Annotated in this window: 411 protein-coding genes, 1 tRNA gene and 3 pseudogenes (2 of these 415 cut by a window edge); 189 read left to right on the forward strand and 226 right to left on the reverse strand. The window is 71.9% G+C overall.

Annotated elements, in window-relative coordinates; all coding sequences use genetic code 11:
• On the forward strand, window positions 1-251 hold the final stretch of the coding sequence (locus tag ACFPCV_RS00290; RefSeq protein WP_378053157.1) for a GNAT family N-acetyltransferase. 520 nt of this gene lie to the left of the window's left edge; 251 of the gene's 771 nt are visible here — the last part of the coding sequence; its start codon lies off the left edge, out of view; its stop codon occupies window positions 249-251.
• Here ACFPCV_RS00290 and ACFPCV_RS00295 read toward each other — a convergent pair.
• Both ACFPCV_RS00295 and ACFPCV_RS00300 read right to left on the reverse strand, forming a co-directional pair.
• Window positions 204-1,514: a M20/M25/M40 family metallo-hydrolase gene (locus tag ACFPCV_RS00295; protein WP_378053159.1), complete on the reverse strand. Its 1,311-nt coding sequence runs from the start codon at window positions 1,512-1,514 to the stop codon at window positions 204-206. The two genes, ACFPCV_RS00290 and ACFPCV_RS00295, sit on opposite strands and share 48 nt — an antisense overlap.
• The gene (locus ACFPCV_RS00300) at window positions 1,507-2,334 is read right to left on the reverse strand and encodes a M55 family metallopeptidase (RefSeq protein WP_378053161.1); all 828 of its coding nucleotides are present in this window, start codon (window positions 2,332-2,334) and stop codon (window positions 1,507-1,509) included. The genes ACFPCV_RS00295 and ACFPCV_RS00300 overlap by 8 nt, the downstream gene beginning before the upstream one ends.
• Before the next feature lie 100 nt (window positions 2,335-2,434).
• Here ACFPCV_RS00300 and ACFPCV_RS00305 point away from each other — a divergent pair, with 100 nt between their 5' ends.
• From ACFPCV_RS00305 to ACFPCV_RS00330, 6 genes are all read left to right on the forward strand, one after another.
• Entirely contained in the window at window positions 2,435-4,321 is a 1,887-nt protein-coding gene (locus ACFPCV_RS00305) for an ABC transporter substrate-binding protein (protein WP_378053163.1), read from the forward strand.
• A gap of 28 nt (window positions 4,322-4,349) precedes the next feature.
• Window positions 4,350-5,366, forward strand: a complete 1,017-nt coding sequence (locus ACFPCV_RS00310) for an ABC transporter permease (protein ID WP_378054997.1) — start codon at window positions 4,350-4,352, stop codon at window positions 5,364-5,366.
• Complete coding sequence (locus ACFPCV_RS00315) at window positions 5,363-6,265, forward strand: ABC transporter permease (protein WP_378053165.1); 903 nt, start codon at window positions 5,363-5,365, stop codon at window positions 6,263-6,265. Before ACFPCV_RS00310 ends, ACFPCV_RS00315 begins: the two co-directional genes overlap by 4 nt.
• A gap of 1 nt (window position 6,266) precedes the next feature.
• Complete coding sequence (locus tag ACFPCV_RS00320) at window positions 6,267-7,892, forward strand: dipeptide ABC transporter ATP-binding protein (RefSeq protein WP_378053167.1); 1,626 nt, start codon at window positions 6,267-6,269, stop codon at window positions 7,890-7,892.
• 87 nt (window positions 7,893-7,979) lie between these two features.
• Window positions 7,980-8,573 carry a NucA/NucB deoxyribonuclease domain-containing protein gene (locus ACFPCV_RS00325; RefSeq protein ID WP_378053169.1) on the forward strand — a complete coding sequence of 198 codons (594 nt, stop codon included), beginning with the start codon at window positions 7,980-7,982 and terminating at the stop codon, window positions 8,571-8,573.
• Window positions 8,574-8,581: 8 nt separating this feature from the next.
• The gene (locus ACFPCV_RS00330) at window positions 8,582-9,193 is read left to right on the forward strand and encodes a DUF6461 domain-containing protein (RefSeq protein WP_378053171.1); all 612 of its coding nucleotides are present in this window, start codon (window positions 8,582-8,584) and stop codon (window positions 9,191-9,193) included.
• A 4-nt stretch (window positions 9,194-9,197) separates the two neighbouring features.
• Here the strand turns inward: ACFPCV_RS00330 and ACFPCV_RS00335 are convergent, their stop codons facing one another.
• A complete protein-coding gene (locus tag ACFPCV_RS00335) occupies window positions 9,198-9,476 on the reverse strand; it encodes a hypothetical protein (protein WP_378053173.1) in 279 nt (92 codons plus the stop codon).
• Between the two features lie 156 nt (window positions 9,477-9,632).
• Between ACFPCV_RS00335 and ACFPCV_RS00340 the strand changes: the two genes are divergently transcribed.
• From ACFPCV_RS00340 to mptB (ACFPCV_RS00355), 4 genes are all read left to right on the forward strand, one after another.
• On the forward strand, window positions 9,633-10,502 hold the full coding sequence (locus ACFPCV_RS00340) for a helix-turn-helix domain-containing protein (RefSeq protein ID WP_378053175.1): 870 nt from the start codon (window positions 9,633-9,635) through the stop codon (window positions 10,500-10,502).
• A 15-nt stretch (window positions 10,503-10,517) separates the two neighbouring features.
• Window positions 10,518-10,718, forward strand: coding sequence for a DUF397 domain-containing protein (locus ACFPCV_RS00345; protein ID WP_378053177.1), 201 nt, complete (start codon window positions 10,518-10,520; stop codon window positions 10,716-10,718).
• A gap of 135 nt (window positions 10,719-10,853) precedes the next feature.
• Window positions 10,854-12,371 carry a polyprenol phosphomannose-dependent alpha 1,6 mannosyltransferase MptB gene (gene mptB / locus ACFPCV_RS00350; protein WP_378053178.1) on the forward strand — a complete coding sequence of 506 codons (1,518 nt, stop codon included), beginning with the start codon at window positions 10,854-10,856 and terminating at the stop codon, window positions 12,369-12,371.
• Entirely contained in the window at window positions 12,361-13,824 is a 1,464-nt protein-coding gene (gene mptB, locus ACFPCV_RS00355) for a polyprenol phosphomannose-dependent alpha 1,6 mannosyltransferase MptB (RefSeq protein ID WP_378053180.1), read from the forward strand. The genes mptB (ACFPCV_RS00350) and mptB (ACFPCV_RS00355) overlap by 11 nt, the downstream gene beginning before the upstream one ends.
• Window positions 13,825-13,827: 3 nt before the next feature.
• On the opposite strand, the gene ACFPCV_RS00360 is transcribed toward mptB (ACFPCV_RS00355), so the two are convergent.
• Window positions 13,828-14,043: a hypothetical protein gene (locus ACFPCV_RS00360; protein WP_378053182.1), complete on the reverse strand. Its 216-nt coding sequence runs from the start codon at window positions 14,041-14,043 to the stop codon at window positions 13,828-13,830.
• Between the two features lie 181 nt (window positions 14,044-14,224).
• The gene (locus ACFPCV_RS00365) at window positions 14,225-15,481 is read right to left on the reverse strand and encodes an aminotransferase class V-fold PLP-dependent enzyme (RefSeq protein WP_378053184.1); all 1,257 of its coding nucleotides are present in this window, start codon (window positions 15,479-15,481) and stop codon (window positions 14,225-14,227) included.
• Between the two features lie 68 nt (window positions 15,482-15,549).
• Between ACFPCV_RS00365 and ACFPCV_RS00370 the strand changes: the two genes are divergently transcribed.
• Complete coding sequence (locus ACFPCV_RS00370) at window positions 15,550-16,248, forward strand: MBL fold metallo-hydrolase (protein ID WP_378053186.1); 699 nt, start codon at window positions 15,550-15,552, stop codon at window positions 16,246-16,248.
• Window positions 16,249-16,358: 110 nt separating this feature from the next.
• Here ACFPCV_RS00370 and ACFPCV_RS00375 read toward each other — a convergent pair whose 3' ends face one another.
• Together ACFPCV_RS00375 and ACFPCV_RS00380 are read right to left on the reverse strand one after the other, a co-directional pair.
• Window positions 16,359-17,279 carry a S66 peptidase family protein gene (locus tag ACFPCV_RS00375; RefSeq protein WP_378053188.1) on the reverse strand — a complete coding sequence of 307 codons (921 nt, stop codon included), beginning with the start codon at window positions 17,277-17,279 and terminating at the stop codon, window positions 16,359-16,361.
• Window positions 17,276-19,195, reverse strand: coding sequence for a prolyl oligopeptidase family serine peptidase (locus tag ACFPCV_RS00380; RefSeq protein WP_378053190.1), 1,920 nt, complete (start codon window positions 19,193-19,195; stop codon window positions 17,276-17,278). Before ACFPCV_RS00380 ends, ACFPCV_RS00375 begins: the two co-directional genes overlap by 4 nt.
• 131 nt (window positions 19,196-19,326) lie before the next feature.
• Between ACFPCV_RS00380 and ACFPCV_RS00385 the strand changes: the two genes are divergently transcribed.
• Window positions 19,327-19,902 (forward strand): DUF3090 domain-containing protein, encoded by a 576-nt coding sequence (locus ACFPCV_RS00385; RefSeq protein WP_378053192.1) that lies wholly within the window; start codon window positions 19,327-19,329, stop codon window positions 19,900-19,902.
• A gap of 4 nt (window positions 19,903-19,906) precedes the next feature.
• The gene (locus ACFPCV_RS00390) at window positions 19,907-20,698 is read left to right on the forward strand and encodes an SCO1664 family protein (RefSeq protein ID WP_378053194.1); all 792 of its coding nucleotides are present in this window, start codon (window positions 19,907-19,909) and stop codon (window positions 20,696-20,698) included.
• Between the two features lie 12 nt (window positions 20,699-20,710).
• On the opposite strand, the gene ACFPCV_RS00395 is transcribed toward ACFPCV_RS00390, so the two are convergent.
• From ACFPCV_RS00395 to ACFPCV_RS00405, 3 genes are all read right to left on the reverse strand, one after another.
• Complete coding sequence (locus ACFPCV_RS00395) at window positions 20,711-21,001, reverse strand: hypothetical protein (RefSeq protein WP_378054998.1); 291 nt, start codon at window positions 20,999-21,001, stop codon at window positions 20,711-20,713.
• Window positions 21,002-21,389: 388 nt separating this feature from the next.
• A complete protein-coding gene (locus ACFPCV_RS00400; protein ID WP_378053196.1) occupies window positions 21,390-22,487 on the reverse strand; it encodes a winged helix DNA-binding domain-containing protein in 1,098 nt (365 codons plus the stop codon).
• Window positions 22,488-22,633: 146 nt separating this feature from the next.
• A complete protein-coding gene (locus ACFPCV_RS00405; RefSeq protein WP_378053198.1) occupies window positions 22,634-23,467 on the reverse strand; it encodes an ATP-binding cassette domain-containing protein in 834 nt (277 codons plus the stop codon).
• Here ACFPCV_RS00405 and ACFPCV_RS00410 point away from each other — a divergent pair.
• The 5 genes from ACFPCV_RS00410 (at window position 23,421) to ACFPCV_RS00430 (ending at window position 27,791) form a co-directional block, all read left to right on the forward strand.
• Window positions 23,421-24,299, forward strand: a complete 879-nt coding sequence (locus tag ACFPCV_RS00410; protein WP_378053200.1) for a helix-turn-helix transcriptional regulator — start codon at window positions 23,421-23,423, stop codon at window positions 24,297-24,299. The two genes, ACFPCV_RS00405 and ACFPCV_RS00410, sit on opposite strands and share 47 nt — an antisense overlap.
• A gap of 98 nt (window positions 24,300-24,397) precedes the next feature.
• Window positions 24,398-25,207 (forward strand): DUF3097 domain-containing protein, encoded by an 810-nt coding sequence (locus ACFPCV_RS00415; RefSeq protein ID WP_378053201.1) that lies wholly within the window; start codon window positions 24,398-24,400, stop codon window positions 25,205-25,207.
• A 36-nt stretch (window positions 25,208-25,243) separates the two neighbouring features.
• Window positions 25,244-25,672 (forward strand): NfeD family protein, encoded by a 429-nt coding sequence (locus tag ACFPCV_RS00420; RefSeq protein WP_378053203.1) that lies wholly within the window; start codon window positions 25,244-25,246, stop codon window positions 25,670-25,672.
• 126 nt (window positions 25,673-25,798) lie between these two features.
• Window positions 25,799-27,100 carry an SPFH domain-containing protein gene (locus ACFPCV_RS00425; RefSeq protein ID WP_378053205.1) on the forward strand — a complete coding sequence of 434 codons (1,302 nt, stop codon included), beginning with the start codon at window positions 25,799-25,801 and terminating at the stop codon, window positions 27,098-27,100.
• A 235-nt stretch (window positions 27,101-27,335) separates the two neighbouring features.
• Window positions 27,336-27,791, forward strand: coding sequence for a protein-tyrosine phosphatase family protein (locus ACFPCV_RS00430; RefSeq protein WP_378053207.1), 456 nt, complete (start codon window positions 27,336-27,338; stop codon window positions 27,789-27,791).
• On the opposite strand, the gene ACFPCV_RS00435 is transcribed toward ACFPCV_RS00430, so the two are convergent.
• On the reverse strand, window positions 27,768-28,796 hold the full coding sequence (locus ACFPCV_RS00435; RefSeq protein WP_378053209.1) for a sucrase ferredoxin: 1,029 nt from the start codon (window positions 28,794-28,796) through the stop codon (window positions 27,768-27,770). The genes ACFPCV_RS00430 and ACFPCV_RS00435 overlap by 24 nt on opposite strands.
• Window positions 28,797-28,816: 20 nt before the next feature.
• Here ACFPCV_RS00435 and ACFPCV_RS00440 point away from each other — a divergent pair, with 20 nt between their 5' ends.
• Window positions 28,817-30,550 carry an ABC transporter transmembrane domain-containing protein gene (locus ACFPCV_RS00440; RefSeq protein WP_378053211.1) on the forward strand — a complete coding sequence of 578 codons (1,734 nt, stop codon included), beginning with the start codon at window positions 28,817-28,819 and terminating at the stop codon, window positions 30,548-30,550.
• Window positions 30,543-32,285 (forward strand): ABC transporter ATP-binding protein, encoded by a 1,743-nt coding sequence (locus ACFPCV_RS00445; protein WP_378053213.1) that lies wholly within the window; start codon window positions 30,543-30,545, stop codon window positions 32,283-32,285. Before ACFPCV_RS00440 ends, ACFPCV_RS00445 begins: the two co-directional genes overlap by 8 nt.
• Before the next feature lie 165 nt (window positions 32,286-32,450).
• On the opposite strand, the gene ACFPCV_RS00450 is transcribed toward ACFPCV_RS00445, so the two are convergent.
• The gene (locus ACFPCV_RS00450; protein ID WP_378053215.1) at window positions 32,451-33,404 is read right to left on the reverse strand and encodes a helix-turn-helix transcriptional regulator; all 954 of its coding nucleotides are present in this window, start codon (window positions 33,402-33,404) and stop codon (window positions 32,451-32,453) included.
• A 94-nt stretch (window positions 33,405-33,498) separates the two neighbouring features.
• Here ACFPCV_RS00450 and ACFPCV_RS00455 point away from each other — a divergent pair, with 94 nt between their 5' ends.
• A complete protein-coding gene (locus ACFPCV_RS00455) occupies window positions 33,499-33,912 on the forward strand; it encodes a VOC family protein (protein WP_378053217.1) in 414 nt (137 codons plus the stop codon).
• 2 nt (window positions 33,913-33,914) lie between these two features.
• Here the strand turns inward: ACFPCV_RS00455 and ACFPCV_RS00460 are convergent, their stop codons facing one another.
• Window positions 33,915-34,826 (reverse strand): RNA polymerase sigma-70 factor, encoded by a 912-nt coding sequence (locus ACFPCV_RS00460; RefSeq protein ID WP_378053219.1) that lies wholly within the window; start codon window positions 34,824-34,826, stop codon window positions 33,915-33,917.
• Window positions 34,827-34,970: 144 nt separating this feature from the next.
• Between ACFPCV_RS00460 and ACFPCV_RS00465 the strand changes: the two genes are divergently transcribed.
• Entirely contained in the window at window positions 34,971-35,414 is a 444-nt protein-coding gene (locus tag ACFPCV_RS00465; protein ID WP_378053221.1) for a hypothetical protein, read from the forward strand.
• Between the two features lie 114 nt (window positions 35,415-35,528).
• Window positions 35,529-36,773: an RNA polymerase subunit sigma-70 gene (locus tag ACFPCV_RS00470; RefSeq protein ID WP_378053222.1), complete on the forward strand. Its 1,245-nt coding sequence runs from the start codon at window positions 35,529-35,531 to the stop codon at window positions 36,771-36,773.
• A gap of 53 nt (window positions 36,774-36,826) precedes the next feature.
• Here ACFPCV_RS00470 and ACFPCV_RS00475 read toward each other — a convergent pair whose 3' ends face one another.
• The 3 genes from ACFPCV_RS00475 to ACFPCV_RS00485 form a co-directional block, all read right to left on the reverse strand.
• The gene (locus ACFPCV_RS00475; RefSeq protein ID WP_378053224.1) at window positions 36,827-37,018 is read right to left on the reverse strand and encodes a hypothetical protein; all 192 of its coding nucleotides are present in this window, start codon (window positions 37,016-37,018) and stop codon (window positions 36,827-36,829) included.
• Between the two features lie 97 nt (window positions 37,019-37,115).
• Window positions 37,116-38,828, reverse strand: a complete 1,713-nt coding sequence (locus ACFPCV_RS00480; protein WP_378053226.1) for a putative bifunctional diguanylate cyclase/phosphodiesterase — start codon at window positions 38,826-38,828, stop codon at window positions 37,116-37,118.
• A 60-nt stretch (window positions 38,829-38,888) separates the two neighbouring features.
• Window positions 38,889-39,239 (reverse strand): hypothetical protein, encoded by a 351-nt coding sequence (locus tag ACFPCV_RS00485; RefSeq protein WP_378053228.1) that lies wholly within the window; start codon window positions 39,237-39,239, stop codon window positions 38,889-38,891.
• 81 nt (window positions 39,240-39,320) lie between these two features.
• Between ACFPCV_RS00485 and ACFPCV_RS00490 the strand changes: the two genes are divergently transcribed.
• Window positions 39,321-40,103: a glycerophosphodiester phosphodiesterase family protein gene (locus ACFPCV_RS00490; RefSeq protein WP_378053230.1), complete on the forward strand. Its 783-nt coding sequence runs from the start codon at window positions 39,321-39,323 to the stop codon at window positions 40,101-40,103.
• A gap of 102 nt (window positions 40,104-40,205) precedes the next feature.
• Here the strand turns inward: ACFPCV_RS00490 and ACFPCV_RS00495 are convergent, their stop codons facing one another.
• Entirely contained in the window at window positions 40,206-40,349 is a 144-nt protein-coding gene (locus ACFPCV_RS00495; RefSeq protein ID WP_378053232.1) for a hypothetical protein, read from the reverse strand.
• 332 nt (window positions 40,350-40,681) lie between these two features.
• Here ACFPCV_RS00495 and ACFPCV_RS00500 point away from each other — a divergent pair, with 332 nt between their 5' ends.
• Window positions 40,682-42,112 (forward strand): MFS transporter, encoded by a 1,431-nt coding sequence (locus ACFPCV_RS00500; RefSeq protein ID WP_378053234.1) that lies wholly within the window; start codon window positions 40,682-40,684, stop codon window positions 42,110-42,112.
• A gap of 389 nt (window positions 42,113-42,501) precedes the next feature.
• Here the strand turns inward: ACFPCV_RS00500 and ACFPCV_RS00505 are convergent, their stop codons facing one another.
• The 6 genes from ACFPCV_RS00505 to ACFPCV_RS00530 all read right to left on the reverse strand — a co-directional run bounded on the left by ACFPCV_RS00505 (window position 42,502) and on the right by ACFPCV_RS00530 (window position 47,993).
• Entirely contained in the window at window positions 42,502-43,122 is a 621-nt protein-coding gene (locus ACFPCV_RS00505) for a GyrI-like domain-containing protein (RefSeq protein ID WP_378053236.1), read from the reverse strand.
• Complete coding sequence (locus ACFPCV_RS00510; RefSeq protein WP_378053238.1) at window positions 43,119-43,634, reverse strand: PadR family transcriptional regulator; 516 nt, start codon at window positions 43,632-43,634, stop codon at window positions 43,119-43,121. Before ACFPCV_RS00510 ends, ACFPCV_RS00505 begins: the two co-directional genes overlap by 4 nt.
• 61 nt (window positions 43,635-43,695) lie before the next feature.
• On the reverse strand, window positions 43,696-44,937 hold the full coding sequence (locus tag ACFPCV_RS00515) for a hypothetical protein (protein ID WP_378053240.1): 1,242 nt from the start codon (window positions 44,935-44,937) through the stop codon (window positions 43,696-43,698).
• 110 nt (window positions 44,938-45,047) lie between these two features.
• On the reverse strand, window positions 45,048-45,890 hold the full coding sequence (locus ACFPCV_RS00520) for a siderophore-interacting protein (RefSeq protein WP_378053242.1): 843 nt from the start codon (window positions 45,888-45,890) through the stop codon (window positions 45,048-45,050).
• 8 nt (window positions 45,891-45,898) lie between these two features.
• The gene (locus tag ACFPCV_RS00525; RefSeq protein WP_378053244.1) at window positions 45,899-47,143 is read right to left on the reverse strand and encodes a TetR family transcriptional regulator; all 1,245 of its coding nucleotides are present in this window, start codon (window positions 47,141-47,143) and stop codon (window positions 45,899-45,901) included.
• Window positions 47,144-47,156: 13 nt separating this feature from the next.
• Window positions 47,157-47,993: an SDR family NAD(P)-dependent oxidoreductase gene (locus ACFPCV_RS00530; RefSeq protein WP_378053246.1), complete on the reverse strand. Its 837-nt coding sequence runs from the start codon at window positions 47,991-47,993 to the stop codon at window positions 47,157-47,159.
• Between the two features lie 60 nt (window positions 47,994-48,053).
• On the opposite strand from ACFPCV_RS00530, the gene ACFPCV_RS00535 reads away from it, so the two are divergent.
• Window positions 48,054-48,698, forward strand: coding sequence for a TetR/AcrR family transcriptional regulator (locus ACFPCV_RS00535; protein ID WP_378053248.1), 645 nt, complete (start codon window positions 48,054-48,056; stop codon window positions 48,696-48,698).
• 53 nt (window positions 48,699-48,751) lie between these two features.
• Here the strand turns inward: ACFPCV_RS00535 and ACFPCV_RS00540 are convergent, their stop codons facing one another.
• Together ACFPCV_RS00540 and ACFPCV_RS00545 are read right to left on the reverse strand one after the other, a co-directional pair.
• Window positions 48,752-49,030, reverse strand: a complete 279-nt coding sequence (locus ACFPCV_RS00540; protein WP_378053250.1) for a hypothetical protein — start codon at window positions 49,028-49,030, stop codon at window positions 48,752-48,754.
• A 10-nt stretch (window positions 49,031-49,040) separates the two neighbouring features.
• The gene (locus ACFPCV_RS00545; RefSeq protein WP_378053251.1) at window positions 49,041-49,736 is read right to left on the reverse strand and encodes a hypothetical protein; all 696 of its coding nucleotides are present in this window, start codon (window positions 49,734-49,736) and stop codon (window positions 49,041-49,043) included.
• A 321-nt stretch (window positions 49,737-50,057) separates the two neighbouring features.
• Here ACFPCV_RS00545 and ACFPCV_RS00550 point away from each other — a divergent pair, with 321 nt between their 5' ends.
• The 6 genes from ACFPCV_RS00550 to ACFPCV_RS00575 all read left to right on the forward strand — a co-directional run bounded on the left by ACFPCV_RS00550 (window position 50,058) and on the right by ACFPCV_RS00575 (window position 59,616).
• Complete coding sequence (locus ACFPCV_RS00550; protein ID WP_378053253.1) at window positions 50,058-51,287, forward strand: helix-turn-helix domain-containing protein; 1,230 nt, start codon at window positions 50,058-50,060, stop codon at window positions 51,285-51,287.
• A gap of 106 nt (window positions 51,288-51,393) precedes the next feature.
• A complete protein-coding gene (locus tag ACFPCV_RS00555) occupies window positions 51,394-54,423 on the forward strand; it encodes a type 2 lanthipeptide synthetase LanM family protein (protein ID WP_378053255.1) in 3,030 nt (1,009 codons plus the stop codon).
• Between the two features lie 18 nt (window positions 54,424-54,441).
• Window positions 54,442-54,678, forward strand: coding sequence for a hypothetical protein (locus ACFPCV_RS00560; RefSeq protein WP_378053257.1), 237 nt, complete (start codon window positions 54,442-54,444; stop codon window positions 54,676-54,678).
• 97 nt (window positions 54,679-54,775) lie between these two features.
• Window positions 54,776-57,697 (forward strand): ATP-binding protein, encoded by a 2,922-nt coding sequence (locus ACFPCV_RS00565; protein ID WP_378053259.1) that lies wholly within the window; start codon window positions 54,776-54,778, stop codon window positions 57,695-57,697.
• Between the two features lie 98 nt (window positions 57,698-57,795).
• Window positions 57,796-58,443, forward strand: coding sequence for a hypothetical protein (locus ACFPCV_RS00570; protein ID WP_378053261.1), 648 nt, complete (start codon window positions 57,796-57,798; stop codon window positions 58,441-58,443).
• Window positions 58,444-58,518: 75 nt separating this feature from the next.
• Entirely contained in the window at window positions 58,519-59,616 is a 1,098-nt protein-coding gene (locus ACFPCV_RS00575) for a helix-turn-helix domain-containing protein (RefSeq protein WP_378053263.1), read from the forward strand.
• Window positions 59,617-59,706: 90 nt separating this feature from the next.
• On the opposite strand, the gene ACFPCV_RS00580 is transcribed toward ACFPCV_RS00575, so the two are convergent.
• Window positions 59,707-60,777 carry a response regulator receiver protein gene (locus ACFPCV_RS00580; protein ID WP_378053265.1) on the reverse strand — a complete coding sequence of 357 codons (1,071 nt, stop codon included), beginning with the start codon at window positions 60,775-60,777 and terminating at the stop codon, window positions 59,707-59,709.
• A 108-nt stretch (window positions 60,778-60,885) separates the two neighbouring features.
• Here ACFPCV_RS00580 and ACFPCV_RS00585 point away from each other — a divergent pair, with 108 nt between their 5' ends.
• Genes ACFPCV_RS00585 through ACFPCV_RS00595 form a run of 3 tightly spaced genes read left to right on the forward strand, consistent with a single transcriptional unit; the run spans window position 60,886 to window position 64,744 of the window.
• On the forward strand, window positions 60,886-62,064 hold the full coding sequence (locus tag ACFPCV_RS00585; RefSeq protein ID WP_378053267.1) for a tyrosine-type recombinase/integrase: 1,179 nt from the start codon (window positions 60,886-60,888) through the stop codon (window positions 62,062-62,064).
• A gap of 8 nt (window positions 62,065-62,072) precedes the next feature.
• Window positions 62,073-63,683, forward strand: a complete 1,611-nt coding sequence (locus ACFPCV_RS00590; RefSeq protein ID WP_378053269.1) for a PP2C family protein-serine/threonine phosphatase — start codon at window positions 62,073-62,075, stop codon at window positions 63,681-63,683.
• The gene (locus ACFPCV_RS00595; protein ID WP_378053271.1) at window positions 63,680-64,744 is read left to right on the forward strand and encodes a cobalamin B12-binding domain-containing protein; all 1,065 of its coding nucleotides are present in this window, start codon (window positions 63,680-63,682) and stop codon (window positions 64,742-64,744) included. The genes ACFPCV_RS00590 and ACFPCV_RS00595 overlap by 4 nt, the downstream gene beginning before the upstream one ends.
• A 23-nt stretch (window positions 64,745-64,767) precedes the next feature.
• Here ACFPCV_RS00595 and ACFPCV_RS00600 read toward each other — a convergent pair whose 3' ends face one another.
• Complete coding sequence (locus tag ACFPCV_RS00600; protein ID WP_378053273.1) at window positions 64,768-66,252, reverse strand: substrate-binding and VWA domain-containing protein; 1,485 nt, start codon at window positions 66,250-66,252, stop codon at window positions 64,768-64,770.
• Between the two features lie 119 nt (window positions 66,253-66,371).
• On the opposite strand from ACFPCV_RS00600, the gene ACFPCV_RS00605 reads away from it, so the two are divergent.
• On the forward strand, window positions 66,372-67,130 hold the full coding sequence (locus tag ACFPCV_RS00605; protein WP_378053275.1) for a class I SAM-dependent methyltransferase: 759 nt from the start codon (window positions 66,372-66,374) through the stop codon (window positions 67,128-67,130).
• A gap of 46 nt (window positions 67,131-67,176) precedes the next feature.
• A complete protein-coding gene (locus ACFPCV_RS00610; RefSeq protein ID WP_378054999.1) occupies window positions 67,177-71,121 on the forward strand; it encodes an alpha-(1->3)-arabinofuranosyltransferase in 3,945 nt (1,314 codons plus the stop codon).
• Here ACFPCV_RS00610 and ACFPCV_RS00615 read toward each other — a convergent pair.
• The gene (locus tag ACFPCV_RS00615; RefSeq protein ID WP_378053277.1) at window positions 71,099-72,445 is read right to left on the reverse strand and encodes a lipopolysaccharide biosynthesis protein; all 1,347 of its coding nucleotides are present in this window, start codon (window positions 72,443-72,445) and stop codon (window positions 71,099-71,101) included. The genes ACFPCV_RS00610 and ACFPCV_RS00615 overlap by 23 nt on opposite strands.
• Window positions 72,446-72,504: 59 nt before the next feature.
• Between ACFPCV_RS00615 and ACFPCV_RS00620 the strand changes: the two genes are divergently transcribed.
• From ACFPCV_RS00620 to ACFPCV_RS00630, 3 genes are read left to right on the forward strand one after another with little or no spacing between them, the layout of a single operon-like run.
• Complete coding sequence (locus ACFPCV_RS00620; RefSeq protein WP_378053279.1) at window positions 72,505-74,163, forward strand: MmpA family trehalose lipid delivery protein; 1,659 nt, start codon at window positions 72,505-72,507, stop codon at window positions 74,161-74,163.
• Window positions 74,160-74,330: a hypothetical protein gene (locus ACFPCV_RS00625; RefSeq protein ID WP_378053281.1), complete on the forward strand. Its 171-nt coding sequence runs from the start codon at window positions 74,160-74,162 to the stop codon at window positions 74,328-74,330. The genes ACFPCV_RS00620 and ACFPCV_RS00625 overlap by 4 nt, the downstream gene beginning before the upstream one ends.
• Window positions 74,331-74,341: 11 nt before the next feature.
• A complete protein-coding gene (locus ACFPCV_RS00630) occupies window positions 74,342-75,202 on the forward strand; it encodes a class I SAM-dependent methyltransferase (RefSeq protein WP_378053283.1) in 861 nt (286 codons plus the stop codon).
• On the opposite strand, the gene pgfA is transcribed toward ACFPCV_RS00630, so the two are convergent.
• The 4 genes from pgfA to ACFPCV_RS00650 all read right to left on the reverse strand — a co-directional run bounded on the left by pgfA (window position 75,108) and on the right by ACFPCV_RS00650 (window position 79,616).
• On the reverse strand, window positions 75,108-76,124 hold the full coding sequence (gene pgfA / locus ACFPCV_RS00635) for a cell envelope lipid trafficking protein PgfA (RefSeq protein WP_378053285.1): 1,017 nt from the start codon (window positions 76,122-76,124) through the stop codon (window positions 75,108-75,110). The two genes, ACFPCV_RS00630 and pgfA, sit on opposite strands and share 95 nt — an antisense overlap.
• Before the next feature lie 18 nt (window positions 76,125-76,142).
• Window positions 76,143-77,468, reverse strand: coding sequence for a glycosyltransferase family 4 protein (locus tag ACFPCV_RS00640; RefSeq protein WP_378053286.1), 1,326 nt, complete (start codon window positions 77,466-77,468; stop codon window positions 76,143-76,145).
• Entirely contained in the window at window positions 77,468-78,208 is a 741-nt protein-coding gene (locus ACFPCV_RS00645) for a dolichyl-phosphate beta-glucosyltransferase (protein ID WP_378053288.1), read from the reverse strand. Before ACFPCV_RS00645 ends, ACFPCV_RS00640 begins: the two co-directional genes overlap by 1 nt.
• A gap of 208 nt (window positions 78,209-78,416) precedes the next feature.
• Window positions 78,417-79,616, reverse strand: coding sequence for a PucR family transcriptional regulator (locus tag ACFPCV_RS00650; RefSeq protein ID WP_378053290.1), 1,200 nt, complete (start codon window positions 79,614-79,616; stop codon window positions 78,417-78,419).
• A 191-nt stretch (window positions 79,617-79,807) separates the two neighbouring features.
• Between ACFPCV_RS00650 and ACFPCV_RS00655 the strand changes: the two genes are divergently transcribed.
• Complete coding sequence (locus ACFPCV_RS00655; protein ID WP_378053292.1) at window positions 79,808-82,801, forward strand: hypothetical protein; 2,994 nt, start codon at window positions 79,808-79,810, stop codon at window positions 82,799-82,801.
• Here the strand turns inward: ACFPCV_RS00655 and ACFPCV_RS00660 are convergent.
• From ACFPCV_RS00660 to ACFPCV_RS00680, 5 genes are all read right to left on the reverse strand, one after another.
• Window positions 82,758-85,283: a CHAT domain-containing protein gene (locus tag ACFPCV_RS00660; RefSeq protein ID WP_378053294.1), complete on the reverse strand. Its 2,526-nt coding sequence runs from the start codon at window positions 85,281-85,283 to the stop codon at window positions 82,758-82,760. The genes ACFPCV_RS00655 and ACFPCV_RS00660 overlap by 44 nt on opposite strands.
• Before the next feature lie 114 nt (window positions 85,284-85,397).
• Window positions 85,398-85,880, reverse strand: coding sequence for a hypothetical protein (locus tag ACFPCV_RS00665; protein WP_378053296.1), 483 nt, complete (start codon window positions 85,878-85,880; stop codon window positions 85,398-85,400).
• Between the two features lie 93 nt (window positions 85,881-85,973).
• The gene (locus tag ACFPCV_RS00670) at window positions 85,974-87,506 is read right to left on the reverse strand and encodes a S8 family peptidase (protein WP_378053298.1); all 1,533 of its coding nucleotides are present in this window, start codon (window positions 87,504-87,506) and stop codon (window positions 85,974-85,976) included.
• Between the two features lie 119 nt (window positions 87,507-87,625).
• Window positions 87,626-88,477 carry a diacylglycerol/lipid kinase family protein gene (locus tag ACFPCV_RS00675; RefSeq protein ID WP_378053300.1) on the reverse strand — a complete coding sequence of 284 codons (852 nt, stop codon included), beginning with the start codon at window positions 88,475-88,477 and terminating at the stop codon, window positions 87,626-87,628.
• A gap of 33 nt (window positions 88,478-88,510) precedes the next feature.
• Window positions 88,511-90,043, reverse strand: a complete 1,533-nt coding sequence (locus tag ACFPCV_RS00680) for an outer membrane protein assembly factor BamB family protein (protein WP_378053302.1) — start codon at window positions 90,041-90,043, stop codon at window positions 88,511-88,513.
• A 129-nt stretch (window positions 90,044-90,172) separates the two neighbouring features.
• Between ACFPCV_RS00680 and ACFPCV_RS00685 the strand changes: the two genes are divergently transcribed.
• The 5 genes from ACFPCV_RS00685 (at window position 90,173) to ACFPCV_RS00705 (ending at window position 96,068) form a co-directional block, all read left to right on the forward strand.
• A complete protein-coding gene (locus ACFPCV_RS00685; protein WP_378053304.1) occupies window positions 90,173-91,270 on the forward strand; it encodes a hypothetical protein in 1,098 nt (365 codons plus the stop codon).
• 23 nt (window positions 91,271-91,293) lie between these two features.
• Entirely contained in the window at window positions 91,294-92,529 is a 1,236-nt protein-coding gene (locus ACFPCV_RS00690) for a hypothetical protein (RefSeq protein ID WP_378053306.1), read from the forward strand.
• A gap of 160 nt (window positions 92,530-92,689) precedes the next feature.
• A complete protein-coding gene (locus ACFPCV_RS00695; protein WP_378053308.1) occupies window positions 92,690-94,291 on the forward strand; it encodes an ABC-F family ATP-binding cassette domain-containing protein in 1,602 nt (533 codons plus the stop codon).
• A gap of 168 nt (window positions 94,292-94,459) precedes the next feature.
• Window positions 94,460-95,407 carry a glycoside hydrolase family 11 protein gene (locus ACFPCV_RS00700; protein ID WP_378053310.1) on the forward strand — a complete coding sequence of 316 codons (948 nt, stop codon included), beginning with the start codon at window positions 94,460-94,462 and terminating at the stop codon, window positions 95,405-95,407.
• A gap of 109 nt (window positions 95,408-95,516) precedes the next feature.
• Window positions 95,517-96,068: a carboxymuconolactone decarboxylase family protein gene (locus ACFPCV_RS00705; protein ID WP_378053312.1), complete on the forward strand. Its 552-nt coding sequence runs from the start codon at window positions 95,517-95,519 to the stop codon at window positions 96,066-96,068.
• Between the two features lie 72 nt (window positions 96,069-96,140).
• On the opposite strand, the gene ACFPCV_RS00710 is transcribed toward ACFPCV_RS00705, so the two are convergent.
• Entirely contained in the window at window positions 96,141-96,995 is an 855-nt protein-coding gene (locus tag ACFPCV_RS00710) for a peptidoglycan-binding protein (protein WP_378053314.1), read from the reverse strand.
• A gap of 187 nt (window positions 96,996-97,182) precedes the next feature.
• On the opposite strand from ACFPCV_RS00710, the gene ACFPCV_RS00715 reads away from it, so the two are divergent.
• Window positions 97,183-100,473 (forward strand): S8 family peptidase, encoded by a 3,291-nt coding sequence (locus tag ACFPCV_RS00715; protein ID WP_378053316.1) that lies wholly within the window; start codon window positions 97,183-97,185, stop codon window positions 100,471-100,473.
• Between the two features lie 212 nt (window positions 100,474-100,685).
• The gene (locus ACFPCV_RS00720) at window positions 100,686-102,062 is read left to right on the forward strand and encodes a S8 family serine peptidase (RefSeq protein WP_378053318.1); all 1,377 of its coding nucleotides are present in this window, start codon (window positions 100,686-100,688) and stop codon (window positions 102,060-102,062) included.
• A 186-nt stretch (window positions 102,063-102,248) separates the two neighbouring features.
• Here ACFPCV_RS00720 and ACFPCV_RS00725 read toward each other — a convergent pair whose 3' ends face one another.
• Both ACFPCV_RS00725 and ACFPCV_RS00730 read right to left on the reverse strand, forming a co-directional pair.
• Complete coding sequence (locus ACFPCV_RS00725) at window positions 102,249-103,088, reverse strand: LLM class F420-dependent oxidoreductase (RefSeq protein WP_378053320.1); 840 nt, start codon at window positions 103,086-103,088, stop codon at window positions 102,249-102,251.
• Window positions 103,089-103,120: 32 nt separating this feature from the next.
• The gene (locus ACFPCV_RS00730) at window positions 103,121-104,491 is read right to left on the reverse strand and encodes an aspartate aminotransferase family protein (protein WP_378053322.1); all 1,371 of its coding nucleotides are present in this window, start codon (window positions 104,489-104,491) and stop codon (window positions 103,121-103,123) included.
• Between the two features lie 95 nt (window positions 104,492-104,586).
• Between ACFPCV_RS00730 and ACFPCV_RS00735 the strand changes: the two genes are divergently transcribed.
• Window positions 104,587-105,504: a LysR family transcriptional regulator gene (locus ACFPCV_RS00735; RefSeq protein ID WP_378053324.1), complete on the forward strand. Its 918-nt coding sequence runs from the start codon at window positions 104,587-104,589 to the stop codon at window positions 105,502-105,504.
• Window positions 105,505-105,684: 180 nt separating this feature from the next.
• Window positions 105,685-106,113 carry a DUF1707 SHOCT-like domain-containing protein gene (locus ACFPCV_RS00740; protein WP_378053326.1) on the forward strand — a complete coding sequence of 143 codons (429 nt, stop codon included), beginning with the start codon at window positions 105,685-105,687 and terminating at the stop codon, window positions 106,111-106,113.
• A 9-nt stretch (window positions 106,114-106,122) separates the two neighbouring features.
• On the opposite strand, the gene ACFPCV_RS00745 is transcribed toward ACFPCV_RS00740, so the two are convergent.
• Both ACFPCV_RS00745 and ACFPCV_RS00750 read right to left on the reverse strand, forming a co-directional pair.
• The gene (locus ACFPCV_RS00745; RefSeq protein ID WP_378055000.1) at window positions 106,123-106,494 is read right to left on the reverse strand and encodes a CBS domain-containing protein; all 372 of its coding nucleotides are present in this window, start codon (window positions 106,492-106,494) and stop codon (window positions 106,123-106,125) included.
• A 454-nt stretch (window positions 106,495-106,948) separates the two neighbouring features.
• On the reverse strand, window positions 106,949-107,329 hold the full coding sequence (locus ACFPCV_RS00750; RefSeq protein WP_378053328.1) for a DUF5997 family protein: 381 nt from the start codon (window positions 107,327-107,329) through the stop codon (window positions 106,949-106,951).
• Between the two features lie 57 nt (window positions 107,330-107,386).
• Between ACFPCV_RS00750 and ACFPCV_RS00755 the strand changes: the two genes are divergently transcribed.
• Both ACFPCV_RS00755 and ACFPCV_RS00760 read left to right on the forward strand, forming a co-directional pair.
• Window positions 107,387-108,103, forward strand: coding sequence for a LysR family substrate-binding domain-containing protein (locus ACFPCV_RS00755; RefSeq protein ID WP_378053330.1), 717 nt, complete (start codon window positions 107,387-107,389; stop codon window positions 108,101-108,103).
• Window positions 108,104-108,450: 347 nt separating this feature from the next.
• Complete coding sequence (locus ACFPCV_RS00760; protein WP_378053332.1) at window positions 108,451-110,004, forward strand: glucuronyl esterase domain-containing protein; 1,554 nt, start codon at window positions 108,451-108,453, stop codon at window positions 110,002-110,004.
• Window positions 110,005-110,089: 85 nt separating this feature from the next.
• On the opposite strand, the gene katG is transcribed toward ACFPCV_RS00760, so the two are convergent.
• The 3 genes from katG to ACFPCV_RS00775 are packed head-to-tail and all read right to left on the reverse strand — an operon-like array spanning window position 110,090 to window position 113,506.
• Window positions 110,090-112,324, reverse strand: a complete 2,235-nt coding sequence (katG, locus tag ACFPCV_RS00765) for a catalase/peroxidase HPI (protein ID WP_378053334.1) — start codon at window positions 112,322-112,324, stop codon at window positions 110,090-110,092.
• A 29-nt stretch (window positions 112,325-112,353) separates the two neighbouring features.
• On the reverse strand, window positions 112,354-112,785 hold the full coding sequence (locus tag ACFPCV_RS00770; RefSeq protein ID WP_378053336.1) for a Fur family transcriptional regulator: 432 nt from the start codon (window positions 112,783-112,785) through the stop codon (window positions 112,354-112,356).
• 55 nt (window positions 112,786-112,840) lie between these two features.
• A complete protein-coding gene (locus ACFPCV_RS00775; protein ID WP_378053338.1) occupies window positions 112,841-113,506 on the reverse strand; it encodes an HNH endonuclease family protein in 666 nt (221 codons plus the stop codon).
• 225 nt (window positions 113,507-113,731) lie between these two features.
• Between ACFPCV_RS00775 and ACFPCV_RS00780 the strand changes: the two genes are divergently transcribed.
• The gene (locus ACFPCV_RS00780) at window positions 113,732-114,670 is read left to right on the forward strand and encodes a DUF5829 family protein (RefSeq protein ID WP_378053340.1); all 939 of its coding nucleotides are present in this window, start codon (window positions 113,732-113,734) and stop codon (window positions 114,668-114,670) included.
• 8 nt (window positions 114,671-114,678) lie between these two features.
• Window positions 114,679-115,992, forward strand: a complete 1,314-nt coding sequence (locus ACFPCV_RS00785) for an MGH1-like glycoside hydrolase domain-containing protein (protein ID WP_378053342.1) — start codon at window positions 114,679-114,681, stop codon at window positions 115,990-115,992.
• A gap of 16 nt (window positions 115,993-116,008) precedes the next feature.
• Here the strand turns inward: ACFPCV_RS00785 and ACFPCV_RS00790 are convergent, their stop codons facing one another.
• Window positions 116,009-116,494 (reverse strand): glutathione peroxidase, encoded by a 486-nt coding sequence (locus ACFPCV_RS00790; RefSeq protein ID WP_378053344.1) that lies wholly within the window; start codon window positions 116,492-116,494, stop codon window positions 116,009-116,011.
• A gap of 49 nt (window positions 116,495-116,543) precedes the next feature.
• Window positions 116,544-116,828 (reverse strand): DUF2795 domain-containing protein, encoded by a 285-nt coding sequence (locus ACFPCV_RS00795; RefSeq protein ID WP_378053346.1) that lies wholly within the window; start codon window positions 116,826-116,828, stop codon window positions 116,544-116,546.
• A 22-nt stretch (window positions 116,829-116,850) separates the two neighbouring features.
• Here ACFPCV_RS00795 and ACFPCV_RS00800 point away from each other — a divergent pair, with 22 nt between their 5' ends.
• A complete protein-coding gene (locus ACFPCV_RS00800) occupies window positions 116,851-117,789 on the forward strand; it encodes a DNA polymerase domain-containing protein (protein ID WP_378053348.1) in 939 nt (312 codons plus the stop codon).
• On the opposite strand, the gene ACFPCV_RS00805 is transcribed toward ACFPCV_RS00800, so the two are convergent.
• A complete protein-coding gene (locus ACFPCV_RS00805) occupies window positions 117,755-118,723 on the reverse strand; it encodes a glycosyltransferase (protein WP_378053350.1) in 969 nt (322 codons plus the stop codon). The two genes, ACFPCV_RS00800 and ACFPCV_RS00805, sit on opposite strands and share 35 nt — an antisense overlap.
• 51 nt (window positions 118,724-118,774) lie before the next feature.
• On the opposite strand from ACFPCV_RS00805, the gene ACFPCV_RS00810 reads away from it, so the two are divergent.
• The gene (locus tag ACFPCV_RS00810; RefSeq protein ID WP_378053352.1) at window positions 118,775-119,638 is read left to right on the forward strand and encodes a glycosyltransferase family 9 protein; all 864 of its coding nucleotides are present in this window, start codon (window positions 118,775-118,777) and stop codon (window positions 119,636-119,638) included.
• Here the strand turns inward: ACFPCV_RS00810 and rfaE2 (ACFPCV_RS00815) are convergent.
• Genes rfaE2 (ACFPCV_RS00815) through ACFPCV_RS00855 form a run of 9 tightly spaced genes read right to left on the reverse strand, consistent with a single transcriptional unit; the run spans window position 119,583 to window position 128,948 of the window.
• A complete protein-coding gene (rfaE2, locus tag ACFPCV_RS00815; RefSeq protein ID WP_378053354.1) occupies window positions 119,583-121,100 on the reverse strand; it encodes a D-glycero-beta-D-manno-heptose 1-phosphate adenylyltransferase in 1,518 nt (505 codons plus the stop codon). The genes ACFPCV_RS00810 and rfaE2 (ACFPCV_RS00815) overlap by 56 nt on opposite strands.
• A complete protein-coding gene (locus ACFPCV_RS00820) occupies window positions 121,097-122,167 on the reverse strand; it encodes a glycosyltransferase family 9 protein (protein ID WP_378053356.1) in 1,071 nt (356 codons plus the stop codon). Before ACFPCV_RS00820 ends, rfaE2 (ACFPCV_RS00815) begins: the two co-directional genes overlap by 4 nt.
• The gene (locus ACFPCV_RS00825) at window positions 122,164-123,528 is read right to left on the reverse strand and encodes an aldehyde dehydrogenase family protein (protein WP_378053358.1); all 1,365 of its coding nucleotides are present in this window, start codon (window positions 123,526-123,528) and stop codon (window positions 122,164-122,166) included. The genes ACFPCV_RS00820 and ACFPCV_RS00825 overlap by 4 nt, the downstream gene beginning before the upstream one ends.
• 10 nt (window positions 123,529-123,538) lie before the next feature.
• The gene (locus tag ACFPCV_RS00830; protein ID WP_378053360.1) at window positions 123,539-124,231 is read right to left on the reverse strand and encodes an SDR family oxidoreductase; all 693 of its coding nucleotides are present in this window, start codon (window positions 124,229-124,231) and stop codon (window positions 123,539-123,541) included.
• A gap of 15 nt (window positions 124,232-124,246) precedes the next feature.
• Window positions 124,247-125,608, reverse strand: coding sequence for a D-glycero-beta-D-manno-heptose 1-phosphate adenylyltransferase (gene rfaE2, locus ACFPCV_RS00835; RefSeq protein ID WP_378053362.1), 1,362 nt, complete (start codon window positions 125,606-125,608; stop codon window positions 124,247-124,249).
• Window positions 125,605-126,186 (reverse strand): D-sedoheptulose-7-phosphate isomerase, encoded by a 582-nt coding sequence (locus ACFPCV_RS00840; RefSeq protein WP_378053364.1) that lies wholly within the window; start codon window positions 126,184-126,186, stop codon window positions 125,605-125,607. The genes rfaE2 (ACFPCV_RS00835) and ACFPCV_RS00840 overlap by 4 nt, the downstream gene beginning before the upstream one ends.
• Window positions 126,183-127,409, reverse strand: coding sequence for a glycosyltransferase (locus tag ACFPCV_RS00845; protein WP_378053366.1), 1,227 nt, complete (start codon window positions 127,407-127,409; stop codon window positions 126,183-126,185). The genes ACFPCV_RS00840 and ACFPCV_RS00845 overlap by 4 nt, the downstream gene beginning before the upstream one ends.
• A complete protein-coding gene (locus tag ACFPCV_RS00850; protein WP_378053368.1) occupies window positions 127,357-128,433 on the reverse strand; it encodes a glycosyltransferase family 9 protein in 1,077 nt (358 codons plus the stop codon). The genes ACFPCV_RS00845 and ACFPCV_RS00850 overlap by 53 nt, the downstream gene beginning before the upstream one ends.
• Window positions 128,430-128,948: a D-glycero-alpha-D-manno-heptose-1,7-bisphosphate 7-phosphatase gene (locus ACFPCV_RS00855; protein ID WP_378053370.1), complete on the reverse strand. Its 519-nt coding sequence runs from the start codon at window positions 128,946-128,948 to the stop codon at window positions 128,430-128,432. Before ACFPCV_RS00855 ends, ACFPCV_RS00850 begins: the two co-directional genes overlap by 4 nt.
• A gap of 268 nt (window positions 128,949-129,216) precedes the next feature.
• Here ACFPCV_RS00855 and ACFPCV_RS00860 point away from each other — a divergent pair, with 268 nt between their 5' ends.
• The gene (locus ACFPCV_RS00860) at window positions 129,217-129,945 is read left to right on the forward strand and encodes a hypothetical protein (RefSeq protein WP_378053372.1); all 729 of its coding nucleotides are present in this window, start codon (window positions 129,217-129,219) and stop codon (window positions 129,943-129,945) included.
• 124 nt (window positions 129,946-130,069) lie between these two features.
• Window positions 130,070-130,903 (forward strand): SAM-dependent methyltransferase, encoded by an 834-nt coding sequence (locus tag ACFPCV_RS00865; RefSeq protein WP_378053374.1) that lies wholly within the window; start codon window positions 130,070-130,072, stop codon window positions 130,901-130,903.
• A gap of 52 nt (window positions 130,904-130,955) precedes the next feature.
• Here the strand turns inward: ACFPCV_RS00865 and ACFPCV_RS00870 are convergent, their stop codons facing one another.
• The 5 genes from ACFPCV_RS00870 to metX form a co-directional block, all read right to left on the reverse strand.
• The gene (locus ACFPCV_RS00870; RefSeq protein WP_378053376.1) at window positions 130,956-131,753 is read right to left on the reverse strand and encodes an alpha/beta fold hydrolase; all 798 of its coding nucleotides are present in this window, start codon (window positions 131,751-131,753) and stop codon (window positions 130,956-130,958) included.
• Window positions 131,750-132,268, reverse strand: coding sequence for a PadR family transcriptional regulator (locus ACFPCV_RS00875; protein WP_378053378.1), 519 nt, complete (start codon window positions 132,266-132,268; stop codon window positions 131,750-131,752). Before ACFPCV_RS00875 ends, ACFPCV_RS00870 begins: the two co-directional genes overlap by 4 nt.
• A gap of 65 nt (window positions 132,269-132,333) precedes the next feature.
• Window positions 132,334-132,816, reverse strand: a complete 483-nt coding sequence (locus tag ACFPCV_RS00880) for a CoA-binding protein (RefSeq protein WP_378053380.1) — start codon at window positions 132,814-132,816, stop codon at window positions 132,334-132,336.
• Window positions 132,813-134,150, reverse strand: a complete 1,338-nt coding sequence (locus ACFPCV_RS00885; RefSeq protein ID WP_378053382.1) for an O-acetylhomoserine aminocarboxypropyltransferase/cysteine synthase family protein — start codon at window positions 134,148-134,150, stop codon at window positions 132,813-132,815. The genes ACFPCV_RS00880 and ACFPCV_RS00885 overlap by 4 nt, the downstream gene beginning before the upstream one ends.
• Before the next feature lie 11 nt (window positions 134,151-134,161).
• Entirely contained in the window at window positions 134,162-135,361 is a 1,200-nt protein-coding gene (gene metX, locus ACFPCV_RS00890) for a homoserine O-acetyltransferase MetX (RefSeq protein WP_378053384.1), read from the reverse strand.
• Window positions 135,362-135,457: 96 nt separating this feature from the next.
• Here metX and ACFPCV_RS00895 point away from each other — a divergent pair, with 96 nt between their 5' ends.
• The 3 genes from ACFPCV_RS00895 to ACFPCV_RS00905 all read left to right on the forward strand — a co-directional run bounded on the left by ACFPCV_RS00895 (window position 135,458) and on the right by ACFPCV_RS00905 (window position 138,132).
• Complete coding sequence (locus tag ACFPCV_RS00895; RefSeq protein ID WP_378053386.1) at window positions 135,458-136,015, forward strand: OsmC family protein; 558 nt, start codon at window positions 135,458-135,460, stop codon at window positions 136,013-136,015.
• Between the two features lie 5 nt (window positions 136,016-136,020).
• The gene (locus tag ACFPCV_RS00900) at window positions 136,021-137,271 is read left to right on the forward strand and encodes an NAD(P)-binding domain-containing protein (RefSeq protein ID WP_378053388.1); all 1,251 of its coding nucleotides are present in this window, start codon (window positions 136,021-136,023) and stop codon (window positions 137,269-137,271) included.
• A 288-nt stretch (window positions 137,272-137,559) separates the two neighbouring features.
• The gene (locus tag ACFPCV_RS00905; RefSeq protein WP_378053390.1) at window positions 137,560-138,132 is read left to right on the forward strand and encodes a transglycosylase SLT domain-containing protein; all 573 of its coding nucleotides are present in this window, start codon (window positions 137,560-137,562) and stop codon (window positions 138,130-138,132) included.
• A gap of 318 nt (window positions 138,133-138,450) precedes the next feature.
• On the opposite strand, the gene ACFPCV_RS00910 is transcribed toward ACFPCV_RS00905, so the two are convergent.
• Window positions 138,451-139,596 carry an FAD-dependent oxidoreductase gene (locus tag ACFPCV_RS00910; RefSeq protein ID WP_378053391.1) on the reverse strand — a complete coding sequence of 382 codons (1,146 nt, stop codon included), beginning with the start codon at window positions 139,594-139,596 and terminating at the stop codon, window positions 138,451-138,453.
• Window positions 139,597-139,834: 238 nt separating this feature from the next.
• Window positions 139,835-139,939: pseudogene (locus ACFPCV_RS00915) on the reverse strand (FAD-dependent monooxygenase); the annotation flags it as partial.
• 363 nt (window positions 139,940-140,302) lie between these two features.
• Here ACFPCV_RS00915 and ACFPCV_RS00920 point away from each other — a divergent pair.
• Window positions 140,303-141,508 carry an amidohydrolase gene (locus ACFPCV_RS00920; RefSeq protein WP_378053393.1) on the forward strand — a complete coding sequence of 402 codons (1,206 nt, stop codon included), beginning with the start codon at window positions 140,303-140,305 and terminating at the stop codon, window positions 141,506-141,508.
• A 117-nt stretch (window positions 141,509-141,625) separates the two neighbouring features.
• On the opposite strand, the gene ACFPCV_RS00925 is transcribed toward ACFPCV_RS00920, so the two are convergent.
• The 3 genes from ACFPCV_RS00925 to ACFPCV_RS00935 form a co-directional block, all read right to left on the reverse strand.
• Window positions 141,626-142,504, reverse strand: a complete 879-nt coding sequence (locus ACFPCV_RS00925; RefSeq protein WP_378053395.1) for an alpha/beta fold hydrolase — start codon at window positions 142,502-142,504, stop codon at window positions 141,626-141,628.
• 64 nt (window positions 142,505-142,568) lie between these two features.
• Complete coding sequence (locus tag ACFPCV_RS00930; protein ID WP_378053397.1) at window positions 142,569-142,745, reverse strand: hypothetical protein; 177 nt, start codon at window positions 142,743-142,745, stop codon at window positions 142,569-142,571.
• A 287-nt stretch (window positions 142,746-143,032) separates the two neighbouring features.
• Window positions 143,033-143,275, reverse strand: a complete 243-nt coding sequence (locus ACFPCV_RS00935) for a DUF6411 family protein (RefSeq protein ID WP_378053399.1) — start codon at window positions 143,273-143,275, stop codon at window positions 143,033-143,035.
• Window positions 143,276-143,357: 82 nt separating this feature from the next.
• Between ACFPCV_RS00935 and ACFPCV_RS00940 the strand changes: the two genes are divergently transcribed.
• Window positions 143,358-143,795, forward strand: a complete 438-nt coding sequence (locus tag ACFPCV_RS00940; protein ID WP_378053401.1) for a hypothetical protein — start codon at window positions 143,358-143,360, stop codon at window positions 143,793-143,795.
• Window position 143,796: 1 nt separating this feature from the next.
• Here ACFPCV_RS00940 and ACFPCV_RS00945 read toward each other — a convergent pair whose 3' ends face one another.
• The 15 genes from ACFPCV_RS00945 to ACFPCV_RS01015 form a co-directional block, all read right to left on the reverse strand.
• A complete protein-coding gene (locus ACFPCV_RS00945) occupies window positions 143,797-144,312 on the reverse strand; it encodes a GNAT family N-acetyltransferase (protein WP_378053403.1) in 516 nt (171 codons plus the stop codon).
• Window positions 144,309-145,553 (reverse strand): MFS transporter, encoded by a 1,245-nt coding sequence (locus tag ACFPCV_RS00950; RefSeq protein ID WP_378053405.1) that lies wholly within the window; start codon window positions 145,551-145,553, stop codon window positions 144,309-144,311. Before ACFPCV_RS00950 ends, ACFPCV_RS00945 begins: the two co-directional genes overlap by 4 nt.
• Window positions 145,543-147,441: a carbamoyltransferase C-terminal domain-containing protein gene (locus ACFPCV_RS00955; protein ID WP_378053407.1), complete on the reverse strand. Its 1,899-nt coding sequence runs from the start codon at window positions 147,439-147,441 to the stop codon at window positions 145,543-145,545. The genes ACFPCV_RS00950 and ACFPCV_RS00955 overlap by 11 nt, the downstream gene beginning before the upstream one ends.
• Window positions 147,438-148,163, reverse strand: coding sequence for a hypothetical protein (locus ACFPCV_RS00960; protein ID WP_378053409.1), 726 nt, complete (start codon window positions 148,161-148,163; stop codon window positions 147,438-147,440). The genes ACFPCV_RS00955 and ACFPCV_RS00960 overlap by 4 nt, the downstream gene beginning before the upstream one ends.
• Before the next feature lie 10 nt (window positions 148,164-148,173).
• Window positions 148,174-148,887, reverse strand: coding sequence for a hypothetical protein (locus ACFPCV_RS00965; protein ID WP_378053411.1), 714 nt, complete (start codon window positions 148,885-148,887; stop codon window positions 148,174-148,176).
• Window positions 148,884-149,210, reverse strand: a complete 327-nt coding sequence (locus ACFPCV_RS00970; protein WP_378053413.1) for a hypothetical protein — start codon at window positions 149,208-149,210, stop codon at window positions 148,884-148,886. Before ACFPCV_RS00970 ends, ACFPCV_RS00965 begins: the two co-directional genes overlap by 4 nt.
• A gap of 108 nt (window positions 149,211-149,318) precedes the next feature.
• Window positions 149,319-149,633, reverse strand: a complete 315-nt coding sequence (locus ACFPCV_RS00975) for a DUF6235 family protein (RefSeq protein WP_378053415.1) — start codon at window positions 149,631-149,633, stop codon at window positions 149,319-149,321.
• Window positions 149,634-149,782: 149 nt separating this feature from the next.
• Entirely contained in the window at window positions 149,783-150,523 is a 741-nt protein-coding gene (locus ACFPCV_RS00980) for an ankyrin repeat domain-containing protein (RefSeq protein WP_378053417.1), read from the reverse strand.
• A complete protein-coding gene (locus ACFPCV_RS00985; RefSeq protein ID WP_378053419.1) occupies window positions 150,520-151,011 on the reverse strand; it encodes a monooxygenase family protein in 492 nt (163 codons plus the stop codon). Before ACFPCV_RS00985 ends, ACFPCV_RS00980 begins: the two co-directional genes overlap by 4 nt.
• A gap of 212 nt (window positions 151,012-151,223) precedes the next feature.
• Window positions 151,224-151,742, reverse strand: a complete 519-nt coding sequence (locus tag ACFPCV_RS00990) for a hypothetical protein (protein WP_378053421.1) — start codon at window positions 151,740-151,742, stop codon at window positions 151,224-151,226.
• Window positions 151,743-151,808: 66 nt separating this feature from the next.
• Window positions 151,809-151,970: a hypothetical protein gene (locus tag ACFPCV_RS00995; protein WP_378053423.1), complete on the reverse strand. Its 162-nt coding sequence runs from the start codon at window positions 151,968-151,970 to the stop codon at window positions 151,809-151,811.
• On the reverse strand, window positions 151,967-152,902 hold the full coding sequence (locus ACFPCV_RS01000; RefSeq protein WP_378053425.1) for a peptidoglycan-binding domain-containing protein: 936 nt from the start codon (window positions 152,900-152,902) through the stop codon (window positions 151,967-151,969). Before ACFPCV_RS01000 ends, ACFPCV_RS00995 begins: the two co-directional genes overlap by 4 nt.
• Before the next feature lie 10 nt (window positions 152,903-152,912).
• The gene (locus ACFPCV_RS01005) at window positions 152,913-153,386 is read right to left on the reverse strand and encodes a hypothetical protein (protein ID WP_378053427.1); all 474 of its coding nucleotides are present in this window, start codon (window positions 153,384-153,386) and stop codon (window positions 152,913-152,915) included.
• Complete coding sequence (locus tag ACFPCV_RS01010) at window positions 153,383-153,904, reverse strand: MauE/DoxX family redox-associated membrane protein (RefSeq protein WP_378053429.1); 522 nt, start codon at window positions 153,902-153,904, stop codon at window positions 153,383-153,385. Before ACFPCV_RS01010 ends, ACFPCV_RS01005 begins: the two co-directional genes overlap by 4 nt.
• Before the next feature lie 7 nt (window positions 153,905-153,911).
• Entirely contained in the window at window positions 153,912-154,610 is a 699-nt protein-coding gene (locus ACFPCV_RS01015) for a hypothetical protein (RefSeq protein WP_378053431.1), read from the reverse strand.
• Window positions 154,611-154,851: 241 nt separating this feature from the next.
• On the opposite strand from ACFPCV_RS01015, the gene ACFPCV_RS01020 reads away from it, so the two are divergent.
• From ACFPCV_RS01020 to ACFPCV_RS01035, 4 genes are all read left to right on the forward strand, one after another.
• A tRNA-Sec gene (locus tag ACFPCV_RS01020) sits at window positions 154,852-154,946 on the forward strand.
• Window positions 154,947-154,960: 14 nt separating this feature from the next.
• A complete protein-coding gene (gene selA / locus ACFPCV_RS01025) occupies window positions 154,961-156,253 on the forward strand; it encodes an L-seryl-tRNA(Sec) selenium transferase (protein ID WP_378053433.1) in 1,293 nt (430 codons plus the stop codon).
• Window positions 156,241-157,965, forward strand: a complete 1,725-nt coding sequence (gene selB, locus ACFPCV_RS01030; protein WP_378053435.1) for a selenocysteine-specific translation elongation factor — start codon at window positions 156,241-156,243, stop codon at window positions 157,963-157,965. Before selA ends, selB begins: the two co-directional genes overlap by 13 nt.
• Before the next feature lie 37 nt (window positions 157,966-158,002).
• Window positions 158,003-158,932 (forward strand): GDSL-type esterase/lipase family protein, encoded by a 930-nt coding sequence (locus ACFPCV_RS01035; protein WP_378053437.1) that lies wholly within the window; start codon window positions 158,003-158,005, stop codon window positions 158,930-158,932.
• 59 nt (window positions 158,933-158,991) lie between these two features.
• Here the strand turns inward: ACFPCV_RS01035 and ACFPCV_RS01040 are convergent, their stop codons facing one another.
• From ACFPCV_RS01040 to ACFPCV_RS01070, 7 genes are all read right to left on the reverse strand, one after another.
• Window positions 158,992-159,933 carry a serine hydrolase gene (locus ACFPCV_RS01040; RefSeq protein ID WP_378053439.1) on the reverse strand — a complete coding sequence of 314 codons (942 nt, stop codon included), beginning with the start codon at window positions 159,931-159,933 and terminating at the stop codon, window positions 158,992-158,994.
• 103 nt (window positions 159,934-160,036) lie between these two features.
• Window positions 160,037-160,633 (reverse strand): LppU/SCO3897 family protein, encoded by a 597-nt coding sequence (locus ACFPCV_RS01045; RefSeq protein ID WP_378053441.1) that lies wholly within the window; start codon window positions 160,631-160,633, stop codon window positions 160,037-160,039.
• A 231-nt stretch (window positions 160,634-160,864) separates the two neighbouring features.
• On the reverse strand, window positions 160,865-161,512 hold the full coding sequence (locus ACFPCV_RS01050; protein ID WP_378053443.1) for a response regulator: 648 nt from the start codon (window positions 161,510-161,512) through the stop codon (window positions 160,865-160,867).
• On the reverse strand, window positions 161,497-162,600 hold the full coding sequence (locus ACFPCV_RS01055) for a hypothetical protein (protein WP_378053445.1): 1,104 nt from the start codon (window positions 162,598-162,600) through the stop codon (window positions 161,497-161,499). Before ACFPCV_RS01055 ends, ACFPCV_RS01050 begins: the two co-directional genes overlap by 16 nt.
• Window positions 162,593-163,780, reverse strand: a complete 1,188-nt coding sequence (locus ACFPCV_RS01060; RefSeq protein ID WP_378053447.1) for a sensor histidine kinase — start codon at window positions 163,778-163,780, stop codon at window positions 162,593-162,595. Before ACFPCV_RS01060 ends, ACFPCV_RS01055 begins: the two co-directional genes overlap by 8 nt.
• A gap of 106 nt (window positions 163,781-163,886) precedes the next feature.
• Entirely contained in the window at window positions 163,887-164,765 is an 879-nt protein-coding gene (locus ACFPCV_RS01065) for a M23 family metallopeptidase (RefSeq protein WP_378053449.1), read from the reverse strand.
• A gap of 206 nt (window positions 164,766-164,971) precedes the next feature.
• Entirely contained in the window at window positions 164,972-165,754 is a 783-nt protein-coding gene (locus tag ACFPCV_RS01070) for a tryptophan-rich sensory protein (RefSeq protein WP_378053451.1), read from the reverse strand.
• Between the two features lie 136 nt (window positions 165,755-165,890).
• On the opposite strand from ACFPCV_RS01070, the gene ACFPCV_RS01075 reads away from it, so the two are divergent.
• On the forward strand, window positions 165,891-166,676 hold the full coding sequence (locus tag ACFPCV_RS01075; RefSeq protein WP_378053453.1) for an alpha/beta fold hydrolase: 786 nt from the start codon (window positions 165,891-165,893) through the stop codon (window positions 166,674-166,676).
• A 37-nt stretch (window positions 166,677-166,713) separates the two neighbouring features.
• Here the strand turns inward: ACFPCV_RS01075 and ACFPCV_RS01080 are convergent, their stop codons facing one another.
• Complete coding sequence (locus ACFPCV_RS01080) at window positions 166,714-167,757, reverse strand: hypothetical protein (protein WP_378053455.1); 1,044 nt, start codon at window positions 167,755-167,757, stop codon at window positions 166,714-166,716.
• 56 nt (window positions 167,758-167,813) lie between these two features.
• On the opposite strand from ACFPCV_RS01080, the gene ACFPCV_RS01085 reads away from it, so the two are divergent.
• From ACFPCV_RS01085 to ACFPCV_RS01095, 3 genes are read left to right on the forward strand one after another with little or no spacing between them, the layout of a single operon-like run.
• Window positions 167,814-168,284 (forward strand): (2Fe-2S)-binding protein, encoded by a 471-nt coding sequence (locus tag ACFPCV_RS01085; RefSeq protein WP_378053457.1) that lies wholly within the window; start codon window positions 167,814-167,816, stop codon window positions 168,282-168,284.
• Entirely contained in the window at window positions 168,281-170,311 is a 2,031-nt protein-coding gene (locus ACFPCV_RS01090) for a xanthine dehydrogenase family protein molybdopterin-binding subunit (protein ID WP_378053459.1), read from the forward strand. The genes ACFPCV_RS01085 and ACFPCV_RS01090 overlap by 4 nt, the downstream gene beginning before the upstream one ends.
• A 31-nt stretch (window positions 170,312-170,342) precedes the next feature.
• The gene (locus tag ACFPCV_RS01095) at window positions 170,343-170,813 is read left to right on the forward strand and encodes a MarR family winged helix-turn-helix transcriptional regulator (RefSeq protein WP_378053461.1); all 471 of its coding nucleotides are present in this window, start codon (window positions 170,343-170,345) and stop codon (window positions 170,811-170,813) included.
• A 90-nt stretch (window positions 170,814-170,903) separates the two neighbouring features.
• On the opposite strand, the gene ACFPCV_RS01100 is transcribed toward ACFPCV_RS01095, so the two are convergent.
• Window positions 170,904-173,912 carry a 3-keto-alpha-glucoside-1,2-lyase-like domain-containing protein gene (locus ACFPCV_RS01100; protein ID WP_378053463.1) on the reverse strand — a complete coding sequence of 1,003 codons (3,009 nt, stop codon included), beginning with the start codon at window positions 173,910-173,912 and terminating at the stop codon, window positions 170,904-170,906.
• A 176-nt stretch (window positions 173,913-174,088) separates the two neighbouring features.
• Between ACFPCV_RS01100 and ACFPCV_RS01105 the strand changes: the two genes are divergently transcribed.
• Window positions 174,089-175,747, forward strand: a complete 1,659-nt coding sequence (locus tag ACFPCV_RS01105; RefSeq protein ID WP_378053465.1) for a family 43 glycosylhydrolase — start codon at window positions 174,089-174,091, stop codon at window positions 175,745-175,747.
• 74 nt (window positions 175,748-175,821) lie between these two features.
• A complete protein-coding gene (locus ACFPCV_RS01110) occupies window positions 175,822-176,364 on the forward strand; it encodes a DUF6292 family protein (RefSeq protein ID WP_378053467.1) in 543 nt (180 codons plus the stop codon).
• Here the strand turns inward: ACFPCV_RS01110 and ACFPCV_RS01115 are convergent.
• Together ACFPCV_RS01115 and ACFPCV_RS01120 are read right to left on the reverse strand one after the other, a co-directional pair.
• Window positions 176,321-177,931 carry an alpha-amylase family protein gene (locus tag ACFPCV_RS01115; RefSeq protein ID WP_378053469.1) on the reverse strand — a complete coding sequence of 537 codons (1,611 nt, stop codon included), beginning with the start codon at window positions 177,929-177,931 and terminating at the stop codon, window positions 176,321-176,323. The two genes, ACFPCV_RS01110 and ACFPCV_RS01115, sit on opposite strands and share 44 nt — an antisense overlap.
• Window positions 177,928-178,890: a TIGR03885 family FMN-dependent LLM class oxidoreductase gene (locus ACFPCV_RS01120; protein WP_378053470.1), complete on the reverse strand. Its 963-nt coding sequence runs from the start codon at window positions 178,888-178,890 to the stop codon at window positions 177,928-177,930. The genes ACFPCV_RS01115 and ACFPCV_RS01120 overlap by 4 nt, the downstream gene beginning before the upstream one ends.
• Before the next feature lie 310 nt (window positions 178,891-179,200).
• On the opposite strand from ACFPCV_RS01120, the gene ACFPCV_RS01125 reads away from it, so the two are divergent.
• The 4 genes from ACFPCV_RS01125 to ACFPCV_RS01140 all read left to right on the forward strand — a co-directional run bounded on the left by ACFPCV_RS01125 (window position 179,201) and on the right by ACFPCV_RS01140 (window position 186,454).
• A complete protein-coding gene (locus ACFPCV_RS01125) occupies window positions 179,201-180,412 on the forward strand; it encodes a cytochrome P450 family protein (protein WP_378055001.1) in 1,212 nt (403 codons plus the stop codon).
• Window positions 180,413-180,548: 136 nt separating this feature from the next.
• The gene (locus ACFPCV_RS01130; protein WP_378053472.1) at window positions 180,549-181,277 is read left to right on the forward strand and encodes a class I SAM-dependent methyltransferase; all 729 of its coding nucleotides are present in this window, start codon (window positions 180,549-180,551) and stop codon (window positions 181,275-181,277) included.
• Window positions 181,278-181,331: 54 nt separating this feature from the next.
• Window positions 181,332-182,078 (forward strand): TerC family protein, encoded by a 747-nt coding sequence (locus ACFPCV_RS01135; protein ID WP_378053474.1) that lies wholly within the window; start codon window positions 181,332-181,334, stop codon window positions 182,076-182,078.
• A 107-nt stretch (window positions 182,079-182,185) separates the two neighbouring features.
• Window positions 182,186-186,454, forward strand: a complete 4,269-nt coding sequence (locus ACFPCV_RS01140) for a S8 family serine peptidase (RefSeq protein ID WP_378053476.1) — start codon at window positions 182,186-182,188, stop codon at window positions 186,452-186,454.
• A gap of 63 nt (window positions 186,455-186,517) precedes the next feature.
• On the opposite strand, the gene ACFPCV_RS01145 is transcribed toward ACFPCV_RS01140, so the two are convergent.
• The 7 genes from ACFPCV_RS01145 to ACFPCV_RS01175 all read right to left on the reverse strand — a co-directional run bounded on the left by ACFPCV_RS01145 (window position 186,518) and on the right by ACFPCV_RS01175 (window position 196,143).
• On the reverse strand, window positions 186,518-189,283 hold the full coding sequence (locus tag ACFPCV_RS01145; protein WP_378053478.1) for a hypothetical protein: 2,766 nt from the start codon (window positions 189,281-189,283) through the stop codon (window positions 186,518-186,520).
• A complete protein-coding gene (locus tag ACFPCV_RS01150) occupies window positions 189,280-190,392 on the reverse strand; it encodes an ATP-binding protein (protein ID WP_378053480.1) in 1,113 nt (370 codons plus the stop codon). Before ACFPCV_RS01150 ends, ACFPCV_RS01145 begins: the two co-directional genes overlap by 4 nt.
• A gap of 20 nt (window positions 190,393-190,412) precedes the next feature.
• On the reverse strand, window positions 190,413-191,762 hold the full coding sequence (locus tag ACFPCV_RS01155) for a VWA domain-containing protein (RefSeq protein WP_378053482.1): 1,350 nt from the start codon (window positions 191,760-191,762) through the stop codon (window positions 190,413-190,415).
• Window positions 191,759-193,144: a hypothetical protein gene (locus tag ACFPCV_RS01160; RefSeq protein ID WP_378053484.1), complete on the reverse strand. Its 1,386-nt coding sequence runs from the start codon at window positions 193,142-193,144 to the stop codon at window positions 191,759-191,761. Before ACFPCV_RS01160 ends, ACFPCV_RS01155 begins: the two co-directional genes overlap by 4 nt.
• Complete coding sequence (locus tag ACFPCV_RS01165; RefSeq protein ID WP_378053486.1) at window positions 193,144-193,644, reverse strand: hypothetical protein; 501 nt, start codon at window positions 193,642-193,644, stop codon at window positions 193,144-193,146. The genes ACFPCV_RS01160 and ACFPCV_RS01165 overlap by 1 nt, the downstream gene beginning before the upstream one ends.
• A gap of 115 nt (window positions 193,645-193,759) precedes the next feature.
• On the reverse strand, window positions 193,760-194,722 hold the full coding sequence (locus ACFPCV_RS01170) for a hypothetical protein (RefSeq protein WP_378053488.1): 963 nt from the start codon (window positions 194,720-194,722) through the stop codon (window positions 193,760-193,762).
• Window positions 194,719-196,143 (reverse strand): hypothetical protein, encoded by a 1,425-nt coding sequence (locus ACFPCV_RS01175; RefSeq protein ID WP_378053490.1) that lies wholly within the window; start codon window positions 196,141-196,143, stop codon window positions 194,719-194,721. Before ACFPCV_RS01175 ends, ACFPCV_RS01170 begins: the two co-directional genes overlap by 4 nt.
• A 162-nt stretch (window positions 196,144-196,305) precedes the next feature.
• On the opposite strand from ACFPCV_RS01175, the gene ACFPCV_RS01180 reads away from it, so the two are divergent.
• Together ACFPCV_RS01180 and ACFPCV_RS01185 are read left to right on the forward strand one after the other, a co-directional pair.
• On the forward strand, window positions 196,306-196,878 hold the full coding sequence (locus ACFPCV_RS01180) for a copper resistance CopC family protein (protein ID WP_378053492.1): 573 nt from the start codon (window positions 196,306-196,308) through the stop codon (window positions 196,876-196,878).
• Between the two features lie 142 nt (window positions 196,879-197,020).
• Entirely contained in the window at window positions 197,021-197,260 is a 240-nt protein-coding gene (locus ACFPCV_RS01185; protein ID WP_378053494.1) for a hypothetical protein, read from the forward strand.
• A gap of 84 nt (window positions 197,261-197,344) precedes the next feature.
• Here ACFPCV_RS01185 and ACFPCV_RS01190 read toward each other — a convergent pair whose 3' ends face one another.
• Both ACFPCV_RS01190 and ACFPCV_RS01195 read right to left on the reverse strand, forming a co-directional pair.
• Window positions 197,345-198,412, reverse strand: coding sequence for a M23 family metallopeptidase (locus ACFPCV_RS01190; protein WP_378053496.1), 1,068 nt, complete (start codon window positions 198,410-198,412; stop codon window positions 197,345-197,347).
• 506 nt (window positions 198,413-198,918) lie between these two features.
• Entirely contained in the window at window positions 198,919-199,440 is a 522-nt protein-coding gene (locus ACFPCV_RS01195) for an SRPBCC family protein (RefSeq protein ID WP_378053498.1), read from the reverse strand.
• A gap of 159 nt (window positions 199,441-199,599) precedes the next feature.
• Between ACFPCV_RS01195 and ACFPCV_RS01200 the strand changes: the two genes are divergently transcribed.
• Window positions 199,600-200,361 carry an ion transporter gene (locus ACFPCV_RS01200; protein WP_378053500.1) on the forward strand — a complete coding sequence of 254 codons (762 nt, stop codon included), beginning with the start codon at window positions 199,600-199,602 and terminating at the stop codon, window positions 200,359-200,361.
• Window positions 200,362-200,371: 10 nt separating this feature from the next.
• Here the strand turns inward: ACFPCV_RS01200 and ACFPCV_RS01205 are convergent, their stop codons facing one another.
• Window positions 200,372-201,577, reverse strand: a complete 1,206-nt coding sequence (locus tag ACFPCV_RS01205; protein ID WP_378053502.1) for a PP2C family protein-serine/threonine phosphatase — start codon at window positions 201,575-201,577, stop codon at window positions 200,372-200,374.
• 80 nt (window positions 201,578-201,657) lie between these two features.
• Window positions 201,658-202,677, reverse strand: coding sequence for a TIGR03617 family F420-dependent LLM class oxidoreductase (locus ACFPCV_RS01210; protein ID WP_378053504.1), 1,020 nt, complete (start codon window positions 202,675-202,677; stop codon window positions 201,658-201,660).
• A 211-nt stretch (window positions 202,678-202,888) separates the two neighbouring features.
• Between ACFPCV_RS01210 and ACFPCV_RS01215 the strand changes: the two genes are divergently transcribed.
• The 11 genes from ACFPCV_RS01215 to ACFPCV_RS01265 all read left to right on the forward strand — a co-directional run bounded on the left by ACFPCV_RS01215 (window position 202,889) and on the right by ACFPCV_RS01265 (window position 211,095).
• Window positions 202,889-203,404: a toxin-antitoxin system HicB family antitoxin gene (locus tag ACFPCV_RS01215; RefSeq protein WP_378053506.1), complete on the forward strand. Its 516-nt coding sequence runs from the start codon at window positions 202,889-202,891 to the stop codon at window positions 203,402-203,404.
• 54 nt (window positions 203,405-203,458) lie between these two features.
• Complete coding sequence (locus tag ACFPCV_RS01220; RefSeq protein ID WP_378053508.1) at window positions 203,459-204,304, forward strand: DUF4097 family beta strand repeat-containing protein; 846 nt, start codon at window positions 203,459-203,461, stop codon at window positions 204,302-204,304.
• A gap of 11 nt (window positions 204,305-204,315) precedes the next feature.
• Entirely contained in the window at window positions 204,316-205,266 is a 951-nt protein-coding gene (locus ACFPCV_RS01225) for an ATP-binding cassette domain-containing protein (RefSeq protein WP_378053510.1), read from the forward strand.
• Entirely contained in the window at window positions 205,263-206,057 is a 795-nt protein-coding gene (locus ACFPCV_RS01230) for an ABC transporter permease (protein WP_378053512.1), read from the forward strand. Before ACFPCV_RS01225 ends, ACFPCV_RS01230 begins: the two co-directional genes overlap by 4 nt.
• Window positions 206,054-207,244: a cytochrome P450 gene (locus tag ACFPCV_RS01235; RefSeq protein ID WP_378053514.1), complete on the forward strand. Its 1,191-nt coding sequence runs from the start codon at window positions 206,054-206,056 to the stop codon at window positions 207,242-207,244. Before ACFPCV_RS01230 ends, ACFPCV_RS01235 begins: the two co-directional genes overlap by 4 nt.
• A 47-nt stretch (window positions 207,245-207,291) precedes the next feature.
• Window positions 207,292-207,609, forward strand: a complete 318-nt coding sequence (locus ACFPCV_RS01240) for a hypothetical protein (RefSeq protein ID WP_378053516.1) — start codon at window positions 207,292-207,294, stop codon at window positions 207,607-207,609.
• Window positions 207,610-207,838: 229 nt separating this feature from the next.
• Window positions 207,839-208,753, forward strand: coding sequence for a DUF2330 domain-containing protein (locus tag ACFPCV_RS01245; RefSeq protein ID WP_378053518.1), 915 nt, complete (start codon window positions 207,839-207,841; stop codon window positions 208,751-208,753).
• Window positions 208,750-208,884, forward strand: coding sequence for a hypothetical protein (locus ACFPCV_RS01250; protein ID WP_378053520.1), 135 nt, complete (start codon window positions 208,750-208,752; stop codon window positions 208,882-208,884). Before ACFPCV_RS01245 ends, ACFPCV_RS01250 begins: the two co-directional genes overlap by 4 nt.
• 43 nt (window positions 208,885-208,927) lie before the next feature.
• Window positions 208,928-209,737: a hypothetical protein gene (locus tag ACFPCV_RS01255; RefSeq protein WP_378053522.1), complete on the forward strand. Its 810-nt coding sequence runs from the start codon at window positions 208,928-208,930 to the stop codon at window positions 209,735-209,737.
• A 167-nt stretch (window positions 209,738-209,904) separates the two neighbouring features.
• Entirely contained in the window at window positions 209,905-210,513 is a 609-nt protein-coding gene (locus ACFPCV_RS01260) for a class I SAM-dependent methyltransferase (protein ID WP_378053524.1), read from the forward strand.
• A gap of 129 nt (window positions 210,514-210,642) precedes the next feature.
• Window positions 210,643-211,095 carry a hypothetical protein gene (locus ACFPCV_RS01265; protein ID WP_378053526.1) on the forward strand — a complete coding sequence of 151 codons (453 nt, stop codon included), beginning with the start codon at window positions 210,643-210,645 and terminating at the stop codon, window positions 211,093-211,095.
• 1 nt (window position 211,096) lies between these two features.
• Here ACFPCV_RS01265 and ACFPCV_RS01270 read toward each other — a convergent pair whose 3' ends face one another.
• The 15 genes from ACFPCV_RS01270 to ACFPCV_RS01340 all read right to left on the reverse strand — a co-directional run bounded on the left by ACFPCV_RS01270 (window position 211,097) and on the right by ACFPCV_RS01340 (window position 240,465).
• Complete coding sequence (locus ACFPCV_RS01270; protein WP_378053528.1) at window positions 211,097-211,429, reverse strand: SCO6045 C-terminal-like domain-containing protein; 333 nt, start codon at window positions 211,427-211,429, stop codon at window positions 211,097-211,099.
• A complete protein-coding gene (locus ACFPCV_RS01275) occupies window positions 211,426-212,232 on the reverse strand; it encodes an MbnB/TglH/ChrH family RiPP precursor modification enzyme (RefSeq protein WP_378055002.1) in 807 nt (268 codons plus the stop codon). Before ACFPCV_RS01275 ends, ACFPCV_RS01270 begins: the two co-directional genes overlap by 4 nt.
• A 5-nt stretch (window positions 212,233-212,237) precedes the next feature.
• Window positions 212,238-213,161 carry a TIGR04222 domain-containing membrane protein gene (locus tag ACFPCV_RS01280; protein ID WP_378053530.1) on the reverse strand — a complete coding sequence of 308 codons (924 nt, stop codon included), beginning with the start codon at window positions 213,159-213,161 and terminating at the stop codon, window positions 212,238-212,240.
• Window positions 213,162-213,252: 91 nt separating this feature from the next.
• A complete protein-coding gene (locus tag ACFPCV_RS01285; protein ID WP_378053532.1) occupies window positions 213,253-218,757 on the reverse strand; it encodes a non-ribosomal peptide synthetase/MFS transporter in 5,505 nt (1,834 codons plus the stop codon).
• Window positions 218,758-218,761: 4 nt separating this feature from the next.
• Window positions 218,762-221,809, reverse strand: a complete 3,048-nt coding sequence (locus tag ACFPCV_RS01290) for a non-ribosomal peptide synthetase (protein ID WP_378053534.1) — start codon at window positions 221,807-221,809, stop codon at window positions 218,762-218,764.
• Window positions 221,806-221,994 carry an MbtH family protein gene (locus tag ACFPCV_RS01295; protein WP_378053536.1) on the reverse strand — a complete coding sequence of 63 codons (189 nt, stop codon included), beginning with the start codon at window positions 221,992-221,994 and terminating at the stop codon, window positions 221,806-221,808. The genes ACFPCV_RS01290 and ACFPCV_RS01295 overlap by 4 nt, the downstream gene beginning before the upstream one ends.
• Entirely contained in the window at window positions 221,994-222,947 is a 954-nt protein-coding gene (locus tag ACFPCV_RS01300; RefSeq protein ID WP_378053538.1) for a TauD/TfdA family dioxygenase, read from the reverse strand. The genes ACFPCV_RS01295 and ACFPCV_RS01300 overlap by 1 nt, the downstream gene beginning before the upstream one ends.
• Before the next feature lie 23 nt (window positions 222,948-222,970).
• Entirely contained in the window at window positions 222,971-228,385 is a 5,415-nt protein-coding gene (locus tag ACFPCV_RS01305) for a type I polyketide synthase (RefSeq protein WP_378053540.1), read from the reverse strand.
• Between the two features lie 20 nt (window positions 228,386-228,405).
• Entirely contained in the window at window positions 228,406-231,858 is a 3,453-nt protein-coding gene (locus tag ACFPCV_RS01310; protein ID WP_378053542.1) for an amino acid adenylation domain-containing protein, read from the reverse strand.
• The gene (locus ACFPCV_RS01315; RefSeq protein ID WP_378053544.1) at window positions 231,845-234,169 is read right to left on the reverse strand and encodes a lantibiotic dehydratase; all 2,325 of its coding nucleotides are present in this window, start codon (window positions 234,167-234,169) and stop codon (window positions 231,845-231,847) included. The genes ACFPCV_RS01310 and ACFPCV_RS01315 overlap by 14 nt, the downstream gene beginning before the upstream one ends.
• Complete coding sequence (locus tag ACFPCV_RS01320; protein ID WP_378053546.1) at window positions 234,166-234,912, reverse strand: thioesterase II family protein; 747 nt, start codon at window positions 234,910-234,912, stop codon at window positions 234,166-234,168. Before ACFPCV_RS01320 ends, ACFPCV_RS01315 begins: the two co-directional genes overlap by 4 nt.
• Window positions 234,909-238,307, reverse strand: coding sequence for an AMP-binding protein (locus ACFPCV_RS01325; protein WP_378053548.1), 3,399 nt, complete (start codon window positions 238,305-238,307; stop codon window positions 234,909-234,911). Before ACFPCV_RS01325 ends, ACFPCV_RS01320 begins: the two co-directional genes overlap by 4 nt.
• A 315-nt stretch (window positions 238,308-238,622) precedes the next feature.
• Window positions 238,623-239,801: an RNA polymerase sigma factor gene (locus ACFPCV_RS01330; RefSeq protein ID WP_378053550.1), complete on the reverse strand. Its 1,179-nt coding sequence runs from the start codon at window positions 239,799-239,801 to the stop codon at window positions 238,623-238,625.
• A complete protein-coding gene (locus tag ACFPCV_RS01335) occupies window positions 239,798-240,130 on the reverse strand; it encodes a YnfA family protein (RefSeq protein WP_378053552.1) in 333 nt (110 codons plus the stop codon). Before ACFPCV_RS01335 ends, ACFPCV_RS01330 begins: the two co-directional genes overlap by 4 nt.
• The gene (locus ACFPCV_RS01340) at window positions 240,127-240,465 is read right to left on the reverse strand and encodes a YciI family protein (protein WP_378053554.1); all 339 of its coding nucleotides are present in this window, start codon (window positions 240,463-240,465) and stop codon (window positions 240,127-240,129) included. The genes ACFPCV_RS01335 and ACFPCV_RS01340 overlap by 4 nt, the downstream gene beginning before the upstream one ends.
• Between ACFPCV_RS01340 and ACFPCV_RS01345 the strand changes: the two genes are divergently transcribed.
• Window positions 240,464-240,601 (forward strand): hypothetical protein, encoded by a 138-nt coding sequence (locus tag ACFPCV_RS01345; RefSeq protein ID WP_378053556.1) that lies wholly within the window; start codon window positions 240,464-240,466, stop codon window positions 240,599-240,601. The two genes, ACFPCV_RS01340 and ACFPCV_RS01345, sit on opposite strands and share 2 nt — an antisense overlap.
• Here ACFPCV_RS01345 and ACFPCV_RS01350 read toward each other — a convergent pair.
• Genes ACFPCV_RS01350 through kdgD form a run of 4 tightly spaced genes read right to left on the reverse strand, consistent with a single transcriptional unit; the run spans window position 240,585 to window position 245,291 of the window.
• Window positions 240,585-241,481, reverse strand: a complete 897-nt coding sequence (locus ACFPCV_RS01350; protein ID WP_378053558.1) for a 2-hydroxyacid dehydrogenase — start codon at window positions 241,479-241,481, stop codon at window positions 240,585-240,587. The two genes, ACFPCV_RS01345 and ACFPCV_RS01350, sit on opposite strands and share 17 nt — an antisense overlap.
• Complete coding sequence (locus tag ACFPCV_RS01355; RefSeq protein ID WP_378053560.1) at window positions 241,478-242,800, reverse strand: enolase C-terminal domain-like protein; 1,323 nt, start codon at window positions 242,798-242,800, stop codon at window positions 241,478-241,480. Before ACFPCV_RS01355 ends, ACFPCV_RS01350 begins: the two co-directional genes overlap by 4 nt.
• A complete protein-coding gene (locus tag ACFPCV_RS01360) occupies window positions 242,797-244,380 on the reverse strand; it encodes an aldehyde dehydrogenase (NADP(+)) (protein WP_378053562.1) in 1,584 nt (527 codons plus the stop codon). Before ACFPCV_RS01360 ends, ACFPCV_RS01355 begins: the two co-directional genes overlap by 4 nt.
• Window positions 244,377-245,291 (reverse strand): 5-dehydro-4-deoxyglucarate dehydratase, encoded by a 915-nt coding sequence (gene kdgD / locus ACFPCV_RS01365; protein ID WP_378053564.1) that lies wholly within the window; start codon window positions 245,289-245,291, stop codon window positions 244,377-244,379. Before kdgD ends, ACFPCV_RS01360 begins: the two co-directional genes overlap by 4 nt.
• Window positions 245,292-245,360: 69 nt before the next feature.
• On the opposite strand from kdgD, the gene ACFPCV_RS01370 reads away from it, so the two are divergent.
• Window positions 245,361-246,251 (forward strand): LysR substrate-binding domain-containing protein, encoded by an 891-nt coding sequence (locus tag ACFPCV_RS01370; protein WP_378053566.1) that lies wholly within the window; start codon window positions 245,361-245,363, stop codon window positions 246,249-246,251.
• Between the two features lie 217 nt (window positions 246,252-246,468).
• On the opposite strand, the gene ACFPCV_RS01375 is transcribed toward ACFPCV_RS01370, so the two are convergent.
• The 5 genes from ACFPCV_RS01375 to ACFPCV_RS01395 all read right to left on the reverse strand — a co-directional run bounded on the left by ACFPCV_RS01375 (window position 246,469) and on the right by ACFPCV_RS01395 (window position 251,190).
• Complete coding sequence (locus ACFPCV_RS01375; RefSeq protein ID WP_378053568.1) at window positions 246,469-247,377, reverse strand: hypothetical protein; 909 nt, start codon at window positions 247,375-247,377, stop codon at window positions 246,469-246,471.
• Entirely contained in the window at window positions 247,374-248,711 is a 1,338-nt protein-coding gene (locus ACFPCV_RS01380) for a hypothetical protein (RefSeq protein WP_378053570.1), read from the reverse strand. Before ACFPCV_RS01380 ends, ACFPCV_RS01375 begins: the two co-directional genes overlap by 4 nt.
• On the reverse strand, window positions 248,708-249,004 hold the full coding sequence (locus ACFPCV_RS01385; RefSeq protein ID WP_378055003.1) for a DUF6403 family protein: 297 nt from the start codon (window positions 249,002-249,004) through the stop codon (window positions 248,708-248,710). Before ACFPCV_RS01385 ends, ACFPCV_RS01380 begins: the two co-directional genes overlap by 4 nt.
• 213 nt (window positions 249,005-249,217) lie before the next feature.
• Entirely contained in the window at window positions 249,218-250,423 is a 1,206-nt protein-coding gene (locus ACFPCV_RS01390) for a glucarate dehydratase family protein (RefSeq protein ID WP_378053572.1), read from the reverse strand.
• Between the two features lie 419 nt (window positions 250,424-250,842).
• Entirely contained in the window at window positions 250,843-251,190 is a 348-nt protein-coding gene (locus ACFPCV_RS01395; RefSeq protein ID WP_378053574.1) for a RidA family protein, read from the reverse strand.
• Window positions 251,191-251,248: 58 nt separating this feature from the next.
• Between ACFPCV_RS01395 and ACFPCV_RS01400 the strand changes: the two genes are divergently transcribed.
• Window positions 251,249-251,719 carry an NUDIX hydrolase gene (locus ACFPCV_RS01400; RefSeq protein ID WP_378053576.1) on the forward strand — a complete coding sequence of 157 codons (471 nt, stop codon included), beginning with the start codon at window positions 251,249-251,251 and terminating at the stop codon, window positions 251,717-251,719.
• 16 nt (window positions 251,720-251,735) lie between these two features.
• On the opposite strand, the gene ACFPCV_RS01405 is transcribed toward ACFPCV_RS01400, so the two are convergent.
• A complete protein-coding gene (locus tag ACFPCV_RS01405) occupies window positions 251,736-252,065 on the reverse strand; it encodes a YciI family protein (RefSeq protein WP_378053578.1) in 330 nt (109 codons plus the stop codon).
• A 215-nt stretch (window positions 252,066-252,280) separates the two neighbouring features.
• On the opposite strand from ACFPCV_RS01405, the gene ACFPCV_RS01410 reads away from it, so the two are divergent.
• Window positions 252,281-254,287 carry a DUF2339 domain-containing protein gene (locus tag ACFPCV_RS01410; protein WP_378053580.1) on the forward strand — a complete coding sequence of 669 codons (2,007 nt, stop codon included), beginning with the start codon at window positions 252,281-252,283 and terminating at the stop codon, window positions 254,285-254,287.
• Window positions 254,288-254,374: 87 nt separating this feature from the next.
• Entirely contained in the window at window positions 254,375-255,319 is a 945-nt protein-coding gene (locus ACFPCV_RS01415; protein ID WP_378053582.1) for a helix-turn-helix domain-containing protein, read from the forward strand.
• On the opposite strand, the gene ACFPCV_RS01420 is transcribed toward ACFPCV_RS01415, so the two are convergent.
• The gene (locus ACFPCV_RS01420; protein ID WP_378053584.1) at window positions 255,309-256,136 is read right to left on the reverse strand and encodes a class I SAM-dependent methyltransferase; all 828 of its coding nucleotides are present in this window, start codon (window positions 256,134-256,136) and stop codon (window positions 255,309-255,311) included. The two genes, ACFPCV_RS01415 and ACFPCV_RS01420, sit on opposite strands and share 11 nt — an antisense overlap.
• 44 nt (window positions 256,137-256,180) lie before the next feature.
• On the opposite strand from ACFPCV_RS01420, the gene ACFPCV_RS01425 reads away from it, so the two are divergent.
• From ACFPCV_RS01425 to ACFPCV_RS01440, 4 genes are all read left to right on the forward strand, one after another.
• Window positions 256,181-256,579 (forward strand): VOC family protein, encoded by a 399-nt coding sequence (locus ACFPCV_RS01425; protein ID WP_378053586.1) that lies wholly within the window; start codon window positions 256,181-256,183, stop codon window positions 256,577-256,579.
• Between the two features lie 99 nt (window positions 256,580-256,678).
• Window positions 256,679-257,167 (forward strand): GNAT family N-acetyltransferase, encoded by a 489-nt coding sequence (locus ACFPCV_RS01430; RefSeq protein ID WP_378053588.1) that lies wholly within the window; start codon window positions 256,679-256,681, stop codon window positions 257,165-257,167.
• Between the two features lie 49 nt (window positions 257,168-257,216).
• Window positions 257,217-258,071 (forward strand): SDR family oxidoreductase, encoded by an 855-nt coding sequence (locus ACFPCV_RS01435; protein ID WP_378053590.1) that lies wholly within the window; start codon window positions 257,217-257,219, stop codon window positions 258,069-258,071.
• Window positions 258,072-258,088: 17 nt separating this feature from the next.
• Entirely contained in the window at window positions 258,089-259,273 is a 1,185-nt protein-coding gene (locus tag ACFPCV_RS01440; protein ID WP_378053592.1) for a zinc-dependent alcohol dehydrogenase, read from the forward strand.
• Here the strand turns inward: ACFPCV_RS01440 and ACFPCV_RS01445 are convergent.
• The 3 genes from ACFPCV_RS01445 to ACFPCV_RS01455 are packed head-to-tail and all read right to left on the reverse strand — an operon-like array spanning window position 259,263 to window position 261,108.
• Complete coding sequence (locus ACFPCV_RS01445; protein WP_378053594.1) at window positions 259,263-260,252, reverse strand: DNA topoisomerase IB; 990 nt, start codon at window positions 260,250-260,252, stop codon at window positions 259,263-259,265. The genes ACFPCV_RS01440 and ACFPCV_RS01445 overlap by 11 nt on opposite strands.
• Complete coding sequence (locus ACFPCV_RS01450) at window positions 260,237-260,506, reverse strand: DUF4235 domain-containing protein (RefSeq protein ID WP_378053596.1); 270 nt, start codon at window positions 260,504-260,506, stop codon at window positions 260,237-260,239. The genes ACFPCV_RS01445 and ACFPCV_RS01450 overlap by 16 nt, the downstream gene beginning before the upstream one ends.
• An 11-nt stretch (window positions 260,507-260,517) precedes the next feature.
• Entirely contained in the window at window positions 260,518-261,108 is a 591-nt protein-coding gene (locus ACFPCV_RS01455; protein WP_378053598.1) for a flavodoxin family protein, read from the reverse strand.
• An 85-nt stretch (window positions 261,109-261,193) separates the two neighbouring features.
• Between ACFPCV_RS01455 and ACFPCV_RS01460 the strand changes: the two genes are divergently transcribed.
• Window positions 261,194-261,622 (forward strand): phage holin family protein, encoded by a 429-nt coding sequence (locus ACFPCV_RS01460; protein ID WP_378053600.1) that lies wholly within the window; start codon window positions 261,194-261,196, stop codon window positions 261,620-261,622.
• On the forward strand, window positions 261,619-261,981 hold the full coding sequence (locus ACFPCV_RS01465; RefSeq protein ID WP_378053602.1) for a DUF3618 domain-containing protein: 363 nt from the start codon (window positions 261,619-261,621) through the stop codon (window positions 261,979-261,981). Before ACFPCV_RS01460 ends, ACFPCV_RS01465 begins: the two co-directional genes overlap by 4 nt.
• A gap of 52 nt (window positions 261,982-262,033) precedes the next feature.
• Here ACFPCV_RS01465 and ACFPCV_RS01470 read toward each other — a convergent pair whose 3' ends face one another.
• Window positions 262,034-262,606, reverse strand: a complete 573-nt coding sequence (locus ACFPCV_RS01470) for a TetR/AcrR family transcriptional regulator (protein ID WP_378053604.1) — start codon at window positions 262,604-262,606, stop codon at window positions 262,034-262,036.
• Between the two features lie 168 nt (window positions 262,607-262,774).
• On the opposite strand from ACFPCV_RS01470, the gene ACFPCV_RS01475 reads away from it, so the two are divergent.
• Complete coding sequence (locus ACFPCV_RS01475) at window positions 262,775-264,949, forward strand: MMPL family transporter (RefSeq protein ID WP_378053606.1); 2,175 nt, start codon at window positions 262,775-262,777, stop codon at window positions 264,947-264,949.
• A 313-nt stretch (window positions 264,950-265,262) separates the two neighbouring features.
• On the opposite strand, the gene ACFPCV_RS01480 is transcribed toward ACFPCV_RS01475, so the two are convergent.
• Both ACFPCV_RS01480 and ACFPCV_RS01485 read right to left on the reverse strand, forming a co-directional pair.
• A complete protein-coding gene (locus ACFPCV_RS01480) occupies window positions 265,263-266,360 on the reverse strand; it encodes a glycoside hydrolase family 3 N-terminal domain-containing protein (RefSeq protein WP_378053608.1) in 1,098 nt (365 codons plus the stop codon).
• 318 nt (window positions 266,361-266,678) lie between these two features.
• The gene (locus tag ACFPCV_RS01485; protein ID WP_378053610.1) at window positions 266,679-268,265 is read right to left on the reverse strand and encodes an MDR family MFS transporter; all 1,587 of its coding nucleotides are present in this window, start codon (window positions 268,263-268,265) and stop codon (window positions 266,679-266,681) included.
• An 86-nt stretch (window positions 268,266-268,351) separates the two neighbouring features.
• Here ACFPCV_RS01485 and ACFPCV_RS01490 point away from each other — a divergent pair, with 86 nt between their 5' ends.
• From ACFPCV_RS01490 to ACFPCV_RS01505, 4 genes are all read left to right on the forward strand, one after another.
• On the forward strand, window positions 268,352-268,936 hold the full coding sequence (locus ACFPCV_RS01490) for a TetR/AcrR family transcriptional regulator (protein WP_378053612.1): 585 nt from the start codon (window positions 268,352-268,354) through the stop codon (window positions 268,934-268,936).
• 192 nt (window positions 268,937-269,128) lie between these two features.
• Entirely contained in the window at window positions 269,129-269,590 is a 462-nt protein-coding gene (locus tag ACFPCV_RS01495; protein ID WP_378053614.1) for a hypothetical protein, read from the forward strand.
• Window positions 269,590-270,120: a GNAT family N-acetyltransferase gene (locus ACFPCV_RS01500; RefSeq protein WP_378053616.1), complete on the forward strand. Its 531-nt coding sequence runs from the start codon at window positions 269,590-269,592 to the stop codon at window positions 270,118-270,120. The genes ACFPCV_RS01495 and ACFPCV_RS01500 overlap by 1 nt, the downstream gene beginning before the upstream one ends.
• 49 nt (window positions 270,121-270,169) lie before the next feature.
• Window positions 270,170-271,546, forward strand: coding sequence for a class-II fumarase/aspartase family protein (locus tag ACFPCV_RS01505; protein ID WP_378053618.1), 1,377 nt, complete (start codon window positions 270,170-270,172; stop codon window positions 271,544-271,546).
• 31 nt (window positions 271,547-271,577) lie between these two features.
• Here ACFPCV_RS01505 and ACFPCV_RS01510 read toward each other — a convergent pair whose 3' ends face one another.
• The gene (locus ACFPCV_RS01510; protein WP_378053620.1) at window positions 271,578-272,051 is read right to left on the reverse strand and encodes an RrF2 family transcriptional regulator; all 474 of its coding nucleotides are present in this window, start codon (window positions 272,049-272,051) and stop codon (window positions 271,578-271,580) included.
• A 60-nt stretch (window positions 272,052-272,111) separates the two neighbouring features.
• On the opposite strand from ACFPCV_RS01510, the gene ACFPCV_RS01515 reads away from it, so the two are divergent.
• Window positions 272,112-272,858 (forward strand): SDR family oxidoreductase, encoded by a 747-nt coding sequence (locus ACFPCV_RS01515; RefSeq protein WP_378053622.1) that lies wholly within the window; start codon window positions 272,112-272,114, stop codon window positions 272,856-272,858.
• Window positions 272,859-272,985: 127 nt separating this feature from the next.
• Here the strand turns inward: ACFPCV_RS01515 and ACFPCV_RS01520 are convergent, their stop codons facing one another.
• The 3 genes from ACFPCV_RS01520 to ACFPCV_RS01530 are packed head-to-tail and all read right to left on the reverse strand — an operon-like array spanning window position 272,986 to window position 275,331.
• On the reverse strand, window positions 272,986-273,834 hold the full coding sequence (locus ACFPCV_RS01520; RefSeq protein WP_378053624.1) for an SDR family NAD(P)-dependent oxidoreductase: 849 nt from the start codon (window positions 273,832-273,834) through the stop codon (window positions 272,986-272,988).
• Complete coding sequence (locus tag ACFPCV_RS01525; protein WP_378053625.1) at window positions 273,818-273,985, reverse strand: hypothetical protein; 168 nt, start codon at window positions 273,983-273,985, stop codon at window positions 273,818-273,820. The genes ACFPCV_RS01520 and ACFPCV_RS01525 overlap by 17 nt, the downstream gene beginning before the upstream one ends.
• The gene (locus tag ACFPCV_RS01530; RefSeq protein ID WP_378053627.1) at window positions 273,982-275,331 is read right to left on the reverse strand and encodes a cytochrome P450; all 1,350 of its coding nucleotides are present in this window, start codon (window positions 275,329-275,331) and stop codon (window positions 273,982-273,984) included. Before ACFPCV_RS01530 ends, ACFPCV_RS01525 begins: the two co-directional genes overlap by 4 nt.
• Window positions 275,332-275,427: 96 nt before the next feature.
• On the opposite strand from ACFPCV_RS01530, the gene ACFPCV_RS01535 reads away from it, so the two are divergent.
• Complete coding sequence (locus ACFPCV_RS01535) at window positions 275,428-276,045, forward strand: TetR/AcrR family transcriptional regulator (RefSeq protein ID WP_378053629.1); 618 nt, start codon at window positions 275,428-275,430, stop codon at window positions 276,043-276,045.
• A gap of 85 nt (window positions 276,046-276,130) precedes the next feature.
• On the opposite strand, the gene ACFPCV_RS01540 is transcribed toward ACFPCV_RS01535, so the two are convergent.
• The 3 genes from ACFPCV_RS01540 to trxA form a co-directional block, all read right to left on the reverse strand.
• Window positions 276,131-276,994, reverse strand: a complete 864-nt coding sequence (locus tag ACFPCV_RS01540; protein WP_378053631.1) for a class F sortase — start codon at window positions 276,992-276,994, stop codon at window positions 276,131-276,133.
• A 2-nt stretch (window positions 276,995-276,996) separates the two neighbouring features.
• Window positions 276,997-278,139 carry a hypothetical protein gene (locus tag ACFPCV_RS01545; RefSeq protein WP_378053633.1) on the reverse strand — a complete coding sequence of 381 codons (1,143 nt, stop codon included), beginning with the start codon at window positions 278,137-278,139 and terminating at the stop codon, window positions 276,997-276,999.
• A 115-nt stretch (window positions 278,140-278,254) separates the two neighbouring features.
• A complete protein-coding gene (trxA, locus tag ACFPCV_RS01550) occupies window positions 278,255-278,638 on the reverse strand; it encodes a thioredoxin (RefSeq protein ID WP_378053635.1) in 384 nt (127 codons plus the stop codon).
• A gap of 215 nt (window positions 278,639-278,853) precedes the next feature.
• Here trxA and ACFPCV_RS01555 point away from each other — a divergent pair, with 215 nt between their 5' ends.
• A complete protein-coding gene (locus tag ACFPCV_RS01555) occupies window positions 278,854-280,206 on the forward strand; it encodes a hemolysin family protein (RefSeq protein ID WP_378053637.1) in 1,353 nt (450 codons plus the stop codon).
• Complete coding sequence (locus tag ACFPCV_RS01560) at window positions 280,203-281,219, forward strand: hemolysin family protein (protein WP_378053639.1); 1,017 nt, start codon at window positions 280,203-280,205, stop codon at window positions 281,217-281,219. The genes ACFPCV_RS01555 and ACFPCV_RS01560 overlap by 4 nt, the downstream gene beginning before the upstream one ends.
• On the opposite strand, the gene ACFPCV_RS01565 is transcribed toward ACFPCV_RS01560, so the two are convergent.
• Window positions 281,167-282,069, reverse strand: coding sequence for an EamA family transporter (locus ACFPCV_RS01565; protein WP_378053641.1), 903 nt, complete (start codon window positions 282,067-282,069; stop codon window positions 281,167-281,169). The genes ACFPCV_RS01560 and ACFPCV_RS01565 overlap by 53 nt on opposite strands.
• A gap of 45 nt (window positions 282,070-282,114) precedes the next feature.
• Between ACFPCV_RS01565 and ACFPCV_RS01570 the strand changes: the two genes are divergently transcribed.
• Both ACFPCV_RS01570 and ACFPCV_RS01575 read left to right on the forward strand, forming a co-directional pair.
• The gene (locus ACFPCV_RS01570; RefSeq protein WP_378053643.1) at window positions 282,115-282,618 is read left to right on the forward strand and encodes a MarR family winged helix-turn-helix transcriptional regulator; all 504 of its coding nucleotides are present in this window, start codon (window positions 282,115-282,117) and stop codon (window positions 282,616-282,618) included.
• Window positions 282,619-282,882: 264 nt separating this feature from the next.
• Window positions 282,883-283,608 (forward strand): DJ-1/PfpI family protein, encoded by a 726-nt coding sequence (locus tag ACFPCV_RS01575; protein WP_378053645.1) that lies wholly within the window; start codon window positions 282,883-282,885, stop codon window positions 283,606-283,608.
• Window positions 283,609-283,617: 9 nt separating this feature from the next.
• On the opposite strand, the gene ACFPCV_RS01580 is transcribed toward ACFPCV_RS01575, so the two are convergent.
• Window positions 283,618-284,268 (reverse strand): hypothetical protein, encoded by a 651-nt coding sequence (locus ACFPCV_RS01580; RefSeq protein ID WP_378053647.1) that lies wholly within the window; start codon window positions 284,266-284,268, stop codon window positions 283,618-283,620.
• 119 nt (window positions 284,269-284,387) lie between these two features.
• Complete coding sequence (locus ACFPCV_RS01585) at window positions 284,388-284,555, reverse strand: hydrophobic protein (protein ID WP_378053649.1); 168 nt, start codon at window positions 284,553-284,555, stop codon at window positions 284,388-284,390.
• A 134-nt stretch (window positions 284,556-284,689) separates the two neighbouring features.
• On the opposite strand from ACFPCV_RS01585, the gene ACFPCV_RS01590 reads away from it, so the two are divergent.
• Window positions 284,690-285,178, forward strand: coding sequence for a hypothetical protein (locus tag ACFPCV_RS01590; protein ID WP_378053651.1), 489 nt, complete (start codon window positions 284,690-284,692; stop codon window positions 285,176-285,178).
• Here ACFPCV_RS01590 and ACFPCV_RS01595 read toward each other — a convergent pair.
• Window positions 285,147-286,112 carry a ribose-phosphate diphosphokinase gene (locus ACFPCV_RS01595; RefSeq protein ID WP_378053653.1) on the reverse strand — a complete coding sequence of 322 codons (966 nt, stop codon included), beginning with the start codon at window positions 286,110-286,112 and terminating at the stop codon, window positions 285,147-285,149. The genes ACFPCV_RS01590 and ACFPCV_RS01595 overlap by 32 nt on opposite strands.
• A 489-nt stretch (window positions 286,113-286,601) precedes the next feature.
• The gene (locus tag ACFPCV_RS01600) at window positions 286,602-287,711 is read right to left on the reverse strand and encodes an NAD(P)/FAD-dependent oxidoreductase (RefSeq protein ID WP_378053655.1); all 1,110 of its coding nucleotides are present in this window, start codon (window positions 287,709-287,711) and stop codon (window positions 286,602-286,604) included.
• A 125-nt stretch (window positions 287,712-287,836) separates the two neighbouring features.
• Here ACFPCV_RS01600 and ACFPCV_RS01605 point away from each other — a divergent pair, with 125 nt between their 5' ends.
• On the forward strand, window positions 287,837-288,034 hold the full coding sequence (locus ACFPCV_RS01605) for a ferredoxin (RefSeq protein WP_378053657.1): 198 nt from the start codon (window positions 287,837-287,839) through the stop codon (window positions 288,032-288,034).
• 91 nt (window positions 288,035-288,125) lie between these two features.
• Here ACFPCV_RS01605 and aztA read toward each other — a convergent pair whose 3' ends face one another.
• The gene (aztA, locus tag ACFPCV_RS01610) at window positions 288,126-288,824 is read right to left on the reverse strand and encodes a zinc ABC transporter ATP-binding protein AztA (protein WP_378053659.1); all 699 of its coding nucleotides are present in this window, start codon (window positions 288,822-288,824) and stop codon (window positions 288,126-288,128) included.
• Window positions 288,825-288,871: 47 nt separating this feature from the next.
• Between aztA and aztB the strand changes: the two genes are divergently transcribed.
• Genes aztB through aztD form a run of 4 tightly spaced genes read left to right on the forward strand, consistent with a single transcriptional unit; the run spans window position 288,872 to window position 292,674 of the window.
• Window positions 288,872-289,696, forward strand: coding sequence for a zinc ABC transporter permease AztB (gene aztB, locus ACFPCV_RS01615; protein ID WP_378053661.1), 825 nt, complete (start codon window positions 288,872-288,874; stop codon window positions 289,694-289,696).
• Window positions 289,693-290,631, forward strand: a complete 939-nt coding sequence (locus ACFPCV_RS01620) for a hypothetical protein (protein WP_378053663.1) — start codon at window positions 289,693-289,695, stop codon at window positions 290,629-290,631. The genes aztB and ACFPCV_RS01620 overlap by 4 nt, the downstream gene beginning before the upstream one ends.
• Window positions 290,628-291,518, forward strand: a complete 891-nt coding sequence (aztC, locus tag ACFPCV_RS01625; protein WP_378053665.1) for a zinc ABC transporter substrate-binding protein AztC — start codon at window positions 290,628-290,630, stop codon at window positions 291,516-291,518. The genes ACFPCV_RS01620 and aztC overlap by 4 nt, the downstream gene beginning before the upstream one ends.
• A gap of 10 nt (window positions 291,519-291,528) precedes the next feature.
• Window positions 291,529-292,674: a zinc metallochaperone AztD gene (gene aztD, locus ACFPCV_RS01630; RefSeq protein WP_378053668.1), complete on the forward strand. Its 1,146-nt coding sequence runs from the start codon at window positions 291,529-291,531 to the stop codon at window positions 292,672-292,674.
• Between the two features lie 46 nt (window positions 292,675-292,720).
• On the opposite strand, the gene ACFPCV_RS01635 is transcribed toward aztD, so the two are convergent.
• From ACFPCV_RS01635 to ACFPCV_RS01725, 19 genes are all read right to left on the reverse strand, one after another.
• Window positions 292,721-293,530: an HpcH/HpaI aldolase/citrate lyase family protein gene (locus tag ACFPCV_RS01635; protein WP_378053670.1), complete on the reverse strand. Its 810-nt coding sequence runs from the start codon at window positions 293,528-293,530 to the stop codon at window positions 292,721-292,723.
• Complete coding sequence (locus ACFPCV_RS01640) at window positions 293,527-294,996, reverse strand: dihydroorotase (protein ID WP_378053672.1); 1,470 nt, start codon at window positions 294,994-294,996, stop codon at window positions 293,527-293,529. Before ACFPCV_RS01640 ends, ACFPCV_RS01635 begins: the two co-directional genes overlap by 4 nt.
• Window positions 294,989-296,431, reverse strand: coding sequence for an MmgE/PrpD family protein (locus ACFPCV_RS01645; RefSeq protein WP_378053674.1), 1,443 nt, complete (start codon window positions 296,429-296,431; stop codon window positions 294,989-294,991). The genes ACFPCV_RS01640 and ACFPCV_RS01645 overlap by 8 nt, the downstream gene beginning before the upstream one ends.
• Window positions 296,428-297,261 carry a cyclase family protein gene (locus ACFPCV_RS01650; protein ID WP_378053676.1) on the reverse strand — a complete coding sequence of 278 codons (834 nt, stop codon included), beginning with the start codon at window positions 297,259-297,261 and terminating at the stop codon, window positions 296,428-296,430. The genes ACFPCV_RS01645 and ACFPCV_RS01650 overlap by 4 nt, the downstream gene beginning before the upstream one ends.
• Window positions 297,261-299,693, reverse strand: a complete 2,433-nt coding sequence (locus tag ACFPCV_RS01655; protein WP_378053678.1) for an MFS transporter — start codon at window positions 299,691-299,693, stop codon at window positions 297,261-297,263. The genes ACFPCV_RS01650 and ACFPCV_RS01655 overlap by 1 nt, the downstream gene beginning before the upstream one ends.
• The gene (locus tag ACFPCV_RS01660) at window positions 299,690-300,043 is read right to left on the reverse strand and encodes a hypothetical protein (RefSeq protein ID WP_378053680.1); all 354 of its coding nucleotides are present in this window, start codon (window positions 300,041-300,043) and stop codon (window positions 299,690-299,692) included. Before ACFPCV_RS01660 ends, ACFPCV_RS01655 begins: the two co-directional genes overlap by 4 nt.
• A 14-nt stretch (window positions 300,044-300,057) precedes the next feature.
• On the reverse strand, window positions 300,058-301,998 hold the full coding sequence (locus ACFPCV_RS01665; RefSeq protein ID WP_378053682.1) for an oxidoreductase: 1,941 nt from the start codon (window positions 301,996-301,998) through the stop codon (window positions 300,058-300,060).
• Entirely contained in the window at window positions 301,995-302,402 is a 408-nt protein-coding gene (locus ACFPCV_RS01670) for a nuclear transport factor 2 family protein (protein WP_378053684.1), read from the reverse strand. Before ACFPCV_RS01670 ends, ACFPCV_RS01665 begins: the two co-directional genes overlap by 4 nt.
• On the reverse strand, window positions 302,399-302,848 hold the full coding sequence (locus ACFPCV_RS01675) for a (2Fe-2S)-binding protein (protein WP_378053686.1): 450 nt from the start codon (window positions 302,846-302,848) through the stop codon (window positions 302,399-302,401). Before ACFPCV_RS01675 ends, ACFPCV_RS01670 begins: the two co-directional genes overlap by 4 nt.
• Window positions 302,845-303,627 (reverse strand): FAD binding domain-containing protein, encoded by a 783-nt coding sequence (locus ACFPCV_RS01680; protein ID WP_378053688.1) that lies wholly within the window; start codon window positions 303,625-303,627, stop codon window positions 302,845-302,847. The genes ACFPCV_RS01675 and ACFPCV_RS01680 overlap by 4 nt, the downstream gene beginning before the upstream one ends.
• Window positions 303,624-305,969, reverse strand: coding sequence for a xanthine dehydrogenase family protein molybdopterin-binding subunit (locus ACFPCV_RS01685; RefSeq protein ID WP_378053690.1), 2,346 nt, complete (start codon window positions 305,967-305,969; stop codon window positions 303,624-303,626). The genes ACFPCV_RS01680 and ACFPCV_RS01685 overlap by 4 nt, the downstream gene beginning before the upstream one ends.
• The gene (locus ACFPCV_RS01690; RefSeq protein ID WP_378053692.1) at window positions 305,969-306,544 is read right to left on the reverse strand and encodes an ureidoglycolate lyase; all 576 of its coding nucleotides are present in this window, start codon (window positions 306,542-306,544) and stop codon (window positions 305,969-305,971) included. The genes ACFPCV_RS01685 and ACFPCV_RS01690 overlap by 1 nt, the downstream gene beginning before the upstream one ends.
• A complete protein-coding gene (locus ACFPCV_RS01695; RefSeq protein ID WP_378053694.1) occupies window positions 306,537-307,922 on the reverse strand; it encodes an MmgE/PrpD family protein in 1,386 nt (461 codons plus the stop codon). Before ACFPCV_RS01695 ends, ACFPCV_RS01690 begins: the two co-directional genes overlap by 8 nt.
• Window positions 307,919-308,734 (reverse strand): ABC transporter ATP-binding protein, encoded by an 816-nt coding sequence (locus ACFPCV_RS01700; protein WP_378053696.1) that lies wholly within the window; start codon window positions 308,732-308,734, stop codon window positions 307,919-307,921. The genes ACFPCV_RS01695 and ACFPCV_RS01700 overlap by 4 nt, the downstream gene beginning before the upstream one ends.
• 19 nt (window positions 308,735-308,753) lie before the next feature.
• Window positions 308,754-309,524, reverse strand: coding sequence for a DUF4437 domain-containing protein (locus tag ACFPCV_RS01705; protein ID WP_378053698.1), 771 nt, complete (start codon window positions 309,522-309,524; stop codon window positions 308,754-308,756).
• Complete coding sequence (locus tag ACFPCV_RS01710; protein ID WP_378053700.1) at window positions 309,524-310,951, reverse strand: FAD-dependent oxidoreductase; 1,428 nt, start codon at window positions 310,949-310,951, stop codon at window positions 309,524-309,526. Before ACFPCV_RS01710 ends, ACFPCV_RS01705 begins: the two co-directional genes overlap by 1 nt.
• 1 nt (window position 310,952) lies before the next feature.
• Window positions 310,953-312,002 (reverse strand): ABC transporter substrate-binding protein, encoded by a 1,050-nt coding sequence (locus ACFPCV_RS01715; protein ID WP_378053702.1) that lies wholly within the window; start codon window positions 312,000-312,002, stop codon window positions 310,953-310,955.
• A 38-nt stretch (window positions 312,003-312,040) separates the two neighbouring features.
• Window positions 312,041-312,889: an ABC transporter permease gene (locus ACFPCV_RS01720; RefSeq protein WP_378053704.1), complete on the reverse strand. Its 849-nt coding sequence runs from the start codon at window positions 312,887-312,889 to the stop codon at window positions 312,041-312,043.
• 270 nt (window positions 312,890-313,159) lie between these two features.
• Entirely contained in the window at window positions 313,160-313,978 is an 819-nt protein-coding gene (locus tag ACFPCV_RS01725) for an IclR family transcriptional regulator (RefSeq protein WP_378053706.1), read from the reverse strand.
• 454 nt (window positions 313,979-314,432) lie between these two features.
• Between ACFPCV_RS01725 and ACFPCV_RS01730 the strand changes: the two genes are divergently transcribed.
• A complete protein-coding gene (locus ACFPCV_RS01730; protein WP_378053708.1) occupies window positions 314,433-315,095 on the forward strand; it encodes an SDR family NAD(P)-dependent oxidoreductase in 663 nt (220 codons plus the stop codon).
• 241 nt (window positions 315,096-315,336) lie between these two features.
• On the forward strand, window positions 315,337-315,585 hold the full coding sequence (locus ACFPCV_RS01735; protein WP_378053710.1) for a hypothetical protein: 249 nt from the start codon (window positions 315,337-315,339) through the stop codon (window positions 315,583-315,585).
• A 237-nt stretch (window positions 315,586-315,822) separates the two neighbouring features.
• Here ACFPCV_RS01735 and ACFPCV_RS01740 read toward each other — a convergent pair whose 3' ends face one another.
• Window positions 315,823-316,536, reverse strand: a complete 714-nt coding sequence (locus tag ACFPCV_RS01740; protein ID WP_378053712.1) for a VOC family protein — start codon at window positions 316,534-316,536, stop codon at window positions 315,823-315,825.
• Window positions 316,537-316,668: 132 nt separating this feature from the next.
• On the opposite strand from ACFPCV_RS01740, the gene ACFPCV_RS01745 reads away from it, so the two are divergent.
• Window positions 316,669-317,571, forward strand: a complete 903-nt coding sequence (locus ACFPCV_RS01745; RefSeq protein ID WP_378053714.1) for an AurF N-oxygenase family protein — start codon at window positions 316,669-316,671, stop codon at window positions 317,569-317,571.
• Between the two features lie 6 nt (window positions 317,572-317,577).
• Complete coding sequence (locus tag ACFPCV_RS01750; protein ID WP_378053716.1) at window positions 317,578-319,047, forward strand: FAD-dependent oxidoreductase; 1,470 nt, start codon at window positions 317,578-317,580, stop codon at window positions 319,045-319,047.
• Between the two features lie 8 nt (window positions 319,048-319,055).
• Here the strand turns inward: ACFPCV_RS01750 and ACFPCV_RS01755 are convergent, their stop codons facing one another.
• Window positions 319,056-320,111 carry an NAD-dependent epimerase/dehydratase family protein gene (locus ACFPCV_RS01755; RefSeq protein WP_378053718.1) on the reverse strand — a complete coding sequence of 352 codons (1,056 nt, stop codon included), beginning with the start codon at window positions 320,109-320,111 and terminating at the stop codon, window positions 319,056-319,058.
• 147 nt (window positions 320,112-320,258) lie between these two features.
• On the opposite strand from ACFPCV_RS01755, the gene ACFPCV_RS01760 reads away from it, so the two are divergent.
• The 5 genes from ACFPCV_RS01760 to ACFPCV_RS01780 all read left to right on the forward strand — a co-directional run bounded on the left by ACFPCV_RS01760 (window position 320,259) and on the right by ACFPCV_RS01780 (window position 324,767).
• Window positions 320,259-320,492 carry a hypothetical protein gene (locus ACFPCV_RS01760; RefSeq protein ID WP_378053720.1) on the forward strand — a complete coding sequence of 78 codons (234 nt, stop codon included), beginning with the start codon at window positions 320,259-320,261 and terminating at the stop codon, window positions 320,490-320,492.
• A 66-nt stretch (window positions 320,493-320,558) separates the two neighbouring features.
• Window positions 320,559-321,398 (forward strand): alpha/beta fold hydrolase, encoded by an 840-nt coding sequence (locus ACFPCV_RS01765; protein ID WP_378053722.1) that lies wholly within the window; start codon window positions 320,559-320,561, stop codon window positions 321,396-321,398.
• 205 nt (window positions 321,399-321,603) lie between these two features.
• A complete protein-coding gene (locus tag ACFPCV_RS01770) occupies window positions 321,604-322,380 on the forward strand; it encodes an endonuclease I family protein (RefSeq protein ID WP_378053724.1) in 777 nt (258 codons plus the stop codon).
• Window positions 322,381-322,737: 357 nt separating this feature from the next.
• Window positions 322,738-323,115 (forward strand): hypothetical protein, encoded by a 378-nt coding sequence (locus ACFPCV_RS01775; RefSeq protein WP_378053726.1) that lies wholly within the window; start codon window positions 322,738-322,740, stop codon window positions 323,113-323,115.
• 89 nt (window positions 323,116-323,204) lie between these two features.
• Window positions 323,205-324,767 carry a penicillin-binding transpeptidase domain-containing protein gene (locus ACFPCV_RS01780; RefSeq protein ID WP_378053728.1) on the forward strand — a complete coding sequence of 521 codons (1,563 nt, stop codon included), beginning with the start codon at window positions 323,205-323,207 and terminating at the stop codon, window positions 324,765-324,767.
• Window positions 324,768-324,914: 147 nt separating this feature from the next.
• Here ACFPCV_RS01780 and ACFPCV_RS01785 read toward each other — a convergent pair whose 3' ends face one another.
• Window positions 324,915-325,754 (reverse strand): alpha/beta fold hydrolase, encoded by an 840-nt coding sequence (locus tag ACFPCV_RS01785; protein WP_378053730.1) that lies wholly within the window; start codon window positions 325,752-325,754, stop codon window positions 324,915-324,917.
• Between the two features lie 19 nt (window positions 325,755-325,773).
• On the opposite strand from ACFPCV_RS01785, the gene ACFPCV_RS01790 reads away from it, so the two are divergent.
• Window positions 325,774-326,361: a TetR/AcrR family transcriptional regulator gene (locus ACFPCV_RS01790; protein ID WP_378053732.1), complete on the forward strand. Its 588-nt coding sequence runs from the start codon at window positions 325,774-325,776 to the stop codon at window positions 326,359-326,361.
• 109 nt (window positions 326,362-326,470) lie between these two features.
• Window positions 326,471-327,607, forward strand: a complete 1,137-nt coding sequence (locus ACFPCV_RS01795; RefSeq protein WP_378053734.1) for a S1 family peptidase — start codon at window positions 326,471-326,473, stop codon at window positions 327,605-327,607.
• Here ACFPCV_RS01795 and ACFPCV_RS01800 read toward each other — a convergent pair.
• From ACFPCV_RS01800 to ACFPCV_RS01810, 3 genes are read right to left on the reverse strand one after another with little or no spacing between them, the layout of a single operon-like run.
• Window positions 327,580-328,923, reverse strand: coding sequence for a cation:proton antiporter domain-containing protein (locus ACFPCV_RS01800; RefSeq protein ID WP_378053736.1), 1,344 nt, complete (start codon window positions 328,921-328,923; stop codon window positions 327,580-327,582). The two genes, ACFPCV_RS01795 and ACFPCV_RS01800, sit on opposite strands and share 28 nt — an antisense overlap.
• Window positions 328,920-329,393: a flavin reductase family protein gene (locus ACFPCV_RS01805; protein WP_378053738.1), complete on the reverse strand. Its 474-nt coding sequence runs from the start codon at window positions 329,391-329,393 to the stop codon at window positions 328,920-328,922. Before ACFPCV_RS01805 ends, ACFPCV_RS01800 begins: the two co-directional genes overlap by 4 nt.
• A gap of 40 nt (window positions 329,394-329,433) precedes the next feature.
• Window positions 329,434-330,969, reverse strand: a complete 1,536-nt coding sequence (locus tag ACFPCV_RS01810) for a tryptophan halogenase family protein (protein WP_378053740.1) — start codon at window positions 330,967-330,969, stop codon at window positions 329,434-329,436.
• A 933-nt stretch (window positions 330,970-331,902) separates the two neighbouring features.
• Here ACFPCV_RS01810 and ACFPCV_RS01815 point away from each other — a divergent pair.
• From ACFPCV_RS01815 to ACFPCV_RS01855, 9 genes are read left to right on the forward strand one after another with little or no spacing between them, the layout of a single operon-like run.
• Window positions 331,903-333,261 carry a DegT/DnrJ/EryC1/StrS family aminotransferase gene (locus ACFPCV_RS01815; protein WP_378053742.1) on the forward strand — a complete coding sequence of 453 codons (1,359 nt, stop codon included), beginning with the start codon at window positions 331,903-331,905 and terminating at the stop codon, window positions 333,259-333,261.
• Window positions 333,258-334,103 (forward strand): transketolase, encoded by an 846-nt coding sequence (locus tag ACFPCV_RS01820; protein ID WP_378053744.1) that lies wholly within the window; start codon window positions 333,258-333,260, stop codon window positions 334,101-334,103. Before ACFPCV_RS01815 ends, ACFPCV_RS01820 begins: the two co-directional genes overlap by 4 nt.
• Entirely contained in the window at window positions 334,100-335,056 is a 957-nt protein-coding gene (locus ACFPCV_RS01825; protein WP_378053746.1) for a transketolase family protein, read from the forward strand. The genes ACFPCV_RS01820 and ACFPCV_RS01825 overlap by 4 nt, the downstream gene beginning before the upstream one ends.
• A 10-nt stretch (window positions 335,057-335,066) precedes the next feature.
• Window positions 335,067-335,243, forward strand: a complete 177-nt coding sequence (locus tag ACFPCV_RS01830; RefSeq protein ID WP_378053748.1) for a lysine biosynthesis protein LysW — start codon at window positions 335,067-335,069, stop codon at window positions 335,241-335,243.
• Between the two features lie 22 nt (window positions 335,244-335,265).
• A complete protein-coding gene (gene lysX / locus ACFPCV_RS01835) occupies window positions 335,266-336,138 on the forward strand; it encodes a lysine biosynthesis protein LysX (RefSeq protein ID WP_378053750.1) in 873 nt (290 codons plus the stop codon).
• Entirely contained in the window at window positions 336,135-337,157 is a 1,023-nt protein-coding gene (argC, locus tag ACFPCV_RS01840; RefSeq protein WP_378053752.1) for an N-acetyl-gamma-glutamyl-phosphate reductase, read from the forward strand. The genes lysX and argC overlap by 4 nt, the downstream gene beginning before the upstream one ends.
• The gene (locus ACFPCV_RS01845) at window positions 337,078-337,986 is read left to right on the forward strand and encodes a [LysW]-aminoadipate kinase (RefSeq protein ID WP_378053754.1); all 909 of its coding nucleotides are present in this window, start codon (window positions 337,078-337,080) and stop codon (window positions 337,984-337,986) included. Before argC ends, ACFPCV_RS01845 begins: the two co-directional genes overlap by 80 nt.
• Window positions 337,970-339,010, forward strand: a complete 1,041-nt coding sequence (locus ACFPCV_RS01850) for a M20/M25/M40 family metallo-hydrolase (protein ID WP_378053756.1) — start codon at window positions 337,970-337,972, stop codon at window positions 339,008-339,010. The genes ACFPCV_RS01845 and ACFPCV_RS01850 overlap by 17 nt, the downstream gene beginning before the upstream one ends.
• 30 nt (window positions 339,011-339,040) lie before the next feature.
• Window positions 339,041-339,979 (forward strand): DMT family transporter, encoded by a 939-nt coding sequence (locus ACFPCV_RS01855; RefSeq protein ID WP_378053758.1) that lies wholly within the window; start codon window positions 339,041-339,043, stop codon window positions 339,977-339,979.
• Here the strand turns inward: ACFPCV_RS01855 and ACFPCV_RS01860 are convergent.
• Both ACFPCV_RS01860 and ACFPCV_RS01865 read right to left on the reverse strand, forming a co-directional pair.
• Complete coding sequence (locus ACFPCV_RS01860) at window positions 339,976-341,190, reverse strand: MFS transporter (RefSeq protein WP_378055004.1); 1,215 nt, start codon at window positions 341,188-341,190, stop codon at window positions 339,976-339,978. The genes ACFPCV_RS01855 and ACFPCV_RS01860 overlap by 4 nt on opposite strands.
• Window positions 341,190-342,266, reverse strand: a complete 1,077-nt coding sequence (locus ACFPCV_RS01865; RefSeq protein ID WP_378053760.1) for a GNAT family N-acetyltransferase — start codon at window positions 342,264-342,266, stop codon at window positions 341,190-341,192. The genes ACFPCV_RS01860 and ACFPCV_RS01865 overlap by 1 nt, the downstream gene beginning before the upstream one ends.
• Before the next feature lie 472 nt (window positions 342,267-342,738).
• On the opposite strand from ACFPCV_RS01865, the gene ACFPCV_RS01870 reads away from it, so the two are divergent.
• The gene (locus ACFPCV_RS01870; RefSeq protein WP_378053763.1) at window positions 342,739-343,173 is read left to right on the forward strand and encodes a GNAT family N-acetyltransferase; all 435 of its coding nucleotides are present in this window, start codon (window positions 342,739-342,741) and stop codon (window positions 343,171-343,173) included.
• Between the two features lie 3 nt (window positions 343,174-343,176).
• Here ACFPCV_RS01870 and ACFPCV_RS01875 read toward each other — a convergent pair whose 3' ends face one another.
• A complete protein-coding gene (locus ACFPCV_RS01875; RefSeq protein ID WP_378053765.1) occupies window positions 343,177-344,085 on the reverse strand; it encodes an EamA family transporter in 909 nt (302 codons plus the stop codon).
• 220 nt (window positions 344,086-344,305) lie between these two features.
• On the opposite strand from ACFPCV_RS01875, the gene ACFPCV_RS01880 reads away from it, so the two are divergent.
• Entirely contained in the window at window positions 344,306-345,157 is an 852-nt protein-coding gene (locus ACFPCV_RS01880; protein ID WP_378053767.1) for a methyltransferase domain-containing protein, read from the forward strand.
• Between the two features lie 25 nt (window positions 345,158-345,182).
• Here the strand turns inward: ACFPCV_RS01880 and ACFPCV_RS01885 are convergent, their stop codons facing one another.
• Window positions 345,183-345,971, reverse strand: a complete 789-nt coding sequence (locus tag ACFPCV_RS01885) for an endo alpha-1,4 polygalactosaminidase (protein ID WP_378053769.1) — start codon at window positions 345,969-345,971, stop codon at window positions 345,183-345,185.
• Between the two features lie 96 nt (window positions 345,972-346,067).
• Here ACFPCV_RS01885 and ACFPCV_RS01890 point away from each other — a divergent pair, with 96 nt between their 5' ends.
• Entirely contained in the window at window positions 346,068-347,942 is a 1,875-nt protein-coding gene (locus ACFPCV_RS01890; protein WP_378053771.1) for an acyl-CoA dehydrogenase family protein, read from the forward strand.
• On the opposite strand, the gene ACFPCV_RS01895 is transcribed toward ACFPCV_RS01890, so the two are convergent.
• Window positions 347,926-349,521: an acyl-CoA synthetase gene (locus ACFPCV_RS01895; protein WP_378053773.1), complete on the reverse strand. Its 1,596-nt coding sequence runs from the start codon at window positions 349,519-349,521 to the stop codon at window positions 347,926-347,928. The two genes, ACFPCV_RS01890 and ACFPCV_RS01895, sit on opposite strands and share 17 nt — an antisense overlap.
• 97 nt (window positions 349,522-349,618) lie before the next feature.
• Window positions 349,619-350,371: an SAM-dependent methyltransferase gene (locus ACFPCV_RS01900; protein ID WP_378053775.1), complete on the reverse strand. Its 753-nt coding sequence runs from the start codon at window positions 350,369-350,371 to the stop codon at window positions 349,619-349,621.
• Between the two features lie 204 nt (window positions 350,372-350,575).
• Here ACFPCV_RS01900 and ACFPCV_RS01905 point away from each other — a divergent pair, with 204 nt between their 5' ends.
• Window positions 350,576-351,913 carry a serine/threonine-protein kinase gene (locus ACFPCV_RS01905; RefSeq protein ID WP_378053777.1) on the forward strand — a complete coding sequence of 446 codons (1,338 nt, stop codon included), beginning with the start codon at window positions 350,576-350,578 and terminating at the stop codon, window positions 351,911-351,913.
• Here the strand turns inward: ACFPCV_RS01905 and ACFPCV_RS01910 are convergent.
• From ACFPCV_RS01910 to ACFPCV_RS01930, 5 genes are read right to left on the reverse strand one after another with little or no spacing between them, the layout of a single operon-like run.
• A complete protein-coding gene (locus ACFPCV_RS01910) occupies window positions 351,894-352,739 on the reverse strand; it encodes a hypothetical protein (RefSeq protein WP_378053779.1) in 846 nt (281 codons plus the stop codon). The genes ACFPCV_RS01905 and ACFPCV_RS01910 overlap by 20 nt on opposite strands.
• Window positions 352,740-352,788: 49 nt before the next feature.
• Window positions 352,789-354,372: a substrate-binding domain-containing protein gene (locus ACFPCV_RS01915; protein ID WP_378053781.1), complete on the reverse strand. Its 1,584-nt coding sequence runs from the start codon at window positions 354,370-354,372 to the stop codon at window positions 352,789-352,791.
• Window positions 354,369-355,484, reverse strand: a complete 1,116-nt coding sequence (locus ACFPCV_RS01920; protein ID WP_378053783.1) for a hypothetical protein — start codon at window positions 355,482-355,484, stop codon at window positions 354,369-354,371. The genes ACFPCV_RS01915 and ACFPCV_RS01920 overlap by 4 nt, the downstream gene beginning before the upstream one ends.
• Window positions 355,481-356,299 carry a hypothetical protein gene (locus ACFPCV_RS01925; RefSeq protein WP_378053785.1) on the reverse strand — a complete coding sequence of 273 codons (819 nt, stop codon included), beginning with the start codon at window positions 356,297-356,299 and terminating at the stop codon, window positions 355,481-355,483. Before ACFPCV_RS01925 ends, ACFPCV_RS01920 begins: the two co-directional genes overlap by 4 nt.
• 52 nt (window positions 356,300-356,351) lie before the next feature.
• Window positions 356,352-357,467 carry a serine/threonine-protein kinase gene (locus tag ACFPCV_RS01930; RefSeq protein ID WP_378053787.1) on the reverse strand — a complete coding sequence of 372 codons (1,116 nt, stop codon included), beginning with the start codon at window positions 357,465-357,467 and terminating at the stop codon, window positions 356,352-356,354.
• Between the two features lie 289 nt (window positions 357,468-357,756).
• Here ACFPCV_RS01930 and ACFPCV_RS01935 point away from each other — a divergent pair, with 289 nt between their 5' ends.
• Window positions 357,757-362,109 carry an nSTAND1 domain-containing NTPase gene (locus tag ACFPCV_RS01935; RefSeq protein ID WP_378053789.1) on the forward strand — a complete coding sequence of 1,451 codons (4,353 nt, stop codon included), beginning with the start codon at window positions 357,757-357,759 and terminating at the stop codon, window positions 362,107-362,109.
• 3 nt (window positions 362,110-362,112) lie between these two features.
• Here ACFPCV_RS01935 and ACFPCV_RS01940 read toward each other — a convergent pair whose 3' ends face one another.
• Window positions 362,113-362,424, reverse strand: coding sequence for a hypothetical protein (locus ACFPCV_RS01940; protein WP_378053791.1), 312 nt, complete (start codon window positions 362,422-362,424; stop codon window positions 362,113-362,115).
• A gap of 313 nt (window positions 362,425-362,737) precedes the next feature.
• Here ACFPCV_RS01940 and ACFPCV_RS01945 point away from each other — a divergent pair, with 313 nt between their 5' ends.
• A complete protein-coding gene (locus ACFPCV_RS01945) occupies window positions 362,738-363,070 on the forward strand; it encodes a helix-turn-helix domain-containing protein (protein ID WP_378053793.1) in 333 nt (110 codons plus the stop codon).
• Window positions 363,071-363,097: 27 nt separating this feature from the next.
• Here the strand turns inward: ACFPCV_RS01945 and ACFPCV_RS01950 are convergent, their stop codons facing one another.
• Both ACFPCV_RS01950 and ACFPCV_RS01955 read right to left on the reverse strand, forming a co-directional pair.
• Window positions 363,098-363,688 (reverse strand): ClpP family protease, encoded by a 591-nt coding sequence (locus ACFPCV_RS01950; RefSeq protein WP_378053795.1) that lies wholly within the window; start codon window positions 363,686-363,688, stop codon window positions 363,098-363,100.
• Window positions 363,685-364,299 carry a ClpP family protease gene (locus tag ACFPCV_RS01955; RefSeq protein WP_378053797.1) on the reverse strand — a complete coding sequence of 205 codons (615 nt, stop codon included), beginning with the start codon at window positions 364,297-364,299 and terminating at the stop codon, window positions 363,685-363,687. Before ACFPCV_RS01955 ends, ACFPCV_RS01950 begins: the two co-directional genes overlap by 4 nt.
• Between ACFPCV_RS01955 and ACFPCV_RS01960 the strand changes: the two genes are divergently transcribed.
• Window positions 364,298-364,681 (forward strand): hypothetical protein, encoded by a 384-nt coding sequence (locus tag ACFPCV_RS01960; RefSeq protein WP_378053799.1) that lies wholly within the window; start codon window positions 364,298-364,300, stop codon window positions 364,679-364,681. The genes ACFPCV_RS01955 and ACFPCV_RS01960 overlap by 2 nt on opposite strands.
• A 230-nt stretch (window positions 364,682-364,911) precedes the next feature.
• Window positions 364,912-365,673: an enoyl-CoA hydratase/isomerase family protein gene (locus ACFPCV_RS01965; protein ID WP_378053801.1), complete on the forward strand. Its 762-nt coding sequence runs from the start codon at window positions 364,912-364,914 to the stop codon at window positions 365,671-365,673.
• 219 nt (window positions 365,674-365,892) lie between these two features.
• On the opposite strand, the gene ACFPCV_RS01970 is transcribed toward ACFPCV_RS01965, so the two are convergent.
• Window positions 365,893-367,350 (reverse strand): DUF7782 domain-containing protein, encoded by a 1,458-nt coding sequence (locus ACFPCV_RS01970; protein ID WP_378053803.1) that lies wholly within the window; start codon window positions 367,348-367,350, stop codon window positions 365,893-365,895.
• A gap of 168 nt (window positions 367,351-367,518) precedes the next feature.
• Here ACFPCV_RS01970 and ACFPCV_RS01975 point away from each other — a divergent pair, with 168 nt between their 5' ends.
• Window positions 367,519-367,884 carry an RNA-binding S4 domain-containing protein gene (locus ACFPCV_RS01975; RefSeq protein ID WP_378053805.1) on the forward strand — a complete coding sequence of 122 codons (366 nt, stop codon included), beginning with the start codon at window positions 367,519-367,521 and terminating at the stop codon, window positions 367,882-367,884.
• A gap of 29 nt (window positions 367,885-367,913) precedes the next feature.
• On the opposite strand, the gene msrA is transcribed toward ACFPCV_RS01975, so the two are convergent.
• A complete protein-coding gene (gene msrA / locus ACFPCV_RS01980; protein WP_378053807.1) occupies window positions 367,914-368,420 on the reverse strand; it encodes a peptide-methionine (S)-S-oxide reductase MsrA in 507 nt (168 codons plus the stop codon).
• A 157-nt stretch (window positions 368,421-368,577) separates the two neighbouring features.
• Between msrA and ACFPCV_RS01985 the strand changes: the two genes are divergently transcribed.
• On the forward strand, window positions 368,578-368,940 hold the full coding sequence (locus ACFPCV_RS01985; RefSeq protein WP_378053809.1) for an MmcQ/YjbR family DNA-binding protein: 363 nt from the start codon (window positions 368,578-368,580) through the stop codon (window positions 368,938-368,940).
• A complete protein-coding gene (gene ligD, locus ACFPCV_RS01990; RefSeq protein WP_378053811.1) occupies window positions 368,927-369,940 on the forward strand; it encodes a non-homologous end-joining DNA ligase in 1,014 nt (337 codons plus the stop codon). The genes ACFPCV_RS01985 and ligD overlap by 14 nt, the downstream gene beginning before the upstream one ends.
• A 386-nt stretch (window positions 369,941-370,326) precedes the next feature.
• Here the strand turns inward: ligD and ACFPCV_RS01995 are convergent, their stop codons facing one another.
• Window positions 370,327-372,126, reverse strand: a complete 1,800-nt coding sequence (locus tag ACFPCV_RS01995; RefSeq protein WP_378053813.1) for an ABC transporter ATP-binding protein — start codon at window positions 372,124-372,126, stop codon at window positions 370,327-370,329.
• A gap of 138 nt (window positions 372,127-372,264) precedes the next feature.
• Between ACFPCV_RS01995 and ACFPCV_RS02000 the strand changes: the two genes are divergently transcribed.
• Window positions 372,265-373,494 carry an NAD(P)/FAD-dependent oxidoreductase gene (locus tag ACFPCV_RS02000; RefSeq protein WP_378053815.1) on the forward strand — a complete coding sequence of 410 codons (1,230 nt, stop codon included), beginning with the start codon at window positions 372,265-372,267 and terminating at the stop codon, window positions 373,492-373,494.
• An 88-nt stretch (window positions 373,495-373,582) separates the two neighbouring features.
• On the forward strand, window positions 373,583-374,716 hold the full coding sequence (locus ACFPCV_RS02005; RefSeq protein ID WP_378053817.1) for an L-talarate/galactarate dehydratase: 1,134 nt from the start codon (window positions 373,583-373,585) through the stop codon (window positions 374,714-374,716).
• Between the two features lie 214 nt (window positions 374,717-374,930).
• Here the strand turns inward: ACFPCV_RS02005 and ACFPCV_RS02010 are convergent, their stop codons facing one another.
• Together ACFPCV_RS02010 and ACFPCV_RS02015 are read right to left on the reverse strand one after the other, a co-directional pair.
• Window positions 374,931-375,083 carry a hypothetical protein gene (locus ACFPCV_RS02010; protein ID WP_378053819.1) on the reverse strand — a complete coding sequence of 51 codons (153 nt, stop codon included), beginning with the start codon at window positions 375,081-375,083 and terminating at the stop codon, window positions 374,931-374,933.
• Window positions 375,084-375,194: 111 nt separating this feature from the next.
• A complete protein-coding gene (locus tag ACFPCV_RS02015) occupies window positions 375,195-375,689 on the reverse strand; it encodes a nuclear transport factor 2 family protein (RefSeq protein ID WP_378053821.1) in 495 nt (164 codons plus the stop codon).
• A gap of 257 nt (window positions 375,690-375,946) precedes the next feature.
• On the opposite strand from ACFPCV_RS02015, the gene ACFPCV_RS02020 reads away from it, so the two are divergent.
• The 3 genes from ACFPCV_RS02020 to ACFPCV_RS02030 are packed head-to-tail and all read left to right on the forward strand — an operon-like array spanning window position 375,947 to window position 380,973.
• Entirely contained in the window at window positions 375,947-377,065 is a 1,119-nt protein-coding gene (locus tag ACFPCV_RS02020) for a sugar phosphate isomerase/epimerase family protein (RefSeq protein WP_378053823.1), read from the forward strand.
• Between the two features lie 25 nt (window positions 377,066-377,090).
• The gene (locus ACFPCV_RS02025; RefSeq protein ID WP_378053825.1) at window positions 377,091-380,414 is read left to right on the forward strand and encodes a ThuA domain-containing protein; all 3,324 of its coding nucleotides are present in this window, start codon (window positions 377,091-377,093) and stop codon (window positions 380,412-380,414) included.
• A gap of 55 nt (window positions 380,415-380,469) precedes the next feature.
• Window positions 380,470-380,973, forward strand: coding sequence for a DinB family protein (locus tag ACFPCV_RS02030; protein WP_378053827.1), 504 nt, complete (start codon window positions 380,470-380,472; stop codon window positions 380,971-380,973).
• 65 nt (window positions 380,974-381,038) lie between these two features.
• Here ACFPCV_RS02030 and ACFPCV_RS02035 read toward each other — a convergent pair whose 3' ends face one another.
• Genes ACFPCV_RS02035 through ACFPCV_RS02050 form a run of 4 tightly spaced genes read right to left on the reverse strand, consistent with a single transcriptional unit; the run spans window position 381,039 to window position 384,965 of the window.
• On the reverse strand, window positions 381,039-382,334 hold the full coding sequence (locus tag ACFPCV_RS02035) for a type 2 periplasmic-binding domain-containing protein (protein ID WP_378053829.1): 1,296 nt from the start codon (window positions 382,332-382,334) through the stop codon (window positions 381,039-381,041).
• A 32-nt stretch (window positions 382,335-382,366) separates the two neighbouring features.
• Complete coding sequence (locus tag ACFPCV_RS02040; RefSeq protein ID WP_378053831.1) at window positions 382,367-383,272, reverse strand: carbohydrate ABC transporter permease; 906 nt, start codon at window positions 383,270-383,272, stop codon at window positions 382,367-382,369.
• Window positions 383,269-384,177: a carbohydrate ABC transporter permease gene (locus ACFPCV_RS02045; protein WP_378053833.1), complete on the reverse strand. Its 909-nt coding sequence runs from the start codon at window positions 384,175-384,177 to the stop codon at window positions 383,269-383,271. Before ACFPCV_RS02045 ends, ACFPCV_RS02040 begins: the two co-directional genes overlap by 4 nt.
• Window positions 384,174-384,965 carry an IclR family transcriptional regulator gene (locus tag ACFPCV_RS02050; RefSeq protein WP_378053835.1) on the reverse strand — a complete coding sequence of 264 codons (792 nt, stop codon included), beginning with the start codon at window positions 384,963-384,965 and terminating at the stop codon, window positions 384,174-384,176. The genes ACFPCV_RS02045 and ACFPCV_RS02050 overlap by 4 nt, the downstream gene beginning before the upstream one ends.
• 88 nt (window positions 384,966-385,053) lie before the next feature.
• Here ACFPCV_RS02050 and ACFPCV_RS02055 point away from each other — a divergent pair, with 88 nt between their 5' ends.
• Genes ACFPCV_RS02055 through ACFPCV_RS02065 form a run of 3 tightly spaced genes read left to right on the forward strand, consistent with a single transcriptional unit; the run spans window position 385,054 to window position 387,864 of the window.
• Window positions 385,054-386,208, forward strand: a complete 1,155-nt coding sequence (locus tag ACFPCV_RS02055; protein WP_378053837.1) for a mandelate racemase/muconate lactonizing enzyme family protein — start codon at window positions 385,054-385,056, stop codon at window positions 386,206-386,208.
• A gap of 14 nt (window positions 386,209-386,222) precedes the next feature.
• The gene (locus tag ACFPCV_RS02060; RefSeq protein WP_378053839.1) at window positions 386,223-387,119 is read left to right on the forward strand and encodes a dihydrodipicolinate synthase family protein; all 897 of its coding nucleotides are present in this window, start codon (window positions 386,223-386,225) and stop codon (window positions 387,117-387,119) included.
• A gap of 28 nt (window positions 387,120-387,147) precedes the next feature.
• Window positions 387,148-387,864: an SDR family NAD(P)-dependent oxidoreductase gene (locus ACFPCV_RS02065; RefSeq protein ID WP_378053841.1), complete on the forward strand. Its 717-nt coding sequence runs from the start codon at window positions 387,148-387,150 to the stop codon at window positions 387,862-387,864.
• A 198-nt stretch (window positions 387,865-388,062) separates the two neighbouring features.
• Here ACFPCV_RS02065 and ACFPCV_RS02070 read toward each other — a convergent pair whose 3' ends face one another.
• From ACFPCV_RS02070 to ACFPCV_RS02095, 6 genes are all read right to left on the reverse strand, one after another.
• Window positions 388,063-389,949 carry a histidine kinase gene (locus ACFPCV_RS02070; RefSeq protein WP_378053844.1) on the reverse strand — a complete coding sequence of 629 codons (1,887 nt, stop codon included), beginning with the start codon at window positions 389,947-389,949 and terminating at the stop codon, window positions 388,063-388,065.
• Between the two features lie 60 nt (window positions 389,950-390,009).
• Entirely contained in the window at window positions 390,010-391,158 is a 1,149-nt protein-coding gene (locus ACFPCV_RS02075; protein ID WP_378053845.1) for a golvesin C-terminal-like domain-containing protein, read from the reverse strand.
• A 14-nt stretch (window positions 391,159-391,172) separates the two neighbouring features.
• Window positions 391,173-392,426, reverse strand: coding sequence for a BNR-4 repeat-containing protein (locus ACFPCV_RS02080; protein ID WP_378053847.1), 1,254 nt, complete (start codon window positions 392,424-392,426; stop codon window positions 391,173-391,175).
• A gap of 38 nt (window positions 392,427-392,464) precedes the next feature.
• The gene (locus ACFPCV_RS02085; protein WP_378053849.1) at window positions 392,465-393,250 is read right to left on the reverse strand and encodes an IclR family transcriptional regulator; all 786 of its coding nucleotides are present in this window, start codon (window positions 393,248-393,250) and stop codon (window positions 392,465-392,467) included.
• Between the two features lie 289 nt (window positions 393,251-393,539).
• On the reverse strand, window positions 393,540-394,385 hold the full coding sequence (locus ACFPCV_RS02090; protein ID WP_378053851.1) for an SAM-dependent methyltransferase: 846 nt from the start codon (window positions 394,383-394,385) through the stop codon (window positions 393,540-393,542).
• Window positions 394,386-394,453: 68 nt separating this feature from the next.
• The gene (locus ACFPCV_RS02095) at window positions 394,454-395,839 is read right to left on the reverse strand and encodes an MFS transporter (protein WP_378053853.1); all 1,386 of its coding nucleotides are present in this window, start codon (window positions 395,837-395,839) and stop codon (window positions 394,454-394,456) included.
• A 76-nt stretch (window positions 395,840-395,915) separates the two neighbouring features.
• Between ACFPCV_RS02095 and ACFPCV_RS02100 the strand changes: the two genes are divergently transcribed.
• The gene (locus ACFPCV_RS02100) at window positions 395,916-396,356 is read left to right on the forward strand and encodes a winged helix-turn-helix transcriptional regulator (RefSeq protein WP_378053855.1); all 441 of its coding nucleotides are present in this window, start codon (window positions 395,916-395,918) and stop codon (window positions 396,354-396,356) included.
• 33 nt (window positions 396,357-396,389) lie between these two features.
• Here the strand turns inward: ACFPCV_RS02100 and ACFPCV_RS02105 are convergent, their stop codons facing one another.
• The 5 genes from ACFPCV_RS02105 to ACFPCV_RS02125 all read right to left on the reverse strand — a co-directional run bounded on the left by ACFPCV_RS02105 (window position 396,390) and on the right by ACFPCV_RS02125 (window position 402,759).
• Complete coding sequence (locus tag ACFPCV_RS02105; RefSeq protein ID WP_378053857.1) at window positions 396,390-397,256, reverse strand: carbohydrate ABC transporter permease; 867 nt, start codon at window positions 397,254-397,256, stop codon at window positions 396,390-396,392.
• Window positions 397,253-398,254, reverse strand: coding sequence for an ABC transporter ATP-binding protein (locus ACFPCV_RS02110; protein ID WP_378053859.1), 1,002 nt, complete (start codon window positions 398,252-398,254; stop codon window positions 397,253-397,255). Before ACFPCV_RS02110 ends, ACFPCV_RS02105 begins: the two co-directional genes overlap by 4 nt.
• 64 nt (window positions 398,255-398,318) lie before the next feature.
• Window positions 398,319-399,572, reverse strand: coding sequence for an ABC transporter substrate-binding protein (locus ACFPCV_RS02115; protein WP_378053861.1), 1,254 nt, complete (start codon window positions 399,570-399,572; stop codon window positions 398,319-398,321).
• Entirely contained in the window at window positions 399,569-400,345 is a 777-nt protein-coding gene (locus tag ACFPCV_RS02120) for a carbohydrate ABC transporter permease (protein ID WP_378053863.1), read from the reverse strand. The genes ACFPCV_RS02115 and ACFPCV_RS02120 overlap by 4 nt, the downstream gene beginning before the upstream one ends.
• 68 nt (window positions 400,346-400,413) lie before the next feature.
• Window positions 400,414-402,759, reverse strand: coding sequence for a WD40/YVTN/BNR-like repeat-containing protein (locus ACFPCV_RS02125; RefSeq protein ID WP_378055005.1), 2,346 nt, complete (start codon window positions 402,757-402,759; stop codon window positions 400,414-400,416).
• 131 nt (window positions 402,760-402,890) lie between these two features.
• On the opposite strand from ACFPCV_RS02125, the gene ACFPCV_RS02130 reads away from it, so the two are divergent.
• Window positions 402,891-403,346 (forward strand): hypothetical protein, encoded by a 456-nt coding sequence (locus tag ACFPCV_RS02130; RefSeq protein ID WP_378053865.1) that lies wholly within the window; start codon window positions 402,891-402,893, stop codon window positions 403,344-403,346.
• Between the two features lie 34 nt (window positions 403,347-403,380).
• Here ACFPCV_RS02130 and ACFPCV_RS02135 read toward each other — a convergent pair whose 3' ends face one another.
• Complete coding sequence (locus tag ACFPCV_RS02135; protein ID WP_378053867.1) at window positions 403,381-404,706, reverse strand: aminotransferase-like domain-containing protein; 1,326 nt, start codon at window positions 404,704-404,706, stop codon at window positions 403,381-403,383.
• An 89-nt stretch (window positions 404,707-404,795) separates the two neighbouring features.
• Here ACFPCV_RS02135 and ACFPCV_RS02140 point away from each other — a divergent pair, with 89 nt between their 5' ends.
• Both ACFPCV_RS02140 and ACFPCV_RS02145 read left to right on the forward strand, forming a co-directional pair.
• Window positions 404,796-405,590 (forward strand): alpha/beta fold hydrolase, encoded by a 795-nt coding sequence (locus tag ACFPCV_RS02140; RefSeq protein ID WP_378053868.1) that lies wholly within the window; start codon window positions 404,796-404,798, stop codon window positions 405,588-405,590.
• Window positions 405,587-405,928: a Rossmann-fold NAD(P)-binding domain-containing protein gene (locus ACFPCV_RS02145; RefSeq protein WP_378053870.1), complete on the forward strand. Its 342-nt coding sequence runs from the start codon at window positions 405,587-405,589 to the stop codon at window positions 405,926-405,928. Before ACFPCV_RS02140 ends, ACFPCV_RS02145 begins: the two co-directional genes overlap by 4 nt.
• Here ACFPCV_RS02145 and ACFPCV_RS02150 read toward each other — a convergent pair.
• Window positions 405,925-408,129 carry a DUF6351 family protein gene (locus ACFPCV_RS02150; protein ID WP_378053872.1) on the reverse strand — a complete coding sequence of 735 codons (2,205 nt, stop codon included), beginning with the start codon at window positions 408,127-408,129 and terminating at the stop codon, window positions 405,925-405,927. The two genes, ACFPCV_RS02145 and ACFPCV_RS02150, sit on opposite strands and share 4 nt — an antisense overlap.
• Window positions 408,130-408,301: 172 nt before the next feature.
• Between ACFPCV_RS02150 and ACFPCV_RS02155 the strand changes: the two genes are divergently transcribed.
• Genes ACFPCV_RS02155 through ACFPCV_RS02165 form a run of 3 tightly spaced genes read left to right on the forward strand, consistent with a single transcriptional unit; the run spans window position 408,302 to window position 410,604 of the window.
• The gene (locus ACFPCV_RS02155; protein ID WP_378053874.1) at window positions 408,302-408,715 is read left to right on the forward strand and encodes a hypothetical protein; all 414 of its coding nucleotides are present in this window, start codon (window positions 408,302-408,304) and stop codon (window positions 408,713-408,715) included.
• A gap of 3 nt (window positions 408,716-408,718) precedes the next feature.
• Window positions 408,719-409,366, forward strand: a complete 648-nt coding sequence (locus ACFPCV_RS02160; RefSeq protein ID WP_378053876.1) for a DUF3558 domain-containing protein — start codon at window positions 408,719-408,721, stop codon at window positions 409,364-409,366.
• A gap of 26 nt (window positions 409,367-409,392) precedes the next feature.
• Window positions 409,393-410,604, forward strand: coding sequence for a hypothetical protein (locus tag ACFPCV_RS02165; protein ID WP_378053878.1), 1,212 nt, complete (start codon window positions 409,393-409,395; stop codon window positions 410,602-410,604).
• A 9-nt stretch (window positions 410,605-410,613) separates the two neighbouring features.
• On the opposite strand, the gene ACFPCV_RS02170 is transcribed toward ACFPCV_RS02165, so the two are convergent.
• Window positions 410,614-410,820, reverse strand: a complete 207-nt coding sequence (locus ACFPCV_RS02170; protein WP_378053880.1) for a DUF397 domain-containing protein — start codon at window positions 410,818-410,820, stop codon at window positions 410,614-410,616.
• Window positions 410,821-410,844: 24 nt separating this feature from the next.
• On the reverse strand, window positions 410,845-411,708 hold the full coding sequence (locus ACFPCV_RS02175) for a helix-turn-helix domain-containing protein (protein WP_378053882.1): 864 nt from the start codon (window positions 411,706-411,708) through the stop codon (window positions 410,845-410,847).
• Window positions 411,709-411,864: 156 nt separating this feature from the next.
• Here ACFPCV_RS02175 and ACFPCV_RS02180 point away from each other — a divergent pair, with 156 nt between their 5' ends.
• From ACFPCV_RS02180 to ACFPCV_RS02190, 3 genes are read left to right on the forward strand one after another with little or no spacing between them, the layout of a single operon-like run.
• Complete coding sequence (locus tag ACFPCV_RS02180; RefSeq protein ID WP_378053884.1) at window positions 411,865-412,134, forward strand: hypothetical protein; 270 nt, start codon at window positions 411,865-411,867, stop codon at window positions 412,132-412,134.
• 8 nt (window positions 412,135-412,142) lie between these two features.
• Complete coding sequence (locus tag ACFPCV_RS02185; protein WP_378053886.1) at window positions 412,143-412,586, forward strand: hypothetical protein; 444 nt, start codon at window positions 412,143-412,145, stop codon at window positions 412,584-412,586.
• A gap of 20 nt (window positions 412,587-412,606) precedes the next feature.
• Entirely contained in the window at window positions 412,607-413,587 is a 981-nt protein-coding gene (locus ACFPCV_RS02190; RefSeq protein ID WP_378053888.1) for a DUF2332 domain-containing protein, read from the forward strand.
• Here the strand turns inward: ACFPCV_RS02190 and ACFPCV_RS02195 are convergent.
• The gene (locus ACFPCV_RS02195) at window positions 413,541-413,684 is read right to left on the reverse strand and encodes a hypothetical protein (RefSeq protein ID WP_378053890.1); all 144 of its coding nucleotides are present in this window, start codon (window positions 413,682-413,684) and stop codon (window positions 413,541-413,543) included. The genes ACFPCV_RS02190 and ACFPCV_RS02195 overlap by 47 nt on opposite strands.
• Before the next feature lie 475 nt (window positions 413,685-414,159).
• Here ACFPCV_RS02195 and ACFPCV_RS02200 point away from each other — a divergent pair, with 475 nt between their 5' ends.
• Genes ACFPCV_RS02200 through ACFPCV_RS02220 form a run of 5 tightly spaced genes read left to right on the forward strand, consistent with a single transcriptional unit; the run spans window position 414,160 to window position 422,541 of the window.
• Window positions 414,160-415,731 (forward strand): ABC transporter substrate-binding protein, encoded by a 1,572-nt coding sequence (locus tag ACFPCV_RS02200; protein ID WP_378053892.1) that lies wholly within the window; start codon window positions 414,160-414,162, stop codon window positions 415,729-415,731.
• Window positions 415,728-416,684 carry an ABC transporter permease gene (locus ACFPCV_RS02205; RefSeq protein ID WP_378053894.1) on the forward strand — a complete coding sequence of 319 codons (957 nt, stop codon included), beginning with the start codon at window positions 415,728-415,730 and terminating at the stop codon, window positions 416,682-416,684. The genes ACFPCV_RS02200 and ACFPCV_RS02205 overlap by 4 nt, the downstream gene beginning before the upstream one ends.
• The gene (locus ACFPCV_RS02210) at window positions 416,684-418,636 is read left to right on the forward strand and encodes a dipeptide/oligopeptide/nickel ABC transporter permease/ATP-binding protein (RefSeq protein ID WP_378053896.1); all 1,953 of its coding nucleotides are present in this window, start codon (window positions 416,684-416,686) and stop codon (window positions 418,634-418,636) included. The genes ACFPCV_RS02205 and ACFPCV_RS02210 overlap by 1 nt, the downstream gene beginning before the upstream one ends.
• Complete coding sequence (locus ACFPCV_RS02215; RefSeq protein WP_378053898.1) at window positions 418,623-419,582, forward strand: oligopeptide/dipeptide ABC transporter ATP-binding protein; 960 nt, start codon at window positions 418,623-418,625, stop codon at window positions 419,580-419,582. Before ACFPCV_RS02210 ends, ACFPCV_RS02215 begins: the two co-directional genes overlap by 14 nt.
• Before the next feature lie 10 nt (window positions 419,583-419,592).
• Window positions 419,593-422,541, forward strand: a complete 2,949-nt coding sequence (locus ACFPCV_RS02220) for an exo-alpha-sialidase (protein ID WP_378053900.1) — start codon at window positions 419,593-419,595, stop codon at window positions 422,539-422,541.
• Window positions 422,542-422,623: 82 nt separating this feature from the next.
• On the opposite strand, the gene ACFPCV_RS02225 is transcribed toward ACFPCV_RS02220, so the two are convergent.
• On the reverse strand, window positions 422,624-424,609 hold the full coding sequence (locus ACFPCV_RS02225) for a beta-galactosidase (RefSeq protein ID WP_378053902.1): 1,986 nt from the start codon (window positions 424,607-424,609) through the stop codon (window positions 422,624-422,626).
• A gap of 96 nt (window positions 424,610-424,705) precedes the next feature.
• Here ACFPCV_RS02225 and ACFPCV_RS02230 point away from each other — a divergent pair, with 96 nt between their 5' ends.
• The 4 genes from ACFPCV_RS02230 to ACFPCV_RS02245 all read left to right on the forward strand — a co-directional run bounded on the left by ACFPCV_RS02230 (window position 424,706) and on the right by ACFPCV_RS02245 (window position 427,277).
• Window positions 424,706-425,614 carry a dihydrodipicolinate synthase family protein gene (locus tag ACFPCV_RS02230; RefSeq protein WP_378053904.1) on the forward strand — a complete coding sequence of 303 codons (909 nt, stop codon included), beginning with the start codon at window positions 424,706-424,708 and terminating at the stop codon, window positions 425,612-425,614.
• A 21-nt stretch (window positions 425,615-425,635) separates the two neighbouring features.
• Window positions 425,636-426,358: a FadR/GntR family transcriptional regulator gene (locus tag ACFPCV_RS02235; protein ID WP_378053906.1), complete on the forward strand. Its 723-nt coding sequence runs from the start codon at window positions 425,636-425,638 to the stop codon at window positions 426,356-426,358.
• 62 nt (window positions 426,359-426,420) lie between these two features.
• Window positions 426,421-426,726: a hypothetical protein gene (locus ACFPCV_RS02240; RefSeq protein ID WP_378053908.1), complete on the forward strand. Its 306-nt coding sequence runs from the start codon at window positions 426,421-426,423 to the stop codon at window positions 426,724-426,726.
• Window positions 426,723-427,277, forward strand: coding sequence for a D-alanyl-D-alanine carboxypeptidase family protein (locus ACFPCV_RS02245; protein WP_378053910.1), 555 nt, complete (start codon window positions 426,723-426,725; stop codon window positions 427,275-427,277). Before ACFPCV_RS02240 ends, ACFPCV_RS02245 begins: the two co-directional genes overlap by 4 nt.
• Window positions 427,278-427,305: 28 nt before the next feature.
• On the opposite strand, the gene ACFPCV_RS02250 is transcribed toward ACFPCV_RS02245, so the two are convergent.
• The 9 genes and pseudogenes from ACFPCV_RS02250 to ACFPCV_RS02290 all read right to left on the reverse strand — a co-directional run bounded on the left by ACFPCV_RS02250 (window position 427,306) and on the right by ACFPCV_RS02290 (window position 440,415).
• Window positions 427,306-428,946, reverse strand: coding sequence for a PucR family transcriptional regulator (locus ACFPCV_RS02250; RefSeq protein WP_378053911.1), 1,641 nt, complete (start codon window positions 428,944-428,946; stop codon window positions 427,306-427,308).
• A gap of 3 nt (window positions 428,947-428,949) precedes the next feature.
• On the reverse strand, window positions 428,950-430,062 hold the full coding sequence (menC, locus tag ACFPCV_RS02255; protein WP_378053913.1) for an o-succinylbenzoate synthase: 1,113 nt from the start codon (window positions 430,060-430,062) through the stop codon (window positions 428,950-428,952).
• Complete coding sequence (locus ACFPCV_RS02260) at window positions 430,059-430,892, reverse strand: GNAT family N-acetyltransferase (protein ID WP_378055006.1); 834 nt, start codon at window positions 430,890-430,892, stop codon at window positions 430,059-430,061. Before ACFPCV_RS02260 ends, menC begins: the two co-directional genes overlap by 4 nt.
• A 23-nt stretch (window positions 430,893-430,915) precedes the next feature.
• Window positions 430,916-432,025, reverse strand: a complete 1,110-nt coding sequence (locus ACFPCV_RS02265) for a M20 family metallopeptidase (protein WP_378053915.1) — start codon at window positions 432,023-432,025, stop codon at window positions 430,916-430,918.
• Between the two features lies 1 nt (window position 432,026).
• Window positions 432,027-435,332 (reverse strand): serine hydrolase, encoded by a 3,306-nt coding sequence (locus ACFPCV_RS02270; protein WP_378053917.1) that lies wholly within the window; start codon window positions 435,330-435,332, stop codon window positions 432,027-432,029.
• A gap of 17 nt (window positions 435,333-435,349) precedes the next feature.
• A pseudogene (locus tag ACFPCV_RS02275) lies at window positions 435,350-436,057 on the reverse strand (ABC transporter ATP-binding protein); the annotation flags it as partial.
• The gene (locus tag ACFPCV_RS02280; protein ID WP_378055007.1) at window positions 436,054-437,844 is read right to left on the reverse strand and encodes a dipeptide/oligopeptide/nickel ABC transporter permease/ATP-binding protein; all 1,791 of its coding nucleotides are present in this window, start codon (window positions 437,842-437,844) and stop codon (window positions 436,054-436,056) included. The pseudogene ACFPCV_RS02275 and the gene ACFPCV_RS02280, both read right to left, overlap by 4 nt.
• A gap of 46 nt (window positions 437,845-437,890) precedes the next feature.
• On the reverse strand, window positions 437,891-438,871 hold the full coding sequence (locus tag ACFPCV_RS02285; RefSeq protein ID WP_378055008.1) for an ABC transporter permease: 981 nt from the start codon (window positions 438,869-438,871) through the stop codon (window positions 437,891-437,893).
• 2 nt (window positions 438,872-438,873) lie between these two features.
• Window positions 438,874-440,415 (reverse strand): ABC transporter substrate-binding protein, encoded by a 1,542-nt coding sequence (locus ACFPCV_RS02290; RefSeq protein ID WP_378053919.1) that lies wholly within the window; start codon window positions 440,413-440,415, stop codon window positions 438,874-438,876.
• Window positions 440,416-440,737: 322 nt separating this feature from the next.
• Between ACFPCV_RS02290 and ACFPCV_RS02295 the strand changes: the two are divergent.
• Together ACFPCV_RS02295 and ACFPCV_RS02300 are read left to right on the forward strand one after the other, a co-directional pair.
• Window positions 440,738-441,523: pseudogene (locus tag ACFPCV_RS02295) on the forward strand (S1 family peptidase); the annotation flags it as partial.
• 138 nt (window positions 441,524-441,661) lie between these two features.
• The gene (locus ACFPCV_RS02300; protein WP_378055009.1) at window positions 441,662-441,889 is read left to right on the forward strand and encodes a proprotein convertase P-domain-containing protein; all 228 of its coding nucleotides are present in this window, start codon (window positions 441,662-441,664) and stop codon (window positions 441,887-441,889) included.
• A 57-nt stretch (window positions 441,890-441,946) separates the two neighbouring features.
• On the opposite strand, the gene ACFPCV_RS02305 is transcribed toward ACFPCV_RS02300, so the two are convergent.
• The 3 genes from ACFPCV_RS02305 to ACFPCV_RS02315 are packed head-to-tail and all read right to left on the reverse strand — an operon-like array spanning window position 441,947 to window position 445,319.
• Window positions 441,947-443,386 (reverse strand): ATP-binding protein, encoded by a 1,440-nt coding sequence (locus tag ACFPCV_RS02305; RefSeq protein WP_378053921.1) that lies wholly within the window; start codon window positions 443,384-443,386, stop codon window positions 441,947-441,949.
• A gap of 7 nt (window positions 443,387-443,393) precedes the next feature.
• Window positions 443,394-445,049, reverse strand: a complete 1,656-nt coding sequence (locus tag ACFPCV_RS02310; RefSeq protein ID WP_378053923.1) for an FAD-dependent oxidoreductase — start codon at window positions 445,047-445,049, stop codon at window positions 443,394-443,396.
• Between the two features lie 12 nt (window positions 445,050-445,061).
• Window positions 445,062-445,319, reverse strand: coding sequence for a ubiquitin carboxyl-terminal hydrolase 14 (locus ACFPCV_RS02315; RefSeq protein WP_378053925.1), 258 nt, complete (start codon window positions 445,317-445,319; stop codon window positions 445,062-445,064).
• A 152-nt stretch (window positions 445,320-445,471) separates the two neighbouring features.
• Here ACFPCV_RS02315 and ACFPCV_RS02320 point away from each other — a divergent pair, with 152 nt between their 5' ends.
• The 9 genes from ACFPCV_RS02320 to ACFPCV_RS02360 form a co-directional block, all read left to right on the forward strand.
• Complete coding sequence (locus ACFPCV_RS02320) at window positions 445,472-446,467, forward strand: LacI family DNA-binding transcriptional regulator (RefSeq protein ID WP_378053927.1); 996 nt, start codon at window positions 445,472-445,474, stop codon at window positions 446,465-446,467.
• Entirely contained in the window at window positions 446,464-447,366 is a 903-nt protein-coding gene (locus ACFPCV_RS02325) for a carbohydrate ABC transporter permease (protein WP_378053930.1), read from the forward strand. Before ACFPCV_RS02320 ends, ACFPCV_RS02325 begins: the two co-directional genes overlap by 4 nt.
• The gene (locus ACFPCV_RS02330; RefSeq protein ID WP_378053932.1) at window positions 447,363-448,265 is read left to right on the forward strand and encodes a carbohydrate ABC transporter permease; all 903 of its coding nucleotides are present in this window, start codon (window positions 447,363-447,365) and stop codon (window positions 448,263-448,265) included. The genes ACFPCV_RS02325 and ACFPCV_RS02330 overlap by 4 nt, the downstream gene beginning before the upstream one ends.
• 22 nt (window positions 448,266-448,287) lie before the next feature.
• On the forward strand, window positions 448,288-449,583 hold the full coding sequence (locus tag ACFPCV_RS02335; protein WP_378053934.1) for an ABC transporter substrate-binding protein: 1,296 nt from the start codon (window positions 448,288-448,290) through the stop codon (window positions 449,581-449,583).
• A gap of 81 nt (window positions 449,584-449,664) precedes the next feature.
• Window positions 449,665-450,795 (forward strand): ADP-ribosylglycohydrolase family protein, encoded by a 1,131-nt coding sequence (locus ACFPCV_RS02340; protein WP_378053936.1) that lies wholly within the window; start codon window positions 449,665-449,667, stop codon window positions 450,793-450,795.
• Entirely contained in the window at window positions 450,795-452,147 is a 1,353-nt protein-coding gene (locus ACFPCV_RS02345) for an ADP-ribosylglycohydrolase family protein (RefSeq protein ID WP_378053938.1), read from the forward strand. The genes ACFPCV_RS02340 and ACFPCV_RS02345 overlap by 1 nt, the downstream gene beginning before the upstream one ends.
• A 136-nt stretch (window positions 452,148-452,283) precedes the next feature.
• Window positions 452,284-453,141 (forward strand): ribokinase, encoded by an 858-nt coding sequence (locus ACFPCV_RS02350; protein ID WP_378053940.1) that lies wholly within the window; start codon window positions 452,284-452,286, stop codon window positions 453,139-453,141.
• Window positions 453,107-455,137 carry an SUMF1/EgtB/PvdO family nonheme iron enzyme gene (locus ACFPCV_RS02355; protein ID WP_378053942.1) on the forward strand — a complete coding sequence of 677 codons (2,031 nt, stop codon included), beginning with the start codon at window positions 453,107-453,109 and terminating at the stop codon, window positions 455,135-455,137. The genes ACFPCV_RS02350 and ACFPCV_RS02355 overlap by 35 nt, the downstream gene beginning before the upstream one ends.
• Window positions 455,134-455,933 carry the 5' portion of a CaiB/BaiF CoA transferase family protein gene (locus ACFPCV_RS02360; RefSeq protein WP_378053944.1) on the forward strand. The gene runs 376 nt beyond the window's last position, so the window shows 800 of its 1,176 coding nt (coding positions 1-800); it begins with the start codon at window positions 455,134-455,136; its stop codon lies off the right edge, out of view. Before ACFPCV_RS02355 ends, ACFPCV_RS02360 begins: the two co-directional genes overlap by 4 nt.

The raw sequence follows: 455,933 nt of genomic DNA on the forward strand, positions 1-455,933 counted from the left end.
AGTGGGGCGGCGTGTACTGCATGGCCGTCCGTCCCGGCGTACGCAGGCGCGGTCACGGCGCGGCCGTGCTCTCCGGGCTGCTGGCCGCCGGCCGCGCGTGTGGTGTCACGCGGGCCTGGCTGCAGGTGCGCGCGGAGAACACGGCCGCGTTCTCGCTCTACCGGAAGGCCGGGTTCACCGAGACCTCCCGGTACCACTACCGGTCACACCGTGGACAGGAACCGGTCCAGGACGTTCACCCCGAACCGTAGGCCCTCCACCGGCACGCGTTCGTCGACGCCGTGTGCCATCAGCTTGTGGTCGTGGTCCTCCGGGATGAACAGCGGCGCGAACCCGTAGCAGTCGATGCCGAGACGGGCGAACGCCTTCGCGTCGGTGCCGCCGCCCATGCAGAACGGGACCACGATGCCTTCCGGGTCGAACGCGCGCAGGGCGTCGGCCATCGCGTCGAACCACGGGGTGTCCACCGGGGCCTGGACCGGCGGCTGGCGCTGGACGAACTCGCGGCTGATGCCAGGCCCGAGGACGCGGTCGATCTCCGCGAGCAGGTGGTCCTCGGTGCCCGGCAGGACCCGGGTGTCCACCAGCGCCGACGCGACGCCGGGGATGACGTTCACCTTGTAGCCCGCGGACAGCACCGTGGGGGTGGTGCTGTTGCGGACGGTGTTCTCGATGACCTTCGCGGCCGACCCGAGGCGGCGCAGCGTCTCGTCCATGTCGTCCCAGGCCACCTCGATGCCCAGCGCGGGCGCCGCCCGCTCCAGGAACGCGCGCACCGCGGGCGTCAGGTGCACCGGCCACCGGTGTGCCGCGAGCTTCGACAGCGCGTGCACCAGGGTGACCACCGCGTTGTTCTCGTTGCGCCGGGAGCCGTGGCCCGCCCTGCCGGTCGCGGACAGCCGCAGGTGCGCGGTGCCGCGTTCGGCCGTCGCCACCGGGTACAGGCGGACCTGCCTGCCGTCGGTGTGCGTCGTCCGGACCGTGTAGCCGCCGGACTCGCCGATGGCCACCGCGCAGTCGTCGAACAGGTCGCGGTGCTTGTCCACCAGCCATTGGGCGCCCCACTCGCCGGTGTCCTCCTCGTCGGCGACGAACGCCAGGACGATGTCGCGACGCGGCCGCGTGCCCGTCGCCGACCACCGCGCCAGCACGGTCAGCAGCGCCGCGCACATGTCCTTCATGTCCACGGCACCACGGCCCCACACGAAACCGTCGCGGATCTCGCCCGCGAACGGGTGCACCGACCACTCCGACGCGTCCGCGGGCACCACGTCCAGGTGGGCGTGTACCAGCAGCGGTGCCAGCGCCGGGTCGGTGCCGGGCACCCTGGCCACCACGTTCGCGCGCATCGGGTCCCGCTCCAGCAGCGTTGGGGTGAGGCCCGCGTCGGTCAGGTGCCCGGCCACGAACTCGGCGATCGCGCGTTCACCGTGCAACGACTTGCCATCGCCCAGGTTCGTGGTGTCGAACCTGATCAGCTCCGCGCACAGCTCCTCCACCGCCGGTTCACCCATAACTACCCTCCACGGCCCCGCTCGCGATCGCGGTGACCACCTTGAACGCCTTCATCGCCTCGGTCATGGACGCGGCGTCGAACCCGACCCGCCGCACGTCGAGCTGTTCGACCGTCGGCACCACCGCGGCCGCCGCGGCTAGGTGTGCCGCGTCGAACTCGACCTCGATGCGGTGCCCGCTGATCGTTGCGTCGAAACGTCCGGCCCGCGCCATGGCCATCCTGGACTGCTCCTCGATCGCCGCCGCGGTCACGGTGGGCGGGGTGCAGATCGCCGCGTACCGGCTCACGCACTCCTTGACCGCGACCGTCCGCGCGCCGGGCACGTAGTCGTTGGCGTCCACGCAGGTCAGGTCGTCGCCGGTGACCAGGAGGACCGGCACGCCGTGCTCGGCCGCGAGTGCCGAGTTGAGCCTGCCCTCGCTGGCGTGGACGCCGTCGAGCCACACGCCGGTGATCTGGTTGGGCAGGTAGGTGTGGGACAGCACACCCTCGACCCCGGCGCCGGTGTGGTACCCGAGGAACACCACGCCGTCCACACCAGAGTCGATGCCCTGCATCATCGACAGCGGCTTGTGTTTCCCGGTGAGCATCCGCGCCCTGGTGTCGAGGTCCTCCAGCAGCACGTTGCGCTGACTGGAGTGCGCCTCGTTCACCAGGACGTCGGTGGCGCCGCCCGCGTACAACCCGGCGACGCAGGCATTCACGTCGCTGGTGAACATCGGGCGGAAGCGTTGCCACTGTTCTGTTCCGACCTGCACGTCCGCCGTCCAGGTGACGCCGCTGGCGCCTTCCATGTCGGCTGAAATCATGATCCGCACGGTCCCACGTTACGTCTTGGCACCCGTTGCCGACACAGATTGACTTCAAGGGGCCATAGGTGGTTACTTCCTCTCAACTTACGAGGAAGAGGTGATCGTCGTGAGATCGAGGCTACTGGCGCTCGGTGTCACCCTGATGGCGTCGGCCCTGGTCATGGCCCCGGTGGCGGTGTCAGCCAGCGCGGCGCCGGCCAGTGCGCGGACAGCCGGGGCGGCGAGCGGCCAGGACGGCAAGATACTCCGGATCGGGGTCAGCCGAGAGGTGGACACGCTCAACCCGTTCATCTCCATCACCCTGATGGGTACCAGCATCCTGCGGTACCAGTTCGAGTTCCTGACCACCTACAGCCAGGGCTCGATGACCCCCGAGGGCGCGCTCGCCGAGAAGTGGGAGACGTCGGAGGACAAGCTGACCTGGACCTACCACATCCGCAAGGACATGAAGTGGTCGGACGGCCAGCCGGTCACCGCGAAGGACGCGGCCTGGACCTTCCAGAAGATGCTGGACGACGAGACCGCCCAGACCGCGAACGGCAGCTACATCCAGCAGTGGGAGTCGGTCACGGCCACCGACGACTGGACGCTGGAGATCAGGACCAAGGTTCCGCAGGCGACGATGGACGCCCTCGACATCCCGATCGTGCCCGAGCACGTGTGGTCGAAGATGTCCGACATCAGCGCCGCCCCCGAACTCCCGATGGTCGGCAACGGGCCGTACTACGTCACCGAGTTCAAAGAAGCCCAGTTCACCAAGATGAAGGCCAACGAGAACTACTGGCGCGGAGCTCCCAAGGTCGACGAGGTCCACTTCATCTACTACAGCAACTCCGACGCCGCGGTGTCCGCGCTGCAGAGCGGCGAGGTCGACCTGATCAACCCGCTCACGCCGACGCAGTACGACGCGTTGCAGGGCGACCCGGAAATCCAGCTCAACAACGCGCAGAACCGCCGGTTCAACGAGCTGCTGATCAACCCGGGTGCCGCCACCAACGACGGCACCCCGATCGGCGACGGCAACCCCGCGCTCAAGGACATCAAGCTGCGGCAGGTGATCGCACAGGCGATCGACACCAAGACGCTCGTCGACAAGGTGTGGAGCGGCTACGCCACCGAGGCCGCGGGTTACATCCCGCCGATGTTCTCCGACTTCGCGTGGAAGCCGACCGGGGACCAGGTGCGGAAGTTCGACCTCGACGCGGCGAACAAGGCGCTCGACGAGGCGGGCTACAAGAAGGGCTCGGACGGCATCCGGCTCGACAAGCAGGGCAAACCGCTGAACCTGCGGCTGCTCACGCACGCCGAACGGGACATCGACGAGAACGCGAGCCCGTTCATCAAGGGCTGGCTGAAGGAGATCGGCATCGAGGTCACCATCGAGCCGAAATCGGACAACCAGGTCAACGAGGAGACCACCCGCGGCCAGTTCGACCTGGCGATCTCCGGGTGGAGCGCCAACCCCGACCCGGACTACGTGCTGTCGCTGCAGACCTGCGCCAACCGGCCCAACGCCGACGGAACGGGCGCCACACCGGACTCGTTCCTGTGCAACGAGGAATACGACGCCCTGTACGCCGAGCAGCTGTCGGAGTTCGACCGGGGCAAGCGGATCGACATCATCAAGCAGATGCAGGCGCTGCTCCACGACCAGGCCACGCTGGTGATCTTCGGCTACGACAACGCCCTCGAGGCGTTCCGCAAGGACAAGTTCGAAGGGTTCCCCCAGCAGCCGACGGGCACCGGCGTGATCATGTTCCAGCAGAGTTACTGGGGCCTGCTCGGTGCCACGCCGAAGGGTGAGGGACCGGTGCCGGTGTACGACGGCAGCCAGAGCGCCGAGTCCGGCGAGGACACCACGGACGCGGCGGGTGAGGACAGCAGCAACACCGGGCTGGTCCTCGGCATCGTCGGTGGCGTGCTCGTCGTGGTCCTCGTCGTCGGCCTGCTGGTCGTCCGAGGGCGTCGCAAGACGGCCGACGACCGCGAATAGTCAGTAGCAAAGGAAAACTGTGTCGGACATCCTCACCCCGACCGAGGAGGCACTGGCAGAGGCTCCGCCACCCACCCGTGGTGGCGGAGCCCTCCGCTACGTGCTGACGAAGATCGGCGGCGGCCTGATCAGCTTCGCCCTGGTGATCGTGCTGGGCTTCCTGCTCTTCCGCGCACTGCCCGGCGACGTGGTCGCGACCATGTTCCGCGGTCGCCCGGCGACCGCGGAGATGATCGCGAACCTCAAGCACCAGTACGGGCTGGACCTCCCGCTGTGGCAGCAGTTCGTCAACTACCTCGGCGACCTGTCCCGCGGCGACCTCGGCGACTCGTACGTGTACCGGGTGCCGGTGCTGCAGAAGATCGGGGAGCGGTTCTGGCCGACGGTGCTGCTGGTCGGCGTCTCAACGCTCATCTCGGTGGCACTCGGGCTGTGGCTGGGCACCCGGTCGGGGTGGCGGCGGGGGAGCCGGTTCGACCGGATCAGCACCGGCGTCGCCCTGGCCCTGTGGTCGACGCCGACGTTCTGGCTCGGCATGCTCCTGCTCGCGGCCACGACCGGGCTGTTCCCGACGGCCGGCATCGTCTACTCCGACACCCCGCCCGACTTCCTCTCCCAGGCGCTCGACATCGCCCACCACATGGTGCTGCCGACGATCACGATGGTCGCGGTCACCTACGCGCAGTACCAGCTGGTCATGCGGTCCTCGCTGATCGAGGAGATGGGCGCGGACTACCTCACCACCGCCCGCGCCAAGGGGCTTCGGGACGACGAGGTGCGGCGCAAGCACGCCGTGCCCAACGCACTGCTGCCGACGGTCACGCTGGTGTTCCTGCACATCGGGTTCGTGATCGCGGGCGCCATCAGCGTCGAGACCGTCTTCTCCTGGCCCGGCCTTGGCCGGTTGACCTACGACGCGCTCCGCGTCGGTGACCTGCCGTTGCTGCAGGGCACCTTCGTGGTGCTGGCAGGTGCGGTGATCGTCATGAACGTGCTCGCGGACCTGCTGTACCGCGTGCTCGACCCCAGGGTGCGTGCGTCATGACCGCCCCGTCCCCACGCGCACTGGCCTGGCGCCGCCGCGGTGCCGCGTTCGCCACCGGGTGGCGGGAGTTCGCCAAGCAGCGCTCCGGGCTGGTCGGACTCGGGCTGCTCACGGTCATCGTGCTGCTCGCGATCCTCGCGCCGGTCATCACCGACCGCGACGGCCTGGATGTCACCAAGGCCACCGGCGACCGGATGGAGTCGCCGAGCTGGGAGTTCCTGCTCGGCACCGACCGGCCCGGCCGCTCGGTGCTGCTGCTGACGCTGTGGAGCGCGCGGATCTCGCTGACGGTCGGGTTCGTCGCGACGCTGCTCTCGGTCGCGATCGGCACGGTCATCGGGATCCTGGCCGCGCACTACGGCCGCTGGGTGTCCGCGGGCCTGATGCGGATCACCGACTTCTTCCTCGTGCTGCCCTCGCTGGTGCTCGCGATCGCGCTGTCGACCGTGCTGGAACGCGGCATCGGCACGATCATCCTGGCGATCGGGCTGACGTCGTGGCCGTCCGCGGCCCGGCTCGTGCGCGCACAGACACTGACCATCGAGGCGCGGCCGTACATCGAACGCTCGAAGGCGCTCGGCGGCGGGCACTTCCACGTGATCTCCAAACACGTGCTGCCCGCGGTGCTGCCGCTGGTGTTCGTGAACACGACCCTGGCGGTCGGTTCCGCGATCGTCGCCGAGTCCACGCTGTCGTTCCTCGGGCTCGGCGACCCCGACCCGATGCGGCCCTCGTGGGGCTCGATGCTGCGGTCGGCGTGGCTCGACTCGGCGATCATCGCGGGCGCCTGGTGGTACCTGTTGCCACCCGGCATCGCGATCGGCATCGTCGTGCTGGCGTTCACCATGTGCGGACGGGCACTGGAATCCGTTCTCAACCCACGACTGCGGGAGGGCTGACGTGCCGCTGCTCGAACTGCGGGACCTGTCGGTCCGGTACCGGAACCGGGACGTGGAGGCCGTGCGCGGCGTGCACCTCACGCTCGACGCGGGCGAGAAGCTCGGGCTGGCCGGGGAGTCCGGCTGCGGGAAGTCCACGCTCGCCATGTCGGTGCTGCGGCTGTTGCCCGCCAACGCCGACATCAGCGGCGAGATCCTCCTGGACGGCGAGGACGTCACCACGATGAGGTGGGGCCGCCTGCGTGCCGTGCGGTGGACCTCGGCCGCGATCGTGTTCCAGGGCGCCATGCACGCGCTCAACCCGGTGCGCCGGGTCCGCGACCAGATCGCCGAGCCGATCGAGCTGCACAGCAGGACCGAGTTCTCGGCCTCCGAGCTGCGCAAGCGGGTGCACGAGCTGCTCGCGCAGGTGGAGCTGCCGCCGGAGAAGGGCGACGCGTACCCGCACGAGCTCTCCGGTGGGCAGAAGCAGCGGGTCATGATCGCGATGGCACTGGCGTGCGAGCCCCGCCTGGTGATCGCCGACGAGCCGACCACCGCGCTCGACGTGATCGTGCAGGCCCAGGTCCTCGCGCTGCTGTCGGACCTGGTCGCGAAGAAGGACATCGGGCTGATCATGATCAGCCACGACCTCGCGGTGCTGGCCTCCACGTGCGAGCGGCTCGCCGTGATGTACCGGGGCGAGCTGGTCGAGGAGGGTTCGTCGGCGGAGGTGATCGCCAACCCCCGGCACATCCACACCAGGACGCTGGCCGCCGCGTTCCCGACGGTCGGCGACCCGGTGTCCCGGTACGCGCCTGCCGCGGGCACCGCGCTCCCGGACGAGGTGCCCGCACCGGGCGGGGAACTGCTGCGCACCACCGACCTGCGCGTGACGTTCCGCACGAGAGGAGTCACCCACGCCGTGGCTGGGGTGGACCTGTCGGTGCGGCGGGGCGAGATCGTCGCGCTGGTCGGCCAGTCCGGGTCGGGCAAGACCACCCTGGCCAGGGCCATCCTCGGGCTGCAGGAAGCGACGTCGGGTCAGGTGACCTACGACGGGAAGCCGGTGCCGCGCTCGTCCCGCGGGCTGAAGGCATACCGGCGCCACGTGCAGCTGGTGCTGCAGGACCCGACGAGCGCGCTCAACCCGAGGCACTCCGTGTACGAGTCGATCGCCGAGGGGCTGCGCATCCACAAGGTGCCCGGCGACGAACGGGAACACGTCGCTGCGGCGCTGGACGCGGCCGAACTGCGGCCCCCGGAGGAGTTCATGCCGCTGCTGCCACACCAGCTCTCGGGTGGCCAGCGGCAACGGGTGGTGATCGCGGGCGCACTCGCGCTGGAGCCGAAACTGCTGGTGGCCGACGAGCCGGTGGCGTCCCTGGACGCGTCGGTGCGCGGCGAGATCCTGGCCCTCCTGCTGCGGCTGCGGGCCAGGCTCGGCCTCGCCGCGCTGGTCATCACCCACGACCTTGGCCTGGCGTGGAACATCGCCGACCGGGTCGCGGTGATGTACCGGGGCGAACTGGTCGAGGTCGGCCCGGTGGACGAGGTGCTGAACGACCCCAAGCACTCGTACACACAGTCGCTGCTGGCCGCACTCCCGACCACCCACCCGAAGGAAACCGACGTCACGAGCGGGTGAAACCCCTGGTTGACGGCCAGTGCCGACAGCGATACTCAGGGTGACACCTGGGGGCGTTGAATGGCGGGCAGGACAACGACGCGGATCGTGGTCGGGGTCGCGGTGGTCGGCGCGGTCGCCTACCTCGCACCGGAGGCCGTGGACAAGGTCGGCACTTTCCTCGGCGACGCGGTAGGGGCGAACGACGCGGTCGTCATCGGCGAAGGCGAGCACGCACTGATGGTCGCGGCCAACGCGAAAGCCAAGGTGGTCAATTGCGCCACCGAGGCCATCGTCGCCCAGAAATCCTGCGACGACCTGCGGGTTCTCGTGGTGGACGCGGCACGGATGCCGTTCATCGCCAGGAACACGAAACTGGCGTGGGAATCCGGTCTACCGGCGATGCTCACCATGGAGAGGAGCAAGCAGGAAGCCAACCGCAAAGCAGCATGTCCACGCAGCTTCCGGGGAAGCCATGGCGGACAATGCGACGAGTACCCCATGGCCAGTACCTCGGAAGGGGGGATGGATGTCAGGACAGAAGAAGTGCCGCCCCGGGAGAACCGATGCCAGGGTGGGTCCTACGTCCGTCAGCACCCGCCGGATGGTCAGCGGTTCCTGGTTGTGATCAGCCACCCGGAGCTGATCACAACCGCGCCGTACGCCGGTGTCGACATCGCGGCCAAGAGGGACTGCGGCTAGTGGCGCGAATGTCGGTTGATGCTCTGGTCGGCAACTACTCCTGGGTCAACGAGATCGAGGGGTGGACGGTGTCGGTGATGCGGTCACGTCCGACCGCCGAGGTGATCCGGGTCTACGGTCGAGATCAGGAAGTACCGCTGGGTGACGTCCCGTTTGCCGACATGGATCGTCATCGCGGACCCGATACCGGTGCTGTCGAACTGTTCGTGCAGGTCGTGCGGCACGAACAGTGCACTGTGACGCTCGAGCACAACGGGTGGAGTGGTGCGCTGCCGGAGATCGCCCGACGTTGTTCCGCGGACGGCGGATGGTTCTTCAGCGTCTACTGGAACATCCATGCCGCGGGGATGGTCACGCAGGCGATCGACGGGCACATCACCGCCCAGTTCGAACCGCTGTATCCCATGACGCCGGATGTGCAGCCGGGGGAGCGGCGGCCGGCATGGGCCATCGGGCCGGAGGTCGAGCTGGGACTGACGCGACAGGTGTGCATGGCTCAGCTGGAACAGCAGACCGGAGTCGCGGTTCGCCAGGAGTGGCTCACCGAGCCGCTGCCGACGTACCGGATCCCCGAACCGTACTGGCTGTACCGGGACGTCGAGGGGGCCGACCGGATCTGAGGGGTCACGAGGCCGGGACGTGCTCCTGGCCGTAGAACCACAGGATTTCCTCGAACGCCAGCGCGTTGTGGGTGTCGTACCGGCTGTTGGCGTCCAGTTCGACCAGGTACGCGCTGTACCGGCCGTCGTCGTACTGTTCGCGGGTGGCGGTCTCGATGGCCCAGGTCCGAAGACCCTCGGTCAGGTCGGTGACGTCGCCGGTGACCTCCACCCGTGCGCGGGTGCGGTCCCACGTGAACGAGCCGGTGCCCTGTTCCTCCGTCAACACGTACCCGTGCTTCATGTGCCCGTTCCTTCCAGCGATACCGTGCGATGTACACCAGAGCTTAAAACTGAAACTTCAGTTCAGCGTGGATCTATCGGGTGAACTTCCTTGCAGACCACAAGACGCTGCGTAGTAGCTTCACGGTGAAATTTCGTCGTGAAGGGAGTCAGTGGAGTGGCTGGCAAGGGGAAGACGGTCAGCAGCAACCGGCGTGAGGTGGGCGCCGCGTTGCGCAGCTTCCGCAAACGGGCGGGCATCGATCGGCTCGAGGACGCCGCCGTGCTCATCGACGTCAGCGCGGTCACGATGGGCCGCATCGAGAAGGGCGAGGCGCCGATCAACCGCGCCAGCCTCGGGGTGCTCGCCGACCGTTATGGCCTCAACGGGCACGAACGTGACGCCCTCATGGAGCTGGCCCGCCAGACCCGCGGCAAGCGCGGCGCCTTCCCGGCGTACTTCAGCGTGAAGTCCCGCGCGATGCTGGAACTGGAGGCCGAGGCGACGGACCTGTTCGTCGTCACCATCGACCTGATCCCCGCGCACTTCCAGACCGAGCGCTACATGCAGGCGTTGTTCGAAGGAAACGGCGAAGGGCTGCCCCAGTTGGAGATCGACCGGCTCAAGCGCGTCCGGATCGACCGGCAGGCCATTCTCGATCAGCCGAAACCGCCGCGGGTGCGCGCGGTCATCCACGAAACCGCGTTGCGGCTGCCCATAGGCGGCCAGGACGTCATGCACGAGCAGTTGCTGCACCTGGCGGCGACCAGCGAGTTGCCCAACGTCGAGATACAGATTCAACCGACCGCCGCGGGCATGTACCCCGGCATCGGCACCACGTTCACGCTCCTGCGTCTCGACAACGACCTGTCTACGGACCGCGTGCAGGTGGACAGCCCCGGCGACAACATCTATCGGGATCGAGTGACGACAACCGAGCCCTATAGACTGAGCTGGGAGCGTAAACGAGTCGCGGCGCTGAGCCTTCCGGCCTCCAAGGCGCTCGTTCTCAACGCCGCCGCCGAGTTCGCTCCCGGTACCGGGTAGCAACACACCTGACGGGTGAGGGCAGTGACACTGATCTGGCGCAAGTCCAGCCGAAGCGGCGGTGGGAGCGGTAACGGGGGCGGCGGTGACTGCGTCGAGGTGGCCTTCGGGCCGCGCGGGCCGCTGATGCGGGACAGCAAGACCGGCGAGCACGGCCGGCTCCTCCATGCGAGCCCCGCCGCGTTCGCCGCACTGGTCACCGCGCTCAAACGCTGATCACTACCGGTGGTGCCCTCTCCGACACGCGTGGTTTGTCATGAAGGCCACCGTTCCGACGAACGGACCAACCGGCCTGTGTAATCTCAGACCGCCATGTCAACCACCACCGACGCCCACGGGGTGCCCCCCGCAGTGAGCACCGTAGAAGACGCGACCCCAGCACCAGTACCGGTTCGGCGCACGCCCGCGCTACCGGTGCGGACCATCGTGCTCGGCACCGTCGGCAGTCTGCTGATCCTCGTGAGCGCGCTCGGTGCCGGCGCGATCCTCGCGCAGGACCCGATGATCGGCCGCGGCCCGCTGTCCTGGATCCGCTACGGCCACGGCCGCATCCTGGCCACCCTCGTGCTCTACACCGGCTTCGCGCTGGTCGTGTGGGCCTGGGTGCTGCTCGGCCGCCACGTGCTCGCGGGCCGCGTCGGTGCGCGCCCGGTGCTCGTCGCCGCGCTGTGCTGGACGATCCCGATGCTGCTGTCGCCGCCGGTGTTCTCCAGGGACGCCTACCTCTACATCGCGTACGGGACGCTTCCGCTGCACGGCTACGACCCCTATTCGGTCGGTCCCGGCATCCTGGACGTCGACCCGGTCGTGGACAACGTCGACTCGTTCTGGCAGGCCACCCCGGCGCCGTACGGGCCGCTGTTCATCCTGCTGGCCAAGGGCGTCATCTCGATCACCGGCACGAACATGATCGCCGGTGTCGTCCTCATGAAGCTCGGCCTGGTCGTCGGCGTCGGGCTGATAGTGGTGGCGATGCCGGGGCTGGTGCGACACCTCGGCGGCAAGCTCCCGGTGGCGCTGTGGCTCGCCGTCGCGGGCCCGATGACCGTCGTGCACCTGGTCGGCGGTCCGCACAACGACGTGCTCATGGTGGGTCTGCTCGCCGTCGGCACGGTGCTGGTGCTCGACCGCAGACATGTGCTGGGCATGATCGTCGTCACACTGGCGGTCGCGGTGAAGGCCACCGCCGCGGTGGCGCTGCCGTTCCTGGTGTGGGTGTGGGCAGGGCACCTGGAGTCCACCCGCTGGCGCAACTTCACCCGCGCCTGTGCCGCCTCGGTCGGCATCTTCGTGGTGACGTTCGCGGCCGCCACGTTCGTGTCGGGTGTCAACCTCGGCTGGATCTCCGCGCTCGACGCGCCGACCGCGATCGTGAACTGGCTGTCCATCCCGACCGGTGCCGGCGAGATCCTGCACGGGCTCGTCGGCGTGTTCGTCGAGGCGCCGAAGGTCTGGTTCGTCACCGTCATGCGCGTGGTCGGCGGCGTCCTGCTGGCGTGGATCCTGGTCCGCCAGTGGTGGCGCGCCCGCGACGGTGGCCCCGACGCCATCCGCCGCGCGGCCATCGCGCTGTTCGCGTTCGCCGTCCTGTCGCCGGCCACGCTGCCGTGGTACCTGGTGTGGGGATTCGTGCTCGCCGCCGCGCTGCGCTGGGAGCGCCGCCAGCTCGCCGTGCTGGTGACGTTCGCGGTGTTCCTCGTGCTGACCTACTCCCCGGCAGGCGACGACCTGCTCTACGACTGGTTGTTCATGGCGCTGGCCGCCGGCATCTCGATCCTCGCCGGGCTGTCGCTGCTGCGCCGTGACCCGCTCAACCTCTTCCCCGCTCGCGAGCCGTTCCTGTCGCGCGGGGCGGGCGTTGAGCGCTGACACGGCCGAGAAAGCGGCCGATCCCGTGCCCGACGAGCGGGCGCACCCGACGGGCACCATCGTCCTCGGCACGGTCGGCAGCCTCGTCCTGCTGGTCGCGAGCTTCGCGGCCGGGGCGGGCTCCCTGCGGCACCCGTTCCTGTCCGGCTCACTGGACTGGGTGAACTACGGCCACGGCCACATGCTCGCCGAGCTGGTCGTGTACCTGGGCTACGGGCTGCTGGTGTTGGCGTGGATCCGGCTCGGGAGGCTCGTGCTCGCCGACCGCGTGCGAACCCGGTCGGTGCTGGTCGCGGCCGCGTGCTGGACAGTGCCGATGCTGTTCGCACCGGCACTGTTCACCCGCGACGTGTTCTCCTACCTCGCGCAGGGCGCGGTCGCGCTGGCGGGGCTCGACCCCTTCACAGTGCCGCCGACCGTGCTCGGGGACACGTCGGAGATCCTCAACAACGTCCACCCGTTCTGGCAGGGCACGCCCGCCCCGTACGGGCCGCTGTTCATCCTGCTCACCAAGGGCACGGTGTGGCTGGTCGGCTCGCACGTGTACGCGGGGATCGTGGTCACCCGGCTCATCGAGGTCGCGGGGCTCGCGCTGCTGGTGTGGGCGTTGCCCGGGCTGGTGCGGCATCTCGGCGGGCGGCTGCCGGTCGCGGCGTGGCTGCTGCTCGCCGGACCGCTCACGGTGGTGCACCTGGTCGGCGGTCCGCACAACGACCTGCTGATGATCGGGTTCCTCGCGGCGGGCACGCTGCTCGTGCTGGACCGCAGGCATGTGCTCGGCATCGCCGTGGTCACGCTCGGCGTGGCGGTGAAGGCGAGTGCCGGGATCGCGCTGCCGTTCCTGGTGTGGGTGTGGGCGGCGCGGCTGGGCTCGACGCGGTGGCGGAACTTCGTGCGTGCCACGGCCTGCGCGCTCGGGGTCTTCGTGGCCGTGTTCGCGGTCGTGTCGCTGGCGGCGTGGGTGGACCTCGGTTGGCTGACGATGGTGAACGCGTCGTCGCGGCTGGTGAACTGGCTGTCGCCGCCGACCGCGCTCGGGGAGCTGGTGCACGGGCTGGTCAGCGTCGTGGCCGACGTGCCGCGCGACCCGTTCGTGACGGTGACCCGGCTGCTCGGGTTGGCGCTGATGGTCGTGCTGGTGCTGCGGCAGTGGTGGCTCGCGCGCGACGGCGGCCAGGACGCGGTGCGGCGCGCGGCGATCGCGTTGCTGCTGGTCGCGGTGCTGTCCGCGACCATGCTGCCCTGGTACCTGACGTGGGCGCTCGCCCTGGGGGCGGCGCTGCCGTGGCGTCCGCGCTGGCTCGCGGTGGCGGCCGGGGTGTCGGTGTTCATGGTGGCGCCGTACTCCGCGGCGGGGGAGCAGCTGCTGTACGAGTGGCCGCTGATGGTCGCGGCGATCGCGTTGTCGGCGTGGGCGGGGTACGCGCTCGTGCGGCCGGTGGCGCGGGCGTAGCGGTCAGACGGGGGCGATGAAGCCCGGTACCCAGCCGGGGTCCTCCTCGCAGGCCGGGCAGGGCAGCTCGACCATGATGCCGGAGGACTTCTCCGCGAAGACGACGCCGGAGCCGGGCAGGATCATCGGCCGCACCGAGCCGTCCTCGGCGCGGTACTGGGTGATCTGCCTGCAGCTGTGGCACACCGTCCTGGGCGGTGTCGCGGTGCTGTCCATCATCGCGACAGCATAGCGACGCGATCTCGCCTCGACGTGCCGCACGCCAGGGCTTCGTCCGCTGACCAGTGAGGTTGACCGTCGTCCACGATGCCGGGCGAGCGCACGCTGTCGGGCGTCAGCGAGGGCTGGCCCGCGATCATCTCCAGCCTCACGTCGCTGCTGGAGACCGGCGCCGTGCTGCCTACGGACTGAGCTCGCGCACCGCGGCGACGACCCGGTCCATCTGCTCGGGCGTGGTGACGATGCTCGGACCGAACCGCAGGTACTGCTGCTCGTAGGGCGTGACGCTCGCGACGACACCGGCCTGCCGCAGCATCACGACCGCGGAGTAGGCGTCCATGCCGTCGACCTCGCAGCACACGATGCCCGCCGACATGTCCGGGTCGTCCGGCGTGACGAGGGTGATCGACGGGACCTTCGCGAGGCCCTCCTTGAGACGGGACGCCTGTGTCGCGACCCGTTCCGCGATCCGGTCACGGCCGATCCGCTCGTGCAGTTCGAACGCCTCCCGCACCGCCCAGCGGTGCTCGAACGAGTGGTAGCCGCCGGGGGTGAAGCGGGCGGCGGGGGAGTCGCCGTGGGAGAAGGTGGGGATCACCGGGTCGAGGGCGTCCCACGCGCGTCCCCACAGCAGCCCGGTGCCCCTCGGCCCGAAGAGCCACTTGTGGGTGCCGGTCGACAGGAAGTCGCAGCCGAGCTCGGCGACCGGCAGGTCGACGGCGCCGAACCCGTGCACGCCATCGACGCACAGCAGGGCCCGTGCTTGCGACGCTCGCCCGGCGTTGACCTCGGCGAGCATCGCGGCGATGGCGGGCACGGGCAGCCGGACACCGGTACTGGAATGCACCCAGGTGATCGCGACGACCCGCGTGTTCGGCGTGATCGCGGCCCGCAGCCGCGCCACGACGTCGGCCGCGGTGGCCGCTCGCGGGTCGTCGTACAGCGCGATTCTGCGGACCTTCGCACCGGTGCGCCTGGCCATCAGGTCGAGCGCGGCGTGGTGGGCGGCGAAGTCGTGGGTGCTGGTGACCACGTCCTGTCCGGCACGCAGCCGCATGCCGGAGTACAGGACGCCGAGGCCCATCGTCGTGCTGTCGGTGAACGCGACCTGGTCCGGTGCACCGCCGAGGTAGGAGGCCGCGGTCCTGCGGAGCTCCTCCTCGGCGGTGCCGTGGCGGTGGAGGTAGGCCTCGGTGTCGGCGTCGAGCCCCGCGCGGTGCCGGTCGATGGCGTCGCGGACCGGTTTCGGGTGGGCGGCGAGGACGAACGCGGCGGTCTGCACGAGGTCGGGGTCGAGCGGGAACAGCGCGCGGACGTCCTGCCAGTCGGCGGGGTCGAAGCGTGCGGGTGCGGGCGGGTCCTGTGCGGTGGTCGTGCACGCCGCGAGCCCGGCGACCAGCCCGGCGGTGAGGATGGTGCGGCGCCCCAGTTCGTTCATCGGAGCATGGTATGCGCCCAGAGCGAAACGGGCGCCGGTTTCGGGTCGACTGACTTACGTTGTGCCGCATGGAGATCACCGAGTTGCTGCCGTGCCTGCACCAGGTCGGCCTTGAGTTCGGTCAGGCGTATCTGTGGCGCGACGGCGACGAGCTGACACTGGTCGACACCGGCATCCCCGGCAGCGGTGACCTGATCGCCGCCGCGGTCGCGTCGCTCGGGTTGCCCCGGTCCGCGGTGCGCCGGATCGTGATCACCCACGGGCATGAGGACCACGCCGGCTCGGCGGCGGAGATCCGCGCCTGGGACGGTGCCCCGGTGCACGTCCACGTCGCCGACGCGCCCGTCGTCCGAGGAGAACGCGGGCGCGAGGAACCGGTGATCACCGAGTTCGAACGCCCGTACTGGGACCGCGTGACCGAGCTGGGCATCACCGCCATGACCATCCCTCCGTCCACAGTGGACGTCGAGCTGGCCGGTGGTGAGGAGCTGCCGTTCGGTGACGGCGCACGGGTCCTGTCGATCCCGGGCCACACCGCGGGCAGTGTGGCGATACACCTGCCGCGCCACGGCGTCCTGTTCGCGGGCGACACCGTCGCGTGCCTGCCGGAGACCGGCGTGATCCCCGGCGCGTTCAACGTGGACGCCGCGACGATGCTCCAGTCGTACCGCATGCTCGCGGACCTGGACCCGGACATCGTGTGCGTCGGCCACGGCAGCTCGGTGGTCGGCGGCGCGGGCGCGGCGATGCGTGCCGCCATCGGCTAGCGCGTGTCCTGCGGAGCCTTACCCCAGGGGAACGTGACGGCACCGGACCACCGACCGCCCGCGGTCCGCGGGTGTCGCTGGGTCGGGACCAACACTTCTGAATCCGGGCACTAGCTCAGCGCGGGCTCGTCCAGCGTCAAGGTGCACAGGTCACCGTCCAGCGTGGCCCGCACCCCCAGCGGAATCGTGAGCTGGTCAGCGCAGTGGCCGAAACCGAACTCCCACACGACCGGGATCCCCAGTCCCACAAGGAGGTCCGCCACCACGGCCTGGACCTCCTGCGGTGCCCCGCAGCCGGTCCACGACCCGGCCACGACGCCCGCCACACCGGTGAACCATCCCGACCGCAACAGCTGGGTGAGCATGCGGTCGACCTGGTACGGCTCCTCGTTCACGTCCTCGAGGACGGCGATCGACCCGTCCGGCGGCACGGTCGCGCCCTCGGCGCCGACCCCGGACGACAGCAGCGACAGGTTCCCGCCCACGAGCATCCCCGACGCGACACCGTCGCCCAGCGGCACCGAGCACGGCCCGGTCAGCGTCAGCACCGACTCCGGCTCGAACAACGTCTGCCGGAAGTGCTTCTGCCCGCCGACGTCGAACGACGCCGCGCTCGCGACCAACGGCGCGAACAACGTCACCACGTCCAGCTGCGCACCGATCGCCTGGTGCAGCGCCGTGATGTCGCTCGACCCGGTGAACAGCTTGGGTCCGGCCTGCGCCATCGCGTCCCAGTCGAGCAGGTCGAGCATCCGCATGGCGCCGTAGCCACCGCGGGCACACACGACGGCCTCGACCGCCGGGTCGCACCACGCCGCCTGCAGATCCGCCGCCCGGTGCACGTCGAGCCCCGCCAGGTAGGGCAGTGACGGATGCCGGTCGAGCACATGGTCGGCGACCTCGACGACCAGCCCCCAGCTCTCCAGGACCGACACCCCACGCGCCAGCAACGCCGCGTCGACCGGTCCGGACGGCGCCACGAGCCGGACCCTGCTGCCCGCCCGCAACCGGGACGGACGGGCACGCGTCACGACCTCAGCTCCAGCACCGGCACTCCCGGCGGCGTGAACCCGAAGACCTGCCCGTAGAACGACAGCTCCGCCTCCAGCGCCGCGGTCACCGTCGATGCCCGCCGGAACCCGTGCTGCTCGCCCTCGAACGTCAGGTAAGCGTGCGGCAGCCCGGTCCCGTCGAGGCTCGCGACGAACCGGTCCGCCTGCTCCGGCGGACACACCTCGTCCTCGAGTCCCTGCAGCAACAGCACCGGGCCGGCGAGCCGGTCGACGTGGTTGCTCGGCGACCGGTCGGCGTACCGGTCCGCGTGCTCCGGCAGCGTGCCGACCAGACCCTCGATGTACCGCGACTCGAAGTCATGTGTCTCGCCACCGGCGCTCGTCCAGCCGGTCAGGTCGAGGATCGGGAACATGATCGTCGCGCACGCGTAGGTCGACGCCGACGTCATCGACGCCGCAGCGGTCCACCCGCCCGCGCTGCCGCCGCGCACGGCGAGGCGAGCGCCGTCCACGACACCCTCCTGCGCGAGGGTGGTGGCGACCGTCGCGCAGTCGTGCACGTCGACCACCCCCCACTGCTCGTTGAGCGACTCGCGGAACGCCCGTCCGTAGCCCGCCGAACCGCCGTAGTTCACGGCCGCCACCGCGAAGCCGCGGCTGGTGAAGTACGCGATGTCACGCTTGAGCACGTCGGTGACCTTGCCCGTCGGTCCGCCGTGCACGTGGACCAGCAACGGCGGCGCAGCACCGGGCGGGCCGGCGAAGTCCGGGTTGCGCGGCAGGTACACGAACGCCGGGATGTGCCTGCCGTCGTCGCTGGTGAACACCCGGTGCTCCGGCACCGGCAGATACGCCGGATCCAGCAGGTCGTGCGGCTGCCCGGACACGATCGTCTCCACGCCGGTGCCGAGGTCGAGCCGCACCACGGCGACCTCCTGCTGCGGCCCGCCCGCGGCGGACACCACCACGCCGTCGTGCGCGACGAGGTCCGACGACCACGCGGTCAGGTCGGTGTCGACGTCGGTGACCGTGCCGCTTCTCTCGTCGAGCACGGCAAGCCGGTCCGACCGCAGCACCGCGTACCGGCCGCTGCCCAGCGGCGCGAACCAGCGGCCGCCGAGCACCCACAGCGGCCCGCCGAGCTCCTCGTCGCAACGCGCCAGGTTCACCGCGCTGCCGTCGAGCCCGACGCGGAACAGGTTCCACCAGCCGTCCGGGTCGGTGAGCACGAGCAGCGAGTCCGATGTCTCCCATTCGGCCTGGCAGACGCTCTCCCTCGGCCCGCCGGCCAGGACGCGATGGGGTTGCCCGGGCTTCGCGACGCACAGTTCGGCGCCGTCCCACGGCATGTTCGGGTGGTCCCAGCCGATCCACGCGAGCCGCGTGCCATCCGGCGACAGGCGGGGACCGGACATGAAGTGGTGGCTCGCGCCGAGCGAGCGCGGCCCGGTGCCGTCGAGCGGCACCTCCACCAGGTCGCGCGCCACGTCGGTCGGCCGGTCCCCGGTGACGGTCTCGCGGACGCACAACACGGACGTGCCGCCCGCGCCGGGGGAGAGGTCGGCGTACCGCAGGCCGTGCTCGCGGGCAGGCACGGGGGTGAGCGGGCGCGGGTCACCCGACCCGTCGTAGGCGTAGATCCGCTGGTCCGCCCAGTTGGTGAAGACCACCGTGTCGCCGAGCACGGTCCACGGGCGCCCGCCGTACTCGTGCACCCGGTTGCGCACGTTCCACGGCGCGGCCAGCACCTCGGCCGGCGACCCGTCCGGCCCCTCGCGCATCAGCGCGACCCGTCCCTCCTCCGTCGGCCTGCTCTCCGCCCACCACACGACGCCGTCGTGCACGTCGACCCACTTGGGGGCGACGCCGGCGACGGCCACCGTCTTCGCCGTGAGCGGCGACTCCCAGCTACCGAACTGCGCGATCTTCACCACGCCGGAGACCCTAACCGGGGGAGCGGGCCGGTGGTGGGTCCGGGCGGCTTCGATACGGTTGCTCCCGCCTGCGTGTCGGGGTGGGAACAGACCTGCTCGAACGCGGCGTTTGCCGTAGGGTCGGAGGTGCCATGGCTCGAGTAATTCATGTCTTCCGTCAGCCCGATCGGTTTGTCGCAGGCACGGTCGGTCAACCAGGCGACCGCACGTTCTACCTGCAAGCCTCGGAAAGTGCCCGCACCGTGTCCGTCGCGCTGGAGAAGCAGCAGATGGCCGTGCTCGCGGAGCGCATCGGCTCGTTGCTCGAGGAGGTCCACCGCCGCTTCGGCGCGGACCTGCCGGACGAGACGCCCGACGACCTCGTCGACGCCGACCCGCTCAACGTCCCGGTCGAGGAGGAGTTCCGCGTCGGCACGATGGGTCTCGGGTGGGACTCGGAGTCCAGTGCCGTCGTGATCGAACTGCTGGCGATCACGGAGACCGAGGTCGACGAGTCGATCGTGCTCGACGACACCGAGGAGGGCCCGGACGCGGTCCGGGTGTTCCTCACCCCGGCCGAGGCGCGCGCGTTCGCCGAGCGTGCCGACCGGGTGATCAACGCGGGCCGCAAGCCGTGCCCGCTGTGCGGTGAGCCGCTCGACCCGGCCGGGCACGTGTGCCCGCGCCAGAACGGCTACCGGCGCACCGAGGACGACGAGGCGGAATAGGGAGTTGCTGCCGTCGGATCCGGGTGTCCTCGAGCTGCTCACACGAGGACGGATCGAGATCGAGGGTCGCCTGGTCGACGCCTCCAACGCCACGCTCTACTGCGAGATCTCCGGTGGGGACGAGGTCGCGCGCTGCGTGTACAAGCCGGTCAGCGGCGAGCGCGCACTGTGGGACTTCCCCGACGGCACGCTCGCGGGCCGCGAAGTCGGCTCCTACCTCGTGTCGCAGGCCGCCGGGCTGACGGTGGTCCCGCCGACCGTGCTGCGCTCCGGCCCGTTCGGGCCGGGCATGGTGCAGCTGTGGGTGGACACCAAGGAGGGCGACGACCTGGTCGATGTGTGCGCGCCGGAGGACCTGCCGCCGGGGTGGCGGATGGTGCTGCGCGCGCATGACCGGTTCGGTGAGCCCGCGGTGCTCGCACACGCGGACCACCCGAGCGTGCGGATGATGTCGGCGCTGGACGTGGTGCTCAACAACGCGGACCGCAAGGGTGGCCATGTGCTGCACGGTACCGACGGGCAGGTGTACGGCGTGGACCACGGCATCTGCCTGCACACAGAGCACAAGCTGCGGACCGTCCTGTGGGGCTGGGTCGGCGAGCGGCTGCCCGAGGACGTGGTCGGCATGCTGGAGACACTGCGGGCCGGGCTCGACGACCTGTCGGTCGAGCTCGCACAGCACGTGACGAAGGCCGAGGTCAGGGCGTTGCGGTCCCGGGTGTCGGCGCTGTTGTCGGCAGGGGAGTTCCCGACGCCGGGCTCGGACTGGCGGGCGATTCCCTGGCCCGCGTTCTGACCTCTGATCGGGTCATCGTGGCGGGCCCATGACGCGGGCGGCCGCCACGATGATGTTCCACAGTGGACTGTTGGTGGTCTCGTAGTAGACGCGGCGGCTGCCTGCCTCCCGGTGTTCGGTGAGCATGCCGAGGTGGACGAACCGGCGCAGCTCGGTGCCTGCCGCGCTCTGGGGGATCACTTCGTCCGGCGGCTCCGACTGGTAGAAGCGCCGGGCGCCGCGGGCGTGGATCCACAGCGCCACCCGCAGCCTGCACGGACGGCCGAACAACAAGCGCCCCACTTCACCGACGTCGGTGTCCATGCCCACCTTCCTACCATAAACAGCTATTACCTATATGGTTTTCCGATTCTAGCGGGCAAGATCGACGCGGTCCAGTCCCGGACGACAGCCGAAACGCGCACGGAAGGAAGAGGGGCGCCGCGGGCATCGCCGACACGGAAGCTGGCTCGCGCAGCTATGACGCTGGCGGGAAACGATCGAGGACCCCCGTATGGCGGTTGCTGCCTGCCCCAGGGGCTCGAACGCCTGGCGGCGGAGGTGGGTGCGCGGTGGCACTACTCCCCCGACCAGACTACACGTATCTTCTATAAACTATATAGATGTCCAATTTTAGTGGCGACCCGCCGTCGCCCGGCACACAGAACACGCCCAAAAACAGCAAAGACGGGAAGATTGAGGGGTCTTGGCGTCACGGTTCGATTCGCACGTCCTTGGGTTCCGCGGCGGGTACGTGGAAGTCGAGCAGGCGTGCGCCTTCCGTGGTGAGCGCTGTCTGGTCCTTCTTGGTGGTCCGCGCCCATGGCGTGATCGTCAGTACGGCTGACGTGCGTTGCTTGGTGATGCGCCATGAACCGCGCACGAATCCGTCGACGAGGAACGTGCCGGGGAAGACGCCGTTCTTGACGCCGAACAGTCGTTTGCGGTGTTCTTCGGTCAGTATGCGGGTGCGGTCCGCGTGGGCGAGTGTGAGGTTGTCGAACTCGGGGAGGAAGCGGACGGGGGCCGGGGTGTTCTCGTCCGGTCGGGGCGCGTCGGGGAGGTCGAGCAGTTCGCGGCCGTCTTCTGTGGTGTACGTGCGCAGGTCGAGTGTGTCGGTGACTTCGCGGAGCCGGGTCAGGCCGGCCCAGGTCTGGAGGTCGGCGACCGACGCGGGGCCGAACGCGGCCAGGTAGCGCAGCGCCATCTGTTTCGGGTCGGGTGACTTGTCCAGGTCGCGGCCCAGCCAGTGTTCGGCGGTGTGGTACTTCGTGTGGCCGCTGTGGCCCCACACGGCGCGTGGCGGTACCTGCACCAGTGGCAGGAGGCCGCGGGCGGCGTGCGCGAGTGCGGCCGGTGCCCGGTCGGGCCATTGCTCGGCGAGTGCGGTGCCGAGTTCCTTGGCGGTGAGTGGCCGGTTGGCGAGCGCGTGCCGGGCGGCGTCGGCGAGCTTGGTGAGGTCGAGGTCGGTCAGGTGCGGGGCGTGTTGCTGGTTGGTGCGCAGGTCGCGGTCGAGGAGTGGCTGGATCAGTGGTCGCAGGAAGCACGCGTCGGTGGCGGTGACCAGGTGGACGGTGCCGCGCATCAACACGATGCGGACGACTTGTCTTTCGACGAGTGCGTCGGCGAGGGTGCCTGGCTGGAAGTCGGTCAGCCGGGTCCACAGTCCTGTGTACGGCGGGAATGGTGCCTGTGCCTGCATGCCGACCAGGTGCTCGATCATCCTGGTCATGGGCATGTCGGTTCTGGCGAGCAGGTGCTGGCGTGCCAGTGTGGCCCGGTTGATCGCCCGCAGGCTGAGTGTCCCCATCCCGTCGTCCCCTTTGTGTCGGCGTGGTCCGCGGAGGAACTGTCGCACGTCGGCGGCGGGCCGTTCCGGGTTCCTCTGGTGCGGCGAGTGCGGGGTTCAGCTGCTGAACGGGTCGTCGAGGTGTCGAGCGCGTGTTGCGTCGGTGGCTACGGGTTCGGCACGCGGTGAACGGTTGGTGCGTTGTCGCGGTGGGCGCGGAGGTGTCGTCCGGTGGGGGTGTCCTGGTTGGCGAGTTCGGTGGGTGGGCCGGTGTACAGCACGCGGCCGCCGTGTCTGCCCGGTCCTGGGCCGAGGTCGATGACGTGGTCGGCGCGGCGGATCACGTCGAGGTCGTGTTCGACGACGATGACGGTGGCGCCGCTGTCGACGAGCCGGTCGAACAGGGTGACGAGTTCGTCGACGTCGGCGGGGTGTAGTCCGGTGGTGGGTTCGTCGAAGACGTACACCTGGCTTGGTTTGGCGAGTTCGGTGGCGAGTTTGAGCCGTTGGCGTTCGCCGCCGGACAGGGTGGTGAGTGGCTGGCCGAGTGACAGGTAGCCGAGGCCGACTTCGACGAGTCTGGCGAGTCGGTCGTCGTGGAACAGGTCGAGTGCTTCGTGGGCGTTCATCCGGAACACTTCACCGATGTCGATGCCCTTGCAGGTGTATCGCAGTGCTTCGTCGGTGAATCGCCTGCCGTGGCAGCGTTCGCAGGTGGACACCATGGGGTCGAGGAACGCGAGGTCGGTGTGGATGACGCCGGCGCCGCCGCACTCGGGGCAGCCGCCGTCGCCGTTGGGGGTGAACAGGCTGGGGCTGACGTCGTTGGCTTCGGCGAACCGGGCGCGGATGGTGGCGAGGACGCCGGTGTAGGTGGCGGGGGAGGATCGGCGTGAGCCGCGGACGGCGCGCTGGTCGATGAGTACCGCGCCGGGCACGAAGCCGTGGACGAGGGTGCTCTTGCCGCAGCCGGCGCGGGATCTGGCGGAGCGCGTCGGCACGACACCGAGGACGTTGCGGCGGGATCTGGACCGGTTGCGGGAGTTCGGGTATCCGGTCGAGTCGACGCGTGGCCCTGGTGGCAGCTACCGGCTGGTGGCGGGGAAGGCGATGCCGCCGCTGGTGTTGACTGACGACGAGGCGACCGCGGCGGTGGTGGGGCTGCGGATGGCGGCGCCCGCGAGTGAGGCCGCCGACGGTGCGTTGCGGAAGTTGGAGCGGGTGCTGCCGCCCCGGTTGCGGCGCCGGGTGGCCGTCCTGTCGGCGGTGACGCACACGGTGGCGCGGCAGGTGCCGGATCTGGGGGTGATCGGTGCTCTCGCCGCGGCTGCCCACGGGCGGCACGATGTCCGGTTCACCTACCGGGGCCGTAGGGGTGAGGTGATGGAGCGGCATGTCGAGCCGTACCGCCAGGTGCTGCTGGACCGCCGTTGGTACCTGCTGGCGTGGGATCTGGGCCGGGCGGACTGGCGTACGTTCCGGGTCGACCGTGTCGCGTCGGTGGCGGTGGCGGGCAGTACGTTCGCGCCGCGTGAGCCGCTGCCGAACACGGTGGTGCACCGGGCCGAGGAGGGGCCGAGGGGTGTGGTCCGTTTCGATGCGCCGGTGGCGGAGGTGTCGCCGCGGCTGCATGCCGGGTCCGGTGTGCTGGAGGCGGTCGGCGAGCACAGTTGCCGGTACACGAGCCCGCCGGAGGACTGGGCGTGGCTGGCCGCGGTGGCGGCGATGGTCGGGGTGCCGTATTGGGTGGAGTCGCCGCCGGAGCTGGTGGCGGAGACGGAACGGCTGGCCGGGCGGGCGGCGCGGGCCGCGGCCCCCCGGTCACCGGTGTAGCCGGGGGACCGACGACCTGCGTGTCGTTCGGGACACGCAGGTCGTCCGACGTCTCGGGTCCCAGGTTTCTCGCGAGTTTCTCGATAGGGTGACCAGCCGTGCGATCGGAGAACTACGGCGACATCCTGGGGCGCGGCCGCCGCCGCAAGCAGATCCCGGAGGTGGTCGCCGAACCGGGGCTCGTGGCGGAGGACCCGGCGAGCGGGTTCACCGGTGCCGTCGTCCGGTTCGAGAACGGGCACGTGGTCCTGGAGGACCGGCACGGCCGGCATCGTCTGTTCCCGCTCGCTGCGGCGGGCTTCCTGATCGACGGCGAACCGGTCACTCTGGTGCGGCCCACCCGGAAGAAGGCACCCGAACGGGTGATTTCGGCGTCCGGGTCGGTGCGTGTTCAGGGGCACGCGGCCCGCACCGCACGCGACAGCCGTCTGTGGGTGGAGGGCATCCACGACGCGGAGTTGGTCGAACGGGTGTGGGGGCACGATCTGCGCGTCGAGGGTGTGGTGGTGGAGCCGTTGCACGGCATCGATGACCTGAACGGGCTGGTGGCCGGGTTCGGCACCGCGCCGCACCGCAGGCTCGGTGTGCTCGTCGACCACCTTGTCAAGGGCAGCAAGGAATCCCGCATCGTCGATGCGGTGCGCGACCCCAACGTGCTGGTCACCGGCCACCCGTATGTGGATGTCTGGCAGGCGGTGAAACCGGCGGCGGTCGGCATCCGGGAATGGCCGGTGGTCCCGCGCGGCACGCCGTGGAAGGAAGGGATCTGCGCGGCTCTGGGCTGGGGTGAACCGGCCGATGGCTGGCGGCGTGTGCTGGCGGGGGTGGGCAGCTACCGGGACCTGGAGACCCCCCTGATCGGTGCCGTCGAGCGGCTCATCGATTTCGTCACCACCGGTGAAGAGTAGTGACCGGAGAGGCAGGGTTCTGAGATCATTGCGGGTATGGCCGCATTGTTCTGGCTCATCGGTGGAATCGCGCTGATCGCCGCCGAGATCCTGTCGGGGGATTTCTTCCTGCTCATGGTCGGTGTCGGGGCGCTGGCCGGCGCGGGCTCCGAGTGGATCTTCGGAAACACTCTGGTCAGCTGCGCGGTGTTCGCGCTCGTGTCGATCGGGTTGGTGACGTTCGCGCGGCCCTGGCTGAAGCAGAGAATGCACGGTGAGCTCGTGCACACGAACGCCGATGCGCTGATCGGCCGCAAGGCGGTCGCGGTGTCGGTGGTGGACGCGCAGGGCGGGCAGGTGCGGCTTGACGGGGACGTGTGGTCGGCCCGCTCGTTCGACGACAGGTCACCGATCGCGCCGGGGGCCTCGGTGACGGTCGTGGAGATCGCCGGCGCGACCGCGGTCGTGCTGGCGGACTCGGATTGACCGGGGCCGGGGTGAACGCGATCCAACTTCTGGCTGGACGCGGCCATGACATGCGCATGTTCGGGTGGCTGATGTGATCTACTTCTGCAACACCGCCCAGGAAGCGCCGTCCGGAGTGGAGGCACGTTGACCATTCTCATCATCGTCGCGGTCGTGGTTCTTTTCGTTCTCACGGTCGTGGTGAAGTCGATCCTCGTGATCCCGCAGGCACAGTCCGCGGTGATCGAGCGGCTCGGCAGGTTCCGGTCGGTCGCCGAGCCCGGCCTGAACTTCCTGGTGCCCTTCCTCGACCGGGTGCGTGCGCGGATCGACCGCCGCGAGCAGGTCGTGTCGTTCCCACCGCAGCCGGTGATCACGCAGGACAACCTGACGGTGTCCATTGACACGGTCGTGTACTTCCAGGTCACCAATCCGCGTGACGCGGTGTACGAGATCTCCGACTACATCGTGGGTGTCGAGCAGTTGACCACCACCACGTTGCGCAACGTGGTGGGTGGCATGAGCCTGGAGGAGACGCTGACGTCGCGTGACTCCATCAACGGGCAGCTACGCGGGGTGCTCGACGAGGCCACCGGCCGGTGGGGCATCCGGGTCGCGCGGGTCGAGCTGAAGGCGATCGACCCGCCGCCGTCCATTCAGGACTCGATGGAGAAGCAGATGCGCGCGGACCGGGAGAAGCGCGCGATGATCCTGACCGCGGAAGGTACCCGCGAGGCGGCGATCAAGACGGCGGAAGGCCAGAAGCAGAGCCAGATCCTGTCCGCGGAGGGCGCCAAGCAGGCGGCGATCCTCGCGTCCGAGGGTGAGCGGCAGTCGCGGATCCTGCGGGCGCAGGGTGAGCGCGCCGCGCGGTACCTGCAGGCGCAGGGCCAGGCGAAGGCCATCGAGAAGGTGTTCGACGCGATCAAGGCGGGCAAGCCGACGCCGGAGGTGCTGGCCTACCAGTACCTGCAGACGCTGCCGCAGATGGCGCAGGGCGACGCCAACAAGGTGTGGATGATCCCGAACGACTTCGGCAAGGCCCTTGAGGGCTTCGCCAAGGCGCTCGGTGCACCCGCCGACGACGGGGTGTTCCGGTACGAGCCGCCCGCCTACGAGCCGCCGCAGAACCGCGACGACGACGAGGAGGAGATCGCGAGCTGGTTCGACACCTCGACGGACCCGAAGGTCGCCGAGGCTGTCCGCGCGGCGGAAGCCGTTGCGCGGCAGGAGGTCCCGAGTCCGCTGGCGAAGGCGGCCGCCCCCGCGGCGCTGTCGCGGCCGCCGCTGCCGGTCGGCCCGCCGGAGCCCGAGCCGGAGCTGCCGACCGCGGTCGCACCGGCCTACGAGCCGACGCAGGGCATGGGTGGCACGTCGCCGGCCATGCCGCCGCCTGCGCGGCCGAACGAGTCGACGGAACTTTCCGACGAGCCGCCGCGCTATCAGTGACCGAACCGCGATGGCCCCGATTCCCGCTGGGAGTCGGGGCCATTGTTTTGGCGTGGATGAATCATTCCGTTGTGGACGGCTGCGAATGCGCCGCGGTGATTGCGGCGGGGGCGGTGGGACGCTTCCTGGCGGCCACGATCACGGCGGCCGAGCCCGCCGGGTCGACGCAGCAACATCGTTCGCGGTCAGTGGAACCGGCACGACCAGGGCCCGCGGATGCCCCATAGTGGGCCGCATGAGCTGTCTCGACGACACCACCCAGCTTCCCGGCGGTGCCCTGGTGCGGGGACGCGGCCTGCGCAACCCCGCACCAGGGCACCCGGTCCCCGAGTTCGGGCTCTACCTCGGCACCCGGAAGCTGCGGGCCAGGCACTCGTTCACCTGGCCGCACGAATGGCTCGAGTGGCCGGACTTCCTTCTGCCACGCGACACCGAAGCGGCCGTCACCAGGATCCGTGACCTGCACCGGCGTGCGCTCGACGGGCAGCGGGTGGAGGTCGCCTGCGGTGGCGGTGTCGGGCGCACCGGCACGGTCATGGCGGCACTCGCGATCCTCTCCGGTGTCCCCGCCGCCGAAGCCGTGACGTGGACCCGCGGTGCCTACCACCCGAGGGCGGTCGAGACGCCGTGGCAGCGGCGGTGGCTGACCGCGCGCTTCGTCCCGGCCCTACGGGCGGGCGCTGACGGATAGCGCCGACAACGCGACCGCCGGGGTCGGTGCCGCACCACAGCTCGCCGCGCGGCCCGCCGATATCTGCTGTTCGGTGACCGCCACCCGCCACGACCGGCCGTCGTGGTGCGCGACCGTCACCATCCAGCCGCCGTCGACCGGCTCCTCGACGGTCGTCACCGTCAGCGCGTCGAGGTCGGTGATCCCCGTCGACTCGCGCACCGCGACCTCCGCGACCTGCCCTGGCGGGGACCACGTGGACCGGCCGCGGCAGTCGACCAGGTCGGGGCCGCCCGCGAGCAGACGCAACGCCGCCTCGGTTGTCAGCCGCCCGTATGAGTACCCGGTCGGCAGGAGCACCGCGGTCGGCGCGAACCGGTGCCCGCCGAGGTGGGTGCACTCCCACACCTGTTCACCGTGGGTGGCCGCCAGCTCGGCCGCGACGGGACGACCGAGCAGCGCGCAGCACACGTCGCGTCTGCCGTTCGTGCACACCAGCAGCAACGGATCCGGCACAGGTGTACCGAGAAGGCCGGGTTCGCCCGCGCCCACGCGGGAGAAGTCCAGGTCCAGCAACTGCTTGGGGTCGGTGACCGTGGTGTGTTCCAGCCAGGTCCGGCCGGGTGCGGTGTGCGCGAGGTACACGTGCCTGGGCACCGGGCGGTGCCGGTCGGGATGGCTGCCCGGCCTGCGGATCAGCACGATCCGGACCCCGGTGCCCGCCGCCAGCGCGGCGAGATCCTGCCCCACACCCTCGTCGAGGTGGCTCGCGGCCAGCGCGTCCCTGCCCCACGGCCCCGGCTGCTCGATCGCGAGCCACGACCGGGCGAACGCGGCCGTGCCCGCGAGCGGCTCGCCGAGTTCCACGGACAGGGCCGCGCACCTGGGCTGCCGGGTGCGGTTCGATTCCATCACCACCAGCGTCTCATGTCCGGTACCGCCGGTGGGGTTGTGCTCCTGGTCCCGCCGAGTGATCGTTGCGTGCTCCGCCACCAGCGGAACCAGCGCACGGAAAATGACTGACACGGGTGCATAGGGTGGGAATCATGCGCCCGAAGGTTCCCCATGCCGATCCCGGCGTGCCCGATGCCCGCGGCCCGCTGCGGTTCCTGTTGTGGCTGGTGCGCATGCAGCGCTGGCGGGTGCTGCTCGGCGCGACGCTGGCCACCACGTGGATGGTGCTGCTCATGCTGCCGCCCTACCTGATGGCGCGCGCCATCGACGACGGCCTGCGTGCCCGCGACCTCGGCGCGCTCGGGTTCTGGGTCGTGGTGCTCGCCGTCGCGGGCGCGGCCAACGCCGCCATCGGCGTGGTGCGGCACCGCACCATGACGTTCATCCGCAACGACGCCGCCTACCGGACCGTGCAGGTCGTGATCCGTCACGCCGTGCGGGTCGGCGCCGAGCTGCCCCGCCGCGTCACCTCCGGTGAGGTCGTGAGCATCGGTGCCGCCGACCTCGACCGCATCGCCCGCACCATGACCGCCACCGGCCCCGGAGTGGGCGCCGTCGTCACCTACGGCGCGGTCGCCGTGCTGCTCGTGTCGATCTCCCCGCTGCTCGCGGTCGTGGTCCTGGTCGGCGTGCCGCTGTTCGTGCTGTCGATCGGGCCGCTGCTGAACCGGTTGCGCCGCACCGAGTCCGTGTACCGGGAGAACCAGGGATCGCTCACCGCCCGCGCCGGTGACATCGTGGCGGGGCTGCGGGTGCTGTGCGGCATCGGCGGCAAGGACCTGTTCGCGACACGGTTCCGCCGCCGCTCCCAGGCGCTGCGCACCGAGGGCTACCGGGTGGGGTCGGTCGCGAGCTGGATCGAGGGGGTCGCGGTCGGGCTGCCGAGCCTGTTCCTCGCGGCCGTCACCTGGCTCGCGGCGCGGATGACCGCGGCGGGGGAGATCACCATCGGCGAGATGGTCGCCGTGTACGGGTACGTCGCCGTCCTGTCCACGCCGGTGTACTTCCTCATCGAGGGCGCGCAGGACATCAGCCGGGGTCTGGTCGCCGCCCGCCGCGTCACCGACGTGCTCGGCATCGAACCCGCCGTCGAGGACCGGGCAGGTGACGACCCGCCCGTACCGGCACCGGCCGGGCCCGCGCCGCTGCACGACCCCGACAGCGGGCTGACCGTGCGACCCGGTGAGTTGCTCGCGATCGCGGCCGCCGCGCCCGCCGACGCCACCGGCCTCGTCGACCGGCTCGGCCGCTACACCAACTCCGCCGTGACGTGGGGCGGGGTGCCGCTGTCGGACGTGCCGCTCACCGACGTGCGGTCCCGCGTGCTGGTCGCGGACAACGACGCCTACCTGTTCGCCGGCGCGCTGCGGGACGTGGTCGCTCCCAGGGACGGTCTCGACGACCGCGCCGTCACCGACGCCATCCGGGTCGCGATGGCGCAGGACGTGGTCGACGCCCTGCCGGCGGGCATCGACTCGTTCGTCGAGGCCCAGGGCCGGTCCCTGTCCGGCGGGCAACGACAACGGCTGCGGCTGGTACGCGCACTGCTCGCCGACCCCGAGGTGCTGCTGCTCGTGGAACCCACCTCGGCCGTCGACGCGCACACCGAGTCGGTGGTGGCCGAGCGGCTGCGGGCCGCCCGCCGTGGCCGTACGACCGTGGTGGTCGCGACGTCACCGCTGCTGCTCGACCGGGCCGACCGCGTCGCGTACCTGGTCGACGGGCGGGTCGCCGCCACCGGCACCCACACCGACCTGCTCACCACCGAACCCGGGTACCGCACGGTCGCGTTCCGGGGAGCGCAGGAGGACCTCGTCCGTGACTGACACCTGGCAGTTGCCGGTCGCCGACGCCCGCGGGGTGCGGCGCGCGGCAGGGGACATCATCCGCGCGGACCCCGTCGCCACCGTGCTGGTCGTCGTCACGACCTGCCTCGCGGCCGCCGCCGGGCTGGGGGCGCCGTGGCTGATCGGCAGGATCGTCAACCAGGTCGAGTCCGGCGAACCGGACCTGGCCGCCATCGACCTGCTGGCGCTCGCGATCGTCGCGTTCGCCGTGGGACACATGGTGCTCACCCGGTTCGCCAGGTACTTCGCGCACCGCTTCGCCGAGCGGTCACTCGCACGGCTGCGGGAGGAGTTCGTCGACCGGACGCTCGCGCTGCCGACGGCGGTCGTCGAGCGTGCCGGCACCGGTGACCTGATGTCCCGCACCACCGCCGACGTCGCGACCGTCGGCGGTGCGCTGCGCGACGCCGCGCCCGAGGTGTTCATGGGCACCCTGCAGGCGACGCTGATCTTCGGTGCCATGTTCCTGCTGAACCCGGTGCTCGCGGGCGCTGCCCTGCTGGGCATCTCCGGGCTGTGGTTCGCGGGCCGGTGGTACCTGAAGCGGGCCAGGACCGCCTACCTCGCGGAGGGCGCGGCGAACTCCGCGCTGTCCGAGTCGATCGCGGCGACCGTCGACGGTGCCCGCACGATCGAGGTGTTCGACCTGCGGGCTCGCCGCGTCGCCGACGGCGACACCGCCGTCCGGGACGGCTTCCGCACCAAACTGCGCACCCTGTTCCTGCGTTGCGTCCTGTTCCCCATGGTCGACTTCTCGAGCATCGTGGCGATGGTGGTCGTGCTGCTCATGGGCGGCGTCATGTACGTCAACGACCTGGTGAGCCTCGGCGCGGTGATCTCGGTGAGCCTGTACGCGATGCAGCTGGTCAACCCCATCAACCAGATGCTGATGTGGATGGAGCAGGTGCAGCGCAGCGCCGCGTCACTCGCCCGGCTCAAGGGCGTCGGCGAGGTCGAGCCCACCCCGGTCGGCGAGGCGACCCCGGACGACGACCGGCTCGAGGTCAGCGGCGTCCGGTACGCCTACAGCGGGGACCGGGACGTGCTGCACGGGGTCGACCTGTCGGTGCGGCCGGGGGAGCGGCTCGCGATCGTCGGCCCGTCCGGGGCGGGGAAGTCCACGCTGGGGCGGCTGCTCGCCGGGGTCGACGCGCCGAAGACCGGCACGATCACCGTCGGCGGCGCCCAGGTCGCGCTGCTCGCGCCCGAGGAACTGCGGCGGCGGATCGTGCTGGTCACCCAGGAACACCACGTGTTCATCGGCACCGTGCGCGACAACCTCGCGATCGCGGCACCGGACGCGGACGACGACACGATGTACGCGGCACTGTCGGCCGTCGACGCGACCTGGGTGCGGGAGCTGCCGGAAGGCCTGTCGACCGAACTGGGCGCGAACGCCATGACACTCGACGCGCCGCAGGCCCAGCAGCTCGCGCTCGCCAGGGTCGTGCTGGCCGACCCGCACACGGTGATCCTCGACGAGGCCACCGCACTGCTCGACCCGGCCACCGCCCGCCACGCAGAACGCGCCATGGCCGCTGTCCTCGAAGGCCGCACAGTCATCGCCATCGCCCACCGCCTGCACACCGCGCACTACGCCGACCGCGTGGCGGTCATGGCGGACGGCCGCATCACCGAACTGGGCAGCCACGACGACCTGGTCGCCGCGAACGGCGAATACGCCACCCTGTGGCACCACTGGCACGGCAACTGACCGCGCGAGTCCCCCGTTCGCGACCCGCGAGTCCCCGGTTCGCGACCGCCGAGTTGACCGTTCGCGACACGACGCGAACCGCGAACTCAGGGGTTCTGAACGGGGGACTCGCGGGTCGCGAACGGGGGACTCGCGCGGTTTGGTGGGAGGCGGGGAGTGGGTGGCCTACGGTGTTGGTCTCGTGTGGCGGGCCACCAGTTCCGTGCCCAGCCGGGCCAGTTCGGCGCGCACCTCGGGGGAGTCCTCGACCTCGATCATCGCGCCCCAGCCCGCGAGCGGCTGCGCGATCATCAGTGGCGTCGGCGCGGCGAGCCGCACCCGGACCCGGCCGTCATCGGCCGGACCGAGCACCTCGCAGTGCCGCCCGTACTGGTCCCGCAACACGAACACGAACCGCTCCGCCACCAGAACCGTCGCCGAGACAAGCGACCTGCGATGCTCGACTTCGGTCACGACCTGCTCCCACACCGACGACAGATCGAACCCCTCCGGCCGGTCGAACGTCTCCCCGGTCACCTCCGCGTCGGCGATCCGGTCGACCCGGAACGTCCGCTGACCACGTTCGGTCCCACCGACCAGGTACCAGATCTCGTCCTTGTCGACGAGACCCCACGGCGCCACCATCCGCTCCGCCCGCGCCCGCCCCCGCGCCGCGTAGGTGAACCGCACCTTCCTGCGCCCCACCACCGCCCGCTGCAACAACTCCACGACAGGGGAGCGGTCCCTGGGGCGCTCACCCCACCGCGCCGGATCCAGGACCACCGCGTCCGCGGCCGCTTCCGCGTCAGCGCGGAACGTGTCGGGCAACGCCCGCACAAGCTTGCGGAGCGCGGCCTTCACCTCGGGCGCCACCGCCGCGGCCGGCCCCACCAGCAGGAACAACGCCTGCGCCTCGGCCGCCGTCAACCCGGACAGATCCGTGCGGGCACCACCGACCAACGACCAGCCACCGCCACGGCCGGGCTGCGGATACACCGGGATCCCCGCCGTGGACAGCGCCTCGAGATCCCGCCGCGCCGTGGCGACCGACACCTCCAGCTCCTGCGCGACCTCCGCCGCCGTCACCCGGCCACGCGCCTGCATCAGAAGGAGGGTCGCCACCAGACGGTCAGCACGCATGACACACATTCTCGCCAGAAAAGTGCTCAGACAGTGAGCACTTTCCCGGGGAGAGTGGATCCCGACAGCACGACAAACCGAAGGGGATCACCACATGTTCCGCGGATTCGCCACCATCAGCTACTACGCCGACGACATGACCGCCGCCCAGGCCTGGTACACCGAACTGCTCGGCGTGCCGCCCTACTTCCGGCGCGACCACGACGGCGCACCCGCCTACCTCGAGTACCGGATCGGTGACTACCAGGCCGAACTCGGCCTCATCGACAGCCGCTTCGCACCCCACGACGTCAGGAACGGCCCAGCCGGCGTGATCATGAACTGGCACGTCGACGACCTGTCCGCGGTACTCGACCGCCTGCTCGCCATGGGCGCGACACAGCTGGAGGGCATCACCGCCAGGGGAGAGGGGTTCGTCACCGCGTCCGTGGTCGACCCCTTCGGCAACATCATCGGCATCATGACCAACCCGCACTACCTGACGGTGCTGGCCCAGCGGACCTCATGACTTCATCGCGTCACCGTCGTCTCCCGCTCCACCCGCGACAGCTTCTCGGGGTTGCGCACGTAGAACAACCCGGTGATCAGGCCACCCTCCACCCGCACCGACATCACACCGTCCAGTTCACCGTCGAGCCGGAACAGCAACGACGGGAACCCGTTGCACTGCACCGGCTCGACGGTGCCCCGCTGCCGGAACCTCGCAAGGCCCGCGGACAGCAGCCTGACCACCTTGTCCGCCCCCACGACCGGCCGCGGCACAGCCTGCTTGACCCCGCCACCGTCGCTCAGGATCACCACATCCGGTGCGAGGACGTCGACGAGCCCCTGCAGGTCACCCGTGTCGACCGCCCGCTGGAACGCCTCGAGCGCGGCCCGGCTCTGGCCAGGGGAGACGGGGTCACGCGGCCTGCGCGCCGCCACGTGGGTGCGGGCGCGGTGCGCGATCTGGCGCACCGCGGCGGGGGACTTGTCGACGGCCGCCGCGATCTCGTCGTACTCCAGCGCGAACACCTCACGCAGCACGAACACCGCACGCTCGGTCGGCGACAGCGTCTCCAGCACCAGCAGCATCGCCATCGACACGCTGTCGGCCAGCGCCACGTCCTCCGCCACGTCCGGTGTGGTCAACAACGGCTCGGGCAGCCACGAGCCGACGTAGGACTCCTTGCGCCTGCCCAGCGTCCGCAGCCGGTTCAGCGCCTGCCGCGTGGTGATCCGGACCAGGTACGCCCGCGGGTCCCGCACCGTGCTCAGGTCGACGGTCACCCACCGCAACCACGACTCCTGGAGGACGTCCTCCGCGTCGGCCGCCAGTCCGAGCATCTCGTAGGCGACGGTGAACAGCAGATTGCGGTGCGTCATGAACACCTCGGTGGCCGGATCCACCCTGCCGTCCTCGCTCGTCCCGGCGCCGGTCATGGATGACTCCCATCGCTCTGCACATGTCACCCACACGACACCGGACCCCACGATTTCGTGACAAACCCCGGCCACGCCCGCAAAGATCGTAGTGGGGGAGCACAGAGCCCTCCGACACCATTCACGCCAGGGCAGGAGCAAGCGATGCGCAACGAGGCCATGGAGCGGTTGGACGTCCTGGTCGGATCGTGGCGGACGACGATGCGGAACGCGTGGTTCCTGGAGCCGGCCGACCGAGAGGTGACCGGCTCGGCGACGGCCGAGTGGCTCGACGACGCGTTCGTGGTCTTCCGCTGGAGGATGGCCGGCGAGGTGGGAGAAGCCACGAGCGAGATGATCCTGGTGCTCGGCCGAAGCGACGCACACGACGCCTACACGGCCTTCTACCACGACGAACGAGGTGTCTGCCGGGTCTTCGCCATGACGTTCGACGGGTCGCGCTGGAACCTGGGTCGCGAGGACCCCGACATGTTCCAGCGGTTCGTCGCCGACGTCGGGCCGGACCGGATCGCGGGCCGCTGGGAGGCGTCGGAGGATCACGGGTCGACCTGGCGCAAGGACTTCGACCTGGTCTTCGATCGGGTCTAGCAGCACCGGGGGACCGCGTTCGCGACAACTCTTACTTAACATAATGTAGATTATCGAACTTACTGGATGGTGTCTTGGCACGGGGTATCAGCAAGCCTCGGCTACTGTTCGCGCATGGTCGCCTGTCTCATGTGCGGCCGTCCGCTCCAGGTGTCCGCCGGGCGCGGACGGACGTCGGTGTACTGCTCGGCCGCGTGCAGGCAGAAGGCATACCGGGCACGACGGTCCACCGGTACGTCAGGCGGCACACTGGACGCCGTCCACCGGGTCATCGCCGACATGTCGCTGCGGATGCAGTTGCTCGCGGTCGATCCGGAGCGGGTTTCGCGGCCCGCGGCGGAACCGGCCGTGGAGAAACCTCAGGAGAACGCTTCTGAGGGAACCTTCACCGACCTCGTCGAGCCCTACCGGCGTGAGATACAGGCCTATTGCTACCGGATGCTTGGCTCGTACGACGACGCCGAGGACCTGGTGCAGGATGTGTTCCTGCGGGCGTGGCGTGGCAAGGACGCCTTCGCGGGCCGTGCCAGCGTCCGCACGTGGCTGTACAGGATCGCCACCAACGCCTGCATGGACTTCCTGCGCCGCAACCAGCGCGAACCCCAGCGGTACGAGCCGTTGCCCGGCTTCGACTCCGGCGCCGAGGAAGGTCCAGAACGCGTCCCCTGGCTACAGCCCTACCCTGATCAACTTCTGGATCTCGACACCGCGCCGGACAGCGCCGCGGTGTCCCGCGAGACACTCGAACTGGTGTTCCTGACCGCGATCCAGCACCTGCCGCCCCGGCAGCGCGCGGTCCTGTTGCTGCGGGACGTGCTCGACTGGTCGGCCGCGGCCACCGCCGAGCAGCTCGAGATCACCGTGGCGACGGTGAACAACGACCTGCAGCGCGCCAGGCCCGTGCTGCGACAGCACCTGCCCGCCCGTCGCGCGGACTGGGCCGTGACGACCGGGCCCTCGGCTGAGGAGAAAGCGCTCGTCGAGCGGTACATGGCCGCGGCGAACAGCGGTGACCTCGACGCCATGGGTGAGCTGCTGACCGACGGGACGGTTCTGACGATGCCGCCGAACCCGCTGTGGTTCGTCGGGCGGGACGCGATCCTGGCGTTCCTGCGGCCATCGCTGCTGCCGGACTCGCCCGCCTATGTCGGGGCGTGGCGGAGCCTGGCGACCTCGGCGAACCGGCAGCCCGCCGTCGCCCACTACCTGCAGCGTCCCGGGACGGCCGTGTTCCGCGCGCAGGTGCTCGACGTGCTGCGTGTCGAGGGCGGCAGGATCGTGCAGATCACCGCGTTCGAACCGCACCTGTTCCCCGCGTTCGGGTTGCCGCTCAAGCTCCCTCCCCTGCCGCTCTCCTGACCTCGACATATTTCGTCACGTGACGATATCGAGCACAGGGAAAGAAGGCGGGACTAGGCAGCCTTCGGCATCGCCGCTTCGACCAGCACCCGCTCGACCCTGGCGATCAGCGAGGCCCTGCGCAGGCACCACACCCGGAACGCACGCCGGTCCCCGCTGTCCAGCGCGGCGTCGATCTGGGCATCCGTGTTGACGATGCAGATCCGCAGGCCGCTGATCTCCGCCGAGGCGTTCGACTCGGACATTGCGCACCACCGCCCACCAGAAGGGTTCCCGACCCGAGCGGGTCGTCCTCTATGTGTACAGCGGCGCGCTCGAACGGCGGTTGAGTCCGCCCCGTCTTCACGTGGTGTTCTGCGCGTCCAAGGTCATGGTCTCCCCCGCGCCCTCCGCGGTCGGCATGAGCCGGGGCGTGCGCATCCACGTGCCGTGCGGGCGGGCGAGCAGCTCGCGCAACGGTTCCGGTTTCCCGAGGTGGAACCCCTGTGCGACACGGACTCCGAGCCGGGCGAGCGCGTCGACCTGGCTCGCGCGTTCCACCCATTCGGCCACGACGGACACGCCCAGACCGCGGGCGATGTCGACGATCCCCTGTACCAGGACGGTGTCGCGGCTGCCGTAGTCGATGCCGCGGACGAACTCGCCGTCGATCTTCACGCCGGTGATCGGCAGTTGTTTGAGGTGCACGAACGAGCCGAAGCCGGCGCCGAAGTCGTCGAGGGAGATGCGGCAGCCGCTGGCACGCAGCTGCTGGGCGAGGCTGCGGGCGGCGGCGAGGTTGGTGACCGCGGCGGTCTCGGTGATCTCGAACCCGAGCCTGCCCGGTGCCACACCCGCGGCGGCGAGGCGGTCCAGGACGTAGTCGCCGAAGTCGCCGTCCTCCAGGGTGCGGCCGGAGACGTTGATGTTGAACCGCAGGCCCGGGTACGGGTGCGCGACGAGGGTGTCGATGGCGGTGCCCGCGACCCAGCGGTCGATCTCGAGGACGAGGCCGCTGCGTTCGGCGGCGGGCAGGAAATCCCCCGGGCCGAGTCGGGGTTCGCGGCCGTCTTCCAGGCGCAGCAGGAGTTCGTGGCCGACGACGCGGTTGCTGCCGAGCTTGACCATCGGCATGGCGTGTAGTTCGAGACCGCCGCCGGCGAGGGCGTTGCGGAGCCGGTCCAGGACGGTGACGCGCAGGGCGGTGTCGGCGTAGTGGCCCTGTTCGTAGACGGTGACCCGGTTGCGGCCCGCGTCCTTGGACGCGTACAGGGCGAGGTCGGCGTTGGCGAGTACCGCCTGCCAGCTCTCCCCCGACCGGAACCCGGCGACGCCCCCGCTGACCGTGATGCGGGTGGTGCCGACGCCGCCGGTGACGGGGATGGTGGCGACGGCGTTGCGGAGCCGGTCGGCGACGCGGACCGCGGTGGCCTCGTCGGTGTCCGCGAGGACCACGGCGAACTCGTCGCCGCCGAGCCTGCCCAGGACGTGGCCGCCGCCGAGGCGTTCACGCAGGACGTTGGCGAGCGTGCACATGACCCGGTCCCCCGCCGGGTGGCCGCGGAGGTCGTTGATGTCCTTGAAGTTGTCGAGGTCGAGCAGCAGCAGGGCGCCGTCGCCGCCGAGTGCGAGCTGGCGTTCCAGTTCCCTGGTGAGGGCGCGGCGGTTGAGCAGGCCGGTCAGCGGGTCCTCGTCGGCCATGCGGATGAGGGCTTTTTGCCATTCATCCCGTTCCGCGGGAGCGACGTCGCTTTCCCGCCAACGGCTGACGTCGCTCACCCGATAGAGGTAACCGTCGTTGAGCTGTGTGCAGCGGACCTCCAGCCAGCGGTGCTGGTCGTCGCCTGTTCGCAGCGACACGACGACGTTGTCGGCGCTGGTTCCCTCGCCAGGGCACTCCGGTGCGCCGACCAGGAGAGCGGTGAGTGAACGGCCTGCGCACTGCTCCGGTGTGAGTGCGAGCAACTCGGCCATGACACGGTTCAACCAGCGCACACGACCTCGTGTGTCGGTCACGGCGAACGCCGTGTCGGCAGCGTCCAGCACCTCACTCAGTAAGGTGCCGTCGGTGTCCATTCGCGTGCCTCGTGTCGTTGATCGGGCAATTGCGCACGAAGCGTAGTCGAATGTGCTGCGTCAGCGCAGCCGCTCGAGGCCATGTGCGTTCTCGACCACGGTGGCGGCGAGGTTCTTCAGCTCGCGCGGGCCGGCGCCGTCGTTCGCGGCGGTCACCACGTCCTCGGCGGCGCAGCGGAGCTGGAACAGGCGGTCCTGGAGGTCGGCGAGTTCGGCCGCGGACAGGACGACGGCGTCTTCCGGCAGGCCGCCGCGCTGCACGGCGGAGCGGCGTTCGTAGGCGCGCTGGCGGCAGGACTGGGAGCAGTACCTGCGGGGACGACCGACCTTGCCGTCCTCGGGTAACCGCAGACCGCACCAGCCGCAGTGCCGTACATCGGCGCGGGTCTTGAGTCGTTCTGGAGCGATCACCTGACGAACCTCACGTGTCAGACGCTAGCTGGCCACTGCCCGTGCAACTGCGTGCCACGCCGCTGATGCACACTCGACAGTGTGCATGACCACGCTTTTCTCAGCGGTCCGTACCCGCGTGCGTTCGTCCACCGGGGATGGCATTACGACGAGCTCGACGGGATGGAGAACTCGCTGTCGGCGTTCCGGCGCGCGGTGAGCGAGGGCTACAGCTACCTGGAGACCGATGTGCACGCGACGTCGGACGGGGTGGTCGTGGTGCACCACGACGCCGTGCTCGACCGCACGACCGACGGGTCCGGTCCGATCGCGCGGCAGCCGTGGCAGGTCGTGCGTACCGCGAAGATCGGCGGGCGGGAGCCGGTGAGCAGGTTGGAGGACCTGCTGGAGGAGCTGCCGGAGGCGTTGCTGAACATCGACGTGAAGGCTGCGCGGGCGATCGAGCCGCTGGTGCACACGTTGCGGCGGACGAACGCGTTCGGCCGGGTGTGCGTGGCGTCGTTCTCGGAGGCCAGGCTGGAGCGGGTGCGGCGCAGCGCGGGTGCGGGCCTGCTGACGTCGATGGGCACGAAGGCGATCGCGCGGCTGTGGGCGTCGGGCCGGCTGCCCGCGTTCGTGTGGGGCAGGCGCGGGCACCAGCGGATCGCGCAGGTGCCGGTGCGGCAGGGGCGGATCACGGTCGTGGACAAGCGGCTGATCGTGGCCGCGCGGCGGCGTGGCATCGAGGTGCACGTGTGGACCATCGACGACGCGGACCAGATGCACGAGTTGATCGACCTTGGTGTGGACGGGATCATGACCGACCGGCCCGGTGTGCTGCGGGACGTCCTGCGGGAGCGGGGGCTGTGGGCGGCCGCGCAGTGAGCAGGCGCGGGGACACTTAGCCCATGGACTCGGCGATCTCGATCGCGCGCCACCGCGGCAGGTCGCCCTCCACGCGGTAGGTGATGCCGTCCCGCTCCCAGATCAGGCAGGCGGGCCGACTCCTCGCGCAGGGTGCCCGTCGCGGTCGGTGTAGAGGACGGGATGTGGCCGGTCGACCCAGATCGCGGGGGCGCCGTGGACGGCGACGTGGTGGATGTCGGCGGCCGCGGCGAACTTGGTGAACATCGGGCCGAGGCCGCCGTCGAACTGGTCGACGCGGACGCCGCACGACGCGGTCGCCGGCGAGCAGGCGGACCGCGCCGGGTGGGCCGAGCCCGGCGGGCAGGCGCAGCGGGAAGTCGCCCGCGGTCCTGGCCCCGGGGAGCGCGGTGTCCCGCTCCTCCGGCAGCGGCGGGTCCAGTTCCGCGGGGTGACCGGTGCTTGTCGGTCACAACTGTCACAAGCGCACCAGTGGTCACAGCTGTCACGGCACTGTTTCGTCACACCCTGTCCCAAGTGGATCAGCAGGTACGCCCGTCCCTGTAGGGTCCGCGTGCCAGCACCGGGACGGAGGATCGATGAGCGTGGTGGACGGCAGCCCCGAGACGGTGCCCAGCGCACCCGACCGCAGGCGTGAGCAGAGCGGCTGGGTCTGGTACGACTGGGCGAACTCGGTGTTCCCGACCTCGGTCGTCACCGTGTTCGGATCGCTGTACCTGACCGCCATCGCCGCGGACGCGGCCATCGCGGACAAGGCGCTGAACGGTCCGAACCCGTGCCCCTCCGACGGTGACGGCGGCACCAACAAGCTCGTGGACTGCCAGATCGCCGTGTTCGGGCTGCACTTCCAGGCCGGTTCGCTGTGGGGTTACCTGCTGGCGACGGCGACGATCATCCAGGTGCTGATCGTGCCGCTGCTCGGCGCGATCGCCGACCGCACGCAGAACAAGAAGCGGATGCTCGCGGTGTCCGCGTTCGGTGGCGCGACGGCCACGGTGCTGATGTCGCTGGTGAGCGGCACGAACTGGCAGCTCGGGGTGATCCTGTTCATCCTCGGCAACATCGGCTACGGCACGTCGGTGGTCATCTACTACTCGTTCATCCCGGAGATCGCCACCGCCGACGAGCGGGACGGGCTGTCCACCCGCGGGTGGGCGTTCGGGTACCTGGGAAGCGGGCTGGCGCTGCTGATCCAGCTCGTGGTGTACCTGGCGCACGACTCGCTGGGGCTGACCGAGGGCAACGCGGCGCAGGTCGCGTTCCTGCTGTCCGGCATCTGGTGGGCGGCGTTCACGCTGATCCCGTTGCGGCGCCTGAAGGACCACCAGCGTCCGCACGGGCAGGAACGCGGTCCGGGCGGGGTGGTGCTCGGCGGGTTCCGGGAGCTGAAGAACACGCTGAAGCTGGCGCGGGCGTACCCGTTGACGCTGGCGTTCCTCGGCACGTACCTGATCTACACCGACGGCATCGCCACGGTCGCGAACGTGTCTGCGCAGTACGGGTCGGAGGAGCTGAACTTCGACGAAACCGTGCTCATCTCGACCATCCTCATCGTGCAGTTCGTCGCGTTCGTCGGCGGGGTGCTCCACGGCGTCGTGGCCCGGCGGGTCGGCGCGAAGCGCACGATCATGATCAGCCTGACCGTGTGGCTGTTCGTGGTCGGCGCGGCGTACTTCGTGCAGGCCGGGCAGGCGCTGCAGTTCTACATGCTGGCGGCGGGGATCGGGCTGGTGCTCGGCGGCACGAACGCGCTGTCGCGGTCGCTGTTCAGCCAGATGGTGCCGCCCGGCAAGGAGGCGCAGTACTTCTCGATCTACGAGATCGGGGAACGCGCCACCTCGTGGATGGGCCCGCTGCTGTTCGCCGCGGTCGCGGGCGCGACGGGTTCCTACCGGCCCGCGATCATCTCGCTGGTGGTGTTCTTCTTCGCGGGCCTGGTGCTGATGTTCTTCGTCCCGGTCCGCAAGGCCATCCGCGCGGTGGGCAACCCCGAACCGAAGCTCCTCTAGACGATTGATTCCGTGAAGATCATGTGAAGTGGCTTGGCGTACGGACCCGCCATCAGGGCCGATGCCGTGAAAGACGTGCTCACAGCAAACGAGTGCCGTCAATGGGCCATTCAGGACGCCCAGCGCCCTGAACGCGCCTTTCAGGGCATTCCCGCGCCGTCAACGCGCCATTCACAGCACCAGAACCGGGCCCCGCCCGCCCGCCCCGCGAAGTGGGGCCCTGCCCGCGCAACCTTGACGGTGGCGCAAGCCCACCATCAAGGGGCTCCCTGCCATCCCCGAGACCTGCCCGTCCGGCGAGGACAAACCCACCACAACGTGAACCGGAGCCACGCGACCAGCACACGACGACCGACCGCCCACTCACACCGACTTCACGGATCAAACATCTAGATCTGGCGTGGGCGCACCGGCTGGCGGAGCACGGTTCGCAGCTTCTCCGGCGCCGTCCTGCGTGGGTCGCCGAGGTAGACCTCGTGGTGGCGGTCGCGTTCGGTGAGGCCGTTGGCCGGAAGGTACTCGGTGTGCAGCGCGGTCATGATCGGGGTCTCGTCGTCGTAGGAGCCCACGTGCAGGACCTGCGCGCACCGGCCTTCGTGCAGGGTCTCGTGTTCGACCTGTTCGATGGCCGGGAGCTTCTTGCTCGCCAGCGCGGTCTCCGTGGCGTCCTTGATGTCGGCGGCCGTGAGCCAGTCCGGCTGGCTGATCAGCATGCGCCACTGCCACTCGTCCTTGGCGCGTGCGGTGAACACCTCCGGGTCCGGTGCCCACCACAGGCCCTCCAGCGGACCCACCACGAAGTCCCGGCCCGCCCGCTTGCTCGCGAACTTCAGTGTGTAGGCCACCGCGTACAACGCCGCCACCGCCTGCGGATACGCCGGGACCGTGTTCGGGTTTCCCTTGCCGGACACCGCGATGAACTGCTGTGGGGGCACCTCCAGCAGCGCCCACTCGCGGTTCTTCGGCGCGTACAGGTCCTTGTGTTCGCGTTTCACGTCGTACGGGCTCATGGCAGGTCCCTCCGGTAGGCGGCCAGCCAGGCCTGCTCGGCCTCGAGCTGGGTCAGTGAGTGGTCGAAGATCGCGCGGACGAACGGCGGGGCGTCCGGTGGCGCCGCGGCGCGGATGGCCGCCACGCGTTCGGCGAGCGCCTCCGCGCGGCGGGCCAGCGCGGCACGCAGCCGGTCCGGTGGGATCACCGGCTGGTTCGCCAGGCCGACGAGAACCGGCGGGAACACCGGGCGCGGCTCGGCGATCGCGGCCTCCGCGGCCTGCGCGCACACGCGCCGCCCGGCGGCGGTCGGGGCGAACACCTTGCGGGACTTGCCGTGGGCGCGTTCGCCGGTCTCCTCGACCAGGCCGCGGTCGCGGAGCTTGGTGAGCAGGTAGTAGATCGAGCTGAAGCCGATCTCGGTCCACTCGCGCATGCCGCGCTCGGTGATGACCTCGTCCAGTTCGTAGCCGTGACGGGGTTTCTCCACGAGCAGCCCGAGCAGTGTCAGCTCGGCCGGGGTGAGATCCACACCTACTATTCTAGCACTAGAATAAGAGGTGGCAGGCATGCGACGCGGGAGCTGGTTTCGCTCAGGCGCCGACGAGAACCGCGGCGTGGCGGGCGGCGACCGGGTCGCGCAGACGCAGGGTCGAGCCGTCGGTGAAGTCCACCCGCAGCCACGGCTTCGGCGGCAGGCTGCGGCCCGCCAGCTCCGCGGTGACACCACGCACCCTGGCAGGTGCCACGTCCAGCAGCGAGGTGACCGGCCCTGCCGCATCCGGCGGAGCCGCCAGCAACGCGGTCGCCACCACCAGGGCCAAGCGGTCGCGGGTCAGCACCAGGCGGGCGGCGCCCGAGGTGTGGGCGAGCAGGTCGGCGAGTGCGACGGCGTCGCGGTCCGCGCGGTCGGCCTGCGCCCAGTACGCGATCGTCGGGTCGTCGAGCCAGCCGTCCGGGCCCTGCGAGGACACGGCGGGCAGCGGCCAGCGCGCCGAGGGCAGGTCCAGCGCGGGCATCCGGCCAAGCGGTGTGTGCGGAACCCGCAGCTCGCGACCCACCTGGGCGCCCACGTACCCGGTGTTCGCCGTGCCCGCCACCAGGACCTCCTCGCCGGGCAGCAGGGCGGCGGCCTGGTCGAGCGCCTCCCGCGCGAGCGTGGCCACCCAGTCGCCGCGGGCACCCGGCCGCAACGGCGGCGCGCCGTTGGTGAGCCCCAGCGCGTACTCGCACTCGTCGCGGTCGGTCATGCCGACCAGGAAGTCCAGGCCGGAACCGTCGACCAGCCGCAGCCGCAGCACGGGCGCCGCCGCGCGCTCCGCGACCTCGAACCCGGCGATCTGCCCGCGCCGGATCTCGGCCAGCGGCTCCATCCTCGGCGGCGTGACCGGCTCACCCTCGTAGTTGCCGCTCCCCCACAGCTTGCGCCGGTCTGCGACCCGCTCGGCGAGGTCCTTGCCCAGCTGCACGATGCCGTCCCGGACCCGGGCCGCCTTGGCGAGGAGCCCGCCGGGTTCGGCACGGGTGTACAGGGCGAGCCGCTGCCGGGTCAGTACGTACAGGCGGTGGGGCCCGCCGGTCCACGACGACACCATCCGCACGTACCGGTGTGCGAGGCAGTCCAGCGCCTTGCCCCACACGACCAGGTCAGCCGAGCTGTCATCCGCGTGGTCGAGACCGGGGATGTCGAAGGCGTGGGTGTCGGCGTAGGCCGCCCACACCGGGCCGCCTTCGCCCGGCCGGTCCATCAGCGACCGCGCGACGGTCGCCGGGCCGAGCGGTTCGGCGAGGAACTCCGTCAGGTCCGCCCGTACCACGCTGCTCGACGCTCGCACGCGATCATCCTAAGCCGGTGCGCCGGTCCACTCCGGGATGTCCTGTCCCGATACGAGTCCCGCGACACTGACGGCTCGGGCACGGCCGATGCACGAGCCCGTCAACCCGGTCACTCGCGTGCCGCGCCCGCCTTCCAGTAGCCGGAGAACATGATGCGGCGGCGGTCCACACCGCGTTCCCTGACCAGGTGACGGCGCAGCCCGGTGGCGATCGTGGCCTCCCCGCACAGCCACGCGTATCCCAGGCCGGCCACGTCGGCAGCGGCGACCGCGGGCAGCAGCCGGGCGCCGGGCGGCTCGTCGCCGCGGAACAGCCACGTCACCTGCCTGCCGGAGTCGATCGGCAGGCGGTAGGTGTCGTCCGGGACCTCCACGTACGCGCGGATGTCCGCGCCGGGATGTGCCTCGATGATCGCCGACAGCGCGGGCAGCGCCGTCTCGTCGGCGCACAGCAGCTGCGGGCCGGAGGCCGCGGGCTGGTAGGTGCCGTTGCCCGCGCGGAACCCGACCCGCTGACCCGGTTCCGCCCGCGACGCCCACCGCGTGCCGGGACCGGCGTCGCCGTGGAGCACGAAGTCGACGTCGATCTCCGCGTCGGCGCCGCGCAGCGCGCGGATCGTGTACCAGCGCAGGTCCGGCCGCTGGTCCTCCGGCATCCGCCGGATCGCCTGCCGCACGTTGATGCGGTCCGCGCTGGGCATGGTCACCGCCGTCGCACCCGCCGGTGGCATGAGCAGCCCGAAGTACTCGTCCGCGCCGGTGAGGGTGTGGTCGGCGAACTCGTCGGCACGAAACGTGATCCGCCGGACCGCCGGTGCCAGGTCGACCGTGTTGGCGACGGTCATCGTGAACTGGTCGTACACGGCCCGCTGGGCGGGTGCGGCCATCACCAGCGAGACAGCCTTGTCGAGCACCTTCATCTGTAGCCGCTCAAGCGTGGAATAGTTAGGCACGCCTAACCTTAGCTGAAGTGGCGGATAAGTCCATCCACGACGATCTCCAGTCCCAGCGTCGCCAGCCCCGCCCGCGCGGGCGGCACCGGCAGGTCCGCGGCCACCGCGGTGCGGACGGCGAACGTGTCGCGGTCGGCGGTCTCGAACCGGCCGAGCACCGCGCCGTAGACGTGCTCCCACAGGATCCGCGACGCGTCGGGCACATCCGCCTCCGCGACCCCGGCGGCGCGGAACGCGTCGAGCATCCGCCGCACCACCGGCACCACCCGCGGACCGGCCAGCCCGTCCATCGTGATCGCCAGCACCGACCACGCGTCGGCCGCCAGCACCTCGTACGCGGCGGACACGAGACCGATGATCTCGGCGCGCGGGTCGTCCGAGGGCGCGGGCACCACCAGGCCCGCCGCGACGGCGTCGAGCATCGCGACCACCACACCGTCGCGGTCGCCGGCGACCTGGCGCACGGTCGCCATCGTGGTCCCCAGCTCCTCGGCGACCGAACCGACCGACACCGCGTGCAGGCCGTCGCGGCGCGCGACGATCCGCCCCGCCTCGGCGACCGCGTCGCGGTCCGGGGTGGTGGCGGGCACCGCCACGGCAGCGGGCCGCGCACGCGGCACACCGGTCAGCGGGTGGCCGAGCCTGCTCGCCAGCCCGTCGAGCATGATCGTGAGCTTGTCGTCGAGCCAGCCGCGGCGTTCGAACCGCGAGGCGTCCGGCCCCTCGTACAGCTCCCGCAGGCTGCGCCTGCCACGGGGCGTGTCGAACACCCTGCTCATCCGGCGCACCCCGATCTCCGCCGCGATCGTCAGGTCCGCCGTGTAGTCGACCGCGATCACCGCGTCCCGCGCATTGAGCCCCTCGGCCCGCAACCGGACCACGTACTGGTCGGCGATCCCGAGCGCCTTGCCGGGCATGCTCGGCACCATCAGCGACGTCTCCGCCATGCCGGGATGCCGTTCGAGGAACCGCCACAGCGCGTCGGCGAACGAGACCATGAGCTCCCGCCACCCCAGGTGGTCCGTGCCCGGCCAGTCGAACTCGCGCAGCGCCAGGTCCAGCGCCGCGAGCAGCAGGTCGTCCCGGTCGTGCACGTACCGGTACAGCGTCGAGTGGCTGACGCCCAGCCGTCGCGCGACCGTTGGCATCGACAGGTTCGCCAAACCCTCCGCCAGCGCGGCCCGAGCCACGTCGTTCCTGGTCAGCGACGGGGGCCGGCCGGGACGACGACCTGTCCGGGACTCCGTGTTCACCGCAGTACCGTACCTACCCCGCCTGCGCTCCGTACCCGGCCGGCGGCGGTACCGCGTGCTCCGCGGCCCTGCTGACGTGCTCCCACTCCGCCCACGTCGCGAGCTTGCGCGCGGTGGTCTCCACCGCCAGGTCGTAGGCCATGTCGCCGAGCAGCAACCGCAGCGGCGGGTCGTCGCTGCCGACCAGTTCCACCAACGCCCGCGCGGCCAGCTCCGGCAGGCTGTCCTTCGACCCCTCCGCGAACCGGCGTTCCAGCTCGGCCCGCAGGTCCGCGTACGCCGGGTGCGGCGTGGTGGCCCGCAGACCGGTCAGGTACAGGTCGGTCCAGTAGCCGCCCGGCTCGACGATGGTCGTCCGCACGCCGAACCGCGCCGCCTCGGCCGCCGCCGCCTCGCTCATGCCCTCCAGCGCGAACTTGCTCGCGCTGTACAGGCCGGTGAGCGGGTGCCCGCCGAGCGCGCCGATGCTCGAGACCTGCACCAGGTGACCGCTGCCCTGCGCACGCAGGTGCGGCAGGACCGCCTGGGTGACCCACAGTGGGCCGAAGAAGTTCACGTCGAACTGGTCGCGTGCCTGCTCCTCGGTGAACTCCTCGACCATGCCCATCGCGAGGTAGCCGGCGTTGTTCACCACCACGTCCAGGCGCCCGAAGTGCGCGACCGCACGATCGACCGCCGCGTGCACGGCGTCCCGATCGGTCACGTCGAGCCGAAAGGCGAGGACCCGGTCGTCCTCGCGCGGTTCGATGGTGCGGGACACCGCCACCACGCGGTCCCCTTCGGCCAGCGCGGCGTCGGTGAAGGCCTTGCCGAGACCGCGGCTGGCACCCGTGATGAACCACGTGCGCATGTCGTTCTCCTCATCTGACGAGACGGACCGTCTCGTCTTGCCTGAGGTACCGTGACACGCATGCCGACAGAACGCAAGTCCCCCGACGCCGCCCGCCGCAGCCGGCCGGCGCGGCAGGCCATCCTCACCGCCGCGCTCGACCTGGCCGCCGAGGTCGGCTACCGGCGGCTCTCGATCGAGGGCATCGCCGCCCGCGCCGGCACGGGCAAGCAGACGATCTACCGGTGGTGGCCGTCCAAGGGCGCGGTCCTGTTCGACGCGCTGCTGGCACTGTCGGAAAACGAGGTCGGCGAGGTCGGCGGCCAGGACGGCGCTGCCGGGCTGCCCGACACCGGCGACCTCGCCGCCGACCTGAAACTGGTGCTCGCCGCCACCGTCGAGGAGCTGAACAACCCCCGCTACAGCGAGCCGATGCGCGCGCTCACCGTCGAGATCCTCGAGAACGCCGAACTGGCCGCCACCTACCGCGAACGGCTCGACCAGCCCGTCCGCGAGATGAAGAAACGACGGCTCCTGGCCGCGGTCGCCGCCGGGCAGCTCGACCCCGGAACCGACCTCGACCTCGCCATCGACCTGATCTGGGGCCCGCTCCAGAACCGGTGGCTGTTCCGGGAGGGGCCCCTGACCAGCGCGTTCACCGACGCGCTCGTCGACACCGCGCTCAGCGGGCTCGCTCAGGCGTCCCGACGGCGCACCGAAACGTAGGCGGCGCCGAGCGCGGCGGTCGCGATGCTGGTCCGCGACGCCCGGTAGCGCTCCTACTCACCGACCGCCAGCTCGGTCCAGGTCTCCCCGGTGCCCCGGCCGACCCGCAGCAGCACCAGGTCACCCGCCGCGACCGCGCCTGCCCGCAGCTCACGCCGCAGCATCGGCCACACCTCGGCGGCGACCGGACCGCAGAACACGTGCTGCACGCGGGCCAGCACCGGCAACGGCGGCGACCCAACACCTTCGCAGGTCACCCGTACCGGATCGGTGTGGCGGTGGCAGCGTGGCGCGGGAACCGCGGGCGCGGCAACGGTTCTGCGGTCGTCCATGCCCCTCCTGTCAGGCCCCGACCCACGTGTGCGCCGCCAGCTCGGCGACGAACAACGCGCGGACCGGGTGGTCGGCGAGATCCCCGTGCAGGCCGAACAGCTTCGCGACCTGCCAGTCCAGCCTGGTCAGCCTGCGGTGCACGTCGACGACCGCGGACCGCGTCTGCCACCGCCTCGCACCCTCCACGTAACCGCGCAGCGACGTCAGCGCCGCGAGCACGTCGGAGATCGCGCCGACGGTGAGCCGGTGGTGGAGCAGCGGCCGGCCGCCGGTGAGCGGCCGGGAACCAGTCGAACCGGCGCCCGCGACCCCGCGCGAGGTCACCGCGCCATGCCGGCCCAGGTCGAACGGTCCCCGCCCCAGCGCCTGGTCGAGCAGCTTCCGCGCCAGCCCGATCCGCACCGCGGCCAGCCGCAGCCCGACCACCTCCGGACGATCACCCGCGTGCCGCAGCGGTACCAGCCCCACCGGAAGCCGCACGTCGAGGATCGCCACCCCTTCGGAGGTGGCCATGTGGTGCTCGAGGACGTTCGCGCCCTCGAGCACTCGTTGTTCCGGGACCGCCGCCCATCCCGCGTGCGCGGCAGCCATGAGGTCCGCGTCGTCCAGATCGGCCAGCGCCCGGTCGAGTCCCGCGGACAGCCCGGACGTGTAGCCGACCGACTCGAAGTCGGCGACGTCCAGCCATCCGAAGACACCGGTCACTCGCAACCTCCCGGAGAACGCGATATGCGGTGGCGGCACGACTGCCGTGAGGGGGCCGGCCGGAGCCGTGCCACCACCGTGCAAGAGGCCGTCCTGTCGGCACTCCCGTCATGACGAAACCCGATCAAGGGCAGCTGGGCCAGGAACTTCGACCGGCACAAACCCCGGCACAACACGCGCTGGGTCCCGGACCGCACACGAGCGGTGAACGCGCGTGCTGCCAGCACAAATGTGGGTGGCGACCACCCATGCGCGATGCGGGGTGGGTAGGCGACCGTGTAACCCGTCCCCATCCCGGCGGCTCGCGAGGAGGTCCCCACCATGGCTACGCGCCCCGCGTTCGGCACCGTCCTGCGGACCCACCGCACCGGCGCAGGCCTCACCCAGGAGGAGCTCGCCGACCGGTCCGGTCTCTCGGTCCGCGCCATCCGCAATCTCGAGATCGGCCGCACCGAACGCCCGCAGCGGCAGACGGTCACCCTGCTCGCCCACGCGCTGCGGTTGCGCGACAGCGACCACGCCGCACTGCTCGCCGCCGCGGGACGCAGACCGGTGGAACCGGCCGCCGGCCGGTGCGAGCTGCCACCCGACGTCCCCGAACTGTGCGGGCGGGACGGGGCGGTCGCGGCGCTCGCCAGGGCGCTGACCACACCGGGCACCAGGTCGGCGCTGGTCAGCGGTGGGCCAGGGGTGGGACGCACCGCGGTGGCGGTGCACACGGCGCACCTGGTGCGCGACCGGTTCCCCGACGGCCAGCTCTACGCCGACCTCGACCAGCCCGACCGCAGCCCCATGCCCGTCGACGCCGTGCTCGCCCGCCTGCTGCGGTCCCTCGACGTCACCGACCCACCGGACACCCGGGACGAACGGGCCGCGCTGGTGCGGGCCGAACTGGCCGCGCGGCGCGTGCTCGTGGTGCTCGAGAACGTGGCACACGAAGCACAGGTGCGGCCACTGCTGACCGGTGCGGCCCCGAGCGCGGTGCTGATGACCAGCCGCCGCGACCTGCTCACACTGCCCGGCGTGGAACCGGTGCGGCTGGCGCCGCTGGAGGTCGTGTGCGCCAGGCAGGTCCTCATCCGCCTGGTCGGCGACCGCGTGCGGGACGAACCCGCCGCCACCCGGACCATCGTCGAGGCCTGCGCCCGGCTGCCGGTCGCGCTGCACATCGCCGGGTCCTGGCTCGCCGCCCGGCCGCACCGCCCGCTCGCCGACCTGGCCGCGCTGCTCACCGACGACGACCTGGTGCTCGACCGGCTCACGGTCGCCGACCTGTCGGTGCGCGCCTGCATCGCCACCCACGTCGCCACGCTGCGCCCCGACGAGCAGCGTCTCCTGCACCAGCTGGCCCACCTCGACACCGACACGATGACCGCGGCGGAGCTGTGCCACCCGCTGGCCACCGCGGAACCCGCGCTGCGCGACGGGCTCGACGCGCTCGCCAACGCACACCTGCTCACCCCGGCCGGACCGGGCTACCGGATGAACCCGCTGGTCAGGCGGTACGCACAAGAGGAAGCCGGCCTACCCCGGCTGAGGGCGGCGCGATGAGCTGACACGGATGTGAACAATCTCGGCACGAAACGGCACCGTGCGCGGGGAATATGCGTAGTTTCCACCCATGACCCCGCCCCCACGGGCTGGCACCGTCCTGCCCATGACCGAGACGGGGCTCGCCGGCGCGTTCGCAGCGGCCTGGTGGGCGCCCGCCCTCGCGCTGGCGGAACGGGCCACGCCGGTGCGTGGTGCGATGCCGAGCACCGAGGCGCGGGCCAGGGTCGCGCGCTGGCGCGCCGGTTTCGGTGCCGGCAACCGGTTCGACCTGCGACTCGCGGCCGACGGCCTCGACGAGGTCGCGCTGCTGGGCCTGCTCACCGAAACCCCTGCCGCGCTCGCCGCGCGGATGTCCCGCCCCGCCTGGGCCGACACCGCGGAACGCGCGGTCCGCGCCGCGGTCGCGCACCAGGTCGACACGACTGACTGGCGGACCGCGCTCGCCGCCGTGCTGCGGCCCTTCGTCACCGGCGCGACCGACGACCTCACCGACCGGATCAGCGCCCACGCCCACCAGGTCGACCTCGCCGCGCTCGTCAACGGGTTCACCGCCCGGCTGTCCCGCCTGCTGGTGTCCGTCGCGACCAGGACCTTCGCCCACGAGGTGAACACCGAGGTGGCCGCCGGTCACGCGGCGGGCTTCGCCGAGGTCGCGACCCGCCTGACCGAACCGGCCCGCCTCGCCGGGCTGCTCACCACGTACCCGGTGCTGGCCAGGCTGCTCGGGCAGGCCAGCACCTTCCAGACCGAAGCCTTCGCCGAACTGCTCGGCAGGTTCGTCGCCGACCGGACCAGGATCGTCGCCACGCTGTTCGACGGCACCGACCCGGGGCCGCTGACGGAAGTCCGGGCCGGGCTCGGCGACACCCACCGACGCGGCCGGTCGGTGGCGTCACTGACCTTCGCCGACGGCAGCCGGGTCGTCTACAAACCCCGCGACCTCGCCGCACACGAACGGTTCGGCGCCGCCGTGCGCAGGCTCAACGACGTCGTGCCCGACCTCGACCTGCGCACCGCGGGTGCCGTGGTGCGCGACGGGTACGGCTGGGTCGAGTTCGTGCCCGTCGCGCACCTGCCCGACCTCGCCGCCGCCGACCGGTTCTACCGCAGGCAGGGCGCGCTCCTCGCCCTGCTGCACGCCCTGCACGCGGCGGACATGCACTTCGAGAACGTGATCGCCCACGGTGACCAGCCGGTGCTGGTCGACACCGAGGCGCTGTTCCACCCCGCGCTCTCCGCCCCCGCCGACGGTGTCGACCCCGCGGGCCGCATGCTGGCCGAGTCCGTGCAGCGCACGGGGCTGCTGCCGGTCGTCGTCGCGGGCGAGGGCGGCACGGCCGACATGTCCGCGCTCGGCGGGACGACCGTGTCCGACGTGCTCACCGACTGGGTCCCCGACGAACGCGGTGCGCTGCGGGAGGTGCGGCGCACCGTCACCAGGTCCGGCGCGGGCAACCTGCCCCGGTTCGACGGCCAGGACGGGCGCGTCGCCGACGTCGCCGTCCACGAGAGGGCACTGCTCGACGGGTTCCGCACCGCCTACGACGCGATCACCCGGCACCGCGACGAGTTCACCGACCTGCTCGACGCGTGTGCGGGCGACGAGGTGCGGGTCGCGGTCCGCCACTCCCGCGGCTATGCCCGCCTGCTCGCCGAGTCCACCCGCCCCGACCTGCTGCGCGACGGGCTGACCAGGGACAACGCGCTCGACGTGCTGTGGGTCGAGTCCGCCGACGACCCGCTGCGGTGGCGGGTCTGCCGCCACGAGCTCGCCGACCTGTGGGCGCTGGACGTGCCCGTGTTCACCGCGCGCCCCGGGTCGGCCGACCTGTGGAGCGCGACCGGGCACCGGCTGCCCGGTGTGCTGGCGCGGCCCGGTCTCGCGAGCGCGCTCGCGAAGATCAACGCGATGAGCGAGGTCGACCTGCGCGACCAGGAGTGGATCATCGCCGCCGCGCTCGCCACCCGCGCACCGGCAGGCGGGCACCGCGCCGTCCAACCCGTGCCCGGCCACCTCGCGGGCACCGCGGCCCCACCGGAGCGGCTGCTCGTGTCCGCGTGCGCGATCGCCGACCGCATCGTGGCCCGCTCCCACGCCGACGGCGACCGCGTCAACTGGCTCGGCCTCGAGCTCGTCGACGACCAGCGGTGGCTGGTCCTGCCGATGGGTGCGAGCCTGGGCACCGGCTACCTCGGCGTCGCGCTGTTCCTCGCCCAGGTCGCCGACCTGTCCGGGGTGCCCCGGTACGCCGAGGTGGCCCGCCAGGCACTCGGCGGTCTGCCGAGGCTGTTCGACCTGATGCGCGGCAGGCCCGACCTCGTCGGCACCGTCGGGTGCGGCGGGTTCCACGGGTTCGGCGGCATCGCCTACGGCCTGGCCCGGCTCACCACGCTGCTCGGCGACGACGGACTCGACGGCGGCCTGCGCGACGCCACCCGCACCGCGGTCGAGCTGGCCGCCGCCGCGGCCAAGGCACCCGGCCCGGCCGGGGTCGCGAGCGGCGGCGCGGGCTGCCTCGCCGCCATGACCGCCGTGCACACCGAGCTGGGCCTGCGGGAGGCCGCCGACCTCGCCAGGGAATGCGCCGACGGGCTCGCCGAACTGGTCCGCCGTACCGGCGGGCACTGCGGCCGCCCCGACGGGCCGGCCGGGTTCGCCGACGGCGCGGCGGGCATCGCGTGGGCGCTCGCCCGGCACGACCCCGACGCGGCCGCGCTGGCCGCCGCACACGCCCGCGCCACCGGCGCACAAGCCGGTGACCTGGGCTGGTGCACCGGCGCCGCGGGCCTCGCGATGGCGGGCGGCGACCTCGGCGCACTGCTCGCCGACCGGCCCGTACTGGGTGACCTCAGCCTCTGCCACGGCGAACTCGGTATCACCGAGGCACTCGCGGACGATCGAACAGAGCGGGTGGCCGCGGTCCGCCGCCGCCGCGCCGGGCTGATCCTCGACGCCTACATTCGGTACGGCCCGGCCTGCGGCACCCCGGGCGGCGTGCCGACTCCCGGCATCCTCGGCGGCGTCGCGGGCATCGGGTACGGCCTGCTCCGGCTCGGCCACGCGGAGCGGGTCCCGTCCGTCCTGCTGCTCGAACCCTCACGACACACCGACCACGTCCGACACCCACACTGAGAGAAACAGGAGCACACCGTGTCCGAGGAGCTGTTCACCACCGCCGACACCACCGCCGACGCCACCGACAAGGAGGAGCGCGGCTACCCGACGCCGCTGCTGCGGTTCATGCCCGCGATCACGTTCGGGGTGCGGGCGGCGGCACTCGCCGGCATGGCGGTGTCGGCGGGCGCGCTGGCCTTCGGGCTGGCAGGTGCGTTCGACGACGTCACCGCGGGCGCGCACACGACCTGCTGCGGCGGCGAGTTCGACTGACACGGACACCGTGGTGCGGGCCGGGTGAGCCGGGTGAGAACGTCCGGTTCGCACCACTCTGGATCAAGCGGAGGACACCTCGGTAGTCTCGGCAACCGTGCGGAACCGCTCGTCAACAGTGGTGGGCCGCGACCAGGAGCTCCGTACCGTCGAGAACGCCCTGACCGCGGCGGCCGCCGGGCGGGGCAGCGCGGTGTTCCTCGTCGGCGAGAGCGGCATCGGGAAGTCCAGACTGGCGGCCGCGGCCGCCGACCAGGCGTTCGGGGCCAACATGGTCCTGATGCGGGGCCGCGGCAGCGCCATCGGCCCCATGGTGCCCTTCCGGTCCCTCACCGAGGCGCTGCTGTCGCTGCTGCGTGCCGGTGAACCCCTCGACATCGCCGCCCTCGGCCCCTACCGGCCGGTCCTGGCCCGGCTCATCCCGGACTGGGGTGCCCCGGCCGCGCAGCAGCAGGACGGGTCGCTCGTCATCCTCGCCGAAGCCGTCCTGCGGCTGACCGGCCTCGCGGGCAAGGACCGCGGCTGCCTCGTGTCCCTCGACGACCTGCAGGACGCCGACGCGGAAAGCCTCGCGGTCGTCGAGTACCTGATCGACAACCTCGACCGCCAGCCGACCATGCTGCTCGGCGCGATCCGCGACGAGCCCTGCCCCGCGCTCGACCTCGCCCGTGCCGCCGCCCGCCGCGGCACCGCGGTCCTCATCGACCTCAACCGTCTCGACCAGGCCGGGCTGCGGGACCTGGCCGGCGCCTGCCTCTCGGTGCCTGCGCCGGAGGTGCCCCGGCAGGCCGTGGAGCTGCTGTGGGCAGGCAGCGCGGGCAACCCGTTCCTGATCGAGGAACTGCTCGGCGGCATCGTCGACGGCGGCCTGCTCGTACCGGCGGAGAACGGCTGGCGCATGGCCGACCCGCCACCCGAGGACGTGCCCGCGACGTTCGCGCGGACCGTTGCCCGCCGCATCGAGACACTCGGGCCCGCCGTGCAGCAACTGTTGTCCGTGGCGGCCGTGGCAGGCAGGCGCTTCCCGCTCGCGGTCGCCCAGGCCGTGACGGGCCTGGGCGACCGCGAGCTGCTGTCCCACCTGCACGGCGACGCGGTCGCGCAGCTCGTCCAACCCGACGACCAGCTGCCCGACTGGTACACCTTCCAGCACCAGCTGGTCCGCGAGGCGCTGCTGACGCTGCTGCCCCCGGCCGAACGGGCCCGCGTCGCAGAACAGGTCGCGGACGCGCTGGAGACCGTGTACCCCGGACTGCCCGGCGAGTGGTGCCAGACGGCGGCCGCGCTGCGCCTCGACGCGGGCAACACCACGGTCGCGGGCCGCCTGTTCGCCGAAGCCGGCCGCCGCGCGAGCACGCAGGGCGCCGCGAACTCGGCGGTCGGGCTGCTGGACCGGGCGTGGGACCTGCTGGCCGGTGACGAGGCCGCCGAGCGGGCCGACACGCTCGAGCACCTGGTGTACGCGCTCGCCGAGGCCGGGCTGGTGGAGCGGGCACTGGCCTCGGTCGGGACCCTCGACCAGGTCGGCGGCCTCGACCCGCGCCGAAGGGCGCGGCTGCACACCCGCCTCGCCTGGGCCGCCCAGGTCGCGGGCTCCGGCCCCGGCAACCTCGCACAGATCACCTCGGCACGCACCCTGCTCGGCCCCGACGCCGACGAGGCGGACACCGCGCAGATCGACGTCGTCGAGGCCCACATCGTGCTGGACGTGCCCGGCCCGGGACAGCTCGAGAAAGCCGAGGCGCTCGCGCGCCGCGCCGCGGAGGTGGGCGACCGGGTCCCGCTGCCCGCGGTCGCGTGCCAGGCGTGGCAACTGCTCGGCGCGCTGCTCCGCTCAAGGGACCCGGCCGGTGCGACGGCCTGCCTGGAACGGGCGCGGCGCACCGCGATGCGGCACAACCTGCCGATCTGGGAGATCCACGCGCTGGTGCGGCTCGGCAACGACGACGCACTGCGCGACGGCTACCTCGACCGGCTCGAACAGGCGCGGACACAGGCCACACTGGTCGGTGCCGTCACCGCCCGCTACCAGGCCGAGCAGAGCATCGCGCTGTACACGATCCTCGAAGGCGACTTCGCGGCCGCCGAGGCGCTCACCGACCAGGTGCTCGCGGCGGCGAGCAGGCTCAAACTCGTCGAGTGCGTCCACTACGTGCTGATGGTGCGCGCGATCCTCGCCGGGCACCACGGCCGCCGCAGGGAGATGGACGAGGCGCTCGCGGCCTTCCGGCACTGGGAGGGCGACGCGCAGCCGCTGTACGCGCCGAGGATCCACGGCCTCGCCAAGGCGTTCTGCGCGCTGCTGGAGGAGAACCGGGCCCGCGCGATCGAGGAACAGGCACTCGCACTGCGGGCGGAGGACACCACGCCGACCGTGTTCCACCTCGGCGGCCGGTACGGGCTGCACCTGCTGCTCGGCGCGGTGACCGGCACGATCACCCGCGACGAGTTCGACACCGTCGCGTCCTCACCCGCCGCCGGGCTGCGGTGGGACCGGATGTTCGCGCAGTTCGGCCGCGCCGTCCTCGCGGGCCGCGCCGGTGCCGTCGCCGAGGCCGACACGGCGTTCGCCGACGCGCTCGCCGCGGGCACCCCGTACGCCATGGGCAGGCACCTCGGGCTGCGGCTGGTCGCCGAGTGCGCGCTGGCCGACGGGTGGGGCGCGCCGGTCGAATGGCTGCGTGCCGCGGAGGACTACTTCCACTCCGCCGACATCCCGGCCGTCGCGAGCGCGTGCCGCGCCCTGCTGCGCAACAGCGGCGCGCGGGTCGGGCAGCGGCGCACCGGCCTCGCGGAGATGCCCTCCGCGTTGCGGTCGGCGGGCCTGACCGTCCGCGAGTACGAGGTCCTGCGGCTGCTCGCCGACCGGCTCGGCAACCGCGAGATCGCCGACCGCCTGCACCTGTCGCCGCGCACGGTGGAGAAACACGTGTCGAGCCTGATCACCAAGACCGGCCTGCCCAACCGCATCGCCCTGTCCGAGTACGCGGTGACCACCAGTCCGCCGCCCCGGACGTGAAACACGCCGTCCGCAAATCCCGGGCCGTGACCGGATCGTGCGCGAGAATCAAGTGGTACGGCGTGAAACGCGAGTGGCGGATCAAGTAGGGGGACCTTGTGGACCGGCTGGCCAGCCTGATCGAACCCGTCCCGCTGCTCGACCTCACCACCGCCGTCTGCCGGTGGCTGCAGGACGCGCACGAGGCCGCCGCCGAACTGCAGCGGGCCCGCCGCGGCGGGTCGCGCGGCGGCTGGCAGAACAACACGAGCTTCGGCGTCGACCGCTACCAGTACCTGCTCGCCACCGCGGGCACACTCACCGCGGAGATCCCCGACCTGCAGGTCGACCCCGCGTTCCAGTCGATCCTGCTGAAGCTGCCCCGCGTCGGCATCTACCAGTTCCAGGTGCCCGCCGGGCCCCGCGGCTCCCTCGGTGACACCAGTGAACTGCGCCGCGAACTGCTGACCGGCGCCGACGACCACGGCCTGATCAGCAGACCCGAGATCTGGCTCGGCGGCCGTGCCCGGCTGTTCCTCGTGTGGAACGGGTCCGAGGAGCACGGCCTCACCGGCGCGTGGATCGGCCAGGGCGAGATGCTCGAGAAGCGCATGGACTGGGACTGGGTGTTCAGCCTCCAGGACGTCACCGGCGCGGTGGGCATCCCGCGCCAGACCGGGCCGCTGGACCCGGCGATCTTCGACCTGCCCGAGCCGGCGCTGCCGCTGCGGCCACGGGACTCCGACGAGGACCGCCACACCGGCTGACCCCGGGCGCACCACTCTCCGTGCATGGACCACCATGCACGGCAACCCACCCTGTCGTTCGAAGGAGCCCGTCCCGTGCACCCGGATGCCATCGCCGTCGCGCAGGCATTCGCGCCCGCCCGGCTCACGATGGCCCGCGAGCTGGCCGGCCTGCGCAAACGGGACCTCGCCGAGGCCATCGACCGCACCGCGGCCGCCGTCTCCCAGTACGAGCTCGGTCAGGCCCGGCCAAGTGGCGAGACACTGCAACGCTGCGCGGCCGCACTCGACGTGCCCGTCTCCTTCTTCACCGCGGGCCGCCCGCAGCTGCGCCTCGACACCGCGGGCGCGCACTTCCGGTCCCTGCGCTCCACCACCACCCACCAGCGCCAACAGGCACTCGCGCACGTCGAGCTGCTGTGGGAGCTGATCGACCAGCTCGACAACGTCCTCGAACTCCCTCGGCTCGACCTCGGCCTGCCACTGGGCATGCGCCCCGGTGACCCGGCCGCCACCGCCGGCATGATCCGCAAGGCGTGGCACGTCCCCACCGGCCCGGTCGTCCACCTGGTCCGCACCCTCGAAACCCGCGGCATCGTGCTCACCCAGCTGCCCGGCGTGGACGCCGAGACCATCGACGCGTTCTCCGCCGCACTGCACGGCCGCCCGATCATCGTGCTGTCCCGCAAGGGAAACCCGATGCGGCAGCGGTTCTCCGTCGCCCACGAGCTCGGGCACCTGCTGCTGCACCCCGAACCCGCCCCCGGCGACAGCAGGCACGAACGCGAGGCCAGCACGTTCGCCGCCGAGCTGCTCATGCCCGCCGACGAGATCCGCGACCGGCTGCCGACCCCCGTCGACATCACCGAGCTCAAAGAAACCGCCGACGGCTACGGCGTGTCCGTCGCCGCGCTCGCCTACCGAGGCAAGGACCTCGGCGTGTACAGCGAGTCCACCCTGCGCCGCGTCATGACGACCCTCACCCGGCTGGGCTGGCGCACCGAGGAACCCGTCAGCTCCCGCTACCCGGGCGAACGGCCGGAACTGCTCGTCCGTGCCGCCGAACTGGCGCAGCGCCACGGCCTGCCGCTGCCCCTGCTCGCGGACCGGCTGCACCTGCCGCTGCCCAGGCTGCGCGACCTGCTGGGCATGCCCGACCCGAAACCGCGGCTGCGGCTCGTCCACGGCGGCTGAGAAGTCCGTTCTGCGCTCGGCTACCTGGTGATGGTCGGCCTGCTCAGCCTGCTCTGACCGGCACGTCGGCTCCCGACTGAACCACACCCGCTAGCCGGACCGGTCGACGAGTAGTTCCGCGAGCAGCCGGGTGCGCAGCTCGTCCGCGGGCAGGTCCGGGGTGAGCAGCACGTCGCGGAGTGCGGTGGTCCTGGCGCGCAGCTCGGCCGCCTGGTGGGCGGTGGCGGTGACGCCGGTGAGATCGGTGGCGAGGGCGTCGGCCCTGGTCCTGGTCCTGGTCAGCTCGGCGGCGGTCTCGTCGAGGCGGGTGCGGGTGCGGGTCAGCTCCTCGCTCAATTCGTCTCCTCTGACGCGGGCCCGCGTGAGCTCACCGGACAGCTCGTCGACCCTCGCCATGGTGCGAGCGAGTTCCTCGTCGACGGTCCTGCGCAGGTCGGTGAGCGCGGTGCGGGCGGCGTCGCGTTCCGCGCGGGTGGCCGCCAGCTTCTCGGTGGTGGTGGCGAGGGCCTTCGCGGCCGTCTCGGCGCGGGCGCGCTCGTCGCGGACGATGACCTCCGCGCGTTCGCGTTCGGTCGTGGCCACGCCCTCGGCGCGGGCCTGAGCGCGTTCGGCCTCGGCGCGGGTCGCGTCGGCGGCGTTCGCGGCCGCCAGCGCCCGGTCCCGTTCCGCGCGTGCCTGCTCGGCCTCGGCGGTCGCGGCGCGGACAACCTCAGCCGCCTGGTCGGTCGCGCGCTGGGCCGCTGCCTTCGCGGCGGCGGCGGTCTCCTCGGCGGTCTGCCGGAGCCCACGTTCGCCGGCGACGGTCTCCTCCGCCTCGGCGACGCGGGCGGCGGCCGTCTCCAGCTCGGTGCCGAGTGTGTCCCGCAGGGCGGTGGCCGCGGCGAGGACCTCCTTCAGCGGCTCGGCGATCCGGTCCGCGGCAGCGGTGAACGTGCCGGCCGCGGCTGTGACGGCGGTGTCGGCGGCGGTGCCGAGCGCCTCGGCGAGCGCGTCCTGCGCGGCCGCGAGCTGCTTGCAGTTCTTGCCGCCCGGCCACGTCCGGTCCGGGCAGTACGCGTAGGGCCGTCCTCCTCTCGGGCCGGGCGGCGGCAGCGGCGCGCGGCAGCGGCTGAACCCGCAGAGGGAGTCCGTTTCGAGGGTTTCGATCACGACATCGACCATGCCCGGCAGTCTAGTATTAGCTTTCATTACTCATAACCCCGGTTCCGATTTACATAACCACAGCCTAGGTCGGCTACAGAACCCAGCTTTTGTAGCTAAGCTGTCGGGGTGACGACAGGAGAGTTGACTCAGCCGCTCGACGGGCCGTGGCCAGGCGTCGACAGGCCAGCGGAGTTGCTGACGCGGATCGCGGAATGGCTCGGCGGCTACGGGAACCGCGCCACGAGACGCACCTACGCGGAAGGACTCGGCCTGCCCGTGACCGCGGTCGACATCCGCGACTGGCTCACCGACCCGGAACGCGACGACTGGGCCGTGGCCATCACCCGGTACGCGGCGGTCGTGGGCGCGACCCCGGACCGGCCCGCCGCCCGGCACACCCCGCCGCCCGCGCCCCGCGGCCGGTTCCGGCACCTGCACTGGTTCCGCTGGTGCGCCACCCACGGCGTCGACCCGCGCGCCGCGACCTCGACACACGTCAAGACCTGGATCGACGCCCTCACCACCGCGGACGCCGCACCGGCCACCCGCGACCGCATGCTCGCGACCGTCAAGGCCCTCTACACCCACCTCGCCGACACCGGCCTCGCGGCGGGCAACCCGGCCGCGCTCAACCGCCGCCGCCTCGGCCTGTCCGCCCCGTCGACCAGCGGCACCGTCGTCCTCACCACCGACCAGGTCCGCGCGCTCTACACGGCGGCGAGCACCCCGCGGCGGGGCGCCGGCGCCCTCGACACGGCACGCGCGACCGCCGTCGTCGCCCTGTTCACGCTGGGCCTGCGGGTCAGCGAACTGTGCGCCCTCGACCGCGGCGACCTGCACGTGACCCGCGGCCGTCGCGCGCTGCGGGTCCACGGCAAGGGCGGCAAGACCCGGGTCGTCTACCTGCACCGGGCCGCGGAACAGGCCCTGACCGGCTACCTGCGCGAACGCGACGCCGACGCGGGCACCGCCCCGGCCCGCCGGGGCGCACCGATCGACTCACCGCTCCTGGTCACCAGAACCGGTCACCGCTTCCGCCGCCAGGCCGTGTGGCAACTGCTGCGCCGCCTGTCCGCCGACACCCCGCTGCACCCGCACGCCCTGCGGCACTTCTACGTCACCACCGCCGTCGAGGCGGGCGCCCAGCTCGTCCACGTGCAGGCCGACGTGGGCCACACCAGCATCGACACGACCGAACAGGTGTACAACAACGCCGCCCGCGACCCGTCCCGCAGCGCCGTCGACCTGGTCGGCGACGCCCTGGAACTCGGCACGGCACACCAAACCGACAGCAGTGCGGTTTGATGGAAGAGATGGCTCAGGGCGAAGCGGGCACGACGTGGGACCGGACCGTGCTCGGTCCCACGTCACTGCCGGTCGTCGTCGCGAGCCGCGACGGCGTCGTCGTCGAGGTCAACGACAGGTGCCGGGAGCTCCTCCCGGACACCGCCGTCGGCACGCGGCTGGCGGACACCGTCCCCTCCTGGCTGCTCGACGCCCACGACCACATGTACGCGGGCGCCGAGGACGTGGCAGTCGGCCGGCTCGGTGATCGCAGCGTCGCGGCGCACCCCGTGCGGCACGGCGACGACATCGCGTGGTGGCTCGTCGACACCACCGCAGAGGAGGCGCTGCGGCTCGAACGCAGGCGCACCGAGTTCCTGGCCACCGCGTCGTCCGCGCTGCTCGCCTCGCGCAACCCCGGCCGCTGCATGGAGACGACCGCGCACCTCGCCGCCACCTACCTCGCCGACGCGGCGATGGTGATCGCACCGCGCGACCACGGCTGGTACCCGACGGTGTCCTGTGTGCGCTACGGGCAGCCGGTGCACGAACGGCGTGCGATGGCCCCGGCGGCCATGCCGGGACTCGGCGAGGCGCTTCAGGCTTTCCCGCCCATGCCGTCGCTCTGGATCGACCCGGCCGCCGCACCGGACTGGCTGCTGCCCGCGGATTTCGGCGCGGTCGGCTCGCTGATGGTGACACCGCTGCCTGGCCACGGGGTGTCCGTCGGCGCGCTCGTACTGCTGCGACGCTCCCCGGACGCGGCGTTCAGCGCCGACGACGACCTGCTCGCCCGGCTGTTCGCGGCCAGGGCCGGGGTCGCCATGGCCGTGGCACATGTCTACGCGGAACAGGACGCGATCACCGAGGTCCTGATGCGCGACCTGCTGCCGCCCACCCTGCGGGAGGTCGGTGGCGTCGAGTTCGCGGGCCAGTACCGGGCCGCGCTGGACACCGACCGTGTCGGTGGCGACTTCTACGATGTGCACCCCGCCGACGACGAGCACCCCGCGAGCCTCGCCATCCTCGGGGACGTGTGCGGCAAGGGCCTGGAGGCCGCCGCGCTGACCGGCAAGGTCCGCACCACGGTGCGCGCGCTGCTGCCGATGGCCGACGACCACCAGCGCGTGCTCCACCTGCTCAACAACGCGCTGCTGACCGCCGGCAGCACCCGGTTCGTGACGCTCGTGCTGGCCTCGGCCGTGCGGGACGGCGCGACGGTGCGGCTGCGGTTGACCGCGGCCGGGCACCCGCCACCACTGGTCGTGCGGGTGAACGGCGACGTCGAGGAGGTCGACACCAGGGGCAAGCTCGTCGGCGTGCTGCCGACGATGCGGTCGACGACGGCAACGGTGACACTGGCGGCCGGGGACACCTGCCTGCTCTACACCGACGGCATCACCGAGGTGCGCGGCGGACCGCTCGGCAAGGAGATGTTCGGGGAGGAGCGGTTGCGGGCGGCCCTCGCGGAATGTGGCGGCCTGCCCGCGGAGGCGACCGCCGAGCGCGTCCAGATGCTGGCGATGCAGTGGGCAGGGCCCCGGCAGCACGACGACATGGCGGTCCTCGCGATCTCCGCGCCGCGCAGCGGTCGCCCGAGCACCGTCGGGGGGCACGGACCAGGGCGGTGCACGACATGAACAGCACCCGGACGCACACCGGCGGGACGGAGCAGGCCAAGTACGCCGGCCTGCTGTGGGACGCTGTCATCGCCGCCGACGAGCACACCGCACACGACGTCGTGCACGCGGCGCTGGACGCTGGGGTCAGCGCCGAGTCCGTGCTGCTCGACGTCATCGGCGCCGTGCAGCGCCGGATCGGTGCCGAGTGGGCGGCCGCACACATCTCCGTCGCGCAGGAGCACGCGGCCACCGCGATCAACGAACGCGTCATCGCGGCACTGCCCGCCCGCACCGGCGGTACTTCCGTCGTGCACGACCGGATCACGGTCACCTGCGTGGACGGCGAGTGGCACTCGCTGCCCGCCCGGCTGCTCGCCGAAACCCTGACGCTGCGCGGGTTCGCCGTCGACTACCTCGGCGCTCAGGTCCCGTTGCCACGCCTCATCACGCACCTGCATCGCACCGCCCCGGACACGGTGGCACTGTCCAGCTCGATCCCGGTGCGGCTGCCCACCGCCCACGCCACCATCACCGCCTGCCAGGCGGCCGGTGTGCCGGTGATCGCAGGTGGCGCCGCCTTCGGCGTGGACGGCCGCTACGCGCGGCTGCTCGGCGCGCAGGCATGGGCACCGGATGCCAGGGCCGCGGCGGACCGGCTGGCCGAGGCGCCGCTTCCCCGGCCGGTCGGCGCGCCCCAGCCCGTCGACCTCCTGCCGCACCTCGCCGACCAGGAGTACTCGATGGTCGCCCGGTCGGCGACCGCGCTCGTGGCCGCCGTGTACGAGGGCCTCGCCGAAAGCCTGCCCTCGATGGCTGACTACACCGAGCTGGAACGCGAGCACACCGCGGCGGACCTCGCCCACATCGTCGACTTCCTCGCCACGGCGCTGTACGTGGGCGACGACGACCTGTTCACCGGATTCCTGAGCTGGACCGTGGGCATCCTCGCAGCGCGCGGCGTGCCCACGCACGCACTGCGCGCCGGGCTCGACCTGCTCGCGGCCGAGCTGCGTGACTTCCCCAGAGCCAGTGGGCTGCTCGCCGCCGGGGCCGCGCACCTGGAACGGCTAGGCGCATGACCCGGGAGCTGTGCGGGTAGCGGTCAGGGTGTGCACAGCGGTGGCTGGCACAACATGCCGCTCAGCGCGGTGTAGAAGATCTCCGGGAGCGCGGTCGGGTCGGGGGCGGTGAACGCGCGGCCGCCGGTCGCGGTGGTCATGGTGGTCAGTTCGTCCAGTGAGGCGTCCGGGCCGATGCCGATCGCGATCATGGGCAGTGGGCGGCGCGGGTCCTGCAGGGCACGCAGGTCGGCGAGCAGTGTCTCCAGGTCGATGCCGTCGGCGTCCTCGTTGCGGCCGTCGGTCATCACCACCACCACGTTGAGCCTGCCCGGTTCCCACTGTTCGCGGGCCGTGCGGTAGATCGCCGCCGTGCTGTCGTACAGGCCGGTCGCGCCGTCGGGGATGGCGCGGACCGCGCGCAGGCGGTCGAGCGCACCGGTTTCCCGGTGTTCGGCGACCGTGCGCATCGGGAGCAGTTCCTCGTGGTCGCGGTCGCCGTCCAGGTTCGTCGAGAACAGCGTCACGCCGACCTTGGTGGTGGGCTTGACGATGCCGAAACCCGCCTCGGTGGCCGCCACCGTCACCCCCATCCGGTCGAGGCCGGTACCGGGAACCGACTGCGCCATCGAGCCGGAGACGTCCATGAGGATGCTGAGCCTGCCGCTGAGGTTGATCGCCGCCCACTGGTTCAGCATCTCGTCGGCGACGTCGGTGTCCGGCACGGCGACCGCGCTGTCCGGTGCCCGCAGGTGGTTCGCGGTCAGGGACGGCTTCGTGTCGGGGTCCAGGAGCACGGCGAGCAGCCGCTGCGCGAGGTCGCGTTCCGCCGACCTGGGCATGACCGTGTACGGGTAGTCCAGTGCCGGCACCGGCACGTCGGCGGGCACCGCGACCAGCGCGGCTCCGTCGTGGGTCAGCAAGTCGTGCTCCGAGAGCGGGAACGCGGCCAGCCGGTCGAACACGCCGTCACCGGATCGCACCGTGTGCTGCGAGAGCCCGCGCAGCACCATCGTCGCGGACGGCAGCGCGCGGACGCCGAGCAGCGCGGACAGGCCGACCGGGTCCTGTACCGGGTCGGGCAGGCCGGCACGCACGTCCGGCACCAGCACACGGGCCCACGTCAGTGGCGCGCCGAGCCGGTCCGCGACGGGTTTCGTCACGCCGAGCACCACCGGCGACGAGGCGACCGACGTGCCACCGACCGGCAGCTCCCACGCCCGCCGCGCCTGCGTGCGCTGCAGCCACACCGTCGACTCGGGTATCCACACGTCGGGCTGGCGGGCCCGGGGTTCGGCGAGCGCGTCGGCGGTCGCCGAAGACTCCTGGGGCGTCACCAGCACGCGGGCGCACGCGTCACCCATCCGGTCGGCCGCCGCCTCGACCACGGGTGCGATCTCCGGGCTGGCCGTGACCCGCAGTGTGCGCGTGCAGTCGGCGCTGGAGAAGTCGACGTGCGGGTAGCCGATCCACAACGCGACGGTCAGCACGAGCAGCGTGCCGAGCACTACCGGCGGCCGGCGGAGCATGCGCGGGACAGTAACCGCCTCCCCGGATTCAGGTGTTGTTCTGCCGCACAAACCCTTCTGTGCCCAGTGCCAAAGGCTCCCCGGCTATGGTCGCGCCACAACTGCCGCAGGAGAACCGAGTGGACTTCGACCAGGTACGCCGGGACTGGACCACGCTCGGCGCGCGTGACCCGCTGTGGGCCGTGAGCGTGTCCGCCGACAAACGTGGCGGCCGCTGGGAGGTCGACGAGTTCCTGGAGCTGGGCCGCCGGGACGTGGCCACGGCCCGCGCATGGCTCGCGGACCTCGGGCTGCCGACGACGTGGGAGCGGGTGCTGGACTTCGGGTGCGGCGCGGGCCGGCTGTCGCAGGCACTCGCCGAGCACGCCGACGAGGTGGTCGGCGTCGACGTCTCCGCGCCGATGCTGGACACCGCGCGGGCGCTGGACCGCAGTGGCGGGCGGTGCCGGTTCGTGCTGAACGAGGCGCCGGACCTGCACGTGTTCCCGAGCGGCAGCTTCGACCTGGTCTACTCCGAACTGGTGCTGCAGCACCTGCCGCGCCGGGTGGTGGCGGACTACCTCGCCGAGTTCGTGCGGGTGCTGCGACCGGGCGCGATCGCGCTCGTGCAGTGCACCGTCCGGCCGCTGTGGACCATGAAGGGCGTGGTGTGGCGGCTCGCGCCCGGCAGGCTCGTCCGGCTGTTGCAGCGCGCGGTGCTCGGCTACCCGGCGCCCATGCTGATGACGCCGGTGCCCCCGGCGTGGCTGCGGACGGTCGTCGAGGCACACGGCGGGGTCGTGGTCGACAGCGCCACCACGCCGCAACCGGAGACGCACTGGGTGTCCGCCAGGTACGTGCTGCACAAGCCGGCCGGAGCGACCCGAGATCAGGACTGACACCATCCTCCGCTCTCCCACCACGTGGATCGTCGCCGGGCTGACGCTGCTGTCGTTCCTCCAGCTGCCCGGCCGCACCACGTTCGACACGAAGCTCGACCTGGTCGTCGACCCGATCGGGTTCCTCGACCGGGCACTGCACCTGTGGAACCCGGCCTCGACCGGCGGCGAGCTGCAGAACCAGGCGTACGGCTACCTGTTCCCGATGGGCCCGTTCTTCGTCGCGGGCGACGTCCTTGGCTTGTCGCCGTGGGTGACGCAGCGCCTGTGGTGCGCGCTGATGCTGGCGCTGGCCTACACCGGCGCGCTGATGCTGGCCCGTGCGCTGCGGATCGGTTCGGGTCCCACCCGGCACGTCGGCGCCCTCGCGTACGCGCTCGCACCGAGGATGCTCACGGAGATCGGTCCGGTGTCCGCCGAGGTGCTGGCCGCGGTGATGCTGCCGTGGGTGCTGCTCCCACTGGTGCGGGTCAAGGAGCTGGGTGCACGGCGGGCGGCGGCGCTGTCCGGGGTGGCCGTGCTGTGCATGGGCGGGGTGAACGCCGCCGTGGTCGTGATGGCCATGGTCCTGCCCGGGCTGTGGCTCGCGACCAGGAGGTGGTCGTGGGCGCACGCGAGGTTCGTCGCCTGGTGGTCCGGCGCGGTCGCGGCCGCTGTCCTGTGGTGGGTCCCGCCGCTGCTGCTGCTGGGCCGGTACAGCCTGCCCTTCGTCGACTACGTCGAGTCGGCCACGAACACGACCACACCGACCTCCCTGTTCCAGGTGCTGCGCGGCACGAACCAGTGGGTTGCCTACATCGTGCAGGGCACACCGTGGTGGCCGTCGGGCTTCCTGCTGGTGGACAACCCGGTGCTGATGCTCGCGACCGGTCTGCTGGCGGCGGTGGCGCTCGCCGGGCTGGCCAGGTCCGGCCTGCCCGAACGGCACTTCCTGACCCTCGGCGTGGTCACCGGCGCCGTGCTGCTGACGATCGGGTACGTCGGCGCGCTCGACAGCCCGCTTTCGGAGGTGGTGCGCGGGCTGCTGGACGGACCACTCGCGCCGCTGCGCAACGTGCACAAGTTCGAGCCTGGCCTGCGGTTGCCGCTCGCGCTGGCGCTGACCCACGCGATCACCGCGCGGCGGCGGGCACCCGCACGGTCGCCGGCACGGCCGTTCCCGGCGATCGAGCGCCGGTTCGCGGCCGGGACGCTGCTCGTGCTGGTGGCCGCCGCGCCCGCCTGGCTGCTCACGCTGCGACCGGGGCCGGGCTGGGACGAGATCCCCGGCTACTGGCGCGAGGCGAGCGCGTGGCTGGCCGAGCAGGACGCCTCGGCCCGCACGCTGCTGGTGCCGGGCACCGGCTTCGCCGAGTACTCCTGGGGCCGGCCGGTCGACGAGCCGATGCAGCCGCTGGCGCGTGCGCCGTGGTCGGTGCGCAGCCAGAGCCCGCTCGGCTCGGAGGGCAACACGCGGGTGATGGACGCGGTCGAGGACGCGCTCGCGGGCGGCCGCGGCGCGCCCGGCCTCGCCGACTTCCTCGCCCGGTCCGGGCACCGGTTCCTGTTGCTGCGCAACGACATCGAACGGGAGGATGTGCCGCCCGCCGCGGTGCTGCGTGCGGCACTGGACCGGTCTCCCGGCCTGTCGCGGGTCGCCGGGTTCGGTCCACGGGTGCGGCTGCCGGGTGTCGACGCCGGGCTCGGCGCCGTGCCGTCCCTTGAGGTGTACCGGGTGGACCGGGACGTGCCCATGGCCGTGGCGGTCGCGACCGGCGACCTCGCCACGGTGAGCGGTGGCCCGGAGTCGCTGCTGCAACTGCTCGACGCCGGACTGCTCGACCCGGACCGGCCCACCGTGCTCGCCGGGGACGGCGGCGCGCGGGCGGCAGCGGACTGGTACGTCACCGACGGGCTGCGGAACCGGGAACGCAACGTCGGCCGGATGCGCGACAACCTCGGCCAGACCCTGACCGCCGACGAGCAGCCGAGACAGGACCGGCCAGCACTCGACATCCTGCCGTTCGACGACCAGGTGCACCGGACGGTGGCGGCGTACCAGGGCGTGCGGGCGGTCACGGCGTCCTCGTCCGCGAGCTTCGCCGACTCGGTGCGCGGCACCGACCTGACCTCGATGCCCTACGCAGCGCTGGACGGCGACCCGTACACGGCGTGGCAGTCCTCCTCGCTCACCGGCCCGGCCGGGCAGTGGCTGGAGGTCACGCTCGACACGCCCCGGGTGCTGACCGAGGTGGGCCTGCGGGTCGTGGACGACCGGCGGGTCGGCTGGCCGGTCACCCGGGTGCGGATCACCACCGACGCGGGCTCGGTGGAACACGAGATCGCACGCGGTGCCCAAGACCAGCGGTTCCCGGTGGCGGCCGGGCTGACCGGCCGGGTGCGGGTGACCGTGGTGGCGATGGCGGCGAACCGGGACACCGGCAACGTGGGTGTCGCCGAGCTGACCGTGCCCGGGGTCGAGGCGCAGCGCGCCATGCGGGTGCCTGCCGACGTGCGCCCGGCCGACGGGCAGCGCACCACGTTCGCCTTCAGCAGGGGCCCGCAGCCGCGGTACGCGTGCCTGCGGCTCGCCGACGTGGTGCGCTGCGACGCGGGACTGACCCGCTTCGGTGAGGAACCCGTCGGCCTGCACCGCCTGTTCGCCACCACCGCCCGGACCACCTACGAGGTCGGCGGCACCGTGCTGCCCGCGGGCGGTGCCACGCCACCGCTCACGCTGCCCGGCGTGACGGTCTCGGCGTCCACCCAGCTCGCGGGCGACCCCGGTGCCGCGCCCCTCGGCGCGATCGACTCCGACCCCGCCACCTCGTGGATCGCCGACCAGACCGACCAGCGGCCGGTCCTGCGGCTGGCGTGGGACCGCCCACGCGAGATCCGTGGCCTGCGGCTGGTCACGACCGGGGGCACCGGCGCGAGCGCACCCTCGGAGGTGCAGCTGACCTCCCCGGCGGGCATGGTGCGGCGCACGGTCGGGCCGGATGGCGCGGTCGAGTTCGCGGGCAGCGCGGACTGGCTCGAGATCGCGGTGATCCGCGTCGCGTCGGGGGCGACGGGGCCACCGGGGATCAGCACGGTCGAGGTCGAGGGCGTGCCGTTCCCCGCGATCGGCCCGGACACGCCGGTGCGGGTGCCGTGCGGCTCGGGCCCCGGCTTGCGGGTGGATGGGCGCGACTACGACACCGCGGTGTCCGGCACGGTCGCCGACGTCCGCGAGCACCGGGCGCTGCCGCTGCTCACCTGCCCGGATCTCGCCGAGGGGCTGGACCTGGCGCCGGGTGACCACGAGCTGCGCACGACGCGGACGAACGACTTCGTGGTGCAGGACCTGTGGTTGCGGCCCTCGGGTGCGCCCGGGGTGCGGCCAGCGGAACGAGCCGTCACGGTGGAGTCGTGGGCCGCGGCGCACCGGGAGCTGCGGATCGCCGACGGGCCCGCTGCGGTGCTCGCGGTGCGGGAGAACGCCAACGACGGGTGGGTCGCGAAAGCGGACGGGCAGGTCCTCGCCAGTACCAGGGTCGACGGCTGGCAGCAGGCATGGCTCGTGCCGCCCGGTGCGACGACGGTCGTCCTGGAGTTCACGCCGGACGCGACGTACCGGACGCGGCTGCTGCTCGGCGCGGTGGCCGCGGTGGTGCTGGTCGTCGCCGCGGTCGTGCCGGGGCGACGCGGGCCGGGACCTTCGGCCAGGCCCGCGCGGGGCAGGTGGGTGCCGTGGGTGCTGGCCGTGCTCCTGGTGGTGCTGGGCGGCATGGCGGGGCTGGTCGCGCTGCTGGCCTGTCTGTTCCTGCGCAGCCTCGTGCCGCGCCACCGGCGGGCGGTGTCGATGGGCCTCGCGTTCGGCGGGATGACGAGCGCGACGGTGATCAGCGTGACCGGACGGCTGCTGGAGCACGGGCAGGACTGGGCGTACGGCACGGCGGCGCAGGCGTCGGTGCTGGTGGCGCTCGCAGCCGTGGTGTCGGTGCGGGTCAGGTGGTTCGACCGTGCCTAGGTGGTCGGCGCCGGAAGTCCTTCGTGGGTATCGGCGGATCCAGGTTTTCGCTGGGCGTGCGGCCGGAAGGCCCTCGTACTGGTTGTACTTGGGCCTTCCGGCCGTGCGTCCAGCGGGAAGCTGGGCCGTCGAGACCCCTGGAGGACTTCCGGCGCCGACCACGAAGCTCCACGAGCGCACCCGCGGCGACGAGCGCCCCGGTGGTGATCGCGGCCGCCCCGACGACCTGGCCTGGCGAGTCGTTCAGCCAGCCCAGCACCAGGCCGGTCTCGACCGCGACCGCGAGCCAGGTGAGCAGCGTCGCGCGGCGGTCGCCGTCCGCGATCCGCGCGAACAGCAGGATGTGCGCCAGTGCGAGGAACGCCCCGTTGACCGCGAAGGGCCACAACGAAAGCCCGCTGTCCACATACGACCGCCCGCCCACGAGCGCGAGCAACCCGGGCCCGAACAGGGCGGCGGCGAGGACGACCGTGCCACTCAGTGCCGCGCACACCGCGAGCCCGGCCGTCATGGCCTTCTTGCGGCCGGCACCGGTCAGCCGGGGCAGCACCAGCACGGCGACCGCGTGCGGCAACCAGTAGGCGATCTTCGCCAGGACCGCACCGACCGCGTACTGCCCCGACACGGCGGGCAGGACGTGCCGCGCGAGCACCAGGTCGAGGTTGACCAGCACCACCACGGCCAGCAGTGCCTGCGCCGCGTGCGCGGCCTCGGCCAGCCGGGCGGCGCGGAACCGGGCGGGCACCGGACGCCCGCACACCACCCAGCCGACGCACGTGGACACCGCGACCCCGGTCGCCACGCCCGCCATCGCGCCGCCGCTGGTGCCGGTCACGGCGAGGCCGGTGAGCGCACCGCCCACCCTTCCCGCCGCCTCACCGGCCACCAGCGCGCCGTACCGCGCGAACCGCTGCCGCCCCTGCAGCAGACCGAGCCACAGCCCGTTGACGGTGAGCGGTGCGACCGACACCGTCAGCCACACCAGCGCGCCGACGTCGGTCACGTGCAGCGCGTGCGCGACCAGCGGCATGGCGACCGCGGCCAGCGCGGTCATCCCCACGGCGACCGCGATCCCCAGGCCCGTCGACGGCCCGCGTGGCTCGCCGGGGTGTGCGGCGACCCGCAACGCCACCGCGGTCGCCATGCCCATCGCGGGCACCGTGCCGACCAGGAGCACCGCGAGCAGCGCGCTCAGCTCCCCGAACGCGAACGGCGCCAGCAGGCGCGCGGCGACGACGGTCAGCAGGTATCCGGACGCGTTGGACGTCATCACCCCGGCCGTCACGGCGAGCGCGTGCCACCCGGCGCGCTGCTGCACGGGCATCGCGCTCCTCCAGGTGCACCGGACGACAGTCCCCGCACTGTAACCGGGCTGCCGGACCGATGAAACCCTTGAATGCCAAGGAGTTCACGCTCCCTGCCGTGTCCGCCGCGCTCGCGCTGGCGGTGCTCGCGCCGGTCCTCACCCCGGGTTTCACCCTCGTCTACGACATGGTGTTCACCCCGGACCAGCCGCTGCTGCCCGACGCCGCCGGGCTCGGCACGGCACCGCCGCGCTCCGTGCCTGCGGACGCGGTCATGGCGGTGTTGACGTGGGTGCTGCCGGGGGACCTGGTGCAGAAGCTCGTGCTGCTGGCGGCGCTCACGCTGGGCGCGTGGGGTGCGGGCAGACTCGTCCCCGCCCGGTCGCTCGGCCCGCGGCTGGTCGCGGCCACCGCCTACGGGTGGACGCCGTTCGTCGCCGAGCGGCTGTTCATGGGCCACTGGCCCTACCTGCTCGCCTACGCCTGCCTGCCGTGGGTCGCCGCGGCCGGTCTCGCGTACCGGCGCGGCGAACCGAAGTCGTTGACCCGCCTGGTGTTGTGGTGCGTGCCCGCGGCGCTCACCCCGACCGGCGGGCTGCTCGCGGCGGGCACCGCGCTCGCGACCGGGGGGTGGCGGGTCCTGCCCGCGCTGGCGCTGCTCAACGCGCCGTGGTGGGTGCCCTCGGTGCTCCGGCCGGGTGCCGTGCTGTCCACACCGGATGCCGTGGACCTGTTCTCCGCGCGGGCCGAGAACTGGGGCGGCACCGTGGTTTCCGTGCTGGGCACGGGCGGCTTCTGGAACTCCGAGGTCACCCCGGTGAGCCGGGAACTGCCGGTCACGCCGGCGCTGACCCTGCTCGTCGTCGCGGTCGCCGCGGCCGGGTGGCCGGTGCTGGTGCGCAGGCTGCCCGCGGCGACCCGGCTGCTGTGGCTCGGCGCGGCGGGACTCGTGCTCGCGCTCGCCGCGCACCTGCCGTTCGGAGCGGCCGCGCTGCGGTGGCTGGTGAGCGAGGTGCCCGGTGCCGCACTCCTGCGGGACGCGCAGAAATGGGTGGCGTGGTGGGCGTTGCCGCTGGCACTCGGGTTCGCGCTCGCCGTGGAGGCCGCCCGCAGGCGTGCGGTCGTGGCCGTCGCGGTGCTGGTGCCGCTCGCCATGACTCCCGACCTCGCGTGGGGCGGGATGGGCAGGCTCGACGCCGTCCAGTACCCGCGCGACTGGGCGGTCGTGCACGACATCCTCGCCGCCGACCAACACCCGGGCGACGTGTTGTCCCTGCCGTTGGGTGCCTTCCGCCGGTTCGCGTGGAACGACGACCGCACGCAGCTGGACCCCGCGCCGCGCTACCTGCCGCGCACCACCGTCGTCGACGACACCGTGTACGTCGGCGGGCAGCCCGTTCCCGGTGAGGACACCCGCCTGCCCGCGATCCGGGACGCGTTGCGTGACCACGGTGACCTCGGTGACCTCGGCATCGGCTGGGTGCTGGTCGAGCACGGCACCCCCGGCCGGGTCGACCCGGCCACGACCGACGGCCTCGTTCCGGTGCACCGTGGACCGTGGCTCGACCTGTACCGCGTGCCGGGTCCCCTCGGCGCGCCACCCGAGTCGGGGCCGCCGCGCGGGCCCGTGCTCGCCGCGGCTGCCGCGGCCCTGCTGTTCGTGGCCGGATGCCTGTTGTGGCAAGTGATACCGGCCGGTAGATTCACCCGCAACCGACGTCGAGGAGTCACACCGTGAGCAGGATCATCGCCGCACTGGTCGCCGTCGTGGCGGGCGTCGCGCTGGCCGTCGGGGGCACCGCCACCCTGGTCAGCCTCGCGAGCCCGGACCGCGACGTCGACCTCCAGAACGCTCCGGCCGGCAACGGTGTCGACGGCGGCGTCGTCGACTACGGCAACAAGTAGCCAGCCCCGCGGTGCACTCAGCCACACTGGCCCGGTCGGTGCGGCTGTTCCGCGCGTTCCGCAACGAGCAGACCGACCGGGACACCTTCTACCGTGTGCTGGCCGCCGACTCCGCCGACCAGGTCGCGGTGCACGTGCCGCTGGCGGGCAGTCTGCTGCTCGACGTCGGCGGCGGCCCCGGCTACTTCTCCGACGCGTTCCGCGCCAGGGGCGCCACCTACGTCGGCATCGACCCCGACGTCGGCGAGTTGTCCGCACGCGGCGCGCCGGGCCAGAACATGCTGCGCGCCAACGGAACACGGCTTCCCGTGCGCACCGGGTCGGTGGATGTCTGCTACTCGTCCAACGTGCTGGAGCACGTGTCGCAACCGGACGTGATGCTCGCGGAGATGGTGCGGGTGACCAGACCCGGCGGCATCGTGTTCGTGTCGTTCACGCCGTGGTGGTCGCCGTGGGGCGGGCACGAAACCTCGCCGTGGCACTACCTTGGCGGGCACTACGCGGCCCGCCGGTACACCGGGCGGCACGGCCACGAACCCAAGAACCGTTACGGCACCAGCCTTTTCGCGTACTCGGTCGGTGCCGCGCTGCGGTGGGCGGCCGCGTGCGAGGACGCCACGCTCGTTCGTGCCTTCCCGCGCTACCACCCGTGGTGGGCCACCTGGGTGGTGCGTGTCCCGGGCCTGCGGGAACTGCTGTCGTGGAACGCGGTTCTCGTCCTGCGCCGAGGACGGGGACGCCGTGGTGGCGCCCCCGTCCTCTGTGGTCGGGCCGGGATCACACCGGTTCCGTCACCCTCGTCGGTGCCGGTGCGGTCGAGTTCTGCCGTCCCCGGCCGCCGATGGCCAGCAGGACGATCGACAGCACGATGAGCAGTCCGCCCACGATCCACAGGATCACCGGCAGCACGGTCATGACCCACAGACTGGCGAGGTTCTCCTCGGCCGCCTCGACGTTCGCGGTGACCGTCTCCTCGGTGAGGGTGAGCTCGCCGTCGAACACCGTCGTGGCCTGGCCGTCGGCGCGCAGTTCCTGCTTGCCGTCCTCGCCGCCCGCGATGACCGCGCCGGTGACCGGTTCGACGTAGAGCGTCCTGGTCGCCTCGTAGTACAGCCCGGCCCGCACCGTCGGCACGTCCGGCTGCCCGACCAGCGAGCCGGGCACGTCCCGTTCCTCGACCAGCGTCGGCGGGATGTCCTGCACGAACTTGTACGTCGGCAGGCCGCGGATCTCCTGCTCGCCGCTGTACCGGATCGGCAGCGCCTCCTTCAGGGTGGTGTCGTACCAGCGGTAGTCACGCTGTTCGGTGTCGAACGGGAACTTGAAGTTCAGGCCCGGCTGCTGCAGCGTGCCGCGCTCGCCAACGATCCGCTCACCGGCGACGTCCTCGTAGAACTGGTTCTCGCACGGCATCACGGCCTCCCCGCTGTGCCGGTCGAGGCACAGCGAGCGGAGACTGCCGTTGACCGTGAGCCCGTCCACGTCGTCGACGACCTCCGACGCCTCGACCCACACGGTGACGTCGCCGTCCTCGGTGACCTCCTCGGCCCGCAGGTTGCCGGTGACCTTGGTGGTGGAGGTGAGGCTGAGGTTCTCCCGGATCTCCGGCATGGCCGAGTCACCGTTGGGGACGTACACCAGTGCGGTGATGCCCACACCGTGCCCCACCGACGTTTCGTCGACGTTGTGCGGGATCTTGGCGAGCTGGGGGTGGGCGTACAGGCGGAGCAACAGGCCGGCGGCCACCGCGAACACCCCCAGCCCGAGGATGATGAAGGTGACGTAGCGACGCAAGGGTTTCTCCTCTGACGGTCACGACCGCGAATGCGGCCGGTCATGGGTGTCGGCCGGGATGGCTCGACCCAGCAGGCGTTCGGTCGCGCTCGCGGCGCGGACGGTCACGTGCCGCGCACCGGCGGCACGGAGTTCGTCGAGCAACTCGGCGGGGGCGCACTGCTCGACGAGCAGCGCGGGCTCGTCGGAGGGGGTGAACTCGGCGACGGTGGCCTCCGGCATGCCGGGAAGCCAGCCGCCGCGCACACCTTCGCGGGCGTGCCGCTCCGCCACCTCGGCGAACCGGGCGCCGGTGGCGGCCCAGTCGAACCGCGCCGCCCAGTCCCGGCAGTGCTCGGCTGTGCGCGCGGCGGCCACCGGGTCGGCGAGGTCGGCGAGCACCCGGCGCAGGGCGTCGGCGACCGGTGCGCCGGGCGGCAGGTGCCACCCCGTCGCACCGTGTCGCACGGAGTCCCGCAGCCCCGGCACGTCCCGGCACAGCGTCGGCACGCCGTGCGCCGCGGCCTCCAGCACCGCGAGCCCCCAGCCCTCCCCGTCGGACAGGGTGACGTTGAGCCACGCTCGGCCGAGCAGCGCGGACTTCTCCGCCTCGGAGACCCGGCCGTGCACGACGACGGCGGCACCGAGCGGCGCCGCCCGTGCCAGCAACGCGGCGTGCTCGGGGCCGCCGCCGATCACGTGCAGCCGCAGGTCCGGCAGTTGTGGCAGCAGCCGCGCCACGGCGTCGACGAGCCGGTCCACCCGCTTCTGCGGCACCAGCCGCCCGAGGCAGACCACGGTGGGCGCCGGGTCCCTCGGTGGCAGACCGGGCGGCGCGGTGGTGTTGCCGTTGGGCACGACGTGCACGGGACCGCGCCAGCCGAGCCGAAGGCGCATCGCGTCCACTGTGGACGGGGAGACGGCGACGGTCGTCGCGTTCCGGTACACGCGGCGGGCGACCGGGCCCTCCAGCAGGCGGCCGAGCGCGGCGAGCCAGGCGGGGAAGTGCACACCGAACTGGTCGGTGTGCACGTGGTGCACCACCTGTACGACCCTGGCGCCGCCCACGGCGAGCGGTGTGAAGAACGGGATGCCGTTCTGGCAGTCCACGACCATGCCGACCCGCCGCCTGCGCAGCAGCAACCACAGCAGCGCCAACGGGTACACGGTCCACCGGCCGCCCCTGCGGCGCACGGTCACCGGGCCGTCGGTGTCCCGGCGGCGCTGTCCGGCGTCGCGTGCGGTCAGGTAGGTGACGTCGTGGCCGCGGGCGGCCATGGCGTGCGCGATCCCGGCCGCGTAGGTCTCGGCCCCGCCCGCCTGCCGGTGTCCGAGGTCCCGCCAGTTCACCACGACGACGCGCACTACGCGGCCTCCGGCACGAGCAGCGGGGCCGGGCGGGTCTCCGCGTCGAGGACGGCGCGGATCCGGTGCAGGTCGGTGAAGCTGCGGAGGCCGTGCCGCAGCGGGTCGAACGTCGAACCGGCCACGTCGATCCACCGCACGGGCAGCTCCTCGATGACCGCGCCGAGCCGCTGGGCCCTGGCGAGCACCTCGACGTCGAAGGTGAAACCCGTCGTGCGCAGCGGTTCGAAGGCCGCCACCGCGAGGTCGTGGGTGAAGAACTTGAAGCCGCACTGGGTGTCGCCGACCCCGGGCACCAGCGAGCGGACGGCGCGGCGGAACGCCAACGCGCCCAGCTGCCGCAGCACGCTGTGCCTGGCCCGCACCTGCGAGCCGGGGTGGGCGCGCGACCCGAGCACGACGTCCGCGCCGTGCCGCAGCCGGTGCAGCACGGCCGGCAGTGCGTCGATGCTGGCGGCCAGGTCCGCGTCGCAGAAACCGACGAACCTGCCGTGCGCGGCGAGCACACCAGCGCGCACGGCGGCGCCCTTGCCCCGGTCCGGGCAGTGCAGCAGCCGGACGGGGAACCGTTGGTCGCGCAGGACGTCCACGGTGCGGTCGGTGCTGCCGTTGTCCACCACGATGACCTCGGCGGCCGTGTCGCGCAGAGCGAGCCCCAGTCCGACGAGGCTGCCGGGCAGGCGCCGTTCCTCGTTGTAGACAGGCACCACCACGGACAGCTCCACACCCGCACGGCGCATCAACGAGCCTCCAACGCTGAGACACAGGTCACACGGGCCTGAAGGCGCTCACCGTAGATCAGCGGGTGCCCGCGCACGACGCGCACGGGAAAGCCGGACCCGGGTTTGCCGGTGTGAGGCCTAGTCCGTGCGACCGCCTGGGCTAACGGAGGTGCCTGTCACCGGCTCACCGGCACAACCAACATTGTCCGCGCGCACAACGGGCCGGTCAGCCGCTGAGCCGGACGCTCTCCACCGCGAGGTACAGCTCGGCGATGCCTCTCGGGTCGCTCAGGTCGCGGCCGGTGAGCTCGTGGACCCGCCGGATGCGGTACCGGACGGTGTTGGGGTGCACGAAAAGCCGTTCGGCGGCGTCGCGGGCCGAACCGTGCTCGGTGAACCACGCCTGCAGGGTGGCGAGGAGGACGTCGCGTTCCGCGGCGGGCAGGGCGAGCAGGTCGGCGAGCACGTCTCGTGCCAGCTCCCGCGCGAGGTTGGGTGCGCCCGCGACGAGTGTGCTGACCGGCCGTTCGCCGAACCCGATGACGCCGGTCTCCCCCGGCGCGAGGCATGCGCGCGCGATGCGGGCCCTGCCGAGCGCGGCGGGCACCAGCGGCAGCCCGGCGACCGGCGGGCTGACACCGACGGCGGAATCGGTGGCCGCCAGCGCCTTGCGCAGTGCGCGCAGGTCGGCGGAGCGCCCGACGGCGACCACCCCCACCTCGCCGTCGGGCAGCCGCCGCCACACCGAGCGCAGGTCGCCGAACTCCGCGACCCGCGACAGCCCGTGTGCCGCGGCCGAGTCGCCGTACACCACGACGAACGGTCCCGCTGTCGGGAGCCGCAACACCCGCGCGGCGTCCTCGAACTCCTCCGGTTTGGTGAACCGGCCCGCCAGCAGGCTGTCGACGACCGCGAGCCGTGCCTTCTCGTCGTACCGCGCGGACTCCGTCGCGACCTCGGTGTAGGCGTCGGCGATCACGTCCGAGCACGCGTCGATGATCTGCCAGATCATGGCGTTGACCGGGATCAGCTGTTCTGGCGTGAGCACCCGGGGCGGCGCGACGCGGTCGATGATGCCCTCGTAGGCGAACGTGCCGGCGAGCCGGAACGCCCGTAGGACCGCGGAAAGCGGGATGCCGAGCCGGGCCTGTGCGCGGCCGGTCTTGCGCACCGTCTCCAGGTCGACCGCGCGGGCCTCGACGAACGCGTCGAACGCGCGGCCGAGGTTGACCTCGCACACCTTGCGCAGCTCCCTGGGCGCCGAGGCGTCGAGCCTGCGGTAGAACTCGTCCTTCTCGCCGAGGAGGCTGGCCAGCTGGTCGGCGAGCTCTGGCAGCCGGTGCAGCTGTCCGCGCACGATCTCGACCAGCTCGGCGGGCAGTGGCAACGGCGGCACCGGTGACACCGTCGTCGTTGGGGCGACCATCCGAGCAAGTTAGCCCGCCGGGCAGCCGCCGCGACCCGTGACGCCGTCTGGACCGATGTAGAGAACGCGCAGCGAGCGCGTAGTCAGCCGCCGGTCACCGGCGGGTCGGCGGGCACGACGCACGTCGCGATCTTCCGGATCCGGCTCGTCTGACCGGTCCGCACACCGGGCCGCCGTGCCAGGATGGCCCGGTGCGTGGTGATCGCCTCAGGTGGTGGCGGGTGCCGGTCGTGGTCGCGGTGCTGCTCGGGCTGGGTGGTGTGGTCGCCTGGCAGGTCAACGACGCGCTCGGGTTGTCCGTGCGGGACGTCGACGTGCCCGTGGAGAACCTGACCGCCGCGCCGCCGCGGGCCGCGGTTCCGCCACCCGCCGTGACGGGCATCGTGGTGCCCGCGGACGCGCGGGTGCGCAGGGCCGCAGGGGAAGTGGCGGACGCGTTCGCGGCACGTGGTGTGCCTGCGCCCGCGATCGGTGCCGCGGCGACTGGTCCCGCGCTGCGGGTGCGGGTCGAACCGGGTTTCGCCGGTGGGCCGCAGGCCTACCGGATCGACCGGGCCGGTGCGGGCATGGACGTCGTCGCCGGGACCGTCGCCGGCGCGGCGGCGGGGTTGTACACGATCGCCGACCGCGTCCGTTCCGGCGCGGCGGTCGAGGCCGACGGCCGGGTCGTCGCGCCCCGGCTCGGGCTGCGGCTGACCGATCTCGGTGGCGTCGGCCTGCCCGAGGACCCGGCCCGCTACCGCACCGGCGACTACTCGCTGAACTCCGACGTCGTCGGCGACGCGATCCTGCCGGGCGCGCCGTACGTGGACGCGGCGGCGGTGGACCGGATCGCCGCACAGTTCCGCGCGCACGTGGACCATTCGCTGGCGCTGGGCTACAACGCGGTCGTCATCCCCGGGTTCCTGGAGTACGTCACGTTCCGCGGTCTTGACGTGTACCCCGACGGCGACCCGCACGTCGCGCGGGCCGAGGCGATGACGGCCGCGTTCGGGCCGGTCTGGCGGTACGCCGCCGACATGGGCATGCGCGTGTACCTGTCCACCGACATGCTCGCCCTGTCCCCGCCGCTGCGCTCCTATCTGGAACGCACGGTCGGCGGCCTCGACACCGAGGACGCGCGGCTGTGGCGGATCTACCAGGCAGGTCTCACCGAGCTGTTCGACCGGCTGCCCTTCGCGGCCGGGCTCATGGTCCGCATCGGTGAGGGCGGCGCCGTCTACCAGCTGCCCGGCTGGGACTACACCTCGCAGATCGCCGTCACCACACCCGCTGCCGTGCAGGCGATGCTGCGCGCGTTCCTCGCGGTGGCGGACAGGACCGGCACGGAGGTCGTGTTCCGCAGCTGGAGCGTGGGCATCGGCGCCGTCGGGCGGTTGCACACCAGCCGCGACGCCTACCTGGAGGTGCTCGGGGGCCTGCGCGACGACCGGCTCATCGTGTCCACGAAGTACTCGCTCGGCGACTTCTACAGCCACCTGCCGCTCAACGACACGCTGTTGGTCGGCGAGCACCGGCGGATCGTGGAGTTCCAGTCGCGCAGGGAGTTCGAGGGTCTCGGCGCGCTGCCCAACGACCTCGGGGTGCTGCACCAGCAGGCGCTGCGCCGGTTCCTGGCCGGCAACCCGCACGTCGAAGGCGTGTGGACGTGGGCGCAGGGCGGCGGGCCGCTGCTGGCGGGCCCGCGCAGCCTGACGTTGCGGGCCGGGTTCTGGGAGCTGTACGACCTCAACACCTATGTCACCGGGCGGCTCGCGCGGGACCCGGACCTCGACCCGGCGCAGGCGACCGCCGACTGGGCGCGGCGCACGTTCTCCGACGACCCGGCCACGGTCGCGGCGATCGGGAAGGCGATGGCGTTGTCCAGGGACGCGGTCACCACCGGGCTCTACATCGGGCCGTACGCGGAGAAGGGTGTGCGGGCGCTGGGGCTCGAACCGCCGCCGATGATGTGGATCTTCGAGTGGGACATCCTGACCGGCGACAGCGCCGCGCTCGGCACGATCTACGCGGTCGGGCGGGACCGGGTCGACGAGGCCGTCCGCGAGGGCGACGACGCGGTCCGCGACGCACGCCGGATGCGGGACCTGGTGGCGGGCACGGACCCGGCGACGTGGCGGGATCCGGTGGCGCGCAAGCGGTTCCTCGACACGCTGGACTACCAGGTCGACCTGTTCACCACGCTGGGTGCCTACCGGACCACGGTGCTGCGGCACGTGCAGTGGCTCGACACCGGTTCGGCCGCCGCCGCCGCGGCGTGGCACGCCGCGGCGGACCGCTACGCGCTGGCGAGCGCGGAGCACGTGCGCCGGTACGGCGCCGACCTCGACCTGCCCGCGTTCAACCTGACCGCCGCCGGACTGGGGCTCGAACGCGCGGCCCGGGACGAGCCGATGGCGTGGCTGGCACGCGGCCTGCTCGCCGCGGTCGGCGCCACGCTCGCGGTCGGCGCGTTGTGGCGCCGGCCGGTCGCGGTGCGCGCGCTGTGGCTCGGCGCCACCCGCCCGTGGCGGCTCGGCGACGCCGGTCTCGAGCCGGCGCGGGCGGACCGGGTGCTGGTGCTGGCGATCCCGGCCGTCGCGATCGTGGCGAGCCGCGCGGTGCTCACGTGGTTCGCCGCGCCCGCGCACCTGGTGCTCGTGCTCGGCGCGTGGGTGCTGTTCGGTGTCGTGCTGGCGCTGCTGGTCCGCCCGGCCGACCCGTTCGTCGTGGCGGCCGCGGTCGGCGGGCTCGCGCTGCTGCGCACGGTCCTGCTGCTGGCCGCGCTCGCGGTGCGCGGGCCCGGCCACTACTGGTTCGACTTCTGGACCGACCCGGTGGCGAGGAGCGCGTACGTGACGGTCGCGTTCGCGGCGTTCCTCGGTGTGTTCGTGGTCGCCCACGTCGCGCTCCGCACCGGTATGGGCGGGCGGGCGGCGACCGGGCGGGTGCTGGTCGCCGCGGGCACGCCGCCGCTGGTGCTCGGCGGGCTGGTCGCGGTCATCGGGCTCGAACGTGCGCTGACGCTGTGGAACGACCAGCTCGCGCTCCTGCCGTGGGGGCTGTCCAGGATTCTGGGCATCACCGTGCACCTGGGGATCCCCGCAGAGCTGCCGCTGGTGGTGGCCGGTGCGGGTGCCGCTCTGGTGCTGGCCGGGACGCTCATCCGCTTCCGAAGCACACCAGCGGTGTCATCGGTGCCGTGAGCGCGGCGTCGGCCAGCGCCCGCGCCGGGGCTACCCCGTCGGCCAGGCCGCGGTGGTAGGCGGTCATGACGCCGACCGCCTCCGCGTCGTCCATGCGTGCCACGCTCGACACGACGGTCCGCGTCCCGCTGTACAGCAGTGCCGCGGTGAAGCCGAGGATCTCGTCGCCTGCCCGCACGACCACCTTCCCCACGTCGCAGGACGCGAGGATCACGTGCTCCGGCGCGGCGCCGAGCCGGTGGATGTCGTAGGCCATCAGCGGGCCGTCGGCGAGGTCGAGCCGGGAGAACAGCACGCTGTCCTGTTCGTGGTGGCCGTGTGCGGCGAAGTGCGCGACCGCGCACCCGTCGAGTGCCTTCATCGTCGACTCGACGGTGGCGTCCGCACCGGACAGCGTTTCGCTGTCCGGGTGGATGAGGGCCAGCTGCTCGACCTCGTCCTCGGCGTGCCGGAGGTTCGGGCCCGCCACCAGGAGCGTGCCGGCGGCCGTGCGTGGCGCTTTCCTGCCCGACAGCCAGACCGTCGCCGACGGCGACACCGTCACCGGGCGGCCACGCAGGTCCGGCAGCAGCCCCCACGGCACCCCGGAGAGCGGGCCGGTGGGCACGACGACGAGGTCGGCGTCACGCAGGTGCCTGCGCATCGGGGCGATGAGGTGCTCGGTCAGCACGTCGAGCTGGTGGCGGGCCGAGGCGCGGACCGCGGTGTCGAGCGCGGCGGGCAGCGCGCGGCCGGACAGGACGTCCAGGTCGCCGCGCAGCCTGGTGGCGGTCTCGGTGGCTGTCGGCAGGTCGCCGAGCTCGACGATCCTGGTCGTGCGGTCGGTGACCAGCAGCGCGTTGATCCGGGTGCCGACGACGAACAAGCTCGCCAGTGCGGCGCCTGCGGCGCGGAGTTCGGCGCGGACCTCGGCCAGCGAGGCCTGCGCGTGGTGTTCGCCGGTGCCGCTGGCCCGCCAGCTGTGCGCGCGGATCTGGCGTTCCAGCTCCGCGCAGCGGCGGGCCGCCGCCGGGTCGCGCTGGCCCTCCAGCTCGCTTGCCCGCGCCACGCGGGACCGCTGCCGCAGCTCGGCGAGCGCGTCCGCGGTGACCGGGTCGTCGAGCGGGTGCACCGCGCGGGAGCGGAACGCCTGGGCCCGCGAGTGTTCGAGCCAGCGGAACACCGTCGCGGGCCTGCCGTCGGCCAGCGCGGCGTCGAGCCCGGCCCTGGCCAGTTCCGCGCCGAGCGCGGCGACCCCGGTCTGCAGGTCGATGCTGCCGAAGAGGCCGCGGTGCGCGGCGAGCCGGCTCAGGCCCGCCCGCGCGTGCCGGAAGGTCGCGGTGTGGTCGCCGCGCGCCGCCGCGATCCGCGCCCGGACGACGTGCCGTTGCAGCCGGGTGTCCAGTGTGGATCGGCGGCTTGGCTGGGCGCGGACCCGCCGGCCGGCTTCGTCGATCTCGCCCCTGCGCAGGTGCGCGCGGGCGGCCAGCAACTCGGCGGCCTCCGCGTCGTTGTGCAGCCCCAGCTCGCGGAGCGCGACGGCGAGCACGGCCGCTGTCGCGGCGACCTTGGCCGAGCCGCGGCCGGCTGCGAACTCGGCGCGCAGTCTCGTGAGCGTGGCGACCGCCGCCCACGCCTCGTTGCGCCTGCGGCGGAAGCGGCGTCCGGCCTGGCCCGCCCACCGTCGTGCGGTGTCGTGGTCGCCGACCGCCAGCGCGATCTGCGCGCGGGTCAGCTCGGCCTCGGCGTGTTCCTGGTTCATGCCGAGCCCGGCGAACCGGGGCAGTGCGGCGTCGAGCACACCCGCCGCGTCCGCGCCGAGGCCCGCGGCGAGCATCGCCCGCGCCTTCTCGACGGCGAGCACGACGAGCATGCCGTCCGCGTCCGCCGCGTATCCCTGCTCGGCCTGGTCGAAGGCCCGCAGTGCGCCGGGGATGTCACCGGCGAGCAGCAGGCAGGATCCCCTGCCGTGGAAGGACTTCGCGAGCTGGACGGTCATGCCGAGCTCGCGGCTGATCTCCTCGCTGCGGGCCAGGTCGGCGAGGGCGGGCCGCACCTGGCCCGCGATCTGGTGGATGAACGCCCTGTTCAGCAGTGTCCTGGCGAGCGCGACCCGCTCACCGGCGCGTTCCAGCAGCGGCACGGCCGCGTCGAAACCGCGGACCGCGTCGTCGACGCGGCCGATCATGGTCAGCAGCAGACCGCGTTGGAGCAGCAGGACACCACGGTTGTTCTCGGTGATCAGCGTGTCCATGCTGTCCAGCAGCGCGAAGCCCCGGTCGCTGCTGCCGCGCGCGACCTCGGCGGCCGCGAGCGTGCCGAGGAGGCGGAACGTCAGCTCGCGGTGCGCCTGCCACACACCGACGGCGCCCGGCCAGCCGAGCAGCCGCAGACCTGCCCGCAGCGACCGGGCACCGAGCAGCGGGCGGCCGCGGTTGAGCGCCTCGAGACCGCGGGCGTGCAGCTCGCGCGCGCGAACACCACGGGCCTCGTCACGGGACACCAGGCCAGTATCGGGGCCCTCCGGCCGTCGGAACAGTGGTTTGTGGCCTTCGCGCCGATGTCCCCCGCGTCTTTCAGGGCATGGCGTCCGCGTCCGCGGGGTGGCTGGTGCCGGTCACAGCTCGATCGTGGGTGTGATGACCCGGTGGGTGCTCCCCGGGTCGTGCACGACGAGCCGGACCGTGCCCGATGGCACGCCGTCGAGGGAGAACCGGCCGGTGTCGTCGGACTCGGTGGACAGCTGCCTTGCCGGGCAGCGCACCTCGACCTGGCGGCACGCGGCCGGCGTGAGCCAGCCGTCGATCCTCGTGGTGCCGTCGGCGCCCCGTTCGAGCGTGATCATGATCGTGAGGCTGTCGCCCTGGAACGTGACGAGCCGGGTGAACTCGTCGGAGCGGGCGGCCACCAGCGACGACAGCTCCACCAGCCGGGAGAGCTCCGCGTCGACGTCGTCCAGCTCGATCGCGAACCGGACGCGGTCGGCGAGGCCGGGTGGCACCGGGTCGGCGGCTTCCAGCAGCGCCGACACGGCGGCCAGCAGGGCGGCGTCGTCCTCGGGCAGCGCGGCGTCCCGGTCATCGGTGCGGTCCTGGCTCACCGCCGGTCCCCCGTCCTGCCCGACAGCTGTGACCGGCGCACCTTGGTGGGTAACAGTGCGTCGACCTCCTCCCGGATCGTGGTGTTCACCTGGTCAGCACCCCGGGCACGAGGCCACGGCGCGGCGGGCCCGTTCCCGCATCGCTTCCTGGCTGACACGGCCCATCCGCAGGTCCGGGTCGGTGTCGGCCTGCTCGATGAGCCGGTTGGCGAGCGCGGCCGCGGCGTGCGGTCCCGCGAACGACGTGCCGTGCCACATCGCGAACCCGCTGGTGAAGTCGTCCGGGTCCAGTGACTCGCGGTCCAGCTCGCGGATCGCGTTGGCGGGTCCGGTGCTGCCGCGCAGCGTCGGGAACGTGCTCACGACGGCCGCTCCGGTCGCCCACGCGTGCACCCACGGCGCCTGGTTGCTGAAGAACGCCTTGGTGCCGTTGGGGTTGAGCGCGCCGACGCTGAGCACCGGCTGCCCGCCACCCGCGGGCGGGGTGACGGCGAGCGCGGCCGGGAAGAACGGCCGTGTCGTGGCGTCGTTGCCGGCCGCGGCCACGACCAGCACGCCAAGGTCGCTCAGTTCGCCGAGCAGGCGGGCGAACTCGGTGGTCTCGGCCTCGTCCTCGATGGTCTCGCAGTAGTAGCCGATCGAGATCGACAGGATGTCGATCATGTCGGCGGGGTTGCCGCCGGGGGCCTGGGCGGCCCGGACCTGCTCGACGAGCCGTTCCAGCGCGGCCAGCACGTCGCTTTCGTAGGCGACACCGTCCCCGGCCATCACCCTGGCGACCCCGACCTCGGAGTCCGGCGCGACCTGCCGGACGATGCCTGCGATGAACGTGCCGTGGCCGACGTGCCGGTCCAGTTCGCCGGTCAGCGGGTTGGCCGCGACGTCCTCGTCCCAGTAGTCCTCGATGACCCGCGCGCCGGTGCCCGCCTCCCGGCTGCTCGCGGTGATGGCGTCCTGCACCTCCTTGAGCACGCGGATGAACCCGCCGGGCGGGAACCCCGTGTCGCGGTCGGTCGTGCCGAACCACTCGTGTGCGGAGATGCCGGTGTCCAGCACCGCGATCACGGGCCTGCGGTCGAACCCGCTGCCCGCGACCAGGGGCCGTGCCCTCGGCGGGCGCACGGACATGCTGACCGGCACCGGGCCGCCACGCGCGGACCGCAGGTAGGAGTCCCGGCCGTACAGTCCGTGGGAGTCCCATGGCGCGGGGTCGATGCCGTGGGAGTCCCACGGTGCCGGGTCGAGCCCGAGGAACAGCAGGTGCTCCAGCGCGACCTGTTCCCCGGTGGCCTTCTCCCGCAGGTGCTCCAGCGCGTACCAGGCGTCGACCCGTGCGGGCTTGCCCGGGTCACGGGCCTCGAGCCGCACCACCGGCGGCCGGTGCCCGGACTCCGCCGGGTCGGCCCCGGCGAGTTTCAGGTTGATGTCCGCGAGGGACTGCTCGACCACTTCCCGGTCCACTGTGGGCGGGACCCGCAGGACGTCGGCGCGGTAGGCCGTGCCCGACGGCGCCGTCGCGGTACGCGACATCCGCGCACCGTGTCTGGCCAGCAGCTTCCCCGGCACGGCAGGCACCTCGCTGCCGAGCCCTTCGTCGCTTGTGTCGCGACGGATGTAGAAGTGCATCGAGACCTCCCCGCCTCCTGGCACACAGGTTCGTCCTCACAGCAGTGCGCGAAAACGCCCCGGAAATACACTTCGGACATTACGAGTCGATAACGACGCCGTGCAATCGAACAGATGGATCATCGCGGTACGACGACCCGGACCCCGCCGTCGAGCAGTGAGAACCGTGCCGGGTCGAGCACGCGGAGGTCGCCGTCCACGTTGAACTCGGTGCCCCGCGGCACCACCACCTCGATCTCCCCGCCGCGGTGGTGTGGCACGTCCTCCTGCTGTGTGAGCATGCCGCGGCGCATGCGGTAGCCGTGCCGCACGAGCGCGAACCGTGATCCGGCAGGCACGACCGCGACGTCGAGGCGGCCGTCGTCGTGGCGGGTGCCGCCGATGTTGGACCCGCCCCCGAACGCCCCGCTGACCGCCACCACGACCTGCCACGCGTCCCCGTCGAACACCGACTCGCCGTCGACGAGCACACGGCACGGGGTGTGCGACGCGGTGAGTCCGGCCCGGACCGCGCCGAACGCGTACGCGAGCGCCCCGAGCCTGGCCTTGTGCGGTGTGGCGAGCCTGCTGGCGACCGCGGACAGCCCGGCGGCCGCGGCGTTGACGAACGGGCGCTCGCCGACGAGCCCGATCTCCCTCGGTTCGGTCCGCGCGGCCGGGTCGGCGGCGAGGGGGCACGCCGTTTCGAGGTCGGTTGGCAGGCCGAGTGCGTTGGCGAAGTCGTTGGCGGTGCCGGTGGCCAGCACCGCGAGCGGCACGCCCGCGCGTGCCGCCGCCATGGCCGCGACCCCGATCGACCCGTCCCCGCCCGCGACGACGACCCGTTCGGTCCCGGCCGGCAGCGGCGCGTCGAGCTGGTCGAGGCCCATCGGCTCGACCTCGGCGCCGGCGCCGGCGAGCAGTTGCCGGATCCGGTCGGCGTCGGTGCGCCCGCTGCCGGAGCGCCGGTTGGCCACGAGGACGATGCGCATCCGCGCATTCTGCCCGCCGGACCGCCCGGTGGCTCAGCCGACGGGGTAGGCCCGGCACGCGGTCGCGTCGCAGACCGCGAACCACGTGGCCGTGTCCTGCGCGGGCACGCCGCCGTAGGACCAGCCCTCGCCCGTCTTCAGGTCGTACCCGGCCGCGTCGGTCCTGGTGACGACGGCGTGGGTGTCGGTGATGGTCACGAGCGCGGCGTCGACGTTGCCGGGGAACGGGGCCCGCCACACCGGTTTCGCGTTGCCGACCCGGTAGGCGACCAGCTCGACGGTGCCCTCCGCGGCGGACTCGGCGACCAGCAGCGTCGTGTCGGACGCCGCGAGGGCCTGCCCCTTCTGCGGCGCCGACCACTCGATCGCGCCGGTCTCCACGTTCAGCACGCTCGGCGCACCGTTCTCGGTGGTCACCGCCATCCGGCCGCGGTTGCGGGAGACGGGCTGCCGCCCGCACCGCTTGCCGTCCAGTTCCTTGGCGGTGCGGGCCGTGTGCCGCCAGATCTCGTCGGCGCCGGCGACGGAGAACCCGATGAGGGTGGCGGTGCACCCGTCCGCCGGGTTGTCGTCGTGGTCTTCGGTGGTGACCACCATCCGTTCCGACGCGGTGCTGACCGATCCGATGTCCCCGTCCGGTCCCCGGAAGCCGCTGCCGAGTGTTGCGCCGGTGCCGGGGTCGTGGCTGGAGAGGACGTAGCTTTCCCTGCCGGTCGGGTAGGACCCGATGAGCAGGTACGGCGGTGTCGGCGCGGCCTGCGGTTCCTGGCTGTCGTTGACGACCCGGGAGCTGGCGTAGGTCGGGATGGCCCAGCGAATCGAGTTGGTGCGGGGGTCGCGGGCGCTGAGCTCACAGTCGCCGATGTGGTTGTTCTGCCCGCCGTAGCACACCGACAGGTAGATGGTGTCGGTGGTGACCGACCAGAACGAGGCCTCGGTCTCCCGCCAGAGCTCCGCGCCGGTCGCGGCGTCGAGCGCGACGATCACCTCCGGCTGGGGCCAGCGGTCCTCGTCGGGGTTGCGGTAGCCCAGGAACACCTGGGACCCGGTCACCTCGGCCCTGAAGTAGTCGGTGGCGGGCGGCGCGAAGCGCCACAGCTCCGTGCCCGCCCGGTCGAGACCGACGACGTCCTTGTCGTTCACCAGCACGTACCCGTGGTCGGTGACGGCGAACTCGGGCACGTCGTGCTCGTCGCTGCCCGGGGGCAGCGGCAAGGTCCACAACGGATTCCCCCGGAAGGAGGGCAGCGGCGCGGGCACGGCGGGCGTCGAGGTGTCCTGGCCGGTGGGAGGCGCGGCGAACTGGCTGCCCAACGTCGGCATCGTGCCGGGCGGCACCGGCCGGTCGGCGTCGCCGAGTGTGACGAGGAGGGTCGTCACGACCGCCGCCACCAGCAGGACCGCGGCGGCCGCGAGCACGAGCGGACGCCGACCGCGCAACGTCGCCAGGACATCGGGGCGGGCCGGCGCGCTGTCCACTTCGGCCGCCCGGTCGGCGTTGGCTGGCCGCGCGGCGGGTTCGGTCGACGACGCACCCCCGGCAGGCGGGTCGATCGGGTCGGTCATCGGGGCTCCTCCCTGACTGCCAGGGAGGATATTCGGCCAATCGTGCCCGCGATGGCGGAACGGCTGAATACGATGCCGGGCATCCCGCCGTGCGGGGCGCAGAGGAGACCTGACGGTGAGGAGTCCGAAGTGGAGTCGTCGCGGCCCGGCGCGCCACCGGCGCGGGAGCCCCGCCGGTACCCCGTCGCGCCGATCGTGTTCGGGGTGATCGCCGCCGTGGTCGCGGTGTGGATCACGGTGGTCGCGGTGAACGACCGCGATCCCGAGGCGACGGTCGAGGCCTACCTCACGGCGATCACGGAGAAGGACGTCGACGGCGCGCTCGCGCTCGTCTCCCGTTACGGGTACGGCGTGCCCTACGGCGACACCGCGGTCTTCCTGTCGCCGGAGGCCATCGGCGACGACTGGTGGGTGGTGTCGGTGACGGAGACAGACCGTGTCCTGCGCTCCACCGCCACGGTGAAGGCGGTGCTGGGCGGGCCGGGAGGCACCGCGGAGGGCGTGTTCACCGTGGACGAGCACGACGGCGAATGGCTGATGTCGGATCCGTTCGTGCGGGTGCGGTTCCCGCCGTCGCCGCTTGCCTACATCCGGGTCAACGACAAGGTCGTGCCCCGCCCGTACGACCTGAACAACCGGAGGAGCTACGTGTTGTTCCCCGGCACGTACCGCTTCTACGAGTCGGTGCGCGACGTCGTGGAAACGCGGGGAACCGAGGTGGTGGCGGCGTTCCCGCCCTCGGACTCGCACGAGACCACCATCGTCCCGGCCGCGCTCACCCCCGGCCGGGAAACCTTGGCACAGCTGCAGAAGGTGCTCCGGGAGCGCATCGACGAGTGCGCCCGGTTCGCCACCCAGGCCCCGTACGGTGGCTGTCCGTTCGCGACCGACGGCGAGATCGACACCCCGGACGGCAAGCGGGTGACAGACCTGCACGGTCTCACGTGGAAGGTGACCACCTACCCCGTCGCCGAGATGACCGACCAGCGCACCGACCAGTACAGCGCCGGTTTCACGCTGCGGTCCACCGAACCGGGCGCGATGGCGCTGAGCGGCAGCGGCACCGACTCCGACGGCAACCCGGCGACGTTCACCGTCACGTGCCGGATCGACCTGACCGGCCTGCTGGCCGGCGTCGGAGCGGACGGCAAGGTGGCACTCGTGGACGCCCCTGGCGCGCGCACCCCGGCAGCGGGCACCTTCAACACCTGCCTGCGCAACACATGACGACCCCGACGGAGCCACCGGACATGGCCGACACCGACCCCACCCCGGAAGCCCCCGCCTCGGGTGACGCCACATCGGACACTGCGGCCGCGGACTCTCCCCAACCCACCCCATCGGACGACGCGTCGCCGAAGGCCGAGGAACCCGCGACCCCGGAAGCCGAGACCACGCAACCGGAGACCGCCGCAACAGGGACCGCGGGCACCGCCTCCTCGCTCGGCGGGACCGTGCCCGCCTGGTGGACGTGGGTCGGGCGGCACCGCAAGCCGGTGCTGCTGGTGGCGGGTGTCCTGGTCGTCGGGCTGGTGGCGACGCTGGTCGCGGTATCGGTGTTCACGCGGGGCCCCAGGGACGTCGTCCAGTCCTACCTCGACGCCATCCGCGCGGGCGACACCGAGGAGGCGTTGCGGATCGCTGGTGAGCCGGAGGAGGACAACCGGCTGTCGTTCCTGTCCGGTGACGCGCTGGCCGAGGACTGGTCGGTCGACAAGGTCGTGGAGCGGCACGTGACCGACACCACCGCGGAGGTCGACGTCACGATCAGTGCGGGGGAAACCACCCAGCAGGGCCGGTTCCGCCTGGCGCACGGCGAGGACGGCTGGACCATCGAGGCACCGTTCGTCGAGGTGGACCTGCTGGTGCGCGACCTGGACGTCGTCGAGCTGGGTGGTGTGCGGCAGGCCGCGACGCCGGACCCCGCGACGGCCACGGTCCCGGTGCGGCTGTTCCCCGGGGTCTACGACCTGTACCCGAGCTTCGCCGACCGGCTCGCGTTCGAGCCGTCGCGGCTCGTCGCGGTGCCCAGCGAGTCGCGGGACCCGGCCGTCCGGTTCACGGCCGGGTACACGCTGACCGACGCGGGTGCCGACGCCGCGCAGCGGGCGATCGACGCGCACGTCGACGAGTGCGCGACGCAACGCGTCCTCGGGCCGCCGGGGTGCCCGTTCGACGCGGAGGAGAACCGCGGCGTCGGACGGATGGCCGAGGTGTCCGATGTGGCCTGGACGATCGTGAACCATCCCGAGGCCCACTTCGTCGTGCGGGACACCACCGGGCTGGACCTCGTGGTCCGCGAGCCGGGCACGGTCCGGCTGACCGGGACCGGCGTGCCCGAGGAGGGCGCTGCCCGCACCGACTTCGCCCTGACCTGCGAGTTCGGGCTGGACAACATGGCGGTCTCGGTGCGCGAGGACGGGTTCGACGTGGCGGGCGTCCTCGACGGCCGGTACTCGTCGGCGCTCAGCACGCTGTGCTTCTGACCGTAATCGGGATGACCGGCCCGCCGGGACGACCTACCCTGGCGTAGGTGATGCAGCAACTGCTCTACCTCTGAGGGACGACGCCTCCACCGGCACCGCGGTCCGCGGTGCCGGTGTTCGTCCTTTCTGCTCATCACGTTTCGCTGGAGGCAGTTCCTTCATGTCGTCTCATCTTTCGCTCGCCCCTGCGCGCGCGGCGCACGTCCGCGCGTCCGGGGTCCACATCTGCTTGGGTGGGCGGCCCGTGCTCGCCGGGGTCGACCTGGTCGCCGCCGCGGGTGACCGGGTCGCCGTCGTCGGCGAGAACGGTCGCGGCAAGACCACCCTGTTGCGGGTCCTCGCCGGGGACCTGCCCGCCGACCAGGGCGAGGTGCACCGTGCCGGGTCGGTCGGGGTGGCCGACCAGCAGCTCCCGCTCGGCGCGACCGACACCGTCGGCGACCTCATCGACCTCGAGCTGGCCGCCGCACGCGGTGCACTGGCCGGGCTCGACGACGCGACCGCCGCGCTCACCGACGGCAGTCCCGGCGCCGAGGACGCCTACGCGGCCGCGCTCGCGCAGGCCGAGGCGCTCGACGCGTGGGACGCCGACCGGCGGGTCGAGATCTCGCTGGCAGCGCTGAACGCGGTAGCCGACCGGGGCAGGGCGCTGGGCACGCTGTCGGTCGGGCAGCGGCACCGGGTGCGGCTCGCCTGCCTGCTCGGCGCGGGGCATTCCGTGCTGTTGCTCGACGAGCCGACCAACCATCTCGACGCCGACGGGCTCGGCCACCTCACCGAGCGGTTGCGTGCCCATCCTGGTGTGGTCGTGCTGGTCAGCCACGACCGGGCGCTGCTGGCGGACGTGGCGACCACCGTGCTGGACCTCGACCCGTCCAGCGACGGCAGGCCACGGGTGTACGGCGGCGGTTACGCAGGCCATGTCGAGGGCCGTCGTGCGGAGCGGGCCCGCTGGGAGGCGTTGCACGCCGATCAGCTCGCCGAGCGGCAGCGGCTGGCGGCGGACCTGTCCGCGGCGCAGAACCGGTTGCGGGACAACTGGCGGCCGGACAAGGGGCACGGCAAACACACCCGCGCCACCCGCGCACCGGGTCTGGTGCGGGCGGTGCACCGGCGGCAGGAGGACCTGGCGGCGCACGTGGTGGCGGTCCCGCCGCCGCCCATCCGGTTCGCGCTGCCCGACCTGCCAGAACACCGCGGCGCGACGTTGCTGCGGGCCGAGGGGGTGACCGTGGCGGGCAGGCTCACGCGGCCGGTGGACGTCGCGCTGGACTCGGGTGACCGGCTGGTGGTCACCGGCGCCAACGGCGCGGGCAAGTCGACGCTGTTGTCGGTGCTGGCCGGTGTGCTGGCGCCGGACACCGGTCAGGTCACCACCGCGAGGGGCGTGCGGGTGGGGTGGCTGGGTCAGGAGTCGGATCCGCCGGGCGGGCGCACCGCGGTGGAGCTGTATGACGAGCGGGTCGCCCGCAGCGGGCGCTCCGCGCCAGGGCTGGGTTCGCTGGGCCTGCTGGACCGCCGCGACACCCACCGGCCGGTGGCCGAGCTGTCGGTCGGCGCGCGGCGGCGGCTGGACCTGGCGCTGGTACTGGCGCGGCTACCGCACGTGCTGGTCCTCGACGAGCCGACCAACCACCTGTCGGCGACGCTGGTGGACGAGCTGACGGCGGCGCTCGGGTCGACGGGGGCCGCGGTGGTCGTCGCCACCCACGACCGGCAGTTGCTGCGCGACACCGGCGGGTGGCCTCGGCTGGCGCTGTGACTCCGAAACATTCCGCAATTACCGGTATTCCGAAACATTCGCGAAAATTATTGACAGTTCGTCGCGGGGCTACTCATACTTTTTCAGCGACCCCCTCCTCGACGAAGAGGAAGTACGCACATGAACGACACTTCCGTGCGCCCGAAAAGACGCAGACCCAGGTTTCTGATGGTCTTTTCGGCCGCCTTGGCGCTGGTGTTCTCCGTTTTGCTGCCACCAGGTATCGCCAACGCCATTACGACAAACCAAACCGGCAACCACAACGGCTACTTCTATTCTTTCTGGACCGACAGCCAGGGCACGGTCTCGATGGAACTCGGTGCCGGCGGCAACTACACCACGTCCTGGCGCAACACCGGGAATTTCGTGGCGGGCAAGGGCTGGCAGACCGGCGGGCGCAGGAGTGTCACCTACTCCGGCAGCTTCAACCCGTCGGGCAACTCCTATCTGACGCTGTACGGGTGGACGAGAAACCCGCTCGTCGAGTACTACGTCGTCGACAACTGGGGTACCTACCGCCCGACCGGAACCTTCATGGGGACGGTCACCAGTGACGGCGGCACGTACGACATCTACAAGACGACGCGGTACAACGCCCCGTCGATCGACGGCACCCGTACCTTCGACCAGTACTGGAGTGTCCGGCAGTCGAAGAAGACGGGCGGCACGATCACCTCCGGCAACCACTTCGACGCGTGGGCGCGCCAGGGCATGAACCTGGGCAGCCACGACTACATGATCATGGCGACGGAGGGGTACCAGAGCAGCGGCAGCTCCAACATCACCGTCGGTTCCGGCGGCGGTGGTGGCGGAGGTGATGGTGGCGGAGGTGGTGGTGGCGGAGGTGGTGGTGGCTGCACCGCGACGCTGTCCGCCGGTGACCAGTGGTCGGACCGCTACAACCTCAACGTCGCGGTGTCGGGCGCCAGCTCCTGGACGGCGACGATGAACGTCCCGTCCCCGGCGTCGATCATCGCGACGTGGAACGTCAACGCCGACTGGCCCTCGTCCCAGCAGCTGGTCGCCACGCCGAACGGCAACGGCAACAACTGGGGCGTCACCATCCGGCACAACGGGAACTGGACCTGGCCGACGGTCTCCTGCAGGACGGGTTGACCCGAACGCACGCGCCGCGCCGCCGACCGGCGGCGCGGCGCTGGACCATGTGAAGACTCCCGCTTGCGCGGGCTGTGCCGGATTCGTTGCCGTCGCTAGGTTCGAGGCCATGGCACACATCGATCTCGGCGTCGACGAGACCCTGTTCCCCGGCATCACAGGGCCGATGAAGTACCGCCCGGAGACCGGGAACCCGTTGAACGAGCTGGCGGAGGTGCTGCTGCGCAGGCAACCGCATCCGCTGACCCCCGGTGAGCGGGAGCTGATCGCGGCGTACGTTTCGGGGCTCAACGAGTGCACCTTCTGCTGCTCGTCGCACTCCGCGTTCGCCGCGGCCCAGTTGCCGACCGGGATGGCGCTGGTCGACCAGGTCCGCGCCGACCTCGACAGCGCGCCGGTCACGCCGAAACTGCGTGCCCTGCTGCGGATCGCGGCCGCTGTGCAGGAGTCGGGCCGCAAGGTCACCCCGGACCTGGTCGAGGCGGCCCGCGCCGAGGGTGCGGTCGACCTGGAGATCCACGACACGGTGCTGATCGCGGCGGCGTTCTGCATGTTCAACCGCTACGTCGACGGGCTGGCCACGTTCGCCCCACCGGACCAGGACGCCTACACGGGCATGGCCGCGCGGATCCTCGAACAGGGGTATGGCGTGCCGGACTGAACGCGGGGGGTTCAGTCCGCGGTGGAGGCAGGCCCGCCGCCGGTTCGGTGGCGGGCCTGCCGCCAGGAAGGTTCAGCTGCGCTTGTACTTCTCCCACCACGTGAAGGGCACGCGGTAGGCCTGCGGGGTGTTGTCGGCGGCGTGGTTGGCGAGGCCGTTCCTGCCGTAGTAGTAGTCGTGGATCTGGTTGCGGGCGGGCCGGGACATGTCCGGGTCGGAGATGCCGTTGGCGTGGATGTGGTAGGCGAACCCGTCGCTGGGGGTGCGCAGCCACGCCGCGAACCCGACGGTGCGCAGTGCGCGGATGGTCTGCCACCGCTGGGTCGTGGTCATGCTGCTGACGCTGATGTCGACGACCCCGCCGCCGTCGTGGGTGCCCGCGGAGTCGGGGTTGCTCGACGTGTACGAGCCCTGGGTCAGGGTCAGGCTCCACGAGAGCATGCCGTCGGCGGCGCGGAGCATGTCGGCGGTCCTGGTGTTGACGCGTTTGCCGCCGTAGGAGGCGGTGCGGGAGCCCGCGGTGACGGTTCTGGTCACGCCGAAGCGGCCGGACCCGAGCTGGGTCAGTGAGGTGCGGCCGGGGACGCCGTTGGCGTCGAGACCGGAGAAGCCGAGGCTGCGCTGCCAGGCGGCGTACCCGTCCAGGGTCGAGGTGCCGTAGTGCCCGTCGACCTGGGCCGAGGCCAGCAGTCCCTTGGCCTGCAACGCCCGCTCCACGGCAAGCACGTGCGGCCCGCACCCCGAGGTGAGGCCGGTGCCCGACTTCGGTGGGTCGACCTGGCACGCGAGCAGCACCAGCTCCATGTCGACGGTCGCCAACGCGGTGGTGGCCGTGGCGGCCTGTGTGCCTGCCAGCGCGGGCACGGCCAGCGCCGCACCGGCGGCCAGCCCGCGGGAAAGCAGTTGGCGCCTCGTGTACTGGTTCATCAGCACGCTCCGTTCGTCCAGTTGCGCCGGCATCGTGACAACCCGGAGTACAAGAGACGTACAAACGGATCTGCGTGCCTTCGTGCGAGGTCCGCGCCTGACCGACAGTCACCTCGATGGGACCGGTCCTTGACGTGGCGGCGCCGAGCGGCTTGTTTGAAAGAAACACACACAGCCGGGAGGCGCCATGCCGGTCGGGGCGAAGCTGTCGATGGTTCTGCTCTCGGTGGTGGTCGCGGCGGGCGGGGCGCCGGTGCCCGCCGTGGCCGCGCGGGCGCCCGCGGCGGTGAGTGAGTTCCTCGGGGCGGTCACGCTGGTCACCGGCGACCACGTGACCGTGCGCAGGGTCGGCACGCAGCTGGTGCCGCAGGTGCGGCCGGGGGCCGGGCGGCAGCACGTGCATTTCGCCACGACGCGGGTGGACGACGCGCTGCTGGTGGTGCCGCACGACGCGTGGCGGGCGGTGCGGACCGGGCAGGTGGACCGACGGCTCTTCGACGTCGCGGGGTTGCTGCGCGACGGGTACGGCGACGCGGGCCGGGCCGACATCCCGTTGATCGTGCAGGGTGGTCCGGCGGGCCCGGCGGCGACCGTCACCGCCGAGTTGTCCACTGTGGACGCGGTGGCGGTCAGTCAGCCCAAGGAGAGCACGGCCGGGTTCTGGGCCGCGCGGCGGGGCCGGGTCTGGCTGGACGGGCTGCGGCACCCCAGTCTGGACGTGAGCGTCCCGCAGGTCCAGGCGCCCAGGGCGTGGGAGGCGGGCTGGACCGGTGAGGGTGTGCCGGTCGCCGTGCTGGACACCGGGGTCGACGACACGCATCCTGACCTGCGCAGGCAGATCTGGGCCACGAGGAACTTCACGGCGGAGGCGGGTGTCCGGGACCGGGACGGGCACGGCACGCACGTCGCTTCGACGGTCGCGGGCACCGGCGCCGCGTCGGGCGGGCGGTTCAAGGGGGTCGCTCCGGGCGCGAAACTGCTGGTGGGCAAGGTGTGCGGGGGTGCGGGCTGTCCGGAGTCGGCGATTCTGGCGGGGATGGAGTGGGCCGCGGCGAAGGGCGCGAAGGTCGTGAACCTGAGCCTGGGTGGTCCGGACACCGCGGGTGAGGACCCGCTGGAGTTGGCGGTGGCGCGGCTGAGCGCCGAGTACGGCACCCTGTTCGTGGTCGCCGCCGGCAACGACGGCGGTTACGGCGCGGAGACGGTCTCCTCCCCCGCCAGCGCCGACGCGGCGCTGGCCGTGGGTGCGGTGGACGACCAGGACGTGCTCGCCGGGTTCTCCGGGCGGGGGCCGAGGGTGCACGACGCGGCGTTGAAGCCGGAGATCACGGCGCCGGGTGTGGAGATCACCGCGGCGCGGTCCCGGTTCTCCACACGGGGCGAGCGCGGGGACCGGTATGTCGCGCTCAGCGGCACGTCGATGGCAACCCCGCACGTGGCCGGGTCGGCCGCGATCCTGGCGCAGCGGCACCCGGAGTGGACGGGTGCGCAGCTCAAGGCGGTGCTGGTGGGCGCGGCCGAGCCGGTGGCGGACGCGGGGGTCTACGAGCAGGGCGCGGGCCGGGTGGACGCCGCGCGCGCAGCCGGGCAGGACGTGGTCGCCGAGCCGGCGACCGTTTCGGTGGGGCGGATGAGCTGGCCGCACGAGGACGACGCGACCATGACCAGGACGGTCACCTACCGCAACGACGGCGGTGTGCCGCGCACGCTGCGGCTGGCCCTGCCGGTCAGCGGTCCCGGCGGCGAACCGGTGCCCGAGGGGATGTTCGGGCTCTCCGCGCGGACGGTGACGGTGCCCGCGCACGGCACCACCGGGGTCGAGGTCACGGTGAACACGGCGCTGCCCGCCGCGGCGGGCACGTTCGGCGCGCGTGTCGAGGCCACCGACGACACGGGGGTCCGGGTGGTCACACCGGTGGCGGTGGACCGGGAGCCGGAGAGCTACGACCTGACGCTGAGGACGCTGGACGCCACCGGCGCGCCGACCGACGACCACTTCTCGTTCGTGTTCGGTCTCGACCAGACGCGGTTCCGTCCGGTGCCGGGCGTCGGTGGCGCCGGGACGCTGCGGGTGCGGGCCGGCCGGTACCACGTGGACGGCGCGCTCAGCACGCCGCGGCCGGGTGGGCGGCTGTTCGACTCCGCGAAGGTGGTCCACCCGACGGTGGACGTGCGGGCCGACACGACGGTGGTGCTCGACGCGCGCACGGCGGCGCCGGTGTCGGTGACGTTCGACCGGCCGGAGGTGGCGCCGGAGGCGGTGGCCGTGACGTACACCAGGTTCACCCCGGACACCGCGCTTTCCACGGGCGTGCTTGGTGACACCTTCGACCGGATCGGCGTCGGTCAGGTCGGGGAGCCGGCACGCGAGGAGGAGATCGTCACGAGCCTTGGCGGGGTGTGGGCGGTGCCGGACGCGGACGGCGAGGTGGCGCGCAGCACCGTGACCTACAACCTGGCGTGGTTCGAGTACGGGGCCGTGCCCACCGGGTTCGCCCGGCATGTCGTGGACGGTGACCTGGCGCAGGTGCGCAGCACCTACCGCGCGCAGGCCGACCGCAAACGCGGCACCAAGGTGTGGGTCGCGCAGGAGCCCAGGGCCGGGGTGGCCGGCGGTTTCGGGTTCGGTTTCCGGTTGCCGTTGACGCGCACGGAGTTCCACAACGTCGACGGGACGCGGTGGTCGGGTGAGCTGCAGCAGTGGTCGATGGTGCGCGGGCAGGTGCGCACGGAGACGGTGCTGACCGGTGGCGTGGTGGACCACGTGCCTGGCCGGGTGGCCGACGAGGAGTGGAACACCGCGGTGTTCGGGCCGGGGTTCACCGCCGACGGCGAGTTCGCGAGCCGGTCGGGCGACGTGCTCGCGGTGAACCTGCCGCTCTACGGCGACGCGGGCCTCGACCGCGCCGGAGTGTCCGAAGTGGACTCGGGGCGCACGGTGCTGTACCGGGAGGGGGTCAAGGTCGGTGCGACCACGCAGCCGGGTGTGGGCCAGTTCGAGGTGCCTGCCGGGCGGTTCACCTACCGGCTGGAGGTCGACTCGGTCCGCAGCGGCGTTGCGGACCTCTCGACGCGGATCTCGGGTGTGTGGACGTTCGGTTCGCAGCGCCCGCCGGAGCCGGACCCGAAAACGAAGGGCAAGGGCGGCACCGGGCTGCCGTTGATGGCGGTGCGTTTCGCGCCGCCGGGGCTCGACCCGGACAACGCGGCGACGAGCACGTCGGTGCGGATCCCGGTCGCGGTGCAGCGGCAGCACAACGCGCCAGCGGCGGAGGTGACCGGGCTGTCGGTGGCGGCGTCCTTCGACGACGGACGGACGTGGCGGCCGCTGACGGTGACGATGGACCGGCCCAGCGGCGGCACGGTGGAGATCACGCATCCGCGCGGGGCCCGGTATGTCTCGCTGCGGGCACAGGCGAGCGACTCCGCGGGCGACACGGTCACCCAGACCGTGATCCGCGCGTACCGGGCCAGGTGATCGGCGGGCCCTCCCCTGACCGGTTCGGTTGTGTCCGGATTAGGCCACGCGGATGGTTCTGTGGGCTCCTTCAGCCCTTCTCGTTCCCAGATCGTTGAGTCCTGACCGGTCTTGCGGTTTGGTGGTGGACGGATCACCACATGGTGGTCCGCACGTGCGCGGCTCTCCTGAGGGCAGGACCCGCGCGCGCCCTGCGTCGAGGAGGACCGGACATGAGACGTCCGAGAAACACACATCTGCTGAAGACCGGACTGGTCGCGGCCGCGGTCGTCGCGGCGAGCCTGAGCTTGGGCACGACGGCCAGCGCGGCCGACGGGAAGGTGCTCGGCACCAACGCCGAGGGCACCATCAAGGACAGCTACATCGTGGTGCTCAAGGAAGGGGCGGCCTCGGCGGCGAGTGTCGCCGACGCGCACAACGCGAAGGTCACCCACACCTACCGGGCGGCGCTGCACGGCTACGCCGCGACGATGAGCGAGGCGGACGCCAAGCGCACCGCGGCGGACCCGTCGGTCGACTACGTCGAGCAGAACCGGGTGATCTCCGCGCTGGAGACGCAGCCGAACCCGCCGTCGTGGGGTCTTGACCGGGTCGACCAGCGCACGCTGCCGCTCGACAGCAGCTACACGTACCCGAACTCCGGTTCCGGCGTGACCGCGTACATCATCGACACCGGCATCCGCACCTCACACAGCGACTTCGGTGGCCAGGCCACGTGGGGCACGAACACCGTCGACTCCAACAACACCGACTGCAACGGCCACGGCACGCACGTGGCGGGCACGGTCGGCGGCACCGCGCACGGGGTGGCCAAGGACGTCGACCTGGTCGCGGTGAAGGTGCTGAACTGCCAGGGTTCCGGCACGCTCGCCGGTGTCGCGCAGGGCATCGACTGGGTGACCGCGAACGCGGTGAAGCCCGCCGTGGCCAACATGAGCCTCGGCGCGACCGGCACGAACGCCACGCTCGAGAACGCGGTGCGCAACTCGATCAGCTCGGGCGTGACCTACGCGATCGCGTCGGGCAACTCGAACGCGGACGCGTGCAACTTCACCCCGGCCCGCACGCCGGAGGCGATCACGGTCAACTCGACCGACCGCACCGACGCACGGTCGTCGTTCTCGAACTTCGGCACCTGCACCGACATCTTCGCACCGGGCCGCGACATCACCTCGGCGTGGAACACCAGCGACTCCGCGACGAACACGATCAGCGGCACGTCGATGGCGACCCCGCACGTCGCCGGTGCCGCCGCGGTGTACCTGGGTTCGCACCCGAACGCGACCCCGGCCGCGGTGCAGACCGCGCTGAAGGACTTCGCCAGCATCGGCAAGGTCACCAACGCGGGCGCTGGCTCGCCGAACAACCTGCTGTACGTCGGTGAGGGCGCCGACCCGGACCCGGGCGACCCGGGTGACCCCGGTGAGCCGCCGGCGTGCGACGGCGTTGCCGCGTGGAGCGCTTCGTCGCTGTACTTCTTCGGTTCCGAGGTGAGCCACAACGGTCACGTGTGGATCCTGGCGGCGTTCTACTCCTACGGGGAGGCGCCGGGCACCACGACGTCATGGCTCGACATGGGCGCGTGCTGATCTGACCGCACCGCGGTGAACGTGGTTGTGGCGGGAGTCCTCCGGCTCCCGCCACAACCACGTCCGTGTCTTGCGCGCGGGCCCGCACCCGACCAGCAGCCACCTCAGGGAACGTGACGGCACTGCGCCCGCGGTCCGCGGTTGCCACCGGGTCGCGACCAACACTTCTGAATGCGGGGAGGCGGGCTAGCGGAGTCGTGTGCCCATCTTCCCGATGAACGCCAGCACGTCGTCCTGGTCCTTGTCCGGCAGGCCGATGACGACCTCGGCCACGCCGAGGTCGTCGAGGTGCGCCACTCGTTCGGGGTCGGCGCGGCCGCCGAGCGCGACGACGTAGGGCCTTCCGGTGCGGCCCGCGTCGGCCCAGTGCCGCTCCAGCAGCCGGACCTGGTCGGCGATGTCGGTCTCGTACGGGGTGGTGATCCAGCCATCGGCGTTGGCCGCGACCCACCTGAAGGTGCGTTCGGTGCCACCGGCCCCGACGAGCAGCGGCACGTGGTCCTGCACGGGTTTGGGGTATGCCCAGCTGCCGCCGAAAGACACGAACCGGCCGTCGTAGGCGGCGACCTCCTCGGTCCACAGTGCACGCATCGCCTCGACGTACTCGCGGAGCGCGGTGTACCGGTACCTGGCCGGGATGCCGTGGTCGGCGAGTTCGTCGGTGTTCCAGCCGAACCCGGCGCCGAGGGTGACCCGGCCACCGGACAGGTGGTCCAGGCTCGCGACGGTCTTGGCGAGGGTGATCGGGTCGGACTCCACGGGTAGTGCGACCGCGGTGCCCAGCCGGATCGTCGAGGTGACCGCGGCGGCGGTCGCGAGGGACACCCACGGGTCGAGGGTGCGCAGGTAGCGGTCGTCGGGGAGTTCGGAGGTGCCGGTGCGGGGGTGTGCGGCCGCCCGCCGGACGGGCATGTGGGTGTGCTCTGGCACGTAGAACGAGTAGAACCCGGCGTCTTCGGCCGCTTTGGCGCACACGGCGGGCGTGATCCCGCGGTCGCTCGTGAACAGCACGATCCCGAAGCGCATGCACACCCCCGTGAACTAGAACGTGTTCTACTTCACGGTAGTGCCTGTCCCCCGCTCCCCGCCACCGCACGTGCCGGACGAAACCCATCGCGGTGAGCGGGCCCGCCCGCGGCGAGAAGCGTCCCGGTGACATCGCTCAGCGCGGTGTCGAGGATGTCCAGGCCGCGGTCGATCTCGCTGTCGGTCGCGGTGAGCGGTGGGGCGATGCGGAACGTGCCGCCAAGGCCCGGCAACTGCACGATGTTCATGTGCAGCCCGAGTTCGGCGCAGCGCCTCGTGACGGCGGCACCGATCCGGTCGGCGTCGGTCCCGTCCACCCCGTCGACCAGTTCGAGCCCGACCAGCAGGCCACGGCCCCGGACGTCACCGATCACCGGGTGCCGGGCCGCCAGCTCGTGCAGTCCGGCGCGCAGCCGTTCGCCGAGTACGCCGGCGCGCAGGTCGAGGCGGTCGCGGGCGAGCACGGTCAGGACGGTGTTCCCGACGGCAGCCGGGAGCGGGTCGTTGACGTGCGTGGTGAAGAACAGGAACCCGCGGTCGTACGCCTCCTGCTCGATCTCGGCACTGGTGACCACAGCCGCGAGCGGCAGCCCGGCGCCGAGCGTCTTGGACAAGGTGAGGATGTCGGGTACGACACCGTCGCGTTCGAACGCGTACCAGTCGCCGGTGCGGCACAACCCGGTCTGAGCCTCGTCCAGAATCAACAGCATGCCCCGTTCGCGGCACTTGTCGCGCAGCGCGGCCAGGTAGCCGGGCGGGAGGTCGATGACGCCACCCGAGCTGAGCACCGGCTCGACCAGGCAGGCCGCGAGGCTGCCAACGGACTGGGCGTCGATCATCGCGAAACCGAGGTCGAGCTGACGGCGCCAGTCCAGGACGCCGTCCGCGTCGACGATGTCGGGCCGGAACCGATCGGGCACCGGCAACGCGAAGTTACCGGGGGCGGCGGGCCCATACCCGGCGCGACCCGCGCTGTAGGTGGCGTTCGCGGCGGCCTGGGTCATGCCGTGCCAGGACCGGGCAAAGGAGACGACCTCGTGCTTGCCGGTGACGAGCTTGGCCATCCGCAGCGCCGCCTCGTTCGACTCGGCGCCGGTGGTCAGGAGCATGGTCTTGGTCAACGGCGCGGGCAGGGTGTCCGCGAGCCTGCCCGCGAGGTCGAGCACAGGGCGGCTGAGCATGCCGCTGTAAAGGTGGTCGAGCCGCGCGACCTGCTCGCGGACCGTCGCGACGATCTCCGGATGGGAGTGGCCGAGGATCGCGCTCATCTGCCCGGAGGTGAAATCCAGGAGCGCACGCCCGTCGGAGGTGAACACCGTGCTGCCCTCGGCCCGGTAGATGACGTCCTCGCTGAAGCCGCCGCGGCCGGAATAGCGGACCAGGTGGCGGGTGATGTCGTCCATGCCTCGACGCTACGAACCGGCGACCGTGCACGTCCATCACACGATACCGCCGACGCTGTTCGCCAAAACCGCACAGCCGCCCCCAGAATGGCCGCATGTTGAACCCGTGGCGGCTGCGTATGCTCGGCCTGCTCGACAGCCTCGGCACGGTCCGCGCGGTCGCCGAGGCACTGCACATGAGCCCGTCGACGGTGTCCCAGCAGCTCGCGGTGCTCGAGTCCGAGACACGCAGCACACTCCTGGAACGCTCCGGGCGCCGGGTGCGGCTGACCAGGACCGGGCTCGTACTGGCCCGCCGCGGCCGCGAGATCCTCGACCGGATGGCCGAAGCGGAGGCGGAGCTTCGTGCGCTGAACGACGAACCGATCGGCACCGTACGGGTCGGGGTGTTCCAGAGCGCGATCCACACCCTCGCCGTCCCCGCCGCGGCCCACCTGGCCGGCTCACACCCGCACCTGCACGTGGAACTGATCGAGCACGAACCACACGAGAGCGGACCCGCGTTGCGCGCGGGCGAGGTGGACGTGATCGTCACGACCACCGACTACGTCGAGTTCCCATGGGACCAGGACCTGGAGATCGTCCCGCTGGGCACCGACCCGGTGGTGCTGGTCCTGCCGGACGACCACCCGCTCGCGCGCCGCAGAGTGGTCGACCTCGCCGCGTGCGCGAACGAGACATGGGCGTGTGACCGGCCGGGTTCCTACATGGCGGACCTGACCTCGCGGCTGTGCCGCGAGTCCGGGTTCGAGCCGAGAGTGGCCTGCCGGTTCGGCAACTACCTGCTGCTGCTCCAGCACGTCGAGGCCGGCCGGTCGGTCACGTTGCTGCCCGCGCTCGCGGTGTCGGCGGGCCACGCGGTCGTGACCCGCGAGCTCACCACGCCGGTGCACCGCAACGTCACGATCGCGGTGCGGCGGGGCGCGGCCCCACGTGCGGCGGTGGGCGCGGTCGTCAGCGCACTGCTCGACCACCCCGACATTCCCGCGCTGTCGGCGCCCGGCTCGTCCTAGCCGCTCACCCCGGAGCGCCCTGGTTTATGCCCTGAAAGGCGCGTTCAGGGCGCTGGGCGCCCTGAACGGCCCATTCACGGCACCGGCCCAGCCCCGTCTCGGGCGACCGCAGGAGTGTGGGGGTCGTGCCTGATGAGATCCTCGACGAGGAATCAAGACGACCAATGACATCCTGTGCACATGGGTCGTGACGAGATGCGCGCGGGCGACAACGATCGCCAGGCGGTGGCAGACAAGCTCAAGCAGGCACACGACGAGGGCAGACTGGAACTCGTCGAGTACGACGAACGCCTCCAACGGGCCTACGCGGCCAAGACCTACGGCGACCTGAAGGGACTGCTCGACGACCTGCCCACAGCCCCACTCCCCGCCAGGACCCGGGCCACCGACCCGGCACCGACCACGACAGCACCGCCACCGACGGCCAGGGCGGACCGCGCCGGTCAGCTCGTCCGAGCCTGGCTCGGCGGCTTCGGCGGCGTCTTCGTACTCGGCACCGTTATCTGGCTCGTGTCCAGCATCGCCTCCGGCCAACCGCAGTACTTCTGGCCCGTCTGGCTGCTCATCCCGATGGCACTCGGCGCACTCGGCCGCTTCCGCGACCGCTGACCGGACCGGTCAGCGGCAGGACCGCCGCAGATCCTGCCGCGACACCACACCGACCAGCCTGCCGTCCCAGTCCGTCACGAACAGCCTGCGCATCCCGGTCCCCGCCAGCACGCGGGCCACGAAGCTCACCGGCTCCTCGACGTGGACCGCACGCACCGAAGCGCCTATCACCTCAGCAGCGGTCCGCCCGTGCGCTGGCAGCCACCGCGCACGGCCGAGAACGAGATCCGCCTCGGACACCACCCCGAGCGGCATACCGCGGCCGTCGACCACCGGCAGCGCACTGAGTCCGCTCTCGGCCATCGCCACCACCAGCTCCCGGACCGGCATCTGTGGCTCGACGGTCACCACGCACCTCGTCATCACCGACGCCACCGTCATCTCGTGCACAACAGCCGCCTCCTTCGCCCCCTGCGTCGAGCAGACCCGGCCCGGCGACTCAGGACAAGAGGACTAATCCCTCTCATCACAGTGGATCTGAGCCCCACGAACAGCGCCACCGGATACGAGAGCCTGCCCTTCCCTCTTTGCTGTTTTGTGTAGTCGTCGTGGCGTGGCGGGCCGGCGCCACACGCTGGCGCACTAAAATTGGACATCTATATAGTTGATAGTAGTTAATAAAGAGGGGAGTCCGGCGACCTGTCGGCACACCTCATTGAATGTCCGATAGGGACAGTCGTGGCCGGGTGGCGATCCGGCCGGCCACCCCAGGATCCGCGCGCTTCCCCGCCGCCGTGCGTTCCCGGCAGGACATCGCGAAGCCGCGTGCACCGGTCCCCTGGTCCGGCGGGACCGCGGTCCTCAGCCAGCCGAAGAAGGCCTCACGCCGAGGTGCTCAGGAACGCGCGGCCTCCGCCGCCTTGAGGCGGGCCACCTCGTCGCGCACCTCGGCCTGCGTGGCGCGTTCGCGCCGCAGCCAGTCGGGATCGTCGGCCTTCAGCTCGTCGATCTGCTCGGTGGTGAGCGCACCCGTGATGCCTGCCCGCGTCAGACCGCTGATCGACACCCGCAGCCGCGCGGCGACGACCTGCCTCGGGTGCGGGCCGTTGCGGCGCAGGTCGCGCAGCCACTCCGGCGGGTCGGCCTGCATGGCGTTCAGGTCGTCGCGCGAGACGGGGCCCGCCTGGAAGTCCGCGGGGGTGGCCTCGAGGTACACACCCAGCTTCTTCGCCGCGGTCGCGGGCTTCATCGTCTGGGGTGTCTTGCGCGACGTCATGGCGTCGAGGGTAACGGTCGGTGCGGCGGCGGCGCGCACGCCCGGTAATCTGCCCACGTGACCGGCCAGGACGTCCCGCCTTCGTTCACGCTCGGTTACGTCCCCGGCGTGACGCCCGCCAAGTGGGTGCGGACGTGGCAGGAGCGGGTGCCCGACGTGCCACTGAACCTCGTGCAGGTGCCCGCGGCCGACGCGGCCTGCCTGGTCCGCGACGGTGCCGCGAACGCGGTCCTCCTGCGGCTGCCGGTCGACCGCACGGGACTGCACGCGATCCCGCTCTACACCGAGACGACCGTGCTCGTCATGCCGAAGGACCACCACCTAGCCGCGGCCGACGAGCTGACCTGCGAGGACGTGGCGGACAGCGTCGTGCTGCAGCCGCTCGACGACACCCTCGACTGGGCCGGCCCCCCCGGCACGCGGGCGGCGCAGCGGCCGGCCAGCACCGAGGACGCCGTCGAACTGGTGGCCGCCGGGATCGGGCTGCTGGTGGTCCCCCAGTCCCTCGCCCGGCTGCACCACCGGAAGGACCTCACCTACCGGCCGCTCACCGACGTGCCGCGGTCCGGCGTCGCCTTGTCGTGGCAGGCGGACGAGACCACCGACCTGATGGAGGAGTTCATCGGGATCGTCCGGGGACGCACGGTCAACAGCTCCCGCGGCCGCAGGCCGGAGCGAGCCGAGCCGCAGCGCACCGAACCGCGCGAACCCAGGGGCGTCAACGACACGCGCCGCCGCCAGGGGACCAGGAGCCGCAAGCCCCGGCGCCGGTAGTCCTGCCGCCAGGCGGACGAGTCAGTGCGTGCTGAGCGCGGAAAGCCTGCCTGGCGCGTGGCCGAACTCGGCTGCGTGACGAGGGTCGGACGGTGGTGGTGCTCCGGGGAGCGTGGAGTACGCCACGTGCCCGGTTCCCGGAATTTCCGGAACATTTCGAAGCGAATTCCTGGCCCTTTCGGAAACAGTTTGACCGAATGCGAGACATCGATCTAGAATAATTCCGGTACATTATCGATAATTTCGGTTCACTCTCGCGCGGGCACGCGGCGGTTCCTCAATTCCCGGCGTCCTTTGTGGAGGCAGGGAGAAAGTCGAGCCGCCTTCCCCCGGAAGGAGAGCCATCGATGTTCACGAGAACGATCGTCGCGGTTGCCGTGGCGGCACTCGCGACAGCGGGCGCCGCCACGGCAACCGCGAGTCCGCCACCAGACGAGGTCACGTTCGCGGCCGCCGGTGTCGAGGACGACGGCGCGGACTGCCCCGTGACGCTGCCCGGTTCGCTGACGGCGAACTCGCGTCTCCCGGACCCCTTCACGAAGATCGACGGCACGCGGGTCACCGCCAAGTCGCAGTGGCGGTGCCGCCGCGCGGAGATCAAACAGCTGGCGGAACGGTACGTCTACGGCGAGAAACCACCGAAACCGTCGAGCGTCACCGGGACGGTGTCGAGCAGCAACATCACGGTGAACGTGTCGCACAACGGGCGGAACGCGAGCTTCTCGGCGAGTGTCCAGCTGCCCAATGGCTCCGGGCCGTTCCCCGCGGTGGTCGTGCTCGGCGGGTTCGGCGCGGACACCGCGACCATCCGGGCCGCGGGCGCCGCCGTCATCGACTACGACCCGCTCGCGGTCGGCAGGGAAGGCACCCCGCGCAACAACAAGCAGGGCGCGTTCTACACGCTGTACGGCGCGACCAGCAGCACCGGGCTGCTCGCGGCGTGGTCGTGGGGCGTCAGCCGGATCATCGACGTGATCGAACAGTCCGGCGGCAACGTGCTGAGGGCGGACGCGACCGGTGTCACCGGCTGCTCCCGCTACGGCAAGGGCGCGTTCGCTGCGGGGGCGTTCGACCAGCGCATCGCGCTGACCATGCCGATCGAGTCGGGCAGCGCCGGTGCGCCGGTCTTCCGCGGCCTGCAGGGCGAGTCCGGTGCGCAGCCCCTGAGCAGCGCCTACGGCGAGCAGCCGTGGCTCGGAGACGCGTTCAGCTCGTTCACCGCCAACCCGGCGAACCTGCCGGTGGACACGCACGAGGTCGTCGGCATGATCGCGCCACGCGGCCTGTTCATCATGGAGAACCCGCACGTCGACTGGCTCGGTGCCCGCTCGGGCAGCGTGGCCGCACTCGGTGGCGCCGAGGTGTACAAGGCGCTCGGAGCCGGCGGCAACATCAGCTACTGGTCCGACGTCCAGGACGGCACGCACTGCGCGTCGCGGTCGGAGTGGCGCACACCGCTGCAGCAGAGCATCCAGCGGTTCCTGGTGGGCACTGGCAGCGCCCCAGCCGTGTTCCGGATCTCCAGCAGGAAGGCGGGCGACCTGTCCGAGTGGCGGACGTGGCAGACGCCGACGCTGTCCGACGGCCCGCCCACCGACCCGCCGCCCGCGGCCGGCTGCACGGCGACGGCGTCGGTCAGCCAGTGGACGGGCGGGTTCGTGGCCACGGTCCGGGTCACCGCTGGTTCCTCGCCGGTCGCCGGGTGGACCGTCACCACGGCGCTCCCGTCGGGCACACGCATCGTCAACGCGTGGGAGGCGACCCGCAGCGCCGACACCGGCACGGTGACGTTCACCAACGTCGGGCACAACGGCGCCGTCGCGGCGGGCCAGTCGGTCGAGTTCGGGTTCCAGGGCTCTGGGACCGGCACCGGGATGACACCGGCCTGCGCCGCCAGGTAGGTCAGCACCGGGCGGACCGGTGACGAACAACCCGCTGCCCGGGCCGGCGAGGGGCCGGCCCGGGCAGCGGGTCACCGAAGAACGGTCAGACCAGGTCGAACCGGTCGGCGTTCATGACCTTGTCCCACGCGGAGACGAAGTCACGGACGAACTTCTCCCCGGCGTCGTCGCTGGCGTAGACCTCGGCGACGGCACGCAGCTCGGAGTTCGAGCCGAACAGCAGGTCGACGCGGCTGCCGGTCCATCTGACCTCGCCCGTCGCGCGGTCGCGGCCCTCGAAGGTCTCCGCGTCCTCGGACACCGGCTGCCACTCCGTGCCCATGTCGAGCAGGTTGGCGAAGAAGTCGTTGGTCAGCGACCCCGGCGCCGAGGTCAGCACACCGAGCGCGGACTGCTGGTAGGTCGCGCCGAGCACCCGCATGCCGCCGACGAGGACGGTCATCTCGGGCGCGCTCAGGTTCAGCAGGTTCGCGCGGTCGATCAGCAGGTACTCCGACGGCAGCCGGTTGCCCTTGCCCCGGTAGTTGCGGAACCCGTCCGCCTTCGGCTCCAGTGCCTCGAACGACTCGATGTCCGTCTGCTCCTGCGACGCGTCGGTGCGGCCCGGCGTGAACGGCACCTCGACGTCATGACCCGCGTTCCTGGCGGCCTGCTCGACCGCCGCGACGCCACCGAGCACGATCAGGTCGGCGAGCGAGATCCGCTTGCCGCCGGTCTGCGCGCTGTTGAACGACTCCTGGACGCCCTCCAGCGTGCGCAGCACCCCGGCGAGCTGGTCTGGCTCGTTGACCTCCCACTCGCGCTGCGGCGCGAGTCGGACGCGGGCGCCGTTCGCGCCACCGCGCTTGTCGCTGCCGCGGAACGTCGATGCCGACGCCCACGCGGTCGAGACCAGCTGCGCGACCGTCAGGCCCGACGCCAGGAGCTGGGCCTTGAGCGCCGCGACGTCCTGCGCCCCGACCAGCTCGTGGTCGACGGCGGGGACGGGGTCCTGCCAGATCAGCTCCTCCCTCGGCACCAGCGGGCCGAGGTAGCGCTGGATCGGGCCCATGTCCCGGTGGGTCAGCTTGAACCAGGCACGGGCGAACGCGTCCGCGAACTCCTGCGGGTTCTCGTGGAACCGCCGCGAGATCGGCCCGTAGACCGGGTCGAACCGCAGCGCCAGGTCCGTGGTGAGCATGGTCGGCGGCCGCTTCAGCTCGCCGGTCTCCGGGTCGGGGATGGTGTCGGCCCCGGCCCCGTCCTTGGCCACCCACTGGTTGGCGCCCGCCGGGCTCCTGGTCAGCTCGTACTCGTAGCCGAACAGGTTGTCGAAGAAGCCGTTGCTCCACCGGGTCGGCGTCGAGGTCCAGGTGACCTCCAGACCACTGGTGATGGCGTCGCGGCCCTTGCCGCTGCCGAAGGAGTTGCGCCAGCCGAGCCCCTGCTCCTCGATCGAGGCGCCCTCCGGCTCCGGGCCGACGTGGATGTCCGGGTCGGCCGCGCCGTGGGTCTTGCCGAACGTGTGGCCACCCGCGATCAGCGCGACGGTCTCCTCGTCGTTCATCGCCATCCGGCGGAACGTCTCCCGGATGTCCCTTGCCGCGGCGAGCGGGTCTGGGTTGCCGTTGGGGCCCTCCGGGTTGACGTAGATGAGGCCCATCTGAACGGCGGCGAGGGGGTTCTCGAGCTCGCGGTCACCGCTGTAGCGCTCGTCGCCGAGCCAGCTGCGCTCCGGGCCCCAGTACACGTCCTCGTCGGGCTCCCACACGTCCGCGCGGCCGCCTGCGAAGCCGAAGGTCTTGAAGCCCATGGTCTCCAGGGCGCGGTTGCCCGTGAAGACCATCAGGTCGGCCCACGAGATCCGGCGGCCGTACTTCTGCTTGACCGGCCACAGCAGACGGCGGGCCTTGTCGAGATTCCCGTTGTCGGGCCAGCTGTTCAGGGGCGCGAAGCGCTGCATGCCCGCACCGGCGCCGCCGCGGCCGTCCTCGATGCGGTACGTGCCCGCGCTGTGCCACGCCATGCGGACCATCAGGCCGCCGTAGTGGCCGAAGTCGGCGGGCCACCAGTCCTGGGAGGTCGTCAGCACCTCGTCGACGTCCCGCGCGAGCTCGTCGAGGTCGAGGCTGTTGAACTCGGCCGCGTAGTCGAAGTCCCCGCCCATGGGGTCGGCCACCGGGTTGTGCTTGCGCAGGATCGCGAGGTTCAGCCGGTTCGGCCACCAGTCGCGGTTGCTCCCACCCTCGGTCGGGTGGTTGAAACGCCCCGTGGAGACCGGGCAGCCGCCGGCGCCCTCCACGTTCATCTCGCCAACGACAGCGTCAGGACTGTCAGACACAGGATTCCTTCCGGGGATCGGGGACTTGCTCAGGAACTCGTTGTGGTGGAGCAGCCGGGGCACAGGCCCCGGTAGACGACTTCGGCCTCGTCGATCACGAAGCCGAGGTCGTCGGAGCCCGTCAGGCACGGGGCGGTGCCGACGGCGCAGCCGACGTCGGCGATGGCACCGCAGGACCGGCACACGACGTGGTGATGGTTGTCCCCGACCCGTGCCTCGTACCGCGCGACGGAGCCGGGTGGCTCGATTCGCCGCAGCAGCCCGGCTGTGGTGAGCGCACGCAGGACGTCGTAGACGGCCTGGTGGGACACCCCACCGAGATCCGAGCGCACGATACCGATGATCGAATCGGTGTCGGTGTGCGGATGGGCGTGCACCGCGGACAGCACCGCCACCCGGGGGCGCGTCACACGCAGCGCGACACCGCGCAGCATGTGTTCGAAGTCCGCCGTGGTGGGCACGGCCGCAGTCTTGCGACTTTTCTTGAATGAGTCAAGTCTTGTGGGCGAGACGTCGTCACGAGCGCGGGCAGTGCGTGAGCACACCGCGCAGCGCGTCCCGCTCGTCGCGGTCGACGGTCAGGTCGTAGCGGTCCTTGGTGAGGACCCAGCGGATGGCGTAGGCGCACCGGTCCTGGTCCGGCAGCCAGGACGCCGGGTCCTGGTCGCCCTTCTGCCGGTTCGACGTGGCGGACACCACGACGAGCTGGTCGAGGTCGTTCGCGAACGCGGCCCGCTGGTCACGGGTCCACTTCCTGGTGCCGCTGCGGGCAGCCTCAGCCAACGGCACCAGGTGGTCGAGGTCGGCCTCGCTCGCGTCGTGGAGCACCAGACCGTCGTAGTCGGACACCCACGTGCCGGACACCGCGCGGCACTCGTCGTCGGTGACGACGTCGGTGCCCTGTTGCCGCAGCGCCACCTCTCGGGTGTTGCAGCCCTCCCCCTGGCTCGACCAGTGCGGCCACTGGTCGCGGTCGTAGCGGAAGCCGGTGTCCTCCTCGGCGACCGTCAGGCCGTCGAGCACGGTCACCGCCGTCGCGGGATCGGCGGGCAGCGGGGCGGACGGGGTCTGGCCGGCCTCCGTCGGGTCGCTGGTGAACCACCAGACGGCCACGGCGACGGCGAGCGCGACGAGCGTTCCGAGCAGGCGGCCTGCACTCCGGGAACGGGCACGGGGGGACACGCGGTGATCATCGCACCCCGGCACCCGGATCCCCTCGGGAACCGCCGCCCTGCCGGAGCGCGAGCAGGTCGATCGTCTCGGCCACGGCCCGGCAGCCCGCTTCGGCTGTAGTCCGGCTCGTCGAACCGCCGACACCACGCCGAACGCCGTCGAGCGTCGTCCGGGTTGCGCTTCGGCGACCGTGGGTCAAGCGCGAATCATGATTACCCCTCCTACGATGGCGAAATGCTGATCCGCGGGGTTTCGCGCACCCTCATGGCCGCAGTCGTCGCCGTCCCGCTGCTCGCCGCCGGGGTGGCCGACGGCCGTGCGGAGGAGGGCGCGGGCTTACCGTGGCAGCTGCTGCACTACAACCACGCGTACGGCGTGCTCGACCACGAAACCGCCGACGCCGTCGAGCACTCGGCGTACCTGCGCCGGTTCGCCGACTTCGAGCTGCGCACGACCACTGGCGACGAGGGGCAGACGTGGACCGGCAGCTACCTGCTCGGCCGCGAGACCTACCTCGAGCTGTTCAAGGCAGGCGACCTGCCCGGCCAGGACAGCAGGCCCGGTTCCGGCGGGCTCGCTCTGTCCACAGAACATGCCAACGAGCTGCCCGAGGTCACCGACGAGCTGCGCGACGAGGGTGTGGCGGCGCCGATCGAGTTCAGCCAGACCCGCGACTTCGGCGACGGCAGGCCGGTGCCGTGGTTCGACTCCGTGCTGACCACCCAGCAGTACGACACGTTCGGCGCCTGGGCGATGGAGTACCGGCCGGAGTACTTCGCCGACCCGCGCAGCGAGACCGAACCCCCCAGTCACCCCGGCGACGTCGGCCGCGAACGCTACCTGCCGGACGACTACCGCCGCCACCTGATGCGCGACGTGACCGGCGTCCGCATCGCGGTCACCGCACAGGACCTGGCGAACACGGTGCCGCTGCTGCGTGCCGGTGACTTCGTGGTCCTGCGCCGCCATGGCGGGGTCGTCGCACACGGCAAGGGCACCACGCTCCGGTTCGACGTCGTGCCGGCACACCGGACCGGGCTGCGGCAGGTCGAGATGTCGCTCAACCGCGCGCCCGGCTACCGGCACGAGGAGCGCCTCGGCCGGTCGGTCCTCGTGGTCGGCCCGGCCGCGCGCGCCGTGTGGACCTTCGGCAGCCCGCACGGCAGGCCATAGCCCGGGTGGTGGCACCGGCTCTCGACACCGGCTCCCCGAGCCACGACGCCGCGTACGCCATGGCGGTGCGCGACGTGGCGGACAGCGTCGCCGGGAGCGTGTTCCTCGCCGGTGAGTCGTGGCCGACGCTGTGGGTCCGGGACGCCGCGTACGCCATCGACCTCGGGGCCGCGCTGCTGCACCCCGGCGTCGCCCGTGCCTCGATGCGGGCCGTGGCGGCGAACGGGCGGTGGGCGCAGGACCGCGCCGCGCACTTCGGCCGGTGGCCGAACCTCACCGACGCCATCGTCGGCGCGGTCGGCGCGTGGGCCTGCTACGAGACGACGGGCGACCTGGAGTTCCTGTCCTGGAGCCACGAGGTGACCCGCGCGAGCCTCGCCAGGGCCGAGCAGGAGGTGTTCGACGGCGGGTTGTTCCGTGGCTGCGCGAGCTTCATGGAGTCCAACAGCGGCCATCCCCCTCGGTTCGCGTTCCGCGGCCGGGCGGTCGGCGCCACCAAGGCCCTCAGCACCAACGTGCTCCACCACCGCGCCTACTCGATCGCGGCCAGGTCGGCCGAGCTGCTCGGCGAGGACCCGGCACCGTTCGCGGCCAGGGCGGCCGAGGTGAAGCAGGCGATCAACGAGCGGCTGTGGGTGCCGGACCGGGGCTGCTACGCCTACTACGAGGACGCAGACGGCCAGGTCTCCGACCGGTGGGAAGGTCTCGGCACCGCACTCGCGGTGCTGTGGGGCGTCGCCGACGACGAGCAGGCGGCAACCGTTCTCCGCACCGTGGCTCCCACCGCGCACGGGCTGCCGTGCCTGTGGCCGCCGTACCCGCTGTGGGGTCCGTGGCTGCCCAGGGACGAGTACAACTACCACAACGGGACCGTGTGGCCGTTCGTCCAGGGCTACTGGGGGTGGGCGGCGGCGACCCGCCGCGCGGTCGACGTGTTCGCGGCGGAACTGGCCGCGCTCACCGCCCTGGCCTGCCGCGCACCGACCTACCACGAGTTCTACCGGCCCCGCACCGGACGGCCGGGCGGTTCGGCCCGCCAGCTGTGGAGCGCGGCGGGCTACCTCGCGCTGGTCCACCACGGACTCGTCGGCCTGCGCCTCGGCGGCAGCGGCAGCGACATCGGGTTCGCGCCGGTGGTGCCCGACGGGTTCACCGAGGTCCGGCTGTCGGGCCTCACCCTCCGCGACCTCACCCTGGAGGTCACGGTCACCGGCCATGGCACCGAGGTGACGGCGTTCGCGGTGGACGGCGTCCCGCAGGCGGGTCACACGGTCCCGGCCACGCTGACCGGCAGGCACCGGGTGGACATCGCGGTGGGCTGACGCGCCGCGTGCGGCGTCAGGCGGCGAGTGCCTTCTCGACGGCCGTGACCAGCGCGGGGTCCTCGGGCGTGACGCCCGGGCGGAACCGCGTCACGGCACCGGAACCGTCGACGAGGAACTTCTCGAAGTTCCACTGCACGTCGCCCGCTTCGCCGTCCGCGTCCCCGGTCGTGACCAGCTCGGCGTACAGCGGGTGTCGCCCGCCGCCGTTGACCTCGGTCTTCGCCATCATCGGGAAGGTAACGCCGTAGTTCGTCGCGCAGAAGGTCCTGATCTCCTCCGCGCTGCCGGGCTCCTGCCCGCCGAACTGGTCGCACGGGAACCCGACCACGGACAAGCCCTGGTCGGCGTAGCGCTCGTGGAGCGCCTCGAGGCCGCGGTACTGCGGCGTGAGCCCGCACTTCGAGGCGACGTTGACGATCAGGAACACGCGACCGGGCAGGCCCGCCAGGGTGGCAGGCGAACCGTCGAGCGTCTGCAGCGGGATGTCGTGGAGAGGCACCCCCCGACCCTATCCCCGCGCGGCGTTCGCCGTACTGGGATCCGTTCCGTCAGAGTGCAGCGGCCACGTCCTCCGCGCTCTCGAAGGTCCGGCACGGCAGGTCGTACAGTCGCCGTCGGGTCGCCACCGGGACACCTCGGATGTCGGCACAGTTGGTCACCTCCCACTTCTCCGCCGGGAAGGTGAGATCCGCCAGCGTATCCTCGAGAGTCTCGTCCACAGTGGCCGCGTCGTCGTGATTGCCAGAGTGTTTGCCGTTGTGCGTGACCATGCTTGTTGTCTGCCCGCTCGTGAGCCGCGCAAACCGGTTGCCGGTACCGACGGGCAGAGTCACGTTCCCGGGGTACCCCCTGGTCATGAAGGTCGCGGAAGAGACAGCCGGTTCGCTCGACGAACTGGGCCGGACGGGGTGGTGGGCGGTCGGGGGCCGGAGGGTGCGCGTCACCAACCTCGACAAGGTGCTCTTCCCCGGGCCGCCAGCGCTCACGAAACGGGACGTGATCCGGTACTACGCCGAGGTGGCGCCGTACCTCCTGCCGTACCTGACCGGACGGCCGGTGAACGCGCACCGCTACCCCGACGGTGTCGGCAGTCCCGGCTTCTGGCACAAGGAGGTGCCAGAACACGCCCCGGAATGGCTGACGCGGTGGCACAACACCGAGGCGGACGAGGACGAGACGCAGTGCTACGCCGTGCTCGACAGCGTGCCCGCGCTCGTGTGGATGGCGAACTTCGCCGGGGTCGAGCTGCACCCGTGGACCTCCCGGCTGCCGGACGTGCACGCGCCGACGTGGGCACTGGTCGACATCGACCCCGGCGACACCACCACGTTCGCCGACATCGTGGAGCTGGCCAGGCTGTTCCGGACCGCCCTGGCGCATCTGGGCGTCGCCGGCATGCCGAAGGTGACGGGAAAGCGGGGCGTGCAGATCTGGATACCGGTGCGTGACGGCTACACCTTCGACGACACCCGTTCGTGGGTGGAGAAGGTGTCCAGGGTGGTCGGACGCGTCCGGCCGGAGCTGGTGAGCTGGGAGTGGTACCGCGACCGGCGCGGCGGCCTCGCCCGGCTCGACTACACGCAGAACGCGATCAACAAGACACTGGTGGCACCGTTCAGCATCCGGCCACTGCCGCACGCGCCGGTCTCGGTCCCGGTCAGGTGGGCGGAGCTGGACGACCCGCGGCTGCGGCCCGACCGCTGGACCGTCGGCACCGTGCTCGACCGGCTGCGGGAGAAGGGCGACCCGCTCGCGCCGCTCATCGGGCGGCAGCAGGAGCTGCCACCGCTGTAGCGGCGAGGATGTCGTCCCAGTCGGCCAGGAAACGGGCCAGGCCGAACCGGGACAGCGCGTACTCCCGTGCCCGTTTGCCCATCCGGGCGGCCATTTCCGGGTCCGCCATCAGGTCCCGCAGCCCGTCGGCGAGCAGGTCGAGGCGGGTGGCGAGCACGCCGGCGTCGGCGGGCACGGCCTCGACCGACTCGGTCGCGGCCAGGCACACCACCGGCATGCCGATCTGCATGGCCTCGATGAGGGACAGGCCGAGCGAGGTCCAGCGGGGCACGTGCAGGTAGGCACGGCGGCGCGCCAGCTCCGGGTGCAGGCGGTCGTGCGGCAGGTCGCCGTGGCAGGCGAGCCGGTCCCGGCCGAGGTCGAGCGCGTCGCCGAGCCCGTCGAGCCCCATGCCGAACACGTCGAGCGGGGCCGCCTCAGCGAACCGGGGCAGCAGGTCGGTGCCGGTGATCCGCCACCGCCGCACCGGTTCGTTGGTCACCACCGCCGCCCTGGGCAGCTCGCCGGTGTACCGGGCGGCCGGCTCGACGATGCCGTGCTCGACGACGGTGGTCGGTGCGCGGCCGTTGTCCCACATCCACTCGTTGAAGTGGGTGACGTGCGCGATGAGCACGTCGTCGCGGTCGGCGAGCGGGTGCGGGCTGCCCTTCGGGGTGTTGTGCTCGACGAACACGGCGGGGACGTCGCGACCCGGCTTGCGGCGCAGCCACCGCTGCGCGAGCTCGAACTCCTCGGTGCGTTGCAGGATGACCACGTCGACGTCGGTGTCCGCCAGCCGCTCCGGCGCGATCTCCTCCGCGGCGGGCCAGTCCCGGCCGCAGCGCCCCCCGCCCCACGGGCCGCCCTCGGGCAGCGTCGGAAGGAGGTAGTGATGGCGGCCGCGGACGAAGGCGTCGGTCCAGGAACCGTGGACGTGCCAGAGCAACACATTCATGCGTTCCGGATTACCCGCGTACCGCGGTCGAAACGGGGGTACCACCCGGACATGATCGTGTTGCGCGCGCTGGGGATCGGAGACCTGCTCGTCGCGGTGCCTGCGCTGCGCGGCCTGCACCGCACCGGCGACCGGGTCGTCCTCGCCACACCGGAGTGGCTGTCCCCCCTGGTGGACCTGACCGGCTGCGTGGCCGCCGTGGTGCACACCCCGGGGCTGGGTGCGTTGCGGTGGCGGGAATCCGGGGTGGCGGTCAACCTGCACGGCGCCGGGCCGGAGAGCATCGCCGACCTCCTCGCCACCCGGCCGACGAGGCTGATCACCCACCGGCACGAGGCGTTCCCCGAACTGCCCGGCCCGGCATGGGTCGAGGACCAGCACGAGGTGCACCGCTGGTGCGGCCTGCTCGCCTGGCACGGCATCCCGGCCGACCCGGACGAACTCGGCCTGCTGCCGCCCGGGGTGCCCAGCGCCGCACCGGGGGCGGTCGTGGTACACCCCGGCGCGAGCACGCAGGAGCGCCGGTGGGGTGCTGCCCGGTTCGCCGAGGTGGCGCGGGAACTCGCCATGGGCCACCGGGTGGTGGTCACCGGCAGCCGGGCGGAACGGGCCATGGCCACCGAGGTCGCGCGCCGGGCCGGGCTGCCGGAATCGGCTGTGCTGGCGGGAGAACTCGGCCTCACCGACCTCGCCGCGCTCGTCGCCGACGCCGCACTCGTCGTCTGCAACGACACCGGCGTCGGGCACCTCGCCACCGCGTACGGCACCCCGTCCGTCGTCCTGTTCGGACCGACGCCGCCGAGCCGGTGGGGTCCGCCCGCCGGCCGCGAGCAGCACGCGGCGCTGACCACCGGCACCCTCACGACCGGCGAGGTACTGGCCGCGGCGGACGGTGTGCGGAGCGCCCGCCTCTGATGCGTTCGATCACCGCGGAGGTCGAGCGGTCCGGCAGATAGCTCAGGATGCGGACCTCGCCGCCGTACTCCCGCACCACCGGTGTCTCGGTCAGCAGCTCGGCCCGGTGGTCGCCGCCCTTGGCGTAGACGTCCGGGCGCAGCCTGGTCAGCAGCGCGGCCGGGGTGTCCTCGTCGAACACGGTCAGGTGATCGACACAGCTGAGCCCCGCGAGGACCGCGGCGCGGTCGGCGACCCCGTTGACCGGCCGTCCCTCGCCCTTCAGGCTGGTCACGCTCTCGTCCGAGTTGACCGCGACGACCAGCACGTCGCCGAGCCGCTTCGCCTCGTTGAGGTAGTTGACGTGACCGCGGTGCAGCACGTCGAAGCAGCCGTTGGTGAACACGATCCGCCGCCCGGCCGCGCGGTGCTCCCCGACCAGCGCGGCGAGCCGGTCGTGGTCGAGCACGGTCCCGTGCCCGCCGAGCCGCTCGGCGAGGTCGTCGACCGTGCAGACCGCGGTCTCGGGCCGGTGCACCACCACGTCCGCGGCGGCCTGTGCCAGCTCGACCGCCACGACCGAGGGCAGCCCACCGCAGCGGGCCACGGTCAGCGCCGCGCAGAACGTGTCGCCGGCACCGGCGGTGTGGTTGTCCGGCACCGGCCGCGCCCACGTCCGGTGCACGGGCCGGGCGCCGTCGAGCAGCACGGCGCCGTCCCGGTCCAGTGTCACGACGACGGCGCGCGCGCCGGTGCGGGTCAGCAGCGTGCCGCGGTGCTCGTCGAGGAACCGCAGCGACTCACCGGCCGGGATCGACGTGCCGAGCACCGCGGCCGCCTCGCCCGCGTTGGGGGTGACGAGGTCGGGGCGCAGCCGCGCCCAGCGGGCCGGGTCGTGCGCGTCCACCACCACGAGCGGCGGGCGCGTCGCCAGTACCGCGTCGAGCACCGCCTCCGACAGCAGCCCGGTGCCGTAGTCGCACACCACGACCGCGTCCCAGCCGTCGGCCAGCCCCGGCACGCCGGTCAGCGGCGCCTGGTCGCGGTCGCCGTCGTCGAGCCGCACCAGCACCTGCTCCCCCGCCACCACACGCCGTTTCGCCGTGGTCCGCCTGCCCGGCTCGACCGCGACCGACGTGGTGTCCACACCGGCTTTCTCCAGTGCCGCGAGGAGTTCCGCGCCGCTGTCGTCGGCGCCGACGGCGGACACCATCCGCACCGAGGCCCCGAGCGCTGCCAGGTTCACCGCCGTGTTCGCGGCGCCGCCGGGCGCCACCGTCCTGGAGTCGATCGCCACCACCGGCGCCGGTGCCTCGCGGCACAGCCGTTCCGCGTTGCCGGTCAGCCACTCGTCGAGGATGACGTCCCCCACGACGAGCACCCTGGGCCGCAGCGCGGCCAACCGGGCCGGCACGTCGGGGGTCAGCTCCGGCAGCTCGTGGTCGTCGCCGGCCATCGGGTCCACTGTGGACGTGTCGGTCATGGCAGGGCCACCTCCCGGACCACGCGCAGTGCCGCCGAGGCGACCTGCGCTGGATCGAGGTCGAGACATTCCTGGTGGTACGGGCAGTCGAACTGCCTGCACGGCGAACAGGGCACCGAACGGCCGAGCAGTTCGGCCGAGGGGGTCGTCCTCGGCGGCATCTCGGTCCGCGCCTCGGTGCCCGCGTACGTGACGACCAGCGGCACGCGGGCCGCGTCGGCGAGGTGCAGGGAGCCGGAGTTGTTGCACACCACCACGTCCGCGGCGCCGATCACACCAGCCAGCTCCGGGACCGTGACCTCGCCGAGCGGCGCCACCAGCGGGCTGGCCGCGGCCGCGACGACGGCGTCGACCAGCGGCGCCTCCTTGGGCGCGCCGGTGACCAGCACGGCCAGGCCCGCTTCGGCGAGCCGCCGCGCCACCACCGCGAACCGTTCCGGCGGGTACCGCTTGGCCGGGCAGGAACCGCCCGGCGCCAGCACCGCGAACGGCCCGCCGGGTGCCCGGTCCGTCGGCGGGACCGCCAGTTCCAGCTCCGGTCCCGCCGGAGGCACGCCGAGCGCGGCGAGCAGGTGCAGGCAGCGGTCCACCTGGTGGGTGCCCTCGGGCGGCGGGGTGACCCAGTGGGTCGCGACCGCGCCGCCGAACTCGGTGGAGTGCACCGCGCGCAGGCCGATCCCGGCGAGCATGCCGACGTGCGCCACCGGCCACGGCGACTGGCTGTGCGAGGTGAACACCACCATCGCGTCGTAGTTCCCGGCGCGGATCCGCTCCACGAGCCGCACCTCGTCGGCCGCCAGCTCGGCGGCGGCGCGCGGTGGTCCGGCCTGCTGCCAGCTCGGCGACACGGTGAGCACATCGGTGACCGCCGGGATCAGCGGCGCCACCTGCGCGCCCGCCGGGGACGCGAGCAGGTCGATCCGCACGTGCGGTGCCGCGCGCCGCAGCGCGCGCAACGCGGGTGTCGTCATCACGACGTCGCCGAGGTTGTCGGCGCGGACGACGAGCACCCGGCGCACCGCCTGCCAGTCCGGCGGGCGGCCGAGGTCGGCTGCGGGGTGTCTCATCCCGCCTCGCCCGGCGCGGTCAGGTGCACGAGCTTGGTGGTGGTCATCTCGTCGAGCAGCTCGGGTCCGTAGCCGAACCCGGTCCCGCTCACGCCACGGGGTTGCGCGGCACCGCCCGGCGCGCCACCGAACACCGCGTTCACCTTCACGGTGCCCGCGCGCAGGGTGCGGTACGCCTCGTGCGCGTGTGCCATGTCGGCGGTCAGGACGGTGGCCGCGAGGCCGTACCGCCCCCTGACGGCCTCGACGAGCCCCGTCGCGAAGTCGGGCACCACCATCACCGGTGCGACAGGACCGAAGGTCTCCTCGGCCATGACGGCCATGTCCGGGGTGCAGCCGGAAAGGACGGTGGCCGGGTAGTGCGCGCCGGGTCCGTCCGGGATCGTGGCGCCGGTCAGTGCTCGCGCACCGGCGGCGAGTGCCTGCGAGACGTGGTCGTGGACCTTGTCGCGGTGCTCGGTGTCCACGAGCGGGGGCACGGAGAACCGGCGGGCGGCGGCGGTCAGGGCGGCGAGGAACTCGTCCGCCTGGCGGCGGTGCACGTAGATCCGTTCCACGGACACGCAGATCTGGCCCGCGTTGGCGAACGAGCCGAGCGCGGCCTGCTCGGCGGCCCACACCGGGTCCACGTCGCCGTCGACGAGCAGCGGGTCGTTGCCGCCGTTCTCCAGCAGTGCCTTCGCACCGGTCCGCGCCGTCGCCATCGCGACGTGCCTGCCGGTCTCGACGCCGCCGACGTGCGCGACCACGTCCGCGTCGTGGTGCCCGGCGAGCCGCGCACCGACCGCGCCGCCGCCGGTGAGCGTCTGCAGCACACCGGCGGGGAACGCGTCGTGGAGCAGTTCCCCGAGGCGCATGCCGGTGTGCGGGCAGCGTTCGCTCGGCTTGTGCACCACGCAGTTGCCGGTCACGAGCGCCGCGCCGATCAGTCCGCACGCCACGGCGACCGGGTCGTTCCACGGCGTCAGCGCGACCACGACCCCGCGCGGCTCCGGCACCATCAGGTCGGTGGCCGACCACGAACCGAGCAGGCTCCTGCCGCGGTGCACCGGGCCGAGCTCGGCGTACTGCTCGAGGGTGGACACCCCGGCGTCGATGGCGGCCATGGCCTCGTCCCGGGGCCTGCCGGTCTCGTGTTCGTGGATCTCGGCGAGCCCGGCCGCGCCGTCGCGCAGTGCGGCGGCCGCGGCCCGCAGCGCGGCGCCCCGTTCGGCGGCCTGCGTGTGCCGCCACAGCGGGAAGGACCGGCGGGCGAGCGCCATCGCGTCCTCGACCTCGGTCTGTGTCGCCGATGCGAGGCTGCCGACGTGGTGCCCGGTCGCCGGGTCGCTGATCGAGATGTCGTTCTGAACTGTCAGCACGGGTACCTCCTCAGGGCCAGGACGGCTCGGACTCGTGGCAGACGACCAGTTCCCGGACCTCGCAGCCCTCGGGCTGGCCAAGGACGTGCACGATGTTCGCCGCGACGCGCTCCGGCGGGTTGAGCTTGCTGCGGTCCGGGGGCAGGTACTGGTCCGCGCGGTCGTCGAAGAACGCGGTGCGCATGCCGCCCGGCACGAGCAGGGTCACACCGACCCGGCCCGCGAGCTCCATGGCGAGCGCCCTGGTGAACCCGACGACCCCGAACTTGGCCGCGCAGTAGGCGGTCGCGTCGCCCGCCGGGCGCAGCCCGAGCGTCGACGCGACCGTCACGACGCGGCCCTTGACCCGTTCCAGGTAGGGCACCGCGGCACGCACGACCGCGGCCGTGCCCATGAGGTTCACCCGCACGACCCGCTCCCAGTCCGATGTGGACACCTCGGTGAGCGGGCCACAGCTGTCGATCCCGGCCGCGGTGACCACACCGGACAGCCCGTGCTCCTCGGCGAGGGACCGCACGGCCTCCTCCGTGGCCGCGCTGTCGGACACGTCGACGAGCCGGAAACCCAGCACCTCCGCGGACGGGGCCTGCTTGTCCAGCACCACAGCGGGCGTACCCGCGTCCCGCAACGCCGCGACGACCGCGGCACCCAGCCCGCTCGCGCCACCGGAGACGAGCACGGGTGGTTTGTCCTGAGTAGACATACATTCTCCTTCTGGTCAGCCGGTTTCGCTCAGTTTCCGCGCGAGGTGGGTGGTCGAGCGACCGTCGTGGTAGGGCACCACGACGACCTCGCCGCCCCAGCCGCGCACGACCCCGGTCTCCGGCAGGGTGTCCGGGGTGTAGTCGCCGCCCTTCACCCACACGTCGGGGCGCAGGTCGCCGAGCACCCGCTCCGGCCCGTGCTCGGCGAAGACGACGACGTGGTCGACGCAGCCGAGCGCACGCAGGACCTCGGCCCGGTCGGCCTCGCCGTTCAAGGGCCGGCCCGGCCCTTTGAGCGAGCGCACCGACTCGTCGGAGTTCATGCAGACGATCAGGCAGTCGCCGAGGGCGCGGGCGGCGGTGAGGGTACGGATGTGTCCTGCGTGCATCAGGTCGAAGCAGCCGCCGGTGGCGACCACGGTGCCGCCGCGTGCGCGGACCGCGGCCACCAGCTCGCGTGCCGCGGCCAGGTCGTCGTCCGCTTCGGACGGTGCGGGCCGGAAGGCGCCGCCGGTGATCTCGGCCGCCCCGCCGTCCGCGACGAACCGGGCCGCGGCGGCGACGGCGTGCTCGACCGCGGCAGGCACGGTGTCGTGCCGCATCAGCCGGGCGGTCACCGCGACCGCGAACCGGTCACCGGCACCGCACGGGTCGGCCGCGCTCACCGGGGGCGCCGGGATCAGCCTGGCCCGTTCGCTGTCGACCAGCATCGCTCCCCGGCCGCCGAGGGTCACGGTGACCGCGTCCGCACGCCACCGCGCGCGCAGTGCCCCGGCCGCCGCCTCCGCCGCGGCCGGGCCGTCGCCTGTCCGGCCGCTCAGGCGCAGCGCCTCGTCCAGGTTCGGCGTGGCGAGCGTGACGCCCCGCACCGGCGGCGCACCACGGGGATGCGGATCCCACACCACGGGCACCCGGCCCACCATCTCGGCCAGCACGTCACGCAGCGCAGGGTCCCCGGTGAGACCCCGGCCGTAGTCGGAGACCAGCACGGCGTCGGCGGCGCGCAGCGCGGCCAGCATGTCGGCGGTGACCGTCGGCCTGCCCGCGCGGGTGCGGTCGATCCTGGCGATGGTGTGCCCGTCCGCACGCACCCTGGTCTTCACCGGGGTCGGCGTGTTCGCGGGCCCCGCGACGACCGGTATCCGGCCGAGCTGGGTGCGCAGCACCGCGCTCTCCTCGTCGTCGGCCAGCGCGGTGACGAGCGTGACCGGCTCGCCCGCGCGGGCGGCGAGCAGCGCGGCGAGACCCGCGCCGCCCGGCCGGGGGGTGCGTGCGTCCTCGTCGACCACCAGCGCGGGCGCGTCCGGGCAGACCCGGTGCACGGAACCGACGAGGTCGACGTCCAGCAGGCTGTCGCCGACGATCACGAGGTTCATGACGCCGCCCTCCTCGTCGCCGGGCCGGCCAGCGCCGCCTCGAACGCGGCGCACAACAGGTGTACGGACATCAGATGCGCCTCCTGCACAGTGGCGGTGCACCCGGGCACCGCCAGCACGTCGTCGGCTCGCTGGGCGAGCGGGTTCGGCCGGGGGCCGGTGAACGCGAGGACCGTCGCGCCCCGTTCGCGGCCCGCGTCGGCGGCACGCAGCAGGTTCTCGCTGCGGCCGCTGGTCGACAGCAGCACCAGCACGTCCCGGTCCCTGGCGTGCGCGTGCACCTGCCTGGCGAACGCGTCGGCGTAGCCGTAGTCGTTGCTGATCGCGGTCAGGCTGGAGGTGTCGGCGTGCAGTGCGATCGCGGCGTAGGGCGGCCGGTCGGCCTCGAACCTGCCGACCAGCTCGGCGGTCAGGTGCTGTGCCTCCGCGGCGGACCCGCCGTTGCCCGCGGCGAGCAGCCGCGCGCCGTCGGGCAGCCGCTCGGCGAGCAGGGCCCCCCACCGCGTGAACCGGTCCGCCTCACCGCGCAGTGCCCGCACCGCGCGCTCGACCTCGTCGAGCCGGTCGGCGGCCCTCATCGTGCCGCACTCCCCACGACCGTGATCCCGCCGGTCCCGGCGAGGTCGACGCACCGCTGGTACTCCCGCACGCACTCCGCCGCGATCCGCCGCCACGGGTACCGCGACTCGGCGCGTTCCCGCCCGGAGCCGCCGAGGAACGACCGCCGGACCGGGTCGCCCAGCAGCGACCGCATGGCCGCGCCCACCGCGGCGGGTCCCCGCGGCGGCACCAGCACCCCGGTCACGTTCTCCACCACGGTGTCGGTCAGGCCGCCGACGCTGGTCGCGAGCACGGGCACCCCGCACGCCATCGCCTCGATCGGGACGATCCCGAACGGCTCGTACCACGGCACGCACGCCACGAGGTCGGCCGACCGCAGCAACGCGGGCATCCGGTCCCTCGGCACCTGCCCGGCGAAGCGCACCCGGTCCGCGACGCCCGCACGGTCGGCGAGCGCACGCAGCCTGGCGGCCTCCGGGTCGTCGGCGAGCCGGTCGTGGACCGGTCCACCGGCGATGACCAGCTCGGTGTCGGGCACCGCGGGCAGCGCGGCGACGAGGTCCGCGAAACCCTTGCGCGGCACCAGCCTGCCGACGCTGACCACGCGGTGCGGCAACGGTTTCCGCGCGACCTCACCGTCCGGCTGGAACTGCGTGCAGTCCACCCCGCACGGCACCACGGACACCCGGTTCCTCGGCACGCCCATCCGCACCAGCTCCCGCACCTCGTCGGAGCAGGTCGCGACGATCCCGGCCGCGGTACGGCCGATCATCCGCTCGACGCCGATCCGCTGCGGTGGGCTGGTGTCGGCAGCGCCCTGGTGGCGTTGCTTCACGGTGCCCAGCGCGTGGTAGGTGTGCACCACCGGCACCCCGTGCGGCCGGGCGGCGAGGACCGCGACGAGACCGGACATCCAGAAGTGCGAGTGCACGACGTCCGGCCGGTCGGTCCGCCATGCCCGCTCCACGTACCGGCTGAACTCAGCCATGTGCGGCAGCAGCTCGTCCTTGGGCACCGGCTCGGGCGGGCCCGCCGGCACGTGCACCACCCGGTAGCCCTGCGGCGTGACCCGGTCCGCGGACTGCGCCGGGTCGTCCCGCCGCGTGTAGACGGTCACGTCGTGCCCGGCCGCGGCCATCGCGGCCGACAGCTCGGCGACGTGCAGGTTCTGCCCGCCTGCGTCGACCTCACCCAGTGCGGCCAGCGGGTTGGCGTGTTCGGAGATCATTGCGATGCGCATGGCGTGGCCTTCCGTCTCGGAGGGTGCGGACCGCGGCGACGACGTCCGCCGCGGTCACGGTGGTCAGGCAGGGATGTCCGGGTAACGGGCACTCGCGGGCCCTCGTGGACCGGCACGCCGCGGTCTGGTCGCCGAGCAGCACGGTCGGTACGCGGTAGGGCGCCCAGCGCACCGCGGGCACGACGGGCGAGAACAGCGACACCACCGGGGTGCCGACGGCGGCTGCGAGATGCGCGGGCCCGGTGTTGCCCACGACCACCACGTCGGCGCCCGCGAGGACACCAGCCAGTTCCGGGAAGCCGGTGGCCCCGCCGAGATCGGTGCCGTGGCGGCCCGCCACCTCGGCGGTGAGTTCCTTCTCCCCGGGGCCGCCGGTGACGAGCACGCGGTGGCCGTCGGCGGTGAGCGCGCGCACCGCCTCCGCACACCGGTGCGCGGGCCAGCGCCGGGCAGGCACGGTGGCCCCCGGGTGCAGTACGACATAGGGTCCTGGGCCGGTCAGGTGCGAAACGTCCGGCGGCGGGTGCACCCGCAGTGCACCGTCGTCAACGTCGGGAAGGCGCAGACCCGCGGCGTTCACCACGGCCAGCGCGCGTTCCGGTTCCGGCGCGTCGTCGGTGAAGTCGAGGTCGGGACGCAGCCGGACGTCGAGCAGTGTGCCGGGGTAGTCGGCCGAGATGCCCGCGATCACGGGCACCCCCGCCATCCGCAGCACGAGGGCGAGCGGCAGGCAGGACTGGTGCGCGGAGGTGAGGATGACCGCCAGGTCGAAACCGGCGGCGGCGACGCGGTCGGTCAGCGCCCGCACGTCGGCGGTCCGCACCGGGTCGGGGTTGGCCGCGATCCATGGGCAGTGCCACACGATCGTGTGATCCACCCCGGGCAGCAACGCGCCGGCCTGCGCGCCGGCGGGACCGCACAGCAGTGTCACCTCGGCGGCGTGCGCGGCGGCCGCCCGGATCGCAGGCCCGGCGAGCAGGACGTCGCCGTCACTGTCCAGTCGCGCCACGAGCACCCGGTTCACGCGGGCACCCCCGTCAGCAGCCCGGCCGCGAGACGGGCGGCGGCAGGCAGGTCGGCGGCGACCAGTGGCGCCCTGTCGACCTCGTCACGCCGGGTGACCGGGGTCGGCACCAGTATCGGCGTCGCGCCCGCCGCGGTGGCGGCCCCGACGTCGGCGCCGATGTCGCCGATCACGACGACGGAAGACGGCCGCACACCCAGTGCCGTGCACGCTGCTCGGACCATCCCGGGTGCGGGTTTGCGGCACGCGCACCCGTCCTCGGGTCCGTGCGGGCAGAACCGGATGTCGTCGAAGGGACCGAGGAGCTCAGTCACCCGTGCGTGTACCCGGTGGACCTGTCGCGTGGTCAGCAGCCCACGGGCCACACCGGACTGGTTGCTCACGATTCCGAGCCGGATTCCATTGGCGCGCAACAGGTCAACGGCCGCGCGAGCGCCCGGCCGCAGGACGACGAGGTCGGGGTCGCCGTTGTAGGGCACGTCCTCGACGAGCGTGCCGTCCCGGTCGAACAGCACTGCGGAATGGTCAGCCGGTTTCACGCGGGCAGACTTGCCGTGAGCAGTAGAGGTAAACCAGTCCGTAGCAACTACTACTCACCGTCACGGGACGGTTGGCAATCCTCTGTCACAGCACCAAAATGGCCGTTTCGCGTAGGCATGACCACCCGGTACCGGGGTATTCACCCGGGGCCACGTGCGCACGGGGGGACACGCCGGGGTGCGGAGGATTGCACCGCGCCCGGCCGGGTAGTCCGTCGACACAGAACTCCTCGGGGAGGACACGATGAACAGTGAGCTGCTCCGCGGCCTGACGGACGTGCACGGTCCCTTCGCGTCGGTTTACCTGCCGCCGGACGCCGGCGGTCCCGGCTGGCTCTTCCTGCGCAGGCTGCTGGCCGCGCAGGACGCCGACCCCGAGGTCCTGGCCGTACTGGACGAGGCCATGCGCCGGCCCGCCGCCGCGGAGGGCCGCGCGCTCATCGCCAACCGCGAGGGTGTACTGGTCGACGGCCCGCTCTCCTGGTCGCCGCCCTCCCCCGTCGCCCGTTTCTCGGCTCTGCCCTACCTGCTTCCGCTCGTGCGGAAGCAGGCGGTGCACGCCCCGGAAGCGGCGCTGGTGGCCGCCGGGCCGGCCGGCCAGGACACCGTGGGCCCACCGCCCGACAGGAGCCGCGTGCTGTTCGACCAGTTCCTGTTCGAGTCGTCCCGGCCCGACGGCCCGGTGGTGCAGGGACTCGGGCACTGCGCGGCGGCGCTCCGCGACGGCAACGCGGACGCCGTCGTGCTCGTCGAGGGCGTGCTGGGCGGCGAGTCCGTGTGGGTGGGCGGCACCCACCGCGACCAGGTGGCGCAGGAGTGCGCCGAACTGCGTGCGCTCGGCATGCCCGCCAACCGGCAGCGCGCGGACGAGGCACTGCCCATGGCGGCGCTGAAGGTGGACGCCGAGCTGCTGGTCGGCCCGGCCGACCTCCCCCTCGCCGACGGGGTCGGGGTGCTGCTGCGCCATCCCTGACCGGCGGGGAGCGTTCCGTGGTCGGACGAGGACGGTCCGTGTCGCGGGCGGAGGCGGTTCGCGTAGGCTGGTGCACCCCGTCGGCCACCCGGGGCCGGCGACGACAGCTGTTTCGAGGACTCGCATGGCCGACGCCATCTCCCAGACTCCACTCCCGTCCCACGCCATCGACACCACGGTGCCGAGCGTTGCCCGCGCCTACGACGCGGCCCTGGGCGGCAAGGACAACTACGAGGTGGACCGGCAGCTGCTCGCACAGCTCAACGCCGCGGTGCCCGAGGTCAACATCATCGCCGTGTCCAACCGCGCGTTCCTGATCCGCGCGGTCCGCTTCCTCAGCCGGGAAGCAGGCATCGACCAGTTCCTCGACTGCGGGTCGGGCCTGCCGACCGTGGAGAACACGCACCAGGTGGCGCAGCGGCTCAATCCGGACGCCAGGGTGGTCTACGTCGACAACGACCCGGTGGTGCTCGCGCACGGCCGCGCGCTCCTCGAGGACAACGAGAACACCAAGCTCATCGACGCCAACATCTTCACGCCGTCGGCGGTGATGGACAGCGAGGTCGTCCGCAGGCACCTCGACTTCACCCGGCCGATGGCCCTGCTGCAGGTCGCCACCCTGCACCACCACAGCGCCGACGAGGGCCTGCCGCCCGCCGAGGTCATGCGCGCCTACATCGACGGCCTGCCGTCCGGCTCGTACGTGGTGTTCTCGCACTTCTTCGACCCGGAGAACGAGCACAGCGCCATCGCGCACCGCGTGCAGGGCATCCTGAACAACAGCATCAGCCGCGGCTTCTTCCGCACCCGTGCGGAGATCGAGACGATGCTGGAAGGGCTGGAGCTGATCGACCCCGGCATCACCGTCGCCGACGAGTGGTGGCCGGACGGCCCCGGCAACACCCCGCTGCCCGACGCGGGCCGCTGCATCGTGGCCGCCCTCGGCCGCAAGCCCTGACCGCAGCCACTGAGCACGGCCTGCCGGGCGGCCGCCACGGTGACGAACCCGGTCACGCGGTCGCCGGCCTGACCTCCGGTGCCGCGAGCAGGCGCGGGTCGACGGTTCCGTCGAGCCAGGCACGCAGGACCTCGTTGAACAGGCCGACGTCCTCGACGTTCCAGATGTGGTGCATGCCCGGCGCGAGCCGCGGCTGTGCCCGCGGGGCGGCCTTGGCGAGTGCCGCCAGGGAGCGACGGACGACCGCGTCCTCCTTCTCCCCCGCCACCACCAGCAGCGGACCGGAGTAGTCGCCGAGGCCCTCGGGCACGCCGCCCGTGAGGACCTCCGCGAACATCGCCGACGCGGTCGCCCGGCGCACCGAAAGGCCGTGCGTGACGTACCGGTCTCGCGCGTCCTCCGGAAGGCCGAACGCGGTGGCCAGTGCGCGCCAGAACCACGGCGACCGCCAGAACACCAGTTGCAGCCCGGCGATCAGTCGTGTCGCCGGGCCGCTGCGCAGGAGTGGCGCGCCGGTGAGGAACGCCGAGTGCACCCGGTCGGGGTGCCGTGCCGACACGCGCAGCGCCGTCAGGGCACCCAGCGAGAGCCCGGCCAGGTCGAAGGGGCCCTCGACGCCGTGGTCGCTCACCCGCGCCACCAGGTCGTCGGCCACCGCGTCCAGGCCCCGCCAGTCCTCGTGGACCCGCGTCCCGAAACCAGGCAGGTCCGGGGTGAGCACCACGCGGTCGCTGAACGCGGCCACCTGCGGTTCCCACATCCAGTTCGCGACGTTGCCGCCGTGCAGCAGCACCAGCGGGCGGTTCGCGGTGTCCGTCTCGGGGTTGTGCACCTCCGGGAAGCCACTCACGCGAGCTCCTCCTCGACCGTGCCGAGCCACGCGAGCTCGGTGCGGAGCTGCGCGATGCCGTAGTCCAGCGTGGCCAGGCGCAGCCGGGCGCCCCGGTCGTGCGCCTCGGTCTCGGCACGCATCCGTTCCAGGCGTGCCAGCTGCGCGCGCGCCGGGTCGCGACGTCGTGCGAACAGCGACCGGAGGCCGTCGTCGTCGAGGTCGGCACCGAAGAACACGCGGGCGAGGAACGGGTCGCGTTCGACGTGGCGTTCCGGCTCGCTCGCGACCCACGCTGCCAGCGCCGCCCGGCCGGCCGCGGTGATGCGGTGTTCCTGGCGATCCGGCGCCCTCGCCCCGGCGACCGTCTCGACCTCCGCGTAGCCCTCCTCGACGAGCTTGGCGAGCGTGCGGTAGATCTGCGCTTTGTCCGCCGTCCAGAAGTGCCCGACGGTCGAGTCGAAGTGCCGTTTGAGGTCGTAGCCGGTCATGGCCGCGTGCGCGAGCAGACCCAGGATGATGCGGGAGAGAACCACTCGTCTAGTAGACAACTCACCTATTCGACTTGTCAACTAGGTATCGAGCGAGCAACGCCGCCCGGCTACTGCAGCCCGGCCCGGACCGAGGTGATGCGCTGGGTGTTGAAGCCGAGCCAGTGCATGCGGCCGACGTAGCGGGCGTGCTCGACCTTGATGCAGCGGTCCATGATCACGGTGACACCGCCCTCCTCCGCGGTCCTGGCGCCGGGCTCGTTGATCACGCCGAACTGGCACCACAGGGAGCCCGCGCCGATCCGCACCGTCTGTTCCGCGATCTCGGGAAGCGCGTCCGGCGCGCGGAAGACGTTGACGATGTCCACCGGCTCCGGGACGTCCAGCAGGCTGGCGTAGCTGGTCTCGCCGAGGATCTCGGAGGCACGGGGGTTCACGGGGATCACCCGGTAGCCATGCCGCTTGAGGTAGTAGCCCACGAAGTAGCTGGCCCTCAGCTCGTTGTTCGACAGGCCCACGACCGCGATCGTCCTCGCGGTGTTGAGCACCCGCTGGATCGCCAGCGGATCCTGGTAGCGCGCCAGGTCGGTCATGCGGTCGCGACCTCCTTCTCCACGGTCGCGGCGACGTGCGCGAACGCCTGCTCCAGATCCCAGAGCAGGTCGGTGACCGACTCCGTGCCGACCGAGAGCCGCACCGTGCCCGGCCCCACACCCGCCGCCCGCAGTTCGTCGTCGCCGAGCTGGCGGTGCGTGGTGCTGGCCGGGTGGATGACCAGGCTCTTCGCGTCGCCCACGTTCGCCAGGTGGGACCACAGGTTCACGCCGCGGATGAACGCCTGCCCGCCTGCCCGGCCACCCGCGACGTCGAACGAGAACACCGCGCCGGCACCACGCGGCAGGTACTTCTCGACCAGCGGCCGGTACCGGCTCGCCGGCAGGCCGGGGTAGGTCACCCGCGACGCCAGGTCGTGCGCGGACAGGAACTCGGCGACCTTCCCGGCGTTCTCGACGTGGCGTTCCATCCGCAGCGACAACGTCTCCATCCCCTGCAGGAACAGGAAGGCGTTGAACGGCGACAGCGCACCACCCAGGTCGCGCAGGGTCTCGGCACGCAGCTTCATCAGGTAGCCGTAGGTGCCGAAGGTCTCGTGGAACCGCAGGCCGTGGTAGGCGGGCGACGGGTCCGCGACCACGGGGAACCGGCCGCTGGACCAGTCGAACGTGCCCGCCTCGGCGACCACGCCACCGATGCTCGTGCCGTGCCCGCCGAGGAACTTCGTCGCCGAGTGGACCACGATGTCGGCGCCCCACTCGATCGGGCGGCACAGGTAGGGCGTGGCGAACGTGTTGTCGACGACCAGCGGCACGCCGTGCTCGTGCGCGACCGCGGCCACCGCCTCGATGTCGAGCACGTTGCCCGCCGGGTTGCCGATGGTCTCCGCGAAGAACGCCTTCGTGTCCGCCCGCACCGCCTGCCGCCACGCGTCGAGGTCGTCCGGGTCGACCCACGTCAGCTCGACGTTCATCTTGCGCAGCAGGTGCTTGAACTGGTTCACCGTCCCGCCGTACAGCGCCGAGGACGAGACCACGTGGTCGCCCGGCTCAAGCAGGGTGAACAGCGCCGCGGCCTGCGCGGCGATGCCGCTGGCGAACGCCACCGCGCCCGCCGCGCCCTCCAGGTTCGCGACCCGCTCCTCGAACACCGCGACGGTCGGGTTCATGATCCGCGAGTACGTGTTCCCGTACTCCTGGAGGTTGAAGTACGCGGCGGCGGACTCGGGGTCCTCGAACACGTAGCTGGTGGTCTGGAAGATCGGCACCGCGCGTGCGCCCGTGTTCGGGTCCGGCCGTTGCCCGGCGTGCAACTGCCGGGTCTCGAACCCGAAATCGTGCTCCGGCTCGACCCGGGGGGAATCGTCGGTCACCAGTACCTCTTTCACAGCCCGGCCAGGAAGCGGCGGACGATCGGGGTCTGTCGTCGTTCTTCCAGCAGGAAGCAGTCGTGGCCGTACGGCGCGTCGATCAGGTGCAGCTCGGACGGCTTGCCCAGCGCCCGCAGCGCCGCGTCGATCTCCTGCGACGTCGCGGGCGGGTACAGCCAGTCGGAGCCGAACGTGATCAGCAGCGTGCGCGCGAGCACGCCGTCGAGCGCCTTGGTCAGCGAACCGTCGCCGTACTGCCGCGCCAGGTCGAAGTACGTCAGCGCACGCGACATCGTCAGATAGGTGTTGGCGTCGAAGCGTTTCACGAACGAGTCGGCCTGGTGGCGCAGGTAGTTCTCCACCTCGAACTCGGGTTCGGTGAGGGTGTACCGGATGTCGTCGGCGAACTGCAGCCTGCGGCCGAACTTGTCGTGCAGCGCCGGCGCCGACAGATAGGTGATGTGCCCGACCATCCGCGCCACCCCCATGCCCGCGTCGGGGGCACGGTCCGTGCCGTAGTAGTGGCCGCCCTGCCACGCCGGGTCACGCATGATCGCCTCACGCGCGATCGCGTTCCACGCCACGCCCTGCGGCTGCAGCGCGTGGGTACTGGCGATCACCACGATCGAATCGACCTGATCGGGGTACAGCACCGCCCATTCCAGTGTCTGCATCCCGCCGAGCGAGCCGCCCGCCACCGCCGCGAGCCGTTCGATGCCCAGCACGTCGAGGAACGCGCGCTGGGTGCGGACCATGTCCGCGACCGTGACCACCGGGAAGTCCGGCCCGTACGGCCGCCCGGTCGCCGGGTCGGTCGACGACGGGCCGGTCGTGCCCCGGCAGCCGCCGAGCAGGTTCGTGGCGACGACGAAGTACCGGTCGGTGTCGAACGCCTTGCCGGGCCCGATCATCCCGTCCCACCAGCCGAGCGCCGCACCGGTCCCGCCGTCGCGGTCCGCCGCGCCGAACCCGTCCCGGGTGGCCGCCTCCGGCGCGTCGACCGCGATCCCGGCCGCGTGCGCGTCTCCGCTCAGCGCATGGCAGACCAAAATCACGTTGTCGCGCCGGGGTGCGAGGGTGCCGTAGGTCTCGTACGCGACGCGGACGGGATGCAGCTCGCGGCCGCTGTCGAGGCGCACCGGCGCAGGCAGATCGAGGTGTCGCGTTTCGACTCTGCCTGCCGAACCGGCCGCTGGCGTCGACGCGGTAACCATGCGCGCATCATAGCCAGCCAGGCCCGTTCCGCGACCGGGGCGACGGCCCGTCCCGAACTATGAGACGCAGGTCAGCGGCGGTGTACGGTCCGTCGCATGACGACCATCGACAGCATCGACAACGGGGTCAACGTCCAGGCACTGCTCGACGCCCGGGAGGCGCTGAAGGCCTCGCCGGAGGCCGCCCAGTTCACGTGGCGGTCGACGACGAAGTGGGAGAACGGCGTGCACACCACGTCGACGGTCAAGGACTACTTCGGTCTCGGTGCGGAACACAGCCACAAGGCCGAGGCCTCGTTCACCGCCGACCACCCGGAGGTCTTCGCCGCCGAGGACCACGGCATCACGCCGATCGAGTACCTGCTCGTCGGCCTGGGGAGCTGCCTGACGGCGGGCATCGCGTCCGTCGCGCAGAACCGGGGCATTCAGCTGCGCTCGGTCGAGGCGACGCTGGAGGGCACCCACGACATCCGCGGGATCCTCGGTGCCGACAGCGACGTCCGCAACGGCTACAACGGCATCAAGGTGACGTTCAACGTGGACGCCGACGCGTCCAAAGAGGACATCGAAGCGCTGGTCGCCCAGTCACAGAAGCGTTCCGCCGTGTTCGACGCGCTGACCAACCCGACGGACGTCACCGTCGAGGTTGCCTGATCTCGTTGGAACGCACCACGACGGTCGTCATCGGCGCGGGCCACGCCGGTCTGGCAGCGAGCCACTTCCTCACCGAGCGGGCACTCGACCACGTCGTGCTCGAACGCGGCGAGGTGGCGAACTCCTGGCGGCGGGAACGCTGGGACTCGCTGCGGCTGCTGACACCCAACTGGCAGAGCAGGCTGCCGGGTCATGCCTACGGTGGCCAGGACCCGGACGGTTACATGACGATGGGCGAGGTGGTCGAGTTCATCGACCACTTCGCCGCACGCACGCGGGCACCGGTCCGCACCGGCACGACCGTCACCTCGGTGCGGCGCACCGACGACGGCTACCACGTGACGACCGACCGAGGTGAGATCGCCTGCCGCACGGTGGTCATCGCGAGCGGTGCCTGCAACCTGCCCGCCGTGCCGAAGCTCAGCGCGGCGCTGCCCGGCGACGTCACGCAGGTGACGCCGTTCGACTACCGCGGCCCGGACCAGCTGCCGGACGGCGGTGTGCTCGTCGTCGGCGCGTCCGCGACCGGCGTGCAACTGGCGGCGGAGCTGCGGCGGTCCGGCAGGCCGGTCGCACTGTCCACGGGGGAACACGTGCGGATGCCACGCACGTACCGCGGCCGGGACGTGCTGTGGTGGATGGACGCCGCGGGCGTGTGGGACCAGCGGTACGACGAGGTGCCCGACCTGACCAGGGCCAGGCGGCTCGGGTCGCCGCAGCTCGCCGGGACGCCGGACCGGACGTCGCTCGACATCAACGCCCTCACCGACATAGGTGTCGAGCTGGTCGGCCGTTCGGCGACCGTGCGGGACGGCGAGGTGCTGTTCTCCGGCGGGCTCCGCGCCGTGATCTCGCTGGCCGACCTGAAGATGGACCGGCTGCTGAACACCTTCGACGAGTGGGCGGCCGCCACCGGGATCGACAGCGACGTCAAACCACCGGAACGCTTCGAGACCACGCGGGTCCCCACATCCCCGCGGCTGCGGCTGGACCTGCGCGGCGGCGAGTTCCGGACGGTGGTGTGGGCGACGGGTTTCCGGCCGGACTACTCGTGGCTCGACGTGCCGGTCATCGACGAGAAGGGTCACCTGAACCACGACGGCGGAATCGTCGACAGCCCGGGGCTGTACGCGCTGGCCCTGCCCGTGCTGCGACGGCGCAAGTCCACGTTCATCCACGGCATCGAGGACGACGCACGGGACGTGGTCGCCCACCTCACACACTACCTGGCGTCCGGTAGCACCGCGGTGTCCTGAGTACCCCACCCCAACCCGCGCGAACACGCGGAGGGCGATCCCGCGCCAGATCCCCCCGCTAGATCAGCTCTCCCCCCAACCCCGCGAGTCCCCCGTTCAGGACTCGCGAGTCCCCCGTTCGGAACTCGCGAGTTCCCCGTTCAGGACCGCCGAGTTCGCTGTTCGAGTCTGACGACGGCAGGGACGGACCGTCGACTCGGAGGTTCCGAACGGGGAACTCAGGGGTTCCGAACGGGAAACTCGCGGGTTCCGAACAGGGGACTCGCGGGTTCCGAACAGGGGACCGCGATGGCGCTGGGCGGCTGGCTCGTGCGCGCGGGCGCGGCGCGGGTGCACACCACGCGCGCGGCGGGGACGACCCCGCAGACGCAGGGCAGGACGCCCGCGCTGCTCGCCCCCGCGGTGCGGACCCACGCCGACGCGGCGGGCGTGCACCCCGTGCTGCTGATGGCGATCCTGCACATCGAGTCCTACAAACCGCACGTGCCGCTGTTGGAACGGGGGTGGCAGGCGTTCCGCCGTGACTCGGCGTTCGGCGTCGCCAACATGCACCGCCGCACCTATGAGCAGACCCGGTTCGGCCGTCCGTTCGCCGAGCGTGCGTGGAGGGAACTGCCCGGCGACCCGGACCTGGCCATCCAGGCCGCGGCATGGCACCTCCACGACCTGCGCGCCCAACTGCCCGCCACCACCGGAGGCTCCTTCACCACGGAGGAACTCCTCGCCATGGGCTACAACGCGGGCGCACGCAACATGCTCAGGTTCGCGGCCGGGCGGCAACCCGGGCCCAGGGCCCGCGCCTATGTCGACCGCCTCCGCGAACACTGGGCACCGGCAGAAAAGGCACTCCGGCAGCACTGAACGCGACCTACGGTGCACCGGCCACTCTCACGCGAACCGGGGTGCTCGACGATCCGCGCCGCGTGGGCGCCATTGTGTTCACCGGGGCCATGGTCATGACCAGCTTCCCGCTCGACCGCTACCGGGTTGGCAAGGGATCGAATAACTCACCGACTGGCAACGGGAACTCGTCCGTTGATCTTCTGCGCGGACGAACCCGCTGGCGAGAGCGCCGTGGTGCCGATCGGCCGTCCGGCATGGAACACGCAGGCCCACGTGCTGGCCGAGGCACTGCACCCCGTTCCCGTCGGGATGGTTGTCGTCTCCCGGACGACATGCTCATCCGCGCCCCGGGACGTGATCAGCTCCGCACGCCGGGGACGCTGTCAGTCCTCGATAGCGATGTGCGACAGCGCCGGGCAGCAGGTACTCGGCCAGCACGTTCCCCGCGCGGTGGGACGGCAGCCCCATGTCGTGCATCAGCTCGTCGGCGCAGTGGATGTCGTAGGGACCGAAGTCGTAGCCGCCGGAGCCGGGCAGCACTCGCTCCTGCCAGGCCAGGCGGGCGTCCACGGTCTCCCGCATGGTCTCCTCGCCCGGCATCGTGCGCAGCGTGCCGAGGAAGTGGCGGGTCAGCCAGTGCGCGGTGACCTCCACGCCCATGATGTTGTTGAAGACCTGCCGGAAGCCGACGAACCCCAGCCGGTCGACGCCGGGCGGCACGATGCCCCGGTACAGCCGCACCCGCCCGGCCCGGTCGTGCACCGGCACCGCCGGGTCCAGGAACGGGAACACCCTGTGGTGGCCGGTGGCGAACACGATGACGTCCGCCGCCACCTCGTCGCCGGTCGCCAGACGCAGTCCGGTGCCGGTGTACGCGTCGACCACGCTGACCCGGGCGTCCAGCCGGCCCGCGCGGACGGCACTGACGTAGCCGCGTGGCATCACGCCGGCGTGCGCGAGATGGAACGGGAGCGTGTGCGCGGGCCGCAAGCGCCTCGGCAGCCGGTACAGCCCGCTGGAGATCAGCATGTCCCGCTCGATGACCCACCACAGCGCCCGCTTGACCCGCGCGTCGAGGCGGTCGATCAGGCGCACGCACGCCGGGTCGTGGTAGCGCGGCAGGAGCGCCGCACCGAACCGGGTCATCAAGATCCACCGGTAGCCGACCGAACCGAGCAGGAGCCGTTCCGGGACCATCCAGTTGACCTTGCGCTGCACAAGCGTCGCCTCGGCCGCCTCGCCTGCCGCGCGAGTGGCCAGGTCCAGCGCGGACTTGCCGCCACCCACGACGACCACCCGCCTGCCGGTGAACGTCCCCGCCCGCACCTCGTTGGAGTGCACCACGGTGCCGTCGAACGACGCGCGCCCCGGCAGGTCGGGCAACCGGGCGTGGTGATGTGCGCCGCTGGCGACCACGACGTGGTCGAAAATCTCGCGCCGCACCCGTGCCGCCTCGTCCCCCGTCGGCCGCGACTCGACCACCCAGCCGTCGGCCCCCCATCCGGCCCGGTCCGGCCACCGCCCGGACGGCCGTCACCTCGGTACCCGGCCGGAGGCGCTCGAGCACACCGAACTTCTCGGCGTAGTCCTCCAGGTAGCGCTGGCTGTCCACGGCGCTCGCGAAGCGCAGGCGGTTGGGCAGGTCCGCGAACTCGAAGAGGCGCGGTGCCGCCTGGTTGGCCAGCCCGTCGTAACAGCCGCCCGGCGACCAGATCCCGCCGACCCGCTCGTACTTGTCGAGGACGGTGACGTCGAAACCGTTCTCCGACAGCACCTTCGCACTGACGATTCCCGCGGGCCCCGCTCCGATCACACACGCCCGCATGCGCTCTCCCCTGAGTGACCGACAACGGTCCACCCGTGATACTAGTCACGTTCGCCCCGGATGTCCGCGACATCGGCACCGATCGCGGTCCGGGGTCCGTGACACGATCTCGTTGCTAAGTCAGCGATAGCGTGCCGCCGCTGCCGGTCCGCCCGGCGGAGGAGGGCAGCGGCGACGACCTGCTGGACCTGGGCGGCCGCTACGCCGCGTTCTGGAACCTGGCGATGACGCCCGTCAACGAGTGAACACAGCCGGGGGTGAAGTGTCCCTTGACGCTCCATCGAAGGTCACTGTGAACCTTCGATGGAGCGTCACTCGATGTGTCGTCGAGCGAGTGCGGTGCACGCTGCGATAGTGGTCGTCATGGATCTGGCCGAGCTGTACCGCGACCTGCACCGGCACCCCGAGCTCGGGTTCGCCGAGACACGCACCGCCGCCGTCGCGGCCAGGGAGCTGCGCGCCGCCGGGTTCGAGGTGGTGGAGGGCGTCGGCAGGACCGGTGTGGTCGGCGTGCTGCGCAACGGCGACGGCCCGACCGCGTTGTTGCGTGCGGACATGGACGCGCTGCCCGTGCTGGAGAAGACCGGGTTGCCCTACGCCAGCACCGTGGTGGTCGACGGCACCCCCGTGGCGCACGCGTGCGGGCACGACGTGCACGTGACGTGCCTCGTCGGGGCCGCGCGGGCGCTGGCGGCCGACCGCACCGCGTGGTCGGGCACGGTGCTGGCGGTGTGCCAGCCGGCGGAGGAGCTCGGCGGCGGCGCGGAGGCGATGGTCGCCGACGGCCTGTTCGAGCGGTTCGGCCGCCCGGACGTGGTACTGGGCCAGCACGTGGCCCCCATCCCGGCCGGCGTGCTGGGGCTGCGCCCCGGCCCGGCGTTCGCCGCGGCCGACTCCGTCCGGATCACCCTGCACGGCCGGGGCGGGCACGGTTCCCGCCCCGAGGCCGCCGTCGACCCGGTGGTGATGGCCGCCTCCGTCGTGCTGCGCCTCCAGACCATCGCGTCCCGCGAGATCGCCGCCACCGACACGGTCGTCGTCACCGTCGGCGCGGTCCGCGCGGGCACCGTCGCCAACATCATCCCGGACGAGGCCGAGTTGCTGCTCAGCATCCGGACCTACGACCGGGACGTCCGGGCCGCCACCCTCGCCGCGGTGGAACGCATCGTGCGGGGCGAGGCGACGGCGGCCGGCGCGCCGAAGCCACCCGAGGTGGTCGTGGAGACGAGCTTCCCGACCCTCGTCAACGACCCGGACGCGGTCGAGCGAACCCGCACGGCCCTCGCCTCGGCCGTGCCGGTCATCGTGGATCCCGGCCTGGTGACCGGCAGCGAGGACGTGGGCGTCCTCGCCACCGCGGCCGGCGCGCCGCTGGTCTACTGGCTGCTCGGCGGGGCGGACCCGAAGGCGTTCGACGGTGCGACCTCGATGGACGACCTCCGCAGGCGGGTCGCTGCCCAGCCCGCCAACCACTCCCCCTTGTTCGCGCCGGTCATCAGCCCCACCCTCGACCTCGGCACCGCGGCCCTGACCGCCGCCGCACGCCACTGGCTGCCCGTGACCGGCTGACGACGTCCGGCAGGCGCCCCGGCGCAGGCGCGGGCCCGACGTCGCCCGATCCCGTCGAGCAGCTCCGGTCCGGAAAGGACGGTAGCGCGTCGGTCACGCCGTGGTTGCTCGTGCGGGTCAGCCCTCGGCGAGCACCTCGCGCAGCCGCTTGGCGAACTCCTCCGGCTTGCCGGGGTAGCCGAACTCGCCACCGAGGAACCCGCCGTGGTGGCTCGGGAAGACGGTCGCCTCCTGACCGAGCAGCGCCGCGGTGGCCACAGCCGTGCGCGCGGTGAAGGTGTTGCCGGTCTCCTCCCCCACCGCGATGACGACGCGGGTCGGTGCCGAGGTGATCGCCTCGACGTCGGGACGGTAGCCGCTGACGGCCCACGACCGGTCGGACAGCAGCGGGTCGTCCCGCTTGCCGTCGTCCTCGGCAGGCATGCCGAACGCGGCCGGATCCGGTGCGGGCTGGGCGAAGTAGTCGTCGGTGTACTCGCCCTGCCACGCCGTCAGTGCCATGAACGCGGCCATGCCCGCGCCCCAGCCCTTGGCGTTGTAGACGTCCGTGACCGCGTCACGTGCGCGTTCCGCCGCCCCGGCGTCGGGCAGCACCGGGATGATCGGCGGTTCGTGGGCGACCATGGTCGTCACGTCGCCGGGGTGGGCGGTCACGAGTGCGAGGGCGGTCACCGCCCCGCCGCTGCTGGCGAACACCTCGACCGGGCCCGCGCCGAGCGTTTCGATGAGCGCGTGCACGTCCTGTGCCTGCACCTCGGGCGTGTTGTCGGTCCTGCCGTCGTCGCGGGTGCTGCGACCGAGACCGCGCGGGTCGTAGGCGACCACGGTGCGCTCGGGCAGGTGGGAGGCGAGCGTGCCGAAACCGCTGGCGTCCATGGGCTGGCCGAGCATCAACAGCGGCGGCCTGCCGTCCTCCGCGGGCAACGGGCCGTAGATGTCGTAGACGATGTCGGCGCCGTCGGTGCGCAGGGTGCCGGTCCGCTTCTGTCGTGCCATGGCCGCCTCTCCGGGTCGTGGGCTCACCAGACCCTACCGACCACGCGAGCCGGGCCGGTGGCGGTCAACCTGCCGTGTCGGTGGCGCGCAGGATGTCCGGCGCCGGCATGGTGGAGGCGTGCAGTGCTGCCATCCTGGCGCGGGTGGCCGCCATCCGCTTGCGTGCCGCGCGAATCCGCCTGCGGCGGGCGCCGGAGTTGGTGGTGAAGCTGCCGAAGTCGTGCCTGCTGTGCTGGTTCATGGCCGATCCCAAAGGTGTACCGAGCTTTCCCGTAGGAACGGCTACCCCGCCCTAGCCAAGATCACACGTTCGATTCGGATTCGTGACGTGCCGGTGACGGTGCGTGCGCAAACAGCCGTGATGGGCCGGTCGGCGACCGGCCCATCACGGGGGCCTGAACTCAGCTGCATGGGCTCTGGCCCGCACGCGGGTCAGAGCGTCCGGGACCGCGACTGGGATCGACCGTGACAGCAGGAGTGCTCCGGCATCATCGAGGACCCGATGGCGTCCGTCGCCGCACCGGGCTGTCAGAACGGCAGTCTGCCCCGGCCCTTGCGGCCAGCGCCCGCGCTCTTGCCCATCGCCTTCTGGGACTTCGAGAACGGTTTGCGCAGCCACTGGCCCAGTCGGCCAGGGGCCAGACCCGCGACTTGACCGCCCGCGCCCGCGGTCCGCTGCGCCCCGCGTTCCGGGCCACGCGACAGCCGGGGCACGAGGAACGCGAGGATGATCAGCAGGACGCAGACGCCGATGACGATACCTACCACCATGGGGCGTTCTCCTCTACAGTCTGGCGAATCCGTCGACGGTGACTACCCGGATTTCCACACCGGCATGCATGAGGTGAGGCCGATGACCGTGGGAACGGCCAGGGGGAGCAGACCACACGACCCGCTGTTGCCCGACGACGTGACCGCCGCCACCGGGTGCCCCGTCCTCGAGGTGATCCGGGAGAACGAGGGCAGCGAGGACGCGCCGGACGCCGCATTGACCGACGGTTCGTGGGCGCTGACCTTCGACCTCGGCAGCGGGCGGTACCTGTCCTGCTACGCCAACCGGTTTCCGGTCGCGCGGTTCACGGTCCAGGACGACCTCGACGCGTGGACCGCCGAGGCGGAGTTCGCGCCCGTGGACGGAGTGGGCGACCAGGCGGTCATCCTGACGGACGACACGATCTGGTTCCGTGTCGGGCAGGAATGGGCCGTGCAGATCCTGGCTTCCCCGGACCTCCCCCGGTCCGCCCGGCTGGCGGCCGCCGGCGCCGCCGCCCGCAGGCTGGCTGGCGCGTGACCTACGGCCCTACGGCCGACCGCCAGACCAGCTCGCCGTCCACCCGGTCGGCGGTCGGCGTGAGTCCGATGGCCTTGGCGACACCTTCCGAGGCGACGTGCCCGGGGTGGATGTGCGCGATGAACTCCACGGGGTTCAGGGTTTCCCGCAGTTCCGCGCAGAACCCGGTCATCATCTCCGCACCGAAACCGTGCCGCTGCACGGAAGGGTCGACGAGGTAGGCGACCTCGCACGACGCACGCGCGCGCCGCACGGTGGCCTGCGCGAGACCGACGAACCGACCGTCGTCGCGGACGCGTGCCACGTAGTTGATCCAGAGCAGGTCCGGGTCCACCGACCCACCCAGCCAGCGCTCGACCCGGTGCCCGGCCTCGACCGCCGACGCGGGCGCGTCGCCGATGTACCGGTACAGCGCGGGTTTCACCAACATCGCGACGAGATCGTCGACGTCGTGCCTGGCGAGGCGGGACAGCACGAGCCGTTCCGTTGCGATCGCCGGGGCGGTCTCGACCTTCACGCTGTCGCTACGGAACGCACTTGCGGTTTCCAGATCACAAGCCCGAACAATAACATCGCGGCGCCGACGGCGACGATCGTCACCGACGGCGACAGCACGAGGCCGAGCACGCCGCCGAGCAGGAAACCGACCGGTACCGCCGTCAGGTTCATCGCGCGGTAACCCGCGGTCGCCGCGGCGCGGTCCTGGTTCGAGATCGCACGGGCGCGGAACGTGGAGATCAGCACGAGGACGACACCGGAGCACAGCTCGTCCAACGCGAACCCGGCGACGATGAACGCGACTCCCGCCGCACCCGGCGCGTAGAGACCGATGCCCAGCAACAGGTACGAGCCGATGGCGCCGAACCCGAACAGGGAGATCCCCCACCCGCCGGTCAGCTTCCCCGGCAGCCTGGTCGCCAGGTAGGCACCGAGCGCGGCGCACAACACCGCGCACGTCTTGATCACGCCGTAGGACGCCGCCCCGATGCTCGTCCGGTCCAGGATGGCGATCAGCAGCATCGCCTCGATCACGCACTGACCCAGGTTGTAGGCGAGCGCCCAGCCGGTCAGCAACCCCAGCGCCTGGGTGCCGAAGTTGACCCGGATGCCGTGCCGCAGCGACGACCGGTCCCCGGTCCGGCCGGGCTCGACCGGTTCCGCGACCCGGGTCCGTGGCATCCCGCCGAGCAGCAGGCACGCGCCGGCGGCCAGGACCGCCGCGACCACGAACGTGCCGGAGACGTCGAACATCGCGAGGGCGATGCCCGCGAAGAACGGGCCACCACCGTCGGCGAGCGACTCCGCCATGCCGAGCCGCGAGTAGACCCTCGGCAGCTCGGCGTCCTCGAAGGCGAGCGGCACGAGCACCTGCACGGCGACCGCGGTCAGGATCGAGCCGAGTCCCAGCGACAGGTTGGCCAGCGCGAACACGGCGAACCCGACGATCGGCGAGGCGAACAGCGCGACCGCCGACAACGCGAACGCGAGCACCCGCAGCCATTCCGACGCGAGCATGACGGTGCGCTGGTCGTACCGGTTCACCGCGACCGTCGCGGCGCGGGCGAAGAGCACCTGCGGCGCGAACCGGCACACGCCGAGCACGGCGACGACCATGGCGTTGGCGCCGAGCGTGGCGACCGCGACGAACGGCACCGCGAACTCGATGACCGCGATCGCGAAGAACGACACGAACGCCGCCGTCGACAGCCTGCGGGTCAGCGCCGGGTGCCTGGGCGGCGCCGGGGTGCTAGTGCTCAACGAGGAGGCCCATCTCCAGCAGCTTCGCGACGCGCGGTTCGTGCCGGTCCACTGTGGCGGTCGGTGCGCCGGACAACGCGAGGAACAGGTCCCTGCCAACGGGAGCCGAGGCTTCGGCGTCACTGATCAGGTACCTGCGGTCGGGGTCGTGGCCGAAGGCGGCGAGCACCGCGCCCGGCTTAGGCCCGGCCTCGACGACGTCGGGCCGGTCCGGGGGCGCGAACAGGTGCGCGTCGGACAGCAGGTAGTCGACGGCGGTCTCCCTGACGAACCGCAGCACGTCGTCGCCGGACTCGAGGATCGGCTCGCCCGGACCGTTCAGCGAGGTGTTGATCAGCACCGGCACCGCGCCGAGGTCGGCCACCGCGCACAGCAGGCGGTACACGGCCGGGTTGTCGGCCGCGGTGACCGTCTGCACCCGCGCGGTGCCGTCCAGGTGCAGCGCCTCGGCGAGCAGGTCCCGGTACTCCGGGCGGACGGTGAAGTTGAAGTTCATGAACGGTGACTCGGCCGGACCGGTGAAGTAGGTGGCCACGTCCTCCACCCGGACGATCGGGGCGACCGGCCGCCACCACTGCCTGCCCTTGATGGTGTTCAGCTTCGACCGGGCGTCCCGGCAGCCGACCGGGTGGCAGAGGATGGACCGGTTGCCGAGCGCACGCGGCCCGAACTCCGCCCGGCCGCCGTAGCGGGCGACGACCGCGCCGCCGACCAGCGTCTGCGCGGCGTGATGCAGCAGCTTCCCGGTGGTCGCCGACGTGGACACGGCCTCGGCGAACCCGTGCCGTGCCGCGTCCTCGACACCGATCTCCTCGGCCTGCCCGCCGAGGAAGTCGGACCGGACCCGGTCGCGCACGACGGGTGCGGGGTCGTGCCGGTAGTACCCGAGGAAAGCTGCGCCGACGGAGATGCCCGCGTCGTGCGGGCAGGAGGGCACGTACACGTCGTCGACGCGGTCGAGCCCGGCGATCGCGGTGTTCCCCGTTAGGTTGAGGAAAACCCCGCCCGCGCAACAGATCCGGCGTTCCCCGGCCAGCTCGACGGCACGCCGCGCCTGGTAGGTGACCAGCTCGGTGAACGCGTCCTGCACGGCCGCGGCGATGTCCACGTCGTCGACCGGGTCCGCGTGCCCGCGCAGCAGCTGCCAGCCGTTGCGCACCCTCGGCGGCTCCCCCGGCGCGATGAGCTCCGATGTGGACAGTCGAGGGGTGCCTGCGAACGGGAGCCCGGCGAGCGCCATCAGCTGACCGTGCGCGTGTTCCTTGCGGAACAGGTACCTCGCGACGTTGTCGTACAGGCTCGCCTCGCCCTGCACGTGTACGTCGGGCTGGTTGTGCGGCGCGGAGAAGTCCCGCGCGAGCAGGTCGAACCGGCCGGCGTCGAACCGGTAGACCGAGCGCAACTCGGTGAACAGGGTGCGGTCGGTGTCGTCGGCGGTGTACCTGGCGAAGAACTCCGCGAACGGCTCGTGGAAGTCCGCGCCGTCCCGCGACGACGTGCCCGCGCTGTCCGACACCAGGACGGCCGCGGTCGCGAACCCGGACAGCGCGGCCGCGCACGCGGCGTGCGCCAGGTGGTGGGAGACGACGAAGTGCCGTTCGTCGAACGGGTCGAAGTGGGTGAAGTCCGCGGTGAACAGCGGGCGCTGCAGGCCGACCGCGGCCGGGCCCGCCGCCTGGAACGACGACACGATGACGTCGACGTCCGCGAGCGACGTGCCAGCCGCGGCCAGCACCTGCGGCACGGGAAGGCGGTTCGACAGGCACTCCTGCCCGTCGTACTTCGTCCTGGACACCCGTTCCTGCTGGATGGCCGCGACGACGACGCCGTCGCGCACCACGGCACACGAGGCTTCGTGTCCGCAGTGGATGCCCAGGACGGTGGTCATCGCCGGTAGTTCCCGACCGGCGCGCCCTTCGGCATGAACCCGAAGGTCAGGATCGTCACCCGCTCGCCTGCCACGATCGGCGTACGGCTGTGCGCCTGCGTGCCGGCCAGGAAGATGACCACCTCACCCGGCGCGAGCTGGAACCGCTCCTCGGAGCCGTCCGGGTAGTGCATGCACAGCGCCGAGGTGGTCGGCGCGTCCTGCGGGGTCTCGTGCGCCAGCATCATCAGCACGTTCAGCGAGAAGATGTCGGTGTCGATGTGCGGGATGATCCCCTGGCCTGCGTCCCGGTAGAACAGGTAGCTCGCGATGCCGGTCGGTTCCGCGCCCGGCACCACCGACCGGACCAGGGCCGTCAGCCCGGGACTCGTCGCCAGCCTGTCCGCGACCGGTCCCCCGCACCCGAGGTAGTGCTCGTCGAACGGCACCGCCGTCTCGCCGACCTCCTCGGCCTCCGCGATGAGGGTGGCCAGCAGCTCGTCGGTCAGCAGCTCCGGGCGGCCCCGGTACTGCGCGCCGCGCGGGTCGGCGACGTCGTACGGGCACAACAGTTCCAGTGCCTCGGACACCGCCACCCGGCCGTCCTGAGCCCTCGGGTCCCGCTCCGGTACGAGATGTCCCGCGGACAGGCCGAGGATGAGTTTGAGATTCGCCTGCTCGGCAGGGCTGAGGCTGCCGTGCAGGTCGGCCAGCCGCCTGCCGACGGACGCAGTAACACTCATCGCGGTTTCCTTAGATCGGGTGGTAGCCGAACGACACGAGCCGGATCGACTCGCCTGCCACGGTTCTCGTCCGCTGGTGCGTCACGCTGTCGGCGAAGAAGACCAGCGACTCGCCGTGCGCCAGCTGGATGTGCACGGGCTCCTGGTCGGGCGGATACAGGATCAGCTCGGAATGCCTGTCCGCCGGCCGGTGCTCCAGCATCGTCAGCACGTTGAGCGCGAACTCGTCCTTGTCCACGTGCGGGTCGATACCGAGACCGGGGGCGTCGTAGTACAGGTAGTTCGCCTTGTACGTCGGCAGCACCGGCCCGACCCGCTCGCTGAGGAAGTCGTTGATGGCGGAGGAAAGCGCCATCTCCCTGGCGAGTGGCGCACCGGAGGAGACGTAGTGGTCGTGGAAGCGTTCCGCCCGGTGGCGGCTGGCCATGGACTCCTGGTCCATGGCCGCGATGTCCGCGTCGGTGAAGAACGGCGTCCTGCCGAGGAAGACGATGCCGGTGGTGAACGCGGGCCGGTTGCCGTCGTGCAGTTTCGGCAGCGCCCGCTGTGCCGTCTGCAACGCCTCCTGGCGCAGTTCGTCCGGCTGCTGCCGGGCATGGCCGACGAGCAGTCCGCCCGCGGCCATGCTCAACAGCAGCTTGAGGTTCTCGCGCTCGGCCGCGGTCAGCTCGGCGGAAAGCCGGCCGAGCCGCTCCACCAGAGGCAGCGACGCCGCCTGGCTCACTGGGACTCCGTGAACCCCAGCGTCTCCGGCAGCGCGAGCAGGTGGTTGCGCACCTCCGGCGTCGCGGCCGCCGAAATCGGCTTGGAGTAGATGTACTCCGCCTCCGCGTTGATGTCCTGCAGCTTCTCGAGGTGCAGCGCGGAGGATGTCACGATGCTGCTGAGCACCTCGCGCTCGCCATCACTGAGATCGGCGGCGAGCGCCGCGAGCTTGTCGGTCAGCGTGGGCAGGGCGGCCTCCAACGCGGCCGAGTCGAGCTCGCCACCCGGCGTCGTCTCTTCGACCTGCCCCATCTCGGACCGCATCTCCGGCGTCGAGTTCATGGCACTCCTCCTGGCTCGGGACCTCGCCACTGTCTGGTGGCAATCACCAAGCTAGAGATGCCCGATAGGCCGGAGAACGAGCGATTCTGGACCGGAAATGGACCGCGGTCAGTTGGTCCCGGCCGGCGACTCGGCCGCCGGTGCCCTGTGCAGCTCCAAGGCCTGGGCAGGCGTCCCGATGAAGACGATGCCGAACGTCTCGACGTCGGCGAGCCGGATCCGGACGGCGAGGTCGTCCCGGACCACGACGACGAGCTCCCGCGCCACTCGCGAGTCGTCGATGACCGGGTAGGCCCGGTAGACGGTGCGCTCCACGATCGTGAACAACGCGTCGGCGATGGTCGCGGCATCCGCGTACCCGGCGGCGTCGGTCCACGCGTCGAGAACGTCGATGCCGGATGTGAGGCGAAGTCGGCGTGCCATGAGGATTCCTCCCACTGTTACATATCATCGTTATGGGTAAACCATAACGCCGATACATAACACTTTCCAACGATTCGCAATGGGAGAGCACGCTGAGAGAAGACCGCCATCAGGGCGCCCGCACAGCGGGTGCCACGGGCACGGCGCGGTCAGGCGAGGTCGGTCGCCCGCCTGGCGCCTCGACCGCGGAGCCAGTCGACGAGGTCCACCGCATCGGGGCTGGTGCGCAGGACGGCGTCGAGGGGCGTGGCCCGTTCCCAGGCCGCGACCCAGTCGAGGTCGGCGCCGCGGTCGGCGAGGTACCGGGCGGTGGGCAACCGGCCACCGTGGCAGGCGCCCCAGAAAGCCGCGTCGACCTCGCCCCGGTCCGGGGTGGCCGAGGCGAAGCAGGCGGCGACCCGGTCCTGCAGTCCGAGCACGGCGGCGGTGAACAGCGTGGTGGCCGCGCCGCGTTCGACGAGGCGGAACGCGGCGCGCCACTGGGCGAAGGCGGTGGCGTCGGACAGTGGTGTGCCGCCGCCGATCACCGCGCCGGGGGCGTCGATGTCCGCCCCCGCGTCGAGCAGCGCGTCGAGCACGCCGACGTCGTCACAGCTCGCCGCCCAGTGCAGCGGCGTCTCGCGGTGGCCGCCTTCGAAGGGGGCGTCGACCTCGGCACCGGCGGCGACGAGCGCGGCGACCGTGGCCGGGCCGTCCGGGAAGTGGCCCGGCCAGTCGGCGACCACGTGCAGGAGCGTGCGCGCGCAGGTGGTGCCGTCGGCGGACCGGTCCCGGAGTCGCGCGGTCGCGAGCCGGGGATGCCGGGCAAGAAGTGCGCGGAGCGCGCCGACGTCACCGGTGTGGATGGCGGTGACCGCCGCGCTCGCGAGTGCGTCGTCCTTGTCGGTCACGGCGGTGCGGTGCCCGCCTCGGTGTCGGGGTCGGCGGGCACCAGTGGTTCCGTCCGATGCAGCGGAGCCAGGTCGGTGAACCGGCCGAGTCCCAGTTCCGGGGTGTTGACGTACACGGTCTCCGCGTGGCTCGACACGTAGGTCTCGTGCCAGATGCCGACCGCGTTCGAGGCGCGGGCGGCGCGGCGGTTGAACGCCCGCCAGGCCGGCCAGTGCTCGGCGTCGCGGGCGGACGCGTAGGCGTACAGCCGGTCCAGGCTGTCCCAGTACTGGATCAGTGTGGGGTTCCGCCCCTCCAGCATCAGACGGTGCCCCAGCAGCCCGGAGTCCTCTGCCTCCGACAGCTCCCGCAACATCTTCGGCATCGCCCGGAACGCGGGCCACCACCGGTCCACCCGCCACGGCTTGTTGATGGTCATCCCGATGAGGAAGATCACGAGTTCGCCGCTGTGCCGGTGAGTCACCCGGCCGGGTACGACCTTCACCATCCGGACCTCCGGTGCAAGACTACCGACGAGGGCAACATCTTCGTCCGGGGCGCACCGGCAACCCAGCCCGCGTCACCGGTCGCGCAGCGCCGCGCCAGGATCGCTAGCCCCGGCGGGCTCAGTGCTGCCGGAGCGCGAGCAGCCGGCGGGCGTGCGCCCTCGCCGAGGTCCGCGAGAACACGCCGAAGCCGTTCGCGTCGGTCGTCCTGCTGTCAGTGGTGCCAGAACAGCAGGAGGGCCAGCGCTACCGCGACGGCAGATCCGCTGACGAGCTTGACGGCGCGCAGGTGTGCGTGCAGCACGGCGTCCCACATGTCGCCGTCGCGGGCGGCGTAGCGCACCGTCGGGGTGAGTGCGCGCCCGAGCCCGAAGCCGGCCCCGGCCGCGACCGAGGTCACCAGGCCGGGTGCGGTGAGGACCAGCGCGGCCACCAGCACGTACGGAACGGTGGCCGACACGTACGTGCGCACCCCGGTGCCCATCTCGAAGCCGAACCGCAGCGAGCCCTTCGCCACGTCGTCGTCCCACACCGTTCGCGGGACCTGCCGCGCGTTCTGGGGCAGCGGGAACCGCACCGCACCCGCGTCCCGCAGCACACCGAGCACGGCCACCGCGACCACGATCCCATACCGCAACGCCGAGGGCACCGGGGTGGCGAGCCCGCCGGCCACCCACAGCACGAGCGCGCTCAGTACGGCACCCAGCACCAGTCCGACGTCGAACAGCAGCAACGCGGCGCCCTGCCGGGTCTTTCCCCGCCAACCTGGCGAGGTCAGCGCGAAAGCGCTGTTCCTGGTTCAAACGGAGCCGGACAGCGTGTAGCCGGCCAGCCCGCCGAGCACCGCCCACGCGGCGACCGCCCACCCGGCCAGTGCCAGCGCGACCGCGGCGGGCGCCATCGCCAGCGGCACCGCGGGATGGGTCAGCCCGCGGCGGAGCACGGACGGCGACGGGTTCACACCGCGCCACCGGTGAGGGTGCGCCACGTGATCGGCCCGACGATGCCGTCGGCCGTGATCCTGTTCTGCCGCTGGAAGTCCGTTGCCGCCGCGAGCGTGCCCGCGCCGAAGACGCCGTCCACGGCCAGCTTGTAGCCATAGCGGTTGAGCTGTGTCTGCGTGGCGCGGACGTGGCTGCCGGTGTTGCCATGGCGGGTGGTGACCACCAGCGACGGCCACGTGGCGGTGTCGACGTCACCGGTGGCCGCGAGGCCGCGCGCGGTCTGGAAGTCGCGGACCGCCCGCGTGGTCGCGGGGCCGTAGGCGCCGTCGACGCTGGTGGGGAACGAGTGGTGGGTGAGCAGGTGCTGGATGGTGGTCACGATGGCGCCGGACGCGCCTGCGGAGACCGGGAGCCACTTCGCCGCCGACGGGCAGCCGCAGTCGGTGGTCCACCGGCAGATCGAGTTGACCCAGCCGGAGCCGGTCCTGCGGTAGCCGTCGTGGCAGCGGCGTTCCACGTGGCAGCTGCACGCCCCGCAGGCCTGGTCGTAGCGCCACATCCAGCCGTCGTAGCTGCCGGAAAGGCAGGCGTTGGGCCGCAGTTTCCAGGTGACCTGGTCGTTCTTGTGGAAACCGGTGTTCGTCCCGGAGGTCACGCACGCGTCGGCGAAGATCGTGCTCGGGCCGCAGCCCGGCGAGCAGTTGTGGTCGGCGGCGTAGGACGGGCAGTTCGGGTAGATGTCGTAGCCGTCGGCGACCGCTCTGCGCACCGACGGGAACACGCCGCCGAGCACGGTCAGCCCGGCCACGCTGCCCGCCCGCAGGACGGCCCGTCTGGTCGGCGCCCAGCCCGGCCAGCGCAGCTTCCTGGTGCGGCCGCGTGCTTCGACGGGCATGCCGGGGTCGGTGCCGCGCAACGGCGGCACCCCGGTGGTCACGTTGCTGGTCACCGAATCTCCTTCACGCGGTCCGGACCGGAGCGAGCAGTTCGCGGACGGCCGCGCGCGACCCGACGGGCGCGGCGGCCGTGATCTCGCCGTCGGCGCCGACGGCGACCGCGAACGGGGTGGCGAGCGCACCGTAGGTGGCGAACAGGTGGCCCTGGTCGCTGAAGGCCACGACACCGGGCCGTTCCTCGGGTGCGGGCCCCTCGTAGAGCGCGACGACGGTCCGCCCGTCCGCCGCCTCGACGGTCTCGGCCAGCGCCTCGACGCACGTGTGGCACGTCGGGCGCAGGAACAGCAACACGGCGGGGCCGGTCACGCCGAGCCTGCCGAGGTCGGCCCGGTCGCCCGCGCGGAGCGTGGCGGACACCGGGCGGGCCGCGGTGCCCGACGACAACGCGTGCACCTGGCGGACCAGGCCCGCCACCACGAAAGCCATGAGCAGCAACGCGACCCACGTCACGAGCAATGCGCTGGTCTGGAAGGTCACCGGGCCACCTCCGGGTGTCTGGTCGCGGCTGGCAGGTGCCAGAGCAGGGTGCCGATGGTGGCCGCGGCGAGCAGCACCACCACGAGCCGTGCGTCGAAGCGGGTCAGCGGTGCCACGATGTCGTGCGCCGCCGCGCCGATGGCCGCCAGCGCGGCGAGGGCGAACGCGCGGCCGGTCACCCAGTGGCCCATGGGCACCTCCGCGCCGCCGCAGCCACACGGCCCGCCGCGGCCGCTCGCGGTGACGTGCCACGCGTAACCGCCGTACCCGGCGAACAACGCGGCCACGCCGGCGAACACCAGCGGGGACGGTCCGGTCACCATGCCGGCGAGCAGCAGCACGGCGAGCACGGCCTCGGCGACGGTGACCGCGGCCGCCACCGGCGCGACCGCGCGGCGGGGCACGACCCCGTGCGCGGACAACGCGGCAGGCAGCGCACCGGGTGCGGTCACCCGTTCCACCACCGCGATCACGAGCACGAGCGCGACGACGTAGGCCGCGACGCTGACCGGGAACACCGGTGCCTCACCGGTCGCCGAGCAGGCGCATGCCGAGCCCGTCCACCAGCGCGGGCACGCGGGCGACGTCCGTGTCGGCGAGCGGGAGCACCGAGGTCCAGGTGTCCTGGCCCGCCAGCACGAAGTAGGGGTCGCCGTTGGACAGCCGGTCGGAGAACAGCTCACCGGCCCGCGTCTTCGCGCCCTTCCACTCCGGCAGGCGGGTCGCCTGCGGCGCCGACGGCACGGTCATCTCCAGCAGCCCCAGCGCGGGCACCTCCTTGACCACGGTCGCGGGCGCCACCACGGCGCTGCCGCCTGCCGGCCGCACGGCCATCCCGTCGTCGTGCTCGGTGATGCCGAGGGTGTCCAGCGCCGCGACGGCCGCAGTGGTCGAGGTGTCGTAGAAGTGGCTGATCAGGCAGTGCCGCCTGCCACGCCAGACGGCGAGCAGGATGTTCTCGGTGATCCGCGAGCCCGGGTCGACGCGGCTGGTGCGCCCGACGAGCAGGGTGCCGCCCGCGAAGCGCAGTTCCTCGTCGAACCCGGAGACGCCGAGCGCGCCTGCGACCTCCTCCGCCAGCCCGCCGACGCCAGCCACCAGCTCGTGCGTCCGGCCGCGCACGGTCACCCGCACCGACGACGTGCTCGGCTGCGCGAAGTCGAAGGCGCCGCTCAGTTCGTACCGCCTGCCGTCGAGCGCCCGGTGCACCACAGTGGACGTCACAGCGCCTCCAACAGGGCTGGTTGGGAACTCACTGACAAGCGTCAGTTACGCAACGTAAATATATTACGTGCAGTCCCGATTGGAAATAGGCCGTTCCCCGCACCGCGTTCCTGCTGTCAGGCCACGACGATCGTCCGTCCGTCCACTCCGGGCACTGGTGCTGTGCGCGTACCGGTCAGGCACCGACCGTTGCGGATGCCCCATTCGCACCGTTGCCTGACACTATGTGTTCATGTCCAAGGGAGGCGCTTCCGGTCTGGTGACCGGCCCGGTCTTCAACACCGGTGAACGGCAGGTCCTGTCGTTGGCGGGTTCGATTCCCGTTCGCCTCCGCCAGTCCCCCGCCCGCCATGGCTGACCCGCGACGGCGCATCCCGCGCACCGACGTCCTGCTGGCCGATCCCCGGCTGGCCGCCGCGGCACAGCGACTCGGCGCACCACTGGTCAAGGCGGCCGTCACCGCCGCGCAGGACAAGGCGCGGGCGGGCGAGCTCGACGCCGCGCGGGTCGCCGACCACGTGGCCGCGACACTGCCTCCCACCGCGTCGGCGCTGCGGCCCGTGCTCAACGCCACCGGCGTGCTCGTGCACACCAACCTGGGCCGGGCGCCCCTGTCGGCCGCCGCGCTCGACGCCGTGTTCGCGGCGGGCGGCACCACCGACGTCGAGTTCGACCTGGCCACGGGCAGGCGGGCACGCCGGGGACGCGGTGCGCTGGCCGCGCTCGCCGACGCCGTGCCCGACGCCGAGGCCGTGCACGTGGTCAACAACAACGCCGCCGCTCTGCTGCTGTGCGCGCTGACCCTGGCCCAGGGCAAGGAGATCGTGCTCAGCCGGGGCGAGCTGGTCGAGATCGGCGACGGGTTCCGCATCCCCGACCTGCTCGCGGCCACCGGCGCACGGCTGCGAGAGGTCGGCACGACCAACCGCACGTCGTTCGCCGACTACGCCGCCGCGGTCGGCCCGGCCACCGGGTTCGTGTTGAAGGTCCACCCGTCGAACTTCCTGGTCGCCGGGTTCACCTCGGCGGTCGGCGTCGCGGATCTGGCCGCGCTCGACGTGCCGGTGGTCGCCGACATCGGGTCGGGCCTGCTGGCGCCGGACCCGCTGCTGCGCGACGAGCCGGACGCCACCACGCTCCTGCGTGCGGGCGCGGCGCTCGTCACGGCCAGCGGCGACAAGCTGCTCGGCGGTCCGCAGGCCGGGCTGCTGCTCGGACGGCACGATCTGGTCGAGGCACTGCGCAGGCATCCGACGGCCCGCGCGCTGCGGGTCGACAAGCTCACCCTGGCCGCGCTCGAGGCCACGCTGCGCGGCCCGGCACCACCGGTGCTGGTGGCGCTGCACGCCGGCCCGGGCGAGGTGCGCGCGCGGGCGGCCCGCCTCGCGGAGGAGCTGACCGGGCTCGGGATCGACGCGACCGTCGCCGACTCGGTCGCCGTGGTCGGCGGCGGTGGCGCGCCGGGTGTCGAGTTGCCGAGCGCCGCGGTGAGCCTGCCGCGGGCGTACGCGGCACGCCTGCGGGCGGCGGACCCGCCGGTGGTGGGCCGGGTCGAGCACGACCGGTGCCTGCTGGACCTGCGCACCGTCGCACCGGCCGACGACCGGGTCGTGCGCGACGCGGTGGCACGGTGCACGTCGTAGCCACGGCGGGGCACGTCGACCACGGCAAGTCGACGCTGGTGCGCGCGCTCACCGGGATGGAGCCCGACCGGCTGGCCGAGGAGCGGCGCCGCGGGCTCACGATCGACCTCGGGTTCGCGTGGACCGAGCTCGACAGCACGACGCTGGCGTTCGTCGACGTGCCGGGCCACGAACGGTTCGTGCCGAACATGCTGGCCGGGGCCGGCCCGGTGCCCGCCGCGATGTTCGTGGTCGCCGCGGACGAGGGCTGGCAGGCACAGTCGGCGGAGCACCTGGCGGCGCTCGACGCGTTCGGGGTGCGGCACGGGCTGCTGGTGGTGACCAAGGCCGACCGGGCGGACCCGGCGGCGGCGACCGAGGACGCACTGGAACGGCTGCGGGCCACGAGCATCGGCGCGGTCGGCGCCGTCGCGGTCAGCGGGCGCACCGGCGCCGGACTCGCCGAGCTGCGCGGGGAACTCCTTGCCATGGCAGGCCGCCTGCCCGCGCCGGACGCGGCCGCGGACGTGCGGCTGTGGGTCGACCGCGTCTTCACCATCCGCGGCGCGGGCACCGTGGTGACCGGGACGCTCGGTGCGGGCACCGTGCGCGTCGGCGACACGCTGGTGCTCGGCGGTCGCCGGGTCGTCGTGCGTGGCCTGCAGGCGCTCGGTCAGTCCGTCGACGTGGTGCGCGGGGTGGCCAGGGTCGCGGTGAACCTGCGTGGCGTCGAACGCGAGGACGTCCGCCGCGGCGACGCGCTGCTCACCCCGGATGCCTGGCGCACCACCGACGAGGTCGACGTGCTGGTGCGCGGCGACAGCGGACTCCACCGCGAACTGGTGCTGCACCTGGGCGCCGCGGCAGTGCCCTGCCACGTCCGTCCACTGGGGGCGGACAACGCGCGGCTGACGCTCCGTACCGGGCTGCCCGTGCGTGCCGGGGACATCGGCCTGCTGCGTGACCCCGGGGGGCACCGGATCGCGTGCGGTGTCGAGGTGCTCGACCCCGCACCGCCCGCACTGCGGCGCCGGGGCGCGGCCAGGGCGCGGGAACACGAGCTGAGGGCGGGCGGCGCCGCGTCGGCGCACCTGCGCAGGCACGGCGCCGTGCGGGCGGCCGACCTGCGGGCGCTGGGCTGGCCGGCACAGGGCGTGCACGTGGCCGACTGGGTGGTCGACCCCGAGCTGCACCGGCGGCTGCCTGCCCGCGTCGAGGAGCGGTTCGCCGGGTGGTCGGCCGCGAACCCGGTCGCTGCCGGCATGCCCGTCGCCACGCTCCGCCAGTCGTTGCCCGTCCCCGACGACGTACTGCACGCCACGCTGGCGAGCACCGACCTGACCGTCCACAACGGACTGATCCGGCGGGAGGGCGCGGCCGCGCTGCCCGACGAGGTCGACCGGGCCGTGACCGCCCTTGAGCACCGGCTGGCCGGGGCACCGTTCGCGGCCCCGGCGGCGGCCGACCTGGCCGAGCTGGGTCTTGGTCCACGCGAGCTGGCCGCGGCAGAACGCGCGGGCAGGCTGGTGCGGCTCACCGGGTCCGTCGTCCTCGCCGCCGACGCCCCCGCCAGCGCGGCGGCCGTCCTCGCCACACTGCCCGCGCCGTTCACCGTGAGCGACGCCCGCCGCGCCCTGGGCACCACGCGCCGGGTCGCGGTGCCGCTGCTGGAACGTCTGGACGCGGACGGTGTGACCCGCCGCGCCGAGGACGGCACCCGCCGCGTGCGCTGAGTACGCTGGGGACCGTTCCGGCGAGAAAGGGGCAGGCGTGGCGCGAGTACGACGAACCGCACCGGCCGTCGCACTGCTGCTGGTCCTCGCGGCGTGCACCGGCGAGCAGGCCGCGCCACCCCCGGCACCGGGCTCGCCGACCCCTTCGGCCTCGTCGTCCGCTCCGGCCGCGCCACCGGCCGGTGGCGTGTACGTGTCGGTCGGGGACTCCTACGCGACCGGCTGGCGGCCATCGGATGGCGGCACGCCGGCCGGCGCCAGCCGGGACGGCTTCGCCCACCTCGTCGCCGAGCGGGCGAGCCTGCGGTTGATCAACGTCGGGTGCAGCGGCGCCACGTCGGCCGGTCTGCGGGACCGGCCCGGCTGTCCCCCTGCCAACCGTGCCGTCGACGCGCCGGACCCGGCGGGCCGCACCCAGCTCGACGCGGCCGTGCGGGCACTGCGCGAGCACCAGGGCGACGTGGGCCTGGTGACGGTCGTGATCGGCGGCAACGACCTCACCCCGTGCGCGACGGCGCCGGACGTGCTGGGGTGCACCACGTCAGCCGTGGCGGACATCCAGGCCAACCTCGCCGACATCCTGCCCGTCCTGCGTGCGGCCGCGGGTGACGCCCCGATCGTCGGCCTGACCTATCCCGACGTGTTCCTCGGCGCGTGGGTCTCCCCCGCGTTCCAGGACGGGCAGAACCTGGCGCGCCAGTCGGTGCCGCTGTTCCGCGACTTCTTCAACCCGGTGCTCGCGGCCGAGTACGCGAAGGTCGACGCGGCCTTCGCCGACGTCACGGAGGCGACCGGCGCCTACGGCCCGCTGACCGAGACGACACAGGACCCCGCGTACGGCCCGATCCCGGCGCCGGTGGCGGAGGTGTGCTCGCTGACGTACTTCTGCGAGCACACCGACGTCCACCCGACACCCGGTGGCCACGAGGCGATCGCCGCCGCCGTCCTCGCCGCGGCCGGTTACTGACCACCCGCGAACGCGGCCCAGCGCGGCGGCCACACGTCCCCGTCCGGCAGGCGGTCGCCCTACCCGCCCAGCGTCGCCATGGCGGCCGCGGCGACCGTGGACAGCCGGTCGCGTGCGACCTGTTCGCCGGCGTGCGGCTGGATCGACAGCAGCGCGATCGCGTAGGCGTGCCCTGTGCGGCCGTCGTACACCACGCCCGCGGTGTGCAGCAGGTACCCGGCGGGGCTGTAGGGCACCCACGCCTGCTTGGCGTAGTGCTCTGGTGACGCGCCCTGGTGGAGCAGCCCGTAGTGCTGTTCGAACCCGTCGGTGGCGACCGCGCGGGCGGCGGCGAGCGCGCCGACGATCACCGCACCGTCCTCGGGTGCCATGTCGCGCAGTACGTGCCGGTAGAGCCGGACCATGTCGGCGGCCGTGACCTCGATGTCGCCCCACATCTCCGCCGATCCGGCGGGGAGGCTCGCGCTGAGCCCGAGCCGGGTGGCGACCCGGTCGACCCCGCCCGCCCCGTCGAACCGGCCCCACAACACGTTCATGGCGTTGTCGTCGCTCGCCGACAACGCGCGGGTCAGCAGTTCGAGATCGGCGGGGTCGAGCGACCGCTCCTCGGCACGGTGCCGGTCGAGCACGTCCACCGCGAGGATCAGCTTGCTCAGCGACGCGGCCATGAACAGCCGCTCGCCGTCGCCGCCCACCACGAGCTCTCCGGTGTGCACGTCCAGCACCGCGACCCCCAGGGTCATCTCCGGCGCGGCCTCCTCCGCCGCGGCGACCAGCGCCCTGGCGGCCACCGGCGGTGCGGAGGGAACCGACGGTACCTGCGCGGGTGCCTCCACCAAGCTCTCGAGCGTCGGCGCCGGTGTGCGGGGCGCACTCGTGGCGCGCGTGGATCGCTGGTCCGACGACGAGGACGTCGCCGACCACGTGACCAGCACACCCGCGACCGCCAGGGTCGTCACGACGACGAGCCACGGCAGCCAGCGGGCGCTGGATCTGGCCATGCCTCATGGTAGGCCGACGATCCCCGACGACCACGACAGTCACCGTCTGTCGATCATCGTCTGCGCCGGGTGCCGGCCACCTGCCGCCGTTCACCCGGGAGAATCAGGCGCCGACCGGGCCGATGCAGACCGTTCGCTTCGGGTTCGGGTAGACCCGCGCGTCCTGCGCCGACTCGGGGTCGCAGGCGGACTGGTCGGCCGTGCCCTCGATTACCCTGGTGACCTTGCGGTTGGCCTCCTCGCTGGTGCAGGCGACCTTCTTCTCCTCGCCCATGGCGATCGTCGGCACCCTGAGACAGTCGCCCTCCGCAGCGTTGATCATGAGACAGAGCTTGTACTCCTGCTGGTTCCCGCCGGTCTGCTTGTACGACGAGTAGGCGTCCGACGAGCACTCCTCGTCCGGGTCGTCCAGGTAGACCCCGACCTCGTAGAGCGCGGCTTCCTCGGCGCACCCGACCTTCTCGACCGCTGCGTCGTACCGGCCACCCTCGACGACCTGGACGCAGTCCCCCGCGGAATAGGCAGGCGCGGGCGGGTTGAGGAGCTTCACGACGACGAACGCGGCGATACCACCGAAGACCAGCACCAGGACCCCGATGACGAAGATCCTGTGAGTGTCCGGCGAGAACGCGGTCGCCGGGTCGTGGGCCGGCGGCGTGGCCGGGGTGTCGCCGGGCGGCGGAACAGTGGGTGTTGTCATTCGAGGATGCTCGTATTCTGCTGACTGTTCGGAATCAACAACATGGCGCGCCCCGAGCCGAGCCGAAATGGCACGCGTCATTCCGCTGCTACTCGGTCGAGCGGTTGCCGATGCTAGGAAGCCACGACCCGCCATGGTGTCGTGTGAACACCCCCCATTCGGCTGAGGCGCGCGTCACGCCGACCGACTCCGCAGGCCACGGTCCGTCCACCGCGGTCCGTCGCGTCGAGGTCAGAGGTCGTCGAGGCCGACCAGACCGTCCTGGATCGCCCGTGCGAGCAGCGCCGCCTTCGTCGGCGCGGGCCTGCCGACGTTCGCGTACTTCACCCGCACCCGGTCCAGGTACGTGTCGACCGTCCTCGGCGTGATGTTCATCCGGTCCGCGACGAGTTGTTTGGACTCACACTGGAACCACTGGGTCAGCACCTCGCGCTCGCGGTCGGACAGCCTCGGCTGCGCGGGCCCCCGGTCGGCGGCGATGGCGCCCGCCAGGGTGGGCGGGAGGTACGGGCGGTTCTCCGCGGCGGCGATCGTCGCGGCCACCAGGTGCTCCTGTCCCTCCGACTTGGTGAGGTACGCGCTGACGCCGAGATCGAGGCACGTCAGCGCGACCTCCTCGCTGTCCTGCATGGTGTAGACGATGACCTTGCGACCCGCGTCGACGAGCGTGCGCACGACGCGCTGGTAGGGCGTCCGCTCGTCGCCGACGTTCAGGTCGAGGACGACGACGTCCGCCTGGTCGCCCGGCGGGGTCCACGCCACGTCGACCCACGTACCTGCCGCGATCACCTCGATCGGCGCACCGGCCTCGCCGTACCAGGCACGCACGCCGGAAAGGATCGCCGGGTGGTCGTCGACCACCGTCACCGTGATCGCCATGACGTCTCCAACCACACCTGTCCGTCCATGACGGACTCGACGAGCGAAACCTCACCCTGTTCCGGCGGGGTGAGGGGCAGTTCCGGGGCGACGCACCTGGCGCTCACCCGAACCTGTTCCGGTCCGTGCAGCACGGTGACCCTGGCCTGCGACCGCACCGTCACCAGCGCCTCCGAGATCGGGGCGAGCAGTGCGCGGCGCACGTGGTCAGGAACCTCGCCGGGGGTCCCGCGCACGGACAGGTGCACCGAGGCACCGTGCCGCTCGGCGACGTCGATGATCGCGCCGAGCTCGTGCACCAGCGGGTCGGCCGCGCCATCGCCCTCGGTGAGCAGCCTGCGCATCCTGGCCGCCTCGACGGCGCATTGGCGGCGCACGGTGTCGGCCCGCGGATCGAGCCTGCCGTCGGCGAGCCCGGCGAGCAGCGGGATGGTGGTGCGGCGCAGGTCGGCGTAGCGCTGTTCGTGGTTGCGCACCGCGGCGGCCGCCTCCTCCTCACGGATGCGCCGCTCCTCCTCCGCCCGCGAGGTCCGCACCGCGCGGTGGGCGATCCGCCGCAGCAACTGTGCGCTGAGCGCGACGCCCACCTGGAAACCCGCGACCGACACGAAGGTCACGCCCATACCGGCCAGCTCGTCCGCCGCCCCGTTGACCACCATCGACAGGCCGATCGCGGTGACGTGTGTGAGGAGGAACGCGCAGACCCAGCCGATGGCGAGGTCGTAGAGCAGCACGAGCCCGTACCAGCCGATCAGTCCGATCGACCAGTGATCGGGCGGCAGCACCTCGTGCGGCGGCAGCAGCCCGGACATCACGACCGAACAGCCGAGCAGCACCGCGACGCCGAACCACCGGACCTGGCCGGGGAGCCGCCACCGCCTGGACAGGGCGGCGGCACACACGCCGCCGAGCGCGGCGAGGACCCCGTACACGACCAGCTCCGTGCGCGAGCTGCGTTCCGGCGCCAGCAGCACCTGGCCGTCCAGTCCCACCTGGACGGTGAGCGCGACGACCAGCAGCACGACCGTGGTCATCGCCACCAGCCTGCGCTGGATGTAGGCGGGTCTTCCTGCGGACGGGTCAGCCACGCGACCACGTCCACTCGACGGTCGTGCCACGCCCGGGAGCGGACCGCACCTCCGCGGTTCCGCCCACCGCGGTCATCCTGGCGTGGATCGATTCCGCCAGCCCACGGCGGTGCGCGGGGACCGCGTCCGGGTCGAACCCCGCGCCGCGGTCGGACAACCGGACCACCACCCGCCCATCGCGGTCGTAGGCGGTCAGCTCCGGGGCGGAGTCACCGGCATGCCTGCGCACGTTGCTCAGCGCCTCGCCCACCCCGTGGTGGATCGCGTACGCCGGTATGGCCGGGACGGTGATCGGGCCGTGGAGTTCGGTGTGGACGGTGAGTCCCGGGTACGTGGCCAGCGACGAGAGCAGGCCGGCCAGGTCGACGTCGTCGTCCGTGACCGGCGCGTACGCGGTCAGCACCTCGAGGTCGCGGCGCGCCGCGGCGGGCAGCCAGCCGAGGTCGCCGGTCGTGTCGGTGGACACCATCAGCAGGGTCGTGCTGGCGGTGTCGTGCAGCATGGCCAGGTAGGCCCGGTCGGCGGTCCGGCGCGCCCGCACGGCCGCCGCGGCGATCCGCCGCCGCTCGGCCCGCCGGACCAGCTGGTCGCAGAGCCGCGCGGCGTGCCGCACCAGCAGCAACCCCGCCCAGGCCAGCAACGCCTGCACCAGCAGGGTCCACCCACTCGCGGACACGGTGCCGTCGGCGAGGAGGCAGCCCGCTCCGTGGGCGGCGATCGCCACGCCCGCGAGCACGTGTCCCGCCATCGGGCGGCCGGGCCAGTCCCAGTAGCAGGTCACCGCCGTGATCGAGACCGTGGCGAACAGCCAGCCGCTGACCGGTTGCGCGCCGAGCACCACCTGGCTGAGCCCGACCAGGACGGAGAGCGCCGCGCCCGCGACCATGAACGCGACCGGCGCGACCGCGTGCCACAGGCTCTGCAGGCAGGGCAGCACGGTCGCCAGAACCAGGATCGCGACGGCCACCGGCGCGGCAGAGCTCGCGTGCCCGATGAGCCCGAACACCCCGCACAGCCCGATCACCGCGGCACGCAGGAGCGGCGAGCACCACGCGATCGCGTCGTTCAGGTGCCGTTCGCAGGGGCCGGCCGCCGGGTGTTCGTTCGCGTCCCGCGACTCGCCCGTGTCGTGACGGTCGGCGACGGTCCGTACAGGACGTTCAGTCGCGTTCCCCGGCACCGGAAGAACGTACCAAAAGGTAGGTTTCCGGAATCCGCTGATCAGACGTCCGTGACCGCCGTCTCGCCCCTCGACGCGACGGCGGTCACACGTGGTGACGCGGAGGTCAGCCGCAGTGCTCGAACGGACTGGTGTAGGAGCTGCCGCCGACCGAACCGCCCCACTTCACGCACACGCTCGGCGCGGACTTGCGCACCGGCCCCGCGTAGTAGCCGTAGCTGCCGGAGTCGGTCGCCCTGCTGCCGCCCTGCGGCTCGAGGAACGCCGACACCGCGGTCGCCCTGCCGAGGTTCGACGTCTTCATCGTCACGACGCAGTTGGTGCCGGAGTTATACAGCAGGTAGACGCGACCGCCGGTGAGGGCAGCCGAGTCGATGACGCTGTAGCCGCTGCCGCAGACCTCCGCGGGCGAGTACGGGTTGCCACCGCAGTTGTTGGTGCTCTTGATGGCCTTCTTCTGGCCGAGCGAGACGGTGACGCCCTCGACGGTGGGACTGCTGTCGATGCCCCCGCCCGCGGTGATCTGCTCGTAGTGCAGGTGGGGCGCGTAGTTGCCGCCGGTGCCGCCGACCGTGCCGATGGCGGTGCCCTGACTCACCGACATCGACGAGCCGGGGCCACGCACCATGGAGGAGAGGTGCGCATAGCGGCTCTTGGTTCCGTCGCCGTGGGTGACCACCACGTAGTTCCCGTAGGCCATGATCCCGATGTCGCCCATCGCGAGCGTCGAGTAGAACCGGGCGGTGCCACCCGCGGTGGCGCGCACGGTCTCACCACCGATCGCGTCACCCCCGTAGCTCTGCCAGTCGATCGAGCCCGACGGGCTGTGCCCCGGCGACCAGTTGTTGGCGTAGAAGGTCTTCCCGCAGTTGAAGGGGCTCTTGTGGGCCGCCATGATCCCGATGTCGGCGGGCTCCGCGATCCGCGCCTGCGCGGTCGGCGAGACGACGGCGACGGTCAGCACCGCGGTGACGACCGCGGCCAACCACGTTCCGGCCCGGGATCTCCCCCGCGTCGGTGAACCTGTCGTCGCTGGTGAGGGTGCCATCGCCTACCTCGCTTCTCTCGCGGCTGCCGACGAGTCCGTGGCCGGTCGGCCCCTCATGGTGGCAAGCCCGGGTACAAGAGACGTACAAACCGGCCCGCGGCCGCCGACAGCCCGGCGATCACCACCCCACGCCCGTGGTCCGCTCAGCCCCACGCCACGTCGGCGGGATCCGGGCCGCGCCGGAGGCGGACCGCCACCGCGACCACCACCGCCAGCACGGCCGCGATGGCGGCGACACGCACGGACGGCACCGAGGCGCCCGAGGCGATCCACCCCAGCGCCCAGCACACCGAGGCGGCGAACCCTGCCACCGCGGGCAGGCGCGCTACCGCGACGGCAGCGGCGGCGCCGGTGAACAGCAGTGCCGTGATCGCGGCCGGTGCCGTGGGTGCCGCTCCGTACGCGGCCGTGGTCGTGGCCCCGCCCGCCACGGCCGCCACCGCGACCCAGCCGAGGTACACCGCGACCGGCAGGTGCAGCAGCAGGCGGTCTGCCCACCCGTCCGCCGGTGCCCGCAGCCGCACCGCCGCGACGGCGAGACACGCCAGCAGCGCGACGATGACCACCTGCGCCGGCACGACGAACCGCTGGGCGAACAACAGCACCCAGGTGGCGTTCAGCACGCCCGCGACGACCAGCCACCAGCCACTTCGCCGGTGGACCGTCCGCGACCGCTGGCCGGGCAACGCCTGCCGCACGGCGAGCGCCGCGAACGCGACGTAGATCAGCGACCAGATGGCGAAGGCCGCGCCGGGTGGCAGCAGCAGCGTCGGATAGGACCTGGCGACCTCGCCGACGGCCTCGCCCCACAGCCCCGCGCCGCCGACCGCGCCCGCGCCGACCTGCAGCCCGGCCGCGACCACCACCGCAGCCGCCCGCCAGCCGTCACCGGGCCCGGCCCTGTCCTCGATCCTGTCGCCGGTCATGCAACCTCCCGGAGTGACACCTCGATCGGGTGTTCGGAGCCCACCGGTGAGCGGGTTGCCCGGTATGGCGTGGTTCACGCCCGACCGGCGGGATCACCGATCCGAGGGGCGCGTTGCGCGCAGTACTGTGCCGCGCATGCCCACGTTCCAGGCCGCTGACGGCGTCACCCTGTCCTACTCGACCTGGGGCGATGGGCCGGGCAGGCGCCTGGTCGTGCTGCACCACGGGTTCATCGCGAACAGCAGGACCAACTGGGTGCTGCCCGGCATCGTGGACGCGCTCGTCGCCGGCGGCAGGCGGGTCGCGGCGATCGACGCCCGCGGCCACGGCGAGTCGGACAAGCCGCACGACCCCGCGTCCTACGGCGAGGCGCGGATGGCCGACGACGTCATCGCGCTCGTCGACCTGCTCGGCGAGCGCACCGGCTACGACCTGGTCGGCTACTCGATGGGAGCGATCGTCTCCCTGATCGTGGCGACCAGGGACAGCCGGGTCCGCAGCGTGGTCGCCAGTGGCGTCGGGTCGGCCGTCGTCGAGGTGGGCGGGGTGGACACCAGGGCGATCGGCAGGGACGCGCTCAGGAACGCCCTGCTGGCCGACGACCCGGCGACGGTCTCCCCCGCCGCGACCGGGTTCCGCGCGTTCGTCGACGCGGTCGGCGGTGACCGGGTCGCGCTCGCCGCGCAGGCCGCCGCGCTGCACGACACCCCGATCCCGCTGGACACGATCACGGTCCCCGCGCTGGTGCTCGCGGGCCGCGACGACCACCTCGCCACCCGCCCCGAGGTGCTCGCCGACGCGATCCCGGGCGCGGTCCTCCGGGTCGTGCCCGGCGATCACCTCGGCGCGGTCCGCGAACCGGAGTTCCTCCGTGCGCTGACCGGCTTCCTGAACCACCCCGCGGACACGACGAACCGGTGACCCTCGCGGTCCCTCGCCTAGTCCACGTGTCCGCTCGTCACGTTGGGCCCGTTCCGGTCGCACACTCCTCGCGCGGCGGCTCGGCGGGTGCCGTCGCTCGACCGAACGGCCGGGCCACCAGCACTCCCAGCCAGATCAGCAGTGCGACCACCGCGAGCACCAGGTACTCGATCACCGGGATGCGCACCACCTCGTCGAGCCGGCCGTAGCCGCGCCACGCGTAGACGGCGGCCACCGCGGCGGCGAACGCGGCGAACAGCCACCACCGCGTCCGCCTGCTCAGCCCGAGGCCGTGCATCTGGGTCAGCACGAAGACGCCGAGGAAGCCGAACAGGAACATCGGCCACATGCCGTCCGGGCCCGAGTTCATCACCGCGACGAGCGTGCCGTGCACGGCGACGAGCAGTTCCAGGCTGACCGTCCACCAGCGGTTCGTGTGGGCGGAGGTGAACACCAGGCTGCTCTGCAGTAGCAGCAGGAACACGTAGAAGAACCCGATCAGGTGGCCGCTCGTGCCTTCCATCGGGTGGTACCAGAACGTGTAGATGACCGCCCAGCTGAACAGGTAGCCGTGGTAGCGGCGGGCGACGTCGGCGACGCCCGCCGGCAGTGGTGCCCTGCGGCCCGCGAACAGGCCGCGCCTGCGGTTCTCCACGAGGAGGACGACGACGAGCAGGAGCACCACGGAACCCTGCGAGCTGAAGATCGACACGTCCTGCGCGAGGCCGTCGTAGAACACGTGGGTCTGCGCGAGGTGCAGCGCGACGAACCCGGCGTTCGCGGCGAGCGCGACGACGTTGACCCGTTTGAGGCCGATGGAGTAGCGGCGCACCCTGGTCTGCGCGTAGTAGATCAGCCCCCAGGAGACGACCTGGTGCGCCGCGTAGCCGAGCCACGCGGACAGCCGCGTCCACACCGTCGGTTCCGGCAGCTGCCAGTAGTACCAGGCCGCGCCCTGGTCGGGCAGGAACGCGACGTGCAGCCGCTGTCCCAGCAACCACACCACCCCGGTGAGCAGCAGGACCGCGAGCACGCCCAGCACGAGCACGCGCTCGCTGCGGACCGTGACTTTGTTCAGCATGCTGAGGATTATGGCAAACCATCAGTAAGCTGAACAAAACGGCGGAAGGGGACGTCATGGGCAGGTATCGGTTGCACGTCAACGGAAGGCAGCGGGTGGTGGACGTCCCCGGGGACACGCCGCTGCTGTGGGCACTGCGCGACGAACTCGGGCTGACCGGAACGAAGTACGGCTGCGGCGTCGGTGCGTGCGGCGCGTGCGTGTCGCTGGTCGACGGCGCCGCCGCGCGGCCGTGCGTGCGCACCGTCGAGGAGTCCGACCGGGCACGGATCACCACCATCGAAGGGCTCTCGGCCCGCGGCGACCACGCCGTGCAGCGGGCGTGGCTGGAACTGGACGTCGCCCAGTGCGGCTACTGCCAGCCGGGACAGATCATGTCGGCGGTCGCGCTGCTCGCCGAGCACTCCGACCCGGACGACGCGCAGATCGAGGAAGCGTTGCGGGACAACGTGTGCCGGTGCGGGACCTATCCGCGCATCCGGGCCGCCGTGCGACGCGCCGCCGAGCTCACGCGAGGTGCGCGATGATCACCCGCCGCGCTTTCCTCGGCACGGCGGGCGTGCTGGCCGTGTCCGTGTCCATCCCCGGCGCCGTGGCGGCCGAGGGCACCCTCGCGCCCTCGGTACTCGTCCGCGTCGACCGGCACGGCCGGGTGGTCGCCACGGTTCCCCGGCCCGACACCGGCCAGGGTGTGCGGACCATGGCCGCCGTGCTCGTGGCGGAGGAACTGGCGGTCGACGTCGCCGACGTGACGCTGGAGCAGGCGCCGGGTGACACCGCGACCTACGGCTGGCAGGCAGTGGCCAACTCGACGTCCTCGCGCCAGCTCGCGGAACCGCTGCGCACCGCCGCGGCCACCGCCCGCTGCCTGCTGGTCGCCGCCGCGGCCGGGCGCTGGGGTGTGCCGACCGCGGACTGCGTGGCCCGGGACGGGCACGTGACGCACCCGCGCCGCAGGCGACTGCCGTACCGCGCGCTCGTGTCCGACGCCGCCGCGCTCGACCCGGCGACCGTCCCGGTCACGCTGACACCACGGGAGAAGTGGCGGCTCATCGGGCGAACGCGAGCGGGCCGGGCCGACGCCCGCGACATCGTCACCGGCCGCGCCCGCTACGGCATCGACGCCCCGCCACCGGACAGCCTCGTCGCCGTCGTCGCCCGGCCACCGTGGCTCGGCGCGCTGGCCGGGACCGTCGACGACACGGCGGCACGCGCCGTGCCCGGCGTGGTCACCGTGGTGCGCCTCGACCCGCCCGCCGCCGGTCAGGGCGGCATCGCGGTCGTCGCGAACTCGACGGCCTCGGCACTGCGCGGCCGGGACGCGCTGCGGGTGACCTGGACGGCGGGCACCCCGGCCGAGGACAGCCGCGAATGGCTCGCCACACTGGAGTCCGCTCTGCCCGCCGCACCGGCGAACGCGGACCGCGAGCGCGTCTACCGGCTGCCACTGCTCGCCCACGCGCCGATGGAACCGATGAACGCGACCGCGCACGTCACCGCGGACCGCGCCGAGGTGCTGGCGCCGACGCAGGACCCCGGCGGGCTACGCACACAGCTGGTCAGGCAGCTCGGCCTGCCCGAGGCCCAGGTGCACGTGACGGCCACACTGGCGGGTGGCGCGTTCGGGCGCCGCATCGATCCCGATCCGGTGCTGGAGGCCGTGGCCTGCTCGCGGGCGGCGGGCAGGCCGGTGACCGTGCGGTGGACCCGCGAGGACGACACCCGCCACGACTCGTACCGCCCGATGTCGGTGCACCGGCTGAGCGCGGTGCTCGGCGCGGACGGGCTGCCCGTGAGCCGCACCCACCAGGTGGCCACCTGGCCGCTGACCGTGCTCCCGGCGTTCGACAACCCGGCGTTCGTGCGCCAGTCCGGCGACCACTTCCCGTACCCGGTGCCCGGCGACGTGTCGGTCACCCTGCGCCCCGCTCCCCTGCGCACCGGGTTCTGGCGGGCGGTCTACGCCGGGCAGTTCGGCTACGCCGAGGAGTGCTTCCTCAGCGAGCTCGCCGGCAGCGGCGGGCACGACCAGGTGGCCGTCCGCAGACGCCTGCTGCCCGAGGGTTCCCGCCTGCGCCACGTCCTCGACGTGGCCGCCGCACGGTCCGGCTGGTCACGCGGCACCGCCGCGTCGCTGACCCGCGGCGTGGCCTGCCACCTGGACTACGGCTCGGCGATCGCGGTGGTCGTGACCGCCGACCCGGCCGCGCGCCGGGTCCTCCGGGTCACCGCGGCGGTCGACGTGGGGGTGGCCATCCACCCGTCCGGCGTGGTCGCACAGGTCGAGGGCGGGGTCCTGGACGCACTGTCCACTGTGCTCGGTGCGCAGGTCACCGTGCGGGACGGGGCCGTCGTGGAGTCGTCCTTCCGCGACTACGCGTGGGCACGCATCGGCGACTGCCCCGACATCGACGTGCACGTCGTACCGTCGGGGGCACCGATCGGCGGGCTCGGCGAACTGGCGTACCCGCCCGCGGCCGCCGCCATCGCCTCGGCGCTCGCCGAGGGCGGCGACCCGGTCACCGGCATGCCGTACGGGACCCCCGTCGGCTGACCGGCATGGCTCCACCTGGGACGATGACCGGATGCTGGGAGACGAGCACGAGATCGCACGCAGCGCGGAGCGGGTGCGTTCCGATGTGCACTCGTGGCCGACCGGGCGGCTGCTGTCGGTGGCCGCCCGGGTCGTCGAGGGCCGCTTCGACCGGTTCCTCGCGGAACGCGACCTGAGCCACGCCGGTCTCATCGCGCTGCACCACCTCGCGGCCGGCCCGCTCGCGCAGCGGCAGCTGGCCCAGCGGTGCCGGGTGACCGACCAGACGATGAGCCGCACGATCGAACGGCTGGCACGCACCGGCCACGTCGCACGCACGCAGGACGAGCACGACCGCAGGCGCACGCTCGTCCAGATCACCCCGGACGGCACGGACGCGCTGGCCGCGGCCCGGCTGGAGGAACGCGAGTCCGAACAACTACTCGGCGCGGTCGACGATTACGACGACTTCCGCCGCCAGCTCATCAACCTGATCGCCGCCACCGAACCGGACGAGGACTGACGGAAGGACGAGTGCCCAGAACGCGCCTTCAGGGCTTGTGGCGTCTTCGGGTGCGGGGCCCGGCCCGGTGGGTGCCGGGCCCCGCGCCCGTCACTTCAGCGGTTCGACCCAGATGTTGCGGAACTGCACCGCGTTTCCGTGGTCCTGCAACCGGATCGCGCCGGTTGACGGACCCTCCGGGATGCTGCCGCCGGTCACACCCGGAATGGCGAAGTCGCGGTGCACGACCTTGCCGTTCCACACCACCGTCACCCGTGCGTCCTCGATCTTGGTGCCTGCCGCGTCGTGGCGGGCGGCGCGGAACCAGATGTCGTAGGTCTGCCAGGTCTCCGGCGGCCGTGCCGCGTTGACGTCCGGTGCCTTGTGCGTGTAGATCGCGCCTGCCTCGTTGTCGGCGAGGGTGGTGTCGCCGTACGAGTCGAGGATCTGGACCTCGTAGCGCTCCTGCAGGTACACACCGCTGTTGCCGCGGTCCTGGCCGGTGACGTCCGGCGGCAGCTGCGGCACCTTGAACTCCACGTGCAGCCGGAAGTCGCCGAACGCCTGCTTGGTGCGCAGGTCACCGCCGCTTACCTCCATCGCCCCGTTGCCGACCAGTGGCCAGCTCGCGAGCCTGCCGTCGGTGTGCCGCCACTCGTCGGTGTCCTTGCCGTCGAACAGGACGATCCGTTCGCCCGGTTCGCGCACCGAGATCAGGTCCAGGTTGACGTGCCCGGTGTCGCCTTCGTCCACCTTGTACTGGATGGTGTTGAGGCCCCGGCGCAGCGACAGCGTCTCCGTCTTGGTGGCCCACTCCTCCCAGGTCACCGTGGTGGGAAGAACGGTCTGCTTCACCTTCTTGCCGTTGACGTAGACGCTCACGGACTTGTCGCCCTGGAACGGGTTCGGGCCGTTCGAGTAACGCAGTCCGACCTCGTGACGGCCTGGGTCGTCCACGGTGACGTGCATCGTGGTGGACGCGCCCTGGTTGCCGAACCGGTCGGTGAACCCGATGCCGGAGTAGCCGCGGTGGTCGGTGTTGACCCCGGCGCCACCCTCCCGGTAGCCCTCCTCGGCCTCGTAGAACACCTGGCGTTCCCTCGGTCCTGGGATCGAGTTGAGCGTGTACCAGGCCTCCGTGCTCCACAGCTCCGCACCGTTCGCCGCGGCGAACGGACGTGGCGAACGCAGGTGCACGACGCGGTCGCTCTTGAGGCCCGCGACCGTCAGGGTCACCGTCTTCCGGTCCCGCGACACCTGCGCGGCGGTGACCGTCAGCTCCTCCTCGTCCACCTTCGGGCCGCCGTACTGCTCGGTCGCGGCGTAGCGCCACTGCGTGACCTGGTAGGCCTCCGCCGCGTTCTCGGCGATCTTCGCGACGGTCTCGCCCGACAGCGGCTGCGTGTAGGTGATCCTGAAGCCGTCCCTGGTGGCGCTCATCGACTTCATGTCGAACGTGTTGGTGCCGTTGGGGGTGAGTTTCTGCAGACCGTAGGTGAGCTTGCCCTCCTGGCCCCAGTTCCCGCCCGCACCGAGCCCGGCGACGTACAGCGCGCCGTCCGGTCCGATCGTGGTCTCGGTGAGGCCGGACTCCAGGCCCTGCGTGTGCCGGAACACGGCACCCTGGTACTCGCCCCGCACCTTCTCCAGGTACGCGCGCTGGAGACCGCCGTAGGTGACGTCGGCGATCAGCAGCTGGCCGGCGAACGGTCCCGACCGCAGCGTCACCGGGGTACTCGGCGAGTTCGCGATCTCGTTCTGCGGCAGCCACAACACGGGCTTGGTGACCGGGTTCGCGTCGAACCGGCCGTCGGGGTTGGTGTAGTGGTTGAAGAAACGGTCCTGCTTGACGTGCACCAGCTTCGACGCGGGCAGCCAGCCGCCCTGGTTGTCGGTCACGAAGACCTCGTTCCGAGGACCCCAGCCGATGCCGTGCGGGGTGCGCAGGCCGCCGGCCACGTAGGTGATCTTCCCGGTCGCCCTGTTCACCACGATGCTGGTGCCGCGGTCCTCGGCGGGCTGCGGGTCGGTCGTCGCGCCGCCGTAGTTGATGGCGACCGACAGGTTCAGGTGGAAGTTGCCGTCGCGGTAGAGCAGGCCGAACGCGAACTCGTGGAAGTTCTCACCGAACGGCCACGTCGCGACGGTCCGCTGCGCGTCGATGACGTCGTCACCGTCGGTGTCCCGCAGCTCGGTCAGCTCGTGCTTCTGCGAGACGTAGATCATCCCGTCGACGACCTTGAGCCCCATCGGCTCACGCAGCCCGCCCGCCACCTTCTTGTAGGTGACCTTGGACGGGTCGGTCCGGCCGGTGACGCCGTCGACGATGTAGACCTCGCCGAGGGTGTTGAGGCTGCCGCCCCAGGTGGCGATGACGAGCCTGCCGTCGGCGGTCCAGTCCATCGCCGACACCTGCGGCTCGAACCCGTCCGGGCGCAGGTCGGTCAGCGTGTAGTTCGGGTTCACCGAGTTCAGCGGAAGACCGTCGCCGGGGGTGTCGTGCGAGCCCTCGCACTCCTTGCGTCCCGGCGCGGTCACGCGCACCACGTCGGCGTCGGTGGACAGGACGGAGTTCGGCACGACGGCGAAGTCCTCGGCCCCCGGTGTCCGCCAGGCCAGCTGGAGCACCTGCTCGCCGCCCCGCTCGAAGTACTCGATGCGCAGCGAGTGGTACCCGGCGGTGAGCGAGACCGTGCCGTCCTTGGGTTCCGCGCCGTGCAGGCCGTCGTGGTCGATGACGAGCTGGTCGTCGATGTAGAGCCGCGACCCGTCGTCGCTGGTGAGCCGGAAGGTGTAGCTGCCCGCCTCGGCGATCTCGACGTTGCCGATGGCGTGGGTGACGAAGTTGCTCTCGAACCCGAAGTCGGCGCCGGTGCTCCAGTCGATCGTCGGCATCAGCTTGTCGACGTTCGGGGTCTGGCCGGTCTTGAGGGTGCAGATCTCCTCCAGCGGGATCTGCACGTCGTAGGTGCGCAGCGTGACGCCGGGCTCCTGGGGCGGCAGATCCGCGGGCTGAGCGGCGGCGGACGGCGCGGACAGCGCCACCAGCGAGCCGAGGACACCCACGCAGAGGAGACCGGCCAGGCCTCTCCTGCGGCGGTGCCGCGATGCTGAGAGCATTCTTCCTCCTTGAAGATCACCCGAGCCGGAACCCGGTCGTGCCCACCACGGGGGATCTTTCCGGCCAACCGGCAAAAGTGGAAGGGTCTTTCGCTGCCGATCAACGTTCTTTTGAAGAACACACCCTAAAGAACTACGGAGAGCGACGTCTTGACGTCGAACGGCAAGATGGGGGCATGCGAAGGAACGTCCTGCTCTGTTCCGTAGCCGCCCTGCTGATCGCGTTCGCGCCCGCTCCGGCCGCCGCACACCCGGACCGGACGACCGACGCGACCTACCACAACGACGCGGCCACCCCCGGCGCCGACCCGTTCGTGCTGTTCGACCGGGCGAGCGGCTACTACTACGCCTACTCCACCGAAGGCGCCGGCCCCGGACACCACTTCGGGATCTACCGCTCCCCCGACCTCGCCACCTGGGAGCACCTGCCCGGCGGCGCGCTCCGCGCGGGACAGGACGGCGACTGGGCACACGACTGGTTCTGGGCGCCGGAGGTCTACCACAACCCCGACACCGGGCTGTACTTCCTGTTCTACGCGGGCCGCATGAACCGGAACGTGGCCGAGCACTTCCGGTACCCGGACTTCGAGGAGGCGAGCAAGGTCGGCGTCGCGGTGTCCCACTCACCGGCGGGCCCGTTCCGCGACATCGTGGAGGCGCCGATCGACTACCACCCCTACGACCCGGCGTACCACGACGTCAACCTGATCATGGACGCGACCCAGAAGAAGCCACCCGCGACGCTGGAGGAGGGCCGGACGGCGCCGCTCGGCACCTACATCCCCTTCATCGACCCGAACGTGTTCTTCGACGCGGACGGCCGGATCTACCTGTACTACTCGCGCAACGCCTACCGGAACTGGGTGTGGGACACCGATCTCGGCAAGTACGTCGAGGAGTCCAACATCTACGTCGTCGAGCTCACCGACGACTGGTGGCACGACCCGGCCGGCCGCACGATGACCGCCATCGCGCCCGTCCACCGCGACGCGAACCTCGCGCCGGACGATCCGCCCGGCACCCGCAAGGACGGCTTCGTGCCGATCCTGGACTACGGCTCGGACAAGCAGTCGTGGGAGAACGCGCACGTCGACGACTACGCCGACAGTGGCGGTCAGAAGAAGGACCGCCGCTGGGCCGAGGGCTCCACGACGGTCAGAACCGTTGACGCACACGGAAAACCGCTCTACTACCTGACCTACTCGGCGAACAACTTCGAGAACGAGTACTACGGGGTCGGCTACGCGACGGCACGCAGTCCGCTGGGCCCGTGGCGCAAGAACCCCGCGAACCCCGTCCTGTCGCAGGACCCGGCGCAGAACCTGTACTCGACGGGGCACGGCAGCGTCATCGGCTCACCGGAGGGCACCGGCCTGTACTACGTGCACCACGGCCGCCCGTCCACCACGTCGGCTCGCGCGCTCTACACGTCCGCCATGCACATCGGTGACGGGCTCGCGATCCACGCGTCCACTTCGGACGAGCCGGTGCCGAGGGGTGTCGGCCCGCTCACACTGCGCACCGCCGACCGCGTGTTGCGGACCACACCCGGCCGGCCGGTCACCACGACCGCGCACGTGCGCAGCGCGCCCGGCGCGGAGTTCGACCTGGCGAACCAGCAGAACCGGGTGCGCGCCACGTTGACCCCTGCCGCCGCGGGAACCGTTGCGGTGACGGGAAACCAGGTGTCGGTCACCATGACCGGCCCGGGCACGGCACGGCTGACCGTCGGGTACCAGCGGCACCTGGCCGACGGCGGGTACCGGGACGTCGCGAACACCCGGCGCCACCACAGCACACCCGTCGCCGTCACGGTCCCGGTCGTCAGCAGGTGAGACGCGGGTCGTCCCGGTTTACCAGAACCCGGGCAGGGGTATGTGATCGTTGCGTCAAGCAGTCGGCGCGGTTCTTGCCCCCACTGGAGAACGGCGGCGACATGATGGAACTCGACTTCGACGACACCGTGGTCCTCGGCCTGCACGGCTATGTCCGCATGGTGAGCAGAGCGCTGGGGCTGCGCGGCGAGTGCTCGTACGTCCAGCCCGACCGGCCCGTCTCCGCCTACCTCGCCGTGGACGGGCGACTGCCCGGCCATCCCGACCGGGACGTGGCACTGCTGTGGGACGAGCACCGAGGGTGGTCGGCCGCGGTCGAGACCGACAGCGGCGAGGAACTGGTGACCGTGACCCACCTCGGCCAGGATCTGTTACCCGCACCGGAAACCGTGGCGGCGTGGGCGCGGGACCTCCTCCACCCGGACCGCGGTCCCGGCCATGCCGTGCCCCTCGACGTGCTGCCCGTCAAGGTGGGCGCCGGCGCGGACGCGAGCACCGTCCGGCAGCACCTGACCGCCTACCTCCGCCCCGTCGTCCCCACGACCCATTCCATGTCCCGTTCACCGTCCGTGTTCACCGCACGCGGTACCAGTGATAGCCGTACGGCGCCAAGGTGAGCTTCTTGCCGGGGTCGTGGTCGTCGGCGCCGAGGAGGTCCTCGAGCCGGTCGCAGTCCAGCGACAGCGTCACCTCCGCCTTCCGGTCGGCGAGGTTGTGCACGGCGACCACGGCACTGCCGTCCCAGTCGCAGCGGTGCGCGAGGACCGGGCCTTCCGCGTGCAGCACGGTGAACGTGCCCCAGCCCAGTTCCGGGCATTCCTTGCGCTGCCGGATGAGCCGCTCCATCCAGTTCAGCAGCGACTGCGGATCGCGGCGCTGCCCGGCCACGTTCGCACTGTGGTCCTCGGGCAGCGGGCGGCACAGGCGGGCACCATCGGGGGCGGTGGAGAACCCGGCGTGCGGTTCGGCCGACCACTGCATCGGGGAGCGTGAGCTCAGACGGCCCTCGATGGCGAGGTTCTCGGACATGCCGATCTCCTCGCCGTAGAAGAGGGTCGGGGTGCCGGGAAGCGAGAACATCAGCGAGTAGACCAGCCGGATGCGGTCCTCGTCGTTGTCGAGCATCGACGGCAGGCGGCGGCGCAGTCCCCTGCCGTAGACCTGCATCGACTCCTCCGGGCCGAACGCGGCGAACACCTCGTCGCGTTCCTCGTCGGACAGCTGGTCGAGGGTCAGCTCGTCGTGGTTGCGCACGAAGTTCGCCCACTGGCACTCGGTGGGGATGTCGGGCATCGACCTCAGCGCCTCCGCCAGCGGCGCGCTGTCCTTCCTGGCGAGCGAGAGGTACATGGCCTGGTTGGCCGGGAAGTTGAACATCATGTTGAGCTCGTCGCCCGCCGTGCCGAAGAACTCGATCGCCTTGTCGTAGGGCAGGTTGACCTCGCCGAGCAGCACGGCGTCGCCACGGCGGCGGGTCAGGTACGCGCTGAGCTCACGCACCAGCGAGTGCGGGTCCTTGTACTCGCCCTCCGGACCGCTGACCTCCTCGAGCAGGAACGGCACCGCGTCGATGCGGTAGCCGACCACCCCGAGCGCGAGCCAGAACCCGCCGATCTTCGCGATCTCGTCCCGCACCGCGGGGTTGGCGGTGTCGAGGTCGGGCTGCTCGGCGTAGAACCGGTGGAAGTACCAGCGTTCCGCCTCCTCCGCCCACGCCCAGTTCGACTGCTCCTCGCCGGGGAACACGAGCTGTTCCTCGCCTTCGGGTTTCTCGTCCGCCCACACGTAGTGATCGTGGAACCGCGCGTCCCTCCCTTTGCGCGCGGACTCGAACCACGGGTGCCGGTGCGAGGTGTGGTTGACGACCAGGTCAATGATCACGCGGATGCCGCGGTCCTGCGCGGTGCGCACCAGTTCGGTGAAGTCGCCGAGCGTGCCGAGCTTCTCGTCGACCGCGTAGAAGTCGCTGATGTCGTAGCCGTCGTCCCGTTCCGGCGACGGGTAGCACGGCATCAGCCACAGGCACGTCACGCCGAGGCCCGCGAGGTAGTCGATGCGTTCGGTGAGCCCGGTGAAGTCGCCGCAGCCGTCGCCGTCGGTGTCGAGGAAGGTCTGCACGTCGAGGCAGTAGATGACCGCGTTCTTCCACCACAGGTCACTGGTGGCGGTGCGCTTGCCGGTCATGCGCGCACCGCCGGGAGCACGTGCTCGCCGAAGCAGTCGAGGAAGGCCCGCTGCTCCTGGCCGACGTGGTGCAGGTAGATCTCGTCGAACCCGAGGTCGGCCGCCTCGTGCAGCCACTCGGTGAACCGCTTGGGATCGGCGGCGATCAGCACTCCACCGTGCATGTCCTCCGGCCGCACGTGTTTCGCGGCCTGGTCGAACTCCTCCGGGGTGGCGATGTCCCAGCACAGCGGTGCCTCGAACACGTTGGTGCGCCACTGTTCGTGTGCGATCCGCAACGCCTCCTCCTCGTCCGGCGCCCAGCTGAGGTGCACCTGCAGTGCGAGTGGTTTGCCGTCGCCGCCGTTCTCCCGGAACGCCTCGACGATCCCGCGCAGCGTGTCGGCGGGCTGCCAGATCGTGACGAGGCCCTCGGCCCACTCCGCCGCCCAGCGCGCGGTGGCCGCGCTGACCGCGGTCGCGAGGAGCCGCGGCGGCTGCTCCGGCAACGTCCACAGCCGCGCCCGGTCCACGTGCACGAGGCCGTGGTGGGTCACCTCGTCTCCGGTGAGCAGCGCGCGCACGACATCGACGCACTCACGCAGGCGGGCGTTGCGGGTCGCCTTGTCCGGCCACGGTTCCCCGGTCACGTGCTCGTTGGAGAACTCCCCCGAGCCGAACGCGACGGACAGCCTGCGGGGGAACATCTCAGCCAGCGTCGCGAGCGCCTGCGCGACGATCGCCGGGTGGTAACGCTGCCCCGGCGCGTTGACCACCCCGAACGGGAGCGTCGTGGTGGCCATCGCCGCGCCGAGCCAGGAGAACGCGAACCCCGACTCGCCCTGCCGCACGCTCCACGGCGAGAAGTGGTCGGATGACCAGACGGCGCCGAACCCCGCGTCCTGCGCGTGCCGAACGTCCGTGAGCAGCCTGCTCGGCGGGATCTGCTCGTGTGAGGCGTGCCAGCCGATCACGGGCATCGCGGTCCCTTCACTCGGCAACGGTGTTGGCTCGGGGCATTCCCCCGTCGGCCCGCACCGAAACCCGGCGCGAGGCAACCGTTCCCTCGGTTCGTCGGACCTGTTCCCGGACGACCCGTGCACCGAGGATGCCGCCTCAGCGGCACCACCTCGGCCGCCGACACCACGTCGACCCGGTGCGGCACAGGACATCCGGGCAGATCGACGAGAACGGGCACCGACGAGAACGAAGGCTGAGAAGAACCTCAGACGCCCGCCGACGGATCGTGCCAGAGTGGAGACCGTAGGTCACCGCGACGAGGGGGAAACCATGGCAGGCGCGACCACGCCCGTCCGGTTGGACGAGGACTTCATCCAGGACCCGTACAGCCTGTACCGGCGGTTGCGCGCGGACGCGCCCGTGCACGAGGCGGTGATGCCGCGCGGGCTGACGGTGTGGGTCGTCTCGCGGTACGCCGACGCGCGGGAGGCGCTCGCGAACCCCATGCTGCACAAGGACATGCGGCACGCGAAGGACCTGTTCGAGCGGCACAGCGCGGCAGGCGCCGACGGCCGGCTGTTCGACCAGGACCTCGCCTCCCACATGCTCAACAGCGACCCGCCGGACCACACCCGGTTGCGCACGCTCGTCGCCAAGGCGTTCACGATGCGGCGCGTCGAACTGCTGCGGCCAAGGGTCGAGGAGATCACCGAGGAACTGCTGGCCGACCTCGCCGGGCGGGACCGGGCCGACCTGGTTGACGCGTTCGCGTTCCCGTTGCCCGTCACGGTGATCTCCGAGTTGCTCGGCGTGCCGCCCGCCAACCGCGACGAGTTCCGTGACTGGTCCACGACGATGTTGTCGGCCGGCGAGGCGGAGTCGGTGGCCGCGGCGGGACAGGAGATGGCGGCGTACCTGCACCAGCTGATCGCCGCCAAACGGGCCGACCCGGCCGACGACATGCTCAGCGCGCTGATCCACGTCCGCGACGGGGGCGACGGGCTGACCGAGGCCGAACTGGTGTCGATGGCGTTCCTGCTGCTGATCGCCGGGCACGAGACGACCGTGAACCTGATCGCCAACGGTGTGCTCGCGCTGCTGCGCGACCCTGCCCAGCTCGCCGCCCTGCGGGCCGACCCCGCGTTGCTGCCCGGCGCCGTCGAGGAGTTCCTGCGCTACGACGGCCCGGTCAACCACGCGACGCTGCGCTACACCACCGAACCGGTCGAGATCGGCGGCACCCGGATCCCGGCGGGCGAGTTCGTGCTGGTGTCCCTCAGCTCCGCGAACCGCGACGACGACCGGTTCACCGGTGCCGACCGCCTCGACGTCACCCGCGCCGCGGGCGGCCACCTGGCCTTCGGGCACGGCATCCACTTCTGTCTCGGCGCGCCACTCGCCCGGCTGGAAGGCCAGATCGCCATCGGCGGGCTCCTGGCCCGGTTCCCGGACCTGGCACTCGACATCGACCCGGCCGAACTCCGTTGGCGGAACACCACGCTGCTGCGCGGCCTGGAGTCCCTCCCGGTCCGCCTGGGCTGACACGAGGCGACACCGTGACAGCGTGGCCGATGCCCACGAGAGCCATCGGTGGATCCAGGCCGGGTGTCCCGAAGCGCCTCTCGGCACGCCGCCGGAGCCAGTGCCCCACGCGGGATACTAGGTTGGTCCCGTGTGGATGGCGGGTGACGAGTACGAGGCCTATGTCGGGCGGTGGAGCCGCCGGGTGGCCGAGCGGTTCGTGCCGTGGCTCGGTGTGCCTGCCGGGCAGCGGTGGCTCGATGTCGGCTGTGGCACGGGGGCGCTCAGCGCGGCCGCGCTGGCGGCGGGCGCGGAGGTCACCGGCGTCGACCCGTCCCCGGGGTTCCTCGCGGGACGGCGTGGTGTGGTCGTCGGTGACGCGCGGGCGCTGCCGTTCGCGGACGGCCGGTTCGACGTGGTGGTGGCCGGGCTGGTGCTCAACTTCGTGCCCGACCCGGCACGGGCGCTCGCCGAGCAGGCCAGGGTCGCCGTGCCAGGCGCGACCGTGGCCGCGTACGTCTGGGACTACGCGGACGGCATGGCGATGATGCGCCTGTTCTGGGACGCCGCCCGCGAGGTGGACCCGGAGGCACCCGACGAAGGCGCCCTCTTCCCGCTGTGCCGGCCGGATCCGCTCGCCGGGCTCTGGCGCGCCGCGGGGCTGACCGGTGTGGTGGTCGATGCGGTCGAGGTGCCGACGACCTTCGCCGGCTTCACCGACTTCTGGCGGCCGTTCCTCGGCGGCCAGGGCGCCGCGCCCGCCTACCTCGCCGGCCGGCCGCCGCCGGTGCGGGACCGGATCCGCGACCTGCTCCGTGCCCGCCTCCCCGCACACGACATCCGCCTCACCGCCCGCGCCTGGGCGGTCCGCGGCCGACGGCCGTAGCCGAGATCGACCAACAGGCCCCTTTGTCCCAATTGGGTCATATAGGGTGATCGCGTGGATTGGCTGACGAGTCCGGAACTGTGGGTCGCCTTCGGCACGCTGCTGCTGCTCGAGGTCGTGCTCGGCATCGACAACATCGTGTTCATCTCGATCCTCGCCGGGCGGCTGCCCGAGCACCAGCAGCACCGGGCCAGGGTTCTCGGCCTCTCGCTGGCGCTGATCACCCGGCTGGCGCTGCTCGCGTCGCTGTCGTGGGTGATCGGGCTGACCGCGCCGCTGTTCACCATGTTCGGCCAGGAGATCTCCGGCCGGGACCTGATCCTGCTGCTCGGCGGGCTGTTCCTGCTCGGCAAGGCCACCTACGAGATCCACGAACAGCTCGAGGGCACCGAGCACGGCAGCGAGCGCAAGGCCGCGTCGTTCGCCGGCGTCATCGCCCAGATCCTCGTGCTCGACATCGTGTTCTCGCTGGACTCCGTGATCACCGCGGTCGGCATGGTCGAGGAGCTGTCCATCATGATCGCGGCCGTCGTCGTCGCCATGGTGATCATGCTGGTCTCGGCGAAGCCGATCAGCGAGTTCGTCAACCGGCACCCCACCGTGAAGATGCTCGCGCTGTCGTTCCTCCTCCTGATCGGCGGCAGCCTGATCGCGGAGGGGTTCGACCAGCACATCCCGAAGGGGTACGTCTACGGCCCCATCGCGTTCTCGATCTTCGTCGAGTTCCTCAACCTCCGGGCCAGGGCCAAGCGGGCGAAGCAACCAGTCCACTTGCACCCCACATACGTCAAAAAGGACTGATCGCCCTCGGCATTCGGCCCCCAGTGTCCACCCGAGCGGCGCATTGACCGTGGGTCAATTTCAACCATCCTCGTAGTAGCGAAAATCTCGCACTCGAGGAGGCGTGAATGCCCCACTTCCCCCGACCAAGACGCAGAGACCGGCTGAGAGGTCAGGCACGACCCTGGCTTGCCGTCGCGACCGCGGTCGGCCTGTTCGCCGCGCTCAGCCCGTTCGACCAATCCCCCGCCCACATCCCCGCCCCGATCGCTCCGGAACTCGTCGCCGAGGTCGCGGCCGCCGAGGACGGCGAGCCCGTACAGGCGCTCGTGATGCTGCCGAACGCCGAGCTGTCCGGTGACCGCGACGCGGTGCTCGCCACGCTCCGCGACCACGCCGCCGAGACACAGGCCGGCGTCAGCGCCGCCATGGGCGAGACGGCGACCGTGGTGAACCGCTTCTGGCTCACCAACATGCTGCTGGTGGAGTTCCCCGCCGACACCGGCACACTGAACTCGCTCGCCGCCGTGCCCGGCGTCGAGCGCCTCATCCCGAACTTCGAGCTCACCGCTCCGGAACCCGCTCCAGCCACCTCGGACGTCACCCCGACCGCCGAGCTCACCTGGGGCCTCCAGAAGATCGAGGCCGCCAGGGTCTGGCAGGAGCTCGGCGTCGACGGCAGCGGTGTTCGCATCGCCACCCTCGACACCGGCGTCGACATCTCGCACCCGGACCTCGCCGGCCGGATGGTCACCGACAACCCGGCCGACCCCAACCACCCCGGTGGCTGGATGGAGTTCGACGCGTCGGGCGGCCTCGTCGCGTCGGCACCGCACGACTCCGCCTACCACGGCACGCACGTGTCCGGCACCATCTACGGCGGCGCCACGTCCGGCACCGCGATCGGTGTCGCACCGGGTGCCGAGATGATGCACGGTCTCGTGATCCCCGGCGGCGGCGGCTCGTTCGCCCAGGTCGCCGCGGGCATGCAGTGGGCCGTGGCACCGACCGACGCGTCCGGCAACCCGGCAGGGCGGCCAGCGGACGTGGTCAGCATGTCGTTGGGCGGCAACGGTTTCCACCAGGAGATGATCCAGCCGACGCGGGCGATCCGCGCGCTCGGCTCGTTCCCGGCCTTCGCCATCGGCAACAACTGCGGTTCGCTCGGCACGGCCAGCCCCGGCAACGTGTACGAGTCGGTCGCCGTCGGCGCCACCGACAGCTCCGACAACGTCGCGTCGTTCTCCTGCGGCGGTGTGGTGCGCAAGAACCAGTGGGCGGACCCGCCTGCCGACTGGCCGGAGAGCTGGGTCAAGCCGGACATCTCCGCCCCCGGTGTCGACGTGTACTCGGCCTCGCCGGGTGGCGGCTACCGGACCCTGTCCGGCACCTCGATGGCCACCCCGCACACCGCAGGTGTGGTCGCGCTGATGCTGTCGGCCGCGGGCGGCCTGCCCGTGTCCGAGGTGCAGGGCGTCCTGGCGGACACCGCGTTCTGGGACGACCGGTACGCCGACACCCCGCCGGACACCCGGTTCGGCCGCGGCCGGATCAACGCCTACGAGGCGGTGCGGTTCGTCGCGCTGGACTCCGGCCTGCAAGGCACGGTCACCGACGCCGCGACGGGTGCGCCGATCTCCGGCGCGACCGCCACGGTGGAACCCGGCGGCCGCGGCATGACCACCGGTGCGGACGGCACGTTCACCACCCGGCTCGAACCGGGTGACTACACCGTCACCACCGAGGCGTTCGGCTACGAGAGCGCCACGGCCCAGGCCACGGTCGCCGCGGACTCGTTCGCCACGGTCGACGTCGGGCTCACCGCGCTCCCGAACGGGCAGGTCACCGGCAAGGCGACGGTCGACGTGTCCGGCACCGGGCTGCCCGGTGTCACGGTGAAGGTGCTCGGTGTGCCTTCCGACCTGTCGGCGACCTCCGGCGCGGATGGCACCTACACCATCGCGGGCGTGCCGGCCGGCACGTACCGGGTCGCGGCGACCCACCCGGTGTTCCGGGCACCCGCCGAGACCGAGGTGACGGTGACCGCGGGCCAGTCGGCCACGGCGGACTTCACGTTCGGGGCACCGCCCCGTTCGGTGGCCATCGTGGACAGCTCCGCCACCCGCGCGGGCGAGTACCGGGACGTCGTGTTCGCCCCGCGTGGCATCGACACCGCGATCTACACCTGGGACCAGCTCGACCAGGCCGCGCGGCACGCCACCGTGGTGCTCGGCTACGGCACGACCTCGAACTACGACGCGGCCCGGTTCCAGGCCTTCCTGGACGCCACCGACGCCGGCGGCGCGGGCGTGATCTTCACCGACCACGCCTACACCACCGGCAACGGCATCCGGCAGCTGTCCCGGCACACCGGGCAGCCGGCGGAGACCGGCTCCAACACCGGGGGCAGCACCTCGGCCGAGTCGTTCTACGAGGTCACCGCGGAACACCCGCTGCTCGCGGGCTACGCGGTGGGTGACCGGATCCCGATCGACGCCAGCTCGCAGCCCAAGTGGGCGGCGTGGTTCACCGGCTACGAGGGCGAGGGCAGGCAGACCATCGCCGGCTTCGGCCGCACCGCGGACGGTGTGCTCGGCGGCGGCGTCGGCGTGGACCAGCGGGCCAGCAACCGGCACGTGCTGCTGTCGCTGCACGGTGTGTCGGCGACCCGCGGCCCCGCGGACTGGACGCCCGATGCGACCGAGCTGTTCATGAACTCGATCGCGTGGGCCTCCCCCGCGCCGGATCCGGACCAGCCGTACTACGCGCTGTCCGACCTGCGCGTGTCGCCCGGTGTGGTGAAGGCGAGCGAGAACGTCACGGTGACCGCGCAGGTCAAGAACGTCGGCAAGACCGCTGGCACCTACAACGCGGAGCTGAAGGTCGGCGGCGCGGTCGAGGCGACGACCCCGGTGCAGCTGTCCGCCGGGCAGTCGAAGACCGTCACGTGGACCGTCGACCCCGACACGCTCGGCACGTTCGCGGTGCAGGTCGAGTACCTGTCCGGCTCGTTCCGGGTGCGCGCACCCCGCGTCGACCTCGTCGCGTCCACCGTGGACGCACCGGGGGCCGCCGCGGTCGGCGGGCTCGCCGGGGCGACGGTCGAGCTGATCGCGAACGGCCAGGTCCGGCCGCTCGGGACGACCGACGCGGCGGGCAAGCTGACGTTCGAGATCCCGGCCCCGGTCGGCCGGTACACCGTCGTGGTGCGCAAGCCCACGCCGGCGGGTGGCGGCGACGCCTACCTGCTGCACCGGGAGATCACCGTGATCGACGACGACACGGTGACGTTCGCGCCGCGCGTGCTCGCGGGCGGGGCCAAGGCGGCTTCCGTCGGCGAGAACTTCGCCGTGCGGGCGAAGATCGAGCTGGACGCCGCGGACGCGCGGCACACCGGCTCGGTGTTCCTGCGGCCCTCCGGCACCGCGCCGCACGGCTACCGCTACGAACCGGGCACCCTGGTGGCCACACTGGACCGGTACGAGGCGGTCACCGTGCACTCGGTGCAGCACCTGGAACAGGACTGGTTCCTGCCGAGCACGGTGGTCGGCGGGCTCGACTGGATCGACCCGTTCGACGTGTCGTTCGCCTTCGGTGGCCCCGCTTCGGTCTCCGTCGGTGACGTCGTCGCCGGCGCGGACGGTCAGGCCACCGTGGACTGGTCGGTGACCGACGCGCACGGCGTGCCGTTCGCGACGATCATGGCCTCCGACGTGCGGCCGTTCCTGACCATGCCGGAGCGCGCGGCGCTCGAGGACGTCGAGGGCCTGGTGCGGGCCGCGGCGCCCAACGAGCTCAAGCCGGTCCTGCGGCTGTTCGCACCCGACGGCACTCCGGTGCGGGCGGGCGCGGTCGACTGGAACGCACGGCCGTTCACGTTCACGCTCGCACCGGGCACCCCGGACGGGGCGTACCGGCTGGCGCTGGACGTGGACACGGGCGGCTACTCCGGTGACCTCACCGGGGAGGCGAAGCTGCGGGTCGGGCCGGAGCCGGTGGCAGTGGTGTCCGTGACGGACACGCGGGACTCGTTCGTGCCGGGTGAGCACACCCAGTACGACGTGCGCGCGGTCAACAGCGGCACCGCCGACTCCGGGCCGGTGACGTGGACCGTGCGGGTCGCCGCCGACAGCACACTGGCGCCGAAGGACGTGGTCCTGCGGCTGCGGGTCGACAACGCCTGGCAGCGCGTGAAACTCACGCGGGACGGCGGCGCCCTGACCGGCACCGTCGTCGCCGACGCCGCGGTGGCCGCCGGTGCGGAGCACACGTGGCGGATGTCGTTGCTGCTGCGCTCGGCCGGGACCTACACGGTCACCGACACGTTCAGCGGCACCGGTGTCTCGGTCACCAACGCCGACGAACTGGTGGTGGCCGAACCGGTGGGCGTCCGGTAAGGCACGGCGTCCGGTCCCCCGGCAGCGTCGCCGGGGGACCGGACGTCCCCGCGTCACACCGGTTCACGCGTGGCGGAGCGCCGCCGCCAGCGCCACCGCGGTGTCCGGGTACCGGCCGGTCAGCGCGGCGCCCTGCTGCTCGCCGGTCGCCCAGTCTCCTTCGCAGCCAAGGAGGTCCGCGAGCGCGTCGCACGTCGCCGGATGGGCGGCCAGCAACGGCGCGCAGCGGCTGCCCCGCCCGCGCGGCGCCACCGGGATCGTTTCCTCCGCCAGCCACGGCGGCACCCACTCGTCCAGCGCCGCGAGCCTGCCGGGGAAGATCCGGCCCGCCTCGCGGATCAGCAGCGGGGCCAGATCCGCGCCACCGGCCCGCAACGTCGTGATCAGCCTCGGCAGCCACGGCAGCAGCACCGGGTCCGGCAGCCTGCCGAACGCGTTCGACACCGCCTCCACCACGAAGTCGGCCAGGCCCGGCGCCGGTTCCAGCGCGTGCACGAACCCGCTGAGGTACTTCGGGTACGCGGGCAGCACCAGCGGGTTGTCCAGCAGCTCGTCGCACCGCGTCCGCAGCTCGGCCCTGGTCAGGCGCCCGAGCCGCACCTGAGCCGCCCACAGCAGCGCCACCTTCGCGGGCTCCTCCGGGTGCGACTGCGCGAACGCCAGCTCCAGCTGGGTCCGGTCGCAGCCAAGCGACAGCGCGAGCCCTTCCATGCTGAACAGGAAGCCCAGCATCGCGGCCACCTGGTCGACGCGCGCGTCCTCGTCGGCGAACGCCGTCGGCAGCAGCGTGCAGTAGTGCGCGTACCCGGTCTTCACGAACGACTCGATCCACGACGGCAGCACCGGTTCGCTGGTCCGGTAGAACGCAAGCAACCGCCGCACCCGCCGCAGCACCTCGGGTGCGCCGTCGACGGTGCGCTCGGTGGCCAGCACCTCCAGCGCGCGGGTGCCCAGCTCGCCCGCGAGGCGATGGCTGCGCAGGTACAGCGTCGCGTCCTCCACCGCCGCCAGCACCGTGGCCGCGGTCGCCCTCGGTGCGTACCCGGCACGGCGGAGGCGTTGCTCCAGCACCTGTTCGATGCTGACGCCCTCGTAGCCCAGCTCGATGAGCGCCCGCTGGTGCGTGCCGAGCGCCAGGTCCCACGACTCCTGGATCGGCCGCTCGCCGAGGCGCCGCTCCCCCATGATCGGCCGCGCCGCGCCGTGCGGCATCAGGTACCGCAGCATCCACAGCAGGTCCGAACACGGCTCCAGCTCCGGGCGGGACGCGATGTCGAGCAGCGCCCGCTGCACCCCGCGCTGCCGCAGCTTGAGCTCCAGCGGCGCGAGCCGGTCGTGCACGTCGCGAGCCAGCGGCGGCAGCGCCTCGTAGCCGACCTGGCCGATCCGGTCGCCACCCATCATGATCTCGACGATGCGGCGCACGTCCCGGCGGCCGGGCACGGTGTCCTTCTCGATGCACGTGACGGCGGCGTCCTGGAAGTCGTACGGCGTCGGCTTGGCCCGCTCCCGCATGCCCGCCAGCAGGATCGACGTCTCGAACACCGCGATCGCGTCGGCGGTCGAGGCGAGGTAGCCGTTGCGGCGTGCCGCCCGCACCACCTCCACCGACCAGCCGAGCAGCTCGGCCTCGTCCAGCCGGTCGAGCACGGGCGGCCGCCGCAGGAAGCCCGTGAGGTGGTCGGCGGGTGCGGTCGCCGGTGCGGGTGCGGGAAGCTCCGGTGCTTTCCTCTTCTTGCCGCCACCCGCCTGCCCGGCGAGCTGGAACGGCTGCACGCGTGTGCGCTTGAGGTTCTTCGCCCACTCCGTCGCCGCGATCGACACCGACCCGGCGGCGAGACCGAACTGCGCCTCGATCGCCGCGTGGCTGGACGGGATCAGCCCGTGCTGCCACCTGCTCGCCGTCCTCGGGCTGATCTCGAACGTGGCGGTGCCGTCGACGCCGAACTCCGCGACCCGGCTCGACGCGTGGAACGCGCCGCAGACGTACAGGCAGTCCGCCGGGTCGGTGCCGGTCGCCGCGAGGTGCTCACGCATCCGCGTCCACATGTACCGTTCGCGGTCCTCGTCGACGCGGACCCGGTGCGGGTCGCCCGGTGCGAGGCGCCGGAACAGGCTGCCGATCAGCAGCATCACCTGCCGGTAGGTGTCGTGGTCGCTGTCGCCGAGCGGCAGCTCGACGTACTGGTGCCACCACTCCGACCAGTGCCGCACCTTGCCGTGGTGCAGCAGGTGCTCCTCCAGCTCGGCGAACCGCGGCCGCAGGTCGCCGAGCTCCACGCCGATCGCGTCCCCGTGCAGCGCCGTCTCCTCCTCTGGCGGCGGCGCGTCCTGCTCCTCGGCTCCGGACTGGACCGTTTCCCTGTTGCCCCACTGGAACACGTGGTCCGCGGAGCGGTCGACGAGCACCAGCTCGACACCGGGGGTGTCCAGCGCGTAGGAGATCGCCTGGTACTCGGCCGACGCCTCGGTGATCGGCGCGACCACCGAAAGCGGCGCCCACTCGGCGGGGAACCCGTCGACCTCGGTCGCGAACGCCTGCACCGCGACCGGCAGCCGGCAGTTGCGCAGCTCCGTCAGCAGCGGCGCCATGTCCTCGCACAGCTCCAGGTAGACCACCTTCGGCTGTTTCTCCCGCAGCCGCCGCGCCATCGCGATCGCCGACGCGGGCGAGTGGTGGCAGACCGGGAAGATCTCGAGGGGCTCCCGCACGGCGCGGTCGACGTCGTCGACGATGCCGAGCAGGATGCCCTCGAGCGCACCCGGCCCGTCCGCGAACGAGGCGGCGGCCTCCCGCAGCTGCGTGCGCAGCGCGTCGAACTCGTTCACGACAAGGTGGCGATCGCGTCGCGGCCGCCTTCCAGGAAGTCCGGCCAGTCCCCGCCCTCGTCCCTGCTGCGCGGCTCCACCACACCGTGCAGGTACTTGTTGAGGATCGCGAGGTCCTCTGGGGCGCGCCGGGACAGCGAACCGACGAGCGAGGACGCGAGCGCGCGGGCGGTCAGTGCCTGCTGCCCGAAGAAGTTGCTGTGCAGGATCGCGTCCTCCAGCACCCCGATCTGTTCTGCGGTGGACAGCGCGGACTCCAGCTTCTCGTCGTCGCTGCCCGCCGCGGCCGCCGAGGCACGCAGGTCGGCGAAGCTGCGCAGCAGCACGTCGAGCAGCGTCGGCGGCACGTCCAGCTCGATCTGGTGGCGGCGCAGTAGTTCGCCGGTGCGGAACCGGACGATCTCCGCCTCGCTCTTCTTGTTCGTCACCATCGGGATGCGCACGAAGTTGAAGCGCCGCTTCAGCGCGGAGGACAGGTCGTTGACGCCCCGGTCGCGGCTGTTGGCGGTCGCGATGATCGAGAAGCCCGGCTTGGCGAACACGATGTTGTCGCTGTCCAGCTCCGGCACCGAGATGTACTTCTCCGACAGGATGGAGATCAGCGCGTCCTGCACGTCGCTGGTGGAGCGGGTCAGCTCCTCGAACCGGCCGATGGAGCCCTGCTCCATCGCGGTCATGATCGGCGACGGGATCATCGACTGCCGCGACTGCCCCTTCGCGATGACCATGGACACGTTCCACGAGTACTTGATGTGGTCCTCGGTCGTGCCCGCGGTGCCCTGCACGACGAGCGTCGAGTTCCTGGAGATCGCGGCGGACAGCAGCTCGGCGAGCCAGCTCTTGCCGGTGCCGGGGTCACCGATCAGCAGCAGTCCTCGGTCGGACGCGAGGGTGACGATCGCCCGCTCGACGAAGCTGCGGTCCCCGAACCACTTCTGCGCGATCTCCCGGTCGAGGCCGTCGGCGCGGTCGGCGCCCAGGACGAACAGCCGGACCATCTTCGGGGACAGCCGCCAGGGATGCGGCCTGGGGTTGTCGTCCACCGACTCGAGCCAGTCCAGCTCGTCGGCGTACTTGAGCTCGGCGGGGGCGCGCAACAGGTCGGACATGCGTGGGGCCTTTCTGGGGATCAGGAGGTGAGGAAAGTCTTGAGTTCGTGCACGAGCTTGCCGATGTGGCCGGAGATCACCGGGGTGCCGAGGTCCTTGAAGCGCTCCCGGAACCACGGGTTGACAGCACCCCGGCCACCGCTGGTGACCGAGCCGACGGGGATGAACTTCGCGCCGGAGCGGTGGATGGCGGCCATGGCCTCGAACAGCTGCTCGACCCTGGTCTCGTAGAAGTCGGAGATCCACACCACGACGGTGTTGCGCGGCTCGGCGATCTTCGGCTGGGTCAGCCCCATCGCGACCATGCCGTCGTTGCCACCGCCGAGGTTGGTGCGCAGCAACGTCTCGAACGGGTCGTGGACCCACGGTGTGAGGTCCAGTGCCTGGGTGTCGTAGGCGATCAGGTGCACGTCGACCTTCGGCAGTCCCGCGAAGATCGACGCGAGGATCGCGCAGTTGACCATCGAGTCGACCATCGAACCCGACTGGTCGACCACCGCGATCAGCCGCTGCGGCGTCGTCTTGCGCGCGGTCTGCCGGTAGTAGAGCCGGTCGACGTACAGCCGCTCTTCCTCCGGGCTCCAGTTGACGAGGTTCTTCCAGATGGTGCGGTCGAGGTCGAGGTTGCGGAACACCCGCTTCGGCGGCACCGAGCGGTCGACAGCGCCGACCGTCGCCTTCTCCACCTGGGTGCGCAGCACCTCGCCGACCTCGTCGACGAACCGGCGGATCAGCGACCTGGCGTTGGCCAGCGCCACCCCGGAGAGGTTGTTCTTGTCCCGCAACAGCTGCTCGATCAAGGACATGCTCGGGGTGAGCTGCGCGGCCAGCGCCGGATCGGCGAGCACCTCACGCAGCTGCATGCGGTTCACGAGGTCCGCTTCGAGGTCGGCGAGCTCCGGGCCGATGCCCGGCAGCAGCGTGCCGAGGTCGGGTGCGGGCGCGTTGCCGCTCGTGCCGCGTCCGGAGCGGCCGCGCAACTCCCCCGGCTCACAGCCCAGTGCCCGCTCCAGCCAGCCGGCGTCCGCCTGCCACTGGGACAGCTGCCCCGCGGTGACGTTGCCGGACCCGGTGGCGAAGACGTTGAGCAGCACCTTGGACACCAGCGCCGCGCGCCGTACCTCGGCGGCGCCGTCCCGGTCGGCGCCCGGGTCGGGCACCATCAGGCCGTCGAACTCGGCGGCGAGCTCCGGGTGGCGCTGCACCACCGCGTCGACGGACGCGTGCGGGTCCAGCACCGAGGGCGGCAGCCCGATGTCGTCGACGACGGCGACGCTCGCCGACTCCAGGCTCGCCTGCTCCTCGTGGTCGAAGAGCCGCGCGAGCAGCCGCCAGTACAGGACCTGGCGGCGGTTGTCGTGGGTGCTCACTTCCGCAACAACCTCCCCGCCCGCTCCCGCAGCACGGTCACGGCGTCGGTGGCGGCCTTCTCGGCCCTGACCCCGTTCTTGTCGGTGGTGCCGCCTGCCCACGCGCCCGCGTGCACCGTGACCGCCTTCTTCCGGACGGTGGTCTCCACGGCGAGCGGCTGGACGGCGAACGTCCCGTCGTCCCAGCGGAGCAACCCGATGCAGGCGCCGGACGCGGCGACCGCCTCCGGGGTGAGCGGCCCGGCCGCCGGGACGCGGTCGGTGTCGACGGGCAGCCGGTGCCCGGCGACGGTGAAGGTCAGCGCGTCGCCGTCCTTCTCCGCGGTGTAGCCCTCCAGGAAGACGGGCTCGGCGATGCGTGCCGGGTGCCGGTCGAGCGGCGCGGTCGCGGCGCGGGCCGCGGTCGGCAACGCGACACGTGCGGTGGCGAACGCGTCGGCGGCCGTGCCGGGACGGGCGTGCTCGTCGTGCCACACCAAGTCGCCCGCCGCGGTGACCGGCATGCCCTCGACGTCCATCGCGCGGCCTTCGCTGACGGCCGCGAGAAGCGACATGTGCTGGCGCAGCAACTGCCAGATGCCCGCGCCGACCACGGTGTCGGGCTTCGGCACCGACACACTCGCCAGCACGAGGCGGGGCGTGCCGCCGTCCGCGGGCTCGAACACCGCGTGCACCTGCGCCTGCGCGGCGGTGGTGTGCTCGTGCAGGTCCACCCCGAGTGGCAGGACCCGGCCGGTGGCCGTGCCGGTCGCAGGCGGATCGGCCGCGCCGGGCAGGGTCAGCACCATCGCACGCGACCACAGATCGCCCCAGCGGCGGGCGGGTACGCGGTCGAGCGCGGCGCCGGGGCAGGACGCGGCCAGCTCGGCGGCGAAACCGTCGAGGAGCGCGGCCAGCCTGCGCAGCGCCGGGTCCGGCAGCATCGCGGAGATCACCGGCGCGGCGCCGGCGACGACGTCGTGATCGATACCCCGCCAGCCGGCACGGGCCAGGTCGGACAGCCATGACCGGGCCGCGGCGAGGAGGTTCGGCTGCTGCTGCCCGCCCGCCACCGGGGCGTCCTCGACGCGGGGCCGCCCGGTGGCCTCCTCGACGCGGGTCGTCAACGCGTCGTGGACCGAGCCGAGCAGCGCGGTGCGGGCGGCGGCAAGCGCGACGAAGTGTTCCTCGCCCGCGGTGCCCGCCGCCGCTTTCTCGGCCGCCTCCGCGACCCGCGCGGCCAGCGGCGTGCCCGCGACGGCGTCCGCCAGCTCCGTCAGCGCCGCGACCTGGGCGGGTTGTGGACGCAGGAGCCCGCCGACGAGTGCCCGGTCACCGGCGTCGACGGCCGCCAGCGCCTCTTCGAGCCCGTCGATGTGCTCGACCAGCAGGTCCGCCCGCATCACACCACCGCCCTGGTCGGCGGGAACCACTGCATCTCGGGCAGCGGCGCGGTGGTCGGCGGCAGCTCCAGGTAGGCGAGGTGGCGCAGGAACCTGCTGAAGACGGTTGCCGCCGCGCCGCTGTCGCCCTGCGCGGGCCGGGTGCCCGTCATCGCCGAGGCGATCGCGGACCCGGTCACCTCACCGGCCACCTCCACCCGCAGGTAGCGGGCCACCCGGTCGGCGCCGTACTGCAGCGCCGCCTCGTCGACCATCGCCAGGATGTGGTTGCAGAACGTGCCCCGCGCGCCGCCGCAGGGCCGGTTGTTGTTGGTGCTGCAGGCAAACGTGTAGCTGCCCGCCGCGACGGACGAGACGTAGACCCGGCCGATGTCCGAGCCGCTCGACACCACGCCCTGCAGACGCCCTTCGGTCAGCTCGGCGAACGGGACCTTCGCGAGCTTGCGCGGGCGAGCGGGCGGCAACACCCGTGCCGTGCTGGACCTCTCCCAGTCGGACAACGCACCATCTCCCTTGCACCACATGGACTGCCGAACTCCTCGGCGACGCACGGGCGCAAGGTATCGGGAACCACCGACATTTTGATCATGTCGGCGGAAGACGCTGGTCACCGCGTCAACGGGCGGCTGCCTCCAGCTCGGTCAGCTCCCGTTCGACCTCGGTCAACCGCGCCGCGGTCCGCGCCGATTCCACGTCGCGCAGCAGCAGCACGTACCGCTCGGCGAGGTCGGCCTGCCTGCGCGCGTCCCGCGCGTTCGCCGGCTTCCCCGGGTGCAGGACGGTGGCGGCGAGCCGGTTGAGCCGCGCGTCGACCTCCCCGGCCCTGGTCCGGTTCGCGGCCACCCGGGTCCGCCGGGCGCCCGCGAACCCGCCTGCCGTGCGCAGCAGCACGAACAGCGCCACCGTGCCCGCGAGGATGCCGCCGAGCGCGAGCACGACCTGCCATGCCTGCAACGCGTCGGGGGTCGGCGGCGGTGGCACGACCACGCCGCGGCGCGGCACCCCGTTCGGGCTGTCCCGCATCGTGTACTGGTCGAAGGTGTAGACGTACTCCTCGACCTCGGCGAACTTGTCGGTGTCGGTGACCCGGAAGTGCGTGCCGAGGTGGACCCCGCCGACCACGCCCGTCACGTAGTCCTCCTCGTCGACCGGGTTGTCGGCGTTCACGAACTCCGGGCCGACGCAGTACTCGGCGTCGTACTCGCCGGCGCCGTCGAACGCGTACAGGATCACCACGGAGGTGGCGACCAGGTCGGCGATCTCGGCGCACCGCTCCGCACGCGGGTCGGTCGTGTGGGTCGGGTCGTCCGGCAGCGGCCTGGCGAGCAGCACCAGCACGATGGCCCGGTCGCCGATCAGCTCGCGGGACCGCTGCGCGTCAACGATCCCCGGCCCGCCCGGCTCCTCGTACACCGACGTGGTGCGCAGACCCTCGACGACCTTCCGCGCCTGCGCGGACACCGGCTCGGGCGGTGCGGAGGAGAAGCCGAACACGAGCGCGCTGACCACGGCCGCGAGTGCCACGGCGGCGTACAGCCAGCGGGGGACGCCGAGCCACCGCTTCGTCCCGCCGCTCACCGGGCCTTCCTCCAGACCGGACGGGTCCCGGTGTCCTTCCTGGCCGCTTTGGCCTTCTTCCGCCTGCGCCGCTTGGGCCGGACCGCGGCGGCTGGTGCCTCGACGGGTTCCGGTTCGGTCAGCAGCGCGAGGCCTTCCTCGGCGACCAGGCGGACCTCGGTCATCGCCACCGACGTGTGCGCCTGGTCGTAGAGCAGCCTGGCGGTGGTGTGCCGTTCGGCCGCGGCCGGGTCGACGGGTTCGCCGCCCTCCTCCGCCGTCAGCACCCTGGCACCGAGATCGCCGATGGCCGCCATCGCCGACGCGCTCTCGGCACGCAGCGCCCGCTCCTCGTCGGCGGCCGCGGCCGCGGCCCGCCTGCGGTGCCGCAGCACCCCAGCGCCCGAGATCACCACGGCCGAACCGACGAGCACCCACGGCGCGAGCGCCGACACCGCCCGCCGCACCTCGAACGGCACCGCTCTCGGCTGGGGCGGCGGCTGGGGGAAGCCCCACGCAGTCTCGGTCATCAGCAGGTCCAGCCGCTTGAGCGTGTCGCTCAGCAGGGAGTGGCCGCGGCTGCCGGACGACAGCAGCGAGAGGTTGGCGTCGCCGTAGGCGAACGCGCGGGCCGCGAGCGCCTTGGCCTGGTCCGGGGCGACGACGTCGAGCCAGCCGCCGTGCAGCACCAGCACCACGTCGTCCGGGAACGCCGCGCCGAGCGGGGTGGCGTAGTCGGTCACCGGCTGCCCCGGCGCGAGGCCGGGGAACGCGGCGACGCGGACGCCGAGGCCGTACTCCTCGCGCGCGACCGTGACGATCCGGTCCTCGATGACGTCGGCCCGGCCGGGTGCGTTGTGGACGGGGTGCGCACGCAGCGCGGCGACCACCTCCGCCACCCGGTCCGGCGGTGCGGGCACCGGGGCGGGGTGGACGAAGTCCACGTCCTCGGCGACGGCGGGCGGGAGCCCGCGCCCGAATCGGGCGAGCACGACCAGCCGTTCGGTGATGTCCATGGTGGCGGTGGTGGTGCGCAGCTCGTCGAAGTCGGCGGGCAGCCGGTGGTCGAGTGTCGAGGGTCCGCTGTACATCGTCACGTCCAGGCCGGTCACCACCACGACCGGCACCTTCCGGTCCAGCGACCAGGCGAGGATCGGCCTGGTGACCAGCTCGAAGTACTGGCTGTGGTCGCCCTCCCTCGGGTAGAGGTCGTAGTCCACGTAGGGCAGCACGACCAGGCGGACGGCCTGTCCCAGCTCCTCGAGCACCCGCGCCTCGTCGAAGCGGGCGACCGTGCCGGGTGCGCGGACGAGCCGCTCCCCGTTCGTCAACGCGGCGACGATCGGCCCTGGGTCGACCCGGACGCCGGGCTGGGCGGCGGCAGGCGTGGGCGCGGCCGTGAGCCAGCAGGCCGCGAGCAGGCAGACGAGGATCACGCGCACCCCCGCAGCATTCCAAACCGGACAGACCCGGTGGGGCGGGTCCCGCGAAACGTCGGGGAACGTGCTGTTTCTCCTGGCCGGTCCTCGGGCGTCGGTCACCGCGTCGGCGTGGTGGTGCAGGATGGTTGCCCCGCCCCGCCGACACCCCTGTGGAGATCCGCGATGAGCCTGCGCCGACTCGCGACCGTGTTCCTGCTCAGCGGCCTCGCGGTCGTGGTCACCGCGACACCGGCGGCCGCGCACGCCGAGCTCATCGGGAGCGACCCGGCCAAGGGCGCCACGCTGGCGGCACCACCCCAGCAGGTCGAGCTGACGTTCAACCAGCCGGTCACCCTCGGCGCGAAGCCCGTCACGGTCACCGGGCCCGACGGCACGTCGTGGACCGTCGGCACCCCCTCGGTCGCCGGGCCCGTGGTGACGGCGCCGGTGACGGCGAGCGGGCCCGCCGGCACGTACAACCTGGTCTACGAGGTGGTCTCACAGGACGGCGACGAGGTGACCGGCGCGGTCACGTTCACCGTCACCGCCGTCGCGAACCCACCCGCGACGACCACCACGACGACAGCCACGACTACCGAGGCCCCGGCGGCCACCACGTCGGCAGCACCCGCCGCTGCGCGGTCCACGGACGACGACGGTGGGCTGCCCGGCTGGGTGTGGGTGCTCGGCGCGGTCGTCGCGCTCGCCGTCGGTGTGGCCGTGGCGCTACGACTGGGGCGGGCCGGGCGCGCCTGAGGCCAGCCCGCGGTGGGTGCCGCGGTAGCCGGTCCAGTCGGTGCTCGGCCGGACACCGGGAAGGGACCTTCGCCTCTGGATCATCGCGCCTGTGGTCGCGATACTCGACACAAGACCCGTCGGGTCGCAATGAGGTTGAGGAATGTTCACAGCGGACGGTGGACTCGTGCCGCCTGCCCACGTCTCCGGACTACCGGACGGCCTCCACGTGCTCGTGACCGGCGGCCGGTACCACGGCGAACACGGCGAGGTCGTCGCACGCGCCCCTGACCTGCGCCCAGGATCGGCCTGGGTGGCGCTGTCCGGTTCCGGCACGCACCTGGTGCCCGCCTACCGCCTGGCTTCCTGCGACAGCGACGACTGCCACCTCCGCGCCGACTGACGCCACCTCAGGACCCGTTCCGTGCACGCACGACCATCATCCCTGGTTGCGTCCGGTTGACAACGGTGGTCGAGTCCTTGCTCGTCAGATGTCGACCCCGTGGCCGCGCAGCCACGGCAGCGGGTCGATCTTGCTGCCGTCCTGGTGCACCTCGAAGTGCAGGTGGGGACCGGTCGACTGACCCCGGTTGCCGAGCGTCGCGATCTGCTCGCCCGCGGCGACCTGCTGGCCGACGCTCACCAGCGACTCGTTGATGTGACCGTAGACCGTGACCAGCCCGTCCGCGTGCTGCACGCGGACCCACAGCCCGAAGCCGCTCGCCGGACCGGAGTCGATCACCTCACCGGCCATGGCGGACCGGATGGGCGTGCCGATGCTGTTGGCGATGTCGATGCCGTAGTGGATGGTGCCCCAGCGGGCGCCGTAGGTGGAGGTGAGCGTGCCCACCGCGGGCAGCACCACACCGCCGGTCACGTCGATCACGTTGCTCTGCACCGCGAGCCCGGCCCTGCGGTTGGCCAGTTGCTCCGTCTCGGCCTTGGCCGCGTCCTGCGCGGCGACCGCCGCCCGGTATGCCTTCTCGGCCGTCACCTTCGCGGCGTTCGCGGCGTCGCGCTGCTGCTTCACCTGGCCGAGCGCGGCCTGCGCCGCACGGTCGGCCTCGGTCTTCGCCACCACGGCCGCCTGCGTGGCGTCCATGACGACGTTGTTCTTGCCTGCCAGCATCGAGATCATCGACGCCCGGTCCAGCAGGTCCGAGGGGCTGTCCGCGCCGACGTAGGCACGCGCGGAGAACAGGCCGCTGCCGTGGCGGTAGCTCGCGGAGGCGAACTCGTCGAACTCGGTCCGCGCGGAACGCTCCCGCGCGGCGGCCGCGTCGGCCTCCGCGCGGGTCTTGCTCACCTTGTCCTGCGCGGTCGCCACCGCGGCGTTCAACTGCCGGAGCTTGGTCTCCGCGGCGGTGAACACCTGGAAGGTGTCGGCGAGCTGCTTCTGCGTCGCCTCGAGCTCGGCGTCGGCCAGTGCGATCTGGTCCTCGATCGAGACGGGCTGAGCGGCGACCGCGGTCGGGCCGGTCAGCACGGTCGCCGCGGTCAACGAAGCGACGAGTGCCGCGAACGTGGCCCGCGTCAGGCGTCGACGCGCACCCATAGGGAACTCCAGGGATGGTCGGGGTGCGCGGTGCGGGGGAACACCGGAGGCACCCAGGGGCGGGGGCGCCGCCGACTATGCACGCCGCACGGGCCGTGAGCCAGATAACTTGAGATGAATCACAACGTTCCGGTAACGGCGACGACACGTAATGCGCACGGCGATTGACAGGGTGCAGTCATCCGGCCGGCCGTGTCGGCTCGAAGGTCTCGCTCCTCCGCTCGCCGGCACTCCCGGGGTTTGGTGCTGTGAAAGGCGCGTTGGCGGCGTGGCTGATGCCCTGAAAGGCGCGTTCAGGGCGCTGAGCGCCCTGAACGGCCCATTGACGGCACTCGAAAGTCCGTGAACGCGCCTTTCACAACCCCTGCGAGTGCCCGACGGGCGCCGTGTGGGTGCGGGCCATGCCCTGAACGACGTTCGGGACGCTCGATGCCCTGCGTCTTTCGGGGCATCGGCGGGTGGCTCACGTTCGTGGCGGTCACGCTGGGCGGCGGACGAGCGAAGGCCTATGCGCCTGCCTCGACGTGTTCCTTGAGGCGCAGCAGCGTGGTCTCGATGTTGGCGCGGTTCGTGCCGGGACGGTCCCGCTGGCCGGTGATGAAGATGGCGATCGGCACGAACCAGACGGGCGCTCGCAGCCAGTTCTTCACGGCAAGGCGGCAGCCGCCGTCTTCCGGCGTGATGTCGTACTCCCAGCGGGAGATCGGCACGAGGAACTGGGTGCGCACCCGGTAGGCGAAGCGGCGCCCCGGATCGGCCTCGGTGATCTCCGCGTGGGTCACCCAGCGCCGCCACCCGTTGCGGTTGCTGCCCTTGAACCAGTTGCCGACGGCGGGTCCGGTCGCACCCCGGATCCAGCGGGCCTTGTAGAACTCCTCGGCGAGCCCCGCCATCAGCACGGGATCGCTGACGAGCCCGTACACCGCCGCCGGGGTTGCGTTGATCGACACCTCGCCGGTCGCCAGCGGTTCGGTATAGGCCCGCTTGTCCCGCACACTCGTCGCGCTCGTCACGCTCGTCACGGTCACACCGCACCTCCCAGTAGTGCCCCCACTGTCGACCCCACCAGTGCCGTGCGGAAGCGTCAAGGACTGTCCAGCAGCGGCTCAGCGGTGCGCGACTGTGCGGACCACGCTCCGGTGGTTCAGGATGGGCGCCGCCGATCTTCCCCGGAGGTGCCCCGCACGATGTACGCACAGACGCACGGACAACCGGCGGACGTGCCGAGCCGGATCCACCGCGTGCGCGCGGTGGACTGGCTGATGGTGGCGCTCGCGATCGTGTCGGTCGGCATGCTGGTGTGGATCTGGGTGACCGGGCCGCCCAGGGAGACCGAGCTGCTGCTGTTCAGGATCGACGTCGGGATCTGCGCGGTGTTCCTCGTCGAGTTCGTGTGGCGCTGGCGCATGACGGGCTGGAGCTGGCGGTTCCTCGTCCGGAACTGGTTCGAGGTCGTCGGGATGATCCCGGTCTCGCATCCGGCGCTGCGGGCGTTCCGCTTGGTCCGCGTGGTCGTGCTGGTGGCCAGGCTCGGCAGGGCGGTGGACCGCAGCGTCGGCGACGCCGTGACCCAGCGGCTGGTGAACCGGTTCCTCGGCACGGTCATCGACGTCATCAGGAAACCGGTCACCGTCGCGGTCCTCAGCGAGGTGGCGGCCGTGCTGCAGACCGGCCACTACGCGAAGAACATCAGCCGCGCGCTCGCTGACAACCAGGGCGAGCTGCGGCAGATGGTGCTCGACAAGATCAAGGCGGACCCGGCGGCCGGACGGCTGCGGCGCCTCCCGTTCCACGACGAGATCCTCGGCGCGATCACCGACACGGCGATCCGGGTCGTGCTGGAGATGCTCGCCGACCCGCGCACCGACGAGATGATCGCCGACAGCCTGCGCGAGAACCTCGACCAGATCCAGGCGGCGGTCGACCGGGACGAGCAGCGGCGGGTGTGACCGCGGCCGGTCACTCGGTGTGGTGGACGGCGACGATCGCGATGTCGTCGTTGGCCGGTTCCCCGCCGACCAGCTCCGCCATCACGCGGGCGCACACCGCCTCCACCGGGCCGGGGCGCACGCCGGCACGCAACAGTTCGAGGCGGTCGTCGATGTCGGTGCCCCGGCGCTCGACCAGGCCGTCGGTGTAGAAGGCGGCCAACGCGCCAGGGGGGAGGTCGACGGTGATGGCGGGGCGGCCGGTGACGGCCATCCCGTAGCCGACGGGCAGGCCGACGGGCGCGTCGACGAACCACGTCTCCTCACCCGGCATCGCGACGAGCGGTGGCAGGTGCCCGGCCAGCGACAGCTCCATGCGCGCGGCCGCGGTGTCGACGACCGCGTAGCCGACCGTCGCCATCGTGGTGCGCTCGAAGTGGCTGGCCTTGCGGTCGAGCTTGCCGAGCACCTCGGCCGGGTCGTCGAACTCCAGCGCGTAGGCACGCAGCGCGCTGCGCAGCCGCCCCATCACGATCGCCGCGGGCAGGCCGTTGCCGACGACGTCGCCGATCACGATCCCGATGCGGTCGTCGGGCAGCGGGAACACGTCGTACCAGTCGCCTCCGACACCGATGTCGGCGCCGGGGACGTACCGGCCGGCCACCTCCCACCCGTCGGTGGTCGGCAGCCTCGTCGGCAGGAGGCTGTCGACCAGCACCGAGGCGGCCATCTGCTCGGAACGCGACCGGTGCAGGTAGGCCGCCAGCGCGACGCGGTCCGCGACCAGCCGCAGCAGGTCGATGTCCTCGTCGGGGAACCGGCGCGGCGAGGTGCTGCCCACGTGCATCACGCCGACCAACTCGCCCTGCGCCACCATCGGCACGCCGAGCAGGACCCGCAACCCCCGCTCCCACAGGATCGGGTTGATCACCGTCGATGGGTCGATCCGCTCGATCTGGACCGGCTCCCGCAGCCGCGCCACCCGGCCGGCGAAGCCGCGGCCGATCGGCACCCGCACACCCTGGTACACCTCTTCGTCCAGGCCCGCGCTCGCCGTGGCGACGAGCCGGTCACCGCTCGCGTCGACGAGCAGCACGGTGACGGTGTCCACCTCGAACAGCTCGTGCACGCGCCAGAGCAGCACCTCGAGCAGCTTGTCGAGGTGCAACTCCATCAGGGCGGTGTCCGTGACGGCCTCGAGCACGCGAAGCCGTCTGTCCGCCGCGTCGTTGCCCATGCCGTCAACCCCTACACCCGTTCCACCGTGAAAGCCAAAGATAGTGCGCCGCGTCCGGCGCTGATCATCCTCCCGACGTCTCAGCCCGCCTTGTCGCGTACCGACGACACGACGGCGGCCCGTGTCGGTTCGTCCAGGGGGTACGGGGTGTACAGCGTAAACCGGTCCACGAGACCGGCGTACCGGCCGGCGATCTCGGCGCCGGCCTCGGCGGGCTCGCCGACGACGGCGAACGTGCGCAGGACGGTGTCGTCGACCAGACCGGTCATCGTGTCCCAGTCGCCCCGCCGGGACAGGCGGTGCAGCTCGGTGTGGAGGTCGCCCCAGCCGTGCAGGTCCAGCACGGCGCGGTAGGCGGGGGTGGCGGCGTAGAAGGCGATCTGCTCGCGCACCTTGGCGACCGCCGCCGCGAAGGTGCGTTCGTCGGCGCCGGTCGCGACGAGCCCCGGGTAGCAGACGGTGAACCCGGGCGCGTGCCCGGTGAGCTGGGGGCGCGTCACCTCGCGGAGGTAGCGCTCCGAGGTGAGGCTGTGCACCAGCAGCCCGTCGGCGACCTCGGCGGCGACCCTGGTCATCCGGGGGCCGACCGCGGCGAGCACCACCGGCGGGGTGCCGTGCGGGTTGGGGTCGGGGCGGAACAGCGGCGGCATCAGGGTGTGGGAGTAGTACTCGCCGGTGAAGCGCAGCCGCTCCCCCGTCTGCCAGGAGGACCAGATCGCGCGCAGCGCGAGCACGAACTCCCGCATCCGTGCCGCGGGGTTGGACCACGGCATGCTGAACCGGCGGGTGATGTGTGCCGACACCTGGGAACCGAGCCCGAGCACGAAGCGGCCGCCGCTCATCGCGTGCAGGTCGTTCGCGGTGACGGCGACCGTCATCGGGTTGCGGGCGAACGCCACCGCGACGGCCGTGCCCACGGTCAGCTCCGGCGCGCGTTGCGTGGCGAGCAGCAGGGGCAGGAACGGGTCGCGGCTCGTCTCCGTCGTCCACACGCCGTCGAGGCCGATCCGCCGTGCCTGCGCCACCTGCGCGTCGATCTCGTGGACGCTGCCGCCCGCGGTCCCGTCGACGACACCGCCGATGTTGCCGTCCACCAGCATGGTGCCTCCCTCCGGCCAGTCGGGCCGACTGTAGCTGCCCAGTCAGGCCGGGCAGCCGCACGGTCGACACCACGAGGATCGCCCTCAGAGCCACGTTGATGCCATCCATACCTGACTCCTACCTGCTGTTTCATCCGAACTTCGACAGAGTGGCACCACATGACACCACTCTGCGCTTGTCATGGCACCACCGGTGTGCCATGATGGCATCATGGATCTGACGCCCTTCGTGGACAACGTTCGCCGGGAGCTCGCCATCGCCGCGGAGGCGGGCGGCGACGACGCCCGTGCGCTCGCGGAGCGGCTGACCGCGCCGCTGGCATCGTCGATCCGCCTCACGCTGCTCGACGCCCTGTCGGCCGCGGCGGACGAGATCACCCGCGAGCTCGCGCCGGGGTCGGTCGAGGTCCGGCTCCGCGCGGGCGACGCCGCGTTCGCCGTCACACCGCACACCGTCGAGACGCCGGCGGCCGGGCCGGAGCCCGCCGCACCGGCGCCCGAACCCGAGGACGTCGCGCTGCCCGACGACGACAGCGCGATGGTGCGGATCAACCTCCGCCTGACCGAACAGCTGAAGGCCCGCGTCGAGGCCGCGGCCGCGGCGGAGGGCCGGTCGGTCAACGCCTGGCTCGTCCGCGCCGCGACCGCCGCGCTGGCCCAGCCGGAGCAGGCACTGCCGAAGGGCGGTCGCCGGATCTCCCAGCGCTACACCGGTTGGGTCAGCTGACCCGACCGCACCACCAGCACGAACACCCACCACACCACCTCTGAGGGGACAGCCATGCCTTCTTACGCCACCCCGGAACCCATCGTCGCCAACCTCGAACCGGTCGTCGGCAACGTCCACGTCATCGCGAGCGACCGCACCGAGACGACCGTCGAGGTCCGCCCGAGCAACGCGGGCGACGCCTCCGACATCAAGGCGGCCGAGGGGACCCGTGTCGAGTTCTCGAACGGCACGCTGACGGTCAAGGGACCCAAGATGTGGCCGCTCGACTTCAGCAACAAGTCGCGGTCGATCGAGGTGACCGTCGAGCTGCCCGCAGGCTCCGAGGTGCTCGGCAGCACCGGCCTCGGCGACCTCCACGCCACCGGCAGGCTCGGCGGCACCCGCTACAAGTCGGGCACCGGGCACATCCAGCTCGAGGAGACCGGCGAGCTGCACCTGCACACCGCGACCGGCAACGTCGTCGTCGGCCAGGTGGCGGGCAACGCCGACATCAGCACCAGCTCCGGGCGGGTGCAGGTGGGTGCGGTCACCGGCACCGGCGTGGTCAAGAACTCCAACGGCACCACCACGATCGGCTCGGCGGGCGGCGCGGTGCGGGTCCGCTCCGCCAACGGCGACATCGTCGTCGAGCAGGCGGCGGACAGCGTCGAGGCCAGGACGGCCAACGGCTCGGTCCGCGTGCTCGGCGCCGTCCGCGGCGCGGTCACCCTCGAGACCGCCATGGGCGACATCGAGATCGGCATCCGCGACGGCAGCGCCGCGTGGCTCGACGTGAAGACCCGCTTCGGCCGCGTCAACAACGAGATGGACGCGAGCACCACACCCGGCGCCGCGACCGACACGGTCGAGGTGCGCGCGAGCACGTCCTTCGGCGACATCACCGTTCACCGTTCCTGACAGGGGGAAACATGAATCATCCGGCCATCTCCGCGACCGGCCTGCGCAAGTCCTACGGCGACAAGGTGGTGCTGGACGGCATCGACCTGGACGTCCCGTCCGGCACCGTCTTCTCGTTGCTCGGGCCCAACGGCGCGGGCAAGACCACCGCGGTCAACATACTGTCCACTTTGGTCAAACCGGACGCGGGCACCGCGTCGGTCGCCGGGCACGACCTCGCGACCGACCAGGACGGCGTCCGCGCCGCGATCGGCCTCACCGGCCAGTTCTCCGCCGTCGACAACCTGCTCACCGGCGAGGAGAACCTGTTCCTCATGGCGGACCTGCACCACCTGCCACGCCGCGAGGGGCGCGGGCGCGCCGCCGAACTGCTCGACCGGTTCGACCTCACCGAGGCCGCGAAGAAGACACCCGGCACCTACTCGGGCGGCATGCGCCGCAAGCTCGACCTGGCGATGACGCTCGTCGGCGACCCCGAGGTGATCTTCCTCGACGAGCCGACCACCGGTCTCGACCCGCGCAGCCGCCGCACCATGTGGGACATCATCCGCGACCTGGTCACGAACGGCGTGACGATCTTCCTCACCACGCAGTACCTCGACGAGGCCGACCAGCTCGCCGACCGGATCGCAGTGCTCGACGGCGGGCGGATCGTCGCGCAGGGCACACCGGACGAGCTGAAGCGCCGCGTGCCGGGCGGGCACCTGCGGCTGCGGTTCCCGGACGCCGTTTCCCTGCAGCGCGCGGAACTCGCGCTCGGCGTGTCCACATCGGACGAGGAGAACCTCGCGCTGCGGGTGCCGACCGACGGCACCGTCGCCGCGCTGCGCGGTGTGCTCGACCGGCTCGACACCGACTCCGTCGCGGTCGAGCGCCTCACCGTCCACACCCCCGACCTCGACGACGTCTTCCTCAGCCTCACCGGTCACCGGACCGAAGCCAGCAAGGAGCCTGCGAAATGACCACGATGTCCTACGCGCTGCGGGACTCGACGACCATGCTGCGCCGCAACATGCGGCACATGCAGCGCTACCCGTCGCTGACGATCATGCTCCTCGGCCAGCCGATCATCCTGCTGCTGCTGTTCGTCTACGTCTTCGGCGGCACGCTGGGCAACGGGCTGGGTGCGGGTGGCGCGGGAGGCCGCGCGGAGTACATCGGCTACGTCACGCCGGCCATCCTGCTCATCACCATCACCAGCGCCATCCTCGGCACCGCCATCTCCGTCGCGACGGACATGACCGAGGGCATCATCGCCCGCTTCCGCACCATGGCGATCAGCCGGTCCTCGATGCTGACCGGGCACGTCATCGGCACGATCCTGCAGACCGCGCTCGCGCTTGCGGTGGTGCTCGCGGTGGCGCTGCTCATCGGCTTCTCCCCCACCGCCGGCGCCGTCGAGTGGCTCGCCGCGACCGGCGTGCTGTTGCTCGTCACGCTCGCCCTCACCTGGTTCGCGGTTGCGCTCGGCCTGAAGGCGAAGAGCGTGGAGACCGCGAGCAACACCCCGATGGTGTTCACGCTGCTCCCCTTCGTCGGCAGTGGGTTCGTACCCGCCGAGTCGATGCCGGCGTGGCTGCGCTGGTTCGCCGAGTACCAGCCGTTCACCCCGATCATCGAGACCATCCGGGGGCTGCTGCTGGGCACCGGGATCGGCAACAGCGGACTGCTCACCGTCGGCTGGTGCGTGGTGATCACGGCGACCGGCTACTTCTGGTCGAGGTCACTGTTCGCGAAGGAGCGGAACCGGTGAGCGCGCCGATCGAGGGATTGCCGACGGCACGACCCGCGGGTTGCCCGTTCGACCCGCCGACCGAGCTGACCGAGCTGCGCGAGTCCCGGCCGCTGGTGCGGATGGTCTACCCGGACGGGCACGTCGGCTGGCTCGTGACGGGTCACGAGCTGGTCCGCGCGGTGCTCGCCGACGACCGGTTCAGCGCCCGCTACGAGCTGATGCACTTCCCGTTGCCCGGTGCTCCTGGGGAGCTGCCGCCCGCGCCGCCCGGCGACATGACCGGCATGGACGCGCCGGAGCACACCCGGTTCCGGCAGCTGCTCGCCGGGAAGTTCACGGTCCGCAGGATGAACCTGCTCACCGACCGGGTGAAGCAGGTGTGTGCGGAACTGCTGGACGACATGGCGCGGCAGGGCCCGCCGACCGACCTCGTGCCCGCGTTCGCGCAGCCGGTGCCCGCGCTGATGATCTGCGAGCTGCTCGGCGTGCCCTACGCCGACCACGAGTTCTTCCAGGAGCAGGCCCTGGTCCTGACGGCGACGAGCGCGGAGCCGGAGGCGAAGGGCGCGGCGGTCACCGCGCTGTACGAGTACCTCCACGACCTGGTGCGGGCCAAGCGCGCGGCACCGACCGACGACCTGTTGAGCGACCTCACCAGCAGCGACCTCGACGACGTGGAACTGGGTGGGCTCGGCAGCTTCCTGCTGGGCGCCGGGCTGGACACCACGTCGAACATGCTGGCGCTGGGCACGTTCGCGCTGCTGACCCATCCCGAGCAGCTCGCCGACCTGCGCTCCGGCTGGACCACACCGGAGCAGGCGGTCGAGGAACTGTTGCGGTACCTGACGATCGCGCACACCGGCCTCCGCGCCGCACGGACCGACGTCGAGCTGGGTGGCGAGCTGGTGCGGGCGGGCGAGACGGTCACGATCTCCATGCAGGCGGCCGACCGCGACCCGGCGCGCTACCCGGACCCCGACACGCTGGACCTGTCCCGCCGCGCGGCTGGGCACGTCGCGCTGGGCTACGGCGCGCACCAGTGCCTCGGCCAGCAGCTCGCCAGGGTGGAGATGCGGGTCGCGTTCCCTGCGCTGTTCACGCGGTTCCCCACGTTGCGCCTCGCCGTCGACCCGGCACAGGTGCCGATGCGCACCGACTCGAACCTCTACGGCGTGCACGAGCTGCCCGTCGCGTGGGACGTGTGAGAGCCGAGCAACCTCCCGGTTGAACCGCCGACGGTGCGGTGGCGACGATGGCAGACGTGTACTTCCGGATCACGATGGACTCGGCCGAACTGGTGGAACCGCGGGACGTGACCGCGTTCCACGCGGTCTGCCCGCCCGGACTCGACGGCGAGGAGCTCGCCGCGCGGGTCCGGGCGGCCGGCCTCGGCGAACTGCTGCCCGACGGCGACCTGATGGTGCCGGTGGACGCGATCCGCGCCTACGCGGCCGGGAACGTGGGCGCGACGTGGGAGGACGACCTCGCGGGCATGGTCGCCTACGCGGCACGCAAGGGCTGGACGGACGAGACCGGCACCCACGTCCGCGCACACGTCGAACGGTCGTGACGCGGGCTCACCGCACACCCGTCCCGTCCTACCAGCGAGGGTGACCGGGGGCGTCCGGGAACGGGAAGTGGACGCCACCCCGGGCCGCTCGCCACGGCCCCTGCCCGGTCTCGCGGGCTTCTTCGGCCGGTGACCGGGGGCGCCACAGTTCACGGTAGCGGCGGACACCGCCTCGGTCACGAAGGGACACGTCGCGGAACCCCAGCCCGGCCCTGGGCGTCCGACGGCCATGTCGATCGGTGGTGGTGCGGCCAGGGCCGCGGTCGTGGCGGCGCAGGCCGCGATGCTGGTGACCTTCGCCCCGGCGGAGTCGGGTGCGTGCGCGTGCGGCGCGTTCGTCGCCGACGACAAGCTCTCCGCGCAACAGGAGACCGCGCTGGTCGACCTGAACGGGCGCACGGAGTCGATCACCCTTTCCGTGCTGGCGCGCTCGACCGCGGACGAGGCGGCGTTCCTGATGCCGGTGCCTGCCAGGGCGCGGTTCGAGGTGGCCGACGCGGACCTGTTCGCCGAGCTCGACGAGATCAGCAAGCCGGACGTGCAGGTGGAAGAGGTCGTCGTCGACGGTGACGGCGCGGGCGGAGCGGCCGCCGGCGACGGCGGCGCCACCGTCGTCGACCACGTCGAGGTCGGCCCGTACGACGTCGCGCAGCTCGCGGGCAGCGACGCCACCGCGGTGACGGCATGGTTGGACGACAACGGTTTCACGATGCCCGCCGACCTGTCCGGTGCGCTCACCCCGTACCTCGCGGAGGGCTGGCTCGTGGTCGCGGTGCGGCTGTCACCGTCGTCGGGGAGTCTCGAGGACGGGCTGCCGCCGATGCGGGTGTCGTTCGAGACGGACACTCCCGTCTACCCGATGCGGCTGTCCGCGACCGCCGAACACGTGCAGCCGCTGCGCCTATACGTCCTCGCCGACCACCGGGTCGACGTCAGCAACCCGGCACCGGAAGGCCCCGAGCCGGAACTGACGTTCGCCGGTCGCGTCACGCCGGCCGCCGCACACCCGGAACTCGCGAAAGCACTGACCGGGCCCCGTTTCCTCACCCGCTACGACGGCGTTTTCCTGCCAGAGCACATCACGAGCGACATCCGGATCACCGACGCGGCGACCGACGAGCCGTACCGCGGGTCGTCGTGGTGACGAAGTACGTCTCCTCGTCGTGGCCGCCGGTGCCGGCGCTGGCCGCCGGGGGCGTGCTCGCCGCGGGCGTCGTCGCGGCGACGGTGCTCCTCCTGCGTCGCAGGTCGCGAGTGGACGATCACCGGCCGTGACCGCCCCTGATCGTCTTGGAACCAGTCATCTAACGTCCCTGATGTGAGACCGCGTCTGCTGCTCGTCACCGATCTCGGCTACCCGGCCGCGGGGCGCACGTACCGGGACGAGGACATCGACCTCGCCGCCCGGCTGCGCGCCGACTTCGCCGTCGCCATGTGCCACCCGCTCGACGCCGCGCCGCTGATGGCCGGGTTCGACCTCGTCCTCGTGCGCAACAGCGGGCCGGTGCTGCACTACGCCGAGCAGTACGCGGAGTTCCGCCGCGTGGCGCTCGAGTCCGGGACCAGGGTGTTCAGCCAGCTCTCCGGCAGAGCCGACATGGCAGGCAAGCAGTACCTGCTGGACCTGACCGCGGCAGGCTACCCGGTGATCCCGACCGTCGACCGGGTCGAGGACGTCGGATCGCTGCCCGATGTGCCCGAGTACGTGGTCAAGCCGAAGCTGGGCGCCGACTCGGTCGGCCTGCGGTTCGTGCCCCGCGCCGAACTGGGCGCGGTCACCGGGCAGCTGATCCAGCCACGGGTCCCTTTCCGCTACGAGGTGTCGTTCTACTTCGTCGACCACACCTTCCAGTACGCGCTCCACGCCCCGGACCCCGGCAGGCGGTGGGACCTCGTGCCCTACGAGCCGACCGCCGCCGATCTGGCGTTCGCGCAGCGGTTCGTCGACTGGAACACCGTCGACCACGGCATCCAGCGCGTCGACGCGTGCCGCACCGAGGACGGCGACCTGCTGCTCGTGGAACTGGAGGACCTCAACCCGTTCCTGTCCCTCGACCGCGTTCCGCCCGGCACCAGGGACGCGTTCGTCGCGGCGCTGACCGCGGCGCTGCTGCGCATGCTCGCCTGACCAGCGCACCACGTCGTAGCGCAGGCGTGTCAGGTCGCGGTCGGTGTCCTGCCGGACCTGTCGCAGCTCGACCGGCGCCGAGGATCACCACCGCGCCGAGCAGCACAGGAGCGCCTGGGACACGTCCGCCTCCGTCTCGTCGCACCGCGCTCCCCATAATGGCGGACATGGTCGAACAAAGCCTCTGGATGCGGAAGGTCGCCGACAACCCCGGTCACTCCGCCTGGTACGTCGAACGGTTCCGGTCCATGGCGCGTGCCGGTGACGATCTCGCCGGAGAAGCCCGCCTCGTGGACGCGATGGTGCAGCGCCGTGCGCGGATCCTCGACGCCGGGTGCGGGCCGGGGCGGGTCGGTGGCGCGCTGGCCGCGGCCGGTCACGAGGTGGTCGGCGTCGACGTCGACCCGGCGCTCGTCGAGGCCGCCGAGCAGGACCACCCCGGGCCGCGGTGGCTGGTCGGCGACCTCGCCGAGCTGGACCTGCCCGCGCGGGGCGTCACCGCGCCGTTCGACGCGCTCGTGTGCGCGGGGAACGTGATGACGTTCCTCGCGCCGAGCACCCGCCGGGAGGTGCTCGTGCGGTTCCGCGCGCACCTGGCCGACGACGGCCGGGCCGTGATCGGGTTCGGCGCGGAACGCGGCTACCCGTTCGACGAGTTCTTCGCCGACGCCGCGGCCGCCGGACTCGAACCGGACCTCCTGCTGTCCACCTGGGACCTGCGGCCGTTCGCGGCGGACGCCGACTTCCTCGTCGCGGTCCTGCGCCCGGCGGGCTGACCCCGATCGGCAGCCGGGAGACTGCCGCGCACTTCGCGAATCTCCCCTTGCGCCCGCTATACCCCCCGGTGGTATTTTCATCCGGTACAGATACCCGGTAGCGGTATCCGAACGGCCGGAGGTGCCGCCGTGAAACCCGTGGTCAAGGGCCCGACCTGGAACTTCGTCCAGCACCTGCTGGAGATGACCGTCGCGATGTTCGTCGGCATGTTCGCGCTGGGCATGCCGGCCGGGGCGCTGTTCGACTGGCTCGGCTGGTCGGCGCTGAACGAGCTGACCGTGCCGAGCACGCTGGTGATGGCCACGACGATGAGCATCGGCATGGCGGCCTGGATGCGCTTCCGCGGCTGCGGCTGGCAGGCGACCGCGCAGATGTGCCTGGCGATGTTCGTGCCGTTCCTGGTGATGTACCCGTTCTACCTGACCGGCCTGGCCGGCTCGGCGGCCGTCATGGTGGTCGGCCACGTGCTGATGACCCCGGCCATGGTCGTGGCGATGCTGCTGCGCAGGGACGAGTACACCTGCTCGCACCACCGGCCCGCCAGGGCGCGGGCGGCGGAGGCCGTGGTTCCCGCCGGGTGAGTCACCGGTGCCACGGCCACCGGCGGCGGGGCCGTTCGAGGTGGCCTCCTTCGTACAGCCAGGTCTCGAAGCGGTCGAGGTCGGCACGGAAGGACAGGTCGGCGGGCTTGGGGTGGTCGCGGGCCCACGTGTCGAACAACGGACCGAACCGGTCGTCGAGGAGGTCGGCCAGGTCGGGGCGCAGGTGAGCCGCGACCGAGCGGCGTTTCGACCGGAGCGCGGCCGCCTCGACACCGACGCGACGGGCGTCGAACCCGGCGGGTACCGGGCCACCGGCGAGCAGTGCGCGCACCAGTGCCAGCTGCCGCTCGGCGAGTTCGTCCCGCGCGGTCATCGCCCGCGCTCGACGACGGCGCGGATCGCGGCGACCTCGGCGGCCAGGTCGGCGTCGGCCGGGTAGTCGTCGTCGCGTTCCAGCAGCACACCGGGCGGGTCGGTCCGCGCGCACAGTCCGGCCAGCACGTCCAGCACCTCGTTCGGCACCGCGTGTGCGTGGGTGTCGTGGTAGATCCCGTCGTGGGTGACGCCGCCGGCGACGTGCACGTAGGCGAGCCGCTCCAGCGGCAGCTCGTCGAGGAACGTCGCGGGCGCGGTGCCGACGTTGACGGCGTTGGCGTACAGGTTGGCCACGTCGACCAGCAGCAGGCAGCCGGTGCGGTCGGTCAGCTCCGCGAGGAACTGGCCCTCGGTCAGCTCGTTGTCCGGCCAGTCGAACACGGCCGCGATGTTCTCCAGCGCGAGCGGCACCGGCAGGTCCGCCTGTGCGCGTTTCACGTTGTCCGCCAGCACGTTCAGCGCGTCGCGGGTCCGTGGCACGGGCAGCAGGTGCCCGCTGTCGAGGCCGCCTGCGCGGGTGAACGCGACGTGCTCGCTGACCAGCGGCGCGTCGACCGCGGCCGCGACCGTGGCGAGGTGCTCGACCCGGGTGCGGTCCACCGGTTCCGCGCCGCCGAGGGACAGCGACACCGCGTGCGCGACCACGGGGACGCCGCGGGCGCGCAGCACGGCCAGCGACTCGGGAAGCGGCCCTGGCCGGATGTTCTCGGCGAGGACCTCGACGAAGTCGACACCGGGCAGCCGTTCGACGGTCAGGTCGATCTCGGGTCGCCAGCCGATGCCGACGCCCAGCCGGGGCACACCGGTCACGACGAGCCGCCGCCGCACCCGCCGCCACCGCAGGACGAGCTGCTGCCGCACGACGAGGACGAGGACGCACCGGCGCCGCACGAGTGCCCGCCGCCCGAGGAGCCGGCGGCGTTCGCGGGCAGGTGGGTCGAGTACGAACCGGCGGAGGCGTAGCTCCACGCGACCGGTGTGAGCGCGACCGGGACGGCGAGTGCGAGGGCGTTGGACAGGTCGGAGTCCTCGAGCACGCGCGGGCCGGTCACCGCCGCCCGCTCCAGCTGGTCGGCGGCGGCTCCCCGCCGCCGCACCTCGGTCACCACGCGGTCGCCGTGCACCGTGCGGGCCTTGGGCGCGGACAGGGACCTGGCGTTCAGGAGGAACACCGCGACGAGCGTCGCCGCCAGCAGCAACGTGAGGTAGCCGACCGGCAGGTCGTTGGCCACGCCGTTGATCCAGCGCACGGTCCCGACGGCGAACACCACGTACAGCAGGACGGGGCCGAGCCGTCGCGTCCGGATCGCGTCGGCGGGCGAGACCAGCAGGCCACGGCGCACCAGCGCCGCGCCGGCGTTCTCGACCGCGGCCTCGACCTGCTTCCTCTTGACCAGCTCGGCCACCACCCTCGGCCGGGTCAGCTCGGCCAGCACGGCGTCGTCCAGCGGGTGCCCCGTGGTCGTGGCACGGCTGGTCGCCGACACCTTGCCGCCGCGGTTGACCCGGACGAGCCCGGCACGGTACAGGCGTGCGACCGCGACCTGGACCGCGTTCACCGGCCCCCCGCCGAGGAACCCCAGCTCGGTCACGTCGAGACGGCCGGGTGGTTCGGCCTGCCCCGGCCTGCGCACCTTCATGCGCGTGCCGATCGCCACGACGAGCCCGGCGACCAGGCCGGCGACGTAGAGCCAGAGGAAATCCGGCCCGGACAGGCCCCATGGGTGCATGCCGCTACCCCTCCCCGAGGATGTCGACGAATCATCTCGCACGCGGGATGGCGACGGCCGCGACCGTGGCGGCCGTCGCCATCCCGTTATCTCAGACGCCGGCCGCGACCTTCGGTTCCTCCCTGTTCCGCGCCGTGTTCCCGTTCCTCGCCGCCATGCGTTGCTCGCGTTCCTGTGCGCCGATCAGGTCGTCCGGCAGGGAGTCCTCGATCTCGGTGTCGAAGCGGCGGAGCAGCCGGATCGCGAACCCGGCCGCGGTGACGAGCACGAGCGCGAGACCGAACACGATGTAGCCGAGGCCGATGCCGCGGCCGTCCCCGGTGCCGATCAGCGCGCCGACCGTGCCCGCCAGTGCGCCGTCCTCGGCCATCAACGGCTCGAACAGGGCGGTCGCGCCCGGCGCGAGGAGCGCGAACCCGATCGGCAGCGTCGACCAGGTGATGGTCTGGTTAAGCGCGAACACGCGGCCGTGGTAGCGCTGCGGCACCTTCACCTGCACCAACGTCGCGTAGATGCCCTGTGCGGTCGCCATGGATCCGGCCATGAAGAACATGCCGCAGAACACGACGACGAGCGACGCGTCGAGACCGACCACCAGGCAGCCGACCGCGGTGCCGAGGTTGAAGACGAGCACGCCGAGCATGCGGCGCTTCTTCGGCCCGCCCCACACCGCCATGAGGATGCCGCCGGTGATCGCGCCCGCCGCCTCGGCGAACGCTACCTGCGCGACCTGGGTGGTCGTCCCGAACGACAGGACGAGCGGGGTGACGAGGACCAGCGCTGGTGCGAGGAAGACGTTGCCGAGCGCGAAGTACGCGAGCATCGTGCGGAAGCCGCGGTGGTTCCACGAATACCGCAGCCCGTTGAGGATCGCGACCGCCAGCGGCTCACGCGGCCGCCAGCCCAGCAGGTCGGGGAACCGCACGACCGCGAGCGCCGTGATCGCGAACACGTAGCTCGCCACGTCCACCAGCAGGATGCCCTCGAGCCCGATCGTCGCGTACAGACCCGCCGCGAGGACCGGCATCAGGAGCTGGGCGGTGCCGGTGGACAGCTGCACGATGCCCATGGCGTGCCCGAGGAACCGCTTCGGCACCAGCTGCGGCACCGCCGACTGGAACGCGATGCGCTGGAACGAACCGGCCACCTGGGACAGTGAGACCAGCAGGTAGATGTGCCACAGCGACAACGAGTCCGTGAACAGCAGCGCCGCGAGTCCCAGCTGGACGGAACCGGAGACGCAGCTCGCGATCATCATCACCCTGCGCCGGTCGACCCGGTCGGTGATCGCGCCCGCGACCGGCAGCGTCAGCACGCCGAACAGCAGCGCGAGCGCCCACAGCAGCCCGAGGTCGGTGACCGATCCGGTGCGGGTGTAGAGCCAGATCGGCAGCGCGAACGCGGTGAGCAGTGAGCCGGTCGTGGACACGAGCTGGCCGACGGTGACGGCGACGAACCGGCCCATGGTCGGCTTCACCGCCGGTTCGGCGGCGGCGGTCCCCGCGCTCTGCCAGGCACGCAGGTCCCAGGGCGCGTCCTCGCCGCGTGCGGCGAGTTCGAGTGGCTCGGTGTCGCCGCGCGCGATGGCCGGGTGGACGGTCGTGACGATCTCGGCCAGCTCGTCCGCCCGGTACTTCAGGAAGAAGTGGCCTGCCTGGTCGAGCACGACGAGACCGAGCGTGTCGGACAGGAACTGCCACTCGGCGTACCGCTCGGTGTAGTAGTCGGTGACCGGGTCCTGCGACCCGACGATCGACACGATCGGCACCTTGAGCTTCGCCGCGCGCCGGTCCAGCAGACCGGTGAAGTAGTCCTCCGAGGCGCGGGAGTCGGCCCGCATGTTGGAGATGATGCGGTCGGCCTGCTCGGGGTCCAGCTCGTCGGTGTCGACGCCCATGCTCTTGAGCCAGGCACCGTAGTGCCGGTTGCTCTTGAGTTTCTCCAGCCGGTTGCGCAGCGCGGCGAACGCGCCCTTGGGGCGCGCGAAGGGGAACATGGCGCCGATGTAGACGACCTCCAGCTCCCGGCCCGCGGCCTCGAGCTTGCGGGCCACCTCGGCGGTGATCGCGGAGCCGACGCCGCAGTGGCCGTAGAGCGCGAGCGGGCCGTCGACCCGCAACAGCACCTCCTCGGCGAGGCGGGTGGTCAGCTCGTCGAAGGGCAGCGCGTCCTCTTCGAGGCCGACGTCGTGGCCGGGGATCGCGACCGACCAGAGTGCGTAGCCGTCGGGCAGCGCGTCGGCGAGTGGCTGGTACACGATGGCGCTGCCGCCGCCGTAGGGCACGCACACGTAGGTGAGCTTCTTCGGCCCGCGCGCGGGCCTCGTCAGCTCGTACAGCAGCTTGCGCGGCCCGTCGTCGGTCACCTCGCCCGCCATGAACGACGCCAGGTCGCGGATCGTGCGGTGGGTGAACAGGTCCATCACGCCGACGGCCCTGGTGCCGCTGCTTTCCTTGCGGATGCGGGCGACGACCTGCGTGGCGAGCATGGAGTGGCCGCCGAGGTCGAAGAAGTCGTCGTCGATGCCGAGTGTACCGACCCCGAGGACGTCCTTCCAGATCACCGCGAGCAGGTGCTCGGTCCCGGTGCGCGGCTCGACCAGCTCGGCGCTCGCGTCGCGGGTGACCACGGGCGCCGGCAGCGCCTTGCGGTCGAGCTTTCCGTTGGGGGTCAACGGGAGTGCGTCGAGTGCCACGAACGCGGCGGGCACCATGTATTCGGGCAGTGTGTCCTTCAGCGCTGCCTTGAGGTCCGCTGCGTCCGCCGTGCCAACGACGTACGCGACGAGGCGTTTGTCGCCGGGGTTGTCCTCGCGGACGATCACCGCGGTCTCGGTGACGCCGTCCTGGTCGCGCAGCGCGGACTCGATCTCGCCGAGCTCGATCCGCAGGCCGCGCAGCTTGACCTGGTGGTCGATGCGGCCGAGGAAGTCGATCGTGCCGTCGTGGCGCCACCGCGCGAGGTCGCCGGTGCGGTAGAGGCGGGCGCCGGGTTCGCCCGCGAACGGGTCGGGCACGAACCGCTCCGCCGTCAGCGCGGGCCGGTTGTGGTAGCCGCGGGCGAGGCCGGTGCCGCCGATGTGCAGTTCCCCCGCCACGCCGACGGGTGCCGGGTTGCCCCGTTCGTCGAGCACGTACAGCCGCAGGTTCGCGATGGGCGCGCCGATGGGCACGCTGGTGACCGCGCGCAACGCGGCGGGGTCGCACTGCCAGGCGCTGACGTCGATCGCGGCTTCGGTCGGCCCGTACAGGTTGTGCAGCTCGCAGTGCGGGAACCGGGTGGTGAACTCGACGGCCGCGGCGTGCGCCAGCTCCTCGCCGGAGCAGATGACGCGGCGCAGCGCGGTGGCCGCCTCGATGCCGTCCTCGCCGAGGAACACGGTCAGCATGGACGGCACGAAGTGCGCGGTGGTGACCTGCTCGGCGACGAGCAGGTCGCGCAGGTACCCGGCGTCCTTGTGGCCGCCGGGTCTGGCGAGCACGAGCCGTGCGCCGGTCTGCAGCGGCCAGAAGAACTCCCACACCGACACGTCGAAGCTCGCGGGGGTCTTCTGCAGCACGGCGTCGGACGCGGTGAGGCCGTAGCGCTTCTGCATCCAGTCGAGGCGGTTCACGATGCCGCGGTGGGTGTTGGGCACCCCCTTGGGCCTGCCGGTGGAGCCGGAGGTGTAGATGACGTAGGCGAGTTGGTCGGCCGTGGTGGGTGGCGGGTTGTGGATCGGTTGCCCGGCCCACTCCTCCTCGTGGTCGAGCACCAGGATCGTCGCATCGGTCGATGGCAGCACGTCCTGCAGGTGGCTCTGCGTCAGCACCACGGGCGCGGCGGCGTCGGTGACCATGAACGCGAGCCGGTCGGCCGGGTACTCGGGGTCGAGCGGCACGTACGCCGCACCCGCCTTGAGCACGCCGAGCAGACCGGCGACGAGTTCGAGCGAGCGTTCCGCGCACACGCCGACGAGGGTCTCCGCGCCGGCCCCGGTGGCGCGCAGCCGGTGCGCGATCCGGTTGGCCATCGCGTTGAGCTGCGCGTAGTTGAGGTGTTCGCCCTCGAAGGTGACCGCGACGGCCGAGGGGGTGCGGACCGCCTGTTCCTCGATGATCCCGTGGAGGGTGGCGGCGGCGGGGAAGACGGCCGTGGTGTCGTTCCAGGTGCCGACGACGAGCGCGGCCTCCTCGGCGGTCATGACGTCCAGCTCGGCCACGCGGGTGTCGGGTGCGGCCGCGATCGCCTTGACCAGCGCGCCGAACCGGTCCGCCATGCGTTCCACCGTGGACCGGTCGAACAGGTCGGTGTTGTGGACGAGCTTGCCCCACAACCCGCCGGGAACCTCGACGAGGTGCAGCTCGAAGTCGAAGCGGGTGGCGCGCAGCTCCATCGGCGTCCACCGGAACTCGGTGCCCTCCTCCGATGCGGCACCGGCGAACCGGCCCATCTCGTAGTTCTGGAGCACGAACATGGCCTGGAACACCGGTGACCGGGACACGTCGCGGGGAAGGCCCAGCTCCTGCACGACCTTGGCGAACGGCACGTCGGCGTGTTCGAACGCGTCGAGCACGCCGCGCTGGGTGGCGTCGAGCAGTTCGGTGAACGTGGGGTCCGCGGAAAGGTCGGCGCGCAGCGGCAGCATGTTGATGAACATGCCGACGACGTCTTCCAGCTCTGGCGCGGACCGCCCGGCGACGGACGCGCCGACGGCGAAGTCGTCCTGTCCCGAGTGCCGGGACAGGAACACCTGGTAGGCCGCGAGGAGCGTCATGAACAGGGTGCCGCCGCAGCGGCGGGACAGCTCGCCGAGCGCGTCGGTGGTGTCCCGGTCGACGGTCAGCTCGACGTAGTCGCCGTGATAGGTCTGCGTCGCGGGCCGGGGCCGGTCGGCCGGCAGTTCGAGTGGCTCGATCCCGGCGAGCCGGTCCTTCCAGTACTCGACGTGCCGGGCGGCTTCCTGGCCGGTGAGCCGCTGCGCCTCCCACACCGCGAAGTCGCCGTACTGGATCGGCATGGTGGGCAGGGTGCCACCGCGGTAGAGGGTGAGCACGTCGCGGAGCATGACGTCGACCGACCAGCCGTCGCCGACGATGTGGTGCTTGGACAGCAGCAGCACGTGGTCGCCTGGTCCGTCGTCGGCCAGCTCGACGAGCAGCGCCCGCAGCAGTGGCCCGTCGGCGAGGTCGAACGGTTCGACCGCGGCCGCGTCCACGAGCCGCTGCGCGGCCTCCTCGTCGGCGGCCTGCTCGATGCGCAGCGGCACCTCGACGTGGTCGGCGACGACGACGGTGGGCCTGCCGTCGGCGTCGGCGGGGAACCGGGTGCGCAGCGACTCGTGCCGCGCCACCAGTCCCGCCAGGGCCGCCCGCAACGCGGTCACGTCCAGCTCGCCGCGGATCCGCAGCGGCACCGCGATGTGGTACGCCGCCTCGCCGGGCGCGACCTGGTCCATGAACCAGACGCGCTCCTGTGCGTAGGACAGCGGCACCGTCGCACCGTCGGGGCGGGGCTGGATGCGTTGCTGTGCCGCTGTGTCGCGTTTGCGGAGCCGCTTGGCGAGCAGGGCAGCTCTGGCCGCGCTGCGGTCGGCGGCCTCCGGCAGGGCTGTCATGGTGTTACTCGTTCTCCTTCGCCAGCAGGGCGGCGACCTCGTCGTCGGACAGCTGCGCCAGTTCGGCGTCGAGCAGGCGTTCGATCTCGGCGGCCAGGTCGGCGACCACCGGGAAGCTGAACAGCGCCCGCATCGGCACGTCGACGTCGATCCGGTTGCGGATCTGCGCCATGGCCCGCATGCCGCGCAGCGAGTTGCCGCCGAGTTCGAGGAAGTCGTCGTGTGCGCCGACCTTGTCGAGGCCGAGGATCTCCGCGAACACCTCGGCCACCAGGACTTCGGCGTCGGTGCGGGGGGCGAGATAGGCGGGGCCTTCCTGCGCGGCCGGTTCCGGCAGCGCGTCGCGGTCGAGCTTTCCGTTGGTGGTCAACGGAAGTGCGGCCAGCTTGACGAACGCCGCGGGCACCATGTGCTCGGGCAGCGTTTCTGCCAGTTCGGCCGCCAGCACGTCGAGGTCGGGGTCGCCGACCACGTAGCCGACGAGGGTCTCGCCGCGCAGCACGGTGACGGCCTCGCGGACGTCGGGGTTGGTGAGCATGGCCGAGGAGATCTCGTCCGGTTCGACCCGCATGCCGCGGATCTTCACCTGGTGGTCGGTGCGGCCGAGGTAGTCGAGTGTGCCGTCGCCGCGCCACCTGACGAGGTCACCGGTGCGGTACATCCGCTCCCCCGTTCCGAGGGGGTCGGGCAGGAACCGTTCCGCGGTCAGGGCGGGCCGGTCGAGGTAGCCGCGTGCGACCTGCGGTCCGGCGACGTACAGCTCGCCGGCGACACCCGGTGGCACCGGGTTGAGCCGAGTGTCGAGGACGTACGCACGCGTGCCGGGGATGGGCCTGCCGATGCTGACCGGGCCCGCTGGCAGCTCCTCCCCTGGGGCGAAGCGGGCCGCGACGCAGCCCACGGTCGCCTCGGTGGGGCCGTACTCGTTGATCACGGTGGCGCCGGGGTTGGCACCGCGCCATTCGGCGAGCTGTTCGGCGGTCAGCGCCTCACCGCCGAGCACGAGGTCGCCGGTCGGTGACAGCGCGGCGTCCAGCAGTGGCAGCTGGCCCGGGGTGGCCTTGACGAACGCGGGTGCGCCGCCGTCGCGTGCCGCCGGGTCGTCGAGCGCCGCGAGGCGGATCGTGCCGCCCGCGGTGAGCGGGCCGAGCAGCGCGGTGACGGTGAGGTCGAACGACACCGGTGAGTGCATGAGCACGGTCCCGGCCAGGCTCGGGTACGCGGCCCGCGCATACGCGAGATAGGCGCTGACCGAGCGGTGTTCGACGACGACGCCCTTGGGGCGCCCGGTGGAGCCGGAGGTGTAGATGACGTAGGCCGGGTGCCCGTCGCGCAGTGGCGCACGCCGGTCGGCGTCCGTCAGATCGGTGTCCACCGCGGACGGTTCTGGCAGGGACCGGGTCAGCGTCAGCGCTGGTGCGGCGTCGGCGAGCATGAACGCGATCCGGTCGGCCGGGTAGGCGGGGTCGACGGGCAGATAGCCCGCGCCGGACTTGAGCACCGCCAGGATGGCCACCACGAGGTCCGCGCCACGCGGCAACGTGAGCGCCACCAGCGATCCCGGGCCCGCGCCCTGCTCGACGAGCGTGCGGGCGAGCCGGTTCGCGGTCGCGTTCAGTTCGGCGTAGGTCATGGTGGTGCCCTGTGCGACCAGCGCGGCCCGGTCCGGGGTCGCGGCGGCCTGCCGCTCGACCAGCTCCGGCACCGTCGCCGACGGCACGGCCAGCTCCGGCCCGGTGGCCCAGTCACCGGTCACCAGCGCCCGCTCGGCCCCGGTGAGCAGTGGCAGGTCGGCGACGGCGGTACCCGGCCCGGTCACGGCGGCGTCGAGCAGCCGCAGGTACCGGTCCACCACGGCTTCCGCGGTCGAGCGGTCGAACAGGGCCGTGCGGTACAGCAGCCTGCTGCGGCCGCCGGTCACGTCGAACGCGAGGTCGTCCTTGGTGGTGCCGAGCGTGACCTCGTCGAACCCGGAGTCGGGGATGTGGTTGAACGCCACCTGGAACACCGGCTGCACGGCCGGGTCCCGCTGCGGCGCGACCGCCTCCACGATCTTCTGGAACGGCGTGTGCCAGTGCTCCATGACGTCCAGCAGCGCGCCGCGCACGCGGCCGAGGAGCTCGGTGAAGGTGGGGTCGCCGCTCACGTCGACGCGCAGCGCGACCGGGTTGACGAACATGCCGACGAGTGGCGCGAGTTCCGGCAGGTCGCGGCCACTGGTGGACAGACCGATCACCACGTCGTCAGCACCGGACAGCCGAGCCAGCAGTGCCGCGTAGGCGCTGAGCAGCACCATCTGCGGCGTGGCCGACGACGTCCTGCCCAGCTCGCCGACGCGGTCGAGCAGCCCGGCGGGCATGTCGAACCACACCTCGTCGCCTGCGAACGTCGGCTGTGCCGGACGCGGCCGGTCGGTGGGCAGACCGGTCACCGGGGGCGCGCCCGCCAGCTGGTCGCGCCAGAAGGCGAGCTGCTGGTCCAGATCGGCGAGCTGGTCACGCTGCCACGCCGAGTAGTCGGCGTACTGGATGGCGAGGTCGGGCAGCCGGGGCTCGCGGCCCTCGACGGCGGCCTGGCACAGCTCGGCGAGCTCCTGGCGCACCACGAGGATCGACTGGCTGTCGAACACCGCGTGGTGGGCGACGAACAGCACGGCGAGCCGGTCACCGGACAGACGCGCGAGACTGGCGCGCCACAGCGGTGGCTGGTCGAGCGGGATCGGCGTGCGTGCCTGTTCCCCGGCGACCGCGAAGATCCGCGCCTTCTCGGCTGCGGTGTCCACACCGGACAGGTCGACGACGTCGACGGTGACCGGCTCGTGCGCGCGGACGACCTGGACGAGCGTGTCGCCGTCGGCACGCAGGTGGGTGCGCAGGGCCTCGTGCCTGGCCACGATCCGGTTCAGCGCCTCGGTGGCGTGCTCGACCGTGGTCCCGGCGGGCAGGGTCTCCGGCAGCGACACGTTGTAGACCGGCGAGTCCGGGTCGAGCTGGTTGGCGAGCCACACCCGCTCCTGGGCGTAGGAGGCGGGAAAGGTCCATTCCCCGCTCACGACGACACCTCGCGCAACGACTTCGGCCGCATGTCGGTCCACACCGTGTCCACGTGGGACAGGCATTCCTCGCGGGTGCCCGCGAACCCCGTGTCGTGCCACCCGGCGGGCAGCGCGCGGCCCTCCTGCCAGATCGAGTACTGCTCCTCGTCGTTGCGCACCACGAGGAATCTCTGTTCCGACATCAGTCCTCCTGGGACGGCTGGTGGGCCTCGGCCATGGCGACGGCGATCCTGCGGGCGCCGGTGAACGGTTCGCGGGCGTGCGCCGCGGTCATGTTGTCGACCACGAGCACGTCGTCGCGGTGGTAGTCGAAGCGGGTGCTCGCGGCGCGGTAGGTGGCGCGCAGGTGGTCCATCACGTCGGCGGGAACGGGTTCGCCGTCACCGTAGTAGGTGTTGGTCGGCAGGTCGTCCTCGCCGAACATGGCGAGCAGGCCCTCCTGCAGGTCCTTGGGCAGGGTGGTCACGTGGAAGAACGTGGCGTGGTTGAACCAGCGCGGCACGTCGCTGCCCGGCCGCAGGTGCACGGCCTCGCGCACGGCGATGGTGCGCAGGCCGTCCTTGCCGCGCCACTCGATCTCGATGCCGTTGTTCGCGCAGTACTCGGCTACCTCGTCGCGGCTCTCGGTGTTGAACACGTGCTGCCACGTGGTGCCGAAGTCGGCGTGGAAGTTGCGCACCAGCCGCCAGCCCCGGCGTTCGAACTCGCCGCGCACGGCCGGGTCCAGCTCGCGGTACACGGTGCGGATGTCGGCGAGCGGGGTGGCGCCCCGGGTTTCCGGCGGGGTGACGCAGTAGAAGAACAGCGTCAGCGGCCAGGCGGCCTGGTAGGAGTTCTCGTTGTGCAGGAAGATCTCCTCCTCTGGCGGGTAGTCCGTGGAGGTGTAGACCTTGCCCTTGATCGAGTGCCGGGGTGAGGACCGCTCGGTGTAGGTGAGCGGTTCACCGGCGAGCGCGCGGACGACCTCGTCGAAGCCGTCGACGCCGCCGATGTCGAACCCGCGCAGCAGCAGGCCGCCGTGTTCGACCAGCGCTGCCCGCAGTTCCTCGCGGCGCTGGGCGATCAGCTCCAGCACGCCGGTGCTGCCGTCACTCGCCACGACGTGCGCCAGGGTGGTGGCGGTCGGGGTACTCATGTCGTTCTCCTCGTGAAGGTGTGTCAGGCCCTGGGCAGCCGGGGAATGGTGGTCGCGGGCGCAGGCGGCTCGGGGGTGGCTTCCTCCGCCTTGATCTCCTCGATGCGGGCGGCGAGCCCGGCGACCGTCGGCGTCTCGAACAGGATGCGCATCGGCAGCCGCACCCCGACCACCTTGCGCAGCGCGGCGATCAGCTGGACGGCGACCAGCGAGTTGCCGCCGAGACCGAAGAAGTCGTCGTCGACGCCGACCGCCTCGACACCGAGCCCTTCCCGCCACACCTGGGCGACGGCCTTCTCCAGATCGGTGCGCGGCGGCGCGGACCCTTCCCCGGTGGTCGCCGGGGTTTCCGCGGCCGGCCCCAGGTCGGTGGCGATGGTGTCGGTGGTGACCTCCCTCGCGCGGGCCATGATGTCCGCGACCGGGTGGGTGGTGATCACCACCTGGGCGCCGAGTCCGGCGGCGAGACCGCGGTGGAACGCCTCCGCGCCGTCGGCGGGGGTGATGTCGTCGGTCGTCACCGACGGCACCTGGGCCGGGTCGGCGGTCAGGCCGCCGGTGACGGCGTCCTGGTCGACCTTGCGCAGCACGAACTCGGTGATGGCGACCAGTTCCCGGCCATCTCCGTCGACGAGCCGCAGGTCGGCGGTCACCACGTCGTCGGTGGCTCGCCCGTTGCCACTGTCCCGGTAGGTGAGGTGGCTGTAGAACTCCCTGGGCAACGCCGCGCGCACGACGATCCGGCCGTAGGACAGCGGCAGGTAGGTGCCGTCGCCCCGGCCGCGGCCGAACGCGGTCGCCACGTCGAGCAGCGCGGGCTGCAGACCCCAGCCCGGCTCCTCGTCCGGTGCCACGACGTGGGCCAGCTCCTCGCCGTCGCCGAGGTGGTGTTCGGCCAGCGCCTGCCAGCGCGGGCCGAACGTGAGCATGCTGGTCCGGCCGCGGCCGAACGAGCTGTCGTCGTCGATCCGGCGGCAGCGGGCGATGATCCCGTTGACGTCCAGGTCGGCGCCGGGCGCGTCGGCGGTCCAGCCCGCCCAGCCGCGCACGTGTGTGCGGGTGGTGCCCGCCGCGACGCTCTGGATCTCCAGGTCGATCCCGGCGTCCTCGCTGTCCACCGCGGCACTGTCCACCGTGGCGGTGACGACCTGGTACTGGGCGAGCGTGCCGTCCGGCACCGCGAACGGTTCGAGGAACGCGACGTCCCGCAGCTCCAGCGCGGCACCGGCGGGTGCGGGCAGGATCGCCGAGGCGGCGGCCCGCGCGCACTCCAGGTGCCCGGTGCCGGGGACGACCGGCACCCCGCCGATCCGGTGTTCGTCGAGCAGCCAGTGGGTGCCTGCCGACACCAGGCCGCGGGCGACCGTGTGCTCCCCCGCCTCGACGACGGTCGTGAGCACCGGGTGGTCGAGCGAGCGGGCCGCGCCGTCGTGGGTGAGCGCGCGGAACCCGGCGGGCGCGTCGGTCTCGACCGCCATGCCGACCTCGGCCCAGCCGCCCCAGTTCTGGCTCAGCACGGGAGCGGTGAACCCGGTGCCCGCACGGGCGAAGGCGTCGAGGAAGTTGTTGGCCGCGCAGTAGTCGACCTGGCCGAACCCGCCGACGACCGACGTGATCGACGAGCACAGGACGACGAAGTCCAGGTCGTCGGCGCCGAACACGTCGGCGAGCGCGAGCGTGCCCGCCAGCTTGGGGGCGAGCACCTTCTCCGCTTCTGCCCGTTCCTTGACCTCCGCCATGCCGCCGCCTGGCAGGCCGGCGGCGTGCACGATGCCGTCGAGGCCGCCGAACGCCTCGTGCGCCGCGGTCCGGACCCGCCGCACGTCGGCGGGATCGGTGACGTCCGCGGCGAGCACCAGGACCTGCGCACCCGCGGCCTCCATCCGCCGGATCGCGGCGATGCCGCGGCCGGTCCGGTCGGTCGGCGCGCTGCCGTGCACGGCGAGGTAGGTGTCCCATTCCTCGCGTGGCGGCAGACCCGACCTGGCGGTCAGCACGAGCTTCGCCCCGGCCCGCACGGCGAAGTCCTCGGCGAGGGTGATGCCGACCCCGCCGAGGCCGCCGGTGACCAGGTAGCGGCCACCGTCGCGCAGCGGGCTCTCCCCCGCAGGCAGCGACACCTGCTCGTAGCCACCGACCCAGGCCCGGCCTGCCCGCAGCACGACCTCGGCCCGTTCCTCGTCGAACGGCCGGGCCAGCTCCGCGACCAGCGCGCGGACGTCCGTGGTGGCGGCGTCGGCGTCGACGCGGCGCACGGTGAGGCCGGGCAGTTCGGTCGGCAGCACCCGCGCGAGACCGGCGAGGGTGGCGTGTTCGGGCCGGGTGAGGTCGGTGCCGGTGACGTCGGCGGTGCCCGCGGACACGAGGTCGAGGTGCACGCCGTCGGTGGCACCGGCCCCGGCGAGCGCCTGCACCAGCTGCAACACGCTGAAGAACCCGCGGTCCTGCGCGGCCCACGCGGCGTCGATGCCGGTGCTCGCGGGGTCGCCGTCGAGCGCGAGCGCGTGCACGATCCGGGTCGGTGCGGCGGCGACCGCTGTCTCGTGGTCGCCCGGCGCGACGCGCACGACGTCGGCGCCCGCCGCGGCGAGCGCGTCGGCCAGGGCCGTGCCGCGCGGGCCGTCGGCGTACACCACGGTCTGTCCGAACGGGACGGTCCGGGGGTCGGTCGCCACCTGGCGCCACGTCGGCACGGCGAACCAGTCGGTGAGCGGCTGCGGCCCGCGTCTGGCCGGCTTCGGCGCGGTGACCGACACGGGGTCGGGTGCGATCCAGTGCCGCTTGCGCTCGAACGGGTACCCCGGGAGCGGCACCCGCCGGGCGTCCACATCGGACTCGACGCGGACCGGGACGCCGGTGGCCCACAGTGCGCCCGAGGTGGCGGCCAACGTCGCGAGGTCACCGGCGGGCTCACCGGGTCCCGGCAGGCTGGCCAGCGGCGCCAGCGCGCGCTGCTCCTGGCCTGCCTTCGCGACCTGCATGCGCGCGAGCCCGGCGAGCTGCCGCCCCGGCCCGCACTCGACGAGCGCCCAGCGCCCGTCGGCGAGCAGCGTGGCGATGTTCGCGCCGAACCGCACCGGGTTGCGCAGGTGCGTGGCCCAGTACTCCGGGTCGGTGGCCTGCGCGGCGGTGATCCAGTCGCCGGACACGTTGGACAGGAACGGGGTCTTCGGCGCGGACAGCGGCACGGTCCGCATCAGCTCGGTGAACTCGGCGAGGACGGGTTCCATCATGGCCGAGTGGAACGCGTGGGAGGTACGCAGCTCCTTGGCCTTCACCCCGGCGGTCCCCAGCTGTTCCGCGTAGGCGGCGACCGCGTCGGCTGGCCCGGCGACCACGCAGGTGCCGGGTCCGTTGACGGTCGCCACCTCGATCCCGGCCGGGAGGTCAACGGCGGACTCGTCGAGCTGGACGGCGAGCATGGCACCCGGCGGCACCGACTGCATCAGCCTGCCCCTGGCCGCCACCACGCGCAGCGCGTCGGCCAGGCCGAACACCCCGGCGACGGTCGCGGCGACGTACTCGCCGATCGAGTGGCCGACCATGGCGGCGGGCCGCACGCCCGCGCTGTGCCACAGCACGGCGAGCGCGTACTCCACGACGAACAGCGCGGGCTGGGTGAACCGGGTCTCCCGCAGCTTGTGCTCCGCGTCTTGGTCACGACCGAGGATCAGGTCCCTGATGTCGTTGCCCAGCAACGGGGTGAGCAGTTCCGCGCACTCGTCGACCGCGGCGGCGAACACCGGCCGCGTCGCGTACAGCCCGGCACCCATCCCGGCGTACTGGGAGCCCTGGCCGGAGAACAGGAACGCCACCCGGGGCGGGGGCGCCGTGGCGACGCCGGTGAGGTGGCGCCGCCTGGTGCGCAGCGCGGTGACCGCGTCCGACAGGTCGGTGGCGACGACCGCGGTGCGGTGCGGGTACTCGGGGCGGCCGATCCGCAGGGTGTGCGCAACGTCGGCGAGGTGCTCCGGCCCGGCCGCGGTCGTGGCGTCGAGGTGGTCGGCGAGCTGGGTGAGCGCGGTGGCGAGCGCGGCGTCGCTGCGTGCGGACAGCGCCAGCACCTGCGGGCCGGCCGTCTCGCGCCTCGCCCTGGTGGTCGCGGGTGCCTCCCGCAGCACGACGTGCGCGTTGGTGCCGCCGATGCCGAAGGAGCTGACTCCGGCGGTGCGCGGCAGCCCGTGCGGGTCCCACTTGGTGAGGGTGGAGTTCACGTAGAACGGGGTCTCGGCGAAGTCGATCGCCGGGTTGGGCCGCTCGTAGTTGATCGACGGCGGGATCATGCCGTGCTCGATCGCGAGCACGGCCTTGATGACACTGATGATGCCCGCGGACTGGGACAGGTGGCCGATGTTGGCCTTCACCGAGCCGATGCCGCACCACTCGCGCTCGTCGGTGCCGTCGCCGTACACCATGGACAGCGCGGCGACCTCGATCGGGTCGCCCATCGCGGTGCCGGTGCCGTGCGCCTCGACGTAGGTGATCTCCCGCGGGTCGATCCCGGCCATGCCGACGGCCTGCGCGACCGCCTCGGCCTGCCCGTCGACGCTGGGCGCGGTGAAGCCGACCTTGTTGCCGCCGTCGTTGTTGATGGCGTTGCCGAGCACGACCGCGCGGACGGTGTCGCCGTCGGCGATCGCGTCGGAAAGCCGCTTCACCAGCACGGTGCCCACGCCGCTGCCCCACACGGTGCCGTTGGCGCCTGCGTCGAAGGGCCGCACGTGCGCGTCCGGCGAGGTGAAGCCCTCCATGCCGAGGTAGCCGGTCCCGTGGGGGTGCTCGATGTTGACACCGCCCGCGATGGCCATGTCGCACTCACCGTTGCGCAGCGCCTCGCACGCAAGGTGCAGCGCGACCAGCGAGGTGGAGCAGGCGGTCGCGACGGTCATGCTGGGCCCGCGCAGGTCGAGCTTGTAGGAGGGGCCGGTGGCCACGTAGTTGGGCTGGTTGCCGGTGGCCAGGGAGACCGCGTTGTGCGGTGAGCCGCTCGCCGCGGCGTTCTGCCTGATGTTCTCCCAGAAGTAGGCGTTGCCGCCGCTGCCCGCGTACACGCCGACGGCGCCCGGGTAGCGGGCCGGGTCGTAGCCCGCGTCCTGCAGGACGGTGTAGCAGCTCTCCAGGAACAGCCGGTGCTGCGGGTTGGTGAGCGCGGCCTCGCGGTCGGACATGCCGAACAGCCCGGCGTCGAACTGGTCGAAGCCGTCGACGACCGGCGCGGCGTTCACCCAGCCCGGGTCGTCGACCTCGCTCTCCAGCGCGCCTCGGGCCAGCTGTTCCTCGCGGGTGAACGCGGTGACCGACTCGACGCCGTCCACCAGGTTGCGCCAGAACTGGTGCACGTCGTTCGCCCCTGGCACGCGCGCGGCGATGCCGACGATCGCGATCGGCTCCGCGCCGGCCGGCTCGTCCGGCGTGCCGATCTCGTTCGGCTGGTCCATCGTGTGTCGATCCCCTCTGTTCACTGCGCGGTGCCGCTCACGCGGCGGGTCGGGTTGCGTCTGGCGCGGTTCCGCCTCGCCGCGGCGCGGTTCGCGGCCGCGGTCAGCGCGGGTTTGTCCGCGGTGCCGTCCAGGTGTGCGGCGAGTGCCCGGATGTTGGGGAACCGGAACAGGTCCAGCATCCGGATCTGGCGGCCGGTGGCGGCGGTGAGCCTGCCGTGCACGGCGGCGACCGCCATCGAGTGCCCGCCGATGTCGAAGAAGTTGTCCGCGAGGCCGACCGAGTCGCGGCCGAGCACCTCCCGCCAGATGCCCGCCAGGAGTTGTTCTGTCGCGGTGGCCTCGCCGACGTGCAGTGGCACGGACACCACCGGGACATCGGGTGCCGCCACGACCATCGCGCCATCGGCGGCGGTGCGCACCTGCGCGCGCGGCAGGTGCGGTGCGACGCGGGCCGGGGCGAGCTCCGGTGCCGCGGCCAGCGCGCCGCACAGCTGCGCCAGGTCGGTGAGCAGCGCGACCACCCTGCTGGTGTCGAACAGGTCGGGGTTGTGGACGGTGTCGAAGGCGAACCGGCCGTCCCGCTCCACGACGTAGACGGTGAGGTCGAACGGCGAACCTGGTTTGGGCACCGTGACGGGCGCGCTGTCCACACCGGACAGCCGCAGCCTGGGCTCCGCGAAGTTGAGCACGTTGAACAGGACCTGCACGAGCGGCGCGCGGGAGGTGTCGCGGGGCAGACCGAGCGCGCCGACGATCCGGTCGAGCGGGGCGGCAGGGTGTGCGGTCACCTCGCGCAGTTCCCCGGCGTGGGTGCGTACGGCGTCGGCGAAGGTGTCCGCGCCCGCGCGGACGCGGACCGGCACGGTGTCGATGAAGAACCCGACCACGTCGTCGAACTCGGCTCTGGTGCGGTCGGCGACGACCGCACCGAGCACGTGGTCCTCCGACCCGGTGAGCCTGCGCAGCAGTTCGGCGAGGCCGCCGAGGAGCACGCTCGCCGCGGTGGTGCCGAGCGTCGCGGCCAGCGCGCGGACCGCACTGTCCACTTCGGCCGGGAAGGGGACGCGGGCCTCGGCGCCGGTGTAGGTCTGCACCGCGGGGCGGGGCCGGTCCCTCGGCAGGTCGAGCACGGTCGGCGCGCCCGCGAGGTGGCCGGTCCACCAGGCGAGGTCGGCTGCGCCGTGTGCGCGGTCGCGCTCCGCGCGCCACACCGCGTAGTCGGCGTAGGTCGCGGCGAGCGGCGCCAGCACGGGGGTGCCGCCCGCGAGTGCCTGCCGGTAGGCCTCGGCGAGGTCGTCGTACAGCGGCTTCTGCGACCAGCCGTCGAACACGGCGTGGTGCACCGTGATCGCCAGTACGTGCTCGTCGATGGCGAGCCGGTAGAGCGTGCACTGCCACGCGGGTCCGGTCGCGAGGTCGAACACGTGGCGGGCTCCGGCGGCGAGCCGCGCGGCCAGCACCTCTTCGCGGTCGGTGACCGAGGTGAGGTCGACGACCGCGACCGGCACGTCCTGCGGTGGCCCGCACTCGGCGTACGGTTCGCCCGCGGTCTGCCTGATCCGCCAGCGCAGCACGTCGTGCCGGTCGGACACGGCCCGCAACGCGCGCCGCAGTGCGGGCAGGTCGAGCCGGCCGGTGAGCCTGCCGGCGAGCGCGATGTTGTACGGCGCGTCGTCGGGGGCGAGCTGGTCGGTGAACCACAGGCGGGTCTGCGGTGGCGCGAGTGTCGGCGGGTTGCCGGTGGTCAGCTCCCGGCCGGGCAGCGGTGCGGCGGCCGCGACCCGTGCTGCGAACCCCGGCACGGTCGGCGCGGTGAACAGGTCGGCGACGGACACGGTCCTGCCGAGCCGTTCCCGCGTCGCGGCGACCAGCCGCATGGCGGCGATGGAGTTGCCGCCGCCCGCGAAGAACTCGGTGTCCCGGCCGGGTGCCTGGCCGAGCACACGTGCCCAGAGCCGGGCGATCTCGCGCTCGGTGGCGGTGCCGTCGAACTCCCGCGCACCGGCGGCGAGGTCGGCCAGGGCCTGTTCGGCGAGCGCACGCAGGGCCGTGCGGTCGAGCTTGCCGGACCGCTGGTCGGTCGGCAGGCTGTCGCGCCGCAGCACGACCGCCGGGCGCATGGCGCTGGTGAGCCGGTCCCCCGCGAGCAGGTCCTCGTCGCGCGGGGCGGTGGCAGGGGTGACGAACGCGACCAGCCGGGTGCCGCCGGGGCCGGGCACGGCCTCGACCGCGACCTGGCGGACCTCGGGGTGCTCGGCGAGCCCGGTCTCGATCTCGCCCAGCTCGATGCGCTGGCCGCGGACCTTCACCTGCCGGTCGACGCGGCCGAGGAAGGAGAACTGACCGTCGGCGTTCTCCCGCACCCGGTCACCGGAGCGGTAGAGGCGCTCGCCCGGGACCGGGCCGAACGGGTCGGGGACGAACCGCTCCGCGGTGAGGCCGGGCCTGCCGAGGTAGCCGTTGGACACCCCGGGGCCGCCGATGAGCAGCTCACCCGGCTCGCCGCGGGGCACGAGGTCGAGGTTCTCGTCGACGACGTACCCGCGGTGACCGGGCATCACGCGGCCGATCGGCAGCGGGTCGGCCGGCGTGCCGGTGACGTCGGCGGCGACCACCACGACGGTGGTCTCCGTCGGGCCGTAGCCGTTGCCGACGCGGCGGCCGGGGGTCCACTTCGCGGCGAGTTCGGCGGGGAACTGCTCGCCGCCGCAGAAGACGTGCCGCCACGCGGGCACGTCCTCGGGGTCCACTGTGGACAGCATGGTCGGGGTGAGCAGCCCCCACTCGACCTCGTGGGCGACCAGGAACCGGCGCAGCCGTTCCGGGTCGGCGCGGTCCGCGGTGGACACGAGCTGGATCTGCGCACCGACGGTCAGCGGCACGTACAGGTCGATGGAGGAGGCGTCGAAGCCGAGCGAGGACGCGGCGAGCGTGCGCATGCCGGGCGCGGCCGGGAACCGTTCCTGCCACCCGGCGACGAACGCCGCCACGTTGCGGTGGGTGGTGAGCACGCCCTTGGGGCGGCCGGTGGAGCCGGAGGTGTAGAGCACGTGGCACGTGTTGTGCTCGCCGGCCGGGCAGGGCCGGGGGGTCGCGGTACCGGCGGGCGCGAGCGTCCGGATGCCGGGCACGGCACCGAACTCGGCGTCGGCGGCGTCGCCGACCACGACGGTCACGCCGGCGTCCTCGGCGATCTCCAGCAGCCGCCTGCGCGGCCCGCCCGGCTCCATCGGCACGTAGCAGCCGCCGGAGAGCAGCACGCCGAGCACCGTGACGACGTAGCCGAGGTCGCGGGTGGCGCAGACGCCGACCCTGGTCTCCGGTCCGACACCCAGGTCGCGCAACGCGTCGGCGACGGCGGCGGCACGCTCGACCAGTTCCCGGTAGGTGAGCCGGTCGTCCCACTGCCGCACGGCGACCGCGCCGGGGGTTCTACGCGCCTGGGCGAGGATCTGGTCAGGAATGGTCATCGCTCACCCTTGTGTCCACAGTGGAGGAATCCACGACGTGCAAACGCAGTTCGCTGACATACCGGTTGCCTGCCGCGTCGGGCACCCACGCGAGGTCCGGGCCCGGCAGCAGTTCGCTGACCACCACGGGCACGTCCGGTCCGCCGTCGGCGATGGCCGACCGCACCATCGTGCACAGCAGCCCGGTGTAGTGCGGGCTGGTGAGGTCGGCGTAGTACGGCTTGGTCTCGGTGCCGAGCTTGACGAACACCGCGTCCGGCAGTCCGAGTTCCTGCCGCCAGCGGCGGACGGCGAGGTAGCGGTCCCGCTCCCCCTTCGCGGCGGCGAGGCCGGTGGCGCCCGCGGTGGTGCGCCAGGTCTCGCGGCTGACCACCATGCGGTCCACGGTGATCCGCGGTGTGTGCGGGGTTGGCGAGCTCAGCTTGAACGCGTCGACCGCGTGGATCGCGATGAGCTGGGAGAACACCTCGACGAGCGGCCAGCGCGCGCCGGTGCGGTCGGCCGCGACCAGCTCGCCGTCCACGTCGGACACCTCGAGTGCGGTGGTGGCGAGCACGTGCTCGCCGACGGCGCCGGGGGCCTGCGCGAACGCGAGCCGCACGTCGGACGGGCCGGCGAGGCTCTCCGCGACGCGGCTGGTGCGGCGCGGCCAGTCGGCGGGGAACAGGGGGCGGACGCGGCGCGGGCCGAGGTCCTCGGCCAGCGCGGCACGCAGCCGTTCCACGTCGGGGTGGGCCGGGGTGAACACGTCGCAGTCGAACGAGGCCCACGCGGTGTGCATCTCCCCGAGCACCACCAGGAACTCACCGCGTGCCAGTGCTTCCGGCCCGGCGGCGCACACCTGCAGGTCCGGGCTGTGCAGCCGGGCCGATGACCAGGCCGGCACGCGCGCGGGGAACACGGCGGCCACCTTCGCGGCGAGGGCTTCGGTGGTGGTCTCGACCGGGCCGTCGGCAGCCGCGAGGTCGAACAGGCCGGCCCAGCGGCGGGCGAACTCCCCGGCCACGACGTCGACGGGGCGCTCGCCGGTGGTGCCCCAGAACAGTCCCTGCGCGAGGAACCACAGGTCCGACAGCAGCACCGGGCAGTCCCCGGCGTCGGCACGCAGTTCGGTGTACAGATCGCGCAGCGCCGCGGTGTAGGCGGCCGCGAGTTCGCCGGAGAGCCAGCGGGCGGCCCGCAGCAGCAGGTCGAGCGGGCCTGCGATGGCGTCGAGGAGCGGGCGGCCGACCGTCACGTCGAGGTCGCGGGCGGTGTCCTCGTAGCACAGCGTGCGGCCGGCGTAGGTCTGCCCGCCGCGCCTGCGTGGCGGCGCACCGGTCAGCTCGGTGAACACACTGTCCAAGGTGGACAGTGCGGTGCGCAGGGCGGTGGGGTCGCCCGCGGCGGCGGCGACCGCGTCGCGGGCGGCGGTCAGCCGGTCGAACCCCGCGCCCGCCGCGGCCCGCCGCTCGTCGTCGCCGATCGCCGCGATCCGCCTGCGCAGCACGGCTTCCGCGGCCGAGGTGTTCGGCAGCCCGGCGTCCCAGGTGACCAGCTCACGTTCGACGAGGTTGGTGAGGATCGTGTAGCCGTCGTCCTCGCGGCGCAGCCCGGCCGCGGGGTCGGCGACGACCGCGACGGCGGGCTGTTTGCCGTCGCACGCCGCGAGCAGCGCGGCCTCGGCCGGGGTGAGCGTCAGCGGCGGACGGCCCGGCCGGTGCAGCTGCCTGCCGTCGAGCATCAGGTGCGGCGCGAGCAGCGGCGGCCACCAGCGGCGCACGGCGAGGTCGGTGCTGATCGCGTCGGCGTAGGCCTGCACGACCCATGCCTCGAGCACCACCCAGCGGCGGCGGGTGAGGCCGGGACCCGCGGCGACGTCGGCGGCGACGGCGAGCTCGTCGTCGACGGTCACCCAGCAGCTCGGGCCGAAGAAGCCGACGGTCTCGTTCTTGCCGCAGTAGCGCTGCCAGTACTTGACCACCGCCCGTTCCCGATCGCGGCGGCGGACGTTGCGCGGCGCGTCCGCGCCCGCGGCGACGAGCCCGTCGAGTGCGTACAGCGCGGTGGTGTTCTGCCAGGTGACGGCTTCCCGCATGAGCGGGTCGGCCGCGACGGCCAGCACCCGCGCGGCGCCGTCGGCGAGCGCGGCGGCGAAGTCGGTGTCGAACGTGTTGTCCTCGCCGCGCAGCAACGCGTCGGCGCTCGCCGCCGCGGCGGGCGCGGACAGGGCGGTCAGGCCGTCGGCGGGGAACCCGGCCGACCGCAGCAGCGCGTCACGCCACACCGACCAGCCGGTGCCGCCGAGCGGGATCCGGTGCTCCCCCGTCATGACGGTCTGCCCGGCAGTGCCGAGAGCAGGTCCTTGGCGAGCAGCTCGGTGACCCGGCTGGCCTCGTCGTGCAGGAAGAAGTGGTCACCGTCGACCTCCTGAACGGTCAGGCCGGCACCCGCGTGCCGGTCCCACGCCTGGATCTCGGCGAGTGACACCGCGGTGTCGCCACGCCCGGCGTAGGCAACGACGGGCACCGGCAGCGGCGCTCCCTCGGTGAGGACGTACTCGTCCAGCATCGTGAAGTCGGCGCGCAGCACGGGGAGCAGCAGCTCGACGAGCTCCGGTTCGGCGAGCACCTCGGCGGCGAGCCCGCCGCCGTCGGCGACCCTGCGCAGCAGCTCGTCGTCGTCCACTGTGGACAAGCCGTCGAAGTGGCCGGACCCCCGCAGGTGCGGGGCGCGGCAGCCGCCGACGTAGAGCGTCACCGGCAGCGGCGAGCCGGTGTGCCGCAGGTGGCGGACGAGGTCGAAGGCGTGCCTGCCGCCCAGCGAGTGCCCGTACAGCGCGTAGGGACGGTCGGCGCAGGCAAGGATCGCCTCGGCGAGGTCTGCGACGTCGAAGCGCGGGTCCTCGGCGATCCGGCTCTCCCGGCCGGGAAGCTGGACCGACCGCACCTCGATCTCGGGCCCGAACGCGGCGGGCCACCGGCGGAACGCACTCGCACCCGCACCCGCGTAGGGCAGGCAGAACAGCCGAACCGCCGCCTCCGGTCGCGGAGCGGGGACAACGAACCAGTTCACGCCTGACCTCCTCGCCTCGCCGGTTCGATCCAGAACCGGTGCCGCTGAAAGGGATACGTGGGCAGCGGGATGCGCCGCCCACCGGTCACGGGCAGGTCGCCCGTGCCGTCCACCCACCGCAGCGCGGTGTCGCGCAGCGGTCCTTCTCCTGCCACCTGGCCGGGTCCGAGCGCGCCGAGCGCGGCGACCGCGTCGTCGACGGTGGCGGCGACGACGACCGCGCGGCAGCGGAACGCGCGCCTGCCCGTGGTGAGTGTGTGTGCCACGTCGGCAAGTGCGGGGCGGCGCACGGCCAGGTGGTCGCGCAGCCGCGCGGCGGCCGCCGCCAGCGCGGTCTCGTCCCGCGCGGACAGCGGCAGCACGACCGCACCGGGCACGTCCGGGGTTTCCGCCGGTGCCCCAGCCGGATTCGACGCGACGAGCACGTGCACGTTGGTGCCGCCCATGCCGAACGAGCTGACCCCGGCGACGCGGCGGCCGGTCCCCGGCCAGTCGTGGGCCTTGGTCGGCACGTACAGCGGGCCGCCCGCCAGGTCGACCTCGGGGTGGGGCCTGGTGAAGTGCAGATTCGGCGGGATCACCCCGGTGTGGACGGCGAGCACGGCCTTGATCAGCCCGGCGATGCCGGCCGCGGCGTCGAGGTGGCCGATGCCGGTCTTCACCGAGCCGAGCGCGACCGACTCGGGGTCCGCGTCCGCGAGGACCTCGTTGAGCGCGGCTACCTCGATGGCGTCGCCGAGCGGGGTGCCCGAGCCGTGTGCCTCCACGAACCGGACCTGTGCCGGGTCGATCTCGGCGGCGGCGAGCGCGTCGGCGACGGCGGCGGCCTGCCCGGTCATGCCGGGCACGGCGAACCCGGCGCGGTCGGCACCGTCGTTGGTCATGCCCCAGCCGGGCAGGACGGCGTGGACGTGGTCGCCGTCGGCCAGCGCGTCGGCGAGCCTGCGCAGTGCCACTACCCCCGCGCCGGAACCGAACCCGGAGCCGGCGGCGGCCTCGTCGAACGCGCGGCAGCGCCCGTCCGGCGAGGCCATGCCGCCGGGGGTGTGGCGGTGCCGGGGCCAGGTGACGCTGACGCCACCGGCGAGCGCGAGGTCGCAGCGGTAGTCGGTGAGGCTCTGCGCGGCGAGGCACACCGCGGCCAGCGAGCTGGAGCAGGCGCTCTGCACGGCGAGCGCGGGACCGGTCAGCCCGAGGCGGTAGGCGACCTGGCCGGGCAGGTGGTCGGTGAACTGGCGGGCGAGGAGGTGGGCCTCCCAGTCGTCCGGGTCGGCGCCGGTCACCTCGGGGTTGCCGAACAGGTGGAACAGGAAGTAGCGGTTGACCGAGGCGGACGCGAACACGCCGACGGAAAGGTCCTGGTCGGCGCCGGGCACGTGACCCGCGTTCTCCATCGCCTCCCATGCGGTCTCGAGGAACAGCCGGTGCTGCGGGTCGGTGCGGGCGGCCTCGTCCGCCCCGAAGGCGAAGAACCCGGCGTCGAAGTCGGCGATCCCGTCGAGCCGCCCGCCCGCACGGACGTGCCGGGGGTCGGCGCGCAGACCGGGTCCGATGCCGAGCGCGGCCAGCTCGTCGTCGGTGTAGTCGTGGATCGCGTCGACCCCGGCGCACAGGTTCCACCAGAACGTGTCGAGGTCGGCGGCGCCGGGGAACCGGCCCGCCATGCCGACGACCGCGATCTCGTCGCCGGTGTAGGCGGCCGCGCGGCCAGCGACGGGTTCGCTTCGGGGTGCGGTCCGCGCGCCGCCGTCGAGGTGGCGGGCCTGCGCGGCGATCGTGGGGTGCGCGAACAGGGACAGCAGCGGCACGTCGGTGCCGAACTCGGCGGCGAGCCGCTGCTGCACCCGGCCGAGCAGCAGCGAGTGGCCGCCGACGTCGAAGAAGTTGTCCTCCGGCGACACGTGGCCGGTGCCCAGCACCGCGCACCAGATGGCGTGCACGCGGGCCTCCGCCGGGGTCAGGGGGTGACCGGACGTGACCGTCGCCGGTGGATCGGGGAGGGCGCGTTCGTCGAGCTTTCCCGTGACGGTCAGGGGAAACTCGTCGACCACGACGACCGCGCGCGGGACCGCGTAGCCGGGCAGCAGGTCCGCGAGCGCGGCCCGCAGCCCGCGCGGGTCGAGGCCCTCGCCGGTGACGTAGGCGAGCAGTTCCTCCGCGCGGGCGATGGCGCGGGCGGCGGTGACCCCCGGCTGGGCGAGCAGTCCGGACTCGACCTCGGTCAACTCGACGCGGAAGCCGCGCACGTTCACCTGACGGTCGAGCCTGCCAAGGCACACGATGCTGCCGTCGGGCAGCCGCTCCCCGAGATCACCGGTGCGGTAGCGGTGTTCCCCGAACGCGTCGTCGTCCACGTTGGCGTACCCGGTGACGAGGTGCTCGCCGTGCACCGTGATCTCACCCCGCTCTCCCAGCACCAGTTCGTAGCCCGGCAACGCGAAACCGATCGGCAGCGGCCCAGTCGCCGCACTGTCCACTTCGGACGCGCGGAGCCGGTGCCGCGCGGCGAAGGTCACCTCGGTGGCGCCGTAACCGTTGACGAACACCACATCCCGCGCGAACGCGTCCCGGCCGCGCAGCACGTCACCGTAGGTGGCCTGCTCACCACCGAGCAGCACCGTGCGCACCGTGTCCAACCGAGCAGGCCCCAGAGTGTCGAGGAGATACCGATACACCGTCGGTGTCGAGTGGAGGATCGTTACACCGTGGCGCGCGAGTTCGGCCGCCGCGTGCGGGAGGCCGTGCGCGCGGAGGTCGACCGGGACGACGGTCGCGCCGGTCAGCAGGGCCGGGTACAGGTCGGGGATGGCGGCGTCGAAACTGAAGGAGGCGAGCAGGCTCAGCCGGTCGTCCTCGGTGACGCCAAGACTCGTGATCTGGTTGTCCACCACGTGCAGCAGGTTGCGGTGGGTCTGCGCGACGGCCTTCGGCCTGCCGGTGGAGCCGGAGGTGAACAGGACGTAGGCGACCTCGCCGAGGTCCGCGCAGACCGGGTCCAGCGGCGCCGGATCGTCGCCTGCCACGACGGTGTCGGCGCACAGCAGGCGGGCGAGGTCCACGTGTTCCTCGTCGGCCAGCACAACGGACACGCCGGCGTCGGCGACCATCGTGGACAGCCGGGCGCGGGGGAACGACGGGTCCAGCGGCACGTACGCGCAGCCGGCGGCGAGGACGCCGAGGATGCCCGCGATGGCGGGGCCGCCGTGTGCCGTGACGAGCCCGACCCGGCTGCCCGGCCGCACACCGGCGGCGGCGAGCGCGCGTGCGCGGCCGCCCGCGAGCGCGGCCAGCGCGGCATAGGTCAGGGTCCGGCCGCCACTGTCGACGACGGCAAGGTGATCGGGGTGGCGCTTCGCGGTCTGCGCGAAACGGCGGATGGTCGGTACGAGCGTCATCGCACGCGAAACACACAGACGAACCGGCGGGACAACGCGCTCCTCTAACAAACTTTCGGGGTGGGGGTTACGAGAGGCTAGTTCGGCACGCGCGGCTGTGACCCACGAGTAAGACCAGTTAGACCGAACGATCTTCGGCGATATTCCGTTCGTCGCAACATTCGCGCCCGAACGGCGTCACAGGCCCCAAATCCTGCGTCAACTATAGCGAGTCAGTCAACCACCGTCTGTCAACACGTGCAATTCGGCCATAACTCCCGACACCGTCCGACAGCGTGAAAGTGGTTGCGGGATCAAGGAAAGTGGCCGGTACGGTCAACCGTCCAGAAGTCCCCGGAGGACCGCGCGGTCCGCGTCGCGGGTCACCGTCCGCAGGGCCGCCTCGTACGCGGTCGCGGCTTCGGTGGGCCGGTTCAGCCTGCGGAGCAGGTTGCCGCGCACGGAGTGGTACAGGTGGTACCGGTCGAGGTCCAGCGCGTCCACGGCGGCGAGCGCCTCGGCAGGGCCGCGCAGCTCCGCCACCGCGACCGCACGGTTCAGCGCCACCACCGGCGACGGGGCCAGCGCCATCAGCTGGTCGTACAGCGCGACGACCTGCGCCCAGTCCGTCTCCCCCGTCGACGGCGCGTCGCTGTGCACCGCGTTGATCGCGGCCTGGATCTGGTAGGCCCCCGGCCGGCCGCGACGCAGGCACTGGCGCACCAGCGCCTGGCCTTCCCCGACCATGGCGCGGTCCCAGCGGCCGCGGTCCTGGTCGGGCAGCAGCACCAGCTCGCCGGCCTCGTCGACCCGTGCGGGGCGGCGGGCCTCGCTCAGCAGCATCAGCGCGAGCAGCCCGGTCGCCTCCGGCTCGTCCGGCAGCAAGCCGGTCAGCACTCGGCCGAGCCGGATCGCCTCCGCCGACAACTCCGGCCGGTCCACCGACGAGTACCCCTCGTTGAAGATCAGGTACACGACCGCGAGCACACCGCGGAGGCGGGCGGGCAGGTCGGCCTCGTACGGGACGCGGTACGGGATGCCGGCGTCGCGGATCTTGTTCTTGGCACGCACCAGCCGCTGCGCCATGGTCGGCGCGGGCACGAGGAACGCGCGGGCCACCTCCTCGGTCGACAGGCCACCGAGGAGCCGCAGCGTCAGCGCCACCCGCACCCCCATGGCCAGCGCGGGGTGGCCGCAGGTGAAGATCAGGCGCAGCCGGTCGTCACGCACCACGCCCTCCTCCTCTTCCGGTTCGGCCACCAGCAGTTCCATCGCCTGCCGGTGCCGTTCCTCGCGGGTGGCCTCGCGGCGCAGGCGGTCGATCGCACGGTTGCGGGCGGTCGTGATGAGCCAGCCCGACGGGCTCGGGGGCACCCCGTCGGCAGGCCAGCGGCGGACCGCCTCGACGAACGCGTCCTGGACAGCCTCCTCGGCCAGCCCGATGTCACCGAGCGCCCTGACGAGCACGGACACCGCCCGCCCGTACTCGCGCCGGAAGACCTCCTCGACGTTCACGTGCGTGGCGCGTACATGATCACGGCGACACCGACGAGGCACAGGCCCGCGCCGACGCAGTCCCACCGGTCGGGGCGGAAACCGTCGACGACGACGCCCCACGCCAGCGACCCGGCGACGAACACGCCGCCGTACGCGGCGAGGATCCGGCCGAAGTGCGGGTCCGGCTGGAACGTCGCGACGAACCCGTACGCGCCGAGCGCGAGCACCCCGGCCGCGATCCACCACAGCCCGCGGTCCTCGCGCCAGCCCTGCCACACCAGCCACGCGCCGCCGATCTCGGCGAGCGCGGCCAGCAGGAACAGGACGAGTGACTTGGCAACGCTCACTGGAACGGCCGCACCTCGATCGCGAGCGGCGAGAGCACCACGGCCAGCTTGCGGCCCCACTCAAGCGCGGCGTCGAGGTCCGCGGCCCGGATGACCGTGAACCCGCCGAGGAACTCCTTGGCCTCGATGAACGGCCCGTCGGTCACGAGCACCTCCTCGTCGCCGGCGCGCACGACGGTCGCGGTACCCGGCGGGTGCAGGCCACCGGCGAACACCCACACGCCCGCGTCCCGCATCTCCTGGTTGAGCGCGTCCAGCTCCCGCAGCACCGGCGCGAGGACGTCCGGCTCCGGCGTGCCTTCCGGCTGGTAGATGCTCAGCAGGTACTGCTTCATGTCGGTGATCCTCCCGCAGACGACCGGTCACCACCTACACGAACGCGCCGACGGCCCGTCGACACCCGACGTGAACATTCCCGGACTCGTGCCGGAGGCCGCCGCGGGCGTCACGGGCGTCACGGCACCGGTGTGACCAGCGTGCCGTCGGTCAGGAACTGGCGCAGGTTCCGGAACGCCAGGTCACCCATCTCCTCGCGGGTCTCCACGGTCGCACTGGCGATGTGCGGCAGCAGCACGACGTTGTCCAGTCCCAGCAACGGTTCCGGCACGTCGGGTTCGTCCGCGAACACGTCGAGCGCGGCGCCCGCGATGCCGCCGGTGGCCAGCGCGGTCACCAGCGCGACCTGGTCCACCACGCTCCCCCTGGCGATGTTCACGAGGTGACCGGCCGGGCCGAGTGCGGCCAGCACGTCCGCCGACACCAGCCCCTCGGTCGCCGGGCCACCCGACGTCGCCACCACCAGCACGTCGACCGCGGCCGCCAGCGCGACCGGGGACTCGTGGTACCGGTACGGCACGTCGGGCACCCGGTGGCGGGAGTGGTAGCTCAGCTCGGTGCCGAACGCGGCGAGCCGGTGCGCGATCGCCCGGCCGATGCGGCCGAGGCCGAGGATGCCGACGCGGCGGCCGGTCACCCTGGTGGCCAGCGGGAACTGCCCACGTTGCCAGTCGCCCCGGCGGACGAACCGGTCCGCGGCGGTCAGCCTGCGCAGCACGTCGATCATGCCGCCGACCGCGAGGTCGGCCACGCAGTCGGTCAGCACGTCCGGCGTGTTGCTGACCGCGATGCCACGCGAATGGGCGTACGCGACGTCCGTGGTCTCGTAGCCGACGCCGAAGTGGACGATCGCGCGCAGGGCGGGCATGGTGTCGATCTGCTCGTTGGTCACGCCGAACCGGGACGAGGTGATCGCGGCGATCACCTCGTCGGACGGGGCGGTCACGATCTCGTAGTTCGTTCGCAGCCTGTCCTCCAGCGACGGCAGCAGCGGGCAGACTTGCAGGACGGTCACACAGTCTCCAACGCGGGTCGTTTCGGGTCGAACCGCCATCCTGGCACGAGGTACCGCATGGCGACGGCGTCGTCCCGGACGCCGAGCGCCTCCTTCCGGTACAGCTCGTGCGCCGCCTCGACCCGTTCCACGTCGAGCGTCACCCCGAGGCCCGGCGCGTCCGGGACCGTCAGATGACCGTCCACCAGGGGAATCGGCGCGGTGGTGAGCCGCTGGCCGTCCTGCCAGATCCAGTGCGTGTCGATCGCGGTGATGTCACCCGGTGCGGCAGCCGCGACATGGGTGAACATGGCGAGCGACACATCGAAGTGGTTGTTCGAGTGCGAACCCCACGTGAGCCCCCACGCCTCGCACAGCTGCGCCACCCGCACCGACCCCCGCATGGTCCAGAAGTGCGGGTCGGCGAGCGGGATGTCCACGGCGGACTGCCGCACGGCGTGGCCGAGCTGCCGCCAGTCGGTGGCGACCATGTTGGTCGCGGTCCGCAGACCGGTGCCGCGGCGGAACTCCGCGAGGGTCTCGCGCCCGGAGTAGCCGTCCTCCGCACCGCACGGGTCCTCCGCGTAGGCGAGCACGTCACGCAGCGCCCGGCCGTGGGCCACGGCATCGGCCAGCAGCCAGCCGCCGTTCGGGTCGAGCGTCAGGTCGGCGTCCGGGAAGCGGGCGGCGAGCGCCCGCATCACCTCGACCTCCTGAACGCCGGGCAGTACGCCGCCCTTCAGCTTGAAGTCGGTGAACCCGTAGCGGGCCTGCGCGGCCTCGGCCTGCGCGACGATCCCGGCCGGGTCGAGCGCCGCCCGGTCGCGGACACCGAACCAGTCGTCACCCGCGCCATCCCGGTACCCGAGGTCGGTCCTGTCCCGGTCGCCGACGAAGAACAGGTAGCCGAGCGCACGCACGCGGTCGCGCTGCTGCCCCTCGCCGAGCAGCGCGGCCACCGGCACCTCGAGGTACTGGCCGAGCAGGTCGAGCAGCGCGGCCTCGATGGCGGTGCGGACGTGCACGGTGACGCGCAGGTCGAACGTCTGCGGCCCGCGCCCGGCCGAGTCCCGCGTCCCGAACCGTTGCAGCACCGAGGAAAGGACCGCGTTGTGGTCACCGGCCTGCGCGCCGACGACGAGGTCGGCCGCCTCGGTGAGCGTGTCGGTGATCGCGGGCCCGCCGGGAACCTCACCGACACCGGTCCTGCCGTCGGAGTCGGTGAGGATCAGCAGGTTGCGGGTGAAGTACGGGCCGTGCGCACCGCTCAGGTTGAGCAGCATGCTGTCCTGGCCCGCGACCGGGACGGCCCGGTAGCCGGCGACGACCGGTGGGGTCACTCGGCCGCCCCGTCCCGCAGCCTCGGCACGCCGAGCGGGTTGTCCTCGCGCAGTTCGTCCGGCAGCAACGCGTCCGGCACGTTCTGGTAGGCCACCGGCCGCAGCCACCGTTCGATGGCGAGCGTGCCCACCGAGGTGGTGGCCGGGCTGGACGTGGCGGGGAACGGTCCACCGTGCACGACCGCGTGCCCCACCTCGACGCCCGTCGGCCAGCCGCCGAACAGCACCCGGCCCGCCAGCAGTTCCAGTCGGGGCAGCAGCGCGGCGGCGGTGTCCTGGTCGCTGCCCGCGGCGTGCACGGTCGCGGTCAGCTGACCCTCCATCGTGTCGAGGATCCGCTCGAGCTGCGCGACGTCGCGCACCCGCACCACCAGCGACGCGGCGCCGAACACCTCCTCCTGCAACGCGGGGTCGGCGACGAACGTGTCGCCGTCGGTGGCGAACAGCCGGGCCTGACCGCAGGCGCTGATCGTGGCATCGACGCCGCCCGCGGCGACCTCGGTGACCCCGCCCGCACCCGCCAGCCGGTCCGCGCCGTCCACATAGGACTGCCGGATGTTCGCGTTCAGCATGGCCGCGCCCGGTGCGGCACCCACCGCCGCGCCCGCGGCGGCGAGGAACGCGTCCGCGTCGCCGAGTGCGAACACCAGCCCCGGGTTCGTGCACAGCTGGCCTGCGGAGGTGGTCATCGACGTCACGAACGCGGCGCCCAGCTGCGCCCCCTGCTCGGCGAGCGCGCCGGGCAGCAGGATCACCGGGTTCACCGACGACATCTCGGCGTACACCGGGATCGGCACCGGCCGGGACGCGGCGGCGGCCACCAGCGCGAGCCCACCGGACCGCGAGCCGGTGAACCCGACCGCCGCGATCCTGGGGTGCCTGACCAGCGCGGTGCCAAGACCGCGCCCGTCGCCGAACAGCAGCGAGAACGTGCCCTCGGGCAGCCCGTGCTCGGCGACGGCGGCACGGACCGCCCTGCCGACCAGCTCGGAGGTCCCCGGGTGCGCACTGTGCGCCTTCACGACCACCGGCGCACCCGCCGCCAGCGCGGAGGCCGTGTCCCCGCCCGCCACCGAGAACGCGAGCGGGAAGTTGCTGGCGGAGAACACCGCGACCGGGCCGAGCGGGACCTTCCGCTGACGGAGGTCGGGCTTGGGCAGCGGGGTGCGGTCGGCGTCCGGGGTGTCGAGCCGGGCACCGAGCCACCGGCCGTCGGTGACCATGGACGCGAACAGCCGCAGCTGGTTCGTGGTGCGGGCCAGCTCGCCGCGCACCCTGGGGTCGGGGATGCCGGTCTCGGCGACCACCCTGGCGACGAGCGTGTCGCCGAGCGCGTCGATGTTGTCGGCGACCGTGGTCAGGAACGCCGAGCGGGCCCGCGGCGACGTCGCCCGGTAGGCCGGGAACGCCGCCCACGCCAACCCGGCGGCGCGGTCGACGTCGGCCTGGTCGCCGAGCCCGTACACGGGTTCGAGCGCCACTCCGGTCGCCGGGTTCACCCCCCGGACCTCACCGGCGCTCCCCCGCACGTCGGCGGCACCGATCAGCATCGAACCGGTCAGAGCCAGTGTGGCGGTCATGAAAGTCCCACCTTCCCCACGAGAGTCCTCAGCTCATCGAACTCGTCGGCCGTCAGGTCCGCCAACGGGGGTCGCACCGGCCCCGCGGGACGCCCCACGGCACGCAGACCCGCCTTCACGATCGACACGGCGTACCCGGCCCTGCGGTCGCGAATCTCGATGTAGGGCAACACGAACTCGTCCAGCCCGCGGTACACGGCCGCCGCGTCGCGGGCCCGCACGGCGGCGTAGAACGCCAGCGCCCACTTCGGCGCGAAGTTGTAGATCGCCGACGAGTAGGTGGTGACACCCATCTCCAGGTACGGCAGCGCGTAGGTTTCCGCGGTCGGCAGGCCGCCGATCGACAGCAGCCGCTCCCCCAGCCGCGCATACACCCTGGTCATCAGGTCGACGTTGCCAACGCCGTCCTTGAAACCGATCAGGTTCGGGCAGGCGTCGGCCAGCCGCGCGGTGGTGTCGTAGGTCAGCCTGCCGTTGGCGCGGTGGTAGACGACCACACCGAGCGACGTCGCCGCGCACACCGCCTTGACGTGCTCGAACAGGCCTTCCTGGGGCGCTTCTGTGAGGTAGGGCGGCAACAGGAGCAGGCCGGCGGCACCCGCGGCCTCGGCGTCGCGGGCCATCCCGACGGCCTGCGCGGTGCCGTACCCCGCTGGCGCCAGCACGGGCGTGTCGCCCGCGGCAGCGACCGCGGCCCGGACCACGCGGGCCACCTCCTCCGGGGTCAGCGAGAAGAACTCGCCGGTGCCGCCCGCCGCGAACAGGCCCGCCGCGGAATGCGAGGACTGCCATGCCACGTGTTCGCGATAGGCGTCCTCGTCGAACGCGAGGTCCACCGTGGCGTGCGTGACGGGGAACGACAGCAACCCGGTGCCGAGTGCGTCGCGCAGCGATTCCGGACTGAGGGCCATGTTCCGAGCGTATGACCCATCGCTATACCTGTCTAAGTCCAATGCCGCATCCAGCGATACCTTCCCGGCATGCCGTTCACGCTGGAGCAGCTTCGCGGGTTCGTCGCGGTGGCCGAGGAGGGCAACTTCGGCCGGGCCGCCGCCCGGCTGCGCATCACCCAGCCGCCACTGTCGCGCCAGGTGCAGAAGCTCGAACGCGAACTCGAGGTGGAACTGCTGGTGAGGACGCCGCGCGCGGTCCTGCTCACCCCCGCGGGCGAGGCGTTCCTCCCCGAGGCGCGCCGGCTGCTCTCGCTCGCGGCCGCCGCACCGATCACCGCACGCAACGCTGCCCGCGGCACCACGGGCACGCTGCGGATCGGGTTCACCGCGATCTCCGCGCTCACCGTGCTCGGCACGTGGATCCGCACGATCGCCCAGCACCTGCCCTCCGTCGAGCTGACGCTCACCGAGATGGTGTCCCGCGACCAGTTCGACGCGCTGCTCGCGGGCGACATCCACGTCGGGCTCGCCCGCGGCGTCCCGGCGTCCGAGGTCCTGCGGGTCCGCCGCGTCCACACCGAGAGCCTGATCCTCGCCTGCCCGCGCGGCCATGCACTCACCCAGCTGGACAGACCGCCGTCACTGGTGGACATCGGCCGCCACGACATCGTCAACTACACCCCGGTCACGGCGCGCTACCTGCAGGAACTCGTGATCAGCTGCTTCCACGGCGCGGGCGTGGAGCCCCGGTACGTCCAGCAGGTCGGTCAGGTCCACAGCCTCCTCGCGCTGGTCGACGCCGGTGTCGGTGTGGGTCTCGTGCCCCGCTCCGCCGCGTGCCTCCGCCTGCCCAACCTCGCGTTCACCGAGATCGCCGGACTGCGCCCGGACATCGTCGAGACACACTGCGTCTGGCGCTCGGCCCACGACAACCCGGCACTCGACTCGCTGCTGAGACTCACCGAGCCCGCCCCATGACGCCTTCCGGAACGCGGGCCCACGGCCACCGTCCACACATGACGACCGAACATGCGGCTCTGGCCGCAATCGACTCCTTCCCCGTCCTGGCGTCTTTTGACCGAGCGTTGTCGCGTCCGCCACCGTCCGGTTTCCGCGCGGCTAAATCGGACATCTATATAGTTAATAGCTGTTTGTCGGTCGCAGGGGAGCGGCCGTGTGACCGGCAGGCGAGTTGTTACTTCTTGCCGCGGCGACGCTTCGGCCCGGCGGCGAGATCGCGGGCACGGGTGCTCAGCGCCTCCACCTTGGGGAGCAGAGCCGGTTGCGCGTCGCCGTCGGTGAGATCGGCCGCCAGTTCCGCGTAGTCCGCGGCCAGCCGCTGGTACTTCTGCCGGAAGTCCTTGTCCGCACGCGGAAAGCGGCCGTCGAGATCGATGATCTGCTTGGCCAGCACGGCCGCCTTCGCGTTCAGCGAGCCACGGGCGTCCGCCGCGGAGTCGCGTTCCGCGCGGTGCCCGGCCGCGAGCCTGCCCGCGCGGCGGCCCACGACGTACATCGTGACCGCACCGCCGAGCACCGCGACGACCGCCGCCACCGCGACCAGGTACCGGGGCAGCGACGGGCTGATGGTCCTGGCCCCGTCCGGCACGATCCCGGCCTTCACCAGGCCGTCGTAGTTGACCGCGATCACCCTCAGCGCCTCGAGCGGCCGGTCGGCGAACTGGTCCGCTCCCCCGGCGATCTGCGTCTCCGCGACGAACGCCTTGCCGAAGTTCTCGTCGTCGCCGCCGGGGAAGTGCGCGCAGCCGTAGGTATCGAACTCCGGATCGTCGGTGATGCCACCGGGACTGAGCAGCAGCACGAGCGTCCCGTCCGCGGCGCCGCTGGTGTCGTCGCACCCCTGCGCCAGGTCCGCGTCCCGTTCGAGGAACACGACGACCAGCCTGCGGTTGCCGATGATCCTCTCGGCGGCCGCCTTGTCCACGTCCACGCCGGGCGCGACGTACACCGACGACGAGCGGACCTCCTCGGCGACCGGACCGTCGAAGATCCCGGCGGTCCAGGTCGCCCAGCCCGCGAGCACGAGCAGCGCGACCGCGGCGAGACCGAACGGCGTGGCGAGGAACTTCTTCACGCGGCTCATGCGATCCCGCCCGCCAGGTAGTTGGCCGGGCGGTAGTCGGCACGGCCGAGCGCGCGGGCCGCGGTGTCCAGTTCGGACTCCGCGCCGTCGAGCAGCCGCCGGACGTGGCGCCCCGGCAGGTTCTCGGCCACCGCCCTGCGTGCCGCCTCGAGCTTCGACAGCGCACGGACGAGCGCGGGGTCGCGGGACAGCGCCGACATCTCGATGGCGAGCGTGGTGAGCCCGGCGAGGCGGGCAGGCCCACCGCGCGGCGGACCACCACCGGGGCCGAGCACCGAACGCACGGACAGCCCGAGGAACACGAGCACGCACAGCACGAACAGCCACGGCAGCACGGGCAGCGCCACCCGCAGCGGGTCGAACGGCTGGTAGGGCAGCGGCCGGTCGAACAGTCCGGCGTACCGGACGTCGGTGACCTTGTTCAGGTACACGCCGAGCACGTTGCCCTGCGGGTAGGCGTACGCGGCGAGCCTGCTGCCGAAGCGGCTGTACACCCCTGCCGCGACGAGGTCGGAGAACTCTCCCGCGTAGGGACCGTGGTACTCGGCCCAGTTGCCGTACATGACCACGATGGGGGTGTCCGGGAACTCCTCGGCGAGGGCGGTGCCGTACTCGGGCACCGGCTGGCCGTATCGCTGCTGCGGGAACGCCGCGAACAGGGGTTCCTCGTCCGGGAACGCGGTGCCCGCACTGTCCGGGACGGCCTTCAGGGTGGCGCCATCCGCGACGTGGAGGCGGTCGGCGCGCAGGTCGGCCACCACGGGCGCCAGCTCGGCCGCGGTCGGCGCACGCCAGCGGAACAGGTCGACGTCGGCCGGGGATTCCTCGTCCTTCTCGCTGGCGATGATGGTGAGCAGGAGGCTGGTGACGTCACCGGTGGCGAACTGGGCGCGCCAGCCCGCGTTGTCGTCGGCGCTGACGCCGTACACCGTGCCGGTGACCTCGGTGCCGACGACCTGGATCGTGGCGTTGTCGACCTCGCCGAGCCGGTCCTGCTGCGCCTCGGTCAGCCCCGGTGGGGTGACGAGGATGCGGATGTCGGCGTCGCCGATCGCGTCGGACACCAGCTTCTCGTCCCAGTCGGCGATCGAGCCCGGCAGCCGCACCACGCGGTCCTTCTCGAGCATGGCGGTCAGCTCGTCGACCGACGGCAGGTCGGTTTCGGTCAGCTCGCCTGCGGAGCCCTCGGCGACGGTGGCCTTTCCGGACGGTGACTGGGCGTAGCTGACGTCGACGGTCTGCCGCTGCGCCACCAGGAACACGACGATCATCACCACCGCGGCGGCGAGGAACGCCCACCTCAGCCGGTGCAGCCGCGCGGTCAGGCGCCTCATCCTGCGGCCTCCTGCCAGAGCCGGTCGGCCCGTTCCGCGCAGTCGGCGGCTTCGTCGGCCGCGGCCTCCCCGCCCCCGTTCGCGGCCAGGAGCTCCGCCCGCGCGAACAGGTCGTCCGCCTCGGGCACGTCGGCGGACGTGGCGTCGCGGCTGACGGCGGCACTGTCGATCGCGGCCCGTGCCGCCGACCACGCGGTGCGCAGCCGCAGCGCCCGTGCGCGCGTCCTCGGCAGGTAGACGGCACCGAACCCGGCCACGACGAGCAGCACGACGCCGACCACCCACACCCACATCACGAGCGCGATTGTGCCTGACGGTGTTCCGCGCGTGGCCGAGGTCTCGCTCCAGGTGGGACGGTCGTCACATACGTCGTGCCGGAGCGGTACCGGTCCACGACGTCCGGTGTGGACCTCCGGCCGTCCAGTCCGGACAGGTTGGCGACGCTGGTCGAGCCAGAGCCCGGCTCGACCAGGCAGTCCGCGATCAGGCGCCGGTGACCAGCACCTTCACCATCGCGGCGCCGTCGGGTCGAAGTCGGGGTGGGTGCGGCGGTAGTAGCCGGTGTCGTCGCGTTCGGTGACGCCGCACGCGAGGTACTGCTCGTGGAGCCGGGCGAGGGCGTCGCGGTCCAGTTCGACGCCGAGGCCGGGGCCGGTCGGCACGGGCACGGCGCCGTTCTCGAACCGCAGCGCGCCCGGCACGAGCACGTCGTCCTCGGCGGCCTTCCACGGCCAGTGCGTGTCACAGGCGTAGGTGAGGTTGGGGGTCACCGCCGCGAGGTGGGTCATGGCGGCGAGGCTGATGCCGAGGTGCGAGTTGGAGTGCATCGACAGCGACAGGCCGAACGTCTCGCAGGTGTTCGCGAGCGACTGGGAGCGCCGCAGCCCGCCCCAGAAGTGGTGGTCGGACAGGATCACCTGCACGGCGTCCTCCTCGACCGCGGGGCGCAGGTGCTCGAACGCGACGACGCACATGTTGGTGGCGAGCGGCATCGGCGACTCGCGGGCGACGCGCGCCATCCCGGCGATGCCGGTGGTCGGGTCCTCCAGGTACTCGAGCACACCGTCGAGTTGCTCGGCGACCCCGATCGAGGTGCGCACGCTCCACGCGCCGTTCGGGTCCAGCCGCAGCGGGTGGTCCGGGAACTCCTCGGCCAGGGCCTGGACCGCGGCGATCTCCTCCGCGGGCGGGAACACGCCGCCCTTGAGCTTGATGGCGGTGAACCCGTACTCGTCGACGATCCGCCGTGCCTGTGTGACGAGCCCGCCGGGGTCGAGCGCGGCGCCCCACTCGTCCGGTTCGGCGCCGGGATGGCCCGCCCACTTGTAGAAGAGGTAGGCGCTGTAGTCGACGCGGTCGCGGACGGCACCGCCGAGCAGGTCGCTGACGGGCCTGCCGATCGCCTTGCCCTGGATGTCGAGGCAGGCCACCTCGAACGGCGACAGCACGCGGTCGGCGGTGCTGCTGCCGGTGACCATGCCGGACATGCCGTGCCCGCCGACGCCGTCGTCGAGGCTGCCGCGAACCCGGCGGGCGATCTCCTGGGTGTGCCAGACGTCGACGCCGGTCAGTTCGGCTGCCGCGGTGCGCAGGCGGGCGAGGTGCCTGGCGTCACCGTAGGTCTCGCCGAGCCCGGAGATCCCGGAGTCGGTCACGACCTCGACGACGGCCCGCAACGCGTACGGCTCGTGCACACCGACCGCGTTGAGCAACGGCGGATCCCGAAACGCAACCGGCGTAACGAAAACACCCCGAACACAAAGCCCCACCCCCACAGCCTACCTACGCCACAACCCCGCGAGTCCCCCGTTCAGGACTCGCGAGTCCCGGTTTCAGAACCCGCGAGTCCCCGTTTCAGGACTCGCGAGTCCCCGTTTCAGGACTCGCGAGTCCCCGTTTCAGGACTCGCGAGTCCCCGTTTCAGGACTCGCGAGTCCCCGTTTCAGGACTCGCGAGTCCCCGTTTCAGGACCAGCGAGTCGACGGTTCGGAACGCGCGAGTCGCCGTGCATGCCGAAGGCCGACAACGCCGAAACAGCAACTCAGCGGTCCTGAACGGGGAACTCGCGGGTTCTGAAACCGGGACTCGCGGGTTCTGAAACCGGGACTCGCGGGGTGGCGGCACGGTTGGGTCACGGTACTTTTGCGATCGCGTCGATCTCCACCACGCAACCGCGGGGCAGTGCCGCGACCCCGACCACCGTGCGCGCGGGCCGCGGTTGCGGCCACAGCTCGATGAACTGTTCGTTCGCGAGGTCGCGCAGTCCCATATCGGTGACGAAGTAGGTCAGTTTCACGACGTCCGCGAGGCCCACGCCGACCGTCGCCATGCGTTCCCGCAGTTGCTCGATCGCCGCGTCCATCGCGGCGCGGCCCCCCGGCACGACCGACCCGTCGGCGGCCAGCGGCAGTGAACCGGACACGAACACGAGCCCGTTCGCGACGACCGCGGGGCTGTACGGGTGTTGTGGATCAGTCATGGCCCGACCCTCTCACGGCCGCCACGTTTCTGTCGGTGCCGGGCTCTAGGCTGCCGCCATGCCGAAGACCAGCGCCGCGCTTCTCCTGTTCCGCCACGGCACGGACGGGCTCGAGGTGCTGATCGCCCACATGGGTGGCCCGTTCTGGGCACGCAAGGACGCCGGCGCGTGGTCCATCCCGAAGGGCGAGTACACCGACGGTGAGGAACCGCTCGCCGCCGCGCGCCGCGAGTTCGCCGAGGAGATGGGGTCGCCACCGCCCGGCGGTGAGCCGGTCGCGCTCGGCACCGTCAGGCAGTCCGGCGGCAAGACCGTCACCACGTTCGCCGTCGAGGGCGACTTCGACCTGGCCGGGTTCCGCAGCAACACGTTCGAGCTGGAGTGGCCGCGCGGCTCCGGGCGGATGCGGGAGTTCCCCGAGGTCGACCGCGCCGAGTGGGTTCCGGTGGCGGTCGCGCGGGAGAAGCTGGTCAAGGGGCAGGTGCCGGTGCTGGACGCGCTGGTCGGACACGTCGGGAGCGACACGTGAAGGAGGTGCGGCCGGTCTACGACCTGAGCCAGTGGGAGCCATGGGGCTCGGGCGCCCACGCCTGCTCGGCCGCCTGGCAGCCGGACACCGCGTACCGGCGCACCCCGGCGACCACGAGCGGGTCGAGGTCAAGCACCCGCTCCAGCTCGGCGCGGGAGGCCGTCGCGAAGATCGTCAGGTTGTCAGCCGGCACCCGGCACGGCAGCAACCAGCCGCGTTTCCGCTGGTCAAGGCACCACAGCAGGTGTTCACCGATCAGTACGTGGTTGGCTGGGGCGTCCCAACGGAAGTCACCCCGGTTGTGGCCCAACGCGACGTACAACCGCTCCGGATCTTCGGGACTCACACCATAGATAGTGCACCACCCGACAGCGGGCTCGCCGGGACCTCCGCGAATACTCCAGTCCCGCGCGAGTCCCCGGCGGAAGAAATCCCAGGTCGTGCGGGAGCTGGCCCCGCAGGTCCCTGCCACGCTCCTCGGTGCGCGGTGATCGCATCGTGACGTCGGGCTGAGTAGTCGTACGGATCCGGTGACGGGCCCGCGTTGCTGTACTGGGGCGCATGGCTGACCAGACCTTGGAGACACTCCCCCGATTAGCCGACGCGCTGCTGGAAGTGGGCACCCGTCTCGGCGAGATCGGCGCGGAGCTGCACGCACTGCGAACCCCTCCACCATCGGCGGCCCCCACACGTGGACCGGACTCCGTCCCCAGCTCTCCCGGCACGTCGGCACCGGCCACTTCGACGCCCGGCCCGTCGGCCGTCCCCTCCGCGACCGACCCAGCCTCTGGCGCGACGCCCGGCAGCTCCGGCCCCTCGACGTCCGTTCCGGGCCCGACACCCCCGCCCGGCCCGGCCGGGCCCGTCCCGGCCTCCGGTCCGGCGTTCGGCCAGTCACCGACGGGCTCCTCGGCGTACGGCCCGGCAGCCGCCGCGTTCGGCGCGGGCCGCGCCGCGCCGCCACCGCCTCCTGGCTACTGGTACCAGCCCCCGCCGCCCCCGCCGCCGCCCGGCCCGACGATGTGGGAACGCCTCGGCCAGGACGGTGCGGGCAGCCGCGTCCTCGCCTGGGCGGGCGGGGTGGTCACCCTCGCCGGTGTGGTGCTCCTCCTCATCCTCGCGATCCAGCGTGGCTACCTCGGGCCGCTCCCCCGGGTGCTCCTCGGCGCGGGTCTCGGGCTCGCGCTCGCCGGGATCGGTACCTGGCTGCACCGCACCCCGGCCGCCCGTACCGGTGCCTACGCGCTCGCCGCGACCGGGATCGCCGTGCTCTACCTCGACGTCGTCGCCACCACTTCGCTCTACGGCTACCTCCCTGCGTGGGGTGGGCTGATCGCCGGGCTCGGTGTCACCGCGGGCGGCGTCGCCCTCGCCGGGATGTGGGGGTCGCAACTGCTCGCCGTGTTCGTCGTCGTGTGCTGTGCCGCGTCGGCGCCCGTCATCACCGGTGGGTTCGACACGTTGCTGCTGGGCTTCCTGCTCGTCCTCCTGCTCGGCACGACGCCCGTGCAGCTCGCAAGGCGGTGGAGTGGGCTGCTGCTCGCCGCCGGGTTGCCGCCGGTCGTCGCCGCCGTGATCAACATCGGTACCACGAAAGTGGTGGGCAGCGACGCGACGACCACCGCCGTGCTCGCCGCACTGACCAGCGGCGTCGTCATCGTCCTCGCGACCGCCACCGCGTTGCGCAGGCCCGGCGACGACTTCACGCTCGTGATGCTGATCGTCGCCCCGGTGCCCGCGATGCTCGCCCCGCTGCTGCTCCCCCGCCTCGCCGCGGCGATCCTGCCCGCTGCGCTCGGCGCGCTCCTCGTCGGTGTCTGGGTGCTGGGGCAGCGCACGTCGCTCCCGCGTGTCTTCGCGCTGTCGGCAGGCGGGATCGGCGCGCTCGCGTTCCTCCAGGCCACCGCCACCGCGTTCGACGGCGACGCCCGTGCCATCGCCTTCCTCGCAGAGGCACTGATCGTCGCGGTGCTCGCCGCGCGCATCCGGCTCGTCCCGGCACTCGTGCCCGCCGCCGGGTTCGGGTTCCTCGGGCTGTTGCTGGCGCTGGCCTACCCGGCACGGCCGGACATCGTGACGCAGACACCGAGGCGGCTGCTCGACACCGGCGCGATCGTCTCGCTGGGACTGACCGGTGTCGTGCTCGCCGCGGCCGCGATCGTGTTGTGCTGGGCGGCTTTCCGGCTCGGGGTGCTCGCCGCCGAGGAGCACACGCCGCACGCATGGATCCCCGCCGGGCTCATCGCGTTGTACGGCTCGACGGCGGCGCTGCTGTCGATCGGCCTCCTCGCCTCCCCCGACCGCGACGGGTTCCTGCTCGGGCACGTGCTCGTGACCGTGTCGTGGACCGTCGGCGCGCTGGTCCTGCTGCTGCGCGGCATCGACTCGGTGCCGATGCGGGTCGCCGGCCTGTCGCTGGTGGTGTCGGCGCTGGCCAAGCTCGTGCTCTTCGACCTGTCCTCCTTGGACGGCATGGCCCGGGTGGCGGCGTTCCTCGTCGCAGGGCTGGTACTGCTCGGCGCGGGCGCCCGCTACGCCAAACTCGTGGCGACGCGCGCCCGGTCATGACCTGCCACCGGCGCCGGCCCCGCGATCAGCGGAACGGTTCCGCCCTGGCGTATTGCCGCCATGGCGACAACTCGTCAGGATGGCCGCATGCTCGAGGCACTGGGGATCACGGCGTTCGCCGAGTCCGTCTACCGGACGCTGCTCGCCGGCCCCGCCCGGACCGCGGCCGACCTGTCCCGGTCGCTGCACCGCTCGGACCGGGTGACCCGCAAGGCGGTGGCGGAGCTGGAGGAGCTGGGCCTGGTGACCCGGCTGCCCGGCAGGCCCGTGCGGCTGCTGGCGGCACGACCGGACACCGCGATCGACCTGCTCGTCGCGCGGCGGCAGCGGGAGCTGACCACGTTGCAGTCCAACGCGCGGGCGCTGGCCGCGGAGATGAACGTGGTGCGCCAGCCGGACGAGCTGCTGGAGATCCTCGTCGGACAGCGCGCGGTCGGTGACCGGTTCACCCAGCTCGTGCGCGGCTGCGGGCGGGAGCTGCTGGTGATCGACCGCCCGCCCTACGCCGCGCGGGCCACCCCCTCGGAGGAGGAGGTGACCACCCGGCTCCACGAGGACGTCCGGGTGCGCGGGCTGTACGCGCCGGAGTCGCTGGAGCTGCCCGGTGCGCTCGCGGCGGCGCGCAGGGCGGCCGAGAGTGGTGAGCGGTCGCGGGTGCACCCGAAGCTGCCGATGAAGCTCGCGATCGCGGACCGGGAGGTGGCGCTGCTGCCGCTCGTGCTGGAGGACATGGTCGAGAGCGCGCTGGTGGTGCGGAAGTGCGCGCTGCTCGACGCGCTGGTGGTGCTGTTCGACCTGCTGTGGGACCAGGCCGCGCCGCTCGTGCCGGTCCAGGAGCCGGACGAGGCCGCGGACCTGGGGCTGCTGACGCTGCTCGCCGCGGGCGCGAAGGACGAGACGATCGCCCGTCAGCTCGGGGTGAGTTCGAGGACGGTGACCCGGCGGGTCGCGGAGCTGCTCGACCGGCTCGGCGCCCGCACCCGGTTCCACGCCGGGGTGCTGGCCGAGCGGGCCGGGCTGCTCACCGAGTAGCGGTCACCGAGTACACCGGCAACGGTTCGACGTGCTCGGCGACCGCGTCGAGCACGTCGACATGGCTCGCGATCAGGTCCCGCATCGGCGCGGGCACCGTGTGCAGCCGCTCGTCGACGATCTCCCGGCAGATGGCGACCTCCCAAGCCGCGTCGTGCACGCCGGTGGCATCGACAGCCGTCGGCTCATCGGCGCGCCACCCGGTCTCGGCGAGGACCCGCAGCAGCGCCGCGCGGGAGAACGGGGTGCGGACGTTGCCGTCGCCGCGTTCGCCGAACGCCTCGATCATGCCCTGCACCTGCACGGCCAGCAGGTGCGCGAGCTGCTCGTGCCTGACGGGGGCCAGGTCCCACTCGGCGAAGCACAGCCGCCGCGCCCACGGCCGCACCCGGGCGAGGGTGGCGCGGAGCCGGTCGAGTGAGTCGAAGTACCAGGCGCACTGGGACAGCACGACGTGGTCGAACGCATCGTCCTGGAACGCCGCGGCGAGCACGTCGAAGCCGAACCGGAACTCGACCCGTGCGCCGAGCGGTGTGCCGTTCAGGAACGCAGCCGACTCACCGAGCGTGACCGGCGCGCCGTAGGACGGTTGCGCGAGGTCCACCGCGGTGACGTGCCCCCGCTCCCCCACCGCCTCGGCGAGCACGGCGGTCATGTCGCCCTGCCCGCACCCCACCTCCAGTACCCGGTCACCAGGCCGCAGGTCCCAGCCGGCGACCAGCCCGGCGCGGAAGCGGGTCTGCGCGAGCTGCACCCCCGGTTCCGACACCCCGGTCGCCATGGCCGCCACCACGGCTTCGACGTCGATCGCGCTCATGGTCATCACGGTAGAACCCGTCACCAGCGGTTAACGTAGGTGGTATGAGGAGCCGGATGGTCGCGACCGTGTTCGACTGCCGTGACACCGCGGCACTGGCGGCGTTCTGGTGCGCGGCCCTCGACTTCGAGGTCACCGACCGCTGGCACGACGCCCACGGCACCGAGTACGTGGAGGCGACCGCCGACGGCGAGCACATGCTCCTGTTCCACCCGGTCCCCGACCGGAAACAGGCCAAGAACCGGGTACACCTCGACATCCGCGCAGAAGGCCCGCAGTACGACGAGGTGGCGAGGCTCGTCGCGCTCGGCGGCCGCGTGGTCGCCGACGACCCCGCGGTGCCGTGGGTGGTGCTGCAGGACCCGGAAGGCAACGAGTTCTGTGTCCTCCCACCGGAAAGCGGCGAGCAGCCCGGCTCAGGAACACAGATGGCTGAGCCGTGAGGTTGGTATCGCGGTCGGTGATCGTGCTGGTCGTCGCGGTCGCGATGCCCTGAACGACGCTTTCGGGACGTCGATGGGGCGACCGTTACGCTCCTGCCCGTGATCCGCGAGGCCAGTCCGACCGACCTGCCGGTTCTTCGCGACATCGAGCGGGCGGCCGGTGCGCCTTTCCTGGCCGTCGGCATGGCTGCGATCGCGGAGGACGAGCCGCTGTCGATCGACGAGCTGACCCGCTACCAGCGGGCGGGCCGGGCGTGGGTGTGGGGCACCCCGCCGGTCGGTTACGTACTGGCCGACGAGGTCGACGGGTACGCGCACGTCGAGCAGGTGTCCGTCCACCCGGGACATTCGCGACACGGCATCGGCCGCGCTCTCATCGACCACGTCGGTGCGTGGGCGGCGCGGCGCGGGCTCGCCGGGCTCACGCTGACCACGTTCGCGGACGTGCCGTGGAACGCGCCGTACTACGCCCGCCTCGGCTTCGTGGTCGTGACCGACCTCACGCCGGGGCTGCGTGCCATCCGCGCGCACGAGGCCGCCATCGGGCTGGACGCGTGGCCGAGGGTGGCCATGCGCCGCGACGGTTGAGCGGAATCGGCCCGGGTAACCCCACCGCAGTCAAGCGTGGGGAGAACCGATGGCCGAGCAGAACCAGCCACCACAACAGCAGGAAACGCCAGGGGACACCGGCGACATGCGGCCGGAGCCGAGGGACTCGATGTCCGGCTACGTCGGCAGGGACCTGCTGAAGCACAAACGGGCACTGATCACCGGCGGCGACTCCGGCATCGGCCGGGCCGTCGCGGTCGCGTTCGCCAAGGAGGGCGCGGACGTCGCGATCGCCTACCTGTCCGAGCACGACGACGCCAAGCACACCGCCGACCTCGTGCAGGCGGAAGGCAGGCGCTGTGAGCTGATCCCCGGCGACCTCGCCGACCGCGACCACTGCGCCGCGGTGGTCGAGCAGACCGTGGCCGCGCTGGGCGGGCTCGACATCCTCGTCAACAACGTGGCGACGCAGGAAGAGGTCGACGCGCCGGAGGACATCACCGACGAGCAGTGGCAGCGGACGTTCGACGTGAACATCCACAGCTACTTCCGCGTCACCGCCGCCGCGCTGCCGCACCTCGGTGAGGGCAGCGCGATCATCAACACCGGGTCGGTGAACGGCCTGCGCGGCAACAAGGGCCTCATCGACTACTCGGCGACCAAGGGTGCGGTGCACGCGTGGACCATGGCGATGGCGCAGGCGCTGGTGGACCGGCGGATCCGGGTCAACTGCGTCGCGCCCGGTCCGGTGTGGACACCGCTGATCCCGGCCACGCTGCCGGAGAAGAAGGTCGAGAGCTTCGGTGAGCAGACCCCGTACGGGCGGGTCGCGCAGCCCGACGAGCTCGCGCCCTCGTTCGTGTTCTTCGCCGCGGACCGGCTGTCCTCGTACTACTCCGGCGAGGTCCTCGCCGCACTCGGCGGCGAGACCCACCCGGGCTGACACGCAAAGGAGCTGACATGAAGGCCGTTACCTGGCAAGGAAAACGGGACGTGCGGGTGGAGTCCGTGCCGGACCCGGAGATCCGGGAGCCGACGGACGCGATCATCAAGGTGACCGCGAGCGGCATCTGCGGGTCGGACCTGCACCTGTACGAGGTGCTCGGGTCGTTCATCGACCCCGGCGACGTGCTCGGCCACGAGCCGATGGGTGTCGTCGAGGAGGTCGGCGCCGAGGTGACGCACATCAAACCGGGCGACCGGGTCGTCGTGCCGTTCAACATCTCCTGCGGCCACTGCTTCATGTGCGGGCAGGGACTCCAGTCGCAGTGCGAGACCACGCAGGTCCGCGACCGGGGCAAGGGCGGCGCGCTGTTCGGCTACACCAAGCTGTACGGGCAGGTGCCCGGCGGGCAGGCCGAGTACCTGCGGGTGCCGCAGGCCCACTACGGGCCGATCAAGGTGCCGGAGGGGCCGCCGGACGAGCGGTTCGTGTACCTGTCGGACGTGGTGCCGACGGCGTGGCAGGCGGTGAAGTACGCCGACGTCCCCGATGGCGGCAGCGTCGCGGTGTTCGGGCTCGGCCCGATCGGCCAGATGGCGTGCCGGATCGCGCGGCACCTCGGCGCAGGGCAGGTGATCGGCGTCGACCTGGTGCCCGAACGCCTCGCGCTGGCGGCGAGGTACGGGGTGGTCACGGTCGATCTGACCGATACCGGCGACACGGCCGCCGCGCTCAGGGACCTCACCGCGGGCCGGGGACCGGACGCGGTGATCGACGCGGTCGGCATGGAGGCGCACGGCTCGCCGGTCGGCAAGGTGGCGCAGCAGCTGACGACGATGCTGCCGAAGGCGATCGCGGCGAAGATGACCGAAAAGGCGGGCATCGACCGGCTTGGCGCGCTGCTCGCGTCGATCGACACCGTCCGGCGCGGTGGCACGGTTTCGCTGTCGGGCGTCTACGGCGGCATGGTCGACCCGCTCCCGATGATGGAGCTGTTCGACAAGCAGATCCAGCTCCGGATGGGGCAGGCGAACGTACGCCGCTGGACCGACGAGATCCTGCCGCTGATGACCGGCGACGAGGACCCCCTGGGAACCGAGGACCTGGCGACGCACACGCTGCCGCTGTCCGACGCGCCGCACGGCTACGAGATCTTCCAACAGAAGCAGGACGGCGCGATCAAGGTGCTGCTCAAGCCCTGAGCAGGCGGACCACGGCGCGTTCGATGGCCGGGCGGGCGTCCACCATGGGGACGTCCGCCGCCTTGCGCAGCGCTCGTTCGACCGTGCGGCCCGCCGCCCACGCGTCGAGCACCCTCGGGTCCACATAGGACCGTCTGGCGACCGCGGGGGTGTTGCCCAGCTGCTCGGCGACCTCCCGCATGACCGCCTTCTCCGTGTGCCTGCGGCCCGCCTCCGACGAGGGCGGCTCGTGGCCCGCGATCAGCACCGCGGCGAGGACCGTCGCATGCCACGTGCGGAGGTCCTTGGCCGTGAAGCCCGGCCCGGTCAGCTCCTGGAAGCGGCGGTTGATGTCCTCCGCGCGCACTTCGCCCCCGTGGTGGCGAAGAAGCCGGTCCTCGTCGGACCGGCCCCTTCGCAGTGCGGTGATCAGTGGTGCCAGGCGTTCGTCCCGGATGCGGAGCTTGCGTTCGACACCGCCCTTGGCGATGTAGTCGAAGTGGATCGCGCCGCCGCGGACGTGGACGTCCCCGCACAGCAGGGTCGCCACTCCCCTGCTCTCCTCCGCGTACTCGTCGCCGCCGGTGCGGAACACGCCGCGGTCCAGCATGCGCAGCGCACCCGCCACCACCCGCTTCTCGGTCAGGCCCCTGTCGCACAGGTCATCGTCCACCGCGGACCTGAAGGCGGGCAGCCTGCTCGCGAGGCGCAGCACCCGTTCGTGCTTCTCCTCGTCCCGCTTCTCGCGCCACCGCTCGTGGTACAGGTACTGCCGCCGCCCGGCCGCGTCCGTGCCGACGGCCTGGATGTGCCCGTTCGGAAAAGGGCAGATCCACACCTCCTGCCATGCCGGCGGGATCGCGAGCCCGTTGACACGTGCGACGTCGTCCCGGTCGCGCAGTGGCCGGCCGTCGGCGTCGAAGTAGCGCCAACCACGGCCGGCCCGGCGCCTGCGCAGCCCGGGCCTGGCGGGGTCGCTACGCCTCAGTCGTCCGGCCATTCACCGGTGACCTTCCGGTAGCCCGTCGCACCTGCCCGGTCCACCGCCGCCCGCACGACGCCGAAGATCGCGCCCTGGATGGTGGCCGCCAGCAGCACCTGACCCCAGGTCGCCTGCTTGTCGGTCGCGTCGGGTGCCTCGTCGCCAGGTCCGACCGCGCCCCACAACTTGTCGAACGCGCTGGTGGCGAGCACACCACCGAGGACACCGACGAGGATCCCGATCGGGCGGTACATGATCTTGTTGACGTTCACTGCTCCTCCTGTCAGGCGGGGATGGGCTGCTTCGCGAGCGCGGTCGCGACCGCGAGCAGATTCGACGCCATCGTGGTCGCGGTCGTCCGCGACCAGTCGTGGCCGTGGTCGGTGTCGGAGTAGTCCGGCCCCGGTCCGGGACCCATGTTCCAGTAGGTCCACGCCTGACCGGGGATCGTGTAGCCGATGTCGTTGAGTGCGCCGGTGATCTCGCTGATCACGTGGTGCGCACCGTCCTCGTTGCCGGTGACGACGACACCCGCCACCCGGTTGTAGGCGACGGGGCGCTCCTCGTCGTCGGTCTCGGACATCATCGCGTCCATCCGCTCGAGCACGCGCTGAGCGACCGACGAGGGCCTGCCCAGCCACGTCGGCGACGCGATCACGAGGATCTCGGCCGACAGCAGCTTCTCGTGCACGCCGGTCCAGTCGTCGCCCATGTCGGTCTGCACGCCCGGCTCGACGCGCAGGTCGGCGACCCGGACGGACTCGACGTCGACGCCGTGTTCGCCCAGCTCCGCCCCGACCACGTCGGCCAGCTTCTGCGTGTTCGACGGTTCGGGCAAGGGTTTGAGCGTGCAGTTCAGTATCAGTGCTCGCATGGGCGCCGGGTACCCCGTGGTCCGGGGTCGAACCGTGGGTTTCCTGGTCAGCCACGTCGGGTAACCGCGCGGCAGAGGAGGAGACATGACTGCCACACCACAGGTCCGGCCGAACCACCCCGGACCGGACCACGCTGAGAAGTCCACGGCCGAGCTGGTGCGGGATCTGACCGACCAGATGGGCAAGCTCGTACGGACCGAGGTCACGCTGGCCGTGCGGGAAGCCAAGGGCAAGGCCAAGCACGCCGGGGTCGGCGCCGCCATCGCGGGCGCCGGCGGGTTGTTCGCGTTCTACGGCGGCGGGGTCCTGGTGGCCGCGTGCGTGCTCCTGCTCTCGCTGGCGCTTCCCGCGTGGGCCGCGGCGCTGATCGTGGCCGGCGTACTGTTCGTGATCGCCGGGATCGCCGTGCTCATGGCACGCAAGGAGCTCAAGCAGAGCGCACCGATGCCATCGCCTGCCGTCGAGAGCGCGAAGGAAGACATCCACGCCGTCAAGGAGGCGCGAAAACAATGAGCGACAAGGAGAACGGCCGGATGACGATGCCAGGAGCGGCACCGACCGACGAGGACCTCCGCCACGACGCCGAGCTGACCCGCCAGGAGCTCGCGGAGACGGTGAACGCACTGGGCGACAAGGCCGACGTGAAGGCCCGCGCTGAGCGGGTCGCCCACGAGAAGGCCGAGGAACTGCGGGCGAAGACCGAGGAACTCCGGGTGAAGGGTGGCGAGCTGGTCGACAAGCTCCCTGAGCCGGTGGCGACGCGGGTGCGCCCGGTCGTCGACGGCGCCGCCCGCAGGCCGGTGATCCCGCTCGCCGGGTTGCTGGCACTGCTGATCGTGCTGCGGATCCTGCTCAAGCGCCGCAACGGCTGAGTGTCCGTCCGGGTGTCCTCATCGGGCTCCGGTCCGATGAGGACACCGCTGTCTACGGGGTTTCGCGGCGGCGGGGCCTGCCGAGCAGGCGGCGTGCCGCGTCGCCGAGGTGGCGGCGGAGGCTCTCGTCGTCCATCGACATCAGCGCGGGGGAACCACCCGCGAGCGCGACACCGGCCAGCGCGACGTGCGCGGCCACCACGGCGCCGTCGTCCGCGTCCGGGGGCACCAGCATGGCCGGCAGGCGCGTCATCACGTTCTCCTCGCCGTGCAGGGTCCGCTCGACCGCCGCCGCGATCCCGGGGTCGCTGCAGAACACCGCGACCAGCACCCGGTTGCGCACGACCAGGTCCACGAGCCCGTCGAGCACGTAGTCGACCTGCGCGCCGTGGCGCCGCAGCGTCGCCGCGTGGTCGATGATCGCCGACAGCTCGCGCAGGGCGGGCTCCGCGACCGCCTCCGTGATCTCGTCCTTCGTCCTGAAGTGGTAGTACACCGCGGCCTTGGTGACGCCGAGCGCGTCGGCGATCATCTGCAGCGACGTGCCCTCCACGCCGTGCACGGTGAACAGCCCGAGCGCGGTCTCCAGCAACCGGGTGCGGGTGTCACCCTTCGTGGCCGTCATCGCTCCTCCTCACTGAGAGATCGACGGTACCTCCTCAGCTAGCCGTACGGCAAGTTGCGCACTTGCTGTTCGACAAGTCACATACTTGCCGAACGGCTTGGATCTACCTTGTCGATCGGCTAGTTTCGTGGCCACAGACCGCAGGCGCGAAACATGGGGAGAAGCACGGTGGCGACATTCCTGTACCGACTAGGACGGGCGTCCTTTCGTCGCCGGTGGCTGGTCACCGGCATCTGGACGGCCCTGCTCATCGCCGTCGGCATCGGCGCGCTCGGGTTCTCCGGAACGATGTCCAACGCGGTCTCGATCCCCGGCACCGAGTCCCAGCAGGCGATCGACCACCTGAAGAAGACCTTCCCCGAGGCCAACGTGGGCGGCGGCACCGCGCGCGTCGTGCTGCAGGCACCCGAAGGTGAGGACCTCGCCACCTCCCCCGCCAACCAGGCCGAGGTCGCGAAGGTCGTGACCGCGTTGCGCGCCGCGCCGGGAGTGGTCAACGCGACCGACCCGTTCCAGACCCGTGCCCTCTCCCGCGAAGGCGACCTCGCGCTCGTGCAGGTCAGCTACAGCAAGCAGGCCTTCGAACTGACCGAGGCCGACCGTGAGGCGCTCACCGAGGCCGCGCACTCGTCCAGCCTGCGTGCCGAGATCGGCGGTGACGCGGTCAACGGCGCACCGGAGACCGGCGCGACCGAGATCCTCGGCGTCGCGGTCGCGGCCGTGGTCCTCGTGATCACCTTCGGCTCGCTGCTGGCCGCCGGGCTGCCGCTGCTGACCGCGCTGATCGGCGTCGGCGTCGGCATGAGCGGCCTGCTGATCGTCACCGGCTTCACCGAGCTGAACGCGAACACCCCGATCCTCGCGCTGATGATCGGCCTCGCGGTCGGCATCGACTACGCGTTGTTCATCGTGTCCCGCTACCGCAACGAGCTGGCGAACGGCACCGACCACGAGCAGGCCGCGGGCCGGGCGGCAGGCACCGCGGGATCGGCCGTCGTCTTCGCCGGGCTGACGGTGATCGTCGCGCTCGCAGGCCTGACCGTCGTCGGCATCCCGTTCCTCGGCGAGATGGGTGTCGCGGCCGCGCTGACCGTCGTCATCGCCGTGCTCATCGCGGTCACGCTGCTGCCTGCCGTGCTCGGGTTCGCCGGTGACAAGATCCGCGGCCGCCTGCCCGGCCTGCGCGGGGGCCCCAAGCCCGGCCACACCGGCATGGGCGAGCGCTGGGCCCGGTTCGTCGGCCGCCACCGGGTGGCGACCCTGGTCGTGGCCCTGGCCGGGTTGGTCGTGGTCGCGATCCCGGCCGCGAGCATGCAGCTCGGCCTGCCCAACGACGCCACGGCGCCCCCGGAGAGCTCGCAGCACAAGGCGTACGAACTCGTCAGCGAGGGCTTCGGGCCCGGCGCGAACGGCCCGCTGATGGTCGTCGTCGACACCGCAGGCAGCACCGACGCGCAGGGCGCGATCGCGGCGACCGCGAAGCGGATCACCGACCTCGGCGCGATGCCGATGCCGCCGCAGACCAAGGGCGACACGACGATCATGCAGGTCATCCCGCAGACCGGGCCGAGTGACGTCGCCACGGAGAACCTCGTGGCCGACATCCGCGCGGCGGGCACGCAGCTGAGCGACAGCACGGGCGCGGACATCTCGGTGACCGGCCAGACGGCCGCGAACATCGACGTGTCGGAGAAGCTCTCGGACGCGATGATCCCCTACCTCGCGCTGATCGTCGGCCTCGCGTTCCTGTTGCTGATGCTGGTGTTCCGGTCGGTCATCGTGCCGCTGAAGGCGACCATCGGGTTCCTCGCGTCGGTCGCGGCGACGTTCGGCGCGGTGGTCGCGGTGTTCCAGTGGGGCTGGCTCACCGACCTGCTCGGCGTCGAGTCGACCGGGCCGATCATGAGCATGCTGCCGATCCTGCTGATCGGTGTCCTCTTCGGGCTCGCGATGGACTACCAGGTGTTCCTGGTGACCAGGATGCGTGAGGACTACGTGCACGGCACCCCGGCCCGCGAGGCGGTGGCGACCGGGTTCTCGCACGGCGCCCGCGTCGTGGTCGCCGCCGCGCTGATCATGACGAGCGTGTTCGCGGGCTTCGTGTTCGCCGAGGACTCGCTGATCCAGTCGATCGGTTTCGCGCTCGCCGTCGGCGTCGCGGTGGACGCGTTCGTTGTCCGCATGACGATCGTGCCCGCGCTGATGGCGATGTTCGGCAAGGCGGCCTGGTGGCTGCCGCGCTGGCTGGACCGGATCCTGCCGGACGTGGACGTCGAGGGCGCGAAGCTCGTCGAACCGGGCGACTCCGACGAACGGCGCGAGCAGGTCTCGGTCTCCGTCTAGACACCCACGCCCCTGCGGTCGCCCGTCGGGCGACCGCAGGGGCGGCCCGATGCCGTGAAAGCCGCGTTCACGGCACAACCGGTGCCGTCAATGGGCCTTTCACAGCACCAAAACCAGGGCGCTAGGCGCCCCGGCCCGCGAGGACAACCCACAACACGAACCGGAACCAGGCAACGCACCCCGACGCAAAACCGGACCGATCCGACCCGACCGCCCACTCACGCCGACTTCACGGAATCAATCATCTAGGCGACCCGCGGGCGCGGGTGCCATGCCCTCAACGACGCACCGGCGAGATGTCGGCGTCTTTCAGCTAGGGCAGGCTCGCCCGCAGCACGTTGATCCTGGTCAGCGCCTGACCGAAGGCGTCGCTGTCGAGCGTGCCGTCGCTCAGCGCGCGGGCCAGGGCGTCCGCGGCCTGGTCGCCCTGGTTCACGTCGCGGGCCGAGGCGAGGATGAGGTCGCTGCCGGCACCCGCGGCGAGCACCGCGCGGTTGCCGGTCGAGCCGTAGCCCGCCAGTGCGCCCGCCTCGAGCGCGTCGGTGATCGTGACACCCGTGAAGCCGTTGCGGGACCGCAGTTCCTGACCGATGACGGTCGGCGACAGCCCGGCGGGCCGGTTCGGGTCGAGCGCGGTGTAGACGGCCCAGGAGAGCATGACGAGCCTGGCACCCGCCGCGATCGCGGTCCGGTAGGGCGCTTCGTCCACGTTCCGCAGCGTCGTCAGCGGGACCGACAGCGTCACCGGTCTGCTGTCGGTGTTGTCGCCCGCGTTGGCCTTGCCCAGCCCAGGGAAGTGCTTCACGGTCGCGGCGACCCCCGCCGCCTGCTGTGCTCCGAGGTAGGCCGCACCGAGGTCGCCGACCACGGACGCGTTGGCACTGAACGACCTCTCGTACTGGTCCATCAGGTCGCCTGGCGCGTGGAACACGTCGAGCACCGGGGCGAGGTTGACGTTCATGCCGACCCCCGCGAGGTTCTGCCCCGCGCCCCGCCCGGCGGCGGTCGCCGCGGCCGAGGGGTTGGCCGAGAGACCGATGTCCTTGTGTGACATGGCGGGTTCGCCGGGCAGGCGGCGGACCATCCCGCCCTCCTGGTCCGTCATCAGCAACAGCGGGTGCCGGCTGGGGCTCTGCGCCGCCGCGGCCCGCAGCTGCGCCACCACGCCGCGGATCTGGGTGAGGCCGGCGACGTTCTCCCCGAAGAAGATCACGCCCGCCGCCTCACCGGCGCGGATGCGCGCGAGCAGCGACTCCGGTGGGGTCAGGCCGGGGTAGGAGTAGATGATCCGCTGCCCGGCCGCCTGCCGCGCGAAGCCGAGCGAGAGGCGGTCGTCCTCGGCTTTCGCCGGTCCGCTCACCATCGTGGCGGCGACCGCCAGTCCGAGAAACACCGCGAGACCACGTCGCATGAGCCCGACCTCCCTGGACGCTGGGTAGGTCGACCTTAACCCTATGTATCCACAACTGGAAAGTTTCTTACCTTGCCAGTTGTCAGGGAACGACCAGCACCGGCCAGTGGCCGGCCCGGATGAGTTTCGTCGCGACCGAGCCCGCGATGCGGTGGCCCGCGCCATGCCGAAGGCGAAGGCCGCCGCCCGCATGGCGGTTTCGGAGCCGTCGATCCCGACGAGCACGTTCCGTGCCGAGTGATCCCGGCGCGGACCGAACTCCTCCACCGTGGACTCGAAGGCGTTGAGCCCGGCCGCGCCGCCGCTCATCGTGCACCCCTACCTGTCCGCGACCGGGTCCGTGGCCACGGTGTCCTCGTCCTTCTTCTCCAGGTCGATCGTCGTGCGCAGTGTGATCGGCTTCAGCAGCAGCGCCGCGATCACCCCGACCACGGCCACCGCCGCGGAGATCAGGAAGATGTGCGCGGTCGCGTCGCCGTACACGGTGTGCACGGCCGTCCGCACCTCCGGCGGCAGCGCCTCGAGGTTCAGCGCGCTGACGTCGCCGGTCGACTCCTGCCCCGCCGGCACGTGCAGGGCGGCGGCCAGGTCGGCGGTGACCCGGTTCGCGAGCACCGCGCCCAGCACCGAGACACCGATGGTGCCGCCGAGCGACCGGAAGAACGTGACCGACGCGCTCGCCGCGCCCAGGTCCCGCAACGGCACGCTGTTCTGCACGGCCAGCACCAGGTTCTGCATGGTCATGCCGACGCCGATGCCGACCACCGCCATCGCGAAGCCGACGATCCACAGCGACGAGTCGTGATCGACCGTGCCAAGACCGAGGAAACCGACCACCAGGGTCATCGTGCCCGCCACGATGTACGGCTTGACCGAGCCGGAGCGGCTGATCATGCGCCCGGAGACGGTCGAGGACACGAACACGCCCGCCATCATCGGAATGGTCAGCAGACCGGCCTCCGTCGGCGAGTAGCCGCGGCCGATCTGGAAGTACTGGCCGAGGAACACCGCACCGCCGAACATCGCCATGCCGACCGCGAGGCTCGCGATGATCGCGAGCGCCGGTGTGCGCTGGACGACGATCCTGAGCGGCACGACGGGTTCGGACACCCTCGACTCCACCAACACGGCGAGTGCGAGTAGAACGACCCCGGCCCCGACCATGGTCGCGGTCTGCCACGACAGCCAGCCGAACGTGTTGTCGACGAACGACACCCAGACCAGCAGGATGCTCACCCCGGCGGCGATCAGGCCCGCCCCGAGGTAGTCCACCCGCACGTCGTCCCTGCGCACGGTCGGCAGCTTCAGCGTGCGCTGCAGCACGGCGAACGCGAGCACCGCGATCGGCACGCCGACGAAGAAGCACCAGCGCCAGCCGAGCCACGACACGTCCACGATCAGTCCGCCGAGCAGCGGCCCGCCGACCGTGGCGACCGCCATGACAGCACCAAGGTAGCCGTTGTACCTGCCGCGCTCGCGCGGCGGGATGATCGCGGCGATCACGACCTGGACCAGTGCCTGCAGGCCACCGATGCCGATGCCCTGGAACGCGCGGGCGGCGATCAACTGCTCGGTGTCCTGGCTGAAGCCGCTGAGCATCGAACCGGCCACGAAGATCACGATCGCGACCTGGACCAGCGACTTCTTGTTGAACAGGTCGGCGAGCTTGCCCCAGATGGGGGTCGTGGCGGTCGCCGTGAGCAGGGTGGCGGTGACCACCCACGTGTACTGCGTCTGGGTGCCGTTCAGCGAACCGATGATCAACGGCAGCGCGGTCGACACGACCGTCGAGCTGATCATGGCCACGAACAGCGCGAGCAGCAGCCCGGACAGTGACTCCAGCACCTCGCGGTGCGCCATCGGCTGTCCGGACGACGTGTCCGCCTCGATCCCCTCGGCCTTCATGACACCCCTTCGAAGCCGTCGGCTACTTCTTGCCCATTGTGCAAACTTGCGCAGTGGGAATCCTATTCCCTCGCTAGGCTGACCGCATGGAGGCCCCGGAGACGACGCTCCGCACCCGCAAGAAGGCGGCGACCCGGCAGTCGCTGCACGAGGCCGCGCTGCGGCTCGCGATGGAGCACGGCCTCGACGGGGTGACGGTCGAGGACATCGCCGACGAGGTGGGCGTGTCCCGGCGGACGTTCTCGAACTACTTCGCGAACAAGGAGGACGCGGTCCTGCACGCGGACCGCGAGCGGACCGGGGCACTGGTGGCGCTGGTCGAGGGCAGGCCCGCCGAGGAGCCGCCGTGGCAGGCGCTGCGCAAGGCCGCGTCCGAGCTGTACCGCACAAGGACCATCCCCGACCCCGCGTGGGTGGCCCAGCTGCGGCTGCTGCGACGACATCCGTCGCTGCTCGCGCGGCAGGCCAGCGACCAGTTCGCCCTCGAACGCGAGCTCGCCGCGGTGCTCATCGCCCGGGGGCAGGGCCTGGACGAGGAACTGGCCCGGCTCATGGCGGCGACGTTCCTCGCCGCGGTGCGCACCGGCGGTGTGCTGTGGCTGGAAAGCTCCGGCGAGCAGCCCCTCCCCGACCTCGTCGACCGACTGCTCAGCCGCTTCCACCCCCGTTGATCTTCGCTAGTGTCCCTCGCCGGAAACCTGGCACATGATTCGGCGGCCCAGCGAGTGCCGGGCCGGCGATACCGCGTTGCCGATCCACCCGAGTGCAACCCGGTACGAGGGCGGCTCGGCGCCTTGCCAGCAGAAACCTGGACCCGCCGACTCACGCACCGCATTTCCGGCGCGGGACACTAGAGTTCCTGTGTGGACCGGATCAACGTGCCCTCAGAGCTCGCCCTGCTGCTGGAGACCTGGCCCCAGCCGGACCGGGACGAACAGGCCTTCCCGTTCGTCACCGTGGACGCCGAGGGCTTCCCGCACGTGATGCTGCTGTGCACTGCCGAGCTGCTCGCCACCCCGGACCGCGGCGCGCTGCTCGTCGCGGTCGCGAGCAGGAACGCGCGGGCGAACCTGGCCCGCAACGGCATCGCGACGCTCATCGCCGCCGACGGCATCGCGGCGCACTACACGAAGCTGCGTGTGCACGACACCGAGGAGCACGACCGCTTCACGCTGTACTCGTGCCACGTCGCCGAGTACAAACGCGACACCCTCGGCATCCCGTTGCGCCCCATGGACTTCCACGCGACCAAGGCGATCGCCGAGTCCGAGAAGTGGGCGGGCACCCGCGCCGCGCTCGCCCGCCGCTGCGAGACCTCGTCCTGATGACCGACGTGCACGTGGTCCACACCGCCGACCTCGACAGTGCCGCCCTGACCGCGGTCCGCGCACTGCTCGACGCCGCGTTCGACGGCGACTTCTCCGACGAGGACTGGGACCACACTCTCGGCGGCACGCACGCGCTGGCGTGGTCCGGTGACACGCTCGTCGGACACGCCGCGGTGGTGCAGCGGCGGTTCCTGTACGAGGGCCGCGCACTGCGCACCGGGTACGTCGAGGGCGTCGCCGTGCACGCCGGTCACCGCCGCGGCGGCGTCGGCGCGGCCGTGATGGCGCCCGTGGAACGGGTCATCCGCGCCGCCTACGACCTCGGTGCGCTCAGCTCCAGCGAGGTCGGCATCCCGTTCTACGAGGCCCGCGGCTGGCAGCTCTGGCAGGGCCCGACCTCGGCGCTCACCCCGGCGGGCGTCGAACGCACCGAGGACGACGACGGCAGCGTCTACGTGCTGCCGGTTGCCCCTGTGACCCTGACCGACCCCCTGGCCTGTGACTGGCGCGACGGCGACGTCTGGTGACGGTCCGCGTCCCGGGGTCACCGGCACCGGCACGCCGTACCGTGGGGCGATGAACGCGGACACGGGACTGCTCAACCCGGTGTGGGCCGGTACCGGGGCGGACACGCTCCTCGCCGACGAGGCGTGGGTCGGGGCGATGCTCGAGTTCGAGGTCGCGCTCGCGCGCACGCAGGCGCGGCTCGGGGTGATCCCGGCCTCGGCGGTGGGGCCGATCGAGAGGGCCGCCGCGCGGGGCGGCATCGACATCGCGGACCTCGCGGTGCGTGCGCGTGGCTCGGCGAACCCGGTGGTGGAACTGGTGCGGGAGCTGACCGCCGCCGTCGCGGGGGACGCGGCGCAGTACGTGCACCGTGGCGGTACCAGCCAGGACGTGTTCGACTCGGCGGCCATGCTGCTCGCCGCGCGCGCGTTGCGCGCCACCGACGCCGACCTGACCAGGGTGGCCGACGCGCTCGCCGGGCTCGCCGACCGGTACCGGCACACGCCGATGGCCGGCCGCACCCTCACCCAGCACGCGGTGCCCACCACGTTCGGGCTGAAGGCCGCCGGCTGGCTGACGCTGGTGCTCGACGCGCGGGACCGGCTGCGGCAGGTGCTCGCCACGCTGCCGGTGCAGGTGGGTGGCGCGGCGGGCACCCTCGCCGCGTACGTCGAGTACGCGCGGGCCGCCGGGGTGCCGGTCGACGGGCACGCCGCCGCGCTCACCGAGGGCGTCGCCGAGGAGCTGGGCCTGCGGGCGCCCGCAGCGCCGTGGCACACGCAGCGCATGCCGATGACCGACATCGGGTGGGTCGTGGTCGCGATGACCGGTGCGCTCGGCAAGATCGCGGCGGACGTGCTCGGCGGGACGCGGACCGAGGTCGGTGAGCTGGCCGAGCCCGCCGGTGAGCTCAGTGGGCGGTCGTCGGCGATGCCGCAGAAGCGCAACCCGGTGCTGGCGACGCTGCTCGTGTCGGCGGCGCGGCAGGCGCCCGCCCACGCGCTGGTCCTCGGGCAGGCGATGCTGTCGGAGGACGAGCGGTCCGCCGGGACCTGGCAGTCGGAGTGGCAGCCGCTGCGGGAGGCGCTGCGGCTCGCGGGCGGCGCGGCACGCACCGCCGCCGAACTGGTGGCGGGGCTGCGGGTGGCGCCGGAGCGGATGGCGGCGAACCTCTCGTCGACCGGCGGCATGATCGTGGCGGAACGGCTGAACGTCGTGCTCGCGCCGGTGCTCGGCAGGGCCACCGCGAAGGCGCTGCTGGGCCGGAGCGCGGGCCGGGTGGCCGCGGGCGATGGCCGGTTCGGCGACCTGCTCGCGGCGGCCCCGGAACTGGCCCCGGTCATCGACCGGTTGCCGGAGTTGCTGGCGCCGGAGAACTACCTCGGCGCGGCCGACGAGCTGATCGACCGGGTGCTGGCCCGCCACTCGACCCGGGACAGCAGGTGATCATCGGGGTGCGGCCCCCGGCGCCTGCCGGTCACCGGCGCTGGGGCAGGCGGGAGCGGGTCCGCGCGGGCGCCGAAGGCGGCAGGGACGCGACGATGTCGGCCAGTGTGTCCGCCGCGAGGGTGCGCCGCCACGCGTCGTGGGCGTCGGCCATCTTGCGTGCCAGCACGCAGGCGTTCCGGCAGTCCTCCTGCGGCAGTGCGCCCGTGCCGCGCTGCCGGATCTCGCGGCACTCGTAGGGCGCCGACGCGCCGTCGACGGCTTCGACGATCGCCAGCAGCGTGATCTCCCCCGCCGGGCGCGCGAGCCGGAAACCGCCACGCGGGCCGGTGGTCGCCGCCAGCACGCCGGCCCGCACCAGCGCCTGCAGTTGCTTCGCGAGGTAAGGCGCCGGCAGGTCGTAGTACTCCGCGAGCTGGGCCGCCGACACGGTCGTGCCGGGCGCCAGCTGCGCCATCGTCGTGGCGCAGTGCAGGACCCATTCCGTGCTCACCGGCAGCTTCACACCTGCGATACTATCGCGGATATTCCGGATCTGCTTAGTCCTAAATCCAGGAGGACCACCATGCGCATCGCCATCGCCGGGGCGACCGGGAACATCGGGGCACGCACCGCCGCCGCCCTCGAGCGGGAGGGGCACGAGGTCGTGCGGATCAGCCGGTCACTGGGCGTCGACCTGCTCACCGGCGCTGGTCTCGACGACGCGCTCACCGGTGTCGACGCGGTCGTCGACGCCACGAACGCGCCGGCGGACGACCGGGACGGCACCGTGACCTACCTCGGCACGGCCACGGGAAACCTGCTCGCCGCCGAGGAACGCGCGGGGGTGCGGCACCACGTGCTGCTGTCGATCGTCGGCATCCACGCCGTCGACGGCAACGCCCACTACGCGGGCAAGCGGGAACAGGAGCGTCTCGTCGCCGACGGCCCGGTGCCGTGGACGATCGTCCCGGTCACGCAGTTCCACGACTTCGCCGAGATGGTCGTCGGCTGGGCCGAACAGGACGGCACCGCCACGATCGCGCCGCTGCTCGTGCAGCCGATCGCGCCGGACGACGTGGCCGACGTCCTCGCGGAACTGGCGACCGGCACGCCGCTCGGCCGCCACGTCGACGTCGCGGGCCCCGAGCCGCAGGACCTGGTGGACATGGCGCGCCGCACCCTGCGGGCACGCGGCCGCACGGTCAAGCTCGTGCCGACCTGGTCCGGGGTGTTCGGCACGCAGATGGCGGGCGAGGTCCTGCTGCCCGGCAAGGACGCGCGCCTCGCCCCCACCACGTTCGACCAGTGGCTCGGCGCGGTGGCTGGCTGACGCCCCCATCCCACCGACGCACCCGGCGTGGTCGTCTCAGCGGCGGGTGAACCGCAGCGCCCCGTCGTTCACCTGGCCGTGCCGCGGTTTCCCCGCCCGACGATCAGCACCTCCACGCCGGGCGCGCTCACCCCTTCCCCGCTGCCCTGGCGCGCAACCGCGACTGCAGCCGGGAGAGCACCGAGTAGTAGTGCGTCGGCGCGATCCTGGTCAGGGCGTCGAACAGGTACGCGTCCGGGCCGACGAGGATACGTGCCTTCCCCCGCTCCACGCCGGCGTGGATGACCGCGGCCGCCTTCTCCGGCGACGTCATGGTGATCGCCTCGAACTGCGCCGCCATCTGCTCCCTGGTGCGCCCCAGCCCCTCGGGATCCTTGCGCACCCGCGCGTTGCGGGCGATGTTCGTGGTGATCCCGCCGGGGTGCACGGTGACCGCGCGGACGCCGGTACCCGCCAGCTCGTGCCGCAGCGACTCGGTGAAGCCGCGGACGGCGAACTTCGCCGCGCAGTACGCGCTCTGGTACGGCATCCCGGCGAGCCCGAACACGCTGGAGGTGTTCACGACGGCACCGGAGTCCTGCTCGACGAGGATCGGCAGGAACGCCCGCGTTCCGTTGACGACGCCGTGGAAGTCGATGTCGTGCAGCCACTCGTCGTCCTCGGCGACGGCGTCGAGCACCGTCGAGGTCAGCGCGACACCCGCGTTGTTGAACACGGCGGCGAGCGGCGCGGGCAGCCAGTCCGCCACCTCACCCGCGAACCGCACCTGATCGGCCGCGTCCCGCACGTCGAGCACGCGGGTAAGCACCCGGCCGGGCACCGACGCGGCGGTCTCCTTCAGCCCGGCCTCGTCGTTGTCGGCGATCACGACCGGGCAACCGGCCCGCGCGAGGCGGACGGCGAGCGCGCGGCCGATGCCGGACGCGGCGCCGGTGATCACGACGGGACGGCCGGTGAGCCTAGGACGTGGGGACATCGGTGCTCCTCGTCGTGCGTGCGCGGTCGTCGATCAGGTCGAGCAGCGCGGGCCACGCGCCCTGCGGCAGGACCTGCTCCCCGCCCGCGTCCCCGATCTCGTCGTGGGCAAGGGAGATCCCCCTGCCGACCGCCACGACCTCCTCGTTCACGGACGGGCTCCCGTCGACGTGGTCTCCTCGGCGGGCCGTGCCTGCGCCGTCCTGCGGTGCACGACCGCCAGCCCGCCCCTGCCCGGCGCGTTGGCGATCCCGCGGGAGTGCCAGCGCTCGGCGGGCTCCGCGGTCGGTTCGAGCGTCAGGTCCCGCAGCACGGTGCGCAACACGACGTTCATCTCCATGGCCGCGAACGTCGCGCCGAGACAGCGCCGGGTGCCGCCACCGAACGGGATCCACTCGTACAGGTCGGGCCGCGACCCGGTGAACCGGGTGGGGTCGAACCCGGCCGCGTCGGGGAACACCGCGTCGTCGTCGTGGATCAGCCCGATGCTGACGAGGATCGAGTACCCCTTCGGCACCACCCAGCGGCCCAGTTCGAGGGACTCGGCCCGCACCGTCCTGCCCACCAGGTCGATCACCGGCCGGTTGCGCTGCACCTCGATGATCGTGGCCTCACGGAGCCTTCTGCCGCCGGCGTCGACCTCGGCGACCAGGTCGGCCAGCACGTCCGGGTGGCGGCGCAGCCGCTCCACCGCCCACGCGAGCGTCGTCGCGGTGGTCTCGTGCCCGGCCGCGAGCAGGGTGAGCAGCTGGTCGGCGATCTCCTGCCCGCTCATCCCGGTGCCGTCGTCGTAGCGGCTCTGCAGCATCATCGCGAGCACGTCGTCGCGCTGGTCGAGGTCGCCCGCGGCGCGCGTCCCGGCCACCAGCCGTTCGATGACCAGGTCGTACTCGCGGCGCATCGCGAAGAAGCGGCCCCACGGGCCGAACCGGCCGCCGAATTTCGGGATCGGCGCGGCGGCGAGCTTCGATCCCAGCGACACCATCCTCGGCAGCAGGTCCCGCAGCTCGTCGAACTCCTTGCCCTGCGCGCCGAACACCGCGCGCAGGATCGCGTTGAGCGTGATCCGCATCGTCGACGGGAGCACCGGGAACGGCCGTCCCAGCGGCCACGACGCCATCTCGCGGAGCGTCTCGTCTTCGACGATCCGCTCGTAGGCGGCGAGTCTGCGGCCGTGGAAGGGCGGGACGAGCAGCTTGCGGTGCCGCTTGTGCTCCTCCCCCGTCAGCGCGAACAGCGACCGGGAGCCGAGCACCCTGCCGAGGTTGGGTTCGATGTTGTCCGCCAGCGCCGGGCCGGTCTGGAAGAGCTGCCTGATCTCGGCGGGGTCGCTGATCACCACGGCCCGGCCGAAGACCGGCACGTTGACCGTGAACGCGGTCCCGTAGCGGGCCCGCAGCCTTGACAGGCCGCGCTTGGGCATCGCCAGCGCGTAGGCGCCCTGGACGAACCGGGGCTTGGCGGGCCCCGACGGGAGGGCGGGGGTCACTGTCGTCATCGAGGCAACACCTTCGCTGTGGTACGCCAACGTACCAAGCCGACGGTACGCCCGCGTACCATCGAGCACAAGAGTGGAGGTACTAGCGTGTCCACGGTGACGACCCAGCAGAGCCAGCACGCGGGCACCGCGCACGCCGGGCCCGGCGGGTTCCGGCAGCGGCTGCTCGACGGGCTCGCCTCGGCGATCGAGGCCGACGGCTACCGCGGCACCACGGTCGCCGACATCGTGCGCAGGGCGCGCACGTCGCGCCGCACGTTCTACGAGCACTTCGACAGCAAGGAAGCGTGCTTCGTCGCGCTGCTCACCGACACCAACACCGAGATGATCCGCCGGATCTCGGCCGCGGTCGACCCCTCGACGCCATGGGCGACACAGGTGCGGCAGGCGGTCGAGACGTGGATCTCGTGCGCGGAGTCCCAGCCGGCGATCATGCTGAGCTGGATCCGGGACGTGCCCTCGCTCGGCGCCGCGGCACGGGAGTTGCAGCGCGAGGTGATGTCCGCGTTCGTCACCATGATCCAGACGTTGTGCGACACCGAGGAATGGCACACCGTACGGACCACCCCGGTCTCGGCGCAGCTGGCGCTCATCCTGCTCGGCGGCCTGCGCGAACTGATCGCGACGACGGTCGAGAACGGCGGTCGGGTCACCGACATCTCCGAGGTCGCGGTCCGCGCCTCGATCGCCCTGCTCGGACCGGCGCCGGACTGACCGACGGGCCCGGCGCGTCGCACGGGCACGAGGTGACGTAGACGGGCACGCCGACCTTCGTCCTGCCTGCCGGGAGCGCCGCAAGTCAGATCGACTCCGCGATGACGACCCGGTTCTCCTCGTAGCCCGCTGGGCCGCCGACCCAGCGGCCACCGCAGGTGACCAGCACCAGCCGGTGCCCACCGTCCTGGCCGAACAGCTCCTGGGCCCGGCTGGGCAGCTCGTCCTTGTGCACGGTGACGAGCCGGCGGACCCGGTAGCGGAAGGTGGCGCCGTCCGCACCGACCACCGTGACCTGGTCACCGACCCGCGCCTCCCACAGTTCGGCGAACGGGCCGGTGGCACCCTTCCAGTTCACGTGCCCGGCGAGCACGGTCGCGCCCCGCGCACCGTCGAACGGCGCGCCCCACCAGGTGGCCTCGCGCACCCCGTCGGGGACGGGCAGCACGCCGTCGACCACCTCCTTGCGGATCAGCGTCGCGGTGCCGCCCTGCGCGAGCCGGACGGTGCCGGGTGCCTGCGCCTGGGGTGGCGGGGGCGGTGGGGGCGGGGGTTTCGGCGCGGCCGGAGGCGGCGGGGCCGGAGGCGGCGGGGCTGGCGCGTTCGCGGTCGGCTCGGCCGGCACGGCTTCCGGTGGCGCCGCCGGCCGGAAGACCTTGCGCGCGGGCTGGGTGACCGCGACCGGGGTTCCCGCGACCGGCCCCGGCACGGTGGTCAGTGCGGCGGCGACGGCGGCCACGACCAGCGCCGCCACGGCCACCGGAACCGCGACCGGCCGCGCCTTCTCCCTGGTCCAGACCTCCCAGGCGGCAGCACCCTCGTCCGCCCACGCCGGTCGCGTCTGCGGTGGCGTGCCCTGCCACAGGTGGTCGGCACGCAGCACCGCACGGCTCGCCGCGTCCAGCGACGCCGCGTCCGGTGGGTCGGGGCTGCGGTGGCCACCCGCCACGGTCAGCCCCGCCGGTGGTCGCCCGCCGCGCGGCGGCGGGCCAGGTGCACGGTCAGCAGCGTCACGGCCAGCACGACCGCCACCAGCGCGATCCAGCCACCGCCCGACATCTGCTGCGCCACGGTGGCCTGCGCGACGGGCGTGCCCGGCGTGTCACCGGCCGGGATCGTGCTCGGCAGCTGCGGGGTGGTGGTCGTGGTGGTCGTCGGCGGCGGGCTCGCGGTCGTCTCCGCGTTCGCGGTCAGCTCCTTCTCGCCACCGGTGCTGACGATGCGCTGGGTGTCGACCTCGACCGCCTGCCGCACCACCGGCACCTCGGCCGGACTCGCGAGAGTGATGTCGATCCGCGGCGCGGCACCGGTCGGCGTGACCGCCAGTGCCAGCGGTTCCTCCGTGGTGGGCAGGGTCGCGGTCGTGACCTGTTCCCCGTCCGGGCCGGTGAAGGTGGCGTCGACCGCGTCGATGGTCACGGGCACCTCCGCGACACCGGTGCCCGCCGCGTTGTTCACGGTGATCGTCCAGTCCGCCGCGACGCCGATGGTCTGCGCGCCCTCCGGCGCGGTGACCGCCGCCGTCCACGGGCCGCGGTTGGCCTCCGCGTCCGCCCGCAGCTCCTGGACCTTCGCCTGCGCGCCTGCCGGCAGCTTCGACAGGTGGAACGGCGCGTCGTAGGCGATGTGCCGGAAGTCGTTGGACGGGTCGAGCTGGGCGGGGTTCTGGGGGCCCGCGGTCCAGCTGTGCAGCAGGTGGGCGAGCGCGGCCGCCTCGTCCTGGCTCGTGGTGCCCGCGTGGCGCAGCAGCAGGTAGGAGATGTCCGCCGCGACGTCGGCCGGGAGGTCGGTGCCCCACTTGGTCTTCAGTGCGGCACCGGGCTGGTACTGCTCGTCGCTGTCGGGTGCGAGGTGCGCGAACTGCACGCACCACACCTGCTTCCCGCCGACCACGTACGACCCCAGCCAGTCGGCGGGATCCGGGTTGTCCAGGTACGGCTGCGCGGGGGTCGTCTCGTGACCGACGCCCCGCTGCACCGCCGCGGCCGCGCTCGGCGCCCCGGCGAGGGAGACACCGGCCACCACCGCGGTGACCGCCAGCCCCACACCGAGACGACGGACGGACGACAGCTGCTTTCCGGTGAGCACAGGCACGGGGAAAGCTTTCTGGACCGACCCCTACCCCGACAATCCGCCACCAGAGGGGCCGCGCTCACACGGCCATACCAACGGGGGCGCGCTCACCTCACGGAGAGCGACGAGACGACGATCAGGCCTTGCCCTCCCCCGCCGCCTCCTCCGCCGCGCGCACCTTCTCGCGCACCTCGTCCATGTCGAGGTCACGCACCTTGCCGATCAGCTCGGCGAGCGCGGGCGCGGGCAGCGCACCCGGCTGGGCGTACACCACGACACCGTCGCGGACCACCAGCAGCGTCGGGATCGACGAGATGCCGAACGCCTGCGCCAGCTCCGCCTCGGCCTCGGTGTCGACCTTGCCGAACGTGAGGTCGGGGTTGTTCTCGGCGGCGTCCTCGAACACCGGCGCGAACTGGCGGCACGGCCCGCACCAGGACGCCCAGAAGTCCACCAGCACCGTCCCCGGCCCGCTCACCGCTTCGCCGAAGTTGTCCTTCGTCAGTTCGATCGTCGCCACTGCTCCTCCTTCGTTTCCAGAGTGCAGCGCGGCTGGATGCCCGTTCATTCCCCGACCCGCCACCGACCGGTCGCCGAGTTGAGGAACTCTCGCGGCCGTGTCACCGTTCACCGGTTGACAAGCGCTGACGAGCACGAGAGGACCATGGACCCGTCCCGAAGTACCGGCGTCCGCACCGGACGCCCGACGAGCCCACCCGCCGGTGAGTCACCGCGATGACCACCGTGCTCACGATCCTCGCAGGCATGGCCGTCGTGTTCGGCCTGACCGTGCTCACGGGGTACTTCGTCGCGCAGGAGTTCGGCTACATGGCCGTCGACCGCGCGCGGCTCAAGGCCCGTGCCGCCGCTGGTGACACGGGGGCGGAACGCGCGCTCGGCATCACCCGCCGCACCTCCTTCATGCTCTCCGGCGCACAGCTCGGCATCACGGTGACCGGGCTGCTCGTCGGCTACGTCGCCGAACCGCTGATCGGCGCCGGCATCGGCGAGCTGCTCGGCGGCGCCGGTGTTCCCAAGGCGGTCGGGGTCGGCGTCGGCACGGTGTTCGCGCTGCTGTTCTCCACCGTCGTGCAGATGGTGTTCGGCGAGCTGTTCCCGAAGAACCTCGCCATCGCGAGGCCGGAGCCGGTCGCACGCAGGCTCGCGTGGTCCACCGCCCTGTACCTCTCGGTGTTCGGGTGGCTGATCCGGCTGTTCGACCACGCGTCGAACCTGCTGCTCAAGGCGGTGCGGATCGAGCCGGTGCACGACGTGGAGCACGCCGCGACCCCGCGCGACCTCGAGCACATCGTCGCCGCCTCCCGCGACAGCGGCGACCTGCCGGCGGAGCTGTCCACACTGCTGGACCGCACGCTGGACCTGCACGAGCGGACCGCGCAGCACGCCATGATCCCCCGCACGTCGGTCACCACGATCAACGGCGGCGCGCCGGTCGACGAGGCCATCGACCTGATGGCGACCTCGCACTCGCGGCTTCCCGTGCTCGGCACCGACGTGGACGACGTGGTGGGCATCGTCCACCTCCGCGACGTGCTCGCACTGGCGCAGGAGGACCTGGCCACGACTGCGGTCCGCGACGTGGCCAGACCCGCGGTGATGGTGCCGGAGTCGTTGCCGTTGCCCGCCGTCCTCGCGCGGCTGCGTGCCGCCGGTGAGCAGTTCGGCTGCGTCGTCGACGAGTACGGCGGGCTGGCCGGGGTGATCACCGTCGAGGACATCGCCGAGGAGCTCGTCGGCGAGATCGCCGACGAGCACGACCCCGACGGCGGCGCCGCGCCCGTCCTCCACGAGGGTGCGTGGACCCTGCCAGGGGCAACGCACATCGACGAGGTGGAACGGCTGATCGGCCACGACCTGCCGGACGGCGACTACGAGACGGTCGCCGGGCTCGTCATGGCGACGCTGCAGCGGCTGCCGCAACCGGGCGACGCCGTGCGGATCCCGCTGCCGACGGCGTCCGGTGTCATGGGGCGGACGATCGACGTCACGGTCGAGGCCATCGCGAGGCGGGTGCCCGCCACCGTCTCGATCACGGTCAACGAGTCCTCTGTGGAGAGTGCGCGATGAGTGGCATGAGCACGTGGCTCGCACTGGTGGTCTCGGCCGGGATCGTCGCGCTGAGCGCGTTCTTCGTCGCCATCGAGTTCGCGCTCGTCGCCGCCCGCCGCCACCGGCTGGAGGAGGCGGCGGAGAGGAGCGTCGCCGCAAGGGCCGCGCTCGCGAGCGCCCGTGACCTCTCGCTGCTGCTGGCCGGGTCGCAGCTGGGCATCACCCTGTGCACGCTGGCGCTCGGCGCGATCACCAAACCGGCCGTGCACCACATGATGACGCCGGTGATCGCGGGCTGGGGCCTGCCCGAGGTGACCGCCGACGTGCTCGCGTTCGTGCTCGCGCTGATCGTGGTGACGTTCGTGCACCTCGTGGTCGGCGAGATGGCGCCCAAGTCGTGGGCCATCGCGCACCCCGAGCGGTCGGCGACGCTGCTCGCGATCCCGATGCGCGGGTTCATGTGGCTGACCCGCCCGGTGCTGGTGGCGCTCAACGGCGCCGCGAACTGGTGCCTGCGCCGCTTCGGGGTCGAGGCGGTGGACGAGATGTCCGAGGGCCGGGGACCCGACGACCTGCGTCAGCTCCTCGACCACTCCGCGCAGGCCGGTGCGCTGGACCCGGCGCGCCACGAACGGCTCGCGGCCGCACTGGAGGTCAACGTCCGTCCACTGCGGACGATTCAGCGGCCGATCACCGAGCTGGCCGAGGTTTCCCCCGACGCGGGGCCCGTCGAGATCGCCAGGGTCGCGCACGAGACCGGGCACCTCCGGCTCGTCGTGCGCGCACACGGGCGGCCGCTCGGCGTCGTCCACGTCCGGGACGCCGTGACCCGCGAGGCGGACACGAGCGCGGCGGAGCTCATGCGTCCGGTCCGGACCCTGCCCTCGGACACCCCGATCTACGCGGCACTCAGCACCATGCGGGAGTCCCGCAACCACCTCGCGCTCGTCGAGGAGGACGGGGAGCTGACCGGCCTGGTCACGTTGCAGGACCTGCTCGACCAGCTGCTGCTCGCGGAGACGACCGGCTGATCCCGGACCGGCCCGGTCTGCCCAGCGCGATGCCGGTCAGCACCAGTGCCAGCCCGGCGAACTGCCGGAGGCTGAGCACCTCACCGGCGACCGCGGTGCCGAGCAGCACACCGGTCACCGGGTTGAGCAGCCCGACGAGCCCGACCGTGCCCGCGTCGAGGTGGCGCAGCCCGGCGAACCACGCCGCGAACGCGAGCGCGGTGGCGACCACCGCCACGTACCCGAACCCGAGCAGGGCAGGGCCGTCGAGCGCTGGTGGCGCGCCCTCCACCAGCACCGCGAACGGCGCCACCACGAGCCCACCCGCGACGAGCTGCCACGACGTCAGCGACAACACGTCGATGTCCGCGCTCCACTTCTTGGCCAGCACGTAGCCGAGCGAGGACATGGCCATCGCCGCCACCGACGCCAGCACCCCGCGCGGATCGGCCGGGACCGCGCCGGTGAACAGCATCAGCACGACACCGGCGATGCCGACCGCCGCGCCGGCGAGGTGCCTGGCGCGGGGCGGGGTGGCCAGCAGCAGCCACGCGAACAGCATCATCACGACCGGCGAGGTCGCCATGACCGTGGCCGCGACGCTGGTCGGCAGGAGCTGCGCGGCCAGGTAGATCAGCACGAAGAACGCGCCGACGTTCAGCGTCCCGAGCACCAGCGAGCGCCACCACCACGAGCCGCTCGGCAGCCGCCTGCGTGCGGCGAGCAGGACGAGCCCGGCGGGCAACGCGCGCAGCAGTCCCCCGTACAGCGGCGAGTCCGCGGGCAGGAACTCGTGCGTGACGTAGTAGTTGGACCCCCACGCGACCGGCGCGATCGCCGTGATCAGCGCCCACCGCAAAGTAGCTTCCACGGAAGCAACAATACCTTCCAGGGAAGCTATGACTATGCTTGGTGGGTGCCACCACCGGACCACGTAGCCCGCATCCAGGCAGAATGGGCGCGGGAACGCCCCGACCTCGACGTCAGCCCACAGGGCGTGATCGGCCGCCTGCACCGGCTCGCCGGGCACCTCACCGAGCAGCTCCTGGTCGTGTACCGCCGCTTCGGCCTCGGCGAGGGCGAGTTCGACGTGCTCGCCACGCTGCGCCGCGCCGGCCCACCGTTCGAACGCGCACCCGGCGAGCTGGCCCAGTTCACGATGGTCACGACCGGCGCCATGACCAAGCGGATCGACCGGCTCGAACGCGACGGCCTCGTCACCCGCAGGCGCAGCACCGTCGACGGCCGCGGCCGGGTCGTCGCGCTGACACCGGCGGGCCGGGACCTGATCGACGCGGCGTTCACCGAGCACATGCACAACGAGCGCAGGTTGCTCGACGAACTGCCCCCCGAGGACGCGGCGGCGCTCGAGGCACTGCTCACGACCTGGCTCGCGCGGTTCGAGACACCCCACGACTGACCGCCGCCGATGTCCCGCGGCACCGAAACCCTGCGCTACGGGCCCGGCCCGCGCGACACACACGGTGGCGCGAGTCCACCGCAAAGGTGCTCCCTGTCATCCCCGAGACCACGAAACCAGCGGGGGAGCCAGGCTGGAGTTCCCGAGTTCGACGGGAATTCCTCACCAATCATCCGTGTGCTTTCCACGTTCGCGTGGCGTCCTGCCTCCGCTGGTTAATGTGGAATTCGGTCCAGTCGCCGAATTCCCCTGCGAGGTAAGGAAATGAATCGCCGCGATCTGCTCCGCTCCACGATGGGCGCCGCCACCGCCGCCGCGGTCGCCGGGCTCGTCGGCCCGTCCACGGTCGCCGCCGCGCGGGCGGCAGGACAGCGCAGGCAGGAGACGCTGCGCGTGCGGATCCTGATGTACGACGGCGTCGAGGAGGTCGACTCGATCGGCCCTGCCGAGGTGTTCGACATCGCGCGGGTGTACTACGACGCCAAGATCGACGTGCGGTACGTGACCGTCGACGAGCCCAGGACCATCACCATGAACCGCGGCGCGAAGATGGTCGTGGAACACCGCTGGCGGGCGCGGGACGCGGACATCGTCGTCGTGCCCGGCGGTGGGTGGCGCGATCCGTCGGCGCCCGGCACGCACGTGGAGATAGCGCGCGGCGTGCTCCCCCGCGCGCTCGCCGACGCGCACGACGGCGGCCGGATCATCGCGGGCGTGTGCGTCGGCGTGATGCTGATGTCGGCCGCCGGGCTGACCAAGGGCCGCCCCTGCACCACTCACGCACTGGCGAAGGAACGGCTCGAGGCCGAGGGCGGGATCCTCAAGAAGGCCCGCGTCGTCGACGCGGGCACGGTGGTCACCGCGGGCGGTGTCACCTCCGGCATCGACCAGGCGTTGTGGCTGGTGGAACGCGAGTTCGGCCCGGACATGGCCGTCGGTGTGGAAGGCGTGCTGGAACACGAACGCCGAGGCACCGTCTGGCGGGCCTGACCCGCCAGGTCAGCGGGGCTCGTCCTCGTCCTCGGGGACCGCCCGGCGTTGTTCCTGCACATCGGCGGGGTCGGCCTCGGTGGTCTCGCCGACCGCTCCGGTGTCGGGCTCCTCGTCGTCGGTGACGGCGAGTTGCTGTTCGAGCAGGTCCGCCTCGTTGGTCGTGGACTCCGGGTACATGATCCCCTCCAGTGGCTCCGACTGCTCGCTCCAGTGGAGCAGCCCGATCGTCATCGTCAGTGCGCGGCGCACGGTGTCGAGCCCGGCTTCCAGGCCCTCGCTCGTACCCACCCCTCGGACCGCGAGGTCCAGCTGGAACGACGCGTCCTCGGGACTGTCGTTCAGGTCGGCGAGCATGGCGCGGATGGTCGCGCGCACAGGTGGTTCCAGATCGTCGATGCCGACCCGGTCGTTGTCGTCGTCACGGAGGTCGATCGCGAACGCGGCGCGATCCCGCAGGGGGCCCGCACTGTCCCGCACGGCCGTGGTCGCCACGTTGATCAGCTCGGCGACCACCTCGCGCACGTAGGCGCGCTGTTCGTCCGCGGGGTGGGCCGCGACCGTCTCCAGTGTCTCGGTCAGGCCGACCTGGTCAGCGTCCAGCACGCAGTGGACCAGCTGGTGGGCGGTGGCCTGCGCTTCGGGGTCGTCGCTGCGCATCGATCTCTCCTCGGTGCTCGGCGTGGTGCCGGACGCGGGATGCCCGCGCACGCCGGATCCCAAACACGCCGGTGGCGGCCGGGGACCAGCCCGGCCCAGCGCGGCACACCGGAAACGACCTACCAGCGGTACCAGCGCCCCGCGCCGCCGCCGACCGGCCTGCGGATGACGAACCCCAGGAGCCACAGGACGAGCAGCACGCCGGCCACGATCCACAGCGCCTTCACCGCGAACCCGAAACCGAACAGGACGAGGACCAGCAACAGCACCAGAATGAGAGGAAGCATGAACGCGCCTTTCCTGTCATGTGCCCCGTGGGAGCTACCCGGCGCCACCCCCAGGTAAACGGTCCGTCCGGCCGGTTTCCCCGCGACTACGGCGGGTACTCGTTCGCCGTACACCGGAACGAGAGGTGCAAGCCATGGACAGCAGTAGCTATGTGGCGTTCCTCGTCATCGGCACCGTGCTGGTCCTGATCGACGGGCAGATCATCTACCGAAACGGCCGTCGATTCCTGCAGCAGGCCACCCCCAACGCCCCCGCGGAGTCACTGACGAAGCTCGTGTCGGTGCTGTTCCACCTCGGCACACTCGGCGTGCTGGCGTTGATCTCGGTGATCGACGTGCCCGGCGACAACAACTCCATCCAGGGTGTCGTGGTGCGACTGGGAATCATCCTGATCGTCCTCGGGATCGCCCACTGGATCGCGGTGTCCGCGCTGTCGCGGATGCGGGACCGGGAGGAGTACGAGGAGTACACGACCGCGGAACGTGACGCGCGACGCAAGGCACAGGACGCCGCCCTGCGAGCACAGGGCACGTACGTGCCGGAGCCCACCGAGAGCCCCGCCTACAACGGGGAGAGCGCGACCGCTGTGGTCAACCGCCAGCAGCAGTACCCGCCACGCTAGTCGAGTCGAACAGCGCGCTGACGGACTCGCCGTTGTGGATCCGGCGCATGGCCTCGGCCAGTGCAGGCGCCACGGAAAGCACCGTCAGCTTGTCGGAGCGCTCGGCCATCGGCACCGTGTTGGTGCAGACGACTTCGGTCACGTCTGCCTGACCGCCGATCCGGCCGAGCGCTCCGGCCGCGAAAAGACCATGGGTGCACGCGACCCGGATCGACGCCACGCCGTGCTCCCGCAGCTTGGACAGCAACTCGATCACGGTGCTGCCCTTGGCGATCTCGTCGTCCAGCACGATCACGTCCCGGCCGGCCACGTCACCGATGATCGAGGTGATCTCCACCCGGTCGTCGGTGAACCGCTGCTTCGCGCCCGCGGCCACCGGCACCCCGAGCAGCCGCGCGAAGTGCGACGCCTCCTTGGCGTTGCCGAGGTCCGGGGACACCACGATGGTGTTCGACAGGTCGTAGCGCCGGAAGTAGGTCGCGAGCTCACGCAACGCGTGCAGGTGGTCGACCGGCACGCTGAAGAACCCGTGCACCTGCGGCGAGTGCAGCGTCATCGCGAGCACGCGGCTCGCGCCCGCCGCGACGAGCAGGTCGGCGACGAGCCTGCCCCCGATGGAGATGCGTGGCGCGTCCTTCTTGTCCGACCGCGCGTACGCGTAATGCGGCAGGACGACGGTGGTGCGCGCCGCCGACGCGCCACGGGCGGCGTCGAGCATCAGCAGCAGCTCGACCAGGTGTTCCTGCACGGGCGCGACGAGCGGCTGGATCAGGAACACGTCGCGCTCGCGGCAGTTCGCCTGGAGCTGCACCTCCAGGCAGTCGTTGGCGAACCGTTTCACCCGCACCGGCCGCAGCGGCACCTCGAGGTGGTCGCAGATCTCCGCCGCCAGCTCAGGATGGGCACTGCCTCCGAAGACGGCGATCTCCCGCAATGCCCGCTCCCTCTGTCCGCCCGGCCCGGTCAGGCATGCCAAGCCTACTGGCACGCCCGGACCGGGCCGGTGCCCACGTCACGGAACCGGACCTAGACGATTGATTCCGTGAAGATCATGTGAAGTGGCTTGACGTACGGACCCGTCATCAGGGCCATGCCGTGAAAGGCGTGCTCACAGCAAACGAGTGCCGTCAATGGGCCGTTCAGGACGCCCAGCGCCCTGAACGCGCCTTTCAGGGCATTACCACGCCGTCAACGCGCCATTCACGGCACCAAACCCCCGGGCGCTCCGCGCCCCGGGCCCGCGAAGCGGGGCCTCTGCCCGCGCAACCCCGACGGTGGCGCAAGCCCACCCATAGGGCCTCCCTGCCATCCCCGAGACCTGCCCGTCCGGCGAGGACAAACCCACCACGACATGAACCGGAGCCACGCGACCAGCACACGACGACCGACCGCCCACTCACACCGACTTCACGGAATCAATCATCTAGAGGCTCGTCGGGAGGGACGGGTGGCGCTGCACGTGGAACGCGCTGCGCACGACGGTCTCCTTGTACAGCGCGGCGAGGCGCCCGGTCAGGACGGACTCCTTCGCCTGGTCGTCGGCGTTCACGAACTGCACGAGCGCGTCGCGGCGGCCCAGGCTGATGCACTGGTTGACGTACCGGAACCGGAACGGCTTCGGTCGCCTGCCCGCGCGGCGGGCCAGCAGCGCACGGATCGCCTGCTGAGCGGCGGGTAGCCCGGTGGCACACGCCATCCGCAGCTCCTGGCCGCCCGGCATCCGCACGGCCGCGGCGTCGCCCACTCCGTAGACCTCCGGGTGGGACGTCGACCGCAGGGTCTCGTCGACGAGCAGGCGGCCGTGGTCGTCGACGGCGAGCCCGGCGTCGGCGGCCAGCGAGGGCACGGTGAAGCCGGTCGTCCACACCACGACGTCCGACCGGACGTGCTCACCCTCAGCGAGCACGACGCCGTCCGCACGGACCTCGGCGACCTCGGCCTCGTCCCGCACCTCGATGCCGAGCCTGGCGAACACGCGGCGCAGGTGTCGCCGCCCCTTCTCCGACAGCGCCGCCCCCAGCGCACCGGCCGTCACCAGGCGGACCTTCAGCTCTGGGCGCTGTTCGGCCAGCTCGGTGGCGGCCTCGATGCCGGTGAGTCCCCCACCGACGACCGTGACCACGTCACCGGTGCGCAGCCGGGCCCGCAGGCGCTGCGCCTCCTCCGCCACGGCGACCGTGTGCGCGTGCTCCGCGACCCCCGGCACGGACGTGAGGTCCATGCCGCTGCCGAGCGCGTACACCAGCGTGTCGTACGGCAGCCGGTCCCCGCCCGCCAGTACGACCGACCTGTCCCCGGGGTCGACGGCGGTGACCCGGTCGATCACGAGCCGCACGCCGGTGCCCGCCAGCAGCTCCGTGAGCGGCCGTTCCCGCAGGTCCTGCCCGGCGGCCAGCTGGTGCAGCCGCACCCGCTCGACGAACCGGTCCCGCTGGTTGACCAGGGTCACCGCAACGTCCTGCGCGCGGGCGGCCAGCCGGGCCGCGACCTGTCCCGAGTAGCCGGCACCGAGAACCACGATCCGAGTAGTCATCTCGTTCCCCTTTCTCCGGTGGGTGGACAGATCTCACAGGCGTTTCGTGACACCGGGAGAGCGAGAGTCGAGTCACACCGCGTACGGTCTGCATCGTTCCCTGGAGTGACTGGAGGTACGGAGTCATGCGAATCGTCACGGACACCGCGCGCTGTGTCGGCGCCGGTCAGTGCGCGCTCACCGAGCCGTCCGTGTTCGACCAGAGCGACGAGGACGGCACTGTCGTGCTCCTGACCGACCACGCCGAAGGCGACACCCTCGAGAACGTGCGGGAGGCCGTCGATCTCTGCCCCAGCCAGGCCATCTCTCTCGAAGAGGGCTGAGCAGCGCCACCCGGCCCGTCCCAGGGCCGGGTGGTCCCGTCTTCGCTGGTGCGTCCACCCGGGTCGGTGACTTCCACCCCGGTACCGCTGGTCACCGCGCGGCGGGGAACCACGTTCGGGCCAGGGCCGCCGGGGTGAGCACCTCCCCCGGCGGGCCTTGCGCGAGCAGACGGCCGTCGGCCAGCAGCAGGCAGTGGCCGGCGCGTTCCGCGGTCGCCAGGTCGTGGGTCGCGAGCACCACCGTGACGCCTCGCGCGGCCTCCTCCGCGACCGCGGTGGCGATCAACTCGCCCGCGGCCAGGTCCACCCCCGCCGCCGGTTCGTCGAGCAGCAGCAGGCCGGACTCCTGCGCGAGTCCCTGTGCGACGAGGGCGCGCTGCCGCTGACCGCCGGAGAGCGCGCCGAGCGGCCTGCCCGCGAGGTCGCCGATGTCGAGGCGGTCGAGGCAGTTGTCGACCACGGCCCGGTCGCGCCGGGTGAGCCGCCGCCACGGGCCGCGGTGTGCCCAGCGGCCCATCGCGACGGTGTCCCGCACGGTGACCGGCAGCGTGTCGACCGCGCTGCGCTGCACCACGTACGCGGGCCGCCGGGTGCCCCGGCGTTCGACCGTGCCCGCCGCACGCGGGACGACACCCGCGATCACACCCAGCAGTGAGGACTTCCCGGAGCCGTTCGGCCCGAGGAGGGCGGTGACCCGTGCGCCGGGGAGGTCGGTGGTGAGACCGCGCAGGGCGACCTGGCGGCCGTAGCGGACCACCAGGTCCGCGATCTCGATCTCGGTGTGTGTCACGACACCCTCCTTGTAATGATAACCGTTTTCACTATACGGTCGCCGGCATGGAGTGGTTGAGCGCCCCGTTCGAGGTGTCCTTCGTGCAGCGGGCGTTGTGGGGCGGCGTGCTCGTGTCGCTGGTGTGCGCACTCGCGGGCACCTGGGTGGTGTTGCGCGGCATGGCTTTCCTCGGCGACGCGATGGCGCACGGGATGATCCCCGGCATCGCGATCGCCGCGGTGCTCGGCGGGAACCTGGTGGTCGGCGCCGCGGCCAGCGCAGCAGCGATGGCGCTCGGGGTGACCGCGCTGTCCCGGTCGCCCCGGCTGTCGCAGGACACCGGCATCGGGCTGTTGTTCGTCGGCATGCTCGCGCTCGGTGTGATCATCGTGTCGCGGTCCCGGTCGTTCGCGGTGGACCTGACCGGGTTCCTCTTCGGCGACGTGCTTGCCGTGCGGGAACAGGACATCCGGTTCCTCGTCGTGGCGCTGGCGGTGGCGGCGGTGGTGTCCGCGCTGGGCTACCGGGCGTTCGTGGCACTCGCGTTCGACCGCCGCACCGCGCACACCCTCGGGCTGCGGCCGGGACTCACGCACGCCGTGCTGCTCGGGCTCGTCACGCTCGCGATCGTCGCGTCGTTCCACGTGGTCGGCACGCTGCTGGTGTTCGGGCTGCTGATCGCACCCCCGGCGGCCGCGATCCTGTGGGCGAGAAGGATTCCGGTGATCATGCTGGGGGCCGCCGTGCTGGGGTGCGTCGCGACGGTGACCGGGCTGGTGCTGTCGTGGCACTGGGGCACGGCCGCGGGAGCGACGATCGCCGCGGCGGCGGTGGCCCTGTTCTTCGTGTCCGCACTGGCGAGCGGCGTCCGGCAGTGGGTGCGGGCATGAGCCGCCGGATCGCCGCGCTGGCCGCGGTTCTGCTGCTGTCCGCGTGCGCCGCGGAGGCGCCGCCGCCCCCGCGGGAGGAGATCCCGCACGGCTACGTCGAAGGCGCGCAGGAGATGGCCGAGGCGCAGTCCCGGCTGGTGGTCGCCGACGAGTCCGGCGCGGTGCGGGTGGTCGACCTGGTCACCGAGGAGGTCACCGAACTCGGGTCCGTGCCGGGCGTCGACGCGATCCGGGGCGACGGCCGGTACGCCTACCTCACCGACGGCGACGCGGTGCACGTCGTCGACAGCGGCGCCTGGCAGGTGGACCACGGCGATCACGTGCACTACTACCGCGCGGAGCCCCGCCCGGTGGCCTCGGCACCGGACGACGAGGACATCGACCTCGCCGCGATCGGTGTGCCGTGCCAGGCCGCTGGTGCGCCGGTCGAGACGCGGCGGGGCGTGGTGTTCGGCTGCGCCGACGGCGCACTGCTGGTCACCGAGGATCGCACCGGCACGAAGATCCCTTATCCCACAACGGAAGCCGGGCCGGCACAGGCGCTCACCAACCGCAGGACGAGCACCACGCTCGCCGGTGTCGCGCCCGGCCACGGCGTGTGGGTGCTCGACGTGACGCAACGGGCCTGGACGCTCGTGCCGACCGGGCCGGTGGTGGCCGCCAACACCGCGGGCGAGGGCGCACCGCTGCTGACGATCACGGCGGACGGGGTGCTGCACGCGTTCGACATCGCCACCGGTGCCGAGAGCACCAGCCGGCCACTGCTCACCGCGCCGGTCGGCTCGCCGGTGATCGAGGTCGACCCGGCACGGGCGTACGTCAACGACGCGGCTGGCCGCCGCGTGCACGAGATCGACTACAACGACGACCTGCGCGTGGCCCGCACGTTCCCCCTGGACGTCGCGCCCGCCCACATGGTGGAGACGGGCCGATGAGGATCCTCGTGACGCTGACCGTGCTGCTGCTCGTGCTGGCCGGGTGCACCGGCTCGGCACCGGACCGGCCGAGCGTGGTGGTCACGACGAACATCCTCGGTGACCTCATCGGGGAGATCGTCGGCGACGAGGCAGAGCTGACCGTGCTGATGGGCCCGAACGCCGACCCGCACTCGTTCGCGATCTCCGCGCAGCAGGCGGCGAGGCTCGAACAGGCGGACCTCGTCGTCCACAACGGACTCGGGCTGGAGGAGGGCGTGCGGCGCAACGTCGAGGCCGCCGAGACCAGCCTGCTCGCCGTCGGCGAGCACGTCGGCCCGATCCGCTACGCCGAGGGCGACGCGGCAGGACAGCCGGACCCGCACTTCTGGACCGACCCCGCCCGGGTGCGCACGGCCGTCGAGGTGATCGCCGAGCACGTCACCAGGATCGGCGGCGTCGACGCCGCCGCGGTCCGCGCGAACGCCGACGCCTACCTGGCGCGCCTCGACGACCTCGACACCTGGATGAGCGCCGAGTTCGCGAGGCTCCCGCCGCAGCGGCGGAAACTCGTGACGAACCACCACGTCTTCGGCTACCTCGCGCAGCGCTACGACTTCCAGGTGGTCGGCGCGGTGGTGCCGAGCGGCACGACCCTGGCCTCCCCCAGCGCCGCGGACCTGGCATCGCTCGCGGACGCGATCCGCGCGGCCGGCGTGCCAGCGATCTTCGCCGACTCCTCCCAGCCCGACCGCCTGGCCAGGGTGCTCGCCGAACAGGCGGGGGTGGACGTCACGGTCGTCCCGCTGTTCTCGGAGTCGCTGACCGAACCCGGCGGGGGTGCCGGCACCTACCTGGAGCTGATGCGGGCCAACACCGAGGCGATCGTCACCGGACTCACGCAATGAAAGGAACGAAATGCGCTTGTTCACACTGTCCACAGTGGCCCTGTCCGCCATGGTGCTCGGCGGGTGCGGCACCCCGGCGTCGGACGCGGCGGAGCCCCGCGAGCAGGTCACCGACCCGGTCGTCGCGACCTACGACGGCGGCGTGTACGTCATGGACGGCACGACACTGGAGACCGAGGCGGACCTGACGCTGTCCGGCTTCAACCGCGTCAACCCGGCCGGGAACGACCGCCACGTGCTGGTGTCGACGTCGAGCGGGTTCCGCGTGCTCGACGCGACCGGCGCCCGCCTCACCGACCTCGAGTTCGCGGGCGAGAAGCCGGGACACGTGGTGCGGCACGCCGGGAAGACGGTCCTGTTCGCCGACGGCACCGGCGAGATCACCGTGTTCGACCCGGAACGGCTCGGCGACCGGCTGCCGGAGACCGAGGTGCACCGGACCGAGGAGCCGCACCACGGTGTCGCGCTCGAGCTGGCGAACGGCGAGCTGGTGGTCACGCTCGGGACCGAGGAGGAACGGACCGGGATGGCCGTCCTCGACGAGCGGCGCGCGGAGATCACCCGCAACGAGGACTGCCCCGGCGTGCACGGCGAGGCGACCGCGCAGGGCGAGGCGGTCGTGGTCGGCTGCGAGAACGGCGTGCTGGTCTACCGAAACGGCGAGATCACCAAGATCACGAGCCCGACCCCGTACGGCCGGATCGGCAACCAGTCCGGGACCGACGGTTCACCGATCGTGCTCGGCGACTACAAGCAGGACCCCGACGCCGAGCTGGAACGGCCGGAACAGGTGTCGCTCATCGACACCACGACCGGCACGATGAAGCTGGTCGACCTCGGCACCAGCTACACGTTCCGCTCGCTGGCACGGGGCCCGGCGGGTGAGGCGCTGGTGCTCGGCACCGACGGCAACATCCACGTGCTCGACCCGGTGGCGGGCACCGTCACGAAGACCATCCCGGTCACCGGCCCGTGGACCGAGCCCCTGGAGTGGCAGCAACCCCGCCCCGCGATCTTCGTCCGCGGCGGCACCGCCTACGTCTCCGACCCCGGCACGAAACAGCTCCACGCCGTCGACCTGGAAACCGGCGAGAAGACGGCCACGGTGACACTGCCGAAGGCCCCGAACGAGCTGAGCGGCGTCGTCGCACACTGACGGGCCGAGGACCCGGTGCAGCAAACCCCACAGCGGCACCGGGTCCTCACCGTTCCTGGCGACCGTCCGACCGGGCGAGTACCGCACGCGCGGACCGGACCACGGCCTCGTCGACCATCCGCCCGTCGGCGTCCACCGCGACACCGGAGTCCGCCGACAGCAGCGCCACGGTCGCGCGGGCCCGCTCGACCTCCTCCCGTGACGGTGTGAACACCTCGTTGATGACGCCCAACTGGGCGGGCGTGATCGCGGTGCGGGCACGGAAACCCTGCCGCAGCAGGCGTTCGGTGGTCCGTGCCAGATCGGAGAGGTCGCGGACCTCGGTGTGGACCGGGCCGACGGGCGGCATCAGCCCGGCAGCGGCGGACGCGACCACGACCGCCGACCGGATCGGCCACAGCTCCTCCCGGTCCGGTCCCGGTCGCAGGTTCAACTCGCCCGCGAGATCCGCCTCCCCCAGCCCGAGGCGGACCACGCGGGGCGTCTCCGCGACCGCGTGCAGATCCCGCAGGCCCCGCGCGGTCTCGACGAGCGCCAGCACCGGGACGTCCAGCACACCCAGCAGGTCGTCCACTTCGGACAGCAGTGCGGGCTCCGCCTTCGGCACCACCACACCGGCGAGACCAGGACGGCCGGCGAGCGCGGCCAGGTCCTCGGCCGGTGTGCCCGCGTTGATCCGCACCCAGGCGGTACCCGTATCGAGGTACTCGGCCACCGCCGCCCGTGCCACGGCCTTCCGCGACCTGGCGACGGCGTCCTCCAGGTCGACGATCAGCGCGTCGGCGCCCCGGCCGGCCGCGCCCACGAGCAGGCGCGGCTGGTCGGCCGGTACGTACAGGTAGCTGCGCGGCGTCATGCGCCAGTCGGCCGCTTGAGGTACTGCCCGACCGGCTCGCCGACGACCTTGCCGGACTCCAGCACACGGTGGCCGCGAACGAACGTGTCGGTGACCGCCGCGGTCATCGAGAAGCCCTCGAACGGCGTGTACTCCTGGGTGGACTCCGAGTCGGCCGCGTGGACGGTCCAGTCGGCGGCCGGGTCGACCAGCGCGATGTCCGCGTCGAACCCGACACCGAGCGCGCCCTTGTTCCGCAGCCCGAAGCGGGCGGCCGGGTTCCACGAGGTCAGCCGCGCGATCTCACCGAGCGGCAGGCCACGCTTCGTGCCCTCGGTGACCAGGCCGGGCAGCAGGTACTCGGCACCGCCGAAACCGGACTTGGCGAGGAACACGTTGTCGCGCGGGTCGCCGAACTTCTGCTCGTCGCGGCAGCACGCGTGGTCGGACACCACCCAGTCGACGTCACCGGCGAGCACGTGCTCCCACAGCGCCTCGACGTCGGCGCGCGGCCGGATCGGCGGGTTGACCTTCGCGCCGAGCCCCGACGCGGTGTCGATGTCGGCGAGCAGGTGCCCGACGGTCACCTCGCGGCGGAACCGGATGTGCGGGAACGCCTTCGCCATCCGCAGCGCCGCGTCCACGGCCTTCGCCGACGACAGGTGCAGCAGGTTGATCGTGGGCAGGCCGGTCTCGTGCGCGAGGTAGGAGGCGATGGCGACGGCGAGGCCCTCGGAGTGCGGCGGCCGGGACGCGCTGTAGGCGGCGAGCCCGCTCAGCGCGCCCTCCTCCTCGACGAGCCTGGTGTACGCGGTCATGATCTCCGCGGTCTCGCAGTGCAGCGAGAGCGAGATCTCGTCGGCCAGTTCGGGGAACTGCTCGCGGGCGGCCTGGACACCACGCATCACGAACTCGAAGTGCGCGAAGTCGTACCGCTCGCCCTCGGGGATCATCAGGAACGAGTTCTGGTCGGCGGACCGGCCGTGCAGGCCGTGACTGCCGTAGAACATGAACACCTTGAACGAGGTGACGCCGTGGTCGCGGACCAGCGCGGGAATCTCGGCGATGTGCTCACGCATCATCGGCGCGAGGTGGTAGGCGTAGTCCACGTAGGCCTTGCCCTCGGTCAGCGAGAGCACCTCGGGGAACACGTCGCGGTACGCGCCGCCCTTGTTGAGGTAGTACTGGCCGGTGCGCATGTAGTTCAGCGCGGCGGTCACACCGCCCTGCGCACACGCCCGGCTCTCGGTCCCGGCGTCGACGGGCAGCGGGTTGTAGATGCCCCAGTGCTGGTGGGCGTCCACCACGCCGGGGAACGCGAGCTTGCCGCCACCGTCCACGACGGTCCTGGCGGTCGCCGGGTCGATGCCGGGCGCCACGCGGACGATCTTCCCGCCCGCGACGCCGAGGTCGGCGCGCTGGGCTTCCGGCCGGTCGTGGTGGACGACCCTGACGTTGGTGAGGAGGAGGTCGAGTTGTTCAGTCATGGACGTCTCCAGGTGACTCGAGGCTGGTGAGGGGACGCAGGAGGGCGCCGATGTCGGCGACCGAGTCGAGGGTCAGCGCCAGCTCCCGGACGGCCGCCGCGGTGGCGGGACCGAGACGGCCCGCGACGTTGTCGGCGAACTTGGCGGCCAGCTCCGCCTCGGACAGCGGCCGCTCCGGCCCGCCGCGGTTGGCGAGCACCTCGGCCGTCCACTCGCGACCGTCGCGGGCGCGCACGGTGACGACCGCGGGGAACTGGTTTGGGAAGATGGCGTCGCAGCGCGTGTCGCCGACCACGCTCACCTTCGCCATCAGCGCGCGGCGCCGGGGGTCGACGGCGAGCGCGTCGGTGAAGTCGGCGAGGCCGGCGCCGAGGCCCGACCCGCCGAGCAGCCCGGTCACCACCGCGTAGGGCCCACTGAACTGGGCCTGGTACCCCGTGGCCGGGGCACGTTTGGTCTCGATCGGCTGGCCGATCGTGCGGATCACCGCGGTCGGCACCCGCAGCTCGATCGACTCGAGGTCGTCGACGGGCACCCCGTCGGCGCGGAGCCGGGCGCCCGCGTCGATGGCGGTGTGGGTGAAGTGGTTGGCCGGGTAGGGCTTGAAGAAGATGCCGGGCACCGACCACTGCTCGCCGAGCCCGTCCGCGACCTGGTCGAGGTCGGACTGGTCACGCAGGAACGCCTGGAAGAAGCCGAACCGGCCCTCGAGCACGGTCGGCGGGCCGGTGAACCCGCGCGCCACCAGCCCGGCCGCGGTGACCGCGGACTGGGCGGCCCACCCGCAGTGCAGCCGCTTCACGGTGCCGCCGGTGCGGTTGGCCTCGATGACCCCGGACGCGAACGACGCGGTGACACCGAGCGCGTGCAGCACACCCCGTTCGCCGAGCCCGGCCAGCAGGGCCGCGGCGACGGCCGCGCCCATCGCGCCGCAGATCGACGTGGCGTGCTGGCCGTGTTCGAAGTAGACGGAGTTGCCGAGGTCGCGGTCGTAGCCCGCCATGCCCAGCCGGACCGCCACCTCGAGCCCGACGGCGATCGCGGCGACCGTGTCCCGGCCGGTCGCACCCGCCGCCTGCGCCGCGGCCAGCGCGGCGGGCACGACGCTCGCGCTCGGGTGCAGCACCGACGGCAGGTGCGTGTCGTCGTAGTCGAGGGAGTGGGCGAGCACGCCGTTGACGAACGCCGCGCTCGGCGCGGGGACCTGCTCGGCAAGGCCGATGGCGCTGGACTGCCCGCGCCCGCCCTGTTCCTCGGCGTGCGCCAGGATCGCCTGGCTGGTGGGCAGTGCCTGTGCGGCGACGCAGAGCCCGAGCACGTCGAGCACGCGCTGCCGCACGCTCACGACGACCTCGTCCGGTGGCCCGTCGACGAAGGTCCGTGCCGCGAACGACGCGAGCCGCTCCGCGAGGGTCGGGGTGTCCACGGTCGTCACGCGCCCACCACCGCGAGCGGCCGGACCGGCGAACCGGTCGCGCCGAACAGCGGCAGCGGCGAGAGCACGAACAGGAACTCGTGCACGCCCTGCGCCGCGATGCCCTCCAGGTTCAGCGCCTCGATGATGTAGACGCCGCGTTCGACGAGCAGCACCCGGTGCGCGGGCAGACTCGCGTGCCCCGCGCCGGGGGCGAGCCGTTCGAACGCGATGGTGTCCGCGCCGACGGCGTGCACCCGCTTGTCGGCGAGCCAGGTCGCCCCGGCCTCGCTCACGCCCGGCACACCGGTCGTCCTCCCCTGGTAGACCTGAGGATCGGGGTCGTCGAACAACCGGCCCCACCCGCTGCGCACCAGCACGACGTCGCCCGCACGGACCGCCGTGCCCTGCTGCTTCTCGGCGGCCGCCAGGTCGGCTGGGCTGATCTCGTAGCCCGCCGCGCAGCCCACCGGGTCACCGAGGGCGGCCGGGACGTCGAGCAGCACACCGCGCCGGACCATGGGCTTGATGGTGTGCGCACCCAGCTCCACGAACTTCCCGCCCCGGCCGGCTTCCACGGCGTCGGAGCCGTCGACGAGCCTGCCGTCGTGGGAGACGTGGGCGAACGCGTCGATGTGCGTGCCGACGTGCGTGCCCATGGTGATCATGTCGTTGGCGGCGGATCCGCCGTCGGCGCGGACCACGTCGCCGTGGCGGCGGGGCAGCGCGTGCCAGAACGCCGGGTGGTTGGGCGACTGCGGCATCCCGACCCGTAGCTCACGCCCCAGGTCGTGCACGGTAAGCCCGTTTTCGACGGCGTCCAGCAAAGCCTCGGTCGACTGTGTCGTCATCAGGCCACCACCCGCTCCGCGCGCAGCCGCGCCAGCTCGTCCGCGTTCACTCCCAGATCCCCCAGTACCTCGTCGGTGTCGTGCCCCAGCGCCCGGCCGGTGAACCGGATCCGGCCGGGCGCGCGCTCGGCCCGCCACATCACGTTGTGCATGAGCAGCGGTCCGAAGTCCTCGTCCTGCGCGGTGGTCAGCATCCCGGTCGACCGCACGTGCTCGTCCGCCACGAGGTCGCGCGCGCTGTAGACCGGCGCGATCGCCGCGCCCGCCGCCGCGAACGCCGCGGTCACCTCCGCCTCGGTCCGCTCCGCGATCCAGCCGCCCACGTACTCGTCGAGCAGGTCGGCGTGCCCGGCGCGGCCGAGCCCGGTGGCGAACCACGGCTCACCGATCACCTCGGGGTGCCCGACCAGCTCCATGACCCGCTCCGCGATCCGCTGTGCGCTCGTCGACACGGCCAGCCAGCGGCCGTCCTTGGTGCGGTAGGTGTTGCGTGGCGCGTTGTTGGTCGACCGGTTGCCGTGCCGCTCCCCCACGATCCCGAGCTGGTCGTAGACCATCGGCCCGGGCCCGACCGCGTCCATGATCGGCTCGAGCAGGTTCATGTCGATCACCTCGCCGCGGCCGCCGTTCCGCTCCCTGGCGTAGAGGGCCATGACCGCCGCCGACGACGCGGCGATGCCGCAGATGCTGTCGGCGAGCCCGAACGCCGGCAGCGTCGGCGGGCCGCCTTCCTCACCGGTGAGGTACGCGAAGCCGCTCATCGCCTCGGCGAGCGTGCCGAACCCGGCACGGGAGGCGTACGGGCCGGTCTGGCCGAACCCGGTGATCCGCACGATCACCAGCGCCGGGTTGACCTGGTGCAGCCGCTCCGGGCCGATGCCCCAGCGCTCCAGGGTGCCGGGGCGGAAGTTCTCGACGAGCACGTCGGCGGTCTTCGCGAGGCGCAGCAGCAGGTCCGCACCCTCCGGCGTGGACAGCTTCAGCCCGACGGTGCGCTTGTTGCGGGAGATCTCCTTCCACCACAACGGGATCCCGTCCTTGGCCTCGCCGTGGCCGCGCATGCCGTCACCCGCCTCCGGGTGCTCGACCTTGACCACGTCCGCGCCGTGGTCGCCGAGGATCCGGCAGCACAGCGGGCCGGCGAGGATCGTCGAGACGTCCAGCACCCGCACGCCGGTGAGTGGTCCATCCGCCACTGGCTCCCCCTTGGCAATCGTTCCGCTATGTGTAACGCCGGTCCGCTGAGAGGTTAGGTCGGCATCGGCGTGGAGGTCAACCTCCGACGACCGCGCCGGGTGTGAAACCCATCGCCAGATCCCCCCGTTCAGCGCGGCGACCACCCCCGCGACGGCCGCGAGCCCAGCCATGGCAAGCCATCCGGCGCCGTAGTCGAACCGTTCGGTGAGCACGCCCATGAGCAGCGGCCCGGCGATGCCGCCAGCACAGCCGCCCGCCTGCACGAGCGCCGTCGACGCGCCCGGCGCTTCCGGGTGAGACTGCACGACCGCGAGGCCGAGCACCCCGGTCCACCCCCAGCCCGCGGCGCCCGCCAGCAGCGCACCCGCCCACGCCGAGGGCACCGACGGCACCGCGAGCAGCACGAACCCGCCCGCGCCTGCCAGCAGCAGCACGGCCGACGTGGCCCGGCCCGGCACCCGGACCCCGAGCAGCCCCAGCGCCATGCGCACACCGATCGTCGCCGCGCTGGTGGCCGCGAGCGCCACCCCGCCCGTGCCGGGCGACATCCCGAGCGCGGCGCCGTGGCCGACGAAGAACGTCGCCAGCGCGGTCGCGGCCGCCGACCCGAGCACGAACATCCCGGTGACCAGCAGCAGTGGCGTGACCGGCCGCAACGGCGCCTGCGCGACCGGTCTGGTCCGCGCGGCCGTCGCGGGCACCGGCACCAGGAGGACCAGCACCACGAGTGCGGCTCCGATCCCGAACACGACCCGCCAGTGCAGCACCGCCGCCAGCGTCGGCACGCACAGCCCGGCGACCAGCGTGGCCGCCGGGATCGAGGACCGCTCCACCGCGAACGCGAGCGGGCGCCGGCCAGCACGCACCACCCGCGCGATCAGCATCCCGCCGACCGGCGCCGCGACCGTCGACCCGATCCCGCCGACCGCCATCGCCGCCAGCAGACCGGGGTAGGTCCCGCCGAACAGGGCCACCGCGAGTAGGCACGCGACCGCGCCCACGACCGCGAGGCGGGCGGCGGTGCGCGGACCCATGCGGTCGACGACGCGGCCACCGACCGGCAGCAGCACCGCACCGACCCCGAAGAACACGGAGACGACCGCACCCAGCTGGGTCGCCGACAACCCGAGGTCCGCCCGTACCGCGACGCCGACCGCACCGACCAGGTAGAGCGGGAACATGTAGCCCGCGCCGATCAGTACGGCGAGCGTGACCGCGCGCCGGGCCGGGGTCAACCCCAGATCTCGTCGGCATAGGTGATGTTCACGTCCGTGTGCCAGCCGGTCTCCGGGTCCTGGCCCCACTTCTCCCGCCACCCGGCCGCGTGCTCGAGCACCGCCGGGTCGCCGTGGTGGAGCTTGCCGCCGGCGTGGAACGCGTCGAGGTCGTCGACGAACATGAGGTCGAAGTGGCGGAACCACTCCTGTCCACGCGCGTTCCGCCGCACCACGTAGTTGGCGTAGTTCTGGATGCCGGGGTTGCGGCGGAAGACGGGGTAGTCGACGGACCGCGTGTACTCGGCGTACTCCTCGAGCGGGACGCCGGGCCTGATGTTGTAGGTCAGCAGGACGAGCTTGCGGGCCATGGTTTCGATCCTCTCTACAGCGCGCGGCCGACGACGTGTGCCTCGGTCATCGCTTCCAGCAGGGTTCTCGGGGCGACCGCGTCGCCGATGACGTGCACGGCGAGCCCGGCGTCGGCGAGTGGCACGGCCAGGTCGTCACGCGCGGCCGGTGGGTCCAGCGCGACCACGTCGGTCACATCCCGCACGGTGGTCGCGCTGTCGACCAGCGCGCTCGTGATGTGGACCGCGCCGTGGTCGATGGTGGCGCTCGCCGAGGTCCACAGCTGGACACCGAGGCCGCGCAGCCGCTCGATCGCGGTCATCCGGCTGTACTCGGTGACGCCGTGCAACGCGGTGCCCGCCGAGGTGACCACGTGCACGGCGGCTCCGTCGCGGGCGGCGGTCTCGGCGACCGACGCGGCGGTCCAGCCACCGTCGTCGTCCAGTACCAGCAGCGTCCGCCCGGTCCACGACAGTCCACTCAGGACGTCGTGTGCGGTGAGCGCACGGCCCCAGCCGGGGACCTCGCGGGCGGTGTGGCGGGCGCCGGTCGCGAGGACGACCGTGTCCGGCCGTTCCGCCAGCACGTCGTCCACGGTGGCCGGGGTGCTCGTACGCACCGGGACCGCGAGGTCCGCGAGGCGGCGTTGCAGGTGGGCCCGAAGCCGGTCGAGGTCCCCGCGACCCACACCGCGACGACCGATCCGCAGCTGACCGCCCGGCTCGGGCCCGATCTCCCACACCTGCACGGAGTGCCCGCGCTCCGCGGCCAGGCGCGCGGTCTCCAGTCCCGCCGGGCCGGCACCGACGACCAGCACCCGCTGGGGTTCCGGCGACGTGCCCGGGTGTTCCGGCCACTCCGCCTCACGCCCGGCTCGCGGGTTCATCATGCAGGTCATCGGACGGTGGCCGGCGATCTCGCCGATGCAGAAGTTGCAGGACACGCACGGCCTGATCCGGTCCTCGTCGCCCGCCATCGCCTTGGCGAGCAGGGACGGATCGGCGATGTGCGCGCGGGTCATCGCGACGGCGGCCAGGAGCCCGGTGCCGAGGCCGCGTTCGGCGTCGGCGAGGTCGACGAACCGGCACGCGGCGAGCACCGGCGTGCGCGCGCACTCCTTCGCCACCGCGAGGGCCTGGTCGAGGTAGGGGGTGTGGCCCTCGCTCATGTCGGCGACGTGGTGCCCGATGGCGGGCACGGTGTAGGAGGCGAGTGAGACGTTGAGGAAGCCGATCGGGCGGGTGGTGTCGAGCAGGTGCGCCATCCGCCGCCCCGCGTCGAGGTCCTGCCCGCCTGCGACCAGCTCGTCGGCCGACATCCGGACGCCGACCACGACCCGGTCCCCCACGGCGTCGAGCACCGCGTCGAGGACTTCGAGCGGGTAGCGCAGCCGGTTCTCCTCGCTGCCACCGTACGCGTCGGCCCGGTCGTTGCTCGCCGGTGAGATGAACTGGTGCAGCAGGTGCCCGTGTCCGAAGTGGACCTCGACGCCCTGGAAGCCCGCCGCCGCGGCGAGTTCCGCCGCGCGCACGTAGGCGTCGCGGACCTCGGTCATGTCGTGGCGGGTCATGGCGTGCGGGACGTGACCGCCCGCGGTCCAGCGCCTGCTGGTCGGGCCCCAGGCCGCGGTGCGGCGGAAGACGTTCTCGCTGTGCCGCCCGGCGTGGGTGAGCTGGCTGAACACCGCGGCGCCCTCGTCGCGGACGGCGCTGGTGATCCGGGTCAGCATCGGGAGCGCGGCCGGGTCGGCGGCGAGGCCACCGGCGCGGCCGAGGCTCGTCCCGTGCACCCGCAGCGGTTCGGTGACGATCAGCCCGGCGCCGCCGCGGGCCCGTTCCCGGTGGTAGGCGACGTGCCGTTCGGTCGGCAGGAACCCGGTCCCGAAGTTCGTGGTGTGCGCCGACACGAACACCCGGTTCCGCAGCGTGACGCCGCCGATGTCGACCGGGGAGAACACATGGGGGTAGGCGGTCATGGCCGCCACTCCGGCGCCAGGTCCCCGGCGGTGCGGGCGCCGAGCACACCGGTCTCGGCGAGGTCGTTCCACACCCACTGCTCGACGATCAGCCCGGCACGCAGCCGGAACCGGTCGACGTAGCGCACGTGGTCGAACCGCACGCCGTGGTTGTTGTCACCGAACAGCCTGCCGATCGAGTACACGAGCGTGCCGTCCTCGGCCGTCTCGTAGCGGTCCCGGTGCTTGCCGACCGACCGGTAGCGGCCCCGGCTCGCCTCGGCCAGTTCGGCCAGGTTCCGGTACCGCCTCCCGCCGGGGAAGACCAGTTCGGCGTCCGGCGCGAGGTGGCGGGCCGCGTCCTCGCGCCGGCCCTCCTCGACGGCGGCGAGGTAGTCCTCGACGATCCGCACGACGGAGTTCATGACCTTGCCGCCTTGCGGACCGCCGCGACGATCGTGTTGTAGCCGGTGCAGCGGCACAGATTCCCGTTGACGGCGCGGAGGATGTCGTCGTCGTTCGCGTCCGGTGTCGACTCGACGAGCTCCCTGGCGGTGAGCAGCATGCCGGGCAGGCAGAACCCGCACTGGAAGCCGAACTCGTCCCAGAACGCCTGCTGCACCGGGTGCAGCTCGTCGCCGTCGGCCAGCGACTCGATGGTCTCGACGTCCGCCCCTTCCGCCGACAGCGCCAGGACGGAACAGGACTTGGTGGTCTGCCCGTCGACGACGACCGTGCAGGCGCCGCAGTCGCCGGTGAGACAGCCGACGTTCGTGCCGGTGAGGCCGACCTGCTCGCGGATCGCGTGCACCAGCAGGGTGCGCGGGTCCACGTCGATGTCGTGCTCGACCCCGTTGACGGTCAGCTTCATGCCGCCTCCTCTGCCAGCGCGGCGGCCACCGACCGCGCCGCGATCACGGGCGCGATGCGCGCCCGGTAGTCCCCTGGTGCGAGCACGTCGTCCCACGGCCGCGTGAGCACCCTGTCCACTTCGGACCGCAACTGCTCCCGCCACGACGACCGCGCCAGCTCGACGACGACGGGCACGGCGGCCGCGCCGCCGAGCACGACCCTGATCGCCGGTCCCGCGAGCGTGGCGGCGGTGACGATCGGCCAGCTGCCCTCCGCGAGCTTGAACTTCACGTAACCGGGGGTCGCGCCGGTGTCGGGCACGGTGATGGCGGTGAGCACCTCGTCGGGTTCGCGTGCGGTCGCGAACGCGCCGAGGAAGAAGTCCGCCGCCGCGACCTCCCTGGTGCCGCCGGCCTTCGCGAGGCGCAGCCGGGCGTTCAGCGCCACCAGGGCGGCCGGGACGTCCGACGACGGGTTCGCGTAGCTCGCCGAACCACCGGCCGTGCCCCGGTTGCGGATCTGCGGGCCGCCGGTGATGCCGCGCGCGACGGTCGCGAGCAGCGGCACGGCCGAGCGCTCCAGCTCGGTGTAGGTGGTCATCGCGCCGACGACCCACGCCCCGTCGACCCTGGTGATCCCGGCGAGCCCGGCCTTCGCCAGGTCGACGACCGCGGCGGGCCGGACCCGGCCGTGCGTCATCTCGGGGACGACCATCGTGCCGCCGCCGACCACCACGGTGTCGCCGTCGGCCAGCGCCGCGGTCACACCGGCCACGTCGGAAGGTCTGGTGTATCTCATGGGCGTGCCTCGTCGATCAGTGCCAGCACGTTCGGCGGCGAGAGCGGGACCCCGCGCACGGTCACGCCGAACGGGGCCAGCGCGTCCTCCACCGCGTTCGCGACGGCGGCCTGCGCGCCACCCACCCCGGCCTCGCCCGCGCCCTTGTTGCCGTGCATGGTGAACGGGCTCGGCGTCACCTGGTGGATCATCCGCAGCAGCGGGATGTCCCCGGCGCGCGGCAGCAGGTAGGACTTGAACCGGTTCGACGCCAGGCCGCCGTCGGCACCGAACACCAGCTGCTCGGACAGGGCACTGCCGAGCCCCATCGTGACCGCGCCGCGGGCCTGGCCCTCGACCAGCGCCGGGTTGATCATGGTGCCGCAGTCGTGGGTCATCACGTAGTCGGCGAGCGTGACCTTGCCGGTCTCCGGGTCCACCTCGACGACGGCGGCGTGCAGGCTGGAGGAGTACGTCGGGTACGGCTGGATGCGGCCCAGCTCGTCCGGCACGTGGTTGATGTTGCCGGGCTTGTACGCGCGGGTGGACTCCAGCACCGGCTCGATGTCGCCGACGGCGAACGCGCGGGTCAGCAGTGCCCGCGCCACCTCCGGCACCGGGACCTCCCGGCCGCCGCCGAACGCCACCCCGCCGCGGATGTCCACATACCCGGTGTCGAGCACCAGCGCCGCGACCGCGAGGAGCTTGGCCCGCACGTCCCTGGCCGCGAGCGCCGCCGACCCGCCGCCGACGACCATGCTGCGCCCGCTGAAGTTGCCGAACCCGTTGGGGCACCGGTCGGTGTCACCCTGCACCAGCTCGACCCACTCGATCGGCACCCCCAGCTCGGTCGCGACGATCTGCGCGATGCCGGTGTCGTTGCCACCACCCGGCGAGGTCACACCGGTGAGCACGGTGACCATGCCGGTGACGCTCATCCGCACGGTCGTGGTGTCGAACCCGGACACGAACGTGCCCGGGCTGTCCGACGACTCGGGCGTCAGCTCGAACCCCAGCCCGACGCCGACGTACCGCCCGCGGTCCCGCAGCACCGCCTGCCGCCGCCGGATCCCGGTGTAGTCGACCGCGGCCAGTGTCTTGTCGAGCAGCCCCTCGAAGTCACCGCTGTCGATGTTGAGCCCGGTGGCCGTGCGGTACGGGAACTCCCGCACGAAGTTGCGCCGCCGCACCAGCGCGGGGTCCATGCCCAGCTCGCGGGCCACCAGGTCGACCGCGCGCTCCATCACGAAGTGCGCCGCGTCCTTGCCGAACCCGCGGGCCGCGTTGCACGGCGGCTTGTTGGTGCACACGATGTCCAGCTCGACGCGCACGTCCTGGACGGCGTAGCCGGAGGGCTGCGTGGTGGCCGACATGTTCGGCATCGCCCAGCCGGCCTGCGCGGTCAGCGCGCCGATGTCGGCGACGATCTCGTTCACCAGCCCGGTGATCCGGCCGTCGGCCGTCGCGCCGACCCGGAACCGGTGCACCTGCTCGCGGGCACCGGCCATCAGCGTCTCGCGCCGGTCCTCCACCCACTTCACCGGCGCACCGGTGAGCATGGACAGCAGCGCGACGAGCGTCTCCTCCGGATGGCCCTGCATCTTCAGCCCGAACGAGCCGCCGATCTTGGCGGTCACGACCCGGATGCGGGACTCGTCGACGCCGAGGCTGACGCTGAGCATCCACCGCAGCTGGTGCGGGTTCTGGCAGGACGCGTGCACGGTGAGCACGCCGCCCTGCCACGACGCGAGGTAGCCGCGCGGCTCGATCGGGGACGTGGTCGTGCGGGCGATCCGCAGCTCGCCCGCCACCACCACGTCCGCCGCCGCGAGCGCGGCGTCCGGGTCGCCGGAGCCGTACCGGTTGTGCGCCACCACGTTGCCCGGCCAGTCCTCGTACATCCGGGGCGCGTCCGGCGCCATCGCGGCCCGCGCGTCGAGCACGTGCGGCAGCACCTCGTAGTCGACCTCCACCAGCTCGGCGGCGGCCTGGGCCTCGTGGCGGGACGCCGCGACCACCGCCGCGACCGGCTGTCCGACGTGGACGACCTTGTCGACCTGCAGGCACCGGATGTCGGTCCGGTTGCCGCCACGCGCGGCGGGGTCGATGAAGTAGGGCACCGGCCCGGCGTGCCTGGCTGCCTCCGCGCCGGTGAGCACCAGCGCCACCCCCGGTGCGGCCGAGGCGGCGGTCGTGTCGATGGACAGGATCCGCCCGTGCGCGACCTCGCTCCGGACCACGACCGCGTGCAGGAGCCCCTCGGGACGGTAGTCGTCGAGGAACAGTGCGCGACCGGTGAGCAGCGCGACGCCGTCCCGCTTGCGCGGGGACGCGCCGATGCCGGCCTGGACGGGTGCCGCCATCAGGGCATCGCCACCCGCAGGCGCTTCCCGGTGCGGTACACGGGGTTGCGCTTGTCGACGTCCAGCTTGTGCACCTCGCCGTTGTCGTCCGCGGTGGACTGGAGACCGCCGGTGACGCCGGGTGTGCTGGTGATGAAGAACTTCTGGCCGTCCTTCGTGGGGAACGGTGGCTCGTGCCAGGTGCCGCGGTGGATGTTGAGGATCACGTCACCGGGCACCAGGAACGCGCGGATCGAGGCGAAGTCGGGGAACCCGTCCCGCATCGGCGCGTCCGGCGGGGCGACGACCGAGACGAACGGGTCGCCGTTCAGCGGGATGAACGTCTGCGTCATGCCGTGGTGGCGTTCCAGGTAGCGGATGTCACCGCCGCGGTAGCCGACGCGGAACAGGATGAACTCCGGCCGCTCGTCGGCCTGCAGCACGACCGGGCCGTGGATGGCGTTGCGGCCGGAGTACAGGTCGATCGGCAGCTTCGGGGTGTCCTCGAGCGACACGACCTCGCCGAACGGGGCGAACGCGGCGGCGGTGACCGGCTCCGGCGTGATGGTGTGGATCTCGGTTTCCGTGTCAGTCAACGGTCCTCCTTACGGGCGGGGTGGCCAGCGGCGCGGTCACGTCACGCACTGGCGTGGCCTCGGGTGGGTCGAGCAGCAGGTCCGCGGTCTGCGTGGCGATCCGCTCGCCGAACGCGGAGCCGACGTAGCCGCCGAACTTGGCGAGCAGCTGGTCGCGGGTGAGCGGGGCGCGGCTGTCGCCGGCCGGGACGTCCACGGTCCTGGTGTGCCGCGAGCCGCCGGCGGTGGTGATGGTGACGCGGGTGGCCGTGTACTCGGGGTAGCGCGCCTCCAGGTCGGCGGCGCCGCGCAGCCGCACCAGGTCAGCGACCCGCAGCACGGCCGGGTCGCTGCGCCTGGCCAGGTCGTACTGGTCGCCACCCACGTCCCGGTCGGCGACCGCCGCACCGACCACGTACGGCAGGCTCAGCGTGCAGGCCACCGTGGACGGGTCGGTGCCGACGGGACGGTCGACCAGCAGGAGCGCGATGTCGTAGGTCTCGACGTCGACGGCCGTGATCGCCGCGGGGTCGAGGTCGTGCTCGACCGCCAGCTCGACGGCGGCCTGCGCGGCACCGTGGGTGTGGCGGCAGCCCGCGAACCGCTTCTGGTGCACGTCGAGGATCGTCCACTCGGTGCCGAGGTCGTCGGTCGTGTCGGTGACCGGCTCACCACCGAGCACCGCGACCAGGCCGCGCGGGTGCTCGACCACCTCGCGCCAGCCGGTCAGCCCGGCCGCCGCGTGCTGCGCGCCCTCGACCCCGGCCCGCGCGAGCTGACCGGCGAACGCCGGTTTCGCCGACGGTCCCGCGAAGATCGACTCGATGAGGATGGCGGGTGCGAAGAAGGCGGCCGCGCCGATCGCGTCGGCGATCCCGTCCTCCTTCAGGCCCATGAGCTTCGCGCACCCAGCCGCGGCGCCGAACGCGGCCGCGATCGGGAACCAGCCTGCCTGCGTGGCACGCGGGTGGGTGGCGCGGCCGATCCGGTCGGACACCTCGTACGCGACGACCGCCGCGGTCACCAGGTCACGCAGTTCGGCGCCGGTCTCCTCGGCGACCGCCAGCAGCGCCGGCAGCGTGTGGGACGGGTGGAAACCGCCGAAGCGGTAGCCGTCCTGGTGTTCGAACACGTCCGCGGCGGCGCCGTTGCAGAAGGCCGCGTCCGGTGCCGGGGCGGAGAACCCGGCACCGAACACCGTCGCCGCGGCCCTGCCGCCGCGGGCACGCACCAGGGCGGCCATCGCCGACACCTCGGGGGTGCGGGATCCGCCGACGGCGGTGCCGACGAAGTCGGTGAGCAGCGCGCCCGCCTTCGCCACCACGGCCCCCGGCAGGTCCGCATAGGACAGCCGGGCCGCGAACGCGGCCATCGCCGTGGTCGGTGGGACGGCTGTCACGCGTGCCCGCCGAGCTGCTTGCGCAGTTGCCCCACCATGTCACCGAACCGCGTGTCGCCGGAGACCGACAGGTCACGCGGCCGGTCGAAGCCGACCGCCACGATGTCCTGCACCCGGCCGGGCCGCTGCGAGAGCAGCACCACCCGGTCGGCGAGGAACACGGCCTCGGAGATCGAGTGGGTGACCAGCACGATGGTCTTGCCCGTCTCCATCCACAGCCGCTGCAGCAGCAGGTTCATCGAGTCGCGCGTCATCGCGTCGAGCGCGCCGAACGGCTCGTCCATCAGCAGGATCGACGGCCGGTGGATGAGCGCGCGGGCAATCGCGACACGCTGCTGCATGCCGCCGGAGAGCTGTTTGGGATAGTGGTCGAGGAAGTCCTCGAGGCCGACCAGCCCGGCCAGCTCCGCCGCCCGCGCCTTGCGCTCGGCACGGCCGATCCCCTTGCCCTCCAGGGGAAGCGCGATGTTGCGCCACACCTTCCGCCACGGCATCAGGTTCGGCGCCTGGAACACGAAGCCCAGCGTGCCGAGCACGTCGCGCGCCGGTTTCGCGTCCCGGCCGGTGAACAGCGGCTTGCCACCGATCTCGATCATGCCCTCGGTCGGCGAGATGAGGCCGGCGAGCATGCGCAGCAGCGTCGTCTTGCCGCAGCCCGACGGGCCGAGCAGCACGACGAACTCCCCCGGCCGCACCTCCAGGTCGGTCGGCAACAGCGCCTGGACCGGTCCCGCGCTCGCGGCGTAGGTCTTGCCGACGCCGCGGATGGAGATCGCCTCGCCGGCGACGGCCGTACCGGTGTTCTCGGTCATCGCACTCTCCCGGATGGTCTCAGTCGACATACGCCTGCCTCGCCAGCTCGTCCCACGCGCCACCCGGCGGCGGGTCCCGGTACTCGGTGGTGGTCGCCGCGTCGGACCGGATGAACGACATCGTCCCGCCGCGTGAGTAGAGCGGCCCGTGGAAGACGCCGGGCGAGCGGAAGAAGTACGAGCCCTCCCGCATCACACCCCGAGCACCCATGAGGACGTCGCCGTAGATCTTGTACGACTCCTCGTAGACCGGGTGGGCCTCCTCGGACTCGGACCGCCAGCCCGGCATCATCGCGGCCAGGTAGATGTAGGCCCGGTCGTCGCGGCGCAACGTCTTCAGCATCGCGCCCGGCCGCAGCTCCACCTCACCACTCCACGTCGCCGGTGTCCACTGCAGACGCTCGGTGTGGGTGACGGCGACCCCACCTCGATCCCCGGCACCCGGCCCGAACGCGGGCGGCGCCCAGAACCCGCAGTACAGCACCAGCCCGCGCACGCCCGGCACCAGGTCCACCTCGGCGCCCGCCGCGACGTGCACGTAGTCGTTGACCGCGATCGGCTCGCCGTTCAGGACACCGCCGCCGGAGAGCACGTAGATGTCGGCCTCAGCGGCCAGCACCCCGCGCTGCGCGTCGATCACCCGCTGCACGGCGGTCGCCGCGCCGTCCCCGGGGTCCCGGCTCAGCACCCGCCTGCGGCCGCCGCCGGCCACCCCGAACTCACCCTCCGCAGGCCGCTCCCACGGCACGTCCGCACTGTCGACGAAGTCCACATCGGACCGGTTCCACATCAGGCACTCCCCGCGACCCGGCGGCCGATCAGCCGCCCGAACGACAACGCGGGCGTCACGCTCATCCCGCTCACGAAAGACTTGCCCGACAACGTGCTGCCGCCGAGCACCTCACCAGCCGCGTACAGGTTCTCGACCGGGCCCTCGGCCGCGATGACCCGCAGGTCCCCGTCGACGACCAGCCCGGCCGGGCTCTTGAGCGTCGAGCCGTGGTTGCGGACCGCGAAGAACGGCGCCCGCTCGATGGGCAGCGGCAGGTGCGTGCGCCCCAACGGGTCCACCCCGGAGGCCACCGCCGCGTTGTACTCCCCGACCGAGCGCGCGAGCCCCGCCGGGTCGACCCCGGCCCGCTCGGCCAGCTCCTCGATCGTGTCCGCCGTGGCGAACGACGGGTGCGTGGCGAACGCCTCCGCCAGGTCCTCTTCGGCCCACGACGGGAACAGCGCGGGCGACTTCTGCCGCACGACGTCGTCGTAGACCACCCAGAACCGCAGGCCCGGCTGGTCAAGCAGCGCGTTCTCGCGGACGTCGACGCTGTCGGCGTCCTCGGCGACGAACCGCTCCCCGCGCTCGTTGACGTGGATCTCCCACGGCAGCCGGGACTGCGGGGTCAGCTGCGGGTAGTCGTCGAGCGGGACCGTCCTCGACGCACTGTCCGGCAGCAGGACACCGCCGTAGGTGGGCAGGTACAGGTCGCCGCCCCTGGTGCTCGCGCCGAGGTCGAGCGCGGCGAGCAGACCGGTGCCGGTCGACGTCGGCGCACCCGGCCCCACCAGCGGCGCACCGTCGGTGAGCTGCGGGAACAGCTCCGCGTTGCCCGAGTAGCCGCCGCTGGTGAGCAGCACGTGGTCCGCGTCGAGGTCGGCACGCACGCCGTCGGGCCCGAACACGGTCACCCCGACCACCCGGTTCGCCCCGTCGGCACGCAACGCGGTGACCGTGGTGTTGAGCAGCAACGTCACCGCGCCGTCCGCGCACGCCCGCTCGAACCTCGGGATCAGCACCTCCAGCACCGAGTTCCCGCCGCGCCTGCCCCAGTAGGTGCGGGGCAGCGCGTACGGCTCGTGGAAGTACAGGATCGCGGGTGCCGCCGGGTCCATGTCGAACCCGGCGGACACCAGCCAGTCCACCGTCTCCGGCGCGTGGTCCACCGCGAGCCGCACGAGCGCGGGATCGGCGGTGTTCTTGCTGATCCGCATCACGTCGTCGAAGTGCAGGTCCGGGCTGTCGTGGATGCCGCGCTCGCGCTGCAACGCGGTGCCACCCGCCGACAGCTGCGCCCACGACCGCCACAGCGTGCCGCCCACCTGGTCGGCCTGCTCGACGACGGTGACCCGCAGCCCGTGCCTCGCGGCCTCGATGGCCGCCGGCAGTCCGGCGGTGCCCGCGCCGACGATCAGCAGGTCGGCCCTGTCCGTGCCGCCCAACTCAGATCTGCTCCACGAACTTCGTGGTGACGAAGTCCTCGACCGGGCGCGTGGTGTCCTTCATGATCCCGGACTTGCGCATCAGCTCGACCGCGGACTCCCACGCAGGCATGTCGACGGCCAGGTAGTCACCGGAGTCCGGCTTGCACAACGTCACCTGTGCCTCGACCTTGAGCTGGGCCAGTTCCTCGTCGCTGACCTCGACCTGGTTGAACTCGCCGACCGCGGACAGCACCTTGTCGAGATTCTCCGGCTTCTCCAGGAAGTGGTATGCCTTGCGGGACGCACGCAGGAAGCCGACGATCGCCTCGGCTTCGGCATCCACGTCCGCGGTCTTCACGAAGTAGGAGTCGCCCGGCATCTTCGCGAACTCGTCGGTGTTCAGGTAGTTCAGTTCGATGTCGCGCTGCTTGAACGCGGTCTCCGAGCCGAGGTAGGTGATGAAGCCGTCGACCTCGCCGCGGTTCAGGAACTCCAGCGACCCGACGTCGGCGCCGGTGACGACCTTGCGCACCTTGGTGGGGTCGAGTCCTTCCGCCACGGACATGGCGTCGAGCAGCAGCTCGGTCGAGCCGCCCTTGGAGATCACGCCGATCGTCTTGCCCTGCCACTGTTCCGGATGCGTCAGCGGGTTGTCCGGTTTGGACGCGACGCTGTACTGGCTGCGCTGGTCGCCCTGCGCGACCGTGATGATCTCGGTGCCGGTGTCGGCGATCAGCGGGCAGGTGATGACCGCCGCGGCCTTGCCGACCAGGCCCTGGTTCGCGGTCACCTGGGAGACCGAGCTCGCCGTGCCGGTGCCGCCGACCACGTCGACCCGCAGGCTCTCCTCGGCGAAGTAGCCCTCCTGGATCGCGACGTAGACGTCGGCGTAGTTGATGATGTGCTGGAACGGGGTGATGAACGTGGCGTCACGCGCGTCCGGGTCCGGGGCGGCCTGGTTGGCCGAGTCGTTCCCGGTCGAGGGCGCGCACGCCATCAGGAAGGTGCTGCCAGCGGCGGTCGTGATCGCGAAAAGGCCGCTGTTGCGCAGGAAAGAGCGTCGATCCATGGTGCCGGACTCCTGGGTTCTGCTGGGTCCACGAAGGACTAGAGGCTGGTGGCGCGCCCTGACGACTCGTGCCAGGGGATCGCGAACCGACGGATGCCCGCCACCACGGCGTAGAGCAGGAATCCGAGCACGGTCATGATGATCACGACGGCGAACAGCTGGTCGGTCCGCAGTGCCGCGAGCATGACGGTGGCGAGCGCGCCGAGGCCCTCGTCGCCACCGAGGTACTCACCGACGATCGCGCCGGTGATCGCGAAGACGATGCCCAGCTCGATGCCGGTGAGCACGGCGGGCAGCGAGGACGGGATGTCGAGGGAGATCACGCGCTTCCACCAGGGGGCCTGGATGACGCGCATGAGGTCGCGGTGGCCGGCCTCGATCGAGCGGATGCCGAGGATCGTGTTCTGCATCATCACGAAGAAGCTGATGATCGCGGCCATGAAGATCTTGGACGAGAGGCCGAAACCGAACCACAGCAACAGAATCGGCACGATCGCGACCTTCGGCACCACCTGTGTCGCCACGAGGAACGGCGAGAGCACCCGTTCCAGTGACCGCATCTTGCCGAGCACGATGCCGAGCGTGACCCCGACGACGACCGCGATACCGAAGCCGACGACGGTCTCGTAGAAGGTCACGTACGTGGCCTCGTAGATCATCTCGTCGCCGAGCAGCTCGATCAGTGCGGTCCACACCTTCTCGGGTGGCGGCATGATCAGCTCACTGACGCCGGACACGACCGTGTACAGCTTCCAGAGCCCGATGATCGCCGCGAAGATCAGCGGCGTCGTCACCCACAACAGCCATCGGGGCCCGTTCCCGTTGCGCGCCGCCCGCGGGGCGGCCGGGGTCTCGGGTCGGGATGGGGCCTGCGTCGCACTCACCATGCGGTGTCCTCCACGGGGATCCTTGGCGACTCGCGTAACGCTTAGCGGAACGCCGTAACGGATGCCGGTATGCTAGGCAGGCGTTCGAAGCACGGTCAAGGCATCGCGGACCCAAATCCCGGGTGAATTCATTCGTTACGGACCGTGCGCACGGGCACAGAAGCACAGTGTCACCATGACAGTCCTCATCAGACCGTGCGGTGTGTCCTCACCGGACTCGTGAGCTGCGGGCGAAACGCCGCCGTCACGCAGATTCCTTGCGGGTAAAGATCAGACTCCGGTGCGCCGGTAGCCAAGTCCAGTCGAGACGGCGGCCGCCGCCTCGGTGACGAGCGAGCCGTACTCCGCGATCTTGTCCTCGCTGATCCGGGCGACCGGGCCACAGATCGACAACGCTCCGTAAACACGACCGGTCGCGTCGAACACCGGGGCCGCGACCGAGCCCGCGTCGACCTGCCGCTCACCGAGGCTCACCGCGTACCCGCGGCGCCGGATGCGGCGCAGCTGGTCCTCCAGCTCCTCGCGGCTGGTCACCGACACGGTGCCCGCGAGCGCGCGGTCGAGGTAGCCGGTCAGCTCGTCGGGCGCCAGCGACGCGAGGATGGCCTTCGACGACCCCCCGACGTGCAGCGGGAACAGCTGCCCGAGCGGCACCGCCATGCGGATCTCCTGCGGAGACAGCACCTGCGCGAGGTACATCCGCTGGTCGCCGTAGCGGGCCGACAGCGTCGCGGTCTCGGAGGTGGCCGCGACGAGCCGCTCCATGTGCGGCTGCGCGATGCTCGGCACCTCCATGCGCGCGAGCGCGGCCAGCCCCACGCTCACCGCGCCCGGCCCGAGCCGGTAGCGCCGGGTGCGCTCGTCGACGAGGAAGAACCCGCTCGCCACCAGCGTCCGCACGACCCGGTGCACGACGGTCTTGCTGTAGCCGAGGGTGCGGGCGAGCTCGGACACCCCGACGTCGGGCTCCTGCGACTCCGCCACCGCGAAGATCACCTTGAGGGCACGCGTGATGCCGCTGCTCGTCTCGCCGTCCTCGCTGTCCGCGGACGGCGAGACAGGCCCACGTGTCACCCGCTCAGCCGCCATGCCGACGGATTCTAGACGATTGATTTCGTGAAGATCATGTGAAGTGGCTTGGCATACGGACCCGTGAAAGACGTGTTCACAGCAAACAAGTGCCGTCAATGGGCCATTCAGGACGCCCAGCGCCCTGAACGCGCCTTTCAGGGCATTACCACGCCGTCAACGCACCATTCACAGCACCAAACCCCCGGGCGCTCCGCGCCCCGGGCCCGCGAAGCGGGGCCTCTGCCCGCGCAACCCCGACGGTGGCGCAAGCCCACCCATAGGGCCTCCCTGCCATCCCCGAGACCTGCCCGTCCGGCGAGGACAAACCCACCACAACGTGAACCGGAGCCACGCGACCAGCACACGACGACCGACCGCCCACTCACACCGACTTCACGGAATCAATCATCTAGGTGATCACAGTGAGACATGACACGACCCGGCCGGGCCGGCCGGCGCGCACAATGCGCACATGGGTACGACAACGCTGGTGGTGGGCGGTGCGGGTGGCATAGGAGGCGCGTGCGCGGACTGGTTCCGGGACCGCGGCGACGACGTGGTGGTGCTGGACCGGGCACTCGGCCTCGACGCCGCCGACCCGGTCGCGGTCGCGACGGCACTCGCCGACGTGCCGTCGCTGGACGTGGTCGTCCACGCCGCCGGTTCGGTGGGCAGGGGCGGGATCGAGGACCTGGACCTGGCGCAGTGGCGCCGCGTCCTCGACGACAACCTCACCTCCGCGGCGGTGGTCGCCAGCCAGGCGCTGCCCAAGCTCGCGCACGGCGGCTCCGTGGTCCTGTTCAGCTCGGTGAACGGCCGCCACGGCGGCAACGAGCTGTCCGGCCCCGCCTACGCCGTCGCGAAGGCAGGCATCATCGGGCTGACCCGTCACCTGGCCAGACACCAGGCGCACCGCGGTGTCCGCGTCAACTGTCTCGCCCCCGGCCCGGTGGCCACCCCGATGCTGGACCGCCTCACCGACCACGAGATGTCGGACCTGCGCGCGTCGATCCCCCTGGGCCATGTGACCGACCCGGCGGAGATCGCGGGCACGGTCGGCTGGCTCTGCTCCCCGGCCGCCGCGTCGATCACCGGCACGGTCATCGACGTCAACGGCGGCATGTGGATGGGCTGACAGGTACCCGCGACGGTCGCTTCGGCGCGGTCGGGGTGGCCGACCGCGCGCCGCCACGGGCGCTCGAAGGCTGTTCCTGTGGCACGGGGGTGCGTGGCGGCGCGACCTCAGTCCGTCGAGACCTCCCCATCCGGCGAGAACAGTCGCTGCCTGGATCACAGAAGGATGACACTCGGAACCGACTATGAGGATGCGTCGTCCACCGAACATGAACCGTCAGGTGAAGATGACCATCGCCGCCGTGGTTGTGTTGTCGCTGCCATTCGTGATCTTCATGGGCACCTACCAGGAGCTTGTGGTCAACGGCGAACTTGTGGAGGAGCGGAAGACCAACCTCTTCGCACCGGTCGCGGCGCTGATCGCGTTGGCGATCGCGTGGCGGATGGCGTTCATGTGGGAGACGGAGCAGGACCGGCAGCCCAAGTGGAAGGCTGTCGCCGGGCTGATCGCGGTCGGCGCTGTCGCGCAGGGGGTGCTCGGTCTGATCTAGCGCAGGTCGCTTCTTGACATCAGAGAACCTCCTGCGTCGCGAACAGCGGGACCACCCCGTACTCACGGCCCCGCCTCACCAACCGCACGACCAGTTCCGCCGCGCGCTGGCCGAGGTCGTGAGAGTGCCGACAGGGACGCCCGGTGTCCCCGTCGGCACTCTCACGGCATTCGCAAGCACTCACGACGTGTCAGCGCCGTGGCCATGGTGCTGTGAACCGGGTTAGCCGGACCGCTGCTATGCGGTGAGACAGAACGGGTGTCCCGCCGGGTCGGCGAACACGCGGAAGTCCTTCTCCTCGTTGGGCAACCGGGTGGCGCCCAACTCCAGCGCCCGCGCCTCCCCCGCGTCGAGGTCGTCGACGTGGATGTCGAGGTGTGCCTGCTGAGGCGCGGACGGGTCCGGCCACCTCGGCGGGGTGTACTTCGCGATCTGCTGGAACATCACGCTCTTCCCGTCACCGGCGATGAGTGCGCCCTCCGGCCCCTCGTAGGTCAGCTCCATGCCCATCAGCGCCGCGTAGAACCGGGCGAGGCCGACGGCGTCCGGCGCGTCGATGGTCACCGCGAACAGCGTCATCTCCGGCCCGACCCCTTCTTTGCGGCACAGGTCGAACGGGTGCCCCGCCGGGTCGGCGAGCGTGATCCAGTGGGCCCCGTCGGCGAGCCGGGTGGCGCCGAGCTCCTCCGCCCGTTTCGCGGCCGCCTCGTGGTCCTCGACGAACAGGTCGAGGTGGACCTGTTGCGGCAGGTCCTGCCCCGGCCACTGCGGCGGCACGTGGTCCGGGGCCTTCTGGAACGCGATCTCCTGTCCGTCGCTCCCGCGCAGGGTGATCCAGTCGCCCACGTCGCGCACGGTCTGCCAGCCGGTGAGCGCGGTGTAGAACTCCTCGAGCCTCTTGATGTCCGGCGCGTCGAACGCGGCCAGCTCCAAACGTCCTGTCACAGCCATACGCGCATCATGCCCGCGGTCACCGACAAAAACGAGAACGCCCAGGTCAGCGGTGGTCGCGCGCGGGCAGCAGTTCGTGTTACCTTGGGTAACAGTTAACCGAGGTAACATGGCGTCATCAGGGAGCTTCCCATGACCACGATCGACACGCACGACCAGGCCGACCGCCAGACCGTGGCACGCAGGTTGCTGGACTCGTCGGAGACGTTGTCGTACGACCCCGTCCACGAGGTCGACTGGGAGACGCCGCTCGACACCGCCCACCACGGTACGAGCCCGGAGTGGAGCACCCTCTACGGCACGTCCTACTGGGCGGAGATGACCCCGGATCAGCAGCGGGCGCTCACCCGCCAGGAGGCGGCCTCGGTCGCCAGCACCGGGATCTGGTTCGAGATGATCCTGCAGCAGATGGTGCTGCGGGACTTCTACGCGAAGGACCCGACCGACCCGGCGTTCCAGTGGGCGCTGACCGAGATCGCCGACGAGTGCAGGCACTCGATCATGTTCGCGCGCGGTGCCGCGAAGCTCGGCGCGCCCGCCTACCGGCCGAAGTGGCACGTCGTCGAGCTCGGCCGCGTGTTCAAGGCGGTCGCGTTCGGGGAGGCCGCGTACGCGGCGATCCTCGTCGCCGAGGAGGTCCTCGACGTCATGCAGCGTGACTGGATGCGGGACGAGCGGGTGGCGCCGTTCGTCCGCACCATCAACAACATCCACGTGGTCGAGGAGTCGCGGCACATGAAGTTCGCCCGCGAGGAGACCAGGGAACGGCTGCGCGGCGCGGGTCGGCTGCGCAGGCAGATCAACGCACTGGTGGTCTCGATCGCCGCCTACCACATCGTCACCAGCATGTGGAACGACGAGGTGTACGCGAACGCGGGCCTCGACACCAGGCGGGCGCTGCGCGAGGCGAAGGCCAACGAGCACCACAAGTCCATGCTGCGCTCGAGCTGCGCGGGGCTGATGGAGTTCCTCGACTCCTGCGGGCTGCTCACCCGTGCGGCGACGCGCTTCTACAAGCGCGCCAACCTGATCTGAGCACCCATGGCGTTCGCGATCACGCAGACCTGTTGCAGCGACGCGTCGTGCGTCGCCGTGTGCCCGGTCAACTGCATCCACCCCACCCCGGACGAGCCGGACTTCGGCACGACCGAGATGCTCTACGTCGACCCGCGCACCTGCATCGACTGCGGCGCCTGCGCGGACGCCTGCCCCGTCGACGCGATCTTCCCCGTCGACGCGCTGACCGCGCCGTTGAAGCCCTACGCGGGCATCAACGCCGACTACTACGCGGACAAGCCGACCGAGGACACCGCGTCGTCGCCGAACTTCCACGCGTGGGGTCAGCCGACGTTCCACCGTGTCATCCCGAGCGACCTCGCGCCGCTGCACGTCGCGGTGGTCGGCACCGGGCCCGCCGGGATGTACGCGGTCGAGGACCTGCTGCTGCACACCAACGCGACCGTGACGCTGGTCGACCGGTTGCCGGTCGCTGGCGGGCTCGTGCGGTTCGGGGTCGCACCCGACCACCCGTCCACGAAGCGGATCGGCGAGGTGTTTTCACGGTTCCACACCCACCCGCGGCTGAAGCTGCGGCTGGGTGTCGAGGTGGGCCGTGACGTGCTGGCCGACGAGCTGGCGGCACGCCACGACGCCGTCATCTACGCCGTTGGTGCGTCGGCGGCCCGTGACCTGGGCGTCCCCGGCGAGGACCTGCCGGGCAGCGTCGCCGCGACGACGGTGGTCGGCTGGTACAACGGCCACCCGGACGTGCCCGCCGACGCGGTGGACCTGTCGGCGGAACGGGTCGTGGTGGTCGGCAACGGGAACGTGGCGGTGGACGTGGCCCGCGTGCTGACCGCGGCTCCGGCCACACTGGCGGGCACGTCGATCGCGCCGCACGCGCTGGCCGCGCTGCGGTCGAGCAAGGTCCGCGAGGTCGTGCTCCTCGGGCGCAGGGGGCCGGAGGACGCCGCGTACACGATGCCGGAGCTGCTCGCGCTCACCGGCCAGGACGAGGTCGGCCTGGTCGTCGACGCGCACGACCCGAGGACCACCGACGCGATCGACGCGGCGGGTCCGGCCGGGAAGGCCGCGCTGCTACGGGACGTGCGCAGGGAGGCCGTCGACTGGTCGACGCCGCCGCGGCACGAGCGGCGGCGCATCGTGCTGCGGTTCCACTCCGCGCCGCTGCGGATCGTCGGCGACCGCGAGGTGCGCGGGCTGCTGGTGAGCGACGGGGTGGAGATCACGACCGGCCAGGTCGTCCGCTCGGTCGGGCACCGGGGCGTCCCGCTGCCAGGGCTGCCGTTCGACCAGGCCACCGGCACGATCCCGAACACCGGCGGGCGGGTGCGGGCCGGGACCTACGTGGTCGGCTGGGTCAAACGCGGCCCGACGGGCGGGATCGGCGCCAACAAGGCGTGCGCGGCCGAGACGGTGGGCGCACTCCTCGATGACGCCGCCGCAGGCGTGCTCACCAGGAACCGCAGGCGCCGCTTCCGCAGGGGCTGAAGGGCCGCTCAGGGTTTGCTGCCCGCACCCTTCGCCAGCTCCGCCGCCCTGCCACCGGGTATCTCGGACGTGAGCGGCGGCGTGGGCAGGCCCGCGCCTTCCCGCAGCCCGGCCAGGAACTCGGCCATCACCTCGGCGGCGTCGTGCCGCGGGGTCCAGCCGAGTTCGGTGCGGGCCCGGCTCGTGTCCATCAGCGGCAAGCGCAGCACCGCGTCGAACAGCTCTGGCGCGGCGGGTGCCAGCCGAAGCCGCCACGCCGCGACCACCGCGGCTCGCACCGGCCACGCCGGCATCCGCACGACACGGGCGTCCAGCAGCTCGGCCAGCAGGCCCGCGTCCACCACCGGGTCGGCGGCCAGGTTGAACGCGCCCCGGGCGTCGCCGAGTGCGGCGAGCCGGTACGCGTCGGCGGCGTCGTCGGTGTGCAGTGCCTGCACCCGCAGCCCGGGCAGGTCCGGCACGACCGGGACCAGCTCGGGGCGCACCAGCTTGTTCGGCAGCAGCGGCCCGGCGAACAGCCTGCGCTGCTCGCTCGCCGACGCGTACTGGAACAGGAACGCCGGGCGCATCCGCACGACCCGCACGTCCGGGTGCCGTGTCTCGAACGCGTCGAGCGCACGCTCCAGGTACGCCTTCTCCCGCGTGTAGGCGGCTTCCGGCCAGCCGTGCGTCGGCCAGGTCTCGTCGACCTGGCGGTCCTTCGGTCCCGGCGAGTAGGCACCCACCGACGACGCGTACACCAGCGAGGGCACCCCGTTGCGGACGACGGCGTCGAACACCCGGATGCTGCCGAGCACGTTGGTCTCCCACGTGACCAGCGGCTGCCGCGCGGGCTGGAACAGCCACGCGAGGTGGATCACCGCGTCCGCGCCCGCCAGCACCGCGTCGAGTGCGTCCGGGTCGTCCTCGCCGAGGTCCGCGGTGACCCACCGCAGCTTCGGCACGTCCCATTCCGGTTCGCGGCGCGCGAGCCCGGTGATCGCATCGACCCGCTCGTCCGCGCTCAGTGCCCGCACCACGGCGGTGCCGACGTTGCCGCTCGCCCCCGTCACCACGATTCTCATCAGCGCACACTCCACTTCGGACACTGGTTGCCTGTCGCCGGTGTGCGGACTACCCGCGCAGCGCCGGCCCAATCCACACGCATCAGTGCCCGGAAAGTGGGTAGCCGACAGAGAGAGGCAACAGAGCGACGTCGAGAAGGAGGAAGGATGTCCACCACTGCCGAGACCGGAAACGTCACCGGTACGCAGGACAAGGACTACAACATCATCTGGTTCGTGGAAGCCTGCCTGAGCAACGCATTGCGCCTGGAGAGCTACATCCAGGACGCCGAGCGGACGGGCGACAACGAGCTCGCCGAGTTCTTCCGCCGCGCGCAGGGCGAAAGCCGCAAGGGCGCGGAACAGGGCAAGGCGATGCTCGCCAGGCGGCTCTCCTCCTGACCGGCATGTTCCCGGGGGTTCGGTCGGCGGTGGCGCCGGCCGAACCCTTCCCTAAGCTTCCCGGACGTGGCCACCTTCATCGCCTCTGACGGCACCCGGCTCGCCTACCACCGGTCCGGCTCGGGTGCTCCGCTGATCTGCCTGCCCGGCGGCCCGATGCAGGCCTCTGCCTACCTGGGGAACCTCGGCGGCCTGTCCGCCCACCGCACACTCGTACGCCTTGACCTGCGCGGCACCGGCGACTCGGCGGTCCCCGCCGACCCGGAGACCTACCGCTGCAACCGGCAGGTCGACGACGTCGAGGCCCTTCGCCACCACCTGGGACTGGAACGGATCGACCTGCTCGGGCACTCCGCGGGCGGCTCGCTCGCACTGCTGTACGCCGCCTGCCATCCCGACCGGGTCGGCAGGCTCGTGCTCGTCACTCCCAGCACCCGGCCGATCGGTATCGAGGTCACCGACGAGGCGCGCAGGGAGGTCGCCGAGCTGCGGCGGGGCGAACGCTGGTTCCCGGACGCGTTCGCCGCGTTCGAACGGATCTGGTCCGGTGACTTCTCCAGCGCGAACTGGCCGGCGATCGCGCCGTTCTCGCACGGCCGCTGGGACGAGGACCGCGTGGCGTTCGTCGCCCGCGAGGCAGGCGAGAGCAATGCGGACGGCGCCGCCGTGTACTACTCGGCGAACGCGCTGGACCCGGACGCTGCCCGTGCCGACCTCGCCCGGCTGTCCGCACCCGTGCTGTTGGTCGCGGGCGAGTACGACGTCGGGCTCCCACCGAAGTGCGCGGCCGAGTACGCGGGGCTGTTCCCCGCCGCGGAACTGGCCGTTCAACCGGGAGGCGGGCACTTCCCGTGGCTGGACGACCCGGAGTGGTTCGTGCCCGCCGTCGCGGCGTTCCTGCGCTGACCCGCCACGCGGGGCACGCAGACACCCGCGAACTGTGTGGTACTGCCATCCGAGGTGCCGCTGACGACGTCGCAGGTGCGGAGGTCGAGCGTGCCGGGACCGGTGACGAATGTCGGACGATCCCCGACGTTCGTTGGTGTCAAACCAACAGCCAGGCATGTCAGGGTTCCTTCAACAGGTGCCCCGGTCCCCCTTGGAGCAACACATGCCTGCCTTACGTCGGACACCCCTGCTCGCCGTCGTCGGCATCACGCTCGGCGCTGCCGCATTCCTCGTCCCCAGCGCCTCGGCCGACATCCCGCCCGGCTACTACGACGCCGCGGCGGGCAAGACGGGCGCGGAGCTGCACTCGGCCCTGCACGAGATCATCGGCACCGGCACACACCTGAGCTACGACGAGGTGTGGGACGCGCTGAAGGCCACGGACGAGGATCCGGCCGACCCCGCCAACGTGATCATGATATACAGCGGCGCGGCCATGCCGGAGGACGCCAACGGCGGTGCCGCCGACCAGTGGAACCGCGAGCACACCTGGGCGAAGAGCCACGGTGACTTCGGCACCTCTCCCGGTCCCGGCACCGACCTGCACCACCTGCGCCCCTCCGAGGTCGGCGTCAACTCCACCAGGGGCAACCTCGACTTCGACAACGGTGGCTCGCCGGTGGACGACGCGCCGGAGAGCCGCGTCGACGAGGACTCGTTCGAGCCGCGCGACGCCGTGAAGGGCGACATCGCCCGTGGCATCCTCTACATGGCCGTCCGCTACGACGGCGACGACGGTTTCGCCGACCTGGAGCCGAACGACTCGGTCGGCAACGGCTCGGCGCCGTTCATGGGCAGGATCTCCGTGCTGCTCGAGTGGCACACGCAGGACCCGCCGGACGCCGCGGAGCAGGCTCGCAACGACCTGATCTTCGAGCAGTACCAGAACAACCGCAACCCGTTCGTCGACCACCCGGAGTGGGCGGACACGATCTGGTGACACCGCGGTCCCCATCGCGAGGGACCCGGATGTCGCCCCTTCGCCGGATGTGCCAGGCCGCGCTCCGCGCGGCAGGATCGCGGAGTGGGCCGGGGCGCTGTGCGCCGGCCGGTTCGTGAACCGACGAAACCGATGGGGCAAGGAACAGGCGGCTCTGCGGTGTCGCGTCGACCGGTGCGCTGACGGTCACGCTGACCGCAGGCACGGCGAACGCGGCACCGTCTTCCTCGCAACGGAAGTGGCACGGCGTGCTGTATACAGTTCACACATCCGGTACGGTGTCTTTTCAAAGCGACGGGGAAGGCCGAGCCCCCGCCCCACCCGCCGCGACCGTTCTCCGGGTGGGGGCATGCCGACATGGCCGGACACGAAGGCGCACCCGACGACATCAGCGCCCGGCTCCAGTCGATGCGCGCACTGCACTTCGAGTTCGCGACCGACCACGGGGCCGACGGCGGGATCGAGGCGCTCGTCGGTGTGCGCGTCCACCACGGCGTGATCGACATCTTCGAGCTGTACGGCGAGGACGAGGCCACCGCGACCCGGCTGCCGGACAGCGAACCGAACATCATGCTCGCCAGCACCGTGCTGTGGCAGACCAGGGGAACGGCCTACGAGGTCATCGACGAACTGCTGGCGCTGCCCGACCCGGACGGCGACGGCGAGTTGCCGACTCCGCTGGCGAGGGCACGGGCCAGAGTGCGTGCCACGGCCCGCCGGGGCGGCACCCGCTGACGCCGGCGGAAACGCTGTCGGCCACCGGTCGAAACCGGCGCCGGGATCTCGGCACGTCACGGTAATGTCGGTGCCGGTCGGGCGACATCATGGGGGATCTTGTGGCGCACCGGAAACTCGTCATCGCGGCCGGTGTCGTGCTGGTCGTCGTCATCACCGCGCTCGGTGTGCTGCAACTGCGGCCCGAGGACACCGCCGAACCGGTCGCCGCGGCCAGGATCCCGCCGACCGCGCTCGAGGTGACCGGCGCGTTCATGGCCGCGTTCACGTCGGGCCGGACCACCGAGGCGGCCGCGCTGACCGACGACGCGGCCACGGCGGCCACCCAGCTGGCGGCGGTGTGGCAGTCACTCGCGCCGACCTCGGTGACCGCGAACCGGAACACGCTCGTGGAGTCCGCCGAGCAGCGGTTCACGCTCACGTGGGAGCTGGGTCCCGGCCGCACCTGGTCCTACGAGAGCGCGCTGCGGCTGGTCGAGGACGGCGAGTGGCGCGTGCACTGGGAGCCTGCGCTGGTGCACCCGAAGCTGACGGCGGGCCACAACCTGGCGCTGCGCGACCAGGCGGGACAGGCCGCGGTGCTCGACCGCGACGGCACCCCACTGCTCGAGTGGACCGCCACCGGTGCGACGGCGGTGGCGCCGGCCGCCGCACCGGTGCTGCTGCCCGGCATGGGCAGGGTCGTGGGCACGGGCGCGTGGTACGTGGCGCTGACCGACGGCGCGGGCAAGGACGTGGCGGTGTTGCACGGCACCAGGACCGAGGCACTCACGTCGACGGTCAGCAGGCCGGTGCAGCAGGCGGCACAGGCGGCGGTGGACGCACAGGACCTCGCGACGACGGTGGTCGCGATCCAGCCGTCGACGGGCGATCTCCTCGCGGTGGCGCAGAACAGCACGGCGGGCAACGGACCGGTCGCGTTGCAGGGCCTGTACCCGCCGGGTTCCACGTTCAAGGTCGCGACGGCCACCGCACTCCTGGAGGCGGGCGCGAACGTGAACACGACCGTGCCGTGCCCCGGCTCGACGACCGTCGACCGGCGCACGATACGCAACGCGGACTTCGAACTCGGCGACGTGCCACTGCGGACGGCGTTCGCCCAGTCGTGCAACACCAGCTTCGCCATGGCGGCGGCGGACCTCCCGCTCGACGCCCTCCCGAGCGCGGCTGACCAGCTGGGCCTGGGTGCCGACTTCGTGATCCCGGGCATCGACACGGAGATCGGCGGTGTGCCGCAGGCGGCGGACGTCGTGCAGCAGGTGGAGAACAGCATCGGTCAGGGGCAGGTGCAGGTGAGCCCGTTCGGCCTGGCGTTGATGAGCGCGACCGTCGCCGACGGCAGCGCCGTGACACCACGCCTGTGGCCGACCCTGCCGACAGAGGTGACGACGGGCTACGAAGCTCCACGGCCGGGGGTGACCGGTGCCCTGCGCACGATGATGCGCGAGGTGGTGACGTCGGGCCGGGCGACCGAACTCGCGGACCTCGGGCGGGTGCACGGCAAAACCGGCACCGCGGAAACCGCCGACAGCGCCCACGGCTGGTTCACCGGCTTCCGCGACGACCTCGCCTTCGCCGTACTGGTGGAGGACGCCGGCTCGTCGTCGACAGCGGTCGCCGTCACGAGAACGTTCCTCACCGGACTCGGTTGAGGCACCCGGGGCCCGCACTGCGCGTTGACGGCGTGGCAATGCCCTGAAAGGCGCGTTCAGGTCGCTGAGCGCCCTGAACGGCCCATTCACGGCTCTGGGGGGCCTGTGGGTGTCGCCCAGAGTCTAGACAAACATCGGATCACTCATTCAGACGTACCGGCCCAGCAGGTCCGCGTCGAGCAGCTCGCTGCCGTGCCCGACGGCGGGCAGCACCTCGACGCGGACCGCGAGGTTCACCGCCCGCACGCGTGCCGCGACCTCGGCCGCGTCGTGCACCGGGCTCTGCCCGCCCAGCACGACGGTGGTCGGCGTGGTGATGGCCGCCAGCTCGGCGTCGGTGAACGTGCCCATGCCGAATCCGTTGGGGCGGAAGGGAAGCTGGGCCAGGACCAGCCTGCGCACGGTCGGGTTGACGAACGCGCCGTAGCGTGGGCTGTCCGCGAACCGGGCCCGGACCGCCGCCGGGGCGAGCATCAGCAGCAACCCGGCGATCATCCACCGGTGCATCCGCCAGCCGACCGGCGCGAACCCGCCGGGGTCGAACGCGGTCACGGCGGCGACCCTCGCCGGTGCGTGCACGGCCTGGTTGAGCGCGAGCCACCCGCCACGGGACAGCCCGACGAGGTGCGCGGCGCCGAGGTCGAGCCGGGCGAGCACCGCCTCAAGCCACTCGGCGTGCGACGCCGCGTCCGGTAGCGGGGCGGTCTGCACGCTGCGTCCCGCCTCGCCGATGGTGTCGACCGCGTAGACCGTGTGCCGCGCGGCGAGCCCCGCGACGACCGACTGCCACATGATCGACGTGGCCGAGACCCCGTGCAACAGCACGAGCGGCGGCCCGTCTCCGCTGCGGCGCACGTGGGTCGGGCCGAACGGGGTCTCGACGGTCAGCTCGGTGTGCGGCACCGGCCAGTCGAGCAACTCGTCGTACACCGCCAGGTACCGCGCCCGCGTCTTCTCGTTGGGAAAGCCGCCGTTTTTATCGTGCACTTGCACCATAATAGCGGCTATGCCGAAACGGGTCGACCACGGACAGCGCCGGGACGAGATCGCCGCCGCCCTGTGGCGCGTCGCCACCGAGGAGGGCCTGCGGGCGGCCACTCTGCGCCGGATCGCCGCCGAGGCCGGAATCTCGATGAACCTCGTGCAGTACTACTTCCCCACCAAGGCGGAGATGGTCCACTACGGACTGCAACGCCTGGTGGAACTGGCCGCGGTCCGGGTCCAGGCGGCCGCGGCGACCGTTCTGCCGTCGGCCGACCCCAGGGCGATCCTGCGCGCGTGCCTGCTCGGCCTGTTGCCGATCACCCAGGAGGGACACCGGCTGTCGGCGGTCTACACGGCTTACCTGTCCCACGCGCTCGCCGATCCGGGGATCCGCGAGCTGATGAGCCGACTGCCCCGCGACCTGGCCGGGCAACTGGTCCCGGCGCTGCGGAAGGCCGCCCTCCCGGAGTGGGCAGATGTCGAACACGAGATCCACGCGTTGCTGGCGACCGCGGCGGGCCTCGCGTCAGCCGTCCTGCTCGGCACCCACTCGGCGGACGACGCGGTCACCCTGATCGACTACCGGCTGACCGCACTGTTCGGCGGGTGAACAAAATCGAACTGTGGTCTAGACCTTGACGGACGGGTGCCCGACATACCACGGTGGTCCGTGAGAGCGCTCTCATCCTCTCGACCCCTGCTGAGAAACGAGAGCACAAATGAACAGATCCAGAAAGTTGTGCGCGTCCGTCGCCGGCGCGCTCCTCGTGCTGGGCACGGTCCTCGCCGGTGGGAGCACGTCCACCGCAAGCCCGGCGGCCGCGCCTCCCACAACGGACGGGTTCGTCGCCGCCATGCAGCGCGACCTCGGGCTCACCGCCGACCAGGTGCGCACCCGGCTCCGCCAGGAGACGACCGCGATGAGCGTCGACCCGGTCGCCAAGGCCGCGGCGGGCGCCGCGTACGGCGGGTCCTGGTTCGACGCGAAGACCGGGAAGCTCACCGTCGGCCTGTCCGGTTCGGACAAGGCGGTGCGCGACGCGGTGCTGGCCACCGGCGCGGACGTCGTCCAGGTCGGACAGCCGCTGGTCGCGCTCGACGCCGCCAAGGCCAAGCTCGACACGATGAAGGCGCCCGCCGACGTCGCCGCCTGGCGGGTCGACCCCCGCCGCGGCGGGCTCGTCGTCACGGTGCGCAAGGGCGGGGACGCGGACGCCTTCCTCGCCGCCGCCCGCAAGCTCGGGCCGGTGGTCGTGGAGGAGGTCGCCGCGACACCCACCACGTTCGCGGCCGGGACGGTCGGCGGCGACCCGTACTACATCAACGGGAACACCCGCTGCTCGATCGGGTTCTCGGTGCACGGCGGGTTCGTCAGCGCCGGGCACTGCGGCGGCGTGAACAGCTCGGTCGTCGGCTGGGACGGGTCGTGGATGGGCACGTTCGCGGGTTCCTCCTTCCCCGGCAACGACTACGCGTTCATCCGCACCGGCGGCGGCTGGTGGAACGCGCCGGTCGTGCTCGGCTGGGGCACCGTGGCCGACCGGCTCGTCCGCGGTTCGGCCGAGGCACCGGTCGGCTCGTCGATCTGCCGGTCCGGGTCGACGACGCACTGGCACTGCGGCACGGTCCTCGCGAAGAACGAGACCGTCAACTACGCGCAGGGTGCGGTGCACCAGATGACGAAGACCAGCGTGTGCGCCCAGCCCGGCGACTCCGGTGGCTCGTTCATCACCGGTGAGCAGGCCCAGGGTGTCACCTCCGGCGGGTGGGGCAACTGCTCGACCGGCGGTCAGACCTGGTTCCAGCCGGTGAACGAGATCCTCGGCGTCTACGGACTGTCACTCGTCACCGCCTGATCACGGGAGCCGTCACCGCCACGCGCGGTGACGGCTCTCACCAGCGGCCCGGTCGCCGCGGTCGTGAGCACCGCCACCAGCACCAGGATCGTGAAGCCCAGCTCGTTCACGAACCCGTACTGCAGCCCGATCGTCGCCACCACCAGCTCGGTCACGCCCCGGCAGTTCATCAGCGCGCCGAGCCGCACCGACTCGCGGACCGGGAGACCGGCCAGGCACGCCGCACCGCCGGTGCCGACGAACTTCGCGACCGTCGCGACGGCGAGCACCAGCAGGAACAGCAGCCAGTTCCCCGCCGACTCGCCGAGCAGGCCGACCGAGGTGCTCAACCCGACACCGGCGAAGAACAGCGGCAACAGAATGCCGATCGCGAACCCCTGCAGCTGTTCGCCGATCCTGGTCACCGCGGGCACGTTCCTCGGCACGGCCACACCGAACAGGAACGCCCCGATGACCGGGTGCAGCCCGATCAGCGAAGTCACCCCGGCGTAGCCGATCGCGCCGACCACGAGCGTGCCGAGCAACAGCTGCGTGGACGAGACCCGCGCCACCAGCGCCCGCAGCGCGGGCCGCACACACAGGACCGTCGCCACCACCAGCGCCACGGCGAGCCCCGCGGTCGTCGCGACGTCCCCGGTGCCGGACAGCCCGGTGCCCGCCAGGATCACGGTGAGCCCGAACCACGCCACCCCGTCGCCGACGGCCGCCGACGACAACGCGGTCGCGCCGAGCCGGGTGTCCGCGAGCCCGAGGTCCACGAGGATCCGCGCCAGCACCGGCAACGCGGTGATCGACAGCGCGAGCCCGAAGAACAGCACGAACCCGGTCCCGCCGCCACCGAGCGCCGGTGCCGCCAGCGCGACCCCGGCCCCCGCGGCGAACGGCAGCCCCATCCCGCCGAGCACGGTCGCGCCGACCACCCGCCTGCTGCCGATCCGGTCCGTCCGCAGCTCGCAGCCGAGCAGGAACATGAACACGATCAGCCCGAGCTGCGCCGCGTGGTTCAGCGCGGTGAGCACCGGTTCCGGGAACAGCCAGCCCTGCGAGGAGGGCCACAGCAGGCCGAGCACGGACGGGCCGAGGACCAGCCCGCCGACGACCTCGCCGAGCACCGGCGGCTGCCCGAACCGCTTGAGCACCGCACCGAACACGTGGCACACCAACAGGATCACGGCGACGGAGAACAGGAACCGGGCGACCGGGTCGCCCGGCCTGCCGTGCAGCAGCGCCGGTCCCCACAGCACGGCGGCGCCCGCGAGGACGACGAGCCCGCCGACCACCCCGGGCCACGCCTGCCGGGGCACCTGTGCCGTCACGGCACCCGCTCCGTCGTCGCCGAGGCGCCCTCCCAACTGGCGAACCGCCGCATCCCGTACAGCAGCGGGGTTTCCGCGCGCTGCTCGGTGTTGACGACCTCCCCGAACACCACCACGTGGTCACCGACCACGACGGCGTCCGCGACCCGGCACTCGGCCACCGCGAACGCGTCCTCGACGAGCCACAGCTGCCCCGTCTCGCCGAGCCGCCACGGGACCTGGTCGAAGCGGTCCGGCACGGCGGAGGAGAACACCTCCGCCGCCCGGCGACCGCCTTCGTGCAACAGGTTCACCGCGAAGCGGCCGCTGTCGCGGACGGCGGCCAGCGTGCCGCTGCGCACGTCCAGGCACACCATCAGCGTCGGCGGGCTGACGGTGACACTCGCCAGCGACGTGCACGTCAGCCCGTGTGGTGTGCCGTCGCGGCCGACGGCCGTGATGACGGTGACCCCGGTGCAGAACGTGCTCATGAACGACCGGAACTCGTCCGGTCCCGACCGAGGCGGCACGTCAGTCGTTGATGCTGGCTAGGTATTCGTAGCAGCTCGGGAGTGCGGCGACGAGTTGGCGCCCCTCCGCCTTGACCCGCGCGAACTCCGCCTGCGCCCGCCCGGGGTCCATGTGCCGCAGCGCGGGCCGCGCCGTGGGTGGCACCACCCCGAGCCCGAGGTTCATCGTGTTCCACGAGTACGTCTCGAACCCGTGGAAGTACGGGTAGACGGTCTCCTCGTCGAGCAGGTGCGAGCGGGCCAGCTCGATCCGCGCCGCGAGCGAGTCCGGCATGGTGCGGATCTTCGCTTCCTTCCAGTACGGCGTGTCCTCGCGCTGCGCGGACTTGTAGTGCAGGACGAGGAACTCCTTGACCCCGTCGACCATGCGCGCCATGCGGTTGTTGTAGTCGGTCCGCAGCATCGGGTCCCAGTTCTCGTCCGGGAAGTGCTTGACGAGCTGCTCGATCGCGTTCTGGATGAAGAAGATGCCGGTCGACTCGAGCGGCTCCACGAACGCGGCGGACAACCCGATCGCGACACAGTTGCCGATCCAGGTCTCCTTGTTGCGGCCGATCCGCATCCGGATGTGGTTGGCCTCCAGGTCGTCCCGGTCCGGCGCCACCGCGGCCCGCAGCTCCCGCTCGGCCTCCTCCGGGGAGATGAACTGGTCGGAGTAGACGTACCCGTTGCCGTTGCGGCGGAACAGTGGAATCGTCCACATCCAGCCCGCGCTCATGGCGGTGGCCGTGGTGTAGGGACTCATCTCGGTCGCGTCCTCACGCGGGACCCGCAACGCGACCGCCCGGTTGTTGGGCAGCACGTCGGCGAACGAGTCGAACTCGCCACCCATCGCCTGGTTGATCAGCAGCCCGCGGAACCCGGTGCAGTCGACGAACAGGTCACCGGTGAGGTCGCCGTGTTCCTTGGTCCGCACGTGCGTGACCCAGCCACGCGCGTCCTGCCCGACGGCCTCGACGTCGTCACGGACGTGCCGCACCCCGCGCGCGGTGCCGTACTCGGACAGGTAGCGAGCCACCTCGTCGGCGTCGAAGTGGTAGGCGTAGGGAAACTGCGATCGCTGCTCGGCGAGCGTCGACCGGCCGAGCGAGCCGTCGAGCCCGGACGCGAACAGGCTGCCGTCGAGCATGCGGGGTGCCCGCTTGGCCTCGCACAGGGCGTGGGTGAGGTAACAGGCGGAGTCGAACGGCTCGGCCCGGTCCCCGGCGAGCCACCAGTCGGCGAGGCTGAACCCGTCAACCGTCCGCAACCGCTCGAACGGGTGGTAGAAGTACCCGCCGGGTTCACTCCAGTTCTCGAACCGGATCCCCAGCTTGTACCCACCCGCACAACGCGGAAGCCACTCCCGCTCGTCGAGCCCCAGGTAGTCGAAGAAGTGTCGCAACGTGCTGAACGTGGCCTCTCCGACCCCGATACGGGACACCCGCACCGACTCGATCAAGGTCACGTCGATTCGGTCCGCGAAGGCGGCCTTGAGGTAGCTGGCCGTCATCCAGCCAGCGGTACCGCCGCCAACGATCACTACGGATCGGATCATTCAGGGCTCTCCTCGCCGTGAGGACACAGTGTGTAGTCAGTGGACAACGCTCCGAGGATATCGATCGTGTAAATAGGCTGTTTGTCGTACAGGCAGTAGCGATCGGATCACCGCACGTATCCTGACCTGCGCCGAAGCCAGAATCATGATCATTTCGATGATCATTTAATCGGCCACCGAGAAACCCATTGTGGACGTCCATAGCGGACGAGGAGACCTCTCCGCCAGCCGCCTTTCGGCCCAGCACGAAAGGCACGCGCCCCCCGGGGCGGCCACGCCCCCCGAAAGACGCTTTCGGGGCGTTGGGCCTGGATCCACCGATCGTTTCGTGGTCCGCCTTGTGCGTGTGTTGCGTTGGTCGTGGTCACGCCCGCTTCGCGGACGCCGGGCGGCGCAGCGCCCGGCGCGACCCGCGAGGTGCGCCGCCGTGGAAGGCGCGTTCAGGGCGTGGCGGATGCCGTCGACGCGCCTTCGCAGCACCTTGAGGGCGCTGCGCTCACGACATGTCCGATGTCCCAAAGCGCCGTTGATCATCCAACGGCCCGCAGCGCGGCGCCCGCCGGGCGAAAGCCCGCGCAGCGGGGCGGCCCGAAAGGCAGAACCATCCGCATCCAACGCACCCCAATCGAACCGGCCACCCCAAAGGTTCGGTGGTGGCGGTGGGCATCCTCTACCCGGGCGAACCACCCCAGGTGCGGCCTCCGGCCCCCGAATCCAGCCCAGCCGCGCCCACCGACGAACCGGACAGCGGAACAACTCCCTTGTGGACAGTCACCCACGAAGAACAGCCCGGTCATCCGGCACTGGCGCCCGGCTGGAACCGCGAGATCACCAGGAACCCACCAGTGCGAGCGCGAGGAAACCGCGATGAGAGGCCGGGTTCCTACGTTTGAACTCGACATGGGGCTCGTGGTGTGGTGGTGAGGGAGTGTCATGAAGGCGGATCTGGCGATGTTCGGCGGGAAGCCCGCGGTGCGGGCGGAGTACCGCAGGCTCGAGTGGCCGGTGGTGACCGACGCCGACCGGGAGGCGGTCGGGCGGGTGCTCGACAGCCGCAAGTTCACCGTCGGCGCGAAGAACGAGGCCGAGATCCACGGTCTGGAGCGGGAATGGGCCGAGTTCTGCGACACCCGCCACGCCGTTTCGGTGAACAGCGGCACGGTCGCGCTGGAGTTGGCGCTGGCCGCGCTGGGGCTGGAGCCTGGTGACGAGGTCATCGTGCCCGCGCTGAGCTACGTGGCCACCGCGATGGCGCCGCTGTACTCGCTCGCGGTGCCGGTGTTCGTGGACATCGACCCGGTGACGTTCAACATCGACGTGTCGCAGATCGAGGAGAAGATCACCAACCGGACGCGGGCGATCGTGCCGGTGCACCTCGGGGGGCTGCCCGCCGAGATGGACGAGATCCTCGCCCTGGCACGGAAGTACGACCTGCTGGTGGTCGAGGACGCGGTGCAGGCCCAGGGCGGCACCTACCGCGGCCGCACCTGTGGCTCGATCGGCGACGCGGCCGTGTTCAGCCTGAACGTCGAGAAGAGCATCCCCACCTGTGGTGAGGGCGGGCTCGTCGTCACCGACCGGGAGGACGTCGCCGAGCGCATCCGGAGTCTGCGCATTCTCGGGGAGGACCTGTCGACCGAGGAGCGGCTGTACGTGTCGGCCACCCGCGGCTCGAACCTGAAGCTGTCGTCGGTGCTCGCCGCGTTCACCCGCTCACAGCTCGCGCGTTTCTGGGACTACCAGCACAAGCGGGACGCCAACACGCCGGTGTTCGTCGACCGGCTCGCGCAGTTGCCGGGGATCGTGGTGCCGACCGTGCCGGACGACCGCACCCACATGTGGCACATGCTGCGGTTCCGGTTCGACCCGGTGGCGGCCGGGCTGGCCGGTGTCACCCCCGGCCGGTTCCGCGCCGCGCTGCGCCGTGCGCTGCTCGCCGAAGGGGTGCCGCTCACGCACTACCAGATCATCCCGCTGCCGGGGCAGCCCGTGTTCCAGGAGCAGAACGCCTACGGCAACGGTCTTCCGTGGTCGCTGCCCGGCACCAACCCGCAGCGCTACGACCTCGCCGACTACCCGGTCACGTGCGAGGTCATCGAGGACTCGCTGTGCCTGCGCCGTATGCACCTCAACCCCGACGCCGGACCAGCGCTCGCCGAGTACGCGACCGCGTTCGAACGCGTGTGGGACAACCTGGACCGCGTCGCCCGGTTCGCCCGCGCCATGCCCTACCAACCACCGTGGCACGCGGTCCCGAACGGACCCCGGCTCCAGGAGGCGCAGGCAGCATGAGTGTCGAGGCACTGACCGGGACACCGGTCGACGACGTGGTGGGCTTACACCGGACCGCGCTGGCGGTCCGGGAGCACGTGCTCGCGATCGGCGCGGGGGCCGTCGGCACCCACGTCGGCGGCGCGCTGTCCGCTGTGGACATCCTCGTGGCGCTGTACCGCCAGGTGCTGCGGGTGCGGCCGGAGGAGCCGGACTGGCCGGACCGCGACCACTTCATCCTCAGCAAGGGCCACGCGTCGGCGGCCCTGTACGCGACGCTCGCCGAGTGCGGGTTCTTCCCGGTGGCGGAACTGGCGACCTACGGCCGGTCGGACGGGCGGCTGATGGCGCACCCGACACCCGCGGTGCCGGGCGTGGAGTTCGCCACCGGCTCGCTCGGGCACGGGCTGGCGCTCGGCCTGGGGCTCGCGCTCGCCGCGAAGCGCGCGGGCCGCGACACCAGGGTGTTCGTGCTCCTCGGCGACGGCGAACTCCAGGAGGGTTCGGTGTGGGAGGCCGCGATGGCCGCCGCGCACTTCGAGCTGGACAACCTGACCGCGATCGTCGACCGGAACCGGCTGCAGATCAGCGGGTCCACAGAGGACCGGATGCGTCTCGAGCCGCTCGCGGACAAGTGGCGCGCGTTCGGGTGGCAGACGTCCGAGGTGGATGGTCACGACTTCGGGCAGCTGGTGCCCGCGCTGCGCACGCCACCGTCGGCGGGCAACCCGGGGGTGCTGATCGCGGACACGGTGAAGGGGCGCGGGGTGCGGCACCTGCAGCACCGCAAGCAGAGTCACTTCGCGAAGCTCGGGCCGGAGGCGTACGAACGTGCGGTCACGGCGCTGCGAGCGGTGGCATGACGGTGGCGTTGTCCGACCGCGCGGCCTACCGGGCCACGCTGCTGGACCTCGCCCGCACCGACACCAGGATCTGGTGCCTCGACTCGGACATGGGCGGCCTGGAGAAGCAGTTCCAGGCCGAGCTGCCGAACCAGTACGTCGACGTCGGGATCGCGGAGGCGAACCTCATGACGGTCGCGGCGGCGCTGGCGAGCACCGGGCTGCTGCCGTTCGTGAACACGATGGCGGCATTCGCGTCCGCGCGGGCGCTGGAACAGGTGAAGCTGGACATCGCCTACCACGGGCTGCCGGTGCGGATCGCGGCCACGCACGCCGGTTTCTCGGCCGCCCACTACGGCCCGACGCACCACGCGCAGTCCGACGTCGCGGCGATGCGCGCACTGCCGGGCCTGACCGTGCTGGCGCCCGCGGACCCTGGTGAGACGGCCCGGCTCGTCGCCGCGGCGGCCTACCTGCCCGGCCCGGTGTACCTGCGCCTGGGCCGCGACGCCATCCCGCCGGTGTACGGCGACGAGCAGCACGAGACCACCATCGGCGCGGCCGTGCCCCTGCGGTCCGGTGACGACGTCACGATCGTCGCCTCCGGCGCGCTGCCGGTGCGGTTCGCACTCGACGCGGCCGACGAGCTCGCCGCGCTCGGCATCGGCGCGCGGGTGCTGAACGTGCACACGATCAAGCCGCTCGACGTGCCCGCGCTGGTCGCGGCGGCGGAGCAGACGGCGGGTGTGGTGACCGTGGAGGACCACTCCGTGCTCGGCGGGCTCGGCGGCGCGGTCGCCGAGGCGCTCGCGCAGCACCGCCCGACGCGGGTGTGCAGGGTCGGCATCGCGGACACCTTCTGCGCCCGCCCCGGCACCCACGCAGAACAGCTCGCCGCTGCCGGTGTGTCAACGGCACACGTGGTGTCGGCCGCACTGACCCTAGGTCCACTGTGTACGTCCATTTGGGATTGAAGGAGGAACCATGACAACCGCGGTGAGCACCTGCCCGGACTGCACGGAGGCCGTCCCCGCCGACGGCGACGTCCGGGTCACGTCGATCGTCGAGTGCCCAGGCTGCCAGGCCGAGCTCGAGGTCATCGGCGTCGACCCGGTCGAGTACGCGCTGGCACCGGACATCGAGGAAGACTTCGGGGAGTAGGCGAGATCTGCGGAGCGAACCGATGGATCCCGTGACCCTCGCGGTCCTGACGACCCGCACGCGGCTCGAGGAGCGGCTGATCTTCGCCGCCCTCGAGCGGCGCGGGCTCGCGTACGCACAGGTGGACGACCGCACGCTGGTCCACCGCATCGGCTCCCCCGGCCAGGTGCGTTTCCGGGGTGTGCTGAACCGGATCATGTCCCACACCCGCAGCGTCTACGCCACCAGGATCTTCGAGGCGACCGGGCACCGGGTGTTCAACCCGAGCGCGGTGGTGGACACCTGCGGCGACAAGATCCTGACCTCGCTCGCGCTCGTGCGCGCCGGTCTCCCCCACCCCGAGACGGTGCTCGCGGTGACCCCGGACGCCGCGCTCGAGGCGATCGAGGCGGTCGGCTACCCGGCGGTGCTCAAGCCTGCGGTCGGGTCGTGGGGGCGGCTGCTGTCCAAGGTGAACGACCGGGACGCGGCGGAGACGCTGATCGAGCACAAGCAGTCGCTCAAGGCACCGATCCACAACGTCTACTACGTCCAGGAGTACGTGGACAAACCGGACCGGGACATCCGCGTGATCGTCATCGGCGACGAGGTGGTCGCCGCGGTGTACCGGCGGTCGGACCACTGGATCACCAACACCGCACGCGGCGCGACCACGGCCGTGTGCACCGTGACCGACGAGCTGGCCTCGCTCGCGCTGCGTGCCGCCGCCGCGGTGGGTGGCGGCATCCTCGCCGTGGACCTGATCGAACGCGCGGGCGGCGAACTGCTCGTCACCGAGGTCAACCACACCATGGAGTTCCACGGCCTCGCGGCGGTCGCGGACGTGGACATCGCCGACCTGGTCGTCGAGCACGTCGACCGCAACAGCCCGGTCGAACTGGCGGAGGCAGCATGAGAGCGACCGTTGTCGGCGGCAGCGGCTACATCGGCGGCGAGCTGGTGCGGCTGCTGCTCGGCCACCCCGAACTCGACCTGACGTACGTGACGTCGAACAAGTACGCCGGCAGGCCACTGCGGGCCGCGCACCCGAACCTGCGCGGCCGCACGAACCTCTCGTTCACCCCGGACACCGAGGTCGGCGAGAGCGACGTCGTGTTCCTCGCCGTGCCGCACGGCGCGGCGATGAAGGAGATCGACCGCTGGGCCGCGCTCGCGCCGAGGGTGGTCGACCTCAGCGCGGACCACCGCATCCACGACACCGGCCTGCGGGAGCGGTACTACCCGGGCGGGGTGCCCGACCCGGAGTGGCTCGCGAAGTTCCGCGCGGGCATTCCCGAGCTCAACCGCGAGGACCTGTGCGGCGCGACGCACATCGCGGTCGCGGGCTGCATGGCGAACGCGGCGATCCTCGCGCTGCACCCACTCGCGGCGGCGGGCCTGGTCACCGGCACCGCGCTGGTCGACGCGCGCACCGGCTCGTCCGGTGCGGGCCGCGTGCCGGACGAGGGCAGCCACCACCCTGAGCGCAGCGGCGTGCTGCGGATGGCGAAACCGCACGGGCACCGGCACATGGCGGAGATCATCCAGGCGTGCGGGGTGCCGGTGTACATGTCGGTGACCGCGGTCGAGGCGGTGCGCGGCGTGCAGGTCGTCTGCCACGTCATGCTGCCCGGCCAGCTGACCGAGCGGGACGTCTGGGCCATCTACCGCGACGCCTACCGGCACGAGCCGTTCGTGCGGCTGGTTCGGGAGCGGTCCGCGCTGCACCGCATGCCGGAACCGAAGCTGTTGTCCGGCACCAACTTCTGCGACATCGGCCTCTCGCTGGACGAAGGCGGCGAGCACCTCGTCGTGGTGGCCGCGATCGACAACCTCGTCAAGGGAGGTGCGGGAAATGCCGTCCAGTGCCTCAACATCGCGGCCGGGTGGGACGAGACCACCGGGCTCGACTTCATCGGGCTCCACCCGGTCTGACCGCTACGTCGTCAAGCTCGGCGGGTCGCTCGACACGGACATCACCGGCGCGTGCGGCGACCTCGCCACGCTGGTCGGCCGCGGCGCCGAGGTCGTGGTCGTGCACGGCGGCGGCGCCGCGGCCGATCGGCTCGGCACCGAGCTCGGGCGCCCGCCCCGCTACCTCACAGGACGCGGCGGCCGCCGCAGCCGGTACACCGACGCCGCCGCGCTCGACGTGCTGCGGCTCGGGATCCTCGGCCGGGTCAAGCCGGACCTCGTGGTGGCGCTGCACAACCTCGGCGTCCGCGCCGTCGGCCTGTCCGGTGTGGACGGCGGGCTGGTCACCGCGACCCGCAACAGACCGGCGCGGGCCACGGTCGACGGGGTCGAGGTGGTGGTGCGCGACGACCTGTCCGGCCGGATCGCGGCCGTCGACCCGGCACTGCTCGGCACGTTGCTCGGCGGCGGGTTCACCCCCGTCGTCTCGCCGCCCGCGCTCGGCACCGGCGGCGAGACGCTGAACGTGGACGCCGACCGGTTCGCCGCGGCACTCGCGGTCGCGCTGTCGGCGGACTGGCTGGTCGTGCTGTCGGACGTGCCCGGCCTGCTGGCCGACCGGCACAACCCGGCGAGCCTCGTGCCCGAGGTGCCCGCCGACGCGCTCGACGCCTGTCTCGCGGTGGCCGACGGGCGGATGAAGGTGAAGGTGCGTGCCGCCGCCGAAGCGCACCGGGACGGGGTGCGCAACGTCGTCCTCGCCGACGGGCGGGTGGCCTCCCCCGTGCTCGCGGCGTGTGCCGGTGCCGGAACCAGGTTCGTCGAGGAGACGTATGCCCAGGCGAGCTGAGGACCTGCTGACCAGCATGGTCGGCATCCCGTCGGTGTCCGGCGACGAGGACGCGCTGGCGCGGTTCCTGGTCGAGGAGATGCGGGCGTGGGGGTTCGACACCCACCTCGACGAGGCGGGCAACGCGATCGGCCGCCGGGGCGATCCGGCCGCGCCGATGATCCTGCTGACCGGGCACATGGACACCGTGCCGGGTGGGCCGGCACCGCGCCGCGACGGCGACCTGCTGTACGGGCGCGGCACGGTCGACGCGAAGGGCCCGCTCGCCACGATGATCTGCGCGGCGGCCGACGCCTCCGTCGACGGGGTGCAGTACGTGGTCGCCGGGGTGGTCGAGGAGGAGACCTACGGCAAGGGCGCGACGCACCTCGCGGAGTGCTTCCGGCCGGCGGCCGGGTTCGTCGGCGAGCCGAACGGCTGGGCGGGGGTCGGCATCGGCTACAAGGGCCGGACCATGTTGCGGTACGACGTGTCCCGGCCATGGGTGCACACCGCCAGCCCGGAGGAGAAGGCGAGCGAGGCCGCGGTCGCGTTCTGGCAGGACGTGGTGGACTACTGCGCGTCGGTCACGACGAGCGAGAAGGCGTTCGACCGGCCCATCGCGACACTCAACGAGCTGTCCGGCGACATCTCGGCGGCGCGGCTGGTGATCTCGGTGCGCACCCCGCCGGGTTTCGACCAGCCCGCGTTCGAGGACTACCTGTCCGGCGTCACCCGCGACGGCGTGCTGAAGGTCGACGACCGCACCCCCGGCGTGCGGGTCGACCACCGGAGCACCGTCGTGCGTGCCCTCTGTGCCGGCATCCGGGCCCGTGGTGCCCGGCCGACGCTCAAGCTCAAGACCGGCACCGCGGACCTGAACATCGTCGAACCGCGCTGGCAGGTGCCGATGGCCGTGTACGGCCCCGGCGACTCCGCCCTCGACCACACCGACGACGAGCACATCGCGATGAGCGAGTACGCCACCGCGATCGACGTGCTGCGGGACGCGCTGAACCACCTGGCCGGCGAGCTGCGGCGGTAACGAGGTCGCTGCGCTGAGTAAGCTTGGCCGGTGCCGTCCCGTGCCGCGTTCGTCGCCATCCTGGTGGCGGTCGTCCTGTGGGGGCTGGCACCGGTGGCGACCAGGTATCTCGTGCTGACCGCCGACCCCCTCGGGGTGCTCGGCATCCGGTTCCTGCTGTGCTCGCTGTGCTACCTGCCGGTGCTGCCGTGGCTGCGGCTCGGTGACGTGCGGTGGAACCGCGGGACGCTGGGCCTGCTGGCGGCGTGCGGGATCATCGGGGTGGTCGGCTACAACGTGCCGATGACACTCGGCATCCGCGACGTGCACGCCGGGTTCGCGGGCATCCTGCTGTCGACCGAACCGCTGTGGATCGCCCTGCTTTCGGTGGTGGTGCTGCGCCAGCGGCTCACCGCACCCCTGGCGTGGGGCCTGGCGGTCGCGTTCACCGGAGTGGTGACGCTGAGCGTCGGCAACGGCCTGACCGTGTCGACGTCGATGTTCGGCGGGGCGGCACTGGTGCTGCTGGGCGCGTTCATGTGGGGCGCGTACTCGGTGGCGGTCGGCCCACTGGTGCGACGGTACGGCGCGCTGCGGGTCAGCGCGGTCACCATGTGGATCGGCACGGTGCCCCTGCTCGCGATCTGCCTGCCGGGCATGCTTTCCACGTCGCTGGGCACGACCGGGTGGGTGGTGCTGTTCCTGTACGGCCTCGGCCCGAACCTGGTCGGGATGCTGCTGTGGAACTACGGGCTTTCGCGGGTCCCCGGCCCACAGGCGGGGCTGCTGCTGAACCTGTACCCGGTGGTCAGCGTCACGGGCGGCGTCACACTGCTGGGCGAGCCACTGACCATGACGACTCTGGTGGGTGGCCTTGTCGTACTGGTGGGACTACTGCTCTCGCAGGACAACCGGGTGTCGAGAGCACTCGTCCCCCGCCGCCGGTCACCCGGGCAGGCGCGCCCCGCGGACGCCCCGCCCCAGTGCTAAGCGGCGACCGGCTCGCGTGCCGGGGCCGCCGGGGCCGTGGCCGGGAAGTGCCTGCGCCACCGGGAAGCCTGCGAAGCCAGCACGACCACCAGCAACCCGCTCAGCGCGCCAAGCAGGATGAACGACGTGCGGCCGGTCAGCTCGTACAGCACCACACCCGCGACCGGGCCCAGCACGTTGCCGATGTCGGACACCAGCCCGAACAACCCGAACGCCGTGCCCTGGCTGCCCGCGGCCGACTTCAGCTCCACGATGCCGCGCCGTGCGGTGAGGAACAGGATCGCGTAACCCACCATCACCACCAGGAACGCCGCCGCGACCGGGACCACCGACGCGCTCACCGCCATCGTCGCCAGGCCGACGCCGAGGATGGCAAGGCCCGTGCCGATCATCGGGACCAGGCCGAACCGCTCGGTGTACCTGCCGAGTGCCCACATGCTGACCGCCGACGTCGCGAGGCCGACCACGAACACCACCGAGATCGCGCCGCGTGCCGAGCCCTCGGCCGCGCCGCTCAGGTACAGCGGCAGCAGTGGTTCCAGCGCCGTGTACACGAGGTGAGTGAACAGGTCGAGCACCCCGAGCACCAGCACCCACACCCACCAGCGCTTCGCGGTCGTCGACGTGGCGCTCGACTCGGCCGGCTCCTCAACCTCGGCGTCCGGGATCGCGCGCAGCAGGCCGAACGCGGTCGCCGACGTGACCACCGCGCCCGCGAGGAACAGCGCCTCCAGCCCGAACGGTGCCGCCACCCCGGCGATCAGCGGCCCGAGCAGGAAACCGGCCACCGCCGCCGACCCGAAGTTGCCCATCATGCGGCCCGCCGCGATGTCGTACCGCTTGCACAGCGCCGACATGCCCGCGTACAGGGCGGGTGTCACGAGGCCCTCGCCGATGCCCCACACGAACCGCCCGATCAGCAGCGTCACCGAGTCCGTCGCGAACGCCGTGAGCACGATCCCGACCGCGGCGATGTTCAGTGCCACACACGCCACCGCGCGTGGCCGCCAACGGTCCACCCACCATCCGCCGACCGGCTGGAACAGTGCTTTGGCCGCGGCGAACAGCGCGAACACCAGCGCGATCGTCACCGGGCCCGCGCCGACCCGCTCCTCCAGGTCCGGCACGAACGGGATCAGCACCGTGTAGGACGCGTTGACGCTGATGACCGCGACGAGCAGCAGGAGTGCCCTGCGCCCGCCCGCACCCATCACGCGCCCTCGATGTAGGCGTGCAGCGTGGCGTGCATGCCGCGCAGCGCGAGCGCCAGTTCCGCGCCCGCGTTCGGCGCGTACACCAGCGCCCACAGCTCGGTCGCGGCCAGCCCGTGCCGTTCCTTGAACCGGTAGTTGTCGCGGCCCCACTCGATGCGGCGCATGCCGTTCTCGTACGCCCACTGGGTGGACCGGTACATCAGCGCGATGTAGGTGCTGTACTCGCGGAGGCTGTGGTAGTCGACGCCGCCGCACATGAACGTGACCTCGTCGCCGCGGCGGAAGCCGAAGAACACGCCGACGAGCCGGTCCCCGACCGTCGCGGCTGACAGCAGCGCGCCGGGGACGTCGAGCATGCCGTGCAGTGCCGCCTCGTCGAACAGCGCGGGCCAGGAGTTCTTGTCGCTGGTGTCGACGGTAAGCGGGAACGCGGCGGGCACCAGCGCGTGCGCCTCGTCGCCATCGACCATCCGGACCCGCAGGCCGCGTTCCTCGCCACGCCGCAGCCGCCGCTCGACGTCGCGGCGGATCTTGTTGTCGATCCGGTACAGGTGGTCGGTGAAGGTGCCCGCGACGTCGATCGCGTAGGTCCGTTCCAGATGGACGGTCCCGGCGGGCGGGCCGACCGCGTCGAGCCAGCTGTCCACGCCCTCGGAGGTGAGGTTGGGGACGACGAGCACCTCGGCTGTGCCACCGCGGATCCAGTCCATGGCGGTCGTGTAAGCGCCGTGCACCAGCGGCTCGGTGACCGGTCCGCGCTTGCCGTACATCGAGTAGGGGGAGCCCGCGAAGACGATCGGGTTGCCGAACCGGCCGGAGAGGTCGCACTGCAGCTCGTAGCCGTGCCAGAAGGGGGACATCGTGGTCTCGTACAGCGGGAGCACGTCGGCGCCGCCGTCGCCGTCGGCGCACACGTAGGCGTGCCGGGTGCGCTGCTCGATGCCGATCCGCTCCCACCCGCGCAGCCAGCCCGCCGAGTCGTACAGGCAGCTGGCCGCCACCTGATCGGGCACCCGGTCGGACACCGTCCAGTCGTACGCCGGATCGACCCGTCCTGTGTCGGTGACCGTCACACCGCACCCCCACTCGCGCCGGGCTGACAAACCACTCCGAACGTAAGGACGCCCGGTAACCCGGGACCCGAATCCCACTTGAGCACCCGCGGCCGGCGACCTAGATGATTGATTCCGTGAAGTCGGTGTGAGTGAGCGGTCGGTCGTCGTGTGCTGGTCGCGTCGGTTTCGGTCGGGTGTGCTGGCTGCGGTTGGGTTCGGGTCTGGCTTGCGCCACCGTCGGGGTTGCGCGGGCAGAGGCCCCGCTGCGCGGGCCCGGGGCGCGGAGCGCCCGGGCTGGTGCCGTGAATGGCGCGTGGACGGCGTGGTAGTGCCCTGAAAGGCGCGTTCAGGGCGCTGGGCGCCCTGAATGGCCCATTGACGGCACTCGTTAGGCCGTGAACACGCCTTTCACGGCATGGCCCTGATGACGGGTCCGTACGCCAAGCCACTTCACGTGATCTTCACGGAATCAATCGTCTAGATTGCGCGCGTGGAGTTCGAGATCGACGATGACCGCGACCGGGTGGACCGGGACGTCCTGTGGGAGTTCCTGTCCACGAAGGCCTACTGGGGACGGTTCCGCGACCGGGCCAGGGTCGAGCGGCAGCTGGTGGGTGCGTGGCGGGTGGTCGGCGCGTACCGCAAGGCCGACGGCGCGATGGTCGGGTACGCGCGAGCGGTGTCCGACGGGGAGGCGCAGGCCTACCTCGCGGACGTTTTCGTGGTCGAGGAGGCACGCGGGCACGGCGTCGGCAAGGCGCTGGTGCACGCGATGATCGAGGAGGGGCCGGGGCCGTCCTTCCGGTGGATGCTCCACACCCTCGACGCGCACGACCTGTACCGGCCGTTCGGTTTCGCCGAGCCGGACGGGACGTACCTGGAGCGCAAGGGCCAGATGGCCGACCGCCACGGTGACGAGGTCTGACCGTCAGGTGGCGGTGGTGCTCCTGGTCGCGCCTGCCGAGGCGGCCACCACGAGGAGCACCGCCACCCACTGGACGGGGCCGAGGATCTCGCCGAGCACGACGAGACCGACCATGGCGGCGACGGCGGGCTCCAAGCTCATCAGGACCCCGAACACGCGGGGCGGGATCCGGCGCAGCGCCTCGAGTTCCAGCGAGTACGGGATGACCGAGGACAGCAGCGCGACCCCGAGCCCGACTGCGAGCACCCACGGTTCGAGCAGCGCGGTGCCGCTGTCGGCGATGCCGACCGGTGCGACGACGAGCGCGGCGAGTGCCATGCCGAGCGCGAGCCCGCCGCCGTCGTCGCTGTGCTTGCCGAGCGCCGCGCTGAGCAGGATGTAGCTTCCCCAGCAGACGGCCGCGCCGAGCGCGAACAGGATGCCTGCCATGGGCAGGTCGCCCCGGCCCTCCGCCAGCAGCACCACCCCGCCCGCGGCGAGCAGGGCCCACAGGCCGTCCAGCCAGCGGCGTGACCCGGCGAGCGCCACGGCCAGCGGGCCGAGGAACTCGATGGTGACGACGATGCCGAGCGGGATCTTCGCCAGTGCGAGGTAGAAGCACAGGTTCATGGCGCCGAGCACCAGCCCGTACCCGATGACCACGGTCCACGCGGGGCGGCCGATCCGGAACGTCGGCCGCCAGACCACGAGCAGCACCACCGCGGCGAAGAACAGCCGCACCGCGACGGTCCCCGCGCTGCCCACCGTGCCGAACAGCTGCTTGGCGAGCGCGGCGCCGACCTGCACGCTGAGGATCCCGGCCAGCACCTGCGCGGGCGGCGGCACCGCCCCGATCGCCCGCCCGGCGAACGCGACCAGCCCGTCGCGTGGCACCCGGCCGGGCCCCACCCGGTCGACATGCATCGTGGTCATGGGCCGCATCCTCCGTGACACCCCCGACAGCCGTCGCACCCATTCCCAGATCCTGGAACACGGCGGCGAGGACGCGGCCGCTCCCCCGTACTCGCGGCACTCTCACACACCCGTGGACCTGCGCCGGTTCCGCTGTCGCCGACAGCGGTCACCGACACGCGAGCCGGGACACCCCTCCCGGCCGAGCACGCCGGGGAGCGAGCGACATAGGGTCGGCCGGATGGGAGACAACGAAGTCGCGGCACTGCGCGCGCTGACCGGAGGAGACCTGCCAGGAGCGCGGGAGGCGCTCGCGAGCGGGGTGACGCGGCCGCTGCTCAACGCCGCACTCGGCACCTACCTGGCGGGTGCGGGCGACGGCGAGGTGTACGACCGGCCCGCCGCGTTCACGGCGTTCATCCGCGGCGGCGGCAACGTCGGGCTGTACGAGGCGGTGAGCACCGCGCTCGCCGAGCTGTACGACCGCCACGACGTCACCACGCTGCTCGACATCGGCTGCGGCGACGGGCAGGCGCTGGTGCCCGCGATCGCGGGCCGCACCCCGGCGGTGACGCTGGTCGAGCCGTCGCGGGCGCTGCTGGACGCGGCGGTGGCCGCGCTGGACCGGGTGCCGGTCACCGCGCACAACACCGACGTGGCCACGTTCGCCGAGTCCGTCACGGACCGGTTCGACCTCGCCGAGTCGACCTTCGCGCTGCACGCGCTGCCGCACGGGGAACGGTCGGCCGTGCTGACCACGTTGCACGGGCACGTGTCCCGGCTCGTGCTCGCGGAGTTCGACGTGCCCGGCCACCCGGTCGGCAGTGCGGCGCACCTGACGTTCCTCGCCGACACCTACGAGCAGGGCCTCGCCGAGTACGAGAGCGACCGGGACCTGGTGGCACAGGGGTTTCTGATGCCGGTGCTCACGGGCCAGCTCGAACCCGGCGCGCACCGCAGCACGTGGGAGCAACCCGCGACGGCGTGGGCCGAACAGGTCAGGTCGTGCGGCTACGACGAGGTGATGCTCGAGCCGGTGTACCACTACTGGTCCGCGCCCGCGTTCCTGCTCACCGCACGCGGCGGCGCGTAGCCCGCTGACCGCGCGGCGGCGGGCGTCAGCAGGTGCCGTACACGTAGCCCTCGTCGTCCGGTGCGGAGACGTCGACGTCGCGCAGCACGATGCTCAGCTCGTCCGCCCAGCCCGCACAGGCGCGGTCCAGGCCGTCCGTCGTGTACTCGACGATCACGACGTGGTCGCCGAACGCCTCGGTGTAGCGCCCGCATTCGCCGTCGTGGTGGCCGCATTCCTCGACGACCGCGAAGTCCAGCCCGTTCGTCTCGCGCGCACCGGCCAGCTCCGCCGTGTTCTTCTGCGCGATCGCGAGACCCCGATTGTGGGCGTGCGCGGAGAGCAGGCGGATGAGCGCCTGGTTGTCCCCCGCGCTCAGCAACTCGTCCGGCACTCGGGTGAACGAGTCGTAGTTGTCCGGTTCGACGGCCTGGAAACCCTTGTCGGCGCACTCGTCGACCCACGCGTTCACCTTGGCGGCGATGCCGGCGCGCCTGGCCCCGGTGCTCGTGTCGAGCACGGCCTCACCCCAGTCCTCGTCGTACACGACGTCGCCGTCGGCGTCGCGGAGCAGCAGGTCGCCCCACTCGTCCTCCGCGCCGGGCTGCGCCTGGAACGCGTTGACGTAACAGATGTTGTAGAGCCCGGCCGCGGGGTCGTCACCGTGGTCGCGGCCGACCACCTCGACGCCGTCCGGCGGGTCGTAGGCGCCGCCGATCTGGTAGTCCCACGCTGCGTGCGGCGGCGGCAGCGGGATGGCCTCCTCCTCGCCCGGCGCCGCCGTGCAGGCACCGAGCAGCGCGACCGCGGAGAGGAGATGAGCGACGGCCGACATCATCGTGCCGCCACGATAGCGGGAGGCTGCTCACCACGCCCACCGTCGGCAGGCGAACCGGTGGCGCTGGAAGTGTGCCCGGAGCGGATCCGGGGTATGGATGGTCCCATGACCGAACAGGTGGATGCCGGCGCGCTCACGGCCGTCCTCGATGGACGGTGGGCCGAGCTGCGCGGACGGCTGCGGGACCGGATGACCGAGACCAAGCTCGCCGACTCCTACGACCTCGACCGCGAGACGCACCGCGCGCAGGTGTTCGAGCAGCTGCGTGAGCTGGTCGCCTCCGGGCACCCCAAGCTCGGCTTCGACCGCGAGCACGGCGGCGACGGCGATGTCGGCGGCTCGGTGGTGTCGTTCCAGCTGCTCGGCTACGGCGACCTGTCGCTGATGGTCAAGGCCGGTGTCCAATGGGGTCTGTTCGGTGGCGCGGTCCAGATGCTCGGCACGCGGCGCCACCACGAACGGTACGTGCGCGACATCATCTCGCTCGACCTGCCGGGGTGCTTCGCGATGACCGAGTCCGGGCACGGCTCGGACGTGCAGCACCTGCGCACCACCGCCACGTTCACCGACGGCGGGTTCGTCATCGACACGCCGGACGACCAGGCCCGCAAGGACTACATCGGCAACGCGGCCCGCGACGGGCGGATGGCAGTGGTGTTCGCGCAGCTGGTCATCGGCGGCCGGTCCTACGGTGTGCACGCGTTCCTGGTCCCGATCCGCGACGACGCGGGCAGGCCGGTGCCCGGGGTGCGCATCGAGGACTGCGGCCCGAAGGCCGGGCTCAACGGCGTCGACAACGGGCGCCTGTGGTTCTCCGGCGTGCGGGTGCCCCGCGATGCGCTGCTGAACCGGTACGCCGACGTGGCGGAGGACGGCACGTACTCGAGCCCCATCGAGTCGGACGGCCGCCGGTTCTTCACGATGCTCGGCGCGCTCGTGCGTGGCCGGGTCAGCGTGGCGGGCAGCGCGGGCAGCGCGACGCAACGGGCACTGACCATCGGCGTCCGGCGCGCGGAGACCCGCCGCCAGTTCGCGCGGCCCGGCAGCGACGAGGAGATCGTGCTGCTGGACTACCTCGCCCACCAGCGCAAGCTGCTGCCCGCGCTCGCGACGACCTACGCGCTGCACTTCGCCCAGGAGGAACTGGTCGCGATGCTGCACGAGGTGCACACCACGCAGGAGCCGGACGACCGCGCGCAACGGCTGCTCGAGTCCCGCGCGGCGGGCGTCAAGGCGGTCGCGACGTGGCACGCGACGGCGACCATCCAGACCGTGCGCGAGGCGTGCGGCGGCGCGGGCTACCTCGCGGAGAACCTGCTGCCGGGCCTGAAGGCGGACACCGACGTGTTCACCACCTTCGAGGGTGACAACACGGTGCTGCTGCAGCTCGTCGCGAAGGGTCTGCTGACCGACTACCGCGACAACTTCGCCGACCTCAGCCCGCTCGCCACCGCCAGGCTGGTGGCCGAACAGCTGATGGGCGCGGCGCTGGAACGGCTGCCCGCCCGCAAGCTCGGCAGCCCCGAGCTGTTCGACCGGACGTGGCAGCAGGAGCTGTTCGCCGACCGCGAGCAGCACGTACTGGCCGGGCTCGCACGCAGGCTGCGCGCCGCCGCGTCCTCGGACCACGACCCGTTCGACGTGTTCAACGACGCGCAGGACCACGTGCTGCTGGCGGGCCGCACGCACATCGACCGCGTGGTGCTCGACGCGTTCGTCGCCGCGATCGACCGGTGCGCGGACGAGCGGGCGAAGGCGCTGCTGAACCGGGTGTGCGACCTCCACGTCCTGTCGAACATCGAGGCCGACCGGGGGTGGTTCCTCGAACACGGCCGCCTCACACCACCTGTCGCGAAGAAGGTGGTGGCCGAGGTCAACGCCCTCTGCGGGGAACTGCGCCCGCACGCGCGCACGCTGGTGGACGCGTTCGCGATCCCGGAGCAGTACGTGGTCACTCCGCTGGGCTAGCCAGGTCCGCGTGGGCACTGCGCAGCTCGCGCTTGAGGATCTTGCCGCTCGGGTTCTTCGGCAGCGCCTCGGCGATCACCACGTACTTTGGCTGCTTGTAGCCCGCGAGGCGGTCCCTGGTGTGCGCCCGCACGTCGTCTCCGGTCAGCGCCGCGCCCGGTTTCGGGACCACGACCGCGGCGACGGCCTCGATCCAGTGGGGGTGGCTGATGCCGAACACGGCCACCTCCGCGACGCCGTCCAGCTCGTAGATGGCCTCCTCGACCTCGCGGCTCGCCACGTTCTCGCCACCGGTCTTGATCATGTCCTTCTTGCGGTCCACCACCGACAGGTAGCCGTCCTCGGTCATCACGCCGAGGTCGCCGGAGTGGAACCAGCCGCCGAGGAACGCCGCCGCGGTCTTCTCCTCGTCGTTGTAGTAGCCGAGCGCCGCGTGCGGGCTGCGGTGCACGATCTCGCCGACCTCGCCGGGCGGCACCGGTTCGCCCGCGTCGTCGACGAGCATCGTCTCCACGTTCACCGACGCGCGGCCCGCGCTGCCCGCCCGCGACAGCTGCTCGTGCGGGCGCAGGATCGTGGCGAGCGGCGCCATCTCCGTCTGCCCGTAGAAGTTCCACAGCCGCACGTCCGGCAGCCGCTCCCGCAGCTCCTTGAGCACCTCGACCGGCATCGGCGACGCGCCGTAGTAACCCTTGCGCAGGCTGGACAGGTCGGTGGTGTCGAACGCGGGGTGGCGCAGCAGGGAGATCCACACCGTCGGCGGGCAGAACAGCTTCGTCGCCTTCTCCCGCTCGATCGTCGCCAGCAGGGTCGCCGGGTCGGGGCCGGGCAGGATGACGCTGGTCGCGCCGAGGTAGACATCGACGGAGAAGAAGCAGTCGAGCTGTGCGCAGTGGTACATCGGCAGGGCGTGCACCTCGACGTCGTCGCCGGACATCTCGCCGTCGATGACGCAGCTGACGTACTGGCTGATCAGCGACCGGCTGGACAGCATCACGCCCTTGGGGCGTGACTCGGTGCCCGAGGTGTACATCAGCCGCAGCGGGTCGTCGTCGGCCACCGGCACGCCGGGCTCGGTCGCGGGCCCGGTGCGCCACCAGTCGTCCACGTTCTCCCAGCCCTCCGGCGTGGCGCCGCCGAGCGGGATCGCCGCGCGGACGGCGACGTCCCGGTCGCCGAGCGCGTCCCGCGCGGTCGGCACGAGCGCGTCCTCCGCGACCACCCCGGACGCGCCGGAGTGTTCGAGGATGTAGCCGACCTCCTGCGCGGTCAGCATGAAGTTGACCGGCACCAGCACGACGCCGAGCCGGGCGGTCGCGTACGCGAGGACCGCGTACTGCCAGCAGTTGTGGGACAGCAGCGCGAGCCGGTCCCCCTTTCCGAGCCCGCGGGCGGCGAGCGCGTTCGCCGCCCGGTTCACGGCGGTGTCGAACTCCGCGTAGGTCACCCGCAGGTCCCCGGCGACGACCGCAGTCTTGCCGGGCACCCGGCGCGCGGTGCGGTGCAGCAGGTCGCCGACCGAGTGCTGACGTGCGCGGGCGATCGCGGCGGCGGTGTCCGCGGTGAACATCTGCTCCATGGCGCGAGTGTGCCACGGCCGTTCCAGCCGGACGGACGAACCAGCCCTGCCCGCGTCGGCGGCGGCGACGGCCCGCTCGACACGCGCGGCTGGGACCTCAGTCCCCCCGGACGCCGCGCACGACCAGTCTGCGGGCGTGGTTGTCGTACGGGCTGGCGTCGAACCCGCCGAAGCACTCGACGTCGACGAACCCGGCGCTCTCCAGCAGGCCGCGCAGTTCGGCGGCGCTGTAGAGGGACCACACGATCGACGCGTGCCGTGCCGCGGAACCGCGGACCAGGGTCCAGTCGGTGCGCAGCCGGGTCCAGTCGTCGAGGATCGTGTCACGCGTGAACACGGTGCCACCTCCCGCGTCCTCGGCGACGTCGATGGCCCCGCGCCTGCCGACCCGCCCGGCGACGACCTCCTTGCCGAGCACGTCGACGAGCAGCGTGCCACCGGGGGCGAGGCTCGCGTGCGCGTTGCGCAGCACCGTGAGGTTGTCCCCCGGCCCGCTGAAGTAGCCGAACGAGGTGTGTGTGCTGAGCACCAGGTCGTAGGCACCGGGTTCGACGTGCTCCCGCATGTCGGCACGGATGAACCAGGCCGACACGCCCGCGCGGTCGCACTCGGCGCGTGCCCTGGCCAGCATCGCGGGGCTCAGGTCCACCCCGGTCACCTCGGCCCCCCGCCGCGCGAGCGCCACCACGTACACCGCGGGGCCGCACGCGATGTCGAGCACCCGCATCCCAGGCCGGACCTTCAACAACGGGGACGCGGCGACCGACTCGTCGGTGGTATGCCCCGCCAGCTCCGGGAACATCACCGACGCGAAGTCGATCCACAGATCCTCGTCCTCGTACCAGTGCATGCCTCTCCCGTTCCCCAACGCCGTCGGTCCCAGCCTCATAGTCGGACACAAGGGGTAGGGGGGTTCCCGGTATTCGCCCCGGTCAAGCGAAACTCAGGCACCCGATGTCACGAGCCGTGACGCGCCACCTACCGGCCGGTGGGCTCGTCCGGCGTGTCCCGCCGCCGGTGTCGTGGCGACCCCGGTCGCGCTAGCGTGTGCGCGATGGAAGCGGGTGAGGTGGTCGCCGGGCGCTACCGCGTCGTCTCGCTCGTCGGGCGTGGGGCGATGGGCGTCGTCTGGCTGGCCAGGGACGAGCGGCTCGACCGGGACGTCGCGATCAAGGAGCTGCGACCCGACGACGGCACCGGGGAAGCCGCCGGTGACATCACCCAGCGCGCCATGCGGGAGGGCCGGATCGCCGCGCGGCTGCGGCACCCGAACGCGATCGCGGTGCACGACGTCGTCACCCACGGCGGCAGGCCGTGCCTGGTCATGGAGTACCTGAGGTCGGAGAGCCTCGCCGAGGTGGCGGCCACAAGCGGTGGGCTGCCGCCGGGTGAGGTCGCGGCGATCGGGGCGCAGGTGGCCGCCGCACTCGCCGCCGCGCACGACAACGGGGTGGTGCACCGGGACGTCAAGCCGGACAACGTGCTGCTGACCACCGACGGCACCGCGAAGATCACCGACTTCGGGGTGTCCAGGGCGGCGGGGCTCGCGACGGTGACCGCCACCGGAATCCTCGCGGGCACGCCCGCCTACCTCGCGCCGGAGGTCGCGGGCGGCGCGGAGGCGGATACCCGGTCCGACGTGTTCTCCCTCGGTGCCACGCTGTACGCGGCGATCGAGGGTGACCCGCCGTTCGGGGTGGAGGACAACGCGATCGCGTTGCTGCACAAGGTGGCCCGCGACCCGCTGGTCCCGCCGCGCAAGGCTGGACCGCTGACCGACCTGCTGCTGTGGCTGCTGCGCCGCGACCCCGCCGAGCGCCCGACGATGCGGGCCGCGCACGAGGCGCTCACGGCGGCCGCCGAGGGGCAGGCGGCACCGGTGCCACCGCCGCACAACCCGACGCTGCTGCTGCAGGCACCGCCGCCGCGCCGGGTGTCGCGGCGGGGTGTGGTCGCGGGGATCGGCGCCGCCGCGCTCGTGGCCGGCGGTGTGGTGCTGGGGCTGCTGCTCGCCGACGAGGCCCCGACCGACGCGGCCGGGGCCACCACCACCGGCACCACCACGACCACCACCACGCCCCCGCCGGACGAGGATGGCTGTGTCGCGGCCTACGAGGTGGTCGACGCGTGGCCCGGCGGCTATCAGGTGCGTGTGGTCGTCCGCAACGACGGCGAGCGGACGCTGACCGGCTGGGAGGTCCGCTGGCCCCTGCCGGACGGCGAGGACATCGACGAGCTGTGGGCGGGCAGGCTCGTCCGGGACGGCGGCGACGTGGTCGTCGCCAACGAGGAGTGGAACGTCACCGTGCCCGCCGGCGGCTCGACCGAGTTCGGGTTCAACGGCTCCGGCGACGACCCGCAGGTGCCGCCGGTCAGCTGCCGGGAGCCGTGACCGAGGGCTTCTTCGGCGCACCGACCTCGACGAACGCACGGATGCCCGCCACGATCCCGTCGATCGGCACCGGCATCGTGGTGCGGCCAGCGATGTCACCGAGGACCTTCGCGGGCAGGTCCGGCAGTCCCGTCAGGCCGGTGGCGATCCAGGCGGCGGTGCGGCTCGGTACCTTCGGCAGCCGCCCCAGCCCGTCGGCGACGGCCGCCAGCTCCGCGTTGGCCACCGCGATCTCCGAACGCGGCTCGTCGTCGTCGGAGGCGGCGGGCCTGCAGATCCGGTCCTCCGCGCCCTTGCGCAGCACCACGCTCTTGGCGGCGGGCAGCGCCACCAGCGGTTCCACGCAGACCCCGCACGCCTCGTCGTGCCTGCCGAACGGGCCGCGGACCGTGCAACTGGTCCGGTCGGGCGCGGTGGACAGGAACCAGAACGCCCAGCAGGACTGGCAGCAGAACACGTCGGTGGTGGCGCCGTGCCACTGCCGTTCCGCCGCGCTCTCCTGTTCGCGCAGGAGCCGCTGCGCGAACTGCTCGCGCTCGACGACCTCGCGTTCCGCCGCCTCGGTCAGTTCGGCGACCTCGCCGGTCAGCGACGTGTTCGCGCTGGACAGGTCCGCGTTGGCCGCGGTCAGCTCGGCGACCTTCGTCCGCAGCTCGGTCAGCTCCCGGTCGGTGCGGCCGAGCGCGTCGCGGTGCCGTTTCCGCTGCCGGGACTGGGCTTCCTCGGTGTCGGTCATGACGAGCTCGACCGCGGCCGCCACCTCACGCCGTACCGCGTCCTGCACCGGCGCCGACTCGAGGAGCCACGACCAGACCCGTCCGACCATGCCGCAACGTTAGCGACCCACCCACATGATCGACCAGGGCCACCCGTACTTACTGGTAACCGCGGATCTGGCAGAAGGCCCGGCCCAGGTCCCCGTCCCGTGCGTCCCACAGCTCGCCGCCGGTCGCGTTCGCCACCTGGCGCATCTCCTGTTCCGCCGCCTCGCCGAACAGGATCGGGAACACCCGCACCGGGTGCGGCGCGGTCGCGAGGAACGACGTGAAGTCGCCGAGTGCGCGGCCCGCGTTGCTCTCGCCGTCGGTCATCAGCACGATGCTCGGGAACCGCTCGCCCGCGTCGGCGAACAGGCCGTACGCCCTGACGAGCGAGTCGTACACCGCCGTCTCCCCCTCGGCCACCAGCCCTCCGATCGCCGTGCGGATCGCGTCTCGGGACGACTGCGGCGCCTCCGCCGACACCGGATACGTCACCGGTTCACCCGGCACGCTCGCGAACGGCAGCAGGATCACCTCCTCCCGGCTGCGGAACCGGCAGTACCGCCCGGAAAGGGAGGCGTCCACCCCGGTCAGGCCGGTCAGCGCGGTCTTCAGCGCCGCGAGCCGCTCCCCCGCCATCGACCCGGACGTGTCCAGCACGTACACCGTCCGCGCCGGGGTCCGCAGCCGGTCGAAGTACGCCACCAGCAACGCGTCGATCGCCGCGCGGGTGTCCGGGAACGGCAGCTCCACCAGCCCGCGCGGCGCCTCGTCGGGCAGTCCGACGTCGGGCACCACCGGCCTGCGTTCCGTCCGGTCCACGATGGCGTTCTGGGTGGCGTTGCCGCGCAGGTGGTCCACGAGCCGGTCGTACCCGTCGCGGACCTCGCCGGACGCGCCCGCCAGCAGCGTGAAGGGGTAGTCGGCGCTGATCACGCCGTCGGCCGGATACACGATCGTCAACGGTTCCGGCAGCTGCCCGTTCCGGTTCAGCGACCGCAGCGTGGACTCGTAGTTCACCAGCCCGTCCAGCGGGCCGCCGGGGTCCTCTCCGGTGGCGCGCCGCGTGAACGACCCCGCGAGCCAGTCCGACGAGCCGGCCGTCAGCCGCTGGCCGGAGAAGAACCCGGCCAGGCGCGGCGCGATCCGGTCGATGGCGGCCGCGTCCAGCGCGCGGCCCGTGCCGTCGAGCGCGGCGGCGACCGCCACCAGCGCGGAGAAGCCGGTGTTCGACGCGGCGGGATCGGTCATGCCGTAGGTGAACTCGCCACGCTGCGCCGAGGTCGCGATCTGCGACCAGGTCGGTGCCGCCACGTCCCAGCCCAGTCGCCGCGCCACCGGCTCACGCACGCCGAGCACCACGGGCGAGCCCATGATCCGGGTGGTGCCCGCGAGCCGCCGCTTCGCCGCCGGGATCGTCTGCAGGTACCGGGTGGAGGAGAACCACACGGCGTCGTACCGCCCGTCGGCGTTGCCGCTCGCGACGGTCTCCGCGCCCTCGAGCGTGCCGAGGTAGCTCATCGACACGGTCACCCCGGTCGCCTCCGCCGCCTCGGTGAGCAGCGGCTCCATGTCCCGCAGCTCCGACCCGGCGAGCACCCGCAACGTCACCGGCGGCCCGGAAGGGGTCTCGTCGGGCGCACCGGTACAGCCCGCCAGCAGCACGGCCGCCAGCACGGCGACCAGGATCCTTCTCACTGTGTGCACCTCGCCGCGTTCTGTGCCGTCGGCGCGAGCGCGGACAGCATCGTCTCCAGCACCTCGAACGACGGCGACTCGACGACGTCCACCGGACGCGGCCGCTTCGTAACCGGTTGCCCGCTCGGTTTCTCCGGACGGAAGCCGTGCTCCTCGGCGAGCCGAACCAGCTCGGGGTCGTCGCGCAGCGCCTGTCCGACGGCGCGGCCCTCCGCGGTGAGCGGGATCAGCGTGTGCCGCGAGTAGACGGTCGGCCGGGGGTGGACCAGCACGTTGTCGGGGCCGAGCGACGGCGCGGGCGCGGTCGTGTCGTACTGCGCCTCGTACACGAGCGCCATCGGCGTCCGGCCCATGCCGTCCACCAGGTAGTTGTCGAACAGGACCTGGCTGGTCTCCGGCTTGTTGCCCTGGTCGAAGACCAGCCTGCACAGGTCGGGCAGGACCGCTTCCACCTGCGCCGGGGTGGTCACGATCGCGCCGCCGTTGGCGACCTGCGAGGCGATCGACAGGTACATGATCGCCGAGTTGGAGTCCTGTGGGTCGGTGGTGGACAGCAGCACCGTCTTGCGCGCGGGGTACTCGACGTTGCCGGCCAGCTGGTCCCACGTGACACCGCGCCGTGCGAGGTCGAGGAGTGCTGCGATGTCGAGCACGTCGGCGCCGTCGGACGCCTTCACGACCACGCCTGCGCGGGTGAGCACGGCGACGATCGGCCGGAACGTCGCGACCGCCATCGGGGTGGAGAACAGCGGCAGCCGCTCGTCGACCTCCAGCGTCCGCATGATCTTCTGCGCGGCGGGGGTGCTGGACGGGAACGCGAACCCGTAGTCGTGGACCGCGCGCGTGAGGCTGTCGAGCATCTCGCGGGACCCTCGGGAGTCCACGGCGACCTCGTAGCCAAGGCACGCGAGCCGTGCGGTGACCCGGTCGTCGTCGAAGAACGGTTCCTTCTCCGACCCGATCACGCCGCGCACCGGGACCGCGCTGACGCAACCGTCGGCGGCGCGGCCGTGCCTGGTCACGACGACCGCCGCGACGATGATCAGCACGACACCGGCGACGAGCGCGACGACCCTGGTGCCGGTCCAGCCCGCGCGGGAGCCCGCCGTCACCGGTCCACGCCGTCTTCGCCGCCGGACCCGAGGCCGGTGCCGAGGACCCGCAGGTCCTCGGGCAGGAGTGTGCCGGTGTCGACCAGCACCCGCTGCAGGTTGGTCTTCAACGCCTCGGCGGGTGCGGTCTCGCGGGTCAGCCGCTCGATCCCGGCCGCGGTCAGCCGGTGCCGGACCCCGTCGACGACGGCCTCCGCCTTGCGGTCGTTCCACCCGGACTGGCCTGGCACGGAGTTCAGCAGCTTCCCGGTCTCGTTCCAGGACAGGGGGAGCGCCTGGTCCTCACGGGCGAGCACGGCGGAGAACATCGCGACGAGCACCAGCCACTCGCGGCGGGTGAGCGGCAGGCGGAGGTTGCCGGTGCCCGTGTCCGGCCGGACCGCGCCCCGGTGCCGGTGCCCGTCGCTGATCAGCACCTCCACCACGTGCAGCCGCGAACCCTGGATGTAGAGCGGGGTGTAGCCGAGCGGCAGCGGCGCCTCGTGCGCACGCAGCAGCGGCGCGGTGTCCGGCATCCGGATCGGCAGCTTGCCGCCGTTGCGCACCACCCAGCGCGTGCCCGCGCCGTGCGGGACGCACCGCAGCAGCGCGTGTTCCCTGCTGACGTAGCCGTCCTCGCCGCCGATCGCGACGTGCACGTCCGGTACGTTGCGCCCGACGACCAGCGACCGCCCGGCAACGGCCGCGGCCGCGTACCCGCCTGTGTCGCCGAGGACGAACAGCGCGCCCGCGGGTGCCGCGGCACCCGCGAACAGCGGCTCGGCCCGCACGAGGCTCGGGGTGAGACGACCGAGTGGGTACATGCCCTCTGTCATGCCGACCTTCTTGTGTGTCACCGTTTTCCTGTCAGCGTTTCCTGGACCGAAACTACGGCCCCGGCTTCGGGAACCCTCCCGGATCCAGCGTCGGGTCCGCGGGCCGCACGGGCGTCCGCCTCGGTCCCCACAGCCCGAACCCGACCAGCCCACCGCCCGCCGCGAGGAGCGGCAGCAGCAACCAGAACAGGCTCGCGTCGACGGCCTCCGCGACGAGCAGCCCGAGCGCGACCACCCCGCCGGCCAGCCCGGCGGCGGCGATCTTCGGCCCGTCGGCCCGCACCGCGGGCACGGACGGCGGCGCGGGCACCGGAAGGGCGGCCAACCCGTGGTTGGGGGCGGCCGGGTGCGGCGGGGTGAGCGCGGCGCGGGCCGCGGCGGCCATCTCGCCCGCGGACTGCCAGCGCTTCTCCGGGTCCTTCACGAGGCCCTTCGCCACCACGTCACGGAGAGCGGCAGGAAGGTGCTCCGGCAGCGGCGGCGGGTCGCGCAGTACCTGCGCGGTCAGGATCGCCATGTCCTCGCCGTCGAACGGCTTGACCCCGGCAAGGCACTCGAACAGCACCACGGCGAGGGAGTACACGTCCGCGCGGTGGTCGGGAGTGACCCGGTCGCCGAGCCGTTCCGGCGCGATGTAGGCCGGGGTGCCGACCAGCTGGTCCAACCGGGTCACCGGCGGCGCGCCGCTGGTGTCGACCGGGTGCGCGATGCCCCAGTCGAACAGCAGCACCTGCTCGTCGTCGCCGTCCGGCTCGACCATGACGTTCGACGGCTTCACGTCGCGGTGGCGCAGTCCCTTTCGGTGCGCCGCGTCCAATGCCGACGCCACCTGCCGGACAATGTTCACCGCGCGTTCAGGCGCAATTGGCCCGCTTTTCAGAATTGTCGCGAGGTCGGTGCCGTCCTCGATGAACGGCATCACGATGTAGGGCCGCCCCTCGACCGAGTAATCCCACACCGGCAGGATGTGCGAATGCCGGATCTGCCCGGCGAGCTTGCATTCCCGGCGGAACCGCTCCTGCAGCTCATGGTCGGCCAGCGCCTGCTTGGCCAGCAGTTTTATCGCGACCTCACGGTCGTTGCGGGTGTCGTGGGCGAGCCAGACCTCGCCCATCCCGCCACGCCCGATCAGCTGGGCCAGCTCGTAGGGACCAACAACGTCGGGCACCGATCACCTCGTCGCACACCACCGGTCAGGGACGCCGAAATCGTACGTGCGTGAAACCCCGCCGCGGACCGGACTCGACGTTTCGGTAGCAATTCTTCACCACGGTGAATGCGCTCTCCCGCACCGGAACCGGTCAGGGGAATGCCCTGAAAGACGCTTTCGGGACGTTGAGCGTCCCGAAAGCGCCTTTCAGGGCACCGAGCCGGGGCACGGGCGGGTGGAGCCGGGCGCTGGTCGAATCCGACGGTTCCGGTCCGGCGGCCAGGGCGGGACAAGTAACGTTCCGCCCGTGACGGTGCTCGGCGGGAGGTACCGCCTCGAAGGTCTGCTCGGCCGGGGCGGGATGGGTGAGGTCTACCGGGCGGTCGACACGGTCAGCGACCGGGCCGTCGCGATCAAGGTCCTGCCCGCCGCCGCGGGGCAGCACCACGCCGACCGGCTGCGGCGCGAGGCGAAGGTCGCCGCGAACCTGCACGACCCGCACATCGTCGAGGTCCTCGACACCGGCACGGACACCGAACACGGCGACGCGCAGCTCTACGTCGCGATGCGGCTCGTCGACGGCGCGGACCTCAAGCGGGTCCTCGGCGGCGCGCCGATGGACCCGCCCCGCGTGCTCGGGCTGCTCACCCAGGTCGCACAGGCACTCGACACCGCGCACGCGGCCGGGGTCGTGCACCGCGACGTCAAGCCGTCGAACATCCTCGTCGGCCCGGACGACACCGCGTACCTCACCGACTTCGGCATCGCGCGACCGCTCGACCCCGAGGCCACCAGGATGACGGTGACCGGCGGCTACGTCGGCTCGCTCGACTACATCGCGCCGGAACAGCTCCGCGGGCTCGACGTCACCGGCGCCGCCGACGTGTACTCACTGGCCTGCGTCCTCTACGAGTGCCTCACCGGGCACGTCCCGTTCCCGGCCACCGACCCGGCCGCGAAGCTCGCAGCGCAGCTCAACACCGTGCCTGCCGCGCCCTCGACGCACCGGTCCGCGGTCCCGCCCGCGCTCGACCTCGTCGTCGCCACGGGCATGGACAAGGACCCGCGCCGCCGGTACGCCACCGCGGGTCAGCTGATGGCCGCCGCACAGGCCGCGCTGGCACAGGCCGAGGACCGCACCACCCCTGCCGTGGTGCTGCCGCACGGCGATCCCGCGCTGCCGGGCCAGCGGGTGATCATGCGGGCCATCGTCGCGGCCGCCGCGGGGCGCAACGGCGACCCGGCCCGGCCCGAGAAGGCGGGCGAGGTCTGCCCGTACCCCGGCCTGCGCAGCTTCGGCACCGCGGACGCGGACTGGTTCTACGGCCGCGCAGGCGAGACCAGTGACCTGCTGGTCCGCCTTTCCGGTCAGCTCGGCACCGGCGGGCCGCTGGTCGTGGTCGGCGCGTCGGGCAGCGGTAAGTCGTCGCTGCTGGTCGCCGGGCTGTTGCCCGCGCTGGACAAGGCCGCGGCCGACACCGGGGCCGGCCGCTGGCCCCGCGTCGTGCTCACCCCGGGCGACCGGCCCGTCGACACGCTCGCCGCGCGGCTCGCGGGCGTGATCCAGGTCGACCCCGGCGCGATCGCCGCGACGATCCGCGACAACCCGGTGCTGTTCGGCCGGCAGGTACGGGCGGCGGCCGAGCGGGCCGCCCGCGACGGCGCGCGGCTCGTCATCGTGGTCGACCAGTTCGAGCAGCTGTTCACCGACGGCGCGAGCGGGCAGGAGCGGGTGGCGTTCGCGGCCGCGCTCACGCACGCGTGGCCCGCGCTGGTGCTCATCGCGGTGCGCGCGGACTACGTGCCGGACTGCATTGCCCTGGAACCGTTGCGCGCGGCGTTGGACAGCCCGTTCGTCGTCGGCCCGCTCGGCGCCGCCGCGCTGCGGCAGGTGATCACGCTGCCCGCCGAGCGGGCCGGGCTGCGGCTCGAGGACGGGCTCGCCGACCGGTTGATCGCCGACGTCGGCGCCCGCGACGGTTCCGGGTTCGCGCAGGGCGCGCTGCCCCGGCTCGCGCACGCGCTGCGCGCGACGTGGCAGAACCGGTGGGGCAACGTGCTGACGCTGCGGGGCTACCAGGCCACCGGTGGCGTCGACCGCGCCGTCGCCGTGACCGCCGACCAGCTGTACGGGCGGCTGCACCCGCACCACCAGGACGTGCTGCGCGCGACGCTGCTGCGGCTCGTGCGGGTGCTGCCCGACGGCGGCCTGTCCCGCCGCACCGCGGCACGCGGCGAGCTGGCCGAGCGCGCGGTCGCGAGCCTGGTCGACGCCCGCCTGGTGAGCGTCGACGACGACGGGGTGCGGCTCGCGCACGACGCGCTGCTCACCGCGTGGCCGAGGCTGCGTGCGTGGGTCGACGCGGAACGGCAGGACCTGCTGCTGCGCCAACGGCTCGACGAGTCGGCGGCGAACTGGGTGGAGAGCGGCCGCGACCGGGGCGACCTGTACCGGGGCAGCCGGCTCGCCGCCGCGCTGGAGTGGGCGGGCCACCATCCGCTCACCGCGCCCCAGCAGGAGTTCCTCCGCGCGAGCGAACGCGAACAGCGGCGCGGCACCCGCAGGCTGCGCACCGTGATCGCCGCGCTCGCCGTGCTGCTCGTCGCGTCGCTCGCGGCGGGTGTGGTCGCCTACTACCAGACACAGGTGGCCGACGACCGGCTCGCCGAGGCCGAGTCGCGGCGCCTCGCCACGCTCGCCGAGCAGTCGGCCGACACGTGGCCGAGGCAGTCGCAACTGCTGGCCGCTGCCGCGTGGCGCCGTGCCCCGACACGGCAGGCGCGGGAGGCGTTGCTGGCGACACAGAACCAGCGGCTCGACACCGTGCTGTCCGGGCACGAGGGTGCGGTGCAGGCGGTGACGTTCTCCCCCGACGGTTCGATGCTGGTCAGCGGCGGGGCCGACGGCACGGTCCGTGGCTGGGACGTGGCGACCGGGCAGGACCGGGTGCTGTTCACCTCGGACCAGGCGGTCAACGCCGTCGAGTTCTCCCGTGACGGGAGGCGGCTCGCGGTCGGCAGCACCGACGAGTCGCTGTACCTGCTCGACACGGAGACCGGCGACGTGCTGCGCCGCGTGGCACACGGCGCGCCGGTGGTCGCGGTGGCGTTCAGTCCCGACGGCAGGACGGTCGTGACGAGCAACGGCACGCCGCAGCTGTGGAGCGCCGCGAGCGGACGGCGGCGCGGTGCGCCGCTGCTCGGCCACACCGACATCGTGACCAGTGTGCGGTTCACCGAGGATGGCGACCAGATCATCACCGGCGGCCCGGACCGGACGATCCGGATCTGGGACGCGGCCACGCAGACGCTCGTGCGCACGATCGCCACCGCGGGGCCGTGCCTGTTCGTCGCGTACGACCCGGACGGCGACCAGGTGGCGTGCCGGGACGGGACGGTGATCGGCCGCTGGGACATCGCGACCGGCGACCGGGTCGGCGAGCCGCTCACCGGCCACAACGACGCGATCCAGGACCTCGCGTTCGGCATGGACGGGCAGGTGCTGGCATCGACGAGCGCGGACCGCACGGTGCGCCTGTGGTACCTCGCGACGGGCCAGCAGATCGGCGAACCCATGCAGGCCAGCGAGGACGCCACGTTCGCGGTCGCGTTCAGCCCCGACGACCGGGTGCTGGCGGTGGCGAGCGGCGACGGGAACATCGTGCTGTGGCGGCCGGTGCTGCCCGCGGCGTCGGGCCGGGCCGCGTTCAGCGACATCAGCCCCGACGGCGAGGTCGTCGCGTTCGCCGACGAGAACGTCACGGTGACCACGTGGGACGTGGCCACCCACGAGCCGGCGGGCCCACCGCTGACGTGCGACCAGGGCCGGGTCGGCGCGCCCGTGTTCTCCCGCGACGGCACCCGGCTGGCCGTGCAGTGCGGGGAGGGCCTGATGGTCTGGACGGTCGGCGGTGACGAGGTGGCCAGGTTCCCCGACATCCACACGACCACCGTCGCCTACTCCCCCGACGGCGACACCCTCGCGGTGAGCACCGACGACCAGCGCGGCGAGGGCGGCACGCTGGAACTACTGGACCTCGACGACGGCGACCGTCGCGAGCTGGCCGCCAACGAGGACGACGACCAGGCGGTGTGGACCCTCACGTTCAGCCCCGGCGGCGACCGCCTCGCGGCAGGCACGCTCGACGGGGTGATCACGTTGTGGGACACCGGGACCGGCAAGCAGATCGGCGAGCCGATGACCGGCCACATCGACACCGTGCAGTCCATCGCGTTCCAGCCGCACGGGCGCCTGCTCGCGTCGTCCGGGTGGGACAACACCGTCCGGCTGTGGGACCTGGACACGCACCAGCAGGCCGGTCCTGCGCTTGTCGAACACACCAAGCGTGCGGTCACCGTGTCGTTCTCGGCTGACGGGACTCGGCTGGCGTCCGCCGGCTGGGACGGCGTCCCGCTCATCTGGGACGTCGGGAGGCAGACCGTACAGGCGGCGTTGCGGGAACCCGGGGACATACAAGGGATCCGGTACCTGTCGAACGGGACGCTCGTCGGTACCGGCGACAACGGGCTGATCGCGACCTGGGACGTCGATCCCGCGAAGGCGCTTGCTGACGTGTGTGATCGTCTTGCGCCCCTTGACGAGGACGAGTGGCGGCAGTTCGCCGCGGACGTGGACTATCTGCCGCAGTGTCAGCCCTGAGGGTCAGCCCTGCTCGGTGATGTTGAACCAGTCGATGCGCCCCGGCTTGAAGTCGAGGCCGTTGAGGACACCCGCTCCGGTGAAGTCGGTGGCCAGGGTCTGCCAGGTCTCCGACAGCCACACGCGGAAGGTCTGCCGGACCTCCTCGACGCTGCGCCCGTACCAACGGATCCACACGATCTTCGAACCCATGCCGCAGGTGATGATGTAGCCCCTGGCGCCTCGCGGCCGTGGCGCGTTCAGCGGTTCCAGTACGGGATCGACGCCGTTTCGCCGCTGGTAGCCGATGCTCGCCGGTTCACGCCATTTGACCATTTCGGTTCCCCCATCCGAGTTGATGCCAGGATGATCGACGGGTTCCGGGTGGCGTCACGCCTGAATCGGCGATTCTGTCAACAACTTGTCACGAACCGACTGTCCACAGTGATGCTCTGCATTGGCGCGGTCGTGCCGCAGCGCCCTGAATGCGCCTTTCACGGCACCGGTCATGCCGTCAACGCGCCTAATCAGTCCTGGGAGTGAGCGGCACGAAATCCCGCGAATCGAAGCAGTCACGTCACGTGGGTCGGCGTTCTGCCCGAAGCAGAACCCGCTGCTCCGGGCCGTGCACGGATGTCAGGATGAGTGCATGGCGGACATCCTGCACTTCCACCGGAAACCCGACCCAGAGCAGGAACGGGAACCCGACCCACTGTGGCGGGACGTACTCGGCCCACGTCTGCGCGCCACCCGCGAAGAACAAGGCGAACGCCTCGTCGACGTGGCCGAGAAAGCCGGGATCTCACCCCAGTACCTGTCCGAGATCGAACGTGGCCGCAAGGAACCGTCAAGCGAGATGATCAGCGCCGTCACCGGTGCGCTGGGGCTCGACCTGGCCGACCTGCTCATCGGCATCGCGAGCGACGTTCGCCGTCACCGGGTCGGAACACGCCCGGCCGGCCCCCTGCTCCTGGCAGCCTGACCGGCGCCGTCCGACCACGGCCACCGGTCAGAGCCGCTTGTCGAGCACGCTGTCGGCGAGTCCGTAGGCCACCGCGTCCACGGCGTCGAACACGCGGTCGCGGTCGGTGTCGTGCCGCAGGTCGGGGACGCTGCGGCCGGTGTGCGCCGACAGGATCTCCTCCAGCTGGTTGCGGACCCGCACCACCTCGTCGGCCTGCAGGATGAGGTCGGGGATGGTGCCGCGGCCCTGTGCGGCGGGCTGGTGCAGCACCACCCTCGTGTGCGGCAGCACGGCACGGCGGCCGGACTCCCCCGCCGCCAGCAGCACCGCGGCGGACGCGACGGCCTGGCCGACGCACGTGGTCGCCACCGGCGCCTTGATGTAGGTCATGGTGTCGTACAGCGCGAGCGCGGCTGACGGGTCGCCGCCCTCGGAGTTGATGTACAGGTCGATCTGCTGTTCGGGGTTGTCCGCCTCCAGGTGCAGCAGCTGCGCGATCAGCGCGTTCGCGACGCCGGAGTCGATCGCGGTGCCGAGGTAGACGATCCGCGACGACAGCAGGTGTGAGTAGACGTCCATGATCCGCTCGCCGCCGGGGACGCGCGTGATGACGTTGGGGATGGTGTAGGTGCTCATGCTGTTGCTCCCAGCCCGAGTTCGTACGTTCGTATCGGCACGACCTGCGTGATGTTCTCGACGACGTGGTCGATGAAGCCGTACTCCAGCGCCTGGGCGGTGGTGAACCAGCGGTCGTGCAGCGAGTCGGCGAAGATCCGGTCGACGGGCTGACCGGTGTCCTCCGCGATGAGGCCCAGCACCGTGTCGCGGGTGTGGCGCAGGTCGTCGGCCTGCACCTCGACCTCGACCGCGGAGCCGCCGATGCCTGCCGAGCCCTGGTGCATCAGGACGCGGGCGTGCGGGAGGGCGAACCGCTTGCCGGGTGTGCCCGCCGACAGCAGGAACTGCCCGGCACTGCACGCCAGCCCCAGCGCGAGCGTGGCCACGTCGCACGGCACCAGCCGCATCACGTCGCGGATCGCCAGCATCGACGGCACGGACCCGCCGGGCGAATTGATCCACAGCGCGATGTCCTTCTTGGGGTCCTCGCTCGCGAGTGACAGCAGCTGCGTCGCGAGCACCGTCCCGTTGTCGTCGTCGAGCACGCCGTCGAGCACCAGCACGCGCTGGCTCAGGAACCGTTCCCGCAGCCGGTGGTCGAACATCGGCGGCCTGTCGTCGTTCGTCATGCCCCGACAATGCCTCCGCACGCGCACCCGCCGCCGCTGGTGCTGCTGTGAGCAGATCCGCCCACAGCAGCACCGCGGGTCGGGGGCGGCGCTGGCAGACGTGCACAGCAAGGCGTTCGACACCGGGCTGGCAACACTGCCGCTGCCCGAACTGGTCGACCGCGTGGTGCGCCCGATGATCGAGGTCAACGTGGCGAACCCCGGCGTCAAGACGATCTTCACCGCCGCGGACATGCCCGACCACGTCGACGCAGGTCTTCGGGTCGCTGCTCGGCACCATCGTGTCGGCGAACGAGGCGGACCGGGAGCGCTGGGTCGGCGAACTGAAGCGGGTGCTGGTCGGCTACCTCGGCGCGCTGGAGTCCTGAGCAGCCACCACTGACAGCGTCATCGGCGCCCAGCAGTTCGTCCGGTTCGTACCCGGCCCGCGGCCACTTCCCGCAGCTTCGGGTCGTCGCACGCGGCGCGTGCCTTGACCGGCTCGCGGCGGCGCTCGTAGGGTCGGCGTTCCACTGTACGGTGATCGTTCCGCGACATGGCACGGGCCACGTTCCAACGGCTGGTCCGCGACGCCGACGTTGGTCGTCGAGAGCGGGCGGAAGGAGCGGTGTCATGACGATCGAGGTCACCGTCGACGGGCCGGTCGCCACCGCGACGGTGAACCGGCCCGAGGCACGCAACGCGATGACCATGGCGATGTACGAGTCGCTCGCGGAGTTCTGCGACCGGGTCGACGGCGACGACGCCGTGCGGATCGCCGTCGTGCGCGGCGCGGGCGGCAAGGCGTTCGTGTCCGGCACGGACATCGCCCACTTCCGCGGTTTCCGTTCCGCCGAGGACGGGCTGGCCTACGAACAGCGGATCGAATCGGTACTGGCGCGGCTGGAACAGGTGACCGTGCCGACGATCGCGGTGGTCGAGGGGTACGCCACCGGCGGCGGGCTCAGCATCGCCGCCGCGTGCGACCTGCGACTGTGCACTCCGGACGCGCGGTTCGGGTTGCCGATCGCCCGCACACTGGGCAACTGCGTGTCCATGCCGACCTACGCCAGGCTCGTGCACCTGATCGGCGCCGCCCGCGCGGTGCACCTCATCTACACGGCCGGGTTCGTCGACGGGACCGAGGCGGCCGCGATCGGGCTCGCGTCCGAGGTCGCCGACGACGTGGACGCGCGCCTGTCGGAGTTGTGTGACCGGCTCCGTGCCAACGCACCGCTCACCATGCGCGCCAGCAAGATCGCACTGCGGCGGCTGCGCGAGCAGACGCTGCCGCCCGGGGACGACCTCGTGTCGCTGTGCTACGGCAGCAACGACTTCCGCGAGGGCGTCACCGCGTTCCTCGACAAAAGGCCACCGCGATGGCAGGGCCGATGACTGCCCCGCATGCCCCGTGCCCTGAAGCCTTTCAGGGCATCAGGCAGGGTGCCGGTAGCCGAGGGTGTGGCGCTGACCCGCTGCGCCGCCTCGGTGACCAGCGCGCCGTAGCGCTCGCCGGCCCCGTGGGCATCCGGTCCACCACCGGGACGGCACCGGCCAGCAGCACGACCTTCGCCGGAATGTTGGACATGATCGTCTTATATGCCGGTCACTTTACTATTGCGAGGGCACCAGCATGCCGTGCCGCACGAGGTCACGGACGATCGGGAGGGCGGCGTCGGTGTCGATGCCGTCGTAGACGATCTCCAGCAGTGCCAGCAGGTCTTCCAGTGGCAGCGCACCTCGGCAGCCCGCGAGGAGCTTCGCGGTGGGTTCGTCGACCTCGTGTTGCCAGCCGGGGCCGTCGGTGCGGTGGAGCCTGCGCACCAGCGGGGCCCAGCCCTCGTCGTCCGGGGCCGAGACCTCCTCCAGCACCACGGTCGGCGGCACGGTGAACCGCGTCTGTGCCAGCCGGTCGTCGTTGGCGCGCAGCCACGCCACGTTGTCCAGCCACCTGGCCGCCTCCGGGCCGAGCGGGTCGTCGTAGGCGTGGCGCAGGTCCTCGCACACGATCTCGGTGTCGGTCTCGTCGGTGCGGCGCAGTGTCACGTAACCGAAGCCGACACCCTCGACGTCGTTGTCGTCGAACCAGTCCAGCCACGCGCCCGCCTTGTCCCTGCCCTCCGGTGAGCGCGGGTCGATGCCGGCGTCCCGCAGCCAGGTACCGACGTACAGGGCCGGGTCGGCCACGTCCCGCTGCACGAACCACGCGTCCACGCCCGGTGGCAGCCACGACGCGACGCGCTCCGCCCAGTCCTCGCCGTCGCGGTGCAGCCACGACGCGAGCAGTTGCCCCACCCCGCCGTCGGCGAGCAGTGCGGGCATGCGGCGGACCACCAGCGCGCTGGCGTCGTCGCCCGCGAGGCCGGAGTCGCGGTAGGTGTAGTCGACGCGTGCGGGCCCGACGACGAACGGCGGGTTGCACACGATCTGGTCGAACCGCCTGCCCACCACCGGGTCGAACCACGGCCCTTCCAGCAGCTCGACGTCCAGCTCGTTGAGCAGGAACGTGCCGCGGGCGATCGCGAGCGCCCTCGGCGACAGGTCGGTCGCGGTGATCCGTTCGGCGTGGGTGCCCGCGTGCAGTGCCTGTACACCACAGCCGGTGCCCAGATCGAGCAGCGTGCCGACCGGGCGGCGGGCGGTGGCGCGCGCCAGGTTGATCGACGCGTGCCCGACCCCCAGCACGTGGTCGGCGGGCACCGTGGCGCCCCGCTGGTCGGCGTCGAGGTCGGCGACGACCCACCAGTTCTCCCCGTACGGCCGGATGTCCAGCCCGGCCCGGCCCTCGGCGGTCAGCACCTCGTTCGCGACCGCGTCCGCGAGGTCGACCGAGCCGAACGCGGACCGGATCGCGTGCTCGGGTTCGGTGTCGCCGAGCAAGAACAGGCGGATGAGGGTGCCCAGGTCACCGGCGTCGCGGCTCGCCCGCCGCGCGGGCTCCGGTTCGCCACGGCCGAGCGCGGCGTGCGCCTGCCCGCCCAGCGCGTCGACGACCCCGTCCGGGGTGTATCCGGCGGTCAGGAACGCCGCACGCAACCGGGCACACAGGTCGGCGGAAAGTTCAGGAAGCACGGGACGAATGCTGTCACGCGCCGGCACTGCCCGCGACCGCCCCACCACGCCGGAACCGCCCGACCATGCCCTCGACCTGCGGACCGCTCCCCCTGGGCCCGACGCGCGGAGCGGTTTGTCACCCGAGATGTACGCGTGGTGACCCCCGATCGGTCATCATGTACGACTGTGGAGTCCACCCGAGTGGACCGCTGGCTGTGGGCGGTCCGGCTGACCAAGACCCGCTCCGACGCGGCGGCCGCGTGCCGGGGCGGGCATGTGCGGGTCAACGACCGCCCCGCCAAGGCCGCGACCAGCGTGTCCGCGGGGGACGAGGTGCGCCTGCGTGCCCACGGCCTCACGAAGATCGTCGAGGTCACGAGAGTGATCCAGAAACGGGTGGGCGCTCCGGAGGCAGCGATGTGCTACCTGGACCGCACACCCAAACCGGCGCCCGAGGCGCTCATCCCGGTCGCGCGGCGCGACCGGGGCGCGGGCAGGCCGACGAAACGGGAACGGCGGGTGCTCGACAAGTTCCGGCAAGGCGGCCGGTAGGGCTGCGGCACGAGCCGCAGCCCCGGCCCTCAGCCCTGCGTGTTCGCGGGCAGTGCCCACTCCGGGCGCACGTAGTGGCAGGTGTAGCCGCCAGGGTGCTTGACCAGGTAGTCCTGGTGCTCCTCCTCGGCGTCCCAGAAGGTGTCCGCGGCGGTCACCTCGGTGACGACCTTGGCAGGCCACTTGCCGGACGCGTCGACCTCGGCGATCGTGGCCTCCGCGACCCGCTTCTGCTCGTCGTCGAGGTAGAAGATCGCCGACCGGTAGCTGTCGCCGATGTCGTTGCCCTGGCGGTTCTTCGTGGTCGGGTCGTGCACCTGGAAGAAGAACTCCAGCAGCGCCCGGTAGGTCGTCCCCTCGGGGTCGTAGACCACCTCGATGGCCTCTGCGTGGCCCCGGTGGTTGCGGTAGGTCGGGTTGAGGACCTCGCCGCCGGTGTAGCCCACACGGGTGGCGACCACCCCGGGCAGCTGCCGGAACAGGTCCTCCATGCCCCAGAAGCACCCGCCGGCGAGAATGGCGCGTTCGGTCGTCATCAGTCACCTTCCCTTTCTCTGGCCCTACCCCACTCAGCGCGGACGACCGGGGCGTCCTTACCAGGAGGTGGGTCACCTCACAGTCATTCTCGCCGCTGACGCAACCCGGCTCGCGACGAGGCGCGTTTCTGTCGGTGGTGTGCGCCAGAATGGGCGGGTGGGTGTACCAGACGGACAGTTCCTGCGGATGGTCGACCGGTTGGCCGAGGTCGAGCGCGTGGGGGCACGGGACTACACGTCCTTCAGCGTGCGCGGGAAGCGGTTCGGCTACCACTGGCCGCGCACGAGCACGGCCGGGTTGAAGCAGACGCTGTCGGAGCAGGAGGCACTGGTCGCGGAGCGGCCGGACGTGTTCGAGGTGCAGTTCACCTCGGGCGGGTTCGGCTGGGTCGTGGTGTACCTGCGGGGCATCGACGCCGACGAGCTGACCGAGCTGGTCTACGAGGCGTGGCGGCTGTCCGCGCCGGACGACCTGGTCGAGGCGAACCCCTTGCGGCGGGTGTCCCGTGGCAGGCGGTGACGCCGAGGTCCTGGCGGTCGCTGGCCACGAGGTGCGGATCACCAGCCCCGGCAAGGTCTTCTTCCCGGAGCGGGGCGACACGAAACTCGACCTCGCCAGGTACTACCTGGCGGTGGAGCGGCCGCTGATGGCGGCCATGGGCGGGCGGCCGGTGCTGCTGCAGCGGTTCCCGAACGGGGTGGCGGGTTCGTCGTTCTTCCAGAAGCGGGTGACGCCGACGAAGGCCGACCCGTGGCTGACGACCACGCGGGTGTCGACCCCCAACGGCACCGAGGCGGACGCGCTGGTTGCGGTGGACCTGGCGCACGTGCTGTGGGCGGTGAACATGGGCTGCCTCGGGTTCCACGTGTGGCCCAGCACCGCGGCCGACCCCGAGCACGCCGACGAGCTGCGCATCGACCTCGACCCTGGCCCCGGCGTGACGTTTCCGATGATCCGCGAGGCGGCGGCCGAGACGAAGGCCCTGCTCGACTCGCTCGGCGTCGCGAGCTTCCCGAAGACCACCGGCAACCGCGGCATCCACGTGTACGTCCGGCTCCAGCCGAGGTGGGACGGCTACCAGGTCCGGGCGGCGGCGGTGGCCGCGGCACGCGAGCTGGAGCGGCGCCGACCGGACCTGCTGACCGCCGCCTGGTGGAAGGAGGAACGCGGCAGCCGCGTGTTCATCGACTACAACCAGAACGCACCGCACAAGACGGTGTTCGGCGCGTGGTCGGTCCGCGCCAACCCGCACGGCCAGGTGTCGACCCCGTTCACGTGGAACGAGCTGTCGACGATCGAGCCCCGCGAGCTGACCATCGCCACCGTGCCGGCCAGGCTCGCCGAGCACGGCGACCCGTGGGCGGTGATGACCCCGCAGTCACTGGACCCGCTGCTCGCCATGTCCGACCGCGACATGGCGGCGGGCCTGATGGACGCCCCCTGGCCGCCGGTGTACCCGAAGATGCCGAACGAACCACCACGCGTCGCCCCGAGCCGCGCCCGCAAGGACACGCCCTGACGCTTTCGGGACCGCCGATTCGGGGGTGGGTTCGTGTGCGGACTGTTCGATGGGATTGTCCTCGCCGGACGGGCAGGTCTCCGGGGTGGCCGAGGGGTGGCTCGGTTGCGGTTGGGGTTCGGGTCTGCCTGCCATCCCGTCGGGGTTGCGTGGGGTTGCGGGCCCGCTTCGCGGGGCCCGGTTTTGACGCTGTGAAGGGCGCCGACGGCGTGGGTGATGCCCTGAAAGGCGCGTTCAGGGCGCTCAGCGCCCCAAACGGCCCATTCACGACACTCGTCGTGCCGTGACACGGCACCGGGTCCGCCCCTGCGGGCGCCCGCTGGGTTGGCGGGGGATGTCCGACGCTTTTGGGACGCTCAACGACCTGAAAGCGCCTTTTCGGGGCGTTATCGGCTTGTTGTGGCGCGGTTGTCCGTGTCCGTGTCGTCGAGGAAACCGCCGGACTGGTGGCGCCACAGGCGGGCGTAGGTGCCCTGCGCGCGGAGCAGCTCCTCGTGGCTGCCCTGTTCCACGATCCGGCCGTGGTCCATGACGATGAGCCGGTCCATGCGAGCGACGGTGCTCAGCCGGTGCGCGACCACGAGTGCGGTGCGGTCCTCCATGATCCGCCACAGTGTCTGCTGGATCAGCACCTCGCTCTCCGAGTCCAGTGCGCTCGTGGCCTCGTCGAGCAGCAGAATCGGCGCGTCCCGCAGGATCGCTCTCGCCAGGGCGACGCGCTGGCGCTGGCCACCCGACAGCTTCACACCGCGTTCGCCGACCAGGGTGTCGAACCCGGAGGGCAGGGTCGCCGCGAACTCGGTGACGTGCGCGGCCCGCGCCGCCGCGAGTATCTCCTCGTCGGTGGCCGCCGGCCGGGCGAACGCGATGTTCTCCCGCAGTGTCCGGTGGAACATCGCCGGTTCCTGCGGCACGTACGCGATCAGGCTCCGCAGGTCCGCCTGCCGCAGCCGGGCGATGTCCTGCCCACCGACGCTGATGGTGCCCGCCTGGACGTCCATCATCCGCAGCAGCAGTTGGGTGAGTGTGCTCTTCCCGCCGCCGGAGCGGCCGACCAGACCGACCTTCGTGCCGCTGGGCACCTCCAGGTCCAGCCCCGTGAACAGCGGCGGTGCGCCAGGGTGCGCGAAACGGACACCGGAGAACCGGATGTCGGCCGGGCCGCGGCGCAGCGGCTCCGGTGTCTTCGGGTCGAGGACGGTCGGCTCGTCGAGCAGCAGTTCGGCGAACTGCGCGGCCTCGGTCAGCGAGCTCTCCAGCCGCCGGTAGATCTGGTTGAACTCGAACATGATGCGGGTCGCGCTGCTGTAGTACGAGAACGTCACGATCAGCGCCTCGACGCCGAGCCTGCCGCCGCCCAGGCCGATCGCGAGCAGCAGCCCCGCCACGTTGGTCAGCACCGACAGCGGCGCGACCACGGTGTCGATCCGCAGGTTCGCGTAGTCCCACGAGCGGATGGCGAGGCGCCGCTGCTCGGCGACGCGGCCGCGGTGCTCGGCCGCCTCCCGGTCCTCCGCGGCGAACGCGCGCACGGTCGCCATGTTCGTGAGGCTGTCCGCGACGTGTCCTGCCACCCGCGCGATCGCGGCCTCCCGCGCGTCGACGAGCGCCTGCCTGCGGCGCACGAGCGGCGCGATCACGAACCCGGTGAGTGCGAGGAGGAACACCAGCACGAGCACCAGCACCGGGTCGTACCGCCACAGCACCACCGAGGCGAAGGTCAGCGGCACGAGCGTCGCGAACACCGAGAACGCCATCGTGTCGACGAACTCCTCGAACCGCGACGCGAAGCTCAGCACCCGCTTGGTCAGCGAACCGGCGAAGTTGTCGTGGAAGAACGCGGCGTCCTTCGCGAGCAGCTCGTTCATGCCGAGCACGTACAGGTTCTCGATCCCGCGCCCGTCCGTCCTGTTGAGACAGTGCAGGCCGACGCGCCAGAACACCTCGGCCACCAGCAGCGCACCGGCGAACGCGAGCACCCACGGCAGCACGGCGCCGACCGAGGCCGGGGCACCGCCCGCGATCCGGCCCGCCAGGTCCGCGACGATCAGCGGCGCCACGTACAGCACACAGGTGCTGCCCAGCGCCGGCATCAGCAACGCCGGGACGGAGACCCGTTTCTGCCGGCCCAGCTCCTGCCGGTAGTAGCGCAGCGCGAGCAACACCGCGCTCTTGCGAGCAGCCACACGGCGCCCCTTCCGTGGTCCCCGGGCAACACGCCGGAGCACCATGCTGCCGGAGCGCCACGGCACGCGGCGACCGAATATCGTGCGGGAGTCGAGCGTCGGCGGTCAGCATGTGCGGTGGAAGACAGGAGACGTGCCATGAGATATGTGCTCGTCGGCGGCGGGGTCGCGGCCGCCGCGACGGCGGCCGCGCTGCGACGGCGCGGGTTCGACGGCGAGATCGTGCTCGTTGCCGACGAGCCGGACGCGCCGTACGAGCGCCCGCCGCTGTCGAAGGACGTCCTCGCGGGCGGGGACGTCGTCCCGGCACGCAAACCGGAGTGGTACGCCGACAACGGCGTCGAGCTGCGCCTGTCCACCCGCGCCACCGCCGTGGACACCGCCGCGCGCACGGTCCGGCTCGCCGACGGTGCGGACAGCGGCAAGAACAGTCGCAAGGACACTGGCGAGGATCTGCCCTACGACGCGCTCGTGCTGGCCACCGGCATGCGGGCCCGCAGACTCGCCGGCTTCGACGGCGACCGGATCCACTACCTGCGCACCGCGGCCGACGCCCGCGCGCTGCGGGCCGAGCTGACCGCCGCGGAGCGGGTCGTGGTGCTCGGCGCCGGGTTCGTCGGCTGCGAGGTCGCGGCGTCGGCGGTCGGGCTCGGCAAGCAGGTGACGATCTTCGAACCGGAGCCGACGCCGCTCGCGCGGGTGCTCGGCGCGAAGATCGGCACCGCAGTGCTGGACATCCACCGGGCCCGCGGCGTCGAGGTGCGGACTGGCGAGTACGTCGAGACGTGCGCACCGGTCGGCGACCGGTTCGTCCTCGACTCCAACCTCGGCCACCGCACCGAGGCGGACCTGGTGCTCGTCGGTGTCGGCGCGCTGCCCAACGTGGAGCTGGCCGCGCGGGCAGGCATCGCGACCGGCGACGGCATCCTCGTCGACGAGTTCGGCCGCACCTCCGCGCTGGACGTGTGGGCGCTCGGCGACGTCGCCGCCCAGAGCCACCACGGCAGGCGGGTCCGGGTCGAGCACCACGACAACGCGCTGCGGCAGGGCCAGACCGTGGCCGCGAACCTCACCGGCGAGGAGAAGCCGCACACCGACCCGCACTGGTTCTGGTCCGACCACTACGAGCACAAGCTCCAGTCCGTCGGCCGCGTCCGCGACCTGGACGACCTGGTGCTGCGCGGGTCGGTCGAGGAGGGCGTGTTCTCGGCGTTCTCCCTCACCGACGGGCGGCTCGACGGCGTGATCTCACTCGGGCGGCCCGGTGACGTGCTGGCCGTGCGCCGCGCGCTGCACAGCCCGCACTCGGTGACGGCCGACGAGCTGCGTGACGAGTCGCTGCCGCTCAAGCAGCTCCTGTCACGCTGAGACCTTCCGCGCACCCAATGCCGTTCAGGTATCGAGCAATGCGCAACAAGCCTTGGACAGGCATCACGCGACGTTGTTGCATGGTCGCATGACCTACGTCGTCCTCGACCGGATCTCGTCCGTGACGCTCTCGTCGGTCACCCTGCCCCTGCCCACCGGCGTCAGCGACGCGAAGGTGCTCACCGGCAGGCAGCGGCCGATGACCGAGGTCGCGTTCCTGTTCGCCGAGATCGCCACCGAGGACGGGCACCACGGTGTGGGGTTCGGCTACTCGAAGCGCGCGGGCGGGCCTGCCCAGTTCGCGCACGCCCGCGAGGTGGCGCCGGACCTGATCGGCGCGGACCCGAACGACATCGGCAGGCTGTGGACCGAGCTCGTGTGGGCGGGCGCGTCGGTCGGCCGCAGCGGCGCCGCGACGCAGGCGCTGGCGGCGATCGACGTCGCGCTGTGGGACCTCAAGGCCAAGCGCGCGGGCCTGCCGCTCGCGAAGCTGCTCGGCGCGCACCGCGACTCGGTGCGCTGCTACAACACCTCGGGCGGCTTCCTGCACGAGACGATCGAGCAGATCAAGGACAACGCCACCCGCACGCTGGAGTCCGGCGTCGGCGGCATCAAGATCAAGGTCGGGCAACCGGACTGGCGCGAGGACCTGCGCCGCGTCGCCGCCGTCCGCGAGCACGTCGGCCGGGACGTGCCGCTGATGGTCGACGCGAACCAGCAGTGGGACCGGCCGACGGCCATGCGCGTGAGCAAGGCACTTGAGGAGTTCGACCTCGTCTGGATCGAGGAGCCGCTCGACGCCTACGACGCCGAGGGGCACGCCGAGCTGGCCCGCGGACTGACCACCGCGGTCGCGTCCGGCGAGATGCTGACCAGCGTCGCCGAGCACCACGAGCTGCTCCGGCACCGCGCGGTCGACATCCTGCAGCCGGACGCGCCGCGCATCGGCGGCATCACCCAGTTCCTCAAGCTCGCGACGCTGGCCGAGCACGCGAACGTGGGCCTCGCCCCGCACTTCGCGATGGAGATCCACCTCCACCTCGCGGCCGCCTACCCAGCGCAGCCGTGGGTGGAGCACTTCGACTGGCTGTACCCGCTGTTCAACGAGCGCCTGGAGACCAGCGACGGGCGCATGCACCTGTCGGGCAGGCCGGGACTGGGCATCACGTTGTCCGAGCAGGCCCGCGCGTGGACGGTCGACAAGGCGCGCATCACCGCGTGAGTGAGCATCCCGAACCGGACTCTGAGGGGTCCCCCCGGACATGGGAAAACCCTGCGGTGCTGCCAGGTCGGGGGTCCGCCAGCACCGCAGGGCCATTCACCTCATCGCGTGGGGCCTGCCCGTCGTTACAGTCGGCCGACTGGGATGGCCCGCCCGCTGACGTCGAAGACATGCAAGCTGCGCCAAGCAGACGCAGTAGTCGAACTCCCGCGTCTCAGGAGGGCGTGAAACCCTCCTCGTTGTCCTTGTGCGCGGGCTCCGGCGGGGCTGTCGCGTCAGTCTCGGTGTGCGGTTGCTCGATGTCGCGGACCGCCGCCTTGGCTTCCTTGATCTTGCGGTCCACCTCGTCCAGGTCCGGGTCCGGCATCGCCCCTCCTCGGTCACGGAATCAGCCGAGGTGGGACTACCACACCGGTTGTCCGCGAAACCGGCACGTGGCGTGGCGGATCGACTACCCGCCGCCACAGACGTTCAATCGTCAACCTTCTCGACTTGCAACCTGTTCCACCGGCCAACGGTTCGCGGTCAAGCGGAAACTGGGCAGGTCGTCGAGCGACATCGTGGCTTCGTAGAGCCGCTCGTAGCCGGTGTGGGCGATGCGCCAGCGGCCATCGGCGTCGCGCCGGTAGCGGTCCTCGTAGTACGCCGCGCCGGTGATCACCACGCGGTGCGCCACGACGATCACGGTGTCCTGGAAGGCCCACCTTCCGGTCGCCGCACCATCCGCGATGTCGATCTCCGGCTGCGTGGCGAAATGTGTGGTGACCATGCCCGGACCGAGCTTCTCGCCCAGGAACGCCACGAGCGCGTCCCGGCCCGCGAAGTGGAGCGGACTGCCGTAGACGGGCGTGCCGTAGTCCGCGGTGACGTCGACGGCGAGGGTGTCCGCGAGCCCCTCCCAGTCCTTCGTGTCGACGCAGCGGAGGTAGCGGTGCTTGAGGCGTTTGATCTCTTCCAGGGCGACGAGGTCCATGCCGTCAAGCTTGCGCCGGACCGCATGACAACACAAGAACACGTTCTCTTTTGATCACGGTGACGACTTTTGCTGTTGATCAACGAAAGTATGCATGTATTCGCAGAAAGCGTGCGATACTTCACGCCGAAGTCTTCACACGGCTGTCACAAGCAGCCAACACCGGCCTCCACAGGACGTCAGTATCCCTTCGGGCTCAGCGCCCCTTCCCCTCCTCCGCCACGGCTGAGCCCTGTCCGCAGAAAGGTCATCTCTCCATGAGCGACAAGCACGACAGACCCACGCCCCGGTTCAACCGTCGTGACGTGTTCAAGGCGTCCGCGGGCGCCGCCGCGGTGCTCGGTGCCGCAGGGCTCCCCGTCCTCGCGACCGGCACCCCCGCGCTCGCCGACGACAACGGCCGCAAGAACGGTCACGGCAAGGGTCTACGCGTCGAGCCGCTGATCCCGTCCCGGAACCGGGGCATCATCCTCTACAGCGTCCGCGACCGGATCTCCGCCGCACCGGACGACAGCGGAGTCCCGTACGGCTTCGAGCGCGTGCTCGCCCGCCTCGCCGAGATCGGTTACAAGGAGATCGAGTTCGCGGGCTACAACCAGCACACCTCGATCCTCGGCCGCCAGATCACACCGCGCGAGATCCGCAAGATCCTCGACGACAACGGCCTCGTCGCGAACGGCACGCACACCCAGATCAACCCGGCCACGTTCGAGCAGCAGATGGACATCGCCCAGGAGCTGGGCATGCGCAACATCGGCACCGGCAGCGACCCCACCAACAGCGCGTACCAGTCGGACTGGGACGCCGCCGCCGACACGTGGAACGAGCTCGGCGCCAAGGCCCGCAAGCGCGGTCTGCGCCTCTACACCCACAACCACGACGCGGCCTACAGCTTCCTGCTGGACTCCGGCCCGCTCGACGCGAACGGCAGGCCGACGCGGTCCTCCGGCACGCGCCGCCTCGAGTACTTCTTCGAGAAGACCGACCCGCGCCACGTGTTCTTCGAGATGGACGTGTTCTGGGCCTACGTCGCCCGGTACAAGCACCACACCTACACCGACCGCCGTGGCAACCAGCGGACCGACCTGTTCGACCCGATCCTGACCGTCGCGCCGCGCACGACCCGGTTCCCGCTGTTCCACGCGAAGGACGGCAACAAGAACCCGGCCGTGGGCAACGGTTACGACATGGTGCCGCTCGGCGAGGGTGACATCAACTTCCAGCAGTTCTTCCAGACGATCGGCGAGCAGGACTTCCACCACGCCAACTGGGAGCAGGACAGTGCACCCGGTGGTGCGGCGAACCCCGGGCAGTCGATCGACTTCGCCTCGCTGAGCTACACCAACATGGCCGAGCTGACCATCTACAAGCGCTGACCACGAACAGAGCGTGGAGGGAACCATGGCAGTTTCCCGAAGACGCCGGTGGCTCGTCAGTGCCACCGGCATCATCGCGGCCGCGGCGCTGAGCGTGCCCGGCACCACCCCGGTCGCGGCGGAGCCCGCGACCGGGGACGTCCCCACCTCGACCGGCGCCGAGAACGGCCCGGAAGCACTCCGGTCCGACGCCAGGGCACCAAGGAACTACCGGGTCCTGGTGTTCACGAAGACCGACGGTGAGCGCCGCGCGTCGATCAAGGACGGCGTCGCGACCATCAGGACCCTGGCCAAAGCCAACCGCTTCCAGGTGACCGCGACCCAGGACGCGAGCGCGTTCACCACGGAGAACCTGGCGAAGTACCGGGCGGTGGTGTTCCTCAACACCACCGGCAACGTGCTGAACTCCGCGCAGGAGAGCGCGTTCGAGGGCTACATCCGGGCCGGCGGCGGCTACGTCGGCGTGCACGCGGCCGCCGAGACCGAGCCCGACTGGGACTTCTACCAGAACCTCGTCGGCACGAAGGTGTCCGGTGTCGCGAGCGTCGGCCGGGGCAACGTGGCCGTCGCCGACCGCGCGCACCCGTCGACCGAGACGGTGGGCAGGACGCTGACGCTGACCGAGGAGTGGTACAACTTCGCGGCCAACGTGCGCGGCAAGCAGCACGTGCTGGCCACGGCGGACGAGAAGTCGTTCACCGGTGGCGCCATGGGCTTCGACCACCCGGTCGCCTGGTGCCAGGACCACGTCGGCGGCCGGAGCTGGTACACCGGCCTCGGCCACTCCATCGAGTCCTACCGCAACGAGAACGTGCGCAAGCACCTGCTGGGCGGCATCCAGTGGGCGGCCGGTGTCGTCGAGGGTGACTGCGGCGCGACCGTGCTCGGCAACTACGAGAAGGTCACGCTCAACGACGAGCCCGGCGAGCCGATGTCCCTCGCGGTCCTGCCCGACGGGCGGGTCCTGCACAACACCCGCGGCGGCGAGATCCGGCTCTACGACCCGGCCACCGGCGCGAGCCCGGTCATCGCGACCGTCCCCGTCTACAGCCACGACGAGGACGGCCTGCAGACGCTGGCGATCGACCCGGACTACGAGACCAACAAGTGGGTCTACATCTACTACTCACCAAAGTTGAACACCCCGGTCGACGACCCGTCGACGCCGGGCGTCAACGAGGGTGACGCGCCGCTGTCCAGCACCGACCCGACGGTGTGGGAGAAGTTCAAGGGCTACAACCAGCTCTCGCGCGTGAAGATGGTGGACACCCCGGCGCCGCACCTGGACATGGCCACCGAACAGCAGATCATCCGGGTGGCCGCCGACCGCGGCATCTGCTGCCACGTCGCGGGCAAGGTCAAGTTCGACGGCAAGGGCAACCTGTACCTGATCACCGGTGACGACACCAACGCGGGCGGGTCGGACGGCTTCACGCCGATCAACGACGGGCCGAACGCGGCACCGGCGCTGGATGCGCGCCGTTCGTCGGCCAACACCAACGACCTGCGCGGCAAGCTGTTGCGGATCAAGGTGAGGGCCAACGGGACCTACACGAGCCCGAAGGGCAACCTGTTCCCCGAGGCGGAGGACCACGACGACAAGACCCGTCCGGAGATCTTCCTGATGGGCCTGCGCAACCCGTTCCGGTTCGATGTGGACTCGTCGGGCCGGGTGTACGTCGCGGACTACTCCCCCGACTCGCGCACCGCGAACCCGGCGCGGGGACCGGAAGGCACCGGCCGCTGGTTCAGCACGAACAAGGCGGGCAACTGGGGCTGGCCCCTGTGCGTCTCGCCGAGCCTGCCGTACTTCGACTACGACTTCGACACGAGGACACCGGGCTCGGCGTTCAACTGCGGCGCTCCGGTGAACGACTCGCGGCACAACACGGGCAGACGGGTTCTGCCCGCGGTGCAGCAGGCGCAGTTCTGGTACACGTACGAGGCGCGGACACCGTGCCCCGGCACCTACCTGGACAACCCGCCGACCACGTGCGACTTCAAGTGGCCGGTGATCGGCACCGGCGGCGTTGGTCCGCACGGTGGACCGATCTACTCCTACGACGACGAGTCCGCTTCCGGGACGAAGTTCCCGGAGTACTACCAGGACTCGGTGGTGTTCGGCGAGTTCACCAGGGACAAGCTGTTCATGATGCGCACCGACGGGAAGGGCAACCTGACCGGGGTGGAGCAGTTCCTGCCCGGGTTCGTGTTCGACAACCCGATGGAGATGGAGTTCGGGCCGGACGGCAGCCTGTACGTGCTCGAGTACGGCGACGGGTTCTTCCGCCCCAACCCGGACGCGCAGCTGTCGGTGATCCGGTACGTGAAGGGCACCCGATCGCCGGTCGCGGTCACGGACGCCACACCAACCTCGGGCACGGCGCCGCTGACCGTGTCGTTCGACAGCACGGGCAGCCACGACCCGGACCCGGGTGAGTCCATCTCGTACGCGTGGGACTTCACCAACGACGGGACCGTCGACTCGGCGGACCCGGTCACGTCCCACACCTACACGGCGAACGGGACCTACACCGCGAAGCTCACGGTGACGGACTCGAGCGGCAAGACCGCGGTGCTGACCCGCGTCATCACGGTCGGCAACACCGCACCGACGGTGGCGGTCGTGTCGCCGGTCGCGGGGTCGTTCTTCGACTGGGGCGACACCGTCCCGTTCGAGGTGGCGGTCACCGACCCGGAGGACGGCGCGATCGACTGCTCGCGGGTGACCGTGACGTTCGTGCTCGGCCACGACGGCCACGGGCACGGCGACGCGTCGACGACGGGCTGCACCGGCGTCCTGCCGAGCCCGGAGGACGGCGCCGACCACGCGGGTGGCTACCTGTATGGCGGGATCAGCGCGCAGTACACCGACCTCGGCGGCGGCGGTCAGGCTCCGCTGACGACGATCGGGCAGACCGTCATCCAGACGCCGCGCCAGCAGGCGGAGTTCGCACAGGTGCGGCAGGGCGTCGAGATCGCGAACACCTCGGACACCGGCGGTGGGCAGCAGGTCGGCGCCATCGACAACGGTGACCTGATCGCGTTCGACCCGATCAACCTGGGCGACGCGACGGCGGTGACGTTCCGGCACTCGGGTGGGTCGGCCGCCACGGTCGGCCAGCCGAGGGCGGCGGTGGAGCTGCGGCTCGACTCGCCGACCGGACCGCTGGTCACGACGGCGACGCTGGCCGCGACGAGCGGGAACAACGCGTGGGCGAGCCAGACCGTGCCGGTCGCCCAGCCGGCCGGCGGGCACCGGCTCTACCTCGTGTTCCGTTCCGTCACGGGTGGACCCGCCACGGGATTGGTCAACCTGAACTGGGTGGAGTTCACCCCGGCGGGCTGACCAGGGGTTGATGCGGGGGCCGGTGCACGCACCGGCCCCCGTACCCTTTCCACACGTGATCGAACGCCCTGAGCCGCCGTTGACCGGCGGCGAACGCGAGACCCTCCGCACCTTTCTCGACTTCCACCGCGCCACGCTCGCGATGAAGTGCGATGGGCTCTCGGACGACGACCTGCGCACCCGGTCCATGCCACCGTCCACGTTGACCCTGCTGGGTCTGGTGCGGCACATGGCTGAGGTCGAGCGCACGTGGTTCCGCAAGGTGATCAACGGCGAGGACCTGCCGCTGGTGTGGTCGGCCGACGGTGACTACCAGGTCGCCTACGACGCCTCGGCCGGCACGCGGGCGGAGGCGTTCGCCGCGTGGGAGACCGAGGTCGAGCACGCCCGCCGCATCGAGCGGGAGGCGGAGTCCCTCGACGTCACCGCGTACAACCCGCGCTGGGCGGCGGACGTCTCGCTGCGACTGGTGATGCTGCACCTGATCCACGAGTACGCCCGCCACAACGGCCACGCCGACCTCCTGCGCGAGGGCATCGACGGCGTCACCGGCGCGTGATCACCTCTCGGCGGCGAGCAGGACGGTCAGCTGCGTGACCATGCGCGCGAGGGTCGCGTCGCCGGCTACTTGACCAGCGCCTGGACCTGCTCGCCCGCCGTCCTCATCGCGTCGGCGGGTGACGAGCTGCCGATCAGCACGGCCTGCACCTGCTCGGCGATCACCGTCTCCATCTGCGCGTACTCGGGGAACCGCCAGAACGGGTTCTGGCTCGCGGTCTTCGTGATCTTCTCGCTGAACGCCTTCGTGAACGGGTCGTTCGCCACGGCGGAGGACGCGAGGCCCTTCTCCGTCGTCGGGGGCAGCGCCAGCTTGGCGAACAGCTCGTCGGTGGCGGCCTGGTCGGAGGTCATCCACGTGGCGAACGACGTCGCCGTGTTGGCGGCCACACCCTCGACCACGACGATCACGTGGCCCCACAGCTGTGCCTGCGGGTCGTCACCCGACTTGAGCACCGGGCGGGCGACCGGTTCGAGCTTGTCGGCCAGCGCCGGGTCCGGCGAGTCCTTCACGACCGTGCCCTTGCCGACGATCGCGTCGTCGTAGATCGCGGCCCGGCCCTGGCTGAACAGGGCGCGCGCGTCGAACCGGTCCACGTCCGGGGCGATCAGCTTCTGGTCGTACAGCTTCTTGTACCAGGCGACCGCCTCGACCGACGCGTCGTCGCCGATCGTGACCGTGTCCCCGTCGAGCAGGGGGCTGCCGAACGTCTTCATCCAGAACAGGATGTCCTTGAGCTGAGCCACCTTCGTCGACGCGGCGTAGGGCACCACACCGCCGCCGAGGCCCTTCAGCTCGACCAGTGCCGCCTCGAAGTCCTCGATCGTCTCCGGGAACTCCGTGATGCCCGCACGCGACAGCAGCTCGGAGTTGGCGACCAGGCCGATCGCGCCCGTCGTCCACGGCAGACCCAGCTGCTTGCCCTGGTACTTCCCGGATTCCAGCGCGGTTTCGGTGTAGCCGCCGTCCTTCGCCGCGTCGCCGAGGTCACGCAGCTTGCCCAGCGACGCGAGCGCACCGAGCCACGCGATGTCGAGCTGCGCGGCGCCGACGAGCTTGTCGCCCCGCACCTGCAGCGTCAGCTGGTTGAGGTACTCGTTGTACGGGTAGGAGATCCCGTCGACGGTCAGGCCGTCCTTGGCGCTGATCGTGTCGATCATGCCCTGCACGACCGGCTTGCCCGCCTCCTCGTTCAACGTCCACGACGCGAACGAGAACGTCTTCTCGTCGGCCCTCGGGTCGTCGGCGGCGAGCGGCGCGGTCTCCTTCGGCGCGGGTGCGCACGCGGCGAGCCCAGCGGCGCCGAGCCCGGCCGCGCCGAGGATCTGGAGCATGCGGCGACGGCTGTAGGCGGTAGTCATCAGTGACCTCCGGGGAAGAGAAACGGGGTGGGTCAGCCCTTGACGGCACCGGCGGTGAGGCCGCCGACCAGGAAGCGCTGCAGGGCGATGAACGCGATCACGACGGGCAGTGACACGACGAGCGAGGCGGCCATCAGCTCCGGCCACGCCGTCTGCGCCTCGCCGAGGTAGGTGTTGGCGAGACCGGGAGGAAGGGTTTGCTTGTCCGGGCCCGCGAGGGTGAGGGCGAAGATGAAGTCGTTCCAGCCGCGGACGAACGCGAACAGTCCGGCGGCCACCAGACCGGGACCGGACAGCGGCACGATCACCGAGTGGATGATCCGCAGCTGGGAGGCGCCGTCGACGCGGGCGGCCTCGATCAGCGAGTCCGGGATGGTGTCGAAGAACCCCTTCAGCATCCACACGCACAGCGGCAGCGTGAACGTGGTGAACGACAGCACCAGCGCCGTGTAGGTGTTGAGCAGGTCGTAGGCGTCGAACACCGCGTACAGGGTCACGAGCAGCAGTGCCTGCGGGAACATCTGCGACGACAGCACGAGGTACATCAGCGACCGGCGGCCGCGGTAGCGGTACTTCGAGAACGAGTACGCCATGTACGCCGACACGACGACCGACAGCACGGCGGTGACGCCGGAGACGATCGCGCTGTTCACCAGGTAGTCGAACAGCTGCGAGTTCCCGGCGAGCGACGCGAAGTGCTCGAAGGTGACCTCGGTCGGGAACAGCGCGGGCGGGTAGGCGAACACCTTCCCGTCCGGTGTGAGCGCGGTCGTCAGCATCCAGTACACCGGCAGCAGGGCGAACCCGCCGAACACGACGATCGTCGCCAGGGCCGCGATCCGCACGCCGGGCCGTTCGCGGTCCAGGGGCGAACGGCGGCGGGGCCTGGCCTCGGTCTCCGCCGGGGCGAGCACCGGGCTGTCCACTGTGGTCGTCATGCCTTCTCCTCCCGGTCCACCACGCGGAGGTAGCCGACGACGAGCACGAGCAGCAGCAGCATCCACAGCAGACCGATGGCGCCGGCGCGGCCGAGGTCGTGTCCCTTGTAGAAGGTGTCGTACACGGCGACGGCGAAGGTCTCCGTGGTCCCGGCCGGACCGCCGCCGGTCATCACGTAGATCGTGTCGAAGTGCTGGAAGTTCCAGATCAGCTCCAGCAGCAGCACCAGCCCGATGATCCCGCGCAGGTGCGGCACGGTGACCGCCCGGAACCGGCGGATCGTGCCCGCGCCGTCGACCTGGGCCGCCTCGTGCAGCTCGGGTGGCACGGTCTGCAGGCCGGCCAGGAGCATCACCATCATCCACGGGAAACTGGCCCACGTCTTGGCGATGATCACCGCCGCCATCGCGGTGCCGGGACTGGACAGCCACGCCTGCGGCTCGTCGACGATCCCCAGCGTCTCCAGCACGCCGTTGGCGACGCCGTAGTTCGCGTTGAAGATCCACATCCAGAGGAACGACGTGACCACCGCGGGCACCAGCCACGGCAACAGGAACGCCCCTCGCAGGAAGCCGCGGCCTGAGATGCGGGTGTTGAGCGCCAGCGCGAGCGCGAACCCGATGACGAAGGGCACGACCGTGGTGCCGACCGTGAACACGAGCGTCTGCGACAGCAGCGGGAGGAAGTCGGAGCGGAGGACCGCGGTGATGTTCGCCAGCCCGACGAAGCGGCGGCCCGGCGCGACGAGGCTCTGTTCGAAGAAAGCCGTGACCAGCGAGGAGATCAGCGGATAGAGCACGACCGCGACGAGCAGCGCGAGCCCGGGCAGCACCAGGAGGATCGCGAACGCGCCGCCGGACAGCCCCTTCGCCGGGGTGCCCTGCCTGCGGGTGACCGTGGTCATGACCGGCTCGCGGGGGCGTGGACCGGGCCAAGGTAGCCGAGGCCGACGCTGATGGCGTCCGCCACCTCGATGACGCGGCGGGCCAGCTCCTCCTCGCGGCGCTCCAGGTCCATGGCGGACAGGGGCCCGGAGATGGAGATGCCCGCGACGACGCTGCCGGTGCGGTCCAGGATCGGCGCGGCGACGCACGCCCTGCCCAGCGCCAGCTCCTCGACCTCGGTGGCGTAGCCCTGCGTCCGCACCTGCTCGACGATCCGGTCCAGCTCGTCGTGGGTCGCCGCGGTGTTCGGGGTGTAGCGGTGCAGGTCCTCGCCGAGCAGGGCCCTGCGGTCGGGCACGCCCAGCAGGAGGCACTTGCCGATGCCCGTGGCGTGCAACGGGTTGCGCTGTCCCATGAGGACGAACGACTTCGGGGCGAGCTTCCCCTCGAAGTTGCACAGGTAGAACATGGTGTCGTCGCGGCGTTCGGCCACGTTGGCGCCGAGACCGAGCGTGTGGGCCAGGTCCTGGGTGCGCTGCCGGGCCTCGCGGTGCACCGGGTGCTGGTTGACGGCGACCCCGGCGAGTGTGATCAGCGCGGGCCCGAGCCGGTACAGCCCGCTCACCGGGTCGCGCTCGACGTAGGAGATCTGCTCCAGCGTGGCGAGGAGCCGGGACGCGGTGGACTGGCCGAGCCCGGAGTGCTTGGCCACGTCGGACACCCGCAGTTCCGCACGTCCCTCCAGGAACGCGCCCAGCACGGAGGCTGCGCGTTCGACGCTCTGGTTGGTGCCTGCTTCGGCGGCCACGGCGGGGACTCCTCACTTGAAACGCTCTCGCAACATGTGCGACTCTTGCGCACATGTTGGCCACCGTCAAGCACATGTTGGGATTCATATGCAGATAGTGGGTGTCGATACCTACATCCTGAAACTGCGGGCTGACAGTGCGTACCTGGGCGCCCTTGCTGACGGTTCCTCTCCCGACCCGGGCTACGCGGTCCGGCCGCCTTGGCGGAGCATCTACTCCGACCGCTACGAGACGCTGCTGGTCCGCGTCACCGCCGAGGACGGGACCACCGGCTGGGGCGAGGCCCTCGCGCCGGTCGCGCCCGAGGTGCCTGCGGCGATCGTGAACCTGCTGCTGGCGCCGGTGCTGCGCGGGATGTCGGCGGTCGCGCCGCGCCCGGCGTGGTCGCGGCTGCGTGACCTCATGCGCGAACGGGGCCACCTGGTCGGGCACCAGGCCGACGCGCTCGCCGCGGTCGACATCGCACTGTGGGACCTCGCGGGCCGGGTCACCGGCCGCCGGGTCGCCGACCTGCTCGGCGGTGCGTTCCGCGAGGAGATCCCCGTGTACGTGTCCGGCCTGCCGAAGCCGACCGACGCCGAACGCGCGGCGCTCGCCGCGGAATGGGCCGGTCGTGGCGCGAAGCGGGTGAAGCTGCACCTCGGCAACGGTGTCGCGGCGGATCTGGCCACTGTGGACGCCGTGCGGGCGGCGGCACCCGGGCTGCGGATCGCGGTGGACGCGCACTGGGCGTACCCGGTGACCGACGCGTTGCGGCTGGCGGCCGGGCTGGCCGAGCGGGACGGGTGGTTCCTGGAGGCACCGCTCGCACCGGAGGACGTCGCCGGGCACGCCGAACTGGTCGCGCGGTCGGCGGTGCCGGTCGCGGTCGGCGAGGCGCTGCGCACTCGCTACGAGTTCGACGAGTGGGTGACGCGGCGGGCGCTGCGGATCGCGCAGCCGGACGTGGCCCGCACCGGCATCACCGAGGCGATGGCCATCAACGAGGTGTGCGCGGCCAGGCACGTGCCGGTCGCGCCGCACCACTCCGTGGGGCTCGGCGTCGCGCTCGCAGCCGGCCTCGCGGTGTCGGCGGCGGTCGAGGACCTGCCGTCGTTCGAGTACCAGCCGACCTCCTACGAGGTCGGCAACCGGATCCTCCGCGCGCCGCTGCCTGTCGGCGCGCACACCATGTCCCTCCCCCAGGGCCCCGGGCTCGGCGTCGAGGTCGACGCCGACGCCGTGGCCGCGCTCGCCGGTTGAAGGAGTCCCAGCCAGTGCCGCACACCGTGCACGGTCTCGTCCCGATCCTCGCCACCCCGTTCCTGCCGGACGGGTCGCTCGACCTGCCCAGCCTGCGCAGGCTGACGGAGTTCCAGCTCGCGTCCGGTGTGGACGGTGTGGCGGTGTTCGGCATGGCGAGCGAGAACTTCGCGCTCACCGCCGCCGAGCGAGCCCTCATCCTGCGGGAGGTGACCGAGGTCGTCGCGGGCGCGGTGCCGGTCGTCGCCGGAGTGGCCGCCACGGCCACGGTCACCGCACTGGAACAGGTGACCGCGTTCGACGCCGCCTCGGCACTGATGGTGCTGCCGCCGTTCATGGTCAAACCCGGCCCCGCGCAACTGGTCGAGTTCTACGCGACGGTCGCGGCGGCGGGCAGGGAGGTGATGGTGCAGGACGCGCCGGGCGCCACGGGGATCACGATGCCGGTGCCGCTGATCGTGGAGCTGGCGAAACTGCCTGGCGTCACGTCGGTGAAGGTGGAGGCACCACCGACCGCCCCCAAGGTGGCGGCCGTGGTGGACGCGGTGGGCGACCCGGAGTTCGCCGTGCTCGGCGGACAGAACGCGCAGTTCTGCCTGGCGGAGTACGCGGGCGGCGCCGTCGGCACGATGCCCGCGTGCGAGTTCCCCGACCTGCTCGCGCCGGTGCTGGCGGACTGGCGGACCGCGCGGGCACGGGCGGCGTTCACCCGGCTGCTGCCGCTGGTCCTGTGCGGTCTGCAGCCTGGGGTGGCGTGGGCGATCCACAAGGAGGTCCTGGTGCGACGCGGGATCATCGCGCACTCGACGGTCCGCTCCCCCGCCGGGACCCCTGGCCGCGCGACACTGGCGGAACTGGACGCCGTGCTGACGGACCTGGCACCACCCCCGGCTCCGGGCGTGCCCCGATGACCGCCCTGGCCTCCTCGGGCGGTGCGCGGTGACCGGCCTCGGGGTGCTCGTGGTCGGCAGCAGTTCCGAGATCGGGCTGGCGATCGGGCGGGCGTTCACCGTGCGCGGGGACCGGGTCGTCGGGGTGTCCCTCGAACGGCACGAGGACCCCGCGTTCGCGGAGACGATCGCCGCCGACTGCGCGGATCCGGCCGCGGCGGCGGTCGCCGTCGAGTCCGCGCACCACCTGCTCGGCAGGCTCGACGTGGTCGTGCTCGCGGCCGCCGCACAGCCCGTCGCGGCCGCGGTCGACACCACCGACGCGCAGTGGCGGGCCGCCGTCGGCGCGACCCTGGACTCCGCGTTCTTCGTGGCACGCGCGGCCTTGAAGCGGCTGCCGTCCGGCGGGGCGATCGTCGCGGTCTCCTCGGTCAACGCCACGCTCGCCGCGCCGGGGCTGCCCGCGTACGCGGCCGCCAAGGCCGGGGTCGAGGGGCTCGTCCGGCAGCTCGCGCTCGAGTACGGGCCGTCGGGTGTACGGGTGAACACGGTCGCCCCTGGCATGATCGGCAACGCGGACCTGCCGGAGGTCGCCGAGGGCTACCCGCTGCGGCGTGTCGGACGGCCCGACGAGGTCGCCGCCGCGGTCGTGTTCCTCGCCGGGGCCGGGTTCGTCACCGGCGCGGTCCTACCGGTCGACGGCGGGCTGTCCATCGCCTCACCCGCCGCCTGGCTCCGCCCCGACCTGCGAGCCCGCTGGCTCTAGTCGGTGCCCTGAAAGGCGCGTTCAGGGCGCTCAGCGCCCTGAACGGCCCATTCACGGCATCGGCCCCGGAATTCAGTGTTGGTCCCGGCTCAGCGAAACTGCGGACCGCAGGCGGTTGGTGACCCAGCGCCGTCACGTTCCCCTGAGGTGACTGCTGATCAGGCCAAGACCTTGCACGAAGATCCAAGGACACGGGCACTAGCTGTACGGCAGCTCCGCCACCACCTCGAACTCGCGGCCCGTGCACCGGGCCGTGAACCGGCCGCCGACCATCTCGACGCGGGCACGCAGGTTGGCCAGGCCGCTGCCCGTGCCCGGCGCGGCCTCCTCGACCAGGCCGTCGTTGCCGACGCGCAGCCGCAGTGTGCCCTCGGTGACCGCAAGCGTGATCGTGCAGTGCAGGGCCGCGCTGTGCCGCAGGATGTTCGTGACCGCCTCCCGCACGACCGTCGCCAGCACCACGTCGACCTCCTCCGACATCGGCGGCGGGCGGTCGGGCAGCCGCACCGCGATGCCCGCCGACGTCAGGATGTCGAACGTGAGCCCCAGTTCGCTCGCGAACGACAGCCGCAGGTCCGCCGACGCGACCAGCCGGGCGTCGTTGCCCGCCTTGGCGCACAGCCACACCAGCTCGTCAAGCTCGCACCGGACCCGGGCGTCGTCGCGGCCGATCAGTGCCGCGACCAGGTCCGTTTTCAACGCCATCGCCGAGAGGCCGAGACCGAGCAGGTCGTGTGTGTCCCGCGCCAGCCGCAGCCGTTCCCGCACCGCGGCCAGCTCCGCCAACTCCTCCCGCAACGCGGTCATCCGGACCGCGAGGCGCGTCAGCCACGCCAGCCCGTACACGAGCAGCCCGAACGCGACGGCGGTCGCGGTGGCGTACCCGGTCCACCGCAGCGACCCACCCGGTGTGATCAGGACCAGCACCGGCATGCTGGCGACGATCGCGCCGAACCACACCCACCGCACCCGGTCCGGGAACAGCAGCAGCGCCGACCCGGCGAGGAACCCGGCGAACGCCAGTCCGGCCGCGCCGAGCAACGGGTACTGGACGTAGGTCAGCACCGCCTGTGCGGCGAAGCTCCACCGCCACGCAGGCGGGCGGCCGTCGCCGCCGATGTCGGAGTGCCGCAGCTGCAACGCGGTGATGGCGATCCCGGTGACCACCGCGACCACGAGCGCGCCGACCGGGTAGCCAGTGCCCCCGGGCAGCGCCACGTTCGCGACGTTCTGCGTGGCGAACAGCACCAGCACGGCCAGCAGCACACCCGTCGCGAGGCGGGGCGCGAGCACCACGCCGGTCTCCTGCCGGGCGCCGATCCGCTCGTCCGGGTCCGCCGCGATCGCCCGCGCCTCGGCGAGCATCTCGCGGGTGGTGACCCCGGCCGCCGCGACCTCAGCACGTGCGAGGTCCGGCCGGTCCGGCAGTGCCGTCCGCGCGGCCTTCGCGTGGTCGGTGACGGCCTGGACCCGATCCCCGATCATCGACCGCAGCCGCTCGGCCACCGCCAGCCGCTGCCGGGTGACCGCGGCGGCGGCCAGCTTGTCGCGGGTCGACGCGATCTGCCGCACCAGCTCGGCCAGCCACGTCAGGCCGAACAGGGCGAGCCCGTTGTTCGCGAACGCGATCAGCAGCCACAGCGCCGCGTGCACCGCCGGTGTGTACGGCGGCCCGACGACCCCGAGCCAGAGCACCTCCTCCGCGACCACCAGCGCGCCGCACCAGAACCATGACGCCGGCGCCGACACCGTGAGCAGCACCAACCCGGCCAGCAGCCCGGAGATCCCGCCGACCCACCCGTTGCCGAACAACGCGAACGGGAGGTAGGTCAGTACGGCCTGCACGCCGAGCAGCCACCAGCGCAGCCGGGTCCACTGCCTGCGCGCGACCCCGCTCGCGAACCAGATGGGCAGGACGAACGGGGCCATGACGAACAGCGCGAACCAGAGCTCGCCGTGGTCGAAGGCGTCGACGGCGCGACCGGCGAGGAGCGTGCCGAGGAACCCCAGCACGACGGCACGCGCACCACGCAGCTCACGAACCGCGCCGACGTCGTCGGTTTCGTCGGGTTCGACCGTCCTCACCAAACGGAAGGCTACCGGGTTACGCGGCCGGGCGGGGCTCCCGAACGAGAGCCCTTCCCGTCAGATCCGGACGAACTTCACCGCGTCCGCCCGCGCGCAGCCGACACCGCTGGACGTGAGCTTCACGTATCCGCTCTCCCCCGCGGCGAACGAGTACGTGCCGAGCGACACCCAGCCGCTCGTCCCCGCGGTGCCGTCCACCCGTTTCGTGGCGGTGCCACCGCTGTGGCCGACGTCGTAGCGGGCGTTCGGGTCGCTCCCGGAGTGCGCGATCTTCCACGCGTACACCTGGTAGCTGCCGGCGGCACCGAGCCTCGGCCGCCACGTCGCGGTGTTGCCTGCCGTGTGGCAGGTGGCGTAGCGGCTCGGCGAGATGTGGTTCCAGCCGTCGACGCTGGAGTCGTGCCAGCCGCCGGTCTCGCCGTACCCGTACGCCGCCGGGCCGTCGTTGTCGAGGTAGTAGTCCTTCTGCCAGTACCGCACGTAGTCGAACTGCGCCGTGGACGGCCCGTTCGCCGTCTGCGGGTAGGCGATGCTGGTCAGCCAGATGTTGAGGTAGTCGTGCGTCCACTGGTTCGGCGTGTACGGCGTGGTGTGGCGCAACTGCCCGTCGACGTAGAACTTCACCGACGTCTCCGACCAGTCGGCGCCGTAGGTGTGCCACTGGCGCAGGTCGAGACCGGAGTCGTAGGTCGAGCCGGGGTGGTACCCGCCGTCGCCGGTGCCGTTCCACGCGTGCACCCCGCTGTGGATGGTGCGTGCGTTGACGGAGTCGTTCTCCAGCACGTCGATCTCGGTGCGCCGCTGGCTGCCGAACGTGGTGCTGCCATCGCCCGCCATCATCCAGAACGACGTGTGCCAGCCGCCGACGTCCGGCAGCTTCGCACGGGTCTCGTAGTAGCCGTACCGCAGCGCGCGTTTGCTGACCAGTCCGCCGCCGCTCCAGTTCTTTCCCTGGTACTGCGGGGATTCCGCCTTCAGGTTGATGGTCATCAGCCCGCCGCCGACGGTGATGTTCTCCGGCCGCTGCGCACTGCCCGCCTTGACGTCGGTGCGGAAGTTCCACACCGAGGTGTTGGGCGCGGTGCCGGTGAACTCGTCGCTGAACACGAGCGTGTAGCCGGAGGCGGGTGGATCGGCGGCGGCCGGGACGGCGGTGGCCGCGGCCGCCGTGAGTACGAGAGCGGTGAGCAGGACACTTCTGCGCATGGGGACCTCCCGGTTTACCAGGCGAACGTGCGGACGTGGAGTTGGTGGTCGGTCGGCGCGGTGAGGTACAGATGGTCGGTGCCCGCGCGGCGGATCACCGCGAGGCGCTGCGTGTCCACCCCCGGCAGCAGTGCCGTCTCCGTCCACGCGCTCCCCGACGGGCTCGCGGCGAACGCCTGGTCACCACTCGCGGTCGCCTTCTTCGCGTAGTACACCCGCAGGCCGCCGCCCCACGCGGTGACGTCGATCGCGGCGTGCGTGTCGTAGGCGCCCGCGTACACCGTGCTCCGCTGCCACGCGGTCCCGGTCCACTGCGCGACCCGCACGTGCCATCGTCCACCGTGGACGGTCCGGTACCGGTAGGCGACGACCGGCTTCCCGCCCGCCAGCGCCAGTTTCGCGCTCTGCACGCCGGGTGGGCGAGTGGCGTCGTCACGGTCGGTCTGGTCCTCGGTCCCCTCGACCGGCTGGTACACGACCGGGCTCGTGACGGTCGCCGGCGTGGTGACCACGGTGCCCGCCGCGTTGTGGAACCGCCCGGTCGAGATGTCGTACCGCAGGTAGGAACCCAGGTGCCGCAACGGGTTCGTGCCGCCGTAGGCCCACTCCCACGAGATGTGCAGGTTGCCGTTCCCGTCGCCGGCCACATCGTCCGGGTAGGCGACGTAGCCTGGGGACCTGGCGAACACCGCGGTCCGGGTCCACCGGTTCGCCGCGTTGTCCCACCGGTACAGCCTGCCCTCGGGGTAGGCGCGGATCACCAGGTACACGTCGCCGTTGTCGACCCGGGTGAGGTTCGGGTAGGTGTACTGGTCACCCTGGTCTGGCAGGTCGGCGGACCGGTTGACCATGGTCGTGACGTCGCCGGGCGCCGCCGACCGGTAGTAGATCCAGTTGTCGCCGTGCATGGCGACGAACGCGTGGATGTACCCGTCGCCGTCGACCGCGATCGACGGTTGCTTGTGGCCGATGTCGTCCGGGTACACGGCACACGCGCCGCCCCCGGCCTTGAGACAGCCTCTCGTCCACGTGCCGTCCGGCGCCTTGCGTCCGATGTAGACGGTGTGGGTGTCGCCGGCGCCGCCGTTCGTCGGGCCCGGACCGCCCCACGCGTTGTAGGCGACGTACAGCGAGCCGTTCAGCTCGTCGAGCGGGCGCCACCAGCCCGCCTGGTTGGAGGCGTCCACGCGGTAGGGCACCTGCTCGGCGGCAGCGGTGGCGGGCAGTACCAGCAGCAGCGCGAGGCAGGCGAGGATGACACGTCTCATCGGGACTCCTTTGTCCTGTGCAGACGGGCGGGGTTGTTTCAGTTGGTCAGCGCGGTCGCGGTGTAGCCGAGTGCGGTGCTGACGGTGTCGGCGGTCTCGATCACGACCTGCGCCAGCTCGTCGCGGCGGTTGGCGAGGTCGAGCGCGGACAGCGACCCGGAGACGGAGATCGCGGCGACGACGGTGCCATCGCGGTCGCGGATGGGCGCGGCGACACAGGCACGGCCGAGTGCCAGCTCCTCCACCTCCATGGCGTAGCCACGCGCGCGGACCTCGTCGAGTTCCGTTTCCAGCGCGCGGAGTTCGGTGACGGTTCTGGCGGTGAACGCGGTCAGGTCCCCGAGGAGCTCGCGCCGTTCCTCGGGGGTGCAGCCGAGCAGCAGGCACTTGCCGAGCCCGGTCGCGTGCAGCGGGTTGGTCTGCCCGAGCAGCGTGAACGACCTCGGCGCCAGCTCACCCTCGGCGTTGACCAGGTAGACGAGCCGGTCACCGTGCCTGCGGGCAACGTTCACGCCGAGTCCGAGGCGGGCGGCCAGGTTCTGCGCGACCTGCCGCGCCTCGCGGTGCACCGGTTGCTGGTTGGCCGCCGCTCCCCCGACCCGCAACGCGAGCGGTCCGAGGCGGTAGAGCGAGGTGACCGGGTCCCGCTCGACGAAACCGAGCGACTCGAGGGTCGCGAGCAGACGGGAGGCGGTGGAGAGCCCGAGCCCCGCCGCCGAGGCGAGGTCGGAGGCCCGGACACGGGTGTGCCCGGCGTCGGCCAGCGCCCGCAACAACTGCGCGGCCCGCTCCACCGACTGGTTGTTACCACTGTCGACAGCCACGAGAACCCATTCTGCAAGTCGAGTTGCAATCTGGGTCTACGTTAAGCACGCTTCTGCAACTGGTCAACCGACCAGACGTAGCAACCTCATGGTGTGGGGAACCCGTGCCGCCGAGCACGTCCGGCGACAGCAGCGTGGCGGAGAGCGCTGCGGCTGGAAGGCCCCCCGTCCAGTCGCGACACTCCCCGCCGCGCCACCCCTCCCCCGGCTTTCCCCGAATCCCGACACACCAGATCGTCGCCCGCGAACCTGAGGGAATCGTGTGACGAACCTGAGGGAACCCGGTGGACTACCCCGCGACGCGGCCGACGGCGCCGTAGCCGAGCAGCCGCGCCGGTGACTCCTCGAACTTCGGCCACGCCAGGCTGCCGTCCGAGGACAGGTCCGGCCGCCACTGGTGCAGCAGCACGAGACCGGGGTCGGCCAGCTCGGTGCCCGCGAACCACGACGCGATGGTCTCCTTGTCCCTCGGGTAGACCCGCTCGTCGGCCATCTCGTACAGCTTCAGCAGACCGTCGAGCCGCTCGCGGGTCTCGGGGTCGGCCTCGTCCTGGCTCATGGTCGAGATCGCGAGGTAGCTGCCGGCCGGGCACGCGGCCCGGTAGGCGGCGACGAGCCCCTCCGGGTCGTACTCGTCCCCGATGAACAGCAGCAGCCCGGCGCACAGCAGCCCGACCGGCTGCGTGAAGTCGATCAGCCGCCGCGTCTCCTCGTGCTCGAGCACGGTCCTCGGGTTGCGGACGTCGGCCCACACCACGGTCGCGTTCTCGTTGTCCTTCAGCAGCTCGTAGCTGTGGTGCACAGCGACGGCCTCGTAGTCGACGTACACCACACGCGCGGCCGGGTCGTGCCGCTGTGCCTGCTCGTGGACGTTGCCGACGGTCGGGATGCCCGAGCCGAGGTCCAGGAACTGGCGGACCCCCTGCGCCATCAGGAAGTCCACCACCCGCCGCAGCCACGCCCGGTTGATCCGCGCGATGTCCTTCACGAACGGCGCCACCTGCTCCACCTGTGTGGCGAGCCCGCGGTCGGACTCGAAGTTGTGCGACCCGCCGAGGTAGTAGTCGTACATCCGTGCCGCGTTCGGCTTCTCCAGGTCGACGTCGCGGACGTTGGTCGGCGGCTTGGGACTCATGGAACCGGCTCCGTTCCGTGTGGCGATGGGGGCCCGGCCGAGCTTACGGCTGCCGGGCCCCCACAAGATCACACCGGCAGTCGTGAGTCCGGCACGGGCACCGGTGCCCGCCGTTCGCGCAGCCCGGTGACCACCACGACCAGCGCGAGTGCCGCCGCGGTCACCGGCACCACGAACGCGTCGTGGAGCCCGGCGAGACCGTGCGTGCCGACCGACAGCGACGTCGCCACCGCGAGCCCCAGCGCGGAACCGAACTGGAACGACGTGTTCCACAGCCCGCTCGCGAGCCCTTGTTCCGCGTCGGCGACACCGTCGGTGGCGACGATCGTCAGCGGGCCGTAGACCAGGGTGAACGCGATGCCCAGCAACACCATCGTCGGGAACATGGCGGTCCAGTACGCCGCGTCCGCCGGGATCGACAGGAACAGCGCGTACCCGACGACGGCGACGGCCACCCCGGCGACGATCACCGGCGGGTTGCCCCACCGGTCGACGAGCTTCGGCGTCACCGTGGGTGCCAGCACCGCGTCGATCGCCACCACCAGCAGCGCCAGCCCGGTCTCGATGGCCGACCAGCCACGCACCTCCTGCAGGTAGAGCACGGTGATGAACTGGAAGCTGACGAAGGCGCCCGCGAACAGCACGGTCGCGACGTTCACCCGGACCAGCGCGGTGTGGCGCAGGATGCCCAGCCGCACCAACGGATCCGGCGACCGCAGCTCGACCAGTACGAACGTGGTCAGCAGCAGCACGCTCAGCGCACCGGTCACCGCGCTGGCGAGCACGGGCACCTCGGGCACCCGCACCACCGTGTAGACCAGCACGACCATGCCGGTGGTCAGGCTGAGCGCACCCGCGACATCGAACCGACGCGGCCCGGCGACCGGCACGTCGCGGGGCACCAGCCGGATCGCCAGGGCGAGGATGACGGCCGCCAGCAGCACCGGCGCGAAGAACACCCACCGCCACCCGAGCGCGGTGAGCAGGCCGCCGACGACGAGCCCGAGAGAGAACCCGCCAGCCGCGGTGCCCGCGTACCAGAGCAGCGCACGGTTGCGCAGCGGTCCCTCCGGGAAGCTGGTGGTGATCAGCGACAGCCCGGCCGGTGTCATGAACCCGGCGGCGAGCCCGGTGACGAACCGGGACACGATCAGCACCCAGCCCTCCGTCGCGAACCCGCCCAGCCCGGAGAAGGCCAGGAAGACCGCCAGCCAGAACACGAACATGCGGCGGCGGCCGAGCAGGTCGGCGGCACGCCCGCCGAGCAGCATGAACCCGCCGTAGCCCAGCACGTAGGCCGACACCACCCACTGCAGCGCGCTGGTCGACATGCCCAGGTCGGCCCGGATGGCCGGCAGCGCCATGCCCAGCATCGAGACGTCGACGCCCTCCAGGAAGATCGAGCCGCACAGCACGAACAGGACGGCCCGCGCGCGGCCACTCATCCTCTCCATCAACCTCTCCTTGGTTACCTAACAGAACTCGGTTCTCTCTTGTAATGAACCTCATCATCGGTCACCATTGGGAACCGTGGAAGAAGGCACTTCAAAGGAACCGGGTTACTGCGAGAGCACCGATGACTTCGACGTCTGGCAGTGGCACGCCCGCGCGGACTGCGAGGTGCGGCAGATCCTCGACCGCATCGCCGACAAGTGGTCGCTGCTGGTGATCGCACTGCTCGAACGCCGCTCGCTGCGGTTCTCGCAGCTGCGCAAGGAGATCGACGGCATCAGCCAGCGCATGCTGACGGTGACCCTGCGCCAGCTGGAGCGCGACGGCCTGGTGAAGCGCAGGGCCTACCCGGTGGTGCCGCCCAGGGTCGACTACGAGCTGACCGACATGGGCTGCACCCTCCACGAGACGATCAAGGCACTGGTCACGTGGACCGAGGAGCACCAGTCGGCGATCGCCGCCGCCCGCGCGGCCTACGACGAACGCACCGCGAAGGAACGCGAGCTGCTCGGGCAGTAGTCGGCCGGTGGCGATAACGCGCGCGGCCGGTGGTCAGGCGCGGGTGCGCTGGTGTGCGGCGAGCCGGGCCGCCAGCCACAGCGGGAACGCGGCCGCGATGCCGGTGAGGACGAGCAGGGTCACCGACAACGTGCTCGCGTAACCGAGTTCGCCGTACTCGAAGGCACGGCGGTAGATGAGCAGGGGCGCGGTGACGGTCGCGTTCGCCGGGCCGCCGTCGGTCACGAGCAGCGCGGGTACGAACGCGTTCTGCACCACGACGACCACGTCCCGCACCGCGAGGACGAGCACGACGGGCACCATCAGCGGCAACGTCACCCTGGTCATCGCGAACCACGGGGTGCCGCCCTCGACCTCGACGGCCTCGTGGAAGCGGGCCGGGATCGCGAGCCGCGCGGCCAGGGCGACCACGAACGCCTCTCCCACCTGGAACGCCATGACGAGCACCAGCCCGAGCCGCGCTCCCCACGGCGTCGTCAGGAAACCCGGGTCGGGGATGCCGAACACCCCCAGCAGCGCGGGCAGCGGCCCGTACAGCGGGTTGAGGATCCACAGCCACAGCAGCGCCCACGCGGCGTCCGGGATGACCGACGGCAGGTACGCCGCGGCCCGGCCGACCGCCGTCCGCGCGCCCCGCCGCCTTGCCAGCAGCAACGCGGCACCCACCGCGAGGAACAGCCGGAGCGGCACGACGACGACGGCGATGAGCGCGCTGACGCCGACGGCGTCCCAGAAACCGCGGTCCGCCGCCAGCCGGGCGAGGTTGTCGGAGCCGGTGAACTCCGGTTCCTGGAAACCGAAGTAGTCGGTGAACGCCAGTGCGGCGGCCAGCGCCAGCGGGGCGAGGACGAGGAGGGCGGACCCCACGAGGTAGGGCGCCGCGAGCGGCCATCTCCTCACCGGCGCTCCCCCGTCGCGGCGTCGAAGCGGTGCTCGTCCTCCGCTCCCCAGCCCACGGTCACCCGCTCCCCGGCGTGCGGGGCAGCGGTCCACGGCAGGCGCGCCAGCAGCTCGGTTTCCGTGCCGTCGAGCAGCACCCGGACCAGGCACTCCTCCCCCGCCGGCTCCACCACGACGACCGACGCCGCGCGGCCGCCGGGTTCCTGGCCCAGCCGCACCCGCTCCGGCCGCACCCCGGTGACCACCCCGTCGACGACCGGCAGCAGGTTCATCGGCAGCGGACCGAAGATCCGGGCCACCGCCGTCGTCGCGGGCCGCGCGTACACCTGCGCCGGGGTGTCGCACTGGAGCACCCGGCCCCGCGCCATGACCGCGACCCGGTCGCCCATCGCCATCGCCTCGACCTGGTCGTGGGTGACGTGCACCATCGGCACGCCGAGCGACCGCTGCACCGCCCGGATCTCACCGCGCATCCGCAGCCGCAGCTCTGTGTCGACCGACGCGAGCGGCTCGTCGAGCAGGCACACGCGGGGCGAGCGGATCATGGCGCGCGCCAGCGCCACCCGCTGCCGCTCCCCGCCGCTCAGCTCGTTCGGCATCCGGGTCAGCAGGGGCTCGATGTCGAGGACCCGCGCCACCTCGCGGACCCTGGCCTCGATGTCACGCCGCCGTTCTCCCCGTGCGCGCTCCCCGATCCCGATGTTCGCGGCGACCCCGAGGTGCGGGAACAGCGCGGCCTCCTGGAACACCAGCGCCACGTCCCGCCGCCCGGGAGGCAGGGCGGTCACGTCCCGGTCGTCGATCACGACGCGACCCGCGTCGAGTGGCTCCAGCCCGGCGATCGCACGCAGCAACGTCGACTTCCCCGACCCGGACGGTCCGACGATGACGAGCAGCTCGCCGGCCTTCGCGTCGAGGTCGACCCCGTCGAGGGCCACGACGGCGGCCCCTCGGCGCGCACGGAAGTGTTTCCGCGCGCCCTCGATCGCCAGACTCACGACGTCTCCTCGCAGGTCCGCAGCCGCCGAGCGCGGTCGCCCCGCGCCTGGCTGTCCGCTCCGTTCACTGGCCCAGCAGCGGATCGGCCTGTGCCCGGATCTCCGCGAGGACCTCGTCGAGCGGCACACCGTCTTCGAACGCGCGCTCCAGCTGGGTGCCGATCACGTCCTCGACCTCCGGCCACGACGGCGTCACCGGCGTGTGCCGAAGGTGCGGGATGGCGTCGAGGAACACCTGCGAGGACGCGGGCGCGCGGGCCGGGCTGAGGAACGCGGGCGACGTCGCGACCGACCGCAGCGACGGGACGGTGCGGCCGCCGAGCGCGGTGAGGGTCTGCCCCTGCTGCCCTACGGCGTAAGAGACGAACTTCGCCGCGGCGGCGCTGTTCCCGGATCCGCTCGCGACGCAGTAGGCGTCGGAGTGCAGCACCGACGCCGGCTCGCCCATGACCGGCAGACCGGCGACGTCGAAGTCGAGGCCGCGTTGCTCGCGCAGTGCGGGCACCTCGACACGCGAGCTGAGGAACATCGCCACCTTCCCCGTCATGAACTGCTCCGGCAGTCCCTGCGCGGCGAGCTGTTCCTTGTCCGGTGTCGCGCCGCTGCCGATGAGGTCGATGACGGACCGCAGCGCGTCGCGGGCGCCGGGCTCGTGGAGAGTCGTGCTGGTCGGGGCCGCTTCGTCGTCGACGATGCTGCCACCGTTGCTCCAGACGAACGGCGCCATGCGCACGATCGACGGGTCGATGCCGACGCCCTTGACCCCACCGCCGGTCAGCGCCTTCGCGGTCGCCGCGAACTCCTCCCAGCTCCAGTCCGCCTTCGGCGCGGGCACCCCGGCCCGCGCGAACAGCCCCCGGTTCCAGTAGACGACGAGCGAGGAGATGTTCTGCGGCATGCACTGCAGCGCACCGTCGTAGGTGAACGCCCGCAACGGCTCCTCGTAGTAGTCCGCGATGTCGACCCCGGCCTCCTCGATCAGCGGCCCGATCGGCCGCACGGCGCCGCGCTGCACGAACGGGGCGTACTGGCGGTAGTTGATCAGGAAGACGTCCGGCGCGTCGCCGGACGCGAACGCGGTGGACAGGCGCGTGAGGTGGTCGTCACGGCTCACCGGGACCAGGTCGACCTCGCCGCCGCCTGCCTCCCGGTACGCCGACACGAGGCTGCGGTAGACCGCCTCCTCCTCCGGGTCGGCCCCGACCTGCACGGTGATCGGCGCGGTCGGGCTCCCCTCCTCGGCACCGTCCGCTCCGGCGCCGCCGGAACAGGCACTCAGCGCGAGGAGCACCGGGATCGCGAGCAGGGTGCGTCTCATGAGCGCTCCACAGTAGAGAAGAAGGACCGTTGGGCGACGGCGAAAGCGAGCAGCGCGGGCGCTGTCACCAACACCGCGGCGGCGAGGTAGATCGGGTACAGCGCGGCCTCCATCTCGCTGAGACTCCGCAGCCCCAGTGCCACCGGCCAGTTGCCCGGCGACGACACGAGGGTCAGCGGATCCATGAACGTGGACCAGTAGTAAAGCCCGGACAGTGCCGCGACGGCGACCGCGGCGGGCCGCACCAGCGGCAGCGCGATCCGCCGCCACACGGCCAACGGGCTCAGGCCCTCCAGTGCGGCGGCCTCGAGCAGCGCCGCCGGGATGCGCGAGTACGCCAGCGCGAACAGCAGCACGTAGAACGGTGTCGTGCCCGCGAGTGCCAGCAGGGCCACCGTGACCGGCGTGTCCGCGAGGCCGAGCCCGCGCAACAGCACCACCCTCGGCACCCAGAGCGCGGCCGCGGGCACGAGCAGCATGAACACCGAGACCCCGAGGAGCCACCTGCGCAGCGCACCTCGGGCGTGGACGATCGCGAACCCGGCCATCGAGGTGACGACGACGGTGACCGGGACCGCCACCACGACCAGCAGCACGGAGTTCAGCAGCAGCCTGCCGAGCGGCATGAACCTCGGCACGACCGCGTAGTTGCCCCACTCGGCGGGATCGGGCCACAGGTCCAGCCCGTTGGGTGGTGGCTGCAGCGGGCGTTGCAGGGACCCCAGCACCATCACGACGAGCGGCGCCAGGAACAGGACGGACAGCACGATCACCCCGACGGTCCACCATGCGGTGGTCCGTCGGGGTGATCGGGTAATGTGCCGGGCCAGTGGTGCGCCCGTCAGCGCGCGTCGGCGAGCGAGGTCGTCCAGATGCTGCGCCCGTAGGTCGCGGCGTAGAGCGTGTCGCTGCCGGCCGGCAGGTCGATGTCGTTGACCGGCACCAGCGGCAGGTTCGCACCCACCTTGATCCACGTCTTGCCGAGGTTGGTCGTGCGGAAGACACCGACGTCGGTGGCGATGAAGAGCCAGTTCTTCTTCGCCGGGTGACGGATGACGTCGTTGATCGGCGCCTGCGGGATGCGCTTGCCCGTGATGTCGTTCCAGGTCCGGCCACCGTCGCCGGTCATGACGAGGTGCGGGTACGGGTCACCGGAACGCCAGCCGGAGAAGCTCGCCCACGCCACCTTCGGGTCGTCCGGGTCGACGGTGATGCGGGTGACCCAGCGGCCGGGGAAGACCGGGCTCTGCAGCTTCTCCCACGTCACGTCCTCCGGCGCGGCCATCGCGTTGCGGCTGACCCACACCAGACCGCTGTCGGTGCCCGCGTAGACCAGGTTCGGGTCGGCCGGGGTCGTGCCGATCGCGGTCACCGTGCCGAAGCCGGGGGCGCGGGGCTCGGTGCCCTCTGTGAGGTCCGGGCTGATCCGCTGCCACTGGCGCTGGCCGGGATCGGTGTTGATCCGGCTCACGTACTCGCTGCCGCCGAACAGGAACCTGGGGTCGGCGCCGAACTCGAGCGGGGCCACCCAGTTCTTGCGGGCGCCGGGGATGGTCATGCTGAAGCCGACACCGTCGACGAAACCGCGGCAGCCGCCGTTCTGCGAGCAGCCGTAGTACTTCCGGTCGTTCGTCGGGTCGATCCGGTTCATCATCCCGTCGCCGCCGACGAAGCCGAACCAGTCACCGTTGACGGTGTTGTCGCCCGCCCACGACTTCAGCGAACCGTTGTCCTGGGAGCCCGCGTTGACCCGAGCGCCGTCCTGGACCGACACGTCCATCGCGTAGAACTGCGTCACCGGCAGGTGCGGCGTCTTGGCCCACAGGCCGCGTGCGGCGCCGTTCTCGTCCGACCAGTAGAAGCCGCCGTCGTTGCCGAGGTACACCTTGCCCGGCGTGAACGGGTCCCACTCGAGGCCGTGCTGGTCGGCGTGCGGGGTCCGCGAGGTCACCCAGGTGAGACCGCCGTCACGGCTCTCCGCGAGGCTCACCCCGGCGACGAACACGTGCATCGGGTCCACCGGGTCGACGTAGACGCGGCCGAACCACCAGGCGAACCCGCCGCTGATGCTCTGCAGCGTGCCGCCGCTGGTTGGGCCGACCGGTGCCCAGGTCGCGCCCGCGTCGGTGCTGGTGAACAGACCGTTGAAGTTGCCGCCCGCCGTGCTGGAGATGAGGTAGGCGCGGTTGGGGTCACTGTCGCTGAAGTCGACGCCCATGCGGCCGACGTAGGTCGAGGTGACCGGCTGGCCCTCGATGTCGACGCTCTGCGGGAGGGGCGCTTCGTGGATGTTGGTCCACGTGCGGCCACCGTCGGTGGAGCGGTAGAGGTACGAGTTCTTGCCGTAGATGCGTGACTTCTCGTCCCGGATCTTGTCCCACGTGGTGGCGAGCATGATGTCCGGGTTGGTCTTGTTGATCGAGACGTCGATCGCGCCGGTGGAGGAGCTGCCCGGGACGATGACACGGCTCCAGGTCCGGCCGCCGTTCTCGGTCATGAACAGACCACGGGTCGGCTCGGTGTCGTGCAGTGCACCCATGACGGCGACGAACACCCGGTCGTCGTCCCGCGGGTCGATGACGATCTGGCCGATCGTGTCGCCGCTGCGCAGACCCATGTTGGTCCACGTCGCGCCGCTGTCGCCCGACTTGTAGACGCCCTTGCCGTAGTAGGCGGAGCCACCGCCGTGGTCGGGTTCGCCGGTGCCTGCCCAGACCACGCCCTTCGAGTCGACGGCGACCGCGCCCATCGACTGCGGCAGCTGGTCGTCCCACGCGGTGTCGAAGGTCGCGCCCGCGTCGGCACTGCGCCACAGGCCGCCGGTGCCGGTGGCGATGTAGACGACGTTCCTGGTGGTGGGGTCGGCGGCGACGTCGCGGATGCGCCCGCCGATGTTGCCGGGGCCCAGTTCGGCCCACACCTGGTCGGTGCTCGGCGACCCCATGGCCGTCGTGCCCATCCGGCCGGACTGCGCGATCGCCTCGGCGACGGCGGCGTCCGGGATGGAGCCGTCCGGGTTGGCGCGCTGGAGGTACATCCACTCCTCCGCGCCGAGCGGGTTGGCGGTCGCCTGGCCCTCCGGGGCCGCCACGGCATCACTCGCGGGTTCGGGGACGGAGGCGGCACCGGCGCCCAGAAGTACCGTGAGTGCCGCGGCCACGATGGGAACAGGTCTTTTTCTGCGCATTGCCACGCGTTTCCTCCTGGATCTGGTGGGCCGTGCCCCGGCGTCACGGTAACACCCGCAAAGTCCTGTTCGACTGCCTCCGAACGGCCTAGATTTCCCTGTTTTCCCGGTGCCTGCCTACAGTTGCGCCCATGGTCGTACGTGGACTCGCACTGTGCGTGGCAGGGGCGTCGCTGCTCGTCATCACCGGGTGCTCGAACGGGTCCGGCGACGCCGCCGCATGCGCGGAACCGAGTCCCGCTCCCCCTTCCGTGACCGCGCTCATGCCCGACGGGCTGTCGTTCGACGGGGTCGGCACGGTGACCGACGTCGTCAGCACGGATGGCCACGTGACGGTCCAGGCGGTGACGGCTAAGCCCATCGACGAGGTCACGGTGCTGATCCAGGACGCGGTAACCGCCGCCGGCTACCGACCGGCCGGAATGGACAACGAGGGCTTCGAGGCGGAAGTCTTCTTCACCTCCGGCGCCTACGCCGCGGGACAGGCACTCGTACGGCGCGCCGAGTGCGAGGGCCAGTGGGACATCGAACTGGTTCTGATCGACCCCGGCACCGTGCCCTCGACGACCGCACCGGCACCGTCCTGACAGTGCTTTGGTCCTTCGATCCCGGGGAGGCGGGCTAGTCAAGGGTGGCGTCCTCCGGGCGCGTGCGGGCCAGCTTCGCCAGCGTGTCCAGAGTGGACGCCAGTACGCCGGGGGGTGGCGCGGACAGCGCGAGGCGGACCGCGTTCGGGGCGCGACCCTGGCCGACCGCGAACGCGGCCGCGGGGGTGACCGCGATGCCGAGCCGTGCGGCGGCGGCGACGAACGTCTCCGCTCGCCACGGCTCCGGTAGCTCCCACCAGCAGTGGAACGCCCCGGGGTCGGCGTGGACGGCGAAGTCCGCCAGCCGCTGCGCGACCAGGCGCTGCCGGGCGGCGGCGTCGGCGCGTTTGGCCGCCACGATGGTCTCGGCCGTACCGTCCGCGACGCACTGGGTGGCCGCTTCCAGGGCGAACCCCGTTGCCGCCCAGCCACCCGAGCGGATCGCGCCCGCCAGCGCGTCGGCGGTCGCGGCTGGCGGGACCAGGTAGCCGAGCGTGAGTCCCGGCGCGATCCGCTTCGACATGCTGTCGACGAGGGTCACGTGGTCCGGGGCGAGGGCGGCGAGTGGCGGCCGGTCGTCGCGCAGGAAGTTGTAGATGCCGTCCTCGATCGCCGGGAGGTCGCGCGTGGTCAGCACCTCCGCCAGCGCGGTGCGGCGCTCGTCCGGCATCGTGATGCCCAGCGGGTTGTGCAGTGTCGGCTGGACGTAGACCGCGCGGACCGACGCCTCGCGCACCGCCGAGGGCAGCAGGCCCTGCTCGTCCATCGCCAGCGGGACGAGCGTGACACCCAGCCTGGCGGCCACCGCCTTCACCACCGGGTAAGTCATGGCCTCCACGCCGAGGCGGCCACCGACCGGCACCAGCGCGGCGACCGCGGCGGCGATGGCCTGCCTTCCGTTGCCGGCGAACTGGATCCGGTCCGGCTCGGGAATCCAGCCGGTGCGGGCCAGCAGCCGCGCGGCCACCGCACGGGCCCGCGGGGTGCCGTCGACAGTGGACGGACGCAGGGTCTCCGCGAGCACGTCCGGGCGCAGCAGCCGCGCCAGGCTCGACGACAGCAGCTCCGCCTGGTCCGGCAGCACCGGGAAGTTCAGCTCCAGGTCGACCCGCGCCCTCGCCGGTTCGGACAGGGCCGGCTCCGGCGCGACGTCCGAGGAACGCACGAACGTGCCCCGGCCCACCTCACCCACCGCGAGGCCCCTGCGCACCAGCTCGCCGTACACCCGCGCGGCCGTCGACGCGGCGATGCCGTGCTGGCGGGCGAACCGGCGCTGCGGCGGCAGCTGCTCCCCCGCGCGCAGGCGGCGCGCGGCGATGTCGTCGGCGACCCGGTCGGCGATCAGGCGGTAGTCGTCCACGCATCCCCACATTGCACCGAGAGAATTGTTTCCATTGCACCGACATTGTGCACCGACTAGCGTCGGAGCGGCAAGGGAGGAGCACCTGCATGAGCACCGCGGCCATCAACGGCATCACCATCGGGTACGACGACGAGGGCGACCACGGCACCGACGACGTCCTCGTCCTCGTGCACGGCCACCCCTTCGACCGGTCCATGTGGCGCCCGCAGGTCGAGCACGCCCGGTCGCTCGGCTGGCGGGTGATCGCCGCCGACCTGCGTGGCTACGGCGAGTCGACCGTCGTGCCGGGGGTGACACCGCTGTCGACGTTCGCCGAGGACATCGTCGGGCTCGCCGACCACCTGGGCGTCGAACGGTTCGTCCTCGGCGGGTTGTCCATGGGCGGGCAGATCGTGCTCGAGTGCGTGCGGCAGTTCCCCGGCCGGATCCGCGGGCTGGTCCTCGCGGACACGTTCGCGCAGGCCGAGACACCGGAAGGACGCGGGAGCCGCAACGACATGGCGGATCGTCTGCTGCGCGAGGGGATGGCCGGGTACGCGGCCGAGGTGCTGTGGAAGATGGTGGCACCGCACAACACCGAGGCGGCCGAGCACGTGTCGCGGATGATGCGCGCGGCCCCACCCGACGGCGCGGCGGCGGCCTTGCGGGGCCGGGCGCAACGTCCCGACTACACGCCCGTGCTCGGGAAGGTCACCGTGCCCACGCTGGTGGTCGTCGGCAGCCACGACGAGTTCACCCCGGTGACCGACGCCCGGTACCTGCACGACCGTATCCCCGGTTCGACGCTGGTGGTCCTGGACGGCGCCGCACACCTGCCGAACCTGGAACGCCCCGCCGAGTTCGGCGCGGCGCTCGAGACGCTGCTGGCGGCGCTCCGATGAGCCCGGCCGTGTTCGTGACCGGCGCCAGCAGTGGCTTCGGCGCGGCGATCGCGCGCCGGTTCAGCATGAACCTGCGCAGTGACCTGCACGGCACCGGCGTGCGGGTCACGTGCGTGGAGCCGGGCATGTGCGAGGGCACCGAGTTCTCCCTCGTGCGCTTCGCCGGCGACCGCGAGCGGGCCGCCGCGGTGTACGACGGCGTGCGGGCGCTGAGCGCCGACGACATCGCGGCGACCGTGCACTGGGTCGCCGGGCAACCGCCGCACGTCAACGTGAACACCGTGGAACTGATGCCGGTCGCGCAGTCCACAGGCCCGTTCCAGGTACACCGCGACTAGCGGGGGCGGCCGACGTCGGGTCTGCGGTAGTCGCACACGCCGGTCGGGAAGATCTGCTCCAGCCGGGTCCGTTCCGCTCGGATGGGCCGCCACGACCCGTACACGCCGCGGGCGATCGCCTTGCCGACCGGCTGCAGCGCGCACTTGTAGTGCTGCCCGTCGAACGGCGCGCCCGCGACCGTGCGGGACGTGCCGTGGATCGGGAACCGCTGTGTGCACGGGCCCGCCGGGCCGCGGTCGAGGATGCCGCGCCACGCGTCCTTCCCCCGGTACCGCAGTGTGCCGTCGGTGGCGAAGCAGCTGTCGACGGCGGCGGCCGGCTTGTTGCCGACCACCCCGCGCGCGGGGTGGTCCCGCAGGTTCGTCAGCCACTCGTCCATGACGGCCAGCGCCATCGGGGTCTGCTCGAACGCGGCTGCCGGGCGGGCGTCGGTGAACCACACGACCTGGTTCGCCGCGTGCCCCTTCGCGTCGAGCATGCGCTGCCGCGACGCGAAGGACTGCCGCGCGTTGTGCATGTCCAGCTCGGCGTCGAGGTAGTGCCGCCAGTCGATGACCGGGATGTCGATCTTCCCATCGAACACGAGGCCGGAGCGGTAGGCGGCACGCATGGCCTCGACGTCGCCCTCGGTGCGCGGCCGCACCCCGTCCGGCCCCGGCGGGTTGACGTTTCGCACGCTCCACACGTCCACATCGGACGGACAGGCCTGCGTGACGAACGGACAGCCCTCCTGCACCGCGTCCTCCGGCTGTTTCCACCCGCCGGCGTCCGCGTTCAGGTCGAGGAACTCTGCCGGTGTGATGTTCCCGTCCACCAGGGCTTTCAGCCCGTACTGGACGCCGACGTTGTCCCACGTCGACCGCGCGTAGCCGGTCTGCGGGTCGCGGCCGTACACGTTCACCGCGTCGTTCCAGTGCGTCCACTCGACCGCGGCCTGCTGCTCGGGCGTGATCCCCGGCGCGGTGCCGTACTTCGGGTTCAGCGCGAGCGGCGACAGGCCACGCCACCCGTTGATGCACTCACTCGACCCCGGCGTCGCGAGCCACGGCGTGAGCTGCGCATACGGGTTGGCCACCGTGTCCGATGTGGACAGACCCTCGAGGAGGGTCCGGTTGGTCCACTGCCGCCACTTCGACGTGGGGTCGGCGAGGACCTTCTGGTCCATCCAGCGTTCCAGCAGCTCACAGTCGCCGACGTGGATGGTCTGGGTGACCATGTCCGGGTAGGAGTACTGCGGGATCGCACCGTCGAGCAGGCCGTGGTGGTTCTGGCCGTACACGTACTGCTGGATCCCGCCACCGGAACCGCCGAGCCCGACCGTGTACACCGGGTCGCCGTACTCGGTGACGAACCGCGACTTGACCATCATCGCGGTCTCGCCGCCCAGCACCAGGTTGTAGTGCGTGCTGGTCTTCGTACCGGTGGACCACGCGATCGCGTACCCCTGTGCCAGCCCGTGCACGTACCGGGACTCACTCTGGTTGTTCGACCCCTGGTAGTGCCCGACCGCGACGCCACCACCGAAGTAGTAGATCAGCTTGCGGTTCCAGTGCGGCAGGTTCGCCGGCCCCGTGACCCCGGGATCGAGCACGGCGATCGAGTAGACGAACCGGTTGATCGTTCCGCGCTCCCACCGGATCACGAAGTCGGTGCCCGACGGCGTGGTGCTCATGTCCGATGGCCGGGGTGCGGTCGCGTCGTAGGGCTGCCAGGTGTTCGCGGTGGTGCGGTAGTAGTGGCCGACCCGGGTGTCGAGGGAGCAGTCGTCGTCGAGGAACGGCCCGGCGAGGTCGAACCCGGCGAGGTGCGCGGGGGTCGAGCAGAAGAAGTCGGGCTGCTGCTGCCCGGAGAACATCGGCCCGGCCACCGGGTGGTTCACCAGCCGCAGGCTGGCCCGCGCCCGCCGGTCAGCGGTGGCCGTGACCGTGCTGGCCCCGACCGGCAACCCGCGCAGGACCCCTTCGAGCGCGTGCGGCACCTGGTCGTCCGGCACGAAGTCGTCGGTGACGTCGACCCCGTCGACCCGCACGGAAGCGGCGTCGAGCGGCACCGACTTCGGCACCACCACCCGCACCCTGGCGGCGCCGCCGCTGACGTACCGCGCAGGCCCGGACAACGACTCGATCCGCAGCCCGTGCCTGCCAGTCGAGCCGTCGGCCACGACGGTGCCGGTGGCGAGACAGGCGACAACCGCCGCCATTACAGTGAATCGACGCCTCATCGCGTCCTCCCAGGGGTGCCCGGCTACGTTAGGCAGGTCCCGCGGACACCGTCAATGCACGCCTGAAACACCCTGATCCGCCCACGGGCCGAACACGGGTGTCGTATGCTCGGCTACCGAGCGTTCGCACAGCCAGGGGGAACACACGGGGATGGACGGCCAGGCACATCACGACAGGATCAACGCGCAACTGTCGGACATGTTCGGTACCGGCACCACCGAAGGCAAGGTGACCGGCGGCAGCTTCACCTACACCGAGTCCGAGCTGCGCACCATCAAGGACAACTGGCTCGACCTCGCCAACAGCTACCGCACGTCGTTCCGTAACGCCGAATTCATGACGCGAGTACAACCACCAGCCGAAGATATGGCCAGCAAGCTCCACGCGGCCGCCGCCAACCGATCCGGCGAATCCTATAAAGACTACCTCGAACACAATCGGCGCTATTGTTTGCAGCAAGCCCAGTTGTTCCAGGATGCGCTCGACGACTATCTCGGGGTCGAACACAACAACGTCACCGATATCAACAACACGGGCCAGCACGGCCCCCAGGACGGGGTGTGAGGCATGCTCGTGCGACGATCACTACTCGCGACGGGTCTGCTCGGGCTCGCACTGGTCTCGGCCTGCACACAAATAAGTGAAGGCGAACCGCGGGCCGCCACCGCCGAGGCCCCGACATCAACCTCTGCACCTAACACCACCGGCAACGGCGGCGACGAAGAGCTGCCGTTCGCCGGTGCCCCCAAGGTCGACAATCCACTTGACACGTCTCGCTACGAACAGGACCCGTGCCAATCCCTCACCGCGGACCAAGCTCAGTCTCTTAACCTCCCTCCTACCGGCACCATCAATAATGATGTCGCCCTCGGAATTGGCTGCGACTGGTTCAACGAAGAAACGCGCGGCGAGGTCACCATCGCTTTTATTGTCGACGATCCGCGTGGCCTGAGTCCAGAATATGAGGCCAACGAGGCCGGAAAATGGAAGATATTCGAAGAACTGCCCGATATCGAAGGCTATCCTGCAATCATCAGATCACTCTCGGACACCCGCGAACTCGGCGACTGCTCTGTGCTCGTCGGCGTGGCCGATGACATGGTATTCGCCTCTAACCTGCAGTTGTCGCAGGCCAATGTTGGGAAGAAAGACCCTTGTGAAGTCGCCGTTCAGGTTGCCGGGATGGCGTTGCAGACAATGAAGGCAGGGGCGTAGTCGTGGGCAAGTGGGTCAATCACTCGATGTCACCGCACGCCATCTATGAGTACTTCGCGACCGGACGTGGCACCGGGGCGCTCGACGACGCGCAGGCGGCGACGCGCACCGAGTGGGAAGCCGAGGACGAACGTGCCCACTTGATCCGCAAGCAGGGCGAACTGATCCGCAGCGGCTGGCAGGGCGCGGCCAGCGACGGTGCGTTCGGGGCGGCTCAGCCGCTCGCCGAGTCCGCTTTGGAAGGCGCCGCCCTGCTGAGCCGCGCCGAGGACCTGCTCGACCGGCAGAGCGGCTCTTTCCACCGGGCGGCGAACAGTGTCACGCCGGTGCCGGAGGAGCCTCCGGGCATGGACCTCAACGACCCGATGGTGGTGTTCACCGACTACGAGGCCGAGGTCAAGGCCTACCAGGCCGACGCGCACCACAACATGGAGATCTACCGCGGCTACGACGGCGCCAGCGAGTACAACCAGACGAACATGCCCGCCGAGTACTCGACCGTCAACCACGCCGGCGGCACCATCAGCGTGACCTCGGACGACGGCCGGTCCGCCGCGACCGGCGACTTCATCGAGGTGCGCGAGCACGAGGAGCCGGGGAACGGCAGTGAGTCCGGACCGTACAACGGCTCCGGCTGGCCCGGCGGCTCGCCGGTCAGTGGCCCACCGGTCAGTGGGCCGCCCGTCAGTGGGCCCGTACCGAACCCGTCCCTGCCGCCCCAGCAGACCACCCCCAGCGACTACGTGCCACCCGCGATCAACACCCCTGGCGGGCCACCGCCTGCCGCGTTCCACCCGGCACCCGCTCCCGGGCAGGCCGGGTTCGTTCCTGGGCTTCCCGGTGGTGGTTTCACCGGCGGCGCACCGGGCGGCCCGGAAGCACGCGGTGGCACCTACGGTCCCGGAGCGCGGGGCGGCGCGTACGGCGGCGGCGCGGGTGGCAACGCCGGTCCTGGCGCCGGCGCACGTGGTGGCGTCCCCGGTCCGGGGGCGGGGACCGGGGCGATCGCCGCTGAGGAAGCCGCCGCGCGGCGGGCCGCCGCGGCCGCGGCCGCACGTGGCGGTGCGGCGGCGGGCCCCATGGGTGGTGCGCCCATGGGCGCGGGACGGGGCAAAGGCGACGAGGACGACGAGTACAAGCGCAAGGTTCTCATCGAGACCGACGCCGAGGGTCTGTTCGGCAGCGACGAGCTGACCGCGCCCCAGGTGATCGGCGACGACGAGTACGAGGACGACTGAACCGCTGCCCTACCGCGGGTCGAGTTCCGCACCCTTGACGGCACGGCGGAACGCGTCCCAGGCCGGGAACCCGGCGAGTACGACACCCCCGTCGGGCTGCTTGGAGTCACGGATTCCGGCGACGGACGGCGTGAGCGCCACCTCCACGCAGGCTCCGTTGCCCTGGGTGTAGGTGCTCGTGCGCCATAACGCCCCGGCCAAGTCGACGTTCACCATCGTGCCGCCCTCCCGCGGTGGTCATCACCCGATCCGGGACGCGGCCTCCTCGATCAGCTTCACCGACCGAATCTCGTCCACGGCCATGTCCCACAACTGATTGTAGGCGGCCTGGAACTTCTCGACCTCGCTGGTTTCGTCCTCCAGCACGAAGTAGGTGACGCTCTCGGCGAAGATCACGTCCGGGTCAGCATCGTCCGGGAAGCTCAGGATCGTGAAGTTGCGCCCCAGGGCCGGACGCGCACCCGCCGTGAACGGGAGCACCCGGACCCGCACGGTCGGCACCTCGTCGGCGAGCGTCGCCAGCTGATTGAGCTGTGCTCGCAGCACGTCCGGACCGCCGATCTCAGTGAGCAGCGCGGCCTCGCCGAGCAGCACACGCAGCTTCAGCGGATGGTCGTTCAGCAACCGCTGCTGGCGGTCCATCCGGATCGACACCAGGCGGTGGACCTCGTCGTCGGGCACCTGCGAATCCCAAGTGCTGATCAGCGCCCTGGCGTACGCCTCGGTCTGGATGAGGCCGGGCACGCACTCGCCTTCCAGCATCGACGCCTGCTGGGCTTCGTCCTCCAGTTCGTAGTACTCGGCGAGACGTTTGGGCACCACGTCCTGGTAGGGGCGGCGGACCGCGTCGGGTTTGCCACGCTTCCGGGTCTCGATGGCGATCGCCACCATCTCGTCGACCAGCGTCTCCGGCGCGCCGTAGAGCCGGAGCGCGTCGCGGACGCGCAGCGGATCAGAGCTTTCGCCGTTCTCCATCCGCGAGATGGTTCCGGAGCCGCACAACAACGCCTTCGCCGCGTCCTCACCCGACATCCCGCTCGTCGCCCGGTACTGCCGCAACGCCCTGGCCAGCCTGCGCCGCCGCATGGACCTGGACCGACTCATCAGAACTCCTTCGCGCTCGAAGGCCAAAGTCTTGCATCGCGGACGCCAACGCGCATGTCCCCTATCGAGTGAACCTCTTTGGAAGCTTCCATTTCTTCGTGCTCCAATCAGGGAGCGCCGCCTTCGGCGTGACACCAGAATGAAAGGGACGCGCTCGTGATCATGGGAATGAACGACATCGAGGAGCGGGCACACGTGCACGCGAGTGTCGGCGTGCACGCCGGGGTGGAGATCACCGTGGCCCTGGACCGCAACGGCGGGATCAGCGCCGAGATCCACATCGGCGGCGATGGCCCGGGCCTCACCATGGACTTCGCGGACGTGGACAGCCTGGACCGGCTGGCCTCGGTCGCGACGGACGGGGCACGGCGGCTCCGCGACCGTGCCACCGAGCACGAGGCCGACCTGACCTGCGGGAACGGATGACGCCGGACATGTCACGGTCCCGCCGCGTCGCCGTGGGCGTCATCGCAACGGGCGCGGCGCTGCTCGGCGTCCTCAGCGCACTTCCGCCCGGCCACGACAACGCCCGACTCGAACGCGCCACCACCTCGGCCGCCGCGACCCTGTCCACCGAGAGCACCAGGACCAGCCGTGTCATGAACGACCAGGATGACGAGACGGCGGTCCGCAAGCTGGCGGAACGCTATCTCGCGGCGGTCAACAACCACGACGACGCCACCGTCGCCCGGCTCAACTGCGCCAGGACCGGGCCCGGACTGATCCAGATCGCCGCCGACGGCAGACCGGTGACCATGGGCAGGCTCGAACGGGCTTCGGTGCGGGACCGGTACTACGCGGACCTGACGATCGGCGGCAAGCCCACCGGACGCATGATCATCGTGCGGCGGGACGGCGTTTGGTGCGTTCGCGACTGAGCGGGTGCGAGACTTGTCAGGTGCCGACAGCCGACCGGTTCCGTCGCTTCGCCGAGACCGAAGCCCGTGGCGAGTCCCCGTGTTACGAGGAGTGGGCGCTCGGCGTGGCGGCGGACCGGGAGGTCATCGCGCTCCTGGACGCCCTGCCGGAACCCAAACGCCAGCCGAACCTCGTGTTCACCGCGGCCAGGTACACCGGCGTTCCTGCCGGACGGTACCCGGAGTTCCGGGAAGCACTGATCGCGGAATGGCCCACTATCAGCGAAGTCTTGCTCGCTCGGCGAACGCAGACCAACGAACCGGGCCGGTGCGCGGTGCTCCTGCCGCTGCTCGCGGCGCTACCTGCGCCCCTCGCCTTGCTGGAGGTCGGCGCGTCTGCCGGGTTGTGCCTGTTCCCGGACAGGTATGCGTACCGCTACGACGACCGGGCCGTGCTCGGGACGTCCGGGGTCGTGCTCGACTGCGCGACCACCGGGCCGGTGCCGTTCCCGGCGGCCCTGCCGGAGGTGGTGTGGCGTGCGGGCATCGACCTGAACCCTCTGGACATCGACGATCCTGAAGACGTGCGGTGGCTCGAGACCCTCATCTGGCCAGAGCACGACCACCGCCGCGCACGGCTGGCGGCGGCACTCGAGGTGGTGCGGGCCGAGCGGCCGCGCATCGTGACCGGTGACCTCAACGAGCGGGTGGCGGCGCTGGCGGCCGAAGCACCGCGGGACGCCACCCTGGTGATCTTCCACAGTGCCGTACTGGCTTACCTTTCGCCGTCGGAACGGGCCCGGTTCGCAGCCACCGTCCGCTCGTTGGACGCGCACTGGATCGCCAACGAGGGCGCCGGAGCGCTGCCGGTCACCGCTCCCCCGTCACCGCGGCCGGGTACGGCGATGTTCCTGGTCACCATCGACTCCGAGCCGGTCGCCCACGCCGCCGGGCACGGGCACACCCTGCACTGGCTCACGCGTGGGACAGGGCGAACGACACCAGGAAGCCCGCCACCGTGATCAGGCCGATCAGCAGGTGGGCGTCCTCGAATGCCCCCGGGATCATCGTGTCCGTGATCATGGCCAGGACGGCACCCGCGGCCAGGACGCCCACCACGGCGATTCCGGCCCACAGACCGAACACATAAGTGCGGCAACGCGCGAGTCCCCCGTCCAGGACCCGCGAGTCCCGGCTTCGGAACCCGCGAGTCTCCCGTTGGGGACCCGCGAGTTCCCCATTCAGGACCCGCGAGTCGCGCTTCCGGACCTCGCCGCGCCGGTCGCGAACCGCCAACTCAGCGGCCTCGAACGGGAGACTCGCGGGTTCCGAACCGGGGACTCGCGGGTTCCGAACGGGAGACTCGCGGGTTCTGAACGGGGGACTCGCGGGTTTTGAACGGGGGACTCGCGGGGTTTGTTGGGGTGGGGGTGGGGGGTGTGGTCGGGTCTTGACCTCTTGGCTGGGGGGACCTATGGTTCTGCCATTCATGGGACATCCCATGTCCTATGTCGTCCGATGACGTACGTGTGTTCAGGAGGTGCGGGTGTCCAGAACTCCGCCAGGGTCCGGTCACTCCTTCAGTCGACGCGACATGTTGCGCTTCACCGGTGTCGCCGGTGTGGCGGCCGCGTTCTCGTCGAGCCTCGCCGCGTGTGGTGGGCCAGCCTCCACGAACGCGACCGGCGACACGGCCGAGTCGATCACCGCGGTGATCGGCTACGGCAACAACCAGACGTGGGATCCGCTGCAGACCGCGTCCGCCTTCTCGATGGCGGCGATCCTGCACAGCTACGAGTCGCTTGTGGAGGGCGACCCGATCACCCGCGAGCCGTACGCGGGGCTGGCGAAGGAACTCCCGGCCGACGTGTCCGGCACGTCGCTCAGGTTCGAGCTGCGAGACGGCGCGAAGTGGCACGACGGCAAGCCGGTCACGGCCGACGACGTCGTGTTCACCTACGCACGCGCGCTGGACCCGGAGGAGAACGTGCTCGTCCGCACGTTCCTCACCCCGTGGCTCACGGAGGTCAGGAAGATCGACGAGAAGACCGTCGAGTTCGTGCTGGCACAGCCCTTCCCGTATGCGCTGCAACGTCTCCAGACGGTCAAGATCTGCCCGAAACACGTCTTCGAGGGCAAGTGGGACGCCGCGGTGTCCGGGACGGTCGTCGGTTCCGGCCCTTACAAGGTGGTCGAGCAGGCACCGCTGTCGCACACCCGCTTCGAGCAGTTCGCGGACTACAACGGTCCGCGCCCGGCGGTCTACAAGTCCATGCTGTGGAACTCGATCGTCGAGGCGTCGCCGCGCGTCGCCAAGATCTCCGGTGCCAGGCCCGCCGCGCAGATCGTGGAGAACATCCCGCCTGCCAACGCCGACCAGCTCGCGAAGGACGGCCGCACGGTCGAGTTCGCCGACGGCGGCAACAACCTGTGGCTGATGTTCAACACCACGCACGCGCCGTTCGACAACAAGCTGGTGCGCCAGGCGCTGCACCACGCGGTCGACCGCGACAAGATGATCCAGGTCGGCCTCAAGGGCAAGGGCACGGCTGGCACGTCGTTCATCAACCCGAAGCTGCCGGTGTCGCAGGAGGCCGACAACGACCTCGGCTACGACCCGGACAAGGCGAAGTCGCTGCTGGGCCAGGCAGGAATCACGAACCTGTCGGTCACACTGTCCACGACGAACACCACGCTCGTCGCCGACTGCGTGAACGTGATCAAGGAGGGCTGGGACGCCATCGGCGTCACGACCACGTTGGACACGCAGGACACCAAGGCGCTGTTCTCGAAGCTCGACGGCGGGTTCGACTTCCAGGTCGTGGCCACCACGCAGAACGCCGAGCAGTTCGGCAACGACCCGGACCTGCTGATCCGCTACTACTACGCGGGCGCGGGCGTCGTGCCCAAGTACGCCAAGTGGTCGGGCCCCGACCAGGCGAAGCTGATCGGCCTGCTCGACGAGGCCGCGGCGGAGACCGACGAGGGCAACCGCGAGTCGCTCACCAAGCAGGTGCTGGACATGCTGGCCGACCAGGCCGTGGTGTACCCGCTGGTGTTCACGCAGCTGGGCACCGCGTGGGACCAGAAGACCCTCTCGGGGGTGCGCGCACAGGGCTATCCGGGCATCAACCTCAACCAGGCGAAGCCGGGGAGCGGAGCTTGATCATCCTGCGGATGCTGCTCGGGCGCATCCTGTCGTTGGTACCGCTGGTGCTGGGCGTCACGCTGTTCGTGTTCGTCGTGATGCGCTTCTCGCCGGTCGACCCGGCACTGGCGGCCTTCGACGGCGCCAACGCCACGGACGAGCAGCTCGACCAGTTCCGCAGGGAGAACGGGCTGCTCGACCCGTGGCCGGTGCAGTACGGCCGGTTCGTGTGGGACCTGCTGCACGGTGACTTCGGCGTCAGCGTGATCACCAAGCAGGCGGTCGGGGACACGATCGCGACCGCGCTGCCGCTGACCCTGCAGCTGACGCTGATGGGTGTGGTCATCGCGGTCGTCGTGTCGCTGATGCTGGGCATCACCTCGGCGGTGTTCCGGGACCGGTGGCCGGACCAGCTGATCCGGATCGTGTCGCTCGCGGGCGTCGCGGCGCCCGCGTTCTGGATCGCGCTGCTGCTCGTGCAGTGGCTGGCCGTCGGTGAGGGCCTGTTCCCCACCAGCGGCTACGTCAGCCCGCAGGACTCGTTCTCGGGCTGGGTCAACTCGATGACGCTGCCGGCGGTCGCGCTCGCGATGCCCGTGGCCGCTCAGCTGACCCGCGTGATCCGCACGTCCATGGTGGAGGAGCTGGACAAGGACTACGTGCGCACGGCACGGGGCGGCGGCCTGCCCCCGATCGTGGTGGTCGGCCGCAACGTGCTGCGCAACGCGCTGGTCACCCCGCTGACGGTGCTCGGCCTGCGGGTCGGCTACCTGCTCGGCGGCGCGGTCGTCATCGAGACGATGTTCGCGCTGCCGGGCCTGGGCCAGAACATGATCCAGGCCGTCAAGGACGGCGACACCTCGAAGGTGCAGGGCTTCGTGATCACCATCGCGATCGGCTTCGTGCTGGTCAACCTGATCGTGGACATCCTCTACGTGATCGCCAACCCCCGGCTGCGGAGCCACTCGTGATGCGCCGGGGACTGGCCGAGCGCCTGTCGAAGGGCGCGTCGTTCCGGCGCCTCGGCGTCCCGTCGTGGATCGCGCTGGTGGTGCTCGGGCTGCTGGTGCTCGCCGCGGTGTTCGCGCCGCTGCTCGCCACGCACGACCCGTACCTCACCGGCGGCGACGTCGCCGGGCCGAGCGGCGAGCACTGGCTCGGCACCGACTCGTCCGGCCGCGACATCTACACCCGCCTGATCTGGGGCGCCAGGTGGTCGCTCGCCGTCGGCCTCGGCGCGATCGCGATCGCGCTGGTGGCCGGTGCGCTGATCGGGGCGCTCGCCGCGACGTCGAGCCGCCGCGTCGGCGAGACGATCATGCGGGTGCTCGACGTGGTCATGGCGTTCCCCGGTGTCGCGCTCGCCGCGGTGCTGGTGGCCGTGTTCGGCCGGGGGCTGATCGTGCTGATCCTCGCGCTCGGGTTCCTGTACATGCCCTCGATGGCCAGGGTGGTCCGGGCGAACGTGCTCGCGCAGTACGGCGAGGACTACGTCGACGCCGAGCGGATCATCGGGGCGAAACGCTTCTTCATCCTCACCAGGCACGTCGCCGTGAACTGCGCGGCGCCGATCCTGGTGTTCTGCACGGTGATGGTGGCCGACGCGATCGTGTTCGAGGCGTCGCTGTCGTTCATCGGCGCCGGCGTCCAGCCACCCGACCCGTCGTGGGGCGCGGTGCTGGCCGAGGGCAAGGAGCTGGTGCTCACCGGGGGCTGGTGGGCCACGCTGTTCCCCGGCCTGCTGATCCTCACCACCGTGCTGGCGCTGAACGTCCTGTCGGAGGGCATCTCCGACGCGTGGGCCACCCCGTCGGCGCGCCGGGCCAGGGCGGGCAAGGCCGCGAAGAAGGCCGCCGAGGCACCCTCCGACACCGGGGAGCGCGCCGAGCCGGTGCTGCCGATCGCGGGGCTGCGGGAGGCCGGTGAGCGGCTCGCCTTCCACGCGCGGGACCTGCGTGACCGGGACACCGTGCTCGACGTGGAGCACCTGTCGATCTCGTTCGCCGACCGGCACAACGGCACCCGGGTCGTCGACGACGTGTCGTTCTCCGTGCGGTCCGGCGAGGTGCTCGGGCTGATCGGCGAGTCCGGCTGCGGCAAGACGATCACGTCGCTCGCGGTGATGGGCCTGCTGCCGGACACCGCCCGGGTGGAAGGGCAGATCCGGTTCGCGCGGCGGGACCTGCTCGCGCTGAGCCCCGGGCAGCGGCGCAGGCACCTCGGCCAGGACCTCGCGATGATCTACCAGGACGCGCTCAGCTCGCTGAACCCGGCGATGACGATCCGCTCGCAGCTCAAGCAGTTCACCCGGCGGGGCGGGACCCGCACCCCGGCGGAACTCCTCGAGCTGGTGAACCTGGACCCGGAGCGCACGCTGCGGTCCTATCCGCACGAGCTGTCCGGCGGGCAGCGGCAGCGCGTGCTGATCGCGATGGCGCTGTCCCGTGGCCCCAGGCTGATCGTCGCCGACGAGCCGACCACCGCGCTCGACGTGACCGTGCAGGCACAGATCATGAAGCTCCTGCTGCGGTTGCAGGAAGAGCTGGGGTTCGCGCTCATCCTCGTGTCGCACGACCTGGCGCTCGTGTCCGAGGTGGCCGATCGCGTGGTGGTCATGTACGGCGGGCAGGTCGCCGAGACCGGGGCCATCGCGCAGGTCGTCGGTTCGCCACGGCACCACTACACGCGCGGGCTGCTGTCCGCGGTGCTGTCGCTGGAGGAGAACGAGTCCAGGCTCACCCAGATCAAGGGGGTCGTGCCCTCCCCTGCCGACTTCGCGCCCGGTTGCCGGTTCTCCGACCGGTGTCCCGCGGCACGCGCGGTGTGCCGGACCGAACGCCCGCCGGTGGTGGGCGAGGGCGCGCACCTGACCGCGTGCCACTTCCCCGCGGAGGACCTGGTGGTGAGTCATGAGCCTGCTTGAGCTCGACGGTGTCCACGTCGTGCACCGGATCAGGTCGCGACGGCTGTTCGGGCACGCCAACGTGTACGCGCTCACCGACGCGCACCTGACCCTCGAGGTTGGCGAGACCGTCGGCGTGGTCGGCGAGTCCGGGTGCGGCAAGTCCACGTTGGCCAAGGTGGTCGTCGGCCTGCGGAAACCCACCGAGGGCACCGTCCGGTACGAAGGTGAGTCGCTGTGGGACATGACCGCCGACCAGCGGGCGCAACGGTTCGGCCGCAACGTCGGCATGGTGTTCCAGGATCCGACGACCGCGCTCAACCGGCGCCTGTCGGTCGCGCGGGTCATCCGCGACCCGCTCGACGTGCACTCCGAGGGCACCCCGGAGGAACGCGACGACCGGGTCCGGGAGCTGATGTCGCTGGTCGGCCTGCCCGACAGCGTCGCGGACGCGGTGCCGGGACAGCTGTCCGGCGGACAGCGGCAACGCGTCGCGATCGCCCGTGCGCTCGCGTTGCGGCCGAAGCTGCTCGTCGCCGACGAACCCACCTCCGCGCTCGACGTGTCCGTGCGGGCGCAGATCCTCAACCTGCTCATCGACCTGCGGGAGCGCCTGGGTCTCGCGATGGTGTTCGTGTCGCACGACATCCAGACCGTCCGCAAGATGAGCGACCGGATCGTCACCATGTACCTGGGCCGGATCGTCGAGGAGGCACCGGCCGCGGCGGTGCCCGCCGCGACGCACCACCCGTACATGCGTGCGCTGTTCTCCGCCACCCCCAGCCTCCGGCACGCCGTCGAACCGATCGTCCTGAGTGGACCGGTGCCGTCGGCGACGAACCCGCCGAGTGGCTGCAACTTCCGCACCCGCTGTTGGAAGGCGACCGACGAGTGCGCGGCCGACCTGCCGCCACTCGCCACCGCCGGTGCGGGCCACACCTATCGCTGCATTCACCCCGAGTCGTAGAGGACGAGCTGTGAAAGCACTTCTGACCGGTCTCTTATCCGTCGTGATCGCGGCGAGCCTGACCCAGGCCGCCGCGGCGGAGCCACCACCCGCGCCGCCACCGGCACCGGCGTTCGAGCAGCAGACGCTGTTCAAGGCCGCGAACGAGCAGGGCTACGCCTGCTTCCGCATCCCGGCGGTCGTCAAGTCCAGGAAGGGCACGCTGCTGGCGTTCGCCGAGGGCCGCGTCGACAACTGCGGTGACACCGGCGACATCGACATGGTGCTCAAGCGCAGCACCGACGGTGGCCGAACCTGGGCACCGCTGCAGCTGGTCGACTCCGGCGGCGGCGACACGCACGGCAACCCCGTGCCGATCGTCGACCGGGTCACCGGCCGGATCTTCCTTTTCACCACGTACAACGAGGGCCGCGACGACGCCGGGCCCTGCGCCACCCCGTGCGAACGCACCCCGCACCTGCAGTACAGCGACGACGACGGCGCCACCTGGTCCACCCCGGTCGACATCAGCGACCAGGTGAAGAAGCCGGAGTGGGACTGGTGGCTCGCGACCGGTCCGGTGCACGGCATCCAGCTCACGAAGGGCCGCCACGCGGGCCGGCTCGTGTTCGGCATCAGCGGTGAGGTCAGCAACGGCACCCAGGCCTACGCCAACGACGGCGCGCTCGTGTACAGCGACGACCACGGCCGCACCTGGCACGTCGGCGCGGTGGGGCGCACGGAGTTCCCACCCGGTGGCACGTATCCCCAGAAGCCGCAGGAGATCACGGTCACCGAACTGGCCGACGGCTCGGTGTACGCGAACGCCCGCGACCAGGGCGGCACCTCGGTCGGCAACCGTTCCTACGCGATCAGCCGCGACGGCGGGAAGACCTTCAGCACCCCGTGGACGCCGATCCCCGACCTGGTGACGCCGATCGTGCAGGGCGCGGTGCTGCACCTCGACCGCCCCGGTGCGGACCGCACGCTGTTCTCCGCGCCGTCGGACACCGACCGGCGCCGCTGGATGATGGTCCGCTCGTCGTGGGACGGTGGCCGCAGCTGGGACAGCGCGGAGCAGGGCACCCGGATCACCTCCGACTGGTCCGGCTACTCGGACCTGGTGCAGATCAGCGGGACCAGGGAACGCAACGCGCGCATCGGCCTGCTGTACGAGGGCGGCCCGGTCGACGCGCGTGACGAGATCCGCTTCGCGAGCTTCACCGAGGACCACCTCGGCGGCCGCGAACCGGTCGGCCCGACCACACCCGACACGTCCCGCTCGAAAGCCGACGCCCACGCGCTGGGCGGGGCCACGCTCGCGGCCGGGAAGTTCGGCGGCGGCATGGAGCTCGACGGTGTCGACGACTACCTGCGCGTCCCGTACGACAGCGCGCAGCTGCCCGGTGACGGCGACCTCACCTTCACCACGTGGTTCCGCTACGGCGCGACCGCGGGCCAGCAGGCACTCCTGTGGCTCGGCGGCATGGGCTCGACCGCACCGCAGCTGTGGCTGCGCGCGGAACCCGCGGACAACCGCCTGGTCGCGCTGATGACCACGCCGAAGGGCACCACGCGGATCACCACCACGTCGGCCTACAACGACAACCAGTGGCACCACGTGGCCCTGCAGCGCGCGGAGGGCAGGCTGCGACTGGTTGTCGACGGTACCGAGGCCGCATCGGCGACCGCCGTCGCCGGTTCGCTCAGCGAGCGGGTCGCGTTCCAGATCCACCTCGGTGAACGGCAGGACTACCAGCAGCGCTTCGACGGCACGCTCGACGAGCCGCGCCTGTACCGGCGTGCGCTGTCGACTGCCGAGCTGGACTCGGTCCGCACGTCCAACGCGGACGTCCCCGCCGGTCAGGTGCTGCGGCTGCCGCTGGACAAGCTGAAGGGCACGGACGGCGCGTGCACGTCGGTGCCGTTCGTGTCCGGCACCGAGGGCTACCACACGTTCCGCATCCCGGCCGTGGTCGAGGCGAGGGACGGCACACTGCTCGCGTTCGCCGAGGGCCGCGTGGAGTCCGCCGGTGACACCGGCGCGATCCGGGTGGTGCAGCGCAGGTCCACCGACGGCGGCTGCACGTGGGGGCCGATGACCGTGGTGTCGGACAACGGCGACGCGACGGCGGGCAACCCGGCGCCGGTCGTGCTGCGCGGCGGTGACGTGGTGCTGCTGACCACCCGCAACGGGCGGGTCACCGAGCGGGAGATCATGTCCGGCACGGTGTCCCCCGAGGACAGCCGCCGGGTCTTCGTGCAGCGCAGCCGGGACAACGGCCGGACGTGGTCGCCGGAGAAGGAGATCACCGACGTCGCGAAGAAGGCGGACTGGCGCTGGTACGCGACCGGCCCCGGGCACGCGATCCAGCTGCGCGACGGCCGGATCGTGGTGCCGGCCAACCACTCCGCCGCTCCCCCGGCCGGTTCGCCGGACGTCGGCAACGAGGCGAAATACTACGGCGGCCACGACCTGATCAGCGACGACGGTGGCCGCACCTGGCGGATCGGGTTCACCGAGGAGCGCACCGACACCGGCATCGCGGCGAACGAGACGACCGTCGCGCAACTGCCGGACGGGCGGCTGTACTTCAACAGCCGCAACCAGGGCGCGGCGGGCAACCGGGTCGACGCGTACAGCACCGACGGTGGTGACACGCTGGCCGCGCCGTACGCGCTCCAGCCGGGGTTGACGATCCCGAAGGTTCAGGGCAGCGTGCTGCAGACCGTGCGACGGGACCTGCTGCTGTTCTCCGGCCCGTCCGAACCGGCGGCCCGCAGGGCGCTCGCCATCCGGGCCAGCTCGGACGGTGGCCGGACGTGGCAGCAGACCCTGGTGGTCTCCCCCGCGCCCGCCGCCTACTCCGACCTCGTGCAGGTGACGGGCTCGACCGTCGGCGTGCTGTACGAGACCGGGGTGTCCGGCTCCTACGAGACCATCACGTTCCGGCAGCTGCCGATGCGTGACCTGGACTGAGATGCCCGCACCCACCCGCCGACCTGCCCTGGACGACGCTTCCGGGACGCTCGACGTCCCGGAAGCGCCGTCCACGGCATCGCTAGGCGGGGGTGTGCGCGACCAGCACTCCCCGGCCGGCGAGCCGCTCCGACTCCGTGAGCGGCTCGCCGGTCAGGGCGTCGGCGGCACCGGCGGGGACCGGCACGGTCACCTCGGTCTCGTTGTGGTTCAACAGGAACAGCCACTCGCCGCGGCGGACCGCCTCGACCCCGGCCGGTGCGCCGGGCAGCACCGGCGCCACCCCGGCGTCGGACAGCGCACGGGCCACGACCGAGGCGAGGGTCGCGGTGTCCGGCCGGGTCGCGAGGTAGGTGGCGATGCCGTCGCCGAAGGCGTTGCGGGTGATCGCCGGCAGCCCGGCCAGCTCGCCGGTGAACGTGTCGAGCACCTCCGCGCCGTGGGCGGTGATCCACTCCGACCACAGCGTGCCGGTGCCGCCCGACCCGAGCGCGACCGAGCCACCGGCGGGCAGCGGCCAGAACTCGTCCACGGTCAGCCCGAGCAGCTCGCGGAACGGGCCGGGGTAGCCGCCGAGGTGCACCCGCTCGACGCCGTCCACGATGCCGGAGAAGAACGACATGACGAGGTGCCCGCCGCCGCGCACGTACTCGGCGAGACCGGCAGCGACCTCGGTCTCGACCGCGTACAGGTTCGGCACCACCACGAGCTTGTAGCGCGAAAGGTCGGCGGTCGGCGCCACCACGTCCACCGCCACCCCGGCGTTCCACAGTGGACGGTAGTGCGCGAGGTCGACCTCCGCCAGCCGCAGGTCCGACGCTGGCAGCGCCTTGCCCTGCAACGCCCAGCCACTGGACCAGTCGGTCACCAACGCGACGTCGGCGGCCGTACCGGACCCGAGCAGCGGCGTCAGGCGGGCCAGCTCCGCACCCAGCTCGGCGGTCTCGCGGAACACCCGGCTCGCCGGGCCCGCGTGCGGCACGATCGCCGAGTGGAAGCGCTCCGCGCCGCCCCGGGACTGCCGCCACTGGAAGTACATGACGGCGTCCGCGCCACGGGCGATCGCCTGATAGCTCCACAGCCGCATCTCACCGGGCGCCTTGGGCGCGTTGCGTTCCCGCCAGTTCACCGCGCTCGGCGCCTGCTCCAGCAGCAGCCACGGCCGGCCGTGCAGCGCCCGCATCTGGTCGTAGGTGAACGCCGCCTGCACGACCGTGTCGCGGTCGTGCGGGTCGGGGTAGGAGTCGTAGGACACGATGTCGAGGTGCGGCGCCCAGTCCGTGACGTCGATGCGGTGCCAGGCGCCGACGAAGTTGGTCGTCACCGGCACGTCCGGGGTGTGGCGGCGCAGGATCTCCTTCTCCATCAGGTAGCACTCGAGCAGTGCGTGCGAGGAGAACCGCTTGAAGTCCAGCACCTGTGCGGGATTGAGGAACGTCGGCGCGGTGCGCGGCGGCCACACCTGCGCGAAGTCGGTGTAGCGCTGCGACCAGAAGGTCGTGGACCACGCGTCGTTGAGCGCGTCCACGGTCGGGTACCGCTCCCCGAGCCAGTCGCGGAACGCCGAGGCGGAGACGTCGCAGAAGCACTCCGGCACGTGGCAGCCGTACTCGTTGCCGACGTGCCACATCGCGAGCGCCGGGTGCCGGGCGTACCGGGTGGCGAGCGCCTCGACCAGGCGCCCGGCGTGCTCGCGGTAGACCGGGTTGGACGGGCAGTAGTGCTGCCGGGCACCCGGCCACAGCACGGTGCCGTCCGCGCGGCGGGGCAGCGTCTCGGGGTGCCGATGGGCGAGCCACGGCGGCGGGGACGCGGTCATGGTGGCGAGGCAGGCGCGAATGCCGTTGGCGGACAACAGGTCCATCACCTTGTCCAGCCACGGGAAGTCGTACTCGCCGGGCGCGGTCTCCGTGACCGCCCAGCCGAAGATCCCGACGGAGACCATGGTGACGCCTGCCGCCTTCATCAGCGCCATGTCCTCGTCCCACACGGACTCCGGCCACTGTTCGGGGTTGTAGTCGGCACCGAACCCGAAGCGCCCGAGGCGGTGCCGCACGACTGAATCCACGACGATCCTCTCTGATTTCACAAGACATAGGACATAGGACGTAGGATGTCGATCGGACCGTATGCCGAGCCGACTCCGGTCCGCAAGGGAGACGCTTTGACTCAGCTCCACGGCGTGGTGCCACCCGTGTGCACCCCACTGACGCCGGAACGCGAACTCGACGTGCCCTCACTGGAACGCCTTGCCGCGTTCCTCATCGAGGCGGGCATGCACGGGTTGTTCGTCACCGGGTCGACCGGCGAGGTCGCCTACCTCCCGGACGAGACCAGGTACCGGGCACTGGAGGTGGTCGCGGGTGTCGCCGCCGGACAGGTGCCAGTGCTCGCCGGGATCATCGACACGACCACCCCGCGCGTCATCGAGCACGCGAAGGCGTCGAAGGCCGCCGGTGCCGACGCGCTCGTCGCGACCGCGCCGTTCTACGCGCCGACCCACCCGGTCGAGTTCCCCGGCCACTTCCGCGCCATCCGCGCCGCGGTCGACCTGCCGCTGGTGGCCTACGACATCCCGGTGTCGGTCGGGCACAAACTGCCGACCGACGTGGTACTGGAACTGGCGGAGGACGGCACGTTCGCGGCGCTGAAGGACTCGAGCGGCGACCTCGACGGGCTGCGTGCCGTGCTGGAGCGCACCGAGCACCTGGTGTGCTTCTCCGGTTCGGAGACGCTCGCCGACCTCGGGCTGTTCATCGGCGCGCACGGCCTCGTGCCGGGCATCGGCAACGTCGACCCGCACGGCTACCTGCGCCTGTACGAGGCGGCCATGCGCGGCGACTGGGCGGCGGCGAAGACCGAACAGTCGCGGCTGCGCAGGCTGTTCGAGATCATTTACGTCGGCGACGCCCGCGGCATGGGCCGGTACTCGTCGGCCATCGGCGCGTTCAAGGAAGGCCTCGTCGCGCGCGGTGTGATCACCGGTGGCACCACCAGCGAGCCGATGATCCCGTTGAACGACACGGAACGCGCGGCGGTGCGGAGCCATCTCGCCGACGCCGGCCTGCTCTAAGGTGGCACGTTGGAGGTCCCCGTGACGGAGCAGCAGCACACACCGGCCAAGCTGGCCACGAGGATGAGCAGGGCGATCCGAGACGAGATCACCGGGTTGATCCTGTCCCGTGGCCTGCGGTCCGGCGACCCGCTGCCGACCGAGACCGAGCTGGTCGAGGCGCTCGGCGTCAGCCGCAACTCGATCCGCGAAGCGCTGAAGGCGTTGCAGGCACTCGACATCGTCGAGATCCGGCACGGCTACGGCACCTACGTCGGCAAGCTGTCGCTCGACCCGCTCGCCGACGGACTGACCTTCCGCGCCCTGCACGACATCGGCCGTGACCTGCGGTCGATGGAGGAGATCCTCGAGGTGCGCGAGGCACTCGAGGGTGCGCTGATCCGCCGGGTGGCCGCGACCGTGCCGGAGGCCGACCTCGCCGCGCTCGACGAGGTCACCAGGAGGATGAGCGAGCGCGCGAAGGCGGGCGACACGTTCGCCGAGGAGGACCGCGAGTTCCACGAGATCCTCTACCGGTCGCTCGACAACGCGCTCGTCACCCAGTTGCTGCGGGCGTTCTGGGACGTGTTCCACCGCGTCAACCACCGGCTCGGGGTGACCGACCCGAACCCCGTGCTGACCGCGCGCCGCCACCGGGCCATCGTCACCGCGCTCCGCAAGCGCGACGTGGCGCGGGCCGAGCACGCGATGGTGGAGCACTTCCGCAACCTCGACGCCCGCATCGCACAGTTGCGCACCACCTGACAACCCGGCACCCCGCACAGGCGTCTTCCTCTTCGGATCTCCGAGGGGAAGGACACCAGACTGTGCGGAACACGCTCCCGCGCGGGGCACCGACCAGATTCGAGGTCGTCGTCGCGTGCGCCGTGTCGGTGCCGCTCGGTATGGCCGCCCTCGTCGTACTCGGCATGGCGATGCTCGTGGTGGTCCCCGGGCCCGCCGTGCTCGTCGTGGCACCGGTCGTCCTGGACGTCGCGGCGGTCGGCGGCGGCTGGCTCGTGGCGCGCGGTGGCCTGCCTGCCAAGGGGTTCGGCGCGGGAGTGCTGACCGGTTGGGCGCTGCTCGCGCTCCTGTCGGCGGGGGCGAGCGCCGGGCTCGGGATCCTCTCGTGACGTGGCGGGTCGGAGCGCTCGTGCTGGTGGTGCTCGCGGCCGCCGCCGCGGTGGTCGGCGCGGTTCCGCTCGCCCGCGACGTGGTCGCCGGGCGCGGCACGCCGGTGATCGAGGACGTGCCGGGACCGGACACCGGCCCGGTGTGCCCGGTCGACGAGCGGTACGTCGACGAGGAGCCTGCCGGGCTGCGCGACGACGTGCTGGCCGCGTGGCGCGCGCTGCGGTCGGCGGCGCAGGAGAGCGGTGTCCCGCTGTGCCTCAACGACGGCAAGCGCAGCGCCGGACAGCAGCGGGCGGAGTTCGACGAGGCCGTGCGCAGGTTCGGCACCCCGGAACTGGCCGCGAACTACGTCCTGCCGCCGGAGAGGTCCAACCACGTCAAGGGGTTCGCGGTGGACGTGCAGCCGTGGGCGGCCGCCGAGTGGGTGGCGGCGAACGGCGGCGTGCACGGCTGGTGCCGCCGGTACGAGAACGAGTACTGGCACTTCGAGTACGACCCGGCCCACCCGCAGGGGTGCCCGGCCATGCTGCCGGATGCCACCGCCGGGTGATCAGCGGGGACGAGGCCCCCGCGGGGTGTCACGTCAGCTCGGGCCGCGCCGGGGAGACCACGCGCAGCTGCACCATCGCGGCGAAGCGGGCCTCCGGGTCGGTCAGGTCGAGACCGCTCACCTCGGCCAGCCTGCGCAGCCGGTACCGGAACGTGTTGGGGTGCACGTACAGCGCGGCCGCCGCTGCGATCACGTCACCGAAGGCGTCGAGCCACGCACGCAGCGTGGTGACCAGGTTGGTGCCGTGCTCATCGTCGTAGACGAACAGGCGGGCGACCGGGCCGCTCGGCCGGTCGCCCCTGGTCGCGACGAGGTCCCGCAGCTCCAGGACGAGTGCCTCGGTGTGCACGTCCTCCAGCCGGGCGACCCGCCTGCCGCCACCCGCGCGCAACACGCGCAGCGCACGGTCGGCGCTCGCGCGGGACTCCGCGAGGCCCACGGTGTCGTTCGCGACCGTGCCGACGCCGACCACCGCGTGGCTGCGGTCGCCGACCCGGTCGAGGAAGTCACCCGCGACGCGGACCGCCGCGGCCACGTCGCGGCCGGGGACGAGGCCGTACGTCACGTCGCCGACGAGTGCCGCCGCGCACCGGGGGTGCACCGCCGACAGGTGCATGGCGAGCGCGTCGGAGAGCCGCTGGCGCTCGGTGACGAGACCGGCGTCGGCGCCCGGGTCGACGATGGTGAGCGCCAGCACCGTGACCGGCTGCTCGGCTAGGCCGAGCCGGTCCAGTGCCTCGCGCGCACCGGCGCCGCCTTCCAGCGCGGTGCTCACGAGGTCGGTCCGCAGCCGCCGCGCCACGTCCGCGCCCGCCCTGATCCGCAGCATGTGCAGCGCCACCAGCTTGGTCGCGTCGCACAGCGCCTGCGTGCGCTCGTCACTCAGCGGGCCGCGCACCGCGGCCCAGATCGAGCCGAGCACCTCGTCGCCCGCCCGCACCGCGACCGCGACCCTCGGCAGGTCCACGAGCCCTTCGAGCAGCGGTTCGATGTACACCGGGCGGTCGCTGCGGTACAGCTCGCGGAACACGCCGCGCTCGGTCAGCAGCCGCGAGTACCGCTCCGGCACCTGCCTGCCGAGGACCGTCTCGACCCGCGACGGGTCGGCCTCGTCCTGTCTGCCGGAGAACGCGAGCACCCGCGAGCTGCGGTCCTCGATGGTCACCGGCGCGTCCAGCAGCGCCGCGATGGCGTTGGCCAGGGCGAACAGGTCACCGGATGGCATGCCGCCGAGCGTCTCGCCGCCGACCTCGCCGACGTCGCCCTCCCCCATCAGCGACCGCAGCAGCGCGGCGAGCTGCGCCCACGACGCGCCTCGGGTCAGCGCGAGCACGGCCACGTCCGATGGCCAGAGGCCCGGCGGCACGGGTGCCCGCAGCACCAGCGCGGCCGCCTCGTGCCTGGCCAGTGCGGCCAGAAGCGCGACGATCTCGGCGCGGTCCCGCAGGCCGACGCCGAGCACGAGCGCGTTCCTCGGCAGCACCGGCTCCTCGAGCGGGTCGTGGATGACGACGCCGCCGAGCTCGGCCACCCGGTCCACGTCGCCGTGGACGACCTCGAGCAGCGTCGCGCCGAGGTCGTCGAGCACGCGGCGCAGGCTCGCGCGGGGCCGGAGGTTCACCGGGTCGAGCCTATGTTCGTCGGCGCGCACAGGAAAGGACCGTGGCATCGTTCACCCCGACAGTGGGAGCCACTCGGTCGACGCGGTGACCTCGGCCAGCCGGTCGGGCAGCGGGGTCACGCCGATCCCCGGCCCGGTCGGCACCGGCAGGTGGCCGTCGTCGAGGACGAACGGCTCGGTCACGTCGGTGCGGTAGTAGCGCTCGGACGCCGACGTGTCGCCGGGCAGTGTGAATCCCGGCAGCGCCGCGAGCGCCACGTTGGCGGCACGGCCGAGCCCGGTCTCGAGCATCCCGCCGCACCACACGGGCACGCCGTGCGCGACGCAGACGTCGTGGACGCGCCGCGCCTCCAGGTATCCGCCGACGCGGCCGGGTTTGATGTTGACCACCGCGCACGCACCGAGTGTGAGCGCGTCGGCAGCCGACTTCGCCGAGGTGATCGACTCGTCGAGGCACACCGGGGTGGTGAGCAGCCGCGCGAGTGCCGCGTGGCCGAGCAGGTCCTCCTCGTCGAGCGGCTGCTCGATCAGCAGCAGGCCGAACGGGTCGAGCCGGGCCAGGTGGCGGGCGTCGGCGACGGTGTAGGCGGTGTTCGCGTCGACCTGGAGCAACACGTCGTCGCCGAACCGCTCACGCACCGCTCGCACCGGCTCGACGTCCCACCCCGGCTGGATCTTGAGCTTGATCCGCACGTAGCCGGCGTCGAGATAGCGGCCGACCTCGTCGAGCAGCCGGCCGAGGTCGGTCATGATCCCGACCGACACCCCGCACGGCACCCGGTCGCGGACCGCGCCGAGCTCGCGGGCGAGCGGGCGGCCCTGCGCCCGCAACTCGGCGTCGAGCACGGCCGTCTCGAGCGCCGCCTTCGCCATCCGGTGGCCGCGGAACTGGGCGAGCGCGGGTGCGACGGCGGGCGCGTCGAGGTGTGGCACCGCCGCGAGTGCGGGGATGAGGTACCGGCGCAGCACGTCGGCGGCCCCGTCCACGTACTCCGAGGAGTACCGGGGGTCGGACAGCGCGACGCACTCGCCCCACCCCTCCGCGTCGTCGGTGACCACCCGCAGCAGCAGCACGTCGCGTTCGTGTTCGACCCCGAACGACGTGCGGAACGGCGCGACCAGCGGCATCCGGATCCGGCGCAGCTCGGCTCCCTGGAGTTTCATCGGTCCTCCCGTGTGACCACGTACCAGCCCGCGCGGTCGAACCCGGCGACCCGCGCCCCGTCGGCGAGCAGCCCGCCGAGCACGTCCCGCACGGCGACCCGCCATTCCCTTGCCCGGCCGGGCGCCGCGGCCCGCACGGCCGCGATGTCCGACGGCACGGCGACGAGCAGCGTCGCCCCCGTCGTCGTGCCGGGTTCCGGCGCACCGGCGGCGGTCCGGCCGAGTGCGACCACCGCGTGGCCGGGCGCGCCGGCGAACTCGGTCGGGTGGTCGAGGTCCCAGCGGACGAGCAGCCGGTCGGTGTCGTCGCCGCCGTTCACCAGGTCGTGCATGCCGCCGTAGAAGTCGGGCAGGTACTCGGTGGCGGTGGCGCCGAGCTTGCCGAGGTTGAACCAGGCGTTGCGGGCGACGAGCGGGTCGAACGTCCACTCGATCGCGGTGACCCCGCGCCGCAGTGCCCAGGCCCGCTGGTGCAGCTTGAGCGCGTGGCCGACGTGGCGGCCCGCGGCCGCCGCGGAGACACCGGCGATGTGGCTGTGCATGATGCCGTCGGCGGGTGCGCCGAAGAACCCGACACACGCGCCGACGAGCGTCGGTCCGTCGAACGCGCCCGCGAGGTAGTTGCCTGCCTTCGTGAGTGCCCGCAGCAGCTCGGTGGTGACGAGCGGGCTCGCGGGGTCGGTTCGCCAGATGCCCTGGAACAGCGTGCACACGGCCGCGAAGTCGTCGATGGCCGTCAGCTCGCGGACGGTCACCCCGGCCGCCCCCGCGGCACGCAGCGCGGCCTCGACGGCCGGGGGCACTGTGGTCACATCGGTCACGGCGTCCATGCTCGTGGCCTCGTCGGCGTTCGTCATGGTCGTCGCGAACCAGCCGGAGCCGCCTGGTTGGTCGGCACGGCCAGGAGTTCGTCCAGCAACGCCGACAGCAACGCGGCCCGTGGCACCAGTTCCCCGATCAGCACGTGCTCGTCGTCGGCGTGGGCGCCGCCGCCGACCGCGCCGAGGCCGTCGAGCGTCGAGGTGCCCACCCCGGCGGTGAGGTTGCCGTCCGAGCCGCCGCCGACCGCGACGCCACGCAGTTCCGGCCGGCCGAGCTCGGCAGCGATCCGGGCCGCGCGGGCGAACAACGCCGCCGAAGCCGACGCGGCGAGCGGTGGCCGGTTCGGGCCGCCACGCACGTCGACGCTGGTGCCCGCGACCACCGGCCGCAGCGCACGCATGGCGACGTCGACCCGCTCCTGCTCGGCAGCGGTGCGCACGCGGACGTCCACTGCCACCGATCCGCTGGCGGGCACGGTGTTCGTCGCGGTGCCGGCCGACATCAGCGTCGGTGTCACGGTCGTGCCGTGCGCCGGGTCGGCGAGCGCCGCGACGGCCAGCACCTGGTGCGCCAGCTCGACTGTCGCGTTGTGGCCACGTTCGGGTTCGAGCCCGGCGTGCGCGGCCCGGCCGGTCACCTCGACGTCGTAACGGGACACGCCCTTGCGTTCGGTCTTGAGCGCACCGCCGGGAGCGGAGGCCTCCAGCACGAGCACGGCGTCGGCCGCGCGTGCCTCCTCCTCGATCAGCTCCCGCGAGCCTGGCGAGCCGAGCTCCTCGTCCCCGGTCACCAGCAAGGTCACGCCCGACCGGCCCGCAGCGACGCGAAAAGCGAGCGCCAGCCCGGCTTTCATGTCGAAGCAGCCCGGCCCACGCATGATCCCACCGTCCACCGTGTACGGATGGGTGGCGAGGGAACCCAGTGGCCACACCGTGTCGTGGTGTCCGAGCAGCAGGACCCGCGACGGCCCGGCGCCGAGCCGCCAGCGCAGGTGGCTGCCCAGCCGTTCCGGCGTGACGCCGAGCCGCCGGGCGCCGATCCTCGCCACCACGTCCGCGCTGCGGGCCACCGCTTCCGCGTCCGCCGACGGCGACTCGCAGCGCACCAGCTCCTCGGTGTCCGCCAGGAGTTCCGCGAGCACCTCAGCCGACCTTCGGGGTCGCGCGCACACCGAAGTGGAGGTACCGCTCCCCTGTCGGCAGCGAGTAGAACGTCACCGGGATCCATGTGGCCATCGACGGTTCCCGCACCACGTACAGGTTCTCCTCTACCGGGACCAGCGCGTACTCCTGCTCCTTCTCGGGCAGCAGTTCGGCCAGCGGCCCGGTCGCGGTCGTCCGCATCACCGGGCCGTCGTCCCCGGTGAACACGTCGATCAGCACGCTCGCGCGTTCGTACCGGCCGAGGTGGGGGGTGATGTCGGCGGTGACCGGTCCGGCGGGTGGTGCCAGCGGCTCGGGCATCACGACGTCGGCCAGCTCGGCGAAGATCTCGCGGTACAGGTCCCCGTAGAAGTCGCGGGTGTTGCCACCGTTGGTGAGCAGCGTGACCGCGAGCCCCTCGTCCGGGAGGACGCGCAGGAACGCGGACTGGCCGATGGTGTTGCCGTCGTGGCCGATCAGGCGTCTGCCGTCCCAGCCCATCCGGATCCAGCCAAGGCCCCACGAGTCGCCGAGCGTGTGCTTGTCCGGCAGTTCGGCCTGCTGCGCCGCCATGGCGGCCGCGCTCTGCTCGCTCAGCAGCCGCGTGCCGTCCTGCGCGACACCGCCCGTCAGGTGCAGCCGCGCGAACACCAGCACGTCGCGGACCGTCGAGTTGATCAACCCGGCGGGTCCCGCCGACCTCGGCAGGGCCCACGCCGGTGCCTTCACGGGCGTGGTGTCACCGGTGTGCCCGACGGCGACGCGGTGCAGCAGCGCCTCCTCCGGGAGCGTGCCGGTGTGGGTGAGACCCAGCGGTGTGAACAGCCGCTCGCGCATGGCGGTGTCCCACGTCTTCCCGGTCAGCTTCTCGATCACCCGGCCGGCGAGGGTGAACCCGGAGTTGCAGTACGACCAGGTGGCGCCGAGCGGGTGGTTCTGCGCGACCTCGGAGAGCAGCGCGACGTACTTCTCGATGGTGTCGTCGCCGCGGCCGGTGTCGGTGAACACGTCGCCGTCGATGCCGCTCGTGTGCGTGAGCAGGTGCCGCATGGTGACCTTCTCGGCCACCGACTGCTCGGCGAGCCGCAGCTCCGGCAGCACCTCGACGATCGGCGCGTCGAGGTCGAGGAGCCCCTCGTCGACGAGCTGCATGACCACGGTCGTGGTCCACACCTTGGAGATCGAGCCGATCTGGAACACCGAGTCGGCGGTGGTCTCGACGCCGGTGTCGACGTTGAGCACGCCGTGCGCGGCTTCGACGAGTTCGTCGTCGCGGCCCGGCCGCGACGACAGGATGCCGAGCGCCACACCGGGCACGTGGTGCTTCTCCGCGAGCGCGGTCAGCCTGCGCTGCCAGTGCGCGGCGTCGATCCTCGGCCTGCGCGGCCCGGCCGCGTCGGCGGCGTACTGCTCGACCCACTCGACGATGCGCCGGTTGAAGTCCATCCGGTGCGAGGGCGGGCCGTCGAGGATGAACAGGTGCGCGCCGTCGGGGTAGAGCACGAGCCGGGTCGGCACGCCCTGTTCCCGCAGCGCCGTGTGCCACTGCTCGGCCTGCCCGACCGGGCACCGCACGTCGGCCGCGCCGTGGATCACGAGCGTCGGCGTGCGGACGTCCTCGACCCGCGCGATCGGCGACAGCTCGGCGTACCGGGCGCGGTCGGCGTGCGGCAGCGCGCCGAGCTGGTACGCGGCGAGGTGGTGCCCGGCGTCGGAGGTGCCTGCCATGCTGGTGAGGTCCGCGACCACGCCACCGGCGACGGCGGCGGCGAACCGGTTGTCGCGGCTGGTCAGGTAGCAGGTCATGAAGCCGCCGTAGCTGTACCCGGCGACCGCGAGCCGCTTCGGGTCGGCGATGCCCTCGGCGACGAGCTGGTCGAGCGGTTCGAGGAAGTCCCCGGCGTCCGCGGCGCCCCACGCGCCGATCGCCGCGGTGTAGAACTCCTCGCCGTAGCCGTCGCTGGCCCTCGGGTTGAGCAGCAGCACGGTCCAGCCGAGCGCGGCCAGCTCCTGGTGGTAGACGTGCACGTCGTCGGCGCCGCCGTGCCACGCGTTGTGCGGGCCACCGTGGATGTCGAGCAGCAGCGGGCCCGGCCCTGCCGTCGCGGGGTCGCGGAGGAGCCAGCCGTGGACGACCCGGCCGTCGGAGATCGGGAACTCGCGTTCCTCGCGGACGTACAGCTCGACCTCGGCGTCGGTGTGGGTGGTGCGGACGGTCTCGGTGCCGGTGGCGAGGTCGACGGTGACGATCTCGCCGTAGGAGACGGGGGTGCCCAGCACGATCGCGGCGGTGTCCCCTGCGACGGAGAGCCCGGCGACGACCCGGCCAGCGCCCGCGACGACGGGCCGGGGCTCGCCGCCGTCGAGCGGCACCGTGTACAGGTGTGTGCAGCCGCGGTCGCGGACGCAGAACAGGACGCCGGCGCCACCCAGCCGCGGCACCGCACCGGGGTAGGCGGGACCGCCCGGCATGACGTTGCGGTCCAGCGACGCGGCCAGGTCGACCGGGTTGCCGGGGTCGTCGCCGCGGACCATGAGGAGCCGGGCGTGGCCGACCGGTGCGTCGACCATGCCGACCACCAGGAACGTGTCGTCGTCGGCCCACGTCACGCAGGCGGCGATCCCGTCGGGCAGGGCCGCGAGGCGCGGGGTGGCGAGCGGGTCGGTGACGTCGAGGACGTACAGCGGTGCGGCGGGACGCAGGTCGGCGTCGAGCGCGGTGGCCGCGCCGTAGGCGAGCCGGGTCGAGTCCGGCGACCAGGCCGGTTCGCCGGCGTGCCAGTCGCCTTCGGTGACCTGGCGGGTCTCGCCGGTGCCGACGTCGAGGACGTGCAGGTGCTTGCGGATGGTGCGGAGGAACCCGGCGCCGTCGGCCTGGTAGTCGAGCCGGTCGGTGACGATCGGCGCGTTCCCCTGCCCGGCCGCGGTGTCCACCGGCGCGGAGAACGCGATCCGGGCACCGTCCGGGCTCCAGTGCGGGGCACCGGCGCCCAGCGGCAGGTCCGTGACCTGCTCGGGTTCGCCGCCGTCCACGGGCAGCACCCACACCTGTGCGGGACCGTCCTGCGCGCGGAGGAACGCGAGCGACCGCCCGTCCGGCGACCACGCGGGCGCGGTGTCGGCCGTGCCCCTGGTGAGCTGCCGGGTGCCGTCCGCACCGGTGAGCCAGATGGCGCGCACGTTGGCGTCGGCCGCCGCGTCGGCGGTGCGCAGGACGTACGCGGTGCGCGTCCCGTCCGGCGACAGGGCCGGCGCTTCCGGTACGGCTAACGCGGTCAGGTCCTCGGTGCGCTGGCGTCGGGTCACCGGCTTCTCCCTTCGGTCGAGGCGAGCAGTTCGCGGGTGTAGGGGTCCTGGGGTTCGGCGAGCACGGCGGCGGCGGGCCCGTGCTCGACGATCCGCCCCCGGTACATCACGGCGATCGTGTCGCTGACGTACCGGACGACGGCCAGGTCGTGCGAGATGAACAGGATCGTGAGGTCGAGGGTCTGTTGCAGGTTCCTGATCAGGTTGAGCACCGTGCCCTGGATGGACACGTCGAGCGCGGAGGTGACCTCGTCGGCGATCAGCACCTCCGGCCGCCCGGCCAGCGCCCGCGCGATCGCGACCCGCTGCCGCTGCCCACCGGACAGCTCCGCCGGGTACCGGACCGCGTGGTCGGGCAGGTCGACGAGCTCCAACAGCCGCGCGACCTCCGCCCTGCGGTCGATGCCCCTCGGCACGGCCTCGGCGACGGTCGCGCCGATCGTCATGCGCGGGTTCAGCGACGAGTACGGGTCCTGGAACACCATCCGCAGTGGGCGGCGGCCCCGCGTCGGCACGGGTGCGCCGCCCAGCGTGACCCGGCCGTCCGCCAGTGGCACCAGCCCCACCGCGGCACGCGCGAGCGTGGACTTGCCGCAGCCGGACTCGCCGACCAGCCCGACCACCGACCCGGCGGGCACCGTGAGGTCGACGCCGTCGACCGCGGTCACCCGGTGCCGCCGCGACCCGAACCGCACCGTCACCCCGTCGAAACGCAGCTCCTTCACCGGTCCCCCACCTCCACCGGAACGTCGGCGTGCCAGCACGCGACCCGCGTGCCGTCGCTCTCCACCAGCACCGGATCGTCCGTCACACAACGGGAGTCCGCCAGGGGGCACCTCGGCGCGAACGCACAGCCGGGCGGCGGGTTCGCCGGGTCGGCAGGCCTGCCGGGGATCACGGTCAGCGGCAGCGACCGGTCCGTCGTCATGTCCGGCACCGCCGCCAGCAGCGCCTTCGTGTACGGGTGCCGCGCCCCGGTGCGCAGCTCGGTGGCAGGCAGGTCCTCCACGATCCGGCCCGCGTACATCACCAGCACCCGGTCGCAGACCTGCTCCACCACCGTGATGTCGTGGCTGATCAACAGGATCGCGACGTCGTCGGCGGCGCGGATCGACGCGAGCAGGTCGAGCACCTGCCGCTGCACGGTCACGTCCAGCGCGGTCGTCGGCTCGTCCGCGACGATCAGCGCGGGCGTCCCCATCAGCCCCATCCCGATCATGGCGCGCTGCCGCATGCCGCCGGAGAACTCGTGCGGGTACTGCCGTGCCCGCCGCGCCGGGTCGGCCAGCCGCACCGCGCCGAGCCGGTCCACGGCCCGCGCCGTGGCCGCGCGCCGTTCCATGCCCTCGTGGCGGCGGGCGACCTCGGCGAGCTGCCTGCCGATGCGCATGGTCGGGTTGAACGAGGTCATCGGATCCTGGAACACCATCGCGAGCGACGTGCCGAGCAGCCGCCGGTGCTCCCCCGCGCGCAGGTCCGCGCCGAGGAACGACAACCGGTCCGCCTCGACCACGCCCGGCTCCTCCACCAGGCGCGACACCGACAGCGCGGTCAGGCTCTTGCCCGACCCCGACTCACCCACGATGCCGACGGCATCACCCCGTTGCATGGTGAAACCGACTCCGCGCACCGGTGTGGTGCCTGGGAAGCTCACGCTGAGGTTCTCGACGACGAGCATCGCCGAGCCGTCCGGCTCGGCGACCGCCCTGGGCCGGCGGCGGAACCGGGCGCCCGGCGTCCCGCGACGACCACCGAGCCCGACGCTCTTCGCGATCGCCTCGCCGAACAGGTTGAACGCCAGGCCCGCGACCACGACCGCGATCCCGGGCGCGAGCGCGGCCTCCGGGTGGAGGTAGATCGCGCCGAGCCCCTCGCCGAGCAGCCTGCCCCAGTCGTAGTCCGGCGACTGCACCCCGAGCCCGAGGAACGACAGGCCCGCGAACGCGAGCAGTGCGTTGCCCGCGGCCACGGTCGCGTTCACCACCAGGGGCTCCGCGACGTTCGGCAGCACGTGCCGGAACAGCACCCGCAGCCGCCCGACCCCGGCGATGCGGGCCGCGGCCACGTAGTCGAGCCCCACGACCCCGGCCACCATGGTGTGCGTCAGCCGCGCGAACGCGGGCGCCATCGCCAGTCCGATCGCCAGCAGCCCGCCGGTCGTGCCGACCCCGAAGATCACCGCGAAGAACAACGCGAGCAGCAGCCCCGGGAACGCGACCGCGATGTGCACGCCGGCCGTCACCACCCGGCCGACCCGATGGCCGAGCAGGAGCGGCGCGGTGCCGAGCAGCAGCCCGACCGTGACGCCAAGCGCGGTCGCCAGCAACGCGAGTCGCACAGAGAGACGGGTCGCGACCAGCACGCGGAAGAAGATGTCCCGCCCGAGGTTGTCCGTCCCCGCCCAGTGGTCGGCCGAGGCACCCTGCCGGATCTGTCCGGTGTCCACGGCGTTCGCCGCTTCGGTCCACAACACCGGCGCGAGCACGGCGAGCAGCAGCACGACAGCCACCATGCCGGCGGCGGCCACCCCGAGCGGTGTGCGCAGTACCCGGCCCACGTCAGCCCTCCCTGATCGTCGAGCGCGGGTCGAGCAGCGCGAGCGCCACGTCCACCACCAGGTTCACGACCAGCACGCCGACGCCGTAGACGAGCACGACGCCCTGCACCACCGGGTAGTCCTTGGCGAGGATCGACGACACGATCGTGCTGCCCAGCCCCGGCCACGCGAACACGTTCTCCACCAGCACGGTGCCCGCGACGAGCGCGCCGAGCAGCAACCCGCCGAGCGTGATCGCCGCGGTCAGCGCGTTGGGCAGCGCGTGCCGGAAGTACACCGTCCTGCTCGGCAGCCGTTTCGCCCTGGCGGTGCGGACGTAGTCGGCACGCAGCACGGTCAGCGTCTCCACCCGCACGATCCGCGCGAGGATCGCGGCGGGTGCCAACCCGAGCGCCACCACCGGCAGCACGTACGACGCAGGCCCGTCCCGCCCGGCGACCGGCGCCCACCCCAGGTTCACGCTGAAGATCCACACCAGCGCGACGGCGAGCAGGAACTCCGGGATCGCCGCGAGCACCACGCTCGTCGAGGTGAAGCCGAGTTCGAGCGGGCGGCGGCGCCCGCCCCTGGTCAGCACCGCGAACAGCAGGCCAAGCGGCACCGACACCAGCACGGCGAGCGCGAACGCCAGCACCGCCAGCTCGACGGTGGCCGGCAGCCGGTCGCCGAGGATGTCCGACACCGGCAGCCCGGAACTCATGGAGATGCCGAGGTCGCCGGTGAACAGGCCGCGCAGGTAGTCCACGTACTGCTGCCACAGCGGCTGGTCCAGCCCGAGTGCCGCCCGCCGCGCCTCGACCAGCTCCCGGGTGGCGGTCGGGCCGAGCGCGGCGCGCACCGGGTCGCCGGGGATCAGGTGGATCATGCCGAACGCGGCGGTCACCAGCACCCACACCGAGACCAGCAGCCTGCCGAACCGGCGGAGCGCGAACCGGGCCCACGAGTGCTCGAACGAGGTCGCCGTGGTGTCGGTGGCCGCCATCATCAGCCGACCATGCGGATCGACGTCGGCGAGATGCTGCCCTGGGTGAGCTCGAACTCGGCGCCCTTGCCGAACGCCGGCCTGCTGGCGTTCGCGAACGGCACCACGTCGACCCGCTCGTACAGCGCCTTCTCGGCGTCGGCCCACGCGGCGCAACCCTGCGTGCCCGCGACCTCCGACGCCTCTGCGACCTTCGCGGTGTAGCCGGGGTTGTCGATGCCGGAGAAGTTCGTTCCATCCGGCGCTGCCGGGCCGGACAGGAACGGCACGGCCTGGCTGGGCAACGACACGTTGAGCGGCACGAACGCCGCGTCCCACGCCAGCTGGCCACCGATGAGCTGCCCGGTCTCGGCGTCGGTGCCGCCCTTCAGCGTGACCTCGACACCCAGTTCGCTCCACACGTTCTGCAGCAGTTCCGCGCCGGCCTGCATGGTCGGGCCGATCGTCGTCGGGTAGAACAGCGTGATCTTCGGTTTCGCGGCGGAGAGGACCTGCTTCGCCGCGTCGGCGTCGTGCGCGGGCAGCGCGTCGCCCGCGATGTCGCCGTCGCACGGCCCCCAGCCCGGCGGCACCAGCCCGGTCGCCCGCCTGCCGTTGCCGCTGGTGATGACCTGGGTCAGCTCATCGAGGTCGACGGCCTGCACGAGTGCCCTGCGGAGGTCCTCGTCCGCGCCGGGCAGTCCGGGTTTCTGGTTGAACCACAGCTCGCCCACGACCGCGAGCACGTCGCGCTGGAACAGCCGCTGCGACCGCAGCCGCTGCTGGTCGGGCCCGACGAACTGGGCCGCGTTCGCGCCGCCGGAGATCAGCAGGTTCGCGGTGGTGGTCTCGTTCGCCACGATCTTGATCACGACGGTGTCCGGCAGGCCCCGCTGCTCCGGGTCCCAGTCCCCCGGACCCCACGTGTAGTCGTCGCGCCGGGTCAGCGTGTAGTGGTCGCCGCCGACTGCCTCGGTCACGGTGAACATGCCGGTGCCGTCCGCGTCCTGTTTGAGCAGCGACCGGTCCGCCATCCCCGCGGCGCACACGATGTGCAGGCCGCCGACGTTGCGGTCGAGGAACGCGTCCGGCGCGGGCGCGGTGACGGTGACCGTCCGGGCCGCGTCGTCGGCGGTGGCCGTGGCACCCGCCGGGACGAACACACCGAGCCGGGACGACGCGTTCTTCGGGTCGCCCACGAAGTTGATGTTCGCCGCGACCTGGGTCGCGGTCAGGGGCGTGCCGTCGGCGCAGGTCACGCCGTCGCGGAGGGTGAAGGTCGCCTCGGTGGTGGTCGCCTCCCACTTCTCGGCGAGCCCGGCGACCATGTCCCCCTTCTCGTCGATGTCGACGAGCGAGTCGTAGAGGAACCGGTCGACCTGCATGGCCGAGGACAGCGAGGTGAAGTGCGGGTCGAGGTTGCCGGGGTCGGTGCCGAGCACCATCGTGAACGTGGCGCCGTCGACGAGTGCCCGGCCGGACGAGGACCCGCCCGCGCCGCCGCCGCAGGCGACGAGGGACACGGCGAGCAGGCCGGCGGTGCCGATCGTCGGGATGGTCTTCATCGTGCCTCCAAGACGGTGTCCCCTTGGAGGCGCAGCCTGCCCGCCGTGATCACGCGTGTCTTTGTGCGGGACGACCACGTACCGGCCGTCCGCTCGTCCATTTCTCCAACACGCCGCACCGGTGACTGTCCCAGTCGGCCGAACGGTAGTTGACCGGTTTGCAGTCTTGTGGCCGGCACCTCTCACCAGGTGGAATCAACACTGAAGATCGCTTCGGTCACCGCAGGTGACCGAAGCGCGGTCTTCGCCTTTCTCGACACCCTGCTGTCCGTACGCACCGTGCGCGCGGACTGTCGAAAGGAACCCTGCTGTGAGTAGATCCTTGTCCTTCCTGCGGAGAGCCGCGTTGCTGACCGTGGGTGTGGCCGCGGCGCTCGGCGCGGCGGCCGGACAGTCGGTGGCGGCGCCGCCGGCGAACAACGACGACGTGCAGCCCCAGGTGGTCGGCGGAACCCGCGCCGCCCAGGGCGAGTTCCCGTTCATGGTGCGCCTGTCGATGGGTTGCGGCGGCGCGCTCTACAAGACCGACGTCGTGCTGACCGCCGCGCACTGCGTCGGCGCGACCGGCCCGAACACCGGCATCGGCGTCACCGCGGGTTCGGTGGACCTGCAGGACTCGAACCGCATCACCCGCCAGTCCACCTACGTCTACCGCGCCCCCAACTACAACAACCCGGCCGCCGACTGGGCACTGATCAAGCTGAACGCGCCGATCACCAACCAGGCGCTGCTGCCGATCGCCACCTCCACCGCCTACGACAGCGGCACGTTCACCGTGGCGGGCTGGGGCGCGGCGACCGAGGGCGGCGGCCAGCAGCGGTACCTGCTGAAGGCGCAGGTGCCGTTCATCTCCGACACCCAGTGCCGGCAGGCGTACAGCGAACTGGTGCCGAACGAGGAGATCTGCGCCGGCAACTGGTCCTCCGGCGGCGTCGACACCTGCCAGGGTGACTCCGGTGGCCCGATGTTCCGCCGCGACAACAACAACGCCTGGGTCCAGGTCGGCATCGTCAGCTGGGGCTATGGCTGTGCCCGCCCGCAGAACCCGGGCGTGTACGCGCAGGTGAGCACGTTCGCGTCGGCCATCGCCTCGGCCGCGGCGAACCTGCCGGGCGGCACCGACCCGCAGCCGGGCCGCACCTTCGAGAACCAGAACAACTACAACATCCCGGACCGGGGCACCGTCTCCAGCCCGGTCGCGGTCTCGGGTGCCACCGGTGCGGCGTCGGCGAACGCCGCCATCGAGGTGAACATCGTCCACACCTACCGGGGTGACCTGGTGGTCGACCTGGTCGCCCCGGACGGGTCGGTGTACAACCTGCTGAACCGCTCCGGCGGCAGCGCGGACAACGTGAACCAGACGTTCACGAAGAACCTGTCGAGCGAGACCGCCAACGGCACGTGGAACCTCCGCGTCCGCGACGCGGCCGCCGCCGACACCGGCTACATCAACGGGTGGAAGATCACCCTGTAACCGCGGCACTGCCCTGAAGGACGCTTTCCGGACACTCAGGCGTCCCGAAAGCGTCTTTCAGGGCACCTCGGGTGCGCCGGTGCGCAGTGGGAGGCGCACCTGGAAGTGGGTGTCTCCCGGTTCGGACACCACTCGCAGGTCGCCGCCATGCCGGTTGACCACCACCCGCCAGGAGACGTCCAGGCCCAAGCCGGTGCCCTGGCCCACGCCCTTGGTGGTGAAGAACGGTTCGAAGACGCGGCGTTTCAGCTCCGGTGGCACGCCGGGGCCGGTGTCGATGACCTCGACCAGCGCGGTGTCGCCGTCGCGGGCGGTGCGGACGGTGATCGTGCCGGTGCGGTCGCCGTGGTCGTGTACCGCGGCGACCGCGTTGTCGAGCAGGTTGGTCCACACCTGGTTCAGTTCCGCGGCGTAGGCGGGCACGTGCGGGAGCGCCTTGTCGTAGTCCTTCACGATCCGCACACCCTCCGGGATCTTGCCGCTCAGCATCACGAGCGTCGCGTCGATGCCCTCGTGGAGATCGATCTCCTGGTGCGGGGTGCGGTCGAGCTGCGAGTACTGCTTCGCGGCGCCGACGAGCGCGGAGATGCGTTTCGTGCTCTCCTTCACCTCGATCAGCAGGTTCTCCGTCTCGACCGTGTACGACAGCCACCGCAGCGCCGGGGACAGGAACCCCGGGTCGACGACGTTGGCCAGCTCGTCGAGGTCGGCGGTGGTGATGCCGGCCGCGACGAACACCGGCGCCAGGTCCCAGCCGCCGGCGACCTCGTGGTCGTCGAACCAGTCGCCGAGCTCGTCCTCGAGGTCCGCGACCTGGATGGGGGTCAGCTCGGGCGCTGCCGCCATCCTCGCGATGAACTTCTCCTGGATCTTGGTCAGCCGGTGCAGCTGGAGGCCGTCGAAGTGGCCGTCGGCGAGCAGGCCCAGCTTGTGCCGCATCCCGGCGAACCGTTCCCGCAGCGTCTCGCTCGCACGCACCGCGGCCGCCGCCGGGTTGTTCAGCTCGTGGGTGAGGCCCGCGGTCAGCTTGCCGAGCGCGAGCAGCCGTTCGCGCTGGCCGACCAGCTCGTCGGCGTTGCGAATGCCGACGAACATGCCCTGCAGCAGGTGCACGGCCATCGGGAACCACTGCCGGAACTTCGCCGCGAAGTCCACCGCGGGCAGCGCGAGGAACTCGGCATCGGTGACCGCGCGGACCGTCGCGCCGTACTCCTGGTCCACCTGGTCGCCGAGGTAGAACTGCGTGGCGCCCGAGTAGACACCCGGCTGGTCGCTGCGGGTGACCTCGACCTCGTCGCCACGCACCGTCCGCACCATGGACAGCGTCCCGGACAGCAGGACGTAGAAGCACTCGGCCGGTTCGCCCTCCACCGACACCACCTCGCCCTTGCGGTACGAGACGACGTCGCTGTTGGCCGCCACCCACGCGAGCTGCTCGTCGGTCAGGTCCGCGAACAGGAACAGCTCGCGGAGCCTGGCCGGTTCGATGCTCGTCATCGCGTTGTCACTGTTCCTCCAGGTACCGGTGCACCAGCGTCACCGCCATCGCGCCCTCGCCGACAGCCGAGGCGACCCGCTTCACCGACTGCGCCCGCACGTCCCCGGCCACGAACACGCCCGGCACGCTCGACTCCAGGTAGAACGGGTCCCGGTCCAGTGTCCATCCGGACGGTCGCCGCCCGTCGGTCAGCAGGTCCGGCCCGGTCCACACGAACCCGCGCTCGTCGCGCCGCACCACGCCGTCGAGCCAGTCCGTCCGGGGCAGCGCGCCGATGAAGACGAACAGGTGGCCGGTGTCCACGAACTCGGTCGTGCCGTCGGCGTGGTCCAGCCGGATCGACTCCAGGTGGTCGTCGCCGCACGCCTGCCCGACCGTCGTGCGCGTCCGGACGTGCACGTTGGCGATGGCCTCCAGCTGCTGGATCAGGTAGTGCGACATCGAGGTGTGCAGCGACTCGCCCCGCACCACCAGCGTCACCGACCGCGCGTGCTTCGAGAAGAACACCGCCGCCTGGCCCGCGGAGTTGGCACCGCCGACGATGTAGACGTCGGTGCCAGCGCACTCGGGTGCCTCGGTGTTGGCCGAGCCGTAGTACACGCCCCGCCCGGTCAGCTCGTGGCAGCCGGGCGCGGCGAGGCTCCGGTAGGAGACGCCGGTCGCGAGGATCACCGCGTGGGCTGCGATCCTGCTGCCGTCCCCGAACCGGACCACCCGCGCGGAGCCGTGCACCTCCAGTGCGACGACGTCCCGCGCGGTCAGCATCTCCGCACCGAACTTCACCGCCTGCCGCCGCGCCCGGTCGGTGAGCTGCGCGCCGGACACGCCGTCCGGGAAGCCGAGGTAGTTCTCGATCCTGCTGCTCTGCCCGGCCTGCCCGCCCGCGGCCTGCCGTTCGACGAGCACCGTGCGCAGCCCCTCGGACGCGCCGTACACGGCGGAGCCGAGGCCCGCGGGGCCACCACCGACCACGATCAGGTCGTAGAAGTCGGTGGCCGGGTCGACCGTCAGCCCGACGGCGGCCGCGATCTCGGCGTCCGAGGGCGCGAGCAGCGGCCTGCCATCCGTGGTGATCACCACGGGGATCTCGGCCGGGTCGGCGGCCGCCGCGTCGAGCAGCCTGCGCCCCTCCGGCTCGTCGATGCTGTAGTACCGGTACGGCACCGCGTTGCGGGCGAGGAAGTCCCGCGCGGCGAACGTGGGCGCCGACCAGCGGTGCCCCACGATCTTGATCTCGTCGACCGCGGTCTCCCCGGCCGCGCGCCACGTCTCGATCAGCGCGTCGACGACCGGGTACAGCTTCTCCTCCGGCGGATCCCACGGCTTGAGCAGGTAGTGGTCGACGTCGACCAGGTTGATCGCCTGGATCGCCGCGTCGGTGTCGGCGTACGCGGTGAGCAGCGCGCGGCGGGCACGCGGGAACAGGTCCATGGCCTGTTCGAGGAACTCGATGCCGTTCATCTCGGGCATGCGGTAGTCGGCGAGCATGGCGGCCACCTGCTCACCGCGCAGCTTCAGCTCCTTGAGCGCGTCGAGGGCTTCCTTGCCGGACGAAGCCCGCACCACGCGGTGCCCTTCGCCGTAGCGGCGGCGCAGGTCACGGGCGACCGCCCTGGACACCCCGGGGTCGTCGTCGACGGTCAGCAGCACCGGTTTGGTCACGGGGCCGTCCACTCACACAGCCACTTCGTCGACGAAGCACCAGCGCCAGTCCTCGCCCGGCTCGAACGACCGCATGACCGGGTGCCCGGTCTCCCGGTGGTGCGCGGTCGCGTGCTTGCCCGGTGACGAGTCGCAGCACCCGACGTGCCCGCAGGACAGGCACTCGCGGAGGTGGACCCAGCGCCCGCCCGCGGCGAGACAGTCGGAACAGCCCTCCGTGGAGGACGGAGTCACGTCGCGGATCCCGGCGACGTGCGTGCATTCAGCCATGCCACCATCTTGCCTGCCCTGTCCACTTGTGACACGCACGTTACGAACCCTGCTTGCCAACCCGCGCCGACCGGACGTACAGTCCCCGCTGTAAACGTTCTCGTAAACGTTTACAGTCCACATGAGACCTTCCAGTGACGCGAGGGAAACCCATGGCAGAGGCGCGAAAGTCCACGCTCTGGCTGGTCGCCGAGCGGGCAGGCGTCTCCATCGCGTCGGTCTCCCGGGTCCTGAACGGGCAGCCCGCGTCGCAGCGGGTGACCGAGCGGGTGCGGGCCGCCGCGGCGGAGCTGGGTTACGTGCCGGACGCGACCGCGCGCTCGCTCAAGGTCGGCAGGACCGAGCAGATCGCGCTCGCGGTCGCCGACGTCGGCAACCCGGTGTATGTCGGGATGATGCACGAGATCTCCCGCGTGGTCACCAAGGCCGGGTACCGCCTCGTGCTGTCCTCGACCGGCGCGGACCCCAAGGACCAGATCGACCTGCTGGTCGGGCTCAACCGTGGGTTCGCAGACGGCCTGATCCTCAGCCCGCTGCGCGCACCGGAGGAACTGGGCACCCAGCTCAGGGCCAGCCGCTTCCCCATCGTGATCATCGGTTCGGTGCCGCCCGGTGTCGAACTGGACAACGTGCGCGCGGACTCGGTCGCCGGCATGGCGCTCGCGGTCGACCACCTCGCCGGGCAGGGCCGCGAGCGCATCGCGTTCGTCAACGGCCCGGTCGACACCGTGCCCGGCGCGGCCCGCCGCAACGGCTACCTCACCGCACTGAAGGCCCTTGGCCGCGAGCCCGGCACCCAGGTCACCGCCCGGGACTTCACCTACCAGGCCGGGCTCAGGGCGGCGAGCACGCTGCTGGAGAAGGACACCCCCGACGCGATCGTGTGCGCCAACGACCTGCTGGCGATCGCCGCGCTGAACGTGGCCACCCGCCGCGGCCTGCGCGTCCCGGACGACGTCGCGATCGTCGGCATGGACGACACCGACATCGCCGACCTCGCCAACCCGGCCATCACGAGCGTGAACCTCGGCGCCACCAAACGTGCCAGGACCGCCGCGAAGCTCCTGCTGCGCCGCCTGGACAAACCCGACGCGCCACTGCGCCAGGTCGTCATCGAACCCACGCTCACCGTGCGGGACTCGTCATGACCACGCTCGCCGGGCGCAGGAAGCGCAGGCGCGGCGACGGGCGCGACGCGTGGCTGCTCGTGCTGCCCGCGCTCGTCCCGGTCGTGCTGATCAGCGTGTACCCGCTGGTTCAGGGCATCCTGCTCGGCTTCACCGACGCCGAGGCGGGCCTGAACCAGGTCACGAACTTCAACGGCCTGGACAACTACGAGAAGCTGCTGCACAACGAGCTGTTCTGGGCCAGCTTCCGGATCGGCCTGATCTGGGCGTTCGGCGTCACGATCATCCAGTTCCTCGCCTCGCTGGGGCTCGCGCTGCTGCTCAACGCCGACCTGCGGCTGCGCTGGCTCGCCCGCACGCTCGCGCTCGTGCCGTGGGCCATGCCACCGGTCGTCATCGCGATCATGTGGCGGCTCATGCTCAACCCGACGTACGGGCCGGTCAACGAGACGCTGCGGACCCTCGGCCTGCCCGGCGACATCAACTGGCTCGGCGACTTCTCGACCGCGCTGCCCGCGGTGATCGTCGTCGGCGTGTGGGCCGGGATGCCGCAGACCACGATCACGCTGCTCGCCGGGCTGCAGAACGTGTCCGGTGACCTGCACGAGGCCGCGGCGATCGACGGCGCGAGCACGTGGCAGCGGTTCTGGCACGTCACGCTGCCCGCGCTGCGGCCGGTGATCCTGGCCATCACCTCGCTCGACCTGATCTGGAACTTCAACTCGTTCGCACTGGTCTTCGTGCTCACGGCGGGCGGGCCGGGTGGCAAGACGATGCTGCCGATGTTGTTCGCCTACAACGAGGCGTTCCGGTACGGCAACTTCGGGTACGCGGCCGCGCTGGGTAACGTGATGGTCGTCGTCATCGCCGCGTTCCTCTTCTTCTACCTGCGCGGTCAGGCAAGGAGCCGGGAGTCATGACACCGACACTCGCGCGGCCGGAGAAGGCGAACCAGGTCAACCGCAGGGTGTCCGAGGCACCCGTCCGTCGCACGAGGACGTTCGCGCGGCCGCTGCAGTACCTCGCGCTGCTCGGCTACGTGGTCTTCCTCGGGTTCCCGCTGCTGTTCCTGCTCTCGACGTCGTTGAAGACGCCGAGGCAGCTGCAGTCCGGTGACGCGTCGTTCATCCCGGACAGCCTCACCTGGAGCAACTTCTCCGGCGCCATCACGAAGGCGAACCTGGTGCAGGCAGCCGGGAACAGCCTCTACGTCGCCGCGCTGACGACCGTCATCGTGACGCTGCTGTCACTGCCTGCCGCGTACGCGCTGGCGCGGTTCAGGACCAGGCTCCGCGGCCTCGCGACAGGCTGGATCCTGCTCTCCCAGGTGTTCCCGTTCATCCTGATCGTGATCCCGGTCTTCCTGGTGCTCAAGCAGATCGGGCTCGTGAACAACCCGCTCGGCCTCGTGCTGGTCTACACCGTCTGGTGCATGCCGTTCGCGTTGTGGATGTTGCGCGGCTACGTCGCCGCGATCCCCGTGGAGCTGGAGGAGGCCGGTGCGATCGACGGCGCGGGCAAGCTCCGGGTGCTGCGGTCGATCGTGCTGCCGCTGCTCGCGCCGGGGCTCGTCGCGACGAGCCTGTTCACGTTCATCTCGTCGTGGAACGAGTTCTTCTTCGCCCTGGTGCTGATCCAGGACCCGGGCCTGCAGACCCTGCCGCTGACCCTCGCGCGCTTCGTGGGCGCGGAGGGACAGGTCCAGCTCGGCCAGCTCGCTGCTGCCTCGCTGCTCGCGACCGTGCCGAGCCTCGTGTTCTTCCTGTTCATCCAACGCCGCCTCACCTCAGGGCTGATGAGCGGCGCCGTCAAAGGCTGACGACCCAAGAAGGAGAAACCCCATGAAGCGAAAGGCGTTGCTCGGCATCGGTGCCGCCGCGGCCCTGTTGCTGTCCGGCTGCGCGCTCGGCGGTGGCGAGAGCACCGACGACTCGGGCGGTTCCGCGCAGGGGCCGGTCACGCTGACGTTCCAGAGCCTGGCCTACCAGGACTCGACGGTGGCGGCGACCAAGGAGATCGTCGACGCCTGGAACGCCGACAACCCGGACATCCAGATCAAGCTGACGCAGGGCACGTGGGACAACGTGCACGACCAGCTCGTCACCCAGTTCCAGGGCGGCACGGCGCCGGACATCATCCACGACGAGTCCAGCGACATCATGGGTTTCGCCGAGCAGGGCTACCTCGCCGACATCGACCAGTACCTGAGCGAGGACGTCAGGAACGCGGTCAGCCAGGACGTGTGGAACACCGTCACCACCGCGGACGGCAAGGTGGTCGCCGCGCCGACGCTGCTGCAGACCTACGTGGTGTTCGCGAACACCGACGCGTTCAAGGCGGCGGGCATCGAGGTGCCCTCCGGTGACCAGCTCACCTGGGACGACCTGCGGGCCGCGGCCAAGAAGCTGGCGACGGGCGGGAAGTTCGGCATCGGCTGGGGCCTCAAGCAGCCCACCGCGGCGATCATGAACACCGCGCTCGGGTTCGACGGCACGTTCTTCGAGACCAAGGAGGACGGCTCCGCGACGATCCACGTCGGCGACGGCGAGGTCGCGGTGCCGGAGAAGATCCACGCGATGGCGTACCAGGACTCCTCGCTCGACCCGGTGACGCTGACGCAGTCCGGCACCGACGTGCTGCCCGGCTTCCTGTCCGGCAAGTACGGCATGTACGTCGGCGGCAACTTCCTGGCCCAGCAGATCACCGAGGCCGCACAGCCCGGTTTCAACTGGACGGTCCTGCCCCCGCTCGCCGGCTCCGCGGGCCCGGTGCAGGCGGCGAACCCGCAGACCATGTCGGTGTCGGCGCAGAGCAAGGCACCCGAGCAGGCCGCGAAGTTCATCGACTACTTCATGAACGCGGAGAACCAGGCGAAGCTCGCGCAGGGCGACTGGCTGATCCCGGCGTCCGCGCCCGCCCGCGACGCGGTGGCGGAGCAGACGAAGGACATCCCGGTGTGGGAGCCGATCCTGAAGACCGGTGACGACCTGAAGGGCGCGCCGTTCCAGAAGGCGAAGAACTACCCGCAGTGGAAGGACCAGTACGCGACGCCCGCGCTGCAGCAGTACTTCGCGAACTCGATCAGCGTCGACGACCTGAAAAAGCAGCTGACGGACGGCTGGCAGTCACTGGGCTGACGCCCGGTGCCCTGAACGACGCTCTCAGGACACCCAACGTCTCGAAAGCGTCGTTCACGGCACTCCAGGAGGGGAGAGTTCATGCTCGAGGACCGGGCTACGGGGGCCCTGGCCGGGGCCGCGGTGGCCGACGCGCTCGGCGGTGCGGCGGAGGGCAACACACCGGCGGCCATCCGTGAGCGGTACGACGGTTTCATCGAGGGGATCGTGCCGCCGTTCAACACCGACTGGCGGCACGCCCGCCCCATCGCGCCGTACCACAAGGGCGACGGGCACGTCACCGACGACACCCTGATGACCACCGCGCTCGTCGAGGTGTACGACACGGTGCGCGACCACCTGGACGCGCACGCGATCGCCGACCACCTCGTGCCACTGCTCATCGGGGAACGCAGGTGGATCCCGGAACTGGAGGCCGAGACGATCCTCCTCCACCGGATCTTCCTCGCGGAGAAGTGGCTGGTGGCGCGGCTGCACTACGGGCACATCGACCCGCGGGAGGCCGGCGTCGGCAACATCGTGAACTGCGGTGCCGCCATGTACGCCGCGCCGATCGGGATCGCCAACGCCGGCTCGCCGACCGGCGCGTACGCGGAGGCGATCGACGTCGCCGGCGCGCACCAGTCCAGCTACGGGCGGGAGGCTGCCGGCGTGTACGCGGCGTGCGTGGCGGAGGCGATGCGGCCGGAGGCGACGGTGTCGTCGGTGGTCGAGGTGGCGCTGTCGGTGGCCAAGGACGGCACCAGGGACGCGATCGAGGCCGTGACGTCGGCGGCCACGTCGCTGACCGACTGGCGCACCTCGCTGCCCGCGATCCGGGCGGCGGTCGAGCCGTACGACACGGTCGGCCCGCACTACCGGGCACCGGCGCGCGACGCCCGGATTCCCAGCCGCACCAAGTCCATCGAGGAACTGCCGGTGGCACTGGGCATGCTGGTCGTCGCGGGCGGTGACTACCGGGAGACCGTGCTGGGCGCGGTGAACTACGGCCGCGACTCGGACTCGATCGCGGTCATGGGCGGCTCGATCGCGGGTGCGCTCGGTGGGCGCGCGGCCGTGCCGGACGAGTGGGTGACCGACGTCAGCGAGGCCAGCAGGATGGACGTCACGGCGACCGGCCCGACGATGGCCGCGGTGGCGAAGGACATCTGGGCCAAGGACCAGGCGCGGTTCGGGCAGCGCGCGAAGCTGTTCGGGACGGAGGCCCCCTGATGCTCCGTCTCACGTGGACACAGCCGGAGGACCTGGTGCCGCACGCGTTCGCCGCGGCCAGGGCGGACGGCATCGACGTCGACGACCTCGCCGGCTCGTGGACCGCGGCGGGCGGCTCGCTCCACGCACCGGGCTCCGGCGCCACCAAGGACCCCGCGCCCCCGGCACTGCGCAAGCTCGCCCGCGAGCTGTTGTCGCAAGTGGACGAACGGGAGGCGCCCGCGGCGCTGCGTGCCGCCGAGCCGGACGGCCTGGACGAGATCCTCGCGTTGACGCGGCCGGTGCCGGTGGGGTCACCCGGCACGGACCTGGCCGACCGCGTGCACGGCGCGTGGCTCGGCCGGGCGGCCGGTTGCCTGCTCGGCAAGCCGGTGGAGAAGATCCCCCGCGAGGGCATCCGCGCCATCGCCCAGTCGACCGGCAACTGGCCGATCTCCCGCTACTTCACCGAGGTCGGCCTCGACGGGGAGCTGAAGTCCAGGTACCCGTGGAACCGGCGCAGCCGCCCGACGAGCCTGCTCGAGAACATCGACGGGATGCCGGAGGACGACGACCTCAACTTCCCGCTCATCGCGCTGGACCTGCTGGAACGCCACGGCGACGGGTTCACCACCGACGACGTGGCCCAGTCGTGGCTCGCCAACCTGCCCGGCGGCCGGGTGTTCACCGCGGAGCGGATCGCGTACCGCAACCTCCTCGACGGCTACGAGCCGGACGTGGCGGGCCGGGTCGGCAACCCGTTCCGTGACTGGATCGGTGCGCAGATCCGCACCGACGTGTACGGCTGGACCCACCCTGGTGACCCGGTGACCGCGGCCCGGCTCGCGTGGACCGACGCCCGCCTCACGCACGGCCGCAACGGTCTGTACGGCGCCATGTTCGCCGCCGCGGCGTGTTCGGCAGCGGTGGTCGCGGGTTCGGTGACCGAGGTGCTGGCGGCGGGTCTGTCGGTCGTGCCGCCGGAGTCCCGGTTCACCCGGGCGATCACCATGGGCTTCGAACTGGGCCCGCTGCCGACAGAGGACGCACTGGACCGGATCCACGCCAGGTACGGCGACCTGCACTGGGTGCACGTGCTCAACAACGCGGCCACCCTCGGCTACGCCCTCGCCCGCGGCGACGGCGACTACGCCACCACGATCACCACGGCCGTCACCGGTGGCTGGGACACCGACTCCACCGGCGCCACCGCCGGCTCCATCGCGGGTGCGCTGACCGGCGCGAAGCGCCTTCCGCCGGAGTGGGTCATCCCGCTGCGCAACCGCCTGGCCTCGACGGTCCCCGGGTTCGACGGCATCGGGTTCGACACGCTCGCCCGCCGTACGCTGGCTCTCGTGAGGACCGAATCATGAGCGTCGGCGGGAGCGGAGCGACGGAGCGGCCGCCGTCTGGACCGACGAGCGCGGAGCTTCCTGCGCGAGGAACGAGCCCAGGAAGCTCCGCGCGCAGGAGGGAAGGCGGCGGATCGAGCGGAGGAGCGCGGCGACCATGAGTGTCACCGTCGTGGGCAGCGGCAACGTGGACCTGGTCAGCCAGGTGGAACGGATCCCATTGCCCGGTGAGACCGTCCTGTCCACCGGGTTCGCCACGCACGCGGGCGGCAAGGGCAACAACCAGGCCACCGCCGCGGCAAGAGCGGGTGCGACGACCACGTTCGTCGGCGCGTTCGGCGACGACGACAACGGTGCCCGGCTGCGGGAAAGCCTCACCGGCTCAGGTGTGCGGCCGCTCGTGCGCACCTCGGACGAACCGACCGGCACCGCGCTCATCACCGTGTCCGCCACCGGCGAGAACGCGATCGTGGTCAACGCAGGCGCCAACGCCACCCTCACCGACCTGACGCAGGAGGAACGCGCCGCGATCGCGGGCGCGGACCTCGTGCTGATGCAGCTCGAGATCCCCCTCGCCACCGTGGTGGCGGCGGCGGAGATCGCGAGCGGCCGGGTCGTGCTCAACGCGGCTCCCGCGCAGCGACTGCCCTGCGAGCTGCTCACCCATGTCGACCTGCTGGTCGTCAACGAGCACGAGGCAGCGCTGCTCGGCGGCGCCGACCACCTGCTGACCGTGGTGCCCGCGCTGGTCGTCACGCTCGGTGCCAAGGGCGCGCTGGTGCGCACCCGCGACACCACGACCGAGGTTCCCGGCATCGCCGTCGACGTGGTCGACACCACCGGCGCGGGCGACACCTTCTGCGGTGCGCTCGTCGCCGCGCTCGACGAGCACAGGCCGCTCGACGACGCGGTCCGGTTCGCGTCCGTCGCGGCCGCGCTGTCGGTGCGTCGCGCGGGTGCCGTGCCCGCCATCCCGACCCGTGAGGAGATCGACGATTTCCACCCGCACGACTGACCGGCACGCCGACCCGGACGAGGCGGCCACGAACCGGTTCGACCCGCTGGTCCCGCGCCCGATCGACCTGCCGACCACGCTCCCCCTCGACGAGCCGCTCGAACCCGGGACCGGCGACATCGCCAAGGTCTTCGCGGCGCCGGACGACCCGGCCGACTGGCCGGCGTGGCGCGCGGCGCTCGCCCGCTGGCGCGAGGAGGCCCACGCACGGCTGCGCTACGACGGGGTGATCTACGACCGGTCAGCGACCGGCTGGACCAGCTCCTGCTACAGCGTCGCGCTGGTCTGGCTGTGGGACGAGCGGCTGTTCGACCGGGAACACGGCCGCTTCGACGTCGCCGGTTTCCTCGCGAGGACGTCCGACCACGGCGGCTTCGACGGAGTCGTGCTGTGGCACGCCTACCCGGTCATCGGCATCGACGACCGCAACCAGTTCGACTTCTACCGCGACGTGCCGGGCCTGCGTGACGTGATCGCCGAGTTCCAGTCGCGCGGCCTCAGGGTGTTCCTCGACTACAACCCGTGGGACACCGGCACCCGCCGCCCGCCGCATGACGACGCGACCGAGCTCGCACAGCTGGCGAGCGAGCTGGGCACCGACGGGATGTTCCTGGACACCATGAAGGAAGGCGACTCGCGCCTGGTGTCCGCGCTGCTCGGCAACGACCCGCCGCAGGTGCTCGAGGGTGAGTCGCGGCTGCCGAACGCCCGCATCGTCGACCACCAGCTGAGCTGGGCGCAGTGGTTCGCGGACAGCACAGCGCCCGGCGTGCAGCGGGCCCACTGGTTCGAACGCCGCCACATGACCCACCAGACGCGACGCTGGAACCGCGACCACAGCGACGAACTGCAGTCGGCGTTCATGAACGGCACCGGCATGCTCGTGTGGGACACGGTGTTCGGTGTCTGGGTCGGGTGGAACGAACGCGACAAGGCGACGCTGCGCCGCATGCTGCGGGTGCAGCGGGCGCTGACCACGCTGTTCGTGCACGGCGAGTGGACGCCGCTGGCCGACGCCTCCGACGAGGCGATCGCGGCCGGGGTGTACGCGTCCCGGTTCGCCGACCAGCGGGGCAGCACGCTGTGGACGCTCGTGAACCGCGGGAGGGCCGACTACACCGGGCCCGCGCTGACCGCGACCACCGGCGGCACCGCGTGGTTCGACCTCACCTCGGGCGCCCGGCTCGGGCACGGCACGGCCGCGCCCGCGGTCACGGTGCCCGCGCGCGGGGTGGCGGCCGTGCTCGCCGTCGAAGGACCGGAACCGTCGTGGCTGGCGAGCCTGCTCGCGGCCGCGGCCGCCGATCGGGGTGCGACCGACGCGACCTTCCCGGCTCGCACCGCCCAGCGGGTGCGGCCCCGCCCTTCCCGTGGACGGCCTCGCGGGGTGACCGTCCGCGTCGAGGGCGGGCCGCGCACGCTGCCCATGACCTACCGGCGGCGGGAGACCGGCGGCTACCAGGGCGCTCCGTACGTCGAGGAGTGGAAGCCGCTGCCGCCGCGCCTGCACGACCCCCGGCAGGAGCTGCTGGACGTGACGGTGGCGGCTGTCGAGGTCGCGGCGCACGAGGTGACGAACGCCGAGTTCGCCGGGTTCCTCGCCGCCACCGGCTACCGGCCGACGTGCGAGAACCGCTGGTCACCTGGCACGGGCGACGGTGCGGCGACGATGGTCGACCTCGCCGACGCGCGTGCCTACGCGGAGTGGGTCGGCGGGCGGCTGCCGACGGAGTTCGAATGGCAGGTCGCCGCCGAGGCGCCGGGGTTCACCCGCGCCACTCCCCTGGTGTGGAACTGGACGGAAAGCGAGCACACCGACGGGATCACGCGGTTCGTGATGCTCAAGGGCGGCAGCGACCACGAGAGCACCGGCTCCGACTGGTACGTCGACGGCGGTCCGCGCGACCCGTCGTTCAGCCTCAAGTTCCTGCTGCCGGGCCTTGGCGTGGACCGCTCACCCGGCATCGGTTTCCGGGTGGCATGGGAGGTTCGATGACCGGCCCACTGGCGGACGTCCGCGTCCTCGACGTGTCCACGCTGTTCGCGGGCCCGCTCGCCGCGACGTTCCTCGGCGACTTCGGCGCGGACGTGATCAAGGTCGAGCACCCGCGCAAACCCGACGCCGCCCGCGGCCACGGCCCGGCGAAGGACGGCGTCAACCTGTGGTGGAAGACGCTGGGCCGCAACAAGAAGCCCGTCACCATCGACCTCGGCAAGCCGGCGGGGGCGCGGCTGCTGCTCGCGCTCGCCGCCGAGGCGGACGTGCTGATCGAGAACTTCCGCCCCGGCACCCTCGAACGGTGGGGTGTCGGCCCGGCCGAGCTGCACGCGGCCAACCCCCGGCTCGTGATCGCCAGGGTGACGGCGTTCGGCCAGCACGGCCCGTACGCCGCCCGCCCGGGGTTCGGCAGCCTCGCCGAGGCGATGAGCGGCTTCGCGGCGCTCACCGGCGAACCGGAGGGCCCGCCGACGCTGCCGCCGTTCGGGCTGGCCGACGGCATCGCGGCGCTCGCCACCGCGTACGCGGTGATGGTGGCCTTGCGCACCGGCGCGGGCCAGGTGATCGACATGGCCATCATCGAGCCGATCCTCATGCTGCTCGGCGGCCAGATCACCGCCTACGACCAGCTCGGGCACGTACAGCCGAGGACGGGCAACCGGTCGGTGAACAACGCGCCCCGCAACGTCTACCGCACCGCGGACGGCGAGTGGGTCGCGGTGTCGACCAGCTCCCAGTCCATCGCGGAACGGGTGCTGACGCTGGTCGGACGGCCGGACGTGGTCGGACAGCC

Origin of the sequence: Actinophytocola glycyrrhizae, assembly GCF_042653545.1 — a bacterium.
Taxonomy (GTDB): Bacteria; Actinomycetota; Actinomycetes; order Mycobacteriales; family Pseudonocardiaceae; genus Actinophytocola; species Actinophytocola glycyrrhizae.

Bases quoted from the DNA above. Each gene is read 5' to 3' on its own strand.
- ACFPCV_RS00295 (WP_378053159.1), bottom strand. From the start codon at position 1,514: ATGGGTGAACCGGCGGTGGAGGAGCTGTGCGCGGAGCTGATCAGGTTC.
- ACFPCV_RS00315 (WP_378053165.1), top strand. From the start codon at position 5,363: ATGACCGCCCCGTCCCCACGCGCACTGGCCTGGCGCCGCCGCGGTGCC.
- ACFPCV_RS00330 (WP_378053171.1), top strand. From the start codon at position 8,582: ATGTCGGTTGATGCTCTGGTCGGCAACTACTCCTGGGTCAACGAGATC.
- ACFPCV_RS00335 (WP_378053173.1), bottom strand. From the start codon at position 9,476: ATGAAGCACGGGTACGTGTTGACGGAGGAACAGGGCACCGGCTCGTTC.
- ACFPCV_RS00360 (WP_378053182.1), bottom strand. From the start codon at position 14,043: ATGATGGACAGCACCGCGACACCGCCCAGGACGGTGTGCCACAGCTGC.
- ACFPCV_RS00365 (WP_378053184.1), bottom strand. From the start codon at position 15,481: ATGAACGAACTGGGGCGCCGCACCATCCTCACCGCCGGGCTGGTCGCC.
- ACFPCV_RS00370 (WP_378053186.1), top strand. From the start codon at position 15,550: ATGGAGATCACCGAGTTGCTGCCGTGCCTGCACCAGGTCGGCCTTGAG.
- ACFPCV_RS00385 (WP_378053192.1), top strand. From the start codon at position 19,327: ATGGCTCGAGTAATTCATGTCTTCCGTCAGCCCGATCGGTTTGTCGCA.
- ACFPCV_RS00395 (WP_378054998.1), bottom strand. From the start codon at position 21,001: ATGGACACCGACGTCGGTGAAGTGGGGCGCTTGTTGTTCGGCCGTCCG.
- ACFPCV_RS00400 (WP_378053196.1), bottom strand. From the start codon at position 22,487: ATGGGGACACTCAGCCTGCGGGCGATCAACCGGGCCACACTGGCACGC.
- ACFPCV_RS00420 (WP_378053203.1), top strand. From the start codon at position 25,244: ATGGCCGCATTGTTCTGGCTCATCGGTGGAATCGCGCTGATCGCCGCC.
- ACFPCV_RS00430 (WP_378053207.1), top strand. From the start codon at position 27,336: ATGAGCTGTCTCGACGACACCACCCAGCTTCCCGGCGGTGCCCTGGTG.
- ACFPCV_RS00440 (WP_378053211.1), top strand. From the start codon at position 28,817: ATGCGCCCGAAGGTTCCCCATGCCGATCCCGGCGTGCCCGATGCCCGC.
- ACFPCV_RS00450 (WP_378053215.1), bottom strand. From the start codon at position 33,404: ATGCGTGCTGACCGTCTGGTGGCGACCCTCCTTCTGATGCAGGCGCGT.
- ACFPCV_RS00455 (WP_378053217.1), top strand. From the start codon at position 33,499: ATGTTCCGCGGATTCGCCACCATCAGCTACTACGCCGACGACATGACC.
- ACFPCV_RS00460 (WP_378053219.1), bottom strand. From the start codon at position 34,826: ATGACCGGCGCCGGGACGAGCGAGGACGGCAGGGTGGATCCGGCCACC.
- ACFPCV_RS00465 (WP_378053221.1), top strand. From the start codon at position 34,971: ATGCGCAACGAGGCCATGGAGCGGTTGGACGTCCTGGTCGGATCGTGG.
- ACFPCV_RS00470 (WP_378053222.1), top strand. From the start codon at position 35,529: ATGGTCGCCTGTCTCATGTGCGGCCGTCCGCTCCAGGTGTCCGCCGGG.
- ACFPCV_RS00475 (WP_378053224.1), bottom strand. From the start codon at position 37,018: ATGTCCGAGTCGAACGCCTCGGCGGAGATCAGCGGCCTGCGGATCTGC.
- ACFPCV_RS00480 (WP_378053226.1), bottom strand. From the start codon at position 38,828: ATGGACACCGACGGCACCTTACTGAGTGAGGTGCTGGACGCTGCCGAC.
- ACFPCV_RS00495 (WP_378053232.1), bottom strand. From the start codon at position 40,349: ATGTTCACCAAGTTCGCCGCGGCCGCCGACATCCACCACGTCGCCGTC.
- ACFPCV_RS00500 (WP_378053234.1), top strand. From the start codon at position 40,682: ATGAGCGTGGTGGACGGCAGCCCCGAGACGGTGCCCAGCGCACCCGAC.
- ACFPCV_RS00505 (WP_378053236.1), bottom strand. From the start codon at position 43,122: ATGAGCCCGTACGACGTGAAACGCGAACACAAGGACCTGTACGCGCCG.
- ACFPCV_RS00530 (WP_378053246.1), bottom strand. From the start codon at position 47,993: ATGCGCACGTGGTTCATCACGGGTGCCAGCCGCGGTCTCGGCAAGGCC.
- ACFPCV_RS00535 (WP_378053248.1), top strand. From the start codon at position 48,054: ATGCCGACAGAACGCAAGTCCCCCGACGCCGCCCGCCGCAGCCGGCCG.
- ACFPCV_RS00540 (WP_378053250.1), bottom strand. From the start codon at position 49,030: ATGGACGACCGCAGAACCGTTGCCGCGCCCGCGGTTCCCGCGCCACGC.
- ACFPCV_RS00550 (WP_378053253.1), top strand. From the start codon at position 50,058: ATGGCTACGCGCCCCGCGTTCGGCACCGTCCTGCGGACCCACCGCACC.
- ACFPCV_RS00555 (WP_378053255.1), top strand. From the start codon at position 51,394: ATGACCGAGACGGGGCTCGCCGGCGCGTTCGCAGCGGCCTGGTGGGCG.
- ACFPCV_RS00580 (WP_378053265.1), bottom strand. From the start codon at position 60,777: ATGGTCGATGTCGTGATCGAAACCCTCGAAACGGACTCCCTCTGCGGG.
- ACFPCV_RS00590 (WP_378053269.1), top strand. From the start codon at position 62,073: ATGGCTCAGGGCGAAGCGGGCACGACGTGGGACCGGACCGTGCTCGGT.
- ACFPCV_RS00595 (WP_378053271.1), top strand. From the start codon at position 63,680: ATGAACAGCACCCGGACGCACACCGGCGGGACGGAGCAGGCCAAGTAC.
- ACFPCV_RS00600 (WP_378053273.1), bottom strand. From the start codon at position 66,252: ATGCTCCGCCGGCCGCCGGTAGTGCTCGGCACGCTGCTCGTGCTGACC.
- ACFPCV_RS00615 (WP_378053277.1), bottom strand. From the start codon at position 72,445: ATGCCCGTGCAGCAGCGCGCCGGGTGGCACGCGCTCGCCGTGACGGCC.
- ACFPCV_RS00620 (WP_378053279.1), top strand. From the start codon at position 72,505: ATGAAACCCTTGAATGCCAAGGAGTTCACGCTCCCTGCCGTGTCCGCC.
- ACFPCV_RS00645 (WP_378053288.1), bottom strand. From the start codon at position 78,208: ATGCGCCGTGCGGGTGTGGAGCTGTCCGTGGTGGTGCCTGTCTACAAC.
- ACFPCV_RS00650 (WP_378053290.1), bottom strand. From the start codon at position 79,616: ATGGTCGCCCCAACGACGACGGTGTCACCGGTGCCGCCGTTGCCACTG.
- ACFPCV_RS00670 (WP_378053298.1), bottom strand. From the start codon at position 87,506: ATGCACTTCTACATCCGTCGCGACACAAGCGACGAAGGGCTCGGCAGC.
- ACFPCV_RS00675 (WP_378053300.1), bottom strand. From the start codon at position 88,477: ATGCGCATCGTCCTCGTGGCCAACCGGCGCTCCGGCAGCGGGCGCACC.
- ACFPCV_RS00680 (WP_378053302.1), bottom strand. From the start codon at position 90,043: ATGACCGACCCGATCGACCCGCCTGCCGGGGGTGCGTCGTCGACCGAA.
- ACFPCV_RS00690 (WP_378053306.1), top strand. From the start codon at position 91,294: ATGGCCGACACCGACCCCACCCCGGAAGCCCCCGCCTCGGGTGACGCC.
- ACFPCV_RS00695 (WP_378053308.1), top strand. From the start codon at position 92,690: ATGTCGTCTCATCTTTCGCTCGCCCCTGCGCGCGCGGCGCACGTCCGC.
- ACFPCV_RS00700 (WP_378053310.1), top strand. From the start codon at position 94,460: ATGGTCTTTTCGGCCGCCTTGGCGCTGGTGTTCTCCGTTTTGCTGCCA.
- ACFPCV_RS00705 (WP_378053312.1), top strand. From the start codon at position 95,517: ATGGCACACATCGATCTCGGCGTCGACGAGACCCTGTTCCCCGGCATC.
- ACFPCV_RS00710 (WP_378053314.1), bottom strand. From the start codon at position 96,995: ATGAACCAGTACACGAGGCGCCAACTGCTTTCCCGCGGGCTGGCCGCC.
- ACFPCV_RS00715 (WP_378053316.1), top strand. From the start codon at position 97,183: ATGCCGGTCGGGGCGAAGCTGTCGATGGTTCTGCTCTCGGTGGTGGTC.
- ACFPCV_RS00720 (WP_378053318.1), top strand. From the start codon at position 100,686: ATGAGACGTCCGAGAAACACACATCTGCTGAAGACCGGACTGGTCGCG.
- ACFPCV_RS00725 (WP_378053320.1), bottom strand. From the start codon at position 103,088: ATGCGCTTCGGGATCGTGCTGTTCACGAGCGACCGCGGGATCACGCCC.
- ACFPCV_RS00730 (WP_378053322.1), bottom strand. From the start codon at position 104,491: ATGGACGACATCACCCGCCACCTGGTCCGCTATTCCGGCCGCGGCGGC.
- ACFPCV_RS00735 (WP_378053324.1), top strand. From the start codon at position 104,587: ATGTTGAACCCGTGGCGGCTGCGTATGCTCGGCCTGCTCGACAGCCTC.
- ACFPCV_RS00740 (WP_378053326.1), top strand. From the start codon at position 105,685: ATGGGTCGTGACGAGATGCGCGCGGGCGACAACGATCGCCAGGCGGTG.
- ACFPCV_RS00745 (WP_378055000.1), bottom strand. From the start codon at position 106,494: ATGACGGTGGCGTCGGTGATGACGAGGTGCGTGGTGACCGTCGAGCCA.
- ACFPCV_RS00750 (WP_378053328.1), bottom strand. From the start codon at position 107,329: ATGACGTCGCGCAAGACACCCCAGACGATGAAGCCCGCGACCGCGGCG.
- ACFPCV_RS00760 (WP_378053332.1), top strand. From the start codon at position 108,451: ATGTTCACGAGAACGATCGTCGCGGTTGCCGTGGCGGCACTCGCGACA.
- ACFPCV_RS00780 (WP_378053340.1), top strand. From the start codon at position 113,732: ATGCTGATCCGCGGGGTTTCGCGCACCCTCATGGCCGCAGTCGTCGCC.
- ACFPCV_RS00800 (WP_378053348.1), top strand. From the start codon at position 116,851: ATGAAGGTCGCGGAAGAGACAGCCGGTTCGCTCGACGAACTGGGCCGG.
- ACFPCV_RS00805 (WP_378053350.1), bottom strand. From the start codon at position 118,723: ATGAATGTGTTGCTCTGGCACGTCCACGGTTCCTGGACCGACGCCTTC.
- ACFPCV_RS00810 (WP_378053352.1), top strand. From the start codon at position 118,775: ATGATCGTGTTGCGCGCGCTGGGGATCGGAGACCTGCTCGTCGCGGTG.
- rfaE2 (WP_378053354.1), bottom strand. From the start codon at position 121,100: ATGACCGACACGTCCACAGTGGACCCGATGGCCGGCGACGACCACGAG.
- ACFPCV_RS00820 (WP_378053356.1), bottom strand. From the start codon at position 122,167: ATGAGACACCCCGCAGCCGACCTCGGCCGCCCGCCGGACTGGCAGGCG.
- ACFPCV_RS00830 (WP_378053360.1), bottom strand. From the start codon at position 124,231: ATGTCTACTCAGGACAAACCACCCGTGCTCGTCTCCGGTGGCGCGAGC.
- rfaE2 (WP_378053362.1), bottom strand. From the start codon at position 125,608: ATGAACCTCGTGATCGTCGGCGACAGCCTGCTGGACGTCGACCTCGTC.
- ACFPCV_RS00840 (WP_378053364.1), bottom strand. From the start codon at position 126,186: ATGAGGGCCGCCGACCGGCTCGACGAGGTCGAGCGCGCGGTGCGGGCA.
- ACFPCV_RS00845 (WP_378053366.1), bottom strand. From the start codon at position 127,409: ATGCGCATCGCAATGATCTCCGAACACGCCAACCCGCTGGCCGCACTG.
- ACFPCV_RS00860 (WP_378053372.1), top strand. From the start codon at position 129,217: ATGAACAGTGAGCTGCTCCGCGGCCTGACGGACGTGCACGGTCCCTTC.
- ACFPCV_RS00865 (WP_378053374.1), top strand. From the start codon at position 130,070: ATGGCCGACGCCATCTCCCAGACTCCACTCCCGTCCCACGCCATCGAC.
- ACFPCV_RS00880 (WP_378053380.1), bottom strand. From the start codon at position 132,816: ATGACCGACCTGGCGCGCTACCAGGATCCGCTGGCGATCCAGCGGGTG.
- metX (WP_378053384.1), bottom strand. From the start codon at position 135,361: ATGGTTACCGCGTCGACGCCAGCGGCCGGTTCGGCAGGCAGAGTCGAA.
- ACFPCV_RS00895 (WP_378053386.1), top strand. From the start codon at position 135,458: ATGACGACCATCGACAGCATCGACAACGGGGTCAACGTCCAGGCACTG.
- ACFPCV_RS00905 (WP_378053390.1), top strand. From the start codon at position 137,560: ATGGCGCTGGGCGGCTGGCTCGTGCGCGCGGGCGCGGCGCGGGTGCAC.
- ACFPCV_RS00920 (WP_378053393.1), top strand. From the start codon at position 140,303: ATGGATCTGGCCGAGCTGTACCGCGACCTGCACCGGCACCCCGAGCTC.
- ACFPCV_RS00925 (WP_378053395.1), bottom strand. From the start codon at position 142,504: ATGGCACGACAGAAGCGGACCGGCACCCTGCGCACCGACGGCGCCGAC.
- ACFPCV_RS00930 (WP_378053397.1), bottom strand. From the start codon at position 142,745: ATGAACCAGCACAGCAGGCACGACTTCGGCAGCTTCACCACCAACTCC.
- ACFPCV_RS00935 (WP_378053399.1), bottom strand. From the start codon at position 143,275: ATGGTGGTAGGTATCGTCATCGGCGTCTGCGTCCTGCTGATCATCCTC.
- ACFPCV_RS00940 (WP_378053401.1), top strand. From the start codon at position 143,358: ATGACCGTGGGAACGGCCAGGGGGAGCAGACCACACGACCCGCTGTTG.
- ACFPCV_RS00955 (WP_378053407.1), bottom strand. From the start codon at position 147,441: ATGACCACCGTCCTGGGCATCCACTGCGGACACGAAGCCTCGTGTGCC.
- ACFPCV_RS00960 (WP_378053409.1), bottom strand. From the start codon at position 148,163: ATGAGTGTTACTGCGTCCGTCGGCAGGCGGCTGGCCGACCTGCACGGC.
- ACFPCV_RS00970 (WP_378053413.1), bottom strand. From the start codon at position 149,210: ATGAACTCGACGCCGGAGATGCGGTCCGAGATGGGGCAGGTCGAAGAG.
- ACFPCV_RS00975 (WP_378053415.1), bottom strand. From the start codon at position 149,633: ATGGCACGCCGACTTCGCCTCACATCCGGCATCGACGTTCTCGACGCG.
- ACFPCV_RS00985 (WP_378053419.1), bottom strand. From the start codon at position 151,011: ATGGTGAAGGTCGTACCCGGCCGGGTGACTCACCGGCACAGCGGCGAA.
- selA (WP_378053433.1), top strand. From the start codon at position 154,961: ATGGCTGACCCGCGACGGCGCATCCCGCGCACCGACGTCCTGCTGGCC.
- ACFPCV_RS01040 (WP_378053439.1), bottom strand. From the start codon at position 159,933: ATGGCCAGATCCAGCGCCCGCTGGCTGCCGTGGCTCGTCGTCGTGACG.
- ACFPCV_RS01045 (WP_378053441.1), bottom strand. From the start codon at position 160,633: ATGACAACACCCACTGTTCCGCCGCCCGGCGACACCCCGGCCACGCCG.
- ACFPCV_RS01050 (WP_378053443.1), bottom strand. From the start codon at position 161,512: ATGGCGATCACGGTGACGGTGGTCGACGACCACCCGGCGATCCTTTCC.
- ACFPCV_RS01070 (WP_378053451.1), bottom strand. From the start codon at position 165,754: ATGACCGGCGACAGGATCGAGGACAGGGCCGGGCCCGGTGACGGCTGG.
- ACFPCV_RS01075 (WP_378053453.1), top strand. From the start codon at position 165,891: ATGCCCACGTTCCAGGCCGCTGACGGCGTCACCCTGTCCTACTCGACC.
- ACFPCV_RS01080 (WP_378053455.1), bottom strand. From the start codon at position 167,757: ATGCTGAACAAAGTCACGGTCCGCAGCGAGCGCGTGCTCGTGCTGGGC.
- ACFPCV_RS01085 (WP_378053457.1), top strand. From the start codon at position 167,814: ATGGGCAGGTATCGGTTGCACGTCAACGGAAGGCAGCGGGTGGTGGAC.
- ACFPCV_RS01090 (WP_378053459.1), top strand. From the start codon at position 168,281: ATGATCACCCGCCGCGCTTTCCTCGGCACGGCGGGCGTGCTGGCCGTG.
- ACFPCV_RS01095 (WP_378053461.1), top strand. From the start codon at position 170,343: ATGCTGGGAGACGAGCACGAGATCGCACGCAGCGCGGAGCGGGTGCGT.
- ACFPCV_RS01100 (WP_378053463.1), bottom strand. From the start codon at position 173,912: ATGCTCTCAGCATCGCGGCACCGCCGCAGGAGAGGCCTGGCCGGTCTC.
- ACFPCV_RS01105 (WP_378053465.1), top strand. From the start codon at position 174,089: ATGCGAAGGAACGTCCTGCTCTGTTCCGTAGCCGCCCTGCTGATCGCG.
- ACFPCV_RS01115 (WP_378053469.1), bottom strand. From the start codon at position 177,931: ATGACCGGCAAGCGCACCGCCACCAGTGACCTGTGGTGGAAGAACGCG.
- ACFPCV_RS01120 (WP_378053470.1), bottom strand. From the start codon at position 178,890: ATGCCCGTGATCGGCTGGCACGCCTCACACGAGCAGATCCCGCCGAGC.
- ACFPCV_RS01125 (WP_378055001.1), top strand. From the start codon at position 179,201: ATGGCAGGCGCGACCACGCCCGTCCGGTTGGACGAGGACTTCATCCAG.
- ACFPCV_RS01130 (WP_378053472.1), top strand. From the start codon at position 180,549: ATGGCGGGTGACGAGTACGAGGCCTATGTCGGGCGGTGGAGCCGCCGG.
- ACFPCV_RS01140 (WP_378053476.1), top strand. From the start codon at position 182,186: ATGCCCCACTTCCCCCGACCAAGACGCAGAGACCGGCTGAGAGGTCAG.
- ACFPCV_RS01150 (WP_378053480.1), bottom strand. From the start codon at position 190,392: ATGTCCGACCTGTTGCGCGCCCCCGCCGAGCTCAAGTACGCCGACGAG.
- ACFPCV_RS01160 (WP_378053484.1), bottom strand. From the start codon at position 193,144: ATGCGGGCGGACCTGCTGGTCGAGCACATCGACGGGCTCGAAGAGGCG.
- ACFPCV_RS01180 (WP_378053492.1), top strand. From the start codon at position 196,306: ATGAGCCTGCGCCGACTCGCGACCGTGTTCCTGCTCAGCGGCCTCGCG.
- ACFPCV_RS01185 (WP_378053494.1), top strand. From the start codon at position 197,021: ATGTTCACAGCGGACGGTGGACTCGTGCCGCCTGCCCACGTCTCCGGA.
- ACFPCV_RS01190 (WP_378053496.1), bottom strand. From the start codon at position 198,412: ATGGGTGCGCGTCGACGCCTGACGCGGGCCACGTTCGCGGCACTCGTC.
- ACFPCV_RS01200 (WP_378053500.1), top strand. From the start codon at position 199,600: ATGTACGCACAGACGCACGGACAACCGGCGGACGTGCCGAGCCGGATC.
- ACFPCV_RS01205 (WP_378053502.1), bottom strand. From the start codon at position 201,577: ATGGGCAACGACGCGGCGGACAGACGGCTTCGCGTGCTCGAGGCCGTC.
- ACFPCV_RS01210 (WP_378053504.1), bottom strand. From the start codon at position 202,677: ATGCTGGTGGACGGCAACATCGGCGGTGTCGTCGACGGGACCGCGGGC.
- ACFPCV_RS01215 (WP_378053506.1), top strand. From the start codon at position 202,889: ATGGATCTGACGCCCTTCGTGGACAACGTTCGCCGGGAGCTCGCCATC.
- ACFPCV_RS01220 (WP_378053508.1), top strand. From the start codon at position 203,459: ATGCCTTCTTACGCCACCCCGGAACCCATCGTCGCCAACCTCGAACCG.
- ACFPCV_RS01225 (WP_378053510.1), top strand. From the start codon at position 204,316: ATGAATCATCCGGCCATCTCCGCGACCGGCCTGCGCAAGTCCTACGGC.
- ACFPCV_RS01230 (WP_378053512.1), top strand. From the start codon at position 205,263: ATGACCACGATGTCCTACGCGCTGCGGGACTCGACGACCATGCTGCGC.
- ACFPCV_RS01240 (WP_378053516.1), top strand. From the start codon at position 207,292: ATGGCAGACGTGTACTTCCGGATCACGATGGACTCGGCCGAACTGGTG.
- ACFPCV_RS01245 (WP_378053518.1), top strand. From the start codon at position 207,839: ATGTCGATCGGTGGTGGTGCGGCCAGGGCCGCGGTCGTGGCGGCGCAG.
- ACFPCV_RS01260 (WP_378053524.1), top strand. From the start codon at position 209,905: ATGGTCGAACAAAGCCTCTGGATGCGGAAGGTCGCCGACAACCCCGGT.
- ACFPCV_RS01270 (WP_378053528.1), bottom strand. From the start codon at position 211,429: ATGACCGCGCGGGACGAACTCGCCGAGCGGCAGCTGGCACTGGTGCGC.
- ACFPCV_RS01280 (WP_378053530.1), bottom strand. From the start codon at position 213,161: ATGCACCCATGGGGCCTGTCCGGGCCGGATTTCCTCTGGCTCTACGTC.
- ACFPCV_RS01285 (WP_378053532.1), bottom strand. From the start codon at position 218,757: ATGACAGCCCTGCCGGAGGCCGCCGACCGCAGCGCGGCCAGAGCTGCC.
- ACFPCV_RS01295 (WP_378053536.1), bottom strand. From the start codon at position 221,994: ATGTCGGAACAGAGATTCCTCGTGGTGCGCAACGACGAGGAGCAGTAC.
- ACFPCV_RS01300 (WP_378053538.1), bottom strand. From the start codon at position 222,947: ATGAGTACCCCGACCGCCACCACCCTGGCGCACGTCGTGGCGAGTGAC.
- ACFPCV_RS01305 (WP_378053540.1), bottom strand. From the start codon at position 228,385: ATGGACCAGCCGAACGAGATCGGCACGCCGGACGAGCCGGCCGGCGCG.
- ACFPCV_RS01310 (WP_378053542.1), bottom strand. From the start codon at position 231,858: ATGACCATTCCTGACCAGATCCTCGCCCAGGCGCGTAGAACCCCCGGC.
- ACFPCV_RS01315 (WP_378053544.1), bottom strand. From the start codon at position 234,169: ATGACGGGGGAGCACCGGATCCCGCTCGGCGGCACCGGCTGGTCGGTG.
- ACFPCV_RS01325 (WP_378053548.1), bottom strand. From the start codon at position 238,307: ATGACGCTCGTACCGACCATCCGCCGTTTCGCGCAGACCGCGAAGCGC.
- ACFPCV_RS01345 (WP_378053556.1), top strand. From the start codon at position 240,464: ATGTCGGTGATCCTCCCGCAGACGACCGGTCACCACCTACACGAACGC.
- ACFPCV_RS01340 (WP_378053554.1), bottom strand. From the start codon at position 240,465: ATGAAGCAGTACCTGCTGAGCATCTACCAGCCGGAAGGCACGCCGGAG.
- ACFPCV_RS01360 (WP_378053562.1), bottom strand. From the start codon at position 244,380: ATGACCGCCACACTGGCTCTGACCGGTTCGATGCTGATCGGTGCCGCC.
- kdgD (WP_378053564.1), bottom strand. From the start codon at position 245,291: ATGGCCCTCAGTCCGGAATCGCTGCGCGACGCACTCGGCACCGGGTTG.
- ACFPCV_RS01370 (WP_378053566.1), top strand. From the start codon at position 245,361: ATGCCGTTCACGCTGGAGCAGCTTCGCGGGTTCGTCGCGGTGGCCGAG.
- ACFPCV_RS01375 (WP_378053568.1), bottom strand. From the start codon at position 247,377: ATGAGCCGCGTGAAGAAGTTCCTCGCCACGCCGTTCGGTCTCGCCGCG.
- ACFPCV_RS01380 (WP_378053570.1), bottom strand. From the start codon at position 248,711: ATGAGGCGCCTGACCGCGCGGCTGCACCGGCTGAGGTGGGCGTTCCTC.
- ACFPCV_RS01385 (WP_378055003.1), bottom strand. From the start codon at position 249,004: ATGTGGGTGTGGGTGGTCGGCGTCGTGCTGCTCGTCGTGGCCGGGTTC.
- ACFPCV_RS01395 (WP_378053574.1), bottom strand. From the start codon at position 251,190: ATGACTGATCCACAACACCCGTACAGCCCCGCGGTCGTCGCGAACGGG.
- ACFPCV_RS01400 (WP_378053576.1), top strand. From the start codon at position 251,249: ATGCCGAAGACCAGCGCCGCGCTTCTCCTGTTCCGCCACGGCACGGAC.
- ACFPCV_RS01410 (WP_378053580.1), top strand. From the start codon at position 252,281: ATGGCTGACCAGACCTTGGAGACACTCCCCCGATTAGCCGACGCGCTG.
- ACFPCV_RS01415 (WP_378053582.1), top strand. From the start codon at position 254,375: ATGCTCGAGGCACTGGGGATCACGGCGTTCGCCGAGTCCGTCTACCGG.
- ACFPCV_RS01420 (WP_378053584.1), bottom strand. From the start codon at position 256,136: ATGAGCGCGATCGACGTCGAAGCCGTGGTGGCGGCCATGGCGACCGGG.
- ACFPCV_RS01425 (WP_378053586.1), top strand. From the start codon at position 256,181: ATGAGGAGCCGGATGGTCGCGACCGTGTTCGACTGCCGTGACACCGCG.
- ACFPCV_RS01435 (WP_378053590.1), top strand. From the start codon at position 257,217: ATGGCCGAGCAGAACCAGCCACCACAACAGCAGGAAACGCCAGGGGAC.
- ACFPCV_RS01440 (WP_378053592.1), top strand. From the start codon at position 258,089: ATGAAGGCCGTTACCTGGCAAGGAAAACGGGACGTGCGGGTGGAGTCC.
- ACFPCV_RS01445 (WP_378053594.1), bottom strand. From the start codon at position 260,252: ATGGCCGGACGACTGAGGCGTAGCGACCCCGCCAGGCCCGGGCTGCGC.
- ACFPCV_RS01455 (WP_378053598.1), bottom strand. From the start codon at position 261,108: ATGCGAGCACTGATACTGAACTGCACGCTCAAACCCTTGCCCGAACCG.
- ACFPCV_RS01460 (WP_378053600.1), top strand. From the start codon at position 261,194: ATGACTGCCACACCACAGGTCCGGCCGAACCACCCCGGACCGGACCAC.
- ACFPCV_RS01465 (WP_378053602.1), top strand. From the start codon at position 261,619: ATGAGCGACAAGGAGAACGGCCGGATGACGATGCCAGGAGCGGCACCG.
- ACFPCV_RS01470 (WP_378053604.1), bottom strand. From the start codon at position 262,606: ATGACGGCCACGAAGGGTGACACCCGCACCCGGTTGCTGGAGACCGCG.
- ACFPCV_RS01480 (WP_378053608.1), bottom strand. From the start codon at position 266,360: ATGCGACGTGGTCTCGCGGTGTTTCTCGGACTGGCGGTCGCCGCCACG.
- ACFPCV_RS01485 (WP_378053610.1), bottom strand. From the start codon at position 268,265: ATGAAGGCCGAGGGGATCGAGGCGGACACGTCGTCCGGACAGCCGATG.
- ACFPCV_RS01490 (WP_378053612.1), top strand. From the start codon at position 268,352: ATGGAGGCCCCGGAGACGACGCTCCGCACCCGCAAGAAGGCGGCGACC.
- ACFPCV_RS01500 (WP_378053616.1), top strand. From the start codon at position 269,590: ATGACCGACGTGCACGTGGTCCACACCGCCGACCTCGACAGTGCCGCC.
- ACFPCV_RS01505 (WP_378053618.1), top strand. From the start codon at position 270,170: ATGAACGCGGACACGGGACTGCTCAACCCGGTGTGGGCCGGTACCGGG.
- ACFPCV_RS01515 (WP_378053622.1), top strand. From the start codon at position 272,112: ATGCGCATCGCCATCGCCGGGGCGACCGGGAACATCGGGGCACGCACC.
- ACFPCV_RS01520 (WP_378053624.1), bottom strand. From the start codon at position 273,834: ATGTCCCCACGTCCTAGGCTCACCGGCCGTCCCGTCGTGATCACCGGC.
- ACFPCV_RS01530 (WP_378053627.1), bottom strand. From the start codon at position 275,331: ATGACGACAGTGACCCCCGCCCTCCCGTCGGGGCCCGCCAAGCCCCGG.
- ACFPCV_RS01555 (WP_378053637.1), top strand. From the start codon at position 278,854: ATGACCACCGTGCTCACGATCCTCGCAGGCATGGCCGTCGTGTTCGGC.
- ACFPCV_RS01560 (WP_378053639.1), top strand. From the start codon at position 280,203: ATGAGTGGCATGAGCACGTGGCTCGCACTGGTGGTCTCGGCCGGGATC.
- ACFPCV_RS01575 (WP_378053645.1), top strand. From the start codon at position 282,883: ATGAATCGCCGCGATCTGCTCCGCTCCACGATGGGCGCCGCCACCGCC.
- ACFPCV_RS01580 (WP_378053647.1), bottom strand. From the start codon at position 284,268: ATGCGCAGCGACGACCCCGAAGCGCAGGCCACCGCCCACCAGCTGGTC.
- ACFPCV_RS01585 (WP_378053649.1), bottom strand. From the start codon at position 284,555: ATGCTTCCTCTCATTCTGGTGCTGTTGCTGGTCCTCGTCCTGTTCGGT.
- ACFPCV_RS01590 (WP_378053651.1), top strand. From the start codon at position 284,690: ATGGACAGCAGTAGCTATGTGGCGTTCCTCGTCATCGGCACCGTGCTG.
- ACFPCV_RS01600 (WP_378053655.1), bottom strand. From the start codon at position 287,711: ATGACTACTCGGATCGTGGTTCTCGGTGCCGGCTACTCGGGACAGGTC.
- ACFPCV_RS01605 (WP_378053657.1), top strand. From the start codon at position 287,837: ATGCGAATCGTCACGGACACCGCGCGCTGTGTCGGCGCCGGTCAGTGC.
- aztB (WP_378053661.1), top strand. From the start codon at position 288,872: ATGGAGTGGTTGAGCGCCCCGTTCGAGGTGTCCTTCGTGCAGCGGGCG.
- ACFPCV_RS01620 (WP_378053663.1), top strand. From the start codon at position 289,693: ATGAGCCGCCGGATCGCCGCGCTGGCCGCGGTTCTGCTGCTGTCCGCG.
- aztC (WP_378053665.1), top strand. From the start codon at position 290,628: ATGAGGATCCTCGTGACGCTGACCGTGCTGCTGCTCGTGCTGGCCGGG.
- aztD (WP_378053668.1), top strand. From the start codon at position 291,529: ATGCGCTTGTTCACACTGTCCACAGTGGCCCTGTCCGCCATGGTGCTC.
- ACFPCV_RS01635 (WP_378053670.1), bottom strand. From the start codon at position 293,530: ATGACGCCGCGCAGCTACCTGTACGTACCGGCCGACCAGCCGCGCCTG.
- ACFPCV_RS01640 (WP_378053672.1), bottom strand. From the start codon at position 294,996: ATGACTGAACAACTCGACCTCCTCCTCACCAACGTCAGGGTCGTCCAC.
- ACFPCV_RS01650 (WP_378053676.1), bottom strand. From the start codon at position 297,261: ATGACGACACAGTCGACCGAGGCTTTGCTGGACGCCGTCGAAAACGGG.
- ACFPCV_RS01660 (WP_378053680.1), bottom strand. From the start codon at position 300,043: ATGGCCCGCAAGCTCGTCCTGCTGACCTACAACATCAGGCCCGGCGTC.
- ACFPCV_RS01665 (WP_378053682.1), bottom strand. From the start codon at position 301,998: ATGACCGCCTACCCCCATGTGTTCTCCCCGGTCGACATCGGCGGCGTC.
- ACFPCV_RS01670 (WP_378053684.1), bottom strand. From the start codon at position 302,402: ATGAACTCCGTCGTGCGGATCGTCGAGGACTACCTCGCCGCCGTCGAG.
- ACFPCV_RS01675 (WP_378053686.1), bottom strand. From the start codon at position 302,848: ATGAAGCTGACCGTCAACGGGGTCGAGCACGACATCGACGTGGACCCG.
- ACFPCV_RS01680 (WP_378053688.1), bottom strand. From the start codon at position 303,627: ATGAGATACACCAGACCTTCCGACGTGGCCGGTGTGACCGCGGCGCTG.
- ACFPCV_RS01685 (WP_378053690.1), bottom strand. From the start codon at position 305,969: ATGGCGGCACCCGTCCAGGCCGGCATCGGCGCGTCCCCGCGCAAGCGG.
- ACFPCV_RS01700 (WP_378053696.1), bottom strand. From the start codon at position 308,734: ATGACCGAGAACACCGGTACGGCCGTCGCCGGCGAGGCGATCTCCATC.
- ACFPCV_RS01705 (WP_378053698.1), bottom strand. From the start codon at position 309,524: ATGTGGAACCGGTCCGATGTGGACTTCGTCGACAGTGCGGACGTGCCG.
- ACFPCV_RS01715 (WP_378053702.1), bottom strand. From the start codon at position 312,002: ATGGATCGACGCTCTTTCCTGCGCAACAGCGGCCTTTTCGCGATCACG.
- ACFPCV_RS01720 (WP_378053704.1), bottom strand. From the start codon at position 312,889: ATGGTGAGTGCGACGCAGGCCCCATCCCGACCCGAGACCCCGGCCGCC.
- ACFPCV_RS01725 (WP_378053706.1), bottom strand. From the start codon at position 313,978: ATGGCGGCTGAGCGGGTGACACGTGGGCCTGTCTCGCCGTCCGCGGAC.
- ACFPCV_RS01730 (WP_378053708.1), top strand. From the start codon at position 314,433: ATGGGTACGACAACGCTGGTGGTGGGCGGTGCGGGTGGCATAGGAGGC.
- ACFPCV_RS01740 (WP_378053712.1), bottom strand. From the start codon at position 316,536: ATGGCTGTGACAGGACGTTTGGAGCTGGCCGCGTTCGACGCGCCGGAC.
- ACFPCV_RS01745 (WP_378053714.1), top strand. From the start codon at position 316,669: ATGACCACGATCGACACGCACGACCAGGCCGACCGCCAGACCGTGGCA.
- ACFPCV_RS01750 (WP_378053716.1), top strand. From the start codon at position 317,578: ATGGCGTTCGCGATCACGCAGACCTGTTGCAGCGACGCGTCGTGCGTC.
- ACFPCV_RS01755 (WP_378053718.1), bottom strand. From the start codon at position 320,111: ATGAGAATCGTGGTGACGGGGGCGAGCGGCAACGTCGGCACCGCCGTG.
- ACFPCV_RS01760 (WP_378053720.1), top strand. From the start codon at position 320,259: ATGTCCACCACTGCCGAGACCGGAAACGTCACCGGTACGCAGGACAAG.
- ACFPCV_RS01770 (WP_378053724.1), top strand. From the start codon at position 321,604: ATGCCTGCCTTACGTCGGACACCCCTGCTCGCCGTCGTCGGCATCACG.
- ACFPCV_RS01775 (WP_378053726.1), top strand. From the start codon at position 322,738: ATGGCCGGACACGAAGGCGCACCCGACGACATCAGCGCCCGGCTCCAG.
- ACFPCV_RS01780 (WP_378053728.1), top strand. From the start codon at position 323,205: ATGGGGGATCTTGTGGCGCACCGGAAACTCGTCATCGCGGCCGGTGTC.
- ACFPCV_RS01790 (WP_378053732.1), top strand. From the start codon at position 325,774: ATGCCGAAACGGGTCGACCACGGACAGCGCCGGGACGAGATCGCCGCC.
- ACFPCV_RS01795 (WP_378053734.1), top strand. From the start codon at position 326,471: ATGAACAGATCCAGAAAGTTGTGCGCGTCCGTCGCCGGCGCGCTCCTC.
- ACFPCV_RS01805 (WP_378053738.1), bottom strand. From the start codon at position 329,393: ATGAGCACGTTCTGCACCGGGGTCACCGTCATCACGGCCGTCGGCCGC.
- ACFPCV_RS01810 (WP_378053740.1), bottom strand. From the start codon at position 330,969: ATGATCCGATCCGTAGTGATCGTTGGCGGCGGTACCGCTGGCTGGATG.
- ACFPCV_RS01815 (WP_378053742.1), top strand. From the start codon at position 331,903: ATGAAGGCGGATCTGGCGATGTTCGGCGGGAAGCCCGCGGTGCGGGCG.
- ACFPCV_RS01820 (WP_378053744.1), top strand. From the start codon at position 333,258: ATGAGTGTCGAGGCACTGACCGGGACACCGGTCGACGACGTGGTGGGC.
- ACFPCV_RS01825 (WP_378053746.1), top strand. From the start codon at position 334,100: ATGACGGTGGCGTTGTCCGACCGCGCGGCCTACCGGGCCACGCTGCTG.
- ACFPCV_RS01830 (WP_378053748.1), top strand. From the start codon at position 335,067: ATGACAACCGCGGTGAGCACCTGCCCGGACTGCACGGAGGCCGTCCCC.
- lysX (WP_378053750.1), top strand. From the start codon at position 335,266: ATGGATCCCGTGACCCTCGCGGTCCTGACGACCCGCACGCGGCTCGAG.
- argC (WP_378053752.1), top strand. From the start codon at position 336,135: ATGAGAGCGACCGTTGTCGGCGGCAGCGGCTACATCGGCGGCGAGCTG.
- ACFPCV_RS01845 (WP_378053754.1), top strand. From the start codon at position 337,078: ATGCCGTCCAGTGCCTCAACATCGCGGCCGGGTGGGACGAGACCACCG.
- ACFPCV_RS01850 (WP_378053756.1), top strand. From the start codon at position 337,970: ATGCCCAGGCGAGCTGAGGACCTGCTGACCAGCATGGTCGGCATCCCG.
- ACFPCV_RS01860 (WP_378055004.1), bottom strand. From the start codon at position 341,190: ATGGGTGCGGGCGGGCGCAGGGCACTCCTGCTGCTCGTCGCGGTCATC.
- ACFPCV_RS01875 (WP_378053765.1), bottom strand. From the start codon at position 344,085: ATGACCACGATGCATGTCGACCGGGTGGGGCCCGGCCGGGTGCCACGC.
- ACFPCV_RS01880 (WP_378053767.1), top strand. From the start codon at position 344,306: ATGGGAGACAACGAAGTCGCGGCACTGCGCGCGCTGACCGGAGGAGAC.
- ACFPCV_RS01885 (WP_378053769.1), bottom strand. From the start codon at position 345,971: ATGTCGGCCGTCGCTCATCTCCTCTCCGCGGTCGCGCTGCTCGGTGCC.
- ACFPCV_RS01890 (WP_378053771.1), top strand. From the start codon at position 346,068: ATGGATGGTCCCATGACCGAACAGGTGGATGCCGGCGCGCTCACGGCC.
- ACFPCV_RS01895 (WP_378053773.1), bottom strand. From the start codon at position 349,521: ATGGAGCAGATGTTCACCGCGGACACCGCCGCCGCGATCGCCCGCGCA.
- ACFPCV_RS01900 (WP_378053775.1), bottom strand. From the start codon at position 350,371: ATGCACTGGTACGAGGACGAGGATCTGTGGATCGACTTCGCGTCGGTG.
- ACFPCV_RS01905 (WP_378053777.1), top strand. From the start codon at position 350,576: ATGGAAGCGGGTGAGGTGGTCGCCGGGCGCTACCGCGTCGTCTCGCTC.
- ACFPCV_RS01910 (WP_378053779.1), bottom strand. From the start codon at position 352,739: ATGGTCGGACGGGTCTGGTCGTGGCTCCTCGAGTCGGCGCCGGTGCAG.
- ACFPCV_RS01925 (WP_378053785.1), bottom strand. From the start codon at position 356,299: ATGACAGAGGGCATGTACCCACTCGGTCGTCTCACCCCGAGCCTCGTG.
- ACFPCV_RS01940 (WP_378053791.1), bottom strand. From the start codon at position 362,424: ATGGTCAAATGGCGTGAACCGGCGAGCATCGGCTACCAGCGGCGAAAC.
- ACFPCV_RS01945 (WP_378053793.1), top strand. From the start codon at position 362,738: ATGGCGGACATCCTGCACTTCCACCGGAAACCCGACCCAGAGCAGGAA.
- ACFPCV_RS01950 (WP_378053795.1), bottom strand. From the start codon at position 363,688: ATGAGCACCTACACCATCCCCAACGTCATCACGCGCGTCCCCGGCGGC.
- ACFPCV_RS01960 (WP_378053799.1), top strand. From the start codon at position 364,298: ATGCCCCGACAATGCCTCCGCACGCGCACCCGCCGCCGCTGGTGCTGC.
- ACFPCV_RS01955 (WP_378053797.1), bottom strand. From the start codon at position 364,299: ATGACGAACGACGACAGGCCGCCGATGTTCGACCACCGGCTGCGGGAA.
- ACFPCV_RS01965 (WP_378053801.1), top strand. From the start codon at position 364,912: ATGACGATCGAGGTCACCGTCGACGGGCCGGTCGCCACCGCGACGGTG.
- msrA (WP_378053807.1), bottom strand. From the start codon at position 368,420: ATGACGACCGAACGCGCCATTCTCGCCGGCGGGTGCTTCTGGGGCATG.
- ACFPCV_RS02000 (WP_378053815.1), top strand. From the start codon at position 372,265: ATGAGATATGTGCTCGTCGGCGGCGGGGTCGCGGCCGCCGCGACGGCG.
- ACFPCV_RS02005 (WP_378053817.1), top strand. From the start codon at position 373,583: ATGACCTACGTCGTCCTCGACCGGATCTCGTCCGTGACGCTCTCGTCG.
- ACFPCV_RS02010 (WP_378053819.1), bottom strand. From the start codon at position 375,083: ATGCCGGACCCGGACCTGGACGAGGTGGACCGCAAGATCAAGGAAGCC.
- ACFPCV_RS02015 (WP_378053821.1), bottom strand. From the start codon at position 375,689: ATGGACCTCGTCGCCCTGGAAGAGATCAAACGCCTCAAGCACCGCTAC.
- ACFPCV_RS02020 (WP_378053823.1), top strand. From the start codon at position 375,947: ATGAGCGACAAGCACGACAGACCCACGCCCCGGTTCAACCGTCGTGAC.
- ACFPCV_RS02025 (WP_378053825.1), top strand. From the start codon at position 377,091: ATGGCAGTTTCCCGAAGACGCCGGTGGCTCGTCAGTGCCACCGGCATC.
- ACFPCV_RS02035 (WP_378053829.1), bottom strand. From the start codon at position 382,334: ATGACTACCGCCTACAGCCGTCGCCGCATGCTCCAGATCCTCGGCGCG.
- ACFPCV_RS02040 (WP_378053831.1), bottom strand. From the start codon at position 383,272: ATGACGACCACAGTGGACAGCCCGGTGCTCGCCCCGGCGGAGACCGAG.
- ACFPCV_RS02045 (WP_378053833.1), bottom strand. From the start codon at position 384,177: ATGACCACGGTCACCCGCAGGCAGGGCACCCCGGCGAAGGGGCTGTCC.
- ACFPCV_RS02055 (WP_378053837.1), top strand. From the start codon at position 385,054: ATGCAGATAGTGGGTGTCGATACCTACATCCTGAAACTGCGGGCTGAC.
- ACFPCV_RS02075 (WP_378053845.1), bottom strand. From the start codon at position 391,158: ATGCGCAGAAGTGTCCTGCTCACCGCTCTCGTACTCACGGCGGCCGCG.
- ACFPCV_RS02080 (WP_378053847.1), bottom strand. From the start codon at position 392,426: ATGAGACGTGTCATCCTCGCCTGCCTCGCGCTGCTGCTGGTACTGCCC.
- ACFPCV_RS02090 (WP_378053851.1), bottom strand. From the start codon at position 394,385: ATGAGTCCCAAGCCGCCGACCAACGTCCGCGACGTCGACCTGGAGAAG.
- ACFPCV_RS02095 (WP_378053853.1), bottom strand. From the start codon at position 395,839: ATGGAGAGGATGAGTGGCCGCGCGCGGGCCGTCCTGTTCGTGCTGTGC.
- ACFPCV_RS02115 (WP_378053861.1), bottom strand. From the start codon at position 399,572: ATGAGACGCACCCTGCTCGCGATCCCGGTGCTCCTCGCGCTGAGTGCC.
- ACFPCV_RS02125 (WP_378055005.1), bottom strand. From the start codon at position 402,759: ATGCGCAGAAAAAGACCTGTTCCCATCGTGGCCGCGGCACTCACGGTA.
- ACFPCV_RS02130 (WP_378053865.1), top strand. From the start codon at position 402,891: ATGGTCGTACGTGGACTCGCACTGTGCGTGGCAGGGGCGTCGCTGCTC.
- ACFPCV_RS02140 (WP_378053868.1), top strand. From the start codon at position 404,796: ATGAGCACCGCGGCCATCAACGGCATCACCATCGGGTACGACGACGAG.
- ACFPCV_RS02145 (WP_378053870.1), top strand. From the start codon at position 405,587: ATGAGCCCGGCCGTGTTCGTGACCGGCGCCAGCAGTGGCTTCGGCGCG.
- ACFPCV_RS02150 (WP_378053872.1), bottom strand. From the start codon at position 408,129: ATGGCGGCGGTTGTCGCCTGTCTCGCCACCGGCACCGTCGTGGCCGAC.
- ACFPCV_RS02155 (WP_378053874.1), top strand. From the start codon at position 408,302: ATGGACGGCCAGGCACATCACGACAGGATCAACGCGCAACTGTCGGAC.
- ACFPCV_RS02160 (WP_378053876.1), top strand. From the start codon at position 408,719: ATGCTCGTGCGACGATCACTACTCGCGACGGGTCTGCTCGGGCTCGCA.
- ACFPCV_RS02165 (WP_378053878.1), top strand. From the start codon at position 409,393: ATGTCACCGCACGCCATCTATGAGTACTTCGCGACCGGACGTGGCACC.
- ACFPCV_RS02170 (WP_378053880.1), bottom strand. From the start codon at position 410,820: ATGGTGAACGTCGACTTGGCCGGGGCGTTATGGCGCACGAGCACCTAC.
- ACFPCV_RS02175 (WP_378053882.1), bottom strand. From the start codon at position 411,708: ATGAGTCGGTCCAGGTCCATGCGGCGGCGCAGGCTGGCCAGGGCGTTG.
- ACFPCV_RS02185 (WP_378053886.1), top strand. From the start codon at position 412,143: ATGTCACGGTCCCGCCGCGTCGCCGTGGGCGTCATCGCAACGGGCGCG.
- ACFPCV_RS02200 (WP_378053892.1), top strand. From the start codon at position 414,160: ATGTTGCGCTTCACCGGTGTCGCCGGTGTGGCGGCCGCGTTCTCGTCG.
- ACFPCV_RS02210 (WP_378053896.1), top strand. From the start codon at position 416,684: ATGCGCCGGGGACTGGCCGAGCGCCTGTCGAAGGGCGCGTCGTTCCGG.
- ACFPCV_RS02215 (WP_378053898.1), top strand. From the start codon at position 418,623: ATGAGCCTGCTTGAGCTCGACGGTGTCCACGTCGTGCACCGGATCAGG.
- ACFPCV_RS02250 (WP_378053911.1), bottom strand. From the start codon at position 428,946: ATGCCACGGTCCTTTCCTGTGCGCGCCGACGAACATAGGCTCGACCCG.
- menC (WP_378053913.1), bottom strand. From the start codon at position 430,062: ATGAAACTCCAGGGAGCCGAGCTGCGCCGGATCCGGATGCCGCTGGTC.
- ACFPCV_RS02260 (WP_378055006.1), bottom strand. From the start codon at position 430,892: ATGGACGCCGTGACCGATGTGACCACAGTGCCCCCGGCCGTCGAGGCC.
- ACFPCV_RS02280 (WP_378055007.1), bottom strand. From the start codon at position 437,844: ATGGTGGCTGTCGTGCTGCTGCTCGCCGTGCTCGCGCCGGTGTTGTGG.
- ACFPCV_RS02285 (WP_378055008.1), bottom strand. From the start codon at position 438,871: ATGGCGGCCACCGACACCACGGCGACCTCGTTCGAGCACTCGTGGGCC.
- ACFPCV_RS02290 (WP_378053919.1), bottom strand. From the start codon at position 440,415: ATGAAGACCATCCCGACGATCGGCACCGCCGGCCTGCTCGCCGTGTCC.
- ACFPCV_RS02305 (WP_378053921.1), bottom strand. From the start codon at position 443,386: ATGACGAGCATCGAACCGGCCAGGCTCCGCGAGCTGTTCCTGTTCGCG.
- ACFPCV_RS02315 (WP_378053925.1), bottom strand. From the start codon at position 445,319: ATGGCTGAATGCACGCACGTCGCCGGGATCCGCGACGTGACTCCGTCC.
- ACFPCV_RS02320 (WP_378053927.1), top strand. From the start codon at position 445,472: ATGGCAGAGGCGCGAAAGTCCACGCTCTGGCTGGTCGCCGAGCGGGCA.
- ACFPCV_RS02325 (WP_378053930.1), top strand. From the start codon at position 446,464: ATGACCACGCTCGCCGGGCGCAGGAAGCGCAGGCGCGGCGACGGGCGC.
- ACFPCV_RS02330 (WP_378053932.1), top strand. From the start codon at position 447,363: ATGACACCGACACTCGCGCGGCCGGAGAAGGCGAACCAGGTCAACCGC.
- ACFPCV_RS02335 (WP_378053934.1), top strand. From the start codon at position 448,288: ATGAAGCGAAAGGCGTTGCTCGGCATCGGTGCCGCCGCGGCCCTGTTG.
- ACFPCV_RS02340 (WP_378053936.1), top strand. From the start codon at position 449,665: ATGCTCGAGGACCGGGCTACGGGGGCCCTGGCCGGGGCCGCGGTGGCC.
- ACFPCV_RS02345 (WP_378053938.1), top strand. From the start codon at position 450,795: ATGCTCCGTCTCACGTGGACACAGCCGGAGGACCTGGTGCCGCACGCG.
- ACFPCV_RS02350 (WP_378053940.1), top strand. From the start codon at position 452,284: ATGAGTGTCACCGTCGTGGGCAGCGGCAACGTGGACCTGGTCAGCCAG.